Here is a 461,373-nt window from a genome sequence, read left to right on the forward strand (position 1 = left end):
TGGAATGACGCCGGTGTTCAGCATATAGGTTTTAAAATCTTTTTCAATGCCAGCCGCTAAGCTCATTAATTCATGTGATTCCTGTGGATTCACAGTTTGTAAGCTTGTAGCAAGATTACGAATGGTTTGGAAGGTAAGGGCAACTGTCCAGCTACTCACCATATATTGTTTAAGTTTTGGGTTGGCTGGTTGCAGTGTATCATCCCAATCCCCATCTCCATACGAAGAAAGATGTGTGTCATGTAAGAAGTTATCTTTGATTGATTTAATTTGTTTTCTTATATGGTCCATCAGTGTTGCAGATGCTGTAAATGAAAAATCAGAGCGATCCGTATAAGGAATGGTCATGTCCAAAATCTCATAGTCATGCGTTGCAGTCAGATAATCGGCTACAACTTTAAGTGGCCACACAATTACGTCGCCGTGGCTATGATCTTGTTGGATTTTTTGATATTCGTCAAACATGAACCATTGTGGCCATTCGCCAGTATCTTCATATTGATGAGCGTACAGTGTTTTGATAATGTCTTTTACGCCGTCGTATTGATGAGTTGCAAGGAAATATTCGGTAGGTCCCTGACAAACATCTCTCGTTCCCCAAGCAGCTCCGCCATATTGTTCAAGACCGTGTGGAACGGAATAGTGAACAAGCATATTGTGTGTGTACCACCAAGCAATCGCGTTTACTTTTTCCACAGATTCTTGATTTTCAGGGAGTGACAAAGCAAAGCCATTCATCACACCTTTGTAATACGTTTGATATCGCGATTTTTCCATGTCAAAATCAAGTGGTGAGACATTGCCGAATTCACCCACTAATGAACCTTCCATGGTTAAGGTCCAATCGCTCGAATTGGTGATTTCTAAAGAAACGAGTGAAGCTTCTTTTAATTTCGCTACTTTCATCGTAGATCCATTCAGCATAAATCGATAGGCAAGTTCAGGATGTACATGGGCACTGTCAGAATTTGCATCTGCTGTGACAATAAATGAATGATCGTCTTCAATCTCTAAGTGGAATGGAACGTCATATTCATTGTTATTCATCGTAATTTGATTCGTCACCATAAAGTCATACGATTTATTTTTCGATGAAGAAACATGTAAAGTTACCGCTTTTTTATCGACCACTGTAAAGTTCGTAATGGTTAGTTCGTCATCAGCGAGTTTATAAATCCAACGAGCATAATTGAACCCTAGTTCGTAAACGGCTGGCATTGTTAATAATTGATACCTGCCATCGAGTTTCACATAAATTCGTTGACCAGATGTCTTCATGATATTTAACGGATTGCGGACATTTGATAATAGCTTGTTCATGGATGTGTTTCCTAAAACGAGCTGGGCATTAAACACCCCAGGCATATAAGAAGTGGAAGTGATGACAGGTTCACCTAGTTGATGATTTTCACCACTCATCACAATATGGCCATGTGAACGTTCTAATTGAAGTTCTTTTTCTTTCAAAACAATATGTTCATACGTTGGCGTAAAGAAAGATAATAGTGAATCGCCATCCCATTCTTCTAATACTTTCTGTGGATAGCGTGCATCCACTTCAGCTGAAGTCATAGCCGAAGATGAGATCGTTCTTGCTGCTGAAAAAGCTAAATTGTGAAGCGAATCAATCGTATTAAATGAAAGCTCCTCTTTATCTAAGTTAGCCCAAGCTTGATGGATTTCTTGTTTGAACAAAGGGTTCTTCACCGCGTCTGGATGATTGCTAGCAACAGCGCCGTAGAAAACAAATGAAGTCTTTCCGCGTAGCTGCATTTTTTCACTTTGTAGAGCTGTATAGGCAAATTCATATTGGTACGTTTCATTAGCTAAAGCAGATTTCGTTAACGCTTCTGGAATATCGGTTCCTTTGTAACTTAACCCGAAAAATTGAAAGCCATCAGTAGAATAGCCGATATTTTTTCCTAAAGATCCTTGTTGAAGGTAAGGGAAGTCATCACCTTGTTGTTGATTTTGTCTCGTGCACACAGTAAAACCAGTCGAGTCATCTTCAAATACAGCGTGATCTAAGTACTGAGCGGTATACGCTTCATTTGAACGCAGCGCATTTGGATGAGCTAGACCAACATCTTGTCCATACATAAGGTCCACTTCAAGTTCGTTCCCATCTAGGTTGACTTCCCAGAACCACATTTGTTCATTGGCCATGTGGAAGATGACTTCATATTCGACTCCTTGAACCGTTCCAGCCCATTTTGCTTTGTTTGCTGAAGTTGAAAAAGTACTCGCCGATTTCACTCCGAGTAGGGGGTAGAAGTCAATTTTGTCGTTAGTAAAAACGCGTAAGAAAATGTTATTAAGCGAGCCGTCGATGGCGTTGCCGAAAAGCTGATTAACCATTATGTTGTTGTGAGAGAAATTTGATACATCTCCAGATGGAAGAAAATAAACTTGCGTATCACCAGTTTGAAGATGACATGTCTCCGTTGTATTTAAAGTCATGATTAGTTCCTCCCTGATATCAATTGGAATGAATGTGATAAAACGTCTTTGCTATTCGTTCCTGCATATAAAACAAATGATCCTTTATCACTCTTAAACGAAAGATCAGCGTGATGATAACGAAGTTGTTGTTCTGTAATCGTAAAAGTCACTTGTTTCGTTTCACCAGGTTTAAGTGAAATGCGTTGGAAGCTCTTTAGTTCTTTCAAAGGACGAACCACTTCGCCAACTAGGTCTTGAATATAAAACTGAACAATTTCTTCACCTGTGACGTTGCCAACATTCGAAACGGTCACAGTCGCCGTAATGTCAGTGTCCTTTGTCAGTTGAGTAGAAGTCAGTTCAAGGTCTGAATAGCTCAACTGCGTATAACTTAGTCCGAAACCAAAAGGAAACAAAGGTTCATTTGGCGCATCTAAATACTGAGATACATAACGTTCCTGTGCATCGGGTGCACCTTGTGGTCGACCAGTATTAAAGTGGTTATAATACACGGGAACTTGTCCTACATTGTCAGGGAACGACATTGTCAGTTTTCCTGAAGGATTTTTGATACCGTAAAGTAGGTCTACGATGGCACTTCCTCCTTCGCTTCCCGGATACCAAGCTTCAAGTACAGCATCACTATGTTCAAGGACGCCATGTAGGTCGAGAGGACGTCCGTTAAATAGAATGGTGATCATTGGTTTTCCGCAAGTGGCTAAAGCTTTTAGTAACTCCAGTTGAGGAGCGGGCAATTGAATATTTGTTCGACAGCCTGCTTCGCCACTCATGTCACTATCTTCTCCAACTGCCACAACGATTACATCCGCATTAGACGCTGCTTGCATAGCTTCTTCAAGCTGTTGCGATGAGATTGTTTCTACATGACAACCTGTTACAATGTTCAGCTGTTCAATAGGAAGATGTTTTTCAAATGCTTGTTTTAATGTAACTGCTTCTTCTTTAACTCCAAGTGCTGACCAAGGTCCTAAAATATCGCCACTGTCTGCAAATGGTCCGATTAAGGCAATTTTCTTGTTGCTATTAAGAGGGAGTGTGTGATGGTCGTTTTTCAATAGAACACAAGATTTCGTTGCAAGTTCTCTTGATACTTGAAGATGATCTTGATGGCCGACCACTTGTTGTTCAAGCTCTACATCAGCGCCTCTATAAGGCTTTTCAAATAATCCGAGTTTCTCTTTTAATGTAAGAATGCGAAGAACTGCTTCGTCAATAATGGTTTCCTTTATCTCGCCTTCAGCTATTAATTGTGCTAAATGTTGAACATAGCACGCGGTCATCATTTCAATATCGACCCCTGCTTTTATTGCTTTCAACGCTGCTTCTTTGTCATCTTCAGCTACACCATGAGGGATCAATTCCTTCACAGCACCCCAATCCGAAATTAAGATGCCATCAAAGCCCCATTCTTCACGCAGTAAGCTTCTCATTAACTTTTCATTGCCTGATGCAGGAATGCCATCTACAGTATTGAATGCAGTCATGACCATTTCACAGCCTTCATCAAGAGCGGCTTTATAGCCAGGGAGATAAAATTCTCTTAGCTGTCTTTCTGAAAGATCCACTGTATTGTAATCTCGGCCTGCCTCAGCAGCGCCATAAGCTGCGAAATGTTTGACACATGCTGCTACAGATTGAAGGTCGTTAGCTAAGTCTTGTCCTTGAAATCCTCTGACAAAGGCTCTTGCGAAGACTTGATTTAAGTAGGAATCTTCACCAGTAGATTCCATCACACGTCCCCATCGAGGGTCACGAACCAAATCAACCATAGGAGCAAACGTCACATGGACACCAGAAACGGATGCTTCTTTTGCTGCGATTTCTGCACTTTTTTGAGCAAGCTCAGGGTCCCAGCTACACGCGATTGCTAAAGGCACAGGGAAAATGGTTTTATAACCATGAATAATATCCGCCATGAACAACAGTGGAATACCAAGTCGATTATTTTCAAGATGTGTCTTTTGAATGGATATCACTTCAGCGGCACCCGCGACACCTAGTACAGAACCAGCATGTTCAATATGTTCGTCACTAATTGGCATTGCCGCCATCGGTCCTGTTATATGTCCTTGCTCAGTTGAGCCTTTGAAGAAAGGACTTGCCAGCTGTAGTAACTGTGCGATTTTTTCATGTAATGTCATTTGTTTCATCAGGTTTTGGATTGTTGACGTAGTCATTCAGTAACCTCCATCTACTATAGTTTGTGAAACGTTTCACTTTAAGGTGTTCTATGGGATTCTTCCTTATTACAATAGGAATGGGATATGATTTGTTTGTATCATGTAACTTAATAGTAGAACTTTTTTCCATACAAAGATAGGATTTTAACTAGTTATTCTCATATAACAACGGAAATGATACCTAAAACGTTTAGTATTTTCTGCTTATATAAAATGAAATAATTAATTATTTCGCAAAACAGTTGTAAGCGTATTCAATTTTCATTATAATAGAATTATCGAAACGTTTCAACAGCGTAACGATTATATTATCAAAAGAAAACAAATGATTATATGATGGTTTCAGAGAGTCGTTTACAAACACAGGATCACAATAGAAAAGGAGATGGACATCAAATGAAGAAAAAAGGATTGGTTTACTCAGCAGTTTTAGCAGTTGGTTTATCAAGTATTTTAGCTGGTTGTGGTAACGGAGAAAAAGATGGAGACAAAACGTTATCTGTTTGGGCAATGGGTGGAGAAGGCAAGCTACTAAGTGAAATGACAGAGAAATTCGAAAAAGACAATCCAGGCTTAGATGTAAAAGTGCAAGCTATCCCTTGGGAATCTGCTCATGACAAATTACTAACAGCTGTCGCATCGGGTAACGGTCCAGACGTATTGCAATTAGGTACAACATGGGTTGCGGAATTTGCAGATGCAGGTGCATTACTTGATCTGACTGAACATATGGAAGATTACCCTGAGTTTGATCCTGAAAATTACTTTGAAGGTGCTCAATCTTCCATGAAGTATGACGATAAAGTGATTGGTATTCCTTGGTATGTAGAAACACGTACGATGTACTACCGCACAGATTTATTAGAAGAAGTAGGTTTCCCAGAGGCTCCAGCAACATGGGATGAACTAAAAGATGCGTCTTCTAAACTATCTGAATCTGGTGAAGATGTGTATGGACTGGACATTGATTTAAATGATCAGGTAACACCATTTATCTTCGCTTGGCAAAATGGATTTGAGTTCGATGCGAAAAACCCTAATTTCTCTTCTCCTGAATTTAAAGGAGCAATTGACTATTACACGAGTTACTTTAAAGATGGAATTAGTTCACCAGCTAAAGGCGTTGATATTGTACAAGCCTTTAAAGATGGAAAAAAACCAATCTTCTTCAGTGGTCCTTGGATGATTAATGTATTAAACGATCAAGCACCTGATTTAGAAGGTAAGTGGGCAGTTGCAACAATGCCAGCACAAGAAAACAACATTTCAAGTATTGGTGGAGCTAATTTCTCTGTCTTCCATAATACTGAAATGGTTGACGAATCTTTAGACTTTATTTCATATATGAATGAAGTGGATACTCAGTTAGAATGGATGGAAACATCAAATACACTTCCTTCTCGTTTAGAAGCTTGGGAAGATCCAAAATTAGCAGACGATGAAATGTATGCGACATTTGGTGAGCAACTTGAAAGTTCACAAGGGGCACCTCAGATTAAAGAGTGGGAAAAAATTGCACAAGAACTACTTGCTTCTATAGAACGAATTGTCAGCGGTGGTGCTGATGTGGATGCAGAACTTAAAGGTTTAGATGAAAAAGCAAAAGGCATGATTAAATAAAGGTAGATTAGTTGAAAAATAGTTCGACAATCTCCTAAATGACGCAGGTTCATCTTGCACAAATGATAGGTAAGTGATGAACCAATGGTCACTTACCTATTTTTTCGGTATTGCTTTGTCTTTAGGTGAAAGATTGTAAAAGGTAGGTGGGGTAAAATGTTAAACCAAATGCTTAAAACTACAATGAAAAATCGTCATCCTTATATTTTTATTGCACCAGCGTTACTCATTCTCATTCTTTTCAGCCTCATTCCGATAACTATTGCTTTTGTTATCAGTTTTACCGACTTGGATCTGAAAGGCTTAGCGGACTGGTCCAATATCAGCTTTATTGGCTTAGAAAATTACACCACATTATTAACGGATACCGTTTTCCATAAAGCGATATTTAACACGTTATTTTATGTGGTTATTGGTGTTCCACTCGTTATTATGAGTTCACTCAGTATTGCCTTACTCATAAATTACGGAAAAAACTTAGTATTTACGATTTTCCGAGCAGTGTATTTTATGCCAGCTATTACAAATATCATTGCCGTAGCTGTCGTGTGGGGCTTCCTTTACAACACTGAATATGGACTGTTTAATTACGTGCTTTCCTTAGTCGATGTGGATAAAGTTCCTTGGTTAGAACAACCGGTATTGGCGAAACTGTCACTTATCGTGCTGGCTGTGTGGAAAGGGATCGGTATTAATATGATCATTTTCTTAGCGGCACTTCAAGGAATTCCAAATTCGTATTATGAAGCAGCAAGAATCGATGGCGCGAAAAGATGGCAAGTTCTTATTTACATTACCATCCCGCTTTTGCGTTACTCCATATTCTTCGTAACGGTTACTACATTGATTGGATGGCTTCAATTCTTCGAAGAGCCATTTATCATGACACAAGGTGGTCCACTTGATGGAACAGTGTCAATGGCATTGTTTATTTATCAAAGAGGGTTCCAGTTCAGTGAGTTTGGCTATGCAGCGGCAGGATCTTTCGTGCTGTTTATTGTCATCATCATTGTGACATTACTGCAATTCAAGTTGAAAAAAGCCGATGTTGACTATTAAAAAATTGTTTGACAGTAAGGAGAAATTCCCAACACTTTTTGAATTTCTTAAATATAAATCTTAAATCTATCAGTAACGGAGTGAGATCCAATGCGTTCTGAAAAATCAAAACATACCTTTGAAAAATGGGTCGTAACGATCCTGCTGATTATTGGTGGGTTAATCGTATCTTTGCCTTTTATTTGGATGATTTCGAGTTCATTCAAACCCGAAAGTGAAATATTACAAATGCCGCCGACGTTATTTGCAGAAAATCCAACTTTTGATAATTATATAAGTCTTTTCACAACTATGAACTTCGGTATTTATTTGAAAAATACCTTAATCATTGTGGCGTTATCTTTTGTTGGATTATTTTTCAACGCAATGGCTGGTTATGGCTTTGCGAAATTTAATTTCAAAGGGAAAGATAAAACATTTTACTTAGTGCTTGCAACGATGATGATTCCGGGACAAGTGACGATGATCCCTGTGTATCTACTATTAAATGAAATGGGCTTAATAAACACGATGCTTGGTATCGTCTTGCCTGGACTTGCTGCAGCTTTCAGTATCTTTCTGTTCAGGATGTTCATGGCAACGATTCCAACTGATCTGATTGAAGCCGCCAGATTAGATGGGGCAGGAGAGTTCTACATTTTCTTCCGCCTGATTATGCCGATTTCCAAACCCATCTTTGCGGTTCAAGGAATTCTTACATTCATTGCCGCGTGGAACAGTTTCTTATGGCCGTTAATCATCGCAAATGATGAATCTCTTTATACGTTATCGGTCGGTTTATCTTTACTTAAAGGTCAATATGCCAATAACTTTGCTCTTCAAATGGCAGGAGCTGCCTTTATGGTTATTCCAATTATTATCGTATTTTCGTTATTCCAAAAGTATATCGTCGAAGGGTTTACAACTTCCGGTCTAAAGTAATAAAAATGACTGAAGTCCTTGCTCTTAAACGTGTATACTTTAGGGAGGAACTTAATTAAAAGAAGTGAAGATTTGAATGGAGGAGTAGCTGTGGCAACAATCAAAGATGTGGCCAAGCTCGCAGGAGTTGCAATTTCAACCGTATCTTATGCTTTAAACGATAGTACGAGAATTAGCCAAGCAACAAAAGATAAAGTATTGGAAGCAGCAAAACAGCTGAACTATCGAAAAAACGGTTTTGCTTCTGACTTAAAGCGAACTAAAACAAATACAATTGCTTTGATTCTTAGCGATCTAGCAGGACCATTTTACTCAGAGCTTACTAAAGGCGTGCAAGAAGTATCGATGACGAATGGCTATGACTTAATAGCGTGCAGCTCACAAGGTGGGCCTCAATCTACAGCGGTTAAATTTCTAAAAGAGAAGCGTGTAGATGCGGCAATTATTTTAGCTCATAATATTTCAGACGACATCATTCTTCAATCTGCACGCAAAGGATTTCCAATTATTTTATTAGACCGTCAGTTAGAGAATGATTTCGTCGTTCAAGTGGAAGTGGATAACTATCAAGGTGGCTATGATGCGACCGAACATTTAATCCAACATGATCATAAAGAAATTGCCTTTATCAGTGGTCCTCAAAATGCTCACGATAGTGAAATGAGATTTAATGGATTCAAAGCCGCTCTTCGTGATCATGATTTAATCCACCATACAAAATGGCTGATGCAAGGTGATTTCACTAGAGAAGGCGGTTATCGTGCGACTAAAATTTTGATTGCCCAGGGGAACTTACCGAGTGGCGTGTTTTATGCGAATGATGAGATGGCTGTAGGTGGCTTGCAAGCATTTAGAGAAAATAAAATAAATGTGCCGGGTGACGTTTCCATCATTGGATTCGATGATATTCAACTCGCAGAATTCACCACGCCACCATTAACCACCATCAAGCAACCAAAATACGAAGCTGGCGCATTAGCCATGCATCTAATCCTGCAACAGCTATCAGGCCAAATCGTTAATTCCTATTACAAGCTGTCAACCGAATTGATTGTTAGAAAATCAGTGAAATAGTATACCAGGAGGGTCTTCCGCTAACGCGGAAGGCCTTTTTTGATTGCTTTAGGGTGAAATGAAGGCTAAACGAGAAGGCAATTTGATCAAAAGATGATTTAGTTGTAAATTTAGTAAGTTTAGTTGTAAAAGTGAGATATTTAGTTGTAATTTTTGGCGATTTAGTTGTAAAAATCACGAGTTTAGTTGTAATAGTAAAATAATGGAATTCGTAAGGAGCGGTGTCACCAACAGAAAAGGCTTTTGGCGAGCCAAAAACAGCATTCAAGGTTTTGAACGCCTGTATCGCGTTATCGTGAAGAGAAAAGTGCTTGATTGCCCCATCCGCTGCCGCTTGATGGGTATTTCTGGTGGGATTGTTGGTGAGCGCAAATTTAGTTGTAAATTAAGAAGGTTTAGTTGTAAAAATGGGATATTTAGTTGTAATTTTTGTCGATTTAGTTGTAAAAATCACGAGTTTAGTTGTAATAGTAAAATAATGGAATTCGTAAGGAGCGGTGTCACCAACAGAAAAGACTTTTGGCGAGCCAAAAGCAGCATTTAAGATTTTGAACACCTGTATTGCGTGATCGTGAAAAGAAAAGGGCTTGAATGGCCCCATCCGCTGAAGCTTGATGGGTATTTCTGATGGGATTGTTGGTGAGCAATTGCTCAGTTGGAAAATATGAGCGCCAAGTTGGAAAAATCACGCTCCAAGTTGGAATTGAGAGTTTCACCGAGAAAGTGAATGGCAATAGAAAAGGATTTTAATAAATTATTGTAATATTCCTTCTAATCTGACATTATTGAAGATAGTAATAGAAATGAATAATTATTCATTAATGGTATAGGGGGCTAGGGCAATGTATGCGACGTTAGGGAGTATTTTTGATCAGACTGTGAGTAAGTTTCCGAATAAGGAAGCAATCGTTGATTTGAAAAAAGGTCAACGTTGGACGTATGGAGAGTGGCGAGATGATGTGCTTCGCTGTGCGAATGCGTTAACAGCTGCAGGAGTTGGAAAAGGAGACCGAGTTTCTACATTCCTCTTTAATACGAGTGAACTAGCGACGACGTTATTTGCATGTGCTAAAATCGGTGCCATTTTCAATCCTATCAATTTCCGTTTAAAATCAGAAGAAGTTGCTTATATATTAAAAGATGCGACACCCAAAGTTGTGATGTTTGAAGAACTGTTAAAAGATCAAGTTGCGTCTATTCAATCACAGTTTCCAGACACACAGTTTTGGTTCATTAATGAAGAAACGCCGTCTTACGCAAAGAATTATCATGATGAAGTGGGCAAAGCGCCGACGACGAATCCGACAGTTGAAGTGAGCGAGTCGGATACGTATGCCATTATGTATACGAGTGGAACGACTGGGCGGCCTAAAGGGGTTATTCACCGTCACCGAGATATGGCAGAGCAAAGTCTCATTTGTACAGCCGTTCTACATTACACAAAAAACGATGTAGGTCTTGTAATTGCTCCGATGTTCCACTGTGCTGAATTGCATTGTTGTGTTATTCCGCGTGTTCAAGCTGGAGCATCGAGTATCATCATGCATCAATTCAATCCCATGGCTGCGGTCGATACGGTTGAACAAGAAAAGGTCACCGTGATGTTCGCGGTTCCGACCATGTGGAGCATGATGGCGGAACTGGAAGGCGCAGCGTCTAAAGTTAAGTCGTTGCAGCGCGGATTGTATGGAGCTGCTCCGATGGCACCGGTCCTTGTAAAACGAGTGAAAGATATTTTGGGAATTAATTTAATTCAAGCATATGGCCAAACAGAAATGGGTCCGGCTATAACGTTCCTTGCTGAAGATGAACAGCTGACGAAAGTAGGTTCTGCTGGTAAGCCTGCGTATAACCATGAAATTCGGATTGTGATGCCGAATGAGGATGGACCTTCTGAACCGGATAATGTATTGAAGCCAGGTCAAGTAGGGGAAATCATTGTTAAAGGACCTTGCATGATGGCAGGTTATTTTAATCGCAAAGAGGCAACTGAAAAGGCTTTGTATAAAGGTTGGTATCATTCAAGCGATTTGGGTTATATGGACGAGGATGGCTATTTGTATGTGGCGGACCGAGTGGACGATATGATCATCAGTGGTGGTGAAAACATTTATCCAAGGGAAGTAGAAGATGTGCTGCATGAACACGACTCTGTACAGGATGTAGCTGTTGTCGGGATTCCTGACGAGAAATGGGGAGAATCGGTACTGGCGTTTGTTGTAACGAAAGACCCTTCGTTAACCGCAGAAGATCTTGAGAAGTTCTGTAAAAACAATGACAAATTAGCGGGATATAAGCGACCAAGACAATATCAGTTTGTGGAAGAACTTCCTCGCAATGCAAGCGGTAAAATTCAGAAGTTCCTATTACGGGAACAACGTGCAGAGAGCGCGAACCAGTAAAGTGAAAGAATTCTCCTGGCTTTAGTTGAAAGAGGCTAGGAGAATTTCGTGTTCATTATTCTTGCCAAAGAGAGGGATTTAAAAATGGAAATGAAACCGTTGGAAGAAACAATTATAGGTTTATTGGGTATTGAATTCGGAGAAATGACGAAGGATCGGGTCACAGCAACGATGCCGGTAAATTCGTCTACGCACCAACCTTATGGGCATCTTCATGGAGGAGCATCGGTTGTGTTAGCAGAATCGGTTGCCAGTTTTGGAACTTTGAATTTAATTGATCAAGAAACTGAAACTGCTGTTGGACTTGAGATTAATGCGAACCATATCCGTGGAAAAAAGGATGGAATCGTTACGGCAATAGGAACACCTCTCCATAGAGGGCGTACAACCATGGTATGGGATATTAAAATTGTCGATGAAAATGAAAAGCTGATTTGTGTGTCCAGATGTACGATGGCGATTGTTAAATTGAAATGACTTAAATCAGGATATTGATGGTTTGCGATTTAGTTGTAATTTTTGAGTGTTTAGTTGTAAAAATGGCGCATTTAGTTGTAATTTTGAGCGATTTAGTTGTAAAAAATAGAATTTAGTTGTAATCGTTAAATTATGGAAGCGGTAACGCGAGGTTTTCCAACAGAAAAGGCTTTTGGCGGTGGCCAAAAGCAGTAATCAAGGTTTTGAATTCAAAGGGCGGCTGAGATTCCATCTTCAGCCGCCACTTTTTTTTATAAAATAGATGACGATTCTTTGATTAGCCAAAAGGATTGTGAAAGAGTATAGCGACGGCTTTTGTATTGAGAAATTGTATCTAGTTTGAGTTTTTTGAGAATATAACTTGCTGCGAATTTGTCTTTCAGTTCGAGAAAGTGGACGCATTCACTGTTAGTGATTGTATCTTTTACTAGGTAAAACCAATCCTCTATGGCCAGTTGTTGTAAAGTTCTTCGTGAGATATTGCAAGTTGAACAATGATTTTGCATAGTGATTTTTTGATGACATATTGGACAAAACAGTCCGGTTAGGATGTGTGCGAGCTCTAGGTGGTAGGTCTGTGCGAGAGGTTTTGGGATGAATTCCCTGGATCTTGATGAGATGGACGACACTAAATTGTTGAATGCCTGCGCTGAAATGAGGTCTGGCATATCGTTGAATTCTTCAATATGAGCAGAGATATCGCAGCCCATGGTAATTTTAGCGAATTGCGGTGGCAAGGCGACATGTGTTTTTGAGTAGGCGAGTACAATTAAACTTTTTATGGGAAGTTTAACTTTTAAATGTTCTAATAGTGTCTGTAGTTTGTAAACATGACGTTTAAGTTGTTGTTCGGGACATTTAAACGTAGTTATTACTCCATTTAGTTCACGAATCAATTGTTCAGGCGTACGTTGAAAGAGAATTTTGCCTTTGATGTTTTTGACTTCAAGGATGGTTATGCATTTTCGAGTGATGATTAATGTATCTATTTGGAGGTAAGAATTTTCGGTCAGGGGGATGTGGATATCTTTTAAAATAGCAAAGTGTTTTGGAAAAGTGACTTGTTTTAGAAAATTATCTACATAGCATTCACCAGAGTATCCAGCTTCGGTCATGTGAATTTTATTTTCGATTTCTTGGCGTAGCGGGTGGTTCATTGGAATGCGATAAAGAAGACGTTTGTATATTTCAATCGTTTTTGGTGGAATTCGTTTGACGTCGATAAGAATGCTCCTTTAATAGATGAATTTTTGTAGTGATTTATTTGAAAATAGCATAAAATATGTCTTTTTGACAAGTCTTTAAAAGTGCTATTTAGCGAGAAAATATTTAGTTGTTATTTTTGAGTGTTTAGTTGTAAAAATGGCGCATTTAGTTGTAATTTTGACCGATTTAGTTGTAAAAAATAGCGGTTTAGTTGTAATAGTTAAAATATGGAAGATGTTCTCTTGATATGGGAACACTCTTTAAAAGAGGCTCTAGTAAAAAATTCGCCAACGGATAAAATGTCCTGGCTGATTTTTAATAGAACCTCATAAGATTTTGTTAGGTAGTCATGATGAGCTTAAGTTTTTGTAAAGTGCGTTCTCTTTTTTTCTTGACGCCTGCTTTGGTTATGCCGAAGTGGAGAGCAACTTTATCTAGTGAAAAACGCTCGACGAACAATAAGTGAATGAGTTGCTGTTCAGCTAGGTTTAATTGAGATAACGCCTTTATTAATCTCTCCGAGTCTAATGATGTTTCAACTGATCTGTGTAATATGATTTCTAGAAGTTCATCATCAGCCAGTATGATGTTCTTTTCGATTACCGTTTTTTTCAATTCATCTAACAAACTACCGTAAATGCTACGATACGCAAACGGTGCAAAATTACCTTTTGATGAGTCATAACGTTGCCAAGCCTTCCACAGTGCAATTCGCCCAGCTTGTTTGAATGAATCATAGTTTTTATAGATGTGTAGTTTACGCATACATGCATGAATCATAGGTTCGAACTTATCCAATACGTCTTCAAAAGTCTCCATTTTTCCGCTGCCTTGCCAATGTGCACATCAGGGTTATTCCTAGGTAGCAACAGTGTAAGGCTTAAAAAATAACAGTGCCAACGCATGTTATTGACGTTATCATCCAAAAATATGAGGCTACTCGACTAGTTCTAAAACTATAGAATAAATATGTGGAATATCCAGAAGGAACCTATTATGGGAAACATGTATTTTTTTCTTTCCAGAGAGATGATTTCATCTGGAATAGTAAAATTGTGGCTATCTAACCGAAGGTGTCCTCGCCCGTCATTTTGAATATGATAATAGATGTCATATTACTCTTCTCAAAAAACGCAGAGTCATTACAAAAAACCATTAAAATAAGTTTATTTAATCATCTCTGTATATGTCTATTTACCTGCGAATATTGTATAATAATGTCAATTAGATTTGACAGGGAGGTGGGTAAACATGTTTTGTATGCAATGTGGCACAAAGAATGGTGAAGATGCGAAATTTTGCTCGAGTTGTGGCCTGCAACTAAATGTCACCCGTATGTCATCAAAGAAAAAGAAGACGTACCTTATTGTAGCAATTGTTTTGTCGATACTAGCTTTGGTAGGCATAGGTTTTGGCATTATTTTAGCGTTAGATGAACCAGTGAAAATTGCTCAAACAGAAGAAGTGAAAATTCCACTCACCCCTGTAAAAACGGAAGCAGAAGAGATACCTAAAGAAGAAACAGAAAAACCAAAGGAAGAGGTTCCACCCGTATCAAAAGAGAAAGAAAAAACACAGATTATTAAAGAATCTCAATCTCGTGTGTTTACGATTTATACAGAAACAGGTTTAGGTTCGGGATTTTTATTCGAAGAGAAGGGTACAGTTGTAACCAATGCGCATGTGGTGGCTGGTTTCACAGAAGTGGTTGTTCGTAATGTGAATGGTCAACAAACGACTGGTCGTGTAATCGGAATATCCGATGAGTATGACGTAGCGTTAATTCAAGTAGATGATTATGCAGGAGAAGTACCACTGGAAATGGAGATCAACGAAACAGAAATCGGTTCTGAAGTTATTGCTCTCGGTAGTCCACAAGGGTTAGAAAATTCGGCTTCAATTGGTTATTTGACAGGGCTTGATCGATCATTTGAATCTGATTTTCAGTACGAAAATGTTTACCAAGTAGACGTGCAAATTTCTCCTGGAAGCAGTGGAGGACCTCTGCTTGATGCGAAAACAGGAAAAGTAATTGGCATTAATTCCGCTTTGCTGACAGCAGATCAATCAATTGGATTTTCCATTCCGTTGTATACGATGATGGACCTACTCCAAAGCTGGTCTGATTCACCGATGACTTCAAACGAAGTGGCTAGTATCTTTTCATTTTACGATGACTACGAGTATGATCCTGAGGCAAGTGCCAAGGCAGATTCTTACTACGAAGAGTATGTAGAAGAAGAGGAAGAGTATGTAGAAGAAGATTCTGAAGAGGTTACAGAAGACGACACGTATTATTTTGAAGAGGTAGGATTATCTGATTTTATTGTACATTTCCGAGATAACTATGAAATGGCTCTTTACTACGAAGACTTTTACTACATTGAAGACATGCTGCTATTCGAAAGTACTGCATATACCGAGATGGCTGACTACATTTACGAAGTAACAGGTCAAGGCATGATGTTTGAATTCACGTCAAATGAAGTAACGGACATTGTCATTGAAGAAGATTATGCAGTTGTTAGCACATTCGAAGTCTTTGATTTTATGAATGCAGCAGGTGAATGGTCGACGTATGAGAGAGTGAAAGATTATTCAGTCGTCATCGATGAATATGGTACGTATCAAATCACAGATATAGCTATTTATGACTGAGCAAAAGCTGTTGTTATTGTAGAACAAACAAAAGAGTTCAATTTCGCCTAGCACAAGAAAGCCGCAAGAGTGGGGAGATTGAGACCCACAGAAGGTATGTGGTTTTCAGGCTTGTTGGCTCATGCGGCCAGTGCAAAGGTACGATATACAGCAATATAGTTTATCTAAACCTAAGAATAAAGGAACTTCTATAGAAAAAAGCAGTTGAAGTCTATCTTCAAACTGCTTTTTCTTGTTATAGGATTATGACGATTTTATTGTGGAATCTTTTTATTTAAACAGATCATGTTTTTTAGTTTCGTAATGTTCAAGGAATTGGTCGAAGTCGTTTTCGTAGTCAGCGACTGTTTTGTGTTCAAGGTTATTCAGTGCTAGATCCTCGAAGGTTCTGAGTAATTCATATGCGGTTTTTAGTCGATTAATGTCATATTCTTTTATTTGTTCGCCACGCGCTTTCCGATGAACTTCGTATAACACCTTTTGGATGTCATAGTCAAAGTCGAACGTTCGGTAGGCTGCAGTTTCTCCAGCTGGGCGAATGTTTAACATAAATCCAGAATATCGAAGTAGCTGTTCGCCGAGTTCTTTTTGATTGCCGTCTTCTTCGTATTGCTCGATCATGTTCTGAAGAACTAGAGTAAGCTGAGCATGTTCGAGTGAATAATGTTTAAGCTGTAGTTTTTCAAAGTTGGCAGGTTGTTGGACGCTCCACATAATAGAAATGCCGAGCAGGATAGCCAGTAGTAAAGAAGTGAGTTTCCAGTTCATCATGGTGATACCTCCCTTGTTTTCCATTTTACAGGAAATTGATGAGAGATGTATAAAAATTTTAGACATGCAGAATGACAAGTTAGAATTTCTATATTTCTATTTATATCTTGAAACTTAGACAAATTTGTGTCACTGTTAATAGTGATAAAGCATTAAACGAATTTCATAATTGAAACATGTGGGGGGACCAGTGTTGCTGGTTGAGACCGTATCCTTAAGATACACACCCTTGGAACCTGATCTGGTTAACACCAGCGTAGGGAACATATTTAAACATTCTTGTTTGTGTTGATATGCGTCCTAGGTACCTACCTAGGGCGCTTTTTTTCATTCAAATAGAAGATGTTTAAGAGATTTGTCAGTATGCATGCCTCTTAGCACCTAGTTAGATGGATTTGGTGTGATTCTGCGTTTGTGAGAAAGAAGTTGGCTTTACTAAAAAATATGTTTCCTCCTTTCGTTCCATCGTTTAGTGCTCTCAACAGATTTAGAAAAGGGGAGAGAAAATGATGAAAAAATGGTTAGGATACCTACTAATTTTGATGATGTTAACAGCTTGTGGCAATACAGACGACGCTAGTTCTGGAACCAATGAAGCAAGCGAAAAGTTGAAGAAAGTAACAGTGGTTTTGGATTGGACACCTAATACGAATCATACTGGCTTATATGTAGCGAGAGACAAGGGGTTTTTTAAGGAACAAGGTCTTGATGTAGAAATTATTATGCCAGGTGAAGCTGGTGCTAATCAATTAGTAGCTTCGGGAAAAGCTGAATTTGGAGTTGGTTATCAAGAATCCTTAACAGAAGCACGTGTTCAAGACGTACCAATTGTTTCAATTGCTGCCGTGATTCAACATAATACATCTGGTTTTGCGTCACCTGCAGAAAAAGAGATACTTTCACCTAAAGATTATGAAGGCAAAGCATATGGTGGCTGGGGTGCACCAGTTGAAAAAGCAGTGATTTCTTCTTTAATGAAACAAGAAGGTGCAGATGTAGAAAAAGTTGATATGGTAAATATGGGTGATACAGACTTCTTTACAGCTGTAAAAAGAGATGTAGACTTTGCATGGATCTATTATGCATGGACAGGAATTGAAGCGGAACTTCGTGGAGAGAAATTGAATATGCAATATCTGACGGATTACTCAGATAAGCTAGATTATTATACACCTGTTCTAATAACGAATGAGAAGTTGATAGCAGAAAATCCTGATACCGTTCGTGCTTTTGTAACAGCAGCATCCCAAGGTTATGCATTCGCAATGGAACAACCAGAAGAAGCGGCGGAAGTTTTAATCAAGGCTGTTCCAGAGTTGGATCCAGAATTAGTTAAAGCAAGTCAAAAGTGGCTGTCTCCAAGGTATCAAGATGATGCATCCCAATGGGGAATTCAAGATAAAAAGGTGTGGGAAAACTACGCACAATGGATGAATGAAAATGGATTATTAGAAGGCAAACTAGATGTAGAAAAAGCCTTTACAAATGAATTTTTACCTAAAAAGGAGAATAAATAAATGATAAATTCTTTAGTTAGTATTCAAATCATCCCGAAAACAAATAATGGAGAAGATTCAATTCCATTTATTGAACAAGCCATTTCCGTTATACAGGATTCAGGAATACGCTATGAGGTGCATCCACTTGAAACCACAATGGAAGGTAATCTGACAGAAATTTTCTCCATTATCGAGAAAATGAATGAGCGAATGATAGAGGCTGGCTGTGTAAATGTTATTTCTCAAGTGAAAATCTTGTATCAGCCAAGCGGCGTATCGATGGATAAATTGACAGAGAAATATCGATGAGAAAAGTTTTCCAGAGAGGATGGAGACCATTATTGGTCCTCATCCTTTTATTAACAATATGGCAACTATCCTGTTGGTTATTCGACATACCAAAGTGGCTGCTGCCAGCACCTTCTGATATATGGACTGAAGGAATAGCAGGCTGGGCGACTTATAGTAATCATTTAGTGTCAACGATTAAGCTGTCTTTTATTGGGCTGTTGATTGGAAGTGGTGTTGGCCTTATTGTGGCAATCAGTTTACATCGTATACCAAAGCTTAGAGAAGCACTTTATCCACTTATTATTTTGTCACAAAATATTCCAATCATTGTGTTGGCTCCATTGTTGGTCATATGGTTTGGATTTGGGTTACTACCAAAAATCATTGTCATCACAATGGTTTGTTTTTTCCCAATCACGATTGCTGCATTGGATGGTTTTCGACAAACGACTGCTGAGCTTACGCATTATATGAAAATGGCTGGCGCATCAAAAAAACAGATTTTTTGGAAGGTAGAATGGCCATATGCGTTACCTTCACTATTTTCAGGACTGAAAATAGCTGCTACCTACAGCGTTATGGGAGCTGTAATCTCTGAATGGCTGGGTGCCAAAGAAGGAATTGGAGTCTTTATGACTCTTGCATCGTCTTCATTTCGCACAGATCGTGTCTTTGTAGCAATATTTCTCATTATGATTTTAAGTTTATTTTTCTTCGCAGTAATTTCTTCATTAGAGAAGTTAATCGTGAAAGGGAAACCTAAAGGAGAGGAAAATAATTAACACTAAGCTCAGTGTGGAAAATATTTCGAAATCCTTTAAGGGGAATCAAGTACTAGATGAGTTATCTTTTCATGTAAATGACGGAGAATTTGTTACAATCGTAGGTCCATCAGGAAGTGGGAAGAGCACGTTATTTCACTTGATTGGCGGTCTCTATACACCGGACTCTGGTGAAATCCGAATGGACGGGGAACTGATGAATGGTCAAAGAGGGGCCATCAGTTATACGCCTCAATCTCCTTCCTTATTGCCATGGAGGACCGTTCTTCACAATATCTTGCTTGGCGGAGAAATTATTTGTGAAAACAATGAATTAGAAGCCATTCGAATGATTGAAAGAGCAGGACTGAAGGGATATGAACACGCATATCCTTGTGAATTATCAGGAGGAATGCAACAGAGAGTGTCTTTCATCAGGAGTCTGATGAGCCCACAATCCCTCATTTGCCTGGATGAACCCTTCTCTTCGCTTGATGAATTTACACGGTTGGACATGCAAAACTGGTTACTTTCCATCTGGGAAGAAAACAAGCGCTCCATTTTACTAGTTACCCATCATATTGAAGAAGCCTTATATCTTTCCGACCGAATCATTGTCTTATCGGGTAAGCCCGCGAAAATCAAAAAAGAATTTATCATTCCTTTCCCAAGGCCTAGACAGGAATCCATTATTCTAAGTGATGAGTTTTTGCAATGGAAGCGAACCATCTATAATGAATTACGGGGTTCTTAGTAAAGCATAAAGGCCAGATGTCACCGGTGGAAAAGGGTATTTGTCGGTCGGTAGCCAATAGCAGGTATAGAGGTTTTAAAGAGATAAAGTTAGCAAAACTCAGCTTATATTGAATGTGGGTAAATATGCAGAGAATATACAGTTAAAAGAGCTGATTAGGTGACGTTTGTCACCTAATCAGCTCTTTCGTTCATATGGCCTCCGTGTTACAAATTGCCGCTCGCCACGGTTAGGATATTCTAATCATTAGAGTGGAGTTAGTCTTAAAATGACATTTGAAAATAATGAGAATAAATATGAATAATGTAAAGTAATTTACATCTATATAAATAACTGAATAATATAATAATTTTATTACTAAAAGGATTAGGTGTTTAACAATGATGAATTCAGTGTCGACTCTATTGTCAGATTATATTCAAATTGATACTTCAACATCCAATGGAAATGAAAAGAAGGGGCTCTTGTATCTCCAGTCACTAGCAAAGTCATATGGATTGTATACTTTCTACCACGAAACTACATCTACAAAAGGAAATTTAATCATCTCGATACGAGAAGAAGATCTCCAACCTTTTAATGATGCGGTGTATGAAATAAATAACAAGCACCAAGGAGCTAGATTTTCAAATCCACCAACTGTTCTCCTTTCACATGTTGATGTTGTAGACGCAGAGGAGGAAGACTGGACACATCATCCTTTCTTAGGGGCTATTGTTGATGGTGAAATTTGGGGGAGAGGTGCAATTGATGCCAAGCAAATAGGTATATCACATTTATTGACTATGAAAAATTTGAAAGGTATGCCATTAAAACAGCCACTTATTCAAGTAATAACTTCTGAAGAGGAGTCTGGTAGTGAAAATGGATTAAAAAGATTGCTAAGTGATTTTCCGTTTTTATGGGATGATGCAACGGTTTGGAATGAAGGTGGAGGATTCCTCATAGAGATTGAGGGTAAGCTTTTCTATTTAGTAGAGACGGGTCAAAAGGGAAATATGTCTTTTACGGTACTACTAAGTCCCAAAAAGTCTACTAATCCGTATCTTCCTTCAAATGAAGTCGATCTATTAACATTTCGGGTAATTGATAGCCTTAAAAACCTGCAACTACCAGACGAAGTTTTACCATTGTCAGTTGTGAAAATGCTAACTCTAATAGCAAAAGAGTTAAAGGTCGATTTTTCATCAAATAACTATAAATCAATACTGAAAAATATTCCAACCAAGTACAATAGGATGTTTTCTGCAATGTTGAAGTCAACATTTACATTAACGAAAATAAGTGGAGGAAGAAAAAATACAGAGTACAAAGGTCAATATAAGTTAGCTTTTGATGCTCGCCCTTTACCGGGCACACAAACTTCTTCGTTAATAAAGATTGTTCAGGAAACGGTCAAAAATATTGACCCCACTGCAGTAGTTAATTGGATTAGCACAAATGGAGGATATGACCTCGGAATTTCAGAAGAAATGAGAGTTAGATTAGAGGAATGTCTAAAGCTAAGTGGAGTTAATGCCTGTGTTGTTCCTTTTATGACAATTGGAAGCAATGATGGCCGATATTTCCAGCCATTCAAGGCTACAGTGTTAGGTTATTGTCCAATGACACCTGAGATTACTTTCGATCAAATTATTCAAAGAGTTCACGGTGTTAATGAAAGAATTTCAGTAAAAGATTTAGAGTTTGGGATAGATCAGCTTACTATGGTTTTAGAAAAAACATTGAAAGTTTATTAAAAGGAGGATAAATAATGAAGGGAAGTAGTATGGAACTGGTGCATGAAAAGTTGGAACAAGCAAAGATTCTTATGCAGAAATATGGAATTGATACTTGGCTAATTTTAACAAGAGAATCTTCTGATCCAGCGTTGCCGCTTCTTGTTGGAGTTAGATCAGTGCATCAAGCAGCAATATTCTTACGTTCTTCGGGCGAGCATACTGTATTAGCTTCCCAAAGTGATTCTGGAACTTATAAAGCAACTGGACTTTTTTCCGTTGTTAGAACTTACGAAACCTCTATTGAATCTCTATTCAAAAGTACTTGGAGTGAGCTTCAAATTCAAAAAGTTGCTTTGAATATTTCTGAAGGTGATCATTTATGTGATGGTCTTACTTTAGGACAATATATGTGGCTAGAAAAAATAACCGGAAAAGAAAATCTCCAGAAAGTAGAAATTTCCAGTGAAGACATCCTCAATGAGTTAAGAAGTGTTAAAAGTTCAACTGAAATAGAGACGATTAGTGAAGCCATTCAATTAACAACAGATATATTTGAATCGGTTCATCGGACGATTAAACCGTATATGACGGAGAAGGAAATTGGTTCCCTTTTTGTATATGAAATGAAAAGTCGAGGTGTTACTTCTGGACTCGGAGCGGCCTATGATCCACCTCTAGTATGTGCAGTAAGGCATGGTTTAGCACATAGAAAGCCAAGTAGTCGTCAAGTTGAGCCTGGTGATATTGTAATAGTCGACTTCAGTTTAAAACATAACGATTATGTTTCAGATATTGCTAGAACTTTTTATTTTTTAAAAGAAAATGAAAAAGCTGCTCCAGTGGAGATTGAAAAAGCATTTCAGACAGTTCATGAAGCAATTACAACATCAATAGCAGAATTAATTATTGGGAAAAAAGGTTATGAGGTTGATGCAGCTGGACGAAAGGTTATAGAAGAAGCTGGGTATCCGACAATTCGACATTCTGTAGGTCATCAAATAGGGCGTGCAACACATGATGGTGGCACCATTCTTGGGCCTAAACGCACTCCTGCAAGAGTTGCAGTAGAAGGTGTGCTCCGTGAAGGTGAAGTGTACGCTATTGAACCAACTGTTATTCAAGATGAAGGACTACCTTGTATGCTCGTAGAGGAAAATGTAGTAGTTACTGACGCAGGACCAAAGATATTGAGCAAACGTCAAGATGAATTATGGTTAGTAAAAGCGTAAATGGGGTGATTTTTTGGAAAAAGAGCTTATGGCACGGACTGTTAAACTGTTGCAAGAATTGATTCAAACGGATACTACAAATGAGTTAGGAAATGAAATAGAAGCAGCAAATGTTCTAATTAGTTTTTTCCAAGAATATAACATTGAATCTCAAATTATTTTCAGTCCTGGTGGACGGGCTAATCTAGTAGCCAAACTAGAGAATAATAATAAATCTGAACCTATAGTGTTGCTGTCTCACTTGGATGTGGTAGGCCCGGGGGATGGAAAGTGGGAATATCCACCATTCAGTGGGGTTATCGAGAATGAAACAATATGGGGAAGAGGGACATTGGATACAAAACAACTAACTGCGATGCATGCCGCTATAATGGTAGGTTTGAAAAAATCACAATCCAGTAACTCTCTAAATAGAACTATTATTTTTATTGCAACTGCGGATGAAGAAAATGGAAGTCAAGAAGGAATGGAATTTTTGTCAAAAGAATATCCAGAATATTTTGAACAATCCACTGTTTTTAGTGAAGGTGGAGGCTTTATTGTAAATGATGGTGGAAAGAAATATATGTTTTATGCATCAGGAGAAAAAGGTACAGCGAGAGTGAGGCTGAAATCAACTGGTGAGGGTGGTCATGCTGGAGCTCCTCCTACAGATCAAGCATTATTATTGCTGGTATCTGGGTTAACAAGTCTTCTCCAAAAGACATTTAATCCATTACCATACCCCATTCTAAATTATTTTTCAGAAACGTTCAAAAGAACCTTGAATATTGAAGAATTCGTTGAAGAAGACGAGATTTTCATCTCTCAAATGCATGATTATATGAGATACCCAACCGTTACTATTGAAAATGTGAAAGTAGGTCATCAGATTAACGTGGTGCCTTATTATGCAGAAGCAACTATTGAAATTCGCACTCTTCCATTTCAATCTCGAGAAGATGTGGAGAAAATATTAGAATATTTATTTCGGAAAAATCAAGTGGACTGGGAAATTATATCATTTCAACAAGGCTACGAAAGTGACATTACTAATGAAGCATTAGAGCAGCTCGAAGAATCATGTAGAAAACAAGATTTTTCGATCAAGTTGATTCCTTTTACAGCTCTTGGAAAAACAGATGGTCGATTTATCAGTCAAATGGCAACTAATATTTATGGTATTTCTCCTGTCAAAATCAGCTTTACTGAAGTTCTCAAACGTGTCCATAACACGAATGAAAGAATAGAGTTGGATTCATTTGAATGGGGTACCAGTGTGCTATTTGATACCATCACTTTTGTCGCAAGAAAAGAGGTGCATAAAAATGACTATATATAAAGAAAAAGTTGAACAGTCCATTAAGTATTTGACTGAAAGTCAGGTAGACGCATGGTTAATTTACACGAGTGAAAGTAGTGATCCTTGCTTACCGTTAATTCCAGGAGTGAGCACGGTTGGACCAGGTGTATTTCTTTTTACTCAAAACAACGGTTGTTATGCAGTTTGCAGCTCAATTGACGCTCAAGATATAGAAGAAAGTGGAATTTTTGATGAAGTTATTAAACATGAAGTGAGTCTAGAAAATAGCTTAAAGGAACTTATGAGGAAGTTGTCTCTTAAAAAAGTAGCTCTCAATTATTCTTTGGAAGAACCTTTGGCTGATGGATTGACGACAGGTAGGTATAGATGGCTTATGAGAGTACTCGGGGAATTTCAGAATATGGAGTTTGTTTCTTCTGAACCTTTCCTTACGAGATTAAGAAGTATTAAATCAACAGCAGAAATCACAGCGATACAAACGGCAATAGATATTACAATCGAAATCTATGAAGATGTATTTAAGAATCTTAGACCGGGAATGTCTGAAATCGAAGCCGGAGACTTATTCGTAACAGAAATGAATAAACGTGATGTTGTTAATGGGGTAGACCGGACTCCGTCTCGACCGATAGTAATGAAAGAAAATATCGCACATAGACCTCCAAGTGAAGCAATAATTGAAAAGGGCGACCTAGTGATATTCGATTTTAGTGTCGATTATAAAGGATATGTTTCCGATATTGCTAGGACTGTTTACTTTTTAAAAGATGGTGAGACAAAGCCGCCTGAACGTATTATTAACACTTTTAATACCATTCATCATGCAATTTCCATTGCAAAAGAAGGAATGATGCCAGGTAAGAAAGGCTATGAGATAGATAAAATCGCAAGAGACCATTACGTAAACAAAGGGTATCCAGAAATTTCTCATGCGACTGGACATCAAATTGGTCGTGATGTTCATGATGGTGGAGTCCTCTTAGGTCCAACGTGGGAAAGATACGGTCAGGCTCCATACGGTGAGTTGGAAGTCGGAATGGTGTTTACAATTGAACCAACTATTTTCATGGAAGAAAATATACATTTTATTGTGGAAGAAAATGTCTTGATAACTGAGAAAGGGGCTAAATGGCTCTCTAAGCGGCAGAATGAATGTATTTGTATTTCGGAGAAGGTGGACCTTTGAAAAACTTTTTTATTAAACGGGTACTCCAATCAATTCCAATATTATTTGGTATAACCATTATGACATTCTTCATCATGCAGTTAGCACCAGGTAATCCGATGGAAACTATGATTAATCCAAAGATTTCTCCTGAAGAAATGCGAAGAATGCGAGATAGTCTTGGGTTAAACGATCCGATTTATGTTCAATACATCACTTGGATGAAGGAAATTCTTCAAGGGAACCTTGGTTACACAGTGAAAACCGGGCAACCCGTAGGACAGTTAATTTTGGAGCGACTTCCTGCTACTTTTTTGTTAACTGGAAGTGCATTCGTAATGGCATTTGTAATCGGTATTCCTTTGGGTGTATATTCCGCAACACATAGGTATAAAGTTCAGGATTATTTTTTGACTGTCATATCTTTTGTTGGTATTTCTATACCTTCATTTTTCCTTGGGCTTGGCATGATCTTTATTTTTGCATTGAAACTAGGTTGGCTACCTACTTCTGGTATGGTGACAATCGGGTCAGACTTCACAGGTTTAACGTTGCTCGCTGACTACCTAAGTCATGTAATAATGCCTTCAACCGTACTTGCCATGCCGACAATTGCAATTGTTATGCGATTTACAAGGTCCAGTATGTTGGAGGTTTTAAGTCAAGATTATATTAGAACAGCGGATGCAAAAGGGTTATCTAAAAATGTTGTCTATTTAAAACACGCATTGAGAAATGCGCTAATCCCAGTCATAACAATATTTGGACTTTCTATTCCGTTTTTATTCGGAGGAGCCTATATTACAGAATATATCTTTAACTGGCCAGGAATGGGTAGTTTAGGAATTCAAAGTATCGTTGCCCGAGAATATCCAGTCATAATGGCATTGAATTTATTTACATCAATTCTTGTAATGTCTGGAAATCTACTTGCAGATATCCTATATGCGTGGACCGATCCTCGTATTCGGTACTAATGAATGGGGCCGGAAAGGAGAAAGCAAATGACCCAACAGGTTATATGGGAACAAGAGACGGAACCTAAATCAGGATTCTTCAATTCCGATGCATGGATTCGATTTAAGAAGAACAAGTTGGCTTTATTTGGGGCTATTGTTTTATCGCTTTTCGTATTAACAGCTATTTTGGCGCCGGTACTAGCGCCTTATGATCCATATATCTCCCAAACAAAAGCAGATGGTACATTCAATGTCCACGCAAGCCCATCCGCTGAGTATTTACTCGGGACTGACAGCCTTGGACGGGACTTACTTAGTAGAATTATTTATGGAAGTAGAGTTTCTTTAAGTGTCGCTTTTGTGGCAGTAATGATTGCCACAGTAACAGGAGTTATTCTAGGAATGATTGCAGGATATTACGGTAAATGGGTAGACACGGTCATCATGAGAATAACAGACATTGTCATTTGTTTCCCCGTATTATTCCTTGCTATTTCAATAGCAACAATTCTAAAGCCAAGTATTTTTAATGTCATGATTATCATCGGACTAGTTAGTTGGACGACAATGACACGATTAGTAAGGGGGGAAGTTCTTCGCGTACGTGAAACGGAATATATAGAAGCTGCTAAAGCGATGGGACAAAGTAATATATTGATTATTGTAAGACATGTTTTACCTAATATTATGGCTCCTATTGTCGTGCAAGCTACTCTACAAACTGCAGAAGCAATATTAACAGAATCAGCATTAAGTTTCCTTGGAGTGGGTGTTCAGCAACCTGTTCCTAGTTGGGGAAATATGTTAAATGAAGCAACATCGATCATGGTCTTACAATTTAAACCATGGGTTTGGATTCCAGCAGGGTTCGCTATTTTGATCACGATTTTATGTATAAATTTTGTTGGTGATGGGCTACGTGATGCATTAGATCCAAAAACAAAAAATGATTAGGGGGATATTACATGAAGACATTTAGAAAGGCGTTTCTATTAATGCTAATTTTGTTGCTGGTTGCTGCTTGTACATCAACAAACTCAGATCCTGTTAGTAAGAGTGAAGAAGGTAAGGATTCAGAAGCTAAAAGTGGTGGAAGTTTAACAGTCGCTTTTAACAGTGAACCAGGTAACTTAAATCCAATGGTTTATGCTACCACCTCTGATACTAATGTCACGCACATGCTTTATGACTCGTTAGTTATGCCTGACGAAGAACTAAAAATGGTTGGAAGTCTCGCTGAAAGTTGGGAAGTTTCTGAAGACAACAAAACCTATACATTTAAGTTGAAAGAAGGAGTTAAATGGCATGATGGAAAACCGTTCACAGCAGATGATGTTGAATTTAACTTCACAGCTTTAGCGCATCCGGATTATGACGGTGGAGCTTTCTGGCGTGTTGAATCAATCGTTGGTGCGGTTGAGTATCAGGCAGGAAAGGCTGAAAGTGTGTCAGGAATTGAAGTTGTAGATGAAACAACTATAAAGTTCACAACTAAAGATCCTGCTGCACCTTTCCTATCGGGCTTATTCATCGGTTTGTTACCTAAGCATACTTTGGACGGAGTTAATCCAGGAGAATGGGCAAAACATGAATCAAACAGATCACCAGTCGGCACTGGACCTTTTAAATTCACAAAATGGGAAACTGGTCAGTATATAGAACTGGAGAAAAATGCAGACTACTTTAAAGGCTCTCCAATTCTAGATAAAGTTATTGTACGTTTTGGTGATGCTAATACAATGCTTGCATCATTTATTAGTAAAGATGTTGACATCACAACTGTTCCTGTTGCTGAAACACCATCCGTTTCAAGTTTAGATTATGCAGAGCTTGTTACTCAGAACCAATTGAGCGTTTATTACGTAGGGTTTAACTCTAAAGCAGATCATTTTGGAGATCCACTTGTTCGTAAAGCTCTTGCTCATGCGATAGACAAAGAAAACATTGTAACTTCTATTCTTGGAGAATATGGTGCTGTTGCAGATGATGTATTTCCATCAAGCCATTGGTCGCATAATCCGGACTTACCAGTTTATGAATTTGACAAAGATAAATCTGAATCTCTTTTAAAAGAAGCAGGTTATGAAAAGAACTCAAAAGGAATATATGAAAAAGATGGAAAGCCTTTTATATTTACGTTTGAAGTGCCGACTGGAACGAAAGAACGTGAACAGTCTGCTGTTTTACTGAAACAAATGTGGGAACAAATTGGTGTAACTGCAGAAATTCGTTCTCTTGATTTTCCTACACTCGTAACAAAACTTCTGCCAAAAGATGATGGTGGTGCTCAGCGGGCCGTAACAGCAGATGATTATTCCGCATATATACTTGGATTCGGAATTGAAGCAGATCCAGATGAATACCGCAGTTACTTTGGTACGAACTATCAACCTCCAAATGGTTATAACTTTGTTGGTTACTCAAATGCCGATGTTGATGTGTTACTAGAGAACCAAGCTAAGGAACTTGATTTAGACAAACGTCAAGAATACATTTGGGAAGTTGGTAAAAAACTTGCTGAGGATGAAATTTGGATACCACTTTATGAACAAAACACACCACATGTTGTGAATACACGAGTAAAAGGATTCAATCCAGATTTCCGTGGAGCAACATTCAATGCCAAGGAATGGTCTGTAGAATAGTTTAGTAGGAGGGCTTTCGGGCTCTCCTATTCAATTAAAGCTCCAGTTTACTAGGGTATATTGAATGTACTGGGAGGTTTAGCAATGAATAGTGTTAAACAGAAAAAAATTATTCAATTAATGAATGATTTTCAATTAGATGGATTGTTTATCCACACTTATGAAAATCGTAGATATTTTACAGATTTTACTGGAAGTAATGGAATGTACTTTTTTGATGGTTTGACTAACTTTTTATGGACTGATCAACGATATTCGCTGCAAGCTATGGAGCAGTCACCATTTTGTAAGGTGGAAATAGCTAATGGTCCAATGAATCAATTTCTAGCAGATAAAATGTCAGATAAATTTGCGGGACGAATTGGTTTTGAATCAGATGACATGACGGTATCACAGTTTAGCTTTTTTAAGGAAATTATTCCAGATGTTTCATGGATTCCATTAGGAGATGAGTTATTAAAAATCCGAGCTGTAAAATCTGATGATGAACTTAAAATTATTAAAGAATCTATAAATAAAGCTGATGTTGCATTTGCGAAACTATTAAATATGATTAATATTGGAATGTCGGAAATTGACGTTCGTAATGAATTAGAGTATTTAATGGCCAAAGAAGGGCATGAAGGTCCAGCTTTTGGAACGATTGTCGCATTTGGAGAAAGGGCAGCATTTCCACATGCTGTTCCAACAACTAGAAAACTTAATAAGAATGAATACATGTTGATTGACTTTGGAATTAAATATCAAGGTTATATGTCTGATATGACAAGAACTATAGAAATTGGCCAAGTAGATGATTTTTCATCAAATATATTTGAAATAACTTTAAAAGCATTGGAATCATCCATAGAAGAAGTTACTCCCGGAATTGAAAGCCATTTACTTGATGAAGTTGCGAGATCGATATTCAGGGAAGCTGGTATAGAAGAATATAGCCTAAGAGGCTTAGGTCATGGCGTAGGATTACAAATTCATGAGTATCCGAAAGTTATAGAAAACGGAAAAGGAAAGATTGAGAATGGGATGGTCTTTACAGTCGAACCAGGAATTTATATTCCAAATAGAGTAGGAGTCAGAATAGAAGATATTATTTCTGTCACTGAAACAGGTGTTGAGATACTAACAAGTACACCACGCAAAATTCGGTTGGCCCTATGAGGAGGGAATCTTTATGGAAAATATTTTAGAAGTCCGGAACTTAAAAACATATTTTTATACGGATGGGAAAGAGATTCCTGCCGTCGATGGTGTGTCCTTCGAAATTAGACAAGGGGAAACTCTTGGAATTGTGGGTGAATCGGGGAGTGGTAAAAGTATAACTGCACTCTCCTTACTTAAACTTATACCACAACCACCTGGGAAAATAATTGATGGTGAAATTATTTTCAAAGGTGAAAATATATTAGATTACAATGATAAGCAAATGAGAAAATTACGGGGCAATCAAATTTCAATGATCTTTCAAGAACCCATGACATCTTTGAATCCAGTGTTTACAGTAGGCAATCAGATTGTTGAAGTTCTAGTTTTACATCGAAATTTATCGAATAAACAGGCTAGGAAAAAGGCTATTGAAATGCTAGAACTTGTAGGTATTCCATTAGCATCAAAGCGTATAGATGAATACCCTCATCAATTATCCGGTGGTATGAGGCAACGTGTAATGATTGCGATGTCCTTAGCGTGTGATCCGGCATTACTTATTGCTGATGAACCAACAACTGCACTTGATGTGACTACACAAGCTCAAATTCTAGATTTAATGAATAATTTAAAAACTAAATTTAATATGTCTACACTACTTATTACACATGATCTTGGAGTAGTTTCTGAATCAGCAGACAGAGTAGCAGTTATGTATTTAGGTAGAATCGTTGAATATGCTGATGTAGATGCATTTTTTGAAAATCCATTACATCCATATTCGATAGGGTTATTGAATTCGATTCCAAGCATGTTTAAAGATGTTAATCGACTAGACCCTATACCAGGGCAAGTACCCCACCCAACTGAGCTGAAAAAAGGATGCCGTTTCCAAACTAGATGTCCTCATGCAATGAAGATATGTGTCGAAGAGGAACCGGATTTAATACCAGTTGAAAACAAGAGTGTAAGATGCTGGATGTACACAAATAGATACAAAGAACTGGAGGGGGAAGAATGGGACCATTACTCCAAGTTGAAGGTTTAAAAAAGTGGTTTTCCATCAACGACTCAAAACTTTTTAGAGGTGAAAAACACTTTGTAAAAGCAGTAGACTTTATTGATTTTTCAATTGAAAAGGGTGAGACGCTTAGTCTAGTCGGAGAATCTGGTTGTGGAAAATCGACGACCGGTAGAGCTGTTCTTCGTCTGATTGAAGGTACTGAGGGAAAAGTAGTTTTAGATGGAGTAAATCTTTATAGTTTGAAATCTAATGAATTAAAGAAATTACGTAAAGACATGCAAATAGTATTCCAAGATCCATACGCGTCATTAAATCCTAGACTAAAAGTTAGACAGATTATTGAGGAACCAATGACAATTCATACAAATTTGACGAAGAAAGAACGTACGGAGAAAGTGAAACAAATTATGACTGATGTAGGTCTAAATATTATGTATCTTGACCGATATCCTCACCAATTTTCCGGCGGTCAAAGGCAAAGAATCGGGATAGCTAGAGCACTTGCAGTTGAACCGAAACTTATTATCATGGACGAACCGGTGTCAGCTCTAGATGTGTCCGTACAAGCACAAGTCTTAAATCTGATTCAAGACTTACAAGAAAAATATGGATTAACATATTTATTTATTACTCATAACTTAAGTGTTGTTAAACATATCTCTGACAGAGTTGCTGTTATGTACTTAGGGAAAATTGTGGAAATAGGTAACAAAGCATCTTTTTTTGAAACCCCATTACATCCATATTCACAAGCACTAATTAGTGCAATACCAGAGACAAATCGGACTTTAAAACGGGAACGTATTCTACTTAAGGGAGATATCCCAAGTCCAGTTGACCCACCTGAAGGATGTCGTTTTAATACTAGGTGTCCATTTGTTATGGATATATGTAAAATATTAGAGCCACCTTTAACCCTATTAAAAGAAGATCATTATGCAGCTTGTCATTTATATACAGAAGGGATAGGAGACATTGGGAAATTATGATGTAATTATAATAGGGGCGGGTATTATCGGTTGTTCAATTGCCCACTTCTTAACTAAAAATGATTGTAATAATGTTCTTGTCATTGACAAGGGAGGTATTGCCTCTGACGTCACGGGGATATGTCCTGGAGGAATCAGACAGCAATGGGGAACTGAAATAAATTGTGTAATGTCACGGGAGTCCACAAAGTTTTTCCGTGCGATAAATGATCATTTAAATCCTGAATATGAAATAAAATTTAGAGAAGTTGGCTATTTATATACATTCCATTCTGAAAAAGCATTAGAAAATTATAAGGAAAGTGTAAAATTACAAAACAGTTTAGGTATTCCGACTAAAATATTAACTCCTGATGAGGTTAGTAATATAGTTCCTGGTATCAATAAGGAAAGCTTCATTGCCGCATCTTTTTGTGAGTCGGATGGCTTTGCTGATGACGCTTATCACGTGGCCAATAGTTTTGCATTAAGCGCAAAACGAAAAGGTGTTACTTTTATTAGTGACGAAGTGGAGAATTTCGAAATGGTTGATGGGAAAATTGTAGGGGTGAAGTGTAAAAATCGAGGATTAATTAAGTCGAAAAAAGTAGTAAATGCAGCTGGTCTTGGTTCTAAAAAATTAGCCGAAACAGCAGGTGTGGACTTACCCATTGAGTTTGAGACAAGACGTATTCTTTATACAAATCGAATCGAAGAACGATTGCTTGAACCACTATTAGTTAGTTTTGAAAAAGGTTTTGCCGCGAAGCAACTAACAGATGGCACTTTGTATTGTAGCTATATTGGTAATGACCTTGAATCTAACTACTCAATGTTCGATTTTCAATTAAAAGCTGCAGAAGTAGGTATGGAACTTTTTCCACCACTAGAACAAGTCGAATTCAGAACCCATATTGACGGAACTTATGACAGTACGCCAGATCATCAGGCAATTCTAGGAGGAGTGGATGGTATAGAAGGGTACTATCAAGCTGTTGGTATGAGTGGACACGGATTTATGATGTCTCCAGCAATTGGAGAGGCTGTTGCAGCCATAGTAGTTGGGGTTGAGCCAGCAATAAATATTTCATCATTAAATTTCCGCCGCTTCCAAAATAATAAATTAATTAAAGAACCTAGCATCGTATAAAATCAAGGAGGCTATTAAATGACAATAATTGAAATTGAATTCCCAAATCATAATGTTGTAGTTAAGGCTGAATTATTAGAACAACAGGCACCTGGCACAACTGAAGGAATAAAAAAAATATTATCGAAAGACAGACATGAAACCACTGGAAAACATGCCATTTATACAGGGAAAGAAATAAGTGTTCAACTTCCAGAAGAGTTTTGTGAAGAAAGTGGCTTGGGCGGAGATATTAAAGAAAATCTAACATGCTTTCCCCAACCGGGAGATATATTATTTACATACTTACCCGCATTTGCTTGGGGAGGAGTACCTTCTCAAATATTTGATATAGGTATCTTTTATGGCAAGGATGCAAGGACATTTTTCCCTATGGGATGGCTACCAGGAAATCTATTTGCCAGAGTAATTCCTGAAGATCTTGAAAAGCTAGCTAGAATGGGTCAGGAAATACTTCTAACTGGTCAACAAAAACTAATTTTTCAGATTAAATAAAAGCACTGGGAGTAAATTCCCAGTGCTTTTATTTAGGTCAATGTTTTTGGTAATAAAAATTTAATAGTATCGAGAGCCCTAATGATATCGTCTTCGTTGTTGTAAATATGAGGTGCTAGTCGAATGACATCTTTCCTAGCTGATAATATGAATCCTTTATCTCGTAATAATTGTTCCATTAAGCTGGAGTTTCCACAGTAAATAGCAGTTGATGGGCCTTTGTTTTCTATTGAAATTGGGCTATGCAATTGTAATCCTCGGTTCAATGCTTCTTGGACTGTAAAATTCGATAAAGTAATGAGTCTTTCCTCGATGGTATCCATCCCGATAGATAAAATGTAGTCAAGAGCGGCATTAGCAACATACCCGTTAATTACAGGGGGAGTACCTGTGTTAAACCTTTGTGCACTCTCGCCATATTCAAGGCGACTGAATTGAAAACTAAAGATATCTTTTTGTCCAAACCAACCAATGGTCGATGGTTCAAGCGATTCTGCCAATTCTTTTTTTACATACATGAAAGCAATTCCAGGAATACCGAGTAAATATTTTTGCATTCCAGCAACAAGAATGTCAATATTATCTCTTTTTACATCAATCGAAACACTACCTGCAGATTGATATGCGTCAACGAAAAGCAGAGATCCCTTTGCATGAACAATTTTTGAAATCGCTTTCAGATCTTGTTTGAATCCATTATAAAATGAAACATGTGGTATACAAGTAATTGCGGTGTCTTCGGTTACATATGTTTTATAATGATCGATTGGTATAATATTATCTTCACTGGGTATGAACTTGACATTAAAATTTTGTCTTTTCTGCTGTGCTAATATGGATTGACCTATACAAGGAAAATCCATTTCTGTGGTAACCACCTCTTTACCAGAAAGGGGTAATGCGTGTAAGATAGATGATATACAATCTGAGACAGATCCAAGAATTGCCACCTCTGAAGGATTGCAGTTAATTAAGGCAGCAAACTTTGCTTTTGCTAAATTTGTAATCTCCATCCAACGCTCCCAGTCCATGCCTGATTCTACCAAACTCTTTTGATAATCTTCTAAAGATGAAAGGACTTGTTTAGACATAGCACTTTGAGAACAACTTGAAAGCATCGTTTTGTGTTCTAAAATAGGGAAATCGTTACGATAATTTTTCATTAAAAACTTCCTTTCGAAATGAGGTATTAGTGATATGGACGAACATTTAAAAGAACTTGAAATTTTAAATCCTTGGTTCGATAATCTTCCGTATCAGTGGGAAAATCTTAACAGCTACGGTTCTGTTATTACCTATAAAAAAAACCAAACAATCTTCCATCAAAATGATCATGGCGAGTATATTTACATGGTTGAAAAAGGGCGAGTGAGACTTTTTCTTGTTTCTCCTAACGGTGAAGAAAAAGCACTAACGATCATCGGAAAGAACGGAATACTCGGCGAATGCTCACTAAGCCAAGATTCTAAGTACTCAACAAGTGCTATCTGTGCTTCTGATGTTGTTATGAGAAGAATCACAAGAAAAGATTTCATCTCATTTATTTCAAAAGAACCGGAATTCATACTCCAAACTCTAGATTTAATTACAAGGAAATACCGGTTACTGTGCATGCAATCACTCCAACTGAGCTATATGAAATCCCTCCCTAGAATATGTGACCTTCTAATTCAACTCTCTCTTAAATATTCAGAAAATTTAGATAATAATAGAGTTCGATTAACAATTCAATTTACCCAACAAGAGATGGCAAATCTACTTGGTACGACACGTATAACAGTGGCTAAGAATATGAAATGGCTAGAGAATAATGATTATATTATAAAAGAAGGTAAGTATTACATTATAAATGATATTAGAGAATTAAATGAATTAACAAATGATTAGCAGGTACTAATATGATTGTATTAAACTTTTGGGAATGTTGATGTAAAATAGTTTACATCCTACTTTATTATTTTGAGTAGTTTACTTTGCAAGTTAATAAATAGGAGAAAGTGAGCGACTGAATTTGTATCTTCAGCCGCTTCTATTTATGGCCGATTAGTTTTAATGGGGTATGTGTTTAATTCTAAAGTTGAATAAAGGAATATTAAGGAAGATATCACACTTAGAAAGCTTAGCAAAGCGGTAATGATGGTTCCAAACGTGATATTAAAAGCAAGTAGATCGGCTGAATCACTTCAACTAACTCTTGATCCCTCCAATCAAAAAGCACTATTCTGTCGTTAGCCGAAATGGTGTAGAGTATTAGAGGGCATATTGTGTCTGGATAAACAATGAAAAGGGAGTTTGGAATGGCATGACAGGGAAAACACACATCATAGGCGGTTTGGCAGCAAGTCTTGCGTTTGCACAGGTTACAAGTTATGATCCAGTACTTTTAGTGGGGGCTGGCGTTATTGGCGCGGTGCTTCCGGATATTTGCCATGGTGGCAGTAAAATTGGACGGGCATTTCCAGTGGTGTCGAAAGTGATTAATAAGATTTTCGGACACCGTTCATTTACACATAGTTTGTTGTTTTTAGTGTTAATTGCAGTTTTTATGGATTCATTTGTAACAAATGAAGCGGTAATAGCAGGAATCTTAGTGGGAATGGGTAGCCATTTGGTTTTAGATATGGCAACTAAAAATGGCATTAAATTATTGTTTCCATTGACGATTAGAGTACGTTTTCCTATTACGACAAGAACTGGTGGAACTGTGGAGCATGTAGTGTTGACCGCATTATCACTTCTTTCCGTGTATTTTGGGTACGAAGCATTTGGGTACTACTTATAGATGATAAAACATAAGGTTATTAAGAGTTGCTGAAATTTCATGTTCAGCTTCTTTTTTTGTGGGTAAAATGTCCAGTTTATAATTTCTGGGTAATAGGTATAAAGGTTCTAATAATCTGGCAATTGATACATTATGGCTCTATTGCTTTATAGTTAATATGGAAGCATTAGGCGAATTTGGAATTTAATTAACAGGAACGATAAGTAATCCCCATTCGGTTTGCTTTCAAAAAATTAATGGAGGTTTTGTAGTTGATGAAATGGAAAAGAATGATAGCTTTGTCTGCCTTGTCTTTGTCATTAGTTTTACCTTTGTCTGCGGAAGCAGCTGGTAGCTTTTCTGACGTGGGACCGCGTTTTGAGGAAGAAATTGAGTATTTAACCTCTCGGAATATTACGAAGGGTTACAGTAATGGGACTTTCGGAGTTAATAAGCCTGTCACAAGAGGAGAAGCTGTAACGATGATTGTCAGAGAACTTGGTATTCCTATTGACGGTGCACCAAATCCTGGATTTACAGATTTTAAAAGTGGTGACGGATTTTATACACAAGTAGCTCATGCCGTTAAGCATGGCATTATTCAAGGAAAGGTTGCTGAGGATGGATCTCGCTATTTTGATCCAAAAGGGTCGTTGTCTCGTTCTGAAATGGCTATCATTTTAGCAGGTGCATATGACATTCCGCTTGATCGTTTTGATGTTGGCTTTAAGGATGTATCATCCACAATGTCATCAAAACCAGCAATTAATGCAGTGGCAAATGGTGGAGTGACATTTGGCTATGAAGATGGAACGTTTAGACCGTATGCCTCAATTACTCGTCAAGAATTCGCAGCCATGTTGTCTAGAACTTTGAGCAATGACTTCAATCCAATGGGAATGGAATTTGTTCATTATGATGAGGATACTCTTCAAAGAGTGGACGTTAATTGGCTGACTGCACAGGAATTGGATGGAATGGAAAAAGAACTTTTCGATATCATCAATGGTGTGCGAAAAAATAAAGGGTTTCAGCCACTTAAGTTAAACGAACGTTTTCAAGAAATGGCTGGACTAAAAGCGAGAGCCTCAGCCCGATATCCATTTGAAGAGTATGTTATGCAAACGGATTTCTATGAAGTCATGTATGGTGAAAAGTTGACTGTGGAGTATAAACAAAGATATTCAAGTGGATCAGTAGAGTCTGCGTTTAGGGATGTCTCCACAAAATCTATGAATGTACCCTATGCCTTTGAAGCTGCTCAGAAAGAACTTGGCATTGGAGTGGCACAACAAATGGATGGAACATTTATTTGGGTACTGAACTTCGTTTATGAATAAGTTTGATTATCAAAAGGACTTCCAAAAAGGGAGTTCTTTTGTTTTGAAAATAGTTTGCACTTCTTTTCATGTAATTTGGGTATGAGGCATTTGGTTTCTGCTTATAAGTTGCTAAATATAATATTTCATTAGATGTGATTAAACATAAGGGTAATAAGAGTTGCTGAACTTGCATATTCAGCTTCTTTTTTTTGCGGGTAAAATCACCATTCCGAAAATTAAAAAATAGGTATATAATTTTAAATATTCTGAAAATTGATACTAAAAGTGTTTATTGATCTATAGTTAATATGGAAGCATTAGGTGTAATTGGATTTTAATTTACAGGAACTGCTAGTAATCCCCATTTGTATGACTTCAAAAACAATTATAATGGAGGTTTGTATTAGATGAAATGGAATAGAAAGATTGCTTTGGCTGCTTTTTCTTTGTTGTTGGTTTTCCCGTTGTCTACAGAAGCAGCTGGTAGCTTTTCTGATGTGGGACCGCGTTATTCGGAGATTGAGTATTTAGTATCTCGGAATATAACGAAGGGTTATAGCAATGGAACTTTCGGGGTTAATGATCCTGTCACAAGAGGAGCAGCCGTTACGATGATTGTCAGAGAACTAGGTATTCGTATGGATGGTGCTCCGGATCCTGGATTTACAGATTTTAAACGTGGTGACGGATTTTATACAGAAGTAGCGCATGCAGTTAAACATGGCATTATCCAAGGCAAGGTTGCTGCGGATGGAACTCGCTATTTTGATCCAAAAGGGTCGTTGTCTCGTTCTGAAATGGCTATCATTTTAGTTGGTGCATACGACATACCGCTTGATCGCTTTAATGTTGGATTTAAAGATGTATCTACCAACATGTCATCAAAACCTGCCATTAATGCGATTGTACAAGGTGGAATCGCATATGGCTATGGAGATGGCACGTTTAAACCATATGCATCTATTATTCGACAAGAATTTGCCGCTATGTTGGCTCAAACTTTGAGTAATGAGTTCAATCAAAGAGGGATGGAATTTGTTCATTATGATGAAGATACCCTTCTAAGAGTGGACGTTAATTGGCTTACTGCTCAGGAATTGGACGGAATGGAAGAAGAACTATTCGGTAAAATCAATAGTGTCCGTACAGAAAAAGGTTTACAGCCACTTAAGTTAAGCGAACGATTTCAAGAAATGGCTGGACTAAAAGCGAGAGCTTCAGCACGATACCCTCATGAAGATTATGTTATGCAAACGAATTTCTATGAAGTCATGTATGGTGAGAAGTTGAATGTGGAGTATAGAGAAAGATATGCGGGTGGATCAGTAGAGTCTGTCATGAAGTCTGTTTCCACAAAATTCATGAATATACCTAATGCTTTTGAAGCTACTCAGAAGGAACTTGGCATTGGAGTGGCACAACAAATGGATGGTACATTTATTTGGGTACTGAACTTCGTGTACGAATAAGTTTAATCGTCGAAAGGACTTCCAAAAGGGAGTCTTTTTGTTTTGAAAAAAGCTTTTAAATTTCACATATGAATATACGGAATTGTAAAATTATATGTTATAATTTCAGTAAAATAGCAATGAAATTAAGAGAGAACTGGTGACTGAATGAAAGAGAATACGCGGGCTTTATATGATTTTTTAATAACGAATTCAAGTGTCATTACTGATAGCTGGATGGACTTAAGATTTAAGAAAGCAGGATCTCATTATTCATTGGATGCATCACCTGATATTGCTGAAAGAATTAAAAAACAAAATATGACGTATGTAAGGGTGATTGCGGATTCACTTTTGCAATCTGAAGAAGAAATGCGGAAGAGTGTGATCGAATGGACGAATCAGACTGCTCCGGACCGCGCTAATTCCGACACATCCTTAAGTGACGTTGCAGGGCAACTTAGAAATTTCCGGCGAGTGTACTGGGAGTATATCCAATTGTTTACGGAAACTTCTCCTATTGATGTGAACTTAAAACAATGGTTTCAATGGGAAAAGAACATTAACATGACGTTTGATTTTATTTTCGAGAGTTTTTCAATCGTTTATATGAATGTTGTAAAGAATCGTTTAGTTTCTCAACAAGCAGTCATCAGGGAGTTGAGTGCACCGATTATTCCACTTTCAGATCACATTGGGGTACTTCCATTGATTGGAGATATCGATACGCTTCGAGCAAACTGTATTTTGGAAAGTACATTAAAGCAAAGTGTTGAGTTAGGGCTTCAATCGTTAATCATTGATTTATCAGGTGTACCGGTAATTGATAAGAAGGTGGCAAATCAAATTTTTAACGTCATTGCTTCTTTACGTTTAATAGGAATTGCCGCGACGCTTACTGGCATTCGTCCAGAATTAGCACAAACTGCTGTTCAACTTGGAATTGATTTTAAAGAAACTCCAACGTTTGGCTCGTTAAAACAGGCGATTAAAACTCAGTTAAAATGACACTAAAGAGTATGGATTTTTAACTCTTTGCAATTGATGGATGGTTCAACATATTAAGTGCTGCGATATAATAAATAGAAACTTGGAAGCGACTGAAATTGTAACTTCAGTTGCTTCTTTTTTAATTTGAAGATTATATTCTTTATTCCCTTTTAGCAGGTTGAGGGAAACGAGGGAGTATAAAAGGAGAAGATGTGTCTGACACTAGATAAATCTAGTGTGCAATTTTGATTATTTTTAGTTAAATCCCGCATAAAAGGATATAAGTTAGGGTATTGAAAAGGTAGTAGTATGGTTGGCATAGGATGTTGATCGATTAGTTGAGTGGAGGGCGAAGTAGATGAAGACGATGAATCGTGGTATGGTAACAGCATTTTCGGCCATTGGCATTGCGCAAGGCTTGAAAATATTGACTCATAAAAAGTTAACAGGCAAATGGGATTGGAAGCAGGCGTTCACAACGGGTGGGATGCCAAGCTCCCATTCGGCTGGTGTAACGGCACTGGCAACATACGTAGCAGCAAATAAAGGAACACGTCATACAGAAACAGCATTAGCAGCTGTTTTTGGTGTAATTGTCATGTATGATGCACAAGGAATACGACGCCATACAGGCGAGATTGCACAGCTTGTTAATAATTTAGAAGAAAGTATTGTAGCAATGTCCGGAGATTTCCCAAGCTGGGAATATGTACAGAATGAGAAAGAATTAAAAGAACTTCTTGGCCACCAACCGATTGAAGTACTAGGGGGAGCAATTTTAGGCGCAGCATTAGGGCTTATCTCCGCTAAGATTGAAAATGATGAGCGACGTGAAGTGAGAACATCTCGGTATATGGATTAAGAAGATAAAACCCCATTTTTAACAATAGATTAGATTTTGTGTAATCCAGTAGCTGTTCATGCTACTGGATTTTTGTTTGTTTGTTATTTGGTTACTCGATTATATTATTGTGATAAATTGGTATAATATAGAAAGTCATATAAATGTATCTAGGGGGGGTTTTGGTTGAATGAGCAAAAAATAGGGTTGACGATAACGGGTGCAATAGTCTTGTTAAGTTTAGCGATATTATTTGGGAGCTTCCAAATTTCAAGTGCCATTCGAGATGCTTCGAATGGTAATCAGTATAGTAGTATTTATAATCAACTTAGCAGCATTAATAAAAATTTAGAAACATTAATTGAAACACTGAAAGAAAACAAGTAAGGTAATAATTGGTTTCCGCTGTTGTATGCAATGATGTGGGATCTAAAGGGATTCATGAAAGTGGTCGATGGTATTATTTTTGAAAGTTCATATTTGCATTTACAGTTACTTGAACACGTTTTCAACATTTTTTATTGAAATTATTCTAAGTGTATATCAGAGCAGTCGCCCTAATAATCTATTTGATTATTGGGGTATTTGTTTTGTCGACAAACAACAATTGCCATAGCTTCTCACATAGGACAATGGTAAAATCAGAAAAACACTTCGTCCGATAAATAAACAATTGAAATAATAGTTTTTCCTTATAAATGAGTCAATTTAATAAATGCCTTTAGATGAATGATGCACGAATATTTGATGTGTATTCCTTTGGGTGTGTTAAGAATTCCGCTAATTTGATTGGAGTGAAGGGCGGCGACTCCGGCGGGAAAGTGTGTCCAAGTGTGACCCCACAGAGAGCGAACGAATTGTGAACAATTCGTTTGCGACGAGTAACCGCAGGAGCATAGGTTTTTCAGTGAACCAGGAGGCACACGGACCACCCGCGGAAAGCGTCCGCCCGTAACGGAAATCGACAGAATCTCTGTTTTTAGAATATTCTTATTTACATCCGGTTTTATGAATCTTGAAATTGACTCAAGTAATGAGCTATTTAAAACATGTAGTTGCTTAACTCATTTCCTAGAAAGGTGGAAGACAGATATGAATGAGCTATTCTTAACGATGTTTGAACGTCTGGGGATCATTGTGATGATTGCCTTTGTGTTGACTCGTTTTCGGTTTTTCCGCCAGATGATTTATCAGGATAAATTAGGGAGTAAGCAACAATTTGCAGCCATCTTGTTTTTTGGGTTTTTTGGTATTATCGGAACGTATACAGGTGTGTCCTTCGATATGAATACGTTGGAATTTAACAAATGGGCTGCAGCGACAGGGTTGTCTTCTGATGAAGCGATTGCCAATACGCGTGTTATTGGCGTGGTGATTGCCGGATTACTTGGTGGCTATAAAGTGGGAATTGGAGCGGGGCTCATTGCCGGGATTCATCGATTTACGCTTGGAGGATACACGGCACTTGCTTGTGGTCTTGCCGCAATTATTGCAGGGGTATTAGCGGGTGCATTTCATAAAAAGAATATAAAAAACAAAGTAAGTTATGCATTTTTTGTTGGTGCTTTAGCTGAGACGATTCAGATGATCATCATTTTATTATTGGCTAAACCATTCGATCAAGCGCTGACACTGGTAGAGGTTATTGGAATTCCTATGATTTTGGCTAATGGGGTCGGATCTGCGTTGTTCTTGTTGATTACGAAAAGTGTATTTAATGAAGAAGAAAAAGCGGGTGCATTTCAAGCTCAGAAAACGTTGAGAATTGCGGGTCAGACTCTTGTTCATTTGAGAAAGGGTATGGACGTTGTATCAGCTGAAATTGTATGCCGTATTTTACATAAAGAAATTGAATCAAGCGCAGTGGCTATGACCAATCGCACAGACATATTGGCTCATATAGGAATTGGGAACGATCATCATCAGGCAAATTTACCGATACAAACCGATTTAACCAGAAAAGTCATAGAACAAGGGGAACTCATTATTTCCCTTGATCGATCCATTCATTGTGTCCATAAAAATTGTCCCCTTGGCGTCGCTGTTATTGCACCATTAAAACAGCGTGGTAAAACGATTGGCACATTGAAGTTTTATTTTCCTTCAGAGAAGAAGATTACGAACGTCACATTAGAACTCATTTCAGGGCTTAGTATGTTGTTAAGTACACAATTAGAAATTGCAGAGGCAGATAAGGCATATCAACTCGCTAAAGAAGCGGAAATTAAAGCATTACAAGCCCAAATTAGTCCCCACTTTTTGTTCAATACACTAAATACAATTGTCTCTCTCGTCAGAATTGAACCGGTAAAAGCACGGAAGCTACTCATCTCGCTGTCTCACTTTTTACGTCAAAATCTCAATGTTACAACGGAGACCATGACTACTCTTGAACAAGAGTTAAAACATGTAAAAGCTTATTTAGAGATTGAAGAAGCACGATTTTTTAATAAATTAATTGTGGAATACACGATTGATGAAAAAGTGCTGTTAGAAAATATTCCACCTCTCACTTTGCAACCAATTGTTGAAAATGCAGTTAAACATGGCATTAAAGATAAGAGCGAGAACTGTTTAATTAAAATTAGCATACAAAAACACGAATCGTTGACGATTGTCAGTGTAGAAGATAATGGACAAGGCATGAGTTCAGAACGAATATCGCAGCTATGTAAGGAGCGTGCAGTTTCCGAGAGTGGCACGGGAATTGGACTTTATAATGTAAATAGACGATTAACGATGATGTTTGGTGTGACAAGTGCTCTTCAGTTTGAAAGCAAGCAAAATGAAGGTACGAGAGTATCTTTTATTATGGGGTAAAGGGGGGGAAATCATGGATAACCTGATTCGTGTTTTGGTAGTAGATGATGAACACTATAGCCGGGATGAGCTCAAGCATTTATTAGGAGAATTTGCATTCGTTCAAATTGTAGGAGAAGCTGATTCCGGTGAAGATGCCATCGTCAAGGCGTTATACCATCAACCCGATGTGATTTTCCTCGATGTGGAAATGCCAAAGATGAATGGTATGGAGGTAGCGAAGGCCTTAATGGAGTTGAAGAAAAGGCCGCTAATTGTCTTTGCAACAGCTTATCCACAGTTTGCTGTCGAAGCATTTCGATATGAAGCAACTGATTATTTGTTAAAACCGTATGATGAAGATCAATTGAAACAGACCATTCAGCGAATCGTGAAATTACTTGATAATCCTGTCGATAGTAGTCATGAATTCGCTAAACCGCTTGGCAAGCTAGCGGTTGAAGTAGATGGAGAAATCTTTTATTTAGAGCCGAAAGATATTATTTATATTTATCGAGATGAAAAAGTATCAAAAATCATTACCACTTCACAAAGTTATGAGGTGCGAACATCTTTAAAGGAGTTAGAAAGTCGTTTGATCCCATTCTCCTTTTTTCGAATCCACAAAAGTTTTCTCGTAAACTTAACCTACATCGCCCGTTTAACACCTTGGTTTAACGGAGCATATGAAGTAGAAATAGTAGGACGTAATGAAATGCTATCCGTTAGCCGAAATTATGTAAAAGCACTTAGAAGTCGACTTGAAATCTAGGGGTTTTTCTTAATAAAATACGGAAATATAGAGAACTGCACATAGACGACAAGACCGCCGATAGACGACAAAAAAACGCCGATAGTCGACACGAAACCGCTGATAGACAACAACAAACCGCTCATAGAAAAAAATCTCTACATCCAGAGACTTCAACTTCGGTTGGAGTCTCATTTTAGTTGAAAAATTTAATATTCTGATATTATTTACACATTTCACTCCTTTATATGGACCTCTTACTCTGCCAAACTGACATCTTGTCACACAATTGACCTATTTTCTCTACTCAACCTCTACAATGATGGAAACGTTTTCATTATGAAAAGGGGGACTTATATGTATACTTTTATTGGCGGACTTATTCTATTAGTCGTAGGGTATTTCACGTATGGTAAATTCGTTGAAAAGATGTTTGGTGTAAAAGAGGATCGAACAACACCAGCATATGTCAACAGCGATGATGTGGACTATGTACCAATGTCTACGAAAAAGAACGCATTAATTCAATTGTTAAATATTGCTGGTGTTGGACCGATTTTCGGACCCATCATGGGCGCACTTTATGGACCAGTCGCATTTATCTGGATCGTGTTCGGTGCAATTTTTGCAGGAGCGGTACATGATTACTTAACTGGTATGATTTCAATCCGTAACCGTGGTGCGCATCTTCCTGAATTAGCAGGTAAATTCTTAGGTAAAGTTATGAAACATGTAGTAAACGTCTTTGCAGTTTTACTTCTTCTATTAGTAGGTACTGTATTTGTATCATCTCCAGCAACCTTGCTTTACAACTTAATGGATGGCTGGATGGCAATGGGCGCAATTCTTGCAGCTATCTTCATTTATTACATATTGGCAACATTACTTCCGATTGATAAAATTATCGGACGTTTCTACCCGTTCTTTGGTGCATTGCTAATCATAAGTGCGGTAGGTATCTTGGTTCAATTAGTTCTTACGGGAGCTCCAATTCCAGAGTTAACACTTAAAAACATGCATCCTGATGATCTTCCAATCTTCCCACTGTTATTCTTGACGATTTCGTGTGGAGCTTTATCTGGATTCCATGCAACGCAAACTCCTATCATTTCTCGTACGACTCAAAGTGAGAAACAAGGACGAAAAATTTTCTATGGCATGATGATTGCTGAAGGCGCTATCGCTATGATCTGGGCTGCAGCTGCCATGAGTCTTTTCAACGGCTATGATGGATTAAACGATATGCTTGCAAACGGCGGACCAGCTGGAATTGTAAGTGAAGCTTCTACATTATTATTAGGTTCAATTGGGGGCACATTAGCTATACTTGGTGTAATCATTTTACCGATTACTTCAGGAGATACGGCTTTCCGTAGCGCTCGAATGATTATCGCAGATTACTTCAATCTTTCACAAAAGAAAATCATGAGCCGACTATGGATTGCACTTCCATTATTCGTTTTATCTTTTGCACTTACAAAAATTGACTTCACATTATTATGGAGATACTTCTCTTGGGCAAACCAATCCACAGCCGCTATTGCGTTATGGGTCGGGGCTATGTACTTGTTCATCGCTAAGAAAAACTATTGGATTGCTATTATACCAGCCATATTTATAACGATGGCGACAATGACATACATCATAAATGCTCCAATAGGATTTGGATTATCACTAAATGCTGCATACGTTGGAGCAACAATCATAACGATCGTAATTATCGTGTTGTTCTTCATAGCAGCTAAGAAGAATCGAGCGAATAACCTTCCTCTCGAAGTAGATGTTTCAAATTGGAGTAGTACGAAGTAATGGGCTGCTGTAGTCCGAATTACCGTAAGGCTGTCAATGAACAAGAGGAAATGATTAATCAAAAAGGGACGGACACACCCCCCTTAGCTCTGAAAATTATATTAACTCTTATCCTTATAGGTGGTATTTTATTAGCTGTATGGATTAAATAGAAAAGTGCGCGAGCTATCGCGCACTTTTTTTGTGGAGAATTTTCATGTTGTTTCCTATAACTTTCTAAAGAGTTTACAAATAATTCCTGAATTCAGGTATAAAATGGGTACCTTGAATCGTAAAATGGTGATAGGAGTGTAAAAATTTGGAGGGGATGAAATGAATTTAGGAAGGTCTCAATCGCCACAAGTTGCAAGGAAATCAAGAGATAAAGTACAAGGCATAAAAATTATAGAAACGTTAAAAAAGTTTGTGGGCAATACCTTGGTGCTAAGAAAAGAGCGGAAGGTAGAGATGAAAAAGGAAGTAGAATCTAGAGGGCAAGAAGGATTCATTCGTACAATTTATGAAATTTTTGGTTTTACAGCGGTTATGTCGGTAACTGTTCTGACGGTTATGGGTGTTTTGATATTGTCATTTTTTATGAATGATTTCCTTACCTATTTTCGGGAATTTGGATGGCTTTCTTTAGGATTGGCAGGGGTCATGCTTGGGATAGGATGGTATAAACCTTATAAAATATGGACTTTATTGGTGACGTTTGTGGGTGCTTTTTTATTAGTTATTACATTCGGGCCACTTGTGATTGAGGGGTATTCAGGTAGGGATTTGATGGACGTGAATTTTAGAAACGGCTACTGGATGACTTTAAAATCCACTATGGTGTTTGTTAGCTATCTTACTTGTGGCACTGCGTTTCTTACTTGGTTATATTTGCTATCGAAAGGAAGACGTCAGAACCCGTTAAGAAATTTCTCTTATGTAAATATGAGGTTGAAGCAAAGAATGGCTAAGTTAGTAGTTAGAATCAAATCCACATAATAGGTGATAAAGGCGACTTGAATTTCATCTTCAGTCGCTTTTATTGTGGCAAAGAACTTCACCTCTTGGTTTAGCCTGTACTTCATGTTTTATTTATACATTGCGGGGTACTAAATAGGTAAGACCAGGAGGAGATGAAGAGATGATACAGGATAAGAAGACTTATTATGTTGATATTACTGCCGAAAGCATCTTAACAGAGCCTGTGGATACGCCTAGCTTTGTTATACAGGCAACTGATCAGGAAGTTCATGTTTTGCAGTCGGTTTTCGAAGACAAGCATAAAGCAGATTTAGAAACGTATGTTAGATCCCATATTCCATTTCGTGAGTACCATAAAGATCCTGAGAATGATCATTATGATGCTGCGCAAAAAGTGCTTTACGCGATTATCTATCATTTAGGGGATAATGAGGCAAGACTTCACATTGACCAAATGGGGATTTTAACAGACCGTAAATCGGATGATCCTAAAGAGATTCGTGATTTTAGATAACCTTCATGAATCATGAAATAAAAACAGTAAGGAAGGGGCGGCTGGAATTTTTAATTTCAGCCGCTTTTAATTGTGCGAAAGTTATTTTCATCTAAGAACGCTAGTGGATGTGAAAATGGCAACCAGCAAATAAAAAAGCTGCTGTTTTGTTAGTGAACTTCTTCTTTCAACTCGGAAATTTCCACATCAGATCGTTCTTCTAGTGAATGTCTTAAGTGGACAGTCGCCAATTTTCCGTCTTCGTGTATTTGGTCAATCCAAACAGAAACGCCGTTATACGTAACGTCTACTTCGTTTGATGAACCAACAATTTGTTTAATACGATCTACATCCATAAAATTTCCTCCTTGTGATTGTACATATGCAATTTCCTGCTCGTGTTAGTTTGGTTTAAAAACTTCAATTCATGTAATAATTTTTAAAAATTTTGCCATATATTTAGAGAATCGTCAACAACACTATTATATGGATTTGTCAATAATCGTTATTATTTAAACAAGAGATAGTGTAGATCCTTGTGTAAGTGATTCTTATCACAGACAATAGTCTTGCTAAATAATATTATCATTAGTTATAAGGCACTATTTTTACAGAATAAATTTGCTTTTCTAGCGTTTTAATATGATAAAATAAGACATATGAAACTGTAGAAAAAACGCTTAAGACAAACAGGAATTTACGTAATGAAAGAAGGATAAATAGTACAATGAATACTCAAATACAGAAGCGTAATCACATAAATGTAAGTGGAAAAGGTTCAAAGACATTGGTTTTTGCTCATGGCTTTGGATGTGATCAATTAGTGTGGAGAGATATAGCACCTGCTTTTGAAGAGGATTATCAAGTGGTTTTATTTGATTATGTAGGTTCAGGTAGAAGTGATAAATCACATTATTCAACGGAACGCTATTCTTCGTTAAAAGGGTACGCACAGGATTTACTTGAAGTTTGTGATTCGCTTGATCTAAAGAATATTGTGCTTGTTGGCCATTCAGTAAGTAGCATGGTAGGGGTCCTCGCTTCAATTGAACGACCAGAATTGATGGAGAAGTTGATAATGATTGGTCCTTCTCCACGTTATTTAAATGAACCAGGATATCAAGGAGGATTTGAAAAATCAGATATTGATGCACTTCTTGATATGATGGAGAAAAATTACAATGAATGGGCCAAGTATTTAGCGCCAGTAGCAATGGGAACAGATGCACTACAAGAGTTAACGGAGGACTTTGAAAGACAATTGTGTTCAAATGATCCAGTGATTGCTCGGCAGTTTGCGGAAGTCACATTTACGTCAGATATAAGAAGTGAATTGAAGAAAGTGTCAACGCCCACGCTGATTTTACAAACGCTGGATGATGCAATTGCACCTGTGGAAATTGGAGAATATGTACATTCACAAATTCCTGAGAGTGAATTTGTGTTGATGCAAGCAACTGGACATAATCCGCATATTAATGAACCTGAGGAGACTATATGTTGTATACAAGCATTTTTGGCGAAGTAGATGAGGGTATTGGAATGCAAGAGCAGCTGAACTTAGCGCCATTTGGTTATTTAGTGATGGATAAAAAATGGGGTATTTTAGTTATGAACCAAACCTTGCTTGAGTGGATTGGCATTGAAAATGCTCCAGCTCATATGCATGATTTATTAACTATTCCTTCGCGAATTTATTTTCAAACGTATTTTTCGCCATCTATTAAAATGCACGGAAAAATAAACGAGATGTATTTGACGTTAAAGACAAAAAGGGAAAAAATACCGGTATTGATGAATACTGTGGAACGAAACGAGCGATATGAGTGTGTGTTTGTGCAAATGAAAGTTCGAGATGAATATGAAAATGAACTCCTTTTAGCGAAACGAAATGCTGAAAGAGTTCTTCAAGATACCGATAAGGCATACATAAAATTACAAGGTTTGATGAAAGAAGTCGAAGGTAAGCAGCAGGAATTATTGGAATTGAATACCCAGTTAAAAGAATTAGCTACAACGGATCCTTTAACTGGCTTGAAAAATAGACGGTGTTTACAAGAAAAAATATTGGAAAATATTGAAGTTTCAAAGAAAGACCAGTCGCCTTTTTCATTATTACTAATCGATGTCGATTTCTTTAAGCGGGTCAATGATACACTTGGTCATCCGATTGGCGACGCAGTGCTTCAAGAGTTATCTAAGAAGCTTCTACTAGAAACAAGAGAACAAGATTTAGTCGCCCGAATGGGTGGAGAAGAGTTCATGATAGTACTTCCCAATACAAACAAAGAACATGCACTAGTTATAGCTGAACGAATACGTTTGCATATTGATATGGGTTCTTGGAAACATGCACGAATTACAGTCAGTATCGGTATTACTACATATGAACCGGATGACAATCTAAGTAAATTATTTTCAAAAGCTGACGAAGCTCTTTATCAATCCAAAAAATCTGGCAGAAATTGCGTTTCTGTTAGTTGATTAATTTTTAAAAACCCCACTAGAGTCAATTTCAAGTGGGGTTTTGTGTGAGATGGATTACGAAGTATGGAAAAAGGCTGAGGGGATTTACTTTTTTAATGAAAGGTCTTCGACAAAAGAGCCAATTCTTCTTAATTTTTCTTCAATTCCATGAAAACTTTGCATCTGATTAGGCGGTGTATAGGCAAGTGTATGTAATGATTCAGCAATACTACTCAATTCTTGTTTAATGTCTTGAAGGACTACCACTAATTGATGCAGATTTTCTTCTTCCATATGGACCTCCTTATATTCTGTGACTATCCTTCTATAATATTAATAGTGAGATAGCTTAAGAACCATGTTGGTCCATGTATTGTGGTGTTAATATTTTTTTTATTCAGAAGCTGAGTAGGCTTGTTGTTTAAAAAGAGGGTGAAAAAGGGTAAAAAAGGATAGGTAATGAAAGCAGATATAAGGAGGAAATTATAATGAATAAGCGAGTTGTTGGCATATATAATAGTGAAGAGGCTGCGATGCTTGAAATTGATAAGTTAAAAACACTAGGTCACGATGACAGTTCAATTTTTGTTTTAGCAAAGGATCTTCATCGTGCTACTGCAATTGTAGAAGAGACAGGTGTTCAAGTGGAGGAAATTCCGGAAGAAGGTGATTCGGAACCGAAAGGCACTGGTGTTTTTAGTCGAATGTTTTATGCATTGGATTATGACACGCAACATTCGGGTATAGCCGCTGCTTTGAAATCAGCTGGAATAACAGAAGACGAAGTAGGTTCTTATGTGAGAAAACTTGAGCAAGGTGATTTAGTCATTCTTGCTAATGCTGAAGTCCCACGTCAACCATACTCAGATGAAAGTGATTCTGGTTTTTCTAATGAAGAGCAATCGATGCAGTATTATGAAAATGCGGTAAATGAAGAGCATAAAAATGCATCTCCAGACTTGGATCAAACACAGGGATTCGCAAATCACGAGCAAAAAAGAGGTATTTATGTAGAAGATGTACCAAATTCGTTTGAGCAAATCCAAAATAATCATTTGCAAAGTCATAATGACGTTTCACATGTCTTCCCTCAAGCAGTAAACAAAGAAGACATATATGTCGAACATATTTATTTCGATAGTCTAACACCACCAATGGAGACGAATGATGAAGAGTTAATTCGCGTTCCGATTGTGGAAGAACGTGTAAAAGTTATTACAGAAAAAGTAGTCACAGGCGAAATTGTCGTACGAAGAAGATCTTTTTAATGTAATGTTTTACCCACATTTATATGCAATAACCCTTCTGTCGTACTTGTCAGAGGGGTTTTTTGCATTTGCTACGTAAGATGCATGGGCACTTCTAAAAGTCTTTGGCAGAGTTTTGAGCATATTCGAAAGTAGTAAAAGCCATGTAATACTAATTTGCCGAATTGAAAGCCAACTAATAATTTGCTTTGAGACCGCTGTGTATCGTCCATTTATGCTAGCTGCAAGTGTATTCTGTCGTTTGTTCCTCATATAAATAGCATTCTTTAACCTAGCCTATAAATTAAAAAATTTTTCAAGTTGCATGAATTTCTGAAAATCGACCATTCTATGTGTAACAAGGAGGTGAGCAAAATGGCTAACAACAATTCAAGTAACAAATTATCAGTACCAGGTGCAAAACAAGCGTTGGATCAAATGAAATATGAAATCGCACAAGAATTTGGTGTACAACTAGGTGAAAATGCTACATCGCGTGCTAACGGATCCGTTGGCGGAGAAATCACTAAGCGTTTAGTAGCACAAGCCCAAAACCAATTAAAAGGGAATCAAAATTCATAAAAAAATGCCGGCAGTTCAGACTGTCGGCTTTAATTTTGTTTGAAGCAATTTCATTTTTGTTGGGTTTCTTACATAGAAATTAAAATGAAAGGGTGTGCCATCTTGATATTTTCTCCATATCTACTTTTCATTTGGGCTGCCATCATGTTAGTCGCAGGATGTACGTATGACGCGCATGCTTTTCTGTATGATCAAGTGATAGGTTTTAATTTCGAGGTAGCACCGAACTTTCGAGATTTACTGATTACCAACGATATTCACGTAACGAAAGAGTTTTATGTAATTCAAAAAATGGGGCATATTTTTGCTTTCGCAGTGCTGTACTTTTTATTGCTAAGTTGGATTAAACGATATGGAACTGCCTTCATTTTGTGTGGAATCTTTGCTTTATATACGGAGATTCTTCAACTTTACTTTAGTCGAAACGGAAGAATTTTTGACGTGGGAGTAGATTTAGTGGGCATTTTGATTTCGTATTTAATTTGTAAGTTCATTTTACTTAATTCTAATGGATATAAAGCCACAGGGAATGTCTGTAAATGAATAGCAAAAATCAAAATTAATATAAATGTAGAAAATGCAATCTTTATTTATATATGTCATTTTAAATGTGACAAATTAATGAACTTTCCCATATTTACACAATGCGACAATTTTTTACAATACCAATCATTTATGATGATTCTTGTGCAACATTATAAGCTATGTTTTTAAAAAATAGATTGATAATTAACTAATTGGAGGACGGAAGACAGAATGAGAAGAATACACAAGAAAGTGATATTATTAGGTCAAATTAAAATAAAGCAAAAAATTATGTATAACAGAGCAAAAAAATTAGGACGCACTCATTCTAGTGTAATTGCGTGTAGCCAAGAGCTTGATCTATTGTTAAACAAATATCAAGATATTCAATCGTCAGATAAACACTTCAATAACTATTCCCACGTAAGCTAAGGTCTGTTTCATGATTTTTCTTAGTTTAGATAGATGGATATTAAAGTGAAGTATGAAATCCAGTAGCTGAAATTGCTACTGGATTTTCTATTTATAGATAATGACATTTATGATTAGTTATGATGATTTTAGTAAGCCTTTAGTATTTAATAATGTAAGCGTAATCAAAAGGATTTTTTACCAGTAGAAGTTATGGTATCCTTAAGTTGGTACAAGTAATGACTGACCAAAATTTCTATAGTAATTGGTGAAATAGGTCTGAAAATATAGTGTGGATAGGTAGACTGTGTTTCATATTTATTCAAGTTCAAAGGTCATTTATTCATTTAGATGTGCTAAGGTATTTCAAACTAGATGAAGATCAAACTGAATTTGCTGAAAAATCAATTATAGACGTATCGGTAAAATCATGTATGATTAATACATAGTTTAATATTTTACTAGATTTTTGCATAATGGAGGTTAAGCCTTAATGAAAGTTCTTGGTGTTGATATAGGTGGAACGAAAATTCGTATGGGAATTGTGGACTTTGATGGTCAAGTCGTAGTAGATCATGTAGTGCCTACAGAAGTACCACTATATCCTTATTTAGAAATACAAGTACTACAACTAGTAAAAGAACATCCTGAAATTCGAGCAATCGGAATAGGAACAAGAGGGATGGTAGACGCAGAAAGAGGCGTCATTACTTTTGAAACCGAAACATTGCCAGGTTGGCAGGGGACAGAAGTGAAATCTTTATTAGAAAAAGCTAGTGGTTTACGAGTGGAAGTTAATAATGATGCAAATTGTGCAGGTCTTGCAGAATCCATGTTAGGTGCAGCAAAAGGCTATAGACGAACACTTTGTTTGACCTTAGGAACTGGCCTTGGTGGTGGTTTTGTAGAAGACGGAAAAATCATGAACGGAACACACGGTGGTGCATGTGAAGTTGGACACATGATTTTATATCCTGGAGGTCATGTTTGTAGTTGTGGTCGACCTGGATGTAGCGAACAATACGTTTCCGGAACAGCTTTAAGAAGATTTATTGCAGAACAGAATATCGTTGATGAAAACAATCAGTTGGTCTCTCCTAATCAGTTATTCCAGCTTGCTCTAGAAGGACACACGGTTGCACAAGCGGTTACACAAAAATTCACGAGTGATTTAGCTATCGTCATTAGTTCGCTTCAAGCAGTATTAGATATGGATTGCGTGGTTATCGGTGGAGGAGTTTCAGAGTCAGCGGACAGCTGGTGGGAACTGTTAATGAGTTCACTTGAACCGTTGTTACTAAAACCATTAGACGTGAAAAGAGCGAAATTTGGCAATGAAGCGGGAATGTTGGGTGCAGCTCTACTAGTTTTAGCAGATGAAAAGGAAAGTGCTTCTAAAAAATAAGCAAAGGTTGTGGATGGTTTGGCAAATCTAGTTTTAGAAAATATAACAAAAGTATATGATAATAATGTTTCAGCGGTGTCGAATTTTGATTTAGAAGTAACAGATCAAGAGTTTATTGTATTTGTTGGTCCTTCTGGATGTGGTAAGTCGACAACATTACGCATGATTGCAGGTCTTGAAGATATTACTTCAGGAGATTTTTATATTGATGGGAAAAGAATGAATGATGTAGCACCAAAAGATCGTGATATTGCGATGGTTTTTCAAAACTATGCCTTATACCCACATATGTCTGTATATGAAAATATGGCGTTTGGCTTAAAGTTACGTAAATTCTCAAAAGATGACATCGATAAACGTGTAAAAAATGCTGCTGAAATTTTAGGTTTAGAAAATTATTTAGATCGTAAACCGAAAGCGCTCTCAGGCGGTCAACGTCAACGTGTAGCCTTAGGCCGTGCGATTGTTCGTGACGCGAAACTATTCTTAATGGATGAACCTTTATCAAATCTTGATTCTAAATTACGTGTGCAAATGAGAGCTGAAATTGCCAAATTACACATACGTCTAAAAACTACAACGATTTATGTTACACATGATCAAACAGAAGCAATGACAATGGCTTCAAGAATCGTCGTTATGAAAGACGGGCTAGTACATCAAATTGGTACACCTAAAGAAGTCTATGACACACCTGATAATGTGTTCGTTGGTGGATTTATTGGATCACCTTCTATGAATTTCTTTAACGGTAAAATGGTCAATGGTCTATTTGTTATTGGAGACACATCCATTACAATACCGCCAAACCACGCAACATATTTAAAAGAGCAAGGATATGAAGGAAAAGAATTAATTTTAGGTATTCGTCCTGAACATATTACTAGCGATGCTCCAATTGGAAGCCAGACTTTACGCTTAAAAGTTGAAGTATCTGAGCTTACAGGTGCTGAATTAATGGTCTATTCGAATGTTGAAGGTCAAGAATTTATTGCCCGCATCGAATCAAGTAACCCAGTTCAACCTGGCGATGCCATCGATCTATCTTTTGATGTAGCTCGTGGCCACTTCTTTGATAAAGAAAGTGAATTACGGATTAAATAAGAGATAATATATTAATGTAAGACATGAAAAAGCGGGGCTGTCCTAAAAGTCATTAAATATGACTAAGGGCAGTTCCCTTTTTATATTTAGTAGAGGTTGATTTCCGTTCCAGACGGTCGCTTTCCGCGGGCATGGCCTCAGCCTCCTCGACGAGCAAGCTCGCCTGCGGGGTCTTCGGCACATGCTATTCCCGCAGGAGTCGCCGTCTTTCACTCCAATTAATAGCAGAAATATACACCGTGCTTTAAAAATAAACAAAAAGAAATCGTCCTATCTTCTGTCCAATTCAAAGATTAATAATCAAAATTATATCATTGAATAAATTTCACTTTCACTTGCAATTCAGGAGGAAACTTGCGTTCCAAAAAAAGGGAATTACGCACCTACTTTTATTTCATACAATAACTAACAAGGTATTTCTCTTTTCGATATTCAATATTTGATCCCTAGTAACCATGTATCACGCGTGTTTTTGATGAAATTATCGAGTCTATTGAAGATGAAATTTTCTTTTCTGGGAAGAAGCTCATTCCATCCGATGATGATGACGAAAGTGTTTAGTGTTTCTCTAAGGGTATTCTAAAAAATTTTCCTACTTTCAAGAGAAAAAAGTGGAAACATAAAAACAGGTGAAGAAAAAAACGACTCGTTTTTTCTTCACCTGTTTAAATTTAGGGATTTATTAGACAGCTTTTTTCTATCTAATTTAAATGTATGAGATTTAAACACCCAGACTTTTTTAGGAAATTGAAGATGTTCGTTTTATAATCTTCGACACCTGGCTGATCAAATGGAATGATGTCCAATAAATAAGCGCTGTATGGACATGACACTATATAGAAGTAGTTCGCTGTAGTGAAATTCTATTACTCCAGCAAATTTGAACCGTTGAATGCTAAATAGGTGTATGGATGGGAACCCGTGGGTATTAGACTATTTAGAGATAGTAATTTGGAGAAGGGTTCTCGAAGACACTATTTTTTAGTATGTTATAATTTTAAGTATATTTTTAATTCAATTTTGATAGAAACGGGATGAGCATTTGAAGAAAGAGATTGCCTCCATTTACTATGTTCGTTTTTTTGCGATGTTAATGGTTGTATTAGTTCATACGACGGCACAGTATCGTCATTTATTTGACGTGCCCTCTGCACAAAATGCGTTTTATTTCTTTATGAATCATATTGTGCGTGTCGAAGCCGGCATGTTCATAATGATTATGGGAATTGTGTTCTTTTATATGTATAAAGATCGCCCATTTACGAAGGATGTATTTTTTTCTTATTGGAAAAAGCGTGTAGTTTATATATTGATTCCGTATATTATTTGGTCATTGATTTACGAAGTCGAGATGTGGCATTATCAGGATCGTGTATTGGTGTGGTCAGAAGTATGGGATCGCCTTTTAATGGGTCAAAGTAAGTACCAGTTATATTTTATTTTTATAGTGGTACAGTTTTATCTGATTTTCCCATTGTTAATGATGATGGTAAGGAAATGGTCGTTTTTCCGTAAATACTTATGGGTATTTGGTTTGCTAGCTGAATATGCACATTTCCAATTTAGCTTACGTTCAGACTTAATACAGGTGCCTATTTTTTTAAGTCTAATTAGCCCATATTTATTGGGGGCATGGATTGGTATCCATCATGAAACTATTGTGGCCAAGATGTCGAAACTAAAATTGATTTTAACAGGGCTTGTTGGCTTCGGGTTAGGTATGACATATGTGTTTATTCGGTACCGTAATACGTATTTTGACAGATTACCTATTGATCCAGATTATTATAAGTGGATCGGCATTTTATTCATATTTATTGGAAGTTTGTTCTTCTTCTATTTTGCGGAGTATTTAGTCAAGTGGTCAAGTGGGAAATCTGTGAACCGTATGCGCAGCGTGGCAGCTTATTCGTTCGGGTTTTATTTAATGCACCCGTTAGTGTTGTTTCAAGTAATGGAATTATTGCCTACTCGTGAAACGCCTTTACCATGGCATGTTACGATTTTCTTGCAATATGTTTTAACGGTAGTGTTATGTTATTTGATTATTTGGTTGTTCCATCGTTTCGTACCTTTTGCAAGTTTCTTATTCGGAAAGTTACCGAAGAAAGCACAATTGGTGTGGCAGATTAAAGAATAGTTTCATTTAAAAGAAGATAGTGAGCAAACAAAAAGAAGCGCGAGTAGTTAGCGCTTCTTTTTGTTTGCTTCTTGTGGTTTTGGATCAATTGTTTGAGCGTCGTTTCTAAGGTAAAAGAAAGAAATAATGCCGGAGAGGAGGGATCCCCCAGCTGCAATAATGAGACGTGTATCAAAAGGTACTTCTGCATATTTTTTTTCAATAATCCACATGGAAAGGTATGCGACGATTATCATGATGGGAATGATCAAACTAAAACGCTTCATAAGGGATACTTCCTTTTTTCCTTTAAGTTTACCATAGGGAGCTAGCGTGATGGGTGGACTTTCAGTGAACACTACGAAGTGATACTGTTTCTTACAGATCCATATAAGAGCCATCTACGCATTTCGGCTTACCAAAGTATTTCCCATTTACGGTCTTCGGCAATTGCTTGTAGTCGTGATTCAGGGCGAACGGCTACTGGATTTCCGACAAGTTCCAGAACGGTGATATCTGAGATACTGTCACCGTAGGCCGAACTATTTTTCCAGTCGATGTCTAAGCCTTGAAGTGCTTGTTCAATCATTTCGTTTTTCCGTTCCCCTTGGATATGGTAAATGGCAGTTTCTGTGTCGATTGTGCCGTTACTCATGGGAATTTGTGTGCCAATGACGTCATGAATAGCTAAGTCTCGAGTTACTTCGTTTAACATGGGCGCAAACGCACCTGAGACAAGTAGGACATGGTCACCTGCAATTAAATGTTTTTTCAAACGATCGACGACAGTTACATTAAGTTCATTGTGCATTTCTTTGGACATATCTTTAAAGTAATTTTCAACTTCCTGTTGAGGCATGTCTTTTAAAGCATTTAAATAAAGCTGCATCGATTTGGCTTTCATTTTGTTCTCAGGGTAAAGTTTCATTTTATAAGCCAGATACGGTTTCATCAGTGCTCGGTAAAAAGGTTGATATTTTGATGCGTGGATAGGGTGTTTTTTCATATAATTCATCATTAGTTTAAAGGTTTCTTGAGGGTACAGTGTTCCGTCAAAGTCGAATATAGCGACGCGCATTGGATGATCACTCCTGTTCTATAGTTTCTAGTTTATCACTAAATAGATGGCGCGGTAACATTTGGCTAGTCATGACTTTTCCATGGAAATGAGCTGGATTTGGACTGAATTTCACGTTTAGTTGTAATTTTAGAGCGTTTAGTTGTAAAAAAAGCATATTTAGTTGTAATTTTCGCCACTTTAGTTGTAAAAATCACGACTTTAGTTGTAATAGTAAAATTATGGATTTTTTTTGAGCTAAAACAAAAGAAGCCGCCGTTTTCCCACAACGACCGCTCCTTTAATATAGTGTTTATTTAAATAGAGTAGTTCTTTTCAAGTTCGACTTTAAGTGTTTTTGCAAGTTGCAGCATGTTGTAGTGGCCGGCTAGTTTTTCAGCGTCGGCGTTGTAGTTTGTGTTCGTGTTAACGTCGTATGTGTAAATGTCCCCGTTTTTGTCGCGGATGAATTCGATGCCGGCAACTTTTATTTCGTTTTGTTTAAGGAAAGTCTCGTATTGCTCAATGATTGGTTCATTAAAGTTCTCGATAATTTGAAATTTAGGTTGAGCTGAATTTGTTTCTAGCGTCGTTTCTCCTACAGGGCAGAACAAGTCGTCAATTTGACAAGCATCTGCTGGACACAGTTCGAAACCTTCTGAAGTGTCGACTTTTACCGCATATTGAAATTTCCCATTAATGAATTCACAACGGGTGATGTAAGGTTCAGGTGCATTGATATATTGTTGGATTAAGGTGACACCATCGACGGGTTCTTCAAAGGTAGGGCCTTCTATATAGGTATGTAAGCTTTCGATTGTGTGGAATAGTTGAACGCCAAGACCTTTACCAGCACGATTATGCTTCGTGATAAATGAGCTTTCTCCTAAAGATTGAGCTGCTTTTATAATATGTTCTTTGCCAACAGCTGCAATTGTTTTCGGCGTTTTTATTCCTGAAGCTTCAAGTGCTGTGTACTGAAGTACTTTGCTTAGCTCTAGTCTTAGAGCATTACTGCCATTGAAAATTGTACGGTCATGATGTTCAAGCCACGCTAATACGGCAGACGTTAGTTCAGGTGCATAGCGGTGATTTCTCGTATGGGAAGAGGCACTCATACGATTATAGAAAATCCCTTCAGGTGGTTCCCCAGTTAGATTGACTAAGCCTTGATCAAGATGCCATTCTTCATAAGGAACTTGAAGTTCTTCCAATCGTTTCGTTAAATGCACAGTCCATTCGCTATTTTCGTGAAGTATATAAACTTTAGTCATAAAATTGTCCTCCGATAGTTAGATTAATTGTGCTCTTTTGCTTTCAACAAGGGGCATGACTTTTTTTGAAAACCGTTCCATTTCTTCGAGCTGCGGTGAAAATTGAAGTAACAAAAGGTCTAAGCCAGCTTGCTCATAAGCAATAATTTGATTGGCAATTTGTTCGGGAGTACCGATAAGGTTAGGTCTTAATCCACGATTGGAAACTGAGTAATCGTACAGTTTTACTTGTTGTTCGAGTTGCGATTTATTGACAAAGTCATTATATCCCGCGTAAGCGCTGGATTCTTTCGTATCAGTTATTCGGTTTAATTCAAGTTGTGCTTGCTCTTCAGTATCTCGACATACGATATATGCCGCCATGCCAAAGGATTGGAACGGTTCTTTTTCAGCCTTTTTTCGTAAGGATTTCATGTCGTTGATTTTTATTGTGATTTCTTCAACTGTTCCACCGTGCATAACATATGCATCACAGCCAGCAACGATGGTTTCTTTGCCACGAGGACTTTCGCCGCCTGCGTAAAGAATGGGGTTCGGTTTTTGAATGGGCTTTGGATGTAGGTGTGTATTTTCAATCGTGTAAAATGAACCTCTGTATGTAAAGACGTCTTCTGTCCAAAGTCCTTTTAGTACATCGATAAATTCTTCTGTGCGGTCATAGCGGGCGTCATGTTCAGTAAAAATGCCGCCATATTGTTTGGCTTCTTCTTCCCACCAAGCTGACACAACATTTAACGTGAGACGTCCATTGCTAATATGATCGATGTTTGACGCCATTTTAGCTGTAACTGCAGGGTTATGAAAACCTGGTCTAACAGCTACCATTATTTCGATTTTTTCTGTGACAGCCGCAAGTGCCGCTGCAGTAGACCAAGCCTCCAACGAGTCGGATTCAGGACCTTTTATATCGTTTAAGTAAAGTTCAGCGATAAGAGTTGTATCAAAGCCCATTTTTTCGCCTGCTTGTATAACTTGCTTTGCGTATTCAAAGGTGGGGGGCATGTTTTCATCTTCCACATTGCGCAACCAACCTCCGAAAATAGGTAACCAAAATCCATAACGCATAATGAGTACAACTCCTTTTTGAAGAGAAAGATAAATTAATAGAAAAATTAAATTCATTCTATTAATTAATCCTATAGGATAACTAGGTTATGAGTCAAATATAGAGATTATGAATGTAATAATTGGAGTGAAAGTAGATTTAGTTGTAAAATTTGCGTATTTAGTTGTAAAAAATGAACATTTAGTTGTAATTTTGACTGATTTAGTTGTAAAAATCTCGAGTTTAGTTGTAATTATGAAATTATGGGTCACTTAACGCAAGACAAAAAAATCCCCACAAATTTGTAGTTTGTGGGGTAAAGAAAATATTTTTATAAAGTAATTCGCCTCGTTGTGTAGGCTTAGCCGCGTTTTAGAGTAGGTGGGATTTCTTCAGGATCCACCATAATTTCGATAACGGTTGGTCCTTTGTAAGTTTGTGCAAAGACAAGTGCATCTTCTACCTCTTGTGCTGTGAAGCAACGGAAAGCTGCTGCACCTAGTGCTTCACCAAATAGGCTTAAGTTAGCAGGATATTCATAAACCGTGCCGACTGAGCGACCCAAGTTATAGCGCATCCCTTTGTCGACCATGTCGAGACGGCCATTGTTTAGGACGATAAAAGGAATTTGTAAGCCATGACAAACGGCCGCTGAGATTTCAGCTCCATGCATCATGGTACATCCGTCTCCAGTTAAGCATGCAATTGCTTGCTCAGGGTTCGCAAATTTAGCACCTATTGCGTATCCAATAGCATGACCCATTGTCCCAAAAACATCATCGGCAAAGAATGTGCCTTCTTTTTCAATGTCGAAATTTTGGATTGCATAAAAAGTATGACTACCATCATCTCCAAAAAGAATGGTCTCAGAAGTTAGATGTTTGCGCATTAGTTTGACAGCTGTCACAGCAGATATTTTTTCAGTTAAAGAGGAAATAGCCTCAAGTGTTTCTCTTTCAACTAATGATGTTGCAGCACTTTCAAGAATGGCCGGATCAAGAATGGCTTGTAAGTTAATTTTTGCATCTCCAATAACCGGCAATGTTGGAACTGGAATCGATTTACCGATGAAAGTTGGTTCTATATCAAAGTGAATAACTTGTTCTGGATACATGTTTGGTGAGAATCCAGCAAGTGTCATGTCGGTTAATTTCGTTCCGATGACAATCAATAGGTCGACACCTTCATTTAAGTAGTCAGATGCTGCTTGTGTTCCACCTAATCCAAATGGACCTAAATAACCCGGATGATCGGTACGGATGGTTCCTTTTCCGCAAGGTGTTGTAATAACTGGCAGATTGTATTGAAGTGAAAGATACTTCACTTCATCATAGGCTTGTGAAATATGCACGCCTTTGCCTAGGAATAGGAGTGGTCTTTTTGCATGTTCAAGCAAGGATTTCACTTCATTCATATACGGTGAAACCGGTTGTTCTAAGTGGGGTAACGACAATGTAAATGGTTCAATCTCTTCCATAAGTACATCTGCTGGTATAGATAAATGTACGGGACCTTTACGTCCTGTCAATGCTGTTTCAAGTGCGTGTTGGAAGTAAAGTGGGAACTGGTCTCCACGTTCAACTCTCGCACTAAAAAGTGTTACTGGTTCAAACATCTTGACAAGATCAGTTCCAAATATGCTTGAATCTTGTCCCATAGCTCGTCCAGATTCTTTGACAGAAGGGTGTCCTGTTATAAAAAGTACGGGTAAGTTAAAGGCTTTAGCTTGTCCCGCTGCAGTAAGCAAGTTCGTGCCACCTGGTCCCGAAGTGCCGATTGCAACACCCAGTGAATTGTTTTGTCGTGAATAACCGCCTGCCATAAATCCAGCGCCCGCTTCATGTCTGCTTAGAACGAATTCGAGGTCGTTCTTCTCCATAGCTAGTAGAAGAGGTACGACGGCTTTACCTGGTATTCCGAATGCGTGAGTGACTTGGAAAGATTTTAAATGTTCGACAAGGATGGTAGCAATTGTTTTCATAGTTGAATGACACCTCTAGTTGAATTAAATTCATATTTTTTTTCAATATCGTTTGCGGATAAGGGTTTACTAAAATAAAAGCCTTGTATTTCATCACATTGCAAGTTGCGAAGGAACTCGAGTTGATCCTTTGTTTCAACACCCTCAGCAATAACTTTTAAATTGAGCGCATGAGCTATAGAAACAATGGCACCAACGATTTTTGCGTCTTTTGGTCCGTTCAACATGTCTCGAACAAAACTACGATCGATTTTCAAACGGTGAATATGGAAATTTTTCAAATAATTTAATGAGCTATACCCCGTTCCGAAATCATCGATGGCTATTTGGATACCGATATCATGCAATTCTTCCAAAACCGAAGTAGAACGAATGACGTCCATCGTCATAGATTCTGTGATTTCAAGTTCTAAACATTGCGGTGTAAGACCGGTATCGAGTAAAACTTGTTTTACTTTATCTACAAGTTTTTGTTTTAAAAATTCTTGTGGAGACAAGTTGATCGATAGCTTGAGTGAAGTCATGCCTTGGTCATGCCATGATTTCATTTGTCTACAGGCATTAATAAGAACCCATTCACCTAAATTGATCATTAATCCCATTTCTTCTGCAAGAGGAATAAAATTATCTGGCGGAATTAGTCCAAGTTGCGGATGATTCCAGCGCAGTAATGCTTCCATTCCAATTACTTGATTGGTACTCAAATCAATTTGTGGTTGATAATGTAGGACAAGATCATTATTTTGAATGGCTGTTTCAAGCTCAGATTCGAGCGTCAGCTTTTGCAACGACTCTTCAGACATGTCTGAATTGTAGAAACAATAACCATTTTTACCTCGGTCTTTTGCTCGATACATGGCATTGTCCGCATGAGAGAAAAGGGTACTAATATCTGAACCATCATTTGGATAAATAGAAATGCCGATACTCGTACTGATATGAAATTCAAGAGTTTGAATGACAAATGGTTTACGGACAACTTCAATGATGTCATCTGCAATCTGTTTAAGATTTTCGATGGTGTGGAAATTAGTAATGACAATGGTAAATTCATCGCCACCCATTCGAAATAGTTTCCCTTTATCGCGGATATACATGTTTAATCGCCGAGCAATTTCAATTAGTAAAGTATCTCCTTTTGCATGACCAAGCGTATCGTTAATTAATTTAAAGCGATCGAGATCCAGTAAGAAAATAGCAAGAGAAGTGTCATTCGATATGTGAGAGTCAAGAATTTCATTTACATAATTATGGAAATAACGTCGATTAGGAAGTTCTGTTAATTCGTCATGGTGAGCGTGTTGTTGCATTAAAAGTTGGTTTTCATAACGTTCAGTGATGTCTCGAAAGCTTAATACTGTGCCAATCAAATATTTATTTACACTATAAATAGGTCGACCATCAAATAAACAAATAGTCTCTTTAGCGGAGTTAGCTTTCTTGAAAATGACCTCTATATCCGTAAAGCTATCTTTTGAATGGATGATTTTTTGTACCCACTCTCCAACAACTTCTAAGTCTTGTGATGAATCCATTAATACGTCTTTTCGTTTTAAGCCAGTCAGTTTTTCTGCATAAGGATTAAATTCAGTAATACGTCCAAATTGATCTGTTAAAACCATTGCTGTATGGGAAGATTCAGTCACCACTTGATTTAGAGCATTTAAGTCTTTATTTTGTTCGCGAAGTTGTATTTCACGCTCTATACTAGTTCCAACTACAGATAGTAAAGAGAGTAGTAACGGATCCTTAAAACTTATATCTGTCATAATTGAAACTGTGCCAATCGTTTTATTTGTCCGGTGATCTTTAAAAGGGACTGAATAACAAGCTGATTGGGAAAGGAAGTCATGGTAATGTTGTGTACCGACAATTTCAATAGCGCTATTATTATCAAGAGCAAGGCTAATGCAGTTTGTCCCACTGTATTGTTCGATAAATTGGATACCAGTTTTAAAACCGAGATGCTCAATTACATTTTTAATCGTATTATCGCCTTCAATATACATAATGACACCTTGACTATCAGTTAAAACAATAAGCAATGGTGTCCCTTTTACCATTCCTAAGAATTCGGGAATGAAAAATTCGACAACATCTAAAACTTCTTTGTTGTCTCTTTGAATTAGTTTTAACTGTGTTGGTTCTATTAAAATTGGATCAGGTACGATGTTTGGATTTAATCCGATGGTTTTACACCTTTCGTTAGATGCATCAATAAATTTAAGAACTTCTAGTTGGGAATATTCTTTTCTTGCCATTCGAATCACCTCGTTTAAATCATATTTAGTGAAATTATAGGGAATATATTAATTATATTACTTTTTATTACTATTTTTTTGGATTATAGTAACGATTACTTACCATTAGTATAGTTGATAAGAAGTCCTTTTACTTGTGAAATATCTGATTTTATCATTTTATGTCGAAATAGCTCGATTTAGGTCACAGGTATATCACTTATATTGGTAATTAACCCTTTTAATGTAATCCGATACTAAGATTCTATGGCGGAATTATACATATTTATTTTACGGTGTCTTAAATCAAAAATGTTGACTGTAGGTTAGGATTTAGGTTTAGATAGTTAAAGTGTTTATATAGAAAGTAGGATTTTGAATGTTACCAGAACAAAAAAAGAAAATTATAGTATTAATGATTAATATGTTTATTGCGATTGGGAGTTTTGGGATTATTATTCCGATTCTACCAGCGTATTTGGTGTCAATTGGTGAGGGCGGGATGGCAGCAGGATTGATGATTGCGATTTTCGCAGGAGCTCAATTTGTCATGTCACCGATTGCAGGGAAGTGGGCAGATCAATTAGGGCGCCGGAAGATGATTATCGCGGGTCTTAGCGGATTGACTGTTTCCATGTTTGTCTTTTATTTTTCCGACTCCATATGGGTGTTATATTTGTCTCGTGTAATAGGTGGAATTGGGGCAGCACTATTAATTCCAGCAATTTTTGCGTATGTCGCAGATATTACGACAATGGATCAACGTGCGAAAGGGAATAGTTACATTTCAGCTGCCATGTCGCTAGGGATAGTGGTTGGTCCTGGGATTGGTGGATTTTTAGCAGACTATGACTTAAAACTTCCCTTGCTAGTATCGGCATTGGTATCGTTAGTATCAGTCATTTTCTCAGTTATTGTTTTGAAGGAAAGTAGGGAAGTATCGCCTGAAACGGGTGGCCCAATTGAACAAGAACCGATGCTTAAAAAGCTTGCACAATCTATTCATAAGCCTTACTTTATTCCATTGATCATCACGCTCGTCATGAGTTTTGGGTTAATGGCATATGAATCTGTGCTCGGATTGTTTGTTGATAATCAATTCGCTGCAACACCTAAACAAATTGCGGTGATGATTACGTCAACAGGAATTGTAAGTGTTGTCATGCAATTATTGGTTGTAGAGCGTCTCGTTCATCGTTTTGGAGAAGGTGTCATTTTGAATGTCTTTATTTCGGTTACAGCCGTATGTTTCTTCCTATCATTATTTGCTTCAACGTATGTACTATTCTTTATGATCACTTTAGTGGTGTTCCTTTCCACGTCTATATTGCGACCCGTATTGAATACGCTCATATCGAAGCTTGCTGGAAATGAACAAGGGTTTGCGATGGGCATGAACAATGCGTATATGAGCATTGGAAATGTCATAGGGCCTCTACTTGCTGGTGTTTTGTATGATGTAAATATCTTATATCCATTCGTTCTAGGATTTGTTGTACTAGGAATCACTATAATGGTGAGTATGGTTTGGCAGAAGAACAAAAAAGGTAAATTGTTTATGGAGTGATTTTCTGGGAGTGGTAGGTAGTTGTGATATCACGATTCATGTTGAAATCGGAAGAGAAAAGTTCTTGAATGGACCCACCAGCTGTCACTTTGGTGGGTTTTTCTGATGGGAATTAGAGTGAGCGATTGCTCAGTTGGAAAATATGCGGCTCAAGTTGGAAAAAAGTGAAGCCAAGTTGGAATCGCGAAATTCTGGAAGCTCGAGCGTATGGTGTCACCAACAGAAAAGGCTGTTGGCGGAGCCAATAGCACTAATCAGGGCTTTACTCGTCATATTTAGAAGTGAAAAGTTCTTGAATGGCCCCACCCGCTGACGCTTTGGTGGGTTTTTTGATGGGTTTTATTGTGAGCGAAGATTTAGCTGTAAAATTTGCTTGTTTAGTTGTAAAAATCGTGGCTTTAGTTGTAATTTTGAGTGATTTAGTTGTAAAAAACACGACTTTAGTTGTAATAGGAAAATTATGGAACACGAATCGAAGCCAAAAGCAGTAATATGAACTTAAAAAAAGGGCGGCCGAGATTGTATCTTCGGCCGCCTTCCTTCTATATAAAGAGGTTATTTCCAAGAGTCTTTGTAGTTTAAAAGTTCTTCAAGTGAGACGAATGTTGGGATTGAGCTACCTTTATACTCTTCGATGATGAATTTTTCAACTTCTTCTGAGTGGTAAATTTCAACCAATTGTTGTAATTCTGGGCGATCAGCGTCACCTGTTTGTGCGGCGATGATATTGATGTATGGTTTCGCTGTTGCACTCTCATGGAATAGTGCTTCATCTAATACTAAGTCAGCTTCTACAGCAAAGTTGTTGTTGATGATCGATGCGTCGACATCGTCAAGGAACCGAGGTGTGTTACCTGCTGCGACTGCTTCAATTTTTAAGTTTTTCGGGTTATCTTTAATTTTGTCGATGGCACCAATACCTTCAAAGTCGTCTGTTAACGTGATTAATCCAGCTTCTTGAAGGAGAAGTAGGGCACGGCCGAAATTTGTTCCTTCGTTTGGTAGAGCTATGGTTGCGCCATCTGGCAAGTCTTCAAGTGTTTTGTGTTTTTTCGAATAGATACCCATTGGTGCGATAACAGTTGAGGCAATTGCTTCAAGGTCTAATTTTTGATCTGCTTTAAATTCGTCAAAGTACGAGATAGTTTGAAATGCGTTGGCATCAATTTCGCCTTCTGCTAATGCGATGTTTGGTTGGATGTAATCGTTAAATTTGACGAGTTCAATTTCAAGTCCTTTTTCTTTTGCGATTTCCACGATGTAATCCCACGTGCGTGTGTCTCCGCCGCTTACGCCAACTTTTACTTTGTCTGAGCCTTCTGCGCTACCTTCTTCATTGCCACAAGCTGCTAATAAACTTAATGTTAAAACGATCAAAACCAATACAAATTTCTTCATTTTCCCTACCTCCAGTTATCTTCTTCTTATTTGTTTTGAAACCAGGTTTCCAGTTGATTGTAATAATTGAACGATAATGACGAGTGCTGCCACGGTGACGATCATGGTCATCGTATCGAATCGTTGATAGCCATAAGTGATGGCTAAGTCACCGACTCCTCCAGCTCCAACTGCACCGGCCATAGCAGATGCACCAACTAAGCCAATCGTTGCCGTGGTGAAGGTGAGAATAAGAGAACTTAAGCCCTCTGGAATTAAGAATTTAAAGATAATTTGTGGAACAGTAGCGCCCATGGACTGAGCAGCTTCAATAATTCCTTTGTCGACTTCAAGTAAAGAGTTCTCGACAAGTCTCGCTATATAAGGAGCTGCGTAAAAGACAAGAGGGACGATTGCTGCAGTGGTCCCAATGGCAGAGCCGACAATCAATCTTGTCAATGGAATAATGGCAACAAGTAGAATAATGAACGGTACCGAGCGCAAGATGTTGATGACCGGATTTAAAATGTTGAAAATCCACTTGCTGTCCAAGATATGACCTTTTCGAGTAATGACAAGCAAAATACCGAGTGGCAGACCGATAAGTGCTGAAAATAATAGGGATATGGCGACCATATAAAGTGTGTCACCGAAGCCTGTGAGTAATTGTTCTGCTGTTATTTCCATGCCCCAAAGTGTATTACTCATTATTTAAATCCACCTCCTGAACGATAAACCCATCGTCTTTTATGTAAGTTAAGGCTTTGTGAATCTCCAGTGGTTCACCAGTTACTTCGATAATCAAGTTACCAAAAGGCGTTTCTTGAATTTCAGAAATATTAGCAGAGAGTACGCTTAAGTGAACATCGTATTTCTTAGCGATGGTTGACAGCAAAGGCTGACTTGATGTGTTGCCCACAAAATTAATTTTCCAAATGATTGGATGCTTATTTGAGACCGCAGCATTTTTAAGGACGCTTTGTGGAATTTCATCATGAATGACTGTCCGCACAAAGTTTTTAGCGATTTCGGTTTTGGGTGCTGCAAAAACTTCAAATACGGAACCTTGCTCAACGACGAGACCGCCTTCCATCACAGCGACTTTATTGCAGATTTCACGAATGACGGACATTTCATGTGTAATGAGTAGGATGGTGATATTGTATTGTTGGTTAATTTTTTTAAGCAGCTGCAATACGGCGCTTGTTGTTTGTGGATCGAGTGCTGACGTTGCTTCATCACATAATAGGATGGATGGGTTAGTTGCAAGTGCACGGGCAATGCCGATTCGCTGTTTTTGACCTCCAGATAATTGTTCTGGATAGTTTTTTTCTTTGTCAGATAAGCCAACAAATTCAAGCAGTTCTTCAACACGTTCTTTAATGATTGTTTTTGGTGTTCCTAATAATACAAGCGGGATGGCTACATTGTCGAAAACGGTTTTGGAATTAAGTAAGTTGAAATGTTGAAAGATCATGCCGATTTTTTTCTTTTCTGCTCTCAGTTGTTTTGGTTTCAAATCAGTTAATGGTTGGCCATCAACGAGCACTTGCCCAGTTGTTGGTCGCTCGAGTAAATTGACGAGGCGAATGAGTGTGCTTTTGCCGGCGCCACTGTAACCTACAACTCCAAAAATGTCTCCTTTCTCTACAGTTAGGTCGATACCTTTTAATGCTTCAACTGTTTGTTTTTTTGTTTGAAATGATTTTGTTACTTGTTGAAATTCAATCACGTAATGTCGCCCCTTTCTTTGTCATGCTCGTTATCTGAGACAGGAGGTGGACAACAAAAAATGCCCCCTCTGTCGATAGACAGAAGAGGCATACGTATGCAAAAGAAATGCGGACATAAATCCACAGAAAATTAGCTCGAACACTCTTCTCATCTATCGAACAAATAATTGTCCGCTGGAATTAGCACAGTATTTTTACAAAAAGTAAAAACCCGCTGCTGAGGTATCATAGGGCCAGGCCCTCCACATCTCTTGATAAGAATTAACGCATATTTAATTATGTTGTTCACTATATATCTAATAAAAGAGCCTGTCAACTAGTCGTTTAATAGTCGGAATAGACAGAAAAATTAGTGGTATTTTTAGTGAGATAAAGAATTGTATGCTGAATTAGGGAAGGGTATGTTAAGTTTGAACGATTTTATTTTTGTTAAAAAAACTTGAAGTTAACGTTAGCGTTAATGATAAAATACATAAAAATAGCTGACTGAGGTGTTGGGTTTGAAAAGTATTGCCGATATGGCGCGGGAGTTTGGGCTAACAACACGAACGATTCGGTATTATGAGGAACTTGGTTTGTTGAAGCCGCAGAGGACGGATAGCAATATTCGAGTGTTTGGACCAAGGGATTGTGCGAAATTGAAGCTTATTGTTCGAGGAAAGCAGTATGGTTTTAATTTGGAGGAAATTAAAGAAATGGTGTTGTTGTTTGATCAGGATCGCAGTGGTTTAAGGCAATTGGAACGGACGATTGAGTATGGCAATAATCGTGTGGCACAAGTTGATTTAAAGATTCGTGAATTGCAGGAGATGAAGTCGGAAATGGAATTGTTGCTACATCAGTTTACGGAGAAGTTAACCAACTTAAAGGGGAATATGCAATGAAAGTGCTTGGTACCTTTAAATCTTTTGAGAGAGTGGGAGAGTAAATGACGCGTCGCAATTTTTATTCTAATGATGAAACTTTGCAAACGATTTTGAGACATGGGCTAGAGCCGGAGATGTTCCCTTATGCGCAAAAGGCCTTACTTGAGTTTGGAGAACAAGTCGCCAATGAAATTGATGAGCGTGCGAGGCATACAGACCGTGAAGGCGAACCGAGGTTAGTGAAATTCGATCGCTACGGTGAAGATGTTTCTGAAGTATGGGTCAATGAAGGGTATAAGAAAACTGTGAATGAAACATATGAGACAGGCATTGTAGGGTATGTGCACAAGGAGATTCCTGAACTCGGAAGCAAGGGAAACTATATGTATAGTTTTGCACAAGGTTATGTATTGTCACAAGCGGAAGCGGGCTTTTACTGTCCAGTAACGTTAACGATGGCAACTGCATTTTTACTGGAACAGTATGCAAATGACGAACTGAAAGCGCAATTCTTGCCACATGTGTGTGCAACTGGTGATGTTGAATTATTTGAAGGTGCTACATTTTTGACGGAGCGACAAGGTGGATCGGATGTAGGGGCAAATGTTGTGAGGGCTGTTGCAGATGGCGGTCATTTTAGACTATTCGGTGAAAAATATTTTGCTTCGAATGCTGGAATGGCTGGTGTTGCTATGGTCCTTGCCAGAATTGAAGGTGCCCAGGAAGGTTCAAGAGGATTGACACTTTTTGCGGTGCCTTTGCGACGTGAAGATGGTACGTTAAACGGAATTTCAATTCGCAGATTGAAGGATAAGTTAGGTGTTCGAGCTGTCCCTAGTGGAGAAGTAGAGTTTGACGGGGCACTTGCGTATGTAGTTGGAGACAAAGCTAATGGTTTGAAATATATGATGGAAGCCTTAAATTTATCCCGCATTTGTAATGCTGTTGCGTCTCTTGGGATTATGAGACGCGCTTTAAATGAAGCCACCGATTATGCACAACGGCGAGATGCGTTTGGGCAAAAACTAGTGGCCTTTCCAATGGTTCAGGACACATTAGGGAAGTTGACAGCCAAAATGGAAGTTGAGCTAACAACCGTGTTTGATTTAATACAGTTATATGATCGTATGGTTGCCAAAGTAGCCAGTGATGAAGAAATCATATTAAATCGTTTATATATTGCTATTTTGAAAAAAGAAACAGCTGAACAAGCGATTCTCTTTGCTCATGAAGCGATTGAAATGCACGGTGGTAACGGCTATATCGAAGATTTTGTGACACCTCGATTGCTGCGAGACGCACAAGTCTTAACGGTTTGGGAAGGCACCGCAAATATTTTGGGGTTGGAATTCGTGAGATTAGTGCGGAAATTTAATGCACATACGATATTTATCAAGACAATGAAAACGCGTCTACAAAAAATACCAACAACATCATTGAAAACTATTGTTCATAAGGTATTGAGCGAACTTGAAAGTGACTTGCGGGTATTCGTTGAATTACATGAAGACATGCAAACATTTGAAGCTAAAAACTTAGCAAAGCGTATGGCACTCGTTTATGAAAGTGTCGTGGCATTAGAAATGGCTGAAGCTATGGGGAAGCGCATGACCATTTTAGTGGACATATATTTAGAAACGACATGGGGATTGAGAAAACTAGGGGATCCAATGAAAACTTGCCAACTCTATAAATGAGTTGGCAAGTTTTTTTGCTAGTTAATCTAAATTTTTAAGAAATATGGTTTTGAATTCGCCTAAGAGTTAAGTGATTTCAAAAAATATTGGAGAAATGTCTTAATTGATAGGCATATGTACACTCAGATATATTTAATATTTAGAAGGCATTTTAGTATAAAAAGATACCACAAATTACCTTTTTGTGAGAAAATAGTCTAAAATATAAAAATTCGAGGTGCATATGCAAATCCTGCTTATTTTACTAATTATTGTGTTAGCTAGCTTAAAAACTCCAAAAATCAAAGGGTATATAGGGGAGTTGGGCGTGAGAATAGTATTAAAGAAGTTGAAAAAAGAAGAATTTGAAGTTCTTCATAATATTATGCAATGAAAGACGGAAAGACTACTCAAATAGATCATATTGTTGTGGGACAGACAGGAATATTTGTAGTGGAAACTAAAAATTACAAGGGCTGGATTTTTGGTTCTGAACACAGTAAGTTCTGGACACAAACGATTTATAAAAGTAAAAAACGATTTCAAAATCCAATTCATCAAAATTATGGACATATCAAGTTTTTAGAACATCATTTGCAAGATTATTCAGGTCCCTTTTATTCAGTAATTGCGTTTAGCGATAGAGGTACGTTAAAGAAAATAGATATTAATTCTGAAGGTATACATGTAGTGAATACGTTACATTTGTTGAGAGTCATTCATTCGAAACCGGTGAAAGGAATGTCGATCGATTCAGTTCGCAGAGTAGCTGAAATGATTCGTAATGCAAATTGCATGAATAAAAAAGCTTCAAAAATTCATGTGCAAACGATACAAAAAAATCAACAGATTTTAAACGATAAAATTAGCCAAAATATTTGTCCCAAATGTGGCAATGATTTGATTGAGAAACTAGGTAAAAACGGCAAATTCATTAGTTGCAGCGATTATCCACGGTGTAGGTATGCCAGTTGATGGATAACTGAAATTTGTGTAGTTTAGAAATACATAAAAATGTTTGAAAATTATAAAAATAGGTAATTAATACCTAATAAATATATCTTATGTAATTAAGGGGCGTTTTCAGGATGTCAGCATCATTTTCACAAATGAAAATTAATAGTGATGAATTTAATTGGAGAAATGAACAAGGTTTGTTAACGTATAATAATTTACCTGCCATTATTATATGGAATCAAGGATTAGAAATATTAATGATGTCAATTGATGAAATTGCAGGTGAAGAGAAGACTAATGAGATTCTTACAGCATTCGGAAAACGTTTAGGAGTTATGGTTAGTCAATCCTATTCTGATTGAACAGATTTAGATAATATATTGATTGAATTTAGTGATTTATACCGTAATGCAGGCTGGGGAAATGCGAAAATAACTACATTTTCTAAAACAGAAAAAAGAGTCGTTATCGAAATACATCATAGCTGGGAAGAAAGTGTGTTTAAGTCGATTAATAAGGAACAAGAATGTGTTTTCTTGCAGAGTTTTTGGATTAGTTTAATACGAGATCTTATGAAAGTGAATATGAGTTATACCATATTGAAAAAGAGTGTAAATGAAATTAAATTTGATGAGATTCAGATGTATACGAATGAGTAATTTTAAGTCTGTAACAGGTGCAGTTGTAAAGTGAATTCCTATATTCTTCTGTGAAGATCAACTGAATTTGTTGCTCTCTAATTTACACCACTTATGACAAAAGTAAAATAATTTAATTTTCTTGTTATAAGTTTGATGATTCGGGAAAAACCTACTATGACATGAACATTAAATATTGAGAGGTGGGTGTGAAATTGATGGAGCGACATGATGAGAATCAATCGACGAGCAAAAAAGAGAGTGAAAAAATTCAAACACAAGAAAAATTAAGTAAAGAACAGAAAGAAAAACTTCAAGTGCATGACGGTCAAAATAATCACGATGTAGACGAGCGTGGCGGATTTTAGGTTTAACCATAAGAAAAACCGTGATCCCATGGAATCACGGTTTTTCTTATGGTTAATTTGGCGGGATTCTACTGGCATTTTCTTGTTTTGCAGGTGAGTCGTTATTATCTTCTGGCAAAGATTCTTTGGATTTTGGTGAAGGTTTTTGCTGAGATTTTGGAAATGCATGTTTTGCTTCTGATTTAGAATCTTTACTTTGTACCTCTTCGTTATAATATCGAACGCTCGTCATTGAACCTTCTTCAACCATTCGATTATCATCTGGATCGTTGGGGTCAGAAAAGCCTGCTTTGGTCATTTGCGATTGATTGATACTTCGAGAGTCCATGAATGAAGATACTTTAGTCATTGTATTTTGCATGGTCATTTTTGCCTTGTCTCTATTCTCCCACTTTTGAAAATATAAATAGGTCATTGCAGCAAGTCCACCAAATAACAAAGAACGTTTATTTCCTCTTAACATTGTCATTCCTCCATAATATAAATATTTATTTATTAGTGATACCCATCTCGAATGGTATTCACACATTGAATTAATGACTCTGTTTTTATAATTTAAATAATGGAAATAGAAAGGAATACTCCATTTCAAATATGATAACAAACATTTCGAGTATAAATATAAGCATTTGAAGAATATGGTAGTTGTCTTTACACCTGTGTAGTTTGAATCATGTTTCCTCTGTTTATATATATTTAACTAATACAAAATGACTAATAAATCGAAAATATTGGTATTATTTGCGAATTATTATGATAAAATGAGGAAAAAGAAATTGTCGAATTATAGGAGATAATACATGAGTGAAATTCAAAATACCTTACATTCAATATTGGATACGTTAGATGATCAAGTTTCAGTCATTGATCATCGGGGTGACATTCAATTTATCAATAAATCCTGGAAAGAATTTTTTTTAGAAAACCAGGTAGATTTGCTGGCTGTTTCTGAAGGAGATAATTATTTCGACTGTCTTCAACATCAAAGCCCCACTATGTTTGAGGGAATGATGGACGTACTTACCAATAAAACAGACGAATTTGCGCTCGTTTACTCCAGTCATGGAGTAGAATATGAGCGTTTCTTCCGCATTAAAATAAATCGTTGTACCTTGCAAGAAAAAGATTGTGGACTGATTGTCGTTCATCGAGAAGTTACAAATGAAATTCATTCTGAAGCGATTGTTGTTGATGTATTGGATAGTATGACAGATGGATTTATTTGCTTAAATAAGAGCTGGGAAATAACTCAATTGAATCGCGTTGCTTTAAAGTTATTGAATATAAAGAATGAAGATGTTCTGAATAGAAGCATTTGGGATGTATACCCTGAGGCTATAGATTCAGAGTTTCATATACAGTATAAAAGAACGATGTCTGAAAAAATCTATATTACCTTTGAGTCTTATTTTGAAACACTAAAAAGTTGGTTTGAAATTCATTCTTACCCAAGAGGTGATGGTGGGATTTCCATCTACTTTAAAAATATTAATTTGCAGAAGGAATCGGAAATTCAAAAAGAGGTATTTGAAAATACGGATCGTCTTACGTTATTACCGAATCGGAAAGCAATGAGTAAAAAAGTTGATCAAGCAATAAAAAGCGGCACTACTTTTTCTATATTGTATTTAGATATCAATGGATTTAAAAATATTAATGATTTGCATGGTCATGAAATGGGAGACGCTGTATTATTTAAAATTGCTCAATTACTAAAAAAACTTATCACACCTTATGGTACACTTTCTCATTTTGGAGGCGATGAATTTCTTGTTTTTATAGAAAATAAATCTCGTCCTGTAATTGAACATATTGTGGATGAAATGATCCATGCGCTTAAACAACCGATTGAAATTGACGTGAATCATAGTTTCGTAGTAACGGTTAGTATTGGAATTAGTGAATTTCCTTTAAATCTAGTGAATGTGAATCAATTAATAAGTGCTGCAGAAACTGCGATGTACCATGCAAAAGGACCGAGACATAGTCACTTTCGTTTTTATGAAGTGAATATGACAGAAGATTTATCGAGACGATTGACCATCGAACAGTCTTTACATGGAGATCTTTCAACAGAGGGAATTTACTTTTTATTGCAACCCCAATTGAATGGTAAAACTAATGAAATGGTAAGTTTTGAAGTATTATCTCGATGGAATCATTCTGAACTGGGTCAATTATCTCCCTTGGATTTTATTAGTGTGATAGAAAATAGTGGAAATATGTTTAAGTTGACTCGATACTTAATGGAGGAAATATTTTCAACAGTGTCAAGATGGAAAAATGAATTTGGTTTCAATAAACGTGTGTCTATCAATGTAACGTCATCCTTACTAGCAAATGAGTTATTTTTTGAAGATTTGTATGAACTCCTTGAAAAATACGCTATACCTCATGACTACATTGAACTTGAAATAACAGAAGAAACACGCCTTGTGACTTCCGCTCAAATGTTGAAAAACATTCAAAATTGTCGTGAAAAAGGTGTGCATTTAGCAATAGACGATTTTGGAACCGGTTTTTCTATGCTTTCATCACTTACTCATTTCCCGATTGATAAAATCAAAGTGGATAAGTATTTTATTCAACGAATTGGAAATGACTCCCAAACTGAAGCGGTCTTAAAATCAATCATTCATTTATCAAAAGCACTACATTGTGATTTAGTAGCAGAGGGTGTTGAGAATGAACATGAATTTCAATTCTTAATGGAACAGGGCTGTCACTTTTTCCAAGGGTATTATTTTGAGAAACCCATTTCAATCGAAGATTTTCAAAAGACTTATATTGAAAAATAAATCAGTGAACTTAAAAAACATATAGTTTATTTGCTAAAAACAAAAACCTTTCACTTCATGTGGAAGGTTTTTTTACATTGAAATTCTTTGAAGAATTGCTTGTCCTTTATACCCTCAATGATAAAGAAGGATAAAAAAGCAACAAAATTATGTTGTTAAGCAAAATATTATTAGAAAAATGTATAAATAATTAGTTTTGAAAAATGATTGACGATTTAAAGTATTTTGATTATTCTTACATAGAGAGAAATTGTATACAGTCGACGAAATTATAAAAGAGGTGATTATCATCGTACAAGTTGTAAAAAAGAGAGCTACTTTAAAAACACAAGTTTATGACTATTTAAAAGAGTCCATTATCATGGGTGGTCTTAAACCAGGTGAAAGACTGATAGAAGAGAAGATTTCAGAAGAGCTACAAGTAAGTAGAAGTCCGATTCGTGAAGCAATTCGGATGTTGGAAAAGGATGGGCTTTTACTTGTAAATTCATCAGGCGGAGTAACTGTAGTAGAATCATCAATTCAAGATTTCAAACATTTATATGAGTGTCGTGTAGAAATGGAACCGTTAGCTGCATTTTATGCTGCACAGCGAAGAACACACGAGCAGGTGGAGTTGATGCGCACATACTTACTTCAAATGGGGAAAATATCTGAATCAAATGATATTAAGAAAGTACATGATGCCAATGTGAATTTTCATGAAACGATTATTTCTTCAAGTGCCAATCCGTTTCTCGTTTCAATGATTTCTCAGCTTCGTGGTGTTAATAGTTTTTACAGGAAATCCATACTTGAAGAAAATCCACTCCATATGGAACATGCCATGCATGATCACCAACAAATTTTCCAAGCAATTGTCAATCAAGAACCAGAAAAAGCGAAGCAATTAATGAAGGCTCATATTGAAAGCGATTACATCCAGTTTATAAAACATAGTTCAAAATCGTAGGAGGATTGAGAATGTCTAAAAGAAAACCGTTAGATGGTATAAAAATACTGGAATTAGGCAACTTAGTTGCCGCTCCTTTTGCCGGTAAAATTCTGTCTGAATTTGGAGCAGAAGTAATAAAAGTTGAAGAACCAACGAAAGGTGATCCACTTCGAAATTGGCGAGTCATGCACAACAACACATCAGTATGGTGGTACGTGCAATCAAGAAATAAAAAGTCTATTACAGTAAATATGAGAGATCCTGAAGGTCAACAAATAATAAAACAACTTGTTGAAAAAGTAGATGTAGTTCTCGAAAATTTTAAACCTGGAACTTTAGAAAAATGGGGTCTTGGTTTAGAGGATTTACAGAAAATAAATCCATCAATCATCATGACTCGAGTTTCAGGCTATGGTCAAACTGGTCCGTACCGAGAGAAACCTGGATTTGGAAGTGTTGCAGAAGCTATTGGTGGACTTCGTTACCTAACTGGATACCCAGAATTACCGCCAGTCAGAGTAGGAATTGCACTTGGGGATTTGGTTGCTGGGTTATACGCTGTCATTGGTACACTCATGGCACTTCGCGCAAGGGAAGAAGATCCACAAAAAAGAGGTCAGCTCGTTGACGTTGCACTATACGAGTCAGTCTTTAGTCTATTAGAAGGAATTCTCCCAGAATACGACTTAACAGGTGTAGTAAGAGAAAGAACTGGTAGTACTTTACCTGGTATAGCCCCCTCAAATACGTATGAATGTGCTGATGGAAAGCATTTAGTTATAGGAGGAAACGGTGATAAAATTTTCCAACGTCTGATGACAGCAATTGGCCGAGAAGATTTAGCTAATGATCCGATTTATGCTAGTAACCAAGGTCGTGCTGATAATGTAGATTTAATCGACTCAATTATAGAAGAATGGACGAAAAGACATCCTTTGAAAGAAGCACAACGAATTTTGGATGAGGTATCAGTTCCTGTTGGTCCTATATATGGAATTAAAGAAATTGTAGAAGATGAGCAGTACAAAGCGCGAGAGATGTTACAGGAAATTGAATTGCCAGATGGTAAAAAAGTTTTAGTACCAGGTGTTGTACCTAAGTTATCTGAAACACCAGGAGAAATTAAGTGGAGCGGGCCAAGTTTAGGTGAACACAACGAAGAAATTTACACAGAGTTTATGAATTTCTCCTTTGAAAAGTTTAAAAAACTGAAAGAGCAAGGAGTTGTATAAATGGCAGATGTGAAAATTATTGATGTGAGTCCAAGAGATGGCTTGCAAAATGATCCGAATATGGTATCGACTAATGACAAAGAAAAATTAATAAAACTTCTCTTAGATGCCGGTTTAACATCTATTGAAGTGACTTCATTTGTTCATCCAGACAAGGTTCCACAAATGGCTGATGCATCTGAAGTTTTGAAAGCGGTTGCGAAGTTTGAAGACTTGAAGGCTATTGCACTTATTCCTAATTTAAAAGGATACGAACGTGCTAAGGAACATCAACTAACCGAAGTTAACTGGGTTAGCTCTGCAACTGAGACGTTTAACCAAAAAAATATAGGGTTAACTATCGATGAAAATTTTAAGCAGTTCGAATCACTTCAAGCCATTGCGAAAAAAGATGGCATTAAAACATGCTTTTCAATCGCCGTTAGCTTCGGCTGTCCATATGAAGGGGAAGTGTCTGAGGAGAACGTTTTAGATTTAGTGAAACGAGTGAAAGGGGCAGGAGCCGATCGAATTGGGATAGCAGATACGATTGGCATTGCGACACCTGACCAAGTTGAACGATTAATGAGAAAGGTGCTAGAAATTACTGGTGATACTCCTGTTGCGATTCATTTGCATGATACAAGAGGTCTTGGATCGGCAAATGCATACGCTGCATATCAGGCGGGAGTTAGGATATTTGAAACCGCAGTATCTGGTATCGGCGGTTGTCCATTTGCTCCTGGGGCAGCTGGCAACTTGGCAACAGAAGACTTAGTGTATTTATTTCACCGCATGAACATTAGCACAGGTTTAGATTTTGATAAATTGCTTGATGCAGCTGATTATGCCGCAAGTCTTTCATCAAAAAATCCGTTAGGGCGCATTAGACATGTTGAAAGAAAACAACCAAGGGGGAAATTAGCATGAAAAAATGGATGAAATTAATCACGTTCTTAATCGTTTCGACTTTCTTATTGGCGGCATGTAATACAGAAGAACCTGAAACAAAAGCAGTAACTGGAAGTGGAGATAGTGATAGTTATGAAGAAACCACTATTCGTTTAGCCTATAACTTACCGCAAGATCACCATATTGCAAAAGGGATTGAACAATTTGCTAAAGATGTTACGGAAAAATCTGATGGAGCAATAAAGGTTCAAGTTTATCCAGCAGGTCAATTATTAACTGACAAAGACATGAATCAATCGATTTTATCAGGCGGGGTGGAGATGGGCGTTAACTCTTCAACTTTATGGGCAAGTACGGTTCCAGCAATGGGCATTTTTGATGTTCCCTACATCTTTACTACTTATGAAGAAGCTGGTGAAGCTATAAATGGAGAATTTGGTGATAAGTTACGTTCTGCTATGGAAGAAAAAGGTGCCAAAGTCTTAATGTTTGCTGATTATGGATATGCACAATTTGCAAATAACAAACGACCGCTTGAGTCACCTTCCGACTTTAAGGGATTAAAAATTCGTAGTATTGGCGATATCCCATCTGAAATGATTAAAGCCTACGGTGCTTCGCCAGTATTCATGGGTGGAGGAGAAGTTTACATGGCTCTTCAACGTAATACAGTTGATGGTGCTACATCTGGAACAACTGCAATGGTGCAACGCAAATATGATGAAGTAGCAAAATACTTGACGATAAATAACTACGCTTACTTGGAATTTATCCTAGCTGTGAATCAAGACTACTGGAATGGGTTACCGGAGAAATCACAACAATTATTGACTGAAACTGCTAAAGAAACAGAGGATTGGATTCGTCAACAAGCAAAATCTGAAGATGAAACAACTGCTAAACAACTAGAAGAAAAAGGTATGGAAGTTTACGTAGTACCTGAAGAAGATCTACCAGAATGGAAAGAAGCAGCTAAACCAGCATGGGATGCATTTACAAAAAATTCAGGGGATTTGGGCAAGGAACTTCTAGAAATAGTTGATCAGCAGTAAGGGGGAAGTTCAATATGAAGTCACTTTACAGTTTTTTCGATGTCCTTATTAAAATGGGAGCATATATTTCTGGGCTATTTATTATCGCAACAACTTTCATGATATTTTTTGAAGTAATTTCTCGCTGGCTATTTAACAAACCAACTATTTGGGCAACAGAATTGTCCATATATGCGATTATTGGTAGTTGTTTTTTCGGAAGTGCATACGCGGTTCGAACATATTCACACATAACTGTTGATTTACTAATTAATAATGTGAATGATCGATTAAAAACATTACTAGCCTATTTGTCGAATGCATTAGGTTTAGTGTTTAGTTTAATTTTTACCTTTTATGGTTTCCACCATGCGCTTAATACCTTTGAATTAGGTGTTACTTCTGCATCTTTATTACGTATCCCAATGTACCTACCGGAATTAATGCTTCCGGTAGGGGGTGTACTACTATGTCTTGCCTTTACTTTGCAAATAATTGATGGCGGAATACATAGGGGAGGAGAACATATATGAATATTTTCTTTGCCGGTGGTCTGGGCACCCTATTATTGCTAGGACTTCCAGTGGCATTTACACTCGCTTTCTTAGCTGTAGTGGGAATGTATATCTTTAATGGTGGATCATTAGCCTTTATGCAAGTTCCCATAATTTCGTATAAATCGCTCGATGACTTTTCATTAACTGCTTTACCCATGTATGTATTGATGAGCCAAATATTATTAGTTAGTGGAGTAGGCAAAGATCTCTATGAAATGGCAAGCCGATGGTTTAGACATTTACCAGGTGGCTTAGCAATTGCAACCTTATTTTGCTGTGCTATTTTTGCAGCCATTTCTGGTTCGAGTGTTGCGACAGCAATAACAGTAGGATCCATAGCATTACCTGAGATGGTACGCCGTGGATATAATAAAAGACATGTTTTAGGTTTACTTGCAGCAGGTGGTACTTTAGGTATTTTAATACCACCGAGTGTTCCAATGATTATTTATGGCTCAGTAACAGGTGAGTCGATTGGTAAATTATTTATCGCAGGAATTGTACCTGGCCTAATCTTGACCATTTCTTTTATGGTATTTGCTTCTTACCAAACACGCCATATTAAAGATACACCCGCTACATGGAAGGAACGGTTGGACTCAACTAAAACTGCAATTTGGGGACTAATGTTACCAGTTATCGTAATAGGGGGAATTTACACTGGTATTTTCACACCAACTGAAGCTGCAGCTATAGGAGTTGTGTTTAGTTTTGCCATTTCAGCTATTGTCTATCGTAATTTGAACTGGGAAAACTTTAAGAAAATCATTATCTCAACAGTTAAAACGAATGCAATGATATTGTTCATTATTGTGGGAGCAATGTTATTAGGATACATAATGACGATATTACAAATCCCACAAACCATTACTGCCTACGCGACCGAACAAGACATTTCCCCATGGATAATTTTTATCATGATTAATGTTGTACTATTAGTTTTAGGTATGTTCCTAGAAACAATTTCAATTTTAGTCATCACTTTACCTATCTTATATCCAATTATTATTGCCTTAGGTTTTGATCCAATATGGTTTGCGATAATAATGGTAATAAACATGGAGCTAGCTTTAATCTCTCCACCAGTAGGTTTAAATTTATTCGTATTAAATGGAATTGACCGAACGAATACAATTGATGAAATTGTGAAAGGTGTAATACCATACGCTGTTATTATGGTATTAACAATTGTTCTGTTATCCGTATTCCCTGAAATTTCAACGTTCATGATTAAAGATGTAGATTAATTTAAGTGATTAAAAAATAGATTAGAAAAGAGCATCCTAAGTTTAGGATGCTCTTTTTTGGCTAAACTCTTATTCTAGTTTTTAAAGGTTATTTCTTCTCATCATATTGTAAAACAGAGAAAGAAATTCAGAAGTAGAAGATGGCATGATGATGGTTCTAGGTAGTAGAGATCTTCTTCCGGAAACAGTTGATTTTCTAAATGGAAGCATTCGATTCTCCTTGTCGAAATGTGTTGTGATTGCTCACAAGGATTTATTATAGGTAGTATTTTCCTGTAAAGCAACAAAAAATTACTATAAAATTAATGTTTATATCATCTGAATAGTAAATATGATGAAAATATTTAGTTAATTTGAATTAAAGGATAAGATTGAAAATTTCATGAGTCATTTTCATGAATTGTATTTATTTTACGATAATTCACACAATAGGTTACAATTATCCAATTAAATGAAGGTGAGGTGGATAATATGCAAACTTTATTAGTAACAGGTTTCGAACCTTTTTTATCATTCACGGTAAACCCGACCATGAAAATAGTGGAAGAATTAGACGGACAACAAATTGGAGATTTTCAAATTGTGGGCAAGACGATGACAGTGGATTTTAAGTCGTCAGGCAATCAGTTAATCTCGTTAATAAAGGAATTTAAGCCGGATGCGGTTATTTCATTGGGTCTTGCAGGGGGACGTACAAAAATTACTCCTGAACGAATTGCCATAAACGTTAAAGATGGAGATGCAGATAATGAAGGACATGCTCCGATGGACGAATTTATTCAGCAAGGAGGTCCTGCAGGATATTTATCAACACTCCCAATAAGATCAATGATAGAAAAATTAAACGAACTAGGTTACCCTGCATCGATTTCAAATACAGCCGGCACATATTTATGCAATAACGTCATGTATGAAGGACTTCACTATATACATACAAATAAGTTAGACATCCCTTCAGGGTTTATCCATATACCTGCGTCTCATGAACTTGCCATACAACATGGAAATATACCAAGTTGGTCAAATGAAGACTTAAAAAATAGTATTTCTACATGCATTTTAGTGCTATCAAATTCACTTAAATAGCTAGGAGCTCATGCGTGAAGTAGATGCTAATCAAAGAAATGGTCTCAATTCGTAGCTGAATGAGGCTTTTTTTTAGTTTGCGAAATTAAATGGAAATAAATGTGAAACTTTTGCAGGAATTATAAAGACAAATGATAAAAGGGAAGGAGTGAATAATGTTGAAATTGCTAGTAGCATCAATCTGGATAAGCTTAATTTTTTTAATAGTTGGATGTTCCGCTACAGAAGTTGCAGTGAATGATTCAAGTGAAGATAGTTATGAATTAGTAAAGGAAGCTGCGTGGGAATTTGTTGAGGTAAAAGGGTGGAATCAATCAGCTAAAGGAAATTGGCGAGATGCAAAAGTGGAAATAATAATTACTGATCAACGCTATGAACTATTAAATACTCAATATGAAGGGAAAGAAGTAGCTTCTGTTTCTTTTCAAGATAAAGACAATGTTGTAGTTGGTACGCCATTAATATTAGTAGACCTTGAAAGTCATGAAGTAGTTGGCTATATGCCAAGTGAATAAATTTCGGTTTGCAAAAACCTATTTTAATGAGTATTCTAGTAAGAATTAATAAGAGATAGAGAAAGGGGAAAGAAAATTTGTCAAAGCGATATGATTTGGAACAACTATTACTTGCCGATTATGATCATATATGGTCAAAAAATGGGGTTTCAGGTGAACGAATTGCGAAGAGACTAGGTGACTTATCAAAAATCGGATTGACGTCACAACATGGTGTTTCTCGTGTGGGGTTTTCACCTCTTGAGCAACAAGCAAAAGAACTAGTAATGAAGTGGATGAAAGATGCCGGAATGTCGGTTACCCAAGATGGTGCTGGGAACGTGATCGGTCGAATCGCAGGGCAAGATAATGAAGCAGATTCGATCGCTTCTGGTTCTCATGTTGATAGTGTTCCAGAAGGAGGTCATTTCGATGGACCCCTTGGTGTTATCGCTGCGCTTGAAGTCGCGGAATCTTGGAAAGAGCAAGGAATTATCCCTAGCAAACCGTATGAAGTTTATGTCTTTACTGATGAAGAAGGTACTCGTTTTAATGGTGGATTAACTGGAAGTCGTGCCATGACAGGTGCACTGGATATGAACACTCAAGTGACATTAAAAGATGTGGATGGTTTAACTTTCGAAGAAGTGTTAATGACAACCGGGAAAACACTAGCAGGCTTTTCACAAGCGAAGCGCGAAAATCTAGGCATCGAGAGATTTATCGAAGTACATATTGAACAAGGAAAAAAATTAGAGCAAGCAAATTTACCAGTCGGAATCGTAAAGGGCATAGCAGGTCCTTCATGGACGGAAATTATTTTCGAAGGCAAGGCCGGACACGCAGGTAACACGCCAATGAATGATCGTCAAGATGCGCTGTCAGCAGCTTCTGAACTGATCTTATATATTGAAAAAGCTCCATCATTAGTCAGTACTACTGGTGTTGCTACGGTTGGTAAAATTCAAGTAGAACCGAATGGTGCAAATGTGATTCCAGGGAAAGTCACCCTTATTACAGATATTCGTGATATCGAAGAACATTCACGTGATCAAATCGTTTCCAATGTAGTAACTAAAGCCCATGAAATTGCACCGTCTCGAAATGTGAAAGTGACAATAACAGAAAAAATGCGAACACCACCAGTGCCGATTGGTGAAGAAATGACTGGAATTTTAAACACCGTATTCGATGACATGAAGATCAATAAAGAATATCTCGTTAGTGGTGCAGGACACGACGCGATGATGCTTGGTGCACAAATTCCGGTAGCGATGATCTTTGCACGCAGTAAAGATGGCGTAAGTCATAACCCGGCAGAATGGACAACACTGACAGACTGTACAGTCAGTGCGCACGTACTAATGGCAGCTATTGAAAAGTGTATGAAACAGTAAAAAAATGTCATCCAATGCCCAAGTAAGTTGGTGTAATGGATGACATTTTCTATCTATAAGCTGCGTTTAGCCCCGATTGATTGGCATGGTACAACACCTAAAAGATCCACCAGACTTTATAATCTCAGAGAAATCCACTTCAATAACCTCATAACCGTGGCTTCGAATTTCTTCATTGACCTGAGAATTAATCGGCAAGCTAAAGACTTTTTTATTGCCAATAGACAACACATTCGTGCCCATTGTAAATTGCTCTTCCTTAGTCACTTTAATTAGCTTGTAACGACTGGCTAGAAATTTTAACGTTCGGACTTCAAGAGCTTCAGGAAAAATTAATGCTTCCGTTGGAGAAAGAATATTAAAAACACAATCCAAGTGTAAATATTTTGGGTCAAAAGGAACCATAATGATTTCATAATCCGGTAAATCAGTTTTAAGATGTTCAATTGCAGATTGAGATGTTCTGTGGCTTAAACCAATAAAGATGGTTTTCCCATCAATAATAACATCTCCGCCTTCAATATGATTTTGTGCCAATTTTTGAAATGGCACATGGTGTTTATCCAACCATTTTTGAAGAACGGTTTCTTCACCTTGGCGAATCGAACTTGCCATTTCAGAAACAAAAGTTTGGTTTCCAAGCGTGAAGCCAATATCTCTTGTAAATACTTGTTCTGGGAATGAAGCATTGGCAGCTAACGTAATTACATCTATTCCTTCATCTCGCATCTTGGCTACAAAATCATGATGTTGTATTAACGCACGTTCGATATTAATATTGTCATGTTGATATTGTTTTTGTACATCATTAATGATTTCATCAATGGCCATAAATTGAGGTTCACAAACGATTACTTTACGTAAAATATCATATTCACTCTGACAATTAGTTTGAATCGTCTCAATACTATCCATGCTCATCTTGGTTCCCCCATAAATTAGTTTTCATTTCCTTGTTATTCCCGATTTACAGAGTTTTTAACTTGAAAAGTGTAAGAATTTTCAATACTAAAATTTGTTTTAAAAAGATTTTATAAGGGTAGTTCGTAAAATATAGTGAAAATACATAAATTGTATGGTGGAGGGGATTGTATGTTAACAAAACAACAAGCGTTACTAACGAAAGACGATTTTTTGACGCGAACGGATTTACCGGAATGGCTACTACATGAATATCAAACATTCCATAACATAGTAACGGATAAAACATTCCCATGTTACTTCGGAATGAGTGGTGAGCTAAAAGGGGAATTACGCTATGGTTTTATTACACAAGATGACTGGTCTAATTTGCCCAAAATTGTAGAAGGTTTTCTAGACTTATTTCAAGATCCTAAACATAAGCGCCATGGTTTATTTGTCTTTGTTGAACCTTTTGAAGTTGAAGGGGATTTACAACGATATCGCCAACAATTTTGGGACATTTTGCAGTATTTGCATGACGTGGATTCTGTTGAATGGCCGACCGATGCACCACATGATCCAGAACATCACTTATGGGATTTCCGCTTCCAAGGTGAACCGATATTCGTATTTGGCAACGCACCAGCTTACAAACAACGCAAGACACGTCATTTAGGAAATTCAATGATACTAGGATTCCAACCACGGAGAATTTTCCAAGGCCTTGAAGGAACAGAAAAAGGGGGCATCATGTCACGTGAAAAAGTACGTGAACGAGTTGAAGTTTGGGACCAATTACCAACACATCCCGACATAAGCCATTTTGGTGACCCGAATCACAATGAATGGAAACAATTCTTTATCGGTGACGACATTGAACCAATAAAAGGGAAATGCCCATTTAACCATAAAACAATGAAATAATATCGAATCCACTCTATGGAACGCTGGAGTGGATTAATGTATTGTGGGATTTTATTTTGCATTGGTAGGAGATTTGTGAGCTGATCACTCATAGCATTGGAGACATGAAAGCGTCCAAAGCAAGAGCTCCTATAAAGATATCGAAAGCTAATTTGTTAAGGACATCCACTTAATGTGGATGTCCCTATTTTTGGTGAAGCGCCGATAGTCGACACGAAAGCGCTCATAGGGGATAGAAATCCGCTGATAGACGACAGAGAACCGCTGATAGCAATGTCTTTTCCGCTCATAGGAGACAAAAAACCGCCGATAGCATTGTCTTTTCCGCTCCTAGACAACACAGTCCCGGGTCCCAAGCCCTTTGTACCCTGTATTCGCGGCGGTATGCATGTTACACTAGGGCGTAAACTTTATTAATTGAAGGACGTGTTTTAAATGGTAGGACGTAATGATCCGTGTCCATGTGGCAGCGGGAAAAAATACAAGAAGTGTTGTGAACGTAAACAAGCGGTCTCGATTGAAGACGTTCGTACAGAGGAGTTAGATCGCGTACTCCAAACTTTTTATGATGAATATCCAGAACGAAAAGACTTATCTGACTTGTTAGCTGTAATCAATGATTGGAAATCTAGATTAGACCGATACTTTCCCGAAGAAATGATTGAAGCCATTGCCATCGATGAATTTTTCTTCCACACAAAACCAGAAATTTGGTTAAAGTATATTGAAAAACAACAGAAAAAAGCGGTTCGACCAGCTGTGGAAAATGTCTTGAAACAGTGGAAACGCCCGACCGTTATTGTGGCAGAAGTGATGAATATTGAAGAACAATTTATGTTAGTCAAAAATATATTCACAAACGACATGCTATATCTAAGACGCGAAAGTGAAAAACCTGTTCCACTAGGCGTGCATGTATTTTGCTTCACATTGCCAGATGTCAGCCTGAAAGAAAATCACCATTTAGCGATTTCGAGCTTAATATTCATTCCAACAGACCATACAGAAGTGGTCACTTCTTTCGCAAAATCAATTGCTGAAAAAACTCAAGAAGAACCAGCTGTTTCCATACAGAATCATCTCATTGAATTGTGGGAACGTCTTGGAGCAAATGGCTATAATGGTGGAGAATTTACCGAATTTGAAGCAGGCATCCTGATAGATATCATGGAACGTCTAGAAAATCAAAATCGTAATCCTAAACCCTTACTAACTATCATTGAAGATTACTTAGTGACAAACCAACCAAACGCAAGAAAAGAAGCGGCCGTTGCTGCTGGTGCCATTCGATTTGGTCAAGAACATGAACTATTTGAAGGGCCATATTGGAGTATAAAAGAAATCGCAGAATGGTATGAAGTGTCGACTCATTCATTAAATAAGTATTACAAAGATATTAATGAATTCTATTCTGTCAGCACCATAAAATAAGTAGTGTAGCCCGCCGAAGATATAATTTCGGCGGGCTTTATTGTTAATTTCTTTTAAGGGAAAAAATCAGTTATTCTATCAATTCTAAATGTGTTTTCAATTGATTCTGTATGGCCTCAAGTTCTTGTGAATCAAGCATGTAATACCAGATTTGTTGTAAAGTTTGACCTTGTCCCTTTTGAAAAGAGAGTGATTCTACCTCATTGATTGCCTCATAATAATCCTTCGATATCGTCTTCATTTCGTCGAATGTTAGATTGGTCCTAACATGATCTCCCACTAGACCTAATAATTCTTTATACTTCCACACACTATTAATAGATTTAAGTTTATCAATAATCGCATCGAGAACAATTTTTTGACGTTCTTGTCTGCCAAAATCCCCATTAGGATCGTCATACCGCATGCGAACAAAAGCTAATGCTTGTTCACCTTGTAAATGAATGGGACCTAGTTCGTACGTAAATTGATCCACATCGAATGCTAAATTGTTTTCAACCTCTACGCCTTCAACAGCATCGACTAAACCGATAAAACCTTCCATATTTATGGAAATGGTGTAATCGATAGGTATTTGCAATAAATTTTCAACGGTAGCCTTTGACATTTCAACCCCACCAAAAGCATAAGCGTGATTAATTTTATCTTCTTTTTCAGTACCAATAATCTTTGTGTAACTATCCCTAGGAATACTGATCATCTTAGTCGTATTATTATTCGGATTTACTGTCACAACAATCATTGTATCTGCTCGGCCTTTATCATCTTCTCGCTCATCAACTCCGAGTAATAAAAAGGAAATGGGTTGTTTGTGTTTAATTGGGTCAGGAATTTCACGGTAAGTGGAAACAGGAATTTTTAATGGCAAAGGTTCTTGCATTCTTTCAACAGTGGATTCAACAGATGAATAAATACTGAATAAGCCAATTCCGGTAATGACAATAAGTAGACTGATAATCATAATTGCTTTATGACTCATGATCCATTTCACTTGAATGCGACACCTCTCCCGACAATATATCCAGAAGTATGGGCATTTAGAAGGGAAAAATAACAATTTTATGAAAGTGATTGTATGGTCATCTTAAGTCTTTATATTCATCGCTAATTTAGAATCAATTATCCGAATCTCAAAGGCATGTTAAAACGCTAAAACAATAATTCGTGAAACCCTATTAATTTAACTAGACAGCTTGATGATATGTAAAGTATGATAATTGTAAATAAGTGTTATTGGAGGAATTATTTGATGAAAAAAGGTATGGCTATGCTCCTTTCACTTATTCTAGTGATGGGCTTTATGGGATCAATACAAGTGGAAGCAGCCGCTAAAGTGACATTAAAAACGTACAAAAATTGTACTGAAGTTAATAAAGTTTATCCAGGTGGAATTGCACGCGCATCAACTGTGAAAAACAAAGGTGGAGCGACTAAATATAAGCCTTTTATTAATCAAAAACTGTACGATTTAAATAAGAAAAGTGATCGTGATAAAGATTTAATTGCTTGTGAAAGATAATCATTACATTTGAAAAATCCCATCGAAACTCGATGGGATTTTATTTATAGAATCTAACAACGGGAAGGAAGGACATAGTCTTTCCAGCTTCCACATTAAGAAGTGACGAAGTCCCCACCGTCTACATGAATAGTTTGTCCAATCATGTAACTTGAATCTGTGGATGCTAAAAAAACATAGGCTGGTGCGTTTTCAGCAGGTTGGCCCCGTCTTGCCATTGGTGTGTCATCCCCAGCTTTAGCCACTTGTTCTTTTTCAAATGTGGCAGGAATCAAAGGTGTCCAAATTGGTCCAGGTGCTACTGCGTTTACACGAATGCCTTTATCAATTAGGTTCAGTGCTAATGAACGTGTAAAGGTGGTGATTGCACCTTTGGTAGCTGAGTAGTCGATTAAATGCGGAGACCCTTTATAGGCAGTCACCGAAGATGTATTGATGATGGCATCTCCTTTTGAAAGATGGGGAAGGGCAGCTTGAGTTAAGTAAAACATCGAAAAAATATTCGTCGAGAACGTATCTTGTAACTGATCAGGTGTAATCTTTAAAAAATCTTTTGTTGGGAATTGTTTTCCTGCATTATTGACTAGCACATTCAACTGTCCAAATTCTGTTATAACTTGGTCAACTACATCTTGGCAGTTCTCATCATCGCTTAAATCAGCAGCAATTTTGATTGCTTTTCCACCGTATCCCTCAACCAATTTCACGGTTTTTTCAGCATCTTCATGTTCATTCAAATAGGCAATGGCAATATGAGCACCTTCCTTAGCATAGGCAACTGCTACCGCACGTCCAATTCCGCTATCACCACCTGTAATGAGAGCCACTTTTCCTGTTAATTTACCAGATCCACGATAATTTTTATCATCGTATATGGGTTGAGGATGCATCTCTGATTCCAGTCCAGGTTGTTGGTCTTGAGTTTGTCCTTTTATCTCATCGTGAATTTTCTCGTATTTGTCTTTGGTCATAATTAGCCTCCTATAAATATTGATAACCAAATTATTCCCTAGAATTGTTCATTCAAACGTACAAAAAAACGTTGCCACGAAGACTACGTTAAATTATAGAATAGATTTTTATGATTAATGTTGCATTTACAATCTGTTGAGTCTGTTTGAAATGTAAGAAGTATACAGTTCTTTGGATGGGCGTTTTACTACAAGGGTTTGAAATGATTTCGGTTAAACGTATTCAAATAATAATGAACGTAGCTTTATATGGAAGAACTAAGCTGCGTTAACACTCCAACAATAAGTAATATTGTGATGGCAAGAACCACATCAAAGTATAGATAGCGTCGATTAGAGAGTGAGCCATTTTTGTTCATATGTCGTCGAATGAAACCTCCTAATATAAACACTCCAATGACTGTTGCAATTTTCGCAATTAACCAGTATCCCCAAGTTGTCGTCCATAAAGCCGAAATGGACGGAGCTAATAGCCATGCGTAGATACTGCCTGTCACCGTTAAACTAATGATGCTAAGCAAAGCCATTTTTGAAAAAGTGGGAATAAACATTTGAGCCGTGCCTTTTTTCCACAAAATAATGACATAGTATAAACCAGCTATCCATAATGCTGACAGCAATAAATGGATGAAATTCAAGCTAACTGTTAAAGCTGGCACATTTGTAGCAATTGCATGGCTGTTTAAGCTTTTTGCGATTAATATTCCTGATACCCATGCAAGATCTACATACCGATTACGTCCGATAATATAAAGACCTAATACCGTAATGACGAGAGCTGCAGTCCAAAATTGACCAATCTCTGTTCTTAGAAATAAATCTTGCCATGTGACACCTTCAAATACTCGCGTAAAGTTCCGAGCTTGAGACCAAGTAAATAGCGCAAGCATTGCCAAGTGAAGCACTTGCATTCTCGCCAAGTAAGGGACATTATGTCCTTTGAATCTCCATAATAATGAACCGGTTAATAGTAATAATGACAATAAGTATAGTGACTTAATGATGGAGGAAAGAGGAGTAGCAGTTTGATTTTGAGTTTCTTCTGCATCATTTGAAGATGCCATAGTCATTGGAGATTGCTTATTTGTTTCATTTGAAGGTTCAGTTGATGGTTTAGATGAATCAGTTTCATATTTAGCTTTATTATCATTGTTGGTATCACTAGTTGTAGGAGATACTACAGCAGAATTTTGATTGTCCTCGCTTGAAGTAGCAGGAGCTATTTCATTAGTTTCAACAGTAAAAGAGATCGTTCCTTCAATTGGGTGGCCATCTTTTGAGATGACCGAGTAAGGAACGGTTACTAATCCAACTGTTTGATCACTAAGAGGAATGGTTAATTCATCTTTTGCTGAGTTTAAAGAAGGTTCTCCCGATGCTATAGATGCACCTTCGTTATTTAGGGCATCTATTTCAAATACCTGATTGTCTATTGTCGTCGTAAACTTAAGCACTACTTCAGTAGGTGCAGTTTCTAAGATGGCTCCGTCAGCAGGGGAGCTCGATGCTAAATCTGCATGTGCTCCTGTTGTTGCTGAATATATAAATACACTCATGGTCATACATAACATCATAATAATTGTTTTCATCTTACTCACCTCTTTTCTAAATCCTTTCAGAGAAAACGAAAGAAAAGGTCTAAAGGATTAGTTTCAAACAAAAAAAGCGCTAAAAAGTAAATTTAGCTGAGCTGTCCACTAACATAAAGACTTCAAGAATTTCACTTCTCCATCTGCTCGAAATTGCTCTAGGTACCCTAATTTACCATGAGCAACGATGCTTCCGACATTAAAATCTTCTGTATCAGAGGCAACTTGCTCATATCCCATTTCGGCAGTCCACGTTTCAGCAGCTTCAATTAAGATTTTTCCATATCCCTTCATTCTATATAAATCTTTAACAAACCATCCTTCTATGTAACCCGCTTGACCAAACTGTTTATGTGCATGTTGATGAATGGCAGCCTCTAAAAACCCAATTGGTTCGTTTTGTTCTTCAACTATAAAAGCTTGCAAAGTTAGAGGGGAATCCAATTGTTCCAAAATCTCTTGTATGTGTTTTTCTGTTGGGCAATCCGGCCATAATAAAGCTCTCATCTCTAGCCAACATGAAAAATCATGATTTGTCATTTTTTTTACCGAAATATTTGTACTATTTGTCAAAAGAATCATCCCCTTCTATTTGGATAAATGAATTTTGTAAAGTAATTATAAATTTAATAGATCTTGCGGACACCTAAATATTCATGTGATACCTGAAGGCATAGAAACGGAATCCCAACTGTCCTTATGCGTAAAATAGCTTGTAAAACAGTGCAAGGTTTTTACTTTGCAAAATCGATGCCACAAAATAAATATTAATTAAGCCTTTCAGTTTTTTGGAGAGTTTTATATTTGCTTACAGGAATTGTAACGCTGTATAGCGAATTTATTGAGATATAGGGGGCTAACATTTGAAGAATATCATAAGTCGCATATTGTTTATTGCTGGCATCGTCGTCATTATCTTAGGATTTATTGTTTCATTAATGTTCACTCAACATGAAATTGTAACTGAATTTGGAAATATTTTCTCAATTTTCACTTTATCATTTTTGCTTATCCATGTGGTAATTGGAATTGTGCTAATTGGTTTATCCGAGATTATTAAGCTCTTACAAGTGCTTGTGAACCATCATGTAGAGAATGAGGCGATTGTGAATTCACCAAATAAAAAGCCGAGTGTACGCAATGTTAATTATGAAAAAGGAGTTCCCGCATCTATTAAGAAAGAAATTATCGATTTTTATGCTGACCAATTAATTAAAATTGATGATATACATGTAACAACTATCGCAGATGTTTATGTAGTAAACCGTGGAAATGAAAAGGACTTAATCGAATTAGGGGGTTTCCGTCCAACTATCATTCCAAAAGGTCGTATTAATAAGAATTCTGCATTACGTGAATTATTGGAATAGTTTGTCACGTTTTTTAAAATGATATTAAGGGTATGTTTTGTTGTAGAGCAAAGCTAACTAAAGAACGGAGAATATAGATGAAACCAATTGTTGGAATTACTGCAGAAGTACAAAAAGACGGTAGCTACTATATGCCACCTGTATATCCAAATGCCATTACTCAAGCTGGAGGAATTCCACTATTAATTCCACTCATACCAGGAGAAGATTTAGAAGCAATGTGCAATCAAATAGATGCGCTATTTGTAACAGGAGGCGAGGACATCGATCCTTCTTATTATGGTCAAGAACCTCATGTGCATTTAGGTAAAATCGCGCCAAAAATAGATGCAATGGAACATGAACTCGTTAAAAAAATGTTAGAACTGGATAAACCATATATCGGTGTATGCCGAGGACTTCATATGCTAAACGTAGCTACTGGAGGCTCGCTTTACCAAAGTATCCATTCGCAACGTGAAGAAGCGGTTATGCAACATAAGCAAGATGCGGAAAGAACTCATCGTTCACATCCTGTAAAAGTTGAAAAAGACAGCCGTATGTACGAAATGCTACAAGAAGATGAATTTAGAGTGAATTCGTACCACCACCAAGCATGTAATGAAGTAACTGGTCCATTAAGAATTGTGGCACGTGCTACAGACGGTATCATTGAAGGGGTTGAAAGTACGGAACATTCTTTCGTATTTGGATTCCAATGGCATCCAGAGGAATTTGCACAAGTTGGTGACGAACCATCAAAACGCTTATTTAAAGCATATATTGACGCAGCAACGAAACGTAAAAATAAAAATTAATCATAAAGAAAAAGAGCTTCTGGCATTTGCCAGAAGCTTTTTTTGTTAGAAAAGGATAGATTCGCTGATAGAAATGACAAAACCGCTGATAGCCAACAAGAAACCGCTCATAGAACAACCAAATCCGCTGATAGTCGACAAAATTTCGCTCATAGAACAACAAAAACCGCTCATAGACCCAATTTAACAGTCACACCAAAAAAAACCTTCAGGCTCGGGGCATGAAGGTTTAACATTTACACGCTAAGTTTTGTATTGTAAAAGAAATCATGAATGATGTCTTCATCAGAATGTGGGATATATTCGCCACGCACAATTTGTGCACCGTTTATGCAACCACTAGTTAGTAATACGATATCACCAGGTTTACTTGCTTCCAAAGCTTTTATGACAGCTTCATGTCGAGACGGAGCTGTCAGTACTTCTTGCAGATAAGGTACTTGGAAACCTTTTAATACAGCATCAACAACTACCCATGGATCATTTTCTCCGGGATGATCTACCGAAACGACTAAGACTTCAGCTTTACCTTCTGCGGTTTTCGCCATTTTTGGCATTTTCGCAAAATCTCGGATGCCAATACCGGTGATTAAAGTAATCAACCGTTCATGAGGCAATTTTTTCACAGCTTTCATAATAGCTTCTAATGCCACTGGAGTATGCGCATAGTCTAAAACGATTATCCGGTTATCAGGCCCGTTAATTACTTGAAAGCGACCATCCACTTGTTGCATTTCAGGTAAAACCATTAAAATCTTTTCAATCGAAATGCCAGCAAATAAAGCAGCACCAATAGCAGAAACTAAATTCCCGACATTATATTCTCCATATATAGGTATACTGATTTGATGAATTTGCCCTTTATAAAGCAAATCGAATGACATTCCATCTGCTAGATGATGAATGTTGGTCCAAATTAAATCTGCTTGAGAGTCTGTATTAGAGGAGTATGTCAATAATGAACCTTGGACAACTTTAATAATGTCTTTGCTCATGCCTTCATCATCTAAATTGACAACACTTGCTTTTGCTTGTGTAAATAAGCGCAGTTTACACATCTTATAATGATCAAACGTTTTGTGATACTCCATATGTTCTTCTGAAATATTTGTATGGATTGCCACATCAAATTCAAATCCACCTACTCGATATTGATCTAATGCAATTGATGAAACTTCCATAGCAGCAGCTTTATCTCCACGCTTTAAGAGCTCACTAAAGATGGCTTGTACATCTGAAGACATTGGCGTTGTTGGTGTGCTTTTTTTAATATGAAGAATTTCATTTGATGTAAAGATTCCATTTGTACCAAGCATTCCACAGGGCAAGCCTAATAAATTAAATAAGTTTCTGACGTAAGTTGCAACTGTCGTTTTTCCATTTGTCCCAGTTACGCCTACCTTGAATAATTTATCAGCAGAATGATGGTTAAATTCAATGGCTGTATATGCTAATGCTTCACGAGAATCTTGAACCAAAACAAAAGAAATATTGGCATGTAAAGAAGCATACTTTTCGATTGTTACTTTATCGGACCCTACAATAGTTGTAGCTCCGTTTTGAATTGCTTCATCTATGTATAAGTGTCCATCGGTTTCTTCTCCAATGATACAAAAAAAGGCAAACTGGTGTTGTACATCTCTAGAATCGTATACAATCCCTGCCGTAGGTTGAGTGGTGGGTCCAAAAACATGGAGCGTTTTAATTTGGGTAAGTTGAGTCCATTGAATATCCATAAAATGCTCCTTTTGTTCAATAAGATAAGTTTAATTGTAACATTACACAAAACAAAACAGTAGCAAAATTCGACAAAATACGAGTATTTGCCCATAAAAGAATCTCCCCTATTTCTATATCCATTCTCAACTTTTTAAAACCTCATATATTATAAATTAGTATGCTTTAAAATCAACAAGCAATGCTCTGAAAAAAATGTTTAAAGGATTTTTTTAATTGGCGAAGAACTTCTTGTATATGGAGGTGGAGGAGTAATGAAAATTTTAGTATTGGGTGGAACTTCTTTTGTAGGTCGTTATTTAGTAGAAGCAGCAGAAAAAAATGGTCATGAAGTGGTGTTATTTAATCGAGGCAAAACAAATCAGGAAGTCTATAAACACTTAAGACATATCCAAGGTGATCGAAGAAAAGATGCAGAGTTAGTAGGGGAAGAAGAGTGGGATGCAGTATTTGATACGTGTGCTTACTCTCCTCAAGACTTACAACCGATGCTGGATATATTAAAAAACAAAACAAAATCCTATATGTTTATTTCTACAATTTCTATTTATGATGACTATAAAAATGGACGACCACATGAGTCTAGTTCGACTTTCAATCAAAAAATCGAAACAGATGAAGTTACGGGTGTTACATATGGTCCTTTAAAAGTAATGTGTGAACAATTAGTGAATGACACATTTAATAAACAGGCCTTAATCATTCGTCCTTGTATTGTAGTTGGCCCAAATGATCCGACAGATCGATTTACCTATTATGCCAAGCTATTAGGGAAATCTGGTAAAGTTGCTGTTCCCGGAGGAGATGACCCACGTAGGAAAGTTCAATGGATTGATGTACGTGATATGGCCAAGTGGATTGTGCAGATGGTCGAAGAAGGTAAAACAGGAACGTTTAATGTCGCTTCAAATCCGCTGTCGATGAATGAATTCATTAATGAAACCGCTAGTGCGGATATCGAAAAAGAGTGGATTTCTGATGTAGATTTAGAAGAGGCTGATTTAGGCGTGCGAAGATATCCATTTTGGATGCCCATGTCAAAAGATTTCCCAGAAGGTTTCTTTGTTGTTGAAAATCAATTAGCAATAAACAACGGATTGACTTTTCGACCATTGGCTGAGACTGCTCAGGATACACGAGAATGGGCGTTTGATCGCGAACTAAAAGCAGGACCGACAATAGAACAAGAGCAAGCATTTCTCAAAAACAAGTAGTCGATTTGTCACGACAAACCTTTGAGATGTTTAATAAAGTAGTGTATACTTGATTCAGAAAGACTAGGTGTGTCAGCACCTAGTCAACAATCGCTCGTGTACGAAATAGCGGTTGGTCCAATTTTAGTCAGAAATAGTCGTCTCGCCTAATCAGTGAGGACGGCTATTTCTTTTTAGTGAAGAAAATGACTAGTGAAACAACGATTGAAAACCCACCGATCATCACAGTTGCAAGTTGCATTAGTAAACTCATCGATTCAAAATTAGTCATAGCATCACCTCCATTCTCATGGAAGTGACCATCCGCTACCTCTCATTCGCCATTGTTGCTCTTATTATAACATAAATAGAATATATGTTCGTATTTTTGACTAGAAATAATTTGTTCGCTTGTTAAACTCTAATCTTCTACTTTTGGTCAAAGAAAAAACAGCAACTCATTAAGCTGCTGTTGTAATAAAGATATTCTTTTGTTATTCGAACCATTAAAAACCCCATCTAACATCTAAATAGAGTTACTTCCAAGAAAATCCCTTATCTTCTAAGAATTTTTTCAAATGTGTTCGACGAGGCACTTTTAGGAATTCTGCCATAGATTTAGTCCAGTTTGCTACTTTTTGATTAGAACTTCTGGACGCATAATATTGTTCCATCGTTTTGTCGTAGGTAGGTAACAAAGTATTATATTTTTCACTGTCATAGCCATTCTCATGTAGGATTGCCTCTACTGGCAATCGTGGTTTAATACCATTTTGTTCATTTGGCACGCCCATAGTCATAGCAAATACTGGAAACACGTTTAAAGGAAGATTTAATAACTCGCTAATTTCAGAGGGATTATTTCTTACTCCTCCAATATAGCAAATGCCATAGCCCTTAGATTCAGCAGCTATTGCTAAGTTTTGAGCGAATAGAGCAACATCGATCGTTCCAACCATCACATTTTCAGCACTATCAGTAACAATATCTGTATCATTTAATTGACCTGCAATACGGAGTCTTTCAAAATCCACGCAACATACAAATACTGCACCTGCTGTTTCCATCTGTTGCGGATTTTTAGAATAATCACCAAGTTTCTTCTTAATTTGTTCATCAGTGACCCAAATTACACTATAAGCTTGGACAAAATGAGAACTTGCTGCATGTTGAGCAACGGCAATGAGTTCAAAAACTTCTTCTTTTGAAAGTTTGTCATTTTTATATGTGCGAATAGATGCATGGGAAGATAAAAGATTTAACACCATAAAGAATCAGCTCCTTTATTAGTATCGTACCAGAAAGGATGCTAAGAGAGAGAAGGAGAGACCTTTTATGCATCAAAATAGTGAACTTTATCATTACTTACTAAATAAAGCGAAACAATTAACGGATGGGTTGAGGTTCAAGACTTGTTAGCAAAGAAAAGATTAAGAAGTCAGCAAGAATTAATTAATGAATTGAGTGCTCCTGTCATAAAGTTACAACGTCATATCGGATTGCTTCCAGTAGTTGGTGAAATTGATACTCAACGAGCTAAATACATACTTGAAAATACACTTAATGAGTGTTCAAAACAAGGTATTACCCACCTACACATTGACTTATCAGAGGTAAATATGATTGACACGATGGTTGCCATGGAAATTTTCCGATTAATTGATGCATTAAAAATTGTTGGTGTTAAGACCACTTTGTCAGGTGTTAGACCTGAATTTGCTTTAACAGCTGTTCATCTAGGATTAGATTTTAAAAATATTCAAATTACCGGGAATCTATCGCAAGCATTACAACTAAAATAAATTAAAGCCTTTGCTTCAAATAGCAAAGGCTTTAATTATGACTTTTATTACAAATTAATTAAAAATTCTCAAAAGTGTTTAAGTTGAATTCATGGTGGGGTAGATAGACTGTAACCACAAAACATAAGGAGGAACCACCATGAATTTAAAATCGAATCGCCAAATTGAAGTAGCTCGTACTGAGGATGAAATGTATGAAAAATTAGAGCAATTAAAAGCACATGGGTATGCTGAAAGCGATATTCATGTAGTTTCTAAAGAACATACACATATGAGCACACTAAACCGTCATTCAGAAGTATCGACACACGATGCTGGTACTTTTATGGATAAATTCAAATCTTGGTTTACAGGTGAAGATGCAGTAACTGAAGGCTTACGCAAATTAGATTTGAATGAAGAAGAGACTCAACGTTATTCAAAAGATGTTGCAAGTGGAGGCTTTGTCCTTTATACAGAAGGATCGAAAGAGGGAGTAGTTCATTCACCTGAAAGTGAATTTGAAGAAGGTTATGATACGTTTGGTGCTACTGGAAATAGTTATGAATCCTACAGTGGAGAAGCACATATTCAACCAACTGAACCGGGCTTCGAAAATACTTCTCATAATGACTTGACCACTACGGCAAAAACCGAATTTGTTGAGTCAAGATTCAATGAAACCGATTCGAATGTAGTAGGAAATGAAAAATTCACAGGGCAAAATGATTCGACTACATTTGGAGCTGCAGAACCACGTAGCGAGACAACATTAGAAAGCCATAGTGACGACGAACCAAAAAGTAAATATTCACAAGAGCAAGGATTTTCACCATCGACTAACGACTTAGTCAATGAAACAGATGGTCGCTTCGATGAACCTCAAGATCGTTTTGCTCGAGGAGAAACGTTTGCAACAGATCCTAATTTAGCAAGAGAAGAAGACCATATTGGCCATTCAACACAAGAAGATAAAATGGTTCAAGAACATCGTCCTACTATTAATGAGAAGATTACAAACGAACAACAAACAGATGGCTTCCAATCACCTGGTGCAGATCCAAACTTAGGGCCAGCTGCATTTGGCATTAACGAAGAAAACGAATTTCCTTCTGGAGACATGAAGAACGATTTTGATAAAGATCCTCGCGTTCAAGCAGGAGATGAAGAACGAGTTTTTGGTACAGAATTTACTTCCGGCAAGCACAATGAACCGACGAATAAAGTAGAAGAAAATAAACTAAATCAAGTCAGTAACAAAGAAACTGATGAATATGAAGAAACTGGATATGAAACAGATGGACATGGAAATGCATTTGCGTTCGACACAAACTCTACTGAAAATGAAATTCCTTCAGGTGGAGTTGACGACGATGAAGAAGAAGTCACTACTGACCAACACAAAGAACGATTAGAAAGTGACCGAATCCGTAGTGAAGTACATCCATACAATAAACTATTTTAAACTTTAAATAATGTAACATATCATTGTTTAACCTTACTTTTGCTATAAGACCCCCTTATAGATAGAAACCCCTTGCAGACTTCAGCGGCTGCAAGGGGTTTTGTGTATTGAGGAATATACTTAAGATTTATTGGGAAATAATAATATTCAAATATAGGTAATAATATACCAATTCGCTCTTTTGATTCCAGTAACATCAAGAGATATGCAAGAGTCGAATGAAATCGACCTCTAAATGTGAATGGTTATGACTTCTAAAGTATCAGCCAGTGTAGATTTGACTCATGTAGAGTCTGGAAAATATTTAAAATATTCATGGCGATGTGAGTACACGTAGAGTTCATTTTTTAATTTTATAAATGATGAAACCAATAATCCCGCCAACAATTCCAGGAATAAGCCAACCAATTCCTTGACTATAAAGTGGTAGGTTAGTTAATACAGCTTCAACAGCAGGGAACGTTATTTTAGCTGCTTTAAAGCCATCAAAAATACTAATAAAACTTGTGAATAATAATGCTAGCCCATAAACAATAGGCGCTCGATTAAATGATTTATCAATGAAAGATAAAATCATTAATACGATTGCTAATGGGTAAATTGCCAATAGTACTGGAACCGAGAAACTAATGAGCTGAGTCAACCCCACATTTGAGATAACTGCACTAAATCCAGCAAATATAAAGACGTACATTTTATAAGAGACTTTTGGCGTCAACTTTTCAAAGAATTGGGAAGCTGCTGCAACTAACCCAATAGATGTAGTCAAACAAGCAAACGCAATGGTAATTGCTAAGATAATACTACCAAAGCTTCCGAATAAAGCATTCGAAGATAATGCTAAGATTAAACCGCCGTTATCTTGAGTCCCGATTGCTTCAGTACTCGTTGCACCGATATAACTTAACGAAATGTAAACAAGTGATAATCCGACTGCGGCAATAACACCAGCGAAAATTGTTGATTTTACCAATTCTTCTTTACTACTTACTCCCTTATCTTTAAGGGCATGAATGACAACAATCCCAAATACTAAAGCGGCAAGGACATCCATTGTTAAATAGCCCTGTAAAAAGCTTTCGAAAAATGGACTTTCTTTGTAAGCTCCTTGCGTTGGTCCGATATCTCCCATAGGTGTAATCATGCTTTTAATTGTTAATAAACTTATAACCACAATTAATATTGGTGTTAAGATTTTTCCAATACGATCAACTAATTTGGTTGGATTTAAAGCAAATAACACGGTGACAACAAAAAACAATATACTGAAAACTAATAATGGCCATGCTTCGAGCAACCATGCTTCAGGTAAAAAGGGAGCAACTCCAATTTCATATGATACAGTCGCTGTTCTTGGAATAGCAAAAAGAGGTCCAATGACGAGATAAACGACTACGGTAAAGATTAAACCGAACATTGGATGGACGCGACTCGCAATTTCTTGTAAATCTCCGCCTGACTTCGCAATTGCGATAACGGCAAGCAAAGGTAAGCCCACACCAGTTATTAAAAAGCCGAAAATGGCAATTACTAACGATTCTCCAGCTAACTGACCAAGTAAAGGTGGAAAGATAATATTCCCAGCCCCTAAAAATAAGGCGAATAACATCAAACCAACTACTATATTTTCTCCTACCGATAATGTGTCTTTTGTTTTCATTTAATTAAATCTCCTTTTTTAAAAAATATCAGAAAGTATAAAAATTCGATTCATGAAGGCGTATAGCTCCAATCGTGAGCAAGCTTGCCCGGTAAAGGAATAGGAATGGGTTTTATTTACCTGTATTCCTTCTATCATAAAATCAGCTTACTTGTACTTTTCTTATTTCAAGTAACAATCATCAATTATACATGAAGCGCTTTCATAAAACTAACGAAATTGTTAAAAATGCGAGAAGATTCGAAACATTAAAGAGAGAAAACTACATAGGAGGTAAAATTTGTTATAGTAATTAAAGCAGGTGTGTAATAGATTGATTGAAAGGCAAACTATATAAAGAGTCCCACGCAAGCCCATTCTATTATAAAAGATAAATATTATCGTCAAAGGCATTTTTAAGAATTAATGGAATGGTGGATTAGCATTTATTGTATTTCAGTATATTTCGAGCAATATAGTTAAATAGGATAAGAAATTTCGACTTAAAAATGACAAGACACACCAAATATTTCCCGGGCAATACATAATAAACTGTATTATTTTAATGGAAAAAAAGGTTATATCCTAAATATGGGGAAGTCTATGTAAATAAAACTATTGACTGAATTTTCATAATTCATTAGAATGTGATAAAAAGGTACAGGAAAATGGAGGATGTACAATTGCTGAAAAAATTGATGATAATTTGTCTTATGTTAACAACAATAAATATTTCTTTAAGTACAACCGCAGATGCTGCAATTACTAAAAAAACGCATATATCATCAATGGCACAATTAAAGAAATCTGCTAAATTTATGAAAAATATTCAAGTGATCGAACCATTGGCAGGCCCAATCTCTACAAACGGAAAAGACGTATATGCAAGTATTGCTTCAATTGCACCTGGATTTGTAGGAGTACCGTATGTTTTTGGTGGAAAAACACCGATAGGATTCGATTGTAGTGGATTTATTTATTACGTTCATCAATTTGCTGGACTAGATATTGTTCGCATGAGTGCAGAGGACTATTACAAAAAGGCAGCAAAAGTATTACTACCGGAAATTGGTGATCTCGTTTTCTTTAAAGATACATATAAAGTAGGAATATCTCATATGGGTATTTATATGGGTAGCAATAAGTTTGTTCACGCAAGTTCTAAAGGGGTAGAAATTACAAATCTTGATAATGTATATTGGCAAAAACACTTTGTTGGATTTAAAAGATTTAATATGGTAACTACTAATTAAAAAAACAAGCACTGGATTAAACTTCTCCAGTGCTTGTTTTTTCTACTTTAACGATTAAATAATGACAAACTGTTTTTAAGATGCAATTGAAGCGGGTAATAGCTTTGCAGATGTTAATCGCTTACGTACTAAAATCCCTACAGTTGCAGCTATTACTGCTTTAATTATTCCTACTAGTATAAATGGAGTTACACCGCCTGTAATAGCAGCCATCCAAGTTAATTCTGCAACGAATTTTAACCAGATGGCACCGAATGTTAAAGTAACAATCATGCCAATAATATTTGCAATGATTGCAGATGTAAGCGTAAATCCAAACCGTTCTACTATCCAGCCAATTAAGAATGCCGCCGGAAGAAAACCAATAATATAACCTCCAGTTGGTCCAAAGACAACACCTAGTCCTGAAGACATCCCACTAAATACGGGTAACCCAGCGATTCCTAGCATGATGTAAACAACAACAGATAAAGTACCGTATTTTTTACCTAAAATCGTTGCTGCTAATCCAATAGCAAGTGTTTGTCCAGTAATCGGAACTAGTGGAAGTGGTATTGTAATTTGTGCCATAATACCGATAATTGCAGCAAAAAGAGCAGTAACAATTAACATTTTTAATTGATTATTTCGCATTATTTCATCTCCTTTATTAACGTTAACTTAAATATATTATTAGTTAACGTAAAATAATCATATTAAAAGTTTGCTCTTTCGTCAATAGTTGCTTAACTTTTCTAACTTTTGGGTATATAGTTCAATCAATAGGTAGTCTAATAGTTGGAAGAGATTCGGAGGGAAACGAAATGGATGATCGACGCATAGATGCAGGAGAATTGCTAAGACAAAAATCACGTCAACAGTATTGGGCGTCATCAAGACGAACGCCAACCCCGAAGAAATATAATCCTTCCGTGAAAAAAGTGAGTGATTATGTGGTCCTTGATTTTGAAACAACTGGATTGCGACCAGGGGCTGACCAAATTATTCAAGTAGGAGCAGTTAAGTATCACAATCATGAACAAGTAGATATCATGAATCAGTTAGTAAATCCGTTACGCTCAATTTCAACTCGTATAACTTCATTAACCGGGATTACTAACGAAGCGGTTAAAAATGAACCGAAAATTGAACGTGTAATGAAGGAACTAATTGAATTTATAGGAGACCTTCCTATTGTCGCTCACAATGCTTCCTTTGATATGGGGTTTTTATACGCACTAGAGGACAAAGTTGAGCTTCCAGCATATACAGTAATTGATACGTTAAAACTCTCAAGGAAAATCATAAATAATACACCCAATCATAAATTGACAACATTAGCGCATTATTTACAAATTGAACATAATGCTCACGATGCGTTAGGCGATTGTTTGGCAACAGCTAAAATTTATCAATATTGTTTCTCCCACTCTATTTAACTTTCACAGTTAAATAGAGTTTTTTTTGCATTGGATGTTGACAATTTATTTCGGTCGGCGTAGTATATGCACTTAGTTAAGTTGCTAAACTATTTAAAGTTGAAGGAGTTATACGATGAATGAAAGAAAAGAATTAATAGTTGATTTTACGAAGTCATTTCGATATTTAGTCCGTACAGTTAGACAAGATTTTGCTGTCGAATTTGAAGGATATATTCCATATAATGAATTTACAGTTTTAAGAGCATTAGAGGATGTACTTACGCTCAGAGTTTCAGATGTAGCACGCAGATTAAACGCAACAAACAGTTATGTCACGTTAACCAGTGAGAAATTAGTGCAAAAAGGATATATCATTCGTGAACGCAGTAATGCAGATCGGCGGACAGTTTACTTAACGTTGACCAAAGAAGGCATAGATCTTGTGAAAAGAATGGATGAAATCGTCTATGCCTATTACGACAAAACATTTGGTGATATATCAAATGAAGAAATGATTACCGTGATGAATATTCTAGAAAAAATCAAGCCTATCGAAAGAGAGGTTTGATTGTCTATTGGAACATTTAAAACATAAAGAAAAAGTAACGATTATGATTGCCATTATTGGGGCTCTGTTTTTCGCTGCAGTCAACCAAACAATAGTCAGTAATGCTTTGCCTAAAATCATTTCTGATTTAGGTGGCTTAGATTACTATAGTTGGGTCTTTACAAGTTTCATGCTGACGAGTTCCATTATGACTGTCGTAGCAGGGAAACTTTCCGATATATATGGAAGAAAGCCATTTTTCTTAATTGGTATATTAGTTTTTTCAATAGGTGCATTTTTGTGTGGAACCTCTGAAACCATTGTTCAGTTGATTATTTATCGCGCAATACAAGGAATAGGCGCTGGGCTTATTATTCCAACAGCTTTTGCCGCAGTCGGAGATTTATTTGCACCTCGTGAACGAGGGAAATGGCAAGGTATTATGAGTTCAGTGTTCGGGGTATCAAGTGTACTAGGACCTACAATCGGTGGTTATATTGTTGATAATCTTGATTGGAGATGGGTGTTTTGGGTGTTCTTACCGCTGGGCATCGTAGCCTTTATATTGATATTAAAATTATTCCCGAAAACAGAACGTCGACAAAATGAAACGATTGATTACTTAGGAACTCTTTTCCTTAGTGTCACATTGAGTTCGATGTTGCTCGCATTTTCATGGGCTGGTACTCAATACGAATGGTCTTCTCCAATGATTTTGTCGTTGTTCGCAGGATCCATTGTTTCACTAGCATTATTTATATGGGCGGAAAAACGTGCAAAAAGCCCAGTTTTACCTCTTCATTTGTTTAAATATGCAAACTTTACGTACTCAAACATCATTGGATTTGCTGTAGGAATTGGGATGTTTGGGGGACTTATGTATGTTCCATATTTCATTCAGGGAGTTCTTGGATATTCTGCAACCCACTCTAGTTTAATCTCGATGACCATGACACTTGGATTAGTGGGAGCGAGTGCTTGGGGTGGAAATCTAATAACAAAGACAGGGAAATATAAGCGTCAAGCGACTTTAGGTTTAACAGTATCTGTTGTGGGACTTCTTTTGTTATCGCAAATGGATATGAATATTTCACAATGGCAATTAGTCCTTTATTTAATTCTAGTTGGATTTGGTATAGGTATGGGGTTAACGGTTTTCACATTAACTGTTCAAAACTCAGTTGGACAAGAATATTTAGGAGTGGCAACAGCTTCTACTCAATTATTCAGATCAATTGGAGGGACAGTCGGAGTAGCTCTCCTGGGAACGGTATTGAATACAACGATGAAAGAAAAAATGACTTCATTTGATTCAAGTCAAGTACCAGACGAATCGAAGGCAACATTAGCTAAATTCCAAGATCCTAATCTATTATTAGATCATACGCAAATTGATGACATTCGAGGGCAATTACCTGAACAAATGTTACCCCTGTTTAACGAATTAATGTTGCATTTACAGGTAGCCTTAACCCATGCTTTATCAAATGTGTTCTTATTAGCAGCAATTGTTATGGCCATTGCAGCAATCCTAACTTTCGCCATTAAGGAAGTACCACTTCGAAGTCAAAACGAAACACGCAAAGTAGAAGAATAGGTCATATTTCAAGATAAATGCTGACAGTAGAGTATCCATGTGGATGCTCTCTTTTAGTTATAATAGGTAGTAAGAAGATTTAGCAGCTTTTTTGTATCAGCTTAGGATTAACCAAGTGCTCTGAGGAAATTAAAATCTTAGTTTATGAAACAACTTTATTTTTAAGTCACTAATAAGTAACGAGATGTATTCATTTACTTTAGTTGAATAAAGTATTAAGATGGGAATATTGTTTTTCGGAATGCGAAGGAAATGGTGAGGTGATAACCACGTGAAACAATGGAAGATTTATGGAATACTCGTTTTTGTCATGTTCATTTGGGGCTTTAATTTACCAGCCGTAAAATATTTAGTGAGTGAAGTGCGTCCTGTCACAGTGTCAGCGTTTCGTATATTTCTAGCCAGTTTAACCGTCTTTGCCATCTTAGCTAGCCTTCGAATGGTGAGAAAACCAACGAAACAAGAATGGAAATTTATTTTCTTGGGGGCACTCCTCAATGTAGTATTTCATCACTACTTTTTATCGATTGGACTATCGATGACTACAAGTTCGAATGCTGGGTTAATACTTGGAACTGGTCCCGTAATTACCGCTGTTTTAGTATCGTTAATTATGCGAATTTATCCATCTCGCTTGCAATGGGTTGGCGTTCTACTAGGGTTATTTGGCGTCAGTGCTACAGTTTTAGCGGCAGGAGACGGGACTTCTGGATTATCTTTCGGAGACGCTTTCGTTTTCATCTCCATATTAGCGCAAGTATTTAGTTATTTGGTCATTAGTAAAGCTGCGAAAACGTTAGATCCAAGATTGCTCACTGCTTATATGTTCTTAATTGGATCAATTGTCTTGTTCATTATTAGTCTAATTCAAGAACCAGGAGAGATTAAAGCATTCTTCGATGTAACACCAATGTTTTGGCTCGCGTTCTTTGGAAGTGGCATGATCGGAACAGCAGTAGGTCACATGCTTTACAACTACTCAGTCGGGCAAGCAGGACCTTCAAAGGCAGCCATTTTTATGAACTTGAATACGTTGTTTACATTAGTAGGGTCTTCTGTATTTTTAGGCGAAGTCATCTCGAGTCGACATATATTTGGGCTCGTTTTAATTGTAGGTGGAGTTATTTTCGGTTCTGGTGCTGCAGAAGACATGTGGCGAAAGCACAAATTAAAAAAATCCCCATCATAATTATGAGAGTCTTCCACTTCGGTGGACGGCTCTTTTTTTGAATTCGCTCATAGTCGACACAGTCCCGCTGATAGTCGACAAAGATGCGCCGATAGCCACGTCTTTTGAACTGATAGGCGACAGAGAACCGCTGATAGTCGACAAGAAACCGCTCATAGGAAGAGCAACTTGAGTCCCTATAATTGAAAAGCTGAATTGTTAAGGACATCCACTGAAGCTGGATGTCCCCATTTTTGTTAGAAACGCTCATAGAAAACAACAGTCAATATAAATTTGTACTTATTTTGGTTAAAACGAGAATAAAATTATGTAGTTCTTTATATGTGTTTTTGATCAAGACATTTTAATTTTGGCTATTAAAAGTGGTTGGAATTCAAATTATCATCGTAAGGATAATCCAAAATGAAGTTTTATTGGATTTGTATACAATTTTTTAATTGTGATACATTTTCTTAAAAGGAGAATTTCATGATTATAAAAAAGAGATCTGCTCAATTAAATTTCTTGGGTCAAGCAGCATTAAAGAAGAGGCTTGATATAGGCCACTTTAGGTTTAATGAAGTGGAGAACAACTACTTTAGATCGAAAGCGGGTGTCTCTGGTGAAGATTTTGTTGATCAACAATTGGCACGTTATGAACACCCTGAAACTCATTTTATTATTCACGATTTGCATTTAAAAGCATCATCATTTTTTCAGATTGATAATCTTTTTGTGACTCAATCCTACGCATTAATTATCGAAGTGAAAAATATTAAACACACGGTAGAATTGATGCAAAACCCTCATTATATGAAGCAAACAAATCCAGAAGGTAAAGTAGTTATCATGGACAGTCCAGAAGAACAGTTAGATAAAAATATCATCTGGTTAAGGGATTGGATGTTAAGAAGAAATTGGTTTTTGCCAGTTGAAGGAGTAATCGTTTTTACAAATTCAGATTCTCATATCATTCCAAATAACTGTAAATACGATATTGTCAGACCCCGTTATTTAACAAAAAAGATTAGAAAAATGACGACGAGTAGAGAAGTTCTTAGCCAGGAGGAACTAATGAAGCTAGGCGAGGAATTTCTATTGAATCATAGGGAGTATGAACATAAAGCATTGCATGCAAAATATAATCTTAATTCTGCAGATATCATAACAGGAGTCGAATGTCCGGTATGTTTTGAAATCGGTATGAAGTGGTCGAAGAGAAAATGGATCTGTTCCAATGACCACAGCTCCAAGAACGCACATCTTCAAACATTAGACGATTATTTCTTTATATTTGGACCAGAAATTAACAACACATTCCGAAGATTTTTTCATATCAAAAGTAAAGACGTAGTAAAACGAATGTTAAAAAAGATGAATTTAGTAGAGGTCGGTAAAGGAAGATGGCGAAGATACCGCAAGCTTTTATCAAAATAATTGAAAACCAAACTTGTTAAGGACATCCACAGAAGCTGGATGTCCCCATTTTTTATTAAACCGCTGATAGACGACAGAAATCCGCTGATAGTCGACACGAAATCGCTCATAGCAAGAGCAACTATAAGTCACCATAATAAAAACCAAACTTGTTAAGGACATCCACTGAAGCTGGATGTCCCCAATTTTGTTGAACCGCTGATAGACGATAGAAAAACGCTGATAGTCGACACAGATTCGCCGATAGCCACGTCGTTTGCGCTGATAGACGACAGAGAACCGCCGATAGTCGACAAGAAACCGCTCATAGCAAGTGCAACTATGAGCAACATTAGCAACTATAAGGAACTATAAAAAACTACACAACAAAAAACCACTTCCAAATGGAAGTGGTTTTTACTACTCAGTAACTACGTTTATTCATTGTGTCTGCAACTTTGTAGGCATCGTAGATTCCCCAAATCCAAACTAGTGGGAAGGTGATGAAACCGATTAATACAAACATTAATGCAGAATTGATGAGTTGAACGACAATTAAGATTAAGCCTTTCATTAATTGTCCGTTATATATTTGTCCGACGCCGGTCCAAAAGAAACTTAATACAGCGGCAATGCCAGGGTTTTTTAACATAAAGTATTCCTCCTAAATTTTCCGATACTATGTATACGGATGAAAAGGTAAAAAGTTTCAAATAGGATCTGTCATGGCCCAAATAGCTATGGAAGGTTGTGAACTCGTGTTTACAAAACGATGAGGCAGATTACTATTAAAGTAAATGCTATCACCTTCATCAAGTTCATAGAATATGCCGTCAACCTCAACTTGCATTGTGCCCGTTAAAACAACACCGCACTCTTCGCCTGTATGAAAAACTAAAGGGTTATCCGAAATTTCACCAGGATCTAAAATCAATTTAAATAGACAGAACTGCTTACCATTACTCGGTGAAAGAACTTTATAGGTGGTGTTAGGACGAATTCGTTTCATCTCAACTTGTTCATTCTTACGGATAACAGTCACTTCTTGTTGATCATCTGCCTCGAAAAATGTGAAAATGGGCACTTTTAAACAATGACTCATTTTCCATAATGTTTCTAACGATGGTGAAACTTGTCCACGCTCTATTTGAGAAATCATACTCTGACTGACTCCAGCTTTTTTGGCTAAATCATCCGCAGTGAATCCTTGAGATTTGCGTAAATGTCTTATTCTTTTGCCAACTTCCTCTTTTGGAAAGTCCATTTAACCAAACCCCCATAATTCGTTATCAATTATTAATCTTACTTCTATTTTACACATTTTTTAACAAACCAACAGGAAAATATTAAATATTCTTAATTCACAAATAGTTACTAGGATATATAGTCATCTGTATTCTAGATTGAGCACAAGCATTTCACTCAGATGAAGTCAGAAGAGTCCATCGTTTTACAAATTAACGCAAAGAAAACCCCTATACATACCTAACCTTGTAAGCTATAATTCGCATATACTGTATACAGAATACAAAGACTGAAAGAAAGTAGTTGAACCGCGTTGAGAAAGATTAAAAAGCCTGAATCACTCGCGGATCAAGCATATAACTTAATTCGCAAAGATATTCTTACAGGAACATTGGCACCTAATGAAGAACTTCGTGAAGAAAAGTTCGCTATGGAACTCGGAATTAGCCGAACACCACTTAGAGAAGCAATTCGTCGTTTAGCTACGGATGGACTTGTCGTTTTACAAACAGGCAAGCCAGCCATTGTTTCGTCATTCACTAAAGAAGATGCGCTTCACCAAATGGAAGTACGCAAATTGCTCGAAACTTACAATATTGAACAAGTTGCCAGTTTCGTAACACCTATATTCATAAATACCCTAAAAGATAATCTCAAACACCAAAAACGTGCAGCTGATAAAAATGATTTCCACGAATTCATTGATTTAGATCGCGAATTTCATTTAATATTGGCCAATCAAAATCCAAATAAAAAGTTACGAGAAATGATTCATACGATTAATACTGGCGTAAACCGAGCCTTCCTCATCCTTGCGAATACGTATCCGATTTCTGCAATGGAAGCTAGTGGAGAGCATGAAAATATCGTCACTGCTCTTGATGAAAAAGACGAAGTCGCTGCAACAAAAGCCATGCTGGAACATATGGATAATATCGAAAGAAGATTTCTTCATTACTATAAGAGGGGTTGAAGAACCATGCCACTTACGATAAACGACCGAGTCACTAAAATTGCTGTTTCAGGCATTCGACAATTTTCTAATCAGCTAGTCCATTATCCTGATGCAGTGAATTTAACTGTAGGACAGCCAGATTTCCCATCACCTGACCGAGTAAAACAAGCGGGGATCTTTGCAATTGAGAACAACCTTACCGGATATTCTCATAATGCCGGTCTGATCGAATTACGAAGCGCAGTCAGTCAATTCTTCAAAGAAAAATATAAGTTTACTTATAAAGCCGAAACAGAAATCATCATCACTATCGGGGCTAGTGAAGCCATCGACAATGTATTTAGAACGATATTGGAAGAAGGGGACGAAGTCATTTTACCGGCTCCTTGCTACCCAGGTTACGCCCCAATCATTACGATGTGCGGTGCAAAAGTAAAGTATCTCGATACTTCTGATACTGGCTTAAAACCTTCTCCCGAACGCTTGAAAAGCTTGATTACAGAGAAGACGAAGGCGGTTTTATTTAATTTTCCATCGAACCCAACTGGTATCACCATTGATTCACAGGAGATGGATGCCTTAGCTGAAGTGTTAAAAGATCAAGAAATTTATATATTATCTGATGAAATTTATAGTGAAAACACGTTCTCAGGCGAACATCGTTCATTTGCGTGTTACCCAGAATTGCGTGACCGCTTATTCCTCATTCATGGGTTATCAAAATCGCATTCCATGACAGGTTGGCGCATCGGCTTTTTATTAGGTCCTGAAGCTCTCATGCAACATTGTATAAAAATTCACCAATACAATTCGGTTTGCGCACCACTTCCAAGCCAGCATGCGGCAATTGAAGCACTCGGGATGAGTAAAGATGTACCTGCAGAAATGAATAAAGAATATGTCGTACGTCGAGATTATATATATGGTCGCCTAACTGATATGGGGCTCGATGTCGTGAAACCAAACGGAGCATTTTACATTTTTCCTTCTATTAAAGAATTTGGTATGACATCATTCGATTTTGCAACAAAGCTCCTTAAAGAAGGTGGCTTAGCTTGTGTGCCAGGAAGTGCATTTAGTGAATATGGAGAAGGTTTCATTCGGATTTCTTATGCATACGCCATGCCTGTATTAGTCAAAGGAATGGATCGATTGGAAGCGCATGTTAAACTACTAAGACAACAGCAACAGTGAACCAATAGACGTAGTAAAGGGGAGTAGCATCATGACAAAACTTATGTGGTCAACACCAGAAACGCTCCGCTCATTATTATGTGAAGTAGTAAGTTGGAAAAGTATGACTCTATCTGATGGTGAACGTGAATTTCCCTATAAAATTCAATCAAAACTTCAGGATATTCCATATTTCAAAGAACATTCTGATCTGATTGAACTGACAGATGCTGACCAGGGACGCAAATTTCTATCTGCGTTTTATAAACATGAGAAGGCTACAGAAACGATTGTCTTAATTAGTCACTTCGATACCGTCAATACGGAAGAATACGGGGACCTTGAGGCATTAGCCTTCGAACCTGAAATGTTAACGAAAGCATTGCATGATAGAAAAGACGAATTACCAGATGAGGCACGAATCGACTTGGAATCAGGCAATTATTTATTTGGTCGAGGCACGATGGATATGAAAATGGGACTCGTTTTACACATGAGTTTAATTGAGAAAGCTAGTAAAGAACAATGGCCAATCAATCTCATTTTGCTTACGGTGCCAGATGAAGAAGTGAATAGTTCTGGAATGAGAGCTGCCGTTTCTAAATTAAATGATTTACGCGATCAACATGGGTTAACATATAAACTATTTTTAAATAGTGAACCGATTTTCGCTCAACAACCTGGTGATGAAAACTATTATTTATATACAGGATCAATTGGCAAAATCATGCCGTCTGCTCTTTTTTATGGAATGGAAACACATGTGGGTGAGCCACTCAGTGGCATTACAGCCAATTATATTGCGTCCTATTTAACCCAACGAATGGAGTTCAATTCTTTATTCCAAGAAACCGTTTTAGGTGAAACGACGCCATTACCAGTGACCATTCAACAAAATGACTTGAAAATGGAGTATTCTGCGCAAACTTCTTATCGAGCAACAGCACTGTACAACGTGTTTTTAATGAAACGCAATGCAGCACAAGTGATGGAGTTATTTGTTCAAGTTGCAAATGAAGCAGCTAATGATTGTAACGAAAACTATCAACGGATTTGCTCACGCGAAGGGGTAGACCCAGTAGGCGAAATTAAAGTATTGAAATATGAGCAATTATTAAAGCATGCAGTTGAAAAATTCGGTTCAGATTATGTAGACACAGTGAAGACTACTGTCCGCGACCATATGGAATGGGATGACCGTGAAAAATCATTCCGCATTGTTGATACTCTCATGATTCAGTGCCAAGAACTAGCACCAGCAATGGTCTTACTCTATGCGCCTCCATATTATCCAGCAGTTAATACGAGCGATGATCCGTTAGTAGAGGAATGTGTTGAATTTGTTAAGCAATTCGGTGCTTCTGAGCTTAATCTTTCTATCGAACGCCTTCATTATTTTAACGGAATTTCTGATCTTAGTTATGTTAATTACGAAGATAACGAAGGTGGATGGCAAGCGTTCGAAGCGAATACACCAGTATGGGGAGACACCTACTCCATCCCATTTGACGGAATGAGTGAACTGAACGCTCCAGTATTAAATGTTGGACCATTTGGAAAAGACGCTCACAAAAAGACCGAGCGCCTGCACATTCAAAGTGCCTTCGTCGAATTGCCAATATTACTCGAAAACATGGTCAAAACCGTCCTTTTTGAAAAAATAGAAGCATAATAAAAAGAAGGCCACTTCGACTTAGAGGGGTCTTCTTTTCGTTATGCGCGGGGATTTATCGTGACTTGCGCGTGATATATAGGGAGTTGAGAGAGTTAAATCGTGACTAGTCATCATGATATCGTGAATAGACGGATTAGCACAATTGAACGTGATTGGAATCGTGCCATTTGACCAGCCAAATGGCACTTTGCTGTGGTGATAGGTTTATTAACATGACTTGAGTATAAATTAACATAGATTATTTGAATGTGATGTTCCTAATAAATGGATGTATTCTATATACAAATACCTTCGAAATATACCTGAGTAAAAATACCTATTTTATAGAACCATCTTCCTGTTCTTTCCTTGTAACCCATTCTCCTCATTCTATTAATTCATTTTTTTGATAGAGTTATAAGAGGAAGGAAGTGGAAAGATGAAACAGATTAAATTTTTCATGGCAGGAATACTCTCTTTATCTTTGTTCATTCCAACAAGTATACTTGCTGCTGGGTTTCCTGATGTTTCGACAAACCATTGGGCATATAACTCGATTGACAAGCTTTCAAATGCCAAAATAATTAATGGATATAGTAATGGGACATTTGGTCCTGAAAAACAAGTTAACCGTGCAGAAGCAGCCAAAATATTGGCAAGCGCTTTAAAATTACCGCTTGAATCAACGTATAAAACGAATTATGAGGATGTTCCTACAACGCACTGGGCTTTTAAAGAAATTCGTGCTTTAACAGAAAAAGGCATTTTTTCGAATGCCTCAGAATTTAATCCGGACGCTCCACTAAGTCGAGCACAAATGGCTAAGGTGTTAGTTGTTGCCTATCAAATCAAAATGGACGACAATCACCAAGTAACTTTTAACGATGTTCCACAAGATAATTGGCATCCGTTTATAACCACGTTGGCGGAAGTTCAAATTTCTCAAGGAGTGACAATCAATTCATATAATCCATATGGAAAAGTGACACGTGCTCAATTATCTGCGTTCGTTGATCGTTCGATGATATGGGATCAAAAGCGAGATTCTAGTGTCATTAAGTATGAAGTGACGAACAAAATGTATGTTGATTCTTCACGTACTATAAACAGTACAGCAACAGAAACTGCCCACTTGGTAAATATTGAACGTGCCAAAGCCGGACTCCCAACATTAACACTGGATGCGCCATTGTCAAAAATTGCAACACTCAAGTCTGAGGACATGGTTAAAAGTGATTATTTTAGTCATACATCTCCAACCTTTGGTGCCCCATGGGATATGGCGGAAGAGTACGGATACAGTTACAAAAGTTTTGGTGAAAACATTGCTTACGGTCAACGAACACCTGAAGAAGTCGTAAAAGCTTGGATGAATTCCCCTGGTCATAAAGCGAATATATTAAATAGGGAATATACAAATATCGGAGCCGGTATTGCTAAAGATGCCAATGGACGTATATATTGGGTTCATATGTTTTCTAGTAAGTAAGAGAAATTAGAGAGACAGTCTATGTCAAAGACTGTCTCTTTTCTTTGGATTATTATTTGTCTTCCACATTTATAACCAGTATAAGGGTAATGTGCTAAACTAGTGAGTATGAAAAAATATATTTTATTTATCCTCATCCTACTCGTACTTTTTTACTCTTCAGCGCAAACATACGAAGAACAATCAATGATTCCTGATCTTATGATGTGGCTTCCTGGAGAACCATTTAAAGGCTTTTTATCTCTTTTCCAAATCCCATATTGGGGAACAATCGTGTCAGTTGAAGAACGTGGTTATCATGCATTTATCGAATTTCTTTTGAGAAAAGGAGCCCATATTGCAATATTTGGTGCTTTGGCGTTTGCTGCTTACATCATGTTCCGTCGCATTCGTATTGCCTTTATCCTAACGGTAGTCCTTGCGATTGCTGATGAATATCACCAATCCTTAACTGGGGGACGTACTCCTACAATTCATGATGTAATGCTAGATTCTTTTGGTGCAGCATTAGCATTAACAATGATATGGATATACAAGAAATATCGACAACCAATCACTAAAAGATATAATTAAAATGTAAAAACCCTTTAGACAGTTCAAAAGTCTTGTGGGTTTTTATTTTATTTAATGGGTCTAATTTCACTTAATAGTAGTTTAATATAATACAATAGACTCGGTTATTAATCGTTTTTAGATAAATTATGTAAACGTTGTCATATTAATTCTAAAGATTTTGTAAATTGACTATTTTATTCAGATTATTTTTGGTAAAGTAATATTGTAAGAGGTCTAATCTATTACCGCACGTATAAAGAGGAGGAAACTTATTCATGTCTAACAAAAAATTTATTGCTTCTACAATTACAGCAGCAGCTGTAGCGGCAGCATTCGTACCTGCAGCATCTGCAGATGAAGTTGCCTTTACTGATGTTAGTGATCGCTACGCGGAAGCCGTTAATTTCCTAGTAGGAAATGGTATTACAAGTGGTAAGTCTACTACTGCATTTGGTACTTCTGAGAAAATCTCACGTGTGGATGCGGCAGTCCTAATTGCAAATGCATTAGGTGCAGAAAAGGATGCTACATATGAAGATTCTGGATTTACAGATGTGCCAGCTCGAGCTAAATGGGCAGTTGATGCATTGACAGAGTGGGGCGTAGTAAACGGGTTCGATGAAGACACGTTTGGTGCTTACAGTCCTTTAACACGTAATCAAGCGGCTATGATTCTTGCAAATGCAGCTCAATTAGACGTTAATTTAAACGTAACAAAAACTAAATTTACAGATGTAAATGATCGTTTTTCACCATATGTAGATGCTCTTGTAAAAGCTGGAATCGCATTTGGTAAAACAGATACACAATTCGGTGCGAATGATAATGTACAACGCGGTGAAATGGCTTTATTCATCGAACGCGCGAAAGAGCATTTCGGTTATATGGACTTAATGGTTATGCATACGAATGATACTCACGCATACTTGGATAATGCACCTCTTCGTGCAACAACTGTTAAAGAAATTCGTGCAGCTTATGACAACACATTATTACTCGATGCTGGAGATGTATTCTCTGGAGATCTTTACTTTAATAAATACCAAGGTGAAGCTGATTTAGCCTTCATGAACTATATTGGCTATGATGCAATGACTTTTGGAAACCATGAATTTGATTTAGGTTCAAGTGCAGCTGGGCATCAAGCATTAGCAGATTTCATTGGTGGTGCAGAATTCCCACTTGTATCAGCAAACGTAGATTTCTCGAAAGATGATTTATTCGATGGTCTTCAAAAAAATGTATATACATCTGATTACAACAATGGTGAAATTTACGATGGTGTAATTGCAAATGTAAATGGTGAAGCAGTTGGGATTTTTGGACTAACGACTGAAGAAACAAAAAATATTTCTAGCACTGGTGAAGTAGATATTACAAACTACATTGATGCTGCCAACGAAGCTGTAGCTGCTTTTGAAGCAAAAGGTGTCGATAAAATCATCGCTATTACTCATATTGGTTTCGATGATTCCGAGAAATTTGATAATGATAAATTATTGGCAGAAACTGTTGAGGGTATAGATATTATTGTAGGCGGACACACACATGCGAAAGTAGAAGAGCCTTTCGTATCACAAGAATTTGCAGCTCCAACAATCATCGTACAAGCAAATGAATACGGTAAATTCTTAGGTACGCTAGATGTTTCTTTCAATCCATGGGGTGAAATCACATTATATGCAGGCGAATTGCTAGACACTTCTAAAGACATCACACCAGATCAAGGTGCGGTTAACTTGTTGGCACCATACAAAGCTGGAGTAGAAGAACTTAAAGCACAAGAAACTGGCGCAGTTGCAAAAGTTGCATTAGACGGTAGCCGTATAGCTGATAATGCAGATGGGTCGGGTGTTCGTTCTTCAGAAACAAACTTAGGTAACTTGATGACAGATGGTATGTTAGCAAAAGCTAAAACGATTAATTCTAAAACAACGATTGCTATTCAAAATGGTGGGGGAATTCGTGCCTCAATGGACCAAGGTCCAATTACGGTTGGTGAAGTATTAAAAGTAATGCCTTTCGGTAATGCTTTAGCAATCATGGAAGTAACTGGTAAAGAATTACTTGGAGCTCTTGAAATTAGTGTAAGTCAAGCACCAAAAGAAAACGGTGGATTCCTTCATGTTGCAGGTATGAAATTCAAATACGACAGCACTAAAGTGGCTGGAGAACGTGTTACTGAAGTTAAGGTTCTCGAAGGCGCAGATTATGTGGCATTAGACGAAGCTAAAACATACACAGTAGCAACAAATTCTTTCACTGCTAAAGGTGGAGATGGTTTCACAATGTTTGGTAAAGCTTATGCTGAAGGTCGCGTTTCTGAGCCAGGATTTGTAGATTATGAAAACTTCATTGAATACATTACATCTTTAGATGAAGTAAACCCAACTGTTGAAGGTCGCATCGTCGACGTTAGCAAGGTTGCAGCAACATTAGCTAATTAATAACTAAAAAAATCCTGATCAGCATTTGCTGGTCAGGATTTTTTTTATTAACGATTCATTGCTTTATCGAGTAATGCAGAGCGTCTTGCTTCTTTTTCTTTTTCATATTGTGTAACAAAACTTTGCACATGACTTTCAGCTAAATTATTTGCTTTTAATTCGTTTTCAATAACACCTACGATTTGATAGAACACTTTGTCCGTTCGACCTTCAAGTTCAGCAGCTGCTGATGAATACTTGTTGTAGAAGTAAGCATAATTAACAGATTCGCCATTCGCTATTTTAGCTTGATATTCACTATAAGCTCTTCCGACTAAAGCATCAACTCTTGAACTAGCTTGCCCTTGTAAACTAGACATGACAGGTTCATATTTACCTTTAATGCTAGCGACAGTTACGCGCTCTACATTAGCAGGAGGAGGAGTAGTTGTTGAACCACCATTTGAAGAACCGCTACCACCTGTAGAACCACCGTTTCCAGAAGAACCGCTAGTGTTACCTGAAGAACCACCAGTGCTACCTGTAGAACTACCATTCCCAGAAGAAGTACCATTTTCACCAGTGCTAGATGTTCCACCACTACCAGAAGTGCTGCCACTGCCAGAAGAACTGCCTCCAGTCGATGAAGTAGTTCCTTCATTAGAGTTTGTTGAAGTTCCTGACGTGTCTTCTTCAGAAGAAGAGGATTCAGTTCCTGTAGAAGAATCTGTTCCATCACCTTCAGTTGAAGTTGAAGTTGATCCAGTATTTCCAGGAACGTCAGATTCAACAATATTGCCATCTTCGTCTAACTCTATAGTTGAGCCATCTGGTAATTCGATATTAAAAGTCTCTCTTGTAATTTCAGTTACTTCTGAATCCGCTACGTCATATTCTTTAAATTTCAATAAATATATGACATACGATCCACCTAAAAGGATTACAATTCCAAAAACAACTAGCAATCGTTTTAACCAAGTGGGAAATCTCTTTTTTGTTCGTTCGTTTCCATTTTTTTGCATAATCTATCTCCTATACTTAATTAATTTGTATATCTTTAGACAAGTATAGCAACATTTCGACAAGAAAAACATATATTTGAAGTCTTTAACCAAATCCCACCTTTTGTCCTAAGTGGTTTTATTGGAAAGTTATAGAAAAAATAATAACAAATATTCTCACATTAATAGTAGTTATTAGGTATAAAATAGTGTAAAGTAGTTCTAAAGGTTTTGATTTTGCTAACTTTATGGCAAAAAATGAATTTTTTCTGTTATCTTGTAATATTATGGGTTTTCTTGTGGGGTTCCAGGAACTAAAAATAGTAATAAATATTTTAGTTTTAATCTTGTATAAATAATGAACACATAAGAGGAGGAAATTATTAATGAAGAAAAAGTTATTAAAAACAGCAATGATAAGCGCAGTTGCATTTACACCAGTATTAGCAGTAGGAGTAAATGTTGACAAGGCAAGTGCGGCAACTACCGATATCCAAACAGACTACATGACTATGAGTGTTGTAGAGAAAGAAATTTTAAATGATTCAATGGCAGTCTTTGCACAAACATTAAATACAGGTAAATTTGTTCAAACTACATTACCGGTGAGCTATACAACAACAAAGACAAGAAACGAATTTATTCAAAGTCTTTCAACATTATTAGCACCTTTACCTTCTGACTCGGCTACTATCTCTTCAGATTTACAAGCTCGTTTTACTGCCTTCGAAAATTCGTTCCCTGTTGCTGCATCAGCTGATGCACAAGTGTTAAGTCCTTATTTGGAGCAAGTTGCTACTATTATTGCAGATGAAGTAGAGAAATTTAATCCTGCAAATGATCAAGTTGACGTTGCACCATTGTTTAATACTATTAAAAATAGACTCATGAATGAAGCACCAATACCAGTTACAGTAGAAGATTATATTAAATATCCTTCTACAGGGGATGCTGCGTCATTAGTTGACCAAGTAAATGCAGCTGTAGGACCTGGACCTGTAACACCACCACCACCAACTCCTGAACCACCTGTTGAAGATAATGGAGATGGCGAAATTTCAACTGGTGGAGACACTGTTGAAAACAATCCACAACAAGTAATTGATGCAATCAATGCTGCAGATACTGTTGATGAACTAGTTATCACACTTGAAGGTACAGATACTGAAGTGGCTATTCCTGGAACAATCTTTAATGCACTAGAAAATAAAAATTCTGATGCTGTAATCATTGTTGAAACTTCGACAGGAGCATATGAATTGCCTGTTTCAGCTGTTGATCTTGAAGCTTTAGCTGAACAGTTGAATGTAACAACTGCTGAATTAAAAATAGTAATCAAAGTTTCTGAAGTACAAGCACCAGGACTGGTAAACGCTCAATATGATGTTATTCTTCCATCTATTGATTTTGAAGTGACTATTGTTGCACCAAATGGTGAGTCAATTGTTCTTAACTTCTTCCCACAACCAGTTAAGCGTTCTATTACTGCTACAAAACAATTAGCTGCATTAACTACTGTTGGAGTAATAGTTGTGAATGGTCAAGTTCGTGGAGTACCTACTTTTGTTACACCGGGAAATACAACTGCTAATCTTTACCGTGCAGGAAACTCTACTTATACACTAGTAGAAAACTTCAAAACGTTTAAAGATGTTAACAATGGTGCTAACTGGTCTGAACAATATGTTGAGAAATTAGCTTCACGTTTAATCGTTTCTGGAACAACTGCAGAAACATATTCACCTAACCGTTCGATTACTCGTGGTGAGTTCGCTTCAATTTTATCTCGCGGACTAGGTTTAGTAGCTAAAAATCCAAATGTAACATTCTCAGATGTTTCATCTACTCAAGCATTCAACAGAAATGCTGAAATTGCTGCAGTAGTAGAAGCTGGAATTGTAAATGGATATAAGGATGGTAAATTCCGTCCGTACCAAGAAATTAATCGTGGTGAAGCCGCAATTATGATCAGTAAAGCCCTAGAATATTATGGTGCTGACTTGGTTACTTTAGATAAAACTAAAAAAGCATCAAACTTTGAAGATTATCGATATATCGGAACAACTACTCGTCCACATATTGAAAAAGTTCTTCAAGCAGGATACATCAATGGGTATAGTGATGGATCTTACAAATCATCAAATGATGCAAGCCGTGCTGAAATGGCACGTATCTTGTATGACTTCTTGAATTCTATCGAATTCATTAACTAGTATGACGAATATTACAAAAAAGGGTGCATGGATTTCCTCATGCATCCTTTTTTTTGTGACAAAATAATCATGTAAATATGTAAAGTGAACATTTTCCGGTTAAATATTACAAAATATAGACCAAATGAAATATAGAATTTTGCAAAAATATGACGTATGCTAATTGGTAGATTAAAGAAATGAAAGAAATTGGAGGGCGAATGAGTGAAAAAGTGGATTAGTTTGGTGGCATTGATTTTAGTGGTGTCGATTTTTGTACCATTGAAGCCGGCATCAGCAAACACATCATTTTCAGATGTTGGAACGACGCATAGGGCACAGGCAGAAATTTATTATCTTGTACAAGGCGGAATAGTAGGGGGAGTATCGTCTACTCAATTTGTACCCGATAAACATGTAACACGCGGAGAAGCTGCTGCTATGATCGGTCGTGCATTAGGTTTGAATGGAGAGCGTTTAGAGACTAAGTTCTCTGATGTCTCATCAAGCAACTTCGCATCCGGTTACATAAAACAAATGGTTGAAAAAGGAATTATATCAGGTTATCCAGATGGAACTTTCAAACCTTATACAACATTAACTCGTGGTCAAATGGCCGTTCTTATGAATCGTGCATTTAATTACGGAGCAAATACAGTAAGTGTGGCAAGTTCTACATTAATGGACAAAGGCATTGCACAAGGTATGTCTGATGGTACATTTGGACAAGAACTTACTATCAAACGTGGAGACTTTGCCGTTTTCTTAGCTCGCGGTGTTAACACGAAATTCCGAACTGTTCAAACTGAGACTTTTGAGCAAACGATGTACGTAAACACAAATGATTTATACTTCAGAGTAGGCCCTAATACTTCATACCCTTGGATGTTAAAACTTCAAAAAGGACAAGAAGTAAAATATTCGTATGCGGTTGGAGAATGGTCTGTCATCAAAGTTGATGACTTAGTTGGATTCGTACATAATTCGTATATTCAATTACAAAAACCTTCAACAACTATACCTACACCACCAACTGGTGGAACATTGTCTGACTTAACCGTCATTATTGATCCAGGTCACGGTGGCACTGATCCAGGTGGTTCAGGTAATGGATTCGTTGAAAAAAATGTCGTATTGAATGTTGCTAACCATATGAACTCTTATTTTGCAAAAACATCAATTAAGTCTTATATGACACGTACAAGTGATACTTATATTACCTTGCCTTTCCGAACAGAATTTGCTGCGAGATATAAAGGTGATGCATTTGTAAGTTTGCATACAAATGCTTTAAATGGAACCGCGAACGGACAAGAGTCATTTTATTATGCACAAACTGCCTCTACTAATCCATATGTTAAAGAATCGCGAGCATTAGCTATTTATTCTCAAAATAGAATGCAAGAAACATGGAACTTAACAAATCGTGGAGTAAATCCATTTGGATATGGAAATTTCCATGTTCTACGTGAGAATACAATGCCAGCAACATTAGTAGAGATGGGCTTTATTGATAGCCCGAAAGATATCACCTATATTAAATCAGAAACTGAACGTCAAAAAATGGGTAAAGCCCTTTTCTTGGCGACATTAGATTACTTCTATCATTATAAAGGGCGACAAGATGTCCTACCTTTATACAAACAATTCGGTGCAACTCCAAGCAAAAGGTTGCATTAATAAACAAGCCCGGAATGTGTAAAAACATTTCGGGCTTGTTTTAATAACAATTAAAATAGGGTATGATTCTAGTAGATACATAGAAAGAAGGTCAATCAATGAAGAGGTGGCTTGTTTTAATCACATTACTTGGTATGGTGATTTTCCCTACCAATAGTTCTGCAGAACAATCTTCTAAATATTTAATCCACTCGACGGTTTCTGATATTCAAAAAATGATGAAACAAGAAAACGTGACCGCATCTTTTGAGGTGTTACCAATAGTCGAATTGGAATTAACACCTACTGAATTACAATTTATAAAAAAATCTTATCCAAATGCAAGCGTTTCATTAGTACAAGAATATGAGATTGCTGCATATACAGATAAAATACCTGCTCAGTTTCCCATGATTAAGACTGTACCTACTCAAACAGTTCCATATACGGGAAAAGGTGTGAAGGTTGGAGTTTTAGATACCGGTATTGACGTTGATCACCCAGATTTAAAAGTTGCTGGCGGGATTTGTACAATGGATATAGAAAATTGTTCTTCAGGCACTTCTTATGATGATGATAATGGACATGGAACTCATGTAGCTGGAATCATAGCAGCACTACAAAACAATCAAGGTATTGTTGGAATCGCTCCAAATGTTGAATTGTACGCGATAAAATCTTTGGGTCGTGGAGGTAGTTCATCTACGATTATTGCAAAGGGCATAGAATGGGCAATCAACAATAACATAGACATATTAAATTTAAGTATTACAACAACACTCGGACCAGATATCATGCAGAAATTTATTGAAGTTGCATATGATAGCGGCATGATTATTGTAGGGGCCGCAGGTAATGAAGGAGCAACAAGAGGTGTTCAATATCCTGCACTATATGAAGATGTAATTGCTATTTCTTCGGTAAATTCAGAAAAAAAGATTACTGCAACTTCATCTACTGGGGAAAAAATTGAATTAGCGGCTCCAGGATTTGAAATTACTAGTACCTATCCATTAGATAAATATACTGAGGGGAAGGGCTATGCTACCTTGTCCGGAACATCAATGGCAGCGCCTCATGTCACTGGGATTGCAGCTTTGTATAAAGAAAGATTTCCTAGCTTTTCAAATAGTAAAATAAGAGAATTATTGACTTCGCGGTCAGAGGATTTAGGACCCGTTGGAAGAGATATACAATATGGGTTTGGATTAGTACAATATCAAAATAATATAGATGATATCCCTTTTTTAAATTATGAATTATCTAAAGGTAAAATAACGATAAATCTTCAAAATAAAGAAAATGTGAAATCTATCGAATTATTGTTTAACGGAGAGGTAATTGCTCCTAAATCTCTTGGTGTCTGGGAAGTCTATCAAGTAGCTGGTTCCCATAAAGTCATTGCAGATTATGTAGAAACCACCGGAAAGATACATCAAGATATATTTAATATCGATGTTATTGAACCTAAATTCACAGACATCTCGCCATCTCTATGGTACTCAAGTCATATTGCATATCTTGGTTACAACAATATTATTTACGGTAAGACTGATGGATCATTCCAACCGAATGTCCAAATTACGCGTGGAGAAGCTGTTGCTTTACTAGGAAGGGCACTTGGACTGAACGGTGAACCACGACAAACGAAATTTAAAGATGTGGGAAGTGGATTTTTTGCTTCAGGATATATCCAGTCAGCATTTGATTCTGGCTATGTAAGTGGCTTTCCAGACGGCACATTTAGACCGAGTCAACCAGTTACACGTGCTGAAATGGCAATATTAATGGCTAAGATGTATGAATTACCTTTTGACGAATCTATACCAAACCGATTTAAAGATATAAATCCGGAAATGATGAGCTATGAATCGATTCGTGCACTTGGGGAATCTGGCATTACATTAGGATATCCTGATGGAACTTTCCAGGCAAATCAACATATGACAAGGTTTTCTTTCAGTGTCTTTGTTGCAAGGGCCGAGGAGCCAAATATGTTCAAATAAAATAGTGGTCATCAAAGCTAATAGCTTTGATGACCACTATTTTCATATAGAACCAGTTGTAACACAACTGTAATGTAATCGTAAAGTAAGTATCTCGAAAAATCTGATATTATTTAAAACAGGTTGTAATTAATAGAGATAAGATGCATGAGCATCTAAGATATAAAAAAACATTACATGAGGTGGAAAATGAAGAAACGTATTATTCAGATGATTATCGCTGTGTTACTGATTTCAGTGGCGCCATTTATGACGACTCAAGCCAGTGCTGCAACAGGAAATGAAATCGTGAACTACGCTAAAGCATTACTAGGCGTTCGATACCAATATGGTGGAACTACTCCAACAGGATTCGATTGCTCAGGATATACATCTTATGTATATAAAAAAGCAGGCGTTACACTTCAAAGAACCGCACAACAACAATATGGACAAGGATCTTCCGTTTCAAAATCAAATTTACAAGCTGGAGACTTAGTTTTCTTCAATAACTTAGGTCGCGGAGCTACTCACGTTGGAATATACATAGGGAATAGTAATTTCATTTCCGCTGAATCTGAAGGTATTGCAATAAGTAGCATAAATGACCCTTACTATTGGGGTAAATATTATGTTGGAGCTAAACGATTGATTAGTGCACCAGTTGCAACACCAGCACCAGCACCAGCACCAGCACCAGCACCAGCACCAGCACCAGCACCAGCACCAACTTCACCACCTGTAACAAATGGTAACTTTGCAGATGTTGCTTCAAGTCATCCTGCATATGCAGCAATCAAGTCATTAAATATTGATGGCGTAATTAGTGGTTATGAAAACCAACAATTCCGTCCAACTACTGAAGTTACTCGTGGTCAAGCAGCAGCTATGATAAATCGAGTATTAAAATTAACACCTTCAAAAGCAGTAACATTTACAGATGTTGCAACTAACCACTCATTTGCAAAAGATATTGCAGCAATGAATGAAGCTGGTATTATCCTAGGATATACATCAGGTAAAAAATACGGGATGTATGATTCATTATCAAAATCTCAATTAGCTGTCATTTTAGATCGTGCATTTAAAATTACACAATCACAACAAAACCAAGTTCAAACTGCAAGTAGCTATAATGATGTACCAACTACATATTGGGCATATAAACCGATTGTTGCATTAAAAACAATTGATTTAACAACAGTTTTCCAAACAACAAATTACTCAGTAAATGATTCAACTGACCGCGCAGAATTTTCAGCGGCTTTATATAGCTCAATCGAAGCTAAATAATCGCATTTCAAATAGAAGTCATTCGTCCTAGTATAGGCGAGTGGCTTTTTTATTTACGTTATTATATGGGTAATAATCTTTATCTATTCATAGTTTACCCGAATTATCTTTTAATAAACCTCCTTTTCTATTAAAATGGAAATAGTCACAATTATTGGAGGAAATGAAAATGATACATATAAGAAAGGTTATACTTCTTGTTGTCATGTTTACATTGGCATTTACTATGTTATTAACTACCAACACTGCTAGAGCAGATGATATTTCTGGAACATTGGAACTTGAAATGCGAGAAGCCGTAGAACGTGGAATATTACTTGGTTATGGAGACGGGAAATTTGGCCAAGAAGACGACGTAACACGAGGACAGTTTGCCGCATTTATGGAACGTGCTTTGAACCTACCAGCCTCAAATGGAAGCTTTGTAGATGTTAGGAAAGACTCAAAGTTAGCACCATCCATTTATGCAGTCGCTAACGCTGGTATTATGATTGGTGGATCTGACAATACATTTAATCCTGATGCACTTATCACACGTGGTCAAGTAGCATTGACTATTAAAAATGCATTAAATTATAGCGAAATGGTAATAGATTCAAGTCGTTTAGATTTCACCGATGCCAATTCGATGTCGTCCGTGACTTTAAGCGCGGTATATAATGCAATTCATTACAACATAATTAGTGGCTATCCGAAAGTTGTGAATGGAGTTACCACGTTAAGTTATAAACCCGAACTTAATGCCACACGTGCTCAGGCAGCAGCATTCATTATACGTCTATTGAATGCAAAGGAAAGCTATGTACCACCAGTCGAAGAATCACAAGATCCGACTCCTCCAGTGACTCCTCCTGTGGAACCACCAGTTGATGAAACTTTATATCAATTGGCAGTAATTACGAACAACGAACTGGTTAAGACTGAAACAACATACAAAACATTTGATGAGGCATTGACTGTATATAACGCTAATCTTAGTTATGAAGCTATCTACCGTGGAAAAGAGATTATGAAAGTTAAACCAGGTAGCATTGCTTTCGGTGACAATACAGTAAGTAGTAGTGCTCCAAATACAATCATATATTTCGATTCAAAGTTTACACAACAAGCAACTTTCATAGAACGTGGACGTGAAATGCGTTATATCGATTCGAATGCAGATTATATTAAAGTACAAGTTGCTGCAACGATGGGTTATGTGAAACATTCAGAAACTAATTTAAAACCGAAAAAATTAGTTGTGAGCACAAACCGAGATTATTATGTCGTAAGTCAATGGGGAACATTAATCCACCATTTGACTAATCATTACACAAATAAGAATGTTTCTTATCCGGTTGGTCCTGCACCTTCATTCATGCAACAGGGTCCCCAGTATTTAAGTTACGATGGGATTCATTTCATGGATGCTAATGGACGAGGAATTGGTAATAACTTTCCTTATTTTCAATATGTTTCTGCTAGAACCACAACGGACTATACTGCAGAAGAAATTGATGCTTACATCGTAAAAATACTAAATGAGAAATATCCTGCACGAGCTAGCGAATCGAAGCTAATTGGAATGGGGAAACATTTTAAAAAGCTAGAACAAGAAAAACGAGTAAATGCTTTATTTATTCTTTCGTTAGCCATTCACGAAAGTGCATTTGGTTTAAGTGATCGTGCTTTACAGTGTAATAATCTTTTTGGATTGCATATTTATGATTCTACTACTAAAACATGTCCAAAAGACGGGACTTTCTCATCACCTGAAATAGGTGCAAACACTTTGGTAGATAACTATTGGAATTCTCGCTACATCAATCCTGAATTCATGGGAGTACCTGCCCGTAATTTAGGAGCAGCATTTGGCAACAAGACAACTGGCTTCAATGTGAACTATGCATCCGATCCAACATGGGGATCTAAAGCAGCTGCGCATATGTTGCAACTGGATAAAGACCTTGGTAAAAAGGATTTGAATAAGTTCAAAAAAATTCTATTCACAAAATATGAAGTTGAAACAAGAGTTCGTAAAGAACCAAGTACTTCATCTGAAGTACTATATTCATATAGACCAAGAAATGTAGGCGTATATAAAGATTCTGTTCCTCCAAATGGCTATCCACTTGGCTATCCGTTAACTGTCGTTGATTCGATAGTAGATGGAGAGTACACGTGGTACAAAGTCTATTCTGATAAATTTGTAGATCAAACATCTCCAGTATACGGTTGGATTCGTTCCGATGTAGTCATTGGTATTGATTATCCTTAATAAATAGGTAATGGCTTCCACTCATTGAGGGTGGAAGCCATTACCTATTTATCCCATGTTTAATTAATCTTAAACAAGAAACCTACTAACATCTCAAATAGAAGAAAAATAAAAGAGCTCAGGCTGAATTGCCCGAACTCTTCTATTAAATTTATTTCGATCTTTTCACCATACTCAACATGCGATTAAAGCCTGTAGGGTAAGTCATTTTCAATGACAGTGCGTAAACCACCATACCAATAGGTACCAATACGGCTAACTGTAACAATGAGTACCAAGCTTCAGCACCTAATACGACTTTAGCACCCCAAACAACCAGTCCCATCAGAATTGCTGGAATGATGACTCGCACACTCATACGAGCAAAGCGACTAAACTCTACCAAACCTAAATCTTTATAAACGACGATCATTGAGACAGTGAAATAGTAGACACTGACAACAGATGCAGCAAATGCTAGAGCTGGGTAGCCGTAATCATCGACTAACCACCAGTTTAATAAGAAGTTTAACAAAATGGTTGTGACACTAATACGGAATACAATGGCTGTTTTACCACGTGCATACATCGACTTGGATAAGATCAACTGCATCCCTTGGAAAACGATGATAGGTAAGTACCATAGCAATGCGATATAGGTATTAGATGTATCTTCAGCAGAATACTTTCCTCGTTCAAAAATAAACGACACTGCCGCGTCTCCTACTACTAATAAACCGATGGCAATAGGTAGAAGAGTAACTAGAGATATCTCCATTCCTCGGAAGAAGGTATCTTTAAATTTCTTCAAATCTTCCGTTTGCTCACTCATTAATGTGAAAATAATGACCGCAAGTGTTGTTGCGTAGATCGCATTCGGAATACTAACGAGTAAGGAAGAGTTATTTAAATACGTAACAGCACCATTTGTTACACCTTCACCAGAAGCAAAAGCTTTGTTGACAAATAGGTTAATCTGACCAACGACTGAGTTTAATAATGAAGGAATGATCAAGATTACGAAAGCTTTTTTGAAATCTTGTTCCATCTTAAAATCTAAACGCCATTTGTAATCGGAGCGACCTAAGAAGATAAGTTGAATAATGACACCTAATACCGTCCCAAAAACAAAGCCATAAACTAATGAATAGATTCCCCATATGTCACTAAATAGCAAGGCGAATATAGCAGCCATTAACGTTGCTAATAGTTTTGCTAACTGGGAAGGAACGAAAATCCGACGCGATTGTAAATAGGAATCTAACAGTCCACTTAAAGCGATAAGTAACATAAATGCAAAGAATATTTGCGTCATTTCAATGGCATATGGGGCAATTCCAGGTTTCATATTAGGATAAATGATGGGCACAAACTGCTTAGCGAAAAACCATCCAGTAATACTAATAAATCCAAAAATAATCATCGTTATGTTTAGTAAAGCATTTGCGTTTTGTTCACTAGAATCTAAACTTAATTTTTTACGCTTAATATACATAGGAAGGAAAACATTATTAAAACCAGTAGAAATCATGGCTACTACTAGTGTAATAAAACTAAAAGCTAAGAAGTAGCCATCAGTTTCATTAGATGCTCCAAATTCTCGTGCGACAATTGCTTCTCTTACAAACCCTGATAACTTTAATAGCAATGCAAGTCCGGTCGTCCACAAGGCTGCTTTTTTTAAACTACTCACTACTTATCCACCTCATACTTAGAAAAGCTCCTTGCAAATCTGCAAGGAGCTTTAGATTATTTAGAAACCGCTCGCTTATAAATACTTTCATATTTTTCAGCAGCTGCGTAATGTGAATATTCTTCGATTATTTTGGTTCTTGCAGCAACGGCTAATTGTGAACCTTCTTGTGGATTTCCAAGTAGGTAAATCATCGCATTAGATAAATCTTCTACATTTTGTTCTTCTACAAGAAGTCCGTCTTTTTCATGAGCGACAATTTCTTTTAATCCGCCGACAGCACATGCAATTAGAGGTACTCCTGATCCCATTGCTTCAAGTGCTGAAATTGAAGTTGCTTCCTCAACACCTGCACTTAATATAGAAGGAACTAAAACAACGTCACTTAGAGCAAAATACTCAATCATATCTTTATGTGCAACTGCACCTAGTAACGTAACGTTGTCAGATACACCTAATTCTACTGCTTTCGCTTTAATTTCATCGAACATTTCACCTGTACCCGCGTATACAATGCGAGCATTCGGGAATTTCTCTAAAACAGGAGGGAATGACAGCACTGGATAAATAACTCCGTTTTTACGAGTTAATCGACGAGGCACAAAGAAAATTAATTCATCTTGGTTAATGCCATATTTATCTCGGAATTCACGACGATGTTCAATTTCTGGTTTAAAGGAATCGACATCGATAAAGTTTTTAATCATCGTGCCGTCAACACCGGTTTCACGTTTCACGTAATTTTTAATACGTGTATCCACGGTAATGACTTCACGAGTAGTTGTATAGCCGATTCGCTCTACTGCCATCAATTTTTCTGCATGTTTAGAACCTTCAGCAACTGATCCTTTAGAAATACCTTCATATGTTAAATAACCATGAACGGTTGTAACAGTTGGGAGGCCAGCTGCAAGTGAAGCTCGTGTAGCAAATACATCTTGTGCGTTAACAATGTCATACGCTTTATATTTTTCTTCACGTAACATCTGTTTCAAAAAGTCTTGTCGACGTTCTAATGTCCATACATAACCTGAGCCTAAAGAAATCTTATTTAGAATGAAGGAAGGACCACGTGCGATGAAATCCCGTTTCCATTTAGGGACATCAGAGAATGATAAGGTATCCACTTCATGTCCACGAGCTTGAAGACCAGATTGTAAAGTGGTCATATGGGTCGATAGGCCACCTAAATGAGGATAGTCATACGACGTAACTAATAAAATTTTCATGAATGACGATCTCCTTTAGTTTCCGAATTTTTCTTTTAGTAAATCTAAGTTGCGCATAGCTTCACGACGAAGTTGGTCAACATTAGGTTTCATTGTTTGTTGTGCAAGTTCTTTATTATCTAATAAGTAAAGAGCGTTCTCAAGAAGTTTTGCTTCGTTAATTTCGCCTAAGCGGAAAGAGTAATCCCACATACCAGAACGCATTAAGAAACTCTCTACTTTTTTATCATAACTAAAACCTAAATGAGGGACGTCACTTAATGCTGAAAAAATTAATGCATGTAATCTTAGTCCAACAGTTAAGTCTGCATGGCGAATAAAATTCAAGAACTGATTTGGTGAAAAATCAGAACCTAGCATAAATGTTTTGTCAGCATGTTTCATATGAGATAATACGTCGTTTGAAGCTGGCACATCGTATTTTCCTTCCATTGGGACAAATACGGGTGTCACTCCTCGTTGAACAATTAGCTCGTCCAACAAGTGCGCCATTTTCTCTATATAGTCTGGATGCTCAAACCAAGGGCGGACAGTGACCGCAACTATTTTTTCGTCACCTTTTAAAGGAAGTGATTGATAGGCAGAGTCTTCTTCATCCGCACGGAAAGCAAATACGATATCTGCAGTAACAACCGTTTCAGGACGTTTCACACCTAAAGAATGTAAGTAGTCTTTCGAGTATTGATCACGGACAGTCACGAAGTCAGCTAAATTAGCTAAGCCTTTCATGAGGATTTTACCCCAAGTGGAAGTAACGGGTCCAATTCCTTGTGAAAAGAACATTACTTTTGATCCGCAAAGTTTAGCTAGTAGTACGATAAGCAAATAATAAGGAAGTGGTCCAAATAAAAATTTGGTTGGGTATGTATCCTGGAGCAATCCACCACCACCAGAAATCAATAAGTCCGCATTACGCAATGCTTTCACTTTTTCTTTGTTTTGATGTCTCCATCCACGATATATGGATTGAACACCATGTTCCTTTGCCGTTTGCTCAGGTGACAAAGAAAACACCGTAATTTCTGGATTGTTCAATTCAGAACGTAGATTATCTACGATCGCTTTTAATATAGCTTCGTCTCCTGTATTTCCAAGACCGTAAAAGCCGGATAGTACAATTTTCAAATGAAGTCCTCCTCTAAATCTGTGTTCAATCAAAAGCATAAAAATGGTGATTGAACATCCTCATAACAAAAGCTTCCACACTGAGGTGAAAGCATACCATCTCCAAATTTTATCACTTGTCACGGACGCTATGCAACTAAACATAGAATCTGCTATACTATATCAATTGAAAGTGAACGAATTGAGGGTGTAAAAAGTGAAGGAAACATACTTGGGCGTGGAAGTATCGCCATTAACATATGAAGGAATTGTGAACGAAATAGAAAACAGAATGACTCGTCATGAGCAGTCGACGATTATTGCGGTGAATCCAGAAAAAGTAATTGTAGCCAATCGGGATCCACAAGTAAAAACGCTTATTAATGAATCAACCTTTCAAATACCTGATGGAGTTGGCGTGCTATTAGCATCTAAACTTAAAGGTGGAAAGATTACTTCTCGAGTAACTGGGGTAGATATGATGGGGAGGTTGCTTGACTTTGCAGCGCTTAAAGGTCATTCTGTTTACTTTTATGGTGCAAAAGAAGAGGTAGTAACCAAAGCAATCGCTGAAATACAAAAAGAAAGACCATTATTACTAATTGCAGGCTATACGAATGGCTATGAAAAAGATGAAGCAGCACTAGTTCAACGTATAAATGACAGTGGTGCCAAAATCTTATTCGTTGCTTTAGGTAGCCCGAAACAAGAATTATGGATAAAAAGAAACCTAATGAACCTGCCAAACGTTCTTGTTTTTCAAGGAGTTGGTGGTAGTTTTGATGTGTTTTCAGGAATGGTTAAAAGAGCACCCGCATTTTTCCGTAAGTTTGGGTTAGAATGGTTATACCGACTTGGAAGCAATCCATCTCGTATTAAGCGTCAAATGAACTTACCAGTTTTCTTATGGCGAGTATTAATAGGTAAGAAATAGCTTAACAAATAAGTCGATTTCATCATTCATAAAGAAGGATGTAAACATGAAGATTCAAAAAAAGCGATTCTGGTGATTTTCGTTACGGGCGGACGCTTTCCGCGGGCATGGCCTCAGCCTCCTCGACGAGCAAAAAACAGCTGCTCCTGCATCGCTAGGCTAGCTTCGTCGCAAACAAGTTGTGCTACCACAACTTGTTGTCTGTGGGGTCTTCAGCTCATGCACCTGCCGCTTCGCTTTCGGTGCAGAAAACATCTGCTATTCCCGCTGGAGTCGCCGCCCTGCACTCCAATCAAATTACCGATATTCTTAACAAAATTACAGGAATACACTACAAATATTCTTGTACCATTCATTAATAGGCATTTATGAAATTGCTTCAATTTAATAATTTGTAAGAACTTAAGTGGAATTTATCTAAAAGTACACTTATATATAGAAGAAACTCATAATTTTTCCAATCAGAAGGAGCATTCTCATGAAAAAATCCATTTGCGTAGTCGGACTTGGTTATATAGGGTTACCGACGGCTGTCATGTTTGCGAACCACGGGCATCAAGTTCACGGTGTAGACGTTAACGAAAAGGCAGTAAGTATGATACAAAATAAAGAGTTACATATCGAAGAAAATGGTCTACAAGAGCGTCTAGATAAAGCAATTGATTCTGGTTCATTCACAGTTTCAAGTACACCTATCAAAGCCGACATCTTTATTATTGCCGTTCCTTCTCCGATAAAATCAGACAAAACAGCTGATTTAGAATATGTGCGTCTTGCAACTGCATCGACAGTACCTTTCTTAGAAAAAGGGAATCTGGTTATTTTAGAATCTACAGTTCCTCCTCGTACTGTACAAGATGTCATGTTACCTGAACTGTATAAAACCAATTTAGAAATTGGGTCTGAATTATTGGTTTCACATTCACCTGAGCGTGTTATTCCAGGTCGTGTTTTTGAAGAATTAGTTTCAAATGACCGTATTATCGGTGGTATTAATGAAGAATCTTCTAAACAAACGACGGATCTATACAAATCATTTGTAAAAGGCACGATGCATGAAACGGATGCTACAACGGCTGAACTTGTAAAAGTAATGGAAAACACATATCGTGACGTCAATATCGCATTTGCTAATGAATTAGCTAAAATCGCACAAAATATTGGTGTTAACATTTGGGAAGCCATTAAACTGGCTAACTTCCATCCACGAGTAAATATTCATATGCCTGGTCCAGGTGTAGGTGGTCACTGTATCGCTGTTGATCCGTGGTTCTTAGTAGAACTAGATCCAGCTCAAGCAAATATTATACACTTAGCGCGCAAAACAAATGATGGCATGCCTTCATATACAGCGCAGTTAACGGCAGATATTTTAAATGCAAAAGGTGTTAAAGAGCCTAAGATTGCTGTTTTCGGACTAGCATTTAAAGGGAATATTGATGATATGCGTGAGAGTCCTTCAGTTGAAGTGGTAGAACAACTTAGAGAACGTCAATTAAACTTATCAGCATTCGATCCACATATTAAAAACAACAATTTGCCTGAACAAACTCAAGATCAACATGAAGCATTGAACCAAGCATCAGCCATCTTAATTTTAACGGATCATCAATCTTTTAAAGACATGGATCCGGAAAAAATTAAAACGCATATGAAGAACCACATCATTATCGATACTAAGAACTGTGTTGACCGTGCTAAATGGGAAGCAGCTGGATTTGATGTCTATCTTCTAGGTGATTCGAAAAATTAAGGGAGGCATTGTCTAATGAAAAAAGTCCGTAAAGCAATTATTCCGGCAGCTGGGTTAGGTACGCGTTTTTTACCAGCTACAAAAGCAATGCCAAAAGAAATGCTCCCAATAGTAGATAAGCCAACCATTCAATATATTGTAGAAGAAGCAATTGCTTCAGGTATTGAAGACATTATTATCGTGACAGGGAAGGACAAGCGTGCAATTGAAGACCATTTCGATTCTGCGCCACTTCTCGAAAGTCAATTACATGAAAAGCAAAAGTTTGACCTACTGGAAGAAGTTCAACGTTCAGGAAAAGTTGAAATTCATTACATTCGTCAAAAAGCACCTTTAGGTTTAGGACATGCAGTATGGACTGCACGAAAATTTATTGGTGATGAACCTTTTGCTGTGCTGCTTGGCGATGATATTGTCCAATCAGATACACCTTGTTTAAAGCAGTTAATAGACAACTATGAAGAAACTGCTTCTTCTGTAATCGGCGTAATGGAAGTGCCAGAGTCAGAAACTCATCGCTATGGAATAATTGATCCTTCTGAACAACAAGGTTCACGATATAAAGTTCGTAAATTCGTAGAAAAGCCGAAGCAAGGGACAGCACCTTCAAATATGGCAATTATCGGTAGATATGTGTTTACTCCTGAAATCTTTAAGTATTTAGATGAGATGGAAGTAGGCGCAGGTGGTGAGATTCAATTAACAGATGCCATTGAAAAGTTAAACGCTGAACAATCTGTTTATGCCTGCGCATTCGAAGGAAATCGGTTTGATGTGGGTGAAAAACTTGGATTTGTTGAAACGACTTTAGAATTTGCTCTTCAACGTCCAGATTTGAAAGATAAATTAATTGCATTCATGAAGGAAAAAATCGCACAGTATGAGTAAGGCATCGCGAGAAGTCGTGATGTCGTTACTTAGACGTTTAAGGAATGGAGGATGAATGATGAAAATATTGTTAGTTGCCAATATGTATCCCTCATCTGAATTTCCTAGTTATGGTGTTTTCGTTCAAAATACCGAAAAAATTTTGCTAAATGAAGGCTTTCAAGTAGACAGAGCCGTTTTGAAGAAGAAAACGACGAAAGTTTCTAAGTTGATTGGCTATGCCATGTATTACAGCAAAATCCTGTCAAAAGGAATGCTAGGAAACTACGATGCTATTTATGTCCACTATGCTTCTCATAATGCAATGCCCCTATTGTGGTTGAAAAAACGCAAGCCTACCGTCCGGATCGTGACAAATGTGCATGGGAGCGACGTTGTGCCAGAAGTACCTTCACAAGAAAAATACCAACCAGCCGTTAAGAAATTACTGCAACAATCTTCACTTATTATTACACCTTCACACTACTACGAAAAATTAGTGCAACAAAAATATGAAGTAGCTACACCGATTCGAGTATTCCCATCAGGCGGTGTCAATGCCGAAGTATTTTATCCCCAAAAAAATCAACGAAAAGAGATTTTATCTCAATTAGATTTAGACCCTGCTTTCAGATATTTTGGTTATGTAGGTCGTCTCGATGTAGGAAAAGGTTGGGATCACTATTTAAGAGCGATTTCATTTTACGTAAATGAAAAACCTCAAGAACGACAGCGTACTCGATTTATCGCAGTAGGATCGGGTAAAGACGATGATGAATTTAAAGAGCTTGCCATATCATTAGGTATTGATGATGTCATCGTTCATTTTCCACTTATGAAACAATCTGACTTAGCAAAAATATATACAGTTATCGAAGTGTTCGTTTTTCCAACTACACGTAAAGGGGAAAGCCTCGGTCTTGTAGGTCTTGAAGCAATGGCTTGTCAAACTCCAATCCTTGCAAGTGCAATCGGTGGAATACTCGATTATGTTCAAGATGGTCAAAACGGGTGGTTGTTTACACCTGGTGATGCTGTTCAGTTAAAAGATTTGTTCGTCAAATTCGATGAACTGACTCCTGACCAGTATGCAACCATTTCACAAGCAGCTTACACTACTGCATTACAGTATGAACAAACAGCGATTCAATCGAGATTATCTGCGATTTTCAAAGAATTGAATCTAATAAATGATGAAAGAGGACTTTAACTTGCTATGAATCAAACTAAATTTTTAATCTACTTTGTCGCGTTTCTTATCCTCCAACCAGTTCTTGATGTACTAACAGCAGGATCAATTTTACTATTAAATTCAAGCATAACAATTGGCTTAGTCATGCGCTTTGCTTATATGGCGTTAATGGGTGTTTTCTTAATATGGATGGCCCGTTCGAATAAATTGGCACGAGGATACATAGTATACCTAGTTGGCCTTGCAGTTGTCATCGGAATAAACATCTTCTTGAATATGGATGTTAAAAATCCATATTATTTATTCCAAGAGTTAAAGTTCTTTAATAAAGTCGTCTACTTCCATATCGTTTTCCTTGGCCTAATGATTGTTTACAAACAATTGCAGTCACGTGATTGGGATATTGAAAAGCATACAACAAAGTATATGTGGCTATCTGGTCTAATCATTGGCGCGATATTTATCATTGCTCAAGTAACTGGAACTAGTTTATCAAACTATGCTCACTCAAAAGTAGGGTATTCAGGCTGGTTCTATGCAGGCAATGAAATTGGTGCAATTATGGCAATCGTTTTACCGATACTTGCACTGTATGCAATTGAACGAACAACGAAGGTTAAAAAACCTTGGTTTTGGATTCCGTTTGTGATGTTGTCACTAGGTATGCTAGCTTTAGGTACAAAAGTTGGTTACGGTGGAATTTTGGTCGTACTTCTCTCTGTATTAATCGGGAGTATTATTATGTATGTATTTATGCGTCTCAAAACAGATCAAGTTAAATCGAATTTGATGATTTCTTTTGGCTTAATTGTTTTACTTGCCGCTTCAACACCATTTACACCGGTATTTGGAAATATGTACGCTCACTTAGGGATGTTGGATATTTCTTTTGGTGATTCTGCTGATGAAGAACCTGTTCTGGATGACAATGGGGAAGAGATCATAGTTGAAGAAGAAGAAATTTCTGATGAACAAATACAAAACTTAATCTTTAGCTCACGAGAAAAGTATGAAAAAGAGTTTAATATTGATTTCAACTCATCACCAATTTCTCAACAACTGTTTGGTATGGGCTTTGCAGGAAACTATGTAGAACCTGAACCAGGGAAAGATTTGAAAATGATAGAAATGGATTTCCATGATTTATTTTATTCATTTGGATGGATTGGTTTTATTTACTTAATGGGACCATTCTTCTGGTACACAGGGAAGTTCCTTTTCCACTTCTTGACCAATATTAAAACACACTTTACTTATCTGTATATTTTGTATGGTGTTGCCTTTTTACTAGCTGTAGGAATCGCCTATACAGCAGGACATGTTTTGACAGCACCGGCAGTATCGATCTACATAGCTGCTATATTAGCCATGTTGACAGTGCGAGAAAAATTGATAGAAGACTAAAAGCGACAAATTTTAATAGATTATCTTTACGAATAGTATTTAGAACTATGAATAAAGCCTGATGACCTAAAAAGTAATTTTTTAAAGGTCATTAGGCTTATTTTTGTCGAAAGAGTTCAAACTTTCCGTTAAATTACAAAAAGATTACGGTAAATAGTTGATATATGTGAAAACTTTGCTAAAATAGAAAGAGAGTTTAATTGTACTCATTACATTAGTATCTGTATTTTTCCAAAGATATCTAGTACATATATAACATTTTGCTATATTCTTTGACAATAAGTAGCATTTACTAGTAAAAGTTGGTACAATCTAAACTGTGCAACACTGTTGAAATATTTCAGCATAAACACAGATCTACCAAAAATAGGAGGAATTTAACACATGGCTTATCAACCAAAGTCTTACAAGAAATTCGTAGCAACAGCTGCGACAGCAACATTAGTAGCATCGGCAGTAGTGCCAGTAGCATTCGCTGCTAAACCAGCTTCTGAATTCACGGACGTAGCTCCACAATACAAAGTAGCTGTTGATTATTTAGTAGACAACACGATCGCTGCTGGTAAAACACCAACAACTTTCGGTACTGCTGAAAACATCATCCGTGTTGACGCTGCAATCTGGATTGCAAAAGCAACTATGGACAACGGCGAAATTTCTGATGCACCTGCATCAAACTTCACAGATGTTCCTGACCGTGGGAAAATCTACGTTGACGCATTGAAATTCAAAGGATATGTAAATGGTTCAACTGCAACTGCTTTCAATTCTTACGCAAACATCTCTCGTGGAGAAGTTGCAATGATTCTTGCTGAAGCATATGACATCACAGGAAACACTGCTGACAACAAATTCACAGATGTTAACGCTCGTTACCTTGCTGCAGTTTCTGCACTTAAAGATAACGGAATTACTACTGGTAAAACAACAACTCGTTTCGGTACTAACGATGCAATCACACGTGGCGAACTAGCAATTTGGATTCACCGTTTAGAATTGCTTGGAACTGACGAAGCAACTGTTGCTTCTGCAACTGCTTTAAACGCTAAGCAAATCGAAGTTCGTTTCGATACTACATTGAATGCAGATGCTGCAACAGTAAATGATGCAACTGAATTAGATAACTACTCATTCAGTGGTGTTGCTCCAATTTCAGCTGTATTGTCTACTGACAAAAAATCAGTTGTGTTGACTTTTGCAACTTCAATCGAAGGCCCTAACAATCTATTAGTTGTTGAGCCAATCGTTACTGAATCAAAAGATGGAGAAGGTAACGTAATAGTTACTGAGAAATACTCACAAGTATTCAACTACACTGATGCTGTTAAACCAGTAATCACTAGCTCTTCGTATGCTAATGGTAAAGTGACTTTGAACTTCTCTGAGAACCTTTCACAATTACCTACAGCAGTTCGTGTAAATGGAACTCCTGTAACAGCAGTAGCTTTCGCAGCTGGTAGCACTTCTAAAGTTGAAGTAACTGTTGCATTACCTGCTGGATCATCTGCTTCATTATTCGTAGCTGGTGCTGAAGATGCATCTACTGCAACGAATGAAATGGATATCTTTAACGGAACAGTAACAGCACCTGGTGCAGATACTGAAAAACCACGTGTGGCTTCAGTTGTAGTAACTGGACAAAACACAGCTAAAGTTACATTGAGCGAAGATATTGTTGCTGAAACAATTTCTGCTACTCTTCAACAAGGTTCTACTCAAACTCCAGTTACATTAGTGCGTGATACAACTGATGAATCTGGCAAAACTTATTCATTAACTGTTGCTGGATTATTCACTGGTACTTCTACTAGCGAAACATTCACAATGTATATCGCTGCTGATGCAATGTCAGATCTTGCAAACCCAGCTAACAAAAACGATTTCTACAGCACAACTGTAACTTTCAACAGAGATACAGTAGCTCCAACATTAGCTTCTACTCAAGTAGCTGCTAACAACCAAAAATTAGAGTTCACTTTCAACGAAGCATTAACAGTTGCTGGTAACGATGCAAACATCATTGTAACTAACAGTGAAGGCGTACGTATCACTGCTATTGACAATGAAACTTTCCTTAAAACAACTGACAACAAAACTTACCAAGTTGACGTAAAAGCTGGAGACGTAGCTCTTGATGCTGGTACTTACACAGTTTCAATTCCTGCTGAATTCTTCACTGACGCTTTCGGTAACAAAACTACAGCTGTTTCAGGTACATTCACTGTTGGTACTGCAACAAGCACTGACACTGTAAAACCTACTGCTGCTGTAACTACAACAGCTAAAAACCAATTCACTGTAGCTTACAGTGAAGAAGTAACTGGTTCTGGAGTAGCTCTTTCAAACTACCGTTTGGATGGTCAAGCTCTTCCAGTAGGAACAGATATCTACTTCACATCTGCTGCTAAAAACCAAGTTGTTATTCAACTTCCAACTAATTCTGTAAACATTGGTAACCAAACTACTGGTGCTTCTGCAATTCTTACAGTTTCTGGTGTAGCTGATAAAGCTGGTAACTCAATTACAACTGCTAACTATGGTGTAGTTGTTAAAGATAACACTGCTGCTACTGCATCTAACGTTCAAGTAATTGGACAAGATGTATACGTAACATTCACTGAAAATGTAACAGTTCCTGCTCTTACAGATTCAGATACAGTATTCAACTTAACTGTAAACGGAACTACAGTAACTGGTGGTCTCCTTGAAACAGTAGCTGGCGCTGCAAACCGTGTGAAATTCACATTAGATGCTGCTCCAACTGCAACTCCTGTAGTTACAGTAAAAGCTAACCAAACAGTTGTAACTGATACTAACGGAACTCCAGTAAAATAATTTAATCTAAAAATTTACTGAAGTAAGTAAAAACCCAGACGCCTAGCGTCTGGGTTTTTTTCTGTTTAAGATTAGAATAAATATTGCACAATAGACCTTCATTGTCTGCGAATATATTATTACCTGTATAAATAGTGTAGATGAAAAGAGTAGCCCTCCAAAAGGAGGGCTACTCTTTATCACTTCACTTATTAAAAAGTATTTCTGTCGAAAGTTGTCAAACACTAATGAATTTGAAAATGAAATTTCATTTAGTGAGATAATGATCGACAGAGTATGCGACCATTAGATGACCTCTTGGAGTCCAATGAATACCAAGTAAAGGATCGATAAGACCGCTCTGTGTCAGCATAGGGTCTGTTGCCTCACCAGCTTTAAGCACTGCGTTTTTATAGTTGTCGATTAATTGTACTTTGTGTTTTTTAGCAACCCTGCGAATAATGTCATTATAACTATTCTCCCAAGCTCGGATACCGCCTTTATTTGCGTATAGTTGCTTGATATCAGGGTTCTTAAGTGACTGGGACTTATAGTAGACGGTTTCATTGACTGGCAAGTTTGTCATCAGTAACACCTTAACTTTGCGTGCTTTCAATAGTGCCACCATCGATGTTATATTCTTTTCAAACTGGATTTTGCTAACCTGAGGTTGTTTTGTGTCGGGTCTAATCAATGCATCATTAATGCCAAACATCATTACAACAGTGGATGGTCTGTTATCCAAAACATCTGCCTTGAAACGTTTTACTGCACTTGCAGTCGTATTTCCACTGACACCCGAATTTATGGCTCCAACGAGGGCTGGCCAATTATGATCCGGATATTCTGGAAACTCTCTAGGTAAATAGGAGCCTGAAGTGTTACTATCGCCAAAAGCGATAACTCCTCCAGATGCTGCAACATTTGATTCATTGATATTTGGTTGGACGAGTGAAAGCAAAAGGACAATCACTATCAAAATATAATTTTTTCTTTTCATCGAAAGCCACCTTATTCAGTTTTTTATACAGATTGGTTACCCATTCTATATGAAATGAATGGGCAAATGAATACCGTAAATTAGTTTTACTCCTTTATTTTACCATATTTATGAATTCAAAAGCTGTAGCATTTTAAAACAATGAGATTGTCTTAAGGGGAAGAACACCAAATTTCTTTAATTATAAAGGTTTTAGTCGAATCTTTTTTTCGGAGCTGTTTTAATCATGGATTTTATGTAAGCTCAAAATAGATATATTACGCTTTATTACAAAAGGTCATCAAAAGATTCTATAACTTTCCCATAGACTTTGATAGAATAAGCAAGTAACGAAATTTAGTAAATTGAAGGTGTTTATTTGTGATTTTTAATTCATTTGAATTTATCTTTTTATTTCTACCTCTAGTATGGGTTTTGTATTATCTACTTGGGAGGTTTCATATACCATTTGCGAAAGCATGGTTACTAATCGCTTCTTTGTTCTTCTATGCATATTGGAATCCTGCATATTTGCCACTAATTCTTGTTTCGATGGTTATCAACTATGCTGTGGGCATGTTTTTAGGGAGAAATAAGGGAGGTTTGTGGCGAAAAGGTATTCTATCCCTCGGCATTATTTTTAATGTGGGGTTGCTAGGATATTTTAAATACTACGACTTTTTTGTAGAGAATGTGAATTTTATCTTTGCTACTGATTTTGTCTTTAAAGATTTACTACTTCCACTCGCAATCAGTTTTTATACATTTCAACAGATTGCCTATTTGGTCGATTCGTATCGGATGGAAACAAAAGAATATAGCTTTCTAAATTACGGTCTATTTGTTTCTTTTTTCCCACAATTAATTGCTGGACCTATTGTGCATCATGGTCAAGTGATGTCACAATTCTCGGAGAAAAAGTCATATACAATCCAATACGAAAATTTGTCAAAAGGGTTACTCATTTTTGCCATTGGTTTGTTCAAAAAAGTAGCAATTGCAGATACATTTGCTGGGTGGGCTAATACGGGTTATAACACCGTCGAAACTCTGACATTAGTGGATAGCTGGATTACGACTTTATCTTATACGCTTCAGCTGTATTTCGACTTTAGTGGCTACTCGGATATGGCGATTGGTTTGGCGCTGCTCTTTAATATACGTCTTCCAATCAACTTCAACTCTCCTTATAAAGCACTGGATATTCAAGACTTTTGGAGAAGATGGCATATGACATTATCCCATTTTTTAACCACCTACTTGTATATCCCGCTTGGAGGTAATCGAAAAGGTTCTTCTCGCACGTATATCAATATCTTTATTATCTTTTTAGTGAGTGGGGTTTGGCATGGAGCAGGATGGACATTTGTTTTCTGGGGTGTCATGCATGGACTTGCCAGCGTCGTCTGTAGATGGTGGAAACGAGCAGGCTACAGGATGAATAAAGTAGCAGCGTGGATCATAACTTTCATGTTTGTTCACCTCGCATGGGTATTTTTCAGAGCAATAACTTTTGGAGAAGCAATTACAGTTCTCAAAGCGATGTTTGGCTTCAATGGTGTGCATTTACCGATAGCTTTCAGAGAACATTTGCCAAGTCTTAGTTCTGTATGGTTCGGTAGACTACCATTTACAGATTCACTAACTACATTAGGTGTCAGTCTAACTCTTGGTTTATTATTGGTATGGTTTGCTAAAAACTCACTGGAAATCATGGAACAAAAAAAACGTAATGTAACAATGGCGATTTTTATTGCTCTATTATTATTCTATAGTGTCACGCAGCTTCAAAATGTTAGTGAATTCTTGTACTTTAACTTCTAGGAGGAGATTCCATGAACGATAAAAAATTTACTATGACGGTCATGGCGATTTTCGCCGCTTTGACGCTAGCTATAGTGTCATTCAATTATTGGATGGATCCACTATGGAATTTTGGACATGCACATGCTTATAATGATGTACAAATAGTAACGGATGAACGAGAACAAAAGACAGCCAATCAACAATATGTTTCGAAATCTGCAAATACATTATTATTAGGCAGTAGCCGTAGTACCTATATTCATACTACTGGATTTAAGCAATGGGATGTTTATAACTACTCTGTAGCTAACTTATCCATGCAGGAATATCAATCTATGATGAAGTATGCTTTCAAACAAAACCCAGACTTTGACCGAGTTATATTAGGTGTTGATTTCTTTAAATCGAGTACGCAAGAAGCTAGTGCACCTCGATCCATTGCAAATTATGAAGCGAAAGTAGATAAACCATTTTACCGTGCGAAAAATTTACTTTCTTATGACGTATTTAAATACTCACTTGACAATATTAAATTATCGTCAAGCGACGATATATCAAGAGATCGTTTATACAACCGACAAGGTAATGCCTTTGCTAAGAAATTATCAGAGGAAGAAACATTTAAACAAACAGTAAATAAAATCACTAAATTTGAAGATACGTTTTATGGGGAGCACTATGTGTATTTTCCTCAATATAAAAAAGTTATGACAAATGTGCTAAATACCCATCCGGAAGCAGAGAAACTTGTGTACACAACACCAATTTCAACTGAACTTTTTAAAGCATTAGTCTATACCGATTTACTAGACGAATATGAAATTTGGTTACGTGATTTGGTTGATGTCTACGGTGGTGTTTGGAATTTCATGTATCCAAACGAAGTGACTAACGATATTAACAATTATTACGATGGTCATCATTTTTATCCTGAGGTCGGCGATTTAATTGCTGCTCGAGTCGAACAAGGTGAGTCAGCGGAAGTCCCGAAAGATTTTGGGGTATATGTGACAGCCAAAAATGTTGATGATCATATTAAATATGTAAAAAAACTAGTGGCTGAATTCCAAAAATAAGAACCTATTTACATGGGAAGAGAATCGAACATTGATTCTCTTTTTTTATTTGTTAGACTATTGAATCATTTTGGAAAATATGTATATCTGCTAAATTTCTTCCTTTATACTAAAAGTACAAATAATTAATAAAAGGGAGTATGACATGAAGCGTATTTTTTCGACAATAAGTTTTATATTAATGCTGATGATTCTGTTACCAGGTTTTGCAAACGCAGAAACAGCTTTAATTACAGGGAAATTGTTACAAGAAGATGTACCTTATTATGCTGAAGGAGACCTTGAAAAACCAGTAGGTTCATTAAAAGGAATAAATAGCTTATATCAATTCTCTATCACTCCACAAGCAGAATGGGTGAACGTTCAAATTGGTGCAAAGAACTTTGTTATTTCTGCCTCTATGATTCAGTCCGCTGAGGAAACTTTGCCACAGATAACACTTAATCAAGTAAGATCAATTGATACACTTGAGACATTTACCATATACAGTGAAGCAAACGTGGCAAGCAAGGTGATAGTCAATGCTCAATTAAAACAATCTTTACAAACACTTTCTTATGAAAAAGGTTTTTTTGTTGTCAATGTTGGGGGCAGAAAAGGCTTCTTAAAAAGCTCTGACGCTTTAGTGAAATTTGCGAAACCAGTTATGTCCATTGAAGTTCTGCAAGATATCCCTTTATATGAAGTGAAAAGTAGACAACGTTTTCAGATTGGTGCTTTAAAAAAAGGAATGATCTTTAAACGCACCAAACAAGTGGCTAATTGGCATCAAATTGAAATGAATGGGCGTGTATATCAAGTTGAAGTATCCCATACATTTCCTTCTGCAAAAGCAATCACACTAGTAGCCATTCCGAAAGTGGTTTATCCAGCAGCTGTAATTACAGAAGTAAATGCTCCTGTAATTAACGGAGCAGGGCAACATATTGGAACACTGAAGGTTGGGCAAACAGTACGCTTAGCCAATATTCGTAATAACTTAGGTTATATAGATTTTATGGGATCCTTAGCTTATGTTTCTTTGAAAAACGTCAAACATACAAATTTGGTGCAACCAAAGAAAAATATTTCGGCTCGTGAAATGTCCTATTGGCTTCAAATGTATGCTGGTATGTACCCTGAATTTACCAAACTTGAAGTAATCGGTAAAAGTGTAGAGGGTCGTGCTATCTATGCTTTAAGAGTAGGTAATGGAAAAAAGGAAATTATCATGGATGCTTCCTTACATGCACGTGAACATATGACCACAAATTTGTTACTTGAAATGATTGACTCTTACTCACTTCATTATTTAAAGAAGTCTACTGTTGCTGGTTTTAATGTCCGACAAGTATTAGATCAGACGAGTATTTGGTTTGTACCTATGGTTAACCCAGATGGAGTTACTCTTGTGCAAAGTGGTAGATATGCAGTGAAAAATGGTGACTTGGCAACACGAATTAATGGTTCGACAAACTTTGCCCGTTGGAAGGCGAATGTGCGTGGTGTAGATTTAAATGATAACTTTGATTCAGGTTGGAGTCTCATTAATAGCGCAATTAAAAAACCAAGTTATATGGGATACCGCGGACCTCGTGTTTTTTCAGAGCCGGAAGCAGTCGCTCTAAAGAATTTTGTAGAAAAGCATAATTTTAAGTCTTATATTTCGTATCATACTGCAGGGCAAGTATTGTATTGGTTTATGTTCCAACAACAAGCACAGTTGACAAGAGATATACAATACGTTAATCAATTGAGCGCAATTACTGGATATACGGTAATGTCCCCTATGTACAAACGAGGATCAGGTGCTTCCACAGATTGGTTTATTCAAAAGACCAAAAATCCAGCCGTAACAGTTGAAATTGGTCCGTATACAGGTGAAAAACCAGTGCCGCATGTGTATTTTGATCGAGTGTGGAAACAAAATTATAAAGTCGGTTTGCATGCTGCAAATGAAGCTGCAAAACGATAAAAAGGGAGTGGGCATCTCATGAAAAAAACCCTCACATCAATTGTACTTGGCGTATTGTTAACAGGTTCGTTAACCTCAGTGGTTGAAGCAAGTTCCAGGCAGTCGATTTATAGCGATTTATCTATGAACAACACTTTCTATGAATCTGTGTATTCTATGAACATGAAGGAAGTTTTGGAAGCTGACTATACGGATGATGGGAAGATTCTCATCAAGTCTAATGAAGTGGTAACTCGAGGCGATGCAGCATTCATGCTGTATATGTTACTAGGAATGGAACCAGATACTACTTTGGGATTCCCAGATGTTGACCCATCAAGTCCCTATTATGAAGCAGTATCCACAGTAGCATCGCGTAATATTGTTAGCGGGTATGAGGATGGGAAATTTCATCCTGAAATCGTATTGACAAGATCTCAAATGTCTCGCATCATTGCGGGGGCATTCAACTATACAGTCAATGCTAATGCCACTGTCCCTTTTACCGATGTTAATGAACGGTGGACGCCGTATGTGGATGCCATGTATCGTCACGGTGTGACAGCCGGTGTTACGCCAACGTCGTTTGCTCCTGATAAAAAATTAACTCGTGGTGAAATGGCAGCTTTCATGCATCGTGCTTATAAAAAAGTACCTGGGTCTGCATACACTGAATTTGAAGTGATGAATGTCGTCAATGAGGCGACACGTAAAACAAGAAATGTCATTGTCCAAGGACTTGCAAAACATTTTCCAAATCAAAAAGCAGCGGATATTTCGAGCGATATGAGTCAGCTAGCTATTGATTCCTATTTATCTTTATCTTTAGTGGGCTATGAAAAGTCATGTTATAACTGTGATGGAGCGAATGTATTGTCGGATTTCCAGTTTGGTCTGCCATATGAAATATTAATGCAATCTGATACTTTGCTGAAAATGGATGCGACAGTTCCAACGAATAGTATCAACTCCGGACATCGCGCAATAATAGAGTTAGTCCGGAGCGGAGATTCTTGGAAAATCAAATCATACGTGACACGTTCTTTTACCTCTGACCCTTTGGCTTTGACGATTGACCAAGCTATTGATTATTTATCTTATGCAGTCCCTGTTTATTGGCAAGAGGATGTAGCAACTATTCGACATACGGGAAAAGATAATGCGACCGGGTATGATCTGTTTGTGGTTAACGGAAAAACTACTTATTTATTTGATAGAAATAGTGGATATCTAGACAGAAGATAACATAAGTTGAACTTTGAGGATTCTTTCAAAGTTCAGCTTTTTTTGTTGTAACTTTGTGAATACCTCGAATTAGTTTCGCGAATAGAAGCTACCAAACCGCGTGTAGTCTACAGAGAAAGTCAGTTTCGTGCATTGGATTGGTTAAACCGAGCATAAGAAATCATTGTGGCAAAATAGAATGAGTTTGTATTTGAATAAATGCCAATAACAAAAAAAGATTAACTGGAAAGAGTAGTACATTATATTCATTTATTGGATATATCTACTATTTGTAATATTTATGATATACAATTGTAATAATTGAAATATAATTGTTAATAATTTGGGATTTAAGACGACAAATGATGTTTCGAAAAAAATTATTCAGGAGTGTGTTTTACATGAAAAAGAAATTAGCTTCACTTGCACTGGGAATATTGGTGGCAGGATCATTCGCGCAAGGGGCTGAAGCAAGCTCGAGGCAGTCGATTTATACGGATTTATCAATGAACAATACATTCTATGAAGACGTTTATACGATGAACATGAAAGGTGTATTGGAAGAGGAATATGTAGCAGCGGGACTGAAAATCAATCCTTCAGCTATAGTGACACGTGGGGATGCAGCGCTGATGTTGTATAAGCTACTAGGCATGGAAACTGAATCGACTACAGGATTTCCTGACGTTAGTCCAACCAGTTCATATTATGATGCAGTCAACACAGTTGCATCACGTGGAATTGTTAGTGGCTACAAAGACGGGAACTTCCGTCCTGAAGTTGAATTGACACGTTCTCAAATGTCTCGCATTCTTGCAGGTGCTTTTGAATATACAATCAATAACAATTCAACCGTGCCATTTACGGATGTAAATGAACGCTGGGCTCCTTATGTAGATGCTCTTTACCGTAATGGTGTAACGGCTGGCGTAACGAAAACATCATTCGCACCGGATAAACAATTAACTCGTGGTGAAATGTCAGCTTTCATGAATCGGGCGTACAAGAAAGTTCCTGGTTCATCTTACAATGACGATGAAATAAAAAATACGGTCAATGAAGTAATAAGTAAATCTCGACATGTATTTAGCCAAGGACTCGCACATTATTACCCGAAACAGAAAGCTTCGAATATTTCTGCTGACATGGCACTCCTTACTGTGGATCCATTTTTATCAGATGCATTGGCTCTCTATGAAACATCATGCTATGGTTGTGATGGACCAGGTCTTATGTATAATTATGAGTTTGCTTTGCCATATAAAATTTTCTCAAAATCTAATACATTAATAAAGTTGGAGGCAATTGTACCAGCAGGTGGTTATAATTACGGCCTCCGTGCAACAATCGAGTTGATCCGAAATGGTGAGTCTTGGAAAATCAAATCGTACGTAAAGCGAATATTAACGGATGACCCACTGAACCTTACGATTGAACAATCTATTGAATACTTGCGCTATGTAATTTCAAAAAGCTGGAATGAAGAGGTAGTAACTATTGAACATAAAGGAAAAGAACCACGTTTCGGATTCGATCTATTTTTAGTTAATGGTAAAGACACTTATTACTTTAATGTAAATACAGCAGAGCTTAGTCCATACATTAGTAGTTAATTAAATGAGTAAAATTAATAGAGAGGAACTTGTCTAAAATAATGACAAGTTCCTTTTTGTATTTCAATAGTTATTAGTGAGGGAAGTTAAATGTGCATGATTCTACTCTATAATATCTATTAGAAAATGAATGTCACAAAATTTATCATACAGCTGAGGGCAACTGAAAGTTCACATCAATTCCATCACATGCCCAAGTGGTTTTCGAATCAATGATGCAAGCAGTTGATGGGCAGTAATGGGGATTGCGCTGACGGACTAGGTAAGTATTTGTTGAAATAATGAAATAATTAGCGCAGTGGCCATTTGGGTCGTTGCGCTTTTTTGTTGAAAGGAGTTTAGGAGACTATGCGTTTATATTACAAGATAAATTACTATTGTCACATTATGTAACTATATTGTTACACAACTGTAAAATAAAATAGGTTTATTCCATGATAAGATAATTTTAGTTAAGTTTTCAGAAAATTATAGCCATGGGCGAACCGGAGGATTTTATTTTATGAAATTTCAGTCACAGTTGCTTAAAGTCATTTTGATGAGTACTCTTTCTTTATTTTTCATACTAGCTCCATTAGCAAACCAAGCGGATGCTTCAAGTGGTATTAATTCTAATCACATCGTTTCAGCAGCAAATAACGTAATGGGTACTAAATATATGCGAGGCGGCACAACAGCAAGAGGTTTTGATTGTTCAGGTTTTATCGGATATGTTTATAAGAAGGTAGGAGTGCAACTTCCAAGAACATCAGCAGGTATGTACGGAGCGGGGAATTCAGTCAAAAAGAGCAATCTAAAAGCAGGAGATTTAGTGTTCTTTAATACATCTGGTAAAGGTGTATCTCACGTAGGCATATATATCGGCAATGGAAAATTCGCGCATTCATCTTCAAGTAAAGGTGTTTCAGTATCTAAACTAAATGATCCATATTACTGGGGCTCTAAATATATCGGTGCTAAGCGTGTAGCTAAAGTATCTCAAGTAGCTTCTAAATAATAAACTTATAATCTAAATATCATATATTCTAAATAACAAATATTCGCAAGCGCATTATCGCAAATGAAATTGTGATAATGCGCTTTTATATGTTTACTATATTGTAACTATTTTGCAACTCTTGTAAAGTGCAAGGCTCCTCTATTTTAAGGGGAATCAAACGTCCTAATTAACTATGCGATGCCTGGCACTATTTTCATGGTGGTATTCATTTCCATATTTTGCTACACTAAGATAAGACATACATATGAGGTGAAATGATGAAGTTAAAAAGATTTTTATTGTTGTTGTCATTGATGATCGTAGCCATATTGCCTATACATACAGCTTTTGCAGCCTTTTCGGATACAAGTGAACGTTATGAAGCAGCTGTCAATTATGTGGTGAGTAAAGGTTATGCAGCTGGATTAAATGATACACAATTTGGTGTTTCTGCCGAAATCAAACGTATTGATGCTGCCGTAATGATTGCTCGTGTAAAAGGATACTCTCCTACAGATTCTTATGCGAATGCAGGATTTACTGATGTGCCTGAGAAACGCCAGTGGGCAGTGAATGCTTTAGCTGCCAATGGAATTATGAGTGGGATGAATAGTACAACGTTTGGGAGTAATCAGTCAATGTCTCGTGAACAAATGGCCATGGTTATCGCTACAACATATAATTTAACAGCTACAAACATGGACATTCCATTTACAGATTTAAAATCAACAACTAAACCATCTATTGCTGCTTTAGTAGAAAACAATATAACAGCAGGGAAAACAACCACGCTATTTGGTTCAAAAGATAATATTACACGAGGCGAATTTGCTATCTTTATTTACAAAGCAGAAATGGACGTAACGACACTTCCTCCTGAAGTTATCTCTGTTGAATAAATTTTTTGTAAATATTTATGAAATTATCTTGTACTAATTCTGAATTGTGTTACAATTAATTTGTTGTAAATTTCCTATTTTTTGATATAAAGTGCTTGGTTGATGCGCGAAAAAGAATCCACAGGAACTAGTTTCCTGTGGATTCTTTTTCTTTTTTGGTAAACAATTACAAATAGACTATATATTTTCTGAACTATTCGTTTATACTTGTTAATAGAATCTAACTTTCAAAGGAGTTGCATCATGTTTTTTACTAGCAAAAGAATACCTGCTTTTCTCTTAGCATTTGCTCTAGTATTTTCCATTCTTCCCGTTTCTGCTGCCACGTTATCCCCAGGTGTTTACCACGAGACGATTTCGACAACTGTAGGAGGTTATCCTCAAAAAGTAAACAAGCTTTCTATCGATGTGACAAACCCATATGCCAAAATTGAATATGGGGTATCCAATCCAATTAATACACTAAAGACTGTAACAAATTTGTCGAGAGAACATACATATGAAAGACATCATGTCATTGGTGCCATTAATGCATCATTCTTCAGCTATGATGATCGCTTCCCAGTTTACTTATTAGCTAAGAATGATCAAATTGTAAATTTAGGTAATGTTTCAACAAATTTCAATGACTTTATGTATACACCAGCAGCTTTCGGTATTACGGCTGATAATAAAGCAAAAGTAGGTCGCTATTCTCTAGAACGTACGATTGAACATAATGGTTCTTCTTTTACAACAACTGATATGAACCGATACCGTTCAAATGATGAACTAATCTTGTATACAGATAGTTTTCCTCGAGAAAAGACTGTACAAAATCAATATGGTATTGAAGTTGTCGTGACCGGAGTACCTAAAAAAGTTGATTCTCAACTGAAATTTGGAGAAAAAGTAACAGGAGTCGTTTCTGCTATTCGACCTTATAATCAATACACTTCTTCGACCATTCCAAAAGATGGTTTTGTACTTTCAGCACAAGGGTCTGAAGTTTCAAAAATTTCATCCATGAAAATTGGTGAAGAAGTTTCACTGTCTGTTGATGTTGATGCAGCATGGAAAGGGTCACAATTTATGTTAGCTTCAGGACCCTTACTTGTACAAGAAGGCAAGTCCGCGTTAACGATTGATCTAGCTAGCCCACGCGTAACTGAAAGAACATCTCGTACAGCTGTTGCCACAGATGCAACTGGTGGCCGTGCGTTTTTTGTAACGGTTGATGGTCGTCAAAAAGGCTATAGCCAAGGAATGACATTAGTAGAATTTGCTAATTATTTAGTTACAATTGGTGCTTACAATGCAATTAATTTAGATGGTGGAGGATCGACAGCGATGGTATCTCGTCGTTATGGAGATGTATATCCCACTATAATTAATCGACCTTCAGATGGTTCTGAACGATCTGTATCCGCCATTTTAGAAGCAATCAGTACAGCGCCTTATGGACAAGCTACGAAAGTAAATGTTTCACAAGATCAAGAAGGTATTGTCGCTGTCGGTGCTTCGGTAGGTTTTAAAGTAGATATGGTATTGGATCAATATTACAATGCTTTGAGTGCTGATTCTTCTAAGTTAGTACTAGCAAGCGTCTCTAATAGCGTTGGGAAAATTGAAAACAATCGCTTCGTAGGTATTAAAGCGGGGACAGGTACTATTACAGCTAAATATGATACTACAACCGTAGCAATCCCTATTACTGTAACAGATACGATTGATTCATTAGTTGCTACACCGTTAGACATTCGTGTTGGAACTGGGGAGTCTGCAAAAATTTCCGTAAAAGGTATTAGTAAAAATCAACAAGTTATCTTTAATCCAGCTGCAGTTAACTGGACAGCTTCAAATGGTGTAGGTTCCATTAATGGAACAACTTTTACTGCAGGAACAAGTGAGGCAACGGGTACTATTACTGGAACATATGGCGCGTCACGCGTAAACATCCCAGTGACATTGTCTAATAAACCGTTCCAAGTTAGTAGTCTAGATTCTGTAACAGGCTTGAAAACAGAAGCTGTTCGATCAACAGCTACAATTGGATTAGAAAAAACACTACAAGCAAAAGAAGGAGCAGCATCTGTAAAGTTAAACTATGATTTTACAGCGTTCAAAGATTATACTTCTGCTGCATATGTTAGCTGGACAAATGGTCTTGCTATACCTGCTTCACCGAAGAAAATTGGTGCATGGGTTTACGGAGATGGAGCTAATCATTGGTTACGTGCAGCTATTACTGATGCAGCCGGTACTGAAACAGCTCTTGATTTCACAGCAGATGGTGGTCTGAATTGGGTAGGTTGGAAGTACGTTGAAGCGAATGTGCCGTCAACTCTAATTGCTCCAATCAGACTTAGTAAAATTTATGTAGCAGAACCATCATCAACTAAAAAAGGAAAAGGTTCAATCTGGATTGATTCCATTCAAGCGGTATATTCAAACCAGTCAACTCCAATGAAATCCTTTAATCCTTCCACTTCAGCACGAGTGGTTGATACAAACAAGCAGTTTACAGTAACATTCAACCAAGCAATGAATCCAGCATACTTCAACACGAAGCATGTATATGTAGAAGATGAGTATGGGATTCGTCAAAATGTAATTGTTCAAAGCGGAACAAATGCAACTAAACTTGTGGTTAGTGCACCAACTGGTGGCTATGCAAAAGGGAAATCGTATCGCTTAGTAGTGACCCATTTCGCACCTAATGCAAACAATATTCGCATGCTAAAAGATTCAATAACTGAATTTAAAGTTCAATAACTTGTGAGAGATGCACATGGCTTATGCCATGTGCATCTTTTTTAAAAGATAAGTATATAATTTGAGTTCCATAAATCCAGTGTTTCAGGGACAAAAAGATTGATTCATTAATATGGTGATTTCCGTTTCAAGCGGACGCTTTGCGACGAGTAACCGCAGGAGCACATGTTTTTGCAGTGATGAGGAGACTGAAGCCGTTCCCCGCGAAAAGCGTCCACCGTAGCGAATATCAACAGGCTACTATGGTTACTATACTTAAAAGGACAAGACGCACTTTACCCGGTTTTTCTTATGGTTGTGAGTTTTTCATTCTGGTGACAATCGAGTCTCCATTCAAATTTGTCATTACACAAAAATCCCGATGACAGTTGTCATCGGGATTTTTGTTTATGCTTGTTGTGGAACGCGAACGGTCCATCGAGAGAAGTCTGCTTGTTGTTTTTGAATCATTTCTGCAGGGAAGATAAAGGTCCATGCTTTCGATGTGTTTGCTTTAACTTCAAGAGAATCTAATGTAAATGAACCACGTGCAACTAGATCACCTGTTGCGTCTGTTACTTCTAAAGGTAATTGGTCCAGTGTTATATGTTGAGAATGACCATTACGAATGAACAATGAAATAGCTAAGCTGCCATTTTCTTGAGGCTTCGCTTGAAATCCACTGAAATTCACTTCACGGTCTTTTAATTTTGGAAGTGATTCCACGGTTAACTTTAATGCTTCTTTTTGGTCAGCAGTTAAAGCTTCTTCCCAAGTTGGAGCTAGGTCCAATTGATGCGGGACAAGAGATTGCACGTTAAATGCAAGTTTCCAGCCTTCGCCAGGTACATCCGCAACTTTTTGACTTTGTTTATCAAAGGCGAATACCCAAGGACGGTCACTTTTAGCTGGCACTTCATCCAAAACTTCTAAGTTGAATTGTTTTGAAGCTAACACTTTATCATTCTCAGACATTAACAATAGTTCGACTTGACCCATTTTGATTGGTTGATCCAATGATGAACGGAAGAATGCTTTAACTAACCAATCACCATTTCCTTCATGTAAATCAATATCAATTCCTGAAAGGGAAAGTTGATTTGGTTTCAAAGCTTCAAGTTCATTTGAAAGGAAGCGAAATACATATTGTTGTTCTTTCGGTACATCCCAATCTGGATGATACGAAAGTTCTGTTTGAATCAAGTCATCACTAGAAGAACCTGCATTGTCATCTAGTAATTCAGTAGAAGAAACTGTGCTATCTTTCCCCGTTTTTTGTGTTTTTTTAAAAAAAGAAAATAGGGCCATTATTTTGCCTCCTGTCTTGCTGCTACAATTTTCATAAAGCTAGTAATCTCTGAAGCGATGAAGCGACGCAGCTCTTGATAGTGCATTTCAAATAGTTCTAAGCCTTCGCGTTCATAAATACGCATTGGATCTTCTTGTTGGTAGACACGTAGACCAATGCCTTCCTTAAGGCGTGTCATGGCTTCCAAATGGCGTACCCAAGTAGAATCTAGGTAAGAAAGCATTACGCGCGGTAATGTGTTCATTACTTCTGGTTGGTCCTCGAAAGTAGCGATAAAGGTTTTTAATTCTTTAATTGGTTTTTCTAATTGCTTTTGAACATCTTTAACTTTCGAAACGTTTGGTTTAAGAGTGATGGTTTCAAGCAACATCGGATTTAAAGTACGTTCAATTTGTTCGAAATCCCAGTGCTCTGAAAGTTCATCTTCATGACAGCTTTCTTCAATGGCATATTCGACGGTTTCATCAACCATTTTTTGCAACTGACTGATTAAGTCGTCTCCACTAAGCACGCGGTCCCGGAGCGAATAGATAACTTTTCGTTGTTCATTAATAACATCGTCTAACTTCAAATTGTATTCACGCATCGAGAAATGAGAACCTTCGACAATGCGCTGTGTACGTTCGGTTAATTCATGAACATCTTTACCTTGAACTATTCCGATACTATCAGCTTTAACTTTTTTATTAAATTTCTCCAAATCATCTTTTGCATAACGTCTAAACATATCGTCTTCAAGAGAAATAAAGAACTGTGACTCTCCTGGATCACCTTGGCGACCAGAACGTCCACGTAATTGGTTATCAATTCGTCGACTTTCATGTTTTTCAGTTCCTAATACAAATAATCCACCTATGTCAGCGACACCTTCACCCAATTCGATATCGGTCCCACGGCCAGCCATATTGGTTGCTACGGTAATTTCATTTAATTGACCCGCTTGTGAAATCAAAAAGACTTCTTGTTCAACGCTTTTCGCGTTTAGTAGTTGGAAGTCCAACCCTTCTTTTTTTAAGTATTTCGCTACTTTTTCCGACTGAAGGATCGAAGTAGTTCCTACTAAAACAGGTTGTCCAGTCATGTGACGTCTTTTGACTTCTATTGCAACTGCTGAATATTTTTGATCAGTTGTTAGGAATACTAAATCTACTTCATCTTTTCGAATTTGTGGTCGGTTAGTAGGAATCTGAACAACTTCCATTCCATACACTTCACGGAATTCTTTTTCCTGAGTTTTCGCTGTTCCCGTCATCCCACAAAGTAGGGGATATAGTCGGAAATAATTTTGAATGGTTACTTGAGCTTGTGCTTTATTTTCATCAGTTATGGTTACGTTTTCTTTGGCTTCAATTGCTTGATGAAGTCCATCGGAAAGTGTGCGTCCATCCATAATTCGTCCAGTGAACATGTCTACTAAAAAGATTGTATCGTCTTTGACAATATAATCTACATCACGTTCGAACATCACATGTGCACGAACTGCTTGAATCACATAGTGGAACAACGTTTGATGTTCTAAGTCATATAAGTTGTCGACACCAAATGCAGCTTCGACTTTTTCGATTCCCGTTTCCGTAAGGGATGTCGCTTTCGTTTCATCATCGAAATCATAATCAACCTCAACTTTAAAGCGTTTCGCTAAACGAGCGGCGATCATGTGAAGGTCAGCGTCAGCAGTCATTTTACCAGCTACAATAAGTGGCGTTTTAGCCTCATCTACGAGCACGCTGTCGACTTCGTCAATAATTGCGAAGTGATAAGGTCGCTGTACTTTTTGAGAGTGGTCACCAGCCATATTATCTCTTAAGTAATCAAATCCGAATTCAGTTCCTACACCATATGTGATATCAGATCTATAGGCAATTTGTTTTGCTGAAGGTTCCATCAATGGTAAATTGATACCGACTGATAATCCAAGAAAACGATGAATTTGACCAATCTGGTCGAAATCTCGTTGCGCCAAGTATTCATTGACGGTAATAATATGGACGCCTTTACCTTCTAATGCACGTAAGTACGAAGGAAGAGAGGCAACAAGTGTTTTACCTTCGCCTGTTGGCATTTCTGCAATATTACCTTCAGCAAGTACTAGTCCACCAATTAACTGAACGTCAAAGTGTCGCATAAGTAGCACGCGTTTAGATGCTTCACGAACTACAGCAAAAGCTTCTGGGATAATCGCTTGTATTTTTTCACCATCTGACAATCTTTTTTTGAATACTGTTGTCATATCACGTAATTCATCATCTGTTTTTAAAGTAAATATCTCTTCTAATTGATTAATTTGATCGACCAATTTTCGGTATTTTTTCAATTGGCGCTCACTTGTTTCTGTTGAACGTTTAAAAAGGGATATCATTGTTATACCGCTCCTTCGAATTCTAGACACGCCCTTATTTTAACAAAAAATTGAATAAAATACTATGAATCTTATATGAGGGTTTGTCGTCTTATAGATTATAATGTTTTAATAGAACTAATTTTGGCTAAATATAATAGGAAGAAACATTCATTTTTACGAATATTGTTTACCGCAGTTGTTTTCATGATATAATACAATTGGATTTAAATGTATTCCTGAATATGTAATGACTTGAGGAGGAAAGACATGCTTTACCTATCTTTGGTTCTGGCATTTGTCGCTTCGATACTACTAACACCAGTGGTGAAGGCACTCGCATTTAAAGTGGGAGCCGTCGACCGACCTAATTATAGAAAAGTTCACGCACGAATCATGCCTCGTTTAGGCGGCCTTGCCATATTTGGTTCGTTTTTAGTTGGTTATTTTGTATTACGCCCTGAAGATTCAACGGCCCTTTATATAGTATTAGGTGCTGTTATGATTATTATCACCGGTGTACTTGATGATATGTTTGAGATTACAGCAAAAGCTAAATTATTAGGCCAATTTATTGCCGCAGGAATCGTCATCTATGGCGGTTTGCAAATTGATTTTATCAACTTACCTTTTGGTGGACAATTAGATTTTGGATACTTTAGTATCCCGTTAACTATATTATGGATTGTTGGTATTACAAATGCGATTAACTTAATCGATGGACTTGATGGCTTAGCTGCTGGAGTGTCCACAATTGCACTAGTGACATTAGCAGGAATGGCCTTTATGATGGGCGACACATTTGTGTTCGCAATGGCAGCCATCCTTGCTGCAAGTTGTGCAGGATTCTTATTTTATAACTTTCATCCAGCAAAAATATTTATGGGTGACTCAGGATCGCTATTCCTTGGTTATATGATTGGGGTTCTCGCGTTACTTGGTTTTAAAAACATTACGGTCATTTCATTAATTATCCCAATTATCATGCTAGGTGTTCCTATCTCGGATACATTCTTTGCTATCGTTCGCCGCTACCGTTTAAAGCAACCATTGTCAGCGCCGGACAAGTCTCATTTACATCACTGTTTACTTAATGTAGGATTCACACATCGCCAAACTGTTTTGATTATTTATGCATTAGCTTCAATGTTCGGCGTAGCTGCATTAATCTTCTCTCAAGCGACTTTGTGGGGTGCAATACTATTAGTAGCAGTAATGTTGGTGGCTATTGAATTATTTGTTGAAGCAGTTGGTTTAGCAGGGAAGAATTACAAGCCATTAATAAACTTTGTCCGAATGATCGGCAAATGACGAAAACCTCATGCGAACGATGCATGAGGTTTTTTTTATTTTTCTATAGTATAGAATTTAGTTTTTTCTCCAATAGTAAGTGTGGAAATTGATTTAGTTTTACATGAATTGATTAGTCACAGAGAACAAAGTGTTAATGATTTTCGCTATGTATTTTATATGAAAAAATCCCAACACACTATTACATGTGTCAGGATTTATCTTTTTATTCGTTGTCGTGAGTGTGATTAGGATCGTTTTCTTTTGCAAGTTCGGTTGCATCGTTGTCAGCACCACTATCAGAAAAACTTGCAGCATCTGGTGTTATTCCTAAATGGCTTTGAAGAATATCTTTTGTTTCGTCTAACGATTCTTCATCCAACATCCAGAAGTATGTTCCGGTTGTCATATCATCGTACCCATCGAGCGTAAGTGTATCCACTTTAGGTGCACCGTCCTTGATATAAGCGAAGAACGATTTCATTTCGTCGAATGTCATATCGGTTTTCATGTTTTCTCCAACTGCATCAATTACATCACCATATTTCGTAAAGGATGAAGCGGAAGATGCTCTCTTCATGATTGATGCTAAAATTTCTTGTTGGCGTTTGCCACGTTCAATATCGTTGTCTAATTTACGTGTTCGAGCTAATGCTAAAGCTGTTCGACCATCCAGCTTTTGATAACCTTCTTCTAACTGAATAGAGTAAACATCATTTTCATCTTTTTCCAAATGATCGTAAGGAACGTCTGCATAAATGCCATCAAGTGCATCTACCACATCGATGAATGCATTGAAGTTCATCTTCACATAATAATCAACTGGAACATCAAGTAATTCTTCCACAGTTTCAATGGTCGTTTTTGCGCCACCAGATGATAATGCATGTGTTATTTTATCTTCATAACCAACTTCTGGGATATATACATACGAGTCACGTGGAATGCTGACTAATTTAACTGTTTTATCTTTATTGTTAAGGGTTGCAAGAATTAACGCATCGGAGCGAGTATTACTTTCACTTTGATCGCGAGCTTCGCTATCATCTACACCAATAAACAGAATGGATACATTATCTTCAAGTGGTTTAACCGCTTCTTCTCGAAGAACTGAGCCTTCTCGGTCTTGAATAGCTTCGTACGAGTTGTCAGCAGCTGTTTCTGCTTTTTTTACTAGGTAAATCCCGTAAGCTGTTCCCGTAATTAAAACGGAAGCAATGACCATAGCTGATATTTTTAAAATTAATGACTTTTTAGATCCGCCATGTTTTGTTGTTTTAAATTGTTTTCTGTTCATTCGGTTCATATGGATTCTCCTCTTAGCAGGAATGACCCTACATGTTCAATAAGACGACTGAAGTTAACAAATGTTTCGTCATTTAACTACAGTACTCCTCATTATACATTGCTTTTCCTATTTGGTAAAAGGAAAAGATTATTTCATTCATATGTCAAAGTCGATGAAATCTTGTGTTTGTCGTTCAATAATAGCTTGCCCATTCGTCATTTCTGTTATCCATTCGACAAAATCGGCTTCTTTTGACACTGGTACATAAAGGAATAATTCAACAATTTCAGCATAATCTATTCGGTGTAGAGGGTAAGTTGAACTGCGTACTTCGTTCTCAACTTTGCCTAGCCATGAATAATCGACAGATACTTTCATTAAATGGTGAAGACGGCGTTCAACAAGTTGAGCAGCTCTTAAACCTTCTGTCGTTGCTCTTCCATAAGCTCGGATTAAACCTCCGCCACCCAACTTAATGCCGCCGAAATATCTTGTCACAACTACAACAGTATCCTTTAACCCTTGTTTTTTTAATACTTCAAGCATTGGAAAACCAGCAGTTCCGCTTGGTTCACCATCATCATTCGCTTTTTGAATGGAATCATGTTCACCAATTAAATAAGCTGAACAATTATGATTTGCTGATTTGTGTTTTGATTTAATCTCTTCTATAAAGGCTTGAGCTTGTTGTTCAGACTCAGCACGATTGACATATGTAAGAAATCGGGATTTTTGAATGATAATTTCTGTTTCGCCCGTCCCTTTTACTGTTATGTAATCTTTTCGCAAAATGTTCTCACTCCTATTGACATCTAGTTGTCATGCAATTTTAATATTAAATTGTGTATATAGTGATATAATAAATGCAGTCATTGCAGGATAATAGGCGTATATGGCGTATAGTAATAGAGAGAGAAATGAATGCAGGTCATTCATCAGACTGTTGCTCGAAAAAGGAGAATACCTGATGTCTGGGAAAAAGGTAGATATCAATTCACTCGATCATATTTTTAGTCAGATGGTTGAAACACTTAACCGCTCAAAAAATGATATCTTCATTATAAGCGAGCAAAATCGCCAAAGCTTATTACAGATGCAAAAAGAGTTAGCAATTGTTCATTCAAAGCTAGCAGATGTTTTCATTGAAGGTGATTTACTTATAGAAGAGACGCGTTTATCTCGCAAACGTTTAGGTGATGTCTCTATGCATTTTAACACGTTCAATGAAGAACAAGTGCGAGAAGCATATGAACATGCAAACGATTTGCAAATTAAACTTTCGATTAATCGAAATGAAGATCGCCAATTACAGGAACGTCGAGATGATTTGGTACGTCGTTTAAATGACTTAAACGATGCGATTTTGCATGCAGATCAACTAGTGACGCAAGCAAATGTAGTAACCAACTATTTAACATCCGATTTGAAAAATGTTGGACAAGCATTAGAAACGGCAAAATTAAAACAAGATTTCAGTTTGAAAATTATTGAAGCACAAGAAGAAGAACGTAAGCGATTATCTCGTGAAATACATGATGGACCTGCTCAAATGATGGCCAATGTGTTAGTCCGTTCAGATTTAATTGAACGAACATATCGAGAAAAGGGTGTAGATCAAGCCTTTGTTGAAATTTCTAGTTTGAAACTAATGGTTCGAAATGCACTAACTGAAGTGCGACGAATTATTTACGACTTAAGACCAATGGCATTGGACGATTTAGGATTAGTGCCTACCCTCAAAAAATACTTAAGGAATATCGAAGAATATAATACAGGTTGTCAAATACACTTCCATTCACATGGAGAACAAAGAAGGCTTTTATCCAATTTTGAAGTTGCTATTTTTCGTTTGATTCAAGAATCCGTAACGAATGCGACGAAACATGGTAAATGTAAAAATATTTGGGTAGATGTTGAATGGTCTCCTAAAATGGTAACAGTGACTGTGAAAGATAATGGAACTGGATTTGATCAACGTTTAGTTCGAGATAAATCTTTTGGTATGATTGGTATGCAAGAGCGTGTCGATTTATTAAAGGGTGAGATGATTGTTAAATCTTCTCTAGGTAAAGGTACATCTATGAAGTTTCAAATTCCATTAATTGAGGAACAACAAAGATAAGCTTGTCTTATATATTAGGAGGAAAATGACGATGACTAAAATTGTAATCATTGACGACCACCAATTATTCCGTGAAGGTGTTAAAAGAATATTAGATTTTGAAGATTCATTTGAAGTAATTGCTGAAGGCGATGACGGAAGCGATGCGTTAAGTTTATATGAACAATATGTACCAGAAGTAATCTTAATGGACATTAACATGCCACGTAAAAACGGTGTGGAAGCAACTGGTGAATTGATGGCAAAATATCCTGAAGCAAAAGTCATCATGTTGTCTATTCATGACGATGAATCATATGTCATGCATGCCTTAAAAACAGGCGCACTTGGCTACATGTTAAAAGAAATGGATGCAGATGCCATTATCCAAGCAATTAAAGTTGTTGCTGCTGGTGGATCTTATTTACATCCAAAAGTGACACGTAATTTAGTTTCAGAATTCCGTCGCTTAAGTGAGCGTGAGAACAAAGGAACATTCCATCAATCAGAAATTCGTCGTCCTTTCCACTTACTAACAAAACGTGAATGTGAAGTACTACAATTACTAACAGATGGACAAAGTAACCGAATGATTGGGGAAACGTTGTTTATCTCTGAAAAAACAGTGAAAAATCACGTATCCAGCATTCTTCAAAAAATGAATGTAAATGACCGTACACAGGCCGTAGTTACAGCTATCAAAAATGGTTGGGTTGAAGTACGTTAATTAAAATATTATAAAATAATATGCCAATGCCACAACATAAATGTTGTGGCATTTTTTTTGGAGTGTTTTGGAGCACGGGGATTATATCGTGACTCGTGAAGGATATATCGTGAGTAGTGAGCAGGATATCGTGACTAAACCGCATCATATCGTGAGTAGTCAACACTATATCGTGAATACACTAAATCAGCACAATTGAACGTGCTTGAAATGGTGACATTTGGCCAGCGAAATGTCACGTTGCAGTGGTGTGAAGTTGAGCAAGATGTGCGGTAATTTATCGTGACTAGTTAGTGATATATCGCAAGTAGTCAAGATTACAGATCGGCACAGTTCAAACAATAGTCCATGAAACTTTCACAATTGAACGAACGTTCTTAATGTAGAAGGGGCTATAATTATTGTAAGGATTTAAGTTTTATGTCAAAATAGCCGAGTAGGAGGGACGAACTTAATGAAATTTAAATATATAATCGTACTAGCAATGATTTCGATTTTTCTATCGGCCTGTGCAAGTGAAGAGAATCGAGAAGGCGCTGGTTCTGTATCTGATGGTGAAACATCTGGAGAAAATAGTCCGTTAGAACATAGTGTAAAGGATCAAACTGAGACTGACGTTGGGTTTGAAATGGTTGGCGCAAATATAGAAGAAGCTCAAAACGTACCCGCAGAGGAGAAAAAGGCTTTGCTAGAAACTTTTGAGACATATATGACTGCTTTCAATGAAGAAGATATTGAAAAGTACATGTCCGTAATTGCAACTGAGCCTGAAGGATTTGATTACAAGGAAGAAGAAGTGACTGTAAAAGAAACTTTTGCTCAATATGAAGTGAATCGGACGGCTGAAGATGTGACGGTTATTAAATATAATAAAAACCAAGCACAAGTTTTTGCTTCACTTGATATCTCCCTTAAACAAGAATCAACAGGAGCAGAACTTGATCGAACTGGTCGACAAGTTACCGTTTTTGCAAATGAAGAAGGTGAATGGCGCGTTACAAGCGTTTATTTCATTGGAGATGTAGCAGAATAAGTAGAGTATAAACCTCGCATAGATGTGAGGTTTTTTTTTGCCCATTTTTTGCGGTTTTTGCTTTTCTTAGGTACTATTATTCATATAGGAATGAGTACAATCCGAAACGGAGGAATGCTCATGAAAGAAGTGCAAGCATTTTTAACTGTTCGTATTTGGTTGAAGGAACAAACCCCTTTTCCTTTAACCGTTATCGAAGAATTTATTCAAAAAGGATTTATAACCCCCCACACAGGCATTCAGTCTAATCAAAATTCTACTAGTAGGAAAACAAAAAATTCTCAGTGTCGACGTTGTGGATTTCAGCAGCTGACAGCGTTTCAATGTGCTAAATGTAAGGCTACTTGTTTGTATTGCAGACATTGTATTCAAATGGGAAGAGTAAGCAGCTGTAGCGAGTTAATTACATGGACTGGGCCATCTTTAGTAGAAGAGGTCAGTCATTGTTTTACGTGGTCTGGAACGTTAACTTCTCTACAAGGAAAAGCTTCTAAAGAATTGTTAACAAGTGTTCAACTAAATCAGAGTCATTTAATTTACGCGGTTTGTGGTGCTGGAAAGACAGAATTGTTGTTTACCGCGATCTTTGATGCACTTGAACGTGGACTTCGGGTATGTGTGGCGACACCAAGGACAGATGTTGTATTGGAACTGTTTCCCAGGTTTCAAGATGTTTTTCCGAAAACCGTTATTCATGCATTGTATGGCGGTTCCCCTGAACAGTCGAACTTTGCCCAGTTGGTTCTTGCAACAACTCATCAACTATTGCGTTTTGAGGAAGCATTTGATGTGGTTTTTCTAGATGAAGCGGATGCATTTCCATATACAGTGGATAAATCTCTCCAATTTGCAGTTCAAAAGGCAAAGAAGAAAGATGCGGTAGTTCATATGATTACGGCAACACCGTCTGAGGAACTATTAAGTCAAGCGGTTAATATTTCGCTTATATCTCAGCGTTTTCATGGATTTCCATTGCCTGTTCCACGGTTTGTTGGGTTATGGAACTATAAGAAGCATATGTATAAAGATAAACTTCCCCAAAAGTTAGCTGAATGGACTCAGCAATGTCTTCAAAATGACGAACCATTTTTAATTTTTTTTCCAACGATTGACTTAATGGAACGAGCATTGCCATTATTTCAGCAAATACATGTAGAAATATTAGCAGTTCACGCCGAGGATCCTGAAAGGAAACAAAAGGTTCTAAAATTACGTCATAAGAAAGTATGTGGTTTACTGACAACGACCATACTTGAACGAGGGATAACAATTCCTAATGTTCAAGTAGCTGTGGTTGGAGCAGATGAACAGATTTTTACTAGTAGTGCTTTAATTCAAGTAAGTGGACGTGTCGGTCGATCAGTTGATTTTCCGACTGGAGATCTCGTGTTTTTTCATCATGGTATTTCTCTAGACATGGATAAGGCGAAAGCAACAATCGAGGAACATAATAATAGTCGTGAACGTTTATGAAGTGCTTGATTTGTTCTTCCTCATTTTTAGAAATCGCGTCATGGCGGAAGCTTTTCTTAATTAAACCACCACAATTAGTTTGCGAGAAATGTTCCAGTAAGTTTGAGAAAGCTGAAGAAAAAGAGTGGAGGAACGAATGGGTAGGTACTATTTATGAAGGAACTCTTGATTCTGTTCATTCCATATACCGTTACAATGATTGGATGAAACAGGTTTATCGGCAATATAAATTCCAATTAGATGTAGAACTAGCAAACATTTTTAAATCGGATTTTCTGCCGTTACGTAAAGTTCAAGACAAAATTGTACCCATTCCACTAAATCCGGAGAAGTTAGTCGTACGAAGTTTTTCACAAGTGGATGAATTACTAAATGCTGCAAATGTACCTTTTACCCAAGTGTTGTCAAAGACGTTAGATCAAACTCAAGTTGGAAAATCTAAAAAAGAACGTGTTTCTTCAGAATTAATTTTCACAGTAACGCAGGATGTCCAAAAACAAAACATTTTATTAGTCGATGATTTGTATACAACCGGCACTACATTGCACCATGCCGCCTATGCTTTGAAGAAAGCCGGAGCTAATACTGTAAATGCCTTGACGCTAATTCGCGCATAATAACTTAAGAATATGACTTCATTCGACAAATTTCTAAATTTATTTTGGTTTGTTGCAGGAGTTATTAGGGGATAAGTAGAATAAGGTAAGTATAGCCTTAATTAAAGGAGGAGTTTACATGTTAAATTATAATATCCGCGGTGAAAACGTTGAGGTAACTCCTGCGATTCGCGAACACGTTGAAAGCAAAATCAATAAAGTAGAACGTTATTTCAACGAAGAAATCCAAGCGAACGCAAATGTCAATTTGAAGGTATATAACGACAGTCAAACGAAAGTCGAAGTTACAATTCCAATGAAGAATTTAACGCTTCGTGCTGAAGAAAGACATAACGATATGTATGCAGCAGTCGATTTAATCGTCGATAAATTAGAACGTCAAATTCGTAAATATAAAACTAAAGTAAACCGTAAGTTCCGTGAACGTGAAGGTGTGGGGGCATATTTCGCAAATGTTCAGTCACCTGAACAAGTTGCTCACCAAGATGACAAGGAAGAAGAAATCCATATTGTTCGAACAAAACAATTTGAATTAAAACCAATGGACCAAGAAGAAGCTGTTTTACAAATGGATATGCTTGGACATAATTTCTTCGTTTTCACAGACGCTGAATCAGATGGTACGCATATCGTTTACAAACGTAAAGATGGTAAGTACGGATTAATTGAAACGAACTAAATTTAAAAAGTGTAAAGAAAGCCCGAAAATGGGGCTTTCTTTTTTTGTGTTTAATTTACTTTATATGAGAAACTTGTCTTTTTTTATTTGTCGATAGAGAAGGATTTCCCTCGAATAAAGCGAATATTAAAATAGAATAAAGAAAAGAATTCATAATTCCGTTTCTAAAGGGAGGGAATTGGATGTCGAAAATTCGGCTATGGGACAAACTTGGTTTTCGAGGCAAGGTTTTAGTTGCAATGAGTGCCGTCGTCATTCCAATTCTATTTATAATGGCGGGTTTTTCATACAGCTATTCTAAAAATTTATTTGAAAAACAATTGGAAGAAGAATTAGGACTGGAAAATGAAATTGTAGCGCAAGAAATTCATACATTGTTAAACAGTAAAAGGGAAATTGCAGAGCAGCTTGGAGCTCTAGATGATGTCAGAGATTTTGTTGAATCACCAGTTGAGCGGGAGACTGTTAAGACCTCTGCCAACTATGAAAAAATCAATCAACTCATGACAAGAGTTCAAGAAAACACGGATGGACTAGGACTTGTGTGGATTGCCTTATTGGAACCAAATTTCTTTATTGCGGATCATGGATATGTAACAGATGAAGCTTACGACTTGAAAAAACGGCCATGGACGGCAAAAGCTGATGCCGCAGCAGGCTTATCTTTTTCGGATTTGTATATCGATTACTCCACAAAAAAATATACTGTTAGTGTAATAAAACCTATTGAAACGAATGGCAAAAGACTAGGGTACTTTGGTTTGGATATGCACTTGGATACAATACCTCTGTTAATTGCTCCCTATGAAAAAAATAACCATAAACATGTTCTATTAACGGAACAAGGACAAACTTTATATGATGTTGACAATATTTGGGCAGAGTTAGAAGACCTAAATTTGTCTAGAGATGTTGCTACATTGGTCAGCACTTCTAAAGGAAGCTTTTATGTGGAAGTCCGTGAAATTGAAGGGACCGGCTGGCAAATGGTTAGCTATGTTCCGGACTATATGGTGACTCAATCTCTACAAAATGTAAGTAAGACGATTGGTTTATCTTGGATCATTGCAGCCATGTTGATATTAATTATTTTGTCTATACTCCTACGGTCTATGTTGAAAGATTTACCAACTATCGTGAAACATGTTCGCCGTATGGAACAAGGAAACTTAGTTTCGAAATTGAATATTTATCGTAAGGATGAAATTGGGGAAATCGCACAATCGATTGAGCAAATGGGTAAATTGTTAAACATACAAGTTCAAGAAATGGATTTCCAGGCTAGATTTGACTCACTAACAAGTTTACCAAACCGCTTGTCAATTGAACGTCAACTCGGTAAATGGATTGACGAAATGCGAGAAACTGACCAAATGATTGCCGTGACTTTCTTGGATTTAGATCACTTTAAACAAATTAACGATTCGAAGGGGCACGCTTATGGGGATGCTCTTTTAATCCAAGTGGCAGAACGGATCCAACAGTTGTTACCTGAACAGAGTTATTTTGGTCGATTTGGTGGAGACGAATTTATTGTGTTAATGCATGAGAAAAAGGAAAACTTCCCTTTTATAAGAACAACTCTAACTAATCTACACGATTCTTTTTCTAAAGCATTTTATTTAAATAAACAAGCTATATTCGTAACCCCTTCCATGGGCGTTTCCCTTTGTCCAGCGGATGCACTAACGTGTGAACAACTTTTAGTGAATGCTGATACGGCACTATATAAAGCGAAAGAAGCTGGAAGAAATAGAATTCTATATTTTAACTATGAAATGAAAGAAGCGTTTGAAAAACAACTTATGTTAGAGCAAGGGTTACGCGATGCTATTAAATTTAATCATTTTACATTGGTGTTTCAGCCACAATACAATCTAAAAACTGCTAGGACTGAGAGTTTGGAAGCCTTGTTACGATGGCATCATCCTGAATGGGGGATGATCTCACCTGCAGAATTTATTCCTGTGGCCGAGAAATCAGGTAATATTCTCGTAATTGGCGATTGGGTACTTGAAACAGCTATTCGAGAGATAAAAGAGATACATCATCAGTATCCATATGTCACATCAGTAGCCATTAACGTAAGTGCATTACAGCTACGAGAAATGGATTTCATTCACCGATTGAAAACACTTTTGAAGAAATATCAAGTACATCCAAGTCTAATTGAAATTGAAATAACTGAGTCCTTATTTATAGATGGAGGAGAAGAATTACTTCAAACCCTTGCAAAAATTCAAAAAATGGGTGTTTCAATTGCTCTCGATGATTTTGGAACCGGATATTCTTCACTAAATTATTTACGTATATTACCGATTAATCGTGTGAAAATTGATCAAAGTTTTGTTCAGCAGATGGAAAACGATACACGAGTGCAAGCAATCGTCAAGTCGGTTATAGACTTATCACATAATTTGGGATTTATTATTGTTGCAGAAGGGGTTGAAACTAAGAAACAATTGAACCTCTTAAGCTCAATGGAAACAGATGTAATTCAAGGTTTTTACTACAGTAAACCACTTAATAAAGGGCAATTGCAGAAGTTCTTAGATAACGACGTTACCTCATAAGTAGAAGTCCGTTATTTGCACCCCTTTAGTAGCAGTGTTAAAATAAACCTTAGACTAAATGGGAAGTGAATTTAAATGCTTGGAGTATTAAATAAAGTGTTTGACTTAAATAAGCGTGATTTGAAAAGATTAGAAAAAGTTACAGATCAAGTAGAAGCTTTAGCGAAAGAAACAGAAGCATTAACAGATGACCAATTACGCGCTAAAACGGATGAATTTAAAGCCCGTTTAGCGAGTGGAACTGTTTTGGAAGATCTGCAAGCCGAAGCATTTGCTGTTGTTCGAGAAGCATCAAGACGTGTCTTTGAGATGTATCCTTTCCGTGTTCAAATTACGGGGGCTGCAGCACTTCATGAAGGAAATATTGCTGAAATGAAAACTGGTGAGGGTAAAACCTTAACATCTACATTGCCGGTTTATTTGAATGCAATTACTGGTAAAGGTGTTCACGTCGTGACGGTTAATGAATATTTGGCAAGCCGTGATGCAGAAGAAATGGGTAAATTGTATAATTTCTTAGGCTTAACAGTGGGCTTAAATTTAAACAGTTTGAATAAAGATGAAAAACGTGAAGCATATGCTGCGGATATTACCTATTCAACAAACAACGAATTAGGATTCGATTATCTGCGCGATAACATGGTGTTATATAAGGAAGAACATGTACAACGTCCACTTTACTTTGCTGTAATCGATGAGGTTGACTCGATATTAATCGATGAAGCACGGACGCCATTGATTATTTCAGGACAAGCTGCAAAATCCGCTCAACTTTACAAGCAATCAAATGCACTTGTTAAAGCCCTTCGTAATGAAGAAGACTATTCATACGATGAGTCAACAAAAGGCGTAGTATTAACTGAAGCCGGAATTGAAAAAGTAGAAAAAGCGTTTGGTATTGATAATTTATTCGATTTGACTCATGTTCGCTTAAATCACGCAATTAACCAATCATTAAAAGCACATGCAAGTATGCATAATGACGTTGATTATGTGGTTCAAGACGGTGATGTAGTTATTGTTGATTCATTTACTGGCCGATTAATGAAAGGTCGTCGCTATTCAGATGGACTTCATCAAGCAATTGAAGCTAAAGAGGGTCTAGATATTCAAAATGAATCGATGACTATGGCTACCATCACATTCCAAAACTATTTCCGAATGTACGAAAAACTTTCAGGCATGACAGGTACTGCAAAAACGGAAGAAGAAGAATTCCGCAACATTTATAATATGAATGTTATTGTCATTCCGACCAATCGAGTGATTGGTCGTGAAGATCGCGCAGACTTGATTTTTGCTTCAATGGAAGGTAAATATAAAGCTGTGGCAGATGATATAGCTGAGCGAAACAAAGCAGGACAACCAGTTCTTGTTGGTACTGTTGCGATAGAAACTTCAGAAATCATCTCTAGATTATTAACAAAACACGGAATTCAGCATAATGTGTTAAACGCGAAGAATCATGAACGCGAAGCCGAAATTATTGCGACAGCTGGTCATAAAGGTTCGGTTACCATTGCAACGAACATGGCAGGTCGTGGTACTGACATTAAACTCGGTGAAGGCGTAATAGAAGTTGGCGGTTTAGCAGTTATTGGTACTGAACGTCATGAATCACGTCGTATTGATAATCAGCTTCGTGGTCGTTCAGGACGTCAAGGCGATCCGGGTATCACGCAATTCTACTTATCAATGGAAGATGAATTAATGCGTCGTTTTGGTTCTGATAATATGCGTGCTATGATGTCTCGTTTAGGAATGGACGATACACAACCAATTCAATCTAAAATGGTTACTCGTGCAGTAGAATCGGCACAAAAACGTGTTGAAGGGAATAACTTTGACGCACGTAAACGTTTGCTTCAATACGATGATGTTTTACGACAACAACGTGAAATTATTTATAAAGAACGTCTAGAAGTATTAGAGACGGAAAATATGCGTGCTTTAGTAGAAACGATGATAAACGAAGTAATCGAGCGTACGGTTATTGCACATACATCTACAGATAAACAGAATGAATGGAACTATAAAGGACTTGAAGATACTCTTCATGCGAATTTATTATCTGAAGGTGCCATTACTCGCACACAATTAGAAGGTAAATCGTCGGATGAAGTGATTGATTTTGTCAAAGCATTAGTGTATACACGCTATGACGAAAAAGAAGTAGAAATGACTCCTGAACGTATGCGTGAATTTGAAAAGGTTGTATTACTGCGTTCAATTGACTCGAAATGGATTGACCATATCGATGCAATGGACCAACTGCGACAAGGAATTCACTTACGTGCATATGGACAAATTGATCCACTTCGTGAGTACCAAAACGAAGGATTTGCGATGTTTGAAGCAATGGTTGATTCAGTTCAAGAAGATGTAGCGAAATATGCGATGAAGGCAGAAATTCGTAACAACCTTCAACGTGAAGAAGTAGCAAAAGGTCAAGCAGTGAACCCGAAAGAAGAGGGTGGAACTGTTAAGAAAAAACCAGTACGCGTAGAGGCAGCAGTTGGACGAAATGAAATATGCCCTTGCGGCAGTGGCAAGAAATTCAAAAATTGCCATGGTGCTGTTGAAAGATAACGGAGGAATTTAGTAATGATGGAATTATCAGATGTACGTAATGAGTTAGACAGAACAGCTTCAAAACTATTCGACTTTAGGGGGTCTCTTTGACTTAGAAAACAAAGAGGCACGAATTGCAGAGTTAGACGAAAATATGTCGGTTCCTGATTTTTGGAATGATCAAGATTCTGCACAAGTTGTTATAAGCGAAGCTAATACCTTAAAAGAAATTGTTAATGAATACCAAGAACTAGTAGACATACAAGAAAATTTAGAAATGACTTTGGAATTGTTACGTGAAGAAGCAGACGAAGAATTGCATGAAGAACTCAGCAAAGAAACGAAAGAATTTACTTCTAAATTGGGTGACTTTGAATTGCAATTATTACTGAGTGAACCGTATGACAAAAACAATGCCATTTTAGAATTGCACCCTGGTGCTGGTGGAACGGAGTCTCAAGACTGGGGCTCTATGCTACTGCGCATGTATACACGTTGGGGTGAGAAACGTGGCTTTAAAGTAGAAACCATTGATTATTTAGCTGGCGACGAAGCGGGAATCAAATCTGTAACGTTAGGTTTTAAAGGGCATAATGCGTATGGATACTTAAAAGCTGAAAAAGGTGTGCATCGTTTAGTGCGTATTTCACCTTTCGATTCTTCTGGACGTCGTCATACATCATTTGTATCTTGTGAAGTCATTCCTGAATTCAATAATGAGATTGAAATTGATATTCGAACGGAAGATTTAAAAGTAGATACGTACCGTGCAAGCGGTGCAGGTGGTCAGCATATTAATACGACTGACTCAGCTGTGCGTATTACCCATCTTCCAACGGGCGCTGTTGTAACGTGTCAGCAAGAACGTTCACAAATTAAAAACCGTGAAAAAGCGATGACATACTTGAAAGCTAAACTCTATGCCTTAAAACTTCAAGAACAAGAAGCGGAAATGCTGGAAATTCGTGGAGATCAAAAAGAAATTGGATGGGGAAGTCAAATACGCTCATACGTATTCCACCCTTATTCAATGGTAAAAGATCATCGCACAAGCACTGAAAGCGGAAATGTCCAAGGTGTAATGGACGGCGATATTGATTTATTTATTAATTCGTTCTTACGTTCAAGAATGAACTAATGCAAAAGCGGGCATCCATAAAGGGTGCCCGCTTTTTTCTATGGATTGGTTTGCGATGGCGCGGGGATTTATCGTGACTAGAGAGTGATATATCGTGAGTAAACTGAATGATATCGTGACTACGTGAAATCAGCACAATTGAACGTGCTTGAAATGGTGACATTTTTCCAGCCAAATGTCACGTTGCTAGTGGTGTGAAGGTATCAAGGTGCGCGGGGATTTTTCGTGACTAGTGTGTGACTCAGTCACAAGATCTCCCGCGTTTATTTCCTCTTTAAGTTATAGTTACTACTATCAATAAAAAATTAGTCTTGAAAATAAAGTAAGCAGCAAGAGGCCGAAATATCATCTTCGGCCGAATATCTACATAATTGAAGCATCGATTCTCTAGTAAACCAAACGATTGTAACCGTGAGCTTCCAGGTTTCAAGGGAGCGAAGGACACAAACTAGCCGCAAGATGATCTGGAAAAAGCAAGGTGGGCGAAGTGACGCAGTCACAAGCCCACCTATTAAAATCTCCAGACCAAGGTGCAGCAAAAGTTGCGTCCAAAGCGGACTGGAAACTTCTTTGCTTCAGTAAGGTGAGAAGTAAGCTTGCGTATGAAGAGTACTGGAAATTTTTATCGCTTCATTAACATTTTCACTTCACCATGATGAAGTTCACACAATACAAAGCGTCTGCTATACTTCACTAGGGAAATTTTAGTTATTTAGAAGGTAGGAATGATCATGAATCGCAAAGTACGGAATGAACCACATCCAATATTATCTTCCGTTTTAGAATATATATATATCATCATTGGAGCTGCAATCATAGCAGTTGGTTTTAATGTGTTTTTGCTACCAAATGAAATAGCATCTGGTGGAGTAAGTGGAATAAGTACAATATTAAAAGGTGTATTCGATTGGAATCCAGGTCTTGTCCAATACGCATTTAATATTCCTTTATTTATTACAGGTGTGATTTTTCTAGGTAAACAGTTTGGTGCGCGTTCACTTGTGGGCACGCTAACATTGCCCTTATTTGTTTTGTTAACAGCTAGTTGGGAGCCAGCCACATTTAACCCTTTGCTAGGCGCATTATTTGGTGGTATTTCAGTAGGTGTAGGTTTAGGTATTGTATTCCGAGGCCGTGCATCAACTGGAGGAACTGATTTAGCTGCTCAAATTATTACAAAATATTCTGGCTTGACACTTGGTACAAGCGTTATGTTAATTGATGGACTGATTGTTCTTTCAGCAGCTTTAGTTTTTGATATTGAAAAAGGTTTATACGCGCTAATTGGATTATTTGTAACCACTAAAACTATTGATATCATCCAACTTGGTTTTAGCCAATCGAAAATGGTTTATATTATTACGAATAAACAAGAGGAAATAAGGGATGCTATCTATACTGAAGTGAATCGCGGCGTAACAAAACTATCAGCAGTTGGTGGTTATACTGAACAAGAACGTCCGATATTACTTGTAGTAGTTTATCAAACCGAATTTTCAAAATTAAAACAAGTGATAAAAACTGTTGACCCTTCAGCTTTTGTCATCGTTACAGACTCCTATGAAGTACTTGGAGAGGGTTTCAAACGTCCTTAATATTGGTATACTTGAGAAGAATGTGAAATCTGATTTTTCCTGGAGGGAAAAAAATGAACAAGAAATTATTAGCAGCCATTTTTGGTTCTGCATTGATGCTTGCCGCTTGCGGTGGCGGGGATGATGAAGCAACCGAACCAAATGATGAAAATGGTGGAGAAGTAGTTGAAACACAAGATGCTGAGAAGATTGTGCAAGGGAATTGTACAAGTTGTCACGGTGGTAATTTAGAGGGGCAAGGAAACTTTCCTAGCCTGACAGATGTTGGTTCTCGACTATCTCAAGAAGAAATTTTAAAAGTGATACAAGAAGGAAAAGGTGCTATGCCTGCTAACATTATTGAAGGTGCAGAAGCTGAAGTAGTGGCAGAATGGTTATCAAATAAGAAGTAAAAATGGGAGATCAACGCATAAATTAGCGTTGGTCTTTTTAATTTGTCCAAATCATGTCGAAATAAAAGAAGGAATAATGGAAGAGGATGTTGAATTCTAGTTGTTGGTAGGTCTATTTACTACCATCGTTCTTGTGTATATAGTCTTAGGTGTAAGGTTCTATGGGGATTTTTAATACATTTTGTAATAGTAATGTAATAAAATTTTGTCGTTATACTTGTTATAATGAGTTTGTCGGAAAAAAACAGAAGTCAGCTAGGACAAAACATAGGTGGTTACATAAATATGATTTCAATGAAAAATGTATATAAAAAATATCCGAACGGAATTGTTGCAGCAAATGGTTTTAATGTAGAAATTAAACAAGGTGAGTTTGTTTATGTAGTAGGACCAAGTGGTGCTGGTAAATCCACATTCATCAAAATGATGTATAGAGAAGAACGTCCAACGAGCGGAGAAATAATCGTTAATGGAGTAAATTTAGCAAAACTCAAGTCAAAACGAGTTCCTTATTTAAGAAGACAAATTGGTGTGGTTTTTCAAGATTTTAAACTATTACCGCGTCTAAATGTCTATGAAAACGTAGCATTCGCATTAGAGGTTATTGAAGAATCACCAAAAGTGATACGCAAACGTGTTATGGAAGTATTAGATTTGGTAGGACTTAAACATAAAGCTCGCATGTTTCCAGATGAACTTTCTGGTGGAGAGCAACAACGTATCTCGATTGCTCGTTCAATTGTAAATGTTCCTAAAGTCATGATTGCTGATGAACCTACGGGTAACTTAGATCCTGAGACATCTTGGGATATTATGAACTTGTTTGAGGAAATAAATCGTCGGGGCACAACTGTTATTATGGCAACCCATAATAAAGAAATTGTAAATACTATTAGGCACCGAGTTATATCAGTTGAAGGTGGACTTGTGGTACGCGATGAAGTTGGAGGTGCCTACGCTTATGAAAGCTAGAACAGTAGGACGTCATTTCCGAGAAAGTTTTAAAAGTTTAGGTCGAAATAGTTGGATGACCTTTGCGTCTGCAAGTGCGGTAACTGTCACTTTACTGTTAGTTGGCGTGTTCGTTATGATCATGTTGAACTTAAATAAAGTAGCGGATGATTTAGAAAAAGACGTCGAAATCAAAGTATTAGTCGAACTGACGTCAGACGAAGTTGCAGCAACTCAATTAGAAACAGAGATAAAAAAAGTTTCTGGTGTAGAATCTGTTAAATATTCAACGAAAGAAGCCGAACTTGAAGATTTAATTAAAGATTTTGGTGAAAATATGGGGTTATCAGAGCAGAATAACCCGCTTAGAGCTGCATTTTATGTGAAGGCTTCAAACCCTCAAGATACGGAAAATGTCGCCGAACAAATTGACCGACTTAATAATACATATTCAGTAGAGTATGGTGAAGGTAAAATTGAAAAATTATTTGATTTCTTAAACGTTGCTCGAAATGTGGGACTAGTGTTGATTTTAGCCTTGCTATTCACTGCCATGTTCTTAATTTCAAATACAATCAAAATTACGATAGTGGCGCGTCGTCGCGAAATTGAAATTATGAAACTAGTAGGAGCGACCAATGGATTTGTTCGAATTCCTTTTGTCTTAGAAGGTATGTGGATAGGGATTCTTGGTGCAATTTTACCTATCACTCTCGTAACTTTACTATATTACAATTTATATACGATACTTCAGCCTTATTTAGAAGGCGAACTATTTAGTTTGTTACCACTTACACCATTTTTATATCAAGTAAATATTCTCATTTTAGCAATGGGCGTTTTTATTGGTGTATGGGGAAGTTTTATGTCGGTAAGAAAGTTCTTACGCGTTTAACCGCGATGTTGAAAGGGGCACACCATGGGAATGAAACAATCTAAATGGATGTTAGTTACCATAGCAGCAGTTTTAGGGAGTACAGTATTTATGACTAAACCTGATGCTTTGGCAAACTCATTAAGTGATTTAAAAAATGAACAAAATCAATTGGAACAGAAAAAGAACCAATTGAATTCTACAATTGACAAGAAAAAAGGCGACATTTCAGAGAATCAATCTACTCAAGAGAGAATACTAGCTCAAATTCAATCACTAGATACTAAAATTATCGAAACAGATAATGAAATTGATAATATTTTGGTCGATATTAAACGGACCAATGCTGAAATTGATAAATTGCACGGAACGATCAAAGTGTTAGAAAAGAAAATTGCTGAACGTGACGAATTAATAAAAGAACGATTACGTGCAGTTCAAGAACGTGGTGGATCCGTAAATTATTTAGATGTTTTACTGGGAGCGAACAGTTTCGCAGACTTTATTGACCGTTTCTCTGCTGTGAATACGTTAATGGATGCAGATCGGAAAATTTTACAAGAACAAGCGACTGATATAGAATCGCTTGAAAAACAAAAAGCTTCAGTTGAAGAGAAGTTAGCTAAACAAAAACAAAGTCGAAACAAGTTAGTAAATCTTAAAGCAACCTTGGATTCTCAAAAAGCTTCTAAAGGTAAATTAGTTGATCAATTAGAAAAAGAACAAGCAAAATTAAAAATCGAGAAAAAAGGCCTTGAAAATGAACATTCAGAAACAATTGAATTTAGTAAAGATGTAGAAAATAAAATTGTCGCAGAACAAGCTCGTTTAATTGAACTTGCTCGACAAGCAGAAATCGCACGCAAGAAAAAAGAAGCAGCTGAACTGGCTCGACAAGAAGCAGCTGATCGCGAACGACAAAAACAAGCTAGCATTGCTCGACAAAAAGCTTCAGCAGCTACAGCGGCTGCAAATAGAAGCAGAAATACGAACACAAACACAAACACAAACACCAGCGTTTCTGCCCCAGCTCAAACTCCTGAACCTGTAGTATCTTCAGGAACATGGACACGTCCAGCAGCAGGTAGATTCTCTTCAACTTACGGAGCTCGTAACATTGGGTCAGGGAATGAGTTCCACTACGGTAGTGACATCGCTAATAGTGTTGGAACACCTGTAGTATCAGCAGCTGACGGTATTATTTCTCATGCAGGACCTATGGGAACATACGGGAATGTAATCATGGTTACCCATTCGATTAATGGGCAAATTTTCACAACAGTCTATGCACATTTAAGCGGTATCAATGCTAGTGTGGGACAATCTGTTTCAAAAGGACAACTTGTCGGAAAAATGGGAAGCACAGGTCGCTCTACTGGATCTCACTTACATTTTGAAGTTCACGAAGGTCCTTGGAATGGTTCACGTTCTAATGCGGTAAATCCGATACGTTACGTATCTTTCTAAAAGTAATTTATAACTCACTCTCATTTTTTTGAGGGTGAGTTTTTAGGTTTGTTTAGAGTTTATGAAACTTATAGATTGATAGAGCTTTTCACAACAAGGGTTTTCTACAGGATTACAAATGATAACTCGATTATGTGCGTTTCCAATTGAACTAGTATACGATATAGGGTATATGAAAATGTTTAAGGAGTTGAAAGGATTTGCCTGTCACTGAGTGGTTTATCATAAAATCATTAACAATTCCCTCATCATGGGTAGCAGTACTTTTGGCAATACTAATTACGGGTATCATTATGTGGAGAAAGTTCGGTAAAGAAACAGAAGATTGGTATTCTGATGCGGCTATTCTTTTTTTACTTGTATGGAAATTGAGTGTAGTAATTACTGATTTTCAGATGGTAGTTGAGTCTCCACTGTCTATTCTTTATTTTAATGGAGGTACAGTGGGTATATATCTTGGCTTAATCGTTGCTTTATCTAGATTATTGTGGCGATTTAAAAAGAAAAATTGGCCGAAATTTGAGCTTGTAGCCATGCTATTTTCTATGGTCATGCTACAATCTTTGTATCAATTATTTATGGTTTTATTAAACGAAGCAGCGCTTTGGCAAAAGATCATAACAGCGGTTTTATTTATTGGACTGTCAGCTTTGACTTGGTTAAAAATCTCGATATCGCGCATTTGGCAAATACAAATAACCATTCTGTTTTTGTTTATTCATATTTTTGTTGCGCTACTTCAACCTCAAGGTATGCTTCAAACCCCGCTATTTGTAACCGCAATATTCGTGGTTTGCGGGGGTGTAGTTTACCTGACAACTAATAAAGAACATGAATTTACGGAGGAAAAATAATGACAAAAAAAATGTTCGGTCTGATCACTGTCGCTATCCTAATTGCCATTATGATTGCTGGCCTTGTGAAGAAAAATATTGATACGGAAGAGTCGTTTTCCAGTGAACAACGAGGTGTTGATTTATTAGAAACGACAGCTGAAGAAGGCTTAACACAAGGGGACATGGCTCCTGATTTCACTTTAACTACAGTTGATGGTAAGAAAGTTCAACTATCCGAGTTAAAAGGAAAAAAAGTTATTGTCAATTTTTGGGCAACTTGGTGTCCTCCGTGTAAAGCTGAAATGCCTCATATGCAAAATTATTATGACGAATTTTCACAAGATGAAAATGTCGAAATTTTAGCAGTAAACCTAACAAGTGGGGATAAGGTCGAAAGTGTTCAGAACTTTGTTAAAGATTATGGATTAACTTTTCCTATTCCAATGGATGAAGAAGGTATGGTAGGTCAGACGTATGAAGCTATCACCATTCCCACTTCTTATATGATTGATTCAAATGGTCGTATTCAAAACAAAGTCGTTGGTCCAATGGATGAAAATATGATAAAAGAGTTTGTTTCAAATTTAGATTAATATTAAATCTGGCTTTTTCTTGTCGTATCATCCCCTACTCGTTCATACAATGAAACGAAGAAAGTAGGGGGCGATATTAATTGAAAAGAAGCCGGGTTTTTTTGTTTGTTTTTTTAGTTATTTTGATTCTTTGTTTGCTCATTTTTTGGGCACCGTTAAAAAAAGATAAGACAAGTAATGCGACAAGTCCTATGTCACCTATTGACGAAGCTTATGAACGGATTTTAGCCAGCTCAGTACACCCGGTTGAAGGGAAACTTCTCATTGAAGGTGCACTTAGAGGGATGGCAGAAACACTTGGTGATCCATACAGTAAGTACATGACAAAAGAAGAAGCAAAATCGCATCGTGAATCATTGTCGGACGAGCGCGTCGGTATCGGATTAGAAATTGTTGAAAATAAAGGACGTTTTATTGTGGTAACGCCTCTTAAAGAATCACCAGCTGAGAAAGCTGGCGTCAAGCCTTATGATGAAATCGTACAAGTAGATGGAGAGCGAGTGGATGGAAAAAGTTTATCTGATTTGCTTAAAGTCATTAAAGGTAAAAAAGGAACAAATGTATCTTTAACTGTCTTTAGACCAACTGAAGACCGCCATATGGAGTTAAGTATGATGAGATCGGCACTGCAAATTCACACAGTTTCAAGTGAGCGTATCGAACAAGATGATTCTACAATTGGCTACGTAAGCATTTCATTGTTTGGTGAAAAAACGGCAGAAGAATGGGAACAACAAACACGCACTTTGGTCAAGCAAGGGATTGATGGTTTATTAATTGATGTCCGAGGCAATCCAGGGGGATATTTACATAGCGTAGAACAAATTATTGGTACCATGTTGAAGAACGGACAAATCTTCGCCTATATGCAAGATGCGAAAGGTGTACTTGAACCGTTACCAGTAAAAGCAACTAAAGAAGATGACTATTCTAAAGTTATGAAAAAAATTCCAATTGTGTTGTTACAAAACGAAGGTAGTGCATCAGCAAGCGAAGTGTTGAGTGGAGCATTAAAGTCAAACCAACGTGCACTTATTGCAGGCTCTAAGAGCTTTGGTAAGGGGACTGTCCAAGAAACTTGGGAACTAACCAATGGAGGAGAAATGAAGTTATCTTCACATAAATGGTTAACTCCTAAGCAACAATGGATTCATGGAAAAGGGATAGAAGCTGACTTTGAGGTTAAAGCAAATGAGCTTTATCAACTCGAACCATTACCGATTAGTGGATCTTATGAAGTAGGAGATTTTCATGAAGATATCATTTATGGACAAAAAGTGTTAAAAGCATTAGGCTATTCAGTTTCAAAAGTAAATGGATATTTTGATGAAGATACGGCAAAAGCTGTATTGGCTTTCAAAAAAGAAAAGAAACTTGAGTCCGATGCTACTATGGATACCGTTTTCTATCAAGTTGCTAGGGAATCGATTTTAACGTATAAAACGAGTAAGAAACATGATGATCAGCTACAAAAGTCTTTAGGTTATTTATTCCACTCTATTCAAAAGTAGAAAAAACCTATACGCATTCTATCAACGGTTTGTTACAATGGAAAGAAATGCACGAACCGTTGAATGGGTGGTGTTTCGTTTTATGTGGCAAGAGATAGGATTAGAGTTATTTAAAGGGATCAGTAAATTATTTATCAATCCACTATTTTACGTTGCGATTCTGTTCGCAGTACTTCTCGGATACGTCCGTGTAAAAAGAGAAAGACGTTCTTTTCGAACACGTATTTTATGGGGTTGGACTGAAGCGAAGAGAATGTTTGCAGACATCTGGAAGTATGCAGCTATTTTATCAATACTAAGTATCGGTATTGGTCTAACCGTAACGACAGATTGGATTGTAACTTACAGTATCATTAGCGTCTTTCTAGTCGTGTTATTTATGTATCAACTAGGTTCACCAATTGTAGCAGGTACACTAGCTATAGGAGCATTGTGGATTGGCTATGAAACGAGTCGAACATTTTCATTTTTGAGTTTTGAATGGTTTGGAGAGATGAACTGGATTCAGCTGTCATTTCCAGTAGCCTTACTAATCGGTGCCACAGTAATTGTAGAAGGACTACTCATCAGTAAAACTGGTGCCGAATCTGCATCACCAGTTTTAGAGAAATCTGCTCGTGGCTTAACAGCTGCAAGCTATCTTTCCAAACGCTTATGGTTGATTCCTTTACTTGTAATTGTGCCAGGAGATGTCATTCAAGACTTTACTCCATACTGGCCACAATTTACATTTGGTAGTGAATCATTTGGATTAGTATTATTTCCAATTGTCATCGGCTTCCAACAAAAAGCTCGCCGTACACTGCCTTTAAATTTATTCCCGAAATTAGGATTTTCAGTAATGGCTGTTGGTGTGATGACTATAGTATTAGCTTTAGGTGCAATATGGTTCCCATTAATGGCAGCTATTAGCTTAGCTATGGGTGCATTAGCTCGTATCGGTGTTTGGCTGTATTATGCGGTTAAAGAACGACAAGGCAATCACGCGGTTTCTCCTCAAAGCTCTGGTGTCATGATTGCAGGTGTCTTACCTGAATCACCAGCTGAAAAGATGGGGCTTGTTATTGGGGAATGTATTCGGAAAGTAAATGGACAAACAGTTTCAAACGAAAGAGAACTATATGAAGCTATTCAAATAAACGCCGCGCATTGTAGACTTGAAGTGCTCGATCATCAAGGGGAAGTACGATTACGTCAACATGTTATTTATCGTCACGACCACCATCGTCTCGGTTTATTGGTCGTAAGATAGGAGAACATTTATGGAATCTATGTTTACAAAATTCATTTTAGCTTTATTTTTACCTGGACTACTCGTCGTATTATTTACACGTATCACGTTTTCACATATTGTCGCGTTGATTTTAACGGTCGCCCTTATTACAGCATCCGTCTACGCTGGCTATACACATACTTGGTTGCTTTATGTCGTAGATGCTTTATCTTTAACGATTGGGTTTTGGTATGCAACTCTTATGATGAAGCGTGGCAAAAAGCAAGAAAATTAAGCGAAACGGTTTTACACTCAGGTGTAACGCCGTTTTTTTTTATGGCTATATGAAAGATTGCTGTTGATATTGCAGAACAGAACAGAACAGAACAGAACAGAACAGAACAGAACAGAACAGAACAGAACAGAACAGAACAGAACAGAACAAACAACAAGTACATTTGCGCCTAGAAAAGAAAGGAACGAAGGTTAAAAACTCAATTTCTTGCTCCTGCGGTTACTCGTCGCAAAAAGAAATGCTCCTGCGGTTACTCGTCGCAAAAAGAAATGCTCCTGCGGTTACTCGTCGCAAAAAGTGTGTCCAGGTGTGACCCTACGGAAAGAGTTCACCAGTAACGGAACTCGACAGAATCGTTGTTTCTAGAATGTTCGTGTTTACATCCAGTTTAATGAATTGTTGAAATTGACTAACATGGAAACAAATTTATTGTTAGAAATTTTTTTTGTGGGAATAATAGATTTGGCATATAAAACAAATTACTTGAACAAATATACCCCTAGTGGTATATTATGATTATAGAAATAAAACAACAAAAACTGGAGGGAACTTCATATGTATTTTCGTTCATTCTTTGATGAAAAATTAGCTCAATATTCTTATTTAATCGGTTGCCAACGAACCGGTGAAGCCATTGTAATTGATCCTGCACGTGATACTTCTGATGTTATTGAAGTTGCTAAAAAGGAAGGTCTGCACATTTCAGCTGCTACCGAAACTCATATTCATGCTGACTTCGTATCTGGTTCTCGTCAATTAGCTCATGATTTAGGCGTGACGTTGTATTTGTCTGACGAAGGCGATGCTGATTGGAAATACCAATACACAAATGGTCTAAATGTTGAAATGGTTAAAGACGGTTCTACTTTTTCAATAGGAAACATCGATTTTAATGTGTTGCATACTCCTGGGCATACGCCTGAAAGTATTTCATTTGTTTTAACGGACCGTGGCAGCGGCGCAACAACGCCAATGGGAATCTTTACAGGAGACTTCGTGTTTGTCGGTGATATCGGACGACCTGATTTATTGGAAAAAGCAGCAGGTATTGCAGACACTGCTGACAAAGGTGCACGCGCAATGTTCAAATCCATTCAAAAATTCAAAGAACTTCCTGACTATATGATGGTTTGGCCAGGACATGGTGCAGGCTCTGCATGCGGAAAATCTCTAGGAGCTGTACCTACTTCAACTGTCGGTTACGAAAAACAATTTAACTGGGCAATGAAAGAAGAAAATGAACATGCATTTGTTGACGAGCTATTGAAAGATCAACCAGAAGCACCCGTTTATTTTGCAGAAATGAAAAAAGTGAATAAAATGGGACCAGCAATATTAGTAGACAAAGTAATTCCAACAATCCAAAACAAAAATGAACTAGAAATAGAAATGCAAAATAAGCAGGTTTTCGTGTTAGATACACGTTCTTCAAATTTAGTGGAGAACACTCTTTTGCCAGGAGCCATCAACATTCCATATAACAAAGCCTTCACAAACTGGGCTGGTTGGTTAGTAGGCTATGATGAGCAAATGGTGATTATTGCTGAAGAAGTACAACGAGAAGAAATCGTTGGTTCACTTCAATCAATCCATTTAGATAACATTAAAGCATTTGTCGATCCATCTGTATTAAATGAAATGGACTTAACATCATACGAAACGTTAACTGTTAATGAATTTAAAGACGAAATTTCAAATTCATATGTGATGGACGTACGAAATGATACTGAATGGAGAGACGGGCACATCGAAGGAGCCCATCATCACTTTTTAGGGAAACTTCGTGATCTTGAATTGCCAAAAGAAACGCAAGTATTAATGCATTGTCAAGCTGGTGCTCGATCTGCAATTGGTGCAAGTGTATTGAAATCTCTTGGATATAAAAACGTAAAACATTTAGCTGGTGGCTATGCTGCCTATAAGAAAGCATAAAATTGGAGGAAATGAAAATGAAACCACAAATCACGGTGTACTCAACTAACACTTGTCCATACTGCGACATGATGAAATCATTCTTGCAACAAAATGAACTTGCTTTCACAGAAGTGAATGTGCAAGCTGATGCTGTAGCTGCACAAAAACTAGTGGACACAACTGGTCAAATGGGCGTTCCACAAACAAACATTAATGGTCAATGGGTTTTAGGATTTGATCCTGACCGCGTGTTAGAGTTAGTAAAAGCTTAAATTTGAGGGCGATAACCCTCTTTAAAACGATACTGATCAGGAAGTAATTTCAGTATGAGAAAAGACATCAACTTGCACTATTTCATTGGTGTAAGTTGTGTTTTTCTAATAGAGGAGCGAAGACAGATGGATTATTCAAAACAAATTACAAATCGCTTAAATCGAGTGGATGGACAACTTCAGGGTGTCATTCGAATGATTGAGGGAGCCCGCGAATGCAACGATGTCGTAACACAACTAAGTGCAATCAAAGGTGCGCTAGATCGCACAATCGGTTTAATTGTCAGTGAGAACTTGGAGCAATGTGTTCGGACAAGCATTGCCGAGGGAAATTCTTCAGATGAACATGTTAAACAAGCTGTTCAATTACTTATGAAAAGTAGATAGGGGAGATTTTAATGGAATGGTTATTAATAGCAGTGGTAGTAGGATTTATCGCATGGCGCATGATGCCGGCAAAAGGAGTTAAAACAGTTTCTACAACGGATTTAAAAGGAATGCTGAATGATAAATCAAAACAATTTGTAGACGTTAGAACGCCAGGAGAGTATAAAGGCAGAAAGATTTCACAATTCCAAAACATCCCTCTTGATCAGCTTCCTTCTAAATTAGATAAACTTGATAAAACAAAAGAAACATATGTTATTTGTCAAAGTGGCATGCGTAGTTCTCGTGCAGCTGGAATATTAAAGAAAGCTGGCTTTACGAACGTCGTGAATGTACGTGGCGGAATGAGTCAATGGCAATAAAGCGATAGATTATACAATTGCTTTTATAGTACTAGTATTTGTATCAATGCTTGTATTTGCATGAATCAGTGTCGTAGCTGCTATGAGCGGATTTCTGAATGCTATGAGCGGATTCGTGTCGACTATCAGCGCAAAAGACGTGGGTATCGGCGAATCTTTGTCGACTATCAGCGGTTCTGTGTCGACTACGAGCGTTTCAACAAAAATGGGGACATCCAGCTTCAGTGGATGTCCTTAACAAGTCAGACTTTCATCATTCCAACTCAAGTGTCGAGCTAGAATGAGATTCTCTAAGGGAAAAGTCGGCGTTATGGGTCTTTACATCAATTTTCCAAAGTTCTCTTAACGGTGGGTGGCTAAATGGCCATTCACTTTTTTTGATGAAAAGAATGGAGCGGCAACAAAAAAACGAGCGGCGAATGAGCCACTCGAATGATTTAAACATCTATTTTTCATCCTTCGCTTTAAGTGCTACTTCATGTGCTTTTCGTACTTGATGAAGTAATGCTGGTTCACTCAATAAGCGATAACCTGCTCCGGCAAGTGTTTTTGCTCCAGTAACTAGAGCCTTGTAACCAACATCAGAGTTTGCGGCTTCACGAAATTCATTTGTATGAGCAATCAATTCGTCAGGTCCAATTTTAATATAAGGATGTGCTGTCGGTACGACATAACTGATGTTTCCTGCATCGGTTGAGCCTAACCCTCGGCTTCTTTTTGAGAATACTACTTCACCATGTGATTCCAATTCTTCATGTAAAACACTGTCTAGTACATTGTTTAAGACGAAGTCCTGAACTTCATTTTGGAATCGTTCAACTTTAACGGTTGCACCAGTTGATAAAGCAGCACCTTCTGCAATCGCACGAATACGTGTACTTACAGCTTCTGTTTTAGCCCATGTGTCTGCACGAATGTAAAAGCGAGCGGATGCATAGTCAGGCACAATGTTCGGTGCATCGCCACCATGTGTGATGATACCGTGAATGCGTACATCACTAGTGACGTGTTGACGGAGGGCATTGATGCCATTGAATAATTGAATGACCGAATCCAATGCGTTTATGCCTTTTTCAGGAGAACCAGAAGCATGTGCTGCTGTGCCATAAAAATGAAAATCAAGTGGATCCACAGCAAGGGTGGGGCTAGTCAAACTTGTACGTCCTGATGGATGAATCATTAAAGCAACATCCACATTTTCTAATAAACCATGTCGAACAAAGCTTCCTTTTGCACTACCGTTAGGACCGCCTTCTTCTGCAGGAGTTCCAAGTACAATAACTTTTCCGCCAGTCTCAAACAATACTTCTGATAGGGCTATACCTGCAGCAACACTTGTTGTGCCAATTATATTATGGCCACAAGCATGACCTAAGCCTGGAAGTGCATCATATTCTGCTAAGAAAGCAATAGTAGGGCCTTCCACACCAGAATCTTTAACAGCATAAAAGGCAGTGTCATGACCAGCCACACTAAGAGTCACTTCAAAACCAAATTCGCGCAAATACTCGCTTAAAGAATAGCTAGCAAAGACTTCTTCATTACCAATTTCAGGTTTCGCATGGATTTCTTTTGCCAATGAGATTAATCGCTCAGCGTGGCTATCAATACTTTCATAAATGCGAGATTTCGAATCAATTACCAATGTCATATTATGTTCCTCCAATTTTTTATTATTGACTCTGTTGAATTATGTTTACTTACTAGGCGCAATTATACTCTTCCAGTTGTTCTCCAATTTCAACATCATTTTTTTACAGGTCCTTATTAAAAAAGTCTTGGATTACTTATGAATCTGTGTGTTGAAATAAATTCCTGTGAACTGGGAAACCTCCTTATTGAAGAATGGTCAATTATTGTCATTCAGGAAGTGGGGAACCCCATGTAGTGAGAAATAATTGATTCCGCAAGCAATTTTAGCGCATCAACTTTCTATCTCTGAACGAAAAAAAGAGAGCTTTCTTTTTCTTATACTCAAGAAAAAGAAGGCTCTCCGAATTTACGGAAAACCATCTCGTTCTCATCTTCCAAGCGATTACATGCGTTCGCTTGCAGGAGTTGGCACAGTGTTCAACAATTATGTTGAACCCGCTGCCGAGACGTCAAAGGGCCTGTCCCTCGGTCTCTCTAGATAAGAAAGTGATGTGTTGCTATAAAATTGTTGCAAGAATTGATTTTGACTTTACGCCTTTCGAAATAAATCGTCAACCTTTATTAAAAAGTAAAACTATTCAGACAATTATATAATATGTAAGTTTTAGATCCAAATAGATTAAAATTAATTCATGAATGGCGAAGTGTATAAGGAACAACAATATCAACTTATCAAGCTATAAAAAGCCAATACGGCAATTGAACCCATAACAACGAGTATCACATTTGCTCCAGCAAACGCTAACGCGAATGCTGCGATGGCACCTATCAAGCCAAATAATAAATGGCCTTCTTGAACAAAAAGAATGGCAGGAAATATCAATGCACCTAATACAGCAAAGGGAATATTTCTTAAGACACCACTAACGAGCGGCGGTAATTCACGTCCTTCTAAAAAGGTTAACGGAACAACTCGCGGAATATAGGTCACAATCGCCATTCCAAGAATCATCCACCAATACCACTTCTCCATTAAGCGACACGTCCTTTCCGGGTATATAGAATTTCAACCAAAATCGCCGAACCTAAAGTGGCGACTAATATGGCCCAACCAGTTGATAATAAGCCGCTCCAATACAAGGCACTGTGAATAACTGCCCCGAACAAGGCAAGCAATGCTACTTTTCGATTGCCTTTCATTGAAGGAACGAGCAAGCCTACAAACATTGCATATAATGCTATAGACATGGCTGCTTGGAGGAACGCGGGTAAATTTGCGCCTATGACATGGCCGAGAGCAGTAAAGACCACCCAACTGCCATAGGAGATCAATATGACACCTGCAGCAAAGGAGGTCCTGATTGTTTCTTGTTTTTGTGTTGCTAATACGGAAAATGATTCATCGGTAACGCCAAATGCATAAATGGCTTTTTTCCAACGTGCATCCGGCTGCATCTTTTCATTCAATGAAGCCGTCATTAGAAAGTGACGAATGTTAACGACAAACGTATTTAAAACAATTAATATGGGATCAACGCCCGTTGTAATTAAGGTTAAAGATATGTATTGAGCAGCACCTGCAAAAACAAACATACTCATGGCCGTTGCTTCCCACATAGATAAGCCGCTTGTTTTAGCGAGTAAGCCAAAAGTTAAAGCAATTGGAAAGTAACCGATAGCTATGCTTAAACCGGCTCGAATGCCATTCATAAATGTCATATGTCATATGCTCCTCTCGCTGAATGTTTAATAGATTATACATCTGTATGTTAAAATAAACAATGAGAGGTGAAATTATGGAACAGATGAGACGTAATTTAGGTGTTCAACTAAAAAAGATTAGACATCAACGTGGTATGAGTTTAGATGATATTGCGAAACTGACCGATGTCAGTAAAGCGCAACTTGCCCAAATGGAAAAAGGGGAGTCTAATCCAACCGTATCAACTATTTGGAAAATTGCAGATGGGCTGAAAGTTAGTTTCTCTTCTCTTTTACAAGCACCAAAATCTACTTTAAAGAAAATCTCATCTTCAGAAATTCCATTCTTAACAGAAGATGAAGGCCGCTATCGCGTATTTTCCGTCATTCCGTATAGCCCGGAACGTGGATGGGAATTTTACAGGATCGAGTTAGATCCACACTGTTCGTATGAAAGTGTTGCTCATATGGATGGAGTCGAGGAATCGTTAACAGTTATCCAAGGGGAGATACAAATCATATTGGAAGCTGAAGAAATTAAATTAGATACAGGTGACACCTTGGTTTTTTCAGGTAACCAAACCCACTGTTATGTGAACACGCGTGACACAATGTCTGTTATACACCTGATCATTACCTATCAATATGTTTGATGCGAGCTTGTCTCGGGAAAACTGGCAATACCTATACTATTTTTGAGGATGAGGAACATGTTTGATTGGCTAACCGCAGAAAATTTATTAGAACTAACTAGAGATTACAAATCACTTGGACCTCTAATCGGATTCTTATTGCCATTTTTAGAATCTTTTTTACCATTTTTACCCCTATTTGCATTCGTTTTTGCCAATGCTAGCGCATATGGTTTATGGATAGGTTTTTTAATATCTTGGGCAGGAACAACTATTGGTTCTTATATTGTGTTTTTAATCATTCGAAAATATGGACGTGCACGCTTTCTTGGAGTCATGACCAAACATGAACGTGTTCAAAAGTTAATACATTGGGTTGAAACTCATGGTTTTGGACCTTTATTTTTATTGTTATGTTTTCCGTTTACCCCTTCTGCACTCGTGAACGTGGTGGCGGGTCTATCAGATATAAAAAAGAATACGTATTTATGGACGTTGCTCGCTGGTAAATTTGTGATGATTTTAACCATCAGTTTTATCGGCTATGATATTAAAGCACTTATCACACAACCTATACGTACAGCTATCGTAGTGGCAGTTATCGGTTTGTTGTGGCTTTTAGGTAAACAAATAGAACGCAGGCTAAATGCGAAAGTTGAAGCGGATTTTCGAATGATTCAAAAAGAAAGACAAAAAGGAAAGGGGCCCATGGTTTGAGTTCATTGAAACAGGAAGCATGGGAATGGGCAAAAGCAATTATCATTGGACTGTTAATCATTGTTGTCATTCGCTCATTAGTGGTAACAAATTACTCAGTTTCTGGACAATCGATGCAGCCTACACTTCAAAATACTGATAAAGTACTAGTCAGTAAAATTTCTTATTCAATTGGCGACATAGAACGCTTAGATGTGCTAGTTTTTCATACGGATGAAAATGAAGATTATGTCAAACGAATTATTGGCCTCCCGGGAGATGTAATTACGTATTATAATGACAAGCTATTTATTAATGATAAACGCGTAGAGGAACCATTTTTGCAATCATACGATGCCTATCGAGATCCGAATGATCGATTGACTGAAAATTTCACACTTCAAACGCTTACCGGAGTTGTGCGAATTCCACCAGATTCCTATTTTGTTCTTGGGGATAATCGCAGACAAAGCTTAGATAGTCGATATTTTCAGTTTGTGAAAAAAGATGATATTGTCGGTAAAGTAGTCGCGAGATATTGGCCACTAGATACAGCGACTATTGATTTTACAGGTAAAAATCCCGAATAATTTCCACCTCTTGCAGTAGTTATGTACAATGGAGGTAGGAAGTATTTCGGGATTTTTCATTTTTACAATATGAAGTTAGAACACTACTACAACTAAAACTTAAGGGGGCTTTCATGTGTCATTGCGATTAATAACGGGACGAGCAGGTGTAGGGAAATCTGAATTTATGAGACGTGAAGTTGCCGAAGCGTCAACGAGCAATCCACTGGGCTCTCCTATATTCTTTGTCGTACCTGATCAGATGTCGTTTTCTACTGAATCGGCATTATCGACTACGCAACAAGTAAAGGGAATTATTCGTACACAAGTTTCGACGTTTAAACGATTAGCATGGCGTGTGTTGCAAGAAACGGGTGGGATTAGTCGACAAGAAATTAGTGGTTTTGGTTACCGCATGTTAATACGAAGATTATTGGAAGAACATAAAGAAGAATTTTCCCTCTTCAAACAAGCAGCAAATAAACGAGGCTTTACGGATCAAATGGAGATGTTATTAAAAGAATTTACTCGCTACTGTCTTGATTGTGACACCTTACATTCACTTGAAGAGTCGCTTAAACAAGCTGATGCCCCTCGTACATTGCAAGATAAGGCTCATGACCTTTCTGTGTTATTACGCGCATTAGAAGAACGACTTGGCACGGCTTATATTGATAGTGAAGGGTATTATGCGTTGCTATCGAAGCAGATTCATCAGTCTGAGCTAATCGCTGAAGCTGATATTTATGTGGATGGCTTTGTCACAATGACGACAAGGGAGTATGAAATTTTAGGCGAGTTAATGAAATACGCTAAACGTGTCACCATTGCGCTTCCTTTAGCTGACGAAATAGAAGATTTGATGGACGATCAATCCCTCTTTCACGGAGCGGCAAAAACGGCTGAACGATTAAAAGAAATGGCTCGAGAAGGTGCTGTAGCCATCGAACCATCTATCCATTTAAGTGAAAACAGACGTTTTAACAATAATGCCATTCAGCATATCGAAGCGAACTTACATACGTATCCCGCTCCAGCTATAGATGATCATGAACATGTACATGTCATTGAAGCTGACAGTCGTCGCGCAGAAGTTCATGCTGTAGCGCGCCATATTAGACGACTAGTGCGAGATGAAGGAATGCGCTATCAAGACATTGCGGTTCTTTACCGCCAACCTGAAGTATACGATGAGCTTCTAGAAACCACTTTTGCACAATACGATATTCCAGTGTTCATAAACCGCAAAAAGGCGATGCTACACCATCCGTTAGTGGAATTGAGTCGCTCTGTGTTTGAATCTATCTTGAACGATTATCAATATGAGTCGATGTTTAGAGCAATCAAAACAGATTTGTTTTTCCCGCTTCAAGCAAATAAACAAATTTGGCGTGAACGTGCCGATCGTTTAGAGAATTTCGTGATTTCTCAAGGGATTTATGGTGATCGGTGGACCGATGAAAGACGCTGGCTCGTAAAAAAATATCGGGGGCTTGAATTTCATACTAAAGCTCAAACCGATGAAGAACGCGCCTTACAAGAGGATATTACCGCTGTACGTGACTGCATGTTAGCACCTCTGCAAACATTTGAGCACAAGATTAATAACAGTGAAACAGGTAAAGAAGTAGCCCAAGCTCTTTTTGAATTAGCAGAAGAACTATATATTTTCGATAAGATACAACTATTAAAAGACGATGAAAATGAACATGGTCATCTATTGCTTGCAACTGAGCATGATCAAGCGTGGTCACAGTGGGTGGACGTGCTGGACCAATTCGTCTTGATGTTTGGGGATGAGAAGTTAACGCCGAAAGAAAGTTTCCGCTTGCTTGAAGAAGGTTTTGATACGCTTGAATTCTCACGTATCCCACCATCACTCGATCAAGTAACGGTAGCTACAGTCGATTTATCACGCTTGTCTAATATACGAGCGGCTTTTGTGGTGGGTGTAAATGATGGCGTATTTCCAAAACGCATTGAGCAAGAAGGATTACTGTCAGATACCGAGCGTGAATGGTTTATGCAAATTGGATTCGAACTTGCGCCAACTTCTAAAATGCGCTTAATGGATGAAACCTATATGGCTTATCGTGCAGTGACAACAGCTTCAGACAAACTTTTTATTTCGTATGCTGTAGCAGATGAAGAAGGCAAAGCATTGCTACCATCCACTTACATTAAACGTCTACAGAAATTGTTGCCTAACATAGAAGTGGAACTTGCTGTGATAGACCCGGCAGTATTAAAAGAAAGCGCCAATCACTATATTCAACATCCTAGAGCAACGATGTCCTTTTTAGCTACAAAAATAAAACAAGCGCGAACGGAAGGTCTTCTTGAAGAAGAGTGGCTAGCCGTTGCTTCTTATTATGATAATGATCCGTTTTGGCAAAGTGTTTTCAAGCGTGTTATGCGGCCATTATCTAATCCAACAAAAGCTCAACGATTACATCCTGTCACCACGAATGCTTTATATGGGGACTCTTTTACATCGAGTGTGTCTCGAGTTGAAAAGTATTACAGTTGTCCATTTGCACACTTTGCGACATACGGCCTGCAGTTAGAAGAGAGAAGTGAATATCGTCTTGAAGCACCCGCAATTGGGGATTTATTTCATGCTGCTTTGAAATGGATTGCTGACGAAACGAAACGACTGGGAATCACTTGGGCCCAACTTTCAACTACGCAAGCTTGGGAATTAGCAAGACAAGCAGTGGATGAAATTTCACCACATTTTGTTCACCAAATTTTATTGAGTTCAAAAAGATATTATTATATTCAACGAAAACTTGTTCAGATTTTGCAGAGAACGATGACGACCTTGCGTGATCATGCCAGTGTTTCGAGCTTTGTACCAATTGCAATCGAAGCAGGATTTGGTCCGGGAGAAGAATTGCCAACACTTGAGATTCCACTCAAGAATGGCAACTCGATGAAAATGCGAGGACGAATCGATCGCGTGGACGCAGCTCTTATTGAAGGAAAACAATTTATTCGAATTGTCGATTACAAATCCTCGGCAAAAGGACTTGATTTAAATGATGTGTATTTCGGTATATCGTTGCAAATGCTTACGTATTTAGACGTCGCGGCCACAAACTCTGCCATTTGGTTAGGTGAAGAAGCGGATCCTGCGGGTGTCCTATATGTCCATGTTCATAATCCGATGTTGAAATTAGCAAAAGAGTTGTCTGACATGGATATAGAGGAAGAAGTGTTCAAGAAGTATAAAATGCGTGGATTATTAATTGACGATGCACAAGTTTTAAATGAAATGGATACGGAACTTGTCGGAGCTTCTAAAGTCATTCCAGCACGAATCAACAAAGATGGTTCTATTTCGAAAACATCAAAAGTGGTTTCTCCACAAGATATGGCTAATTTGCGCTCGTTTGTAAGGACCAAACATCAACAAGCAGGAGATGGCATGCTTTCTGGTGATACGCGCGTGTATCCTTATCGCATGAAAGATAAAACAGCTTGTGATTATTGTAACTTCCGCAGTGTGTGTCAATTTGATCCAACAGATCCAGAGCAACAATATCGTAAATTACCAATTAGCACACCGGAAGAAATCACGCAGCGCATAAAAGAGGAGGTTACACCGAATGTTGATACCGACTAAACCACAGGACGTGACGTGGACTGATGCTCAGTGGCGGTCCATATTTGCAGAAGGTCGAGACATCCTCGTTTCAGCTGCTGCGGGATCAGGGAAAACGGCTGTCTTAATCGAACGACTTATACAAAAAATGATCCGACAAACGAATCCTGTTGATGTAGATGAACTTTTAGTTGTGACATTTACCAACGCATCAGCAGCTGAGATGCGACACCGCATGGCGGAAGCATTGGAAAAAGAGTTAGTTAAAGATCCAACTTCAAGCCATTTAAGAAGACAGTTGAGTCTATTAAATAAAGCACAGATTTCAACGCTCCATTCTTTTTGTTTATCCATCGTTAAACAATACGCGTACGTTCTCGATTTGGATCCAGGATTCAGACTCGCCAATGAGGCAGAAGCTGCATTAATTCGTGATGATGTATTGGCAGACGTGTTGGAAACGGCTTATAAAGCGGATAACCCAGAAGAAATCTATCGACTTGTTGATAGTTTTACAACCGATCGTGATGATCAACTGATTGAAACGTTAGTTGAAAAATTACATGGTGCAGCAAGTGTTCATCCAGAGCCGAAGAAGTGGTTATTATCAATTCCAGTAGGTTACGATGTTCCAAGCGACATGCAAATTGATGAACTTCCATTTATCGATGCACTAAAATTAACGATTCAACATACGCTGGAAGAAGCCTATGCGATGACAGAGGAAATGCGTCAATTTGCATTACAACCAGCAGGTCCAGCTCCTTATGGGACAACTGTCGAACAAGATCAACAATTAATTGCTGAAGGGATTCGTCGGATTTCTACACAATCATGGCAATCTACTTTTGATTATTTTCAAAGTATAAAATTTGCAACAGCAGCGCGTATTCCTAAAGAGACGTTTGATGAAGAGCTTATTCAAAAAGCTAAAGATAAGCGCGATCAATTGAAGAAGCGGGTAAATGGAATTAAGGATGCCTACTTTACTCGGACCCCAGCGAGATTGCTAGACGAAATGAGACTGATGCATCCAATGCTAAAAACGTTAGTCGATTTGACTCTTATTTACGGGGAACAGTATCGATTAGCGAAAAGTGACCGCGGCTTAGTCGATTTCTCGGATCTTGAACATTTTGCTTTGCAGATTTTGACGACTGAAGAAAATGGGCAACTTATTCCTTCGAACATTGCCAAAGACGTGATGGCACAGTATAAGGAAGTGTTAGTGGACGAGTATCAAGATACGAATCGCTTACAAGAAACGATTTTACAAATTGTCAAAAGTGGAACAGAAGCAAATGGCAATATGTTTATGGTAGGGGACGTCAAACAATCCATTTATCGCTTCCGTTTAGCAGAACCGATGCTTTTCCTTGCGAAGTATTTGATGTTCACAACCGAAGCGCTAGATACAGGTGTCAAAATCGATTTGAATGCGAATTTCAGAAGTCGTCCGGAAGTTTTACATGCTACCAATTTTATCTTTTCTCAAATCATGGGCAAGCGTGTAGGAGAAATTGAATATGATGAAGCGGCTGCTTTAAAACCCGGTGCACCTTATCCTGATCAACAACATTCAACTGTAGAGCTGACGCTTCTTTCCCAACAACAAGATGAAGAAGAATCGACAGAAGATGACACGGAAGTTAATGAAGAAATCCAAGAGCTAGAAGAGTTGAAAAAGTCACAGTGGGAAGCACGTTATATTATCGGGAAAATCCGTAAATTGATGGATGCTCAAACGATGGTGGTCGATGCATGGACGAAGAATGAACGACCTCTTGAATATCGGGATATTGTCATTTTGATGAGATCCATGACGTGGTCTGCTGATTTAACAGAAGAGTTCAAGCAAGCAGGCATTCCTTTATATGCGAACCTTTCAAAAGGGTATTTTGATGCTCTCGAAGTCATGATTATGTTGAACACATTGCGTATTGTCGATAACCCATATCAAGATATTCCATTAGCATCAGTGCTTCGCGCGCCTTTTGTTGGATTAACTGAATCTGAGCTTTCGCATATTCGATTGTCTGAACCTAAAGAGCCGTTTTATGAAGCACTGAAAAAATTTGTACGCATTGGTGGAAGTGGGATTAACCCAGAGACTGCTGAAAAATTACAACGGTTCTTCCTACATTACGAAGAATGGCGTGATTTGGCACGGAGAGGGTCACTAGCTGACCTAATTTGGAGAATCTATATGGACACGCATTATTACGAAATGGTCGGAGCTATGCCAGGCGGTAAACAACGACAAGCAAATTTACGTGCATTGCATGATCGTGCGTTGTCTTATGAAAAATCATCTTTCCGTGGATTATTCCGCTTCTTACGATTCATTGATCGCATGAAAAAGCGAGGAGACGATTTAGGAACTGCACGTGCCATGAGTGAAAAAGAGAATGTCGTGCGACTTATGACAATCCATTCCTCTAAAGGACTTGAATTTCCGTACGTCTTTATTGCCGGTTTAGGAAGAGATTTTAATCAAATGGATTTCAATGAATTATATTTGTTTGATCAAACGTTTGGTTTGGCTGTAAAAGCGGTGGATCCAGACAAACGAATTGCGTATACATCCTTACCATTTTTAGCGATGAAGGAAAAGAAACAACTGGAGTTGAAATCAGAGGAAATGCGCGTTCTTTATGTTGCGATGACACGAGCAAAAGAAAAGTTGATGCTCGTTGCAACGGTAAAAGATGCACAAAAATCAATCGGTAAATGGCAAGATATTGCCGTCTCTAGTGGTGACAGATTACCAGAATATGTGCGTTCACGAGCTAAAGGGTTTTTAGATTGGATTGGTCCAGCAGTAGCAAGACATCCTGATTTCTCCTTGTGGCAAGGACATGCTCATATGGGACTAAAACATCCATCCAAGTGGTCGTTCGAGACCATCTTCGTGGAAGACTTACGTGAGATTTTTGTCGAATTAGAATCGTCACAATCAACTGATATCACCACTGCTAAAGTCGTTTCTACAGAAATGAAGGATGAAATAGAAAGACGATTTAATGCTGTATATCCTTTTGAGAGATCCGTTACCAAACGTTCGAAACAATCGGTAAGCGAGCTCAAAAGACTTGATCAGTTGAGAAAAGAAGAAGAACCTGAATTTTTCAGACCGAGTCAAGTACAGCAAGCGATTAAAAGTGTCTATAAGCGTCCAGCTTTTCTGCAACAAGGTGAGCGAAAGCTGACATCGGCTGAAATTGGAACGGCGATGCACACAGCAATGCAACATGTGGATATGCATGTAGAACCGAATAAGGGAACGATTGACACATTTATTCAACAACTTGCAGACAAACAGTTGTTAACGTCGAATGAAGCTAATTCCATCAAGGCAGATGCACTAGGGGCTTTCTTACAATCACCACTCGCTTCACGCCTACGTCAAGCGAAGCAAGTGTTGCGAGAAGTTCCATTTACGTATGGCTTAACAGATGACGATGGAGACACACAAATATTGCAAGGTATCGCAGATTGTTTATTCCAAGAAGCAGACGGGGATTGGGTACTTCTCGATTATAAAACTGATCGGATTAAAGGCGTACTCATTACAGAAGCATCTATTTTACGTGAGATGCATCATCGCTACGGATTGCAGCTATCACTTTATAAGCAAGCAATTGAACATATTTTAGCTATCACCATTAAAGAGAAAATATTATATTTGTTTGACGCTGATCAAACGATTTTACTGGAGGATTAAATGTGGAGGTTAGACCTACTGAATTACAAGATCGGGTAGTTGCCATCGATATAATGCGTGGCTTGTCGCTTCTTGGTATTTTTATCGTCAATATGCTCGCATTCCATACACCTTATTACTACATCAATCCTTACACATGGTATACAAATCCAAGTGACGCCGATACGTTTCAATGGATCGATATTGCCCTCCAAGGCAGCGTATATCCGTTGTTCTCCATGCTGTTTGGGTACGGGCTAATGATGCAATTTAGAAAATCACAAGAACGAGGAAATTCGTTTATACCACTTGGATTACGCAGGTTAAGCGTTTTGCTGATCATTGGACTACTTCACGCGTTTCTTGTGTGGTCTGGAGATATTTTAATCACCTATGCCCTAAGTGGGTTTATTGTCCTTTTAATGATGCGCTTATCGAGAATGTGGTTACTTACCATTGCTCTAATCCTGTATATCTTACCGAATATGGGGCTAGCTTTTTTAAGTTATATAGTCGCGGTATCAGGTGAAACGTTTTATTCAGGTGTACAAGAAATAGAATCCTCTCTTATTGCATTTGGTTCAGGTTCTTGGATGGACATTTTTATGCAAAGAGCTGCGGATTGGACATATGCTAACATTGAATCAGGCTCATTATTTTTAATTGGTATGACTATTTTACCTTATATGTTACTAGGAGCAGTTGCAGCAAAAGGGAAGTTGATCGAACGGACATCACAAAAGAAAACGTTTTGGATAACGTTAACGACTGTCTCTTTAATTGCTGGGTTTTCCATTAAACTTTTGCCGTATGTATTTGAGGCAAACTTTTATTATATGTATGTTCAAGATATTTTTGGAGGACCTCTAGTAGCCATTGGATATGCTGGTTTGATTACTCTTTTGTGCCAGCTAGCCATATTCCGAAAAATCATGAATCCGTTTGCCAAGGTCGGCCGCATGTCCATGACTACGTATATATCCCAGTCCGTCATTGCTACGACTATATTCTATTCATACGGATTTGCGTTATATGGAAAAATCGATGTGCTGACGGGCACATGGTTAGCGGTTGGTATTTTCGTTATTCAAATGATATTTGCTGAAATTTGGTTTTCTAGATTTAAGCAAGGACCCATTGAAGCAATTTGGAAAAGAGCAACATACGGAAAATTAAATAAAAATAACGAATGAAAAATATGTCGAAGTATCGTAGACTGAATTTAACAAATTCTTTTTCGAGGAGTGTCCATGTATGAAAATTTTATCATATCGCTACGAAGGCATTATCAAATTTGGTCCAAAAGTAAAAAAAGAAGAAGCGGTGTGGGACGTGTTAGCGATACAAGAGACGCTCCAAGTAGTACCGAGTTTTCCTGAAACAATCGTAGAAGGAATTGCAAACGGAATGGATTTTGTGGAACAAATGAGGAAGCTTACAGATGCTGCATTGAAATCTGAAGAGCCTAATCAATTTAAACATGCATTTTCAACTATTGCATGGCTGTCACCAATTCCACGTACGCCGAAAAATATAATGGCTGTAGGACGAAATTATGAAGATCATGCAAAAGAAATGGGATTGCAAAGTGCTCCTGAAAATTTGATGGTTTTCACAAAATCACCCACGACTATTGCTGCGGATGAAGAAACTTTGTCTGTTCATGCGAATGTAACGTCATCTTACGATTATGAAGGTGAATTAGCTGTAGTTATTAGTAAAAAAGGCGACAATATTCCGAAGAAATTAGCATATGACCACGTCTTCGGCTACACGATTGCAAATGATTTGACTGCACGAGATTTACAAACGAAACACCAACAATTTTTCTTAGGCAAAAGTTTGAAAGGGTCATGTCCGATGGGGCCATATCTTGTAACAAAAGATGAACTACCTGATCCACAAAGTTTATCGATTGTTACGAAAGTGAATGGTGAACTACGTCAAAATGGACATACAAAAGATATGATTTTTACAATAGAAGATTTGATCGCTCAAATTTCTGCTCTTGTCACGCTTGAACCAGGAGATGTGATCTTAACTGGTACCCCTTCTGGCGTTGGAAAAGGCTTTAACCCACCTAAGTTTTTAGCTTCAGGTGATACTGTAAAAGTAGCGGTTGAAGGTATTGGCACCTTGGTCAATCGATTCGAGTGAAGTGAATTTCCTGGGAAATATCAACAAACGGTTGCCTAAAAGAGTTTATTAGACCCGTAGATATGATATTCTAGAATAGAACAACTAATTAGATGAGGTGACGATTTTGGATTTTTTAGCTAGCACGCATTTACACATTACAACTTGGGTTATTGGAATTATTTTGTTCTTTGTCGCAGTAACATTGAAAAATGGCAGTAAAGGACAAAAAATTACACATATGGTATTACGTTTATTCTACGTGTTCATCCTTTTAACTGGAGTAGCTTTATTCATGGCCGGTATGGATTTCGATATGGGCATGCTTTACGGATTCAAATTAATCGCTGGCGTTTTAATCATCGGTATGATGGAAATGATTTTAGTTCGTATGAAAAAACATAAAGCGACAACCATGTTCTGGGTTTTATTGTTTGTCTTCTTGTTCATCACGATGTTCCTAGGTTTCAAACTACCAATGGGCATTAGCTTTTTAGCTTAGTAAAGAAAGCTGGAGAAGCCCTGTTTAGCTCGATGCCGATAATGAACCACCTCACTCCATTTAATTGGCGTGAGGTGGTTTTTTTGTGGACTTGAAGGTGAGCGGTGGCTCAGTTGGAAAAATGGGCTGCCAAGTTGGAAAATTTGCTCGTAAGTTGGAATCGGGTTTAATGGTAGGTTTCCTCAACCAATTCCTTGATTTCACAGTATGGACGTAAATAAAAAGTGAATTCCTCATTAATCATGGCGTGTCTAAGTATGGTTTGGTAAAATGACGAATGAAGATTCGTAAGAGGAGGACCTCACGTGAAGAGAGATATTTGGATACGGACGACTATTGTTTTGTCCCTACTGGTTAGTTTGATTTCACCGTTAACTACATATGCCGCAACGAAAGATACGATAGAAGATGAAAGTATTTATGATTTATTAGTCGATCGATACTATAATAAAACGATTGAAAATGATTTTGAAGTGGATACACGAACACCAGAAGCTTTTGCAGGTGGAGATTTTACGGGTGTGGTCGAAAAACTTGATCATATTGAAAAGCTAGGATTTTCCTTGGTATCGTTAGGACCAGTGTTTTCAACTGAAACATATGATGGAAAACGTGTAATGGATTATGGGAAGTTAGAGCGACATTTTGGAACATCAAAAGAATTAAAGACATTAATCGACAAAATTCATCAAAAGAAAATGACTGTTATTGTCGATTTTCCTATACAAAATGTAAGTTCAAACCATGTGCTTGCGTCAATCGCCGGCAATGAATCTTGGATAGTGGAAAATGCAGACGGCACCATTTCATGGGATCTAACGAATAAAGATGCACAACAAGCTATCCTTACAGCAGCTTTAACATTTGTGCAAACATACAAAGTAGATGGTCTACGAATTACGGCTATTGATGAAGTTGACACGGAATTTTTAAATACAATGATTACAGCACTAAAAGAAGAAAATGAAGACCTATATATCTTAAGTAACGAACCAAGTGAAGCGGAATTTGATGCTAAAGTTTCGAATGAGCAAGAAGAATTGTATCGAAATGCATTTAAAACTGTCGATAATGAAACAGCTGGAATTGCGGAGTCATCTCAAGAGAAACCATTTATACAGCAAGTCGACTCTATCAATTCTCGACGTTTTACAGCGGACGCGGCAGAAGCAAATATGTTTCCACCTACGCGTTTGAAAATGGCAATGGCTACTTTACTTTCCATTCCTGGAGTGCCGTTAATGACTTATGGTTCTGAGATTGCAGTAAATGGGGAACAACCACCTGAATCTCATCAAATCATGGATTTTAGAACAGACGAAGAATTAATTGAATTTATTGGTGATGTTCAAAAGCTTCGGAATGGCTCAGCTGCTCTACGTACTGGTTCTATGGAAATGTTGCATAATGAAGATGGATTGATGATTTATAAACGATCAAATGAAGATGAATCTTGGATTGTTGCCATAAACAATACCGGGGGGACACAAAGCTTTAATTTATCGAGAGAAGTAATAGGCGATAATAAAGAACTTCAAGGCTTATTTGAAAGCGATGTATTAAGACAAAAAGATGATGGCAATTACAAACTTGTATTAAATCGAGAAATTGCGGAGTTTTATACGGTCAATGACAAAAAAGGATTCAACAAGGCATATATGATAGCTTTAGGTCTTTCCTATATCCTGTTCTTAGTTTTTATCTATTTAGTGTGGAGAAAAGGAAAACAAAAGAAACGTGAAGAAGAGTTGAAATAATGAATTGATTTAGATGGAAATAAGTGGTATTTAGACGTGATTCGCCAATAGTCGACAAAAATCCGCTCATAGACCACCAAAACTACCGTCTATACAACAGAAAAAATCGCTTGAGACCTTTTAAGGTCTCAAGCGATTTTATTTTGCTTTGTATCCAGCCATATTCACCGGATCTTTTGGTGTTGAATAGGGCGGAGCATACGCTAATTCTAATGCTTGTAAATCATCCATTGTAAGACCTGCATAAATCGCAGTGGATAAAACGTCAATCCGTTTGTCAACGCCTTTACCACCGACTACTTGGGCTCCTAATACTTTACGAGTCGCAGCATCATAATGAATTTTCAAGAATATTTTCTCATGATCCGGATAATAACCGGCATTCGAATTTGATTTTTGTGTAAGACTTTTAAAATTCATATGACGATCAGTTAATGTTTTTTCATTTAACCCTGTTGTTGCGACGGATTGCGTAAACACTTTACAAATAGAGGTACCAAGTAAACCTTTAAATGGTATATTGTCACCTGTAATATGACGAGCAACAATATAAGCTTGTCGATGTGCAGGCCAAGCTAAAGGAACGCGTTTAGCATCACCAGTAATAAAATCGATGTTCTCTGCAGCATCACCAATTGCATAAATTGACAGATCATTTGTTTGCAAATATTCGTTTGTGACAATTCCACGAGTTTCACCAATTGCTAATTGTGCTTTTTCTGCAAGTTCGGTACTTGGAGAGACACCAACACTCATTAAAATAAAATCAGCTTGTATTTTTTCTCCTAAGTCGAGATCAAGATGTTGACCGTTTGCTTTGGTAATGAAATTCCCTTTAAAAAGCTTCACTCCATGAGCGAGTAATTCCTTTTCAACTAGAGCCGAGCTATCGACATCCATTATGTTCATTACCTGTTGCGATTTCTCGACGATGGATACGTTCAAACCCAGATTCACGAGATTTTCTGCCATCTCTAAACCAATGAATCCTGCACCCACAATGACACAGCTTTTTGGTTGTTCCGTTTTGATATAATGTTTAATTTTCTCCATATCATTGAAATTTCGCAATGTGAACATGTTCGAGCTCTCTAACCCTGGTGTTTTCGGAATAATTGGCGTTCCTCCAGGAGATAAAATCAATACATCATATGATTCTTCAAAGGATTGTTGTGTGTCTAAATTTAATACTTCAACCACTTTGAGCTCTCGATTGATGCTAATGACTCGATGTTTCAAACGAACATCAATATTTTTTTCTTTTTTAAATTCTTCAGGTGTGGCAGCAAGAAGCGAACTGCTGTCTGTAATCTCACCACCGATAACATAAGGCATTCCACAAGCTGCATACGACATCGTCTCGTCTTGGTCAAAGATGACAATTTGTGCGTCCTTATCATAATAGCGAATCTGGGAAGCGACTGTAGCGCCTCCAGCAACAGCTCCAACGATAACAATCTTTTTCATGAGCAAACTCTCCATTTCTTATGGCTGTAATTGATTCGAAAAATACACACCTAATGTTCCAGGTCCAACATGGGCACCAATTACGGAGCCGATCATATGAATTTCAATTTGTTTGGGATGGAATGTGTCTTCAATCATCCCTTTCATTTCAAGTGCAAATGCCTCATCATCCCCATGACTGATTGCGATGGTTTGTTCATGAAGTCTTTCACCACGTTCTTCCATGATTTCAAGAATGCGTTTCATTACTTTTTTACGACCTCTTAACTTCTCAATGGGCACAAGCTTGCCGTTTTCGACGTGAAGTAGTGGCTTAATATTTAATAATCCCCCGATAATCGCACTGGTCTTCGAAACACGTCCACCGCGAGCCATATAATCTAGATCTTCCACTGTAAACAAATGTTCCATATGTGTAGCTTTGAAACGGATGATCTCCGCGATTCGCTCTACAGGTTCAGCAAGTTTTTGTAAACGCACAGCCTCCTTCACTAGTAATCCATAACCAAGTGAGGCACATTTTGAATCAATAATGGTTAGGTTGAGATTTGGAAAGTCTTCTTTTACTTGATCACGAATCATGACCGCTGTATTATGCGTTCCAGATAGTTCAGACGAGAAAGCGATATAGAGACCTTCTTCTCCTGAATGTGCCAGTTCTTCAAAAAGCGTCAAAAATTGCTCTGGTGAAGCTTGAGAAGTTTTTGGTTGTTTGCCTTGTCGAATTTCAGCATAAACTTGTGTCGAATCAATCGTCATGACATCCAAGTATTCAGTTTCGTCAATGTGAACACGTAATGGAATCAATGTAACTGGATTTTTTTCATAATAAGATTTCGGTAAATCGCAGGCACTGTCCGCAAATATTCTCATCTTTATCCCCCCCGGGTATCTTCTATTTCTATAAGTTTAATCGTTCTTGTAAGAATTCTGCAATACCATCTTCGTTATTTGAAGAAGTTACTTCATTGGCGATGTTTTTAAGTTGTGAAATAGCATTGCCCATTGCGACACCAGTTCCAGCGTATTCAATCATTTCCAAATCATTATCTTCATCACCAAACGCAATAATATTTTGTTGTGGAATATTTAAGTGTTTCGACACGTGAGCTAGTCCAACTGCTTTATTGAGACCGCTTCGCACAATTTCGATAACATGCCAAGGTGCGCCCCAACGTCTATGATCTATGACTTCAGCATGGACATCGTGAAGATGCTGACGAATTGAGGGCACATCCGCTTCATTTGCATGAATTAGCAAACTAGTGGGATCGGTTTTTAAATAATTGCGAATATCTCCTGTCGTTACATGTGGTTTTCCAAAGCTGAAAATATCCAGTAATTTTTCATCGTGGTAATGCAGATACACATCATCCATCACTTCGGCAATAATGTTATAAAACTTATAGTCATGAAGGGCATCAATGACTTCATTTACAACTCTAAGATCTATCGGCTCATGAATTGACTTCCAAGTGCTGTCCGTTGGATGATGAACAAAAGCACCATTAAAATTCACGATAGGTGTTTGCAATTTTAATTGGTGGTAATACACTTCGCTAGCACGATATGGTCGTCCAGTAGCAATCATGATTTCATGACCTTGCTCTCGGGCTTTAAAAAGCGTATGTAAAGTCTTTTCAGAAATGACTTTTTCATCTGTTAATAAGGTACCATCTAAATCTAAAACGATTAAATGAGGTTGCATATTGGTTAACTCCTTTCTTACTAAAGTAAAGTGTATCTTTACAACCAACCATTAGTCAAAAAAAGGTAACCTCAATTTTGAACTTTGTCATTTGTTTTGCTAGGATAATAAAGAGAAAACGCAAAGGAAGTGGAAGCATGAACGTTGAAAATGAGCGGTGGGCACATATTCCACTCTTACATGTATACAAAGAATCCGAAAAACATATACAAGTACCAGTCGTGATTTTTCTTCACGGTTTTACGAGTGCAAAAGAGCATAATCTACACTATGCTTATCAATTAGCTGAAAAAGGGTTTCGTGTTTTATTGCCAGATGCCCATTTACATGGGGAACGACAAGAACCTTTAGACGAAGTGCAATTATCTTTACGCTTTTGGGAAACGATTTTAACATCCATTGAAGAAATAGATATTCTGAGAAATGAACTCATTAATAGAAATTTAGTTGTGGACCATACTAAGATTGGTCTTGCTGGTACTTCAATGGGTGGAATCATAACGTTAGGTAGTTTAAACGTATACCCTTGGATTGATACAGCTGCTGTTATGATGGGTTCTCCAGGATATGTGCAATTAGCCAAAGCACAAATGTCTCAATTTGAATCACGAGGTTTTAAGTTGCCTATATCTGATATTGAGCGTAAACAAATGTTTGAGACGTTAAGCAAATTTGATATTACCTTGAATCCCAGCACATTAAATGGTCGGCCAATATTTTTCTGGCACGGTATGCAAGATAATGTAGTTCCATATGAACCGACGTTTAACTTTTTTAATGCACTTAAAAAATCGTACGCTCATGATCCACAACGCTTCCAATTTATGACCGACAAAACGGCGAGTCATGCCGTTTCAAGAAAAGGGATGCTTGCAGCGACCGATTTCGTTGCTCACTATTTGTCTGAATAAGAACCATTTGTTATGATAGACATAGATGTAAGTTAGAAAGGGGTATGAACATGGATCAAGATATGCGCGATAGCATGATGGGTGCATTAGAAAACGTGATTGACCCAGAGCTAGGTATTGATATAGTAAACCTTGGACTTGTCTATGATGTCGAATTGACAGAAGACGGTTTTGCAGTAGTAACGATGACTTTAACTTCTCTTGGATGCCCAATGGGACCAATGATTGTAGATATGGTCAAAACTTCTTTATATGAATTACCAGAAGTAAAAGAAGTCGATGTCAAGATTGTTTGGACACCAGGTTGGTCTAAAGACAATATGTCTCGCTACGCAAAAATGGCACTAGGTGTAAGATAAAACGTATAATGCTCCACTTACTGTGATACCTAACAGTGAGTGGAGCATTTTTTTGTGGGAAAAAATGGGTGAAACCGATTAAATAGTGCGCGAAGGAATAAAACTAGAGTGAAGCGGAATAAAACCAGGATGAAGTCGAACAAACCAACTGTGAAGCCGAATAAAGCCAACTTCAAGCCTGATGCCCATAGATCAAGTTCATTTTCTTTACAGAAATCATGGGAAAATCGTATAATAAAATCAAAGGTCAGAAAAGGTCAAACAAAGGAGTGTCATGAAAATGCAGCAACAACAAGAACAGAAAAGCCCCCTAGAATTATACGGACGAAACTTAGTAGAATTAGCTAGAAAAGGCAAGATGGACCCAGTTATTGGTCGTGATCAAGAAATACGTCATGTCATTCGAATTCTTTCAAGAAAAACAAAAAACAATCCGGTCCTTATTGGAGAACCTGGTGTGGGTAAAACGGCCATTGTGGAAGGGTTAGCTCAGCGAATCGTCCGTAAAGACGTACCAGAAGGATTAAAAGAGCGTGATATTTATGAATTAGATATGGCTTCTCTTATTGCTGGTGCAAAATACCGAGGAGAATTTGAAGAGCGCTTACAAGGTGTGTTAAAAGAAGTAAAAGAAAGTGAAGGGCGAATTATTCTTTTCATTGATGAAATTCATACCATTGTCGGGGCAGGGAAAACTGAAGGCGCAATGGATGCAGGGAATATGTTAAAACCGATGTTGGCGAGAGGTGAGTTGCATTGTATAGGTGCAACCACACTTGATGAGTACCGTCTAAATATCGAAAAAGACAAAGCATTAGAACGACGCTTTCAACAAGTTTTAGTACGCGAACCTACAGTTGAAGATACAGTATCCATTTTACGCGGATTAAAAGAGCGTTTTGAATTGCATCATGCAGTACGTATTCATGATCGTGCCATCGTCGCTGCCGCACAATTGTCTGATCGCTATTTAACTGAACGTTTTCTACCAGACAAGGCAATCGATTTAGTCGATGAAGCGTGTGCCATGATTCGTACTGAAATTGATTCAATGCCACAAGAACTTGATGAAGTGACACGCCGGATGATGCAACTTGAAATTGAAGAACAAGCACTAATGAAAGAAAAAGATCAAGCAAGTCAACAGCGTCTATCTAATTTACGTAAAGAACTTGAAGCATTGAAATCTTCTACTGAGTCGATGCGGAATCAGTGGACGACTGAAAAAGAATCGCTTCATCATATTCAACAAAAGCGTGAAATCTTAGACACGTATCGTCGTGATGCGGAAATCGCTGAAAATAGTTCAGACTATAAAACAGCAGGGGAATTGCGATATGGCAAGATCCCGACACTCGAGAAAGAAATTGTCATTCTTGAAGAGAAACTTGAAGCGACTTCAGAACATCGCTTGCTTCGTGAAGAAGTAACTTCAGAAGAAATAGCATCGATTGTATCTCGCTGGACAGGAATTCCTGTGACGAAACTTGTTGAAGGAGAACGAGACAAGCTTCTGCGCTTAAAAGAAACATTACAAGAAAGAGTAGTAGGTCAAGATCAAGCGGTTCAATTTGTAACGGAAGCGGTATGGAGAGCGCGTGCAGGTATTAAAGATCCATCCAAACCGATTGGTTCTTTCTTATTCCTTGGACCTACAGGTGTGGGTAAAACAGAACTTGCAAAAGCATTAGCTGCCAATTTATTTGATTCAGAAGACCATTTCATTCGAATTGACATGTCTGAATATATGGAAAAGCATAGTGTTTCTCGACTTATTGGAGCACCTCCAGGATACATTGGCTACGAAGAAGGTGGCCAACTGACAGAAATGGTACGACGTAATCCATATTCAGTGGTATTGCTGGATGAAATTGAAAAAGCTCACCCGGATGTCGCAAATATTTTACTTCAACTGTTAGATGATGGGCGAATAACAGATAGTCAAGGTCGTGTTGTCAACTTCTCTAATACCGTGGTGATTTTGACATCAAATATAGGTTCTCAATATTTACTTGAAGGTGGAGATCAAGCAGAATCATTAGTAATGTCTGCCCTGCGCTCACATTTCAAACCTGAATTATTGAACCGTATGGATGAAATCGTCTTATTTCATTCGTTAAACGAGTCACACTTCCATGCAATTACAGAGAAATATTTAGTGCAATTGGCTAACAGACTAAAAGAACAGGAAATTAACATTACTTTCACACCACAGTTAATTGACTGGGTAGTTCTTGAAGGTACCGATGTGGCATTTGGTGCTCGACCTTTACGTCGTTTTATCCAGCGACATGTGGAAACTGCGGTTGCAAAAGCTTTGTTAGGTGGAGAGTTAAACCCAGGAAGTACGGTTGAAGTTTCCGTTTCCAACGGTGAAGTTAACGTTAATCTGATATAAATAAAAAAACGGTTCACTGAAGTAATAACTTCAGTGAACCGTTTTTTATTAATGATGTTCTGTAACTACTGGATCGTTTGGAATAATTGCTGCAATAATGAAAATAACTACTGCAAATCCAACTGATAAAATTGCACCTAATAGGAAATCAAAAGGTACATCTTGTACTGAAGCTACTACGTAGTTCAGCATCGTAACAAGTAGAAATGACCAAATCAATGTAAAAATATATTTCATGTAATTTCACCTCAAGACATACTATTTACTTTTATCATCATACCATATGACTTTGTTTGGACAAAGAATCTTTTAGCTTTCTCTGTAGAAGTTTGGCAAATTCATGGCGATGTATTGAAATATCAACGAAAATTCGTTATTATTATTACCAGGTACTAATATAAGATAATAAAGGAAATGAGGGTGTCTCATGAATGTTGGAATAATCGGTTTAGGTAGATATGTACCAGAGCGAGTGGTTACGAACTTTGACTTAGAGAAAATAATGGATACAACAGATGAATGGATTCGTACACGCACAGGTATAGAAGAGCGAAGATATGCGGACGATGATGTTAATACTTCAGATATGGCGTATGAAGCAGCAAAAGAAGCATTAGCAGACTCTGGTATTGAAGCTCATCAAATCGGTTTAATTTTAGTCGCGACCGTGACACCTGATCAACCATTTCCAAGTGTATCTACCATGATACAAGAAAAACTCGGAGCAACAAATGCAGCTGCAATGGATATTTCAGCTGCATGTGCTGGGTTTATGTATGGGGTTATTACGGCGAAACAATTTGTTGAATCAGGCACATACCCATATGTTTTAGTGGTCGGTGTGGAAAAACTAACAAAAATCACGAACTTTGAAGACCGGAATACGGCTGTATTATTCGGAGATGGAGCTGGAGCGGCAATTGTCGGTGAAGTTTCAGAAGGACGCGGTATTTTATCATTTGAATTAGGTGCTGACGGTTCGGGTGGAAAACATTTAACTCAAAATGGACCTTTCCTAGAAATGAATGGACGAGAAGTATATAAATTTGCAGTACGTCAAATGGGTGACTCTGCTGAAAATGTAATCGCTAAAGCTGGTTTATCGAAAGAAGAAGTGGATTTCCTAGTGCCACACCAAGCTAATATTCGAATTATGGAGTCTTCAAGAATACGACTTGGATTACCTGAAGAAAAAATGTCTACTACAATTAAGCAGTTTGGTAATACCTCTGCAGCATCTATTCCGATTGCTTTGAAAGAAGAAGTATTGGCTGGGAAAGTGAAAGATGATGATGTAGTTGTGCTTGTTGGATTTGGTGGCGGATTAACTTGGGGTGCCATTTGCTTAAAAATGGGGAAATAAAATCTTCTTAACATAGGTTACATCGTTGGATGGATGAACATCGTTAAAAAAATATTTAAGTTAAGTTTTCACATAAAGGGGAGAAACTCATCATGACAAAGCGTCGTGTAGTAATAACAGGAATAGGAGCGGTAACACCGCTTGGTAATAATATCGAATCGACTTGGGCTGGTATTAAAGAAGGCAGATCTGGTATTGGTCCTTTGACGCGTGTGAATCCAGATGATTTCCCTGCGAAAGTAGCAGCAGAAGTTAAAGACTTTGATATTGAAACGTATATTGAACGTAAAGAAGCACGTAAAATGGACCGCTTTACACATTTCGCTTTAGCTGCTTCGATTATGGCTGTTAAGGATGCAAACTTAGAAATTACACCAGAACTTGGTCTTCGCACAGGTGTATGGATTGGATCTGGTATCGGTGGAATGGAAACGTATGAAGCACAGTTCCGAACATTCCTTGACCGTGGCTATCGCCGGGTGAGCCCTTTCTTCGTTCCGATGATGATTCCGGATATGGCAGCGGGCCAAGTGTCCATTCATTTTGGAGCAAAAGCAATGAACTCTTGTACAGTAACAGCTTGTGCATCAGGGACTAACTCGATAGGTGATGCGTTTAAAGTAATTGAACGAGGCGAAGCGGATGTTATGATTTCTGGTGGAGCGGAAGCACCTATAACGAATATGTCAGTGGCTGGCTTCTGTTCGAATACAGCACTTACGCTAAACCAAGATATTAAAACTGCTTCACGTCCATTTGATGCAAAACGTGATGGTTTTGTAATTGGTGAAGGCTCAGGAATTGTTATTTTGGAAGAATACGAACATGCAATAGCTCGTGGAGCAAAAATCTATGCTGAATTAATTGGCTATGGTTCAACAGGTGATGCACATCATATTACAGCACCAGCACCTGAAGGCGAAGGAGCAGCTAGAGCAATGAAACAAGCACTTGCAGATGGTGGAGTTGATCCTTCTGAGGTGGATTATATTAATGCTCATGGTACAAGTACGCCATACAATGATCAATTCGAAACAATGGCAGTTAAATCAGTATTTGGTGAACATGCATACAAACTTGCGATGAGTTCAACAAAATCAATGACGGGACATCTACTTGGAGCAGCTGGTGGAATTGAAGCTATTTTCACAGCATTAGCTTTACATGAAAGTATTTTGCCACCAACAATGAATTTGGAAAACCCTGATCCGATTTGTGACTTGGATTATGTTGCGAATGCTGCACGTAACCAAGAGATTACTTACGCAATGAGTAATTCTTTAGGCTTTGGCGGTCATAATGCGTCACTATTGTTCAAAAAAGTGTAAGATCAAAAACCTCCTCATTTGAGGAGGTTTTTTTTTTGAGTCAGACTCAGCGGTTGCTCAGTCTGACTTTTTGGGGTTGACGTCTGAAAAAAAGAAGATGACGTCTGAAAAAACAGGCTTCACGTCTGAAAAATCGCCATCGACGTCTGAAAACGTCATTTCTTCCATCCAAAGTGGCCCCTCACAACCACAGAAAAGGCTGTGGAGCAAAGCGAGCAGCCCCATTTGGCATTTATTTTCACATATAATTGCTGAGCGATGGCTCAGTTGTAAAAATCGAGGTTCACGTAGGAAAAAAGAGTGATGACGTAGGAAAAAACGTCCGTCACGTAGGAAAAATCGCCATCGACGTAGGAATCCCTCCATATTTGTGCGGGTTGATGAGATCCACAATTTGAGGGGCAATTGTGTCTACGTCTCCCACCGTTTATTATTTCTTTATAGTGAGTGTCACTGCCGACTTTAAAGAATGGTCTGAAATAAAGTAAGAAGAAGGAGACCGAAATATCATCTTCGGTCGAATATCTACTTATAGATAATATCAATTCTCAAATAAACCAGACGATCTTAACTGTGAGCTTCCAGGTTTTCAGGGAGAGAAGGACGTATCCCCGACGCAGAATGATCGGAAAAAATAGAGTGGGGCGAGTGACGAAGTCACAAGCCCCACTCTTTGTTACCTAGATTATAGTGCAGCAAAGAATGCGTCCGAAGCGCACTGAAAACCTCTTTGCGTCAACAGGAATTCTTTAATTAGATTTCTTTAACGAGCCCCGTGGGGTTATCTTGCCTAATTCTTTTGAGACGTGGTAGAGAAGTGGTTAGTCACGATATGACAAACAACTTCCGATTTCTCAATTGCTTTTCACCCCTCTACTAACCTTCACTGTAATATTTCAAAAAATGACGAGATACATTAAAAAAATAGAGAATTGTCAATATTATTTCAAAAAACTTATTTGTGAGAACGCTAAAAAAAGCTTGATATAACTGAATTTTAAGAATCTATTTTATTTCAAAATAAAGTAAAAACAGGAAATAATCAAAATAGTTGTTGCGATTGTAATAATTCTGTAATAGAATTTACAACTAGGTGCACAATTAACAGAAAAATTGAAATTTTGGAAAGAATATAAGTTTGACGACATCTTAGTATTTACTTGAGAGGAGTATGGCTTTGAACATAACGCAGGATCTTTTAAGAATTAATGATTTACATACTGGGTTTCGTGTGAAAGATACATATTTTAATGCAGTGGATGGAGTCTCCATTCATTTAAAAAAGAATGAAATTTTAGCGATTGTTGGAGAATCAGGGTGCGGTAAAAGTTCGTTAGCAACTTCCATTATTGGCCTACATGATCCAAATAACACTAAAATAACTGGTGAAATACAGTTTAAAGGTCTTGATCTAGCAAAATTGACAGATGAAAAACTAAACAAGGTACGCGGCAACGAAATTGGCATGATCTTTCAAGATCCTTTATCAGCTTTAAATCCATTAATGCGTATTGGTGATCAAATTGAAGAAAGTTTAATCTATCACACAAAGCTTTCAAAAGCCGAAAGACTAAATCGTGTAATTGAACTTATTAATCAAGTTGGAATTCCAAATCCAAAAAGAGTAGTGAAACAATTTCCACATCAATTATCAGGTGGTATGCGTCAACGTGTTATTATCGCCATTGCCATATCGTGTAAGCCTTCTATCATCATTGCAGACGAACCAACTACAGCTCTAGATGTAACAATTCAGGCTCAAATATTAGATTTACTAAAAGATTTACAGGCTGAAACTGAATCTGGCATTATCTTGATTACTCATGACTTAGGTGTAGTAGCAGAAGTAGCCGATCGAGTAGCTGTTATGTATGCAGGACAAATCATAGAAGAAGCTCCAGTTGAAGAGTTATTCAATAATCCTATACATCCTTACACTAGATCTTTATTAAACTCAATTCCACAAACACATAGTGATAACGAGAAATTAGAAGTCATTCAAGGTTTAGTCCCGTCATTAGTTAATTTACCACGCGAGGGTTGTCGATTTGCCCCGCGAATTCCTTGGATTCCACAAGAGGCACACGAAACAAAACCACAACTTCACGAAATAGCACCAGGACATTTTGTTCGATGTACCTGCTGGAACCACTTTCACTTTGAAGGTGAAGAAGGGGGAAGCTTGACATGAGTTTTATGGAAATAAAAGATTTGCGCGTTCACTATCCCATTCGTGGCGGCTTCTTTAATACAATCGTTGACCATGTTCATGCTGTTGACGGCATCAATATGGAATTCGAAAAAGGCAAAACATATGGCTTGGTAGGCGAATCTGGTTGTGGTAAATCCACAACAGGCAAAGCCATTATCGGCCTTGAGAAAATAACATCCGGTAAAATCATTTACGAAGGAAAAGATGTGACCAATCAACGTCGCCAACGTAACTCACCATATAATCGTGATATTCAAATGATTTTCCAAGATGCACACTCAAGTTTAAATCCGCGCAAACGCGTGCAAGATATTTTGGCGGAACCTATCCGGAATTTTTTAAATCTCTCTGATTCAGAAGAAAAGCGGAAAATTAATGAATTATTAGCTATCGTCGGTATGCCAGAAGATGCAAAAGTGAAATACCCTCATGAATTCTCTGGTGGCCAAAAGCAGCGAATTGGTATTGCACGAGCGATTGCAACTAACCCAAAGCTCATTATTGCGGATGAGCCAGTTTCAGCGCTTGACTTATCGGTACAAGCACAGGTTTTAAATTTCTTGAAAGATATTCAAGATGAATTGGGATTGAGCTATTTATTTATATCGCATGATCTTGGAGTAGTGAAACATATGTGTGACCATGTGTCCATCATGTATAAAGGAAGATTTGTAGAGTCTGGGTCGAAGAAAGATATTTATCAAACGCCTCAGCATATTTACACAAAAAGATTATTATCAGCAATTCCTACCATCGAGCCTTCAAGTAGAGTCGAACGGAAAGTAGAACGAATTACCGTAGAGAACAATTACCAACTTGATAATCATCAATACTTTGATGCAAACGGTCGCGTCTATGACCTTCAAGCAATTTCTGATACGCATGAAGTAGCTATGTCGGAAATCAAAGAGGGGGTTAAATAATATGTGGAAAACAATAATTCGTCGCATATTGATGATGATTCCACAATTACTAGCGTTAAGTCTATTAATCTTCGTGATGGCGAAATTTATGCCTGGAGATCCTTTTACAGGAATGGTAACTCCTGATACGGATCCTTCACGTATAGAAGAATTGCGCGAACAAGCAGGTTTCTATGACCCTTGGTATCAACAATATGCCACATGGATGATGAATGCTGTTCAAGGTGATTTTGGTAAAAGTTATACGTATAAAGTTGCAGTTGCTGACCTAATTGGAGATCGAGCTCTTAATACATTGTGGTTATCATTAGTGAGTGTTCTTTTACTGTATTTAATTGCGATTCCATTAGGCGTACTTGCAGGGCGCTACCAGAATACATTTTTAGATAAAACGGTTGTTCTATATAGTTTCATTAGTTATGCCATTCCAGTATTCGTTTTATCCCTTATTTTCTTGTACCTTTTCGGATACAAGCTGCAATGGTTCCCAACAGGTGGAACGGTTGATATTAAATATGAAAATGGTTCCTTAGGTTATATTTGGAGTAAATTTTATCATCTTCTATTACCAGCCATTACGTATGCCATTCTTGGAACGACCGGTGTCATTCAATATTTACGTACAGAAGTAATAGATGCAAAGTCCCAAGATTATGTTCGTACTGCACGTAGTAAAGGGATTCCCTTAAATAAAGTGTATTCACGACATATTTTCCGGAATTCTTTATTGCCAATCGCTGCATTCCTAGGGTTTACTATCACTGGTTTGCTTGGCGGATCCATCTTTATTGAAACCATTTTCGGCTATCCTGGAATGGGACAATTATTCATTCAATCCATTTCTGGACGTGATTATAGTGTAATTACTGCTTTGGTTATGCTGTACGGATTCTTAACATTATTAGGCAGTCTATTATCCGACATTATTATGAGCATTGTAGATCCACGAATTAGGATAGATTGACGAAAATAATGGTTAAGGAGAGTGTACTCACATGAAAGAGCAGACAGATAATGTAGTGATTCAATCTGAACATCCAGAAAGCTCTCCGCCTACTGGATTTCAAGTGATCATGCGTGAATTTAAAAAAGATAAACTTGCGATGTTTTCCCTTATCGCATTAGTAGTTGTGATTGTCGGGATTTTCTTTTGGTCCCTGTTTATAGATCAACAAGAAATGATGCGCGTTAGTTTACGCGATAAATTTGCAGAACCTGGAGACAAGTTCTTGTTAGGTGCTGACCAAGGTGGTCGAGATATTTTAGGCCAACTGATAATCGGAGCACGTAATTCAATTGCGATTGCCATGGCGGTTACTTTGCTATCAGGCATCATTGGTATCATGATTGGTTTGACTACAGGTTATTTTGGTGGCTGGATAGATAACATTTTTATGCGAATCATCGATTTCTTCATTACGATTCCAGCTTTAATGATTATTATCGTCTTTGTAACCATCGTACCAAAATATAATATTCCTATTTTCATTTTGATTGTCACTGTATTCGCATGGCCAGGTACAGCGCGTTTGATTCGAAGCAAAGCACTCTCTGAAAGTCGGAGGGACTATATTAACTCTTCGAAAACAATGGGTACGAGTGATGGAAACATCATTTTTGCAAAAATGATGCCAAATCTAAGCTCCATCTTAATTGTGGAACTAACGTTAAATTTTGCGGGAAATGTTGGAATTGAAACGGGTCTGTCGTTCTTAGGATTCGGATTACCTCCATCTACACCAAGTTTAGGGACACTCGTAAGTTATGCAAATAATCCACTTGTGTTATCTGATAAATGGTGGATTTGGTTACCAGCCTCGCTGCTAATTCTTTTCTTAATGTTAGGAATAAACTATGTGGGTCAAGCTATTCGTCGATCTGCTGATGCGAAGCAACGCTTAGGGTAACACCTAATTAATAGTGGTATTAAACGTTTTACGTTTGATATATAGAACAAGAGATAAAAAAAGGAGGAAAAGGAATGAACAAAAAGCTTTGGACATTATTAGCATTACTTTTAGCTTTCGTACTTGTACTTGGTGCATGTAACGGTGAAGGCGACTCGACAGATGGAAAAGATTCACCAGCAAAAGATAAAGAAGAAGAAAAAAATGAAGAAGTAGTAGATACTGGAAGCTTCCCTTTAAATGTTGAAAATGAGGGAGAAGTAATTGAAGGAGGTACTTTAAAAGTAGCTCTAGTAAATGACTCACCTTTCCAAGGGATTTTCTCAACAGTTCTATATGAAGATGCATATGATGCAGATATTATGGACTTTGCTAGTAATACAATTTTTGAAACAGATGGTGACTTCTTATTAACTAACGATGGAATCGCTGGTATGGAAGTTGATCAAGATAATAATAAAGTAACAATTACTATCAAAGACGGCGTTAAATGGTCTGATGGTGAACCGCTTAAAATTGAAGACTTAGTACAACCTTACTTAATTATCGGTCATAAAGACTACACAGGAGTACGTTATGATGCTGATTTCCAAAACATCATAGGTGCTGTTGAATACCATGATGGAAAAGCTGATACAATCTCAGGTTTAAAGAAAGTGGATGAAAAGACTTTAGAAATTTCATTTACTAAATTATCTCCAGCTATTTTCAGTGGTGGTGATGGAATCTGGACTTCTGCTGAACCGAGCCATATTTTAAAAGATCTTCCAGTTGCAGATTTACTTGAGTCAGATGCAGTACGTAAAAACATCGTGACTTTAGGTGCATTCAAATTTGAAAAAATCGTACCAGGTGAATCAGTACAATTCGTGAAAAACGAAAACTACTGGAAAGGTGCTCCAAAACTTGATGGCGTATTATTAAAAACAGTTCCTTCAACTTCAATCTCTGTTGCATTACAAACAGGGGAATATCATATGACTGCTAACACTTTTAGCACGGACAAGTATTTAGAAATTAAAGATTTTGATAACATCACAGTTCTTGGTCGTAATGAACTTTACTACCAATACCTTGGTTTTAAACTTGGGAAATATGATGTAGAAAAAGAAGAAGTTGCAATGGATCCAAATGCTAAGATGAGCGATGTAAATCTTCGTCAAGCAATGGGCTATGCAATCGACGTTGAACAAGTTTCAGAAGTATATTACAACAACTTACGTGCACGTGCTACATCACTGATTCCACCAGTATTCCAATCATTCTACGACGATTCATTAGAAGGTTACACATATGACGTAGAAAAAGCTAATTCAATTTTGGATGAAGCTGGATATGAGGACGTTGATGGTGACGGGCTTCGTGAAAACAAAGATGGTAAACCACTTGAAATTAAATTCGCTACAATGTCTGGTAGTGATACTGCTGAAGACATCGCATCATTCTACATGCAAAACTGGAAAGATGTGGGCTTAAATGTAACACTTGCAACAGGTCGTACAATTGAATTCAATAGCTTCTACGATAAAATTGAAGCTGATGATCCTGAAGTAGATATGTTTATGGCAGCATGGGGTACAGGAACTAACCCATCTCCATCAGGTCTTTACTCAAAAACTGCACAATATAACTTCAGCCGTTACACTTCTGAGAAGTTAGAAGAGCTGTTAGCTGCTATCGACTCTCCAGAAGCTTTTGATGCTGAATACCGTGCAGGTAAATTCCGTGAATGGCAAGAATATATGTCTGAAAATGCACCAATCATTCCAACACAAACTCGTTTAGAATTACGCCCGATTAATAAAAGCGTAAAAAATTACGATATCGATTACGCTGGTGACTTTAATTGGAACCAAGTTGAATTAATTTCTGAAGATCCTGCTAAATCTTCTAAATAATTCGAAATAAAATAAAAACCCGTATTTATAGGAAACTATAAATACGGGTTTTTTATGTTGACATTGGATGATTTTAAAAGAGTATTCTAGTGAAGTAATTTTCCATGAATAAAAGAAAATGGGACTAACTTGACGTACTTATAAGGCTTGCTTCATATAGTAGTGTAAAAGGGTGCTTGTATTGATAAAATGGCTACTGTTTACAATCAGTTACATATTCATTGTCATGAGTCTGTTACAAATTCTATTGTACTTAAACTATTTATCGCTTGGCTATACATGGAAAAGCGTCTGGACATTTATATTCCAGACACCCGATTTTGCCATATTTCTTAGTTCGTTTTTTGTCTTAACATTTATCGTTTTCTACCCAAGCCCATCGCGTTCTCCATTTTTTTAAGCGTTTTTGACGCTACTGCTTGTGCTTTAAGAGCACCCTCATCCAAAATGGTATCTAACTCTTCTGAAGCTAACAATGCTTCATACCGTTCTTGGATGGGCTTTAAGTGTTCGATTACTGCATGTGCAACGGATGCTTTAAAATCTCCGTAACCTACGCCTTTATACTTCGCAACTAATGCTTCAATGGACTCTCCAGTGAGTGCAGCTTCAATTGTTAGTAAATTAGAAACGCCTGGTTTATTGTCTACATCATACGCAACGATTCCATCTGAATCTGTTACTGCACTTTTTATTTTTTTCTCGATTTCTTTTGGCGTATCTAATAAAGAAATCGTGGATTTTTTATTTGGATCTGATTTACTCATTTTTTTCAGTGGATCCTGAAGAGCTTTGATGCGAGCACCGTTTTTGGGTAAGCGAATTTCAGGAATCGTCAATACATCGTTATACCGTCTATTAAAACGTTCTGCTAAGTCCCGTGTTAATTCAACATGTTGTTTTTGGTCATCCCCTACAGGTACAATATCCGTTTGGTAAAGAATGATATCCGCAGCCATAAGTGGTGGGTAAGTAAGCAGGGATGCAGAAACACCGTCCTTACCAGAAGATTTATCTTTAAATTGAGTCATGCGTTCAAGTTCCCCAATATAAGCAATACACTGCATCATCCATCCAGCCTGAGCATGCGCAGGAACTTCAGATTGGATAAACAAGGTGGCTTTCTTAGGATCTATCCCTACAGCTAAGTAAAGGGCTGCTAAAGAGCGGATATTTTTACGAAGTTCTAGTCGATCTTGTGGAATTGTAATGGCATGCTGATCAACGATACAAAAAATACAATCATATTCGTCTTGCAATGTGGTGAATTGACGGAACGCTCCAATATAATTACCTAGTGTTACGGTTCCAGTAGGCTGTACGCCTGAAAAAATTTTCTTCATTCAATTTCCTCCTTTAAAATAAAAAAACACATCACTCTCCCTAGTAAAGGGACGAATGATGTGTGAATCCGTGGTACCACCCAGATTGCCATAGTTTCATGGCCTCTTTAACTTCGTAACGTGAAGGGACGTATTAGGCTACACCTATAAAAGGTTCGCGGAATATGCTCGGAAGTCCATTCTACTCGACGGGAAGATCTGTTTTCAGCATTCACAGACTCTCTAAACTACCCGTTCAAATGTACTACTCTTCGTCTTTGCATTTAGACTGTATTTTGCTTGTCATTATAATATAGAAGAAACTCAAAAATCAAGTGTTTTTTCTATACGAAATAAATAATCAATGCGATGGTCATACAAAGTAAAATGGACCCACCTAGTTGGAAGAATGGGACATATGGGAAATCTAATAATTCCGAAGGAGCTCTCATTGATTCTGCATCGACTAGGTTTCTTCTTTTGAATGTAAAAACTTTTCTCATACTCATTGTAAAAATATCGAAAAAACCATTTGATACTACATAAATTAGTAAGCCAATAAAAACGAACAATCCTCCGACAAAAAATGACACATTAATATAAGGAGTTAAACCCAATTCTCGGTAATACAGAAACATAACTGCAACAATCACTATTTGCAAAAATAAAAATATTAGCACTTTCTTTTTCACTTGTAACACCTCAATCCTTTTCACATTGTAGAAGAAAAGACAGAAAAAATCAAAATTTCGGTAAACGAATTAAATATTCACAATTAATAGAAAAGCCTTTTACCCCAACGTTTCTGTCATATAATTGTAATGTTTCTGTTACGTAAGTGTAAAAAATATTAAAAAAAAGCCTGTACAGATTTTTTAGAATATGTATAATAAAGATTGTACCAATTTTTCAGAAAATTCAAGGGGGTCAACTTAGTGAAGAAGAACAAGTTTTTTTGGCTGTTAAGCCTAATGTTAGTACTTAGCGTATTCTTAGCTGCTTGTGGCGAAGACGAAGCAACAGAGAAAGATAGTGGCAAGACGGATGAAAAAGATCCAGTTGCAACTGAACCAGAAGAAGTAGATGAGGATCAAATTCTTAATCTAGTAATGGGTGCTGAAATTCCAACAATGGATTCTGCACTAACAACAGATTCAGTTGGTTTTGACCTTTTAAACAATGTTAACGAAGGCTTATACCGTTTGAATGATGAAAATGTAGCAATCCCTGCAATCGCTGAAGGCGAGCCTACAGTTTCTGAAGACGGTTTAGTTTATACTTTCACAATCCGTGATTCAAAATGGTCTGACGGAACACCTGTAACTGCTGGAGATTTTGAATTCGCTTGGAAACGTGCGATGAATCCTGCAACTGCATCTGAATACGGTCCATACATGATGGGTGGCGTAATCAAAAACGCAACAGCAATTTCTGAAGCAAAAGCTGAATACACTGAGTTAGGTGTTAAAGCAATTGACGAAAAAACTCTTGAAGTAACATTAGAAAAACAAGTACCTTACTTCTTGTCTCTTATGTCTTTCGGAACTTTCTTACCACAAAATGAAGCTTTCGTTACTGAAAAAGGTGCTGAATATGCTACAAACTCAGATAACCTAATTTCTAACGGACCTTTCGTTCTTAAAGCTTGGGATGGAACGGGCTTATCTTGGCAGTTAGTTAAAAATGATCAGTACTGGGATGCAGAAACTGTAAAACTTACTGAAATTAACTATGACGTAGTAAAAGAAACAGCTACTGCAGTTAACTTGTACACAACTGGAGAAAAAGATCGTACTGGTCTTCCTGGGGAATATGCAATGCAATATGCAGCTGATCCTGATTTAGTAACAGAATTAGAAACAACGTTATTCTATTTTAAATACAACCAACAACGTAACGGTAAAGCTACACCACTTGCAAACGTTAATATTCGTGAAGCAATTACAAAAGCTTTCAACAAACAAGATTTAGTAGATGTAGTTTTAGCTAATGGTTCTGTACCAGCTAACTACTTAGTACCAAAAGCATTCGCTTTCAATGAAGCTGGAGAAGACTTCCGTGAAATCAACGGCGAAATGTCTGAATTCAATGCTGAAGAAGCAAAAGCTGCATGGGAAAAAGGTTTATCTGAGCTAGGTGTTACTGAAGTAACTTTAGAAATTCTAGGTGGAGACTCTGACCTTTCTAAAAAAATGGATGAGTACTTCAAATCTCAATTAGAGGGTAACCTTGAAGGACTAACAATTACACTTAAAGAAGTACCATTTAATGTTCGTTTAGATCTTGATACTGCTGGAGACTATGATATTGAAGTTGCTGGATGGGGACCAGATTTCCAAGATCCTTACACATTCATGAACTTGTTCTTGACTGATGGTCAAAATAATCACATGGCATATTCAAATCCTAAATTTGATGAGTTAGTAAATGCATCAGCTGGCGAATTAGCTATGGATCCTGCTGCTCGTTATGACGCAATGGCACAAGCTGAAAAACTTCTTATTGCAGAAGATTTCGCTATTGGACCAATCTATCAACGTGGTACTATGTCACTTGTAAAACCATATGTTAAGGGTGTTGTTTCTCACTCATTCGGTGGAGATTACAGCTACAAATGGGCTTACATCGAAGGTAAAGACGCTAAATAATCTATTACTTTCAATGATTTAAAATCTCATAGTAAGAGAGTATATGGACTCCAAAAGGACCATATACTCTCTTTTTAAATGAGATGCAATTAACGAAAAATTCCTTCTTTTCAAACTTTGATTTTGACAAACATTAGGTTAATCTGTTTAGATATAATAGATTGATAGACGTATACATTCATTTAGGAGGTGCAATGATGGCTAAGTATATTGTAAAACGCGTATTTTATATGTTTATAACTCTTTTCCTGATCGCGACAGCAACATTTTTCTTAATGAAAACGCTACCAGGTTCCCCTATAAGCTCCGCTTCGAAACTTACCCCTAATCAACTTGCGGTAGTAGAGGCAAAGTATGGTCTAGATCAACCACTCCCAGTTCAATACGGAAAATATATGTTGAACTTAGCGCAAGGAGATTTAGGAAATTCATTCCAATTTAAAGGTGCAAGTGTAACGGATTTAATTCTTAACCGTTTAGGCCCATCCTTTATATTAGGTGCACAAGGCTTAATTCTTGGTGTATCAATTGGAATAATGCTAGGAATGATTGCAGCTTTAAGGCAAAATTCCATTTGGGATTACGGTAGTACTTTTATCGCCATTCTCGGAATTTCCATCCCATCTTTCGTTTTTGCTTCATTTTTACAATATTGGTTTGCAGTAAAATGGGGAGTTCTTCCTGTTGCTCTATGGAATGACGGATGGAAGTCTAGTATTCTACCATCACTTGCATTAGCGATGGGACCACTTGCAACTGCTTCACGTTTTATTCGTACTGAAATGATTGAAGTATTAAGTTCAGATTACATAACATTAGCCAGATCAAAAGGCGCTACTGGATTTGAAGTTGCATTTAAACATGCATTCCGTAATGCGTTAATTCCTTTGGTTACAGTTATGGGACCATTAGCAGCAGGTCTACTAACAGGTTCACTTGTAATTGAGCAGATCTTTGCAATTCCAGGCATCGGTGAGCAATTCGTTAAAGCCATCATGGTAAACGACTTCTCTATCATTATGGGTACAACATTGTTCTTCTCTGTGTTCTTGGTATTTGTAATTTTATTAGTCGATATTCTTTACGGAGTAATTGACCCACGTATCCGTTTATCAGGAGGTAATAGTTAATGACACAGAATCTTGATAAGTTACCTATTGAGTCTTTTAAAAGAGTTACTATTGATAGCAGTCAGGCAGAAAAAATTTCTAAACCTAGTATGAGCTTCTGGCAAGATGCTTGGTTACGAATTCGAAAAAATAAGGCAGCAATCGTCAGTATGGTTATTTTGGTTTTAATCATTATTATGGCATTTGTTGGGCCGTTTTTAAGTCCTCATGAAGCTGATACACAAACGATTACTCATGCAAACTTACCGCCAAAAGTACAAGGTTTTGAGAATCTAGGATTCTTAGATGGAGTAGGAACGCTTGGTGGTAAAGAAGTTAACTTATATGAAATGAAAAAAGTAGATACGTATTATTGGTTTGGTACTGACGGTTTAGGCCGCGATTTGTTCTCGCGTTTGTGGGAAGGTACACAAATCTCATTATTCATCGCTTTCGTAGCGGCAGCAATTGATATGGTTATAGGTGTCATATACGGTGGTGTTTCGGCGTATTATGGTGGTCGTGTAGATGACATTATGCAACGTATTGTCGAAATTTTGTATGGTATACCGAACTTAGTTGTCGTAATTTTAATGATATTAGTAATGGATCCAGGTATTATGGCCATAATTATTGCCATTACGTTAACCGGTTGGATCGGAATGTCTCGTATCGTGCGTGGACAAGTACTTAAGTATAAAAATCAAGAATTCGTGTTAGCAGCTCGCACATTAGGTGCAAGCAACAACCGTATTATTGGTAAACATTTACTTCCTAATATTCTGGCGATTATCATTATTAATACGATGTTTACAATTCCAGGTGCTATTTTCTTCGAGGCGTTCTTAAGCTTTATCGGTCTTGGTTTACAACCACCAGCAGCTTCACTTGGAACGTTAATTAATGATGGATACAAATTGATGCAATTCCAACCACATATCCTGTTGTTCCCATCATTAGTAATAAGCTTACTGATGATTGCATTTAACTTACTTGGTGATGGATTGCGTGATGCACTTGATCCGAAAATGAAAGATTAAGAAGGAGGAAAGCGACTATGGAAAAAATCTTAGAAGTAAAAGACCTTCAGCTTTCCTTTCATACTTTTGCAGGTGAAGTGCAAGCCATCCGTGGTGTTAACTTCGATTTGCTTAAAGGGGAAACGTTAGCGATTGTTGGTGAATCTGGTTCAGGGAAATCAGTTACAACGAAAGCAATTATGCGTCTTTTACCAGAATCTAGTGCTGAATTTAAAAGCGGAGAAATCTTATTCAACGGAAAAGATTTAACGAAGCTTTCTGATAGAGAAATGCAAAAAATTCGTGGGAAAGACATTTCTATGATTTTCCAGGATCCTATGACTTCTCTAAACCCGACTATGACAATTGGTCGTCAAATAACGGAGCCATTGTTAAAACACCAAAAAGTAGGCAGAACAGAAGCGAAAAAAATCGCTGTTGATTTACTACGTATGGTTGGGATGCCTAAACCGGAATTACGTATTAAGCAATATCCACATCAATTCTCTGGTGGTCAACGTCAGCGTATCGTTATTGCGATTGCTTTAGCTTGTAATCCACAAATTTTGATTGCAGATGAGCCAACAACTGCTCTAGATGTAACCATACAAGCTCAAATTTTAGAACTGATGAAAGACTTGCAAAAGAAAATTGATACTTCTATTATCTTTATAACGCATGACCTAGGGGTTGTTGCTAACGTGGCAGACCGTGTTGCTGTTATGTACGGTGGTCGTATTGTTGAAATGGGTACTGTAGATGAAATTTTCTACAACCCACAACATCCATATACGTGGGGACTACTTAGCTCAATGCCATCACTTGATACGGCTGAAGCTAAATTATATGCGATTCCAGGTACGCCTCCAGACTTGTTAGATCCTCCAAAAGGGGATGCATTTGCACTTCGCAGTGAATATGCACTAGCAATCGATTTAGAACAAGCACCACCTATCTTCCAAGTAAGTGATACACATTTTGCATCAACTTGGTTACTACATCCTGATGCACCAAAAGTGGAACCACCACTTTCGATTATTGAACGTATGAAAAAGTTTCCTGGAAGTCGTTACTATGAAGGAGGTACGTACTAGTGGCTGAAAAATTACTTGAAATTAAAAATTTAAAACAATATTTCAACCAAGGTAAAGCAAATGAAGTACGTGCAGTTGATGACATTAGTTTCGATATTTACAAAGGTGAAACTCTTGGTTTAGTAGGAGAGTCGGGTTGTGGTAAATCAACAACTGGTCGTTCTATTATCCGTCTTTATAATGCAACAGCCGGCGAAGTGAAATTTAATGGTGTAAATGTTCATGGTAAAAAATCAAAGTCTGATTTAAAAATATTTAACCGTAAAATGCAGATGATTTTCCAAGATCCATACGCGTCTCTTAACCCTCGTATGAAAGTAATGGATATTATTGCAGAAGGTTTAGACATTCATGGTTTAACTAAGTCAGCTAAAGAACGTAAAGACCGTGTGAATGAGCTATTAGAAACTGTTGGATTAAATAAAGAACATGCGAACCGTTACCCACATGAATTCTCAGGTGGACAACGACAACGTCTTGGTATTGCTCGTGCTCTTGCTGTAGATCCTGAGTTCATCATTGCGGATGAACCAATTTCTGCGCTTGACGTTTCAATCCAAGCGCAAGTTGTTAACTTATTAAGAGAACTACAAGAAGAAAAAGGATTGACATACTTGTTTATTGCGCATGATTTGTCGATGGTTAAATACATTTCAGACCGTATTGGAGTTATGTATTTTGGGAAACTGGTTGAACTTGCGCCAGCTGAAGAGTTGTACAACAATCCCTTACATCCATATACTCAATCATTATTATCGGCAATTCCATTGCCAGATCCAAACTATGAGCGCACGCGCGTTCGTAAGTCGTATGATCCAGTCTCTCATAACTATCAAGATGGTGAAGAAATTGCCATGCGTGAAGTTACACCTGGACATTTTGTATTCTGTTCAGAAAGAGAATTTGAGTCGTTAAAATTAACATCAGCTACTCGTATTTAAGTCACCAATGTCTAAAAATTTAATGTGAATACTAACAAAATTAGAAAAAGAGTCATTCTTATTACAAGAATGGCTCTTTTTCTTGTAATTATGCCAAATTTCGCTTTAAATGTAAGTGTTTACTTGTTAAAATGGAAGAGAATAGAAAGGATGAAAATGAAATTATGACATTTAAGAAATGGATGAGCACCAGTGCTCTAGTGGCAGCGTTAATTGTCCCTGCAACATCGGTTTTTGCAGAAGAGAAGAATTCTGATGATTTCACAGAACGTACATATGGATTTACAGCAGTTGATGAAAAATTGATAGCGGCTTCAACATTATTCCGGTTTGATTCAGGATTGACGTTTACATATCCTGATGCCATTCGAGGGGTTTACGTGACAGGTCATTCAGCAGGTGGTGCACGATTTAATGATTTGCTTAAACTCCTATCGACAACGGATTTAAACGCCATGGTCATAGACATAAAAGATGATTTTGGTGATCTTACATATATGCCAGCGGATGATTCTCCTCTGAAACCTTTAGATATCGGAAATCCTTATATGAAAAACCCGCGGGAGATGTTAGAAGTTCTAGAAAAAAATGAAATATATCCAATTGCTCGTGTGGTTGTCTTTAAGGACTCAGCACTTGCCAATGCAAAACCTGAGTTGTCATTTGTAGAGGGGTCTGAGGTATGGAAAAATGGACGTGAAGAATCCTTTGTAAATCCATTTATGAAAGAAGTTTGGGATTACAATGTTGAAGTAGCCATAGAAGCAGCTAAGATGGGCTTCCAGGAGATTCAATTTGATTATGTACGCTTTCCTGAAGGATTTGAAAATCGAGCTGATACGTTGAAATATGGTATGGGCGAATATGAGTCGTCTGGGATGGATTCTGTACAAAAACGCGTACAAGCTGTTACCGATTTTGTTGAATATGCTCGTGAAAAGTTAAAACCTTATGACGTGAAAGTCTCTGTTGATATATTTGGATATGCGGCTACATTAACAGAAGCTCCTGGTATTGGGCAAAACTTCGGAAAAATTTCAGAAAATGTTGATGTCATTTCTTCAATGATCTATCCTAGTCATTGGACATCTTATTTCGGGATTGCGAAACCCGATTTAGAGCCATATAAACTTGTTCAAGAATATGCGAAAGCTGAAAATGCGACTTTAGCAAAACTTGAAAATCCACCAATCTCAAGACCATGGTTACAAGATTTCACGGCATCTTACTTAGGAAGTGGTAACTACCAAGAATATGGGGCTGCAGAAGTGCAGGCACAAATTCTAGCTTTAAACGAAGCAGGAATAAAAGAATACTTATTATGGAATGCTGGAAATCGATATTCACCTGGTGTTGATTACACGCCATAAGAAAAAAGTTCTCTTTCTAATAGGAAGAGAACTTTTTTTATAAAAAGTGAAACCTTTTTTCAATTTTATACGTATTATTATATGTAGAGGAAGAAAAGGAGAATTAATATTGTCATTTTCATTGGCTAATTGAGAATTAGCTAAACTAGTGAAAATGTGTGTTTAAAATGTTTACTAAGCGGGTATATTTGTATGAGAACCAAATAAAGTTAATAAACATAGGTTTTATCTATATATATTGCTGAAATGTGACGGTTTTTAAAAAACTTGACTTTTTCTTCATATCTTATATTAAATTCTTGAAAATTGTTGTATAATAAAAAATATCAACCTATATAATAGTTATTATAAATAAGAAATCGTTACAATATATCTGTTTACACATTTGAAAGGAAGTGTTCCTATGATGGTAACATTGTTTACTTCTCCTAGCTGTACATCATGTAGAAAAGCGAAAGCATGGTTAGAAGAGCATGACATTCCATATACTGAGCGTAACATCTTTTCGGAACCGCTAAGTATTAGCGAAATTAAAGAAATTTTACGTATGACGGAAGATGGGACAGATGAGATTATCTCAACTCGATCAAAAATTTTCCAAAAATTAAATGTGGATGTTGAAAGTTTACCTTTACAACGTTTATATGAATTAATTCAAGAACATCCAGGACTACTACGTCGTCCTATTATCTTAGATGAGAAACGCTTACAAGTAGGATACAACGAAGATGAAATTCGTCGTTTTTTACCTCGAAAAGTTCGAGCTTATCAATTGCTTGAAGCTCAACGTATGGTTAATTAAATTCGAATTAAAAATGGCTGATTGATTCTTCTTCTTTACGTGAGAAGGATAGTCAGTCATTTTGCATTTTTAAGCTTGATAAAATTTGCGCTCTCTACTACAATTCTAATAAATTGTATTTTTTCCAGAGTAGATGCATATCCTTTTCATTTTCCTCTGGACCGTCATACAATAGAAACAGACACTGTATCGGTAAGCGGCTTGAAGTGTTGCTTGTAAAAAGGGGAATCCCTTTAAAGCGATCGAAGGGAGATGTGTAAAATGGATATCGAACGAATTAATGAAAACACAGTAAAATTCTACATTTCATACATCGACATTGAAAAAAGAGGCTTCAGCCGAGATGAAATTTGGTTTAATCGAGATAAAAGTGAAGAACTCTTTTGGGAAATGATGGATGAAATTAACGACGAATCGGACTTTGAAGTTGAAGGTCCACTATGGATTCAAGTTCATGCAATGGATAAAGGACTTGAAGTGACAGTAACTCGAGCACAAGTAAATCGTGATGGAAAGAAAGTAGACTCCCCATTTGAAGTGGACGATAAGGGTCAATACTTTTCTAATATGTCAGAAAGTTCATCAGAAGAACAACAATCGTATGATGAATATAGTGGTCTATTTACTGATGTAAATGAATCACAAAACGAATTCACGTTCTTCGTGAAAGACTTCGAAGATCTTATTCCATTAGCTAAGCGTCTTGAATTGCCTTCATATGTATCAACTTCTTTATTCGCTTATAAAGAACGTTATTACCTCTATGTCAATGTTGACGCTGAATTGATGAACGAAGAAGAAATAAAAAATATGGTCAGCATTCTTACTGAGTATGTATCTGGATCAAGCGTAACGATACACCGGATGAAAGAATACGGTAACGAAATAATGGCCGATGAAGTATTTGAGCAAGTACTTAAATACTTCAGTTAAAAATCTCCCTTAACGGGGAGGTTACTGAAAAAGTACACTTAGTTTATCAAAGCCACCCAAACTTGATTTATCGAGTTTGGGTGGCTTTTCTTTTTAATTGCCCTGTTAATAAGATTTAGTGATTTTCGTTACAGGCGGACGCTTTCCGCGGGCATGGCCACAGCCTCCTCGACGAGCAAGCTCGCCTGTGGGGTCTTCAGCTCATGCTATTCCCGCTGGAAAGATATTGGACGAATTGTCATTCGTCCAATATCTTTGCGACGAGTAACCGCAGGAGCACATGTTTTCTCGCCGCCTTTCACTACAATCACCTGATAAATTATAAAATGACTAATTTTCAGCAAATAGCTTTAATAATTTAAGTAATTAATTTAGGTAGTGTCACGATCTTTTCCAATCAAGAATTTATAAACCTTAGTCCATTTATGGCAATTTACGATATAACTTAACAAAATTTCGCAAGTTGTGTCTTCAAGACGTGAGCTTATTTGATGCTCATTCAAAAGACAGTTGAAATTGCACTGGAAAAATAACTCATCAAAAGTACGTCCATTATCGTGGACGCAACACATACAAGAGAACGTTATAACCCAAAATCATCGAAAGAGTTTTTAATGGTGAAATCGAGAAACGTTCGAAAATCGGTCTATCAAATCTATGAATTGATGAAAGAAAAATTCCCACCCAAAACAACATCTACCAATTAGTGATTTGTTACACAATCTTATCAAGCTAGTAGGAGCTTTATGCTTTTCGGGCTTGCCTTTATATCAGAAAATTCGTAATATAATAGAAAAGGAGGAATGTATATATTAACTGCATGTATGAATAACGATAAAATGTTCACCATCACAAGAAATACGACAAAAGACCAGTTATTACTTTTGAGAAACACGAGCAAGTTTACATGCCCTCAATGCGAAGCCCCACTTCGCTTGAAAATTGGCAAAGTCGTGACACCCCATTTCGCTCATATTGTATTAACCCAATGCCTTACTTCCTTTTCAGAACGAGAAACCCCCACACATTTAATTGGTAAACAACATCTTGCTGAATTTTTTACACGTGTAGGATGTAAAGTATCAGTCGAAGCGTATTTACCTAAAATTTCTCAACGGCCAGATTTGTTAGTTCGAAATAAAAGAAATACGTTCGCGATTGAATTTCAATGCAGTGTAATCCCGATTGACGATATCGAAAAAAGAAATGTAGGATACTTACGAATAAAAATACCTTCTATTTGGTTGCTGCGAACGCCGCCAACCATTCCTATGAACGCCCCAGGTATTTCAGTAATAAAATTGTCTAAGTTCATTCAAGCTTTCATGAAAAATTTGCCTTCTTCAGGTAATACCATCATCACATATGACCCAACGACAGCAAAATTTATTTATATTAGTCAATTGATTCATATAAGTGGAACGTCTTTTTTAGCGAAAATTAGAGCTCTGTCAATTGAACAGCAAACATTTCCATTCGCTCAAATAAAAATACTTACTAAAGAAGAAAGGGAAGATTACTGGAATCTATTTCAATATAAACGTTTAAAATATTTGCAGAACCGTATTCATTCAAGCCCTTTTGGTGTGAAGGATCGTTTATTAAAACTCTGTTATGAAAACAAAATACGCCCGGAAGATTTACCTTTGCATATTGGGTTTCCAATACAAGATTCTCAAGTGATACAAGCCCATCTGGTTGAATGGCAATTAGCGCTTATTAGTGCACTTAGAAAACTTCATATTCAAGTTAACGATATCACTGAGACATGGATAGAATCATTTATTTTAATGCAATGTAAATTTACTGACTTAGTGAAAGCTAAAGCTGTAATTAAATGTTATTGTCATTTCCTTCACATGCTAGATTATAATTCAGTTAATCCTATTAATTCCATTGTAGTCAGTGAATCAAAATTACTTGAACTCTTTGAGGAAGTAATAGTTGCAAATCGTTGTGAGAATTGAGAAAATATAGTAGTTATTCGATTTTTCAATTAAATCGATCCGAGGGGGAAAATAAATGACGACAGAAACAAAAAACAAAATTTTGACACGTAGTGAAGTCCCAACCGAATTAACATGGAAGCTTGAAGATATCTTTTCAAGTGACGATGCCTGGGAAAGTGAATATAAAGAAGTCAGTGAACTAGCAGGCAAAGCAGATGCATTCAAAGGAACTTTTGAAAATGGTGCACAAGCGTTATATGACGCTTTAGCTTATAAGGATGAAGTATCAGAACGCATTTATCGTTTATATACCTACTCTCACATGCGCTATGATCAAGACACAACAAATAGTCATTATCAAGCTATGGATAGCCGTATTAAGACGTTACTCGTGAAAGTATCAACAGGTTTATCATTTATGACCCCTGAAATTTTAGCGTTAGATGAAGCCAAAGTTTTGAGTTATATAACTGAACATGAAGGATTAAGTTTATATAAACAAGTACTTAAGGAAATTAATGAAATGCGTCCACATGTTTTACCTGCTGAGCAAGAAGCATTGTTGGCTCAAGTTTCTGAAGTGACGAACGCTTCTTCTGAAACATTCAGTATGTTAAATAATGCGGATTTAGAATTCCCGACAATTAAAGATGAGAATGGGGACGAACTGGAATTAACACACGGCCGTTATACACGCTTTTTAGAAAGTGAAGACCGTAGAGTCCGTGAAGATGCATTCCGTGCAATGTACGGCACTTACGGGAAGTTCCGCAATACATTTGCCTCAACTCTTGCTGGAAATGTAAAACGGGATAACGTGAACGCACGTGTACGTAACTATTCTTCTGCTCGTCATGCAGCTACTTCAGAAAATCAAATTCCTGAGCAAGTGTATGATAACCTGGTCGACACAGTGAACAAAAACTTGCACTTGTTGCATCGTTACGTATCTCTTCGTAAGAAAGTTTTAGGACTAGATGAGTTGCATATGTGGGATCTTTACACACCGCTTGTAAAAGAAGCGAAAATGGAAATTCCTTATGAAGAAGCTAAAGGTATTATGCTGAAAAGCTTTGCTCCTCTTGGTGAAGAGTATGTATCAATTGCCACTAAAGGTCTTGAAAATCGATGGGTAGACGTGGTTGAAAATAAAGGCAAGCGCTCTGGTGCATATTCTTCTGGTTCATACGGGACAAACCCTTATATATTGATGAACTGGCAAGCTAATGTCAATAATTTATTTACATTAGCTCATGAGTTCGGTCATAGTTTACACAGCTATTATTCACGTGCGAGCCAACCATTTGTATATGGTAATTATTCGATTTTCGTGGCGGAAGTTGCTTCAACTTGTAATGAGGCTCTGTTAAATGAACATATGCTTAATACAATTGAAGACGATCAAAAACGTATTTATTTATTAAACTATTGGTTAGAAGGATTCCGTGGGACTGTTTTCCGTCAAACGATGTTTGCTGAATTTGAGCATTTAATTCACAAAATGGATCAAGATGGGGATGCATTAACTGCAGACAAATTAACTGAAGTTTATTATGAATTGAATAAAAAATATTTTGGTGATGATTTAGTAGTAGACGAGGAAATTGGTCTTGAGTGGGCACGAATTCCGCATTTTTACTATAATTATTATGTCTACCAATATGCAACTGGCTATAGTGCTGCGGTAGCGTTAAGCAATCAAATTTTGTCAGAAGGCCAACCTGCAGTTGAACGGTATATTAATAAATTCTTAAAAGCAGGTTGTTCGGATACTCCGATTGAAGTGCTCAAAAAAGCTGGTGTAGATATGACTTCTGCATCACCTATCGAAGAAGCATGTAAAGTCTTTGAACAGAAGCTTAATGAATTAGAGAAATTACTACTTAAATAAAATGGAGGGGGCTGTCCTAATGTCATGAAATATGACTATGGGCAGTTCCTTTTTTTATTTAGAGAGATTGATTTCCGTTACAGGCGGACGCTTTCCGCGGGCATGGCCTCAGCCTCCTCGTCGAGCAAGCTCGCCTGCGGGGTCTTCCGCTCATGCTATTTCCGCTGGAGTCGCCGCCTTTCACTCCAATCAAAAAAATATTATCATGTGCAAAACAGATAATATTAACTGGTGACAATATTCAAAAATAAGTTGAGAAGAAGGACTTATTTTTCTCTACTTATTTTATATTAAGGATTTACTAGACAGACCCTTTTTAATTATTTAGATATAACATTATGGTAGTAAGTAAAAATGAATATATCATGACTGGAAGCGCTTACTCTATGACGATTTTGTGAAAAAGATTGTGAAAGATTGATTTATTCGTTATGTCATGATATCGTTAAAATGTGAAATAAATCACATACAAACACACACCCCTTTGTTTGAACGTGAACATTTCTCCCATCCCCTTTGTGAAATAAAAAAGAACCGCCTCTCCAGAAATGGAGTAGGCGGTTCTTTATTTTAGCGCGACACCTTCGAACATTGAATAGCTATGTCTATTTCCAATCGCCAGCTCGCTTTTTATTTAGTATACGTTTTTAGTCTCCATTGATTAGTATCACCCAACGGAATTCGTTCCAATTGTTGCAACAATGTGCGTTTCTTTAATTCACGTTCTGCTGCATAGTTTGTAACGCCGTATATCGAAGCGACTTCTTTAGTTGATAAGGTATGATAGCGTAAAAATAGTTCATCTAGTGTTGGTGGTTCTTGTCGGTTTAGCTCAATATCTAACATCTCTGCTAAAATCTTCTCATACACTTCGTAAGAATAAACACCACAAACTTTTAGTCCTTCATCTTCAATCCGTTCATTAAAGAACACCATACTCGGTGATTCTGTGACATCCATTTCATTACTGATATAGAGGTCACATTGAAAAGCTCGTGTTGCTTCCTTAGACTGAATATCCGACTTGAATTCTTCTATATCCAAGTTTGCGTGTTCAGCAATTGACAGTAAACTAGAATAAGTGGCTACATTCTTCGTATCCAGGAATAATTGTTCTTGTAATTTCTGAAGATAACGCATTCCAGCTCGTTTTCCTTGAAGCTCGGCTGCTTTAATAGCAACAGAAGGAAGAGCGGGATGTGTAAAATCGTCATCATTTATCGAATCATTTTTACACAATGAATTGAGAGTAGAGAGTCTTGTGCTAAGAACAATTCGTAATGTGAAATAGTGTTCATATTCTACTTGTAATTTTCGTAAAATCGGCTGTAAATCAAAGCTTAAGGAGCAAACTGGATCTATAAAAACGTAAAGCTCAATTGGCTTTGTTGAACTCGTAGAAACAATCGCTTCGGGCGGAATCTGCAAGTTAGTCACACGATTTCCTCCTCTTGGTCTGACCGGTTCGTCATATGATGAGCCGTTAGTACAAGGCGATGATAGAAATCATCTCGAATTTTACCCTCTAGTCCAACTTCATCCATTGCTATAGCCATACATTCAAGCCAAGCTTGGGCTCTTTCTGGTGTTATCGGGAAGGGAATGTGTCTTGCTCGTAACATTGGGTGTCCGTGTTCCTGTGAATATATATTTGGCCCGCCTAAATATTGCGTCAAAAATTGTTTTTGTTTACGAGCAGTTTCCGTTAAGTCATCTGGGAATATAGGCTTAAGCTTTGGATGTGCCGCTACTTTTTCGTAAAACGCATCAACAAGTCGCGACAATACATCTGGACCAATTTCCTCATAAGGAATTATAGGTTTTCGGTTCATTTTTTTGAACTCCTTTGCTTTCGCTGTAATCCCATTCTATCAACCTCACGTATTTTTCTCAAACAAATCGATTTTGGAAAAAGTTCCATATCGTACTAATTAAACAAATTGCCTTTCAAACGCTTTTAAAGGGCTCCATGGAAGTCACTAATTATATCGTATTAACTCCTTGCCGCTTTCATGAAACGTGCAATTTTTTTTAGGGTTTGACGCTTAGGTATTTGGTGAAGTTTGAGCAAGTCATCGAAGCTTTGTTGACCGCTTCCTACATCGGATACTTCGTACTCAACCTCGTAATCGGTAATACCTAAATATTCCGAACGATCGAAGACAAGTAATCCACCTTGAAAGGATAATTCTGCACGCTCTGTACGAAGTGAACCGAATGCCAACAATAGCTCTGGCAACTGTTGAAATTCACAATAAATTCGGGGGTTTATTGAATGATTTCGCAAAATTTTGTCGCGTTCAATTGCTGAAATCAAGTGCGTGGTTTCCATCATAGTATGGACATTGTCAGTAGGTGCTTTTAACGTTAATTCATTGCGTTCTCCAACTACTCTTAATCGGAAGCCCATTAAAGAATCTCGTAACTGATGATTTGCTGTATCAAAATAGGTGTTAGTCTGAGCCTGAAAGTCTTGTGGTGAAATGCTAAAGGCACTGCATAGTCGATCAAACTCTTCTTTTTCTAATAGGTTTTTAAATTCTATTTCTTTTTGAATGCTCATTAAGGATCACCGCCTTACTTCATATTATCCTAAAAAAATTGCAAACTGCAACAAACGAGCAGCTGTGATAAAATATGAGGTAAGTAAAGATTGAAAGGAAGAGCGTCCATTGCGTAAAACTTATATTGTAGATAGCGGTGTTCAAAATGGTTCAGACATTCGCTTTTTATTACAAGAAGACCCTAACGAACTCGAAGTAAAAGCAGGTGGTCAGTTAATTACTGATACAGATAAAAATGCTTTTGTTTATTTAATGGATGTTGCGGATGGGTATACATACGTACAGTTTCCTAAGACTGTATGGCCGTTACTTGCTGCATCACTAGAAGCAGATAAAGAACCAGTTTTGACTTGGGGACAGACTGAAATCCCACTCGACAATTTTCGAGAAGAATTAAGCATGCTTATCTTTAACATTGAAGGTAATCATAATTACGGCGAAGAGTTTTCTACCGCAGTTGAAGAAGCGTTTAAAGATCAACTGTCACTATCATAAAATCACGGTAATAGGGGCAAGGGGGACTCGTCATGGGACAATGGGAACGATTTTTAGAGCCTTATAGACAAGCTGTAGATGAATTGAAAATTAAATTTAAGGGCATGAGAGCCCAATATGAAATAGAAAACACTAACTCACCGATTGAGTTTGTTACTGGTCGAGTGAAACCGATTGCAAGTATATATGATAAAACACTTGAAAAAGGAATCGCATTTGAACCTTCAACACGTTTGGTACACGAACTGCAAGATATTGCAGGGTTACGCATAATGTGCCAATTTGTGGACGATATTGAAACTGTCGTGGAGTTATTACGTAATAGACATGATATTAAAGTCGTCGAAGAGCGTGATTATATCTCACATGAAAAACCAAGTGGCTATCGATCTTATCACATGATCGTGGAATATCCTGTTCAAACCCTTCATGGCAAAATTCACATATTAGTAGAAATTCAAATTCGTACATTAGCTATGAATTTTTGGGCATCGATCGAGCATTCGTTAAACTATAAATACAAGGGACTATTTCCCGAAGAAATAAAGAATCGTTTGCAAAGTGCAGCTGAAGCGGCATTTCGTTTAGATGAAGAAATGTCACTCATTCGTGATGAAATTCAGGAAGCACAAAAATATTTCAGTGAAAATAAAGAGAGTGGAAATGTGAATTTCTCTACCAATACTAATGAAAGTAGGTCGAAGCATTCATGAAATTTGCCATCCAATCACGTAATGATGCATACTCCAACAAACTCATGGCTCAAGCAAGAACATATTTGTCGGATTTTGGGTTAGAGTGGAATGAAGACTCACCTGATATCGTCATTTCGATTGGTGGAGATGGCACTCTACTGCATGCCTTCCATCGATATCGGGAGCAATTGTCTACAGTAGCATTTGTAGGAATCCACACGGGGCATTTAGGTTTTTATGCGGATTGGAAACCTGCTGAAATCGAAAAATTAGTGATTTCGATTGCTAAAAAAGAATTTGAAGTCATTCAATATCCGCTTCTTGAAGCAACTATTAATTATCGCAATATCGATGAGCAGAGCGTCTACTTAGCTTTAAATGAAAGTACGGTTAAATCACCTGATGTGACATTAGTGATGGATGTAGAGCTTAATGATAGTCATTTTGAACGCTTCCGTGGAGATGGGCTTTGTATGTCAACGCCTTCAGGCAGTACGGCTTACAATAAGGCACTTGGTGGAGCTGTGCTTCACCCTTCATTAGAAGCTATGCAATTAACCGAAATGGCTTCTATTAACAACCGTGTTTTCCGTACAGTAGGAGCGCCACTTATTTTGCCAGCACATCATACCTGCGTCTTAAAGCCAGTTAAAGCTCTTGACTTTATGGTGACGATTGATCATTTGCAATTGCTACATAAAGACGTCAAATCCATACAATACCGTGTCGCAAAAGAAAAGGTACGATTCGCAAGGTTCCGCCCATTCCCATTTTGGAAACGCGTGCATGATTCGTTTATTGATAGCGATGTCTAATCAATTTAAACTTACATTTAAAGCCACAGAAGAAACGTTGCTTCGCGAAGCTTTAGCTGAGTGGGGCATATCAAAACGTACATTAACCTCGATTAAATTTGATGGAGGTACCTTACTTGTCAATGGACAAGAAAAAACGGTCAGACATCCACTTGTGTTAGGGGATGTAGTGACCGTTCTTTTTCCTTTAGAAGAAGTGAGTGAAGGGTTAATTCGCCAAAAAGGGCCATTAGATATTGTCTATGAAGATGATGTATTGTTTATCGTTAATAAGCAGCCTGGGCAAAGCACAATTCCTTCACGTGAACATCCGTCAGGAACACTGGCGAACTATGTAGCTTTTTATTATGAACAAATGTCCATTCCTTCGACTGTTCACATATTGACTCGTCTCGACAGGGATACATCAGGACTGGTGTGTTTAGTGAAAAATCGACACATTCATCACATCATGAATCATAATCATTTGATGAATAAAACATATGAAGCGATTGTTCATGGCAAAGTTAGTCATTATTCTCAGGAAATAATAGCACCAATTGGTCGAAAAGGAAGCAGTATTATTGAACGAGAGGTTCGAGAAGGTGGTCTTTTCGCTCATACAGATGTCGACGTCATTCGACACAATTCTGATTTTTCTCATGTAAAGTGTTTACTGCATACGGGTAGAACTCATCAAATCCGCGTCCATTTAGCACATATTGGCCATCCAATCATTGGAGACGATTTATATGGGGGGAAAGTTGAGTTAATCTCCCGTCAAGCACTTCATTGCTCATCAGTGGACATTAAACATCCATTGACTGGAGAAATGATGACTTTTACAAGTCCAATACCAGAAGATATGAGGAATCTGCTTATTTAATCAGCAAATTCATGAAATTTTTCTATCACATAGGGTTGCAGAGACGGTACTGACAACACTTCTAACTCAGGATATCGTAGAGCAGATAATTTGCCACCAAATACACAGCCTGTGTCGATGTTGACGGTATGGTTTTTAAAGCGTGCTTCTTTTGTAGGCGTGTGACCATACACTATTAAAGAAGATCCTTTATACTCTTTAGCCCAGTCTTTGCGAAGGGGTCTTCCATCTGCAAGACGTTCGCCTGTAATATCACCATATAAGACAAAAACAATGATATTTTTTTGCAGAGGTTTACCTATCATATCTTCACGAATTCCTGCATGAGCAATAATAATTTGGTCATGGTCAAGTTGTTGATATAAAGGCAGTGCCTCATAAAAATTAATATATCGTTTTCTAAATTGTTCACGTTTGACCTTAGACAACTGCTTGAATTCTTCGACTGTTGTTTCTAATCCATGGCTAATTTGCACTTTATGTCCCTTTAAAAAACGGTAAAGTTTATTACAATGATTTCCCGGGGAATAAAGCAACTGATTGGCGTCTTCCATGGCAAATAATAAGGTTAAAACTTTAAGGGATTGTGGTCCTCTATCAGTAGCGTCCCCTACAAATGCTAATTTACGTCCTTTTGGATGAACGAATGCACCCGTTTTATGCTGGTGATAGCCAAGTTTTTTAATCAATAAAATCAATTCTTCGTAACAGCCATGAATATCACCGATAATATCATATGCCAATTCATTCACCTCTTATTAAAAAGTATTGTGATACCATAAGTGTAACCGATACAATGAGGAATAGAGAAATAAAAACACGTAAGGAAGGAGGGACATATATGATAGAAGAGCGTAAAACTAACGAAGAACACCAACTTGATTATGACCAATTGCTGACATTTTTAAATGATCACCAAGTTGATGCATTTAGAGAGGAATTCTTAGCACTTCATCCGTATGATCAAGCACAATTTTTTGAAAAGGTGGGACCTGATAGTCGACAAATTATCTATCAATATCTCTCTCCGAAAGAAATGGCTGAAATTTTCCAATCAATCGAGCTAGATGATGACGAATATGCACCATTCTTAAAAGAGATGGAAACAATCTACGCTGCTGATATGTTATCCGAAATGTATGCAGATGATGCAGTAGACGTATTAAATGAGCTAGGTAAAGATCAAGTAGCTAGCTATTTAACCATTATGGACAATGAATCAGCTCAAGAGATTAAAGACTTATTGCACTATGAAGAGTATACAGCGGGTTCAATTATGACGACAGAATATGTCGCCATACCGGAAAATTCAACTGTACGATCAGCCATGACAATATTACGTAATGCTGCACCAGAAGCTGAAATTATTTACTATCTGTTTGTTGTAAACGATGATCATCAATTAACCGGGGTTGTATCATTGCGGGATTTAATTATCGCAGAAGAAGATACGTTAATTCGTTCGATTCGAAATGAACGGGTAGTTAGTGTATCCGTTAGTGAAGATCAAGAAGAAGTTGCTAGAATGATTAAGGACTATGATTTCTTAGCAGTGCCAGTAGTCGATTTTCAAAATCATTTACTCGGAATTATCACAGTCGATGATATTTTAGATGTACTAGAAGAAGAAGCCAATGACGATTACTCAAAATTAGCAGCCGTGTCTGAAATGGATACGTTTGATAAAGGACCCTTAACTGCCGCAAAAAAAAGACTACCGTGGTTAATTATTTTGCTGTTTCTGGGTATGTTTACAGCAAGCTTAATGGGGATATTTGAAGAAACCCTTGATAAAGTAGCGATTTTAGCCGTTTTTATTCCTCTAATTGCAGGAATGGCTGGGAATAGTGGAACACAAGCACTTGCTGTTGCCGTTCGTGGTATCGCTACTGGTGATATCGCTGAACAAAGCAAAATGAAATTATTGATGCGTGAAGCGGGAACTGGTCTAATTACAGGTATCGTTTGTGCCGTATTCAGTGTGGGAATTGTATTTTTCATCCAACATGATTTATTATTGGGGCTTTTAGTCGGGACCGCTATTTTTGGTTCCATATTTGTTGCAACTTTGTCAGGTTCTTTCATACCGCTTCTCATACACCGGATGAATATCGATCCAGCTGTAGCATCTGGACCTTTTATTACTACACTCAATGACATTATTAGTATTTTAATATATTTAGGTTTAGCAAGCATGTTCCTCACGCAGTTATAAATAGGTAATTTCATAATACAAAAAGAAGCAACAGGTCGTAATTACCTGTTGCTTCTTTTTGTTATTGGACTATTAAAAAAAGCAGGCATCCGACTACCTTGTGCTTTTTTTTCTGCCACGATTATCGAACTGTGCCGAGCACTTTTCACTGTGAATTGACGAAACGCCCATAGAATAGTCAGTTCCGCTGATATACGACAGAGAACCGCTGATAGTCGACACAAATCCGCTCATAGAGGAGCCGAAACCGCTCATAGGCATGACCAAATGAGTCAGATTCGCTGATAGACGCCAGAACCGCTGATAGTCGACACAAATCCGCTCATAGAGTAACCGAATTCGCTCATAGACTACTATTCTTAAAGATTTTTTTGCACTAATGTTTTTTGTGATGTATTATTAGTACCAGGTAATAATAATAAGAATTAACAAGGGGGATTTTTTCATGTCTTTGTCATTACAAGGAAAAACATACGTCATCATGGGTGTAGCAAACAAACGCAGTATTGCTTGGGGGATTGCACAATCTTTAGATAAAGCTGGTGCAAATATTATTTTCACGTATGCTGGAGAACGCTTTGAAAAGTCTGTTCGTGATTTAGTGGCAACATTAGAAGGAAAACATGAATTAGTTCTTCCGTGTGACGTTACGAATGATGAAGATGTTGAGAAATGTTTTTCAACAATCGGGCAAGAAGTCGGTAAAATTGATGGCTTAGCTCACTGTATCGCTTTTGCGAAAACAGAAGAATTAGCAGGGAATTTCTCAGATACGTCTCGTGAAGGATTTTTATTAGCGCATAATATTAGTGCGTTCTCGTTAACAGTTGTAGCAAAAGCTGCGAAGCCATTAATGACTGAAGGTGGCAGTATTGTCACATTAACGTATTTAGGCGGAGAAAAAGTCGTGCCGAACTATAATATTATGGGTGTAGCTAAAGCTTCATTAGAAATGTCAGTTCGCTACCTAGCAGCAGACTTAGGAAAACATAATATTCGTGTAAATGCGATTTCAGCAGGGCCAATTCGCACGTTGTCTTCTAAAGGTGTTAGTGACTTTAATAGTGTTCTGAAAGAAATAGAAGAGCGTGCTCCACTTCGTCGTAATACTACTCCTGAAGAAGTTGGCGATACAGCACTATTCTTATTTAGTCAGTTATCTCGTGGGATTACTGGCGAAACGATTCATTGCGACAGCGGCTTTCACATTCTGTAAACAGATAGCATAAACTATCTCAAAAAGGGTGTGTATGTTTCAGTGGAAAATGATCCGCTCCTTTTTGTCCAAGGACCTCCGGTATATCGGCATATACCTAAGGTTAGACATTGGCAAGAAGAAAGTACTTCGATCTTCCCCGAGCCCGTTTTAAAAGCAGTCGAAAAGGATCCTTTAATGTGGAATCGATTGCGTTTTTTACAGACAGATTTTGCAAAACATGTTTATAAGCCATTATGTTTTCACCTCCAAGATGGAGAAAAAGTATATGGTGTTGTGGAGGCTTTACATCCAGATAGTGTTCAAATTAAATTGGCAGATGGTGAAATTACAGCATTTGAAGTTCATGAGATTAAAGAAATATGGTGGAGAGGTAAAATTCTGCCAACTCGAATTTAATTGATTATAAGGAAAGACATCCATTAACCACTATGGATGTCTTTTTGTATGAAAAAAAATAGAAGCAACTATCCTCTTATTTCTATTTCGTATAAATTTTTATTATATTCTACTCATATTATCATTCATTCGACACAAACTACATAGAGTCAAAAATCAAGCCCGACTTCCTATTTAAAGGAAGTCGGGCTTATTAGACACTGCACTCTTAAAGTGTTTATTTTTTATTCACAAACATCTAGAAATACGTCTGCCACACATTCAATGCCACAGAAGCAATTCAAGTCAACGGTAATACAGCTGCTAGAAAGTCGATAATCACGAACTTTACAGATTGCTTTCAAATTCAATTTAGTACCACAGTCACTTAATAGATCAACCTCTTTATGATGATGATCTAGTGGCTCTAATACACGAAGAGTTGCACAGCAACCATCGAATACGTCTTCTACACGGAAGAATACGGAGAAGCAGTCACAGTCATGACGATCATTGTCACGGAAAAATGCTTTGAACGGCGTGCCATCTTTTGTCAATAACATGAATACGCGAGTATCAGCTTGATGACGTGATGGACTTACTAATCCACCTAGTGGCTCTAAGAAGCAATTCGTTGGACACACTGGACAATCGTTGTCCACTACTGCATCCTGAATGTCTTTAATTGCACGGACTACGTCACAGATACAATGATCTTTCTTAATGCCTAGAACTGATGAAGTTGATGATTCCAAGTTACGTCCACATCCCATTTTGTTTTCACCTCGCTATCTTTCAAAGTCTTTATACTGTATGTCGATTGTGTTCGAACAACAGGGCGCGTAAACCAATCTATACATAAACTTTTACTAAAACACCATACTAGGATAAAAGGTGAGAATATGATGAAAAAATTATGGTTGATGAGCTTTATCTTAGTAGTAGTAGCAGGTTGTTCAGAAGCACCAAAAGTTTCGACTTATCACGTCGATGATGATCAGCAAGAAATTGAGACATTGCAAAAAGTTTTTACAGATAATCGAAATTTAAGTGAAGCAGCTGGGGTGTTTTTTGATCATCAACTGGTCGTTTCACTCCAAGTACAACCGATGTCTAAATTCAAAAAGGAAAAAATCGAAAAATCAATCGAAAAAGAAGTAAAATCACTATTTCCAGATCATGATGTCTTTGTTTCGAGTGATTTAAAAATTACGTGGGAATTAAAGAAAATCATTAATGAACAACCAACAATGGATGATTTGAAAAAAGATTTAGCCGATCTTCAAGCACTAGCAAAGGAGGAAACGTAATGGACGCTAAATCATACCAACAAACGGTAGATCAAATGGCACCAAAACGTCCAGTCATTAAGAACTGTATGAAGGCATTTCTGACAGGTGGAATTATATGCGCGATTGGTCAAGTCATCTCTTTTCTATACATGTATTTTTTCAATTTCACAGAACGAACAGCCAGTAATCCTTCAGTAGCAACAATCGTCTTTCTTTCAATGGTACTAACGGGTTTTGGTATCTATAAAAAAATTGGTCAGTTCGGTGGAGCAGGGTCTGCAGTACCAGTTAGTGGTTTTGGTAATGCAGTCATCTCAGCAGCCATTGAACATAAATCAGAAGGATTTATTCTCGGTGTCGGGGTTAACATGTTTAAACTCGCAGGACCGGTTATTGTATACGGAGTATTCTCTGCATTTGTCGTAGCTCTAATTAAAACGATACTTGTCAAAATGGGGGTAATCTCTTGGTGAAAAAAACAGGTACGTACCAATTCGCCTCTAAGCCGAGTATTGTCTCAACCGCTGTTTCGGTAGGGCCACTTGAAAAAGATAGTCCGTTTCATCCGCATTTTGACTTTATTTATGAGGATGAGCGAATTGGACAAGAGACGAATGAAAAAGGTCATTCTCAATTAATAGAAGATACATGTAATATGGCCGTGACGAAAGGCGGATTTCAGCTAAAGGATATCGATTTATTCCTTGGTGGAGATTTAATCAATGAAATGACACCTACTAATTTTGCTGCTCGCCAATTAGCGACTCCATTTATGGGGATGTTTTCTGCTTGTGCAACAAGCGTTTCGTCTCTCATAACGGCAAGTTTTTTCCTTGAAACCAATCTTATGGAAACCATATTATTTGGCGCTGCAAGTCAGCATAACGCTGTAGAAAGACAATTCCGCTATCCAATAGAATATGGAGCGCAAAAACCACCTACGGGTCAATGGACAGTCACTGCAGGTGGCTACGGTATCCTCTCCCATCATCAAAGTAATAAACCGTATGTTCATTCAGCCACGATTGGTCAAGTAATTGATTGTGAATGTACAGACCCGCTTGATATGGGAAGCGCAATGGCGCCAGCAGCGTTTGATACAATCCAAAAACACCTAGCTCAAAATAAGGGTACTTCTTACGATTTTGTTATGACAGGTGATTTGGGCAAAAATGGATTTTCGATTCTTCAGGAATTAATTAAGTCGAGTGGTGTTTCTTCGTTTTTAGTTGATAATTACCGTGATGCTGGAGCTGAATTTTACGGTAATGATGAGAAGTTTTTATCAGGGGCTAGCGGAGCAGGTTGTTCGGCATCCGTATTTTTCGGTCCTATATATGCAGAGGTCTTGAACAAAAAATGGAAGAAGATATTACTCGTAGCAACAGGTGCTTTACTATCCCCATTATCATTTCAACAGGGTGAAACCATACCATGTATAGCCCATGCTGTTGAACTGTCGATGGATTGAGGTGAAAATATGATCGTTTCTGTAATTATTGCATTTATTATTGGTGGACTCGTTTGCGTAGTTGGACAACTTCTTTTTGATGTGGCGAAATTGACTCCTGCTCATACATTAAGTTTATTGGTTGTCATTGGTTCAGTTCTCGATGGATTTGGTTTATATGAACCCTTTATTGACTTTGCGGGGGCTGGTGCAACCATTCCTATTACTTCATTTGGGAATTCACTTACCCATGGTGCTTTGCAAGAGGCTGAGAAGCATGGCTTTATAGGTGTATTAACCGGTATGTTTGAAGTAACTAGTTCAGGTATCAGTGCTGCCATAGTTTTTGGAGTGATAGGTGCTATTATTTTTAAATCCAAAGGGAAAGTGTCCTGAGTAAAGTGCCCTTGTCTTTTGATCCTATTTGCATATTCTAGGTCGAATGGGAAGGGAGGAAGTAGTATGTATGGAAGTAATAATTTTTGCAGTAATTGTCCATCTCGTGAACCTGTAAAAAGGGTCATCATTTGTTCTCATTGTCATACTCTTCATCCTATTAATCATTGTAGGTAGTAGGTTTATGAGATAGGAGGAAAACAAATGCACGATTCATTTTTTAAGAAAATCGAGCAAAAAACGGGTGTGTCTATGGATGAAGTTTTCACTTTAGCAAATGCGATCCAATACGCTGATTTTTCTGATGAGAAACAAGTGAAAAAAATTGTTCGTAAAGTATCAAAAATTGCAAACAAACCAATTTCAAAAGAATTAGAAGATCAAATAGTGAAGTCAGTTGTTGAAAAGGGAAATAAGCTAAATCTAAATGAGATAGCTTCTATGATGAATCAGAAAAACGAATAAAAAAAAGCACTTGTTCAATTATGAACAAGTGTTTTTCTAAAGCTTATATATTTTTTTGCATAGCACGATGAGGAATGCCGGCATCCAAAAATTCAGGAGATGTAATCTCATAATGAAGTTTTTCATAGAAAGTAACAGCATAAGATTGTGCGTTTAGTTTAACCGAAGTTAGACCTGCTTCTTTTGCGTATGATTCCATTTTATCCATCATTAAATTCCCTAAATGTTGGCCACGGTATTGTGGTAATATGCAAACGCGTTCCACTTTTGCGATGCCTGGTTCTGGTTCCCGAATGCGGCCAGCCCCGATTGGCATTTCGTCGTCATATGCGACAAAGTGGATGGCAGACTCATCATATTCATCTAATTCCAAATGAACAGGAACATCTTGTTCTTCCACAAATACTTTTTGTCGTACATAAAAAGCATCTTCGCGTTCTTTTTCACTTTCCACTCGTTTAGCTGAAATCAAATTGGTTTTCAGCTCCATTCAAACGGAATGTTTCATAAACGGTCCATGAGCCATCTTCAAGTTGGTAAAGCAAATGCAAGCGATCAATCATTTCTTCGTGATCCACACCAATCATTCTTACTTGTGCGTAAATGTCGTCATGTTCTCCAGATGCCATTTTTTGTGCAATTGTAATATGTGGGACAAACGCATATTCAGTTTCACTACCTAAACTTTCTTTGTGCAAGTCTTCATGTAATTTAACTAAATCATCCGTTGGAACTACTTTGAAGTAAATTGCATTTGTTACGGGAGCGAATGAACTAAAACTTGTTGTTTGCAATTTGAACGGATTATGCTGATCCGTTACTTTTCTGATTTTTTTTGATAGTTCTTCAATTTCGTTGTCATTTGCTTCAAAAACACCCTTAAGGGTCATGTGAGGAGTAATGAGCGCATAATGTGGGTCATAACGTTTACGGTACGAGTTTGCTAAATCTTGTAGTTTTTTAGATGGGAATGCAACGACTCCATATTTCATCCTAAAAACCTCCTTCTTAGTTGTGTGTTCATACTTTTATTATAGCAAATTTTATGGTTTTGGCTTAATTTTAACGATTAGAGACTGAAATTCATTTTAATCGCCCGTTTTAAATCCGGCTGCCAATGCTTCCAAGTATGGTCTCCTTCAAATTCGTCATAGAACAGCGAAAATCCTTTTTCTTGCATCAATGAATTTAGTAATCGATTCGGTTGTAAGAAATTTTCTATTTGGCCATTTGTCGTTTTCACTTCATCTTCACCTGTCCCGATAATATGATAAACCGAGAAAGAATGCGGAGTACGAATGTTTTCTACTTGAGATAAAACTTCTTCATTGACCATAGGAGAGTGTAAAAGAACCTTCCCAAATATATTTGGATATTTCACTGCAGCGAGAAGTGATACAGTTGCTGCTAAGGAATCTCCGATTAATGCTCTTCCCATACCAATTTGATAAGTAGGGTATGTTTCATCTAAATAAGGAACAAGTTCATGTGCAAGGAAACGTAAATAGGCAACATGCTGTTCACCAGATGGATGGTATTTTTTGCTGCGATCTTCTACACTTTTATAGGGAACCCCAACAATGATCATATTTTCAATTTCTTTGTTTTCTAGTAGTTCATCAGCAACACGTGAAATACGTCCTAATTGGAAGTAATCTTTTCCGTCATTTGCAATTAATACTGTATATTTATAAAGTGGTGAATAGTTTGCTGGTATGTAAATCAGCAGTTGCATTTCTTCTTGTAAGGCGTCACTGAATAGCGTGACGTCTTGAATGGTACCTTTAGACATAGGTCAGGACCTCCTCCAAATCTTGCTACAGAAATTGTACCATAATGCAGGTGGAAGGTATAATTATGAATAACAACAACTAGAATTGAATGAAATGGAGATGGCATGTTGGATAACAATGGAGTACGAATTCACTCACAACGAGTATTAGAGGCTACTAAAGCAGCATTGGAACGACGCGGGGTTTCGATTGAAGAAATAGCCAAAATCGTTTTAGAAATGCAATTAGCTTACAATGTGGGTCTTACAATAGAACATTGTATAGAGTCAGTTGAAAGTGTTTTAAAAAAGAGAGAAATGCAACACGCTATTTTAGTAGGCATAGAGCTAGATGAATTAGCAGAGAAGAAAATGCTATCCGCACCTTTACAACAAATAGTGGAAGCGGATGAAGGTCTATTTGGAGTGGATGAAACAATTGCTCTTGGATCAGTATTTACTTACGGAAGTATAGCTGTCACCACGTTTGGTCATTTAGACAAAAATAAAATAGGCATTATTAAAAAACTAGATACAAAAATTGGTGATGGAGTTCATACGTTTTTAGATGATTTAGTCGCAAGTTTAGCTGCATGTGCTTCTTCCCGAATTGCACATCGAACACGTGATTTAGAGGAGCATAATGAAACGTTTGCTGATATTGAACCAGAAGCGACTGCACCTGAGTCGAAAGTTGAGGGTGCAACGACTTAATTATTTGTTAATAATAGACATCTGACTTCCCTCTGAATCTTCCAATTGAATGATTATTCATGCTAAAATGATAATTGTACAAAAAACAGATTTAGGGGGAATTATTAATATGACGAAAAAGAAATTAGGAATTCTTGCAACACTTGGTTTATCTGCGTCTTTAATGTTAAGCGCGTGTAATGCAGGTGGCGGTAGTGAAGAAGAATACAAATTCTTAAGTATCGTAACAGGCGGTACGACAGGAACTTATTACACACTTGGTGGAACACTTGCACAAATCATTTCAGATGAAGTGGGTGTAGATACAACGGCTGAGGTATCTCAAGCATCAGCAGCAAATATGACTGCTCTTAAAGATGGCAAAGCGGAAATTGCTTTTGTACAAACTGATATCGCTTATTATGCAACAGCAGGAGAGTTGATGTTTGAAGGTGAAGCGATCGATTCAATTGCTGCAATTGGTGCTCTTTACCCAGAAACGATTCAATTAGTAACAACAGCTGACGCTGGAATTGCTTCTTACGAGGATTTAAAAGGCAAAAAAGTATCTGTAGGTGCACCTGGATCAGGAACATTTGCAAATGCTGAACAATTATTAGAAATTCATGGTATGACAATGGAAGACATAGAAGCACAAAACTTAGATTTTGCTGAATCACAAGAGAGTTTACAATCTGGCCAAATTGATGCTGCTTTCATCACATCTGGTACACCAACTGGAGCTGTAGAAGCTTTAAGTGCAACTACTGAAGTAGTGATTGTACCTGTTGAAGATGCAAAAGCTGATGAATTAATCGAGAAATACCCATATTATGCGAAGGAAACAATCCCTGTTGGCACATATAAGTCAACAGCTGAAGTTCCAACAGTATCTGTTCTTGCTATGTTAGCTGTTAGCAAAGATCTTCCAGAAGATTTAGTATATGATATTACAAAAGCAATTTATGAAAACACAGACAAAATCCAACATCCAAAAGGTGCATTTATTAAAGCTGAAACGGCTTTAGATGGAATCGATATTGATGTTCATCCAGGTGCACAGAAGTATTTTGACGAAGTTAAGTAATTAGGCCTCTAACTAAAAGAATTTCACAATTGCGATGGGGCTAACTGCTCCATCGTTGTTCTTCTTTGCACTGAAAAAAATAGTATTTACGTTAGTAACAAAACATGTCAATTCTCCTATTTTAGAGAGTTCCGTGTTTTTTCAAAAAGTGAGGGACGGAATTTGAAAAAAAGGACAATCTTATTGACGGTTTTACTTGTGATAAGTATGTTTCTCTTAATGGCCTTTATTCCATACAAATGGAGTTTCGTATTCTTCGAGCAACGGACCACAAATCCAATTGCCTATCTTCCTCTTGAAAAGGAAAAGTCTTTTCAAATCCGCTATACACATTCCATTCATTTATCGGATGTCTTAGAGACCTATAAAGTTACAAAGAAACATGACATTCAACTTTCTTCACTCGAATACGAAGATTTTGCAATCGGCATGCCATCTGGTGCAGGAAAAGGCGAGAACTTTGTCGAAAAAGATGGTAAGTATTACATAACAAACATGTCGCAAGTTATGCCTTCATTTAATATACTTGTTGGTGACATTGATCGTGATTTAGCTTTTCGGTATGTAGAAGATGAATATCATTTAAAAAATTATTTAACTAGAGGCGAGACGTATACGTTTCAAGTAACACGGTTGTCCCTGGTTGACCAACTGAGAGGAGCTAAGCTTCGTGAGTGATAAAATAAAAGATGAACAACATGAACAACATGAACAACATGAACAACATGAACACCATGAAAAATTCGAACAATTAACTGATGAAGAACAGCGTCATATTTTAGAAAAATATGATCCTGAGTCCAACACCCGAGATTTACAAGGTACTATGTTGAAAGTCGTATTCTATGGTCTATTAGCTTTTTCTTTATTCCAACTATATACAGCTATTTTTGGTCAATATACAGCTTACCTACAACGATCCATTCATTTAGGGTTTGCACTGTCCCTAATTTTCTTGCTTTTCCCTGCGATTAAAAAAGCAGAGAGAACGAAAAGAAATAAAATTCCGTTCTACGATTATATACTCTCTATTCTCTCCATTGGAGTTGGTTTGTATTGGCCAATAATGGCTAAAGAATTATACTTCCGAGTTGGAAACGTGACGACGATGGATTTGATTGTCGGAATTCTAGCTGTGTTGTTAACGCTAGAAGCTACACGACGAGCTGTTGGTATGCCGATCACCATTATTGCATCAACTTTCTTGGCGTATGCATTTTTTGGTCCATATTTCCCGGGCTTCTTGGCACATCGAGGTCAAGATTTAGATAGTGTAATTCAATTAATGTTCTTCACAACAGATGGTATTTTAGGTACACCTCTTAGTGTATCTGCCACATTTATTTTTGTATTCTTGCTCTTTGGTGCTTTCTTAGTTAAGACGGGTGTTGGTCAATACTTTAATGACTTAGCAGTCGCATTTGCAGGTCATCTTATTGGAGGACCTGCAAAGGTAGCCATTTTTTCTAGTGCGCTTCAAGGAACAATTTCAGGAAGTTCAGTAGCAAATGTCGTTACATCAGGTTCATATACAATACCTATGATGAAAAAACTGGGGTATAAAAAAGAATTTGCTGGTGGAGTTGAAGCGGCGGCTTCAACTGGTGGACAAATTATGCCACCAATTATGGGAGCCGCAGCATTTTTAATGGTTGAATTCATCGGTGGGATCGAATACTGGGATATTGCAAAAGCTGCAGCTATTCCGGCACTGTTATATTTCACTGGAATTTGGATAATGACTCATTTCGAAGCAAAACGTGTAGGTTTACGCGGATTGACAAAAGAAGAAATGCCAAATCGAATTGAAGTATTGAAGAAAGTATATTTATTGCTTCCTATAGTAGGAATCATTATTTTCTTACTTATCGGTATTCCAACGATGCAAGCTGCACTTTGGGGGATTGTATTAACGATCCTAGTCAGCTCATTTAATAAAGAGACACGTCTAAACTTTAAAGATATGATTGAGGCATTAGTCGACGGAGCACGAACAGCACTTGCTGTTGCAGCTGCGACCGCAGCCGCAGGTATTATTGTTGGTGTTGTTGTTAAGACAGGTCTTGGCTTAAGTTTAGCGAATGGACTAGTTTCTGCTTCAGGCGGAAACGTTTTATTAACATTATTCTTTACGATGTTAGCAGCCATTGTATTAGGAATGGGCTCTCCAACAACTGCAAATTATGTTATTACTTCGACGATTGCAGCACCTGCAATCATAACATTACTAATGCTTGATTTACCGGAGGGTGCGGCAGTTCCAATGGCTATTGCATTATCTGCACATTTATTCGTATTCTACTTTGGTATTATTGCCGATATTACACCACCAGTTGCATTAGCTGCATTTGCAGCAGCTGGAGTGTCAGGTGGCGACCCTATAAAAACTGGGTTTGTGTCAGCCAAACTTGCGATAGCGGCATTTATCATTCCTTATATGTTCGTGTTATCACCAGAATTGCTGATGATTGATACAACTATTCCACAAGTACTTTGGGTTTTAGTTACCGCAATTTCCGGTATGATTTCGATTGGTGCGGGAATGATTGGCTATTGGTACCGTGAAGTGAAATGGTATGAGCGAATTTTAGCTGTCATCGCTGGTTTGCTACTTATTTACCCAGAAGGTTTATCAGACACAGTTGGCTTGATTATGTTCGTGTCATTATTCGCAATTCAATATTTCACACGAGATAAGAGCCACGATAAGAAAAAATCAGTTCCTGCAGTGTAAGTAATTAATTACCTTTAAAGAATCGCAATGGAGATATACTCCATTGCGATTTTTTTTTACTAGAAAGTATGAAGAAATGAGTATACAGACATACTTAGAGGAGAAGCCACAATAAATTATTATTAATTGTCTTTGGACATGCATATGCTAAATAAACTGCATAAAAAAATGAAGGAAAGGGTGAGACAGTGGAGGACCGATTAATAGAAAGTTTAGGGCAATATTTCGTTTATCATAAAATTAGAGAACGCTATGGACTAACGTTTGAGCAATTTATTGAGAAATGGGAGCGTGGAGTTTGGAAAGCATAATTAATACCAATCAATAAACATCACCTCTTTGGAGATGATGTTTTTTTGTGACCAATTCATTCATTCATTTAAACTCAACCAAATCGTAATTCTTTGAATTACCCAGGCAGGTATCAGTTGAATTGGTAGCAATTTTAGGAAACCTCATGATAGGATAGAGTAAATGCAGGCAAGATTTCTGAATGTTGCCTACATAATACTACTTAGTAATACTTCGTTGAAGTTACACAAATTACAAGGAGGTTGACGAATATGTTTGATTACACAGTTGAAACTGAAAAGAATATGGATGAAGCGATTAAGGACCTAGAGGCAAGTTTAAAAGAAGAAAAATTTGGGGTTTTGTGGACTTTTGATATAAAAGAAAAGCTGCAAGAAAAAGGTCTTGAATTTGAAAAAGAATTCAAAGTTCTTGAAGTTTGTAATCCACTGGAAGCTCAAAAAGTTTTAAATGAAAATGAGATGGCCGGTTATTTTCTGCCTTGTAAAATTGTTGTGTATGAAAAAAACGGAAAAACAAACATTGGAATGCCAAAACCAACGTCGCTTATTAGCATGTTAAATGATGATAAGATGGAGCAGTTTGCTAAAGATATTGAAGATCGCTTAATAGTCTGTATTAATAAAAGTGTGTGAGAACTTAGTTGTTCCTTATTAAAAACTGGTTCAACCTTCATTAAATATGATCGTTGAGCCAACTTATTTTGGAATATAAATAAGACACTGCTCATATAGTGAGTGGTTACTTGTTGCATAATGAATCGACTTACTGCCTATTTACGAATGGAACTATTGAATATGCTATGGGTTGACTTCTTTTTTTTTATAAAGTAATATACCCATGGGGGTAATAATTATTATTACGCCGAAATAATTTATTGGAGGTTTTAAGGATGAATGTAGATAAAATTTTAGATGCAAAAGGGTTAGCTTGCCCAATGCCAATAGTTAAAACAAGAAAAGCAATGAACGAACTTGAAAAAGGTCAAATATTAGAAATTCATACAACAGATAAAGGTGCTAAAAACGACTTAACTGCGTGGGCTAAATCAGGTGGTCACGAATTATTGAAATACGATGATGAAGAAGGAACTGTATTTAAATTCTGGATCCAAAAAGGTTAATTTAAACTTAAGTCAACATCTTCATACAAGAAAAATATGTTTTATATAGGGGATATTAAATGTCTGAACAGAAAAGAACGACAATTATTTTATTCAGTGGGGATTATGATAAAGTAATGGCCGCTTATATTATTGCAAACGGAGCAGCTGCTTATGATCATGAAGTTACTATTTTTCATACGTTTTGGGGATTAAATGCCTTGCGTAAAGACGAAACGATCGAAGTGAAAAAAACGTTTATGGAAAAAATGTTTGGTAAAATGATGCCAAGAGGCGCAGATAAAATGGGCCTTTCAAAAATGAATTTTGCTGGGTTTGGACCGAAAATGATTAAGGACGTTATGAAAAAACATAATGCGATGACTGTGCCTCAATTAATTGAAATGGCTCAAGAACAAGAAATTAAATTAGTAGCTTGTACGATGACTATGGATTTATTGGGACTAAGTCAAGCTGAATTATTGGATAACATCGAATATGCAGGAGTTGCCGCGTACTTAGCTGATGCTCAAGAAGGTAACGTCAACTTATTTATATAGATAAAGATTGCAAATAAATATGAAAATCAGCCATACCGATATGTAATTACATTTAATTTGAGGGGGATTATCAATTGAAAACAATGACTGCAAAAGAAGTAGAATTAGCATTAGCTGAAGGCACAACTTTAAATATTCTGGATGTACGTGAAGCGGGAGAAGTGGCAGCTGGGAAAATTCCTGGAGCAGTAAATATCCCTTTAGGATTACTTGAATTCCGTATGAACGAGTTAGATAAGTCGAAAGAATATATTATGGTTTGTCTATCTGGTGGTAGAAGTGGAAGTGCTTCTCAATTCCTAGAAAGTTATGGTTATAATGTCATTAACATGGCTGGTGGAATGTATAACTGGGAAGGTACTGTTGATTAATATTTTTTTATACAAACAAATACCCTGTAAGGTATTAAGGGAGAGATTATTAAATGAATGATATTAAGGTAAATGAAATCTTAGATGCAAAAGGATTAGCATGTCCTATGCCTATCGTGAAAACAAAAAAGGCAATGAATCGATTAGAAGCTGGTCAGGTTTTAGAAGTCTTAGCTACAGATAAAGGGTCAAAAGCCGATATTAAAGCATGGGCAGGAAGTACAGGACATCAATATCTTGGTACGCTTGAAGAAGGCGGAGTGTTAAAACATTATTTAAGAAAGTCTTCCGGCGCAGATACCGTTGAAAGAAATCATCCGAACGTGGTAACTAATGAAGTTCTCGATCAGAAGCTAAAAGAAACGAATGACTTAGTTATCGTGGATGTTAGAGAATCTGCAGAATATGCATTTGACCACATTCCAAATGCAATCTCTATTCCTTTAGGCGAATTAGAAAGTCGTTTGAATGAATTAGATAAAGATAATGCCATATATGTTGTCTGCCGTACTGGAAATAGAAGTGATTTCGCTTCTCAAAAGTTAGCAGAAAACGGTTTTACAAATGTTATGAACGTTGTACCAGGTATGAGCCAATGGACTGGCGAAACGAAAAGTATTACTAACTAATAACTTATTAAAAACTAGGAGGAAAAGAAAATGACAAACAAAGTAGCAATTATCGCAAGTAACGGTGGATTATTCGATGCATATAAAGTATTTAATATTGCAACAGCAGCAGCTGCAACTGATAAAGAGGTAGCTATTTTCTTCACATTTGAAGGACTTAACTTAATTCATAATGAAGCATATCAACAACTTCCAATCCCTGCAGGAAAAGAATATTTCGTAGAAGGTTTTGCTAAAGAAAATGTTCCAGCTATTCCTGACTTAGTAGCAATGGCTCAAGATCTTGGTGTTAAGTTTATTGGATGCCAAATGACAATGGATGTTATGGGGTTAGATAAGAACGCATTTGTTGATGGAATCGATGTAGGTGGAGCAGTTACATTTTTAGAATTTGCTAAAGATGCTGATGTAACGCTAACATTCTAATTTTTTGATAAATTATATACCGTAGGAGGTAAAATGTTAATGACTGTAAATAGTATGAGTGCTAAAGAAGTAACTAAAAAAGTAATCAATAAAGAACCATTTTTCATTTTAGATGTGCGTAACGAAAGTGATTTTCAAGATTGGAAAATCGAAGGAGAAAACTTCGACTATTTGAATATCCCGTATTTCGATTTGCTTGATGGTGTTGAAGAAATCATGAAAGATCTACCTTCTGATAAAGAAATTCTTGTAGTTTGTGCAAAAGAAGGGTCTTCAATTATGATAGCAGAAATGCTTTCTGAGGAGGGTCTAACGGTTTCTTATTTACAAGGTGGAATGAAAACTTGGAGTGAACATTTAGAACCTGTGAAAGTTGGGGATCTTGGTAATGATGGCGCAATCTATCAATTCGTTCGCATTGGTAAAGGTTGCTTGTCGTACATGGTCATTTCAAATGGCGAGGCTGCAATTATTGATTCGACAAGAATGTCTGATGTTTACCTTGATTTTGCAGAAAGCCAAGGAGCAAAAATTACACATGTATTTGATACGCATCTTCATGCAGATCATATTTCGGGTGGTCGCATAATTGCTCAAAAAACGAACGCAACATATTGGTTGCCTCCGAAAGATGCAACTGATGTAATTTTTGAATATCAAGCGTTAGAAAATGGCAATGATGTTAAGATTGGTAACACAATGATCAATATTCATGCTCTATATTCTCCAGGGCATACGATTGGGTCTACTTCTTTTGTTATCGATGAAAAATTCTTGCTTTCCGGTGATATTTTATTTATTGACTCGATCGGACGACCTGACTTAGCTGGTATGGCAGAGGACTGGGTTCTTGACCTTAGAGAAAGTTTGTATACGAAATTCCGTGAATTATCGGATGAACTTCAAGTTCTTCCAGCTCACTTTATGATTATCGATGAATTAAACGAAGATGGTAGTGTTCATGCAAAACTTGGCACTTTGTTTGCGAATAATCACGGGTTAAATATTCAAGACGAAGATACGTTTAGAAAATTAGTAACAGAAAATTTACCACCACAACCTAATGCGTACCAAGAGATTCGTCAAACAAACATGGGAATAATAACTCCTGATGAAGAGCAACAACGTGAGATGGAAATTGGACCAAATCGTTGTGCAGTACGTTAATAACAATTAATAAATGAAGAGTAATGAAATAATTCATAAGGAGGGAATACAATGGATTTTGGATTCATTATTACAATTTTCTTAATTGGTTTTATTGGGTCATATGTTTCAGGAATGCTTGGAATAGGTGGATCAATCATCAAATATCCAATGCTTTTATACATTCCACCTTTGTTTGGAATTGCCGCTTTTAGTGCTCATGAGGTAGCGGGTATTAGTGCAGTTCAAGTGTTTTTTGCAACAATCGGTGGGGTTTGGGTATACCGCAAAGGCGGTTATCTTAACAAATCATTAATTATTTATATGGGATCTAGTATATTAATTGGTAGCTTTGTCGGAGGTTTTGGATCGAAATTAATGAGTGAAAACGGCATTAATTTCACCTATGGTATTTTAGCGGCAACTGCTGCAATCATGATGTTTATTCCGAAAAAAGGGATTGACGATATACCTCTTGATCAAGTGAAATTTAATAAATGGCTAGCTGCAGGACTTTCCTTAATCGTTGGTGTTGGAGCAGGTATTGTTGGCGCTGCAGGAGCATTTTTATTGGTGCCAATCATGTTGGTTGTATTAAAAATCCCTACTCGCATGACAATAGCTTCTTCTTTGGCCATCACATTTATCTCATCCATTGGTGCGACGGTTGGGAAGATTACAACGGGACAAGTGGATTATTATCCAGCGGCTATTATGGTAGTTGCAAGTTTGATTGCTTCACCACTCGGAGCTATTGCTGGTAAAAAGATGGATACAAAAATCTTGCAAATTATCTTAGCCGTATTGATCTCTGGGACAGCAATAAAGATTTGGCTAGATATTTTATAAAAGTTATCAAAAAGTATATGCAATTTCAATTTTGTAAATTGAAAGAAGGATTTCTATGGCGAACAAGAAATTCATTTATTTTGTGTCTTTAAGTTCAAACGCAGCCTATGTAATAAAGGAATCGCTTGAAAAGGTTAAGAATCAGCATGAAGTTGCGATCTTTTTTGATCTTGATGGCGCGAGAGTTCTAGATCAGCGTTATTTTAATAATAGGAATAGTGCTCATGACAATAATTTAGCAAAGCTACTCGAAACAGCATTAACATCAGGAATTAAACTTTATGGATGCCAGATGAATATTTTAATTGCAGATGGTTTACAACTAATTGAAGGCGCGGAACTTGCAGGAGTTGTTACCTTTTTAGAATTAGCGTATTCGGCAGATGCTGTAATCAGTTATTGAGGGAGATCGTGGAATTCATGGATACAAAAAAAGTGGTTGTACTAGCACTTCATGACGAATTAGAATCAGCCTATCCTCCATTAAATATTGCAGTAGGAGCCGCCTCTTCTGGAGCTGATGTGATATTAGCGTTTTCTAGAAAGGGCGTAAACATCTTAGATAAAATGTATATTCCCATTCCATCTGCAGGTATAGAATATCTTTCTAATGCGCTTAGTGATTTTAACGCACCAAGTATCAATGAACTGCTAGAAATTGCAGTTGAAATGGGTGTTCAGCTATATGTCGTTGATTTAGACATTAAAGATAATACAAATTTTCTTTATCCTGCTGAGCAAGTGCCGATAAAATGGGTTCTAAATGAAGCCGTCACTGCAGACCTTTTTGTTCACTTCTGATTCGTATAGGTATATATCTGAATGCAAAACCAATTTGATACAAAGTTGGTTTTGCATTTTTTAGATTGAAATTTTTTTGTTATAGGAGATTTAACCTTTTATTATTTGTAACACAAAGAAAAAAGTACCATCTCCGAAGAGATGATACTTTTTTTGGAAGAATCTTTCGTTCCTTAAAGATTCTCGAGGGTTTGGCACCCAATGATATCGACTGAGTTCAAATCACTGACTACAAATGGTCAATGTCTCGAACTATAAGTAATCGTTATTATTGGAAGTCAAAACTCGTCACACAAGCGTTAATTAACGTTTACTAGCTTAGTATAACATAGTAGGAATACACGCACAATAGCAGTATATACCAATCCAATGACTCAATATGAATGAAAACAGACAGTACGATTTAAATATGTCCTAACTTTGTTCACACTCTTAAAGAGTTTCATTATGAAAATATGGAACATTGCTAAGAAAAGAAGTATGATTATGAATAAAAAGCCCTAAGAGCTTTTAATACCTAGGAGGAAAAAATGAACTTTCTTTGGATATTTATTTTTGCAATCATCATTACTGCTATTGCTCTTATTGCAACATTGTTACTTACAAAAGATTCCGACGCGGCTTATAGTGGAAATAAAAGCATTAGTGATCAAGTGTGGATATATCTCGCTTCAATTCCCGTCCTAGCCATATTTGCTTGGATTTATTGGCTTGTTAAAAATTAGTTAGTTGTTGTAGATGCAAAAAACTCAGTTGACTGTAACTGGGTTTTTTTTTATTGCACTTCGGACTTATCTAAATAAACCCTTCTTTGATAAAGCCATGAGATTTTGCATTCTGCAACCCATCCGTCCATTAGATGAACTGAACAAGGAATAGAGGACACATAAAATTATAAGGGGTTCAGCTTACCCAACAAGCCAGATATTATTATTTTTCCTAATGTCGAAATTTGTCGAATTTGTTAGTCCCACACATCTCCGTTTTTCAATACAATAAAAAAACGTCTAAGCAAAATGCTTAGACGTTTCTGTGAGAGAATAATATGGCTTATCAACCCAAGCCTCACTTTATGAGTATAGCATCTAAAAAGCCAGATGACTAAAATCTAAATTTTTATTTAATAAGCTCATGTTTCACTCTTAAGGTAGAAGGGGCATATTTTATCGAATAATGTCGAAAAATGACGAATGATTATGCTGCATTAAGTATTATTTTCCCAGTAAAAAGAAAGGACTTAATTTTAGTTCACTTTAATCATTCTTCCTTTTGGCTGATCTTTAAACAGCTTAGTGATCGACGATTACCTAGATGGCCAGCCACAAGAAATCCTCATCTCGTGTGTTTTTTTAAAATAATTTATTTTTCATCGAAAATATTAATCATTTAATCCCTTACCATTTAGTATGTGCTGCATATATTTTTCAACCCTTGACTCTCGAGTTTTGGATTGTTTGGGCTGAGAAAAATAAAGAATGTATGCTCTTTGCCTTCCCGGCGTCAATGATTCAAAGGCAGTTTTGAAGGCATGGATTTCATCGAATTTACTTTGAAGTTCATCAGGAATTATGAATTCTGTATTCTTTTTAAAATTCACTTCCAAACCTGCTTTTTCAATTTCAATCGCTTCATGAATATAGGCTTTCAAGATGATTTCCATTTCAACTATTTCTTGCACATTGGTAAATCGAATTTGGCGCGCCGCCTGTACATTCTCCGTTTGTTGGATTAAAATTCCATGGGCATCCTGTAACAAGGCACCTTTATGAAACAGAAACGCGCAATATTCTTTAAATCCGTGGATCAAACCTATGTTTTTTTCCTCAAATGTGTAACAAGGATGCATCCACTTAAATTCTTCTGTCAGCTCACAGTCAAGAACGATATCTCTCAACTTCTCATATTCTTCCTTCCACGTTTTGGATTTACCTAAAAATTCATCGACCTTAGGATTCAATCTACTCTTTGTCATCAAGGAACACTCCTCATCAATTTTTCGATCCGCTGACAGTCAAGAACATTCTCAATGTCACCAATTCAATCTATATTTAATTTACCATAGATTACCTAATGTCTTTTTACTATACGAAGGTGGTGGCGTTGGCCCCAAGCTGCAGGTCCATTAGTTTCATACATTTATTATCACTGAGAAATATGTGCACACAAAAATCCATCAACATCTGCTATTTATGTACAGAGAGAACATGAGGTACACCAATCAAGTAGAGAAGACACATCGTATGCAAGCATAAGGAGGTGCAAAATAAGCCTCTAATATTGAATAGAGGGGATTCAAGAAATCAGTAGGAATAATTACCAATTTATTTCACATTTTTAATTCTCCATATAGTAATATAAAGAAAAGGAAATCAACTATTATTGAATTTTAGGAGAGTATACAATGCATGCATTTCCACAAGTCATACAATCCATGTTAGATGCATTAGAAGATCATATTGCCATAATTGACCTAAAGGGCTACATACAATATACGAACCAAGCATGGAACCTGTTTTCTTTAGAAAACGATGGAGACGTAAATACCACCTCAGTCGGTGTGAATTATTTAGATTACCTTGATCATCAGTTCATTCTAGAACATAGTGGAATTAAAGACGTTTTACATAATAAGAGACAAGAGTTTTCGACTATTTATGCTTGTCATGGGCCAGATAATAAACGTTTTTTTCGCATGAATGTTGAAAAGTGTTTATTACTAAATGGACAACCGGGTGCATTCATTCGACATCGAAATGTGACAAAAGAAGTTCAGTCGGATGAAGTTGTTGCGGATGTATTGGAAAGTATGACAGATGCTTTTATGTCATTAAATGAGAACTGGCAGATTACTCATCTGAATGGGGTAGCGCAACGTGTATTAAATCTTAACGCTGAGAAAGTAATAGGGAAAAACATATGGGAAATTTATCCGGAAGCTGTTAATTCTGAGTTTCATATGAATTATACAAAGACCATGAAGGAAAAAGTATACATATCGTTTGAATCTTATTTCGATACACTAACCAGTTGGTTTGAAATACATTCTTACCCGAGGGTTGACGGTGGTGTATCCATCTACTTCAAAAATATTAACGTGAAGAAAGAGTCGGAAATGCAAAAAGAGGCATATGAAAATACGAACCGTCTAACGTCATTGCCGAATCGGAAAGCAATTTCCAAAAAAATAGAACAGCTAATTGAGAGTAAAACTGGTTTTTCAACCATGTATTTAGATATCAATGGGTTTAAAAATATTAATGATTTATATGGCCATCAAATGGGCGATGAGCTGTTAATTCATTTAGCGGAACGCCTAAATACACTTTTACTACCATATGGTGAACTATCGCATCTTGGTGGAGATGATTTTCTTATAGTAGTCAAAGAAACAGATCGGGATAGGATTGAACAGATTGTTGAAGATATTGTCGATCATTTGAAGAACCCTATTGAAATTAATATAAATCAAAAATTTACCGTGGCAGTCAGTATAGGTATTAGCCAATTCCCTCTTGATGGGCTTAATTGTAATCAGATGCTCAGCGCTACAGAAACGGCGATGTATTATTCAAAACAATCGAGTGAACGGGATTTTTGTTTTTACGAAGTAAATATGACAGAAGAGTTATCGAAAAGATTGACGATAGAACAATCTTTGCAAGGTGATCTCTCAAAAGAAGGCATTTATTTTGTATTACAACCTCAAATAAGTGGAATAACCAATGAAATGTATAGTTTTGAAGTGTTGAGTCGCTGGAATCATTCTAAACTTGGAATTTTATCTCCACTTGACTTTATTGAAATTGTTGAGGAAAGCGGGAATATGCTGAAATTAACACGCTATTTGATGGAGGAAGTTTTTTCAACCGTGTCAAATTGGATTAGTAATTTTGGTTTCGATAAGCGAGTCTCCATTAATGTGACTTCGTCAATATTATCAAAAGAATTATTTTTTGATGACTTATATAAGCTCTTAGCAAAATACCAAATTCCATATAACTTAATAGAACTGGAAATAACAGAAGATACACGTTTAGTCACTTCTGCCTTAATGTTAAAGAACATAAATAAATGTCGAGAAAAAGGAATTCGTATAGCGCTTGATGATTTTGGCACAGGGTTTTCTATGTTCTCTTCCTTAACTAATTTCCCAATTGATAAAATAAAAATTGATCGATATTTTATTCAACGTATTGGTAATGACCCACAGTCAGAAGCGGTGTTGAAATCCATCATACATTTATCAAATAGCTTACAATGTGATTTAGTTGCAGAAGGTGTTGAAAATGAACATGAAATTACATTCTTAATGGAACATGGCTGCAACTTCTTTCAAGGTTATTATTTTGAGAAACCCATTTCAATTGAAGACTTTCAACGAAAATATATTGAAAATAGAAGTAAGTAAAACCTTTTATGTTAGTGGAGCCAACTCAAAAAGTCCTTCAATTTAAAAAACAGCGAGCCTTTCCTCAATTTTTATGAGGAAAGACTCGCTGTTTTCATTATAAAATAGAGTTACTAACTCCAGGTGGTGGTTCTTCATGATTTCAGAACAACAAACGCTTAATATCAAATGTTCCAATACGATTCTTTTCGTTTCCAAATAGCATTGTCGTGCAAGGGTGTTGAAGGGGTGTTCTTACAAATCTTGATAAAACAATCAATGCATTCCTTTCCATTCCCCTTGGTTTTTAGATGCTTTTTCTTTTTTCGCTTTTTCTTTTTTGGCTCGATTAGCATTTGCACTGCCAAATTCTTTGGAGAATTCTGAATCTGTTTTGCTTGAATCAAACCCTTGTTTATTCTTTTGGTCTGCATCATTTTTCTTAGTCCGTTTTGCCATAGATATCACTCCTTTTTTTCTTTAGTATGAGAAGTGAAAGTAGAAATATACGTCCAGTCTTTTTGTAGGTATTGATCAATCGCCCTTAAACAGTTCATACCTCGTTCAATTATTTTTTTACCCAAAAAGGCTTTTTTTTTTATGACGGGTTATGAGTAAATTCAGTTTTTATATTTTTGTTTAACACCATGTAAAAAATAAACATGAAAAAGCATCACCTCCGAAGAGATGATGCTTTTTGGAGAAACCTTTGTTCCTAAAGATTTCTTGCGGGTTTTGCACCCAATGGGCCGTACTGGGATCGAACCAGTGACCTTTTCGTTGTCGACGAAACATTCTCCCGCTGAACTAACGGCCCAAATTATAAAAATCGTTACCGTGTCAAGGTGATAATCTCACAGCTGAGCTACAAGATCGTAATTTCTAGGACAAATTCTATTATAACTCTCACACAATAATAGTCAATGACCTAGACAAAGGATTTGCAGGATTTATTGAAGGAAGTGGGTCCATTCCGTTTGAGCGCGGCCGTTAACAACGGTCCAGCATTCGAGAGCGACGGCTTTTCCGATAACGGGTTCGAATGATAAGCCTGCACGCTGGAAAAGTGGTCCCCAAACAGTCAACGGGACATTATTAATCAAGGTTGAGTGTGGTACCCATTTCCCAGGTAAATAAGGCGAAATTTCATTTGTATGTAAATCCATAATGAGTGAAAATAACTCTCGATGAAATGTTTCTATTTCTTTTGTAACCACGGGTGCGACAAAAAAAGTACCTTTCTGTTTGAAAAACCCAAGGGAAGATAACGAAATCGTCAGTTGTTGTTGTTTGTCGCTCCACGCTTTTACGCGCTCGTTTAGAATCATGGGATTCGTTTGTTCAAATGTAAATAAACTAATATGGGGTGGAAGAGGTGTTTCTTTGCCTCTACTTGATGCAAGATGTAAGTCATTACAATCTTGTTCTAATTTTGTTGACAATTTATAGTCAAAGCGTAAAACGAGTACTTGCATGAAAAATGCCCCTTTCTTATTCACCAGATTTTTTAAATCCGGCATCTACTGCTTGTTGCTCCGTACAAAACCATTTCTCAGGGTTAGTTTGTTCATAATATTTTCCTGAGGGGATATGATAGATCTTTTTGTTTTCTCTATTGATATTACCTTTTATGAAACACTTATCATTCTCTTTCGACTCAGGAGTGGTAACTTCATTAACCTGTGTTTTATCAAATCCACGATTTGTTACATATTTTTCGTATTGCCATATATTCAAATCAGCCTGACGAGCATTTGCCTCATCTTCTTCAAAAGAATCTAAATGCCGCGTATTGGGAGGGAATACGTAAGCAACACGAGCTAATCCTTCTTGTAATAGCACTTGTTGAACAGACTGACCATCTGCATAAACATATGCTAATAATCGACCGTAGTCATCGTAGCGTTCACCTACGTCGAATTCAAGAGAAACTGAAGCATCTTCTAATAATTGTTGATTGCGTATACTCGCTTCATCACCGAATGGCTGATTTCCGAGCGTTTGATGTCTAACTTCCGGTGTATCTACTAATAAATACCGAATCGTTTCAGTCTTTCCGTTATACTTTACTTTAATGGTATCCCCATCAATGACATGAACTAACTCGACTTCAGTCAAGCCCTCAGAGCCACCAGTAGAAGTCGGCTGATTCAAGTCCTCCACACAGCCAAAGGTAAGAAAAACAATCATACTTAGTAGCCACAACCATTTTTTCATTTACCATCACCTCGAATTGTCGTATCTTCATAGTAGACTCAAATATAACCGAATAGGGAGAATATAACCATGATAGAAACTATCCATCTAGATTTTTCGTATGATTTCGAACGTGTACTCGACCGACTTTCAATGGATCCTTTGATTTCTTTAAATAAAGAACAACGTTATGTTCTTGTGCCAACAGCAGAGAGCAGCATATATAAAGTTCAGGCTACAGGAACAACTAAATCGCCGATATTTGTAATTGAAGGATCAACAAACGAACAGCAACTACAAAACCTGAAAGAGATTTTTCATTTCGATCGCTCACTTGAACCAATTCATGCTCATTTCGCTGAAACCAATTTAGCTTCCTTATTTGAAGAACATCGAGGCACACCCATCATAAGAGAATTCTCGTTATACGCAACGTTAATGAAAAGCATCATACATCAGCAATTAAATTTATCATTTGCCCATACACTTACGACTCGCTTCGTTCATACGTTTGGGGAACAAATAGATGGTGTTTGGTTCTACCCACAACCTGACGTGATTGGACAGCTTCAAGTTGAACATTTACGAGAACTGCAATTTAGTACAAGAAAAGCAGAATACGTGATTGGCGTGTCACAAGCCATAGCAAGTGGGGAACTCAATCTCGAAGCCCTGGCTCAACAAGACGATGAAACGATCACGCAAATACTTGTCAAATACCGGGGTATTGGTCCATGGACTGCTGGTAGCTTTTTATTGTTTGGTTTAGGAAGACCGAATTTATTTCCGCTCGCGGATATCGGACTGCAAAATGCCTTGAAAAAACTTTGGACAATGACTGATAAACCAAAAGTAGATGAGATTTCGAGTCACTTTCCTCAGTGGTCACCATATTTAAGTTACGCATCTCTTTATTTGTGGAGAAGTATTGAATAACCTCAGACTAAATATGTATGTCAAACTAACTAGTTAAAATGCTACAATATTATGTAATTAATAGTAGATGAGCATCTTGGGGAGAAAACATCATGAGAATTAGAGATTGGGATAAAAGTTTAAAAGCAAGGCTAATTGGAGAAGCGTTTATGAATATCACGTTTTGGATGTTTTTCCCGTTCCTTGCGATTTATTTTGCTGAAGAATTCGGCAAAACGACGGCAGGTTTATTACTTATCTTGTCACAAGTTTTTTCAGTAGCGGCTAATCTAGTTGGTGGTTATTGTGCAGATCAATATGGTAGGCGTACGATGATGGTCTTGTCTTCTTTTGGACAGGGGGGTGCATTTTTCTTATTTGCACTGGCAAACTCGTCGATATTAGATTCCCCTGGTTTAGGATTTATTGCATTTTCGATTGCTAGTGTTTTTGGGTCCTTGTATTGGCCAGCTAGTCAAGCAATGGTAGCTGACGTAGTTCCTGAAGAACATCGAAGTGAAGTTTTTGCGGTATTTTATACATCAATGAATATTGCAGTTGTTATAGGGCCGATACTTGGAGGGATTTTCTTCTTCAGTTACAGATTTGGATTAATGATAACTGCGGGATTAGTTTGTGTTTTATTAGCGTGGATCCTAATCAAGTTTACCAAGGAAACGAAACCAACTAATTCCGAATCATTAGTAAACAACACGTCAAAAGGTTTTATGTATGCCATTCAAACGCAAGTAAAAGATTATGGGCTTATATTAAAAGATAAACTGTTTTTATTGTTTATTATCGCAGGGATTTTGAGCGCTCAAACCTTTATGCAATTGGATTTGTTGTTACCTATTTACGTCAAAGATGTAATTGGAAATCAAACTCTAGGATTTTGGTTCGGCAGCGAAGTGAAATTAACAGGGGAGCTTGCTTTTAGTATTCTGATCTCAGAGAATGGACTACTTGTTGCTTTATTAACGGTTGCTGTTACAAAATTCGTTGTGTCATTTAAAGAGAAAAATATATTTTTTGTTTCTTCGGTTTTATATGCACTCGCAATGGTTGTTTTTTCGTTGTTTGATTCGTTCTGGATTTTCATTTTGGCAATGGCGATTTTTACGATTGGTGAATTAATGACTGTAGGAATTCAACAGAGCTTTATTTCGAAGTTAGCTCCTGAACAGATGCGTGGCCAATACTTCGCAGCAGCAAGTCTTCGCTACACAGTGGGAAGAATGATTGCACCGATATCTATTCCGATGACGGTATGGTTTGGGTTCTTTTGGACATTTACCATTATTGCGATATTAGCAATGGTGAGTGCGTTTGTTTATTACCTCATGTTTTATTTATTTGAACAAAAAAAGACAGCTTCTCCTAAGGTTTAAAGGGGAAGCTGTTTTATATTGGATATCGTTTTATGTTTTTTTTCAAAGTTATTGTTCCTCTGGTGCACTTTCTTCAGTATCATTGAAGTAAATGAAGGATTCTTCTTCTAATTCTGCTAAGCGTTCTTTGTTTAGCCCTAAGCTTAAATTTCCTGAAAAAATAGGTTCCCACCATGTTTCTGTTTTCGTCATGTTTGTATCCTCCTTTTAAATTTTCTTAATTATTTGTTAGTTCTTTACCCTTCAAAGTTACACCTTGAACCAACTATTTTCAATATTTAAATTAAAAAGAATTTATTTAATCCAAAAATCGCAGCCATATGAAGGAAGTGTCCATTATGAATCAGACAACATTTGCAATTATTGGAACAGGAATTGTCGGAGAACGTATTATTCAACAACTTTTAGCCAATGATAATTGTAAGATCATCAGTATATTCGATGAAAATACGCCACGTGTACAAGAGATATCTGAAAAATACCAGCTGCCGATTGCCTCTACACTAGATGAATTATTTAACATGAAACCACACTGGGTATATATCGGAACACCTCCTAATAGTCACGCTACTCTTGCACTTGAAGCGGCCAAAAAAGGATGTTTTGTGTTGTCAGAAAAACCTCTTTCCCATGATGTGGAAAGCGGGAAAACAATGGTTGAAGGTACGAAACAAGCGAATGTCATAACGGCGATGCATTTTCCTCTTATGTATAGCCCGGCTATTCAAACCTTAATGAGTGAAGTAGCAAACCATACACTTGGTGACATACTTCGTATCGAACTTCATACATACTTTCCACATTGGCCAAGAAAGTGGCAACAAAATCCTTGGATTGGTTCACGAGCTCAAGGTGGCTTTATAAGAGAAGTATTTCCACATTACTTTCAAATCATGTACAGACTTTTAGGGAATTTTTCTTTTTCAGCACATCAAACTAGGTATCCTGAAAATCAACAATTATCTGAAATCGGATCATCGGCAATTGGCCAAACTGATACTGGCATTCCGCTAGTTATCAATGGTTTATGTGGAATGGGACAACAAGAAACACTGCTTTTTAAAGTATTTGGTACTAAAAAAGTAATGACAATAAAAAATTGGTCAGAGTTATGGGTAAGTGAGCAAGACCAACCTGAAGTTAGAGTCGAGTTAAATGACCAATCTACAACGTTATGGGATGCGTGTCATGATGCGAAAAATGGTCGTGAAGCAACACTTGTATCGTTTGAAGAAGGCTTAATCGTGCAACGATGGATAGACGAGTTATTAACTTAAAAAGCTTAGTATGTGTAAGTTTTTAAAATGCATACAAAAAACATAAATTTAGGCGCCTATTTTAGGTGCCTATTTTTGCGTGAAAACAATCAACCCGTTACAATTAATAAATAGATGACGGGAGTGATACGATGAATTTCACAGCTCAAGATGTAGAAAAAATGATTCAACTACAGCATGATTTTTATTACTCAGGTGCTACAAAATCAGCAGAATTCCGAAAACAACAATTAGCTAAGTTGAAAAAGGCTATTCAGCTCCATGAAGAAGAAATTATTCAAGCACTGTATAAAGATTTGCGCAAAAGTGAATTTGAAGCATACGCGACGGAAGTAGGGTTTGTACTAGATAGCATCGGCTTTATGACGAAGCATTTGGATGATTGGATGAAACCAGAAGCAGTTAAAACGGCACTTCATTTACAACCTGCAAAAAGTTTTATTGTTCGAGAACCATATGGCTCTGCATTGATAATTGGTCCATTTAACTATCCATTCCAGCTCGTCATGGAACCGTTAATCGGGGCAATTATCGGTGGCAATTGTGCCATTGTGAAACCTTCAGAATCAGCAGTTCATACAGCAGCCGTCATTCGAAAAGTAATAGAATCCACATTTACTCCAGACTATATTCGTGTAGTAGAAGGAGAACGTGAAGAAACTACGGCTCTTATTCATGCCCCTTTCGATACCATTTTCTTTACCGGCAGTGTTGCTGTTGGAAAAGTTGTCATGAAAGCTGCTGCTGAGAGATTAACACCTGTAACTTTAGAGCTTGGTGGTAAAAGTCCGGCAATTATCGATCACACTGCGAACTTAGAAGTCGCAGCAAAACGTATTGCCTGGGGTAAGTTTGTCAATGCAGGTCAAACATGTGTGGCACCTGATTACTTACTTGTCCATCACCAGGTAAAGGATCAGTTTATTACATTATTAACACAAACGATAAACGATTTTTACGGGAAAGATGCACAAACTAGTCCGGATTATGGACGCATCATTAACGCCAAACAATTTAATCGCTTAAAGCAACTCATTAGCCAAGAAGATCAACACATTGTTGCTGGTGGTAATGTGGATGAAGAAGATCTGTATATTGAGCCAACTTTGCTTGAAGGGGTTTCTTGGAATAGTCCTTCGATGGAAGATGAAATATTTGGACCCATTTTACCGATATTAACGTATGACCGTTTAGAAACGGCAATTCGACAAGTCCGAAATCTGCCTAAACCGCTAGCAGCGTATTTATTTAGTGAAAACGATAACGCCATTCAATACTTTTTAGAAGAATTGCCATTTGGTGGAGGGTGCATAAACGATACAGTTTCGCATGTAGGAAGTTCTCATATGCCTTTTGGAGGAGTCGGTTCTTCAGGCATGAATGGTTATCATGGCAAATATAGTTTCGAAGCATTTACACATGCTAAATCGATATTAAAGAAAAGTACGAAAATACCGTTAAATCTTGTATTCCCACCTTACAAAAACAAAGTGAAGCTTGTGAAGTCGCTACTCCGATAAGGAGAGAAGTAGAAGTTAAAGATGACGCGATTACAGGGGTTTTTTTGACAGTTGAACAAGATGACGACGACAATGACGACGATGATATTTAAGAAGATGTATTGAAAAATCAGCGTATCCATTTAAATGGATTGCGCTGATTTTTTTGGTGATTTATAGGGTAATAATATAGACACTAGTGTCCCCTGATTCACTTGACTATTTATGATGATTTTTCCACCATGCTCTTGAATAATCTTCTGAGAAATCATCATACCAAGACCTGTTCCGGTTGTTTTGGTCGTGAAAAATGGTTCAAAGATTTGTTTTTGCACTTCTTGCGTCATACCAGGACCATTATCTTGAATATGAATACCTATAAACCCGTCTTGTTCAAGTGTAGAATAAATATGAAGTGAGCCTTCTTTTTCTAATGCCTCTACAGCATTTTTTACTATATTAATAAACACTTGTTTAATTTGATTTTGTTCACCGGCTACTACAACATTTGGTGCATTCCACGATTCTGCAAACGAAATTCCTCTTAAATTAAATTCTGGCGTATACAAGAGGACGACATCTTGAATGATTTTCTCCAAATTAAATTCTTTAATCGTTGTAACATGAGGTTTTGCGAGAATTAAAAACTCACTTATAATTAAATTTATCCGCTCAAGTTCAGATTCAATTAATTTTGTGTAGGATTGATAAGGATGTTGATCATCCTCATTCATCATTTGAATAAAACCTGAAATCACCGTCATGGGATTTCTTATTTCATGGGCAACGCCGGCTGCTATTTCTCCAGCTAATTTTAATTTTTCTGACTGGATAATGAGTTTTTCTGCTTCTTTGCGATAGGATATATCTCGAGTAATAACAGACATAGCAACCATCTCACCACACTTATTATAAATGGGGCTTAGTGTAAGTTGCGCATTAAAGAAGGTTCCATCTTTCTTCATATCTATAGTCTCCAAGGAGTTGAAACTTTCTCCATCTAACACTCTTTTAATACGATCATTTGCAGCCTCTGAATTTTCAGGAGGTACAAGTGGTACACTTTTGCCGATACATTCTTCTCGACTCCACCCATATAATAATTCGAATGCTGGATTTACTTCTATGATGCGAGCGTCTAAATCAAAAACAGCAATGCCATCTTTTGCATTTTCAAAAAACATGTGCAAATACCCTTCTTTAGAATCAAGTGCTCGTTCAAGTGAGGACTGCTGTTCCTCCACTTTAAACCATGTTTTTCGGACTAAAAGAGAATGGATAATAGCTGTTACACTAATTAGTATTACGAATAACAAGATCACATATAAATCTACAAATTCAATGGATTGTTCAAAAAGATGAAAGTATGTATAAAATAAATAAAGGATTTCAATAACTGTTATCGGTAAAAGAATTAAACTTGCAGTGATTGAATGGTATAATGAAGCAACAATTAATGGGAAAACAAAAAGAATTAAATGTACGTAGTATGGTGTTTCCACATTTATATAAAAGATGTATCCATTTAAGCCAGCTAGTATAAGGCCTTGTAAAAATTGATTGTTAATCCGCAGTTTAAAAAGAATGAATAACGCAAGGCAATATAGAATTGCGATAATAGGTACAGAAGTAGCATGTTCATTAGGGATAAATAAACTTAATAAAGTATGAAACAGCAATCCGAGTGCAAATAATTGTATAAACAATCGATTACGTTTATGTAGGAGAAGAGTTTTGTCCATTTTTCACCTCAGTTGGAAAAGTTATCGTACTTATATCATACATGAATTGTCAGTGTCGGAACATGACGAATTTTGGTATGATATTTATCATATAGGGGGTTTACTATGTCAAGCACATTTAAAGAGAAAGAAACAGTGCAGTTACTTCAAGAACTTGTGGAAATTCCAAGTCCTTCTGGCTATACAAAAGAAATTATGGAATTCATGGCATCAATTTTAGATAAAATGAATGTGCCATACCAACAAACAAATAAAGGTGCCTTAATTGCAACTATAGAAGGAACTGATACGTCTAAACATAGACTATTAACAGCGCATACAGATACACTTGGTGCGATGGTAAAAGAAGTAAAAGGTAGCGGACGTCTTAAACTATCGATGGTAGGTGGTTTTAACTGGAATGCTGCTGAAGGTGAATATTGTTACATACATACAGCCTCTGGTAAGAAAGTTCGCGGAACCATTCTTATGCATCAGACTTCTGTTCATGTATACAAAAATGCAGGTTCTTTTGAGCGTAATGTAGAAAACATAGAAGTACGATTAGATGAAAGAGTATTGAATGCAGAGGAAACAAGAGAGCTTGGCGTAGAAGTTGGCGATTTTGTATCATTTGATCCTAGATTCGAGCAAACGGATTCAGGTTTTATTAAATCTCGTCATTTAGATGATAAAGCAAGTACCGCCCTTTTATTGCAACTTATCTCTTCAATAAAAGAAAATAATCTTACACTTCCAAACACGACTCATTTCTATATTTCTAATAATGAAGAAATTGGATTTGGAGGAAATTCAAATATTCCTTCTGAAGTAGTGGAGTATATAGCAGTTGACATGGGTGCAATAGGAGATGGACAAACATCTGACGAGTATACGGTATCGATTTGTGCGAAAGATTCTTCGGGTCCATACCATTATGACCTAACACGTAAACTGGTAGAGTTAGCGAAAGCCAATAATATTGAATATAAACTAGATATTTATCCTTTTTATAGTTCAGATGCATCAGCTGCTATACGAGCAGGATATGATGTTAAACATGCCTTATTTGGACCAGGTATTGAATCATCACATGCTTATGAACGAACACATATTGATTCATTGAAACATTCTGCAGCACTATTAGAAGCGTATGTGCTCTCTCCAATGGAGACAGAATAGGAGGAAAGCAAATGCAGTCATCTGACTTAATCAGTTGCTTGCCGATTAAAGAAATTCATGGAACACTTCCAAAGGAAATATTCGATATCGCGGTTGACTCAAGAAGTGTTCAACCCGAAAGTGTTTTTATCTGTATTAAAGGATATACCGTGGATGGGCATGATTACGCAATGCAGGCAATTGAAAATGGAGCAAAAATAATTGTTACAGAAAAATATCTTGATTTAGATTACAGCCGCGTTGCGAGTATCGTTGTTGACGATACGACACGAGCGATCGGGTTAATGGCTTCAAAATTTTATGATTTCCCTTCAAAAGACATGATGATGATTGGAGTCACTGGAACCAACGGTAAAACAAGTGTAAGTGGAATTTTACAAAATATGCTACAAGGTTTACAAGTGAAATCCGCTTTAACAGGTACAATTGGTTTTAATTTAAATGGTGTCCTTTATGATTCTGCAAATACAACAAGTGATGCACTTAGTACTCAATTAATGATTCAGCGGGCAAAAAATGAAGGCTGTAAGTCGATGATTATGGAAGTATCATCTCATGGATTAGTTCTTGGTCGTTTAACAGGGGTTGATTTTGACATGGCCATCTTTACTAATTTGACACATGATCATTTAGATTTTCACGGGACAATGGAACAATATGGACAAGCAAAAGGTTTATTATTTTCCCAACTCGGACAAGACTTACAACGTGCAAAACATGCCATTGTAAATTCAGATGATGAATGGTCGAACCGTTTGAAAGAGATGACCGGCTATCCAGTTTGGACTTACGCCATTCACCAAGACGCACAGTTTCAAGGACGAAATATTCAACTTCAGGCAGATTGCACACAGTTTGAAATGAAGACCCCTGAAGGCGTTTTTCCTGTACGAATGAATTTGTTGGGAGAGTTCAATGTGTATAACGCATTAGCAGCAACAACAGCTTTGTATACACAAGGATACACAGTTCCTCAAATACTAGAACAACTTGAAAAAATTCCTCCAGTAAAAGGAAGAATGGAAAAGTTGAATAGTGATCTACCAATATCCATATTTATTGATTATGCACATACTCCTGATGCTATTGAAAAAGCGATTTCATCCGTATTACCTTACAAAACACAGCGACTTATCTTTTTAGTAGGAACAGGTGGCAATAGAGATCGTTCAAAACGTCCAGCAATGGCACAAAAAGCTTCGGTAGCTGATTATGTGATTTTGACGACGGATGACCCTCGTGATGAGCCATATCCATCAATTCTAAGCGATTTAGAGGTTGGTATGCTTCATAACAACTATGCGTGTATTGGAGACCGAGAAGAAGCTGTAAAGCATGCTATAACAATTGCTGAAGCGGGAGATATCATTATTTTTGCAGGCAAAGGTCACGAAGATTATCAAATCATCGGCCACAAGAAATATCCACATAGTGATGGAGACATTGCTTTAGTGGCTGGTAAATTGAAATTTCAAGATTCACCATCTCGTTCATGAGAAAAGCGTAAAACGCCTTCTAGCTCGACGACGGCGCCGGAATGAAGAAAGGCGAATCGTCTTTCTGACCCCACAAACAGGCCTAGTTGGCGCTTGGAGCTAGACATAACGAATATAAGTTTGAAGGTGTAGCTGTAATAAACTTATACTTTCTATCATAAGAAAAGTGTAGCTAGCAATTATATCTAAACATAACGACATCCATACTGATGAATTTGTACATCTTGATTCGTATCAAAGAACCGATCACAATTGCCGATCGGTTCTTTCGACATTTTGCTCACTTGTAATTTATCCGAAAAATCCATATGATAGTAAAGGAAAAACGAAGGAGAATACCTATTTATGACTACTCAAATTCAAGATCAAATACAAGCAAGACGAACGTTTGCAATCATTTCCCATCCAGATGCTGGTAAAACAACGATGACAGAAAAACTGTTATTTTTTGGTGGTGCCATTCGCGATGCAGGAACGGTGAAAGCGAAAAAAACAGGGAAATTTGCAACATCTGACTGGATGGAAATTGAAAAACAACGTGGAATTTCAGTTACATCTTCCGTAATGCAATTTGATTACGACGATTGTCGTATTAATATTTTAGATACACCAGGTCACCAAGATTTCAGTGAAGATACGTATCGTACTTTAATGGCCGTTGATAGTGCTGTGATGATTGTGGATGCTGCAAAGGGAATAGAAGCTCAAACCATTAAATTATTTAAAGTTTGTCGTTTACGCGGTATTCCAATTTTTACGTTTATTAATAAATTAGACCGCCAAGGGAAAGAGCCTCTTGAATTAATGGAAGAATTAGAAGAAGTATTGGGCATTGAATCATATGCAATGAATTGGCCGATCGGTATGGGGAAAGAGTTTTTAGGGATTTATGATCGCTTTAATAATCGCATAGAGCAATTCCGTAAAGATGGCACTGACCGCTTTTTACCATTAACTGAAGACGGTGGATTAGCAGTTGATCATTCAATGAAAAAAACGTCTTACTACACACAAGCACTAGACGATATTATGTTGTTAAATGAAGCAGGAAATGATTTTGATCAAGAAAAAGTGAAAAATGGTAAAATGACACCTGTATTTTTCGGTAGTGCTTTAACTAATTTCGGCGTTCAAACATTTTTAGAAACCTATTTACAATTTGCGCCTACGCCACAACCGCGTAAAACAGATGCGGATGTAGAAATAAATCCAGTGACAGATGAATTTTCTGGATTTATTTTCAAGATTCAAGCGAATATGAATCCTGCTCATCGTGACCGCATTGCTTTTGTACGTATTGTTTCAGGGAAATTTGAGCGTGGAATGACAGTCACATTATCTCGTACAGGTAAGACATTTAAATTAACGCAATCCACTCAGTTTTTAGCTGATGAACGTGAAACCGTGGAGACTGCTGTCGCAGGAGATATCATTGGTCTACATGACACTGGAAGTTATCAAATTGGTGACACCATTGTTGGTGGAAAGAAAACGTTCAGCTACGAGAAATTGCCACAATTTACTCCAGAATTATTTGTCCGTGTAACAGCCAAGAATGTTATGAAGTCGAAGCATTTCAATAAAGGTATCATGCAATTGGTCCAAGAAGGAGCAATTCAGTATTACAAAACCTTGCATACAGAAGACGTCATATTAGGCGCTGTAGGTCAACTTCAATTCGAAGTGTTCGAACACCGAATGAAAAATGAATACAACGTAGATGTCCGCATGGAACCAATTGGCAACAAAATTGCTCGCTGGATTCAAAATGAAGGCGATGTAAAAGAATCTATGTCAAGTCCACGTAGCATGCTTGTACGTGATCGATATGATCGATATGTTTTCTTGTTTGAAAATGATTTTGCGATGCGTTGGTTCCATGATAAAAATGACAATATTGAATTGTTTAGTTTGTTATAAGAAAAGAGGGGGCTGTCCTAAATGTCATGAAATATGACTATGGGCAGTTCCTTTTTTATATTTTGTCAAGATAATTTCCGTTGCAGGCGGACGCTTTCCGCGGGCGAGGTCGAGCCTCCTCGGTCGCAAAATGCTCCCTGTGGGGTCTCGACTGTCTGGCTTTTCCCGCTGGAGTCGCCGCCTTCCACTTCAATCAACTATAAGTCGTAATGTGCAAAAAAAAGACAATAATAAAAAGGCTTTATGTTCCAACGTTGATTCAGAAAAAACTAATATTTGTCCACTTATTTTATATTAGGGACTTATTAGACAACTCCTTTTCTGTTTTTGTTGACCTGTCAAACTATATTGTAGTTTATAGTGTTAGCATGTCTCAAGTTTCGCAAGACCGAACAAGTTTGAAAAAATATTCGTGTGGGTCTCCGGCTTGGGGCAGCAGGATGTGCGTTTTTAATCTTCGATTCCTTAGCATGTTAAGCGCAAAATGCACTCTTTTGTATGTTTTTAATATCAACAGTATTTTTTAATAGTAAAAATAATTGAAGCAGGAAGAGACCGAAATAGTATCTTCGGTCGAATATCTGCTTAAAGAAACCTTCTAATCTTTAGTAAACCAAAACATTATTACTGTGGATTTGCAGGTTGCAAGAGAGCGAAGGATGCACATCCGCCGCACGATAATTTATAAAAAGAGGATGGGCGCGTGACGTAGTCACAAGCCCATCCTCTTTATTCTCTAAATTATTATGCAGTAGGTAAAGCGTCCATAGCGAACTGAAAACTTGTCTATCCACTGCAACTTGCCTAATGTATCGCATGTACTACCTAGATTGAAAAACACTCTATATCCACGTAATTGCGACATGCGAAGCGCAAATAGCTCATAATATCCATTAGCGTTCTTTACCATAACTTTAAATAAATAAGAAACCTATAATTTGTATCCACGTAGAAATATTGTCAATCTTGTGTCAGTGTAACTTTAAGGACGATTCATGTTTGAAGTAACTGGGCGTAACGCATATGATAGAGAGACAAGTTAGTGCAAGAAAGGAATATATGAAATGAAAATTAGCGATTTTTCTATAAAACGTCCGGTATTTACAATCGTCATCATGTTTTTGGTCATTATTTTAGGAGCCGTATCCTTTTTCAAAATCCCAGTTACCTTAATTCCTGAGCTGAATCCACCAATTGGTGTAGTGGTAACTAGTTATCCTGGGGCAAGCCCGACGGAAGTCAGTGAAAAAGTGACAAAACCGTTGGAAACAAGCTTATCTACTCTACCAGGTATCAAAACGTTGCAATCTTCTTCTAGAGAAGGTGCAAACTTCATTTTATTACAGTTTGATTGGACAACCAACATTGATGATGTGCAGGCGGATATCATGCAACGTATTGATCAAACTCCCGTTCCAGATGAATCACAGAAACCACGATTTATAAAATTCGATCCTGCTCAGTTTCCAGTCATTCAACTTTCACTCCGAGCTCCTGAAAATGGTGGGGATGTTCGAGTAATTGCAGAGCAATTAGAAAAAGAACTTCGTCGCACTGACGGGGTAGCCAGTGTTAATGTTTCTGGTGCATTGGTGGAAGAAGTGCAAATTTTGCTTGATCAACAAAAGCTAGAAGATAAAGGTTTAGCACAATCTGATATTGTGCAACTGATTCAAGCCAATAATGTCTCTTTTCCGGGAGATCCTATTGAAACAGAAGATGGCAAACAATTAACTACTCGAATAGTCAGCACTTTAACAACAATTGAAGATATTCAAAATCTGGTTGTTACAGTTAATCCATTAGATGGTAAAAACGTCCTTGTGGGGGACGTAGCAACCGTCGCATTAACAGAGCAAGAAACATCTATAGAAACACGTGCCAATGAAGAACCTGCTGTATTAATGTCAGTGTTGCAAGAATCTGGTGCAAATACAGCGGATGTATCTACCTCTTTTAAAGAGTCATTAGAAGAACTTTTACAAAAAGACGAATTTAAAGGTGTAGAAGCAGATATTTTGTTTGATCAAGGGGATTATGTGAAATTGGCCATTGGCAACATCGGCTCCTCTTTAATATTTGGTGGTCTTTTCGCCATGTTGGTACTGTTTGTGTTCTTGAGAGGCATAAAGAGCCCTATTATTATAGGTATCGCGATTCCTTATTCGGTCATTGTGACATTTGTTTTAATGTATTTTGCAGATTTTGCTCTTAACATTATGACCTTGGGTGCACTTGCACTTGGAATAGGTATGTTAGTCGATAATGCCATAGTCGTAATAGAAAACATTGAACGTCATCTTGCTATGGGCAAAAACTCTAAAACTGCAGCTTCAGACGGAACGAAAGAAGTGTCTGGTGCCATTATTGCTTCTACCTTAACAACGGTAGCTGTTTTCGTACCTGTTATCTTTATTACAGGATTGATTGGACAGATATTCAAGGAGTTTGCATTAACGATTTCATTTAGTTTAGTCGCTTCGTTGGTAGTGGCATTAACTGTTATTCCAATGCTTGCTAGTCGTATGTTGACTAAACCGAAAGGCGATCCTGATGCGAAAAGACGACGTTCGAAATCATATAATAAATTTGAACGCTCAGTTAAATGGGCACTAGGACATCGTCTAATAGTTATGATAATCACGACCATCATGTTAGGGGCAGGGGCATTTGGTTTATTCCAAGTGGGTACTGAATTTTTACCTGCAACAGATGAAGGATTTGTCAGTGTCAACGTAGAACTTGAAAATGGCTCATCTACAAGTGCAACAAAAGAAGTTGTCAAAGGGATAGAAGAAACATTAAAGAAACAAAAAGATGTAGATGTATACGTTAGCTTAGTGGGAGGTACTCAACAAGGACAGTCACAAGGGTCTTCCGAAACTAATAGAGCAGAAATATATGTAAAACTGGTTCCGTTAGATGATCGTGACCGCTCAGTATTTGAGTTTGTTGATGAAGTACAACCAACAGTTTTGAAACAAGTAGGAGACAAAGCAGAAGTTAGTTTTAACTTACAAACTGCTGCTGGCTCAACACCCAATTCACTGTCATTTACAGTGACGGATACCGATAATCAACGCTTAGAAAAAGCAGTCATTGACATCCGTAAGTCGATAAGTGAGTTGGACTCTGTTACTGAAATTTCAAATGACTTAGAAGATACAATTGATGAAATTCAAATGACTGTTAACAAAGCAGCAGCAACTGAATATGGTCTTGCACCTGCTCAGATTGCACAAACGGTAAATAGTGTGACACGAGGGGCTTTTGCAACTCAGATTATTTCTGAAAATGATGATGTCTACGGTGTCTATGTAAAATACGACGAAAAGGATCGTAGTAGTATCGAGCAATTAAAAAAGTTAAAGCTACGAACACCTTCAGGTCAATTTGTTGAACTACAAGAAATAGCTACTATTGATATTGCTCAAGGACCAGTTTCTATTCGTAGAGTTGATCAAGCGAGCTCAGTTAATTTTACAATTAAATATGCATCTAACAATTCCCTTGGTGAAATGTCAGATCAAGTAGACGAAGCCATTGAAAAACTAGAGTTGCCAGAAGAAGTTGACATTACTTTTGGTGGAGATCGAGAGTTATTTGAGAGTGCAATTAATGATATGTTACTTGCAGTTTTACTTGCAGTAGTACTGGTCTATATTGTAATGGCAGCTCAGTTCGAATCGTTTAAATATCCGTTTGTCATTATGTTCTCAGTTCCATTAATGATTATTGGCGTTGCTCTAGGCTTATTTGTCACTCAAACACCTATTAGTATCACAGCAGTCATTGGTTTATTAGTTCTCGTCGGTATCGTCGTAAATAATGGAATTATGCTAGTTGATTTTATAAATCAGCGCAAAAAAGAAGGGTATTCTTCTTATGAAGCGATAGTTTCTTCCGCTCGAGATCGCGTACGACCTATATTAATGACGGCATTAACTACAATTCTAGGGTTACTACCCTTAGCTGTTGGTATTGGTCAAGGAACAGAAATTAATCAACCAATGGGTATTGTTGTTATTGGTGGACTAATTAGTTCAACGTTATTAACTCTTTATGTAATTCCGGTTATTTATAGCTTATTTGACCGTGAAACACGACGAAGTTCATAACGATTAATTTCGAAAAAATGGTACGTCTATTCTTAATCAAGAATAGACGTTGTTTTTTCATTCGTATTTTTGTATTATTCAATAAACAAGAGTTTGGAGGCGCCTCATGCACATTCCTTTTATTACAGGATTTCCAGGATTCATATCTAGACAAATAATAGTCGAATTAATTCAACAGAAAAAAGTTGAGACGATTTATGCTGTGGTTCTACCTTCACAAATGAAGATAGCTAAAGAAGTAGCGGGGGAACTAGTAAAGGGTTCACAGAACGTTAATATTCATATAGTAGAAGGGGATATCACTTTACCTTCTATGGGCATGTCAGAAGAAAGTTTACAAGAAGTTCGTGAACAAGTGACCATTGTTTGGCATTTAGCAGCATTGTATGATTTAGCTGTACCTAGAGAAGCGGCGTGGAAAGTCAATGTACATGGCACGCAAATGGTTAATGATTTTGTTCAAACTCTGCCAAAAATTTCGAGGTATATGTACTTCAGTACGGCATACGTAGCAGGTACACGTGAAGGTGTTTTGCGTGAAGATGAACTAATTCGCCCAAATGCGTTTAAAAATTATTATGAAGAGACTAAGTTTGAAGCTGAGCTACTTGTTGAAAAGATTAAAGCTACCGTTCCAACAACGATTATTCGCCCAGGAATTGTTCGAGGACATTCGGTGACAGGAGAAACAATTAAGTTTGATGGTCCTTATTTCTTTATTAATATGATTGATAATTTAAGTAAACTTCCAGTCATTCCATATGTAGGAAAGTCAAATGCGTTTATTAATGTCGTGCCTATTGATTTTATTATTAAAGCAGTTGTTTATTGTAGTGAGAATGAACGAGCATCTGGCAAAACTCTTCATTTAACCGATCCGAATTCTCATCCGGTTGAAGAAGTGTATCGTCATATGGTTTGGGAAATAACAGGTAAATTACCAAAAGGACGCTTTCCTCTGTCTCTTGCAAAAAAAGGGCTTCAATTAAAGTTTGTAAGAAAGACATTAGGTGTGGAAAAAGAAACGTTGGATTATTTAACTTGGGCAGCCCAGTTTGATACAACAGCGACTGATGAAGTGTTGAAAGATAGCGATATTGTATGTGCTGATTTTATTGATTCTTTGCCTACAATGATTGCATTTTATCAATTGCACAAAAAAGAAGATCACTATCATATTCAGATTAAGTAGTCCTGTGTTTACCAAATTTACGGATTATGATATGATTAGGATACATGAAAACTTAATAGACTTTTGACTGTTGTCAAAGGGGAGTAGCTATAGGGGAACCTATTTCATAGTCGTCATTACGTGGGGAAACCCATCGGTTATGATAGCCATTTTACAATGTGCTTAGCAAGACCTTTGCCTTTTATTAGGCATAGGTCTTTTTTGTTTTCAAAAATAAGGTAGTTCAAAAAGTCCGCAAAAAATAGCTGTCGTGTATCTTCGTTGTTTTGCTTTTCGCGCTCATGTATAAAATGATGCGGTCCGGTAATAAAGGGGCGTCGCCTCATACCGAAAACAAAGGTCACTCAGCCAAGGCACTATAAATGGTATCATCTGAGTACCTTTAATGAGCTCTTATTATGCTGCTTTTTGAACATTCATTTAAAGGAGATTAACATGGATATTTTTACAGGGGAATTTTTTATCGCTTTATTATCAATTATTATGATTGATTTAGTACTAGCGGGAGACAATGCAATTGTTATTGGGATGTCTGCGAAGAACTTACCAGAACATCACCGAAAGAAAGCCATTATTTGGGGGACTGTAGGGGCTGTTGTTGTTAGAATACTTGCCACTCTAGCGATTGTTTGGTTATTGAAAATTCCAGGTTTACAACTTGTAGGTGGAATCATTCTTATTGGTATAGCTTACAAATTATTAATTGATGAAAGTGATTTAGGCGATCACAAAGCCTCAACAAATTTATGGTCAGCAATTGGGACTATCATTGTGGCAGATACGATTATGGGATTAGACAACGTACTGGCTGTTGCAGGCGCAGCTCATGGTAGTTTCTTATTAGTCGTATTGGGCTTAATTATTAGTGTTCCAATTATGGTATGGGGTAGTACACTATTTGTTAAATTAATCGACAAATATCCAATCATTATATATATTGGTTCTGGTGTATTAGCCTTTACAGCTGCTAGAATGATTACACATGAAGGCTTTTTAAAAGATTACTTTGATGCTAATCCTATTATTGCTTGGACAATGATCATTGTAGTGACAGTTGGGGTTATTCTTGCAGGTAAATATAAAAATAGAAAACTACTAGTAATGGCAGATGAAGTCGAGCAAGAACATGAAAAAGAACAAGAAAAAGAGAAAGAATAACTTTCTTATGCATAGAGAATTTAAAACTACTTAAAATCATTTATGATTTTAAGTAGTTTTTTTTATATACCCCCTAAAGAAGTATCTACTAATCGAATAGTTAGAAGAACGAGAAAACGTTGAAAAATGAAAAAGGTGCAGCACATTGAAAATGGTCAAAAAATTAAGTGCAGCAGTATTAGCAACAGGATTATTGGCTTCAACTTCAATCCAAGTGCTTGCAAATGAAACTGAAAAGTGGACTCAACAAACTTTGAAACGGTAAATCTACAAGATGCACTAAACAACGTAAAAAATGAAATAACTTCAATAGAAGACTTGCAATTGATTTCTCCAAAAATAAAAGAAACAGAAGCTAATGAAACTAAAAAAGTAGCAAAACACGTCACTAAGGACTTTAAAAAAGCGGAAAGAAATGCAGAAAAAGCCGCTAAGTTACTAGAAAAGCAAGAGAGAAATGCAGCACAACAAGCTAAAAAAGAAGAACATAAAGAAAACAATAGTAACAAAAAAGAAGAAAAAGATAAGAAATAAAGCGACAAAATGTTAAGGAAATGATATATAAAATGACTTTTAATTTATACTAGAACCCGTTACAATCGATAGGACTTAACTATTGTGCGAAAATGGGGTGAGCTTGTGATACTAGCATCAATTCAAGGACTATTCTTAAAAAAACAAACAAAACATAATGTTGAGGCCCTTGTAATCCAAGCGAAAAATGGGGACAAGGAAGTTCAACATGAACTTCTTTCTTCCTATACTCCATTTATGAAAAAAACAGCATCATTTGTATGCAAACGCTATATTAGCGAACAAGATGATGAATATAGTATTGCGATGTTCGCTTTTAATGATGCAATTGAGCATTTTGAATTAGACAAAAACGCCTCTTTTTTAACCTTTGCACATCTGCTGATTCGGCGTAAACTGATCGACTTTATTCGTAAAGAATCTAGACGAAAAGAAATTAGTTTAGGTCAAATTACGTTTGAACATGAAGACCATAAAGATCAATTTGATATCTTAGAGTCTTCACATTCATTTGAACAATTTACAGCGAAGCAGCAGGCCGAGGAGAGAAGGCATCAAATAGCCATCTATGAATCATTGCTAAAACCGTATGGATTAAGTTTTCAAGAACTTATCAACGTATCTCCATCACATAAAGATGCTCGTCAAACAGCCATACAAATTGCTCAATTAATTGTAGAAACAGATGAGTTTTACGAAGTGTTGCAATCGAAGAAAAGGTTACCTATGAAAGAGCTTGAAGAATTAGTAAATGTATCACGTAAAACAATTGAACGTCATCGCAAATATATTATAGCTATTGTTATTTTGCTGAAAAGTGATTTGCATTATATTAAAGATTACTTGAAAGGGAGGATGTCATAATGAATACGAATAAAGGGATTGTCTTTGAGACAACATCTGCATATAGCATTTTCTTAACATCAGATGGACTTTTTGAAAAAGGCATTCCACTTTCATCCTCTATTCAAATTGGAGAAGAAGTATCTTTTCGACCCTATCAAACCGTGAAGCAACAACAAAGAAAAGCATCAGTAAGAACTCTATGGGCAACGCCAACTCTAGCCATTGTTGCAGCTTTAGTTCTGTTATTTGCTGTATTATTGCCTGCCCAATCAAATGTTTCTGCATATGTTCAACTTGATATTAATCCTAGTATTGAACTTGGAATTAACAATGCTGGAGATGTGTATGTATTTAAAGGGTTGAATGACGATGGCACAGCAATTAAACGAGATATTTCATTCTGGAAAGGTAAGTCATTGTCTTGGGTTTTACTTCAAATTGTTGATCGAACAGAATCGCTTATTGAGAAAACAGAAACAATTGAGATAACCACTATCTATCAAAATGAAGCGGACCATGGATCTTTAGAAAAAGTAATTGAAACGGCAGTTATTACTTCGACAAGTCAAGTTATGCAAAAAAAGCAAGCTATTAAAGTGATTGAAGCAACAGTATCAGACTGGAAAGCTGCTAACAATGAAGGCATTTCTGTACAAAAGTACCAGGAAAAACTCAAAGTGAAGAATAAGAATTTACAACAAAAAGTAAAAGACAAAGTGAAAGCTAAAACACAAAAGAATGAAACGAAGAAGAACCAAAACAAATCAAACGTAATTGAAAAAGACTTGCAAGAGAAAAAAGAACTTAAAAATGAGGTTAAACAGCCTCGTAATGAATCTATAAAGAATGACCAACCAAAGAATACGGATATACAAGAAAAGCAAAAAGTGAACCAAAATATTCACAAAAAAGAACAACCAAAAGTAAAATCAAAAGAACAACCAAAAGTAAATCATCATAACAATAAAATAGTACAAGCAAAAGAAAACCCTAAAGTGACACAACAAAAAAATCTAAAAAACATAGCAACTGATAACAAAGGTACCAATCAAAAGATTGTAAAAAAAGATCAAAAGGTCAATGGACATGAGAAAAAAATCACTAAGCAAAATAAAGTGAAGAAGGAAATAAAAAAAGAAAAAGTAATACCTGAAAATAGTAGCAAGACCATGAACAAAGACCGCGAAAAAGGCAATGCAAAACATAAAGATTAAGAATATATTCAAAAAGTGCTTCTCACTAGAGAAGCACTTTTTTATGGAAAAAATAGACTACCTCTTTCTTTTTCTTCAAATGTTTCTTAGAATAGGAACATGACCTTACTGTCTTTGAAAGGACTTGTGCTTTTTTATGAATCCAATTATTCGTCGTATTCGAAATTTAACTCCTGCTCAAGCAATTGTTTCTTATTATTTTTTAGCAATTGGGATTTCAGTGGGGTTATTAAATTTACCTGGTGTACATCAGCAAGGAGTGAACGTATCATTTATTGATAGTTTATTTACCACGGTTAGTGCGGTGAGTGTTACAGGTTTAACCGTCTTAAACATTGCAGAGACCTATACAACTTTTGGTATTGTCATGCTAATGGTTATTCTCCAGCTGGGGGGAATCGGGATCATGTCACTCGGTACTTTCATTTGGTTAATTGTAGGCAAGAAAATTGGCTTACGTGAACGTCAATTAATCATGATGGATCATAATCAGCATTCATTATCTGGAGTCGTTAACTTAATTATTGAAATCATAAAGATACTTTTACTTATTGAGATAATTGGTGCTCTAATTTTGACGTTATACTTTACCCAATTTTACGACACATTTACCGAAGCTTTTTTACAAGGACTGTTTGCTGCTGTATCTGCAACAACGAACGGCGGCTTTGATATTACGGGTGAATCGATGATTCCATATCATAATGATTACTTTGTTCAAATAATTAATATGATCTTAATTATTTTAGGCGCAATCGGTTTTCCTGTCTTAATAGAACTTAAAGCTTTTTTATCGAATAATAACAAAAACTTTAGGTTTTCACTTTTCACAAAAATAACTACATCCACTTTCGGATTATTGCTTTTAGTCGGTACTGTAGTTATTTTAGCCTTAGAAATGTTTAATTCGTTTAAAGGAATGTCCTGGCATGAAGCATTATTCTCAGCGATGTTTCATTCCGTATCTTCTCGTTCGGGTGGGCTTGTAACCGTTGATATTACCCAATTTGCTGATGGGACAAATATTTTTATGAGCGCACTGATGTTTATAGGAGCCTCACCAAGTTCAGTAGGTGGAGGAATTCGGACCACAACTTTTGCCATCGCTATTCTATTTTTAATTAACTTTGCACGTGGTAAAAATGAAATACAAATCTTCAATCGAGAAATTCAATTGATAGATGTATTCCGATCATATGCTGTTATTATTTTAGCTTTATTTATGGTGTTATTTGCCACAATCGCCTTATCCATTTCAGAACCGAATTTATCGATGATAGCCATTGTTTTCGAGATAACTTCTGCCTTCGGTACGTGTGGAATGTCTTTAGGTATTACGGATGAATTATCTAATTTTGGAAAATCACTCATTATGATATTGATGTTTGTTGGACGTGTTGGATTAATTTCATTCCTCTTCACAATCGGAGGTCGAACGACAAAGACCAAGTTCCACTATCCGAAAGAACGAGTTATCATTGGTTAAAAAAAAGAGCAGGTCCTGAAAAAATCAGGATACCTGCTCTTTTGTGATGAATGAGAATTGAGGTGCTTGTCCAGGTTTGAAGTAAGTTAGTAAGTAACCGTCCTTAGACACCACTTGCTGCTGTGTCAGCTTAGCTAGATCAAGTGTGAAAGGTACAAGTAAGGTTTGCTTATATACTTCGCGTTCATGGAGCTGAAGGTCAGCAAATGATGTTCCAGCAATAGTTGGGTTTTCAATGATTTTTCGATAAATGACGGATTGCGCTTCTTTTTCCATTTCTTTTTCCCACCAAGGTTTACGTGGTTGGAATTGGTGATGCGCAAGATAGTCAAATTTCATCAAACTTCGCACGATCGTCATGTCTGCGCGACCATCTTGTATTAAAAACTCTTCAAGTCGTTTAAATAAATCTTCCAGTTGATGACCGATTCGTGACCAGCCTTTCAACTCCCAATAAGTGCCGAAATCTTGGAAGAAATCGAACGGTGTTTCAAACGTCTCGCTTACTAAATAGCCAACTGTATGATCAAGTCTATGGTCATTCCAGTACTTTTCCAGAACATCTTCCGCTTGTTTTATACGTAGCATGTCGTCAAAGGTTAGTACATTATTTGCAAATATCTCATAAGGGGCTTGATCAACGTATACATAGCCATATTCTTCAGCTTGTACACGGAGACCTGTTCCTCGTAGGAGTTTTAAGAAGCCCAATTGTAACTCTTCAGGACCCATCGCGAAGACATCATTAAACGTCTGTTTAAAGGAAGCGTAATCTTCTTCTGGCAATCCGGCAATTAAGTCTAAATGTTGAGCAATTTTTCCGCCTTCTTTTACCATCGTCACAGTTCGTGTTAATTTTTCAAAGTTTTGCTTTCTTTTAACGAGCTCATTCGTCAACTCATTGGTTGATTGAACCCCAATTTCAAAACGGAATAACCCAGCTGGAGCGTTGTCATTCAAAAATTGAATAACTTCAGGTCTCATGATATCTGCTGTAATTTCAAACTGGAAGACCACACCAGGTCGATGTTCGTCTATTAGGAATTGAAACATTTCCATTGCGTAGCTACGACTAATATTGAACGTCCGATCGACAAATTTTATGATTTTGGCATCGTGATCCATCAAGTAGCGAATATCTTCTTTGACCTTTTCACGATTGAAATAACGAACACCGACTTCTATTGAAGATAAACAAAATTGGCATGAGAAAGGACAGCCTCTACTCGTTTCGATATAAGTTATTCTCTTAGACAAGTGAGGAATATCTTCTTCAAAACGAAAAGGTGATGGCATTTCACGCAAGTCGATTTTGGGACCTTGTGGATGAAGGATAAATTTGTCGTCCTGCATATAACAAATTCCTGGAACTTCTTTAAGAGGAAGATTCCCATCCAAATAATGTAGTAATTGCTTAAATGATATTTCACCTTCACCCATTACAATATAATCAATTTCTTCAATTCGTCTTAACCAGTAATTGGAGTCATAAGAAACTTCAGGTCCTCCAAGAACAATAATTGTTTCTGGACTGACTTTTTTTAGCAATCTTACGACTTTTATTGTTTCTTCAATATTCCAGATGTAACAACTGAAACCGACAACATTTGGTTTTTTTAAGTAAATATCAGAAACGATATTGAAAGAAGGATCCTTTATCGTGTATTCAGTAATGGTTGGATTAAATTCAGGTTGAACACTTGCTTTTAGGCATCTGAGTGCCAAGTTTGTATGAATATATTTTGCATTTAGTGTTGCTAATACGATGTTCATTAAGCATTCTCCTTTTATACATCAATCTATTTTAACAAGGAATAGCGTTTCAAACAATATGAGTCTAAATATCTATATTAATTGTTTGCGGATTGTGAAATAATCTGAATAATTGTATATTTTACCCATTGATAATAAAAAGTTTGTTCATGGCATATAATGTCTGAAAAGAGCGGGGAAGGTTGGGTGAGCGACTTGTTTGGACATAAAATAACGGAGATATTCGATTTTTTATTTTGGGATGACGAAGATTCAGTTATTATTTTTGAGAGCGGAAAAGAAATTATTAAAATGAATCCAATGGCAAGAGAACTTTTTTTGGATCATGAAATTAATGGCCTGACAAAAAAAATGGACAAGTTATCTAAAGAAATTTGGAATAATTTCTTAGTAGACACGACAATCTCAAATCTTGCAACATGTCAAATCACCTTAACAGATCCGCATGAATGTAACATGCTTTTCGATATTGAAGGTTGTTACAATCATTCCACTTTCCAATATATTATTCGTTTTAAACAAGTTCAAGAGAAAGTTACTATAAGTAGTAAAAGTTTAGATGGATTGCGAATGTATGAATCCCTATTTAAATTTGCTCCGCATGGCCTAGTCCTAACGACTATTGATGGGACAATTATTAAAGCTAATCGAATGGTCGAGACTTTATTTGATATGTCTGCAGATGAATTAATTGGGAAGAATTCTAATTTAATCTATCAATTGTTACCCGACTCTCAATATGATTTTAGTCAGTTCTTTAAAGAAGTCCTATCAAAAGGGTCAGCAAAAATGATTTCTTCTAAAGGAGATAGTACTGGGGACGTGAAGTTTTATCAATTCAATTCCATATATAATAAAACCATTGATATGTACGTTACAGTAATTCGGGATGAAACTGAAAAGATACAATTAAAAAAGCAAGTCGAACATAATGGCTCACTTTCGACTCTCGGACAATTAACTGCTAGTATTGCCCATGAAATACGTAATCCGATGACTTCTTTAAAAGGATTTACTCAATTACTCACTCACCAAGTAACTGAAGAAGGTAACCAATATCTTGAGATTATTAGTAGTGAGCTGAATCGTATGGAATCCATCCTCAATGAATTTTTAGTGCTATCCAAACCATCAGAACGATCTTTTCGATTTATTTCTTTATCATCATTAATCACCCAAGTTGTTGAATTCATGTATCCACAAGGAATCATCCAAAATATTGAACTAGAATTTGTTTCATATGACAAAGAATCAGACAGTGTTTTAGGAGATGCTTATGAATTAAAAAAAGTGTTTATGAATATTTTTAAAAATGCAATAGAAGTGATGCCTAACGGAGGAAAAGTAACAATCACTCAAACTCTGATTGATGACAAACAAGTACGTGTTTCTGTCTCAGATCAGGGAGGAGGGATGACTTCAGACCAAATGCATAAGATCTTTCTGCCGTTTTATACGTCAAAAGAATTTGGCACTGGTTTAGGTCTTGCACATGCAGTTCAAACGATAGAAGGTCACGGAGGTAGTATAGAAGTTGAAAGTGAACTTAGTCAGGGAACCACTTTCCATCTATTCCTTCCAATCTATCATTTAGATGCCATGAAGGAGAAAACAATTCATGATCAAAGCCATACAAAGCCCTATAGGGAAGTTATACCTTCAAATTGAAGAAGGAAATTTAAAGTCAATCAATTTTTCAGAACCAGAAATGAAAATGGATTTAGTAGAAGGTGAGCTTGATAATAAAGTATATCAAGTGGCAAAGAAGCAGCTAAATGAATATTTTAATGGGGACCGCATGACATTTGATTTGCCACTATCTGCAAAAGGTACTTCTTTCCAGACTTCAGTTTGGGAACAGTTGCCTCTAATAACATATGGGGAAACCATCAATTATCAAGAGCTAGCAATTCGAATAGGCAATCAAAATGCATGTCGTGCAGTGGGACAAGCAAACAGGAAAAACCCTTTACCAATTGTCATACCTTGTCATCGAGTCATAGGAAAAGATAAATCATTAAAAGGATATGCAGGTTCACTTACACCCATAAAAAAATTCTTGCTTGAATTAGAGCAAAAACACGTAAAGTCGTAAATGACGATTTAAAAAGGACCCGAATTTCGCTTTAGATCTATAGGGAAAAGCATTCCAATGACTTGTAAGACTGATGGGTTTTTAAAAGTTCGCTGAAGCATTTTGACAAAGTTCTTCTGTTCCCTATATACTATCTTTAACTAGAGATATTGAGAATAAAGGTGATATAAATGAAATCCGAAGAACTAACGCAGTCGTTAAAGTTATTTATTGTGCTTTCTAGAGCATATAAATCATTACATGAATGTACGAATCATTTCTTTCAAGAGAATGGATTAAATCCAACTGAATTTGCCGTTTTAGAGTTATTGTTTCATAAAGGACGTCAACCTTTGCAAAAAATCGGTAATAAAATTTTACTTGCTAGTGGATCAATAACGTATGTTATTGATAAGCTTGAAAAAAGAGGGTTTATACACCGTGTTTCTTGTCCATCTGACCGTCGAGTGACGTTTGCTGAAATTTCACCTGAAGGGGAAGCTTTTATGGCTCAACTATTCCCCGAGCATGAAAAGCAATTACATGAAATGATGAGTGCTCTGAATTCAGACGAAAAGGAACAAGCAATCGTTTTGTTGAAAAAACTAGGTCTTTCTATCAAAGATTTATCGTATTAACATAAGTCTCTATATAAAAACAGGCGGAGAAAAATGATTCATTTTTCTCCGCCTGTTTTTATAGTTTTACTTAAGAATCTGATAGATGCCTTCACTTTTAATAGGTTGTTAGCTAATGCCACAATCATTATACGTTGCTTTTTTTACGTAAAAGAACACTTATTGGTATAGACATCAATAACACTTGTAGACCACTTTTTATAAAAAAATCATGATAGATTGACGTGGTTGCATAACTTAAGATTAAGCAGAAAAAAGAACAAATCAAGAAGCGTGTGTTCAAAGATTTCTACGGATATACGCTTTTCGAGCATGCCATTAAATAGGGGAATGCCCTTATATTTTAATTTGAAAAGCAAAAAGAATATTTTTACAATGTTCTTTTCGCTAATTTAACTTATGGTAATCTCCTGAACGACGATAAAACAGAACCCATCTGCCTTAACGTATTTACTCCATTTGATATTTTCCCTGCAGTATTCATCATTTGATTTATGTTCCCCCACATACTAGGTCTCTGTGAGTAATATTCTGCTTGGGGTGGTCCGAAATATTGATTTTGTGTAACACCTCGAGGTCCCTGAAAAGCTTGCTCAGGGTACGGTTGGACCTGTCTTGGATCCTGATATACAGCTTGGAATTGTCTTGGATCTTGATATGCACTTTGGAATTGTCTTGGATCCTGATATACAGCTTGGAACTGTCTTGGATCTTGATATGCACTTTGGAATTGTCTTGGATCCTGATATGCTCCTTGGAACTGTCTTTGTTCCCAATAATTTGGTCTAGAGTATGATTGGTATGGCCATGAATTCGGATTTTGAGGATAAAATGACATATTCTTCACCTCCTTTCTTTTATAGCTCTCAAGTCTGTCCTTTGATTGACTGATTTTTGCATAAAAAAATATATAAGCGCCTTCTTCGTGTCGAAATTTATAGGCAACTTCCTTTATATCATATGAGATAATCAAGTTCTTGACTGGACAAACTAATAGGTAAAAGAAGGAAATCCGTTACTTCATTCTAGAGATGCGTTAGACAAGTACATAGAGTAATTAAATCCTCATCAAAGTCATTCAGAAAAATTTAAAGAAGCAATTTCATCAAATAAAACACAACATGTTCATTATCTGTTCTCTCCTTTTAGCCAATCATAGAAGTTTTCATAATGCCTTATCGATTCCATTTTTTTACACGATGTCGAAGATTTTACCTAAACTGATTCAAATAATGGGGTAAAATTGGTAGGTTTTTAATATGGACTTATATTTGGTCCCAGGGGCTGTTAGACCTTATTTCACTTCTATTATAAAAAAATAGTAGTACAAACCAAGGGAATTGGTTTGTACTACTAATGGTAAGTTGTTTTTTTATTTTTTTGCGGCAACTGTTTCGCCCATTTTTAAGAATGCATCTGTTAAATTAACGCTTTGTTGATCAAAAATAGAAAGACGAACAATAAGGTTACCTTGCTCAAAAACATAACCTGATACAGTACCTAATTCAAAAGTTGTTTCAAATCCAATTGGATTTACAACACCTTCACCTTGAGGCAATTTGTCTTTAGCAATCTCAACGGGTTCTTTACCAACACTAACAGCTGCAATCGTTTCGACCATATTATCAGCGATGATTTGATAGGATGCATCATCTTTAGAAATCGTTTCAACTCGCATAAAAACAGCTGGATTTTCATCCAAGTACAGTGAATCTTTATTAGGTTCTTCACCTGTTAAAGTATAGCCATCTAATTTATATAGTGAATAATTTTGCTCATCACTATCCGTTAATTTAGCAGTATCTTCTTTTACTTCTTCATTTACTGAATAAGTGAGTGTCTTTTCAGGACCTCTTTCTTCGGAAGCGGGTTGTTGTTCCTCAGCAACTTCTTCAGTCTCTTCAGTTTCTTCAACGGACTCTTCAGTGTCTTCAACACCCTCTTCAGCCGTTTCCTCACCATTCGTTTTATCAGTTTCTACTTGAGTAGTAGATTCATCCTCGTTACCATTTGATTCATTAGATGAGTTACATGCGCTAAGCATGGAAATTGCTAGTGTTAGTGATGCAAATAAAATCCAGGTTTTTTTCATATTAATATTCCTCCTTTGAGTAGTAGACGTGATGTCGTGTTGTTATGTTTCAAGAGTTTAGAGGTAGTACTAGAAATAAGAGAATTGTCATAGTGATATGAGCAATTATGATGAGTGGCATGCTCTTTTTCCACTCATACAAAAGACCCCATAGTATTCCTGAAGTAATTGCTGCAAGAACACCTAACCAAAAACCACTAAATGCCATGGACAATCCGAAAAGTAATGAAGCTACCAGTACTGCAAAGAATGGGCTCATATAAGCTTTTAATTTTTGTTGGATAAAACCACGCCAAAACAGTTCTTCACCTGGTGCAATAATCAACATTAATAATAAATAGTGCCACACTGTGGTTGGTCCGTAAACACTTAAAAATCCTTCTACAGAAACTGCTGCTTGATCAGTAAATATTGAAGCAAATCGATAAGCAGTTGCTATCAATCCATATGTGAGTGTACCATATCCTACACCGAAAACTAAATACTCCCAAGTTTGCACATCATCTTCCATCTTTACTAGAACGAATGATAAGGCCATAAATAATAGCATGGTAAATGTATACATATACCAAAAAATAGATTCGTTTAAAAATGTGAGTAAAAGTAATACATAGACTACACCTAGCCAGACGGTCCATCGTAAGTGAGGAGCTAAAATATTCAACTGTGAAACCTCCTATAAACCGTATTAATCAGAATCATTTTTAGTCTTCATTAGTAATGGGTGAAGACTCTTCTTCTTTAAGGTATACTATTTTATACCGTTTGTGATTAACAACTGTTTTTTCATCAACCTCGAGTTCCTCAAAGTTATCCATAATAGAGATGTTTACGATAACCGAGTTTTCATTCACTTTTTCTACAATTCCTTGCAAGCCATCTTTAAACTCAATTATCGATCCAACTGTTGCGATTTCCACAAACATTCAGCTCCTTCATGCGGTCATACTCAATAGTTTGCATTAAATTTTTTCAGACGTAAAGTATTTTCTGAAAACATCATTAAATCATATTCATTATTATCAATAAAGGGGACTTAAGATGACTACTTATGAACAACAACTAGAAGATTTAAAAGAAGGAATCGTAACTTCCATAACCATTGAAAAAGAAAAATTTCTAGAATTCCGTGAAGTTCTAATTCTAAGAGAAGACTTTAAGCATTTTCGTGGTATTGCAAAACAGGGTGGCATTGTTATTTATACGTATGAAAAAAGTGCAAGAAGTTGAAAAAAATGTCGTTTTAACGGAACAAAAGTATACTTGTTCTAAAAGTTTCGTGTATAATATTGGATAATAAGGTTTGTTAAAGGAGGTATAACGTGACAGAATCAATTCTTGAGGAACTAGAAATTACAAGAGAAAAAATGATTCAATCTGCACTTGAGAAAGGTTTTGGAAACGTTAATACCATCCAACTTAGTGAAAAGGTAGATCAACTATTAAATGCCTATCATAGGAAAAACTATCCGAAAAATCCGACTTATCATATGTAACTTATCAAAAACTAAGCGCATGCTCGCTTAGTTTTTTTAGATATAAGAAAGTATAAGTTTCTTCAAGCTACACCTTTTAACTTAGAGTGGCTATGTCTAGCTCCAAGCACAAGCTCGCGGGCCCCTTTGTGGGGTCAGAAAGGCGATTCGCCTTTCTTCATTCCAGCGCCGGTGTCGAGCTAGAATGCGCTTTCCGCTTTTCTTATTTGTAAAAAATATCTGATTTGTATTTATATTCTTAATAATCCAATTCAATCTGATATACTTACACAATTGGAACAGGGGGTTTTACTTTGTCAAAATTAAATCAATTAAGAAAAACATTAAATGATGCAATCGTAGGCCGAGAAAAAGAAATCGATTTTATGTTAATTGCATTAATTCAAGGGGGTCACGTGTTACTAGAAAGTGTGCCTGGTTCTGGTAAGACGATGATGGCCAAATCATTTGCCCATGCATTTAAAGGAAAGTTTAAACGTTTACAGTTTACGCCAGATGTTTTACCTTCAGATGTCACCGGCATTAGCTATTTTGATCCGAAGACACAAGAGTTTATCATGCGACCAGGTCCTGTAGTGACAAATATATTACTTGCAGATGAAATTAATCGTGCTACTCCGCGAACACAATCAAGTCTTCTTGAATCCATGGAAGAAAAGCAAGTGACAATAGATGGAGAGACCATTAAATTGCCAGAGCCATTTATGGTAATAGCAACTCAAAATCCAGTAGAGTCACAACAAGGAACTTTTTCATTGCCAGCAGCTCAGCTAGATCGTTTTTTGTTTCGTATTGAAATCAATTATCCAACCTTCGAAGAAGAGAGAAAGATTTTAAGAGAGTTTAGTCAATCACCAGGAGAAGTAAAAACCTTATCCATCATTGAAATTGAAGACGTTCAACAATGGCGAAGTGAGGTTAGGAAGATTACCGTTCATGACGACATAGAGACATATATTTTACAAATCATTCACGCGACTCGACAGCATCCACAAGTGGAACTCGGGTTAAGTTCCCGTGCTTCACTTGCACTTCTTCACGCTGCTCAAGGACATGCTTTCATTAAGGGACGTTCTTACGTTATCCCGGATGATGTCAAATTGATGGTAGAGCCACTTTCTACACATCGTCTAATGTTGTCGGCTGAAGGCATGTTAATACGTGAGCCAGCAGACATTCTTCGAGAAATCATTGAATCCGTTCAAGCACCTGTTGAGGCAATGGTAAGATGATTTGGCAACGAGAATATTATGGAGCAACCAAATCGAATTGGGTCCTTACTATTATTTTTCTAAGTTTTACGATGTCAATTATTCTCGTGCAATACGTTGCGGCAGGAGTTTTTTGTTTTTTAGGTGTCATAGCGTTATTGCAAATCTATTATTTTAAACAGGTTGGACAGACATTGACGTTGCTTAACAACAAAAAGAGGAGTCGCTTGTTTAAAGGTGGTCAATCAAACTGGGAATTAACTTTTGAAAACAAGGGACTCCCTATTTGGAATGGACAACTGAGAATATATTTTCAAGACGCGGTAAAACCACTTGTTAATTTGCAAGTAGGTCATTCTCAGCTCATCGAAATTGTGGTTCCTTTAACGATTGGAAGAAATGAAGTGGTGACAGTTAAAATACCAATCGAAGGTCAAAAAAGAGGACTATCTAGACTCAAACAATTGGAGTTAACTGTCCCTCACTTATTCGGGGAAGGGTCGGTCTTACTTGTTCATAAACCTCTATTATTAATGGAGCAAATGGTCTATCCTCGTATGTATCCGTTAAAGAATATGAGAAAAGCTTCCCCGTTAAAACCCGGCGATAGCGAGTACAAACATTCCTTATTCCAAGACTTATTTTCACCTGTTGGTACGAGAGATTATCAACCAGCAGATCAGTTTCATCATATTCACTGGAAAGCCAGTGCAAGAATGCAAAAGCTCCAAACGAAAGTTTTTACACAAGTGGCAAATGAATCCGCCTTACTCGTACTTAACGTGGTTAACCGTTATTCCATTATTTCGGATTTAGAAGAACGAATCGAGGAAATTGCTTCTTTCGTTGATTATTACTACCGAGAAGGAATACCATTTGCACTCGCCGTGAATGTCAGGTCTTTTGGGGTAACGCCTTACTTGTACTTGCCTATAGGTGATGGGCAAAAGCAACGTCAAAAAGCGATGGAGTTGCTGTCAATTCTATCGAAAAATGATAATACAATGCCATTTACTCGGATGTTGTCACATATGGATATGCATGAGAACTTGCCTGTATCAGTTGTTATTTTCACACATGATGCAAAAGAGATGGCATCCTATGTAGCGAAGTGGTCGAAAGATATTCATGTAAAGGTAAGAGTAAATCAAAGTCTTGGAGGTGAAATCGGTTGGAAAGAACAGCCCCTTCAAGGTCGTTAGTGCAATTTGAATCATTTGGGAAGTTTTTGCAAGATGCATGGTTAGCTTCATTTGTTTTGATATTCCTGCCGAGTGAAACATTACTATCGACACCTTATTTATGGATTGCAGTGTTATTTGGTATTGCCTTAGCAGTTAATCTTTTGTTTATAAAAACCGGATATCAAATAGCCATCACGCTTGTTGTTTCTGTTATTGTCGGATTAACTGTATTTTTATTTGACGCTCCATTTTGGCTCTTTGTGGTCATTATTGCTTTTTCAATTTGGCGAGTTCAGGAGCGGTATGCAAAACTACAAGAAGACGCTACGCATGATGGTTCTTTTTTTACATTACTCGTAGTGATGTTTGCTTTATCTTATTTTTTACTAACGGTTTTAAATAAGACACAAGCAATTCAAGATGTAATCATCCTAGTTCTTGTAGGCTCTGTCTTGTTCATACTAGATCGAATAATTGTCCAATGGTTACGATCAAAAAATGCAAATCATGTACCATTTTCGAAAGTGCTTTTCATTTACTTCAGTATTATCACTTTTGCAGCAGTTACCTTTGCTTTAATGGTTGGAATAGGTAGCAAGGCTCGAGAATGGTTTGTCATACTATTCGGGAACATTATTGAATTTGTCTTGTATCCGGTTGGTCTGTTGTTTGTATGGTTGCAAAACATCTTTAAGCGATCCATTAATCCACCAGAAATTCTTGAAACTGCTCGAAAAGGTAAAGTAGATGTAAAACCGGAACAAACACAACAAGTTGAATGGTTAAATGCACCTGGAGACTTCCCTTGGACTACCATAGTTGTTGCAGTTAGTATTCTTGGGATTGCTCTACTCGTTTGGCGTTTATCAAAAAACAAAATAGAAACAAATGTAGTGTTGAATGACCAAGCACAGTATGACAGGGAAAGAAGTGAACTTGTTATTGTTGAAAAGCAGTCATCAACAACATGGCTCTATTCGATCGATACGAACTTGGTACGAGATAAATACAGAGATTTTGAAAGGCAAGCTGGACAATTTGGTTTTAGTAGACAACCAAATGAGACAGTTCGAGAATGGTTTAAACGACAAGAGTGGCAGGTTTCTGAACGCTTCTATGAGGTCTATGATATGGTTCGTTATAGTGGGCAACAAATGGATGCTGAAGATGGAGAATGGTTTATGATTGAATTGCAAAAACTTTTATTAAAATATTTTGATAAAGAGGTTTAGAGAAAAAGAAATGTGGGCATATTATAATTGAACACAGCAACATTCTCATTTCCCCCTTTTTATAGGACACATTTCCCGAGAGGAATGTGTCCTACTTTTTTTGTGTACATATGTTTTTCCATCTATTAAAATTATGAAATTTGCCAGAGGAAATCAAAAATAATATTCCTGTTTTCGGAATGTTCAGATGCTTAAATCTGGGAACTTTGTTAAACTAATAGACATTAGAAATGATTCATAACTTGGAGGTTATATAATGAGTGATATAGTAAATGTAGGTTTTGTTGGCACAGGAGTAATGGGGAAAAGTATCGTTAAGCATTTACTTTCTGCAGGCCATGATGTATCAATTTATACACGTACTAAAGAAAAGGCACAGGACTTACTAGATTTAGGCGCAACTTGGGCGGAATCCCCGGGTGAAGTTGCTTCACAAGTGGAAGTCATTTTCACGATGGTTGGTTATCCATCAGACGTAGAAGAAATTTATTATGGTGATACAGGTATTTTTGAGAACGGCAAGTCAGATTTGATTGTTATCGATTTGACTACATCTACACCAACCCTTGCTATAGAACTATACAAAAAAGCACAATCACTTGGCATGAGTTCACTTGATGCACCAGTTTCAGGTGGGGATGTTGGGGCTAAGTCAGGTGTATTATCGATTATGGTTGGTGGAGACAAAGAAGTTTTCGATAAAATCCAACCTTTGTTTTCCACGTTTGGTGAAAATGTAGTTTATCAAGGAAAAGCTGGAGCGGGTCAACACACAAAAATGGCCAATCAAATTGCCATCGCCTCTTCAATGATTGCAGCCTGTGAAGCAATTACCTATGCAAAAGAAGCGAAACTTGATCCGGAATTGGTTTTAAAGTCAATTACTACAGGAGCTGCAGGTTCATGGTCATTAACTAATCTAGCGCCTAGAATGTTAAACGCTGATTATGAAGCAGGTTTTTACATGAAACACTTCATAAAAGACATGGGCATTGCTTTGGATGAGTCTAAAAAAATGAATGTAACATTGCCTGGTTTAGAAATGGCTTATGCCATGTATCAGAACTTGGCAGAGCAAGGTTTTGCAAATGAGGGGACACAAAGTTTAATAAAAGCGTACAACAAATAGTATGAAAATAGTGAGGTGTTAGAGTGGACCATAAACAAACGACTCCTCGGAGTCCAATAGCTCTTTATCTATCATTACCGATTTTATCTTGGGCTTTTTATGATTTTGCGAATACGATATTTTCGTCCAATATAAACACTATTTTTTTCCCTTTTTATACCGATGAGGTAATTGGGACCAGTGTGGCAAGACAACAAGTAGCCAGCACTTTTGTTTCGTATGCGAATGCACTTGCAAGCTTTTTCTTGGTCATGTTTTCTCCTTTATTCGGTGTATGGATTGATCGTACAGGATACAAAAAGAGATTTATCGTGTGGTTTGCATCAATATCAATCATTGCCACTTTTATGATGGGGGTTTTTGGTGGAATTAAAACCGAATCTCTTTTGTGGGGAGTACCACTGTCCTATGCCTTGGTCGTCATAAGTTTTGTTATTGCAAAATTCTTCTTCAATTCGAGTCTTGTATTTTATGACTCTATGATGAGTGATTTAGGAACAAAGCAAGAGATGCCTTTAATATCCGGGTTCGGTGTTGCAGTGGGGTATATCGGAACGATTATTGGATTGCTTGTTTATTTACTAGTTAGTGAAGGTGAATTTCACAAAGCATTCATTCCCACAGCTATTTTATATTTCTTGTTCTCATTGCCATTATTCTTTATAAATAAAGATACGCCAATACCTAAAAATCAACGTGTCAAAGGGTCCTTCTTTGATGGCTACAAAGAGATTATTAAAACTTTTAAAGATATGAAGTCTCATAAGTCCGTTTTCACTTTTATGATTGCGTATTTCTTTATTAATGACGCGATTGCTACAACAATTGCCATGATGGCGATTTATGCTACCGTCATAGTCGGTTTTTCATCGGGGCAATTCATTATTTTATATCTAGTCTCTACGATTTCCACCGTCATCGGTTCGTTTGTGTTTGGTTATATTACAAAACGAATCGGAGCAAAAAATGCTGTAACGATTGTCGCAGTTCTAATGATTGTCTCGCTATTTGTTGCGGTTTTTGCTTACGATCAATGGATGTTTTGGATCGCGGGTAGTATGTTCGGCGTTTCTCTTGGGTCCATGTGGGTAACTTCTCGAACACTCATCATTGAATTAACTCCAGAAGACAAACGAGGTCAATTCTTTGGACTCTTTGCTTTCTCAGGTAAAGTATCATCAATCATTGGTCCAGTACTATACGGGACGATTACGTATCAACTACAAGATTATGGTCCACTTGCAAGTCGTATTGCCTTATCAACACTTATTGTGATGACCGTTATCGGATTAATCATTCATTTACGCTTAAAGCATGATTCAACGGATCATAAGTAGGGATAACTTAGATAAGAGCTCGACAAAGTTGCTGGAAGGATGAAAGGCTAATCGCCTTTCTGAATCCATAAAGGAACCAGCGAGCTAGCGCTTGAGCTAGACACAGCTATTATAAGTTCATAGGTGTAGCTTGAAAAACTTATACCTTTATTAAAACGTTAAAAAAGAAATGCCGGAACCACTTTGTTGGGTTCCGGCATTTTGTAAAATTAAATTAATCTAAGTAAGTACTTCCAAAAGTATAAGAACGATTTTTTACAGGTTGTTTTTTAGACATTGAGGTGGGAGCATGTGTGGGTTTCTTCTTAATAATCGTCTGGGATAAGCCTGTATACTCACTGAGAAGTTGTTTGGCCATATTCAAACTCATTCTTCTTTGTGGATTACGGTAGTTTTCATCTAAATGTCCCAAATGTGTAAGACTTTGAAAATCTTCTTTTTTGGGTAAAAGATGAAAGTAGTAATCAGCACATTGAACTAACACAGAAGATTGCTGTTGACTAAATCGAGGGTTTTTCACAAAGTGTAGTCCCAATTTTTTAGCACGTCCGGTTTCAATCATCTTTTCAATGGTTAATCTTTTTAATTCATAAAGAAATTTGTTATCAGTTGCTGTTTTTGCATGACGATTTACTGAATAAATAGCAGAAGCTAATTGTTCATCAGTCCTATTTTGTTTCATGTAATCCCACCCTTCGTGTCGTCGAAAACGAGAAATAATGCAAGAATAAAGAAAAATTCAGAGCATTCAATTAAATATTATCATACCAATTTATTACCAATATGTATAGAAGAAATCAAAAAAATATGGAAAAGGTGATAAATAATGATAAAACATAAAACAGCCATTTTGGATATTGGCTCTAACACCATTCGATTAGTCATTTATTCCTACGATGAAAAACGAGGTCTACGAGAATTTGAAAATATAAAAACAGTGGCACGTTTACGTACATTTATTCAATCTAACGGTGAAATGTCCGAAGAAGGTATTGAATTACTTCAAAAGATTTTACAATCATTTAGACAAATGTTAAAAGACTATGATGTGCAAGAAGTCCTTGCAACTGCGACAGCTGCCATTCGTCAAGCTTCCAACCAAGAAGAAATTATTCACCGCATGAAAAAAGAAACTGGGTTAGAGATCGATGTGTTATCAGAAGAAGAAGAGGCGTATTTTGGTTTTGTAGCGGTGGCACATTCTGTACCAACTGAGTCAGCTGTAACGATTGATATTGGTGGAGGAAGTACTGAAATAACTTATTTCAAAAATAAAAAGTTACAGTATACGCATAGCTTTCCTTTTGGCGTTGTTTCTCTTCAGCAACAATACATGAAGGGAGATCGCATGACATCTGTTGAAAAAGAACAATTGGCATTGTTTACAGAAGCTCAATTTCGTTCTCTTCCTTGGCTAAATGGTTTGAAATTACCTGTCATCGGCATAGGTGGGAGCGCCCGTAATATTGCTCAAATTGATCAGCAAAGAAAAGAATACCCTATATCAAGCGTCCATCAATATAAAATGAACGTGCATGATGTGTATACATTAAGTGATACATTGACCGATCTGTCTATTCAGGAACTGAAGAAAATTGAAGGTTTATCAAGTGATCGAGCAGACATTATTTTACCTGCACTCGAAGTTTTCCGAGCATTGATGAAAGTGGTTAAAGCAGATGAATTTATGTTCAGTGGAAAAGGATTAAGAGAAGGCATCATGCTAAACCGTATTTTGCAAAGGCACCCAGAAGCATTTAATAAACATGAAGTATTTAAAAATAGTAGTGAAACATTAGCAGCGGAATATGAAATTAATCTTCAAGAAGCAGAACATCTACAATTTTTAGCACGTAAAATCTATCTGGAATTTGTTAAGAATCAAATTATCGAAAAGTCGCCTGCTAACTTGCTATTACTTGAACGAGCAGCCTCTCTTTTCTATCTAGGTGAGTACATTGATGCGGATTCTGCTAGTCAACATACATTCTATATCTTATCAAATCGTTCCATTGATGGCTTGGAGCATTTGGATCGCTTGAAGCTTGCACTAGTGGCTTCTTATAAAAGTAAAGATACGTTTAAAGGGTACGCGGCTCCATTTGAACAATGGATTGAAAAAGAAGAACTAAAACAATTGAGAGATTTGGGAGCGATATTGAAATTTGCTTATGGTCTTAATGGTTCGAAACGCTCTATAGTGAATGATTTATTAATAGAATCTTCTAAAGAGGGTGTTCGAATGAAGATTTTCGTAAGTGGAAATGCTATGGCTGAGGAGTATCAAGCAGGTAAGCAAAAGAAACATTTAGAGCGGTTATGTAAATGTGAGGTCAATTTGCAATTTTTAGTAAAGGATGGAGATTCGAATGACTGAGCAACACATGGTATTTGAAAAAGACAACCCTAAGTATTACAACAATCGCGAATTAAGTTGGTTAGCTTTTAATGAACGTGTTCTACAGGAAGCTGAAGATGATCGGAATCCATTAGCTGAAAGATTGAAGTTTTTAGCTATTTTCAGTTCCAATTTGGATGAATTTTTTATGGTGCGCGTAGCGGGCCTTCAAGACCAAGTACGAGTAGGATTTCAAAAACCTGAAAATAAAGCAGGGCTTACTCCCAAACAACAGCTTGAAAAAATCTCTCAAAAAACGCATGACCTGGTTAAAAGACACTCCCGTGTTTATCAACAACTTGTTTATGAACAATTAAAAAACGAAGATGTACAAGTACTAAAAATGGCTGAGCTTTCTAAACCCCAAAAAATCTTTACACAACATTTCTTTGAAGAACATGTTTTTCCTGTGTTAACACCTGTAGCTGTGGATGCCTATCGACCTTTTCCAACACTTTTAAGTAAAACTATGAATATTATTGTCATTTTGGAACAACAAAGTGAAGAAGAAATTAATGAAAAAATTGCAATCGTTCAAGTTCCTTCCGTTTTGACTAGAATGATAAAAGTCCCTTCTAAAAAAGGAGATTCGTTTATTTACTTGGAAGACTTAATAATTGATCAAATAAACACATTGTTTTATGGCTATAAGGTAAAATCTGTGAATGCTTTCCGAATGACCCGCAACGCTGATTTGACCATTCATGAAGAGGGTGCACGTGACTTGTTAGTAGAAATTGAAAAAGAGTTAAAAAAACGTAAGTGGGGTGCAGCAAGTCGTTTAGAAGTTCGCGCAAATGAAATTAATCAAGAAGTATTGAATTATTTACTAAACGAACTTGAGATACATAAAGACGATGTCTTTAAGCTTGAAAGTCCGATAGATTTGACATTTTTGTTTGCTTTCATTAAAGAAATCCGAGTTGGTCGAGAACAGTTAGAGTTTGAAAACTTCATTCCACAGCCACCAGTTGATTTGACATCAGATGAGAAAATATTTGAAAAAGCATTGCAGCAAGACTTATTTTTTCATCATCCGTATGAATCTTTTGCACCGATTATTGAATTTGTTTCTGAAGCAGCCGAAGACCCAAGTGTACTAGCAATTAAGCAGACTTTATATCGAGTAAGTGGAAACTCTCCCATGATTCATGCGCTGAAAAAAGCGGCAGAGAATGGTAAGCAAGTAACGGTTTTAGTTGAATTGAAAGCAAGATTTGATGAAGAGAATAATGTTCACTGGGCTAAAGAATTGGAACAAGCAGGATGCCTAGTTATTTATGGAATGCATAATTTAAAAACGCATTCAAAAATCACATTAGTCGTAAGAAGCCGAAACGGTCGTATTGAACGATTTGTTCATTTAGGTACAGGAAATTACAATGATCAAACAGCAAAAGTTTATACGGATATGGGGATCATTACTACGAAGAAAAACTTTGGCATCGATGCAACCAATTTCTTTAATTATTTAAGTGGTTATACAGAAAAACCTGTTTTTCATCATCTAGTTGTGGCTCCTTATGATATTAGAGATGAATTCATGAAATTGATTGATCAAGAAATTGCTTTCCATAAGAAACACGGCAATGGATATATTCGTGCCAAAATGAATTCACTTACAGATAAAGAACTCATTATTAAAATGTACGAAGCTTCAATTGCTGGAGTGAAAATAGACTTAATTATTCGAGGGATTTGTTGTTTACGTCCTCAAATTAAAGGGATTAGTGAACATATTCGTGTGATTAGTATAGTCGGACGTTTTCTAGAACATTCGAGAATTTATTGGTTTCATCAAAATGGCGAAAATCAAGTTTTCCTTTCTTCAGCAGATATGATGACAAGAAATATGATCAAGCGAGTGGAGATTCTATTTCCGCTGATTGATACATTTATTAAAGAACGGGTTATGAATGTTATATTGCTTCAAATGCAAGATACTGCGAAGTCACGAGAGCAAGATGAACATGGTGAATATCATTACCATTTCCCAAAAAAGAATGAGGACACCTTAAACAGCCAGGAAGAATTATTAAAATTGGTATATCGTATTTCGACCGATGAAGAATAAAGCTTTATTTGCAATTTTTATATACTTTTGTGGAATAGTAATGGCATAATAGATTTATGAATGAATATTCAGAAATATTATGAGGGGGTTTTAAAATGTTACTAAAAGACCAAACAATTATTATCACTGGCGGATCAAGTGGAATGGGATTTTATATGGCAAAGCGCTTTGTGGAAGAAGGGGCAAATGTAGTAATAACTGGACGTGATTTAGAGCGTTTGGAGACTGCTCAAAAAGCCATTTCCCATGATTTTAGTCATGTTGGTATTTTTCAAATGGATGTTCGTGAACCAGAACATGTAAAAGCGATGATCAATTACACTCACGAGATGTTTGGACGAATTGACGGACTTGTAAACAATGCGGCTGGTAACTTCATTGTTCATGCAGAAAAACTCTCACCAAATGGATGGAAATCAGTGATTGATATCGTTTTAAACGGTACTTTTTATTGCTCTCAAGCTGTAGGGAATTATTGGATTGAAAAAGAACAAAAAGGTTCAATTTTAAATATGTTAGCTACGTATGCATGGAATGCTGGGGCAGGTGTAGTTCACTCGGCTGCTGCAAAAGCTGGTGTTATGTCTTTAACACGCACCTTAGCAGTTGAATGGGGAACTCAATATGGCATACGAGTAAACGGAATCGCTCCAGGACCAATTGAACGTACGGGTGGAGCTGATAAGTTGTGGGAATCTGAAGAAGCCGCTGCACGGACATTAAAATCTGTGCCACTAGGGAGACTTGGCAAACCTGAAGAAATTGCCGACCTTGCTGCGTTTATGCTTTCTGACAAAGCAGCTTATATGAATGGTGAAATTGTTACGTTAGATGGTGGACAATGGTTAAATAAATTTCCATTTTAAGCTTAAAATTTAGAACTTAACCCATACTAACTCTACTCCATTGAAAGGATAGGATTAAAATGGGTTTATGGGCTTGGCCATTATTAGGCGTGATAGTTATTATTTGTGCAATTGGGTATTATGCGACGAGAAGAATTATGGTATTTGAAAGAAAAAGAGAACAAACAAACGATGCACCAATTCCAGCAGCAATTAAAGATCATCCTATGACACTTAATCCGATCTTCTTGGTCTATGTAGCTGCATTAGTGTTTGTCATCGTCCTAATCGGATATTTTTATGCGACTTCTTCACCTTATTAGGTGAGGAAGTTTTTTTGAAAGAAAAGAAAGAATAAAATGGTATTTTTTAGTAAACCAAATGATTATTCTTTTGAGCATCCAGGTTGTAAGTAAGAAACGACGAACACACACCGAAGGATGATCAGAAAAATGAAGGGGTTGGCGACGCGACGAATTCACAAAGCCCTCATTTTTGTTATTGAGACCATGATGCCGCAGATATGCGTCCGAACCGACTTGGAAACCTTATCACGAAAGATAAAAATCCTGTAAGAACATTATTAGTCAAGTTTCCGGGGAATTTTAGAAAAGCGCCATGCTGCCCCCTAACCCACATGCTTTTGCAGGTGATCTTGCGGCTAGGGTACTTTCGTCTCTCCTCTTCAACCTTGAGACAAATTATTTGTTGATTTTGGTTTACTAAACAATCGTCATTATCTTCAACGAAACGCAGTAGTAGCCGAAAATACTATTTCGGCTACTACTGCGTTTCTTTATTTTATACTGTTCTTTCATTAACAATCCCGCAAGAGTGTTGAGCAGACAAAAAGGGGCAATTTTATCAGCGTATACCGCCTCTTTTACGTAAGTGTAATGAACACTTTTGGAAAAACTAATCTTGAAAATATAATAAGCAAAAAGAGGGCGAAATACCATGCTCGGTTGAATATCTAAATAAAGGAAACTCTAATTCTCTAGTAAACCAAACGTTCTGAACTGTGTTCGTCCAGGTTGCTTGGGAGCGAAGGACGAAGAACCACTGCTGGATGATTTGTTAAACGGGTGTCACTTTCGATTTTGAAATATTTACACTTAAACTGGAAATCAATCGCTCAAACACGTCTCAAAGCCTAGTCGATTTAAAGAGAAATATTCGGTTAGAAGACACAAGCCCAACTTCATTAATTTCTAGTTCATTGTGCATTAGAGGAAACGCTGGAAGCGGAATGAAAACCAATTCTCATTAGAGTAATAGATATCTGTGACAATGATTTTTTCTTTTTGATAAAGGTTTACGTCAGTGTTTTTAGCCGGAATATGATATGATAAATGAGTAGTATGCTGTTCACTAGTGGAACAGAAAAAGGAGTAGAAGTGTATGATTTCGGTTACAAGCAGAGATTTTTTGGATATGCAAATCGAAGAATTCATCATCTCGTCAGAAAAAGTAGCACATGTGCAAATGGGAAACAGTGCAGAACATGCTTTACTAGTATTAACCAAAACAGGTTATTCATCCATCCCAGTATTAGACTCTAAATACCGCTTAAAAGGTTTAGTTAGTACTCAAAGGATAACAGATGCCATTTTAGGGTTAGACCACATTGAATATGAACGGTTGCCAGATTTAAAAGTTGATCTTTTAATGCAATCACCCGTACCATCTATTCATATTAATGAAAAGTTTAAAAAAGGGCTCGACCTATTAATCAATCATCCTTTTTTATGTGTAGTAGATGATGAAGAAACATTTGTAGGCATTTTAACGAGACGAGTCGTCTTAAAACAACTTAAAAAACATATCTATCAAAATAATCAGTAGTATGCAAAAATGAAAGAAGATTTCCATTGGAGATCTTCTTTTTTCATTTTTCTCTGTAATAGTATATTGTTCCCTATCGTCATTTGCGCTGGCCGCATGTTCATCAGGAGCCAATAAACATGAAAACCCACATACTTGTGTGGGTCTCATTCTTTGCACTCAGGAATTGGCATGAAGGTGTTGCAACGCACTTTGCATGTTGCGACGAGTAACCGCAGGAGCATAGCATTGGCAAACAAAGACCGTCATTTAATGAAAACATCTTATCACTATACATACATATCTCAGTTTTGAAAGGAGTGAAATGAGTGACAACCAATGAATTTCAAATCATCAAAGTTTTAGCAGAAGAGCGGAATATGAGAAAAGCAGCGGAACGACTTTTCTTGTCACAACCTGCATTATCTCAACGACTTCAATCGATTGAAAAAGAGTGGGGAGCGCAACTATTCCTGCGTTCGCAAAAGGGTTTGACTGCAACGCCAGCTGGTGAAATTGTCATTCAATTTGCTAATGATACGCTATCAAAACGAGAAGAAATTTTCGAAATCCTTCAATCGTTGACTTCAAAAGTTCATGGGACATTAAAAATTGCATGTGCTTCGATCGTTGGACAAAATTGGTTGCCAATGGTGTTAAAAGATTTTGTTACTAAGTATCCAGAAGCAAAAATTTCACTTATTACAGGTTGGAGTTCAGAAATTGTTAAAGCTTTATATGATGGGGAAGCTCATATTGGGATTGTCCGTGGCCACACAGAATGGAAGGGTACAAAAATCCATTTATTCCGTGATACGCTTTACTTAGTAGACCAGGAATTAAAAGAAGTTCAAGATGTTTTGTCAACTGACCGACCTTTTATTCAATTTAAAAGTGACTCCAACTACTATCAAGAAATCCAAGCATGGTGGCAACGTCATTTCTCCTCTAGTCCAAGACGCCAAATTACGGTGGATCAAATTGAAACATGCAAACAAATGGCCTTAAATGGAATAGGCTATGCCATTTTACCTTCTATAACATTAAGCGGATTAGAGAAAGTGAATAAAATTGCATTAACTAATCAAGCAGAGGAATTTGAATTGACGCGTGATACATGGTTAATAGGCTATGAGTCTGCCTTTAAACTAAGACAAGTGGAAGCTTTTGTCGAGGTTGTGAAAGAACATGCAGAAAAATTGCATGATTATACAGATTAAATACGTGTATTATGCTCTGATTTACTGTACAATTAGTCCATATTTTGCAAGATTGAAAGGGGTTCATCAACGATGAAACAAATGGATGCATATGAAATTATTTCTTATATTCAACACGCTAAAAAATCAACACCAGTAAAGGTTTATGTAAATGGTGAAAACTTAAAGGGACTTTCTTTTGGTGATCAAACGAAAATATTTGGAGAAGGAAATTCTCTAGTATTATTTGGAGAGTGGTCTGAGATTGAAACAGCTTTATCTCTTTATAAAGATCAAATTACGGACGTGGTAGTTGAAAATGACCGTCGCAATTCGGCAATTCCATTAGTAGATTTAAAAGGAATTAACTCTCGAATTGAGCCAGGTGCATTTATTCGTGACCAAGTAGAAATCGGAAACAATTGTATCATCATGATGGGTGCTGTAATTAATATTGGCGCTGTTATAGGTGATGGTTCAATGATTGATATGGGTGCGATTTTGGGTGGACGAGCGACAGTCGGTAAAAACTGTCATATCGGTGCAGGTGCAGTACTAGCAGGCGTAATTGAACCGCCATCAGCTATGCCTGTTATTGTTGAAGACGATGTTCTGATCGGTGCAAACGCAGTTGTTTTAGAAGGTGTGAAAATTGGTCAGGGTTCAGTTGTAGCAGCAGGTGCAATCGTCACTAAAGATGTTCCTCCTTATACGGTAGTTGCCGGAATGCCAGCAAAAGTTATTAAAGCAATCGATGATAAAACGAAATCAAAAACAGAAATCATGCATGAACTTCGTCAATTGTAGGATACGAGGATGAAAACTCTTCAACAAATTCGACGTGATTTACATCAAATTCCTGAAATCGGTTTTCAAGAAGTTAAAACACAAGCTTATTTATTAGAAGAAATAGAATCACTACATCAACAACGGTTAACAGTCGTGAAGTGGAAAACTGGAATTGTTGTGCATGTAAAAGGATTAAATCCTACTAAAACAATTGGTTGGAGAACAGATATTGACGGGCTCCCTATTGAAGAACAAACATCTCTAAGCTATGAATCAACTCATCAAGGGTATATGCACGCATGTGGACATGATATTCATATGACAGTGGCTTTAGGGTTGTTGCGACAAATTAATCAAACACCTATTAACGATTCAATGGTTTTCCTTTTTCAGCCTGCTGAAGAAGGGCCAGGCGGTGCACTTCCAATGCGACAATGGTTGAAAACACAACATCCTGAATTTCTACCTGATATCATCTTCGCATTTCATATTGCACCAGAATATCCAGTGGGTACTGTAGCAACTCGACCAGGGTTATTATTTGCGAATACGTCGGAGTTGTTTATCGATCTGCGTGGCGTAGAGGGACATGCAGCGTTTCCACATCGTACAAAAGATATGTCGGTGGCTGCTGCTAGTCTTTTATTACAACTTCAAACGATTGTCAGTCGCTCGATTAATCCTCTCGACTCAGCAGTCGTGACGATTGGTAAGATGACTTCTGGGACGGTTCAAAATATTATTTCAGGGCACGCAAGATTAGAAGGAACGATTCGTACGATGGATGCTCAAACCATGGATACAGTTAAAAATAGAATTGAAGCATTGTGTAAAGCTACCGAAATTGCATTTGAATGCCAAGTTGATATCGATTATGGTTCGGGATACTATCAAGTTTCTAATACGCCAGAGATGACAGTAGATTTTTTGAAATTCGCGGATCAACATCAAGCAACTATTTCAATAGAATGTGATGCAGCTATGACAGGAGAAGACTTTGGCTACTTCCTTCAAGAAATCCCTGGCTTGCTTTTTTGGGCTGGTGTTGATTCAATCTATGGACTTCACAATGCCAAACTCAATCCAGATGAAAAAGTAATCGATTATCTCGTACCTTTTGCAGAATCTTATATACGTTCGCTGTCAAATCATGATAACTTTTAGTTATCATGATTTTTTTGATTTTTGGCAACTTTAATGTAGATATTTCGTACTAATTAATATAGAGACAAGGGGGAAGGATAATGAAGCAAAATATTCGATGGTTTTTCGCATTAATTATATTATTATTGTTTAGTTTTATCCCATTTATAGAAGCATCTGCAGCACCTCAACTGGATGTCAAAGCGACAGCAGGTTATCAAAATAAAATTAAATATGGGGAGGGTTTACCTCTAACAATAACCGTGGTGAATTCAGGAGATGAGTTCTCTGGGGATTTAGTCATCGATTATTCAGAATCATATGCAGTCGGATCGGCAAAAGCAATCCCTTTTACCATTGGAAAAGGGGAAACTAAAACACTGAGTTTGGCTTTGCCTGGATTATCAGATGATATGAATTATAATACTTCTTATCAAATGTTCTATTTTTATGAAGGTGGTTGGGAGAACGGTAAAGATATTGCATATAAAGGCAGTAAAAATGTGAAGCCTTCTTCATTTGGACCAGAAACAATCTTTTTTCTTACATTAACTGAAAGCGCAGACCGATTACGGGCTATATCCACGATGAAACTATCTGGTATGGGTGGCTCCCAAATTATTCATCTAGGACAAATAAAAGACTATCAATTTCCAACTGATAAAGCTGCCTATGATATGGCTAATTATTTAGTAATTGATGAGTATGTGTTGGCCGATTTAGACAAGGAACAACAGCAAGCAATTCTGGACTGGATTCAAACTGGTGGGGTTGTGCTTGTCGGTGCATCCAACAATACAAGTGCGGAACTTGGATTATTATCCGAACAATTACCATTAACTTTAAATGACGAGAGAAATACATTACGAGCTGAGTCATTAACAGCTTTTGCTAGCAACAAAGAATTCACAGAAGACATTTCATTTTTTGGATCTAAAGTTAACGATAATGCTCGAGTACTGATGAAATCTGAAAATAAGGCAGTCGCCGCTATGAGATCCATTGGTTCGGGTGCGATTATCCAAACGACCTTTTCTTTGGGTGACGAGCCGCTTTCTAAACAAGCCAATTACACATTCCTTCTCACTGAAATAATTCAGAAAGCTACTGGCAATCCTGTCAATCAAATGAATCAGAACTATGGTCAAAGTTTGAAAGAACAAATGACTTACGAAGTTGGTCAAACAAACGAATTATTCCCGTCCTTTCAAGTTTCAACACCGTTAATGATTGGAATTGTCATTATCTATATTATTTTAGTTGGACCTTTATTGTATTTCTTATTAAAGAGAAAAGATAAACGTGAGCATGCATGGTGGATTATTCCCACCATTTCAATTGTGGCTTCTGTAGCGATTTTTGCATACGGAGCGAAAGATCGTCTTGTCCGACCTCAAATTCAGCAAGTTAGTTTATATAAAGTACAAGATGATGAAAGTCTTTCAGGTTACTATGTGGAATCTTTATTGTCTAACCGAAGTGGAGATTTCACCTTTGAATCCGATGAAGGAACAACTATGGTTGCATCTAAGCGTATGAATTCATTCTCTGGGAACTCTGGCGGGAGTGTTCTAAACATGTCCATTTTGCAAGAACAGGCAAATAAAGATCAGTTAACTATCCGTGACGTGGGGTATTGGTCGGTTTCTTCTGTTTTGGGAGAATCTCTTTTAAAGGATGCTGGAAAATTTGTCATTGATTTGACAGTTGAAAGTGGAATTGTCCGAGGAACGGTGAAAAATGAATTTCCGTTTGCTCTTAAAGATGTTGCGATTTGGTCAGGTACAAAAATGATTAAACTGGGTGATTTAGGGCCAAATGAATCCCTTCAAGTAAATGAGCCTATTGGTGCTGCACTTCTTTTACCTATTGGGATTCCATCGAATTCACAAAACATGGGCTATCCCATGACGACGATGAAAGCAAGTGACTTACCAGCGGAACGAAAGAATAGTCTGATACGTATGTCACAAATGATGGGTCAACAATCAACTGAACCGGCTATTGTTGCCCATACAGAAGACGCAATAGTACCCATAAAATTAACAGATTCTCCAGCGGAAATGTCTGCCATCAATGTTGTGTATCAATCATTTACTGCTGACACTGTTTTTAGTGGGGAATTTACTCTACCTGCTTCCTCACTAGAAATCGAAGTTATTCCAGAAGATTCATCTAGTTATTATGATCAAACGAGCGAAAGTAAGTTTGATTGGATGATGTCAAATGGGGCGTATTCGTATGATTGGAAAATACCAACAAACATCCCACTGGATAAAGTGAAATGGACTGAATTGCAACTTGCTAATACAGATACAACTTCTATTACTGTCGAGATTTATAATGTTTCAACGAAATCTTTTGAAGAAGTTAACAGCGGCAGATTTTCAATTAAAGAAAATGTAAATCAATACATTTCAGGCGATGGGAAAGTTCGATTTAAAGTAAACAAACAAGCTTCAAATGGAGATGACTATACGCGTTTACCAGAATTGCGTTTAAAAGGGGAGGTCCAAAAATGATTGAAATTAAGGGGCTTACCAAAAAATACGGCTCTTTTTATGCCTTGAACGATTTGAATTTAACATTAAGTGAAGGCACTGTTTTCGGATTTGTTGGAGCCAATGGAGCAGGTAAATCAACGACATTTTCAATATTGGCTACACTATTACAGCCAACAGCCGGTGATGCGTTTATTAATGGTAAAAGTGTAAAAACTGACCCACATGAAGTTCGTAAGCAAATCGGCTATATGCCAGACTTTTTTGGCGTATATGACCAGTTAAAAGCAGATGAATACTTAGATTTTTATGGCGCAAGTTATGGGATTGCTGAAGCTAAAAGAAAGGAACTCATCCCACAACTACTAGAACTAGTAAACTTGTCTCATAAACGATATGAGTATGTAGATTTACTATCTCGAGGAATGAAGCAACGTTTGTGTTTAGCAAGAGCGTTGATTCATGACCCTCAGGTATTGATTTTAGATGAACCTGCCTCTGGTTTGGATCCACGTGCTCGTGTGGAGATGAGAGATATATTAAGACAATTAAAAGGCATGGGTAAAACCATTCTTATTTCATCACATATCTTGCCAGAGCTTGCTGAAATGTGTGATGAAATTGGTGTTATCGATGGTGGAAGACTAATTGCACACGGCTCGGTATCAGATATTCAAGCTCAATTAAAAGGCGAACGATTAATAACCGTTAAATTAAAAGGTTTGGCTGATCGTGCCATTCGATTCTTTGAAGAAGATCCGTTCGTGAGTGGTATTGAAGAATTTCATGACAAACATACCATTACATTTAAATATCGAGGTTCTGAAGATGATCAGATGCGTTTGTTGAAAAATGCTTTAGAAGAGAACTTATTCATTTTGTCATTTGCCGAACAAGAAACGGATTTAGAGGATGTCTTTATGGAAATCACAAAAGGAGTGGAGACTGTATGAGAGTCAATGTAAATAATCCTGTTCTCGTCAAAGAAGTTAAGCTCCGCTTCAGATCGCTAAAAAGTTTTACAGGTATCTTATTTTACTTGATTGCCATGAGCATTTTCGTATTCGGCTTCATTTTTTTAACCACTTCATTTACCGGATCTGGCTTTTTTAGACCGGAAGAAAGTTTCTTCTTATTTGGTTTACTTACCTATATTCAATTAGGCCTGATTTTGTTTATTACGCCAGGATTGACTGCGGGGACCATAAGTACGGAAAGAGAAAAACAAACCTTAAATATTTTATTAACAACTTCTCAAAGTTCGATGCAAATTATACTCGGTAAATTGTCTTCATCCATCGCATTCCTAGTACTTATGTTAATTGCGGGATTGCCAATTTATAGCTTAGTGTTCTTATTTGGAGGAATCTCGCCTGGTCAGTTGGGGTTGATTTTCTTATTCTTCTTTTTAACAATGATTACCGTTGGAAGTATTGGTGTTATGTTTTCTACGATTACAAGAAAAACGATTGTTGCTATGATTGCGACTTACGGGACTATGATTTTCTTGGCAGGAGTTACTGCCTTTTTCTTTATTATCGCTGTACAAGTAAATATGATGGGTACCGGTATTACAACAAATTCATTGCCACTGGCTCACTTTTGGGCAAGTATCAATCCTGGGGTATTGATTTTCACATTATTGAACCCTAGTACTGAGAATATGGTAAGTGAAGCAACGAAAATTGAGTTCCCAGTATGGGCGGGATACACTATTTTCTATATCTTGTTAGCTGTTACTGCTATTACAATTTCGATAAAAAAATTACGTGTCAATATGAAAAAATCAAAATAAGGAGGCGAATGACATGAATAACCGAGAGAAAATACTGTATTTTGTCAATAAGGTTCATAGTCGATTAATAAGTGAACATTTATTTCGAGTTATACAAACAGCACTTAGCTTCGGACTTATTCTTAGTGCAATTGTATACGTAACATCTCGGTTATTTGTTTTTCCTTATTTTCAATTATGGGCTTTAGGAGCAGGCACTTTAGGTTTTATGGTTCTCTTCATTTGGGGAGGGATTGTTAAACCGTCGTATACGACTTCGCTCCATCGATTTGATCAATACTTTCCCGACAATATATTGTTAACTTCCTTACATGCGCGTGAGGATGAGTCAGGGCTGTTAGAATCGCTACGGGAAAAAACAGCACATACAGTAAATCTTTCGTTCGATATATTTAAACGTAGAAAAAAACACTTGTGGCGAGTAAAATCTCTTACTGGAATTGGAATGGCAATTGTTGTGTTACTTCTATTAATAGCTTTTCCATCAACCACCCAATTACAAGCAAAAGATATTGAAATGGAAAAAGAATTAGTGGAGAAAATTAAAAAAGAAGTAGCAAAAGCAGTTAAGAAAAACTCACCTGCGTCGATAAAAAAAGAACTTCAGCAATTACAAAAGGACTTAGATAAAACAGAAACTACAGAAGAAGCACTTCGTGAGTTAATTAAAAAGCAGAAAGAACTTCAGTTACGAGAACAAAAATTGGTTGCGAAACAGCAGGCTGCTAAGAATTCAGGAAATGCTAAAGGCGGCTTAACGGTATCTGAAAAAAAAGAATTAGCTGCTTTGAAAACTGCTACAAAAGATCTCGCTGATCAGGCAGGTAAAACCCAAACGGCTTTAAGTAAACTTGGAAAGACCACTGGCAATTCTAGTGAAACAGCTTCAGGTCAAGCGAATCCATCAAATCCAGGCCAAAATAACGGCCAAACTGGATCGCAAGGAACTACTCAAGGTCAACCGTCGAATAGTCAAACTCCTTCAAGTCAAAGCTCGGGACAAGGCCAAGGCCAAGGCCAAGGTCAAGGCCAAGGTCAAGGTCAAGGCCAAGGCCAAGGTCAAGGCCAAGGTCAAGGTAAAGGCCAAGGCCAAGGTCAAGGCCAAGGTCAAGGTCAAGGCCAAGGTCAAGGTCAAGGTCAAGGTCAAGGTCAAGGCCAAGGTCAAGGCCAAGGTCAAGGCCAAGGTCAAGGTCAAGGTCAAAGCCAAGGCGGTTCTCAAGGCGGATTTGGTTCAGGAAGTCGCGATTTATTATCTGTTCCTACAAGACTCGGCGGGTCTAGTGAATCTACTGTCGACAGTGGGAAAATGGGAGAAGGGTCTTCAGCAGAAGAACAAGAAAGCGCAGTACCTGTTACTAAAGGAACAGTTAAACCCTATGGTGATGTGATTGGTTCATATAAAGACTCGTACTTAAAAAGCTCAGATCGTCTGCAATTGCCCCCAGACTTACAACGAATCGTTCAAGATTATTTTTCATCAATTGAAACAAGCGAATAAGGAGGTTGATTATGTCATTTACACCACAACACTATGAAGAAATGAGTCAGCGTCTTACCCAAGTAAAACAAGAAATCGGACAATTTATTGTAGGCCAACAAGAAGCTGTGGATTTCACACTTTACTCAGTTTTAGCAGATGGGCATGCTTTACTTGAGGGATTACCAGGATTAGGTAAAACGATGTTGATTCGGACGATTTCAGATGTTTTGGATTTGTCTTTCTCACGAATTCAATTTACACCAGATTTAATGCCTTCAGATATAACAGGAACGAGTATGATCGAGCGGACAGACGATGGGAAGCAAACATTCTCATTTAGACAAGGCCCTATTTTCAGTCAAATGGTTTTAGCCGATGAAATTAATCGGGCAACCCCGAAAACACAGAGTGCATTACTCGAAGCCATGGGAGAGAAAACGGTAACGGTACTAGGAGATACAAAACAAATGGCACGCCCATTCTTTGTTCTTGCAACTCAAAATCCGATTGAAATGGAAGGAACGTATCCACTTCCAGAAGCTCAAATGGACCGCTTTTTATGTAAAATACATGTTAATTATCCAACAAAAGAAGAGTTAAAAGAAATAATCATGAGAACAACAGGTGCCAAAATCATCCAGCTTCAAAAGATCATGAATGCTGATGAATTAATCATTGCTCAACAAATGGTCAAAGAGGTATTAATTGCGGATGATATGCTTGATTACGCCATTGATTTAACTTCCGCTACTCATCCGAATCAAGATGCAACTGAAGACGTAAAACAATACGTTCAATACGGTAGCGGGCCACGTGGACTTCAAAGTCTAATTCGATTAGCTAAAGCAAGGGCTCTTATAGCTGGAAGGTATCATGTTTCAATTGCAGACATAAAAGCAGTGGCTACACCTGCTCTTCGCCATCGAATGTTGTTGAATTATGAGGGCGAAGCAGAAGGGAAAACAGCAGATTCCATACTTGAAAGTCTACTTCAAACCATAAAACAAGGACAGACATCATGAATGAAACTTCCATTTTGCCTAAGGATTGGTCTGCGAAAATTGGACGTTTACAAATTGCGACGAAATCGAAATTGCGAGGTCAACATAAAGGATCTCATCGATCAATGCGTTTCGGTTCGTCCCTCGACTTTTCAGACTTTAGAGAGTACCACCCTGGTGACGATGTTCGTCAAATTGATTGGAATGTCTTTGGGAGAACGGATAAATACTTCATTAAACGCTTTTTAGATGAACAAGAAATGCGTGTTCATATTTTACTCGACAGTTCAAAATCGATGCAGGAAGATAAAAAGTGGCTTTTAGCAAAACAATTAACCATATCGCTTGGACAACTTGTTTTAGGTAGAGATGATCGCCTTTCATTTGCGACGCCTACTGAAGAAAAAATTGCGCCTTTTAGACGCAAAGGTGCTATGTACAGAAAAGCTTTTTCATCCTACATAACCAATCTAACGGAGTCTAAGAATAACACCTTATTTACAAGTCAAGCTCTTCAACATATTGCGAAGGATTGCACCGTATTATTTATCATTTCTGACGGCTTAGAACCCATAGATGAGTGGGAAAAAATATTACGTCGATTGCCTAGATTCTCTCAAGATATACGATTAATTCTAGTGCAATCGAGTGATGAAATCGCGCCTAGTTTTGCAGGCGATTTACAATTGATTGATAGAGAGACTGAAAATCGATTAAATGTTTCAGTATCGAGACGAGTAGTAGAAGATTATGAAAAAAAAAGACAGCAGCATTTTTTGGAGCTAGATGCACTTTGTCGTCGTTTTGGTATTCATTCGTTGAAGGTTGAAACGAAGGATGATATTAGTCATATTTTGTTCCACCAAATGATTCGATCAAACTGGATAAACTGAGGTGAGCCGTCTATGGGCTTTGGACAATTAGCATTTTTATGGACGGCGATCATCCCGATCACTGTTTTGCTTTATTATTTTTTCCGTAAAAAATATACCGAAAAAACAATTTCTTCCACGATGTTTTGGGAAACCGTTATGAAAGAAACAAAAGTGTCTCCTTATCTTCAATACTTGCAACGAAATGCCTTGTTCTATTTGCAAATGCTAGCATTGATTCTTCTTGTGTTCGCCTTGTTGCAACCGTATTTAAAATCACAAGCGATTGCTGGGGAACACATTATATGGGTTGTAGATACTTCAGCGACCTTGCTCGCTAAAGAAAATGGGGAGTCTGTCTTTGATACGCATAAAAAAGAAATGATGTCACTGTCAGAACAACTAGCTGGAAAACCGTTAACCTTAATGACTACTGGTGAAGAACCGACTATCTTATTACGTGATGAAACAAATGTTTCAATCATAAAATCGACCATAAATAAATTAGAAGTTCAATACGAACAAGAAAATATGCCAAAGATGTTGGACTTTACAGAATCACTCTTAAAAGGAAAAGAAACAGCTATTTATTTGTTTACTGATCATGTTGAGAGAAGTGAACTCCCTTTAGAAAATGACAACATAACTTGGTTTGTTAAAGGATCTCCAGAGAACTTGAAAAACGTTTCTATCCTACGTTTTGGAGCTACTTCATCTGATAAAGGCATATCAGCACTGGCTCAACTTTCGAATGATACCACTACCTTACAAAAAGGTGCTTTTGAAATTAGGTCTATGGTGAATGGAGATCTTGTTGTCAAAGAATCGATAGAGATTCCTGCGAATGATACACTATCTCTGTCGTTTAAAGATTTACCGAATTCCTCTGGATTAGTCGCGTCTCTTACGGTAGAAGATGACTATGAGGTTGATAATGAATCTACTATTCTTCTACAACAACAAGCATCCCAAACATATGTTGACGGGAATTTACATCAATTGGTGACGTCTGCTTTTCAAGCAATGGATATTCCAGTGAGTTCCGTTCCTACAGAACAGTTAGCAGATCTGTCGGAAGAAGCAATTGTAGTGACGAATCAAACAGCGCAACTTACTGCTTCCAAATCACCTGTGTTGTTAATTGGTCGTAATGATGAAAAGGCAAAAGAAGTGACCGGTGTGATTACCACTGAGCGTGATGATGTGTTTGCTTATGCAGATATGAAGGATATCTTTGTGAGTAGCTTATATCCTCCATTTCCTACCTATGAAACCATCGCCAGAGTGGGAGATGAACCATTTATTCAACGCTCAGATAAAGGGGATTTGATCATTTTAGCGGATATTCAAATGACCGATTGGCCACTCCATCCGTCTTTTCCACTATTCCTATGGAGTTCCAGAGAACAAATGTCTGTGAGTAGTAACGATCTTGGCACTTTTTCTCCAAATGAGAGAAAGGCACTTTCATTAGTTACAGATGAAACAGCAGGAGAGTGGGAAGTCTTTTCAACTAATGATGAATATATCAGATCTTTTGAAAACGGAGGTCAATTTTCAGCACCAAGTCGACCTGGTCTATATATAATAAAGTCGGGCAAAACTGAAAAACAATTTGCCGTCGCATTACAACAACAAGAGAAAAAAATCGAAAATGGGACGTCATTTACGATTGGTACAGCTTCACAAGATGGTGTGCAAGAAACAGTGAAAACATCACTCGTTCCTTGGTTCTTACTTCTCATTGTGTTGTTATTAATGATTGAATGGGAGGTGCAACGACGTCGTGGGATTACGAATTGAATCACCGATTTGGCTCCTGTTATTGCTCCTACCAGCTGCATATTTTGCATTTGCTTGGTGGAAAAATCACAGAGTTTACTCTCGTGAACACACCATCATATTCACTATTCGTGTCGTGGCCGTAAGTTTACTAATCTTTGCTATGGCAATGCCAACCTTATTATTGCCTATTAAAGAAGAGCAAATATTATTTGTGGTCGATCGCTCAGCTTCCACAGATGGTACTGAACAACAGTCAACAGAGTTTCTCGTTCAAGCACTCTCGAACAAGAAAGATCATCAAGCTGTGGGGCTATATTCTTTTGATGAGAAATTTCAAACACAAGTTCCACTATCATTAGCTACTGAAGATGTTCCAAAATTTATTGGCTCTGAAAATAAAAGTACGACCAATATTGCTGAAAGCATTCAGCTTGCAACGAACTTAGCGGATCAACAGAAAGCAACGCGAATTGTTTTGCTGACTGATGGATTAGAGAATAGTGGCTCTGTTTCCGACCAACTATCACGAATGGCCGGCAGTCATGTAGAAATCGACACATACGTGTTAAATCGACCACAATCAGACGACGTAGCCATTACGAGCTTTGAAACACCCCCAGTAGCATTTGAGGGAGAACAGCAACAACTAATTGTTCAAGTGGAGTCAACTAAAGCCGCAACAGGTGAGCTCATTCTTTCTCAGAACGATCAATTTTTGTCCAAGCAACCAGTTCAAATAGAACCTGGAAACAATACTTTCACACTTCGTCATGCTTCAACAGGAGAAGGGTTGTTAAAGTACCAAGTTCAACTGAATGTAACAGGTGATGCATTACTAGAAAATAACCAATTAACGAGCGTTACAATGGTGGAAAGTGCACCAAAATTATTAATCGTTAGTAGTGATAAATTAACATCACCTATTGCAACGTATATTGATAAAGATGTGGTAGAAACGGATGAGATTGCCGCTTCAGACTTACCTTTTGACTTGTCAAATTATTTAGGATATGATGCCATTATTTTTGATAATGTCCCTGGCTATCAAGTGGGTGAAGCTAAAATGACGGTTATTGAACAAGCCGTTAAAAACTTCGGAGTTGGGTTTATGATGGTTGGGGGAGATAACAGTTTTGGGTTGGGTGGATACTTTAAAACACCTATTGAAAAACTTCTCCCTGTTGAGATGGAAGTGAAAGGTAAGGAACAATTACCTTCACTGGGACTTATCATCGTTATGGACCGTTCTGGAAGTATGAGTGGCAATAAATTTGAACTCGCCAAAGAAGCAGCAGCTCGTTCCGTTGAGTTATTGCGTGAAGACGATACACTTGGCTTTATTGCGTTTGATGATCGACCGTGGGAAATTATCGAAGCGAAGACGTTAACGAATAAAGAGAAAGCATTAGAAAAAATATTATCAGTGTCACTAGGTGGAGGAACGGAGATCTATTCGGGTCTTGACCTTGCATACGACCGGTTAACCGATTTGAAATTGCAAAGAAAACACATCATCTTGTTAACAGATGGGCAATCGGCGACTCAAAATGATTATGAAGAACTTATTACAGACGGTTTAGCTAACAATATTACCTTATCTACCGTAGCTATTGGTCAAGATGCCGATCGAATTCTTCTGGAAGAACTTGCACAGTTCGGAACTGGACGTTTTTATGACGTCATGGATGAAAGTACCATACCAGCCATATTGTCGAGAGAAACTGTCATGATTTCAAGGACCTATATTGAAGATAATCCTTTTTATCCAATCATAAGTGGAGATCCTGCATGGACGAGTTTATTTGAAGAAGGTGTTCCTCAGTTCAATGCGTATATAGCAACGACTGCCAAACAAACCTCGACAGTTATTGCGGAAAGTACCAAAGAAGATCCTGTAATTGCAGAATGGATGTATGGACTAGGACGCACCATTGCTTACACGTCGGATTCGACAGGTGCATGGAGTGGAGATTTTGCGCGTTTCAATCAATGGGGTAACTTTTGGAACACAGCTGTTTCCAGATTATTGCCTTCGTATAGTGAAGTACCATTTGATATTCGTAAGTCCGAAGATGGCTCCTATACGGTTTCAGATTCTTCAGGTCAATCTTCCTTTTTAGACATTGTCGCAGTAAATGAAGCTGGAGAAGAAATCGACAGCGTATCAGAACCATTAGCTCCTGGTAAAAGTAGAGTATCTTTTGATGCAGATCCAGGTCTCATATTCTTGAGAATATCTAATGAACAAGACAGTATGTATCAAGCGGGAATTTCGATTCCATATAGTGAAGAGTTTAAAATTCAGCCTCCAAATAAAGGACTCATGCAAGATATCTCTAACCGCACAGGTGGTCAAGTCGTAACAACAGCTGAACAAGCTATGCGTGATATAGACTTCGAAAGCTCAGAGAGTAAAAGCATTCAAAAATGGCTTGTGCTAATTGCCATGCTGCTGTTTTTTGTAGATATTACATTGAGACGTTTTGGATGGGGATTGCTTTCACGACTTTCTCAAGGATGGAAACGAGAGGAAATAGATGGAATTTCAACACAACAAGATACAAATGTTTCTCAACTGCTAAAAGGGAAAAAGAAGCGCTGAGCATAATGTTCAAGTAGTGATAAGAAATTGAAAAAAGGTTGTTCCAGAAGTTAAGACTTCTTGGAACAACCTTTTTAAAAGATAGGAAATACAATTCTAGTTCCATAAATCCAGTGTTTCAGGGACAAAAGATTGATTCATTAATAGTGTTGATTTCCGTTTCAAGCGGACGCTTTCCGCGGGGCGGGCGGTGAGCCTCCTCGGTCGCTTCGCGATCTGCGGGGTCTCACCTGTCCCGCTGGAGTCGCCGCCTTCCACTACAATCAATGAAGTGAGTAGTAACCAACAAGAAAATCTATCAATTGCTTATTGTGAAGACACAAATAAATGATTCTAAGTTAAGCTAGAGATAGAACCAACCTATAATCGTAGTCGCCATCTATTAGTTGATTGAAGCGCAAGTGGCGACTTCTGCGGGAATAGCAAATGTTTTCTGCACCGAAAGCGAAGCGGCAGGTGCATGAGCTGAAGACCCCGCAGGAAAGAAGCTGGCGAATAGCCAGTATCTTTGCGACGAGTAACCGCAGGAGCACATGTTTTTGCAGTGACAAGGAGACTGAAGCCGTGCCCGCAAAAAGCGTACACCGTAGCGGAAATCAACAGGTTACTATGGTTATTCTTATAATGGCACGGCGACTGTTGATTTTTTGTAAGATGTTGAAGCAATTAAGAAACAAATGACTAATATTAAAGTACCTGCAATATAAGGGAAACTCATATTGATGTCAAATAGTATTCCAGCAAGAGCTGGTCCTATCATATTTCCTAAGCTCATATACGCATTATTCATCCCTGCGGCAAATCCTTGCTCAGTTCCAGCTTGTTTTGAGATTAATGTATTTACTGCCGGTCTTAGTAATGAAGCGGCTGTAAAGAACACGCTAGAGACGATTAAGATTGGCCAGAATCCATCTACGAAAAGAACTGAAATCATGGCAAGTGCAGAAACTAGTAAATTTACTAGGATCACTTTCATTTCACCAAAACGATTAAATAACTTATTAATAACAAACGTCTGTACAATCACACCTACGAAACCACCAGCTGTTATCAAAGCAGCAATTTCACCTGGCGTAAATCCATATTTTTTATCAACATATAAAGCGATGGTTGCTTGGAAATTTGCGAGGCCAAACGAAAAAACAAGGACAACGATTAACATAACAAAGTAAGGTGTTTTCGTTGAACGTTTCATTTGTTGAATTAAATTTTCTCGTTTGACTGGAATACTAGTCGTCGCGATAGAGGGCTTAATGTTTGGTAGCACAAAAATCGAAATGACTGCAGCAATTAGCGCCACAGCAGTTGCTACATAAAAAGGGAAGTGAATACTTACTTCTGCAAGAAATCCACCAATGGCAGGTCCAATCATAAAACCAAGAGACATAGACGCACCAAGCAATCCCATCCCTTTACCACGTTCTTTTTCAGTAGTAATATCAGCAACAAAAGCCATCATTGGTGGAACAATAAAAGCAGAACCGACACCACTAAAAAATCGTGCTAAAAATAAAATCCATAACTCTGTTGCAGCACCGAACATCAGTTGGGATAAACCAAAAATGACGAGACCAATAATGATTAAATATTTTCGCCCAAATTTATCTGATAAATCGCCTGCTAGAGGTGAAAAAAGAAACTGAGCAAAAGCAAACATGGCAATTAAAAACCCAAGAGCTTGACCAGCAACTCCAAATGTATCTAAATATGCAGGCATAATCGGAATAATCAAGCCGATTCCTGACATAGCAATAAACATATTAAACATTAGTACATATAGTGCAAAGCGATTAGAATTACTCGCCATATTACATCCAACTTTCTATTAATTAATTATTATTTCGAGTCTCTAAAATTTTAACATAAAACAAAAAAAATGCTATTAATAAACTCTACCTAATGTGGGAGACCACTAAAAAAGTCTAGAAAAGCCACCCGAACTTTTATCGAGTTCAGGTGGCTTTTCTTTTTTATAGCTCAGTTTAAACGGTTTAATCGAGTTTTATAAGAAGTAATCAAATTTTTAGTTATTGAGCATCCATCTTAAATTCTAGAAATAGCTCATTATATTTTCCAAGAGTTTCTACTCCTAAATTTTTATAGACTTCTAACCGTTCGCGCATTTCTTCGGTTGGGTAAAAGCGCTCATCTGCAGTTACTTCTGGGTCCATTAATTTAATGGCTTGTTCGTTTGGCGTCGAGTAACCAACATAATCTGCATTTTGTGCAGCGATTTTCGGGTCTAACATAAAGTTAATAAATGTATGAGCACCTTCCACGTTTGCAGCAGTTTTTGGGATGATCATATTGTCGAACCATAAGTTTGACCCTTCACTAGGGACAACATAATCGATATCTTCATTTACATACATAATGTCAGCTGCTTGACCTGACCAAACAAGTGCAACTGCTGATTCATTGCGTCGCATGGTTTCGACGATCTCATCCCCAATTATTGCTTTTATATTTGGAGATAAGGTTTTTAACTTATCAGTAGCTTCTTGAAGTTGTTTTTCATCTTTAGTGTTCAGTGAATAGCCCAAAGTATTTAAACCCATACCCATGACTTCTCGTGCACCATCAACTAAAATAACTTCTTGTTTTAAGGATGGATCCCAAAGATCTTCCCAGCTTTCGAAAGTTTGTCCATCAAGTAAACTTGGATTAAAGGCAATTCCTACAGTTCCCCAAAAATAAGGAATTGAGTATTTATTTCCTGGGTCAAAAGGTAAGTTTAAAAAGTAAGGATCAATGTTTAGTAAATTTGGAATTTTGCTTTGGTCAATAGGAATAAGTAAGTCATTTTTTTTCATTTTTTCAATTGCATATTCAGAAGGCATTGCAACATCATAAGAAGTTCCACCGTTTTCAATTTTGGTCATCATGGCTTCATTGGAATCAAACGTTTCATAGACTACATTGATACCAGTTTCTTTTTCAAATTGAGTCACGATTTCAGGGTCAATATATTCCCCCCAGTTATACACGCTAATGGAGTCGTTACCAGAGCGGCCCGAAGTTTTGTCTAACTGCAAATTGATGATAAATAATACTAAACAAACAACTATAATTGCCACTACAACACGGGCGATATCTCTCATTTTGGCACCCCAGTTCTAAGTGGGTTTTTGGGACGGTTGGTCACGAAATAGTAACCAAGTACTAATAGTAATGTGAAAATAAAAATCAAACCAGATAAAGCATTGATGGTTAATGTAATACCAGCTCTTGCCATTGAATAAATTTCTACGGACAATGTTGTAAATCCGTTCCCGGTTACGAAAAAAGTGACGGCAAAATCATCTAAAGAATAAGTTAGTGCTAAAAAGAATCCAGCAAAAATACCAGGTTTAATATAAGGAATAATAACGCGAGTTAAGACATCACGTTTTGAAGCCCCTAAATCAAGTGCAGCATCGACTAACGTGCTACTCATTTCTTGCAATTTTGGTAATACCATAATGACAACGATTGGAACACTGAAGGCGATATGTGAAATTAGTACGGAAGCGAAACCTAATTTCACGCCGACCATTGTAAATAATATCAAAAACGAAGCACCAATGATTACATCAGGACTGACGATTAACACATTATTTAATGTAAGAAGTGCATTGCGCGACTTCCGTTTTTGTAAATAAACGATACCAATTGCACCAATCACTCCGATTCCGGTAGAAATTAGCGCAGACAATAGGGCAATAATAACAGTATTGATTAAGATCATGATGAGTCTAGTATCCGCAAAAACTGAAGCATAATGCTCTAATGTAAATGATTCGAAATTAGACATGGTGCCCCCGCTATTAAATGAGTAAAAAATTAAGTAAAAAATAGGGGCATATAGAATGGCAAAGACGAGTGTTAAATAAATTTTTGAAAATTTACTTGTTGTGTCCATTTACAATCGCCCCCTTATCTTTCTGACCAGTTAAAATCATAATAATACCCATGAAAAGAATTAAGAATACTGCAATCGTTGAACCCATTCCCCAGTTTTGAGTAACTAAGAACTGTTGCTCGATAGCAGTTCCTAGCGTAATGACTTTATTACCAGCTATTAATCGAGTAATCATAAAGAGAGATAGGGAAGGAATAAACACTGCTTGGATTCCTGACTTCACACCATTAATTGTTAAAGGGAGAATCACTCTTGTAAATGTGGTCCAAGCTGATGATCCTAAATCACGTGCTGCATCTATTAAAGTGGGGTTCATTTTATCAAGTGAATTAAAAATTGGTAATATCATAAACGGAATAAAAATATATACGGAAACAAAAATAAAACTGAAGTCTGTATATAATATCTGTTTCGTTCCAATACCGAATATTTCTAAGAATTTATTAATTGGGCCGAAGACGCCAAATATGCCGATAAATGCATATGTTTTTAGTAATAAGTTAATCCAAGAAGGAATGATAATAAGCAATAACCAAAGTTGTTTATGTTTTGTTTTTGTTAACCAATAAGCCGTTGGGTAAGCAATTAAGAGTGTGAAAACCGTAATAATAAATGCATACCAGAAAGAGCTTAACGTTAATTTTAAATAAACAGATGTAAAGAAATTTTGATAATTTTCAAATGAAAAGTTTCCATGTAAATCGAATAATGAAAAATAGACAACTAGGACAATGGGGGCAATGACAAACAGCACCATCCATACGACGTAGGGTATTAAATAAAACGATTGATTTGAATTAGTTTTCATTTTGTTGCTCTCCATAAGACTCCAGGCGTTTGTCAAATTCTTCTTCAGTTTCATTTAATCGCATGACATGAATTGCTTCTTCATCAAAATCTAGTCCAATCTCTTCTCCAACAGCTGCTTTTTTCGTCGAATGGACGAGCCATTCATTGCCATCTGCATCAAATGTAGATAATTCAAAGTGAACACCACGGAATAATTGCGTATCAACTTTTACGGTCATTTTGCCTCGATCGATTGTCGTGATTTCTAAATCTTCAGGGCGAATGACAATATCAACTTTTTCATTAGCATGTAAACCTTTATCTGTACATGCGAATTCTTTTCCACCAAATTGCACACGGTAATCCGAAATCATGGTCCCAGAGACAATGTTTGATTCTCCAATAAAATCAGCAACGAATCGGTTGATCGGTTCATCATAAATATCCATAGGCGTGCCACTCTGTTGAATCACACCTGTATTCATTACAAATATTTCATCTGACATCGCAAGTGCTTCTTCTTGATCATGTGTAACGAAAATAAAAGTCTTACCTAGTCGTTGTTGTAATTCTCGTAATTCATATTGCATTTCTGTTCGTAATTTCAAGTCCAGAGCAGACAACGGCTCATCCAGTAAAATAACTTCAGGATCGTTAACAATGGCACGCGCAATGGCAACACGTTGTTTTTGTCCACCTGATAATTCGACAATTTCACGATTTTCAAAATCAATTAAGTTTACAAATTTGAGAGCCTCTAATACGCGGCGATTAATTTCCTCTTTTTTAATTTTTTTAATGCGTAATCCAAATGCCACATTTTCAAATACATTTAAATGAGGAAAGAGAGCATAGTCCTGAAAAACTGTATTCACTTGTCGCTCATTTGCAGGGACCTCATTAATTTTCTTGCCATTAAAATAAATCTCTCCACTAGTAGGTTCCATAAATCCTGCAATTAAACGGAGTATCGTAGTTTTACCGCACCCTGAAGGTCCGAGTAGTGTATAAAATTTACCGCGTTCTATGTCAAAACTAACTTTATTCAATACAGGTGTAGAGCCACTGTATGCCTTCGTAACATTATCAAATCGTATAATGGTCTTGTCCGTCATAATTGACCTCCTAGGTTTAAATTGATATATATATCTATTACTAACGTTTTGGAATGAATCTTTTTTTGCTTATTAACCGTTCTCTTACCTAAGTAGAAAAAAACTCTCAATTCTTTGATTCTACTATAAATATCTTTTAATTAACAAATATCGTCAATTTTTTTATTGAACAAAAAAACTTCCCATCCTAAGATGAGAAGTTTCTAATACTGATCGCGTTTCCATTTTCTGAACTTCTTCCAAAGACCTTTCCCACCAGATGTTGCAAGTAAAATAATAGATAGTGAGATTCCGGCTAATGCAGTGATTAATGAAATCCACTCAAAAAACGAATAGCCAGGAACTTTCGACCAATCAGTAGTGCCTTTCCAATCTTCGATAACTAAGTTCATTCCATATATTCCAGATACCACTGTAAAGACGGTAAGCATAAATAACAACATATTATGACGCTTATTGGCTTGATTTTCTTGAGCCCGGTAGAGCTCGTTTAATGTTTGTTTCACTTCTTCATACAAGGTATCCAAATGGAAAATTTCCCGGTATGTGTGTGTTAATTCTTTTCCTTCGGTTCGGGCAGATACTTCGCCAAAATAGTATCGAGAAGAAAATTTCGAAATTAATTCGATTAACTCTTCTACATAATCTTCATCCTGCTCCCATTGGACCTGACTATATTCAAAAGACATTCTAAGTAACATTATTTTATAGAAGTAATGAAGCATTAAATTATAATGATGAGTCCCCATAAATTGAGAAATAGGTCTATCTAATTGTTGCGGTGATTTTAAGGATACTGTAATTTGTGCATGGTCAGAAGTGACAGTATAGGAATCAGGTGCCCACCGATCATGGACATGATTTTGAACATACCGATCTATATATTCTTGATTTGTACTCGACATGAATGGTCGTCCTTCGGGATTTTTCCCATCAAGTTGTCCCATTCGAAATAACTGATCGTTACTTATTGGATCTTCACCATTGGCAATGAAAAAACCTGATGATAGCATACGTTCGTCTTCAAAGAAAGGAAGGCTTCCGAAATATCCTGCTCGTTTTTCGTCATGGACAATGAATGATTTGACAGAAGGGCATAAATAACCAAATACAAATTCATTCGTTGTGTGGAATTGTCGGTCGCCTTTATGTATTATCGCACCTTTTTCTTCATCTAGTTTTGGTTCTAGCACACGAAAATGATTCATAAAATCGAGCAATTCATCTAACTTTTCTTGCTCTTGATCCATTTCCGTTCGAATAGTAATTAAACCAATGCCAAATGGGCAAATCATAATATCAATGCTATTTACGAGAAATGAGAAGTTCGTGTCATTAACTTCTAGTGCAAACGTTTCATTGACTTTTTTAGAAAAACGCAAAAATCCTTGCTGATCCGTTCGCAGTGGAAACAGTTTATGCTCTAAAAACGGTAAAAAATATTGGTCTAATTCTTCATGTTGAACCTTAATGTTATCTCCATAGTACTCATTCTCTAAATCTTTTTGATCTAACGAAAAAAAGGTGAAATGATTTTTCCGTAAATGCTCAGCAAGGTTTCCTCGCTCTTTTTCACGAAATGAAAACGGAAAAAGAAAAGTCATGTATGCTTGGTTAAGATATAGAGGATTTATTTTTGATTGTGCATCCATTTTTTAAACCTCCACTATTGTTCTAACCTATATATATGTTACCATGAAATTTAGAAGGAGTGACAGTTGTGGAGAAATCAATGTTGTTATTTTTAGACCCTAAAGAACGCAAACATATATCAAAACAAAAACAAATAGAAAACTCATTTTTATTAATAAATGAACGTGTCATTGCAATTGAAGAACTTCGAGATTATTGTAATGACTGCTTTGAACCTTTGTCTTATCATGAAAAATATGATACATGTTACTGCGAACCCTGTAATGCTTGGAGAGAAGAAGACTGTACAGATCCTACATGTGAATATTGTAGAATGAGACCTGAGCGACCTTTATAATAAGGACGTTTAGGTTTTTCTTTATTAGTATGAGTTTCCTTAAAAACAACATACTAAACATTCGACACGAATTGGACGAAAAAACTCTATTCAAGCTTTATATGAATGCCGATGAATTGCTTTGCAAGTAGGTATTTGTTATTCTTGAAATTGTGCTAAATACGAATACAATTCGTTGGCAGATTAATTCTTCTTGGAGGTTTTCACATGACAGAACGTATGGTAGGTAAACAAGCACCTCGTTTTACAATGGACGCAGTGCTAGCAGATAAGTCTTTCGGCAAAGTAAGCTTGGAAGAAAATATGAAACAAGATAAATGGACAGTATTGTTCTTTTATCCAATGGACTTCACTTTTGTATGTCCAACTGAAATCACAGCGATGTCAGATCGTTTTGACGAATTCGAAGATTTAGATACTGAAATCATTGCGGTTTCAACTGATACTATTCACACACACTTAGCTTGGATTAATACAGCTCGTGAAGATAATGGATTAGGCGAACTTAAATATCCATTAGCAGCAGATACAAATCACCAAATTTCTCGCGAATATGGTGTGTTAATTGAAGAAGAAGGAATTGCATTACGCGGACTTTTCATCATCAACCCTGAAGGTGAAATGCAATATCAAACCGTGTTCCATAACAATATTGGCCGTGATGTAGATGAAACTCTACGTGTATTACAAGCCCTTCAAACTGGTGGTCTTTGTCCAGCAAACTGGCGCCCAGGTCAAAAAACACTTTAATCTATGATAAGATAAAATAACGCTTTTTAATCAGACACCAACGATTCCCCACGCATACGATACGCAGTGGGGAATTTTTTACTTGTATGAATTAGGAGGAATTAAGATGAAGTTACGCTCACCCATGCCTGACTTATCAGGCGCAACTGCATGGTTAAATGGAGAAGTTTCAAAAAATCAATTAATCGGCAGTAAACCAACACTCATCCACTTTTGGTCTGTCAGTTGTGGATTGTGTAAAGAAGCAATGCCAGAAGTTAATGCTTTCCGTGATCAATATAAAGATGAATTAAATGTAATGGCTGTTCATATGCCACGATCAGAAAAAGACATGGACTTAACTGAAATTAAAAAAACCGCTGCTCAACATGACATTACTCAACCCATCTATGTTGACAATGACATGAAATTAACAGACGCTTTTGATAATCAATATGTACCTGCTTACTATGTGTTTGATAAAGACGGTCAACTTCGTCATTTCCAAGCAGGCGGAAGTGGCATGAAAATGTTGGAAAAACGCGTAAATCGTGTACTTGACGAAATGCGCAACGCATAATAAAAGTATGAGTGTAAAATAATGAAGTGCCAGTCACCGAGGAAATTTTGGGATGTTTATGTCCCGTATATCCCATCGGTGCCTGGCACTTTTTTGGGTTGAAAACCCCAACAAGTAAAAGAAGTATTCACTGAAAAATTATGACTCTAAAAACAGAACTTGCCCGAAGATTTAGATTAAAGTCAAATATCAGTCAAAAGGGGGTAGTCATTTATTTCGGAATCCGATATATTTAATACTATGTCTTTTGAATTAGGGGGAAAACAGTTTGGAAATTTTCAAAAAATTAAAGGATTATTATTGGCCAAATAAACATTTATTCTTTTGGTCCTTGTTCATGCTTTTAATTACCTTGGTAATTACAGTTGCTTATCCAATCATTTTGCAACAAACAATTGACCTAGTGATTAAGGATGAACAATATGATTTAGCCTGGACACTCGCAGGTATTTTTATGGCACTTATGATTGTTAAAGGTTTTGCAACCTACATCGGTCAATACACAGGTGACATGTTTGGGATTCGCTCGGTGTATGAATTACGCAATGCATTATATGCAAAGTTACAACGTTTACCGTTTAGTTATTACGATAATGCCAAGACTGGCGACTTAATGTCTCGCTTAACAGCTGATGTTGAAGGCTTTCGATTTTTCTTATCGTTTGGCTTTGTTGAGTTATTCCGATTAATTTTTCTTGTCTCTGTTTCTTTAGTTGTCATGTTTTATTATTCTGTACCACTGACATTTGTCTCAATGGCTGCCATGCCATTGTTAATTGTTGCAGTGTTTCGTTTTGATAAATTAGTGCATCCAGCATTTCGAGACATACGTAAATCATTTGGTAAGTTAAATACAAATGTTCAAGAAAACATAAGTGGTATCCATACGGTTAAGTCACTTTCTCGTGAATCGTTCCAAATAGACAAATTTAACGATTCCAATGGAGATTATAAAGACCGTTACTTATATACAACTGAAATTTGGGCAAAGTACTTCCCTGTAATGGAGTTTCTCGGCAATATTAGCGTTGTCTTTTTATTCGGCTATGGTGGATTCCTTGTTATGGGCAACCAATTAACGATTGGAGAACTTGTAGCGTTTTACAGTTTACTAGGCTATATCATTTTCCCGATTATGAACTTAGGTTTTACAGTCAATTTATTTTCACAATCCAAAGCATCAGGAGAACGTTTATTAGAAGTTTTAGAAGCTCCTGAGCCCATTCAATCAAAAGAGAATGCAGTGGATGGTTCCGGTATGAAAGGACATGTAGCTTTTGAAAATGTCACTCTTCAATATCGTGAAGAGGACCAAGTCGCACTAAGTGAAGTGAATCTTGAAGTGAAAGCTGGTAAACAAATCGGCTTAGTAGGTGCCACGGGTTCAGGTAAAACAAGTTTAACGCAATTGTTAACGCGGTTCTATGAGCCTACAGAAGGTCAAGTCAAAATAGACGGTATTCCGGTTGAGGACTATACGTTATCCTCGTTACGGTCAAATATCGGTTTTGTATTACAAGAGTCATTTTTATTCTCTTCGTCAATTAAAGCCAATATTTCATATGGTCGACCAGACGCTACGATTGATGAAATTATTGACTCATCAAAACGCGCAAATGCTCACGAATTTATCATGGAATTACCAGATGGATATGACACGATGCTTGGGGAACGTGGACTGGGCTTATCAGGTGGTCAAAAACAGCGTATTGCTATTGCGCGTGCGCTTTGTCAAAATCCAGCTATTTTAATTCTAGATGACGCAACTAGTGCAGTGGACATGAAGACAGAACTCCATATCCAACAAGCACTTGAAGAAGTCATGAAGGGCCGTACCACATTTATCATTGCTCATCGAATTTCATCCGTAAAACATGCAGATGAATTGATTGTCTTTGAACATGGTGAAATTGTTCAACGCGGAACACATGACCAATTAATTAAACAACCAGGTCTATATAAACGTATATATGAAATTCAGTACAAAGATCAACTTGAAAATATTTATGCATAGGAAGGCGGAATCATCTTGACTAAACAAATCAATCCCAGTGTATTAAAACGATTCCGCTACTCTTCGGATGATGTAATTGATGCACCATTTAATTGGTCACAACTCGCTCGTTTGTTTACGTATGTAAAACCATATTCTCGTTCATTATTACCAAAAGCATTCATAGCAGTGACAATAACTACTCTTATTCGACTGCTCATACCTATACTAATAGGTGTCTATATCATAGATCGAGCATTAGAAACAAAAGATGTTGAATTACTGTCTATTCTCGTAGGATCGATTGCCGTACTGTATATCGTTAATACTGTTGCCAATCGATATCGAATACGATGGATGAATGAGCTTGGACAAAATGTAATTTATGATTTGCGAAAACATTTATTTACGCATGTACAATGGCTATCGCATCGATTTTTCGATCAACGGTCAGCTGGATCGATACTTGTTCGGATCATGAACGATATTAACTCGCTACAAGAATTGTTCACAAATGGTGTCATCAACTTATTAATGGACTTACTATTACTAGTTGGCGTTCTCATCATTCTATTTACCCTTAGTCCACCATTAGCACTTGCAGTTCTTGTTATTTTGCCGATGATGTTCTTTATTTCAACAACTTTACGCAAAAACATTCGTCGTTCTTGGCAAGATGTCCGAATGAAACAGTCAAAAATTAACTCGCATTTAAATGAAAGTATTCAAGGCATGCGTATAACACAATCATTTACACAAGAAAATGAAAATATGGCCTTCTTTAACGGCATTAATGAAGAAAGTTTTGAATCATGGCGTGTGGCAACGAAAAAGAATTCCTTGTTCCGACCATTTGTTGAAATGACTAACGCAATTGGTTCAGTAGTATTGATTATTTACGGTGCGTACTTGATTAAAAACGGTCAATTGGATCTTGGTGCATTTGTAGCTTTTGCTTTTTACCTGGGTATGTTCTGGGAACCGATTTCACGATTGGGTATGGTATATAACCAACTTTTAATGGGGATGGCTTCATCTGAACGTATCTTTGAGTTTTTAGATGAGCAACCATTAGTAAATGAAAAAGAGAATCCTGTTAAAATCGGTGAACTACGTGGCCATATTGAATTTCAGGATGTGCAATTTGGTTATGAAAAAGACCGCTTAGCATTAAAAGGAATAACTCTAGAAATGAAAGCAGGAGAGACGGTTGCACTTGTGGGTCATACTGGATCTGGTAAGACAACAATTGCCAACTTAGTATCACGCTTTTATGATCCAACTAGTGGTGTTGTGAAAATGGATGGCACCGATATTCGCGATTTATCATTAAGTGATCTCCGTGAACAAATTAGTATTGTTCTGCAAGAAACGTTTATTTTCTCGGGAACCATCATGGATAATATTCGCTTTGGTAACCCCCATGCAAAAGATGAAGAAGTCATTAAGGCAGCCCAAGCGGTTGGAGCAAATCGCTTTATTGAACGGTTATCAAATGGCTATGAAACTGAAGTTGAAGAACGGGGCAATATACTATCCGTTGGAGAAAGACAGCTGCTGTCATTTGCACGAGCACTTCTGGCAAACCCACGTATCATTATTTTAGACGAGGCAACAGCGTCCATTGATACGGAAACGGAACTTCAGATTCAACAAGCACTTCGTACGCTATTGAAGAACAGAACTGCCATTATGATTGCTCATCGATTATCTACAATTCGTGAAGCTAACCAGATTATTGTTTTAGAAAATGGCAATGTTCTTGAATCAGGAAATCATGATTCGTTAATGAAAGATAAAGGCCATTATCAGCAACTGGTAATGTCTCAATTTGGAGATACATCAAACTGAATTTGAGCGACTACCAAAGTTGTGATACACTATGTCCATTCGTTCTGTACGGAGGTTGAAAGATGAAAAAAGAATTTGTAGTTATCGGGTTAGGTCGATTTGGTGGAAGTATTGTTCGCGAGCTTATTGATCAAGGTGCAGACGTTATGGCCATTGATAAATTTGCTGACCGTGTAGATGAATTTGCTTCAATTGCTACACAGGCAATCGTTGCAGATACAACGGATGAATCTGTATTAAAATCACTAGGTATTCGTAACTTTGAACATGTAATTGTAGCGATTGGTGAAGACATACAATCTAGTATTTTAACAACTTTGATGCTAAAAGAAATAGGCGTAAATAAAATCACGGTAAAAGCTCAAAATGATTACCATGAAAAAGTATTACGCAAAATAGGCGCAGATCAAGTGGTGCATCCAGAACGTGATATGGGTATTCGAATTGCCAATAACATTATGACAAATAATGTACTTGATTATTTAGAGTTGTCTGATGAGCACTCAATTATGGAGATAAAAGCCAATGAAATATTAGCTGGTTCCACATTAATTGACCTTGATATTCGTGCTAAATACGGGATTAACATTGTTGGTATTAAACGTGGTACAGAGATTCTAGTATCACCACAAGCTGACGAAAAAATCCTCATTAACGACGTCTTGATTGTCATTGGTGCAGACGCCGATATTATCCGATTCGAGAAAAAAGCAATGCACTAAAGAAAAGCGGAGGAGCCATTCAGGCTCGACGCTGAAGGTGAAGAGGCCGAAGATGCGGAAACTAGTTTCTGCATCTTCGGCCTCTTTCGGCTTCTTTAATTTTCAAGATTTGAGTTAACACACTCTTTATTGAAAAACGAACGATGGCTTTCTTCACCACTCTCGCGTACTCGTTATTGATAGATACTCTCCAAAGTAAAGAAATGCGGTAGCCGCCGAAATGGCATCTTCGGCTGTTTGGTTCCTCAAAGTATAGTGTCGATTCATTAGTAAACCAAAATAAAATAATAATTTGCCAGAAGGTTGTAGGGGAGCGACTAAAGCAACCGATCCGCAAGATTACCTGTAATAGTGGGAGGTCGGTGTGACATTGTCACATCGACCTCTTACTAATTCATTAGGTAAATGTGCAGTTCAGTGCTTTCCAAAGCTCCCCGGAAACCTAATTGATAATGTGTATTCAACTTTAAGGGGAATCAACGGTGGTTGCGTCTGTCCCGGGGGTAAGTTCATTAAAGTGAGTAAATGCTAATTGCCCGAAGTAGTGAAGAGCCACGATTGCCTCACAAATTGTGACTCCCTGCCACTACTAACAACTGCTACGGAAATCTGTACCGCATGAGTGATTTCGTTAATTTGCTATAATTAGTCAGTCATAATATGTAAACTAAAAAAGCTATGCAGAATATCACTAAATGTGATATCTGCACAGCTTTTTTTATATTGATTACACTTCCATGATGATTGGTAAAATCATTGGGCGACGTTTCGTTTTTTCATATAAATACGGTCCTAAAACGTCTGTAATTTCATTTTTCAATTCTGACCATGGAGTGGCTTTTGATTGAATCGTTTTTTGTAGATGACGATTTAACATGTGTTGAGCTTCATTAATCATAGCTCCTGATTCGCGCATATAAACAAATCCACGAGAAATGATGTCTGGTCCAGATACAATCTTTTGACGTTCTTGGTCAGTTGTCACAACGACAATAACTAACCCTTCTTCAGATAGAATTCGACGATCACGTAATACGATATTACCAACATCACCAATTCCGCTTCCATCGATGTAAACATCTCCAGAAGGGATGCGACCAGCAACAGCTGCTTCATTTTGGCTAAGAGCTAATACGTCACCATTGTCCATTATGAACGTGTTCTCAGGCTCAACATCACAATCAACGGCTAATTCGGTATGTATTTTCAACATACGATATTCACCGTGGATAGGCATAAAGAATTTTGGTTTCATTAAACGCAGCATCAATTTTTGTTCTTGTTGAGAACCATGACCTGAAGTATGAACATTATTCAATGAACCATGAATAACATCTGCTCCAGCACGGAATAATAAATTGATTGTGCGATTTATGCTACTACGATTACCAGGAATCGGAGAAGAAGAGAAAATGACTGTATCCGCTGGCTGGATTTGTATTTGACGATGTGTACCATTAGCTAAACGAGAAAGTGCAGCCATTGGTTCGCCTTGACTACCCGTACATAAAATCATCACTTCACTTGCGGGAAGACGATTTAATGTTTGTGTATCAACAAACGTTTCTTTAGGTGCGTTAATATAGCCTAATTCACGTCCGATTGTAATTGCATTGTCCATACTTCGGCCAAAAACAGCAATTTTACGTCCGTGGTGAATAGCTGCTTCTACTACCTGTTGTAAACGATAAATATTTGAAGAGAAAGTTGCGAAAATAATACGACCATCTACTTTACGGAAAATCTCCGATAAGCTTTCTCCAACTTTTCGCTCAGACATAGTGAAATCTGGTACTTCTGCATTCGTACTGTCAGATAAAAGACATAACACTCCGTCACGGCCGATTTCAGCCATTTTCGTTATGTTTGCTGGTTCTCCAACTGGAGTGAAATCAAATTTGAAATCTCCAGTATGAACAATATTTCCAGGTGGTGTTTTGACAACTATACCAAATGCATCTGGAATACTATGTGTCGTTCTATAGAAGCTAACAGATGTTTTACGGAATTTAATCACTTCATCTTCTGTAATAACATGCATTTTTGTCGTACGTAATAAGCCATGTTCTTCAAGTTTATTACGTAATAAACCAAGAGCTAGTTTGCCCCCGTAAATTGGTACATTTAATTGTTTAAGCAAATAGGGAATACCACCGATGTGATCTTCGTGACCATGTGTAATAAATAGACCTTTAATCTTGTCTACATTTTTCACGAGATACGAGTAGTCAGGAATAACGTAATCAATCCCGAGTAACTCATCTTCTGGAAATTTAATACCTGCATCAATTAAAATTATTTCATCTTGGAATTGAACGCCATATGTGTTTTTGCCGATTTCGCCCAGTCCGCCGAGTGCGAAAACCGCTGTTTGATCATTCTTAACAAATTTCATAAGTCTTATTTTTTCTCCACTTTAAAGTTTTCGCTAGCTTGCTCGTAAGATAAATGATTACCTTCAAGTAGCTGAACAAATTCAATATTATATTTGCGATCCTTCAGCGTGTAACGAACTTCACGTTCAGAGGATGCTTCGATGTAAAGACTTAGTGTGTTTTCGCGAACTGGCACTTCAAGCACGTTCTCTTGGTAATATACTTTGTAAATCATATTTTGGTCTCCTTTTTCACGTTCAAAATAATTTCATTCTCTTTATATTATCACGTGCCTCTTTTAAAATAAAGAAAAGCCCTACTATAAATAGCAGGGCAAAAAATTATGCAATCGTTTTTTTCCCGAGTATGCCGCCTAACCGTCTTAAAATCTTTCTTTTTAGACGTTTTAACATGGCAAATCACTCCTCTGATACATTATACAGAATATTTTGATTTTTGTAAAGGCTACTTGTATTTAGTACACTTCTTGCAAGAGGAAGGATGAATAGAATATGAAGAAGTTTTTATTTTTTGATATAGATGGCACACTCTATGATTCCAATAAACAGCTACCTTCTAAAGCGAAGGAAGCTATTTTTGAAGCTCGAAGAAATGGTCATGAAGTCTTTATTGCTACGGGTCGAGCGCCATTTATGATTCAAGATGTTTTAAAAGAGTTAGAAATTGATTCGTATATTTGTTTTAATGGACAGTATGTAGTTTATAAAAATGAAGTAGTTTCTCATAATGAAATTAATAAAGAGCAACTCAAGCTAGTTTCAGAATTTGCAGAGAGAAAAAATCATCCGATCGTATATATGAATGCCGAAAAAATGATTGCTTCTATTGCTTACCATCCACATATTGAAGAAAGTATAACTACTTTAAAGTTTCCGCATCCAACATACGAAAAAGATTTTTTTCTGAATCAACCAATTTACCAAGCGTTGGTCTTTTGTTCTATGGAAGAAGAGGATGCGTATCATAAAACGTTTCCGTATTTAAAATTTGTTAGATGGCATCGTGTCTCTGTTGATATTTTGCCTACTGGAGCTTCAAAAGCAAATGCGATTAAATTTTTATGTGAAAAATACAACATCGCCATCAAAGATACGATTGCATTTGGAGACGGATTAAACGATATTGAAATGTTGGAAACTGTAGGATTTGGCGTTTCGATGGGGAATGGTCATGAAGAGGCACTTAAACGAGCACAACACGTTACCACACATGTGGACGAAGATGGATTAGTGAATGCAATGAGATATTTGAAACTAATATAAAAAAGATTCCCAATTATTTTTGGGAATCTTTTTCTTAGTTTCGTTCATATGGCACTGAATCTGGAATTTCTGCGAAAGGATTTTCTTTATTGATTCGATCAAAGAACATGACTCCGTTCAAATGATCGAGTTCATGTTGAAATGCTATAGCAGCTAATCCTTTTAAACGAAGTTTAAATTCACTTCCATCAGGATACAAGCCTTTAGCCGTAATGCGCGCATATCTTGGGACATGTCCTTCAATAACTCGGTCTACAGATAAACAACCTTCACCCACAGAAATGTAGGTTTTTTCGACAGAGTGGCTAATGATTTTTGGGTTAATTGCAACAATACTTAATTTAGATCCATCATCTGGTAAGTGAAGAGCAAAAATTCTCTTCGACACATTTACTTGAGGTGCAGCAATGCCAATACCAGGACGTAAATCATAACGTTCAATCATCTCGGAGTCTTGGCTATTTTTCACATATTCATGTAAGTCATGTGCTAATTTTGCATCTTCAATAGATAATGGAAAATCTACTTCTTGAGCTTTTTGTCGCAAAGTTGGATGTCCTTCGCGAATAATATCTTTCATTTCAAACATCTGGGTCTTCCTTTCCAACGTATATTCTTTAATAAGTATAACGAAGGATAACGTTCGTGCAACAAAAAGAGGAACTTTAAAATGTTGAAATTTTTTCCTTGAAGGTCTATAGTAGTAAATGATTTAGGAGGTTTTCAAATGAAAAAAATTGTAATTGGTACATTTCTTTCCACTACCCTATTACTATCAGCGTGCTCAATGGGAGCATCTTCTAGTGAAGAAAAGTTATCAGCTTCATTAGAAAAAGTATATGAAGAGGAACAAGGATACCGTGACGCACAACAACAATTAGCTGAATTAGAAAAAAAAGAACAAAGTACTTTTAACGCAGCCATGGAGTTGACACAACAACAAAAAGGTGACGTGGCATTAAAAGTTGAAGAATTAAAAGCTTCACTAACTGAAAGATTAACTTTACTTAATGAGGAAAACGAGTCGATTGGAAAAGCACAAGACTCCTTAACGTCATTTGAAGACTTAGTGGAAGACACCAAAGACGAAGTCGTGAAAACATCTTTACTAGATTTGAAGGCTTCAATCAACGATCGATATGAAGCACACGAAATTGTGAGTAATGAATACCAAAAATTAACGGACTTACAAATTACGCTTTATGACATGCTAGAGGATGAAGAAACGCAACAAGCTCAACTTCAAGAACAAGTAATATTGGTCAATAAACAAAATGACGTTGTGCAATCCGCAATCAATGCGTTTAACGAAGCTACAAAAAAACTTAATGAAATGAAATCGTCTGTGTATGATTCTTTGGACGAAGAAAAGTAAAACGATCTCCTTGTGAGGTCGTTTTTTGTGTAATGGAGGACATGTGGATGTCTCTATATTGTATGATACAGATGCTTTTTTGTACTAGTACAGTTCGGTATTGATTGAATACATAATAAATAATAAGGTCTTATATAACTAGAGTTCCCATAGATTGACCACCAATTTAAAGTTGAGTATACTAGGGAAGAATGAACATTGTATCACTTAGAATTTTAAGGATTTTTAATACAGTTATATAAGGAGAGGTGTTAACATGGTAGCAAAAAATGCTAAGCAAGTAGGTCCAGTAGAAGTACTAAAAGCAATCGAAGAAAAATTTGAAATGTTTCAGATTTTAAACGAAGAAGGCGAAATCGTTAACAAAGATGCAGATCCGAAATTATCAGATGAAGAATTAACAGAGTTAATGCGTCGTATGGTGTACACACGTATACTTGATCAACGTTCAATTTCTTTAAACAGACAAGGGCGTTTAGGTTTCTATGCACCAACCGCTGGTCAAGAAGCTTCACAATTGGCTTCTCACTTCGCTCTTGAAAAAGAAGATTTTATTCTTCCAGGATACCGCGATGTACCACAATTAATTTGGCACGGTCTTCCTTTATCACAAGCTTTCTTATTCTCTCGTGGACACTTCATGGGTAATCAGATTCCTGAAGATGTAAAAGTATTGCCACCACAAATTATTATTGGTGCTCAATTCATCCAAGCTGCGGGCGTAGCACTTGGTATGCAAAAGCGTGGGAAAAAATCAGTTGCAGTCACATATACAGGTGACGGTGGTTCTTCTCAAGGTGATTTCTATGAAGGGATGAATTTTGCAGGAGCTTTCCGTTCTCCAGCCATCTTCATCGTTCAAAATAACCAATTTGCAATCTCAACACCACGTGAAGCGCAAACAGCTGCTAAGACCATCGCTCAAAAAGGAATTGCAGCAGGTATTCCAAGTATCTTAGTTGATGGAATGGATCCACTAGCAGTTTATGTGGCGACTCGTGATGCAAGAGAGCGCGCAGTGAATGGCGAAGGTCCTTCATTAATTGAAACTTTATGTTACCGTTACGGTCCTCATACAATGGCAGGTGACGATCCAACTCGCTACCGTACTTCAGATACTGATTCTGAGTGGGAAAAGAAAGATCCATTGGTTCGTTTCCGTACGTACTTAGAAGCAAAAGGCCTTTGGAATGAAGAAAAAGAAAATGAAGTTATTGAGCAAGCTAAAGAAGAAATTAAAGATGCAATTAAAACAGCAGATGCTGCTCCGAAACAAAAAGTGACAGATTTGATGGAATTTATGTACGATCCAAATACTGAAATGCCATACAACTTAAAAGAACAATACGAAATTTACAAAGAGAAGGAGTCGAAGTAACCGATGGCACAAATGACGATGATTCAAGCAATTACGGATGCACTCCGTACAGAGCTTAAGAATGATGAAAACGTCCTCGTCTTCGGTGAAGACGTAGGAAATAACGGCGGGGTATTCCGTGCAACTGAAGGTTTACAAAAAGAATTTGGGGAAGATCGTGTATTCGATACACCACTTGCAGAGTCAGCTATTGGTGGCTTAGCAGTTGGTTTATCTTTAGAAGGCTTCCGTCCCGTTCCTGAAATCCAATTCTTCGGCTTCGTATATGAAGTTATGGATTCTATTAGTGGCCAATTAGCGCGTATGCGTTTCCGTAGTGGTGGTAAATATAACGCACCAGTAACGATTCGTTCACCTTTTGGTGGAGGCGTTCATACACCAGAAATGCATGCAGACAGTTTAGAAGGATTAATGGCAGCTCAACCTGGTTTGAAAGTTGTTATTCCATCTTCTCCTTACGATGCAAAAGGTTTATTAATTTCTGCCATTCGTGATAATGACCCAGTTATCTTCTTAGAACATATGAAGTTATATCGTTCATTCCGACAAGAAGTACCAGAAGAAGAGTACACAATTCCTTTAGGTAAAGCAGAAGTGAAACGTGAAGGTAAAGATTTAACAATTATCGCTTATGGTGCAATGGTTCATGATAGCTTAAAAGCTGCAGAAGAACTTGAAAAAGAAGATTATTCAGTAGAAGTAATCGACTTGCGTACTATTCAACCATTAGATATTGAAACAATCATCGCATCTGTTGAAAAGACAGGCCGTGCAATCGTTGTTCAAGAAGCTCAAAAACAAGCTGGTATTGCTGCAAATGTAGTAGCTGAAATAAACGAACGTGCCATCTTAAGTCTAGAAGCACCAGTATTACGCGTATTTGCACCGGATACAATATTCCCATTCTCACAAGCAGAAACAGTGTGGTTACCGAACGCTAAAGATATTATTGCTACAGCGAAAAAAGTATTAACATTCTAATTTTATTTAATAAACACTCACAATAGAAAGGGTGAATTTTGTGGCATTTGAATTTCGATTACCGGATATCGGTGAAGGTATACATGAGGGTGAAATCGTAAAGTGGTTCGTCAAAGCAGGCGATACTATCGGTGAAGATGATATTTTATGTGAAATACAAAACGATAAAGCTGTCGTTGAAATTCCTTCTCCAGTAGCAGGAAAAGTAGAAGAAGTAATCGTGGGAGAAGGCACAGTTGCAACAGTAGGACAAATATTGATCCGTATTGATGCACCAGGCTATGAAGATCTTAAGTTTAAAGGTGATCATGAAGACGAGCCTAAAGCAGAAGAAAAAGTAGAAGAAAAGACAGAAGCTCAAGTTCAAGCGACTGCAGAAGCTGGTCAAGCAGTAGAAAAAGAAGCGACTCCTGTTGCAAAAGAACAAGCTCCTGAAAAAGAAGCGGTAGATTCATCAAAAGCTGCTCCAAAAACAGAAGCACAACCAAAGGCAGAAAAAGATCCAAATGGTCGTGTTATTGCGATGCCTTCGGTTCGTAAATTTGCACGTGACAATGAAGTGGAAATTTCTCAAGTTAATGGTTCTGGTAAAAATGGTCGTATCATGAAAGCTGATATCGAATCATTTATGGATGGTGGACAAGCGTCTGAAACAACAACTCAAGAAGAGGTTGTTTCAAATGAAGAAACATCATCAAATGAAGAAACAGCTAAAAAAGAAGCAAAACCTGCAGCTCCTGCTTTAGAAGGAGAATTCCCAGAGACTCGCGAGAAGATGTCTGGAATGCGCAAAGCTATAGCGAAAGCGATGGTTCACTCGAAACATACAGCTCCACATGTAACATTGATGGATGAAGTAGATGTAACAGAACTTGTTGCTCATCGTAAGAAATTCAAAGAATTAGCATTAGAAAAAAATATCAAGTTAACGTATTTACCATATGTGGTAAAAGCATTAGTGAATACACTTCGTGAATTCCCAGAATTCAATCGTTCTCTTGACGATGAAACTAGTGAAATCATCCAAAAACATTATTTCAATATCGGAATTGCGGCAGATACAGAAAGAGGTTTGGTAGTGCCAGTCATCAAACACGCAGACCGCAAATCAGTATTTGCGATTTCAGATGAAATTAATACACTTGGTGGAAAAGCGCGTGATGGTAAATTATCACCTTCTGAAATGAAAGGTGCATCATGTTCAATCACGAATATTGGTTCAGCTGGTGGACAATGGTTCACTCCAGTAATTAACCATCCAGAAGTTGCAATTTTAGGAATTGGTCGTATTGCAGAGAAACCTGTCATAAAAAATGGTGAAATTGTAGCGGCTCCTGTGTTAGCATTATCTTTGAGCTTTGATCATCGAATGATCGACGGTGCGACTGCTCAGCACGCATTAAATAACATTAAGCGTTTGCTTAGCAATCCAGAACTTTTATTAATGGAGGCGTAAAATCATGGTAGTAGGAGATTTTCCAATCGAAACAGATACGCTAATTATTGGCTCAGGCCCTGGCGGTTATGTTGCAGCAATTCGTGCAGCTCAAACTGGCCAAAAAGTAACAATTGTTGAAAAAGAACATATTGGTGGCGTTTGTTTAAACGTTGGTTGTATTCCATCAAAAGCGTTAATTTCAGTCGGTCACCGTTTTGAACAAGCAAAACACTCAGATGATATGGGAATTACAGCATCTGAAGTTACTATCGACTTTTCAAAAGCACAAGCGTTCAAAGACAGTGTCGTTAAGAAATTAACGGGTGGAGTTGAAGGTTTACTAAAAGGAAATAAAGTCGATGTTGTTCTTGGTGAAGCTTACTTTGTTGACGCAAACACGGTTCGTGTAATGGACGAAAAATCATCACAAACGTACAAATTTAAACATGCGATTATCGCAACTGGTTCTCGACCAGTTGAAATTCCATCATTCAAGTTTTCTAAACGTGTCTTGAGCTCTACAACTGCATTGAGTCTAACTGAAATTCCAGGAAAACTAGTCGTTATTGGCGGCGGGTATATCGGAACTGAACTTGGTACAGCTTATGCAAACCTTGGTTCTCAAGTAACTATTGTTGAAGGCGGAGACGATATCTTAGCTGGTTTTGAAAAGCAAATGACATCAATTGTCAAAAAAGGCTTGAAGAAAAAAGGCGTAGAAGTTGTCACTAAGGCAGTAGCTAAAGGCGTTGAAGAAACAGAATCTGGCGTAATTGTTACATTTGAAGCAGGCGGCGAAGAGAAGAAAGTCGAAGCGGATTATGTATTAGTAACAGTTGGTCGTCGTCCGAACACGGATGAGATGGGTCTTGAAGAACTAGGTATTAAAATGGGCGAACGTGGTTTGATCGAAGTGGACAAACAAGTTCGTACAAGCATCGAAAACATTTTTGCAATTGGTGACGTGGTTGCAGGACTTCAACTTGCTCATAAAGCTTCTTATGAAGGTAAAGTAGCAGCTGAAGTCATTGCAGGACAAACTTCTATAGTGGATTATTTAGCCATTCCAGCTGTTTGTTTCACAGATCCGGAACTAGCAACAGTTGGTTTAAACGAAGAGCAAGCTAAAAAAGAAGGCTTTGAAGTTATGGCTGGGAAATTCCCATTCGGAGCAAACGGTCGTGCATTAGCATTAAACACTCCTGAAGGATTCGTGAAGCTTGTTTCACGTAAATCTGATGGTTTACTGCTTGGTGCTCAAATCGTTGGTCAAGGTGCTTCTGATATGATCGCTGAGCTTGCATTAGCAATTGAAGCGGGCATGACGGTTGAAGACATTGCCATGACCATTCATGCGCATCCAACATTGGGAGAAATCTCAATGGAAGCTGCTGAAGTTGTAATGGGTCACCCAATTCATATCCTTTCAAAATAAAATGAGTTTCTCGAACCGTACAGGATTATCCTGTACGGTTTTTTTAGTGCATATTTTTACAACTGAATATATTATCTATCAGGTTTTAGGGGGCATTAGGAAGGCGCTGTGCTGCATGTTTTCCTAAAGGATAAGGAATAGGGCGTCTTGGATGCTTTCGTTTCTCTTACCAGGATAGATTTTCCGCGACAATGCATTTCACAGATAAAGAGACACATCTTTAGAAGTAATTGTGACTTACACTGACTGGCACGCATTAATAAATCCATTTTACAAAGTGGTCTGAAAATTAATTAAGCAGATAGTGGCCGAAATCGAGTCTTCGGGCGAATCACTACATAAAGAAATCAACAATTCTTTAGTAAACCAAACGATACGTACTATGCTCGACTTGGTTACAAGAGAAGGAAGGAGGCACGCAAGCCTGTTTGAAGGCTTATAAATGGAGTTAAAGCTTAGTGAAGCAATACTACAAGCCTATCCTTTACTTTCTAGACCAAGATGTAGACTAGGATGCGTCCGTAGCGACTTGAAAACTTAACTGTGTAAATGTATAGGCCTGTATTTTGTGATATAAATGTTTTTCAGACGTCGAGGCCTATTTTTCAGACGTCGAGGCGTTTTTTTCAGACGTCAACGCCATTTTTTCAGACGTCAACGCCGAAAAGTCAGACTGAGATTTTTCAAAAGAATAGAAAGCAGGATAATCTGTATCTACCAACGTTTATTTTTTAGTGTCACAACTATTTTTATAAAGTGATTGAAAAATTCGGCCGAATATCCCAATTAGTCCTCTAAAACAAGGTGTGGGAGATAATGAAGCGTCTGAAGCGACCAGAAAAAACTAACTTCCTAAACAATCATCGGTAGGTTTTGAACTAAATACATACTTATTTAGCAAGTTGGTTCATCGTTGTTAATAAGATGGTGGAATGAATTGTCGAATTTTGCTAAAATTATTTCTGAAAGGATTACGGTGATACAACATGAATTACACAAAATTAATGAGCTTGAGTTTTTTAGCGCTAATGCTAGCGGCATGTGGAGAAAAAGAAGTAGACACACCAGTATCTGCACCTGCACAAGAAGAAACTAAAGAAAAAGTTGTCGAAGAGGAAGTTACGGAAGAAGAAACTGTTGAAGAAGTAGTACCTGAAGAAGAAGTAACGGCTGAACCCTTATATACGTTAAATGAAGCCAATTGGTCGTTTAAACCAATTGCTGATGCACCCTCTAAAGTTGTTTTATTAACAATTGATGACGCACCAGATAAAAGGTCATTAGAAATGGCAAAAACGTTAAAAGCATTAAATGCACCCGCAATCTTCTTTGTAAATGGACACTTTTTAGATACAGATGAAGAAAAAGCCGTATTAAAAGCAATTCACAACATGGGCTTTGCAATTGGAAATCACACACAAACACATGCAAATTTAAAAGAGCTTACTGAGGAACAACAGCGAGCAGAAATCATGCAAGTCAGTGAAACTATTGAGGCGGTAATTGGTGAGAAACCAAAATTCTTCCGTGCGCCATTCGGATCAAATACGGATTTCAGCAAAGCATTAGTAAAAGAACAAGGTATGCTTTTAATGAATTGGACATACGGCTATGACTGGGAATCTCAATATCAAGATGCGGCCGCTTTATCTGATATTATGGTGAATACCGAATACTTGACGAACGGTGCTAACTTATTGATGCACGATCGTACTTGGACTGCAGCCGCCTTAAAAGGAATTGTTGAAGGTCTACGTGGTAAAGGGTATGAAATGATTGATCCAGATACGATTCAAGGCGTATCTACTGAATAATCGTAAAGCAAAAACCACACCATATTTCTTCATACTAAAAAGGCTGAGCCATCCTTTATCAGGAGTCTCAGCCTTTTTCATTCATTCGCTTAATAAAAAGCCTTATGTTCTTTAATGACACGAATTAACTTCAATTCATCGTCTTCCGGTCCTTGAACCGGTAAGCCTGCTTCAATATTCATATGAATATAGGCAATATTATCTTCAGTAATGATTTCTCCAGGAATGAAAATTGGAATGCCTGGTGGATAAACCATTATAAATTCAGCTGAAATGCGGCCAACAGATTCTGCAAAAGGTACAACTTCCGTCGTCGCATAAAAAGCATCACGTGGAGTCATTGCTAAACGCGGAATATCTGGCATGGTTACAAAAGGTTCAATTATCGTGACTTCCGATTCAAAATCTTTAGACATACGTTGAAGCGCATTTACTAATATATTTAATTCTTTTTTAGAGTCTGCAATCGTCACGATGCACAAAATATTATAGAGATCCGATAATTCAACTTCGATGTTTGCTTTTTCACGCAGCCACTCTTCAGCTTGGTGACCAGTAATACCTAAGTTTTTAACGCTAATTAGTAGTTTGGTTGGATCAATATCGTATGTAGCTGACGTGCGTAATATCTCACTTCCTACGCATCGTAGGTTTGGAATTTGATTAATACGTTTGCGAGCATCTTTTGCTAAACGGATTGTTGTTGTCAATAAGTCATGTCCATTAATCGCTAATTGGCGTCGCGCAGTATCTAGCGAAGCTAAGATTGGATACGATGTAGAGGTAGTTGTTAACATGGATAATATCGACTGAACACGCTTAGATGAAACTAAACCTTCACGTACATTTAACACAGAACTCTGAGTCATTGAGCCCCCAAGTTTGTGGACTGAAGTTGCCGCCATATCTGCTCCAGCTGCCATAGCAGATATAGGTAATGATTCATGGAAATGAATATGGACGCCGTGAGCTTCATCGACTAACACGGGGATTCCGCGTTTATGTGAAATATCAACAATACGTTTTAAGTCTGCAGCAATACCAAAATAAGTAGGGTTAATCACAAGCACTGCTTTAGCATCAGGGTGAACTTCGAGAGCTTTTTCCACAGACTCTGCAGAAATACCGTGTGAAATTCCTAGTTCTGGATCGACTTCTGGATGTATAAACACCGGTGTTGCACCAGCGAATACAATGGCAGACATGATAGATTTATGGACATTTCGTGGCACCACTATTTTGTCTCCTGGTCCACAAACACTTAAAATCATCGTCATAATAGCACCGCTTGTCCCTTGTACGGAGAAGAATGTGAAATCAGCTCCGAAAGCTTCTGCGGCTAGTTCTTGTGCTTTTTTTATAGCACCTTTTGGTGAATGTAAATCATCAAGAGGAGCAATATTAATTAAGTCGATGGAAAGAATGTTATCGCCAACGAATTCACGAAAAGCTGGATCGACACCATTTCCTTTTTTATGACCAGGAATATGAAATTGAATAGGATGTCTATTGCGATGTTTTAGCAAGACATCAAATAAAGGGGTTTCTAACTGTGACAATGTCGTACCACCTCAACTTTCTCAAAAGATAGTTCAAATCGTTCGCTTAAAATAGCCGGGTTTCTAAGGATACAGGTTGCCCATTACTAATCGAATAGATGCGAAAAAGTAAAACTGACATCTCCGACTTTTATCCTCGGTTCCTTTTAAGCTTCTTTTGAACAAATAATTAAAATGAAAAACAAGTGAATTATAGCATTTTGAACAACAGATGACCATAAATATTTAAAGGAATTTCGACAAAGGAGACGAATAAACTACATATAGCGATAGGAGGAGTATCATAAATGAATTGGCAAACACGTATTACAGACTTACTACATATAAAATATCCAATTATACAAGGAGGACTCGCTTATTTGGCATATGCAGATTTGGCGGCAGCTGTGTCAAATGCTGGAGGACTGGGTCAAATTACAGCGATGAGTTTGGAGACACCAGAGGCGCTGCGAAAAGAAATACATAAAGTGCGTTCACTAACCGATCAACCGTTTGGTGTTAACTTCGCTATTGGAGAGCAAGGACGTCCGTTTTCTCATATGCTGGATGTGGCAATTGAAGAGAATGTACCAGTTGTATCGATGACTGGCGGTAATCCTACAGCTATTTTTAATCAGCTGAAAGGAACTGCTATTAAAAAGTTAGTCTTAGTAGCAGCAACTAGACAAGCTCAAAAAGCAGAAGAACTTGGTGCTGATGCCGTAATGGTAGTGGGGCAAGAAGGTGGGGGACACTTAGGGCGTGACGATGTTGGCACAATGGTTCTTGTACCGCGTGTCGTCGATGCTGTGTCGATTCCGGTGATTGCATCAGGTGGTATCGGAGATGGCCGTGGATTAATGGCTGCACTTGCTCTAGGTGCAGAAGGGATTGAAATGGGAACGCGCTTTATTGCGACAAAAGAATGTGTCCATGCTTCACATGTATATAAACAAGCATTAATAGATAGCTCCGAAACTGGGACAACAGTTATTAAACGTTCAATTGGAGCTCCTGCGAGAGTACTCATAAATCCATGGACAGAAAAAATTCATGAAATTGAAGCTTCTACTCCGACGTACGAAGCATTAAAAGAGTATATTAGCGGTCAAGCAAACAAACACTATATTTATGATGGTTTAGAAACGCAAGGGTTCGGTTGGGCAGGTCAAGTAGCAGGTTTGATAGACGATATCCCTAGTGTGGAAGAATTATTTGTGAGAATGATTTCCCAAGCAGAAGACTTCCGCGTAAAATGGAGGTAAGGAAAGGGTGAAGTAACCATGAGTTTTTCATATCCATTTTCAAAAGATTGGTCGACAAAGGAAATCATCGCCGTCGTTCAATTTTTTGAAGTCATAGAACACGCTTATCTAGAAGGAGTTAATCGAGAAGTCTTGATGGAAAAATATCGAGGATTTAAAGAAGTTGTCCCATCAATGGCTGAAGAAAAAACCTACTTCCGAGATTTTGAAAAAGAAAGCGGATATATCTGTTATCCAATTATCAAAAAAATGAAAGAGACTACTAAAGGTGCAATTATAAAAGGAGCAGGGAAATAATCCCTTGCTCCTTTATTTTTTATTAACCATCATATTATATATAGGTAGAAGTGCTTCAAACGTTTCTTCTACAAAAATATCAAACGCTTCTTCGGACATCTCAACAGCTTGTTCGCTCAAAATATGTCTACCTACAATAAATTCTGCTTTTTTCACATCACGCAACCGATCTAATAAAGAGGGTAATAGTTCTTTGTGTGCGTTCTTCAAAGGAAAAGCTTCAGGGGACATGTGATCACCCGAAATGATGAAGTCTTGTGGCATCTTTTTAAATAAGCTTTTCTTTTTTAATAATCTTTCAGCAATTTGTACTTTATCAGGAGCTTCGTAAATAACAGCTAAAATAATAAATACATGTGTCCCCCATAAGCCGATTTGAAAATGAGGTATGGCTTTGTATCCTCGTTTATAAGGAGCAAAAGCGACCCATGAATCTTTTGGTGGATTAACAGAACGCCTTGCGTGTCTAGCTACGTGAGGATAGAATTCATCTCCCGTGTTACTTGAAAAGTAAGATGCATATGTATGACCGAATGCTTCGAATTTTGGTCGGACTTTTTCAATCAAAGCTTGCATACGATGTTCTAAACCTTCTATTTGGAAAACCTCAAAATCTGCTTGTTCCCATGTGTATTTCAAATTTATTTCCACCTTTCGCATTTCCTATGTTTAGTTTAATCAAAATATGGGAAAAAATCTTGTAAGTAGTCTTAATGAAGTTGACAAATTTAACTTCATAACATATTGTATATAAAACATTCAGAATATTTTGAATTAAAAAAGAAAAGGGGTGTAAGACCATGAAACAGGTTGTTCAAATCGTTCGCAAGCAAGATGTAGAGAAAAAACTAATACTTGGATTAAAGTTAGAACTTGACTATGAACTTGCCTCTCTGTTCGATGCCATTCAACAAAAAAATCAAACAGAAATTGACAAGAGCAAAGCGAGACTAAGCGAGATCCATTCTGAGTTGGAGGCCTTGCATGCGTTACGTTAAAAATAGAACAGTTCATATTAATATGTAAGCACCTAATGGTCTATTTCTGACATCAGGTGCTTTTTTGTTTATAATAAAGGCTAGTGATTTAGAAAGGCGGCTAGTTCATTGGAACTTCAAAAACTCGATCGGTATGCAAAAGGATTAATTAAAGAAGCGGGTAGAAAGATTCGTCAGTCATTCTCAAGCGAATTGGCAATTGAATCAAAAGCAGATGCCAATGATTTGGTGACCAATATAGATAAAGAAATCGAACAATTTTTTATTCGACATATTCGCAATGATTATCAAGGTCACTTGATTTTAGGTGAGGAAGGATTTGGTGATCGTCTCACAAAGCTCGATGGTTATGTATGGATGTTAGATCCGATTGATGGCACGATGAATTTCATTCATCAGCAAAGAAATTTTGCTATTTCACTGGGTATTTACAAGGATGGTATTGGAATCCTAGGGTACATATATGATGTGATACATGACGAATTATATAGTGCACAAAAAGGACACGGAGCCTATTTAAATGACGAACCCATCCCTGTACTAGAGTCAACAACGATTTCACAAGCTATTATTGGCTTGAACGCTAGTTGGGTAGTGCCAAACCGTCATATTGAAAATGAAGGACTAATAAGGCTCGTTAAAGATGTTAGAGGTATACGTTCATATGGTTCAGCAGCACTCGAACTAGCCTATGTCGCAACTGGACGAATCGATGCTTATATGTCCATGCGTTTATCGCCTTGGGATATAGCTGGAGGTGTTGTGATTGCTCAAGAAGTCGGCGCGGTAGCAACAAATTTAAATGGACAACCCTTAAAGTTTTTAGAACAAGATACATTTCTTGTAGCGAGAAAAAGTTTGCACGATTCTTTATTAAACGATTATATTACATTAAAATAAAAAGCAAGAAATGGCGAAGTGCCATTTCTTGCTCTATCTACTATAGTAAACCTTTGTCTCGCATTTTCTTTTTCGTCTTAAAGCCAAATCCCATTACAAGGATTAGTAATAAAATACTTGCTAGAATCCCTGGTATACTGCGTAATCCAACGGAAATTCCAATAGCAAACATCGATAGTAAAGCTAGCAGGGAATATAGTGTAAATACCCATTTAATATTTTTCACGGAATGTTCCTCCAAATAATAATGAAATTTTTCAACAAGAAATCAGACAAATATGTATAACATGTGCTATAATAACACAGTTAAGGACTCGAAAAAAGATATGGAGTGAAACAATGACTAATTTACGTCAAGACCTAAGAAATATTGCAATAATTGCCCACGTTGACCATGGTAAAACTACTCTAGTTGACCAAATGTTAAAACAATCTGGTACTTTCCGTTCAAATGAACATGTGGACGAGCGTGCCATGGATTCAGGTGATATCGAGCGTGAGCGCGGTATAACAATCCTAGCTAAAAATACAGCGATCCAATATAAAGATGTGAAGATTAACATTCTTGACACGCCTGGCCACGCTGACTTTGGTGGAGAAGTAGAACGTATTATGAAAATGGTAGACGGTGTTTTACTAGTAGTTGACGCGTATGAAGGCTGTATGCCACAAACTCGTTTCGTATTGAAAAAAGCACTTGAACAAAACTTACAACCTATTGTAGTTGTAAACAAAATTGACCGTGACTTTGCACGTCCTGAAGAAGTTGTGGACGAAGTTCTTGAACTTTTCATTGAACTTGAAGCAAACGATGAGCAATTAGAATTCCCAGTTATTTTTGCATCAGGTATGAACGGTACTGCAAGTCTTTCATCTGACGTTGCAGACCAAGAAGAAAACATGAAAGTAATTTATGATGCAATCATCGAACACATTCCAGCACCTGTGGATAACAAAGAAGAGCCTCTTCAATTCCAAGTATCTCTTTTAGATTACAACGATTATGTAGGCCGTATTGGTATTGGTCGCGTATTCCGCGGAACTATGGAAGTTGGACAACAAGTATCTCTTATGAAATTAGACGGTAAAGTGAAAAACTTCCGTGTTACAAAAATGTTTGGATTTATGGGTCTAAAACGTATTGAAATTCAACATGCTCATGCTGGTGATTTAATTGCCGTATCAGGAATGGAAGATATCAACGTTGGAGAAACAGTTTGTCCAACAGAACATCCTGAAGCATTACCAATTTTACGTATTGATGAGCCAACTCTTCAAATGACGTTCCTAGTGAACAACAGTCCTTTTGCTGGACGTGAAGGTAAATGGGTAACATCTCGTAAAATTGATGAGCGTTTACAATCTCAACTTCAGACAGACGTATCATTACGTGTAGACCCTACAGATTCTCCTGATGCATGGGTAGTATCTGGTCGTGGAGAATTACATTTGTCTATCTTGATTGAAAACATGCGTCGCGAAGGTTTTGAGTTACAAGTATCGAAACCTGAAGTAATCGTGCGTGTTATTGATGGCGTTCGTTGTGAGCCAGTTGAACGTGTACAAGTTGATGTACCTGAAGAACATGTTGGTTCAATTATTGAATCAATGGGTGAACGTAAAGGTGAAATGCTTGATATGGTTAATAACGGTTCAGGTCAAGTACGTTTAGTATTTATGGTACCTGCTCGTGGATTAATCGGATACACAACTGATTTCATGACATTAACTCGTGGATACGGAATCATTAACCACACATTCGATAGCTACCAACCAATGCAAAAAGGTCGTGTAGGTGGACGTAGTAAAGGTGTTCTTGTAGCAATGTCTACAGGTACAGCTTCTGAGTACGGAATTCTAGGAATTGAAGATCGTGGTACGATTTTCGCTGAACCAGGTGCTGAAATTTATGAAGGAATGATCGTTGGAGAGCATACTCGTGATAATGACTTAACAGTTAACATTACGAAAATGAAAGCAGCCAACAACATTCGTTCTGCAAATAAAGAAGCAACGACAACTAGAAAAAAACCACGTATCATGACTTTAGAAGAGTCACTTGAATACCTAAATGATGATGAGTATTGTGAAATCACACCAGCTTCTATTCGTTTACGTAAAAAAGTGCTTGATAAAGCTGAACGTGAACGCGTAACGAAAAAGACTAAAACAGCTGAAAATAATTAAGAATGATTGAAAGGTTGAGGAATTTTGGAAGAACAGCAATTTGTCTATGACAAAATGTACCCAACTGCTCGCTTTTTATATGACTTCCTTCCAACCTACGAAATGGCAGGATATGCTCTTTTTCTTGTCATTTTCGTACTTTCTATAGTAGTTTATAAACTCGGTTTTGCTAAGAAGTTAAAGATGTCTCAAAATGTAGTTATTTATCTCTTTTTGTTTTTGGGATGCATAATGCTAACATTTTTAGCTTTCTTCCTACCCGTTGTGGAAGGATTAATAGTTGCTGCAATGATTTTAATTTTATATAAAATTCGTTTGCACAATGAAAAAAAGAGAAGCGCTAGCGCAAGCTAGTACTTCTCTTTTTTTATTGTTTTCAAATATAAGAGTGGTAATACCCAGGCATATATCAAATGAGCGATTGTCCAGTAAGTAAATGCTAGCCAATCATTCCATGCCGGAACCTCTTTAATTGCGGAAACACTTAAAATAAAATATAAACCCAGTGTAGGTAAACATAAGATAAAACTTAACAACCATAACTTTAATAGGGATTTCTTAAAATGTAGTAATTCTGCTAGGTAAATAAATACATAAGCAATACAGATAGAAACGATGACGTGAAAAAGAAATTCAATAGGTTCAGACCATTCAATTTGACCTATAAATGGAATGAAGTCAACATTTAGCAATAAGGTATAAACCCGAATTTGGCTGACAAACTCAACTAATTTTAGAAGTAAGCCTAGCAAAATACCGCTAGCTATTCCCATGTATAAAGTACTGATAATTTTATGTTTAGTAGTCATTAGAAATCTTCTTCTATTTTGCGGGAGCTTTTGTAAAATACAAAATGCCCAGTTGCTAAACGAGCGGTTGTTTTTTGTTCAATCCGCTCATGGCAAGGATCACACATATATGTATGAATTGGGCGATTTCGGAGTTTTTTTGCTTGAGGTGAATCATCAAGTAATTGATTGATGGTATCACAAATGACACATTTTACACGCATCGAACTAACCTCCTAATCTACTCGAACTGCTGACACATGTTTAATGGGGTTTTCTAAGTTTGAACCATCTGCTAGAAGTACGTAGACAGGACCATCTTCACGTAATGGTTTTCCATCTTGACTATATTTAAAGATAATAGAGTCTGCTTGTTCTAGTGAAAAAGAATGTTCTTCACCGCTAGCTGTTTCGATAATTACAGCTTTAGCACCATCTTTTATTTCAGCATTTTTCAAAAAATGCTTTAAATAGATACCAAATGTACCTGTTAACATTTTAGTTCTCTCATATTTCTTTTCGGTTTTTATAGTTGGTGGTAAAGTTGCGCCTTCCATTATTTCACGAGACCAGTGAGCGGACATTTTTTTTGTATAGTCTTCCAACTCATTTTTTTCAATTTGTTGTTCCGTGAAAAATGTATTTAAATCGATGCGTCGATCATCAAAAATCCACACCGCTGGATCTAGTGTTATTTTAAAATTGACTTCGCCTTTTATAGGAATAATGATTTCCATTCTGTTGGTGCCTCCAATACAAATTGCGTTTCATCTATAGGTAGTTCAAAAAGTCCTTTAAAAATAGCTGTCGCATCTCTTCGTTGGCTTGCTTCTCTGGTCCTCACGTATTAACACCTTACGTTCCGGTCCTCGAAGGATGTACCTCCTCGACCTACTTGGCTCTTTTTATGATCCTTTTTGAATTCGCTCTTATAGTATAACCTTTTGACTAAAGGTAAAAAAGAATTAAGTTTGTAAACATTGGTTTTTGAAGCGATACTTGCAATTTTGTCTCTAGAAAGATACAATTTATTAAGACAATATAAGGTAATGGGGGCGTCCTCATGGATACTAAATCACAACAATCGTACCAGCAAAGAGCTGTTGAACTTTTAAAAGCCGATGCTGAGAAAATAGCAAAATTGATCAAGGTTCAAATTGATCATTTAACATTGCCACAATGCCCACTATACGAAGAAGTCTTAGATACCCAGATGTATGGTTTATCTAAAGAAATTGATTTTGCCGTAAAACTAGGTCTTATGGAGCGTGAAGAAGGAAAGATAATTCTTTCGACACTTGAAAAAGAACTATCAGTAATGCACGATGCTTATACAAAGAAATAAGTAAGAAACTCAAACTCAATATGTGTTTGAGTTTTTTTGCTAGATAAAAGAAAAAGAGGTTTCCCATGATTTCATATATAAAACGCTACACAAAAAACTTTGATTACCCATTATTTATTACATACATGTTCTTATGTCTTTTTGGGTTAGTAATGATTTATAGTGCCAGTATGGTTTGGTCCGTAAATGTATATGGCTATGAATCGGATTTTTTTTATAAACGACAAATCATAAACTTATTAGTTGCTTTTCCCGTATTTTTAATAGGTGCATTTATTCCGTATAAGCACTATCGACGCAAACCAATAATGGCATTGATGCTTTTTGTCATGTTTGGGTTTCTCGCTAGCGTTCACTTTATAGGTGATGATGTGAATGGTGCTCAAAGTTGGATCAATCTAGGTCCACTAAGATTGCAACCTTCTGAACTGGCAAAAATTATATTAATCTTATATTTTGCTAGTGTCTTTGCTAATAAAAGAGCGAAAGGGAATTTAGATTCACTTGAAAATTCAATTTCTCAGCCTATAATTGTGTTAGTCTTGGCATTTTTCTCCGTATTAAGTGAAGTTGATATGGGATCAGCTGCAATTATGTTATTTGTAACAGTCTCAACATTATTGGCAAGTGGTATACGCTTTAAGACTTTTGCTAAACTGTTCGGAATAATATCTGCTGCAATCGTTGTTTTGTCGCCAATTCTATATTTATTCCGTGGTCGATTTATTACACCGAAGCGAGTGGAGCGCTTAGAAGCTTTCTTGAATCCATTTAAGTATGAGCAAGAGTCAGGATTTCAAATTGTAAATGGCTATTTAGCAATCGGGGCAGGAGGAATTAAAGGGCTGGGTTTAGGACAATCTATTCAAAAACAAGGCTATCTACCGGAACCACAAACGGATTTCATCATGGCCATTATTGCTGAAGAATTAGGTATACTTGGGACTTTACTTGTAATTGGTGGTCTCGGATTTATTGTTTTACGTGCTTTTAGTATTGCTTTAAGTACAGAAGATACTCAAGCGCGTATGATTGCCACCGGTGTTGGTAGTCTAATAGGCTTTCAAACTTTCATTAACTTAGGTGGGCTTTTAGGCTTAATTCCTCTAACAGGAGTGCCTTTGCCTTTTATTAGTTATGGCGGAACGTCTGTTGTTTTGTTATCTTTAGCTATGGGAATATTGTTAAATGTCTCAATGTTTGTAAAGTTCGAAAAAACACGAAGCTAAGGGGTGTCGTCTCATTATGAAAACGATTCAAAAGATTTTAGTAGCTAACCGCGGAGAAATTGCCATTCGTATCTTCCGGGCATGTACCGAATTAAACCTGCCGACCGTATCGATCTATTCAAGAGAAGACAGTGGTTCATTCCATATATACAAAGCAGATGAATCGTATTTAGTTGGAGATGGTAAAAAACCAATTGATGCTTATTTAGACATTGAAGGAATTTTGAAAATCGCTAAGGATAGTGGCGCGAATGCGATTCACCCAGGATATGGTTTTCTTTCTGAAAACGCAGATTTTGCAAGACGCTGTGAAGAAGAAGGAATTATATTCATCGGTCCTACTTCTGAGCATTTAAATATGTTTGGAGATAAAGTAAAAGCCCGTACACAAGCTGTATTAGCGGGTATACCTGTTATACCAGGTAGTGACGGACCTGTTCTAACTGTAGAAGAAGTAAAAGCTTTTGGTGACGCAAATGGATACCCTTTAATGGTGAAAGCTTCATCAGGCGGAGGCGGTCGTGGGATGCGAGTTGTTCCAACAGCAGATGATGTAGAATCGGCCTTTGAACGAGCGAGTTCAGAAGCGAAAGCTGCTTTTGGTTCAGACGAATTATACGTAGAAAAATTGGTTGAAAAGCCTAAACATATTGAAGTTCAGATATTAGGAGATAAACATGGTAATTTGGTTCATCTATATGAGCGTGATTGTTCAATCCAACGAAGACATCAGAAAGTAGTTGAAATTGCCCCTTCCAACTCCATATCAAATGAATTGCGAAATCGTATTTGCGATGCAGCGGTTAAGTTAATGAACAATGTAAAATACATAAACGCCGGCACAGTTGAGTTCTTGGTCGCTGGAGATGAATTTTATTTCATCGAAGTAAATCCTCGAATTCAAGTTGAACATACCATTACTGAAATGATAACGGGAATTGATATCGTTCATACTCAAATTCATATTGCAGATGGTTCAGTATTACATGAAGAAGAAATTGGTATGCCAGCTCAAAAAGACATTCCATTGTTTGGATTCGCTATTCAGTCACGTGTGACCACAGAAGACCCTTTAAATCAATTCATGCCTGATACTGGCAAATTGAGTGTATATCGCTCTGGAGGAGGGTTTGGTGTCCGTTTAGATGCAGGTAATGGCTATCAAGGTGCTGTTATTTCTCCTTATTACGATTCTCTATTAGTAAAAGTATCAACATGGGGGAAAACGTTTAAAGAAGCTGCTGCAAAAATGGATAGAAACCTACAAGAATTTCGTATTCGCGGCATAAAAACAAATATTCCGTTCTTAGAAAACGTTGTCAAACATCAGAATTTCATCACAGGAAATTTCAATACTAGCTTTATTGATTCTACTCCTGAATTATTTTTGTTCCCAACTCGAAAAGACCGTGGAACTAAATTATTAAATTATATAGGGAACGTTACAGTAAATGGATTCCCAGGAATCGAAAAAGATTTGAAGCCGGTTTTCGCTGTTCCAAGAAAACCACAAATTGATTTACTTGTTCCTCCAATGTCTGGTACTAAACAAATTTTGAATGAGCGTGGAGCAGAAGGTCTTGTTAAATGGATTCACGAGCAAAAAGATGTGTTGATAACTGATACAACCTTCCGTGATGCACATCAATCGCTTCTTGCGACTCGCGTTCGATCTAATGATATGTATGAAATTGCAGAGCAGTCGGCGAGAGCTATGCATGATGCCTTCTCGTTTGAAATGTGGGGAGGGGCAACATTTGACGTTGCCTATCGATTCTTAAAAGAAAATCCATGGGATCGATTACTGAAAATGCGTGAGATGATTCCTAATGTGTTACTTCAAATGCTCGTACGTGGAGCTAATGCTGTTGGATATAAAAACTATCCAGACAATGTTATTCGCGAGTTTATTAAAGAGTCAGCCGAAGCAGGTATCGATGTATTCCGAATCTTTGATAGCTTGAACTGGATTAAAGGAATGGAAGTTGCCATTGATTCTGCTCGTCAATCAGGTAAAATCGCAGAGGCAGCGATTTGTTACACAGGTGATATTTTAGATGATAATCGTGCTAAATATACAGTGGCTTATTATAAAGAAATGGCCAAAGAATTAGAATCTGCAGGAGCTCATATTTTAGCGATTAAAGATATGGCTGGGTTATTAAAACCGGAAGCGGCCTATCGTTTAATCTCAGAGTTAAAGGAAACGGTATCATTACCTATTCATTTACACACACATGATACCAGTGGTAACGGTATTTACTTATATGCAAGAGCGATCGAAGCTGGTGTTGACATCGTCGATACAGCCCTTGGAACGATGGCTGGATTAACATCACAACCAAGTGCCAATTCATTATCCTATGCCTTAAAGGGCAGTAAACGTGAAATACGTACAGATATAAAAGCTCTTGAGCAACTATCTCATTACTGGGAAGATGTACGTAAATATTACAAAGAATTCGAATCAGGTATGATGAGTCCACATACAGAAATTTATGTTCACGAAATGCCTGGTGGTCAATATTCTAACTTGCAACAACAAGCAAAAGCAGTAGGACTAGGTGCTCGTTTTGAAGATGTAAAAGAAATGTATTCAAATGTAAATATCATGTTTGGTGACGTCGTAAAAGTAACTCCTTCTTCCAAAGTGGTAGGGGATATGGCACTCTTTATGGTCCAAAATGATTTAACTGAAGAAACGGTATTGACACGTGGGAAAACAATTGATTTCCCAGATTCAGTTATTGAATTTTTCCAAGGGTACATCGGCCAACCCTATGGTGGATTCCCTGAAGAAATACAAAAAGTAATATTAAAAGATCGTGAAGCCATTACGGTACGTCCAGGAGAATTGTTGGAACCCGTTGATTTTGAACAATTGAAAGTAGAACTTTTCCACAAACTTAGTCGACCAGTCAACAGCCATGAAGTCCTTGCATACGCGTTGTATCCAAAAGTGTTTGACGAATATTCAGTCATGGAGAAAAAATTTGGTGATGTATCAGTACTTGATACGCCAACTTTCTTATACGGGATGCGTTTAGGGGAAGAAATAGAAGTTGAGATTGAAAAAGGGAAAACGTTAATTATTAAAATGGTATCAATTAGCCAACCGCAATCAGATGCCAATCGAGTGATTTATTTTGAATTAAATGGTCAACCTCGAGAAGTAATCATTCAAGATATGACAGTTGAGTCTGACGTTATACAGAAGCCTAAAACAGATCTTTCAAATCCAAGTCATATTGGTGCAACAATGCCAGGTACGGTTTTGAAAGTTGTAATTGCGAATGGTAGTCGAGTGAAACGCGGCGATCATTTACTTATTACGGAGGCAATGAAAATGGAAACAACGGTTCAAGCTCCATATAATGGTGTAGTGAAAGAAATTCATGTTTCAGCAGGAACTTCTATTGCGAAGGGTGACTTATTAATAGAAATGGAAAAAGAATAAAATAAAAGCAGTTCCGCGGTTAGCGGAACTGCTTTTATTTTTGTGTTGTTTTAGAGCGGCTACGTGATAGAAGTAATATCATATAACACAATAAACCGAATAGTAAGGATATCAATAGGGAATGAACTAAAGCAAAGTATAAATTAAGTTTAGTTAAAACGACGAGCATGCCTGCGATTACTTGAAGTGAAACAATAACAAAAGCAATCATCCAACCGTAGAATAAAACTCGCTGGTCTTTATATTGTTTAAATGCATGCCAAGCAATATATGCAATCCATATAAAAATCAAAGCTGCAGCAGTTCGATGTCCCATCTGTACCCATTCGTAAAGATTTGCAGGGAAAGAAAATTTATCGTTGTTACACAGTGGCCAATCCGAGCATATTAAACCAGAATCTGTATGTCGAACGAGTGCGCCTGTGTACACTACAATATAAGAATAAAGCGTAACTCCGACTGTATGCCATTTTAATTTTGAACCAATCCTTAATTTATCAGCATCAAATTTCCGATCAACTTCGAAAATAAGGAGTGTTAGCAATAACACGGAAGCAAAAGACAGTAAGGATATGCCGAAATGGAGGGCTAAAATAAAATCACCTTGTCCCCACAAAACTTGTGCAGCTCCAATTAAGGCTTGTAGAATCAAGAAAAACATAGCCATTACAGCTAAGAATTTTGTTTCGCGTATATGACCCATCACTTTCCATGACCACACCGATAATATTAATATAAGAAAACCGACAGATCCAGTTACGACCCGGTGAGAAAATTCAATTAACACTTCTGTAGTAATATTATCTGGTATTAATTGTCCATTACATCCTGGCCAATGTCTGCCACAACCCATGCCACTATCTGTTTTGGTCACAAGTGCTCCACCAAGAAGAATGAGCAACATACCGATTGTTGCAGCAACAGCAAACCATTTTAAGTATTTACTTTGTTGCATGAATGACACCTACTTTGTATAATACTAGTCGCTAAAAAGCGATACCTGCTTGTTTGATAATAGCTAAGAAAAAGCCAAAATACAATGTCTAGCCAACAAACTCCAACAATACGATTCGCCTTTTCACAAATTGTTCATAAAAAATTCTTTTTCCATTCACAAACCTATCCCAGAAATGCTTTAGTATAGAGATGTTGTGTATCGTTGACAAGAAACCGCTTTATGCGTTTTATCGAATTTCAAGTTAGATATAGAAATAACTTCAGTTTTTCGATATAGTAAAGGAAGCGGAATATGCTTACAACTTTGAAAGGGGGAGTTTCATGTCAAACGGTCGAGCGATTTCTGCAAGTGCAGATGCGAATCCTGTAACAACATCTTTTGTTAAGGACTTTCTTGCTTTAATCAAGATTGGAATTGTAAACTCAAACCTGGTAACTGCGTTTACGGGATTGTGGTTAGCTTTCCAATTTTCAAATCGTCACTTTTTAGACGAACTAGATTTGATGTTCTACACACTATTTGGTGCAGCTTTGATTATTGCTGGTTCAGGAGCAATGAACAACTTCATCGATCGTGATATTGATCCGATAATGTCAAGAACAAAATCAAGACCAACTGTGACTGGCAGATTTAAACCTACTGCCGTATTGTCCGTTTCTCTATCCTTTTTAGTTGTTGGTGAGATTTTGTTGTTTATGGCATCGGTTTCCGCTGGAGTTTGGGGACTAGCTGGTATTATCAGTTATGTTGTTTTATACTCCATGTGGTCAAAAAGAAAGCATGTAAGCAATACCATTGTTGGAAGTATTTCTGGTGCCATTCCACCCGTCATTGGTTGGGCGGCAGTTGAACCAACTTTAGGATGGGGAGCACTTGCACTATTTCTCATCATGTTTGCTTGGCAACCACCTCATTTTTATGCACTTGCAATGAAACGAACGGAAGAATATCGAGCAGCGGGGATTCCAATGTTGCCGGTTGTTAAAGGGTTTGCTTATACGAAGCGCTCCATGCTGCTGTGGATTTTAGTTCTTTTTCCTCTTCCATTCTTACTCATGCAGCTCGGGATATGGTTCCTCGTCCTGGCAACTGTGTTAAATCTAGGTTGGCTCGCACTTGCACTAAAAGGCTTTAAAGCGGAAGATGATTTAAAATGGGCAAAAGGCATGTTTATTTATTCCTTAAATTACATGACCATCATGTTTGTTTCGATGATTATTTTCTCGATTTTTAGCTAACTATTGGGATTCTTTCTTTGAATGTAGAATTCATATAGAATGGAACCAGAACTAATTTACATTTGAATACTTAAAGGAAGAGGGGGTTGATTAAGCTATGATGAAAGGGATCAAAAAATGGCGTCTCTTTTCACTTGTGACTGCTCTAATGGTCTTTTTATCTGGATGTGGTGACGAGCGGTTATCGACACTAAAGCCAGCGGGACAAGTCGGAAGAGATCAATTAAATTTAATGGTACTTTCAACAGGTATCATGGTTCTTGTAATTGTTGTGGTTATGATCGTTTATATTCTCGTAATCATGAAGTTCCGTCGTTCTAAAGTTGGGGAAAATGTGATTCCAAAACAAGTTGAAGGAAATCACACACTTGAACTTATTTGGACAATCATTCCAATTATTTTACTTTTAATTTTGGCTGTTCCAACTGTAATTGCTACATACAACTTAGCTGACGTAAGTGGCATGGATAAAAAGGATGAAGACGGTAATGCAAAAGCGGTTACTGTTAACGTTAAAGCAAATCTGTACTGGTGGGAATTTGAGTATCCTGATTTAGGAATTGTAACTGCTCAAGAATTAGTTGTGCCGACCAAAGAAAAGGTTTACTTTAACCTAATAGCAGCGGATGTAAAACACTCATTCTGGATTCCTGCTGCAGGTGGTAAATTAGATGTAAACGTTGATAATCTCAATAAGTTCTATTTAGAATTTGACAATGCTTCAGATGGCCTTGAAGATGGCGTGTTCTATGGTAAGTGTGCGGAACTTTGCGGTCCTTCACATGCGTTAATGGACTTTAAAGTTAAATCTTTAGAACGTGATGACTTTGATGCATGGGCTGCAGATATGAAAGCTTCTGCTGAAGAACAAACACCTGAAGGTGACGTAGCTCAACAAGGTCAAGAAATCTTCAATACTAGCTGTATCACGTGTCATGCTGTATCAGGCTCAGGTTCTACAGGTGGTGTAGGTCCAAACTTAGCAACGTTCGGTGATCGTAACCGAGTCGCTGGATTTATGGAACATAATGAAGAAAAAATTAAAGCGTGGATTAGTAATCCAGAAGAATACAAACCTGGAAACTTAATGCCACAACCAAAAGAAATTAATAATGGTAAGGATTTTACAGATCAAGAGCTCACAGCTCTGACAGAATACTTAATGGGACTATCTGTAGAAGATTGATCTTCTAGAGAATGACAAGAAGGAGGTTAAAGTTGTGAGTTTAATCGCACAGAAAAAAGGCTTTGGAGCCACTCTTTGGGACTATTTAACAACAGTAGACCATAAGAAAATTGCCATCCTTTACCTCATAACCGGCGGATTTTTCTTTATCGTTGGTGGTATTGAGGCTATGCTTATACGTATCCAACTTGCAAAACCTGACAATGACTTTGTGAGTGCAGGTTTATACAACGAAATTATTACAATGCATGGTACAACCATGATTTTCTTGGCAGCCATGCCACTTATATTTGCTTTTATGAACGCCGTTGTACCTCTTCAAATTGGTGCACGTGACGTAGCTTTCCCATTCTTAAACTCTCTTGGTTTCTGGATGTTCTTCTTTGGAGGAATTTTCTTAAACTTATCATGGTTTATGGGTGGAGCACCTGACGCTGGGTGGACGTCTTATGCGTCCTTAGCATTAGCATCTCCAAGTCACGGTATTGATTTTTATGCATTAGGGCTTCAAATTTCAGGTGGTGGTACGTTAATCGCCGGAATTAACTTCCTAGTAACAATAATTAACATGCGTGCTCCAGGAATGACTTACATGCGTATGCCATTATTTACATGGTCTACATTTGTAGCATCTGCATTAATCTTATTTGCTTTCCCTCCTTTAACTGTAGGATTGTTCTTAATGATTTTTGACCGTATGTTTGGTGGGAATTTCTTTGATCATACTATGGGTGGTAATACAGTTATCTGGGAGCATTTATTCTGGATTTTCGGACATCCTGAAGTGTACATTTTAATTTTACCGATGTTTGGTGTATTCTCGGAAATTTTTGCAACTTTCTCACGTAAACGTTTATTTGGTTACTCAGCAATGGTCTTTGCAACTGTATTAATCGGTTTCTTAGGTTTCATGGTTTGGGCTCACCATATGTTTACAACGGGTCTTGGGGCAACAGCAAACGCAATATTCGCTGTAGCTACAATGGCTATTGCTGTTCCAACAGGTGTTAAAATCTTTAACTGGCTGTTAACAATGTGGGGCGGAAGTATTAAATTTACAGTAGCCATGTTATATGCTGTTGCATTTATTCCTATGTTCGTAGCCGGTGGTGTAACGGGAGTCATGCAAGCGTCAGCGCCTCTTGATTACCAATTACATGATTCTTACTTCATCGTCGCTCACTTCCATTATGTAATTGTGGGTGGGACAGTATTAGGATTATTAGCTAGCTTGCATTTCTACTGGCCATTAATGTTTAACACGATGTTAAGTGAAAAATTAGGGAAAATCACATTCTGGTTATTCTTACTTGGCTTTAACTTAACTTTCTTTGTTCAACATTTCTTAGGTTTACTAGGTATGCCTCGTCGTGTGTTCACATACGGAAAAGATCAAGGTTGGGATTTGTTCAATGCGATTAGTTCATCCGGTGCTGTTTTCATGGCGGTAGCTGTAATTATATTATTAGTAAATATCGTTATGACAATTGCTCAAAATAAAACTGTTGGCCGTGATCCTTGGGGCGATGGTCGAACACTTGAATGGGCAATTCCACAACCAATTCCTTTTTATAACTTTAAACAAACACCACTTGTTCGTGGTCTAGATGCATTCTGGATTGAAAAACAAGAAGGAAATAAAGAAGGAATGACATATGCTGAGCCAATCGGTGATATTCATATGCCAAACAATTCAATTATTCCTTTTGTCATGTCGTTTGGTTTATTCGTAGGAGCTTTTGGAGCTTTATATAACGGAGAACAGGCATGGGCAGTTCCGGTATTAATTCTAGGATTGTTAATTACATTTATATCTATGGGAACACGTTCATTGAAAGATGATCTTGGCTACCATATTCATAAAGAAGATTTGATGGATAATAAAGGGGGTAAACAGTAATGGACTTAAATACTAAGTACACCCCACAATCATGGCCGCAGAATCCAGAAAACTCGACACTAGAAGCAAAAAATAAATTCGTAGGTTTTTGGCTTTTCCTTGGTGGTGAAACTGTTTTATTCGCAAGCTTATTTGCTACTTACTTGGCTCTTAAAAACAAAGGGCCAGCTGGTATGGAATTCACAACACAACAGTTATTTGAGTTACCTTTAGTATTTATCATGACCATGTTACTATTAACATCATCTTTGACAAGTGTGTATGCTATGTATCACATGAAAAATTATAATTTCAAATCAATGCAAGCTTGGTTGATGATTACCGTTCTTCTAGGTGCGGCATTCCTTGGTTTTGAAATTTACGAGTTTAACCACTATGTTCATTTAGGATTTACTTATGATCAAAGTGCATTTAGTACTGCATTCTTTACTTTAGTAGGAACTCACGGATTGCATGTAGTCATTGGACTTGGATGGTTTATTCTTTTAATGATTCGTAATTCGAAACGCGGATTAAACCTTTACAATGCACCTAAGTTCTATTTAGCTTCACTATACTGGCACTTTATTGACGTCGTGTGGGTATTCATCTTCACGGTAGTCTATTTGATGGGAGTTGTGGGTTAAAATGGCACACGATGTACAAAATCAAATGAGAACTAAAACTGAGTTTGAATATGGCCGCCGTAAAGCTGCAAATGAAATGCGCGGTCAAGTGACGACTTTTGCGTTAATGATTTTTTTAACATTGATTGCATTTTCAGCAGTCTATGCTGATTTTTCTCCGAATTTAGTCGTACCAATCATTTTGTTATTAGCAGTAATTCAAGTAATTATGCAATTGTATTACTTCATGCATATGAGCCATAAAGGTCATGAAAATGCAAAACTGTTTTTATTCAGTGGATCAGTTGTTGCATTCATTACTGTATTAACATTCTTAACAATTGTTTGGTGGTAAGTAAAGAATCGAAAAGAGCTAGGGAAATTTATTTTCCTAGCTCTTTTTTTTATTAGATAGGAAAGTATATAATTTTAGTTCCATAATCCGTTTCAGGAACAAAAAGATTGATTCAATAATATTGTTGATTTCCGCTACAATTCATGAAGTGAGTAGTAACCAACAAGAAAATCTATCAGTTGCTTATTGCGAAGACACGAATAAATGATTCTAAGTTAAACCAACCTATAATCATAGTTCCTATTTATATTAGTTGATTGAAGCCCAGGTGCATGAGCTGAAGAGACCCCACAGCAAAGATACTGGCCAAGAGCCAGTATCTTTGCGACGAGAAACCGCAGGAGCATATGTTTTCGCAGTGACGAGGAGACACTGAAGCCGTGCCCGCGAATAGCGCCCACCGTAGCGGAAATCAACATTCTACTATGGTTACTCTTCTTAATAGGACCGGGCGCACTTTGCCCGTTTTTTTTATTGACTTGCATTGTTCATAGTTCGTTCATTGATGTTATGGAGATTGAGATTTATAATAGAACTACTGAAGATAAAAGGAGCGATATTCGATGCCTTTAAGCATATTTGGTTTTCAAGCATTATGGAGTCCGGTTTTTATCATTTCCTCTATATTTGTTATAACACTCTATTTTTTCATTACTATCAAAAAGCGACATCTGTTTCAAGGTAATGAGCCGTTAAGTATAAAAGAGGCAAGTGCATTCGTCATTGCAATTGTATTGCTTTATGTCGTTAAAGGATCTCCAGCAGATTTATTGGGACATATTTTATTTTCTGTCCATATGGCGCAAATGGCCTTACTATTGATGTTGGTACCACCTTTACTGATAGCTGGAATTCCAGTTTGGATATGGAAGCCATTAATCGAAAATAGATTCATTAATCCGATGTTTCGTTTTTTCACCAAGCCATTACTAGCATTAATCGTATTTAGTGGTTTGTTTTCAATCTATCATATTCCTCTTATTTTCGATTTCATCAAGCAAAACGAATGGTATCATATTTTATTTACGCTCTTACTTTTCATTTCATCGATTTTCTTGTGGTGGCCAATTATGAATAAATTACAAGGTGAACACCAAGTTCATGGACTGAGTAAGATTGGTTATATTATTGGCAGCGCGATATTAATAACTCCTGCCTGCGCTTTAATTATCTTTGCTAATCAGCCTATGTATGCAACGTATACTAGTGGGGATGCGTGGTTAAAAGCTATGGAACTATGTGTGCCATCATCGAAGCTAGCAGGTTTAACATTATCGGGACCTGAACTATTTTCAAGTATGTCTACGATTGAAGATCAAAGATTAGGCGGAGTTATTATGAAAATTATCCAAGAAATCATTTATGGCGTTCTCTTGGCGATGGTTTTCTTCCAGTGGTATAGATCTGAACAAGAAAATGCAGATGAGATTACGAATAATGCGTTACTAGAGCGTCAAGCTTTTGCAGCAAACAAATAATCAACTATTATTAGTAGATGAGTGTTAGGGGAAAAAAGAGATGAGTTCACTATTATTATCCACGATAAGTACATTTTTTATTGTGTTAAGTGCAGTGCTAGTTGCAATTGGTTGGGTATTGGTTGTTAAAGGGAAAATTGAAGCTCATAAAAAAACGATGTTTGCGGCAGCTATCGCGGCATTAACCTTCTTTATTATTTATGTTTCACGTACATTATTCATTGGTAATACTGCCTTTGGGGGACCTGAAGAATATAAAATCTATTACACAGTCTTTTTGGTTTTTCATATCATTTTAGCCACAACAGGTGCTGTATTTGGACTTGTAACGATTTGGGCTGGATATAAAAACAATCTAAAGAGACACCGTAGAATTGGGCCGATCACTAGTATTATTTGGTTCTTTACAGCCATTACGGGAGTCATGGTATACTCTTTACTTTATATTATCTATCAAGGCGGAGAAACAACTTCTGTCTTTAAAGCTATCTTAGGCTTTTAAATAAAGGCTCTGCTAAACTTTTATTGTACATTTGCGCTAGTCGCAAATGTGCTTTTTTTGTTCTACTATATCAACAAAATACTTTAGGCTATTTAATGAATCAGTTAATTTTTTATTGATGCTTTTGTTTATCGTACATTTGTACTAGGCTCACGTTCCGTAAGAGTCAACAAGTATGGAAAACCTCATATTTGTTGGCAAATACATCAAAAAGCCTACTCTTATAGTTACACGTGGCAAAGAATATGACCAAACTACTTTCGCACAATTATTTCCTGCGAAATAACGAGCTTGCAAGGCGGATTCCTTTTACTAAATAGTTAGTTAGAACTACACTGCCATTGAAATGAATTTCTAAACATCTATCAAATGACAAGAGCCAATCACCATAGTAAATAAGGTGATTGGCTCTTGTTTATAATTTGAAATTGGTTTTTATTATGCCAGCTTCTTTCGCTGTAGTGAAAATGATGACGACGAATGGTCCAATTATCAATCCTAAAAACCCAAAAATTTGTAGCCCGATAAACATCGCAATTAATGTAGCAAGAGGGGACAGACCAATTTGTGAGCCCATTAGCTTAGGTTCAACTGATCTTCTAATGATAAGTAGAACTAATGCAAGGATTGCTAATTTGGTTCCTAAAGCCACATCGCCAGTGACAAATTGATACAATGACCACGGTCCCACTATGGCGATAGAACCTAATATAGGAATAATGTCGACGATCCATATGACAATTGACATAACAATTGCATATTCAGGAGCTATGAATAACAAGCCAATGAAACTACCTACTAGAATAAATAAACTCGCAAGTAATTGTGCTTTCATAAAACCGAATATAACTGAATTTAATCGAGACGTCATGAAGCGAACTTTTTCTGCAGTTGCAGGTGTGAGATGACGAAATACCATCTTTTTTAAATCCGTTAAATCTAACATAAATAAAAATAATGTAATTATGTATACGATAAAACTGACTAAAAAATTAGGGATTTCTGTAAGTAGGGTAGTGATACTATCGTAGCTGATAACCCCTAAAATTGCTTCTCGCATAAGTTTTAAAAATTGGTCTAATTCCTGATTAATTGAAGACACCACTTCGATTGGCATGCCTTGAGTAAAACTAAACAATTTACTTTGTACATTCATCCAAGAAAGTGACAATGTATTAAAGTAGTCAGGTGCAATTTTTGTTAAATGAATAATTTGTCCAATCAATTGTGTGATTGTAAAATATAAAGTAGCTGTAATGAGAAGTAAAAATAAAATAAATACAGTAATAACTGCGGGTTTACGGCTCCAATTTAACTTGTGTTTACTCCATTTCACTACAGGCTCGAGTAAAAATGCTGTAATTAAAGCTAAAAGAATGGGCACTGCAAGAGGAAGTACAAACGCAATAAAAAGAATAAGTAATAAAATGAATAAAGCGATGATCAAAAACTTTTTCGTAATCCACTTGGGCATTCGCAACACCTCATTTTCCATATGTTATAAGTATAGACAACATTTACACATTTGAAAAGTGAAAGAAAAAACGCCGAAGAAATTTCTTTCTTCGGCGTTCGATTTATGCGCGAATCTCAAAAGCGTTAATGTCTTTTTTAACAGCAGCTAATGTTTGTTGGCATGATTTCACTAAGTGTTCTGGGAAGACTTCTTGATCTCCATACTCAACACCATGTGGGTAGTAATGTTTGCCGACAACTGGTTTCATCAATGTGATAATGGCATCGTGAGCACCAACATCTCCATCTTTTGTGAAACCGAAAATACGTAGGTAGAATCTACCTTCTTTAATGTCATATTTTTTATCATACGTTACGCGTTCATAATCCCATTGTCCTTCACGTACAAGACCATGGTTTAACATAATTTCATCTAATAATTCTAAATCTGCTGCTGTATTTTCAAGACCTGTGTTTTCGAAATACATACAATCGTCCTCCTTTTACATGCTTAACCTTAAGTCGCGCGTTCCATTTTATAATAGTGTAATTTAACGTCTGTTGCAATGACAACATTGTGTCAAAACGCTTTACACTGATATACTAGACTCATCATTTCTATTATTAGGAGTTGTTATATTGAAGGTATTGGTTCGGATTTTACTATTTTTAGCAATTATTTTAACTGTCATCTTTTATTCTGACCAAACCATTCAAGAAAATGATTTACTAGAAGCTCCAGGTTCAAGAGGTCAAGCATTGCCACAAGAAAACTTGTCGCTACCTACTGGAGAGGCAACTATCCCGCGACCAGAAAAAGGCCTATCCACTTTGGTAGGCCAAAAAACAAGTGAAATCGTAAAATCTCTTGGGGAGCCTAATCGGATTGAACCCTCTGCTTTTGGTTATGAGTGGTGGGTATATAACAAGTCCCTCACTAGTTACATGTTAATTGGTGTCACGAAAGATACCATTACGCAAGTGTATATTGCCGGTGAAGATCTAGATGCTTTTCCTTATCAAGTTGGTCAAACTATTGATGAATTATACCGTTTCACCATTATTGCGTCTGAAATCACTGTCGAAATAGATTCTAATGTTTATACATTTACTATTAATGAATTAGATACGAGGAATCGATTATTAGTAGAGTTTAATGGACTGTTTGCACAAATTTATGTGGACGTGGAGGATGGGGTAGTTGAAGCCATCCGTTTTACTGATCCTCGAACAACGGTTCTTCATCAACCTTATGAAATGACATATAAAGGAGATTATTTAGCGCCTGATGTCCCTTCCACAACCGAACAAAAAGCAATTAACGAATCAAATGAGCGTTTACTTTTCGAGTTGACGAATGTGTATCGTGCAAGACATGCGATTGATACGGTGTTAGAAGACGAAGCTCTTGGAATAGTAGCAAGCAAACACAGTGAGGATATGGCAATGGAAAACTATTTTTCACATGAATCTCCTGATTTTGGTGATTTAGAAAACCGTTTAGCGGAAGCACAAATTGTATATGACAGTGCAGCTGAAAACATAGGATCAAATTATTATGATTCTGCTGAAGTAGTGCATGGCTGGTTAAACTCAGTGGACCACCGTAAAGTTTTGTTGAAACCAAATTTTACACACTTAGGTGTTGGCACCTTTGGAAGGTATTATACACAAAACTTTGTAGAGCGAGAAATTTCTACTAGAGCAATCATTAATGAATAGTTGAATCTATCCAAGTTCCTTCTTCGGAGGAACCAAAGTGACGAATGTGCAGAGGGACGTGGTGTTTAGCAGCCATATCCACTGCCTTTTTTTGTAGTAAAGGATGCTTTGCTGTTTCACACAGATTTAGAAGCTGTTGATATGAGACATGTGATAATTTTTGAACATTGCTGGAACTTTTAGGATCACCAGACATAACTCCAGGAACATCTTTATAAAACTCGACAGCGCTAGCATCAAATAAAGAAGCTAACAAGATAGCCGTTAAATCACTACCTCCACGCCCTAATGTTGTAAAACGATGGTCTGTCGTAATACCTTGGAAACCTGGAACGATCACACAAGGGATATGTTGAAGTAATTCTTCAATGCCTTTTTTAGAAGTTTTAATAATCGTGGCGTCTCCAAAACGATCATCTGTGTAAATTCCAGCCTGCACACCATAGGCTAATTGACAAGGGATTTGTTCCTTTAAACATTCTGCATATAACACAGAGGATGATAGTAACTCTCCACAAATTGCTGCTACATCTTTAGATTCTGGTGCTAGTTGAAAAGCATCTGTTAATTGTATGAGAGTGTCAGTGGAATAGGGGTCTCCTAGTCTTCCCATTGCAGACACAACTACTATGACCGATTTATATTTGACTAAACCTTCTTTTATGTGTCGAATACATATTTCACGCGATTTTTTATCTTTCATCGCGATGCCCCCAAATTTCTGTACAATCATTGAACCCGCTCCTTATTATCATGAGTGACATTTTCCCGAAATCTTACATACGATGAAACTACCTTGACTGTAATGTATTCGGTCAATTTCATTTTGTGTAGGAGGGGTACAATGGCTTTTGTCATTGCAGATTTATTAAAAGACTGGCCGTGTACATGGTTACATGGGTCATTTAATGAAAAGGTAAGAGGTGTTAAAGAAGATTCGAGAGACGTGCAAACAGGTGATGTCTTTGTCGTTATAAAAGGAAGACATGCCAATGGGGCTATATATATATACGAAGCCATACGAAATGGAGCAGTATGTGTCATTTCGGAAAATCGTGAAGACGGTGGGTATGCTAAAGAGGTTGCCTTTGGAATTGTACCTAATACCCGAAGTTTTCTTTCGCATGCTAGTTCTCGTATTCATGGCAATCCATCTGAACATTTGCACGTTGTTGCGGTTACTGGAACAAACGGTAAGACAACAGTAAGTCACATGATTGGTCAACTTCTCACTTTTCTTGGGTATCATACTGCAGTGATTGGAACTCTAGGACTTTTTGTTAATGGTAAAAAAGTAATAGATGATTTTCCATCGCTGACTACATGGTCTGCAACTCATCTTCATCAAACGTTTGCCATGCTGTTAAAAATGAATGTAACTCATGTAATTATTGAAGCCTCGTCTATGGGGTTAGCGCAGCATCGATTGGACCATTGTTTCATCCAACAAGGTGTTTTTTTGAATATTGGTCATGATCATTTAGAAGATCACAAAGGAATAGAAGCGTACAAAAAAGCAAAATGTAGATTACTATATTTATCGGAGAAAATCGTCGTTAATGAAGACGATCCATTTTGGTTTGAAATAGCTAAACAAAGTGAAAAAGAAGTTAAATGGTTCGGAAAAAAACACTTGATCTTGGAAAAACTAAAACCACTATCGATGGACTTAAAGATGAAAGATGAAGAGAGGGAGTATTCATTTGAAGTAGGGTTTAATGGTGTTTATAATACATCAAATATTGCAGCTGCTATTGCGACTGTAAGTCAAATGGATATACCAATGTCGTTAATCCTGCCTCTTTTGCCACGTCTAACTTTACCAGCAGGTAGGTTCCAATCTATCATTCAACATCCTTTTCAAGTCGTCATTGATTACGCTCATACCCCTGAAGCTTTGAAACATCTTCTTTCTTCAGCTGCACAAATTACAACAGGGAAGTTACTTGTGGTATTTGGTTGTGGTGGAGATCGTGATCAATCTAAACGAAGTGAAATGGGAGAAATCGCAGCCCAATACGCACAGTATCTGTGGGTAACCTCGGATAATCCACGCTCAGAAGATCCCTTAAAAATCTGCCAGCAAATCATTGAAAATTTACCATACTCTAACCGTATTCAGATTGAGATTGACCGAGCAAAGGCTATTGAGCAAGCCTTACGCTTTTTGAAACCAGGAGACTTTTTATGTATCGCTGGAAAAGGTCATGAGTCTACGCAACACATCGGTAATCAAATTTTGCCTTTTTCTGACGAACAAACCGTTCGCGAACTATTATCTTCTTTATCGACTTCGCTGAATAACGAAAAATGAGCCAGACCCAATGGCCAATAGCCTCCCCTGATCGTCTGTAACTTCTCCGGTAGTTACAATCGTTTTCCGTCCTTTGTGAGACAAAGTTGCATGTGCATGTAAATGGCCTTCAGTTGCTGTTGCTAAATAAGTGACAGATAAATTCGTTGTAACAGCAGCTAAATCTTCATGTAGTGAATGATTTGCTAGCACACCCATAGCAGTATCTAATAGAACGGCTATAATGCCTCCGTGGGGGATGTTAAGGTTGTTATGAATAAAAGGGGTGATGGGAATCGTAACTGTGCAGGAATCGTCTGTTAAGCTCCTTTCCATATGTAATCCAGCACTCAGATATGTGGACATTTCTCCCGATTGTTTCTTCTCAAAGCCATCCATCCATTTCGATATAATAGATAAATCTTCTTCTGAGGAATTGTTCATAATGTTTTGAAACTGCTTAATTAATAATTCTTTCATTATTTTCTCCTAACATTTAGCAAATGCATGTCTTTTATTTTCGGTAGTCAATCTGTTATGATAGGTACAGATTGGGGGTATGGCCGATGATGATGATGACATCAGAATGGGCGACCATTATGGATGAAGGAGATAGTTTGACACAAATGATCTTATCCTCCGAGCAAGTTGAACACTTCAATGAAGCTTATTTTGCCGTCTACACTGACGATTTGTTGAAAAGACAGATTGCTTCGTTTACACGTCTTAAAGAACAATATGAAGACGTTCAACGCTTTGGAAAATATCATCCAGACTATCAACACGTAATGAAGTCAATTCGTGTACAGAAACGCGCACTCGATATGAATGAACGCGTCGCAACGTTAAAAATAGCTGAAAACGAATTGCAAGATTTGTTAGATCAAGTCAGCTTAATTATAGGTAAAACCGTATCTGACTCAGTTAAGGTACCAGTTAGCAATCCATTCTTCGCAGCTGCATCAGATGCTTCATGTAGCACAGGAAGCTGTGGAACTGGTGGTTCTTGTGGTTGTTCAGCTTAATATAAATGCATAGAAGCCCACGCTAGCTTGATTCCACTGGGAATTGCCTTCTTCCCGCTTCTTGTGGGTCGCAAGCGGAGGTGCAAGATGTGCTTCAGACATGCCTCATATTAAGAGAAGTATGGTACTTGCAAAATTAATAGATTCTTCCATAGAAAAAGGATGTGCGAGTAATGTGCACATCCTTTTTCTTATGCGTGTTTGTCAGCCAATAAAGGAACCGCTAAATCAGGTCGGTCAGTTATGATGCCTTTTGCACCAGCAAGAAATAGTCGTTCCATTGTTTTTGAATCATTTATTGTCCAGTAGTGTACGGGTACATTTAAATTGCTTAAGAAATTAATGAAACCTTCACCATCGAGTGGAAAAACACCTGACTTCAAAGGGATTTGAAATACGTCAGTGCGAGGATGATACAAATGACCGAACTGGCTTGTATAAGCAGAATATGCTTTACGTACCTCATTTTCACCTGCACCTAAAGCCACCGTATTTTGAGCATATAAGTTGAAACGATCAATTTGTTCATCAAAAAAACTTGTAACGACCACACGATTTTGAGCGCTTAGTTCCTCAATCAAACGCCATAGTTTAGAAGGAATTAAACTACCTTCATACGTTTCAGGCGAATCCTTCATGTCAATATTAATCAACATTTGTGGAAACTCTTCAAATAACTCACGAAGTGTAATGACTGTTTCCCCTTGACCACGATACTCATATTCTTGTTGCGTATTTAAAAACTGATAGCCAAGATCAAAAGCCTTTAGTTCAGAAAGCGTCATATCAGCAACACGTCCTGCACCATCAGTTGTGCCATCAATAAATTCATCATGGAAAACAATAATTTCTTCATCTTTTGTTAATCGAATATCAATTTCGAATCCGTGAACGCCAAGTTCAGCGGATTTTTTGAATGCAACCATTGAGTTTTCTGGTGCAATTTGAGAACCACCACGATGAGCTAAAATAATCGGATGCCCATATTGCAAAGCTTCCTTATCTTGTCGTTTTTGAGGTTTTGAGAGGGCCTTAGAGCCTGCCCAAGCGGCAGCACCAGCTGCTGCAATTGCGAATGCTACTTTCGTTTTCTTTCCCATGCCTAATTCCTCCTCATGCAAACTTGCTTTTATTATTATAAAGGATATTATACCAAACTGTCAGCTTCAAGCGGTTGCGAACGTTTTCTTTCGTATGGTATTCTTTTAAGTAAGAAAAGAGGGAACTCGCATGAATGACCGACAAGGGCTAATTGTATATGTACATCATTTAAAACAAGCGAAATCGCTGAGAAAATATGGCCATGTCCAATTTATTTCTCGGAAACTTAAGTATGTCGTTATGTATTGCGACCTCGATCAAATTGAAGTGATATCAACGAAGTTACAAAAGCTTCCGTTTGTAAAAGAAGTCAGTCCATCATACCGTCCTTTTGTTAAAACTGAATATGAAAATTCTAAACCAGATAAAGCGAAAGAATACGACTACAAAACTGGCTTATAAGTTAGCTTAAAGGCGGCAATATGTGGTGCAATCTAAGTAACCCCGTTAGGTATTGATGATACAAAGCTGGTTCTGCAAAATAAGATGAATGCTTAACTTCAAGACGGTGCGGGGAGTAATTTCTTTCCTGCAACGTCTTTTCGACTAATAAGATGCGTTTACTTGTTTTTTCAGCAGAGTACTCGATGCCCTCTCGACAATAATAAATGGGCGTGAAATTACCCTCACTTGCTGGTTTTAATACTAGAGCAACACTCAATTTTTTGACGTCATTCAATACTGATGTGAAAATACATACATGGTGGAAACGATTTTCATTCGTTTTCAGCAATTCCAACCATTCAAAAATATCGCTATAACCTTCTCCGAGTTCAATAAAGCGTTGAATCATACGAGAATGACACATCCTTTCTTTAGCATCTTATCATGGCTCTTGCCATGAAGCATACGCAAAAGTAAGACATGACTGTATAAATACCGATGATTAGTCAAGGAGGAACTTCATGAGAGTTATATCTGGAACACGCAAAGGACTTCCTTTGAAAGCGGTGCCAGGATCAGGCACCAGACCAACAACCGATAAAGTGAAAGAATCGATTTTTAATATGATTGGTCCATATTTTGATGGAGGACTTGCTGTAGATTTGTTTGCAGGCAGTGGTGGACTTGGTATCGAATCGCTCAGTAGAGGCATTGACACATGTATCTTCATTGAAAAAGACCCACGTGCCATTCCGGTTATTTATGAAAATTTAAAAAAGTGTAAACTAGAAGATAGAGCGGAAGTATATAAAGCAGATGCTACGCGAGCAATAAAAGCTTTAGAAAAGAGACAAGCTAGGGTTGATTTATTGTTTTTAGACCCACCCTATGAAAAAGTCGGCTACTACGAATTGTTTAACCAATTTGTCGAGAAAAATTTGTTGACTGATAATGCCATTATTTTATGTGAACACGAAAAAGGAGTAGACCTTCAAGAACATTATGGAGCGTTTACACTGTCTAGAAAAGAAATTTATGGTAGCACAATCATTTCGATTTATCGACAGGAAGAAGGACAAGGACATGACTAAGATTGCAGTAGTTCCAGGGAGTTTTGATCCCGTTACATATGGTCATTTAGATATCATTAAGCGTGGTGCATCTGTTTTTGATGAGATTCATGTAGTCGTGCTAAATAATTCGTCAAAAAAACCGTTATTTACAGTTGAAGAACGGATGGCATTAATAAGAGAAGTAACCCAATCATTACCAAATGTACATGTCGATTCTTTTTCTGGTTTGCTTGTCGAATATGCGAAAAAAGTAAATGCTCACGCAATTGTTCGAGGATTGCGGGCGGTTTCAGATTTTGAATACGAAATGCAAATCACATCGATGAACAGAGTGCTTGATGAAAAAATCGAAACGTTCTTTATTATGACGAATAATCAATATTCGTTTCTGAGTTCTAGCATCGTAAAAGAAGTAGCAAAATATGGTGGTAATATTTCTGAACTTGTCCCAAAACAAGTGGAAGCAGCCTTGAAAATGAAATTTGGTTTTGAATAAATCACGCGATTTTTGCGTGATTTTTTTATGTTCAAAGATAAGGAAGTATATAATTCTAGTTCTATAAATCCAGTGTTTCAGGCGTTTTGGAAAAAAGATTGATTCATTAATAGTATTGATTTCCGTTGCAGTCGGACGCTTTCCACTACAATCCATGAAGTGAGTAGTAACCAACAAGAAAATCTATCAATTGCTTAGTGCGAAGACACGAATAAATGATTCTAAGTAAGCTTGAGATAGAGGATTCCACGTTATTGTCGCAACTTCTTGAATTATTCTCGCAACTTCTTTTAAAATTGTCGCAATTTTCCACATTATCGTCGCAACTATCCAATTTTCTCCTAATTCACAAAGGAAGATACCTGATTTGCTTTTCGCGAGTCAGGTATCTTTTTAGACCAACTATTAGTTTGTCTATGACTCAGCGTAGTAGCGAGAGATGACTTGAAACTTTTGTCGTTCATGAACGTCTAAAGCTATGGCAAAACCATATAACATAGACTCATAGAATAGTATGTGCGCTTTCTTACAAAAACAGATAACAACTGCCTACGAATAATAGAAAATGAATAAAGCGGTAGAAGACATACGGTTTTAAAGAAAGTTTAGCCGATTTGGCCAACACCATGATTTGCATATGTATACTCAAGCCATTGAAGGAAAGAATGCTTACGACTAAAAGAGGGAAAAATGTTTCCATCTTAAATAATTGATGAGCTATTTCTAATCCGGCGGTCATTTCAAAAAACGAATAAATAAAGACAGATACTTGATGAGGAACCCCGTCAAAGATGACCCGAATGATTTCCCTAATTACGGTACTAATTGTCGTGAAGAAGACTACTGTAGTAGCAACTAAAAGTAGAATAGAGGCTGTTTGATTAATGCCTTCACTTAATGGAGAGGTCACTGGTTTGACAATGTGGTCATTTTTAACGATTTTTGGCATGGCTACGAATATATGTAGAAACACTAAAAACACGAGATTAATACTATGCAAAATTAACAATAGGATGATTCCTGAATTGGCAGATGAAAGAAACTGGGCTCCAACTACTCCTACAACAAACATGGGACTAGGTGCATGGCAGATACCTAGTAAGTGGCTGGCATGTTTTTTACTAATCATGTTTGATTGTGCAAGTGTTGATATAGTGGCAGCACCAGTAGGGAACCCACCAAACGCACCAATGGCATAGATTTTAATGCTATTGCTAACATGTGACTGCCATTTGTTTTTCTTGTAAAGCTCATACAATAGCCATTGAGAGACGACCAAATAAGGCAATAAATAAGGTAACAATCGTTTTAAAAAAACTTCAAGTCCTAATTGAGCTCCTTGATGAGCAATTCCAGGCATTAAAATAAACAATGTCATGAGAAACCAACAAATGAATAGAATGGACTTATGTAGCAAGTGGAATTTCCCCGTTTCAACCGTTTTGTCAGAAGTAAAGTGAAAGTGCTACACTATATATATGCATAAAGAATGCTTGTCATCATGGAGGTGAATAAACATGTTTAAGAAAAGTACAATTGGGTTTTTCTTAATCTGTATTTTAGTGATTAGCGCTACTTTTTATCCTGTCGATGCTTACATCACAAAACCTGGAGGAGCTTATCCACTTGAACCACTCGTAAGCGTACAAGGTGGAGACGAAGATGATAAAGGATCAATGAGTTTAATGACAATCGCTTTATCAAAAGCGACGCCATTAACGTATGTATGGGCTAAAGTATCCGATCAACAAAAAATACTGCAAACGAATCAAGTCAGAAATCCCGATGAAGATGATGAGGAATATAATGTCCGTCAACTCCATCTCATGTCCCAATCTCAATTCAATGCGATACAAGCTGCATTTGAAAAAGCAGGAAAGCCATATGAAATTACAACAAAAGGCGTGTTTATTTTAAATGTACTACCAGATGGTGCAGCTGATGGTTTTCTTAAAGCGGGAGATCGAATTATTAAAATGGATGAAGTTGCAAGTGATAATCAACAAAGCTTAGTCGACTATTTAAGAGAAAAGAGTGTAGGGGATGTCGTCACTATACAAATAGAGAGAGATGGCAAAACCGAATCAATTGAAGTGGAATTAAAACCTATACCAAGTGAAGTAAGTCGTGCAGGTTTAGGTATTTCATTTACGGAAGATAAAGAAATAAGCACAACTCCAAAAGTGGAAATTAAAGCAGATGAAATTGGAGGACCTTCAGCAGGGTTGATGTTTACTTTGGAAATTCTAAATCAACTAATAGATGAAGATTTATCAAAAGGTTATAACGTGGCAGGAACAGGTACGATGCAGGAAACCGGAGAAGTTGGACGAATTGGCGGTATTGATTTAAAAGTGATTGCGGCAGATGAAGCCGGTATCGAGATTTTCTTTGCACCGGATGACGAGTTACCAGAGGAAGTTTTAAAAAATAACCCTTCTTTACGTTCGAATTACTTAGAAGCACAAGAAGTAGCGGAAAAAATTGGCACGAAAATGAAAATCGTGCCAGTTAAAACTATAGATGATGCACTAGCTTATTTAGAAAATTTAGAAGCGAAAAAGTAAGTAGTTAAATGATAATCGGTGTTTTGCGATAGTCTAAACCAATCGGGCGCTCTATTTTAGATGATTGGAGTCCCAATTGATATAAATCTGTCGCTCGAATATCTAAATCTAATAATGAGTCCTTTGTTGCTGCAACTCGACTAACGAGAGGCAACGAAAGACTTTTTTTCTTTTGATTTAAATAGCTCTGTCCATCGTTTGTCATGCCAAGTACACGTAAATAAGTCGGATTTTGATGAGACTTTAAAGCTTCCCATGTAAAGCCCGTATAAATATGTGTGAGCATGCGTTGAATTCGTGTCCAAGTGTAGCGCTTAGATTTCACACGGGTCATAAATTCTTCAAATGTTTCGCTTTTAGTGGCGGCATCGTAAATTAAATGCTCTATACCTTCTGTCACTTCTGCATAAGAAGCAAGTTCTTTTAAGGAAGAACGAATAATCGTAAATCGAAGGAGAGGCCAAAATTGTGGCCAACTACCAAACACGCCGACCGAATCTTTCCATGTTAATAAATGGTCAAGTGATGTTTTTGGCATGAATTTCGCCAACTCCCCGATGGATCCTTCTTCGAAAATTGCTTTACGAATTCCTGTAGCGCTTGCTATTGATTGGCTTTCGTCAACATCATCATGGAAGTTAGCAACAATTCGTTGAATGGTAAAAGGCTTCATACATGCGTTCATTTGATAAGCGGCTTCCACATAATGATAACCAAGTATATTGTTTGGTTTTGACAAATCGACTAAATGTAAGTTTGAGTCTTTAGTTATTTCAGCAAAAGCTTCATTTAAAGCTTTGGGATAACTTAAACCAAGTTTCATGTATTGTTTAATCAAGTTTTGGTAAGTCTGTTGTTGTGTAGTAATAGCTTCATATGTGTTTGTAAAAGGTTCTATTGTGCCTTCTTCACTGCCAAAACAGAACGCATCGCACCCAATGGCTTCTAATAACGCTATAGAACCACGTGCGAAGTCGCTTGCTTGAGCTGTGGCAAATACATAAGGAAGTTCAATGACGATGTCTACGCCAGCTTTTAAGGCCATTTCAGACCGTGACCACTTATCTACAAGTGCTGGTTCACCTCGTTGCAAAAAATTTCCACTCATCACAGCAATAATAATATCTGCCGCTGTTTTATTACGGGATTCTTTGATATGATAGAAGTGTCCGTTATGAAACGGATTATGTTCGACGACTATACCAGTTGCTTTCACGATTGGGACCCCCTTATTATCTAATTTGATTATACGGGTCAAAAAAAGGAGTGACAAGAAATTATCTTGACATCTAATTTCTCGCATTATATAATCAACTTTGTTGTCTTGAGGTGATAAACGAATGAAATGGGCAATTCATCAACTATCTAAATATCGCCATGACGGGATGCCAATTGACGAAATGGTCCAATTGGATGATGTTATGACACGTAACCCGGACATCCGGAAAATCTCACCCGTACATGTAAAAGGGCACTGCACATTTGGTGCAGCGCAAATGACTTGTCATTTTCAACTTACAGGCACCTTAACTTTACCATGTGCACGCACTTGGGAAGATGTTGAGTATCCGTTTGATATTCAAACAGATGAACTTTTTAGTTGGTCAGAAGCACACAAAGAAGAAGATGGAGATATTCATCTAGTAGAAGGCGATGTTATTAATGTCGACCCTGTATTGGAAGAATTGATTATTCTTGAAGTTCCTTTGCAAGTGTTTAAGGAAGGTGCAGAACACCAACCGATACCTGGCGGCAAAAACTGGTCGTACTTAACAGACGAGGAACTGGCTGCTAAGAAAGAAAATGAACCTAAAAAATCGGATCCTAGGCTAGCTGATTTAGCGAAGTATTTTGATCAAACAGACGAATAACGATCTGTAAGGAGGTGCCACCAATGGCTGTACCGTTTAGAAAGACTTCTAAAACAGTAAAAAGAAAACGTCGTACGCATTTCAAATTATCCCTACCTGGTATGGTAGCTTGCCCAAACTGTAGTGAATCAAAATTGGCTCACCATGTTTGTAAATCATGCGGACATTACAAAGGGAAAGAAGTAGTAGCGAGCAAATAATTCAGTATTTGTTCAAATAAAGGCTATCAGAGAGACCATGGCTCTCTGATGGTCTTTTTCTCTATTTACAAGGAGGACAAACATATGCCATTCACTCTTAATTTGGAAGATACTGTTATGAAATTCACCATTAATCGACCACAAGTTCGTAACGCAATTAATCTTGACGTCATCGTTGGATTCGAGAAACTAGTTTCAGCTGTACATAATGATTCATCCGTAAAATTTGTCGTCATAACCGGTGTTGGAGAAGATGCGTTTTGTTCTGGTGGAGATTTGTCTATATTCCACGGGTTACATACCGCAAAGGACGCGTTTCCTATGCTTGACCGAATGGCTACAGTGTTATACAACATCGCAACTCTCCCTGTACCTGTAATTGCACTTGTAAATGGTCACGCAGTCGGTGGAGGCTGTGAAATCGCTACTGCTTGTGATTATCGATTAGTATCTTCTCGAGCGAAATGTGGTTTTATTCAAGGCTCACTTGCCATTACGAGTGGATGGGGTGGAGGTACTTATTTATTTGAAAAGCTACCAAGACAAGATCTTGCTTTGCAAATGTTAAGTCAAGCAAAACCTCTATCTGCCACCGCTATGCTCAACAATGGCTGGGCAACCCAAGTATACGAAGATGACAAAGATCAAGCCTTAGAGACATTTATTGCAGAGATGAAAAAAGTAGAAGCATCAGTTCACCGAGCATATAAACAAATGTTGATTCGTAAATGGACGGGGCAAAATCTACTAAACCAAATAAGAGAAGAAGTCAAAACTTGTTCTCTACTTTGGGAAGCAGATGAGCATCATCAGGCAGTACAAAAATTCTTAACGAAACGAAAATAACTTCTATTCTTTTTCCTCGCGCATATAGTAGAAAAAAACGCGAGGTGAAAAAGATATGACTGAAGTGAAAAGAAAAGATCAATGGACTACTGAAGATGATCATAAATTAGCAACTACAGTGTTAGAAATAGTGAAAAGCGGAGGCACTCAAATCCATGCATTTGAAGTGGCTGCGGAAAAACTTTCTCGAACGAAGCAGGCTTGTGGGTTTAGATGGAATAAAACATTAAGACATACGTATGGACAAGACTTAAATCATGCCAAACAAAAATACCAACATCCCATGCATACACATTTAAAACAAGCCATGTCTAGTTACGAAGAATTGTTGGAAGCGCATAATAGACTTCAGAAAGAACATGCACAATTGAAAACATTTGTGCAGCAAATTCAGCGTGTATGTTCAGAAAGTCCATTACTGCATCAAAAAAATTAATCGTCATTATAGAGCTGTTTCTTTCAAGATTAATTCTTAAAAGAGACGGCTTTTTTCTATATTGTGTGTGAAGTTTGAATATTTCTTTATTCAAAGGTTGAAATCGTTTTCATTTTTCGTATAGACTATATAGGATGGGGTTTCATGTTTAAACAACTTAGGGGGACAACATATGCGAAAAGTGTTAATTGCAAATAGGGGAGAAATTGCACGTCGAATTATCGAGACATGTAAGAAGTTACATATTGAAACAGTGGCAATCTATGCTGAAGCGGATGCGGAGCTACCTTACGTAAAGGAAGCAGATTCAGCATTTTTGATTGGACCAAGCCAAGTCCAACAATCTTATTTAAAAGCGGATGATATTTTAGCTTTAGCATTGCGTGAAGGGGTTGACGCAATTCATCCAGGTTATGGTTTACTTTCTGAAAATGCAGGTTTTGCACGTAAGATTGAAGAGGCTGGAATGATTTTTATTGGTCCTAATCCTGAAACCATTGATAAAATGGGCGATAAGATTGGTTCTCGTCAGACAATGCAAGCAGCAGGTGTACCAGTAGTACCTGGAACTGATGCAGGTGTGCAAACGATTGAAGAGGCTATTCGAGAAGCACAACGAATAGGTTATCCAGTTATGCTCAAAGCAAGCAGTGGCGGAGGCGGTATCGGTATGATTCGCTGTGACGATGAGCAAGCGCTCAGTCAGAACTTTGTTTCTGTGAAAACACGTGCTAAGGCTTACTTTGGAGATGATGTAGTCTTCTTAGAAAAATACATTTCTGGTGGTCGTCACATCGAAGTACAAATTTTCGGTGACGCGCATGGTAATATTGTGCATTTGTATGAACGTAACTGTTCAGTACAACGCCGAAACCAAAAGGTTATTGAAGAATCACCTTCACCGAATTTCCCTCAAGAAGCTCGAGAGCGCTTGTTGCAAGCGGCAGTGGATGCTGCGAAAGCAGTAAATTATCGAAATGCTGGAACTGTAGAATTTATTGTAGATGAAGATAATCAATTCTATTTCTTAGAAATGAATACAAGACTTCAAGTCGAGCATCCTGTAACAGAAGCAGTAACAGGGTTTGATTTAGTAGAATGGCAACTTGAGGTAGCTAAGGGCGAGCCTCTTCCTATAATTAATCAAGCAGATATTCATTCAAACGGACACGCGCTTGAATTCAGAATTTATGCTGAAGATCCTAAAACGTTCTTCCCTTCACCAGGGAATATCAAAAGTCTTCAATGGGGATCAACTGAAGGCATCCGGATAGATGCAGGTTATGAAGAAGGAAATACTGTAACTCCTTTCTATGATCCGATGATTGCAAAAGTAATTGTCCATTCGGAGTCACGACAAGAAGCGATAAACAAAGCACAAAAGTTCTTTTCATCTGTTAGGATTGAAGGAGTTAAAACAAATGTTGCCTTGTTCCAAGAGTTTTTAGGGGCAAAAGCATTCCAAGAAGGCACTTATACGACCGCGGTATTACCGCAATGGCTTGAACAACAAAAGGAGGAAAAATAACATGAAACAAATTCAATCGACAATGGCAGGCACAGTATTTAATATCGTGGTACAAGTAGGGGAAGAAATCACAGCAGGACAAACTGTTATGGTTTTAGAATCAATGAAAATGGAAATTCCAGTTGAAGCTGAAACAGCGGGTAAAGTTGCGAAAATTGAAGCTCAAATTGGTGATTTTGTTAATGAAGGCGATGTATTAGTAACATTTGAATAACATCACTTGGGGATAAGTGAGATGAAACAAGGGGGCAACATAGATGACGGAGAAAACTGCATACAATGAACGCTTAGAAGAAAAGCTAAATACTATTTTCGCAGGTGGTCATTCGAAATATCATGAAAAAATGAAAGAACAAAACAAGTTATTTGTGCGTGATCGCTTAGCCTTACTTTTTGACGAAGGCGTGTACTTGGAAGATGGCCGATTTGCAAACTGTGAAGCAGGAGATCTTCCGGCGGATGGTGTCGTAACAGCTACAGGTAAAGTCGGTGGACAACAAGTATGTGTAATGGCAAATGATTCAACAGTTAAAGCAGGGTCATGGGGATCTCGTACTGTTGAAAAAATCATCCGCATTCAAGAAATAGCAGAGAAAACACGTGTGCCAATGCTTTATCTTGTCGATTCAGCAGGTGCACGAATTACGGATCAATTAGATATGTTCCCAAATCGACGAGGAGCAGGTAAAATATTCCACAATCAAGTAAGGATGTCAGGATTTGTTCCGCAAATCTGTTTACTATTCGGACCTTCAGCAGCTGGAGGAGCTTACATCCCTGCATTTTGTGATATCGTAATTATGGTTGAAGGTAATGCTTCTATGTACTTAGGATCACCGCGTATGGCAGAAAAAGTAATTGGTGAAAAAGTTACGTTAGAAGAAATGGGCGGCGCTCGCATGCACTGTTCCGTTAGTGGGTGTGGCGATGTATTAGTAACAAGTGAACAAGAAGCTATTTCTGAAGCTCGTCGTTACTTAGCTTACTTCCCAGCAAACTTTACTGAGAAACCGAAAATGGTAGAACCAAAAGCGAATAAAGAAGGTCGCTCACTTGAAGCGATTATTCCAGAAAATCAAAATGCACCATTTGATATGTATGAAGCAATTGATCAGTTAATTGATGAGGGTTCACTTTTTGATGTGAAGAAATTATTTGCTTCGGAAATCATTACTTGTCTGGCACGTATTGAAGGACAAGCAGTCGGAATTATTGCGAACCAACCAAAAGTCAAAGGCGGGGTATTATTTATAGATTCTGCTGACAAAGCTACGAAATTCATCAATTTATGTGATGCTTTTGGGATTCCATTATTATTCTTAGCTGATGTTCCTGGATTTATGATTGGTACAAAAGTTGAACGTGCCGGAATCATTCGACATGGTGCAAAATTAATCATGGCTATGAGTTCTGCAACTGTACCGAAAATTTCGGTCATCGTTAGAAAAGCATATGGTGCCGGTTTATACGCAATGGCAGGTCCTGCATTTGAACCAGATGTTTGTATAGCTCTACCTACAGCTCAAATTGCAGTAATGGGTCCAGAAGCAGCAGTAAATGCTGTGTTCTCGAACAAAATAGAAGCAATTGAAGATCCGAAAGAACGTTTGCAGTTTGTTCTTCAAAAACATAAAGAATACAAAGAAGAAATCAATATCTATAAATTAGCTTCTGAACTGATTATTGATGAAATTGTTGCACCAAGTAATTTACGTGAAGTATTAGCCATGCGCTATCTTACGTATAGTACGAAACATATTTCACAGCCACCTCGTAAACATCCAGTTTATCCAGTATAATCAATAGCAACAGGAAAGGTCTGCCGCACGTTGGTAGGCCTTTTCATTTACAGGATGTAACAAATAAGCTCGCTAAAAATAGCTTCGCATCTCTTCGTAGGCTTACTGTGCAGGCGAAGACTACAACGCCTCAGGACAACAAAAAGTTGGTACTCAAGTGTTGCCTCTAGAAGTGGCGTACTTAAGATGAGTTCGAAAGGAGCAATATGTCCTCCTTTATGAAGTTATATAAGATTTGAAGGAGTTGATTATGAATTGAACGTGGTCATTGTCGGAGCGGGTGCTATTGGATTACTGATTGGCTCATACTTTAGTGAGCAAAAACATCAAATTACATACATAACACGGACGATTGAACAGGCTGATCAACTAACAAAACGTGGTATTACACTCGTTCACGCTAATGGAGAAAAAGTTCATACACATGTAGAGGCGTTTGTAGACTATGGACAAGCTCCAATTGATGCATTGTGGATAGTAGCTGTAAAGTATCATCATTTACAGGACATAGAAGAAAAATTGCAGTCACTACCATTGGCCACGCCACTATTATTTATTCAAAATGGACTAGCCCACTTACAATGGATAACTCAATTAAAACAACAACAGATTTATATTGCGACGGTCGAGCACGGAGCTTTTAAAGTTGATGCGACCACGGTTATTCATAAAGGGATAGGATTAACAAAGATTGCTCCTTTCGAAACGACTACTAATGCAAGCTTAAACCTATCAATTTTCCAATCTCCCTTATTTCAAATTGAAATGGTAGAAGACGCCTATGCTATCGTGTTGAGAAAAGCGATATTAAACGCCTGCATTAATCCAATAACTGCGATCTTACTAATTGAAAATGGGGAATTACTGACAAATAAACATGCATTTCAACTAATGAAGTCATTATTTGTGGAATTGCAATTGTCCTTTCCAGAAATTAACCAAATATTATCCTTCGAGGATGTAAAGGCGCTTTGTGAAAAAACAGTAGCAAACAAGTCTTCTATGCTTCAAGACCGACTGAACAATAGACAAAGTGAAATTGAACCAATAGTAGGGGCTTTGCTGAATTTGGCAGGAGAAAAAGAGTTGCCCATTTTAAGAACTCTTTATCAATTAGTGTTAGCTATTGATGAAAAAGGTGAATCCCATGAGTAATTTTTTTCAAACAATCATTAGTTTTCTATTAGTTTTTCCTATTGTGATTTTTATTGTGGTATTTTTTGTGTCAAGTAAAATAAGTAGAAAAACTAAAGCCTTTGGACACGCAGCGGATATAACGACTGTGGTTTTATTTTTTGCTGTCCCAATCGCAATTCAATCCTTGTTTCAAATCGAAACTGTCGGACTTTTAATAGGAATAGCGTTAATTATAAGTGTGATCCTGACATTCCTTGAGTGGAAATCACAAAAGGAAATTGAATTAATATCGCTTGTTCGAAAAATATGGAGATTTTTGTTTTTAATTCTTAGTGTTACTTACTTTGTTGTGTGGTGTTTAGGTTTCGTTTTTAAAGTCATAGAGTTCGTTAATTAAAGTTCGATAAGTCGTTTGTTTTTCCTGTCGTGACGGCAAATGATATACTCGATTGGTATTTACACGCAAAAGGGGTTTACCATGATGAAATTTGACCAAATTGATCAACCAAATAGCAGTCCTTTCCTAGTAGATTTTCATGCTCAAAAGAAAGAACTCTCTACGTTTTTTCATTATTTACCGAATAAAACTTCGTATGAAAATCGTGCGATATCGTTGAAATCGCACCAAGTGAACAGAATACAACTGGCAAATGTTGTTCGTGAATATATGATGCAATTCCCACAAAATGATGAAGTGGATATCCACTTATCCGAGTTGGAAAAAGACGCACTGGTTGTCATCGGTGGTCAGCAAGCTGGCCTATTAACAGGTCCTCTATATTCCGTACATAAAGCACTATCAATCATCTTATTAGCTAAACAACAACGACAAGCCTTAGGTATTCCAGTTGTACCCGTGTTTTGGATTGCTGGAGAAGACCACGATTTAGATGAAATTAATTCCACTTTCACTCTGAATCAAGGGCGATTGCAAAAGCATACGTATAATGATCGTCCTAATCGTAAACAAATGGCTTCTGAAACAGCAGTAGAAGCTGAAAAATTACAATCTTTCATTCGTGATGTCTTTAAGCAATTTACCGAAACTATTTATACGAAAGAATTGCTTCGCAAGTGCTTGGATATGACACAGCAAGTTTCTTCGTACAGTCATTTCTTTGCAGTGATGATGCATGACTTTTTCTCAAACGAAGGGTTGCTTTTAATTGACGCTGCTTATCAACCACTTAGAAAGTATGAATCTCCTTATTTTGTGAAGATGATTGAACAAGCTCAAGAGATAGCATCACTCGTAGTGGATCAAGAAAGTCGTTTTCAACAAGCGGGTTATGGTCAACCAATACTAGCATCAGAAGATAGTTCTAATTTGTTTATTGTTGAAAACGGAGAACGCTTTTTATTAAAGTACATCAACGGAGTATTTTTAAATGAAACTGCAGGTCTTCGATTCTCTAGACAACAATTGATTGATATCGCTATTAATCAACCCGAGCGCTTAAGTAATAACGTAGTTACTCGACCATTAATGCAAGAAATGGTGTTCCCTGTCTTAGCATTTATTGGAGGGCCAGGGGAATTAGCATACTGGGCCACTTTTAAAACCATGTTTGAACATTTTGATATGGAGCTACCTGTGATGGTGCCAAGATTATCAATTTCAATAGTGGATAAGAAGTCTAAACAGTATTTAGACGAATTAGACTTACCTGTTGAGAGTGTATTCAATGGGGAATTACAGTCCCATAAACAAAAATTCATTGATGATATTAAAGATGACGATGCAGAAGCAATGATTCGAGAGATTCAACAATCTTTAGAGGAACAATATCAAAGATTAGATAATCATTTATCAAATGCAGGTCCGACTCTCAATATAATCACGAAGAAAAATTTAGAACTCCATAACAAACAGTTCCTGTACTTGAGTCGTAAAATAGAAGATACAAATTTATTGCGCCATGAAGTGAAAATTCGAAAGTTTAATCAAATCGAAGGAACGCTTTTTCCTGAGTACACCCTTCAAGAAAGATGGTTTAGCCCATTATTATTTCTAAATGAAATCGGTCCCACATTTATTGACGATCTCTTATCACAACCATTTGAATTTAATGGCAACCATACTATTCTTACCGTTTAATTAGCAAAGCCGTCTCAATATTGAGACGGCTTTTTTCTATGGGGGAAAAGGATTTCAATCTGTTTCAACAAGTACTATTATCACATTTTTTGGTTATTCCCAATTTTTTTTAAGAAACTGGTGGAGGAAAGTGGGGGGATGTGGTACATTTATGAGAATAAGTGGGGTGAGTACCATGTTCATGGGAGAATATCAACATAGTGTTGATGCGAAAGGTCGTCTTATAATACCGGCAAAATTTCGCGAGCACCTAGACGAGACATTTGTGATTACAAGAGGTCTTGATAACTGCTTATTCGGCTATCCTATGAATGAATGGCGAAAACTCGAAGAAAAATTAAAGGCTTTACCCGTGACTAAAAAAGATGCACGAGCATTCACACGGTTCTTCTTTTCTGGGGCAACAGAAGTGGAAATTGATAAGCAAGGTCGTATCAACATTCCAAGTACATTGTTATCACATGCAAAAGTGGAAAAAGAATGTATCGTACTGGGCGTTTCAAACCGCATTGAAATTTGGGCGAAAGATTCTTGGACAGCTTATTTCGAAGAATCCGAAGACTCGTTTAACGACTTAGCAGAAAATATGATCGGCTTTGATATATAACGAAAAGCGAAAAGCGCCACTTTAGCTCGACGCCGGTGCTGGAAGAAACGAATCGAAAACTTGTTTTCGTTTGAGTTTCTGAAGCTAAGGTGCGAGCTGGCGCTTGAAGCTAGACATAACGAAAAGCGACAACTAAACATTTTTACCCTAAAGAGGAGGACGATTCGTTGTTCAACCATACAACAGTATTATTACACGAAACCGTTGACGGATTGAACATTCGTCCAGATGGCATATATGTCGACTGTACCTTAGGTGGAGCAGGACACAGTGAGTATTTAGTTCAACAATTAAATGATCAAGGTAAGTTGATTTGTTTTGATCAAGACACTACTGCTTTTGAAAATGCGAAAATCCGATTAGCAGATCATCTTCATAAAGTGACGTTTGTGCATGCGAACTTCCGCGATATAAAAGAAAAATTACAAGAATTAGGCATTGATAAAGTAGATGGCATACTTTATGACTTAGGCGTATCTTCACCACAATTGGATACACCTGAACGAGGGTTTAGTTATCACAACGATGCTCCACTTGATATGAGAATGGATATGACTGCGTCACTTACTGCTTTCGATGTTGTAAACGACTGGGAGTTTAATGATCTAGTTCGTATTTTCTATCGTTATGGCGAAGAAAAGTTTTCTAAGCAAATCGCACGTAAAATTGAAGAAGCCAGAAAACTTGCGCCAATCGAAACTACAGGACAACTCGTTGAACTTATTAAAGACGGTATTCCAGCATTTGCAAGAAGAAAAGGTGGGCATCCTGCAAAACGGGTATTCCAAGCCATCCGAATTGCAGTAAACGACGAACTTGGTGCTGCCGAAGAATCACTTCAAGATGCCATTGAATTACTTGCAGTAAATGGACGTATTAGTGTAATCACATTCCATTCACTAGAAGATCGAATAACTAAAACAATTTTTAAAGAAGCAGCATCGTATCCGGAATTACCACCAAACTTACCTGTCATTCCAGAGGGCATGGAGCCCCACATGAAATTAATTACACGCAAGCCGATTTTACCAAGTGAAGAAGAATTATTAAATAATAATCGATCGAGATCAGCAAAACTAAGAATAGCAGAAAAAATAAAGGAAAAAGGACGTGATTAAATGGCCATGCACGCTAGAACGCAAACAACTTACATAAAGCAGCCTGTCGTTAATCCACAGCCTGCGGCTAACCCAGCGATTAAACCAAACCGAAAAATACTTACAAAAGGTGAAAGAGTGTTAATTGCTCTCTTTGTATCTATCATTGCAATGTTTAGTTTGATGATTTTACAAACACAGGCGAGTATTTACTCTTCTTCACAAGACATACGATCAATTGAACAACAAATTGATGAAACAAAAAAACAAAATTCGGATTTGTCCATCCAAGTAAGCGAACTCTCAGAGTATGACCGTATCTGGGATAAAGCAAAAGCATTAGGTTTGAAACTGAACGAGAAAAATGTGAAGGTTGTTACGGGACAATGAAAAAGAAATTTCGATTTCAATGGGGAGCCTTTCTGATGTTTTTGTTCTACGGAGGGCTCTTTTTTCTATTGTTGTCAAGGATGATATTTATCCAAGTCACGGGAGAAGCAGATGGGCAAGCACTTGCTGCAAAAGCTGCTGCTAAATATGAAAGAGAACAAATTATCAATGCTAGTCGTGGGGAAATAGTAGATAAAAACGGTGAAGTCATCGCAGAAGATACATTAAGTTATCGTTTAGTCGCGGTTCTAAGCCCGAAAGCAACAGAAAATGCAAAAAAGCCAAAACATGTAAATGATGTGGAAAAAACCGCAAGTGTACTTGCTGAATATATCCCATTATCCAAAGAAAAATTAGTAGAACGCCTATCAAAAGAAGGCGTTTATCAAGTGGAATTTGGTTCGGCTGGTCGCGATATCAGCCATGAAAATATGACGAAAATAAAGGAACAGAAATTACCTGGTCTTGTTTTTGTACGAGATTTAAAACGTTTTTATCCAGGTGGAACTTTTTCTTCACATCTAATCGGCTTTGCTGTAAAAGAAGAACAACCTGACGGAACGTTCCAAACAGTTGGGAAAATGGGTCTTGAATCGATTTATAATAAACAACTGACCGGAAAGAATGGCAAAGTTCAATACGATGGAGATTTGTGGGGTTATTTGTTACCAAACTCAGAAGAAATGGTGACACCAGCTCAAGATGGCTATCAGATTCACTTGACACTTGATAAAACGGTCCAAAATTTTCTTGAAGATGCTATGAGCAGAGTCGAAGAAGAATATTCGCCAGAAAGTATGGTAGCCATGGTGGCGGATCCGAAAACAGGCAAGATTTTGGCGATGAGTCAACGTCCATCATTTGACCCTGAGACCCGTGATGGCCTCACAGATAATTGGCTAAATGAAACGATTGAAAACACGATTGAACCAGGTTCCACCATGAAAACATTTACAGTGGCAGCCGCTATGGAAGAAAAAAAATGGGATCCGAACGCTTGGTATCAATCAGGAAAATATACCTTACTAGACACTACCATCCGAGATCATAACTTAAAAGGATGGGGGAATATTACGTATTTGGAAGGTTTCCAACGCTCTTCAAACGTCGCCATGGCGTATTTGTTAGAAAGACTTGGCGATACAGCATTTCTTGAGTACCTAGACAAATTTGGCTTTGGCAAGAAAACAGGGATTGACCTGCCGAATGAAGCAAGTGGGAAAATCATAAATAAATGGCCACTTGATCGACTTGTCTCCACTTTTGGACAAGGTTCTACGGTTACTCCGATGCAACTTATTCAAGCAGAAACGGCAATTGCAAATGACGGTACCATGATGAAGCCGTATGTAATTGAAAAAATTGTGAATCCATTAACAAAAGAAGTAATGCACGATTCTAAACCTGAAGAAACAGGAAAACCAATTTCTGCGGACACTGCAAAGAAAATGAGAGAGTTGTTAGCTTCCACTGTCACTTCTGAACATGGATCCGGAAAAAGATTTGAGCTGACAGATTATACTGTAGCAGGAAAAACAGGGACAGCGCAGATTCCAAACAAAGAGGGTAAATATCTATCTGGGTATGAAAATTATTTGTACTCATTCCTAGGAATGGCACCTGTTGAAGACCCTCAATTAGTCGTCTATGTGGCAGTTTCTAAACCAAAGTTAGAAGCGACAGAAGTGGGATCCATGCCAGTATCTGAAATATTTAAATCCGTTACAGAAAATAGTTTGAAATACATGAATATTAAACCTGAACAAGTGAAGTCCATACCTACTGTTACTCTTCCTGAAGTTAAAGAGAAAGATGTTGCAGTTGCTGAAAATCAGATGCTTGATCAAAAGATGAAGCTAATTATTATTGGGAATACGGATAAAGGAATAATTACAGAACAATTTCCTGCAGCTGGTACTAAAATTTTGCCTGGCAGTTTAGTCATGTTAAAAACGGAAGGACCTATAACCATACCCGACTTTACAAATTGGTCGAAACGTCATGTTTTGGTCTATCAAATGTTATCAGGCCTAAATATAGAAGTAGTTGGAAACGGCTATGCGGTGAGTCAAAGTGTTTCCAAAGGAACCGTAACGAACGAACAGACACCAATCGTAATTAAACTTGAAACACCTGAAGAAACGAACATAAAAGCCAAAAAAGAAACAGAAAAAAAGGGAGAAGAAAAGCTCCCTCAAGATTAAATGTTGAATAGGTACTCCATTCCAGTCATATCTTGTTAAAAAACAAGGTGTGGTTATTATGAAGGCAGGAGTGCCTCTTCAGTTGAAGATCAGAGTTCGGACAATGGTGATTATATTTCTTTGTTTAAGTGTTGCTTCTATAGGGAAACTAGTCGTCATGCAGTTTTTCCAATATGAATGGCTAACGCTAAAAGCTGAAGAGAATTGGGATCGTGAAATACCCTTTTCACAAACGAGAGGGAATATTCGCGATCGTGATGGAGAATTAATTGTAGGCAGTAAACTGGCACCGACACTTTATTTTATGCCTGCTCAAAGCGAAGATGTTGAAAGTGCAGCAGCTAAACTGAGTGTAGCTCTAAATGTGGATAAAGATAAACTCGTGGAGCAAATGAGTGAAAAAACGTTTTTAATCAAATTGGCACCTGAAGGGAAAAATATTGAGCTTGGAACAGCGCTTGATATCCAATCATTGCAAATCCCAGGCTTGTATACAGGTGTTGATTATGTGCGTGATTATCCACATGATGAGTTACTGTCACGTCTACTTGGATTTACTGGATATGACCATCAAGGGTTAGCTGGTATTGAATTCCAATATAATGAATATTTGACGTCGACTCAATCAACCTTGCGTTTATTCACGGATGCTAAAGGAAATTCACTGCCTCATGTAAATGACGGTTGGGGCAAAGGAGAAGATGGTGCGACAGTTGAATTAACCATTGATCTAGATGTTCACGAGATTATGGAGCGGACACTTTCCCAGGCTATGGAAAAATATGATGCCGATCAAGCAATGGGAATTGCCATGAATCCTAAAACTGGTGAGATTTTGTCGCTAGCTTCTTTTCCGACTTTCCATCCATTGGAATATGACAAAGTTAGTCCGAGCGTTTATAATCAGAACTTGCCTGTGTCCATGACATTTGAGCCAGGTTCTACTTTTAAAATTATTACTCTTGCTGCTGCGCTTGAAGAAGGTAAAGTGGATTTAGAAAATGATTCATTTTATGATCCTGGTTATGCAATAGTCGAAGGTGCAAGATTACGTTGTTGGAAAAGAGAAGGCCATAAACATCAGTCATTTTTAGAAGTGGTTGAAAACTCATGTAATCCTGGTTTTATTGAACTTGGTCAACGTGTTGGACGTGAAAAGCTGTCGAAATACATACGTGATTTCGGTTTTGGGCAAAAAACAGGATCATCCATTGCAGGAGAATCCACTGGTATTTTGTTCTCTAAAGAAAGCTATGGACCAGTCGAACATGCGACAACTTCATTCGGTCAAGGAATATCCGTCACACCTATTCAACAAGTTCAAGCTGTTTCCGCAGCTGTCAATGGGGGAACGTTGTTTCAACCGTATGTAGTGAAACGGATATATAATGAACAGACCAACGAAGTAATAAAAGAAAATGAACCAACGAAAGTGCGACAAGTTATATCCGAAGAAACTTCAAAACAAGTTCGTGAATCATTAGAATCAGTTGTGGCAAATGGTTCAGGACGCAATGCTTTTCGTGATACAATGAGAATTGGCGGAAAAACAGGGACTGCACAGAAGGCTGTGAATGGACGTTACGTCGAAGGGCAGTATATTGTATCGTTTATCGGGTTTGCACCTGCTAACGACCCTGAAATCGTGGTTTATGTAGCGATTGATAATCCAAAACATGTTGTACAGTTTGGTGGAGTAATTGCTGCACCAATTGTAGGAGAGATCATTGAAGATAGCGCTCCTTTTATTGGATTCAATTACAACAAAGATCAAATCCAAAAAGAGTATAGATGGGGAGATAATATAGAGCGAAGAGTTCCAGATTTAGTCGGGCAAGAGAAAAATAAAATTATGATGATAGATGAACCATTTAAGATTGAATGGCATGGTACCGGAACGAAAATAATATCCCAGCTTCCACAAGCAGAAAGTTTACTGTCTGTTGATGGTACGATTCATTTATACTTAGGTGAATAATAGTAATAACGACAACCATCGTTTATCCGAAGGAGAATACATATGACACTCGCACCAATAATAATGATTGTAGGGATCGGTTTTTTACTTACAGTTCTTTTAACACCCATTTTCATTCCAGCATTGCAACGGATGAAGTTTGGTCAAAGTATTCGTGAAGAAGGACCACAATCTCACATGAAAAAAGCAGGTACACCGACAATGGGTGGACTTGTCTTTATTGTCTCAATAGTCATGACAACATTAGGCGTGGCATTTTATTTAGAAATGCTAACTACACAAACAATTGTTTTAGTTTTAGTGTTTGTTGGTTTTGGCGTAATCGGGTTTTTAGATGACTTTATTAAAGTGGTTCTTAAAAGAAATCTAGGATTGACATCATTACAAAAAGTAATCGGGCAAATTATTATTGCAGTTGCTTCCTTTTTCTTACTTAGTCAAGGACCTTTCGAAACAACGATAAGTGTGCCATTTACTAATTGGTCAGTTGATCTTGGTATTGCCTATGTGGCGTTCATGATTTTTTGGCTTGTAGGCTTTTCAAACGCTGTTAATTTAACAGATGGCTTAGACGGACTTGTTTCAGGAACAGCATCTATTGCATTTACTACATTTGGTGTTTTGGCATTAGTTTACCAACAATTAGACATTGCCATTTTTGCTTTTGCTGTGACAGGAGCACTTCTTGGTTTCCTAATATTTAATGCCAATCCAGCAAAAGTATTTATGGGTGACACCGGCTCACTAGCACTTGGTGGAGCGCTTGCGATGGTTTCCATATTAGTTAAACAAGAGCTATTACTGGTTATCGTAGGGATAATTTTTGTAATAGAGACGCTATCCGTTATTATTCAAGTAATTAGTTTTAAAACGACGGGAAAACGGGTTTTCAAAATGAGTCCAATACATCATCATTTTGAATTATCAGGTTGGTCTGAATGGAAAGTCGTTGTCGTATTTTGGTCAACGGCTTTCCTTGCTGCCTTTATTGTCGTTATGCTGGAGGTATTGTAAATGAAGAACATAACAGAATTCAAAGCAAAAAAAGTACTCGTTTTAGGACTTGCAAAGAGTGGAGTAGCAGCAGCGGAACTTCTTCATAAATTAGGTGCATTTGTTACAGTAAATGATTCAAAGCCTTTTGAAGAGAGTCCAGATGCTCAAAATTTATTAAGTAAGGGCATTACCGTTATTTGTGGAAGACACCCAGAGGATCTATTGGATGAAGGTTTCGAATATGTGATTAAAAATCCTGGTATTCCTTATCATAATCCGATTGTTAGAGATGCTGTATCAAGAGGAATTCCAGTTTGGACGGAAATTGAATTAGCGTACTTAATCAGTGAAGCACCATTTATTGGGATAACGGGCTCAAACGGTAAAACTACCACAACGACCTTGCTATTCCACATGTTAAATCAAGGTGGTCAAAATCCATTAATAGCTGGGAATATTGGAACAGTTGCTTGTAAAGTAGCTGAGGATGCTCGAGAGGATCACGTGATTGTAACAGAACTCTCTTCATTCCAATTGATGGGGATTGATAAATTCCAACCGAAAATTGCGATTCTCACCAATTTATATGAAGCACATTTAGATTATCATGGTTCATTTGAACAATACGGGGATGCCAAATATGGAGTAACCAAAAATCAAACCAATGAAGATGTCTTTATTTACAATGCAGACCAACCTGAAGTTGTAAAATACGCAGGTCTGTCAAAAGCAAAACTTATCCCATTCTCTACAAAAGGACACAGAGAAGAAGGAATAAGTGGGGATGCAGCGTATATTTATTGGAAAGGCGAACCTTATCTTGAAAGAAAATCAATTGCTTTACCAGGTGAGCACAATCTTGAAAATATTTTATGTGCGGTTGCCACTGCTATCTTACTAGATTGTCCGAAAGAAACTATACAGCATGTGTTGACGTCCTTTACAGGAGTGAAGCATCGCACACAATTTTTACGGGAATGGAAGAAACGAAAATTCTACAATGATTCAAAAGCGACAAACACATTAGCGACAAGAAGTGCTCTTGCAGCATTCGACCAACCAGTAATTTTATTAGCTGGTGGTTTAGAGCGAGGACATTCATTTGAAGAACTGCGGGACTATATGAATCACGTAAAAGCAGTGGTTGCATTCGGTGAAACGAGTGATCGTCTCATTGAGTTTGCAGCATCATGTGGAGTCGAAATAATAGAAAAAGTAGAAAACATTCAACAAGCTGTTCAAGTGGCAACTGATTTATCAGAGCCTAAGGATGTTATTTTACTTTCACCTGCTTGTGCGAGTTGGGACCAATACGCAAACTTCGAGTTGCGTGGAGATGATTTTATCGAAGCAGTATTTCAAATTAAGTAAACAGATTACCAGATGAAAGGATGCAAACACTGCAGAAAAAACCGACATATATTTTTCTATTTACGAGTTTACTAATAACTGTGATTGGTTATTGTTTTGTTTATTCCGCCGGTTCCTACTGGGGGAAAGTACACTATGAAGATAGTCTTCCATTCTTTTGGAAACAAATTATGTACGGCACTATAGGTATGATAAGTGCTTGGGTGATATACAAACTTCCTTTTATTCACCTTCAGAAATTTTGGTTTAGCGCTTATATTGCGTCCATACTATTGTTATTTGCGGTTTACATCCCTGGACTTGGTATTGTTAGAAATGGCTCACAGAGTTGGATTCAAATTGCTGGTTTTAGTTTACAACCAGCTGAATTCGTAAAAATTTCTGTCATGGGATTTTTGGCTTCTATTCTAGCGAAAACAATGCATGATAAAAAAAGAAAGTATGTTGGACCATTATTAATCTGTTTAATCCCAGCTGGAATAATTCTAGTACAACCAGATTTTGGATCTGCTTTTTTATTAATTGTTGGTGGCTTTTCGCTTTTATTTATCGCTGGTTTCCCAATTCGCTTTTTCCTAGGTATAGGGAGTATAGGCATCTTAGCACTCGTTGGATTAATCGTCTCTGCTCCATATCGTTTAAAGAGGATTTCTGCATTTCTTGATCCTTGGGAAGATGCCTTAAATAGTGGTTTTCAAGGGATTCAATCTCTTCTAGCCATCGGACCTTCAGGTTTGTTTGGACATGGCTTTGGTCAAAGTAGACAAAAGTTTTTGTATTTACCTGAACCTCAAAATGATTTTATTTTCTCAATCATTGTAGAAGAAATGGGTTTCTTTGGTGCAGTGATTCTAATTAGTCTGTTCATTATTTTCTTGTTTACCGGCTACCGCTTAGCTATCCTTGCTCCAACAAAAGTTGGTTTTTATGCAATAGCGGGACTTCAGTCCATGATTGGTTTCCAAATCTTTTTAAATATTGGTGTAGTCATTGGGTTATTTCCAGTGACTGGTGTAACTTTACCTTTTATTAGTTATGGCGGCTCATCTCTCTTATCAACATGGCTCATCGTAGGTCTCATTCTTCGTTTTTCAAAAGATTAATAGAGTAGGAAAGGAGTGAATAACGTGGATAAAATTATCGACATTGAAGACAGAATTCCAACGCTAAGAGAGCGACGGAAAAAGAGAACAAATCGAAAGTTCACGTTATTGCTCGTTATTTTCCTTGTTACTTTATTTGGTCTCCTCTATTTTCAATCTCCTTATAGTCACGTACAAACGATTGTCGTTGAAGGGTCTAATTTGACGACTAGTGACCAGTATATTAAACAAAGTGGTTTACAAAAAGGACAATCCATGTGGGAAATTAGGACAAGCAATGCTGAAGAACTGGTACTAAAAAATGATTGGATTAAAGAAGTCAACGTCAAACGGAATGGCTTTACATCTGTGAAAATTGAAGTAACGGAATGGGAAAAAGCGGCCTATATCCAATCAGAAATAGGATTTGACATCGTTCTTGAAAATGGAACGATATTTCAATCTGACAAGACAATAGCTCCAGTAGACGCACCGTTACTTAGCGGTTTTGATAAACCGAAAATTAGAATACGCATGGTGAAGGAACTTGCCGAGTTAAAGCCTCAAGTGCTATCTATGATTTCACAAATTGAATCTGTCCCTTCAAAAGCAGATCCTTATCGAATTCGACTTTATATGAATGACGGCTATGAAGTTAGAGCTGTTATCCAGTCGTTTGCTGAGAAAATGAACTATTATCCGTCGATTATTGCTCAAATTGGTGATACCGAAAAGGGTGTAATTGATATAGAAGTGGGTTCGTTTTTTCAAACCTATTTAGATATGTATAATCCACAACCTAAGGAGGAGGAGGAAGATGAAAAAACTCCAGAATAAACCTACTCGGTCGGTTGTTCATAAAAGAATCATTTTTTCACTTGTATGTTTAGTACTAGGATTTATATTGTCTTATTCGTATAGTTTGTCGAGTAGCAAAAAACTAAGTGGAGAACCTGTCAGTAGCAAATACTTTGAGCAAGAGGAACGCTATCGAGAAGATCTCATCCTACAAAAGGAACGCAATAAAGAATTGTCAACTGAATTAGGCGCTAGACAACAGCAAGTGAGAGAAATTGAAAAATCTCTTTCAGGTAGTGAAGAACAATATGAAAGCTTGATTCAAGAGGCTGAAGATTTACGCCTAGTACTTGGCGTGCTCCCTGCAAAAGGAAAAGGGATAAAAGTACAGCTTGAAGATGCAGAATATAATCCATCATCAGTTAACCCAAATGACTATATAGTTCACGAAAGTCACGTTTTCCAAGTGCTTAATGAATTGAAAATATCTGGATCTGAAGCAATTACCATAAATGGCCAGCGACTACATGCTAATTCTTATATAAAATGTAATGGTCCCGTCATAACAATTGATGGCGAACAATTCCCGGCACCATTCGTAATTGAAGCAATTGGAGATCCAACAGTATTAGTCCCATCACTACAACTTACTGGTGGAGTATTAGATCAACTCGTCAACGATAATATCGTGGTTACGATTGAAGAAAAATCGAAAATTGAAATGCCAGCTTTGTAACACCGAAAAGCGAAGAAGCCCACTCTAGCTCGACACCGGCGCTGGAAGGACCGATTCGAAAGCCTTGCTTTCGCATGAGGTCCTGAAGCTTAGGTGCGAGCTGGGCTTCGCAGGTAGACACCGAAAAGCGGACAAGCCCAATTTAGCCCGACCACGATAAGCCCGAAAAGCGGACAAGCTTTTCCTAAAGAATATTTGTACTCGAAAGGAAGGAGCGGTTGGATGAAACAAGGTGTTTATGTCCGCTTCACTATTATTTTATTGATTGTCGGTTTTATGGTTGCTGTGCAATACAACACTGTTAAAAAACCTGAATCACGAGATACTCGTGATATGTGGGAAATTAGGCAAGAACTATCTCTTGAGAAAGAATTGCACTCCGAGATGCTGACACAGATTAGAGAGGTTAATAAAACTATTACTAAATATGAGAATTTACAATCTGAAAGTCCTGCACAAGCGTTGAATGAAACACTTGAAACATTAAGAGAAAAAGCAGGTTTAACAGAAGTAACCGGTCCAGGTTTGGAACTTACAATTAAGCCATCTCTGGAAGGCATAGCTCTTGGACAAGAAGTGACAAGTATTTCACCTGATTTACTCGTCCAATTATTAAACGAAATTAATCGCTTTAATGGACATGATGTATCAATTGATGGGAAACGAATCATTCATTCTTCTCCGATTCGAGATATCAATGGGCAAACAACGGTCAATAGTTTAACTGTTCGAACGCCGCCATTTAAAGTGCGAATAGGAAATGAAACGATTGAAGATGCAGAAAAACTATATAACCATTTACAGTCTTCGATGATTGCTGACGACTTTTTTATTGATAACTTAACCTTAACGATAGGGAAACCCCAAGATCAAATTGGGATTCCAGCATTCGATCAATCTATTAAAAATAAATACTTGAAAAATACATCTAAAGGGGATTAACATATGTGGTTACCATTACTCGGATTAATCTTGGGAATATCTCTGGGTTTATTAACAGATATTCAAATCCCTTCGGTGTATGAAAACTATCTATCTATTGCCGTTCTTGCAGCACTGGATACTCTATTTGGGGGAATTCGAGCTCAATTACAACATATTTATGACGACAAGGTTTTTGTGTCAGGATTTTTCTTTAATATTGCATTAGCTGCAGGATTGGCTTTCCTAGGAGTTCACTTAGGAGTTGACTTGTATTTAGCTGCAATTTTCGCATTTGGTGTTCGTCTTTTCCAAAACATCGCAGTGATTAGACGTATCTTATTGACCAAATGGACGGAAAGAAAAGGGACTATTGACTAAAAAACAGTCGAATAGAAGGAAAATTTACAACTTTTAACGTTTTACTTAGACAAGCTTGCTAGAATGCAATAGAATGGTGAGTAAAGAGTTGTTGAAGGAGGTGCCACGGATTGAATCAGACAGAATTATATGTTTCTCTTGATATTGGTTCATCATCAATTAAGGTACTTATCGGAGAAATGACGAATGGTACTTTAAATGTCATAGGTGTAGGCAATGTTAAGTCAAATGGAATACGAAAAGGCGCAATAGTTGATATTGATGCGACTGTGCAATCTATAAAAAAAGCAATAGAGCAAGCTGAACGAATGATTGGAATGTCTATAAACGAAGTAGTTTTAGGAGTACCTGCTAACCAGGCAATGTTGCACCATGTAAAAGGTGTGGTAGCAGTAAATAGTGAAAATCGTGAAATTACCGATGATGATTTAGACCGTGTGATAGAATCAGCACAAGTGATGTCCATTCCACCTGAACGAGAATTGGTGAATTTAGTGCCAAAACAATTTATCGTGGATCATTTAGATGAAATTAAAGATCCAAGAGGTATGATTGGCATTCGTTTAGAAATGGATGGCACGATGTTAACGACTTCCAAAACGATTTTACATAATGTTTTACGTTGTGTGGAACGGGCTGGTCTTCAAATTCGTGAAATATACTTGCAACCACTTGCTTCTGGATATTTCGCTTTATCTGAAGATGAAAAAAATCATGGAACCGCATTCATTGATATTGGTGGAGGTTCTACAACGATTGCAATTTTCCAAGATGGTCATTTAACACATACATCCGTTCTGCCGGTAGGTGGAGACCATTTGACAAAAGATTTGTCAATCGTCTTAAAAACGCCAACTGAACAAGCGGAAAAAATTAAACATCAGTATGGACATGCTTTTTATGATGAAGCATCTGACGATGAATTGTTTGAAGTACCTGTGATAGGTGCAGATATGAAAGAACAATATAGTCAGAGATACATATCTGAAATTATTGGTGTTCGTTTAGAAGAGTTGTTCGAATTAGTCTTAGAAGAGTTTTATCGTATGGGTCTTCAAGATTTACCTGGTGGAGTCGTTATTACAGGAGGAGTCGCAAAATTAGAAGGGCTGACACAATTAGCTCGACATATCTTGCAAACTCGTGTAAGACTTTATACACCTGAGTATATTGGCGTACGTGAGCCGGGTTACGCGACAGCGGTTGGCTTAATACGTTACGCTCATATGGAAGATCAGTTTTATAACCGCCTTGGTGGGAATAGCGCTTTAGGTCAATCAAAAAAACCTGAACATAGCTCACCAGTACCTAAAAAACAAAAACACACGAATCATGTAAAAGAAGAAGACAAAGAAAGTGTTATGGGGAAAGCACGTAAGTTCCTCGATAAATTTTTCGAATAAAACTAGTGTTAGATAATTTGTGATTTAAGGAGGAAATGCGATGTTAGAGTTTGATACAAGCTTAGACCAACTTGCCGTCATTAAAGTAATTGGAGTCGGTGGTGGTGGTAATAACGCTGTAAACCGTATGATTGAACACGGTGTTAAAGGTGTAGAATTTATTGCAGTTAATACAGACGCACAAGCATTAAATTTATCAAGATCAGAAATTAAGTTACAAATAGGTGCTAAATTAACTAGGGGTCTTGGAGCTGGAGCAAACCCTGAAGTTGGTAAAAAAGCTGCTGAAGAAAGTAAAGAACAAATCGAAGAAGCTTTACGTGGAGCTGATATGGTATTCGTCACTGCTGGTATGGGTGGAGGAACTGGAACTGGTGCTGCACCTGTAATAGCTCAAATCGCTCGTGAAATTGGTGCGTTAACTGTGGGTGTTGTAACTCGTCCATTCACGTTTGAAGGTCGTAAACGTCAGACTCAAGCCATTGGTGGTATTGGGTCAATGAAAGAAGCGGTTGATACATTAATCGTCATTCCTAACGATCGTTTACTTGAAATTGTTGATAAAAACACGCCTATGTTAGAAGCATTCCGCGAAGCGGATAATGTACTTCGTCAAGGTGTACAAGGTATCTCGGATTTAATCGCTGTACCTGGACTTATTAACTTAGACTTTGCTGACGTGAAAACAATCATGTCAAACAAAGGATCAGCTCTTATGGGTATCGGTATTTCATCAGGTGAAAACCGTGCTGCTGAAGCTGCGAAGAAAGCTATTTCTAGTCCTCTACTTGAAACGTCAATTGACGGTGCAAAAGGAGTCTTGATGAATATTACTGGTGGTTCTAACTTAAGTTTATTTGAAGTTCAAGAAGCTGCTGACATTGTGGCATCTGCTTCAGATGAAGATGTTAACATGATCTTCGGTTCAGTTATCAATGATAATTTGAAAGATGAAATCATCGTTACGGTAATTGCTACTGGATTCAACGAAGACCAAAACACAAACCGAGTTACAAGAAGCGGTGGATTTGGTGCTAGTCGTTCTCAACAAGCAGCTCCACCTCAACAATCACAACAACCTCTTCGTGAAACAAGAGAATCTAGACGTGAAGAAGCACCTTCTTATCAACAAGAAACACCAAGAAGAGAAAGAGAACAACAAACTTCACAACAAGAAGATACGTTAGACATCCCTACGTTCTTACGTAACCGTCAAAAACGTAACTAAGTATAAAAGTGGTAAGCGTCTTGCTAGCTCGGCGCGGTATGAAATTTAAAGTAATAAAGTCCATTTCCTGTAGCTTACTTGCTACTTGAGATGGGCTTTTTTTGTCGTAGATTTTTTTGTGAAAAAAACAAGAAATGACAGGTTTTGCGGTGGACAAGTGATACCGTATTTGTAGGAGGTGAGATAATGTATGCTGAAGTTTTAATTGCGATTAATACCCTCATCAACTTTTCATTGCTGTCTTTTTCGAACAAAATGGGTTCATTTCATCAAAAGTCTTGGCGTTTATGGCTCAGTGCTTTTCTAGGCGGAGTGTGTATCGTGATATTTGGTGGGGGGTTCTTGTCGGTAGTAGCTACTTTTGTGTTTATGATGACTATTGCATTTGGAATTAATCGTTCAAATTGGTTTCTGGCTGCCGGTAATACACTAATTGGTGCTTTGTTTGCTGGTGGTTTATTAACGGTAATTCAGCCCGTATTAGCAAATGCCAGTTGGTATGTGATGATCATCGTTGCGGGGAGTGCTTTAATTTTTAGTTTATCAGGTATTAGGAAGAACTGGTTTCGTATTAATTTGACAGCCATTAAGGATTCTTACATGGGTCAAGTGACAATTCGTTTATTTAACCAAGAATTTCAACTCACCTCTTATTCAGACACCGGTAACCATTGCATTGAACCACTGTCAGGTAATCCCGTTCATTTTATTTCAGCAGAAAAAATGAAATCATTCATCCCTTTAGACTTGTGGCACTACTTGCATGCATTTGAGGGCGACTCCATTGAACCATTTCAAGAAATTCCATTGTTATTTCGATCTCAATTGCGTTTGATACGTCTACAAACCGTTCAAAATCAGTCAACATGGGCCATTGGTATTAAAGTAGACCATATTCAATTAAAAACGACTAAAGAGAAATCATTAGCACCATGTTATGTAGTTTTAACCAAAAATAGTAAACATTTCCCACAGCAATCAGACGTAATTTTGCATGCTTCAACACTATTTAGCTAATCATAGGAGGGCGAATGCTATGTTAATCAGAATTTGGTACAGACTACTTGAACTTTGGGGAAGATGGCGCAGCAAAGGAACATACTATATCGGTGGAAGTGAGTCTTTACCACATCCGATGAATCGTGAAGAAGAAGCCAAAACGATTGAAGCTTTTATGAATGGTAGTATGACAGCTAGGGATACATTAATTGAACGTAATTTAAGGCTGGTAGTCTATATTGCAAGACGTTTTGAAAACACTGGATCTCATATTGAAGATTTAATAAGTATTGGTTCAATTGGATTAATAAAAGCAATAGAAACGTTCAACACAGAGAAGAAAATCAAACTAGCTACTTATGCTTCACGGTGTATTGAAAATGAAATTCTAATGCATCTTAGAAAAACTAGTCGATTAAAATCTGAAGTCTCATTTGATGAACCTTTGAATTCTGACGCAGATGGCAACGAGTTATTACTTTCTGATATTTTAGGAACGGATGACGATATTATTGCGGAAGATGTTGAGAAAAAAATTGAACGTCAATTTATGTTCTCGGCAATCGATTTATTAGATAAGCGAGAAAAATACATTATGGAATGTCGATTTGGGTTAAACGGACAAGAAGAAATGACTCAAAAAGAAGTTGCGGATATGTTGGGTATTTCTCAATCTTATATTTCCCGTTTAGAGAAGAAAATCATACATGATTTGCGAGAAGAATTAAATCAACCGACAGCTTAATGGATGAATTTGGAGTCAATACAAAACGCATAGTTTTCTCCGAGGCGGACACACTGAAAGATATCACAGTGTAGAACAGTTCGGAGGAAAAAGCGATGGTACGTACAAAAGTCGAATTATGCGGTGTAGATACGTCTAAGCTGCCTGTTTTATCAAACGAAGTGATGACAAAAACGTTCATACGTTTACAGAGTGGTGACGAATTTGCAAAAGATGAGCTAGTAATGGGAAACTTACGATTAGTATTAAGTTTAGTTCAACGCTTTGCTTATCGCGGAGAACAAGCGGATGACTTATTTCAAGTAGGCTGTATTGGCTTAATCAAATCAATTGAGAACTTTGATTTAAAACACAATGTGAGATTTTCCACGTATGCAGTGCCTATGATAATTGGGGAAATTAGAAGACACTTGCGTGATCACCATCCGGTCCGTGTATCGAGATCACTACGAGACATTGCCTATAAGTCAATGAAAGCAAAAGAACAGTATATTACAGAACATTTGCATGAACCAACGATCCAGCAACTTGCAGAGATAATTGAAATCCCTCATGAAGATATATTGTTTGCCTTAGATGCAATACAAGAACCTATTTCGTTACAAGAACCTATTTATCATGACGGCGGTGATCCTGTGTTCATGCTTGATCAATTACGAGATGAACAAGTATCCGAAGAATCATGGTCGACTTATATTTTTATGAAGGAAAGCATCAGTAAGTTGGATATACGAGAACAGAGAATATTAGCTAAGCGCTATTATTACGGAGAAACACAAACTGAAATTGCTAAAGAATTAGGAATATCACAAGCTCAAATTTCTAGACTTGAGAAGCATGCTATTCGTGTCATTAAAGAACAATACAATTACGATTTACACTGAGATAAAAAGCTTTTATTCCTTTTCTAGAATAAAAGCTTTTTTTTCGTTTATGAACATAAACTAAACAAAGGGGGTATGACCGTTGAAATTTACTGATATCCAACAAAAAGAGTTTATTGAAGCAAGTGATGGGAAAATGCTCGGTTTTGTTAATGATGCTCAAATATCTAAAGAGACAGGAACCATAGAATCTTTTTTCTTGGCAGAACCAAAGAAGATGATGGAATTGTTTTCTGGCAATCGCCCAACAGTTATGATCCGATTATGCGATATTAAAGTTATTGGGAAAGATGTCGTCATCGTTCAGTCTAAGGGCTTAGAACAGGGATAAACATTGAATATTAGAGGTTTGATTGGTACAATATAGAGATAACATCGATACCTAAAAAGGTAGGAACTCTAAAAATGCAAATTGATCGTAACCTTCAACAAATACAACAACAAATTAATCAAGCATGTATTCGTGCCAATCGTTCTATTTCTGATGTTCATATTGTTGCAGTAACTAAAGCTGTTTCAATTAAACGTACTGAGGAAGCTTTACAATCGGGTCTAAATCACCTTGGTGAAAATCGCCCTGAAGGTTTGATAAATAAACAAGAAGCTATAAAATCACCTGCTATATGGCACTATATTGGATCTCTGCAAACCCGAAAAGTAAAACAGGTTATTCATACCATTCAGTTCCTGCATTCACTTGATCGATTAAGTTTGGCTGACGAGATTCAAAAAAGAGCTGAACATACAATTGATTGTTTTGTACAAGTGAATGTCTCTGAAGAAGAAGCGAAACATGGAATTGACTTAAAAGATGTTCAATCGTTTATTGAGTCTTTACATGAACATAATCGAATTCGTATTATTGGTTTGATGACAATGGCACCGAACACTTCAAATGAAGAAGTTATACGTTCTGTTTTCAAAGGATTAAAAGACATGCAAATAAAAATTGCCAACAAACAATATCCACATGCACCTTGTACTGAATTATCTATGGGAATGTCAAATGACTACGAAATCGCAATAGAAGAAGGCGCAACATATGTGCGAATTGGAACAGCACTAGTCGGAGACGAAAGTGAGGATCTTACATGAGTATGAAAAATAAATTCAAAAACTTTTTTTACTTAGAAGAAGAAGAAGATGAATCACCAAGAAATAACGACCGTAGAAACGAATCTCAACCAATGCCTCAACCGACAGCACGTAAAACAACAAAAGAAAGGAGAAGTGTGCAAATCGAACCTAATCCTACTTCAAATATAGTGAGTCTTCAAAACTTACAAAAATCTTCAAAAGTAATACTAGTTGAACCACGTGTTTACGCAGAAGCGCAAGATATTTCTGAGCACTTAAAAAACAAACGTGCGGTCGTTGTAAACTTACAACGAATTGAAAAAGATCAAGGAATCCGCATTGTGGATTTTTTAAGTGGAACCGTGTATGCTTTAGGCGGAGATATTCAGCGTATTGGTACCGATATATTCCTATGCGCACCTGATACAGTTGAAGTGGCAGGAGCAATTTCAGATTACTTTTATGACGACATACAATAATTGAGGTGTAATTAGTTCTTATGGATTTAGTAATAAGTATTCTACAACAAGTATTATTCTTTTATTCTATTTTGCTCATTGTCTATATTTTCATGTCTTGGGTGCCAAGTACAAGAGAAACAACTATAGGCCGCTTTTTAGAAAAGATTTGTGAGCCATATTTAGAACCGTTTAGACGATTTATCCCACCATTTGGCATGATTGATATTTCGCCAATAGTTGCTATATTAGTATTAAGACTAGCAGGGACAGGACTTGCATCTTTAACAACTTATATTTAAAATCTTGCCTCACTTTCGTGGGGCTTTTTTTGACCATTGAGAGGGAGAACAGAAATGGAACAAGTATTACAGCATTTTCGAAAAGATGAACAACCTTTTATAGAACAAGTTAGTGGGTGGCTTCGGGAAACACAGGATCGCTATGCTCCAAAACTAACTGACTTTTTAGACCCTAGACAACAATTTATTGTACAATCTATGATTGGTCAAAATGACGACGTTATAGTAACTGCATATGGAGAACTTCCTGAAGCCGAACGAAAACGTATGCTGATTTCACCTTCTTACTTTGCTGCAACGGATGAAGACTATGGAATAACTACGTTTTCAATTAAGTACCCTTCTAAATTTATTAAATTAGAACATCCAGATGTATTAGGTTCTCTTATGTCACTGGGTCTTGATCGATCGAAATTTGGTGATATTCGAGTAGATGATAGTCAAATCGAATTTGCTGTAGTATCAGAAATGTCCGATTATGTGACGTCTCATCTAACATCAATTGGTAAATCTAAAATTAAAGTGGAAGAATTGCCACATGATCATCCATATTTAGAAAACAAGGATGTCTGGGTAGAAGAATCACATACGGTAAGTTCGATGAGAATTGATACCATCATTGCCTCTTTGTTTAATGTTTCTAGGCAGAAAGCATCCTTGCTTATTCATAGTGGGAAAGTGAAAGTCAATTGGACAGTTCGAGAACAGCCATCATTCGAACTCCACGAATCGGATTTATTATCAATAAGAGGATTTGGACGAATCCAAATCGGTTTAATTGAAGGACGGACCAAAAAAGACAAAATCCGTCTTCAAATTGGGAGAATCGAGCCAAAATCGTGAAAAATATTCGAATAAATTCGCATTATTGCTTTCATCGTTGACAATGAAAGGTATAATAGTTGGAAACGATGTAAGTTTGTAAAGGGGAGATTTTTGAAATGCCGCTATCACCACTAGATATTCATAACAAAGAGTTTGGTCGTGGATTCCGAGGATACAACGAAGACGAGGTTAACGAATTTTTGGAACAAGTGATTAAAGATTTTGAACTTCTACTTAAAGATAAAAAAGATTTAGAAGAGAAATTGAAATCTTCAAGTGAACGAGTGGGACATTTTACAACGATTGAAATGACTTTGCAAAAGTCAATTGTGGTCGCTCAAGAAGCTGCAGAAGAATTACGTAGAAACTCACAAAAAGAAGCAAAATTAATAGTTAAAGAAGCAGAGAAAAACGCAGACCGTATAGTCAATGAGTCGTTAACTAAAGCTCGTCGCATTGCATTAGAAGTTGAAGATTTGAAAAAACAATCAAAAGTATTCCGCAATCGTTTTAAAATGTTAGTGGAAGCTCAACTTGATTTAATCAATACGGATGACTGGGATCACTTAATGCAATATGAAGTAGATACAAGCCAGCTAGCACGTTTGGATAAAAAAGAGGATTAAGCGTAGCTTGACCATTACGTAATCATTCCCTATAATATCTACATACTGGAATAATATTTAATAAAACGCTGAAAGAGACAGTATTTTGAAAGCACAGATTAGCGATTCGAGGATGGTGAAAGCTCGAACAAGTGGCAATCAATTGAAAATCACTCTTGAGTTAAATCACTGAACTAAGGTTTTGTAAGTGATTTCGGTTTCACACCGTTAATGTGATCTAAGCTGGCAACATATTAATGTGGCAATTAGGGTGGTACCGCGAGTTATAACTTCTCGTCCCTTCATTGGGATGAGGAGTTTTTATTTTTCATTTATTTGCAATGTCTAGCTCCAAGCGCCAGCTCGCACCTCCGCTTCAAGACCTCATGCGAAAACGGGTTTTCGATTCGGTCTTTCCACCGTCGGAGTCGAGCTAAAGTGGCGCTTTACGCTTGGGCCCTCTAAGGAGGGTCATGAAGCCGTTGCGGTTAAAACCGCAGTAGGCTTCGAACCAATATGAAGGAGGTTTTATAGATGGAATACAAAGATACATTATTAATGCCTAAAACAGAATTCCCTATGCGTGGAGGTTTGCCTAACCGTGAACCAGCTATGCAAGAAAAATGGAATGAAATGAAGTTATATGAAAAAGTATTGGATCGAACAAAAGATCGTCCAAGTTTTATTCTTCACGATGGTCCTCCATATGCAAATGGAGATTTGCATATGGGTCACGCATTAAACAAAGTGCTAAAAGATATGATTGTGAGACACAAATCGATGACTGGCTATTACGCGCCATATGTTCCAGGTTGGGATACACACGGTTTGCCAATCGAGCAAGCGTTAGCAAACAAGGGTGTTAATCGTAAAGAAATGACGGTTGCTGAATTCCGTAATTTATGTGAAACATACGCGTATGAACAAATTGACCGCCAACGTAATCAGTTTAAACGTCTAGGTGTGCGTGGGGATTGGGAAAATCCGTACATTACTTTAAAACCGGCTTATGAGTCTCGTCAAATCGAAGTGTTCGGTGAGATGGCTCGTAAAGGCTATATTTACAAAGGTTTAAAACCAGTATATTGGTCTCCATCAAGTGAAACGGCTTTAGCTGAAGCTGAAATCGAATATCAAGACAAAAAATCACCTTCAATTTATGTAAGCTTTGACGTTACAGATGGTAAAGGGATTATTGCTGAAGGTACGAAGATTATGATTTGGACGACTACACCTTGGACAATTCCAGCTAACTTAGGTATCTCAGTTCATCCTGAATTTGATTATGTAATTGTTGAAGTGAGCGGTACGAATTACCTAGTAGCTAAAGACTTATTAGAAAATGTTGCAACAACACTTGAATGGGAATCTTATGAAATCGTTCAAACTGTAAAAGGCGAGCAAATGGATCGCATGGTTGCAAAACATCCTTTATATGATCGTGATTCTCTTGTCATGTTAGGTGAACATGTGACAAATGAAGGCGGTACTGGATGTGTTCATACTGCTCCAGGACACGGGGAAGACGATTTCCAAGTAGGTAAAGCATATGGACTTGAAGTGCTATCTCCAGTTGATGACCGTGGCGTATTGACTGCAGAAGCACCAGGGTTTGAAGGGTTGTTCTATGATAAAGCGAATAAAGTCATTACAGAGGCATTAGAAGCTGCTGGCGCTTTAGAGAAATTAACATTCTTCACACACTCTGCACCACATGATTGGCGTACGAAAAAGCCGGTTATTTTCCGCGCAACTGCTCAATGGTTCGCATCAATCGAAGCATTCCGTGATGAGTTATTACAAGCAATTAAAGACACAACATTCACACCAGCTTGGGGCGAAACACGTCTCTTCAACATGGTCCGTGATCGTGGAGATTGGTGTATTTCTCGTCAACGTGTATGGGGAGTTCCAATCCCAGTTTTCTATGCGGAAGACGGTGAGCCTATTTTAAATGAAGAAACGATTGCCCATGTTTCTAAGTTGTTCCGTGAACATGGATCAACCGTTTGGTTCGAACGTGAAGCAAAAGATTTGTTACCACAAGGCTTTACACATGAAGGTAGCCCAAATGGTCGTTTCTCTAAAGAAACGGATATTATGGATGTGTGGTTCGATTCTGGGTCTTCTCATCAAGCTGTACTAGATGAACGTGACGACTTGGTATATCCAGCTGATCTTTATTTAGAAGGTTCTGACCAGTATCGTGGATGGTTTAATTCATCATTAACTACAAGTGTTGCAATTAACGGCCACGCTCCTTACAAAGGGGTTTTAAGCCACGGATTTACACTTGATGGTGAAGGACGCAAGATGAGTAAATCAATTGGTAACGTGATTGACCCTGCAAAGGTGATGAATCAATTAGGTGCGGATATCCTACGTTTATGGGTGGCATCTGTCGATTACACAGCAGACGTTCGCGTGTCAGATTCGAATTTTAAACAAGTAGCTGAAGTGTATCGTAAAATTCGTAACACATTCCGTTTCTTACACGGAAATGTAACAGACTTTAACCCACAAACAGATCGCGTAGCATTCGAAGACTTACGTGAAGTGGATCAATATATGTTCATGAAACTTCAAGAAATGATTGAAACCGTTCGTAAAGCATATGACAAATACGACTTCGCAAGTGTATATCATACTGTGAACAATTTTGTTTCTTCAGATTTAAGTTCTTTCTATCTCGATATCGCGAAAGATGTTGTCTATATCGAAGGTCATGATCAATTACACCGTCGCGCAATGCAAACTGTTATGTATGATACATTAATTGCGTTATTAAAATTAACTACACCAATTCTGCCGCATACAACAGATGAGCTATGGGTCTTCTTAACACAAGAAACAGAGGAAAGCATTCAATTGACTGACTTCCCAGAAGCAACCACTCATGAATCGTTTGAAGGCTTACGTACAAAATATCAACAGTTGATGCTAGTACGTGATGATGTGTTAAAAGCATTAGAAGAAGCACGAAATGCGAAAACCATCGGTAAATCATTAGAAGCAAAAGTAACGGTTTACGTAAAAAAAGAGTTACTTGAAGCTTTTGATACGACGAAAATTGATTTTGCACAGTTCTTTATCGTTTCAGACTTTACGTTAGCTGGTTTAAAAGAAGAAGCACCAGCAGAAGCTTTAGCTCTTGATGTTGCTTCAGTTATTGTAGTAAAAGCTCAAGGCGAAAAATGTGAACGATGCTGGACAATTTCGTCTAAAGTTGGCGAAAATGATAAACATTCAACACTATGTCCTCGTTGTGCTGACGTGGTTGAGAAGTATTACGTATAAAACTTCATGAAAATGGAGCTGTCCTTATGGGCAGCTCTTTCTGTATGATTGTGTTATGTGGTAAACTAGCTAAGATACTTGCGTAACGGAGGAACATTCGTGTACATTTTTTATTTAGTTGCAATTGTCATTGTGGCAATTGATCAATGGACAAAATGGTTAGTTGTGAAAAATATGGAACTAGGTGAACGAATTGTTTTAATTGATCCTACATTTGGTTTACTTTCCCATCGTAATCGTGGAGCAGCTTGGGGAATGCTAGAAGGACAAATTTGGTTATTTACAATCGTCACTGTAATCGTAATCATTGGTATTTTGTACTACTTTCATAAAGAAGCAAAAGGAAAACCGTTATTTCAACTTAGTTTAATGGTTCTACTTGGTGGTGCTATTGGGAATTTTATTGATCGCTTAGTTCGTGGAGAAGTAGTAGATTTTATAGATGTACTCATCCCAGTAATTAACTATGATTTTCCGATTTTTAACGTTGCAGATGCAGCCTTATCGATTGGCGTAGTCATGCTCATCATCGTATTATTTTTTGAAGAAAAAGCAGAAAATGCTGCAAAGAGAAAAGGTGAATAGATGGAAGATTTTACGTATACAATTTCAGAAGCACAAAAAGGAGAGCGCATCGATAAAGCGCTTGCTATGCTTGAAGCGGATTGGTCTCGTAGCCAAATTCAAATTTGGTTAAAAGATGGTGGCGTTTTAGTTAATGGCGAAACTGTAAAAACAAATTATAAAGTAAGACCGGATGATGTCATTCATGTTACAGTTCCAGATGCGGAACCATTAGATATCGAAGCAGAAGATTTAAATCTTGAAATCGTTTATGAAGATGCCGATGTCCTTGTGGTTAATAAACCTCGTGGTATGGTTGTTCATCCTGCGCCTGGTCATACTTCAGGTACGCTTGTAAATGGCTTAATGCATCAAGTTACCGATTTATCTGGTATCAACGGAATTATGCGTCCGGGGATTGTTCACCGTATAGATAAAGACACTTCTGGCTTATTAATGGTCGCTAAGAACGACAAGGCTCATGTGTCATTAGTAGACCAACTTGTGAAAAAGACAGTCACTCGAAAATATATTGCTTTAGTACACGGTCATATTCCACACGATAAAGGTACAATCGATGCTCCAATTGGTCGCGATGCTCGCGATCGTCAGAGTATGACAGTTGTCGATAGTGGGAAACATGCCGTTACACATTTCCGTGTTCTTGAACGATTTGGCAATTTTACCTTAATTGAATGTCGTTTAGAAACAGGCCGTACTCATCAAATTCGTGTTCATATGAAATACATTGGCTATCCTTTAGCAGGTGATCCGAAATACGGACCGAAGAAAACGATTGAATTTGATGGACAAGCGCTTCATGCTGCTGTAATCGGTTTTATTCATCCACGTACAGAAGAGTACATGGAATATGAAGCACCATTACCTCAAGTATTTACTGACTTGATAGAAGAAATGAAAGATACCGTTGACAGCACAGAGAAGTAAATCTATACTTGTATAAAGTGTAGAGCGAAAGTCAAAGCTCATACCTAACTTTCTAACAATAAAAATTAAATAGAACTCCTTTAAAAACAGTCCAGAGAGGCTGAGAAGGTACTAGTGAACCGTAAAAAAGCGCATGCTGTGTGTTTTGATACGACTAATTTTCTGCATTCACACCCTCTCATCCATTTATGGACGAGAGGGTTTTTATTTTGGGGAAAAGGAGAATCCATTATGGTTGAAAAAGCAAACATACTCGACGAACAAGCCATAAATCGAGCGCTGACGAGAATCGCACATGAAATTATTGAACGCAATAAAGGAATTGACACATGTATTTTAGTAGGCATTAAAACTAGAGGTGCCTATCTTGCAAAGCGCTTAGCTGAGAAAATAGAGAAAATCGAAGGTAAAGCAATCAAAGCAGGCGAACTTGATATTACTCTTTATAGAGACGATTTATCGATGAAAACTTCTAATAAAGAACCACTTGTTCAGCAAGTAGACATTCAACATATTGTGACGAATCAAAAAGTGATTTTAATAGATGATGTTCTTTATACAGGACGTACTGTAAGAGCGGCAATGGATGCAGTCATGGACTTAGGAAGACCAGCACAAATTCAATTAGCTGTTTTGATAGATAGAGGTCATAGAGAATTACCAATCCGTGCAGACTACGTAGGGAAGAATATCCCAACAGCAAGTATAGAGCGAATTGTGGTGAGATTACATGAAACGGATCAAGAGGATAGTGTAACGATTCACGAATAGAAGAATGGGGTGGACAACATGAAAAATGCACAGACAGTTATTGACATTAACGAAAGACCTTCAGCGGGAAAACTAACCACATTGAGCTTGCAACATATGTTCGCCATGTTCGGTGCCACTATTTTAGTGCCACAACTAGTTGGCCTAAGTCCTTCTATCGCGCTATTAACAAGTGGTATTGCAACGTTAATTTTTATGTTCGTAACGAAATTTCAAGTTCCAGCTTACTTAGGTTCATCTTTCGCATTCATAATACCGATTCAAATGGCAACAGAACAAGGCGGCATTGGAAGCGCGATGATTGGTAGTTTGTTTGTGGCAATCGTCTATTTCATAGTAGCGCTCATTATTTGGAAAACCGGATATAAATGGATTATGAAGTTATTGCCTCCGATTGTAGTGGCTCCAGTCATTATCGTCATCGGGTTAGCACTTTCACCAGTAGCAATCAACATGGCAATGAACATTCCTGGGACTTCAGAATATAGCATGCTTCATTTCTCAGCTGCCCTTGTTACATTGGCTGCAGCAGTTTCGGCTACGTTGTTCTTTAAAGGAATCATCAGTTTAATGCCAGTATTAATTGGTATCATTGTAGGCTATGTCTATTCATTAGCAATCGGCATTGTTGATTTTTCGTCGGTATTAAAAGCGAAGTGGATTGCATCGCCAGACTTCTTAATTCCTGGGATCAGCTACGATTTCACCATTACACCGACATTATTAGTGTTAATGGTACCAATCGCGATTGTGACGATTTCTGAACATATCGGACATCAATTAGTACTAGGGAAAATTGTTAATCGAAATTACATAAAAGAACCAGGCTTACATCGTTCACTATTGGGTGATGGGTTAGGAACATTCATCAGTGGATTATTAGGTGGACCTCCTAAAACAACATACGGAGAAAATATTGGTGTTCTAGCGATTACGAGAGTATACAGTGTCTACGTAATTGGTGGAGCAGCGATTTTGGCCATCTTCTTTTCATTCTTAGGTAAAGTCATGGCACTGATCTCAACCATACCTACCGCTGTTCTTGGCGGAATTTCGATCTTATTGTTCGGGATCATTGCGTCTTCAGGTCTGCGTATGTTAGTGGATAGCAATATTGATTTTGGAGATAAACGAAACTTAGTGATCTCATCCATTATCTTAGTCATTGGTATTGGTGGTGCAAAACTGCACTTTACAGATACATTTGTTATTGAAGGCATGGCATTAGCTGCCATTGTAGGAGTATTGTTAAATCTGCTTTTACCAGGGAAACCGCAAGAAGCAATTGATTCAACACAAGAACATGTGAATAATTAATCCTTTTAAAACCTAGTCCAGAGAGGCAGGCAAAGGGAAACCGACTGATAAAGTTCCATTCAAAAATGGATCTTTACTTAGGTTACCCAAGCCTCTCAACAATTTTGTTGAGAGGCTTTTCTTTTAAAAAGAAATCGGGAGGCTAAAAAGTGAAGAACCTATTAAGCATGAAAGACATAAAAGTTAATGAAATAGAAATGATATTAACTAGAGCTTTAGAATTTCAACAAAATTCTCCGCATCAGTTGAAAAAGCAAATGACAGTAGCGAATTTATTTTTTGAACCGAGTACACGAACCAAAATGAGTTTTGAAATGGCGGAACGAAAACTAGGACTGCATGTTTTACCATTTGATGCAGGTACTTCTAGTACAACAAAAGGGGAAACCTTATATGACACGGTCAAAACATTGGAATCCATCGGCGTAGATGCAGTTGTCATAAGGCATGAACAAAATGGTTTTTATGAAGAATTAATGTCAGGTTTAAATATAGCAATCATTAATGGGGGGGACGGCTCAGGTCAACACCCATCGCAAAGCTTACTTGATCTTTACACAATTAAACAAGAGTTTGGAAAGTTTGAAGGTCTCGAAGTAACGATTGTTGGCGACATAGCTCATAGCCGAGTAGCAAAATCAAATGCTCAAGCACTTAGCAATTTAGGTGCTCACGTTACATTCTTATGTCCAAAAGAGTGGCAAGGAGAATTTGAATCCACGTCTTCTTGGGAAGATGTATTACCAACTGCGGATGTAGTGATGTTATTACGTGTTCAACACGAACGGCATGCTAAAGAAAATGAATTACCAAATCAACTCTATCACGAAAAATTCGGGTTAACGAAAGCACGCTATGACCAGTTGAAATCTACAGCAATTATCTTGCACCCAGCACCAGTCAATCGAGATGTTGAAATCGCAAGTGATTTAGTTGAAAGTGAAAAATCACGGATTTTTAAACAAATGCAAAACGGAGTCTTTGTACGTATGGCCATACTAGAATCTGTATTAAAGGAGAGATTTTGATTAAAAAATTCATTCGAAACATTCAATTACTTAACGATAAAAACGACTTAATAGCAGGTTCAATCGTCATCGATAAAGGACGCATAATAGAAGTAAATCCAAAGGTTGAACCCCAGGTTGATGAAATCATTGATGGCAATGGTCATTTTGTATCCGCAGGATTTATCGATGTACATGTCCACTTAAGAGAACCAGGTGGCGAACATAAAGAAACGATTGAAACAGGAACACACGCTGCAGCAAAAGGTGGATACACGACCATTTGTGCCATGCCTAATACTCGCCCTGTGCCTGATACAGTAGAAAATATAAGTCATGTAAATCAGCTCATTAAAGAAAAAGCCAAGATTCGCGTTTTACCATATGCTTCGATCACCATTCGTGAAGCTGGAAAAGAAAGAACAGATCTTGCTGCATTAAAAGAACATGGTGCATTTGCCTTCACTGATGACGGTGTAGGTATTCAACAAGCTGGCATGATGTATGAGGCAATGCAAGAAGCTGCAAAATTAAACATGCCGATAGTAGCGCATTGTGAAGACAATACACTCATTTACGCTGGCGTGATGCACGAAGGGAAGAAAAATAAAGAACTAGGATTAAAAGGTATCCCGTCAATTGCAGAATCCGTCCATATTGCTCGCGACATCTTACTTGCTGAAGCTGCAGGTGCTCACTATCATGTGTGTCACGTAAGTACAAAGGAATCTGTACGAGTTATCAGAGATGCTAAAAAAGCAGGAGTTCATGTAACTGCTGAAGTAAGTCCACATCATCTACTTCTTTGTGAAGATGACATCTCAGCAAATGATTCGAACTGGAAAATGAATCCTCCGCTTCGAGCACAAGCAGATTTACAGGCATTGATTGAAGGGTTAGAAGATGGAACTCTTGATTTCATTGCAACGGATCATGCTCCACATACCGCACAAGAAAAAGGCGATGGCATGGAACAAGCACCATTTGGTATTGTCGGATTGGAAACAGCTTTTCCACTTCTATATACGCACTTTGTAAAAACAGGAAAATGGACGTTAACACAATTAATAGATTGGCTGACAAACAAGCCAGCAGATGTATTCGGTTTGCCATACGGTAGACTCCTAATGGGCGAATCAGCTGACTTAGTGTTTATTGACTTAACTAAAGAACAAAATATAGATACGGCTACATTTGTGTCAAAAGGTAAAAACACACCGTTCCAAGATTGGACATGCACAGGATGGCCGGTAATGACGATGTTTGAAGGAAACGTAATTTGGCAGGAGGAGAAATGATGATGAAGAGAAGCCTCATTTTAGAAACTGGAGATGTATTTATAGGAACAGCTTTTGGAAGTGTAGAAGCGAGTGAAGGTGAAGTTGTATTTACAACGGGTATGACAGGATATCAAGAAACCTTATCTGATCCATCTTACTGCGGTCAAATTGTTACAATGACGTATCCGCTTATCGGAAATTACGGGATTAACCGAGACGATTTTGAATCAATCGAACCTGCAATTAAAGGACTAGTTGTGCGTGAACTTACTGATACACCTTCAAATTTCAGAAGTGATGCTACGTTGAACGAATTGTTTGTCTTGAAAAACATTCCTGGTATTGAAGGAATTGATACACGTAAACTTACACGAATCATTCGAGAACTTGGTTCGGTCAAAGGTGTTTTAAGTGCTGCGGGGGAAGAAGTAAATGTTGATGAAGTAGTTGCTAAGTTAAAAAACACGACTTTCCGCACTGATCAAGTTGAGCAAGTTTCGACGAAACGCCCTTATCCAAGTCCTGGACGTGGGAAACGAGTAGTGTTAGTTGATTTCGGTATGAAACACGGGATCTTAAGAGAACTAAATAAACGGGACTGTGATGTTATGGTAGTTCCTTATAATACGACTGCTGAACAAATCATGGCGATTTATCCAGATGGCATTATGTTATCAAATGGTCCTGGAGATCCGAAAGATGTACCAGAGGCTATTGAAATGTTACAAGGACTAATCGGCAAAATTCCGATCTTTGGAATATGTCTAGGACATCAACTATTTGCACTAGCAAGTGGTGGAGATACATTTAAATTAAAATTTGGTCATCGAGGCGCAAACCACCCTGTAAAAGATTTAGAATCAGGGCGTACGGAAATAACTTCTCAAAATCATGGCTATGCAGTAGATGAAGAATCACTAAAAGGTACACGTTTGAAAGTAACACATATCGCATTAAACGACGGTACAGTGGAAGGTTTGGCACATTTGGATGTACCAGCTTTTACCGTCCAATATCATCCGGAAGCATCACCAGGACCAGAAGATTCAAATCACTTATTCGACCGCTTTATTGAATTAATGAACGCCAATGTGAAGGGAGAAAAACAACATGCCTAAACGCCAAGATATTGAAACGATTCTCGTCATTGGATCAGGTCCAATTGTTATTGGACAAGCAGCTGAGTTTGATTATGCAGGTACACAAGCTTGTCTAGCATTGAAAGAGGAAGGCTATCGAGTCATCTTAATCAATTCAAACCCAGCAACCATCATGACGGATACTGAGATTGCTGACAAAGTTTATATTGAACCCATTACTTTGGAATTCGTAAGTCGAATCTTGCGTAAAGAACGTCCTGATGCACTTCTTCCGACACTAGGTGGGCAAACAGGATTAAATATGGCCATTGAACTTGATGAATCAGGTATTTTAAAAGAACTAGACATTGAAATCCTAGGTACTAAATTAGATGCCATTCACAAAGCTGAAGATAGAGATTTATTCAGAACATTAATGCATGAATTAAATGAACCAGTTCCAGAAAGTGATATAATCCACAATATGGAAGAAGCGAATGCATTTATTAAACGCATTGGTTATCCGGTCATTGTTCGTCCTGCATTTACCCTAGGTGGAACAGGCGGAGGAATTTGTCATAATGATGTAGAGCTCTTGGAAACAGTGACAAGTGGGCTAAAATATAGTCCTGTTACACAATGTTTACTTGAAAAATCGATTGCAGGATATAAAGAAATTGAATATGAAGTGATGAGAGATTCAAAAGATAATGCGATTGTTGTGTGTAACATGGAAAACTTCGACCCAGTGGGTATTCATACAGGAGATTCAATTGTTACTGCACCAAGTCAAACCTTGTCAGACCGTGAATATCAAATGCTGAGAAATGTTTCATTGAAAATTATTCGTGCCTTGAAAATTGAAGGTGGCTGTAATGTTCAGTTAGCACTTGATCCGCATAGCTTTAACTATTTCATCATCGAAGTGAACCCACGAGTTAGTCGCTCGTCTGCATTAGCTTCAAAAGCTACAGGTTATCCAATTGCTAAGCTGGCAGCTAAAATTGCCATTGGCTTAACGCTAGATGAAATGATGAACCCAGTGACGGGCAAAACTTACGCTTGTTTCGAACCAGCACTCGACTACGTGGTAACAAAAATTCCACGCTGGCCTTTTGATAAATTCGAATCTGCTAAACGTAATTTAGGAACTCAAATGAAAGCAACTGGAGAAGTTATGGCCATTGGTCGTACGTTTGAAGAGTCTATATTAAAAGCAGTACGCTCACTTGAAACAGGACAATTTCACTTAGATTTAAAAAATGCAGATGCCATGACAGACGAATGGATTGAAAAGCGCATTCGACGCGCAGGGGATGAACGCTTGTTCTTCATAGGGGAAGCATTAAGACGTGGAGTAACTATTGAGATGATTCACGACTGGAGTCAAATTGACTTATTCTTCTTAAATAAACTGCAAAACATTGTGAGATATGAAGCCGTAGTGGCAGCAAATCCTTATGATTTCGACGTAGCTCGAAAAGCAAAACGTATGGGCTTTGCAGATCATACGTTAGCGAAACTTTGGAAGTCAGATGAATTATCAGTATATAACTGGAGAAAAGAGCACCACCTAATCCCTGTATATAAAATGGTTGATACATGCGCAGCTGAGTTTGAATCAGAAACTCCTTATTTCTACGGCACGTACGAAGATGAAAATGAATCGGTTAAGACAGATAAAGAAAGTGTGATTGTGCTCGGTTCTGGCCCGATTCGAATCGGTCAAGGTGTTGAGTTCGATTATGCGACAGTTCATTCAGTATGGGCGATTAAAGAAGCGGGATATGAAGCCATTATTATCAATAGTAATCCAGAAACCGTATCAACAGACTTTTCAATTTCGGACAAGCTTTACTTTGAACCATTAACAATAGAAGATGTCATGCACATTGTAGATTTAGAGCAACCTAAAGGAGTCATCGTCCAGTTTGGTGGTCAAACTGCGATTAACTTAGCAGATAAACTACAAGAGCGTGGGGTTAAAATCCTAGGTACATCATTAGAAGATTTAGATCGTGCCGAAAATCGCGATAAATTTGAACGTGCTCTTCATGAAATCGATATTCCACAACCAATGGGAAAAACGGCTATTTCTGCACAACAAGCAGTCATCATTGGAAATGATATCGGTTATCCAGTGCTGGTACGTCCTTCATATGTATTAGGAGGCCGCGCTATGCAAATTGTCTACAATCAAGAAGAGCTTGCTCATTATATGGAAACTGCTGTTCAGGCAAGCCCAGAGCACCCTGTGTTAGTAGATCGTTATTTAACTGGTATTGAAATTGAAGTTGATGCCATTTCAGATGGTGAAAATGTCTGTATACCGGGAATCATGGAACATATCGAACGAGCGGGTGTGCACTCAGGCGATTCTATCGCTGTCTATCCACCACAAAACTTGTCTGAAGAACATTTGCATACGCTCATTGATTACACAACACGTTTAGCAAGAGGCTTGAACATTATTGGTTTATTGAATATCCAATATGTCATCTCAAAAGGTGAGGTTTATGTCATTGAGGTAAATCCTCGTTCAAGTCGAACAGTACCTTTCTTAAGTAAAATAACAAATATCCCAATGGCGAAAATTGCAACGAAAGCCATTTTAGGACAATCTTTACCTTCTCAAGGAATTGTCAACGGTCTTGCTCCTGCTCCACGAGGAGTGTTTGTAAAAGTTCCGGTGTTTAGTTTTGCAAAACTGCGCAGAGTGGACATCACTTTAGGACCTGAGATGAAATCAACAGGGGAAGTCATGGGAAAAGATACAACATTAGAAAAAGCCCTATACAAAGGATTAGTCGCAGCGGGAATGGAAATTAAAGATCACGGTTCGGTACTCATGACCATTGCCAATAAAGACAAAGAAGAAGCGGTGTCTATTGCCAAACGATTCACTTCAATAGGCTATCGAATCCTAGCTACTGAGGGTACAGCTGATTCAATTAAAGCCGCGGGAATCCCAGTAACTATGGTTAATAAAATTGGCAGTGAAGGTCCAACACTTCTTGATTATATTCAAAAAGGTGAAGCGCAATTTGTTATCAACACGTTGACAAAAGGCAAACAGCCTGAACGTGACGGGTTCCGTATTCGACGCGAGTCTGTGGAGAATGGTATTCCTTGCTTAACTTCACTCGATACGGCAAAAGCCATGTTAAGCGTTATTGAATCTATGACATTCCAAGCAGAAGAAATGCCGAAACAGGGGGTTTTTGCATGATTCGACAAGAACGCATGCGTGTCGTAAAACATAAAGAAATTGCTCACAACATTTTTGAAATGACACTAATTGGACAGCTTGTTCACGATATGAAAAGCCCTGGTCAATTTGTCCACATTCGCGTGTCAGATAGTTATGAGCCATTGCTCCGTAGACCTATAAGCATTGCTTCTATCGATCGCGACACATTGGAATTCACCATTATTTACCGTGCAGAAGGACGAGGTACATCTATCCTTGCAACAAGAAATATAGGCGAAGAAGTGGATGTTCTGGGGCCACTCGGTAACGGATTCCCTATTTCTGAAGCTGCAGCTGGTGAAACGGTTGTACTAGTTGGTGGTGGAATTGGCGTGCCGCCTTTATATGAACTATCTAAAAGGTTGGTCGATAAAGGTGTAAAGCCCATTCATATCCTAGGTTTTCAAACGAAAGAAGTTGTTTTTTATGAAGACCTCTTTCGTGAACTAGGGGAAACCCATGTTGTAACAGTGGATGGAACACATGGCCATCAAGGGTTTGTAACCACTGTATTAGCAGATTTGAAGCCAGACTTTTCAACGTATTTCACATGCGGTCCCACGGCGATGCTGGTTGCCATGGAAAACATGTATACAGACAAAAAAGGTTTTTTATCGTTTGAAGAACGGATGGGCTGTGGACTTGGAGCTTGTTTCGCGTGTGTATGTAAAACAACGGAACAAACAGCAGTAGATTACGTGAAAGTTTGCAGTGATGGACCCGTATTTCCTGCTGGGGTGGTGCAAATATGAATCGATTAGCGCTAGAATTACCAGGTTTATCATTAAAAAACCCAATTATGCCAGCATCCGGTTGCTTTGGTTTTGGAAAAGAATATGCAAGGCTTTATGATCTTTCAAAACTTGGTGCCATTATGATTAAAGCAACAACACTTGAAACACGACTTGGAAATCCAACTCCTCGAGTAGCGGAAACCGCAGCGGGGATGTTAAATGCGATTGGTCTTCAAAATCCTGGTTTGGAAAAAGTGATAGCTGAAGAACTAAAATGGCTTGAACAATATGAAGTACCCATTATCGCAAATGTCGCAGGCACATTAACGGAAGATTATGTGGAAGTAGCCAAACACATTTCTAAATCGAAAAATGTCAAAGCTCTTGAGTTAAATATCTCTTGCCCGAATGTGAAATGTGGAGGTATCACATTTGGAACAGATGCTAACGTAGCTGCAGAACTAACAGCAGCTGTAAAAGCAGTTTCAGAAGTACCTGTCTATGTGAAATTGTCTCCAAATGTAACCGATATTGGAGAAATTGCACGAGCAGTAGAAGCAGCAGGAGCAGACGGTATTACGATGATTAACACACTTATCGGTATGCGCTTAGACACGCGAACTGGAAAGCCTGTTATTGCGAACGGTACTGGAGGTCTATCTGGACCTGCTGTTAAACCAGTAGCTTTGCGAATGGTTTATGAAGTAGCCAAACAAGTATCCATTCCCATTATTGGAATGGGTGGGATAACCACGGTTGACGACGTCATTGACTTTATGTCTGCAGGAGCAAGTGCTGTAGCAGTCGGAACTGCAAATTTCGTAGATCCATTTGTGTGTCCAACCATCATTGAACAATTGCCTGAGAAATTAGATTGGTTAGGTTTAAACCATATTTCTGAGCTAATTGGAAGGAGCCACCGATGAATAATCACAATCCTATAATTGCATTAGATTTTGCAACGAAAGCGGAGGTACTTCACTTTCTCGAGCCTTTTAACGAGAAATTATTTGTCAAAGTGGGGATGGAACTTTATTTCCAAGAAGGACCATCAATAGTTACCGACTTAAAAGAACGAGGACATGATGTGTTTTTAGATTTGAAACTGCATGATATTCCAAATACAGTAAAATCTGCTATGAAAGGTCTTGCCAGTCTTGGCGCAGATGTAGTAAATGTCCATGCAGCTGGTGGCCTCCGTATGATGGAAAGTGCGATAGAAGGTTTAGAGGCTGGGACACCTGCTGGTAGGACACGTCCTTTAATCATTGGTGTGACACAACTAACGTCGACAAGTGAACAACAAATGCAAGAAGAGCAAAATATACAAACTTCTTTACATGATTCCGTTCTTCATTATGCGGCTATTTCAAAACAAGCAGGCTTAGATGGAGTGGTTTGTTCTGTGTTAGAAGCTGCATCAATTAAAAATGAATGTGGTCACGAGTTCCTACGAGTAACACCAGGTATTCGATTGAATGAAGGCCAAGGTCATGATCAAATTCGCATTGCAACACCTGAAGTTGCGAGATTAGAAGGTTCGTCTTTGATTGTCGTGGGAAGAGCTATTACACAATCAAACCATGCAGTAGAAACGTATCATTTAGTGAAACAACAATGGGAGGGTTATTAATGAAAAGTCAGCAACATGAAATTGCAACTGCATTATTATCCATTGGTGCTGTGGAATTACGTCCTCAAGATCCATTTACATGGACATCTGGAATTAAATCACCCATTTATTGTGACAATCGTTTAACGATGTCGAGCCCTACTGTGCGAAACCAAATAGCACAAGCTTTAGCGTCAAATATTCAAGAGTACTTCCCGCAAACGAATATCATTGCAGGGACGGCAACTGCTGGAATCCCGCACGCTGCATGGGTCAGTGATGTACTCAATTTGCCAATGGTCTATGTTCGTTCGAAAGCAAAAGAGCATGGTCGTGGTAATCAAATAGAAGGCAAAATCGAAGCAGGACAAAAAGTGATTGTTGTGGAAGATTTGATTTCGACTGGTGGCAGCAGTATTGATGCTGTTCGAGCATTGCAAGAACAAGGATGTATCGTGCTAGGTGTGGTTAGCATCTTTACATACAACTTGAAGCGAGCAGATGAATTGTTTGAAGAAGCGGGCATTCCATACATTAGCTTAACTAACTTTGATGCATTAGTAGAAGTCGCTTCACAAGCGAAACTAATTAGTGAAGAAGATAAGCCTCAACTTATTGAATGGCATGAACAACTCAAGCACGGACAACTATAAACAAAAAAGGCCATCCAAGTTAACTTGGATGGCCTTTATTAATGGATGGTTAAGTGCTTTTTGCGAGAACCGCTGATAGTCGACACGAATGCGCTCATAGACACCCCGTTACCGCTGATAGTCGACACAGATCCACTCATAGAAAGTCAAACCATCAAAAAGAGAGGTCAATTGTCACTAGATGGCTAACATTGATGTAGTTTTCGTAATATTAGTGAGGAACGCTGATAGTCGACACCAATGCGCTCATAGGCATCCGAGAACCGCTGATAGTCTTATCACTGGATAGCTAACATTGATGTAGGTTTCATATTATTAGTGAGAACCGCTGATAGTCGACAAAGATTCGCTCATAGACACCCCGTTAACGCTGATAGTTGACAATAATCCGCTCATAGGAGCACCCCAAGTATCCACGCATTAAAAAAACAATAAACTAAAGCCATCCAAGTTGGATGGCTTTTAAAACTGTTATTTGCGAAGTTTTCTTACGATATCTTCACTTGGTGTGACAAAAACCGTTTTTTGTTCGAAATAAATGACGAATCCGGGTTTTGAGCCATTTGGTTTTTTCACATGACGGACTTCGGTATAGTCGACAGGAACTGAAGATGAGTCTCGTGCTTTACTGAAGTATGCTGAAAGCAAGGCTGCTTCTAAGATTGACTCTTCATCTGGATCATTATCATGAATGACGACATGAGATCCAGGAATATCTTTTGTATGGAACCACGTTTGAGATTTACTCGCGATTTTAAATGTTAAATAATCATTTTGCTTGTTGTTTTTTCCGACAGAAATTGGCAATCCTGTAGATGACACGAAAGCTTCCGGTGTTGGTTTAACCACTTTTTTCTTTTTCTTCAAAACACGTGCTTTCATCCAGCCTTGTTCAGCTAGTTCCTCACGAATTTCCTCGATGTCTTGAGGAGACGCTTGCATGACTTGTTGTTGTAACATATCTAAATAATTGATATCGTCTTGTGCTTTATCTAATTGCTGTTGTGTTTTCAATAAGGCTGTTTTGGCTTTATTATATTTCTTGTAAAAACTTTGTGCGTTTTCCACTGGTGTTTTTCTTGGGCTTAATGGTATTTTTATGACTTCATTATTTTCGTCATAGTAGTTAATGATCTCAGCTTCGGTCATTCCTTTTTCTAGGTTATACAAGTTCGCCATCAGCAGTTCACCATGGAGTTGGAACGTCTCCAGTTTTTCAGCGTTCGCTTTATCTTTGGCTAGTTTTTTCATTTTTAATTTTAATTTATCAAGTTCATTTTGCATCCAACGTTCTAGGTCGCCAGCTTGTTGTTTCACTCGATCTCGTTCAGCCCGTGCAAAGTAAACTTTGTCGAGTAATTCTCCTAAAGAGTTATAGGGTGTTTTAGTCCCTTCGATGTGTTGCAAATCTACACTTGAGAAAATAGCTTTATTGCCAATTTCTATATATGTACCAGTTGGATTATTTTGCTCAAATTTCTCTAGGAAGTTTTTAAATACTTCGTAACTTGGCTGGGTATTGTTTGCTACCAAATAAGCGAGTTCTTTGGCATGTAAAGGTGAAAAGCCTGCAAGTTGTGCCAGGAATTCACGAGGCACATCTTCCGTTTCTAATAGGGATTGGAAAAAAGGCTCATCCACTTCATACGGATTTTTTTTATTTTGAGATGGAGGTGCAATATGCGGTTGACCTGGTAATATCGTTCTATAACTATTAACAGATGGTGGCAAATGTTTTAAACTATCCAAGATCAGATTGCGAACAGGGTCAACTAAAATAACGTTGCTATGTCGTCCCATGATCTCAATATGTAACTCTCGCACCATGTCGTCGCCGATTTCATTTTTACTTTCGACTCTTAGAATGATCACGCGGTCCATTTCGAGTTGAGTGATAGAGGAAATAAATCCACCCTCTAAATGTTTGCGAAGTAACATGCAAAACATCGGTGGTTCTGAAGGATTATCGATTGCCTCATTCGTTACGTGAATTCGAGAGTACGAAGGGTGAATCGAAATAAGTAAACGACTATTTTTACCGCCAGAACGAATTTGAAACACAATTTCTTGTGAGTTCGGTTGGCGTATTTTTGAGATTCGTCCAGATACTAAATGTTGGAGCTCGTGCGTCATTGCTTTTGTAAATAAGCCATCAAATGCCATAAGAATTCCTCTTTCAAAACGTTTTGCTCTATCTTATCATTTTCTAAGGGTAATGTGATATAATTGGCTAAGTATGTAGCAAAGAAAGTTTAGCTTTAATAGGAGGAACGACTGTGCCCAGTCTAAAGTTTATCAATATCGGAAACGGTAGTGTGGTAGCAGTTGATCGAATTATCTCCATCTTGCAGCCTGAGTCCGCGCCGATTAAGCGTCTCGTTCAAGATGCAAGAGACAAAGGATTTTTAATTGACGCAACGTATGGTAAAAAAACGCGTGCTATATTTGTTATGAATAGTGAGCATGTTGTATTATCTGCTGTTAGTGCAGAAACAATGGTAACACGTATGCTAGAACAAACCGAATAGATAAAAAGAGGGATTGAATGCGAAAAGAACGTGGATTATTAATCGTCCTTTCAGGGCCATCTGGTGTGGGGAAAGGTACTGTGCGAAAAGAATTATTCTCGCAACCTGACACAAATTATGAATATTCGATTTCAATGACGACAAGAAAGCCGCGCGAAGGCGAAGTCGATGGTGTCGATTATTTTTTCAAATCCCATGAGGAATTTGAACAATTAATCGTAGAAGGGCGTTTATTAGAATACGCTTGTTATGTTGGGAACTATTATGGAACCCCATTAGACTACGTAAATGCTACGCTCGACGCAGGTCGTGATGTGTTTTTAGAAATTGAAGTCCAAGGTGCATCTCAAGTTCGTGCCAAAGCACCTGACGGCTTATTTATTTTCTTAGCACCACCGAGTCTTTCAGAATTAGAACAACGTTTAATTGGTCGAGGAACGGAAACGGATGACGTCATTGCTTCACGTATTTTTGCTGCAAGGCAAGAACTTGAAATGATGAACTTGTACGATTTTGTTGTTGAAAACGATGAAGTACAGTTAGCATGTGATCGTGTGAATGCGATCGTCACTGCTGAGCATTGCCGAAGAGAACGTGTTGAAAAAAGATATCTGTCTATGTTGGAAGGGGAATAATAAATGTTATATCCATCAGTTGATTCATTAAAAAGCAAAATCGATTCAAAATACACACTAGTAAGCTTAGCTTCAAAACGTGCGCGCCAGTTACAAGAAGAAGGCGGAGAACGATTATCTTCATACGTTTCTTTAAAATATGTGGGTAAAGCGTTAGAAGAAGTAGCTTGCGGAGCATTAACTAAAGAAGATCAAGACGCAGCAACAATTTACGAAGACGAAATTTAAATCCTATTATTACCCAATGAAAACTCCCTAAGACAGTAAAATGCTTTGGGAGTTTGTTGTTTGAGAGAGGAAGAATGTTCATGCTAGCAAACAAAAAAATCTTATTATGCGTCTCAGGCGGTATCGCTGTTTATAAAGCTGTTGCCCTCGTTAGTAAATTGTCACAAGCAGGAGCGACTGTCAAAGTTATAATGACGGAATCTGCGACAAAGTTTGTGCAGCCGCTGAGCTTTCAAGTCATGTCTAAAAATGATGTTTATACGGATACCTTTGATGAAAAAAATTCACAAGTCATCGCTCATATTGATTTAGCAGACTGGGCAGATTTAGTGATCGTGGCTCCTGCAACTGCAAATGTAATTGGCAAACTGGCAAATGGATTTGGAGACGATATGGTGACGACTACACTTTTAGCAACTACAGCTAAGGTATGGATTGCACCAGCTATGAATGTACATATGTACGACCACCCGGCAGTGAAACGCAATATAGCGACACTTGCAGAAGATGGCTATGAATTTATAGAGCCATCAGAAGGTTTTTTAGCCTGTGGGTATGTTGGAAAAGGAAGATTAGAAGAGCCAGAAAAAATCGTAGCGTTAGTTGAAGCATTCTTCCTGCCAAAAGAATTACCGTTAAAAGGCAAGAAAGTAGTAATTACTGCAGGACCAACGCGTGAGCGAATCGATCCTGTGAGATTTCTAACGAACTTTTCATCTGGGAAAATGGGGTATGCCCTCGCGGAAGCCGCTGTAAGACTAGGGGCTGAAACCATCCTTGTATCAGGTCCCGTTTCTTTGCCTATCCCACTCGGTGTAAAAATTGACAACGTGGAAAGTGCAGAAGAAATGTTGCAAGCTGTGTTGGCACATTTTGATAATGCCGATATTGTCATTAAGACTGCTGCTGTTGCAGACTATCGTCCGAAAGTAATTCATGCACAGAAAATGAAAAAACAACTTGGTGATTCCACGCTCGAACTTGAACGGACTATTGATATTTTAATGACACTGGGACAAAAAAAATCACATCAACTAGTTATTGGTTTCGCTGCAGAAACTAACAATGTTGAAGCATATGCGCAAGAAAAACTAATGAAGAAAAATGCTGATTATATTATCGCCAATGATGTCACAAGAGCTGATAGTGGGTTTGGTACGGATACAAATACCGTAGTTGTTATTGGTAAAGAGAATTATATGAAGCATTTTGATAATATGACGAAAAAAGAGTTAGCTATACAACTGTTTCAAACGATATTGGCTCATGAAAAGGAATTACAACATGTTCGCTGAGGTCATTGTAGACGTAGCAGCTTATCCGATTGATCGACCATTTGATTATTCGGTCCCAGAAATGTTCCAAACTATTATTGAAAGCGGAAGTCGTGTGAAGGTTCCTTTTGGCAATCGGCAAGTTCTTGGATTTGTTACTGCTTTAAAAAGTGATACTGATGTTCCGTTGGATAAACAAAAGCCAATTGGTGAATTGTTAGATATCGAACCGGTTTTAACTGAAGAAATGCTCGCAATGACCAAGTGGTTAAAACGTCATACTTTATGTTACGAAATTGATGCTCTTCAAGTTATGTTGCCGTCTGCTTTGCGAGCGAAATATGAAAAAATACTTCGAATTGTAGACTCCAATGCGGAACTTCCACAAAGTGTACAAGCATTATTTCAAGGGAAAGACAGTGTCGAGTTAAAAGCAGATGAATCGAAAGAATTGCTTTCTACCATTAAAAAATTAATAAAAGACCAAATTCTCGTACTAGAAACAGCGATTAAACAAAAGACTGCTGTGAAAAAAGTGCGAATGGTACAAATTGAAGCAGATGTAAATCGCTTAAAAGAAATTCACGAAAATGTCTCAAACCAAGCAAAGAAACAAAAAGATGTCATCAAATGGATGATTGATCACGCAGGTGAGCGTATTATTTTAGCGGATGTTATAAAAAATCTTCAAACATCAAATGCTGTGTTACAAGGAGTTTTGGAAAAAGGTGCGGCTACTTTAGAACTAGAAGAAGTGTACCGGGATCCATACGCTGACAGAACGATCGATGTCTCTAAAAAGCACTCATTAACTGACGAACAACACCTCGCATTGAGTGAAATCATTCATTCGTATGATCAACATGAAGCTGCAACCTTTCTTCTACATGGCATCACCGGCAGCGGTAAGACAGAAGTGTACTTACAAGCAATTGAACGTTCGTTAAAGGATCAAAAAGAAGCCATCGTTCTTGTACCAGAAATTTCACTTACCCCTCAAATGACCAATCGCTTTAAAGAACGTTTTGGCTCCTTAGTCGCTGTATTGCATAGTGGTTTATCGACTGGAGAGAAATACGATGAATGGCGAAAAATTAAGCGCGGAGAAGTAAAAGTAGTCGTTGGTGCTCGTTCAGCGATCTTTGCTCCTTTTCAAAATATTGGCTTGATTATTTTAGACGAAGAACATGAAGGCACCTATAAGCAAGACGATTCCCCACGCTATCATGCAAGAGATGTAGCTATTTGGAGAAGTGAATATCACCATTGTCCAGTTATTTTAGGGAGTGCAACACCTTCACTTGAATCTTATGCTCGAGCAAAAAAAGGCAATTATTCTTTGTTGACTTTATCAAAGAGACCTCGTGAACAAGCGCTACCAGAAGTATCTGTCATCGACATGCGTGAGCAATTGAAAAATGGCAACAGGTCCATGTTTTCTTTGGAATTAGCTGATGCAATCCGTCTGCGTCTTGAAAAAGGAGAACAAATGGTGTTGTTCTTAAACCGACGAGGCCATTCATCATTTGTGTTATGCCGTGATTGTGGTACCGTGGTCGAATGTCCAAATTGCGATATTTCGATGACGTATCATCGGCATCAAGAACGGATTAAGTGTCATTATTGTGGAGAAGAGTCTCAAGTTCCAAACTCGTGTCCGCAATGTAGTAGTGAACATATTCGGTTCTTCGGGACAGGTACTCAAAAAGTGGAAGAAGAGATTGCACGTTTTTTCCCAACTGCTCGAGTCCTTCGTATGGATGTCGATACCACTCGCAAAAAAGGCTCGCATGAACATATATTGAAACAGTTTGGAGACGGCAAGGCAGACATCTTGCTAGGAACTCAAATGATTGCTAAAGGGCTAGATTTCCCGAACATCACACTAGTTGGCGTGCTGTCAGCTGACACCACTCTCCATTTGGCTGATTTTCGAGCAGCTGAAAAGACATTTCAATTGCTGACTCAGGTCAGTGGGCGTGCGGGAAGACACGATAAAAAAGGCGAAGTTGTCGTTCAAACCTATACGCCTGATCACTATGCCATTCAATTTGCCAAGTATCATGATTTTATCTCCTTCTATAATCAAGAAATGATGAATAGAAAACAATTTGCTTATCCACCTTTTACCTTTGTTGTGCTTATTCAGATTACACATGAAGATGTGTTGATGACTGCAGAATATGCGCACAAAGCGGCAAATTGGTTGCGAGAAAATTTATCCAATACGGCAGAAATTATTGGACCTACGGCTTCATCAATAAGTCGTGTACAAAATAGATATCGTTATCAATGTTTGATAAAATACAAAAAAGAACCGATGCTCCCGGATGTACTTCAACAATTAATCCGTATTTACCGGACAGATTGGCTGAAAAAAGGAATCTTAATGTCGATTGACTTAAATCCATCATCCATAATGTGAGCAGACACGAAATGAGGAATGACCTTTGACTATCCGAGCAATTGTAAAAAGCCCGAATGAAATATTAACTACACCGACAAAGAAAGTACGAAAATTTGATCGAAAACTCGCTACTTTATTAAAGGATATGCATGACACCATGCTTGATTCAGATGGCATTGGCATTGCAGCTCCTCAAGTAGGTGAATCCATCCGTGTAGCCATTGTAGACCTTGGTGAAGGCGAAGATATCATTGAAATGATCAATCCGGAAGTTCTAGAAACAGAAGGCGCTGTCATTGATATTGAAGGTTGCTTAAGTTTCCCCGAATTGTATGGTGAGGTGGAACGTCCATTTTCCGTGCGAATTAAAGCACAAGAAAGAGACGGTACATGGTACGAATTAGAGGCCGAAGATTATGAGGCAAGAGCCATTTTGCATGAAATTGATCATTTAGACGGCATTTTGTTTGATTCGAAAATTCTTCGCGTCGTTGATCCTTCAGAGCTTGAAAATGAAGAGGAGGACATACTTTGACCTCTTTAGTTTTTATGGGGACCCCAGAGTTCTCTGTACCGATCCTGACGATGTTACATGATGAAGGGTATTCTATTTTAGCTGTCGTGACACAACCTGATCGCCCGGTAGGACGAAAAAGAGTGTTAACGCCAACACCAGTTAAAAAAGAAGCGTTGAGACTGGGTTTACCTGTGTTACAGCCGGAAAAGCTGAAAGGCTCACAACAACTGGATGAGATTTTATCTTTACAACCAGATATTATTGTCACTGCTGCATTTGGACAGATACTGCCCAAAGAGTTATTAGACGCACCTGAATTTGGCTGTTTAAATGTACATGCTTCCTTGCTTCCTGCATATCGTGGAGGTGCACCTATTCATCAAGCGATTATGGATGGCCAACTTGAAACGGGTGTCACCATTATGTACATGGCTCAAAAATTAGATGCTGGTGATATTATTTCGCAAAAAGCAATCCCAATTGAATTCAACGATTCAACAGGGATTTTATTTGAAAAACTAAGCGTGGTTGGTTGTGACTTACTAAAAGAGACGTTACCAACTATTTTGAATACTACTAACTCAAGAGTTGTACAAGATGAAAACCTGGTGACTTTCGCTCGCAATATTTCAAGAGAGCAAGAAAGAATTGATTGGGATCAATCAGCATTAGACATATACAATCAAGTGCGGGGTCTCAATCCATGGCCGGTTGCTTACACTACATTAAAACAAGAAGCAGTAAAAGTTTGGTGGGGACAACCGAGCGAACAAAGCTATACTCACCCAGTCGGGACTGTGGTTGAGTTAAAGGTTGATCGTCTTGTTGTACAAACAGGTTTTGAACAAGCCTTTGAAATTACTGAATTACAACCAGCTGGGAAGAAAAAAATGTCTGCCGAGGAGTTTTTACGAGGCACTGGTTCTAAATTACAGATTGGGGATCAGTTTCAATGAATAATAAATCATATCGAATGTGGAACGGAAATGTCCGTGATGCCGCGTTATCAATACTAATGGCAATTGAAAAAAATCAAGCATATAGCAACTTATTACTGCATCAAACAATTGAAAAATATGATATCGAAATCAAAGACCGCGCACTTTTAACAGAAATCACATATGGGACACTGCAACACAAAATGACTCTCGATTATTACTTGCAACCGTTTATTAAAGGGAAACTGGATGATTGGGTTCGTCAGTTATTGCGCCTTTCCCTTTACCAAATTCATTATTTAGATCGAATTCCAAACCATGCAGCTGTAAATGAAGCAGTAGAGATTGCTAAGAAGCGAAGCCATAAAGGAACAGCTGGCTTAGTTAACGGTATATTAAGAGGTATTTTGCGACAGGGAGTTCGCTCAACTGATGAAATAGTTGATCCGATTGAACGATTATCAATTGCAGCAAGTCATCCATTATGGTTAATTCAACGCTGGGTTAAACAATTTGGTTTTGAAAAAACTGAAACGATGGCTTTTGAAAATAATATTCCACCTGCACATACTGTGCGAGTGAATACAACCAGAACAACCGTGCAAGAAGCAATCGATATGTTATTAGATGAAGGAATTGTGGCGTATCAGAGCGAAGTAATTCCTGAGTGCCTTCACATTGAAAAGGGTCAAGTTGCTAAAACGCAGGCTTATCAATACGGAGCAGTTTCAATTCAAGATGAAAGTTCCATGATTCCTACTTACGCATTACAAGTTGAACCAGGTAATAGAGTGTTGGATATGTGTGCAGCCCCTGGTGGGAAATCCATGCATATCGCGGAAAAACTAAACGGCGAAGGATTCCTTGTTGCAGTTGATTTGCATCCACATAAAGTGAAACTTATTGCGGATCAAGCAAGTCGATTAGGGTTTGAAAATATTGAAACCCGTACTTGGGATAGCCGAGAATTAACGAACGAGTATGAAGAGCAATCGTTTGACCGTATTCTGGTAGATGCACCGTGTAGTGGGTTAGGTGTTATTCGTCGAAAACCTGATATTAAATATACAAAAAAAGAAGAAGATTTTGCGTCATTGCATAAAGTTCAAACGAAACTCCTCGATGAAGCTTATAAATTAATCAAGCCAAATGGTGTCATCGTATACAGTACATGTACGATTGATGAAGTCGAAAATAACGACACGGTCCAAGCTTTTCTTGCGAACCATTCAGACATGATGTTAGATAAATTAGATATTCTTCCTGAGGCTTATCATCACCTAACACAAAACGGCATGATTCACATTTTTCCACAGGATTTTAATAGCGATGGTTTCTTTGTCGCAGCATTCCGTAAAAAAGAATCTGTTTCAAATTAAAAATCAGCAATAACGAACAAGGTTATGAATTGATTACAACAACAAACCGTCGAAACACGGCTCTGATATTGGCGCTGCATCCAGAAGGATTCATAGTATGAAGCGTCAACAAGAAACGGAGTGACTATTGATGAAGTACACTGTATTAAGTGATATTGGTCAAAAACGATCGGTGAATGAGGATCGTGCGGCAATGTTCGTGCGATCTGATTTTGTCCGATTAGGTGTTATTGCAGATGGCATGGGTGGACACAATGCAGGAGATATTGCGAGTGACATGGCCATTTCTAAAATCGGTAAATTTTTTGAAAGCGCTACCCCACAACATTTTTATTCAGAAGACTCCATTAAATTGTGGTTTTTGAACGCAGTTGAAAAAATTAATCGTTTAATCTTTGATTATTCGTTAACACATGAAGATTGCCAAGGAATGGGCACCACTTTTTTAGCTGCCGTAATCACTGATAATCAAAAAGTTCTTTGCCATATAGGGGATAGTCGTGCCTATGTACTAGACTCAGGCTTATTAAAGCAATTGACGAAGGATCATTCATATGTAAATGTGTTAGTTGAGAATGGTGAAATCAGTGAAGAAGAAGCACAACGTCATCCGAAGAAAAATTTAATTACGAAATCATTAGGAACTGAAAAAACGATTGACCCGGACTTTTTCTCTTTAATAATTCCTACATATTCATATTTACTATTATGTTCCGATGGATTAAGTAATAAATTATCAATTGCTGACATGACAACTATTCTTTCGACCAATACTTCTATTCATGAAAAAGGTCAGCACCTAGTAGACCTGGCAAATGAAAAAGGTGGAGAAGACAACATCTCTCTTGTTCTAATTAACAATACAAAAGAGGAGGTGTAGGCATGCTCTTAGGCAAAAGAATCAGTGGACGCTACAAAGTGCTCGAAATGATTGGTGGCGGGGGCATGTCAAATGTCTACCTTGCTCACGATATGATTTTAGATAGAGATGTAGCAATAAAAGTTTTGCGATACGATTTTTCGAATGAAGACGATTTACATCGCAGATTTCAACGCGAAGCTCTTTCAGCAACGAGTTTAACTCACCCAAACATTGTCAATATTTTCGATGTGGGTGAAGATCGAGATATACATTATTTGGTTATGGAGTTTATTGAAGGAAAAACGTTAAAGCACTATATTGTAGATCATTCGCCGTTACCGCCACTTGAAACAGTGAACATCATGAAACAATTAACATCGGCAATTGCGCACGCTCATCAAAATCAAATTATTCACCGAGATATTAAACCGCAAAATATTTTGATGGATGGAATACACCACGTCAAAATCACTGATTTTGGGATTGCGATGGCCTTGAGTGCAACATCCTTTACACAAACAAATTCAGTATTAGGAACTGTCCATTATTTATCTCCTGAACAAGCACGTGGGGGTACTGCAACAAAGCAATCTGATATTTATGCACTCGGCATCGTATTATACGAGCTTCTTACAGGGAAACTACCGTTTTCAGGAGAATCTGCAGTGTCGATTGCCTTAAAACACTTACAAACGGAAACACCTTCAGTGCGAGCTGTTGTGCCGAGTATTCCACAAAGTTTAGAAAATGTGGTCATGAAAGCAACTGCAAAAGATCCTAGAAATCGCTACCAAACTGTAGAAGAAATGGAACATGACTTAAATAACGTATTATCTGTTGATCGTGCAAACGAAGCAGCATTTGCTATTCCTTATGATGATGATGCGACTAAAGCAATGCCTGTCATAAAAGAGGGGATAAGCTATGATCAATTGAATGAAACGAAGCAACACAATAAGGGGCAAGTTTCCTCACAACAAATGGTAGAAGAAAAAAAGAAAAAGAAAAAATGGCCATGGATTGTGGGAATTATTTCTTTGTTACTGTTGATCAGTTTAATTGTGATTATTGCATTTCCAGGAATTTTTGGACCCAAAAAAGTTGAAGTACCCGACGTGGTGAATTTGTCTCTAAATGATGCAATTGATAAGGTAGAAGAAGTTGGATTTGTTGCAGGAGATGAAACAGAAGAGTCTTCACAAGAAATTGAAGAAGGTCAAGTTATTCGTACGATTCCACAAGACGGTAAAATAAGAGATGAAGGAACTGAAATCGAATTCATTGTTTCGAGTGGAAAAGAATCAGTCACTCTTGTTGATTATGTTGGGCGTGACATCAACGAAGTAAGAGAGTTATTAGCCGAACAAAATTTTAAACCAATCGAAACTGTTGAAGAATTTTCAGAAGAACCTGTTGGTCGAATTATTTCACAAAAACCATCTGGTGATTCTGAGGTTATCCCAGATGAGACTGATCTTGTGTTTACGGTAAGTAAAGGGCAAGAATTAATAAGTGTCATTGATTTAACTGAGCAATACAATGAAAAAACGTTAAACGATTATGCAAGATCATCAGGCTTTAATATTGAAATAGTGGAAGAAGAGTTCTCTTCAGAAGTTTCTGAAGGATTCGTTATTTCACAAAAGCCTAGTGCCGGAACACAGCTAGCACCGGGAAGCTCAATCGAGATTGTGCTGTCAAAAGGACCGGTGGCCAAAAAAATTAAAACCTTTGTTAAATCGGTAGAAATTCCTTATGAACCTGAAATAGAAGGTGCTGAACAAATTGTTCGTATTTATTTACAGGATCAGACGCATTCACTTGCAGAGCCAGTTCAGGAGTTCGTATTGACTGAAACAAAGTTACAACAAATTCAACTAGAAATTGAAGAAGGTCAAAAAGGAGCATATCGAATCATGGTCGACTCAAAGGTCATCGCAGATGAGATTATTGAGTATGGCAGTTTCGATTAGGGAGGAATTCGATGGCGAAAGGACAAATTCGTAAAGCGCTTAGCGGGTTTTATTATGTTCAAGATGGGCAAAAATTTATTCAATGTAGAGCACGCGGTGTTTTTAGAAACCGGGGGGTTAGCCCATTGGTAGGCGACTTTGTCGATTATGAAGTGGAAGCAGGTTCTGACGGAACGATTACTGTTGTACATGAGCGTAAAAATGCATTAGTTCGTCCACCCATCTCTAACATTGACCAAGCATTACTTGTATTTTCATTAACTGAACCAGATTTTAATCCTTTATTATTAGATCGCTTTCTTGTCGTAGTAGAATCATTTAATGTGGAGCCGATTATTTGTTTAACCAAAACGGATTTAATTAGTGAATCTGAAATGGCAAAAATCCGACCGTTTATTAATGATTACCGAGCAATTGGTTATCGAATAATTGAAACATTCAAAGATGACGAAGATTTAGTTGCCAACATCGCACCAATCTTAAAAGGTAAAATCAGCGTTTTAGCCGGGCAGTCAGGTGTGGGGAAATCCACATTACTAAATACAGTGTTACCATCGTTAAATTTGAAGACTGGGATCATTTCACAAGCACTCGGACGTGGGAAACATACAACTCGTCATGTTGAACTCGTTGAGGTTTGTGAAGGGCTGTTAGCTGATACTCCAGGGTTCAGTTCATTTGATTTTGATGAAATAGATAAAGAACAATTATCTTATTGTTTTCCTGAATTCCGAGCAGTGTCTGATAGTTGTAAATTTAGAGAGTGTTTACACATCAGTGAACCGAAATGCGCAGTTCTTGCGGGGGTTCAATCTGGTGAAATTAAAGCTTACAGATACAAACATTATGTTAAGTTTTTAGAGGAAATAAATGAACGAAAGCCGAGGTATTAATATGATTAAAATAGCACCATCAATTCTTGCTGCCGATTTCTCGAAATTGGCCGAAGAAGTAAAAGAAGTCGAACAAGCTGGTGCGAAACTTATTCACATTGACGTAATGGACGGTCATTTTGTGCCAAATATTACAATGGGACCAATTGTTGTTGAAGCATTAAGACCGGTGACGAAATTGCCTTTAGATGTTCATTTAATGATCAACAACCCAGACAATTTTATTGAATCATTTGCAAAAGCCGGTGCTGACTATATTACGGTTCATGTAGAAGCGTGTCCTCACTTGCATAGAACGATTCAATTGATTCGCTCATTCGGTGTAAAACCTGGTGTTGTCTTAAACCCGCATACACCTGTTGAATCTATTCAACATGTTTTAGAAGACATCGATTTGGTGCTGTTTATGACAGTAAACCCTGGATTTGGCGGCCAAAAATTTATTCACTCCGTCGTACCGAAAATAAAACAACTTGCTGACATGATTAAAGAAAAAGATTTAGCTATCGAGATTGAAATTGATGGTGGCATTAATGCTGAGACGATTATTCCTTGCGCGCAAGCAGGTGCAACAATCTTTGTTGCTGGTTCAGCTATTTATAGTAAAGAAGACCGTTCAAAAGCTCTTCAAGACATTCAACAAGCAGGCGAACGAGCAATCCTTACATGAAAACGGTTGTGATTTGCGCTGGAGGTCCTATTGAAGAATTGGCCAACCTTGAACCGTACAAATCATCTGATCATGTTGTTTTTATTGGAGCGGACAAGGGTGCAGTATATTTACTTAATGAAGGCATCATTCCAAATGTAGCTGTTGGTGATTTTGATTCGCTATCCACAGAAGAATTTTTAGATGTAACAAACCGAGTTGCTTCAGTAAAAGTAGCATCTGTGGATAAGAATGAAACGGATACAGATTTAGCACTCATACACTCACTTGATTTTGATCCACAACAAATCGTCCTAGTGGGTGTAACAGGAGGGCGTTTGGACCATTTTATTTCGGTACTCAACAGCGTCTATCGATTTCAGACGGACAATCCTGGAATTCAATTTATCATACGCAACAAATGGAATGAAATGCGTTTGTTAACACCTGGCATCACACAATTAACTACAAATCCCCAATTACCATTTGTGTCTTTTTTTGCTTTTCATGGAGATGTCGAAGAAATAACATTAACTGGTATGAAATATAATGTGGACAATGAAACCATAAAAATAGGGAGTTCACGATTTACAAGTAATCAACTATTGGACGAACAAGGGTCTATCTCCTTTGCATCTGGCATATGTTTATTAATACGTAGCTCAGATTGATAAGAAGGAGTGAAAACATGCGTGTTTATACGTTTAGATTACCGAAATTTGTGAGTGGTTTTGCTAGAATGTGTTTAGGTTGGATGAATAGCGAAGATAAACCAAAAAAGAAAAAGAATGAAAAAATGCTCGACTGACAATTGTCAGTCAAGCATTTTTTTTTGAGCGAATACTAAACGCGCTCGATTTTTCCAGATTTCATTGCTCGCGCAGAAACCCAAACACGTTTTGGTTTACCGTCTACAAGAATACGAATTTTTTGTAGGTTAGCTCCCCAAGTACGTTTTGTTTTATTCATAGCGTGAGAACGCGCATTACCAGCACGAGACTTACGCCCTGTGATTACACATACTTTTGGCATTATATTTCCTCCTCAAAAAAGAAGCTGAAAGATTTTTTTCAGTTCGTTATTTCACATACTTTAATAATTTACCACATAGTGTTTTTCTTTGCAACCACTTTTCCTTTGCCTTTCAAGAAAAAAGCCTTTACAGACGAATACAGGTCATTGTTAACGTTTTCTTTTATTGCAAGACATTTTGTAGTACAATTAAGGGTAGTCAAAAAGGACTTATAAGGAGGCATTCTATATGTCAATTGAATTGAAAAATGAATTCGGACAGATTGATATTTCAAACGATGTCGTAGCCCAAATTGCAGGTGGAGCAGCGATTGAATGTTATGGAATTGTTGGCATGGCGTCTAAACACCAAATTCGAGATGGTTTAACGGATATTCTACGTAAAGAAAATTTTGCAAAAGGTGTACTTGTACGACAACATGGCGAGGATCTTCACATTGATATGTATATTGTTATCAGCTATGGCACAAAAGTTTCAGAAGTAGCTTACCAAGTTCAATCGAAAGTAAAATACACAATAAATAAAACATTAGGACTTGCTGTGAAATCAGTAAATATTTATGTTCAAGGAGTTCGTGTTACGAACCCATAAGAGGAGGAAGTAGGATATGAAGTCTTTAGACGGAATTCAATTTGCAGAAATGGTGAAAATGGGTGCCCATCACTTATTCCAAAATGCAGATTATGTTGATGCGCTAAATGTCTTTCCTGTTCCCGATGGTGACACGGGAACGAACATGAACTTATCGATGTCTTCTGGATCAAAAGAAACAGAAGCACACGCAGTTGCTCATATTGGAAAAACAGCTCAAGCACTTTCAAAAGGATTATTAATGGGAGCTCGTGGGAACTCAGGCGTTATTTTGTCTCAACTTTTCCGTGGATTCGGAAAAGATGTTGAAACGAAATCGACGTTATCTGCAAAAGACTTTGCTCATGCTTTCCAACACGGTGTAGACATGGCTTATAAAGCGGTCATGAAACCAGTTGAAGGTACTATTTTAACAGTAGCAAAAGATTCAGCTAAAAAAGCAGTAGAAGTAGCTGAACATGAAGATAATATTATTGTAGTAATGGAAGAATTACTGAAAGAAGCACAAGCATCACTTGAGCGAACTCCAGATTTACTACCTGTCTTAAAAGAAGTTGGGGTAGTCGACTCAGGTGGACAAGGTCTGGTATACGTTTATGAAGGATTTATTGCTGCTATGAAGGGTGAGAAATTGCCTGAAAAAACGTCTTCACATTCGATGGATGATCTAGTAAGTGCGGAACATCATAAAAAAGTTCAAGGTTTTATGAATACAGCAGATATTGAATTCGGTTATTGCACAGAGTTTATGGTGAAATTCATGCCAGAAAAAGTAGCGCAAAACCCGTTTAATGAACTTGCTTTCCGCGAAGGATTAAGTCAGTTTGGAGATTCTTTACTTGTTATTTCTGATGAAGAAATCGCAAAAGTACATATTCACTCTGAACAGCCAGGTAATTGTTTGGATTACGGACAAAAATTTGGTGACCTTATTAAAATCAAAATTGAAAATATGCGTCAACAACATGCTGAAATTGTTGGAGACGATCATAAGAAATCGATTCCTACTTCTGTACCTGTGAAGAAACATCCATACGCAGTCGTAACCGTTGCAATGGGTGAAGGAATTTCAGAACTTCTTAAAAGTGTAGGGGCAAGTGCAGTCATAGAAGGTGGCCAAACGATGAACCCATCTACAGAAGATATTGTGAAAGCGATACAATCTGTTGGCGCTGAAAAAGTACTCATTTTACCAAACAATAAAAATATTATTATGGCTGCCGAACAAGCTGCTGAAGTAATCGGAATCGAAGCGGCAGTAGTACCGACACGATCCGTACCACAGGGAATGGCTGCGATATTAGCATTCAATCCTGAAGCTTCTGTAGAAGACAATAAAACAAAAATGACTGAAGCTTACGCTCACGTTAAAACGGGTCAAGTAACTTTTGCTGTCCGTGATACTTCTATTGATGGTGTCGAAATTCAAAAAGATGATTTCATGGCTATTTCTGAAGGGAAGATCATTTTGTCAACATCTTCACTAGAAGAAGTGTCAAAATCATTGATCCATGACTTAGTGGATGAAGATGCAGAAATAATTACGATTATTTATGGTGAAGATGTGACAGAAGCGGATGCTAATAAATTGGCTGCATTTGTAGAAGAAAACTTCTCCCATGCAGATGTAGAAGTATACAACGGAAAACAACCATTGTATCCTTACATCATCTCAGTCGAATAAAAAACAACAGCAGTGAATCACTTCGGTTCACTGCTTTTTATTTAAACTATGTAAGCGGATACTTTTGTATAAGAATCTGTTAAAATACACTGTTGATTTCCGTTACAAAGCACTTTCATGTTTCGAAGCTAGCGAAGCGATGCAGAAACAGAAACAGGCGGACGCTTTCCGCGGGCGGTCCGTAAGCCTCCTCGTCGCAAGCGCCTGCGGGGTCTCACCTGGACACGCTCTTCCCGCTGGAGTCGCCGCCTTTCACTACAATCACTAAATTGAACAGTAATAGATAACATGGTTGCTATAAAGTAAATTGGAGCAAAACAGCGAAGAAACCTATATGTTCCTGCGCTTACTCGTCGCAAGGACGTTGATTGAATACAGTTCATCCAATGTCTTTCCTGAGGGATAGAGGAAAAGTCAAGATTCCCATAGAAAACGAGGAGTCTTGGAACTCACACTAGGAAAGCGTAGCTATTTTGTGGAATATCAACAGCCGTATTTAACATTGCTTTGTTTAAAATGTTATTGTGATGTAAAATGTAGGGAGAAATTCGAAACAAAGGGGTCTTAAAATGAAGTTTAAATCAGTATTTGATATCATTGGTCCGGTAATGATTGGACCATCATCCTCACATACTGCCGGAGCAGCGAGAATTGGTCTGGTAACACGTGAGTTATTCGGTAGACAACCAAAATGGGCAAAAGTCTATTTATACGGTTCATTTGCAGAGACTTATAAAGGTCACGGAACAGATATTGCTATAATTGGTGGTTTACTAGGTTTTGATACATTTGATGAACGCATTAAAACATCGTTTGATCTTGCAAAAGAAGCAGGCTTGACGTTTGAATTTATTCCGGAAACTGGTCATACTGAGCATCCGAATACTGCTCGTCTTGTAATTGGTGATGAGTCAGCTGAAATGGAACTGATTGGTGTATCAATTGGTGGGGGTAAAATTGAAATTAGTGAATTAAATGGATTCCCTCTTCGCTTATCCGGGAATCATTCTGCTATTTTAGTCGTTCATGATGATAAACCTGGTAGTATCGCAAAAGTGGCAAGTTGTTTAGCAGAACAAAATATTAACATTGGTCATATGGAAGTTTCTCGTAAGGAACAAGGGCAAATGGCGTTGATGGTAATTGAAGTCGATGAGCATATTGAAGAACATGTGCTTCAACAAATTGCGCTATTGCCACATATTACTCAAGTAACAAAAATCTCAGATTGAGGAGGGTTTTTATATGAAATTCTTATTCCGTAATGTAAAAGAATTAGTCGAATTAGCGACAAGTGAAAATAAGTTAATCTCTGAATTAATGATAGAACAAGAAATGCTAGTTACGAGAAGAAGTCGTGAAGATATTATGAAGCAAATGGATACTAACCTTACAGTCATGGAACAAGCTGTAGAAAAGGGATTGAAGGGTGTTCACTCCACATCAGGCTTAACTGGTGGAGATGCCGTATTACTTCACAATTATATGAAAAAAGGCAACACACTTTCAGGTGCATTATTAATCGACGCAGTAAGTAAAGCTGTGGCGACTAATGAAGTGAACGCAGCAATGGGAACGATTTGTGCAACACCAACTGCAGGTTCTGCAGGAGTGGTACCTGGTACTTTATTTGCTGTTCAAAATCAATTAAATCCAACACGTGAAGAAATGATTCGTTATTTATTTACTTCAGGTGCATTCGGTTTCGTTGTAGCAAACAATGCTTCAATTTCGGGTGCTGCAGGCGGTTGCCAAGCTGAAGTTGGTTCAGCTGCTGCTATGGCTGCTGCTGCCATCGTTGAAATGTCTGGTGGGACTCCACAACAATGTTCAGAGGCCTTTGCCATTTCAATGAAAAACATGTTGGGATTAGTTTGTGACCCAGTTGCAGGTCTAGTTGAGGTACCGTGTGTGAAGCGAAATGCTATGGGTGCAGCAAATGCATTGGTTTCTGCTGATATGGCACTGGCGGGTGTAACTAGTCGTATTCCTTGTGACGAAGTAATTGATGCCATGTACAAGATTGGACAATCTATGCCGAGTGCATTAAAAGAAACAGCGCAAGGCGGTTTAGCAGCAACTCCAACTGGGAGAGCACTAGCTGAAAGAATTTTTGGTGCTGATTTTGTAAAAGGTGTGTAGTAAAAAGCTTCAATCCGTAAACAGCATAAAAGGCGTTGGTGGAGAAACGGAAAAAACCTTAGCCGATATGGGAATCCTTACTTTGCAAGATTTAGTCATGACATTTCCATATCGTCATGAAGATTTTCGTTTAAAAAATATTGCAGAAACACCACATAACGAACGAGTAACAGTAGAAGGAAGGGTCGAAAGCGAGCCTTCTATTCTTTTTTTAGGGAGAAACAAATCACGCTTACAAATTCGTCTACTCGTTGGTCCTCATTTAATTAAAGTGGTGTTCTTTAATCAGGCCTACTTGAAAAATAAGATCACGAGCGGACAAATCGTCACTGTAACAGGGAAGTGGGATCGTGGGCGTCAAGCGATTAGTGCAACACATTTCTCCTCAGGTCCAAAAACAGATCAAATCGATTTTGAACCTATGTATAGTTTAAAAGGTTCTCTTCATCAAAAAACATTCCGGAAATTTATGCACCAAGCTTTGCAAGAAGTGGGTACAGATTTACAGGAATGCCTTCCTCAAGACATTAGAGAATCGTATAAACTATTACCGGTGTTCGAAGCGCTTGAAGGCGTTCATTTTCCAAAAGATGCGGAACAAGTGAAACAAGCTAGAAGACGATTCGTTTACGAAGAGTTACTGATGTTTCAGTTGAAAATGCAAGCGATAAAAAAAGTGCGAAAAGAACAAAATAAAGGCATTGCGATTGCTTATGATATTCAAAAATTAAAAGACTTGATAGGGACTTTACCTTATGAGTTAACAGCTGCTCAGAAGCGAGTGGTAAATGAAATATGTAAAGATTTAAAAGATCCTCATCGCATGAATCGGTTACTTCAAGGGGATGTAGGTTCTGGCAAAACGGTGGTAGCTGCAATTGCATTGTACGCTGTAATTACTGCTGGTTTCCAAGGTGCTCTAATGGCACCAACAGAAATTTTAGCTGAGCAACATGCTGCTTCCTTGCATGAATGGTTGGCGCCAATGGGCATTCGAATCGCTTTATTAACTGGTTCAACCAAAACAAAGGCTCGTCGAACCCTGCATGAGCAACTCCAAAATGGTGAGATAGATTTACTTATTGGCACACATGCCTTAATTCAACCAGATGTGGAATTTCGTCGACTTGGTCTCGTTATTACAGATGAGCAACATCGATTTGGTGTTGAACAACGACGCGTCTTAAGAGATAAAGGCATGAGTCCTGATGTGTTGTTTATGACCGCGACACCGATTCCTCGAACATTGGCCATTACTGCATTTGGAGAAATGGATGTTTCAACCATCGATGAAATGCCTGCTGGACGAAAAGAAATCGAGACGCATTGGGTTAAAAAGGAACTCTTTGATGAAACCATTAAACGAATGGAAAAAGAGCTGCAAGAGGGTAAACAAGCATATGTCATATGTCCACTTATCGAAGAGTCTGATAAGCTTGATGTCCAAAATACGGTGGACGTGTATGAGCAATTATCCTCTATCTTTCACAATAAATTTAAAGTAGGTCTTATGCACGGCCGTTTGCATTCGACTGAAAAAGATGAAGTGATGAGAGCTTTTAGTGAAGGCCAAATTCAAGTACTTGTTTCCACAACAGTTGTAGAAGTCGGGGTGAATGTACCCAATGCAACGTTTATGGTTATTTATGATGCAGAACGCTTTGGACTGGCTCAACTTCATCAACTTCGGGGACGTGTTGGTCGTGGTTCAGCGCAATCGTACTGTATATTGCTTGCAGATCCTAAATCAGAAGAAGGCAAAGAACGTATGATGTCAATGACTGAAACGAATGATGGTTTTAAATTGGCTGAAAAAGATTTACAGCTTCGGGGTCCTGGTGACTTTTTTGGTCGTAAACAAAGTGGCTTGCCAGAATTTAAAATGGCTGATTTGGTTCATGATTATCGAGCGTTAGAGACTGCTAGACAAGATGCTGAGAAATACCTTGCTTCAGATGAGTTTTGGACAAGTGAAGAGACGAAGTGTTTGCGTACTTACTTACAAGACTCGGGTGCCTTAGATGGGGATAGAATAGATTAATAAGAATGCTCGGACTGTGTAAAAAGGTCATACTTTTAGACAATCCTTGCATTCTTTTTCTTGTATTTATATACTGATAATAGTACCAAGTGCTAATATCGGATGGTGAACCTATGAAACGCTCAAAAAAAGAACGCCAACAACAATTAATCGAGACTATTAAACATAATCCGTTTATCACTGACGATGCCTTAGCTAATCAGTTTACAGTCAGTGTTCAAACGATTCGTTTAGACCGTTTAGAGTTGTCGATACCTGAGTTACGTGAACGTATTAAACATGTTGCCTCGAAATCATTTGAGGATGAGGTCCGATCTCTGCCTTTAAGTGATGTAATAGGGGAGATGGTTGACATTGAACTGGACCAAAGAGCAATTTCAATATTTGACGTAAAATCAGAACATATATTTAAGAGAAATCAAATTGCACGAGGACACCATTTATTTGCACAGGCGAACTCCTTGGCAGTTGCAGTCATCAATGATGAATTGGCCTTAACAGTAAAATCTATTTTATCTTTTGTCAAACCGGTTAAATTAGGAGATCGTGTTATAGCGAAAGCATTTGTAACTCGAAAAGATCAAGAAAAAAACCGCACATTTGTCGAAGTCACTTCAACTGTAGAAAACGAAATTGTTTTTGAAGGACAATTTGAAATGTTTCGAGCGAATGATGCAAGTAAAGGTGATTTAAAATGAAAATCGCAGTAGACGCAATGGGTGGAGACCACGCACCAAAAGAAATCGTGGAAGGTGTCTATTTGGCACTGGAACAATTCGAAGATATTCATATTCTATTATTTGGCCATGAGGAAAAAGTGAAACCTTTTGTAAAACCACATGCTCGATTAACAGTGATTCATACAGAAGAAAAAATAGAATCGGACGATGAACCAGTTAGAGCTATTCGTCGAAAAAAAGATGCGTCAATGGTACGCATGGCTGAAGCTGTGAAAAATGGCGAAGCACAAGCGTGTGTATCTGCCGGTAATACAGGAGCGCTTATGGCGGCGGGACTTTTCATTGTAGGACGGATTGAAGGAATTGATCGACCTGCTCTAGCCCCAACTTTGCCGACGGTGGATGGACAAGGTTTTGTGATGTTGGATTTAGGTGCTAATTCAGATGCGAAACCAGAACATTTGGTGCAGTTCGGAATTATGGGAAGTATCTATGCAGCAAAAGTACGTGGAATCGAATCACCTCGTGTTGGATTACTTAACATTGGAACAGAAGAAACGAAAGGCAATGAACTGACTAAATTAGCTTTTACTCAGTTAAAACAAGCCCCAATTAACTTTGTAGGTAATGTAGAATCTCGTGATTTGCTTTTAGGTGCAGCAGATGTCGTTGTAACAGACGGTTTTACAGGCAATATGGTATTAAAAACAATCGAAGGAACCGCAGCTAGCTTCTTTAGCATGTTAAAAGAAGTGTATGGCGCTTCTACGAAGTCGAAAATTTCTGCGTATCTGGTAAAAGATGATTTACGTGGTCTCAAAAAGAAAATGGATTATACCGAGTATGGTGGAGCTGCATTGTTTGGATTAAAAGCCCCAGTTATAAAAGCGCATGGTTCTTCAAATGCCACTGCAGTAATGAACGCCATCCGCCAAGCCCGTACAATGGTTGAATTTGACGTATGCGGAACGATCCACTCAACAATAGCAGGAGGCAACACACAATGACCAAGATTGCATTTATATTTCCGGGACAAGGCTCTCAAGCTGTTGGAATGGGAAGTGAACTAGTTCACGCGAATGAAGGAAACAAAGAGTTTTATGATAAAGCGGATAATCAGTTGGGTTTCCCCTTATCTAAACTCATGTTACAAGGACCTGTAGAAGAATTAACCTATACATACAATGCCCAACCTGCACTGTTGACTACAAGTACAATGGTATCTGAACTTCTTCAAGCAGCCGGTTTAAAACCTGACTATACAATTGGTCATAGTTTGGGAGAATATTCAGCGCTTGTAGCTTCAGGTGTCATGTCCTTTGAAGATGGCATTAAGATTGTCCATGAGCGAGGTTTGTACATGAACGATGCTGTACCGGCTGGCGAAGGTGCTATGGCCGCGATCTTAGGTATGGAGTCAGATGCTTTAAAAGTAGTGACGGATCTTGTAACTTCACAAGGCGATGTGGTTCAATTAGCAAACTTGAATTGCCCAGGACAAATTGTTATTTCTGGAACCAAACAAGGTGTAGAGAAAGCTTCTGTGCAAGCTAAAGAAGCGGGTGCTAAACGTGCGATACCTCTTGTGGTAAGTGGCCCTTTCCATTCGGAGCTAATGCGTCCAGCTGCATCGAAGTTGAAACACGCTTTAGATCAACTGGAGATGCATAATACAGATGTGCCTGTTATTTCAAACGTTACAGCAAGTCCTGTAACTACAGCAGACGAAATGAAAGAATTGCTAGTGCAACAATTATATTCTCCGGTACGTTTCGAAGAATCGATTCGCGCATTGATGGACTTAGGTGTCAACACATTTATCGAATGTGGGCCAGGTAAAGTTTTGAGTGGATTAGTAAAAAAAATAGATCGTTCTGCAGGTATTTATGCTGCTTATGATTTAGAGTCAATCGAACAAGTGATTGAAGCATCGAAGGAGTGGGCGTAATGGGGAAATTGAACGGAAAAACGGCAATCGTAACAGGGGCTTCTCGCGGCATTGGAGCTGAAATTGCCAAGTATTTAGCAAAAGAAGGCGCACGTATTGCTGTGAATTATAGCGGTAGCCAGGCCAAAGCAGAAGAAGTTGTAAATGAAATTACGGCGAACGGTGGCGAAGCTTTTGCCATCCAAGCAAGTGTTAGTGATGCAGAAAGTGTTTCAGCTATGATTTCTGAAACGATGAACCGTTATGGTAGTATTGATATTCTTGTCAATAACGCAGGTATCACACGTGATAACTTATTGATGAGAATGAAAGAAAACGAGTGGGACGATGTTATCAACACGAATTTAAAAGGCGTGTTCTTATGTACAAAAGCAGTGTCACGCCAAATGATGAAACAACGTGCTGGACGAATCATTAATATTTCTTCTGTCGTAGGAGTATCTGGAAATGCTGGTCAAGCAAACTATGTAGCAGCAAAAGCCGGTGTTATTGGCTTGACGAAGACAACAGCTAAAGAATTAGCTAGTCGTAACATTAATGTCAATGCAATTGCACCAGGGTTTATTACGACTGATATGACAGATGAACTTTCAGAAGAAGTGAAAAACCAAATGCTAACGCAAATTCCTTTAGCGAAACTTGGTAGCCCTGAAGATGTTGCAAAAGCGGTTGTATTTTTAGCTTCTGAAGATTCAAACTATATTACGGGTCAAACACTTCATGTAAATGGTGGCATGGTCATGTAATTGCCCCTATCAAGTAGGCTTGATTTTTTGTATACTCATTGAGGGGAGGTGACTTTAGTGGCAACTGTAATAGAGCGCGTAACAAAAGTAATCGTAGATCGTTTAGGTGTTGACGAGAGCGAAGTAAAATTGGAAGCTTCTTTCCGTGATGATTTAGGTGCTGATTCTTTAGATGTAGTTGAACTTGTTATGGAATTAGAAGATGAGTTCGATATGGAGATTTCTGATGAAGATGCTGAGCAAATCAGTACAGTAGGAAGTGCAGTAACTTTTATTGAAAGCAAACAAGGATAAGCAATTATTCCATTGCGAGACGTGGTAGCCATTCATCATGAATGGTCTTCTGCGTCTCTATTTCTTTTTGCACAAAGGAACATAAACGAGTAAAATAGACCGTAGCAATTAAAGGAAGGCAGATTACATAATGACGGGTAAACGTAGAGGGACGCCTCAAAAGAACGGAACTTTTTCCGAAACAGTTAAGCAATCATTTGCAATATTACAGCAAGAATTAGGAGTTCAATTTCTAAATCCAGAACTTCTGTACCAATCTTTTACGCATTCATCTTATGTGAATGAGCATCGACGGAAATTTTACACGGACAATGAGCGACTTGAATTTTTAGGTGACGCGGTTCTTGAACTGTCTGTCTCTCAATATTTATTTCAAAAGTTTACTGCCATGAGTGAAGGTGAGTTGACAAAATTACGTGCAGCGATTGTATGTGAACCGTCACTCGTTGTATTTGCGAATGAATTGAACTTTGGTAAATATGTACTTTTAGGTAAGGGAGAAGAAGTTACAGGAGGACGAGAACGACCTGCACTTCT

General features: G+C 37.5%; 422 protein-coding genes, 1 tRNA gene, 2 pseudogenes, 3 riboswitches and 2 other annotated features (2 of these 430 running past the window's edge). Of the genes and pseudogenes, 331 read left to right on the forward strand and 94 right to left on the reverse strand.

Annotation, left to right across the window (positions count from 1 at the left end):
• Positions 1 to 2,460, reverse strand: partial view of a GH36-type glycosyl hydrolase domain-containing protein gene (locus tag ACFPYN_RS00290; protein ID WP_377731873.1) — the 5' portion only. The gene continues 852 nt to the left of window position 1, outside the view; the window shows 2,460 of its 3,312 coding nt (coding positions 1-2,460); it begins with the start codon at positions 2,458 to 2,460; the stop codon falls past the left edge of the window.
• 2 nt (positions 2,461 to 2,462) lie between these two features.
• Complete coding sequence (locus ACFPYN_RS00295) at positions 2,463 to 4,640, reverse strand: glycoside hydrolase family 3 N-terminal domain-containing protein (RefSeq protein WP_377731874.1); 2,178 nt, start codon at positions 4,638 to 4,640, stop codon at positions 2,463 to 2,465.
• Between the two features lie 399 nt (positions 4,641 to 5,039).
• Here ACFPYN_RS00295 and ACFPYN_RS00300 point away from each other — a divergent pair, with 399 nt between their 5' ends.
• From ACFPYN_RS00300 to ACFPYN_RS00325, 6 genes are all read left to right on the forward strand, one after another.
• Entirely contained in the window at positions 5,040 to 6,263 is a 1,224-nt protein-coding gene (locus ACFPYN_RS00300; protein WP_377731875.1) for a sugar ABC transporter substrate-binding protein, read from the forward strand.
• Between the two features lie 156 nt (positions 6,264 to 6,419).
• On the forward strand, positions 6,420 to 7,322 hold the full coding sequence (locus tag ACFPYN_RS00305) for a carbohydrate ABC transporter permease (RefSeq protein ID WP_377731876.1): 903 nt from the start codon (positions 6,420 to 6,422) through the stop codon (positions 7,320 to 7,322).
• A 90-nt stretch (positions 7,323 to 7,412) separates the two neighbouring features.
• Positions 7,413 to 8,243 (forward strand): carbohydrate ABC transporter permease, encoded by an 831-nt coding sequence (locus tag ACFPYN_RS00310; protein ID WP_377731877.1) that lies wholly within the window; start codon positions 7,413 to 7,415, stop codon positions 8,241 to 8,243.
• 90 nt (positions 8,244 to 8,333) lie between these two features.
• Positions 8,334 to 9,317: a LacI family DNA-binding transcriptional regulator gene (locus ACFPYN_RS00315; RefSeq protein WP_377731878.1), complete on the forward strand. Its 984-nt coding sequence runs from the start codon at positions 8,334 to 8,336 to the stop codon at positions 9,315 to 9,317.
• 842 nt (positions 9,318 to 10,159) lie between these two features.
• Positions 10,160 to 11,719 (forward strand): fatty acid--CoA ligase, encoded by a 1,560-nt coding sequence (locus tag ACFPYN_RS00320; protein WP_377731880.1) that lies wholly within the window; start codon positions 10,160 to 10,162, stop codon positions 11,717 to 11,719.
• Between the two features lie 84 nt (positions 11,720 to 11,803).
• Complete coding sequence (locus tag ACFPYN_RS00325) at positions 11,804 to 12,196, forward strand: hotdog fold thioesterase (protein WP_377731881.1); 393 nt, start codon at positions 11,804 to 11,806, stop codon at positions 12,194 to 12,196.
• Between the two features lie 251 nt (positions 12,197 to 12,447).
• On the opposite strand, the gene ACFPYN_RS00330 is transcribed toward ACFPYN_RS00325, so the two are convergent.
• Both ACFPYN_RS00330 and ACFPYN_RS00335 read right to left on the reverse strand, forming a co-directional pair.
• Positions 12,448 to 13,311 (reverse strand): nuclease-related domain-containing protein, encoded by an 864-nt coding sequence (locus ACFPYN_RS00330; RefSeq protein ID WP_377731882.1) that lies wholly within the window; start codon positions 13,309 to 13,311, stop codon positions 12,448 to 12,450.
• Between the two features lie 430 nt (positions 13,312 to 13,741).
• Positions 13,742 to 14,221, reverse strand: a complete 480-nt coding sequence (locus tag ACFPYN_RS00335; protein WP_377731883.1) for a sigma-70 family RNA polymerase sigma factor — start codon at positions 14,219 to 14,221, stop codon at positions 13,742 to 13,744.
• A 432-nt stretch (positions 14,222 to 14,653) separates the two neighbouring features.
• On the opposite strand from ACFPYN_RS00335, the gene ACFPYN_RS00340 reads away from it, so the two are divergent.
• Positions 14,654 to 16,060 (forward strand): trypsin-like peptidase domain-containing protein, encoded by a 1,407-nt coding sequence (locus ACFPYN_RS00340; RefSeq protein ID WP_377731884.1) that lies wholly within the window; start codon positions 14,654 to 14,656, stop codon positions 16,058 to 16,060.
• 270 nt (positions 16,061 to 16,330) lie between these two features.
• Here the strand turns inward: ACFPYN_RS00340 and ACFPYN_RS00345 are convergent, their stop codons facing one another.
• On the reverse strand, positions 16,331 to 16,831 hold the full coding sequence (locus ACFPYN_RS00345) for a hypothetical protein (RefSeq protein ID WP_377731885.1): 501 nt from the start codon (positions 16,829 to 16,831) through the stop codon (positions 16,331 to 16,333).
• A 170-nt stretch (positions 16,832 to 17,001) separates the two neighbouring features.
• Positions 17,002 to 17,111, forward strand: a riboswitch (TPP riboswitch).
• Between the two features lie 229 nt (positions 17,112 to 17,340).
• On the opposite strand from ACFPYN_RS00345, the gene ACFPYN_RS00350 reads away from it, so the two are divergent.
• The 16 genes from ACFPYN_RS00350 to ACFPYN_RS00425 all read left to right on the forward strand — a co-directional run bounded on the left by ACFPYN_RS00350 (position 17,341) and on the right by ACFPYN_RS00425 (position 33,938).
• Positions 17,341 to 18,348 carry an ABC transporter substrate-binding protein gene (locus ACFPYN_RS00350; RefSeq protein ID WP_377731886.1) on the forward strand — a complete coding sequence of 336 codons (1,008 nt, stop codon included), beginning with the start codon at positions 17,341 to 17,343 and terminating at the stop codon, positions 18,346 to 18,348.
• A complete protein-coding gene (locus tag ACFPYN_RS00355) occupies positions 18,349 to 18,639 on the forward strand; it encodes a thiamine-binding protein (protein ID WP_377731887.1) in 291 nt (96 codons plus the stop codon).
• Complete coding sequence (locus ACFPYN_RS00360) at positions 18,636 to 19,403, forward strand: ABC transporter permease (protein WP_377731888.1); 768 nt, start codon at positions 18,636 to 18,638, stop codon at positions 19,401 to 19,403. The genes ACFPYN_RS00355 and ACFPYN_RS00360 overlap by 4 nt, the downstream gene beginning before the upstream one ends.
• Before the next feature lie 13 nt (positions 19,404 to 19,416).
• Positions 19,417 to 20,136: an ABC transporter ATP-binding protein gene (locus tag ACFPYN_RS00365; protein WP_377731889.1), complete on the forward strand. Its 720-nt coding sequence runs from the start codon at positions 19,417 to 19,419 to the stop codon at positions 20,134 to 20,136.
• Positions 20,137 to 20,516: 380 nt separating this feature from the next.
• Positions 20,517 to 21,875 carry a M20/M25/M40 family metallo-hydrolase gene (locus tag ACFPYN_RS00370; protein ID WP_377731890.1) on the forward strand — a complete coding sequence of 453 codons (1,359 nt, stop codon included), beginning with the start codon at positions 20,517 to 20,519 and terminating at the stop codon, positions 21,873 to 21,875.
• Positions 21,876 to 21,889: 14 nt separating this feature from the next.
• A complete protein-coding gene (locus tag ACFPYN_RS00375) occupies positions 21,890 to 23,086 on the forward strand; it encodes a M24 family metallopeptidase (protein WP_377731891.1) in 1,197 nt (398 codons plus the stop codon).
• 13 nt (positions 23,087 to 23,099) lie between these two features.
• Positions 23,100 to 24,407: a M20/M25/M40 family metallo-hydrolase gene (locus ACFPYN_RS00380; RefSeq protein ID WP_377731892.1), complete on the forward strand. Its 1,308-nt coding sequence runs from the start codon at positions 23,100 to 23,102 to the stop codon at positions 24,405 to 24,407.
• Positions 24,394 to 25,575 (forward strand): M24 family metallopeptidase, encoded by a 1,182-nt coding sequence (locus ACFPYN_RS00385; protein WP_377731893.1) that lies wholly within the window; start codon positions 24,394 to 24,396, stop codon positions 25,573 to 25,575. The genes ACFPYN_RS00380 and ACFPYN_RS00385 overlap by 14 nt, the downstream gene beginning before the upstream one ends.
• The gene (locus ACFPYN_RS00390; RefSeq protein WP_377731894.1) at positions 25,572 to 26,531 is read left to right on the forward strand and encodes an ABC transporter permease; all 960 of its coding nucleotides are present in this window, start codon (positions 25,572 to 25,574) and stop codon (positions 26,529 to 26,531) included. Before ACFPYN_RS00385 ends, ACFPYN_RS00390 begins: the two co-directional genes overlap by 4 nt.
• A gap of 27 nt (positions 26,532 to 26,558) precedes the next feature.
• The gene (gene opp4C, locus ACFPYN_RS00395) at positions 26,559 to 27,467 is read left to right on the forward strand and encodes an oligopeptide ABC transporter permease (RefSeq protein ID WP_377731895.1); all 909 of its coding nucleotides are present in this window, start codon (positions 26,559 to 26,561) and stop codon (positions 27,465 to 27,467) included.
• Positions 27,468 to 27,478: 11 nt separating this feature from the next.
• Positions 27,479 to 29,158 carry an ABC transporter substrate-binding protein gene (locus tag ACFPYN_RS00400; RefSeq protein ID WP_377731896.1) on the forward strand — a complete coding sequence of 560 codons (1,680 nt, stop codon included), beginning with the start codon at positions 27,479 to 27,481 and terminating at the stop codon, positions 29,156 to 29,158.
• An 84-nt stretch (positions 29,159 to 29,242) separates the two neighbouring features.
• Positions 29,243 to 30,316, forward strand: a complete 1,074-nt coding sequence (locus ACFPYN_RS00405) for a M24 family metallopeptidase (protein ID WP_377731897.1) — start codon at positions 29,243 to 29,245, stop codon at positions 30,314 to 30,316.
• Between the two features lie 13 nt (positions 30,317 to 30,329).
• Entirely contained in the window at positions 30,330 to 31,349 is a 1,020-nt protein-coding gene (locus ACFPYN_RS00410) for an ABC transporter ATP-binding protein (protein WP_377731898.1), read from the forward strand.
• Positions 31,319 to 32,314, forward strand: coding sequence for an ABC transporter ATP-binding protein (locus tag ACFPYN_RS00415; RefSeq protein WP_377731899.1), 996 nt, complete (start codon positions 31,319 to 31,321; stop codon positions 32,312 to 32,314). Before ACFPYN_RS00410 ends, ACFPYN_RS00415 begins: the two co-directional genes overlap by 31 nt.
• Positions 32,301 to 33,443 carry an NAD(P)/FAD-dependent oxidoreductase gene (locus ACFPYN_RS00420; RefSeq protein ID WP_377731900.1) on the forward strand — a complete coding sequence of 381 codons (1,143 nt, stop codon included), beginning with the start codon at positions 32,301 to 32,303 and terminating at the stop codon, positions 33,441 to 33,443. Before ACFPYN_RS00415 ends, ACFPYN_RS00420 begins: the two co-directional genes overlap by 14 nt.
• 18 nt (positions 33,444 to 33,461) lie before the next feature.
• Positions 33,462 to 33,938, forward strand: coding sequence for a DUF3830 family protein (locus ACFPYN_RS00425; protein WP_377731901.1), 477 nt, complete (start codon positions 33,462 to 33,464; stop codon positions 33,936 to 33,938).
• Positions 33,939 to 33,970: 32 nt separating this feature from the next.
• Here ACFPYN_RS00425 and ACFPYN_RS00430 read toward each other — a convergent pair whose 3' ends face one another.
• A complete protein-coding gene (locus tag ACFPYN_RS00430; protein WP_377731902.1) occupies positions 33,971 to 35,101 on the reverse strand; it encodes an aminotransferase class V-fold PLP-dependent enzyme in 1,131 nt (376 codons plus the stop codon).
• A 34-nt stretch (positions 35,102 to 35,135) separates the two neighbouring features.
• Between ACFPYN_RS00430 and ACFPYN_RS00435 the strand changes: the two genes are divergently transcribed.
• The 12 genes from ACFPYN_RS00435 to ACFPYN_RS00490 all read left to right on the forward strand — a co-directional run bounded on the left by ACFPYN_RS00435 (position 35,136) and on the right by ACFPYN_RS00490 (position 48,130).
• Complete coding sequence (locus tag ACFPYN_RS00435; RefSeq protein WP_377731903.1) at positions 35,136 to 35,825, forward strand: Crp/Fnr family transcriptional regulator; 690 nt, start codon at positions 35,136 to 35,138, stop codon at positions 35,823 to 35,825.
• A 415-nt stretch (positions 35,826 to 36,240) separates the two neighbouring features.
• Positions 36,241 to 36,720 carry a metal-dependent hydrolase gene (locus tag ACFPYN_RS00440; protein ID WP_377731904.1) on the forward strand — a complete coding sequence of 160 codons (480 nt, stop codon included), beginning with the start codon at positions 36,241 to 36,243 and terminating at the stop codon, positions 36,718 to 36,720.
• A 254-nt stretch (positions 36,721 to 36,974) separates the two neighbouring features.
• Positions 36,975 to 38,039: an S-layer homology domain-containing protein gene (locus tag ACFPYN_RS00445; protein ID WP_377732620.1), complete on the forward strand. Its 1,065-nt coding sequence runs from the start codon at positions 36,975 to 36,977 to the stop codon at positions 38,037 to 38,039.
• A gap of 389 nt (positions 38,040 to 38,428) precedes the next feature.
• Positions 38,429 to 39,490 (forward strand): CAP and S-layer homology domain-containing protein, encoded by a 1,062-nt coding sequence (locus ACFPYN_RS00450; protein ID WP_377731905.1) that lies wholly within the window; start codon positions 38,429 to 38,431, stop codon positions 39,488 to 39,490.
• 147 nt (positions 39,491 to 39,637) lie between these two features.
• Positions 39,638 to 40,477 carry an STAS domain-containing protein gene (locus ACFPYN_RS00455; protein ID WP_377731906.1) on the forward strand — a complete coding sequence of 280 codons (840 nt, stop codon included), beginning with the start codon at positions 39,638 to 39,640 and terminating at the stop codon, positions 40,475 to 40,477.
• Between the two features lie 340 nt (positions 40,478 to 40,817).
• A complete protein-coding gene (locus ACFPYN_RS00460; protein WP_377731907.1) occupies positions 40,818 to 41,321 on the forward strand; it encodes a divergent PAP2 family protein in 504 nt (167 codons plus the stop codon).
• Positions 41,322 to 41,486: 165 nt separating this feature from the next.
• A complete protein-coding gene (locus ACFPYN_RS00465) occupies positions 41,487 to 41,687 on the forward strand; it encodes a hypothetical protein (protein ID WP_377731908.1) in 201 nt (66 codons plus the stop codon).
• Positions 41,688 to 42,392: 705 nt separating this feature from the next.
• Entirely contained in the window at positions 42,393 to 44,120 is a 1,728-nt protein-coding gene (locus ACFPYN_RS00470) for a LytS/YhcK type 5TM receptor domain-containing protein (RefSeq protein WP_377731909.1), read from the forward strand.
• A 13-nt stretch (positions 44,121 to 44,133) separates the two neighbouring features.
• Complete coding sequence (locus tag ACFPYN_RS00475; RefSeq protein WP_377731910.1) at positions 44,134 to 44,871, forward strand: LytR/AlgR family response regulator transcription factor; 738 nt, start codon at positions 44,134 to 44,136, stop codon at positions 44,869 to 44,871.
• 336 nt (positions 44,872 to 45,207) lie between these two features.
• On the forward strand, positions 45,208 to 46,659 hold the full coding sequence (locus ACFPYN_RS00480; protein WP_377731911.1) for a carbon starvation CstA family protein: 1,452 nt from the start codon (positions 45,208 to 45,210) through the stop codon (positions 46,657 to 46,659).
• Between the two features lie 312 nt (positions 46,660 to 46,971).
• Complete coding sequence (locus ACFPYN_RS00485; protein WP_377731912.1) at positions 46,972 to 47,634, forward strand: hypothetical protein; 663 nt, start codon at positions 46,972 to 46,974, stop codon at positions 47,632 to 47,634.
• A 142-nt stretch (positions 47,635 to 47,776) separates the two neighbouring features.
• Positions 47,777 to 48,130, forward strand: a complete 354-nt coding sequence (locus ACFPYN_RS00490) for a hydrolase (protein WP_377731913.1) — start codon at positions 47,777 to 47,779, stop codon at positions 48,128 to 48,130.
• A 149-nt stretch (positions 48,131 to 48,279) separates the two neighbouring features.
• Here the strand turns inward: ACFPYN_RS00490 and ACFPYN_RS00495 are convergent, their stop codons facing one another.
• On the reverse strand, positions 48,280 to 48,465 hold the full coding sequence (locus ACFPYN_RS00495) for an H-type small acid-soluble spore protein (RefSeq protein WP_377731914.1): 186 nt from the start codon (positions 48,463 to 48,465) through the stop codon (positions 48,280 to 48,282).
• A 371-nt stretch (positions 48,466 to 48,836) separates the two neighbouring features.
• Between ACFPYN_RS00495 and ACFPYN_RS00500 the strand changes: the two genes are divergently transcribed.
• Together ACFPYN_RS00500 and ACFPYN_RS00505 are read left to right on the forward strand one after the other, a co-directional pair.
• The gene (locus tag ACFPYN_RS00500; RefSeq protein WP_377731915.1) at positions 48,837 to 49,637 is read left to right on the forward strand and encodes an alpha/beta fold hydrolase; all 801 of its coding nucleotides are present in this window, start codon (positions 48,837 to 48,839) and stop codon (positions 49,635 to 49,637) included.
• Positions 49,610 to 50,593: a GGDEF domain-containing protein gene (locus ACFPYN_RS00505; protein ID WP_377731916.1), complete on the forward strand. Its 984-nt coding sequence runs from the start codon at positions 49,610 to 49,612 to the stop codon at positions 50,591 to 50,593. The genes ACFPYN_RS00500 and ACFPYN_RS00505 overlap by 28 nt, the downstream gene beginning before the upstream one ends.
• Before the next feature lie 87 nt (positions 50,594 to 50,680).
• Here the strand turns inward: ACFPYN_RS00505 and ACFPYN_RS00510 are convergent, their stop codons facing one another.
• Positions 50,681 to 50,869: a hypothetical protein gene (locus tag ACFPYN_RS00510; protein WP_377731917.1), complete on the reverse strand. Its 189-nt coding sequence runs from the start codon at positions 50,867 to 50,869 to the stop codon at positions 50,681 to 50,683.
• Between the two features lie 194 nt (positions 50,870 to 51,063).
• On the opposite strand from ACFPYN_RS00510, the gene ACFPYN_RS00515 reads away from it, so the two are divergent.
• The 7 genes from ACFPYN_RS00515 (at position 51,064) to ACFPYN_RS00545 (ending at position 57,989) form a co-directional block, all read left to right on the forward strand.
• Positions 51,064 to 51,843 carry a general stress protein gene (locus ACFPYN_RS00515; protein ID WP_377731918.1) on the forward strand — a complete coding sequence of 260 codons (780 nt, stop codon included), beginning with the start codon at positions 51,064 to 51,066 and terminating at the stop codon, positions 51,841 to 51,843.
• Positions 51,844 to 52,197: 354 nt separating this feature from the next.
• Positions 52,198 to 52,404 carry a small, acid-soluble spore protein, alpha/beta type gene (locus tag ACFPYN_RS00520; RefSeq protein WP_377731919.1) on the forward strand — a complete coding sequence of 69 codons (207 nt, stop codon included), beginning with the start codon at positions 52,198 to 52,200 and terminating at the stop codon, positions 52,402 to 52,404.
• A 102-nt stretch (positions 52,405 to 52,506) separates the two neighbouring features.
• A complete protein-coding gene (locus ACFPYN_RS00525; RefSeq protein ID WP_377731920.1) occupies positions 52,507 to 52,947 on the forward strand; it encodes a VanZ family protein in 441 nt (146 codons plus the stop codon).
• A 213-nt stretch (positions 52,948 to 53,160) separates the two neighbouring features.
• Entirely contained in the window at positions 53,161 to 53,361 is a 201-nt protein-coding gene (locus ACFPYN_RS00530; RefSeq protein ID WP_377731921.1) for a Spo0E family sporulation regulatory protein-aspartic acid phosphatase, read from the forward strand.
• A 472-nt stretch (positions 53,362 to 53,833) separates the two neighbouring features.
• Positions 53,834 to 54,745 (forward strand): ROK family protein, encoded by a 912-nt coding sequence (locus tag ACFPYN_RS00535; protein ID WP_377731922.1) that lies wholly within the window; start codon positions 53,834 to 53,836, stop codon positions 54,743 to 54,745.
• A gap of 18 nt (positions 54,746 to 54,763) precedes the next feature.
• Positions 54,764 to 55,849, forward strand: a complete 1,086-nt coding sequence (locus ACFPYN_RS00540) for an ABC transporter ATP-binding protein (RefSeq protein ID WP_377731923.1) — start codon at positions 54,764 to 54,766, stop codon at positions 55,847 to 55,849.
• Between the two features lie 1,042 nt (positions 55,850 to 56,891).
• Entirely contained in the window at positions 56,892 to 57,989 is a 1,098-nt protein-coding gene (locus ACFPYN_RS00545; protein WP_377731924.1) for an acyltransferase, read from the forward strand.
• A 47-nt stretch (positions 57,990 to 58,036) separates the two neighbouring features.
• Here the strand turns inward: ACFPYN_RS00545 and ACFPYN_RS00550 are convergent, their stop codons facing one another.
• The 6 genes from ACFPYN_RS00550 to ACFPYN_RS00575 all read right to left on the reverse strand — a co-directional run bounded on the left by ACFPYN_RS00550 (position 58,037) and on the right by ACFPYN_RS00575 (position 65,586).
• On the reverse strand, positions 58,037 to 58,255 hold the full coding sequence (locus ACFPYN_RS00550; RefSeq protein ID WP_377731925.1) for a hypothetical protein: 219 nt from the start codon (positions 58,253 to 58,255) through the stop codon (positions 58,037 to 58,039).
• 128 nt (positions 58,256 to 58,383) lie between these two features.
• Complete coding sequence (locus ACFPYN_RS00555) at positions 58,384 to 59,046, reverse strand: HAD family hydrolase (protein ID WP_377731927.1); 663 nt, start codon at positions 59,044 to 59,046, stop codon at positions 58,384 to 58,386.
• Between the two features lie 296 nt (positions 59,047 to 59,342).
• Positions 59,343 to 60,299, reverse strand: a complete 957-nt coding sequence (locus tag ACFPYN_RS00560; protein WP_377731928.1) for an ATP-grasp domain-containing protein — start codon at positions 60,297 to 60,299, stop codon at positions 59,343 to 59,345.
• Positions 60,300 to 60,317: 18 nt separating this feature from the next.
• On the reverse strand, positions 60,318 to 61,364 hold the full coding sequence (locus ACFPYN_RS00565; protein ID WP_377731929.1) for an LLM class flavin-dependent oxidoreductase: 1,047 nt from the start codon (positions 61,362 to 61,364) through the stop codon (positions 60,318 to 60,320).
• Between the two features lie 341 nt (positions 61,365 to 61,705).
• Positions 61,706 to 63,325 (reverse strand): thiamine pyrophosphate-binding protein, encoded by a 1,620-nt coding sequence (locus ACFPYN_RS00570; RefSeq protein ID WP_377731930.1) that lies wholly within the window; start codon positions 63,323 to 63,325, stop codon positions 61,706 to 61,708.
• Positions 63,322 to 65,586, reverse strand: coding sequence for an EAL domain-containing protein (locus tag ACFPYN_RS00575; protein WP_377731931.1), 2,265 nt, complete (start codon positions 65,584 to 65,586; stop codon positions 63,322 to 63,324). The genes ACFPYN_RS00570 and ACFPYN_RS00575 overlap by 4 nt, the downstream gene beginning before the upstream one ends.
• Before the next feature lie 358 nt (positions 65,587 to 65,944).
• Here ACFPYN_RS00575 and ACFPYN_RS00580 point away from each other — a divergent pair, with 358 nt between their 5' ends.
• Both ACFPYN_RS00580 and ACFPYN_RS00585 read left to right on the forward strand, forming a co-directional pair.
• Complete coding sequence (locus ACFPYN_RS00580; RefSeq protein ID WP_377731932.1) at positions 65,945 to 67,132, forward strand: MFS transporter; 1,188 nt, start codon at positions 65,945 to 65,947, stop codon at positions 67,130 to 67,132.
• A 332-nt stretch (positions 67,133 to 67,464) separates the two neighbouring features.
• Positions 67,465 to 67,623 (forward strand): hypothetical protein, encoded by a 159-nt coding sequence (locus ACFPYN_RS00585; RefSeq protein WP_377731933.1) that lies wholly within the window; start codon positions 67,465 to 67,467, stop codon positions 67,621 to 67,623.
• 64 nt (positions 67,624 to 67,687) lie between these two features.
• On the opposite strand, the gene ACFPYN_RS00590 is transcribed toward ACFPYN_RS00585, so the two are convergent.
• The 3 genes from ACFPYN_RS00590 to ACFPYN_RS00600 are packed head-to-tail and all read right to left on the reverse strand — an operon-like array spanning position 67,688 to position 70,241.
• Complete coding sequence (locus tag ACFPYN_RS00590) at positions 67,688 to 68,530, reverse strand: MetQ/NlpA family ABC transporter substrate-binding protein (RefSeq protein ID WP_377731934.1); 843 nt, start codon at positions 68,528 to 68,530, stop codon at positions 67,688 to 67,690.
• 15 nt (positions 68,531 to 68,545) lie between these two features.
• The gene (locus tag ACFPYN_RS00595; protein WP_377732621.1) at positions 68,546 to 69,196 is read right to left on the reverse strand and encodes a methionine ABC transporter permease; all 651 of its coding nucleotides are present in this window, start codon (positions 69,194 to 69,196) and stop codon (positions 68,546 to 68,548) included.
• A gap of 13 nt (positions 69,197 to 69,209) precedes the next feature.
• The gene (locus ACFPYN_RS00600) at positions 69,210 to 70,241 is read right to left on the reverse strand and encodes a methionine ABC transporter ATP-binding protein (RefSeq protein ID WP_377731935.1); all 1,032 of its coding nucleotides are present in this window, start codon (positions 70,239 to 70,241) and stop codon (positions 69,210 to 69,212) included.
• A 146-nt stretch (positions 70,242 to 70,387) separates the two neighbouring features.
• Positions 70,388 to 70,503: riboswitch (SAM riboswitch) on the reverse strand.
• A gap of 239 nt (positions 70,504 to 70,742) precedes the next feature.
• Between ACFPYN_RS00600 and ACFPYN_RS00605 the strand changes: the two genes are divergently transcribed.
• The 5 genes from ACFPYN_RS00605 (at position 70,743) to ACFPYN_RS00625 (ending at position 74,747) form a co-directional block, all read left to right on the forward strand.
• A complete protein-coding gene (locus tag ACFPYN_RS00605) occupies positions 70,743 to 71,126 on the forward strand; it encodes a MerR family transcriptional regulator (protein WP_377731936.1) in 384 nt (127 codons plus the stop codon).
• A gap of 44 nt (positions 71,127 to 71,170) precedes the next feature.
• On the forward strand, positions 71,171 to 72,805 hold the full coding sequence (locus ACFPYN_RS00610) for an acyl-CoA dehydrogenase family protein (RefSeq protein ID WP_377731937.1): 1,635 nt from the start codon (positions 71,171 to 71,173) through the stop codon (positions 72,803 to 72,805).
• Positions 72,806 to 73,174: 369 nt separating this feature from the next.
• The gene (locus ACFPYN_RS00615) at positions 73,175 to 73,759 is read left to right on the forward strand and encodes a nuclease-related domain-containing protein (protein WP_377731938.1); all 585 of its coding nucleotides are present in this window, start codon (positions 73,175 to 73,177) and stop codon (positions 73,757 to 73,759) included.
• 113 nt (positions 73,760 to 73,872) lie between these two features.
• The gene (locus ACFPYN_RS00620; protein ID WP_377731939.1) at positions 73,873 to 74,103 is read left to right on the forward strand and encodes a hypothetical protein; all 231 of its coding nucleotides are present in this window, start codon (positions 73,873 to 73,875) and stop codon (positions 74,101 to 74,103) included.
• A gap of 491 nt (positions 74,104 to 74,594) precedes the next feature.
• Complete coding sequence (locus ACFPYN_RS00625) at positions 74,595 to 74,747, forward strand: hypothetical protein (RefSeq protein WP_377732643.1); 153 nt, start codon at positions 74,595 to 74,597, stop codon at positions 74,745 to 74,747.
• A gap of 52 nt (positions 74,748 to 74,799) precedes the next feature.
• Here the strand turns inward: ACFPYN_RS00625 and ACFPYN_RS00630 are convergent, their stop codons facing one another.
• Positions 74,800 to 75,210 (reverse strand): hypothetical protein, encoded by a 411-nt coding sequence (locus tag ACFPYN_RS00630; protein ID WP_377731940.1) that lies wholly within the window; start codon positions 75,208 to 75,210, stop codon positions 74,800 to 74,802.
• Between the two features lie 337 nt (positions 75,211 to 75,547).
• On the opposite strand from ACFPYN_RS00630, the gene ACFPYN_RS00635 reads away from it, so the two are divergent.
• The 10 genes from ACFPYN_RS00635 (at position 75,548) to ACFPYN_RS00680 (ending at position 86,414) form a co-directional block, all read left to right on the forward strand.
• Positions 75,548 to 77,545, forward strand: coding sequence for an EAL domain-containing protein (locus ACFPYN_RS00635; protein WP_377731941.1), 1,998 nt, complete (start codon positions 75,548 to 75,550; stop codon positions 77,543 to 77,545).
• A gap of 250 nt (positions 77,546 to 77,795) precedes the next feature.
• Positions 77,796 to 78,497, forward strand: coding sequence for a GntR family transcriptional regulator (locus tag ACFPYN_RS00640; RefSeq protein WP_377731942.1), 702 nt, complete (start codon positions 77,796 to 77,798; stop codon positions 78,495 to 78,497).
• 11 nt (positions 78,498 to 78,508) lie between these two features.
• Positions 78,509 to 79,711, forward strand: a complete 1,203-nt coding sequence (locus ACFPYN_RS00645) for a CaiB/BaiF CoA transferase family protein (RefSeq protein ID WP_377731943.1) — start codon at positions 78,509 to 78,511, stop codon at positions 79,709 to 79,711.
• Positions 79,712 to 80,620: a hydroxymethylglutaryl-CoA lyase gene (locus tag ACFPYN_RS00650; protein ID WP_377731944.1), complete on the forward strand. Its 909-nt coding sequence runs from the start codon at positions 79,712 to 79,714 to the stop codon at positions 80,618 to 80,620.
• A complete protein-coding gene (locus ACFPYN_RS00655; protein WP_377731945.1) occupies positions 80,617 to 81,654 on the forward strand; it encodes a TRAP transporter substrate-binding protein in 1,038 nt (345 codons plus the stop codon). The genes ACFPYN_RS00650 and ACFPYN_RS00655 overlap by 4 nt, the downstream gene beginning before the upstream one ends.
• A 14-nt stretch (positions 81,655 to 81,668) precedes the next feature.
• The gene (locus ACFPYN_RS00660; protein WP_377731946.1) at positions 81,669 to 82,166 is read left to right on the forward strand and encodes a TRAP transporter small permease; all 498 of its coding nucleotides are present in this window, start codon (positions 81,669 to 81,671) and stop codon (positions 82,164 to 82,166) included.
• The gene (locus ACFPYN_RS00665; RefSeq protein ID WP_377731947.1) at positions 82,163 to 83,437 is read left to right on the forward strand and encodes a TRAP transporter large permease; all 1,275 of its coding nucleotides are present in this window, start codon (positions 82,163 to 82,165) and stop codon (positions 83,435 to 83,437) included. Before ACFPYN_RS00660 ends, ACFPYN_RS00665 begins: the two co-directional genes overlap by 4 nt.
• 471 nt (positions 83,438 to 83,908) lie before the next feature.
• The gene (pcp, locus tag ACFPYN_RS00670; protein WP_377731948.1) at positions 83,909 to 84,523 is read left to right on the forward strand and encodes a pyroglutamyl-peptidase I; all 615 of its coding nucleotides are present in this window, start codon (positions 83,909 to 83,911) and stop codon (positions 84,521 to 84,523) included.
• 155 nt (positions 84,524 to 84,678) lie between these two features.
• Positions 84,679 to 85,038, forward strand: a complete 360-nt coding sequence (locus ACFPYN_RS00675; protein ID WP_377731949.1) for a hypothetical protein — start codon at positions 84,679 to 84,681, stop codon at positions 85,036 to 85,038.
• A gap of 77 nt (positions 85,039 to 85,115) precedes the next feature.
• Entirely contained in the window at positions 85,116 to 86,414 is a 1,299-nt protein-coding gene (locus tag ACFPYN_RS00680; protein WP_377731950.1) for a Zn-dependent hydrolase, read from the forward strand.
• Between the two features lie 66 nt (positions 86,415 to 86,480).
• Here the strand turns inward: ACFPYN_RS00680 and ACFPYN_RS00685 are convergent, their stop codons facing one another.
• Positions 86,481 to 87,335 carry a dimethylarginine dimethylaminohydrolase family protein gene (locus tag ACFPYN_RS00685; RefSeq protein WP_377731951.1) on the reverse strand — a complete coding sequence of 285 codons (855 nt, stop codon included), beginning with the start codon at positions 87,333 to 87,335 and terminating at the stop codon, positions 86,481 to 86,483.
• A gap of 171 nt (positions 87,336 to 87,506) precedes the next feature.
• Here ACFPYN_RS00685 and ACFPYN_RS00690 point away from each other — a divergent pair, with 171 nt between their 5' ends.
• On the forward strand, positions 87,507 to 88,241 hold the full coding sequence (locus ACFPYN_RS00690; RefSeq protein ID WP_377731952.1) for a YqcI/YcgG family protein: 735 nt from the start codon (positions 87,507 to 87,509) through the stop codon (positions 88,239 to 88,241).
• Between the two features lie 435 nt (positions 88,242 to 88,676).
• Complete coding sequence (locus ACFPYN_RS00695) at positions 88,677 to 89,672, forward strand: YecA family protein (RefSeq protein ID WP_377731953.1); 996 nt, start codon at positions 88,677 to 88,679, stop codon at positions 89,670 to 89,672.
• A gap of 70 nt (positions 89,673 to 89,742) precedes the next feature.
• On the opposite strand, the gene ACFPYN_RS00700 is transcribed toward ACFPYN_RS00695, so the two are convergent.
• Positions 89,743 to 90,663, reverse strand: a complete 921-nt coding sequence (locus ACFPYN_RS00700; protein WP_377731955.1) for an LCP family glycopolymer transferase — start codon at positions 90,661 to 90,663, stop codon at positions 89,743 to 89,745.
• 258 nt (positions 90,664 to 90,921) lie between these two features.
• Here ACFPYN_RS00700 and ACFPYN_RS00705 point away from each other — a divergent pair, with 258 nt between their 5' ends.
• Positions 90,922 to 91,191 carry an excalibur calcium-binding domain-containing protein gene (locus ACFPYN_RS00705; protein ID WP_377731956.1) on the forward strand — a complete coding sequence of 90 codons (270 nt, stop codon included), beginning with the start codon at positions 90,922 to 90,924 and terminating at the stop codon, positions 91,189 to 91,191.
• Between the two features lie 95 nt (positions 91,192 to 91,286).
• Here the strand turns inward: ACFPYN_RS00705 and ACFPYN_RS00710 are convergent, their stop codons facing one another.
• From ACFPYN_RS00710 to ACFPYN_RS00720, 3 genes are all read right to left on the reverse strand, one after another.
• On the reverse strand, positions 91,287 to 92,162 hold the full coding sequence (locus ACFPYN_RS00710; RefSeq protein WP_377731958.1) for an SDR family oxidoreductase: 876 nt from the start codon (positions 92,160 to 92,162) through the stop codon (positions 91,287 to 91,289).
• A 245-nt stretch (positions 92,163 to 92,407) separates the two neighbouring features.
• The gene (locus ACFPYN_RS00715) at positions 92,408 to 93,751 is read right to left on the reverse strand and encodes a copper resistance CopC/CopD family protein (RefSeq protein WP_377731959.1); all 1,344 of its coding nucleotides are present in this window, start codon (positions 93,749 to 93,751) and stop codon (positions 92,408 to 92,410) included.
• 108 nt (positions 93,752 to 93,859) lie between these two features.
• Positions 93,860 to 94,324 carry a GNAT family N-acetyltransferase gene (locus ACFPYN_RS00720; RefSeq protein ID WP_377731960.1) on the reverse strand — a complete coding sequence of 155 codons (465 nt, stop codon included), beginning with the start codon at positions 94,322 to 94,324 and terminating at the stop codon, positions 93,860 to 93,862.
• A gap of 290 nt (positions 94,325 to 94,614) precedes the next feature.
• Between ACFPYN_RS00720 and ACFPYN_RS00725 the strand changes: the two genes are divergently transcribed.
• Together ACFPYN_RS00725 and ACFPYN_RS00730 are read left to right on the forward strand one after the other, a co-directional pair.
• A complete protein-coding gene (locus ACFPYN_RS00725) occupies positions 94,615 to 95,121 on the forward strand; it encodes a hypothetical protein (RefSeq protein ID WP_377731961.1) in 507 nt (168 codons plus the stop codon).
• Positions 95,122 to 95,198: 77 nt separating this feature from the next.
• The gene (locus ACFPYN_RS00730) at positions 95,199 to 95,918 is read left to right on the forward strand and encodes a gamma-glutamyl-gamma-aminobutyrate hydrolase family protein (protein WP_377731962.1); all 720 of its coding nucleotides are present in this window, start codon (positions 95,199 to 95,201) and stop codon (positions 95,916 to 95,918) included.
• A gap of 236 nt (positions 95,919 to 96,154) precedes the next feature.
• On the opposite strand, the gene ACFPYN_RS00735 is transcribed toward ACFPYN_RS00730, so the two are convergent.
• Positions 96,155 to 97,654: a UDP-N-acetylmuramoyl-L-alanyl-D-glutamate--2,6-diaminopimelate ligase gene (locus tag ACFPYN_RS00735; protein WP_377731963.1), complete on the reverse strand. Its 1,500-nt coding sequence runs from the start codon at positions 97,652 to 97,654 to the stop codon at positions 96,155 to 96,157.
• A 255-nt stretch (positions 97,655 to 97,909) separates the two neighbouring features.
• Between ACFPYN_RS00735 and ACFPYN_RS00740 the strand changes: the two genes are divergently transcribed.
• The gene (locus ACFPYN_RS00740; protein WP_377731964.1) at positions 97,910 to 98,869 is read left to right on the forward strand and encodes an NAD-dependent epimerase/dehydratase family protein; all 960 of its coding nucleotides are present in this window, start codon (positions 97,910 to 97,912) and stop codon (positions 98,867 to 98,869) included.
• 515 nt (positions 98,870 to 99,384) lie between these two features.
• Here the strand turns inward: ACFPYN_RS00740 and ACFPYN_RS00745 are convergent.
• Positions 99,385 to 100,116, reverse strand: a complete 732-nt coding sequence (locus tag ACFPYN_RS00745; RefSeq protein ID WP_377731965.1) for an NADPH-dependent oxidoreductase — start codon at positions 100,114 to 100,116, stop codon at positions 99,385 to 99,387.
• Between the two features lie 144 nt (positions 100,117 to 100,260).
• Between ACFPYN_RS00745 and ACFPYN_RS00750 the strand changes: the two genes are divergently transcribed.
• Both ACFPYN_RS00750 and ACFPYN_RS00755 read left to right on the forward strand, forming a co-directional pair.
• Positions 100,261 to 100,650, forward strand: a complete 390-nt coding sequence (locus ACFPYN_RS00750; protein ID WP_377731966.1) for an STAS domain-containing protein — start codon at positions 100,261 to 100,263, stop codon at positions 100,648 to 100,650.
• 139 nt (positions 100,651 to 100,789) lie between these two features.
• Positions 100,790 to 102,094 carry a general stress protein gene (locus ACFPYN_RS00755; RefSeq protein WP_377731967.1) on the forward strand — a complete coding sequence of 435 codons (1,305 nt, stop codon included), beginning with the start codon at positions 100,790 to 100,792 and terminating at the stop codon, positions 102,092 to 102,094.
• A 340-nt stretch (positions 102,095 to 102,434) separates the two neighbouring features.
• On the opposite strand, the gene brnQ is transcribed toward ACFPYN_RS00755, so the two are convergent.
• On the reverse strand, positions 102,435 to 103,754 hold the full coding sequence (brnQ, locus tag ACFPYN_RS00760) for a branched-chain amino acid transport system II carrier protein (protein WP_377731968.1): 1,320 nt from the start codon (positions 103,752 to 103,754) through the stop codon (positions 102,435 to 102,437).
• Positions 103,755 to 104,446: 692 nt separating this feature from the next.
• Between brnQ and ACFPYN_RS00765 the strand changes: the two genes are divergently transcribed.
• Positions 104,447 to 104,986: a C40 family peptidase gene (locus tag ACFPYN_RS00765; RefSeq protein WP_377731969.1), complete on the forward strand. Its 540-nt coding sequence runs from the start codon at positions 104,447 to 104,449 to the stop codon at positions 104,984 to 104,986.
• Between the two features lie 75 nt (positions 104,987 to 105,061).
• Here the strand turns inward: ACFPYN_RS00765 and ACFPYN_RS00770 are convergent, their stop codons facing one another.
• Positions 105,062 to 105,619, reverse strand: a complete 558-nt coding sequence (locus ACFPYN_RS00770; protein ID WP_377731970.1) for a biotin transporter BioY — start codon at positions 105,617 to 105,619, stop codon at positions 105,062 to 105,064.
• A 170-nt stretch (positions 105,620 to 105,789) separates the two neighbouring features.
• Here ACFPYN_RS00770 and ACFPYN_RS00775 point away from each other — a divergent pair, with 170 nt between their 5' ends.
• From ACFPYN_RS00775 to ACFPYN_RS00795, 5 genes are all read left to right on the forward strand, one after another.
• Positions 105,790 to 106,404, forward strand: coding sequence for a 3'-5' exonuclease (locus ACFPYN_RS00775; protein WP_377731971.1), 615 nt, complete (start codon positions 105,790 to 105,792; stop codon positions 106,402 to 106,404).
• Between the two features lie 115 nt (positions 106,405 to 106,519).
• The gene (locus ACFPYN_RS00780; RefSeq protein ID WP_377731972.1) at positions 106,520 to 106,954 is read left to right on the forward strand and encodes a MarR family winged helix-turn-helix transcriptional regulator; all 435 of its coding nucleotides are present in this window, start codon (positions 106,520 to 106,522) and stop codon (positions 106,952 to 106,954) included.
• 7 nt (positions 106,955 to 106,961) lie between these two features.
• Entirely contained in the window at positions 106,962 to 108,530 is a 1,569-nt protein-coding gene (locus tag ACFPYN_RS00785) for an MDR family MFS transporter (RefSeq protein WP_377731973.1), read from the forward strand.
• Positions 108,531 to 108,801: 271 nt separating this feature from the next.
• Positions 108,802 to 109,719 (forward strand): DMT family transporter, encoded by a 918-nt coding sequence (locus tag ACFPYN_RS00790; protein ID WP_377731974.1) that lies wholly within the window; start codon positions 108,802 to 108,804, stop codon positions 109,717 to 109,719.
• Between the two features lie 468 nt (positions 109,720 to 110,187).
• A complete protein-coding gene (locus ACFPYN_RS00795; RefSeq protein ID WP_377731975.1) occupies positions 110,188 to 111,135 on the forward strand; it encodes a nuclease-related domain-containing protein in 948 nt (315 codons plus the stop codon).
• Between the two features lie 403 nt (positions 111,136 to 111,538).
• On the opposite strand, the gene ACFPYN_RS00800 is transcribed toward ACFPYN_RS00795, so the two are convergent.
• Positions 111,539 to 111,766: a hypothetical protein gene (locus ACFPYN_RS00800; RefSeq protein WP_377731977.1), complete on the reverse strand. Its 228-nt coding sequence runs from the start codon at positions 111,764 to 111,766 to the stop codon at positions 111,539 to 111,541.
• Between the two features lie 57 nt (positions 111,767 to 111,823).
• Complete coding sequence (locus ACFPYN_RS00805; RefSeq protein ID WP_377731978.1) at positions 111,824 to 112,378, reverse strand: helix-turn-helix domain-containing protein; 555 nt, start codon at positions 112,376 to 112,378, stop codon at positions 111,824 to 111,826.
• A gap of 294 nt (positions 112,379 to 112,672) precedes the next feature.
• On the opposite strand from ACFPYN_RS00805, the gene ACFPYN_RS00810 reads away from it, so the two are divergent.
• The 6 genes from ACFPYN_RS00810 (at position 112,673) to ACFPYN_RS00835 (ending at position 120,632) form a co-directional block, all read left to right on the forward strand.
• Complete coding sequence (locus ACFPYN_RS00810) at positions 112,673 to 113,332, forward strand: GntR family transcriptional regulator (protein ID WP_377731979.1); 660 nt, start codon at positions 112,673 to 112,675, stop codon at positions 113,330 to 113,332.
• A 6-nt stretch (positions 113,333 to 113,338) separates the two neighbouring features.
• Entirely contained in the window at positions 113,339 to 114,508 is a 1,170-nt protein-coding gene (locus ACFPYN_RS00815; protein ID WP_377731981.1) for an aminotransferase class I/II-fold pyridoxal phosphate-dependent enzyme, read from the forward strand.
• Between the two features lie 31 nt (positions 114,509 to 114,539).
• Positions 114,540 to 116,159, forward strand: coding sequence for a M20/M25/M40 family metallo-hydrolase (locus tag ACFPYN_RS00820; RefSeq protein WP_377731982.1), 1,620 nt, complete (start codon positions 114,540 to 114,542; stop codon positions 116,157 to 116,159).
• 421 nt (positions 116,160 to 116,580) lie between these two features.
• Positions 116,581 to 117,630 (forward strand): S-layer homology domain-containing protein, encoded by a 1,050-nt coding sequence (locus tag ACFPYN_RS00825; RefSeq protein WP_377731983.1) that lies wholly within the window; start codon positions 116,581 to 116,583, stop codon positions 117,628 to 117,630.
• Positions 117,631 to 117,738: 108 nt separating this feature from the next.
• Positions 117,739 to 118,203 carry a VanZ family protein gene (locus ACFPYN_RS00830; RefSeq protein WP_377732622.1) on the forward strand — a complete coding sequence of 155 codons (465 nt, stop codon included), beginning with the start codon at positions 117,739 to 117,741 and terminating at the stop codon, positions 118,201 to 118,203.
• Between the two features lie 257 nt (positions 118,204 to 118,460).
• The gene (locus tag ACFPYN_RS00835; RefSeq protein ID WP_377731984.1) at positions 118,461 to 120,632 is read left to right on the forward strand and encodes a 5'-nucleotidase C-terminal domain-containing protein; all 2,172 of its coding nucleotides are present in this window, start codon (positions 118,461 to 118,463) and stop codon (positions 120,630 to 120,632) included.
• A gap of 47 nt (positions 120,633 to 120,679) precedes the next feature.
• Here the strand turns inward: ACFPYN_RS00835 and ACFPYN_RS00840 are convergent, their stop codons facing one another.
• The gene (locus ACFPYN_RS00840; RefSeq protein ID WP_377731985.1) at positions 120,680 to 121,633 is read right to left on the reverse strand and encodes a hypothetical protein; all 954 of its coding nucleotides are present in this window, start codon (positions 121,631 to 121,633) and stop codon (positions 120,680 to 120,682) included.
• Positions 121,634 to 121,998: 365 nt separating this feature from the next.
• Between ACFPYN_RS00840 and ACFPYN_RS00845 the strand changes: the two genes are divergently transcribed.
• From ACFPYN_RS00845 to ACFPYN_RS00865, 5 genes are all read left to right on the forward strand, one after another.
• Complete coding sequence (locus tag ACFPYN_RS00845; RefSeq protein ID WP_377731986.1) at positions 121,999 to 123,825, forward strand: S-layer homology domain-containing protein; 1,827 nt, start codon at positions 121,999 to 122,001, stop codon at positions 123,823 to 123,825.
• A gap of 204 nt (positions 123,826 to 124,029) precedes the next feature.
• A complete protein-coding gene (locus tag ACFPYN_RS00850; protein WP_377731987.1) occupies positions 124,030 to 125,484 on the forward strand; it encodes an N-acetylmuramoyl-L-alanine amidase in 1,455 nt (484 codons plus the stop codon).
• Positions 125,485 to 125,582: 98 nt separating this feature from the next.
• A complete protein-coding gene (locus ACFPYN_RS00855; protein ID WP_377731988.1) occupies positions 125,583 to 127,469 on the forward strand; it encodes a S8 family peptidase in 1,887 nt (628 codons plus the stop codon).
• 189 nt (positions 127,470 to 127,658) lie between these two features.
• Complete coding sequence (locus ACFPYN_RS00860; RefSeq protein WP_377731989.1) at positions 127,659 to 128,741, forward strand: C40 family peptidase; 1,083 nt, start codon at positions 127,659 to 127,661, stop codon at positions 128,739 to 128,741.
• Positions 128,742 to 128,910: 169 nt separating this feature from the next.
• The gene (locus ACFPYN_RS00865) at positions 128,911 to 130,998 is read left to right on the forward strand and encodes an S-layer homology domain-containing protein (protein WP_377731990.1); all 2,088 of its coding nucleotides are present in this window, start codon (positions 128,911 to 128,913) and stop codon (positions 130,996 to 130,998) included.
• Positions 130,999 to 131,149: 151 nt separating this feature from the next.
• On the opposite strand, the gene murJ is transcribed toward ACFPYN_RS00865, so the two are convergent.
• Genes murJ through csaB form a run of 3 tightly spaced genes read right to left on the reverse strand, consistent with a single transcriptional unit; the run spans position 131,150 to position 135,024 of the window.
• Positions 131,150 to 132,670, reverse strand: coding sequence for a murein biosynthesis integral membrane protein MurJ (murJ, locus tag ACFPYN_RS00870; protein ID WP_377731991.1), 1,521 nt, complete (start codon positions 132,668 to 132,670; stop codon positions 131,150 to 131,152).
• 56 nt (positions 132,671 to 132,726) lie between these two features.
• Positions 132,727 to 133,899, reverse strand: a complete 1,173-nt coding sequence (locus tag ACFPYN_RS00875) for a glycosyltransferase family 4 protein (protein ID WP_377731992.1) — start codon at positions 133,897 to 133,899, stop codon at positions 132,727 to 132,729.
• Positions 133,900 to 133,914: 15 nt separating this feature from the next.
• The gene (gene csaB / locus ACFPYN_RS00880) at positions 133,915 to 135,024 is read right to left on the reverse strand and encodes a polysaccharide pyruvyl transferase CsaB (RefSeq protein ID WP_377731993.1); all 1,110 of its coding nucleotides are present in this window, start codon (positions 135,022 to 135,024) and stop codon (positions 133,915 to 133,917) included.
• A gap of 196 nt (positions 135,025 to 135,220) precedes the next feature.
• Here csaB and ACFPYN_RS00885 point away from each other — a divergent pair, with 196 nt between their 5' ends.
• From ACFPYN_RS00885 to ACFPYN_RS00910, 6 genes are all read left to right on the forward strand, one after another.
• Complete coding sequence (locus ACFPYN_RS00885) at positions 135,221 to 135,937, forward strand: WecB/TagA/CpsF family glycosyltransferase (protein ID WP_377731994.1); 717 nt, start codon at positions 135,221 to 135,223, stop codon at positions 135,935 to 135,937.
• 478 nt (positions 135,938 to 136,415) lie between these two features.
• Positions 136,416 to 137,690 carry a nucleotide sugar dehydrogenase gene (locus ACFPYN_RS00890; RefSeq protein ID WP_377731996.1) on the forward strand — a complete coding sequence of 425 codons (1,275 nt, stop codon included), beginning with the start codon at positions 136,416 to 136,418 and terminating at the stop codon, positions 137,688 to 137,690.
• 15 nt (positions 137,691 to 137,705) lie between these two features.
• On the forward strand, positions 137,706 to 138,578 hold the full coding sequence (gene galU, locus ACFPYN_RS00895) for a UTP--glucose-1-phosphate uridylyltransferase GalU (protein WP_377731997.1): 873 nt from the start codon (positions 137,706 to 137,708) through the stop codon (positions 138,576 to 138,578).
• Positions 138,579 to 138,636: 58 nt separating this feature from the next.
• Positions 138,637 to 139,767, forward strand: a complete 1,131-nt coding sequence (locus tag ACFPYN_RS00900) for a glycosyltransferase family 4 protein (RefSeq protein ID WP_377731998.1) — start codon at positions 138,637 to 138,639, stop codon at positions 139,765 to 139,767.
• 6 nt (positions 139,768 to 139,773) lie between these two features.
• Positions 139,774 to 141,153: an O-antigen ligase family protein gene (locus ACFPYN_RS00905; RefSeq protein WP_377731999.1), complete on the forward strand. Its 1,380-nt coding sequence runs from the start codon at positions 139,774 to 139,776 to the stop codon at positions 141,151 to 141,153.
• 384 nt (positions 141,154 to 141,537) lie between these two features.
• Positions 141,538 to 143,988 carry an S-layer homology domain-containing protein gene (locus ACFPYN_RS00910; RefSeq protein ID WP_377732000.1) on the forward strand — a complete coding sequence of 817 codons (2,451 nt, stop codon included), beginning with the start codon at positions 141,538 to 141,540 and terminating at the stop codon, positions 143,986 to 143,988.
• Between the two features lie 247 nt (positions 143,989 to 144,235).
• On the opposite strand, the gene ACFPYN_RS00915 is transcribed toward ACFPYN_RS00910, so the two are convergent.
• Complete coding sequence (locus ACFPYN_RS00915; RefSeq protein ID WP_377732001.1) at positions 144,236 to 144,967, reverse strand: SGNH/GDSL hydrolase family protein; 732 nt, start codon at positions 144,965 to 144,967, stop codon at positions 144,236 to 144,238.
• 360 nt (positions 144,968 to 145,327) lie between these two features.
• Between ACFPYN_RS00915 and ACFPYN_RS00920 the strand changes: the two genes are divergently transcribed.
• From ACFPYN_RS00920 to ACFPYN_RS00955, 8 genes are all read left to right on the forward strand, one after another.
• On the forward strand, positions 145,328 to 146,770 hold the full coding sequence (locus ACFPYN_RS00920; protein WP_377732002.1) for an MBOAT family O-acyltransferase: 1,443 nt from the start codon (positions 145,328 to 145,330) through the stop codon (positions 146,768 to 146,770).
• 11 nt (positions 146,771 to 146,781) lie between these two features.
• Positions 146,782 to 147,828 carry a hypothetical protein gene (locus tag ACFPYN_RS00925; protein ID WP_377732003.1) on the forward strand — a complete coding sequence of 349 codons (1,047 nt, stop codon included), beginning with the start codon at positions 146,782 to 146,784 and terminating at the stop codon, positions 147,826 to 147,828.
• A 145-nt stretch (positions 147,829 to 147,973) separates the two neighbouring features.
• A complete protein-coding gene (locus ACFPYN_RS00930) occupies positions 147,974 to 149,782 on the forward strand; it encodes a M14 family zinc carboxypeptidase (protein WP_377732004.1) in 1,809 nt (602 codons plus the stop codon).
• Between the two features lie 18 nt (positions 149,783 to 149,800).
• A complete protein-coding gene (locus tag ACFPYN_RS00935; protein ID WP_377732005.1) occupies positions 149,801 to 151,006 on the forward strand; it encodes an S-layer homology domain-containing protein in 1,206 nt (401 codons plus the stop codon).
• A 380-nt stretch (positions 151,007 to 151,386) separates the two neighbouring features.
• Positions 151,387 to 152,598: an S-layer homology domain-containing protein gene (locus ACFPYN_RS00940; RefSeq protein ID WP_377732006.1), complete on the forward strand. Its 1,212-nt coding sequence runs from the start codon at positions 151,387 to 151,389 to the stop codon at positions 152,596 to 152,598.
• A 502-nt stretch (positions 152,599 to 153,100) separates the two neighbouring features.
• Positions 153,101 to 153,595 carry a C40 family peptidase gene (locus tag ACFPYN_RS00945; protein WP_377732007.1) on the forward strand — a complete coding sequence of 165 codons (495 nt, stop codon included), beginning with the start codon at positions 153,101 to 153,103 and terminating at the stop codon, positions 153,593 to 153,595.
• Between the two features lie 260 nt (positions 153,596 to 153,855).
• Positions 153,856 to 154,476 (forward strand): S-layer homology domain-containing protein, encoded by a 621-nt coding sequence (locus tag ACFPYN_RS00950; RefSeq protein ID WP_377732008.1) that lies wholly within the window; start codon positions 153,856 to 153,858, stop codon positions 154,474 to 154,476.
• 243 nt (positions 154,477 to 154,719) lie between these two features.
• Complete coding sequence (locus ACFPYN_RS00955) at positions 154,720 to 157,230, forward strand: phosphodiester glycosidase family protein (RefSeq protein ID WP_377732009.1); 2,511 nt, start codon at positions 154,720 to 154,722, stop codon at positions 157,228 to 157,230.
• 387 nt (positions 157,231 to 157,617) lie between these two features.
• On the opposite strand, the gene ACFPYN_RS00960 is transcribed toward ACFPYN_RS00955, so the two are convergent.
• Both ACFPYN_RS00960 and secA2 read right to left on the reverse strand, forming a co-directional pair.
• Positions 157,618 to 158,517 (reverse strand): accessory Sec system S-layer assembly protein, encoded by a 900-nt coding sequence (locus ACFPYN_RS00960; RefSeq protein ID WP_377732010.1) that lies wholly within the window; start codon positions 158,515 to 158,517, stop codon positions 157,618 to 157,620.
• On the reverse strand, positions 158,517 to 160,877 hold the full coding sequence (secA2, locus tag ACFPYN_RS00965; RefSeq protein ID WP_377732011.1) for an accessory Sec system translocase SecA2: 2,361 nt from the start codon (positions 160,875 to 160,877) through the stop codon (positions 158,517 to 158,519). Before secA2 ends, ACFPYN_RS00960 begins: the two co-directional genes overlap by 1 nt.
• A 249-nt stretch (positions 160,878 to 161,126) precedes the next feature.
• On the opposite strand from secA2, the gene ACFPYN_RS00970 reads away from it, so the two are divergent.
• Positions 161,127 to 162,167, forward strand: coding sequence for a glycosyltransferase family 4 protein (locus ACFPYN_RS00970; RefSeq protein ID WP_377732012.1), 1,041 nt, complete (start codon positions 161,127 to 161,129; stop codon positions 162,165 to 162,167).
• A 205-nt stretch (positions 162,168 to 162,372) separates the two neighbouring features.
• On the opposite strand, the gene ACFPYN_RS00975 is transcribed toward ACFPYN_RS00970, so the two are convergent.
• The gene (locus ACFPYN_RS00975) at positions 162,373 to 163,443 is read right to left on the reverse strand and encodes an LCP family protein (RefSeq protein WP_377732623.1); all 1,071 of its coding nucleotides are present in this window, start codon (positions 163,441 to 163,443) and stop codon (positions 162,373 to 162,375) included.
• Between the two features lie 147 nt (positions 163,444 to 163,590).
• Positions 163,591 to 164,223 carry a YigZ family protein gene (locus ACFPYN_RS00980; RefSeq protein WP_377732013.1) on the reverse strand — a complete coding sequence of 211 codons (633 nt, stop codon included), beginning with the start codon at positions 164,221 to 164,223 and terminating at the stop codon, positions 163,591 to 163,593.
• 178 nt (positions 164,224 to 164,401) lie between these two features.
• On the opposite strand from ACFPYN_RS00980, the gene ACFPYN_RS00985 reads away from it, so the two are divergent.
• From ACFPYN_RS00985 to ACFPYN_RS01095, 23 genes are all read left to right on the forward strand, one after another.
• Positions 164,402 to 165,556, forward strand: coding sequence for a sensor histidine kinase (locus ACFPYN_RS00985; protein ID WP_377732014.1), 1,155 nt, complete (start codon positions 164,402 to 164,404; stop codon positions 165,554 to 165,556).
• Positions 165,557 to 165,587: 31 nt separating this feature from the next.
• Complete coding sequence (locus tag ACFPYN_RS00990; RefSeq protein WP_377732015.1) at positions 165,588 to 166,262, forward strand: response regulator; 675 nt, start codon at positions 165,588 to 165,590, stop codon at positions 166,260 to 166,262.
• Positions 166,263 to 166,716: 454 nt separating this feature from the next.
• The gene (locus ACFPYN_RS00995; protein ID WP_377732017.1) at positions 166,717 to 167,295 is read left to right on the forward strand and encodes a DUF4440 domain-containing protein; all 579 of its coding nucleotides are present in this window, start codon (positions 166,717 to 166,719) and stop codon (positions 167,293 to 167,295) included.
• A 120-nt stretch (positions 167,296 to 167,415) separates the two neighbouring features.
• Positions 167,416 to 168,768, forward strand: coding sequence for a DEAD/DEAH box helicase (locus ACFPYN_RS01000; protein ID WP_377732018.1), 1,353 nt, complete (start codon positions 167,416 to 167,418; stop codon positions 168,766 to 168,768).
• Positions 168,765 to 169,385 carry a ComF family protein gene (locus tag ACFPYN_RS01005; protein WP_377732019.1) on the forward strand — a complete coding sequence of 207 codons (621 nt, stop codon included), beginning with the start codon at positions 168,765 to 168,767 and terminating at the stop codon, positions 169,383 to 169,385. The genes ACFPYN_RS01000 and ACFPYN_RS01005 overlap by 4 nt, the downstream gene beginning before the upstream one ends.
• A gap of 118 nt (positions 169,386 to 169,503) precedes the next feature.
• The gene (gene hpf, locus ACFPYN_RS01010) at positions 169,504 to 170,064 is read left to right on the forward strand and encodes a ribosome hibernation-promoting factor, HPF/YfiA family (RefSeq protein ID WP_377732020.1); all 561 of its coding nucleotides are present in this window, start codon (positions 169,504 to 169,506) and stop codon (positions 170,062 to 170,064) included.
• Between the two features lie 182 nt (positions 170,065 to 170,246).
• Positions 170,247 to 172,637 (forward strand): bifunctional diguanylate cyclase/phosphodiesterase, encoded by a 2,391-nt coding sequence (locus ACFPYN_RS01015; RefSeq protein ID WP_377732021.1) that lies wholly within the window; start codon positions 170,247 to 170,249, stop codon positions 172,635 to 172,637.
• 75 nt (positions 172,638 to 172,712) lie between these two features.
• The gene (gene secA, locus ACFPYN_RS01020) at positions 172,713 to 175,226 is read left to right on the forward strand and encodes a preprotein translocase subunit SecA (RefSeq protein ID WP_377732022.1); all 2,514 of its coding nucleotides are present in this window, start codon (positions 172,713 to 172,715) and stop codon (positions 175,224 to 175,226) included.
• Positions 175,227 to 175,244: 18 nt separating this feature from the next.
• Positions 175,245 to 176,346 (forward strand): peptide chain release factor 2 gene (prfB, locus tag ACFPYN_RS01025; protein ID WP_377732624.1). Its coding sequence is split into 2 segments (ribosomal slippage): positions 175,245 to 175,316 and positions 175,318 to 176,346, totalling 1,101 coding nucleotides; the frame shifts between segments, so codons are not numbered across the junction.
• Positions 176,347 to 177,077: 731 nt separating this feature from the next.
• Positions 177,078 to 177,941 carry a YitT family protein gene (locus ACFPYN_RS01030; RefSeq protein WP_377732023.1) on the forward strand — a complete coding sequence of 288 codons (864 nt, stop codon included), beginning with the start codon at positions 177,078 to 177,080 and terminating at the stop codon, positions 177,939 to 177,941.
• 53 nt (positions 177,942 to 177,994) lie between these two features.
• Positions 177,995 to 178,333 (forward strand): cytochrome c551, encoded by a 339-nt coding sequence (gene cccB / locus ACFPYN_RS01035; protein WP_377732024.1) that lies wholly within the window; start codon positions 177,995 to 177,997, stop codon positions 178,331 to 178,333.
• A gap of 285 nt (positions 178,334 to 178,618) precedes the next feature.
• The gene (gene ftsE, locus ACFPYN_RS01040; RefSeq protein WP_377732025.1) at positions 178,619 to 179,305 is read left to right on the forward strand and encodes a cell division ATP-binding protein FtsE; all 687 of its coding nucleotides are present in this window, start codon (positions 178,619 to 178,621) and stop codon (positions 179,303 to 179,305) included.
• Positions 179,295 to 180,179, forward strand: a complete 885-nt coding sequence (gene ftsX / locus ACFPYN_RS01045) for a permease-like cell division protein FtsX (RefSeq protein ID WP_377732027.1) — start codon at positions 179,295 to 179,297, stop codon at positions 180,177 to 180,179. The genes ftsE and ftsX overlap by 11 nt, the downstream gene beginning before the upstream one ends.
• 24 nt (positions 180,180 to 180,203) lie before the next feature.
• The gene (locus tag ACFPYN_RS01050) at positions 180,204 to 181,625 is read left to right on the forward strand and encodes a murein hydrolase activator EnvC family protein (RefSeq protein WP_377732028.1); all 1,422 of its coding nucleotides are present in this window, start codon (positions 180,204 to 180,206) and stop codon (positions 181,623 to 181,625) included.
• Positions 181,626 to 181,825: 200 nt separating this feature from the next.
• The gene (locus ACFPYN_RS01055) at positions 181,826 to 182,479 is read left to right on the forward strand and encodes a hypothetical protein (RefSeq protein WP_377732029.1); all 654 of its coding nucleotides are present in this window, start codon (positions 181,826 to 181,828) and stop codon (positions 182,477 to 182,479) included.
• Positions 182,479 to 183,054 carry a redoxin domain-containing protein gene (locus ACFPYN_RS01060; protein ID WP_377732030.1) on the forward strand — a complete coding sequence of 192 codons (576 nt, stop codon included), beginning with the start codon at positions 182,479 to 182,481 and terminating at the stop codon, positions 183,052 to 183,054. Before ACFPYN_RS01055 ends, ACFPYN_RS01060 begins: the two co-directional genes overlap by 1 nt.
• A gap of 80 nt (positions 183,055 to 183,134) precedes the next feature.
• A complete protein-coding gene (locus tag ACFPYN_RS01065) occupies positions 183,135 to 184,565 on the forward strand; it encodes a S41 family peptidase (protein WP_377732031.1) in 1,431 nt (476 codons plus the stop codon).
• Positions 184,566 to 184,647: 82 nt separating this feature from the next.
• Positions 184,648 to 185,817 (forward strand): PDZ domain-containing protein, encoded by a 1,170-nt coding sequence (locus ACFPYN_RS01070; RefSeq protein ID WP_377732032.1) that lies wholly within the window; start codon positions 184,648 to 184,650, stop codon positions 185,815 to 185,817.
• Between the two features lie 10 nt (positions 185,818 to 185,827).
• On the forward strand, positions 185,828 to 186,073 hold the full coding sequence (locus ACFPYN_RS01075) for a CsbA family protein (RefSeq protein ID WP_377732033.1): 246 nt from the start codon (positions 185,828 to 185,830) through the stop codon (positions 186,071 to 186,073).
• 555 nt (positions 186,074 to 186,628) lie between these two features.
• Positions 186,629 to 188,005 carry an MBL fold metallo-hydrolase gene (locus ACFPYN_RS01080; protein WP_377732034.1) on the forward strand — a complete coding sequence of 459 codons (1,377 nt, stop codon included), beginning with the start codon at positions 186,629 to 186,631 and terminating at the stop codon, positions 188,003 to 188,005.
• A gap of 17 nt (positions 188,006 to 188,022) precedes the next feature.
• Positions 188,023 to 188,259 (forward strand): glutaredoxin family protein, encoded by a 237-nt coding sequence (locus ACFPYN_RS01085; RefSeq protein WP_377732035.1) that lies wholly within the window; start codon positions 188,023 to 188,025, stop codon positions 188,257 to 188,259.
• A gap of 126 nt (positions 188,260 to 188,385) precedes the next feature.
• A complete protein-coding gene (locus tag ACFPYN_RS01090) occupies positions 188,386 to 188,646 on the forward strand; it encodes a metal-sensitive transcriptional regulator (protein WP_377732036.1) in 261 nt (86 codons plus the stop codon).
• A gap of 11 nt (positions 188,647 to 188,657) precedes the next feature.
• Positions 188,658 to 189,008: a rhodanese-like domain-containing protein gene (locus ACFPYN_RS01095; RefSeq protein ID WP_377732037.1), complete on the forward strand. Its 351-nt coding sequence runs from the start codon at positions 188,658 to 188,660 to the stop codon at positions 189,006 to 189,008.
• 445 nt (positions 189,009 to 189,453) lie between these two features.
• On the opposite strand, the gene ACFPYN_RS01100 is transcribed toward ACFPYN_RS01095, so the two are convergent.
• From ACFPYN_RS01100 to ACFPYN_RS01110, 3 genes are all read right to left on the reverse strand, one after another.
• On the reverse strand, positions 189,454 to 190,659 hold the full coding sequence (locus ACFPYN_RS01100) for a M20 family metallopeptidase (RefSeq protein ID WP_377732038.1): 1,206 nt from the start codon (positions 190,657 to 190,659) through the stop codon (positions 189,454 to 189,456).
• Between the two features lie 366 nt (positions 190,660 to 191,025).
• A riboswitch (SAM riboswitch) is annotated at positions 191,026 to 191,146 on the reverse strand.
• Between the two features lie 179 nt (positions 191,147 to 191,325).
• A complete protein-coding gene (locus ACFPYN_RS01105; RefSeq protein ID WP_377732040.1) occupies positions 191,326 to 191,634 on the reverse strand; it encodes an AzlD domain-containing protein in 309 nt (102 codons plus the stop codon).
• Positions 191,634 to 192,320, reverse strand: a complete 687-nt coding sequence (locus ACFPYN_RS01110; protein WP_377732041.1) for an AzlC family ABC transporter permease — start codon at positions 192,318 to 192,320, stop codon at positions 191,634 to 191,636. The genes ACFPYN_RS01105 and ACFPYN_RS01110 overlap by 1 nt, the downstream gene beginning before the upstream one ends.
• Positions 192,321 to 192,397: 77 nt before the next feature.
• Here ACFPYN_RS01110 and ACFPYN_RS01115 point away from each other — a divergent pair, with 77 nt between their 5' ends.
• From ACFPYN_RS01115 to ACFPYN_RS01160, 10 genes are all read left to right on the forward strand, one after another.
• Positions 192,398 to 192,955: a helix-turn-helix domain-containing protein gene (locus ACFPYN_RS01115; RefSeq protein ID WP_377732042.1), complete on the forward strand. Its 558-nt coding sequence runs from the start codon at positions 192,398 to 192,400 to the stop codon at positions 192,953 to 192,955.
• Positions 192,956 to 193,012: 57 nt separating this feature from the next.
• Positions 193,013 to 193,651 (forward strand): TVP38/TMEM64 family protein, encoded by a 639-nt coding sequence (locus ACFPYN_RS01120; protein WP_377732043.1) that lies wholly within the window; start codon positions 193,013 to 193,015, stop codon positions 193,649 to 193,651.
• The gene (gene lepB, locus ACFPYN_RS01125; protein ID WP_377732044.1) at positions 193,648 to 194,220 is read left to right on the forward strand and encodes a signal peptidase I; all 573 of its coding nucleotides are present in this window, start codon (positions 193,648 to 193,650) and stop codon (positions 194,218 to 194,220) included. Before ACFPYN_RS01120 ends, lepB begins: the two co-directional genes overlap by 4 nt.
• Positions 194,221 to 194,335: 115 nt before the next feature.
• A complete protein-coding gene (addB, locus tag ACFPYN_RS01130) occupies positions 194,336 to 197,827 on the forward strand; it encodes a helicase-exonuclease AddAB subunit AddB (RefSeq protein ID WP_377732045.1) in 3,492 nt (1,163 codons plus the stop codon).
• Positions 197,811 to 201,530 (forward strand): helicase-exonuclease AddAB subunit AddA, encoded by a 3,720-nt coding sequence (gene addA, locus ACFPYN_RS01135; RefSeq protein WP_377732046.1) that lies wholly within the window; start codon positions 197,811 to 197,813, stop codon positions 201,528 to 201,530. Before addB ends, addA begins: the two co-directional genes overlap by 17 nt.
• 2 nt (positions 201,531 to 201,532) lie before the next feature.
• Positions 201,533 to 202,702 (forward strand): DUF418 domain-containing protein, encoded by a 1,170-nt coding sequence (locus ACFPYN_RS01140; RefSeq protein WP_377732047.1) that lies wholly within the window; start codon positions 201,533 to 201,535, stop codon positions 202,700 to 202,702.
• 61 nt (positions 202,703 to 202,763) lie between these two features.
• A complete protein-coding gene (locus ACFPYN_RS01145; protein WP_377732048.1) occupies positions 202,764 to 203,666 on the forward strand; it encodes a fumarylacetoacetate hydrolase family protein in 903 nt (300 codons plus the stop codon).
• Between the two features lie 106 nt (positions 203,667 to 203,772).
• The gene (locus ACFPYN_RS01150; RefSeq protein WP_377732049.1) at positions 203,773 to 204,147 is read left to right on the forward strand and encodes a YisL family protein; all 375 of its coding nucleotides are present in this window, start codon (positions 203,773 to 203,775) and stop codon (positions 204,145 to 204,147) included.
• An 85-nt stretch (positions 204,148 to 204,232) separates the two neighbouring features.
• Positions 204,233 to 204,364, forward strand: a complete 132-nt coding sequence (locus ACFPYN_RS01155; RefSeq protein WP_377732050.1) for a hypothetical protein — start codon at positions 204,233 to 204,235, stop codon at positions 204,362 to 204,364.
• Positions 204,365 to 204,452: 88 nt separating this feature from the next.
• Positions 204,453 to 205,904 carry an alpha-amylase family glycosyl hydrolase gene (locus ACFPYN_RS01160; protein WP_377732051.1) on the forward strand — a complete coding sequence of 484 codons (1,452 nt, stop codon included), beginning with the start codon at positions 204,453 to 204,455 and terminating at the stop codon, positions 205,902 to 205,904.
• A gap of 138 nt (positions 205,905 to 206,042) precedes the next feature.
• Here the strand turns inward: ACFPYN_RS01160 and ACFPYN_RS01165 are convergent, their stop codons facing one another.
• Genes ACFPYN_RS01165 through ACFPYN_RS01175 form a run of 3 tightly spaced genes read right to left on the reverse strand, consistent with a single transcriptional unit; the run spans position 206,043 to position 209,079 of the window.
• Positions 206,043 to 207,371: a CoA-disulfide reductase gene (locus ACFPYN_RS01165; RefSeq protein WP_377732052.1), complete on the reverse strand. Its 1,329-nt coding sequence runs from the start codon at positions 207,369 to 207,371 to the stop codon at positions 206,043 to 206,045.
• A gap of 18 nt (positions 207,372 to 207,389) precedes the next feature.
• Positions 207,390 to 208,244 (reverse strand): DegV family protein, encoded by an 855-nt coding sequence (locus ACFPYN_RS01170; RefSeq protein WP_377732053.1) that lies wholly within the window; start codon positions 208,242 to 208,244, stop codon positions 207,390 to 207,392.
• Positions 208,245 to 208,272: 28 nt separating this feature from the next.
• Positions 208,273 to 209,079: a Cof-type HAD-IIB family hydrolase gene (locus ACFPYN_RS01175; protein ID WP_377732054.1), complete on the reverse strand. Its 807-nt coding sequence runs from the start codon at positions 209,077 to 209,079 to the stop codon at positions 208,273 to 208,275.
• 137 nt (positions 209,080 to 209,216) lie between these two features.
• Between ACFPYN_RS01175 and ACFPYN_RS01180 the strand changes: the two genes are divergently transcribed.
• The 3 genes from ACFPYN_RS01180 (at position 209,217) to ACFPYN_RS01190 (ending at position 212,747) form a co-directional block, all read left to right on the forward strand.
• The gene (locus ACFPYN_RS01180; protein WP_377732055.1) at positions 209,217 to 209,990 is read left to right on the forward strand and encodes a prolyl oligopeptidase family serine peptidase; all 774 of its coding nucleotides are present in this window, start codon (positions 209,217 to 209,219) and stop codon (positions 209,988 to 209,990) included.
• Positions 209,991 to 210,040: 50 nt separating this feature from the next.
• Positions 210,041 to 210,349 carry a metal-sulfur cluster assembly factor gene (locus ACFPYN_RS01185; RefSeq protein WP_024535294.1) on the forward strand — a complete coding sequence of 103 codons (309 nt, stop codon included), beginning with the start codon at positions 210,041 to 210,043 and terminating at the stop codon, positions 210,347 to 210,349.
• A gap of 280 nt (positions 210,350 to 210,629) precedes the next feature.
• Positions 210,630 to 212,747 (forward strand): ATP-dependent Clp protease ATP-binding subunit, encoded by a 2,118-nt coding sequence (locus tag ACFPYN_RS01190; protein WP_377732056.1) that lies wholly within the window; start codon positions 210,630 to 210,632, stop codon positions 212,745 to 212,747.
• Between the two features lie 48 nt (positions 212,748 to 212,795).
• Here ACFPYN_RS01190 and ACFPYN_RS01195 read toward each other — a convergent pair whose 3' ends face one another.
• On the reverse strand, positions 212,796 to 212,984 hold the full coding sequence (locus ACFPYN_RS01195) for a YjzD family protein (protein ID WP_377732057.1): 189 nt from the start codon (positions 212,982 to 212,984) through the stop codon (positions 212,796 to 212,798).
• A 190-nt stretch (positions 212,985 to 213,174) separates the two neighbouring features.
• On the opposite strand from ACFPYN_RS01195, the gene ACFPYN_RS01200 reads away from it, so the two are divergent.
• The 7 genes from ACFPYN_RS01200 (at position 213,175) to ACFPYN_RS01230 (ending at position 222,378) form a co-directional block, all read left to right on the forward strand.
• Entirely contained in the window at positions 213,175 to 214,110 is a 936-nt protein-coding gene (locus ACFPYN_RS01200) for a beta-ketoacyl-ACP synthase III (RefSeq protein ID WP_377732058.1), read from the forward strand.
• A gap of 92 nt (positions 214,111 to 214,202) precedes the next feature.
• Positions 214,203 to 215,438, forward strand: coding sequence for a beta-ketoacyl-ACP synthase II (fabF, locus tag ACFPYN_RS01205; protein ID WP_377732059.1), 1,236 nt, complete (start codon positions 214,203 to 214,205; stop codon positions 215,436 to 215,438).
• 1,177 nt (positions 215,439 to 216,615) lie between these two features.
• Positions 216,616 to 217,629 carry an ABC transporter ATP-binding protein gene (locus ACFPYN_RS01210; protein ID WP_377732060.1) on the forward strand — a complete coding sequence of 338 codons (1,014 nt, stop codon included), beginning with the start codon at positions 216,616 to 216,618 and terminating at the stop codon, positions 217,627 to 217,629.
• Positions 217,626 to 218,573, forward strand: coding sequence for an ABC transporter ATP-binding protein (locus ACFPYN_RS01215; protein ID WP_377732061.1), 948 nt, complete (start codon positions 217,626 to 217,628; stop codon positions 218,571 to 218,573). Before ACFPYN_RS01210 ends, ACFPYN_RS01215 begins: the two co-directional genes overlap by 4 nt.
• 1 nt (position 218,574) lies before the next feature.
• Positions 218,575 to 219,537, forward strand: coding sequence for an oligopeptide ABC transporter permease (gene opp4B / locus ACFPYN_RS01220; RefSeq protein WP_377732062.1), 963 nt, complete (start codon positions 218,575 to 218,577; stop codon positions 219,535 to 219,537).
• 31 nt (positions 219,538 to 219,568) lie between these two features.
• Positions 219,569 to 220,480, forward strand: coding sequence for an ABC transporter permease (locus ACFPYN_RS01225; protein ID WP_377732063.1), 912 nt, complete (start codon positions 219,569 to 219,571; stop codon positions 220,478 to 220,480).
• A 74-nt stretch (positions 220,481 to 220,554) separates the two neighbouring features.
• Entirely contained in the window at positions 220,555 to 222,378 is a 1,824-nt protein-coding gene (locus tag ACFPYN_RS01230) for an oligopeptide ABC transporter substrate-binding protein (RefSeq protein WP_377732064.1), read from the forward strand.
• A 356-nt stretch (positions 222,379 to 222,734) separates the two neighbouring features.
• Here the strand turns inward: ACFPYN_RS01230 and trpS are convergent, their stop codons facing one another.
• Both trpS and ACFPYN_RS01240 read right to left on the reverse strand, forming a co-directional pair.
• Positions 222,735 to 223,721 carry a tryptophan--tRNA ligase gene (gene trpS / locus ACFPYN_RS01235; protein ID WP_377732065.1) on the reverse strand — a complete coding sequence of 329 codons (987 nt, stop codon included), beginning with the start codon at positions 223,719 to 223,721 and terminating at the stop codon, positions 222,735 to 222,737.
• Positions 223,722 to 223,765: 44 nt separating this feature from the next.
• Positions 223,766 to 223,988, reverse strand: a binding site (T-box leader).
• 56 nt (positions 223,989 to 224,044) lie between these two features.
• Positions 224,045 to 224,392: a DUF3899 domain-containing protein gene (locus tag ACFPYN_RS01240; protein ID WP_377732066.1), complete on the reverse strand. Its 348-nt coding sequence runs from the start codon at positions 224,390 to 224,392 to the stop codon at positions 224,045 to 224,047.
• Between the two features lie 243 nt (positions 224,393 to 224,635).
• Between ACFPYN_RS01240 and ACFPYN_RS01245 the strand changes: the two genes are divergently transcribed.
• From ACFPYN_RS01245 to pepF, 11 genes and pseudogenes are all read left to right on the forward strand, one after another.
• Entirely contained in the window at positions 224,636 to 226,348 is a 1,713-nt protein-coding gene (locus ACFPYN_RS01245; protein WP_377732067.1) for a peptide ABC transporter substrate-binding protein, read from the forward strand.
• Positions 226,349 to 226,545: 197 nt separating this feature from the next.
• Positions 226,546 to 227,478: an oligopeptide ABC transporter permease gene (gene opp3b / locus ACFPYN_RS01250; RefSeq protein WP_377732068.1), complete on the forward strand. Its 933-nt coding sequence runs from the start codon at positions 226,546 to 226,548 to the stop codon at positions 227,476 to 227,478.
• On the forward strand, positions 227,478 to 228,497 hold the full coding sequence (opp3C, locus tag ACFPYN_RS01255; protein ID WP_377732069.1) for an oligopeptide ABC transporter permease: 1,020 nt from the start codon (positions 227,478 to 227,480) through the stop codon (positions 228,495 to 228,497). Before opp3b ends, opp3C begins: the two co-directional genes overlap by 1 nt.
• A gap of 17 nt (positions 228,498 to 228,514) precedes the next feature.
• A complete protein-coding gene (locus ACFPYN_RS01260; RefSeq protein WP_377732070.1) occupies positions 228,515 to 229,570 on the forward strand; it encodes an ABC transporter ATP-binding protein in 1,056 nt (351 codons plus the stop codon).
• Positions 229,570 to 230,511, forward strand: coding sequence for an ABC transporter ATP-binding protein (locus tag ACFPYN_RS01265; RefSeq protein WP_377732071.1), 942 nt, complete (start codon positions 229,570 to 229,572; stop codon positions 230,509 to 230,511). The genes ACFPYN_RS01260 and ACFPYN_RS01265 overlap by 1 nt, the downstream gene beginning before the upstream one ends.
• A 164-nt stretch (positions 230,512 to 230,675) precedes the next feature.
• The gene (locus tag ACFPYN_RS01270; protein ID WP_377732072.1) at positions 230,676 to 231,881 is read left to right on the forward strand and encodes a putative glycoside hydrolase; all 1,206 of its coding nucleotides are present in this window, start codon (positions 230,676 to 230,678) and stop codon (positions 231,879 to 231,881) included.
• 406 nt (positions 231,882 to 232,287) lie between these two features.
• The gene (spxA, locus tag ACFPYN_RS01275) at positions 232,288 to 232,683 is read left to right on the forward strand and encodes a transcriptional regulator SpxA (protein ID WP_162920212.1); all 396 of its coding nucleotides are present in this window, start codon (positions 232,288 to 232,290) and stop codon (positions 232,681 to 232,683) included.
• Positions 232,684 to 232,944: 261 nt separating this feature from the next.
• Entirely contained in the window at positions 232,945 to 233,616 is a 672-nt protein-coding gene (gene mecA, locus ACFPYN_RS01280) for an adaptor protein MecA (RefSeq protein ID WP_377732073.1), read from the forward strand.
• Positions 233,617 to 234,058: 442 nt separating this feature from the next.
• Positions 234,059 to 234,308 (forward strand): annotated as a pseudogene (locus ACFPYN_RS01285) (IS5/IS1182 family transposase); the annotation flags it as partial.
• A gap of 111 nt (positions 234,309 to 234,419) precedes the next feature.
• Positions 234,420 to 235,583, forward strand: a complete 1,164-nt coding sequence (locus ACFPYN_RS01290) for a competence protein CoiA (protein WP_377732074.1) — start codon at positions 234,420 to 234,422, stop codon at positions 235,581 to 235,583.
• A 55-nt stretch (positions 235,584 to 235,638) separates the two neighbouring features.
• Complete coding sequence (pepF, locus tag ACFPYN_RS01295; protein ID WP_377732075.1) at positions 235,639 to 237,456, forward strand: oligoendopeptidase F; 1,818 nt, start codon at positions 235,639 to 235,641, stop codon at positions 237,454 to 237,456.
• Positions 237,457 to 238,086: 630 nt separating this feature from the next.
• On the opposite strand, the gene ACFPYN_RS01300 is transcribed toward pepF, so the two are convergent.
• From ACFPYN_RS01300 to ACFPYN_RS01310, 3 genes are all read right to left on the reverse strand, one after another.
• A complete protein-coding gene (locus tag ACFPYN_RS01300; RefSeq protein ID WP_377732076.1) occupies positions 238,087 to 238,893 on the reverse strand; it encodes a ClpXP adapter SpxH family protein in 807 nt (268 codons plus the stop codon).
• Positions 238,890 to 239,288 (reverse strand): globin domain-containing protein, encoded by a 399-nt coding sequence (locus ACFPYN_RS01305; RefSeq protein WP_377732077.1) that lies wholly within the window; start codon positions 239,286 to 239,288, stop codon positions 238,890 to 238,892. Before ACFPYN_RS01305 ends, ACFPYN_RS01300 begins: the two co-directional genes overlap by 4 nt.
• Before the next feature lie 161 nt (positions 239,289 to 239,449).
• Positions 239,450 to 240,019, reverse strand: a complete 570-nt coding sequence (locus tag ACFPYN_RS01310; RefSeq protein ID WP_377732078.1) for a CYTH domain-containing protein — start codon at positions 240,017 to 240,019, stop codon at positions 239,450 to 239,452.
• Between the two features lie 109 nt (positions 240,020 to 240,128).
• Between ACFPYN_RS01310 and ACFPYN_RS01315 the strand changes: the two genes are divergently transcribed.
• From ACFPYN_RS01315 to ACFPYN_RS01330, 4 genes are read left to right on the forward strand one after another with little or no spacing between them, the layout of a single operon-like run.
• Positions 240,129 to 240,515 carry a UPF0738 family protein gene (locus tag ACFPYN_RS01315; protein WP_377732079.1) on the forward strand — a complete coding sequence of 129 codons (387 nt, stop codon included), beginning with the start codon at positions 240,129 to 240,131 and terminating at the stop codon, positions 240,513 to 240,515.
• A gap of 32 nt (positions 240,516 to 240,547) precedes the next feature.
• Positions 240,548 to 241,228 (forward strand): GTP pyrophosphokinase, encoded by a 681-nt coding sequence (locus ACFPYN_RS01320; protein ID WP_377732080.1) that lies wholly within the window; start codon positions 240,548 to 240,550, stop codon positions 241,226 to 241,228.
• Positions 241,225 to 242,025 carry an NAD kinase gene (locus ACFPYN_RS01325; RefSeq protein ID WP_377732081.1) on the forward strand — a complete coding sequence of 267 codons (801 nt, stop codon included), beginning with the start codon at positions 241,225 to 241,227 and terminating at the stop codon, positions 242,023 to 242,025. Before ACFPYN_RS01320 ends, ACFPYN_RS01325 begins: the two co-directional genes overlap by 4 nt.
• Positions 241,997 to 242,890: an RluA family pseudouridine synthase gene (locus ACFPYN_RS01330; protein ID WP_377732082.1), complete on the forward strand. Its 894-nt coding sequence runs from the start codon at positions 241,997 to 241,999 to the stop codon at positions 242,888 to 242,890. Before ACFPYN_RS01325 ends, ACFPYN_RS01330 begins: the two co-directional genes overlap by 29 nt.
• Here the strand turns inward: ACFPYN_RS01330 and prpE are convergent.
• Positions 242,887 to 243,633, reverse strand: a complete 747-nt coding sequence (gene prpE / locus ACFPYN_RS01335) for a bis(5'-nucleosyl)-tetraphosphatase PrpE (RefSeq protein WP_377732083.1) — start codon at positions 243,631 to 243,633, stop codon at positions 242,887 to 242,889. The genes ACFPYN_RS01330 and prpE overlap by 4 nt on opposite strands.
• A gap of 98 nt (positions 243,634 to 243,731) precedes the next feature.
• Between prpE and mgtE the strand changes: the two genes are divergently transcribed.
• The 3 genes from mgtE to ACFPYN_RS01350 all read left to right on the forward strand — a co-directional run bounded on the left by mgtE (position 243,732) and on the right by ACFPYN_RS01350 (position 246,720).
• Positions 243,732 to 245,105 (forward strand): magnesium transporter, encoded by a 1,374-nt coding sequence (gene mgtE / locus ACFPYN_RS01340; RefSeq protein WP_377732084.1) that lies wholly within the window; start codon positions 243,732 to 243,734, stop codon positions 245,103 to 245,105.
• Positions 245,106 to 245,550: 445 nt separating this feature from the next.
• Entirely contained in the window at positions 245,551 to 246,321 is a 771-nt protein-coding gene (fabI, locus tag ACFPYN_RS01345) for an enoyl-ACP reductase FabI (protein WP_377732085.1), read from the forward strand.
• A gap of 177 nt (positions 246,322 to 246,498) precedes the next feature.
• Complete coding sequence (locus ACFPYN_RS01350; protein ID WP_377732086.1) at positions 246,499 to 246,720, forward strand: hypothetical protein; 222 nt, start codon at positions 246,499 to 246,501, stop codon at positions 246,718 to 246,720.
• 224 nt (positions 246,721 to 246,944) lie between these two features.
• Here ACFPYN_RS01350 and ACFPYN_RS01355 read toward each other — a convergent pair whose 3' ends face one another.
• Positions 246,945 to 247,472, reverse strand: a complete 528-nt coding sequence (locus ACFPYN_RS01355) for a CotY/CotZ family spore coat protein (protein WP_377732087.1) — start codon at positions 247,470 to 247,472, stop codon at positions 246,945 to 246,947.
• 132 nt (positions 247,473 to 247,604) lie between these two features.
• On the opposite strand from ACFPYN_RS01355, the gene ACFPYN_RS01360 reads away from it, so the two are divergent.
• From ACFPYN_RS01360 to ACFPYN_RS01385, 6 genes and pseudogenes are all read left to right on the forward strand, one after another.
• Positions 247,605 to 248,009, forward strand: a complete 405-nt coding sequence (locus tag ACFPYN_RS01360) for a hypothetical protein (protein ID WP_377732088.1) — start codon at positions 247,605 to 247,607, stop codon at positions 248,007 to 248,009.
• Positions 248,009 to 248,464, forward strand: coding sequence for a stage V sporulation protein AC (gene spoVAC, locus ACFPYN_RS01365; RefSeq protein WP_377732089.1), 456 nt, complete (start codon positions 248,009 to 248,011; stop codon positions 248,462 to 248,464). The genes ACFPYN_RS01360 and spoVAC overlap by 1 nt, the downstream gene beginning before the upstream one ends.
• The gene (locus tag ACFPYN_RS01370; RefSeq protein WP_377732625.1) at positions 248,461 to 249,462 is read left to right on the forward strand and encodes a stage V sporulation protein AD; all 1,002 of its coding nucleotides are present in this window, start codon (positions 248,461 to 248,463) and stop codon (positions 249,460 to 249,462) included. The genes spoVAC and ACFPYN_RS01370 overlap by 4 nt, the downstream gene beginning before the upstream one ends.
• Positions 249,463 to 249,471: 9 nt before the next feature.
• A complete protein-coding gene (gene spoVAE, locus ACFPYN_RS01375) occupies positions 249,472 to 249,837 on the forward strand; it encodes a stage V sporulation protein AE (protein ID WP_377732090.1) in 366 nt (121 codons plus the stop codon).
• Positions 249,838 to 249,958: 121 nt separating this feature from the next.
• Positions 249,959 to 250,030, forward strand: a pseudogene (locus ACFPYN_RS01380) (YjcZ family sporulation protein); the annotation flags it as partial.
• 11 nt (positions 250,031 to 250,041) lie between these two features.
• Positions 250,042 to 250,302 (forward strand): stage VI sporulation protein F, encoded by a 261-nt coding sequence (locus ACFPYN_RS01385; protein WP_377732091.1) that lies wholly within the window; start codon positions 250,042 to 250,044, stop codon positions 250,300 to 250,302.
• 43 nt (positions 250,303 to 250,345) lie between these two features.
• Here ACFPYN_RS01385 and ACFPYN_RS01390 read toward each other — a convergent pair whose 3' ends face one another.
• The 3 genes from ACFPYN_RS01390 to ACFPYN_RS01400 form a co-directional block, all read right to left on the reverse strand.
• Entirely contained in the window at positions 250,346 to 250,774 is a 429-nt protein-coding gene (locus ACFPYN_RS01390) for a GNAT family N-acetyltransferase (RefSeq protein WP_377732092.1), read from the reverse strand.
• Positions 250,761 to 251,294 (reverse strand): YjcG family protein, encoded by a 534-nt coding sequence (locus tag ACFPYN_RS01395; RefSeq protein WP_377732093.1) that lies wholly within the window; start codon positions 251,292 to 251,294, stop codon positions 250,761 to 250,763. Before ACFPYN_RS01395 ends, ACFPYN_RS01390 begins: the two co-directional genes overlap by 14 nt.
• A gap of 77 nt (positions 251,295 to 251,371) precedes the next feature.
• Entirely contained in the window at positions 251,372 to 252,094 is a 723-nt protein-coding gene (locus ACFPYN_RS01400; RefSeq protein ID WP_377732094.1) for an alpha/beta hydrolase, read from the reverse strand.
• A gap of 105 nt (positions 252,095 to 252,199) precedes the next feature.
• On the opposite strand from ACFPYN_RS01400, the gene ACFPYN_RS01405 reads away from it, so the two are divergent.
• From ACFPYN_RS01405 to ACFPYN_RS01475, 15 genes are all read left to right on the forward strand, one after another.
• Positions 252,200 to 252,787 carry a phosphatidylglycerophosphatase A family protein gene (locus ACFPYN_RS01405; RefSeq protein WP_377732096.1) on the forward strand — a complete coding sequence of 196 codons (588 nt, stop codon included), beginning with the start codon at positions 252,200 to 252,202 and terminating at the stop codon, positions 252,785 to 252,787.
• 109 nt (positions 252,788 to 252,896) lie between these two features.
• Complete coding sequence (locus ACFPYN_RS01410; protein ID WP_377732097.1) at positions 252,897 to 253,853, forward strand: TAXI family TRAP transporter solute-binding subunit; 957 nt, start codon at positions 252,897 to 252,899, stop codon at positions 253,851 to 253,853.
• A 162-nt stretch (positions 253,854 to 254,015) separates the two neighbouring features.
• Complete coding sequence (locus ACFPYN_RS01415; protein WP_377732098.1) at positions 254,016 to 254,531, forward strand: DUF1850 domain-containing protein; 516 nt, start codon at positions 254,016 to 254,018, stop codon at positions 254,529 to 254,531.
• Positions 254,524 to 256,587 (forward strand): TRAP transporter permease, encoded by a 2,064-nt coding sequence (locus ACFPYN_RS01420; RefSeq protein ID WP_377732099.1) that lies wholly within the window; start codon positions 254,524 to 254,526, stop codon positions 256,585 to 256,587. Before ACFPYN_RS01415 ends, ACFPYN_RS01420 begins: the two co-directional genes overlap by 8 nt.
• A 563-nt stretch (positions 256,588 to 257,150) precedes the next feature.
• The gene (locus ACFPYN_RS01425) at positions 257,151 to 257,534 is read left to right on the forward strand and encodes a DUF302 domain-containing protein (RefSeq protein ID WP_377732100.1); all 384 of its coding nucleotides are present in this window, start codon (positions 257,151 to 257,153) and stop codon (positions 257,532 to 257,534) included.
• Positions 257,535 to 257,791: 257 nt separating this feature from the next.
• Positions 257,792 to 258,022 carry a sulfurtransferase TusA family protein gene (locus ACFPYN_RS01430; protein WP_377732101.1) on the forward strand — a complete coding sequence of 77 codons (231 nt, stop codon included), beginning with the start codon at positions 257,792 to 257,794 and terminating at the stop codon, positions 258,020 to 258,022.
• Between the two features lie 59 nt (positions 258,023 to 258,081).
• The gene (locus tag ACFPYN_RS01435; protein WP_377732102.1) at positions 258,082 to 258,561 is read left to right on the forward strand and encodes a DsrE/DsrF/DrsH-like family protein; all 480 of its coding nucleotides are present in this window, start codon (positions 258,082 to 258,084) and stop codon (positions 258,559 to 258,561) included.
• A gap of 74 nt (positions 258,562 to 258,635) precedes the next feature.
• Positions 258,636 to 258,932, forward strand: coding sequence for a rhodanese-like domain-containing protein (locus tag ACFPYN_RS01440; protein WP_377732103.1), 297 nt, complete (start codon positions 258,636 to 258,638; stop codon positions 258,930 to 258,932).
• 53 nt (positions 258,933 to 258,985) lie between these two features.
• Positions 258,986 to 259,561: a sulfurtransferase TusA family protein gene (locus tag ACFPYN_RS01445; protein WP_377732104.1), complete on the forward strand. Its 576-nt coding sequence runs from the start codon at positions 258,986 to 258,988 to the stop codon at positions 259,559 to 259,561.
• A gap of 30 nt (positions 259,562 to 259,591) precedes the next feature.
• Complete coding sequence (locus ACFPYN_RS01450; RefSeq protein ID WP_377732106.1) at positions 259,592 to 259,987, forward strand: DsrE/DsrF/DrsH-like family protein; 396 nt, start codon at positions 259,592 to 259,594, stop codon at positions 259,985 to 259,987.
• A gap of 39 nt (positions 259,988 to 260,026) precedes the next feature.
• Positions 260,027 to 261,154 carry an MBL fold metallo-hydrolase gene (locus ACFPYN_RS01455; protein WP_377732107.1) on the forward strand — a complete coding sequence of 376 codons (1,128 nt, stop codon included), beginning with the start codon at positions 260,027 to 260,029 and terminating at the stop codon, positions 261,152 to 261,154.
• 51 nt (positions 261,155 to 261,205) lie between these two features.
• Positions 261,206 to 261,982, forward strand: coding sequence for a sulfite exporter TauE/SafE family protein (locus ACFPYN_RS01460; protein ID WP_377732109.1), 777 nt, complete (start codon positions 261,206 to 261,208; stop codon positions 261,980 to 261,982).
• Between the two features lie 55 nt (positions 261,983 to 262,037).
• Positions 262,038 to 262,385: a DsrE family protein gene (locus ACFPYN_RS01465; protein WP_377732110.1), complete on the forward strand. Its 348-nt coding sequence runs from the start codon at positions 262,038 to 262,040 to the stop codon at positions 262,383 to 262,385.
• A gap of 17 nt (positions 262,386 to 262,402) precedes the next feature.
• Positions 262,403 to 262,783 carry a peroxiredoxin family protein gene (locus tag ACFPYN_RS01470; RefSeq protein ID WP_377732111.1) on the forward strand — a complete coding sequence of 127 codons (381 nt, stop codon included), beginning with the start codon at positions 262,403 to 262,405 and terminating at the stop codon, positions 262,781 to 262,783.
• Positions 262,784 to 263,313: 530 nt separating this feature from the next.
• The gene (locus tag ACFPYN_RS01475; RefSeq protein WP_377732112.1) at positions 263,314 to 263,508 is read left to right on the forward strand and encodes a hypothetical protein; all 195 of its coding nucleotides are present in this window, start codon (positions 263,314 to 263,316) and stop codon (positions 263,506 to 263,508) included.
• A gap of 653 nt (positions 263,509 to 264,161) precedes the next feature.
• Here ACFPYN_RS01475 and ACFPYN_RS01480 read toward each other — a convergent pair.
• Positions 264,162 to 264,755, reverse strand: coding sequence for a YdeI/OmpD-associated family protein (locus tag ACFPYN_RS01480; RefSeq protein ID WP_377732114.1), 594 nt, complete (start codon positions 264,753 to 264,755; stop codon positions 264,162 to 264,164).
• A 429-nt stretch (positions 264,756 to 265,184) separates the two neighbouring features.
• Here ACFPYN_RS01480 and ACFPYN_RS01485 point away from each other — a divergent pair, with 429 nt between their 5' ends.
• Positions 265,185 to 267,191, forward strand: a complete 2,007-nt coding sequence (locus tag ACFPYN_RS01485) for an EAL domain-containing protein (protein ID WP_377732115.1) — start codon at positions 265,185 to 265,187, stop codon at positions 267,189 to 267,191.
• 255 nt (positions 267,192 to 267,446) lie between these two features.
• Here the strand turns inward: ACFPYN_RS01485 and ACFPYN_RS01490 are convergent, their stop codons facing one another.
• The 4 genes from ACFPYN_RS01490 to ACFPYN_RS01505 form a co-directional block, all read right to left on the reverse strand.
• Positions 267,447 to 267,629: a hypothetical protein gene (locus ACFPYN_RS01490; RefSeq protein ID WP_377732116.1), complete on the reverse strand. Its 183-nt coding sequence runs from the start codon at positions 267,627 to 267,629 to the stop codon at positions 267,447 to 267,449.
• Between the two features lie 286 nt (positions 267,630 to 267,915).
• Positions 267,916 to 267,987: transfer RNA gene (locus ACFPYN_RS01495), tRNA-Val, on the reverse strand.
• Between the two features lie 133 nt (positions 267,988 to 268,120).
• Positions 268,121 to 268,645, reverse strand: a complete 525-nt coding sequence (locus ACFPYN_RS01500; protein WP_377732117.1) for a 2'-5' RNA ligase family protein — start codon at positions 268,643 to 268,645, stop codon at positions 268,121 to 268,123.
• A 16-nt stretch (positions 268,646 to 268,661) separates the two neighbouring features.
• Positions 268,662 to 269,387: a thermonuclease family protein gene (locus ACFPYN_RS01505; RefSeq protein WP_377732118.1), complete on the reverse strand. Its 726-nt coding sequence runs from the start codon at positions 269,385 to 269,387 to the stop codon at positions 268,662 to 268,664.
• Positions 269,388 to 269,456: 69 nt separating this feature from the next.
• On the opposite strand from ACFPYN_RS01505, the gene ACFPYN_RS01510 reads away from it, so the two are divergent.
• The gene (locus ACFPYN_RS01510) at positions 269,457 to 270,302 is read left to right on the forward strand and encodes a DNA-3-methyladenine glycosylase family protein (protein ID WP_377732119.1); all 846 of its coding nucleotides are present in this window, start codon (positions 269,457 to 269,459) and stop codon (positions 270,300 to 270,302) included.
• 92 nt (positions 270,303 to 270,394) lie between these two features.
• Positions 270,395 to 271,672 (forward strand): MDR family MFS transporter, encoded by a 1,278-nt coding sequence (locus ACFPYN_RS01515; RefSeq protein ID WP_377732120.1) that lies wholly within the window; start codon positions 270,395 to 270,397, stop codon positions 271,670 to 271,672.
• A gap of 48 nt (positions 271,673 to 271,720) precedes the next feature.
• Here the strand turns inward: ACFPYN_RS01515 and ACFPYN_RS01520 are convergent, their stop codons facing one another.
• Positions 271,721 to 271,864, reverse strand: a complete 144-nt coding sequence (locus ACFPYN_RS01520; protein WP_377732121.1) for a hypothetical protein — start codon at positions 271,862 to 271,864, stop codon at positions 271,721 to 271,723.
• 146 nt (positions 271,865 to 272,010) lie between these two features.
• On the opposite strand from ACFPYN_RS01520, the gene ACFPYN_RS01525 reads away from it, so the two are divergent.
• Together ACFPYN_RS01525 and ACFPYN_RS01530 are read left to right on the forward strand one after the other, a co-directional pair.
• On the forward strand, positions 272,011 to 272,949 hold the full coding sequence (locus tag ACFPYN_RS01525) for a Gfo/Idh/MocA family protein (protein WP_377732122.1): 939 nt from the start codon (positions 272,011 to 272,013) through the stop codon (positions 272,947 to 272,949).
• Between the two features lie 131 nt (positions 272,950 to 273,080).
• Positions 273,081 to 274,469 (forward strand): aldehyde dehydrogenase, encoded by a 1,389-nt coding sequence (locus ACFPYN_RS01530; RefSeq protein WP_377732123.1) that lies wholly within the window; start codon positions 273,081 to 273,083, stop codon positions 274,467 to 274,469.
• A 122-nt stretch (positions 274,470 to 274,591) separates the two neighbouring features.
• Here ACFPYN_RS01530 and ACFPYN_RS01535 read toward each other — a convergent pair whose 3' ends face one another.
• Positions 274,592 to 276,190, reverse strand: coding sequence for an ATP-binding protein (locus ACFPYN_RS01535; protein ID WP_377732124.1), 1,599 nt, complete (start codon positions 276,188 to 276,190; stop codon positions 274,592 to 274,594).
• A 105-nt stretch (positions 276,191 to 276,295) separates the two neighbouring features.
• Here ACFPYN_RS01535 and ACFPYN_RS01540 point away from each other — a divergent pair, with 105 nt between their 5' ends.
• From ACFPYN_RS01540 to ACFPYN_RS01585, 10 genes are all read left to right on the forward strand, one after another.
• Positions 276,296 to 277,351: a M42 family metallopeptidase gene (locus ACFPYN_RS01540; protein WP_377732125.1), complete on the forward strand. Its 1,056-nt coding sequence runs from the start codon at positions 276,296 to 276,298 to the stop codon at positions 277,349 to 277,351.
• A gap of 11 nt (positions 277,352 to 277,362) precedes the next feature.
• Complete coding sequence (locus ACFPYN_RS01545; protein WP_377732126.1) at positions 277,363 to 278,847, forward strand: UDP-N-acetylmuramoyl-L-alanyl-D-glutamate--2,6-diaminopimelate ligase; 1,485 nt, start codon at positions 277,363 to 277,365, stop codon at positions 278,845 to 278,847.
• A gap of 345 nt (positions 278,848 to 279,192) precedes the next feature.
• Complete coding sequence (locus ACFPYN_RS01550) at positions 279,193 to 280,767, forward strand: peptide chain release factor 3 (RefSeq protein ID WP_377732127.1); 1,575 nt, start codon at positions 279,193 to 279,195, stop codon at positions 280,765 to 280,767.
• Positions 280,768 to 281,831: 1,064 nt separating this feature from the next.
• Positions 281,832 to 284,885: an efflux RND transporter permease subunit gene (locus ACFPYN_RS01555; protein ID WP_377732128.1), complete on the forward strand. Its 3,054-nt coding sequence runs from the start codon at positions 281,832 to 281,834 to the stop codon at positions 284,883 to 284,885.
• A 106-nt stretch (positions 284,886 to 284,991) separates the two neighbouring features.
• Positions 284,992 to 286,077, forward strand: a complete 1,086-nt coding sequence (locus tag ACFPYN_RS01560) for an SDR family oxidoreductase (protein WP_377732129.1) — start codon at positions 284,992 to 284,994, stop codon at positions 286,075 to 286,077.
• Positions 286,078 to 286,512: 435 nt separating this feature from the next.
• Positions 286,513 to 287,235, forward strand: coding sequence for a TerC family protein (locus tag ACFPYN_RS01565; RefSeq protein WP_377732131.1), 723 nt, complete (start codon positions 286,513 to 286,515; stop codon positions 287,233 to 287,235).
• Positions 287,236 to 287,472: 237 nt separating this feature from the next.
• Positions 287,473 to 287,769, forward strand: a complete 297-nt coding sequence (locus ACFPYN_RS01570; protein ID WP_377732132.1) for a hypothetical protein — start codon at positions 287,473 to 287,475, stop codon at positions 287,767 to 287,769.
• A 105-nt stretch (positions 287,770 to 287,874) separates the two neighbouring features.
• The gene (gene sigI / locus ACFPYN_RS01575; RefSeq protein ID WP_377732133.1) at positions 287,875 to 288,633 is read left to right on the forward strand and encodes an RNA polymerase sigma-I factor; all 759 of its coding nucleotides are present in this window, start codon (positions 287,875 to 287,877) and stop codon (positions 288,631 to 288,633) included.
• Complete coding sequence (locus ACFPYN_RS01580) at positions 288,633 to 289,829, forward strand: anti-sigma-I factor RsgI family protein (protein WP_377732134.1); 1,197 nt, start codon at positions 288,633 to 288,635, stop codon at positions 289,827 to 289,829. The genes sigI and ACFPYN_RS01580 overlap by 1 nt, the downstream gene beginning before the upstream one ends.
• A 136-nt stretch (positions 289,830 to 289,965) precedes the next feature.
• Entirely contained in the window at positions 289,966 to 291,315 is a 1,350-nt protein-coding gene (locus tag ACFPYN_RS01585) for a TrkH family potassium uptake protein (RefSeq protein WP_377732135.1), read from the forward strand.
• Between the two features lie 24 nt (positions 291,316 to 291,339).
• Here ACFPYN_RS01585 and ACFPYN_RS01590 read toward each other — a convergent pair whose 3' ends face one another.
• On the reverse strand, positions 291,340 to 293,088 hold the full coding sequence (locus ACFPYN_RS01590; protein ID WP_377732136.1) for a B12-binding domain-containing radical SAM protein: 1,749 nt from the start codon (positions 293,086 to 293,088) through the stop codon (positions 291,340 to 291,342).
• Positions 293,089 to 293,274: 186 nt separating this feature from the next.
• On the opposite strand from ACFPYN_RS01590, the gene ACFPYN_RS01595 reads away from it, so the two are divergent.
• The 3 genes from ACFPYN_RS01595 to ACFPYN_RS01605 all read left to right on the forward strand — a co-directional run bounded on the left by ACFPYN_RS01595 (position 293,275) and on the right by ACFPYN_RS01605 (position 295,800).
• The gene (locus ACFPYN_RS01595) at positions 293,275 to 294,756 is read left to right on the forward strand and encodes an ATP-binding protein (protein ID WP_377732137.1); all 1,482 of its coding nucleotides are present in this window, start codon (positions 293,275 to 293,277) and stop codon (positions 294,754 to 294,756) included.
• Positions 294,707 to 295,183, forward strand: a complete 477-nt coding sequence (locus tag ACFPYN_RS01600) for a methylated-DNA--[protein]-cysteine S-methyltransferase (RefSeq protein WP_377732138.1) — start codon at positions 294,707 to 294,709, stop codon at positions 295,181 to 295,183. The genes ACFPYN_RS01595 and ACFPYN_RS01600 overlap by 50 nt, the downstream gene beginning before the upstream one ends.
• A gap of 170 nt (positions 295,184 to 295,353) precedes the next feature.
• Entirely contained in the window at positions 295,354 to 295,800 is a 447-nt protein-coding gene (locus ACFPYN_RS01605; protein WP_377732139.1) for a MarR family winged helix-turn-helix transcriptional regulator, read from the forward strand.
• A 397-nt stretch (positions 295,801 to 296,197) separates the two neighbouring features.
• Here the strand turns inward: ACFPYN_RS01605 and ACFPYN_RS01610 are convergent, their stop codons facing one another.
• The 4 genes from ACFPYN_RS01610 to ACFPYN_RS01625 form a co-directional block, all read right to left on the reverse strand.
• Positions 296,198 to 296,638 carry a hypothetical protein gene (locus ACFPYN_RS01610; RefSeq protein WP_377732141.1) on the reverse strand — a complete coding sequence of 147 codons (441 nt, stop codon included), beginning with the start codon at positions 296,636 to 296,638 and terminating at the stop codon, positions 296,198 to 296,200.
• Between the two features lie 534 nt (positions 296,639 to 297,172).
• On the reverse strand, positions 297,173 to 297,892 hold the full coding sequence (locus ACFPYN_RS01615; RefSeq protein ID WP_377732142.1) for a hypothetical protein: 720 nt from the start codon (positions 297,890 to 297,892) through the stop codon (positions 297,173 to 297,175).
• Positions 297,893 to 297,941: 49 nt separating this feature from the next.
• Positions 297,942 to 298,556, reverse strand: a complete 615-nt coding sequence (locus tag ACFPYN_RS01620; protein WP_377732143.1) for a CPBP family intramembrane glutamic endopeptidase — start codon at positions 298,554 to 298,556, stop codon at positions 297,942 to 297,944.
• Between the two features lie 40 nt (positions 298,557 to 298,596).
• Positions 298,597 to 298,812 carry a YkvS family protein gene (locus tag ACFPYN_RS01625; protein WP_377732144.1) on the reverse strand — a complete coding sequence of 72 codons (216 nt, stop codon included), beginning with the start codon at positions 298,810 to 298,812 and terminating at the stop codon, positions 298,597 to 298,599.
• A 121-nt stretch (positions 298,813 to 298,933) separates the two neighbouring features.
• Between ACFPYN_RS01625 and ACFPYN_RS01630 the strand changes: the two genes are divergently transcribed.
• From ACFPYN_RS01630 to ACFPYN_RS01660, 7 genes are all read left to right on the forward strand, one after another.
• On the forward strand, positions 298,934 to 299,122 hold the full coding sequence (locus ACFPYN_RS01630) for a hypothetical protein (protein WP_377732145.1): 189 nt from the start codon (positions 298,934 to 298,936) through the stop codon (positions 299,120 to 299,122).
• 92 nt (positions 299,123 to 299,214) lie between these two features.
• Positions 299,215 to 299,388: a Spo0E family sporulation regulatory protein-aspartic acid phosphatase gene (locus tag ACFPYN_RS01635; protein ID WP_377732146.1), complete on the forward strand. Its 174-nt coding sequence runs from the start codon at positions 299,215 to 299,217 to the stop codon at positions 299,386 to 299,388.
• Between the two features lie 293 nt (positions 299,389 to 299,681).
• Positions 299,682 to 300,620 (forward strand): AAA family ATPase, encoded by a 939-nt coding sequence (locus ACFPYN_RS01640; protein WP_377732147.1) that lies wholly within the window; start codon positions 299,682 to 299,684, stop codon positions 300,618 to 300,620.
• Positions 300,617 to 301,801 (forward strand): DUF58 domain-containing protein, encoded by a 1,185-nt coding sequence (locus tag ACFPYN_RS01645; RefSeq protein WP_377732148.1) that lies wholly within the window; start codon positions 300,617 to 300,619, stop codon positions 301,799 to 301,801. The genes ACFPYN_RS01640 and ACFPYN_RS01645 overlap by 4 nt, the downstream gene beginning before the upstream one ends.
• The gene (locus ACFPYN_RS01650) at positions 301,771 to 303,015 is read left to right on the forward strand and encodes a DUF4129 domain-containing protein (RefSeq protein ID WP_377732149.1); all 1,245 of its coding nucleotides are present in this window, start codon (positions 301,771 to 301,773) and stop codon (positions 303,013 to 303,015) included. Before ACFPYN_RS01645 ends, ACFPYN_RS01650 begins: the two co-directional genes overlap by 31 nt.
• Before the next feature lie 256 nt (positions 303,016 to 303,271).
• A complete protein-coding gene (locus ACFPYN_RS01655) occupies positions 303,272 to 304,144 on the forward strand; it encodes an NAD(P)-dependent oxidoreductase (RefSeq protein WP_377732150.1) in 873 nt (290 codons plus the stop codon).
• A gap of 23 nt (positions 304,145 to 304,167) precedes the next feature.
• Positions 304,168 to 305,481, forward strand: coding sequence for an MFS transporter (locus tag ACFPYN_RS01660; RefSeq protein ID WP_377732151.1), 1,314 nt, complete (start codon positions 304,168 to 304,170; stop codon positions 305,479 to 305,481).
• A gap of 214 nt (positions 305,482 to 305,695) precedes the next feature.
• On the opposite strand, the gene ACFPYN_RS01665 is transcribed toward ACFPYN_RS01660, so the two are convergent.
• Complete coding sequence (locus tag ACFPYN_RS01665) at positions 305,696 to 306,163, reverse strand: YkyB family protein (RefSeq protein WP_377732152.1); 468 nt, start codon at positions 306,161 to 306,163, stop codon at positions 305,696 to 305,698.
• A gap of 144 nt (positions 306,164 to 306,307) precedes the next feature.
• On the opposite strand from ACFPYN_RS01665, the gene ppx reads away from it, so the two are divergent.
• The 16 genes from ppx (at position 306,308) to ACFPYN_RS01745 (ending at position 327,789) form a co-directional block, all read left to right on the forward strand.
• Positions 306,308 to 307,858, forward strand: coding sequence for an exopolyphosphatase (gene ppx, locus ACFPYN_RS01670; protein ID WP_377732153.1), 1,551 nt, complete (start codon positions 306,308 to 306,310; stop codon positions 307,856 to 307,858).
• Entirely contained in the window at positions 307,851 to 309,953 is a 2,103-nt protein-coding gene (locus ACFPYN_RS01675; protein WP_377732154.1) for an RNA degradosome polyphosphate kinase, read from the forward strand. The genes ppx and ACFPYN_RS01675 overlap by 8 nt, the downstream gene beginning before the upstream one ends.
• Before the next feature lie 95 nt (positions 309,954 to 310,048).
• Entirely contained in the window at positions 310,049 to 310,819 is a 771-nt protein-coding gene (fadH, locus tag ACFPYN_RS01680) for a 2,4-dienoyl-CoA reductase (RefSeq protein WP_377732155.1), read from the forward strand.
• Between the two features lie 59 nt (positions 310,820 to 310,878).
• Entirely contained in the window at positions 310,879 to 311,121 is a 243-nt protein-coding gene (locus tag ACFPYN_RS01685) for a hypothetical protein (RefSeq protein WP_377732156.1), read from the forward strand.
• Between the two features lie 1,078 nt (positions 311,122 to 312,199).
• Positions 312,200 to 312,643 (forward strand): cyclic-di-AMP-binding protein CbpB, encoded by a 444-nt coding sequence (gene cbpB / locus ACFPYN_RS01690; RefSeq protein ID WP_377732157.1) that lies wholly within the window; start codon positions 312,200 to 312,202, stop codon positions 312,641 to 312,643.
• 308 nt (positions 312,644 to 312,951) lie between these two features.
• A complete protein-coding gene (locus ACFPYN_RS01695) occupies positions 312,952 to 313,842 on the forward strand; it encodes a LysR family transcriptional regulator (RefSeq protein ID WP_377732159.1) in 891 nt (296 codons plus the stop codon).
• A gap of 72 nt (positions 313,843 to 313,914) precedes the next feature.
• Positions 313,915 to 314,628: a 2,3,4,5-tetrahydropyridine-2,6-dicarboxylate N-acetyltransferase gene (dapD, locus tag ACFPYN_RS01700; RefSeq protein ID WP_377732160.1), complete on the forward strand. Its 714-nt coding sequence runs from the start codon at positions 313,915 to 313,917 to the stop codon at positions 314,626 to 314,628.
• Positions 314,629 to 314,637: 9 nt separating this feature from the next.
• Entirely contained in the window at positions 314,638 to 315,774 is a 1,137-nt protein-coding gene (locus ACFPYN_RS01705) for an N-acetyldiaminopimelate deacetylase (RefSeq protein WP_377732161.1), read from the forward strand.
• A gap of 80 nt (positions 315,775 to 315,854) precedes the next feature.
• A complete protein-coding gene (locus ACFPYN_RS01710) occupies positions 315,855 to 318,275 on the forward strand; it encodes a hypothetical protein (protein WP_377732162.1) in 2,421 nt (806 codons plus the stop codon).
• Positions 318,272 to 319,207 (forward strand): ABC transporter ATP-binding protein, encoded by a 936-nt coding sequence (locus ACFPYN_RS01715; RefSeq protein ID WP_377732163.1) that lies wholly within the window; start codon positions 318,272 to 318,274, stop codon positions 319,205 to 319,207. Before ACFPYN_RS01710 ends, ACFPYN_RS01715 begins: the two co-directional genes overlap by 4 nt.
• Entirely contained in the window at positions 319,204 to 320,049 is an 846-nt protein-coding gene (locus ACFPYN_RS01720) for an ABC transporter permease (protein WP_377732164.1), read from the forward strand. The genes ACFPYN_RS01715 and ACFPYN_RS01720 overlap by 4 nt, the downstream gene beginning before the upstream one ends.
• A 13-nt stretch (positions 320,050 to 320,062) precedes the next feature.
• A complete protein-coding gene (locus tag ACFPYN_RS01725) occupies positions 320,063 to 321,547 on the forward strand; it encodes a coiled-coil domain-containing protein (protein ID WP_377732165.1) in 1,485 nt (494 codons plus the stop codon).
• An 11-nt stretch (positions 321,548 to 321,558) separates the two neighbouring features.
• The gene (locus ACFPYN_RS01730) at positions 321,559 to 322,551 is read left to right on the forward strand and encodes an AAA family ATPase (RefSeq protein WP_377732166.1); all 993 of its coding nucleotides are present in this window, start codon (positions 321,559 to 321,561) and stop codon (positions 322,549 to 322,551) included.
• Positions 322,548 to 323,423 carry a DUF58 domain-containing protein gene (locus ACFPYN_RS01735; RefSeq protein WP_377732167.1) on the forward strand — a complete coding sequence of 292 codons (876 nt, stop codon included), beginning with the start codon at positions 322,548 to 322,550 and terminating at the stop codon, positions 323,421 to 323,423. The genes ACFPYN_RS01730 and ACFPYN_RS01735 overlap by 4 nt, the downstream gene beginning before the upstream one ends.
• 12 nt (positions 323,424 to 323,435) lie before the next feature.
• A complete protein-coding gene (locus ACFPYN_RS01740; RefSeq protein WP_377732168.1) occupies positions 323,436 to 325,205 on the forward strand; it encodes a vWA domain-containing protein in 1,770 nt (589 codons plus the stop codon).
• Positions 325,189 to 327,789: a VWA domain-containing protein gene (locus ACFPYN_RS01745; protein WP_377732169.1), complete on the forward strand. Its 2,601-nt coding sequence runs from the start codon at positions 325,189 to 325,191 to the stop codon at positions 327,787 to 327,789. The genes ACFPYN_RS01740 and ACFPYN_RS01745 overlap by 17 nt, the downstream gene beginning before the upstream one ends.
• Before the next feature lie 619 nt (positions 327,790 to 328,408).
• On the opposite strand, the gene ACFPYN_RS01750 is transcribed toward ACFPYN_RS01745, so the two are convergent.
• From ACFPYN_RS01750 to ACFPYN_RS01775, 6 genes are all read right to left on the reverse strand, one after another.
• Positions 328,409 to 329,596 carry an MFS transporter gene (locus ACFPYN_RS01750; RefSeq protein ID WP_377732170.1) on the reverse strand — a complete coding sequence of 396 codons (1,188 nt, stop codon included), beginning with the start codon at positions 329,594 to 329,596 and terminating at the stop codon, positions 328,409 to 328,411.
• A 220-nt stretch (positions 329,597 to 329,816) separates the two neighbouring features.
• The gene (locus ACFPYN_RS01755) at positions 329,817 to 330,890 is read right to left on the reverse strand and encodes an ABC transporter substrate-binding protein (protein WP_377732171.1); all 1,074 of its coding nucleotides are present in this window, start codon (positions 330,888 to 330,890) and stop codon (positions 329,817 to 329,819) included.
• The gene (locus ACFPYN_RS01760) at positions 330,887 to 331,690 is read right to left on the reverse strand and encodes an ABC transporter permease (protein ID WP_377732172.1); all 804 of its coding nucleotides are present in this window, start codon (positions 331,688 to 331,690) and stop codon (positions 330,887 to 330,889) included. Before ACFPYN_RS01760 ends, ACFPYN_RS01755 begins: the two co-directional genes overlap by 4 nt.
• Positions 331,674 to 332,498: an ABC transporter permease gene (locus ACFPYN_RS01765; protein ID WP_377732173.1), complete on the reverse strand. Its 825-nt coding sequence runs from the start codon at positions 332,496 to 332,498 to the stop codon at positions 331,674 to 331,676. The genes ACFPYN_RS01760 and ACFPYN_RS01765 overlap by 17 nt, the downstream gene beginning before the upstream one ends.
• Complete coding sequence (locus ACFPYN_RS01770) at positions 332,488 to 333,594, reverse strand: ABC transporter ATP-binding protein (protein WP_377732174.1); 1,107 nt, start codon at positions 333,592 to 333,594, stop codon at positions 332,488 to 332,490. The genes ACFPYN_RS01765 and ACFPYN_RS01770 overlap by 11 nt, the downstream gene beginning before the upstream one ends.
• Before the next feature lie 203 nt (positions 333,595 to 333,797).
• Positions 333,798 to 335,246: a hypothetical protein gene (locus ACFPYN_RS01775; RefSeq protein WP_377732175.1), complete on the reverse strand. Its 1,449-nt coding sequence runs from the start codon at positions 335,244 to 335,246 to the stop codon at positions 333,798 to 333,800.
• Between the two features lie 68 nt (positions 335,247 to 335,314).
• On the opposite strand from ACFPYN_RS01775, the gene ACFPYN_RS01780 reads away from it, so the two are divergent.
• The 6 genes from ACFPYN_RS01780 to ACFPYN_RS01805 all read left to right on the forward strand — a co-directional run bounded on the left by ACFPYN_RS01780 (position 335,315) and on the right by ACFPYN_RS01805 (position 341,459).
• Positions 335,315 to 335,584 carry a hypothetical protein gene (locus ACFPYN_RS01780; RefSeq protein WP_377732176.1) on the forward strand — a complete coding sequence of 90 codons (270 nt, stop codon included), beginning with the start codon at positions 335,315 to 335,317 and terminating at the stop codon, positions 335,582 to 335,584.
• 207 nt (positions 335,585 to 335,791) lie between these two features.
• Entirely contained in the window at positions 335,792 to 336,334 is a 543-nt protein-coding gene (locus ACFPYN_RS01785) for a peroxiredoxin (RefSeq protein ID WP_377732177.1), read from the forward strand.
• A 106-nt stretch (positions 336,335 to 336,440) separates the two neighbouring features.
• Positions 336,441 to 336,893, forward strand: coding sequence for a TlpA family protein disulfide reductase (locus tag ACFPYN_RS01790; protein WP_377732178.1), 453 nt, complete (start codon positions 336,441 to 336,443; stop codon positions 336,891 to 336,893).
• 268 nt (positions 336,894 to 337,161) lie between these two features.
• A complete protein-coding gene (locus ACFPYN_RS01795) occupies positions 337,162 to 338,907 on the forward strand; it encodes an ABC transporter ATP-binding protein (RefSeq protein WP_377732179.1) in 1,746 nt (581 codons plus the stop codon).
• 15 nt (positions 338,908 to 338,922) lie between these two features.
• Entirely contained in the window at positions 338,923 to 340,737 is a 1,815-nt protein-coding gene (locus tag ACFPYN_RS01800) for an ABC transporter ATP-binding protein (RefSeq protein WP_377732180.1), read from the forward strand.
• 62 nt (positions 340,738 to 340,799) lie between these two features.
• Entirely contained in the window at positions 340,800 to 341,459 is a 660-nt protein-coding gene (locus tag ACFPYN_RS01805; protein WP_108584426.1) for a potassium channel family protein, read from the forward strand.
• Positions 341,460 to 342,186: 727 nt separating this feature from the next.
• Here the strand turns inward: ACFPYN_RS01805 and rnjA are convergent.
• Both rnjA and ACFPYN_RS01815 read right to left on the reverse strand, forming a co-directional pair.
• Positions 342,187 to 343,854 (reverse strand): ribonuclease J1, encoded by a 1,668-nt coding sequence (gene rnjA / locus ACFPYN_RS01810; protein ID WP_377732181.1) that lies wholly within the window; start codon positions 343,852 to 343,854, stop codon positions 342,187 to 342,189.
• 5 nt (positions 343,855 to 343,859) lie between these two features.
• Positions 343,860 to 344,069 carry a DNA-dependent RNA polymerase subunit epsilon gene (locus tag ACFPYN_RS01815; RefSeq protein ID WP_377732182.1) on the reverse strand — a complete coding sequence of 70 codons (210 nt, stop codon included), beginning with the start codon at positions 344,067 to 344,069 and terminating at the stop codon, positions 343,860 to 343,862.
• A 277-nt stretch (positions 344,070 to 344,346) separates the two neighbouring features.
• Here ACFPYN_RS01815 and ACFPYN_RS01820 point away from each other — a divergent pair, with 277 nt between their 5' ends.
• The gene (locus ACFPYN_RS01820) at positions 344,347 to 345,117 is read left to right on the forward strand and encodes a Cof-type HAD-IIB family hydrolase (protein ID WP_377732184.1); all 771 of its coding nucleotides are present in this window, start codon (positions 344,347 to 344,349) and stop codon (positions 345,115 to 345,117) included.
• A 34-nt stretch (positions 345,118 to 345,151) separates the two neighbouring features.
• On the opposite strand, the gene def (ACFPYN_RS01825) is transcribed toward ACFPYN_RS01820, so the two are convergent.
• On the reverse strand, positions 345,152 to 345,706 hold the full coding sequence (def, locus tag ACFPYN_RS01825; RefSeq protein ID WP_377732185.1) for a peptide deformylase: 555 nt from the start codon (positions 345,704 to 345,706) through the stop codon (positions 345,152 to 345,154).
• Between the two features lie 138 nt (positions 345,707 to 345,844).
• Between def (ACFPYN_RS01825) and ACFPYN_RS01830 the strand changes: the two genes are divergently transcribed.
• The 6 genes from ACFPYN_RS01830 (at position 345,845) to ACFPYN_RS01855 (ending at position 353,538) form a co-directional block, all read left to right on the forward strand.
• Positions 345,845 to 346,492 carry a YkyA family protein gene (locus tag ACFPYN_RS01830; RefSeq protein ID WP_377732187.1) on the forward strand — a complete coding sequence of 216 codons (648 nt, stop codon included), beginning with the start codon at positions 345,845 to 345,847 and terminating at the stop codon, positions 346,490 to 346,492.
• A gap of 256 nt (positions 346,493 to 346,748) precedes the next feature.
• On the forward strand, positions 346,749 to 347,870 hold the full coding sequence (gene pdhA / locus ACFPYN_RS01835; protein ID WP_377732188.1) for a pyruvate dehydrogenase (acetyl-transferring) E1 component subunit alpha: 1,122 nt from the start codon (positions 346,749 to 346,751) through the stop codon (positions 347,868 to 347,870).
• Between the two features lie 3 nt (positions 347,871 to 347,873).
• Positions 347,874 to 348,851 (forward strand): alpha-ketoacid dehydrogenase subunit beta, encoded by a 978-nt coding sequence (locus ACFPYN_RS01840; RefSeq protein ID WP_377732190.1) that lies wholly within the window; start codon positions 347,874 to 347,876, stop codon positions 348,849 to 348,851.
• Positions 348,852 to 348,891: 40 nt separating this feature from the next.
• The gene (locus ACFPYN_RS01845) at positions 348,892 to 350,307 is read left to right on the forward strand and encodes a dihydrolipoamide acetyltransferase family protein (RefSeq protein WP_377732191.1); all 1,416 of its coding nucleotides are present in this window, start codon (positions 348,892 to 348,894) and stop codon (positions 350,305 to 350,307) included.
• A gap of 4 nt (positions 350,308 to 350,311) precedes the next feature.
• On the forward strand, positions 350,312 to 351,724 hold the full coding sequence (lpdA, locus tag ACFPYN_RS01850; RefSeq protein ID WP_377732192.1) for a dihydrolipoyl dehydrogenase: 1,413 nt from the start codon (positions 350,312 to 350,314) through the stop codon (positions 351,722 to 351,724).
• 986 nt (positions 351,725 to 352,710) lie between these two features.
• Positions 352,711 to 353,538 carry a polysaccharide deacetylase family protein gene (locus ACFPYN_RS01855; RefSeq protein WP_377732193.1) on the forward strand — a complete coding sequence of 276 codons (828 nt, stop codon included), beginning with the start codon at positions 352,711 to 352,713 and terminating at the stop codon, positions 353,536 to 353,538.
• An 89-nt stretch (positions 353,539 to 353,627) separates the two neighbouring features.
• Here ACFPYN_RS01855 and ACFPYN_RS01860 read toward each other — a convergent pair whose 3' ends face one another.
• Complete coding sequence (locus tag ACFPYN_RS01860; protein ID WP_377732195.1) at positions 353,628 to 355,097, reverse strand: aminotransferase class I/II-fold pyridoxal phosphate-dependent enzyme; 1,470 nt, start codon at positions 355,095 to 355,097, stop codon at positions 353,628 to 353,630.
• A 287-nt stretch (positions 355,098 to 355,384) separates the two neighbouring features.
• Between ACFPYN_RS01860 and ACFPYN_RS01865 the strand changes: the two genes are divergently transcribed.
• Together ACFPYN_RS01865 and ACFPYN_RS01870 are read left to right on the forward strand one after the other, a co-directional pair.
• A complete protein-coding gene (locus tag ACFPYN_RS01865) occupies positions 355,385 to 356,341 on the forward strand; it encodes an NAD(P)H-dependent flavin oxidoreductase (protein WP_377732196.1) in 957 nt (318 codons plus the stop codon).
• 18 nt (positions 356,342 to 356,359) lie between these two features.
• Complete coding sequence (locus ACFPYN_RS01870) at positions 356,360 to 356,638, forward strand: UPF0223 family protein (protein WP_377732197.1); 279 nt, start codon at positions 356,360 to 356,362, stop codon at positions 356,636 to 356,638.
• Positions 356,639 to 356,650: 12 nt separating this feature from the next.
• On the opposite strand, the gene ACFPYN_RS01875 is transcribed toward ACFPYN_RS01870, so the two are convergent.
• Positions 356,651 to 357,298 carry a YktB family protein gene (locus ACFPYN_RS01875; protein WP_377732199.1) on the reverse strand — a complete coding sequence of 216 codons (648 nt, stop codon included), beginning with the start codon at positions 357,296 to 357,298 and terminating at the stop codon, positions 356,651 to 356,653.
• Between the two features lie 140 nt (positions 357,299 to 357,438).
• On the opposite strand from ACFPYN_RS01875, the gene ACFPYN_RS01880 reads away from it, so the two are divergent.
• Together ACFPYN_RS01880 and ACFPYN_RS01885 are read left to right on the forward strand one after the other, a co-directional pair.
• Positions 357,439 to 357,636, forward strand: a complete 198-nt coding sequence (locus ACFPYN_RS01880; RefSeq protein ID WP_377732201.1) for a hypothetical protein — start codon at positions 357,439 to 357,441, stop codon at positions 357,634 to 357,636.
• Between the two features lie 108 nt (positions 357,637 to 357,744).
• Entirely contained in the window at positions 357,745 to 358,536 is a 792-nt protein-coding gene (locus ACFPYN_RS01885) for an inositol monophosphatase family protein (protein ID WP_377732202.1), read from the forward strand.
• A 40-nt stretch (positions 358,537 to 358,576) separates the two neighbouring features.
• Here ACFPYN_RS01885 and ACFPYN_RS01890 read toward each other — a convergent pair whose 3' ends face one another.
• Entirely contained in the window at positions 358,577 to 358,762 is a 186-nt protein-coding gene (locus tag ACFPYN_RS01890; RefSeq protein ID WP_377732203.1) for a YlaF family protein, read from the reverse strand.
• A gap of 113 nt (positions 358,763 to 358,875) precedes the next feature.
• Here ACFPYN_RS01890 and typA point away from each other — a divergent pair, with 113 nt between their 5' ends.
• Both typA and ACFPYN_RS01900 read left to right on the forward strand, forming a co-directional pair.
• The gene (typA, locus tag ACFPYN_RS01895; RefSeq protein WP_377732205.1) at positions 358,876 to 360,723 is read left to right on the forward strand and encodes a translational GTPase TypA; all 1,848 of its coding nucleotides are present in this window, start codon (positions 358,876 to 358,878) and stop codon (positions 360,721 to 360,723) included.
• A 24-nt stretch (positions 360,724 to 360,747) separates the two neighbouring features.
• A complete protein-coding gene (locus ACFPYN_RS01900; protein WP_377732207.1) occupies positions 360,748 to 361,077 on the forward strand; it encodes a YlaH-like family protein in 330 nt (109 codons plus the stop codon).
• Here ACFPYN_RS01900 and ACFPYN_RS01905 read toward each other — a convergent pair.
• The 3 genes from ACFPYN_RS01905 to ACFPYN_RS01915 are packed head-to-tail and all read right to left on the reverse strand — an operon-like array spanning position 361,074 to position 362,248.
• On the reverse strand, positions 361,074 to 361,532 hold the full coding sequence (locus tag ACFPYN_RS01905) for a hypothetical protein (protein WP_377732208.1): 459 nt from the start codon (positions 361,530 to 361,532) through the stop codon (positions 361,074 to 361,076). The two genes, ACFPYN_RS01900 and ACFPYN_RS01905, sit on opposite strands and share 4 nt — an antisense overlap.
• On the reverse strand, positions 361,532 to 361,735 hold the full coding sequence (locus tag ACFPYN_RS01910; RefSeq protein ID WP_377732209.1) for a YlaI family protein: 204 nt from the start codon (positions 361,733 to 361,735) through the stop codon (positions 361,532 to 361,534). The genes ACFPYN_RS01905 and ACFPYN_RS01910 overlap by 1 nt, the downstream gene beginning before the upstream one ends.
• 12 nt (positions 361,736 to 361,747) lie before the next feature.
• Positions 361,748 to 362,248, reverse strand: coding sequence for a peptidyl-prolyl cis-trans isomerase (locus tag ACFPYN_RS01915; protein WP_377732210.1), 501 nt, complete (start codon positions 362,246 to 362,248; stop codon positions 361,748 to 361,750).
• Between the two features lie 326 nt (positions 362,249 to 362,574).
• On the opposite strand from ACFPYN_RS01915, the gene ACFPYN_RS01920 reads away from it, so the two are divergent.
• The 3 genes from ACFPYN_RS01920 to pyc all read left to right on the forward strand — a co-directional run bounded on the left by ACFPYN_RS01920 (position 362,575) and on the right by pyc (position 367,542).
• A complete protein-coding gene (locus ACFPYN_RS01920; RefSeq protein WP_377732211.1) occupies positions 362,575 to 362,856 on the forward strand; it encodes a DUF1507 family protein in 282 nt (93 codons plus the stop codon).
• A gap of 65 nt (positions 362,857 to 362,921) precedes the next feature.
• Positions 362,922 to 364,085 (forward strand): FtsW/RodA/SpoVE family cell cycle protein, encoded by a 1,164-nt coding sequence (locus ACFPYN_RS01925; RefSeq protein ID WP_377732212.1) that lies wholly within the window; start codon positions 362,922 to 362,924, stop codon positions 364,083 to 364,085.
• Between the two features lie 16 nt (positions 364,086 to 364,101).
• The gene (pyc, locus tag ACFPYN_RS01930) at positions 364,102 to 367,542 is read left to right on the forward strand and encodes a pyruvate carboxylase (protein WP_377732213.1); all 3,441 of its coding nucleotides are present in this window, start codon (positions 364,102 to 364,104) and stop codon (positions 367,540 to 367,542) included.
• Between the two features lie 34 nt (positions 367,543 to 367,576).
• Here pyc and ACFPYN_RS01935 read toward each other — a convergent pair whose 3' ends face one another.
• A complete protein-coding gene (locus ACFPYN_RS01935) occupies positions 367,577 to 368,497 on the reverse strand; it encodes a COX15/CtaA family protein (RefSeq protein WP_377732214.1) in 921 nt (306 codons plus the stop codon).
• A gap of 323 nt (positions 368,498 to 368,820) precedes the next feature.
• On the opposite strand from ACFPYN_RS01935, the gene cyoE reads away from it, so the two are divergent.
• From cyoE to ACFPYN_RS01970, 7 genes are all read left to right on the forward strand, one after another.
• Positions 368,821 to 369,738: a heme o synthase gene (cyoE, locus tag ACFPYN_RS01940; RefSeq protein WP_377732215.1), complete on the forward strand. Its 918-nt coding sequence runs from the start codon at positions 368,821 to 368,823 to the stop codon at positions 369,736 to 369,738.
• 97 nt (positions 369,739 to 369,835) lie between these two features.
• Positions 369,836 to 370,924 carry a cytochrome c oxidase subunit II gene (coxB, locus tag ACFPYN_RS01945; protein ID WP_377732216.1) on the forward strand — a complete coding sequence of 363 codons (1,089 nt, stop codon included), beginning with the start codon at positions 369,836 to 369,838 and terminating at the stop codon, positions 370,922 to 370,924.
• 34 nt (positions 370,925 to 370,958) lie between these two features.
• Positions 370,959 to 372,824, forward strand: a complete 1,866-nt coding sequence (locus ACFPYN_RS01950) for a cytochrome c oxidase subunit I (protein ID WP_377732217.1) — start codon at positions 370,959 to 370,961, stop codon at positions 372,822 to 372,824.
• The gene (locus ACFPYN_RS01955; RefSeq protein WP_377732218.1) at positions 372,824 to 373,450 is read left to right on the forward strand and encodes a cytochrome (ubi)quinol oxidase subunit III; all 627 of its coding nucleotides are present in this window, start codon (positions 372,824 to 372,826) and stop codon (positions 373,448 to 373,450) included. Before ACFPYN_RS01950 ends, ACFPYN_RS01955 begins: the two co-directional genes overlap by 1 nt.
• Position 373,451: 1 nt before the next feature.
• The gene (gene ctaF / locus ACFPYN_RS01960) at positions 373,452 to 373,784 is read left to right on the forward strand and encodes a cytochrome c oxidase subunit IVB (protein WP_377732219.1); all 333 of its coding nucleotides are present in this window, start codon (positions 373,452 to 373,454) and stop codon (positions 373,782 to 373,784) included.
• A 563-nt stretch (positions 373,785 to 374,347) separates the two neighbouring features.
• Positions 374,348 to 375,262 carry a cytochrome c oxidase assembly factor CtaG gene (gene ctaG, locus ACFPYN_RS01965; RefSeq protein ID WP_377732220.1) on the forward strand — a complete coding sequence of 305 codons (915 nt, stop codon included), beginning with the start codon at positions 374,348 to 374,350 and terminating at the stop codon, positions 375,260 to 375,262.
• A 40-nt stretch (positions 375,263 to 375,302) separates the two neighbouring features.
• Positions 375,303 to 375,764, forward strand: coding sequence for a DUF420 domain-containing protein (locus tag ACFPYN_RS01970; RefSeq protein WP_377732221.1), 462 nt, complete (start codon positions 375,303 to 375,305; stop codon positions 375,762 to 375,764).
• Positions 375,765 to 376,179: 415 nt separating this feature from the next.
• Here ACFPYN_RS01970 and ytvI read toward each other — a convergent pair whose 3' ends face one another.
• Complete coding sequence (gene ytvI, locus ACFPYN_RS01975; protein ID WP_377732222.1) at positions 376,180 to 377,238, reverse strand: sporulation integral membrane protein YtvI; 1,059 nt, start codon at positions 377,236 to 377,238, stop codon at positions 376,180 to 376,182.
• A gap of 103 nt (positions 377,239 to 377,341) precedes the next feature.
• A complete protein-coding gene (locus tag ACFPYN_RS01980; protein WP_377732223.1) occupies positions 377,342 to 377,707 on the reverse strand; it encodes a YugN family protein in 366 nt (121 codons plus the stop codon).
• A gap of 151 nt (positions 377,708 to 377,858) precedes the next feature.
• Between ACFPYN_RS01980 and ACFPYN_RS01985 the strand changes: the two genes are divergently transcribed.
• On the forward strand, positions 377,859 to 378,941 hold the full coding sequence (locus ACFPYN_RS01985; protein WP_377732224.1) for a CAP domain-containing protein: 1,083 nt from the start codon (positions 377,859 to 377,861) through the stop codon (positions 378,939 to 378,941).
• On the opposite strand, the gene ACFPYN_RS01990 is transcribed toward ACFPYN_RS01985, so the two are convergent.
• Positions 378,931 to 379,674: an amino acid kinase family protein gene (locus ACFPYN_RS01990; RefSeq protein WP_377732225.1), complete on the reverse strand. Its 744-nt coding sequence runs from the start codon at positions 379,672 to 379,674 to the stop codon at positions 378,931 to 378,933. The two genes, ACFPYN_RS01985 and ACFPYN_RS01990, sit on opposite strands and share 11 nt — an antisense overlap.
• Positions 379,675 to 379,785: 111 nt before the next feature.
• Here ACFPYN_RS01990 and ACFPYN_RS01995 point away from each other — a divergent pair, with 111 nt between their 5' ends.
• Complete coding sequence (locus ACFPYN_RS01995; RefSeq protein WP_377732226.1) at positions 379,786 to 381,255, forward strand: UDP-N-acetylmuramoyl-L-alanyl-D-glutamate--2,6-diaminopimelate ligase; 1,470 nt, start codon at positions 379,786 to 379,788, stop codon at positions 381,253 to 381,255.
• Here ACFPYN_RS01995 and ACFPYN_RS02000 read toward each other — a convergent pair.
• Positions 381,226 to 381,714, reverse strand: a complete 489-nt coding sequence (locus ACFPYN_RS02000; protein WP_377732227.1) for a PaaI family thioesterase — start codon at positions 381,712 to 381,714, stop codon at positions 381,226 to 381,228. The two genes, ACFPYN_RS01995 and ACFPYN_RS02000, sit on opposite strands and share 30 nt — an antisense overlap.
• A gap of 89 nt (positions 381,715 to 381,803) precedes the next feature.
• Here ACFPYN_RS02000 and ACFPYN_RS02005 point away from each other — a divergent pair, with 89 nt between their 5' ends.
• Complete coding sequence (locus ACFPYN_RS02005; protein ID WP_377732626.1) at positions 381,804 to 382,259, forward strand: YlbF family regulator; 456 nt, start codon at positions 381,804 to 381,806, stop codon at positions 382,257 to 382,259.
• A 191-nt stretch (positions 382,260 to 382,450) separates the two neighbouring features.
• Here ACFPYN_RS02005 and ACFPYN_RS02010 read toward each other — a convergent pair whose 3' ends face one another.
• Positions 382,451 to 383,359 (reverse strand): glycerophosphodiester phosphodiesterase, encoded by a 909-nt coding sequence (locus tag ACFPYN_RS02010; protein WP_377732229.1) that lies wholly within the window; start codon positions 383,357 to 383,359, stop codon positions 382,451 to 382,453.
• Positions 383,360 to 383,489: 130 nt separating this feature from the next.
• Between ACFPYN_RS02010 and ACFPYN_RS02015 the strand changes: the two genes are divergently transcribed.
• Positions 383,490 to 383,762, forward strand: a complete 273-nt coding sequence (locus ACFPYN_RS02015; RefSeq protein WP_377732230.1) for a YlbG family protein — start codon at positions 383,490 to 383,492, stop codon at positions 383,760 to 383,762.
• Position 383,763: 1 nt separating this feature from the next.
• On the opposite strand, the gene ACFPYN_RS02020 is transcribed toward ACFPYN_RS02015, so the two are convergent.
• Positions 383,764 to 384,153 carry a DUF7147 family protein gene (locus tag ACFPYN_RS02020; protein WP_377732231.1) on the reverse strand — a complete coding sequence of 130 codons (390 nt, stop codon included), beginning with the start codon at positions 384,151 to 384,153 and terminating at the stop codon, positions 383,764 to 383,766.
• A 112-nt stretch (positions 384,154 to 384,265) separates the two neighbouring features.
• Here ACFPYN_RS02020 and rsmD point away from each other — a divergent pair, with 112 nt between their 5' ends.
• Together rsmD and coaD are read left to right on the forward strand one after the other, a co-directional pair.
• A complete protein-coding gene (gene rsmD / locus ACFPYN_RS02025; protein ID WP_377732232.1) occupies positions 384,266 to 384,835 on the forward strand; it encodes a 16S rRNA (guanine(966)-N(2))-methyltransferase RsmD in 570 nt (189 codons plus the stop codon).
• Positions 384,828 to 385,313 carry a pantetheine-phosphate adenylyltransferase gene (coaD, locus tag ACFPYN_RS02030; protein ID WP_377732233.1) on the forward strand — a complete coding sequence of 162 codons (486 nt, stop codon included), beginning with the start codon at positions 384,828 to 384,830 and terminating at the stop codon, positions 385,311 to 385,313. Before rsmD ends, coaD begins: the two co-directional genes overlap by 8 nt.
• 526 nt (positions 385,314 to 385,839) lie before the next feature.
• On the opposite strand, the gene ACFPYN_RS02035 is transcribed toward coaD, so the two are convergent.
• Positions 385,840 to 386,691: a hypothetical protein gene (locus tag ACFPYN_RS02035; protein ID WP_377732234.1), complete on the reverse strand. Its 852-nt coding sequence runs from the start codon at positions 386,689 to 386,691 to the stop codon at positions 385,840 to 385,842.
• 139 nt (positions 386,692 to 386,830) lie between these two features.
• On the opposite strand from ACFPYN_RS02035, the gene ACFPYN_RS02040 reads away from it, so the two are divergent.
• Positions 386,831 to 387,880: a SepM family pheromone-processing serine protease gene (locus ACFPYN_RS02040; RefSeq protein WP_377732235.1), complete on the forward strand. Its 1,050-nt coding sequence runs from the start codon at positions 386,831 to 386,833 to the stop codon at positions 387,878 to 387,880.
• A gap of 4 nt (positions 387,881 to 387,884) precedes the next feature.
• On the opposite strand, the gene ACFPYN_RS02045 is transcribed toward ACFPYN_RS02040, so the two are convergent.
• Positions 387,885 to 389,096: a nucleotidyltransferase gene (locus tag ACFPYN_RS02045; protein ID WP_377732236.1), complete on the reverse strand. Its 1,212-nt coding sequence runs from the start codon at positions 389,094 to 389,096 to the stop codon at positions 387,885 to 387,887.
• A gap of 124 nt (positions 389,097 to 389,220) precedes the next feature.
• Between ACFPYN_RS02045 and ACFPYN_RS02050 the strand changes: the two genes are divergently transcribed.
• From ACFPYN_RS02050 to pyrE, 46 genes are all read left to right on the forward strand, one after another.
• Positions 389,221 to 389,751, forward strand: a complete 531-nt coding sequence (locus tag ACFPYN_RS02050) for a YceD family protein (RefSeq protein ID WP_377732237.1) — start codon at positions 389,221 to 389,223, stop codon at positions 389,749 to 389,751.
• Positions 389,752 to 389,774: 23 nt separating this feature from the next.
• Positions 389,775 to 389,951 (forward strand): 50S ribosomal protein L32, encoded by a 177-nt coding sequence (gene rpmF / locus ACFPYN_RS02055; RefSeq protein ID WP_377732238.1) that lies wholly within the window; start codon positions 389,775 to 389,777, stop codon positions 389,949 to 389,951.
• Positions 389,952 to 390,035: 84 nt separating this feature from the next.
• Positions 390,036 to 390,797 carry an enoyl-CoA hydratase/isomerase family protein gene (locus tag ACFPYN_RS02060; protein WP_377732239.1) on the forward strand — a complete coding sequence of 254 codons (762 nt, stop codon included), beginning with the start codon at positions 390,036 to 390,038 and terminating at the stop codon, positions 390,795 to 390,797.
• Positions 390,798 to 390,852: 55 nt separating this feature from the next.
• The gene (locus ACFPYN_RS02065) at positions 390,853 to 391,233 is read left to right on the forward strand and encodes a transcriptional regulator (RefSeq protein ID WP_377732240.1); all 381 of its coding nucleotides are present in this window, start codon (positions 390,853 to 390,855) and stop codon (positions 391,231 to 391,233) included.
• 172 nt (positions 391,234 to 391,405) lie between these two features.
• A complete protein-coding gene (locus ACFPYN_RS02070; protein ID WP_377732242.1) occupies positions 391,406 to 392,761 on the forward strand; it encodes an acetyl-CoA carboxylase biotin carboxylase subunit in 1,356 nt (451 codons plus the stop codon).
• Between the two features lies 1 nt (position 392,762).
• Positions 392,763 to 392,975: an acetyl-CoA carboxylase biotin carboxyl carrier protein subunit gene (locus ACFPYN_RS02075; RefSeq protein ID WP_024535094.1), complete on the forward strand. Its 213-nt coding sequence runs from the start codon at positions 392,763 to 392,765 to the stop codon at positions 392,973 to 392,975.
• Between the two features lie 43 nt (positions 392,976 to 393,018).
• Positions 393,019 to 394,560, forward strand: a complete 1,542-nt coding sequence (locus ACFPYN_RS02080) for an acyl-CoA carboxylase subunit beta (RefSeq protein WP_377732243.1) — start codon at positions 393,019 to 393,021, stop codon at positions 394,558 to 394,560.
• Between the two features lie 261 nt (positions 394,561 to 394,821).
• Positions 394,822 to 395,715 carry a ketopantoate reductase family protein gene (locus tag ACFPYN_RS02085; RefSeq protein WP_377732627.1) on the forward strand — a complete coding sequence of 298 codons (894 nt, stop codon included), beginning with the start codon at positions 394,822 to 394,824 and terminating at the stop codon, positions 395,713 to 395,715.
• Positions 395,708 to 396,094: a DUF3397 family protein gene (locus tag ACFPYN_RS02090; protein WP_377732244.1), complete on the forward strand. Its 387-nt coding sequence runs from the start codon at positions 395,708 to 395,710 to the stop codon at positions 396,092 to 396,094. Before ACFPYN_RS02085 ends, ACFPYN_RS02090 begins: the two co-directional genes overlap by 8 nt.
• An 84-nt stretch (positions 396,095 to 396,178) precedes the next feature.
• Entirely contained in the window at positions 396,179 to 397,795 is a 1,617-nt protein-coding gene (gene bshC / locus ACFPYN_RS02095; RefSeq protein WP_377732245.1) for a bacillithiol biosynthesis cysteine-adding enzyme BshC, read from the forward strand.
• 175 nt (positions 397,796 to 397,970) lie between these two features.
• The gene (gene mraZ / locus ACFPYN_RS02100; RefSeq protein ID WP_377732246.1) at positions 397,971 to 398,402 is read left to right on the forward strand and encodes a division/cell wall cluster transcriptional repressor MraZ; all 432 of its coding nucleotides are present in this window, start codon (positions 397,971 to 397,973) and stop codon (positions 398,400 to 398,402) included.
• A gap of 167 nt (positions 398,403 to 398,569) precedes the next feature.
• A complete protein-coding gene (gene rsmH / locus ACFPYN_RS02105) occupies positions 398,570 to 399,520 on the forward strand; it encodes a 16S rRNA (cytosine(1402)-N(4))-methyltransferase RsmH (protein WP_377732247.1) in 951 nt (316 codons plus the stop codon).
• A complete protein-coding gene (ftsL, locus tag ACFPYN_RS02110; protein ID WP_377732248.1) occupies positions 399,521 to 399,889 on the forward strand; it encodes a cell division protein FtsL in 369 nt (122 codons plus the stop codon).
• Complete coding sequence (locus tag ACFPYN_RS02115) at positions 399,886 to 402,093, forward strand: penicillin-binding transpeptidase domain-containing protein (protein WP_449295459.1); 2,208 nt, start codon at positions 399,886 to 399,888, stop codon at positions 402,091 to 402,093. The genes ftsL and ACFPYN_RS02115 overlap by 4 nt, the downstream gene beginning before the upstream one ends.
• Before the next feature lie 58 nt (positions 402,094 to 402,151).
• A complete protein-coding gene (locus ACFPYN_RS02120; RefSeq protein ID WP_377732249.1) occupies positions 402,152 to 404,071 on the forward strand; it encodes a penicillin-binding transpeptidase domain-containing protein in 1,920 nt (639 codons plus the stop codon).
• A gap of 42 nt (positions 404,072 to 404,113) precedes the next feature.
• On the forward strand, positions 404,114 to 405,085 hold the full coding sequence (mraY, locus tag ACFPYN_RS02125; protein WP_377732250.1) for a phospho-N-acetylmuramoyl-pentapeptide-transferase: 972 nt from the start codon (positions 404,114 to 404,116) through the stop codon (positions 405,083 to 405,085).
• On the forward strand, positions 405,086 to 406,438 hold the full coding sequence (gene murD, locus ACFPYN_RS02130) for a UDP-N-acetylmuramoyl-L-alanine--D-glutamate ligase (protein WP_377732251.1): 1,353 nt from the start codon (positions 405,086 to 405,088) through the stop codon (positions 406,436 to 406,438).
• A 20-nt stretch (positions 406,439 to 406,458) separates the two neighbouring features.
• Positions 406,459 to 407,541 carry a putative lipid II flippase FtsW gene (ftsW, locus tag ACFPYN_RS02135; RefSeq protein ID WP_377732252.1) on the forward strand — a complete coding sequence of 361 codons (1,083 nt, stop codon included), beginning with the start codon at positions 406,459 to 406,461 and terminating at the stop codon, positions 407,539 to 407,541.
• 24 nt (positions 407,542 to 407,565) lie between these two features.
• On the forward strand, positions 407,566 to 408,357 hold the full coding sequence (locus tag ACFPYN_RS02140; protein ID WP_377732253.1) for a cell division protein FtsQ/DivIB: 792 nt from the start codon (positions 407,566 to 407,568) through the stop codon (positions 408,355 to 408,357).
• A complete protein-coding gene (locus ACFPYN_RS02145; protein WP_377732254.1) occupies positions 408,338 to 409,054 on the forward strand; it encodes a DUF881 domain-containing protein in 717 nt (238 codons plus the stop codon). The genes ACFPYN_RS02140 and ACFPYN_RS02145 overlap by 20 nt, the downstream gene beginning before the upstream one ends.
• Before the next feature lie 222 nt (positions 409,055 to 409,276).
• Positions 409,277 to 409,996, forward strand: a complete 720-nt coding sequence (locus ACFPYN_RS02150) for a DUF881 domain-containing protein (RefSeq protein WP_377732255.1) — start codon at positions 409,277 to 409,279, stop codon at positions 409,994 to 409,996.
• A gap of 3 nt (positions 409,997 to 409,999) precedes the next feature.
• Positions 410,000 to 410,356 carry a small basic family protein gene (locus ACFPYN_RS02155; RefSeq protein ID WP_377732256.1) on the forward strand — a complete coding sequence of 119 codons (357 nt, stop codon included), beginning with the start codon at positions 410,000 to 410,002 and terminating at the stop codon, positions 410,354 to 410,356.
• A gap of 110 nt (positions 410,357 to 410,466) precedes the next feature.
• Positions 410,467 to 411,759, forward strand: coding sequence for a cell division protein FtsA (gene ftsA / locus ACFPYN_RS02160; protein WP_377732257.1), 1,293 nt, complete (start codon positions 410,467 to 410,469; stop codon positions 411,757 to 411,759).
• 40 nt (positions 411,760 to 411,799) lie between these two features.
• The gene (gene ftsZ / locus ACFPYN_RS02165) at positions 411,800 to 412,987 is read left to right on the forward strand and encodes a cell division protein FtsZ (RefSeq protein WP_377732258.1); all 1,188 of its coding nucleotides are present in this window, start codon (positions 411,800 to 411,802) and stop codon (positions 412,985 to 412,987) included.
• A gap of 186 nt (positions 412,988 to 413,173) precedes the next feature.
• On the forward strand, positions 413,174 to 414,004 hold the full coding sequence (locus ACFPYN_RS02170) for a sigma-E processing peptidase SpoIIGA (protein ID WP_377732259.1): 831 nt from the start codon (positions 413,174 to 413,176) through the stop codon (positions 414,002 to 414,004).
• 19 nt (positions 414,005 to 414,023) lie between these two features.
• Complete coding sequence (gene sigE, locus ACFPYN_RS02175; protein WP_377732260.1) at positions 414,024 to 414,731, forward strand: RNA polymerase sporulation sigma factor SigE; 708 nt, start codon at positions 414,024 to 414,026, stop codon at positions 414,729 to 414,731.
• 95 nt (positions 414,732 to 414,826) lie between these two features.
• Positions 414,827 to 415,615, forward strand: a complete 789-nt coding sequence (gene sigG, locus ACFPYN_RS02180; protein WP_377732261.1) for an RNA polymerase sporulation sigma factor SigG — start codon at positions 414,827 to 414,829, stop codon at positions 415,613 to 415,615.
• Positions 415,616 to 415,697: 82 nt separating this feature from the next.
• The gene (locus tag ACFPYN_RS02185; protein ID WP_377732262.1) at positions 415,698 to 415,946 is read left to right on the forward strand and encodes a YlmC/YmxH family sporulation protein; all 249 of its coding nucleotides are present in this window, start codon (positions 415,698 to 415,700) and stop codon (positions 415,944 to 415,946) included.
• 74 nt (positions 415,947 to 416,020) lie between these two features.
• A complete protein-coding gene (locus tag ACFPYN_RS02190) occupies positions 416,021 to 416,710 on the forward strand; it encodes a YggS family pyridoxal phosphate-dependent enzyme (RefSeq protein ID WP_377732263.1) in 690 nt (229 codons plus the stop codon).
• The gene (locus tag ACFPYN_RS02195) at positions 416,707 to 417,171 is read left to right on the forward strand and encodes a cell division protein SepF (protein ID WP_377732264.1); all 465 of its coding nucleotides are present in this window, start codon (positions 416,707 to 416,709) and stop codon (positions 417,169 to 417,171) included. The genes ACFPYN_RS02190 and ACFPYN_RS02195 overlap by 4 nt, the downstream gene beginning before the upstream one ends.
• Before the next feature lie 20 nt (positions 417,172 to 417,191).
• Positions 417,192 to 417,452, forward strand: a complete 261-nt coding sequence (locus tag ACFPYN_RS02200) for a YggT family protein (RefSeq protein WP_377732265.1) — start codon at positions 417,192 to 417,194, stop codon at positions 417,450 to 417,452.
• 54 nt (positions 417,453 to 417,506) lie between these two features.
• Positions 417,507 to 418,295 carry a YlmH family RNA-binding protein gene (locus ACFPYN_RS02205; protein ID WP_377732266.1) on the forward strand — a complete coding sequence of 263 codons (789 nt, stop codon included), beginning with the start codon at positions 417,507 to 417,509 and terminating at the stop codon, positions 418,293 to 418,295.
• A 98-nt stretch (positions 418,296 to 418,393) separates the two neighbouring features.
• On the forward strand, positions 418,394 to 418,903 hold the full coding sequence (locus tag ACFPYN_RS02210) for a DivIVA domain-containing protein (protein ID WP_377732267.1): 510 nt from the start codon (positions 418,394 to 418,396) through the stop codon (positions 418,901 to 418,903).
• A gap of 59 nt (positions 418,904 to 418,962) precedes the next feature.
• Positions 418,963 to 419,187, forward strand: a binding site (T-box leader).
• 229 nt (positions 419,188 to 419,416) lie between these two features.
• The gene (ileS, locus tag ACFPYN_RS02215) at positions 419,417 to 422,179 is read left to right on the forward strand and encodes an isoleucine--tRNA ligase (RefSeq protein ID WP_377732269.1); all 2,763 of its coding nucleotides are present in this window, start codon (positions 419,417 to 419,419) and stop codon (positions 422,177 to 422,179) included.
• 99 nt (positions 422,180 to 422,278) lie between these two features.
• Positions 422,279 to 422,764: a signal peptidase II gene (gene lspA / locus ACFPYN_RS02220; RefSeq protein ID WP_377732270.1), complete on the forward strand. Its 486-nt coding sequence runs from the start codon at positions 422,279 to 422,281 to the stop codon at positions 422,762 to 422,764.
• Complete coding sequence (locus ACFPYN_RS02225) at positions 422,765 to 423,691, forward strand: RluA family pseudouridine synthase (RefSeq protein ID WP_377732272.1); 927 nt, start codon at positions 422,765 to 422,767, stop codon at positions 423,689 to 423,691.
• Between the two features lie 231 nt (positions 423,692 to 423,922).
• Positions 423,923 to 424,462, forward strand: a complete 540-nt coding sequence (gene pyrR / locus ACFPYN_RS02230; protein ID WP_377732273.1) for a bifunctional pyr operon transcriptional regulator/uracil phosphoribosyltransferase PyrR — start codon at positions 423,923 to 423,925, stop codon at positions 424,460 to 424,462.
• An 18-nt stretch (positions 424,463 to 424,480) separates the two neighbouring features.
• Positions 424,481 to 425,779: a uracil-xanthine permease family protein gene (locus tag ACFPYN_RS02235; RefSeq protein WP_377732274.1), complete on the forward strand. Its 1,299-nt coding sequence runs from the start codon at positions 424,481 to 424,483 to the stop codon at positions 425,777 to 425,779.
• Positions 425,780 to 425,928: 149 nt separating this feature from the next.
• Complete coding sequence (locus tag ACFPYN_RS02240) at positions 425,929 to 426,807, forward strand: aspartate carbamoyltransferase catalytic subunit (RefSeq protein WP_377732275.1); 879 nt, start codon at positions 425,929 to 425,931, stop codon at positions 426,805 to 426,807.
• On the forward strand, positions 426,807 to 428,084 hold the full coding sequence (locus tag ACFPYN_RS02245; RefSeq protein ID WP_377732629.1) for a dihydroorotase: 1,278 nt from the start codon (positions 426,807 to 426,809) through the stop codon (positions 428,082 to 428,084). Before ACFPYN_RS02240 ends, ACFPYN_RS02245 begins: the two co-directional genes overlap by 1 nt.
• A complete protein-coding gene (locus tag ACFPYN_RS02250; RefSeq protein ID WP_377732276.1) occupies positions 428,084 to 429,184 on the forward strand; it encodes a carbamoyl phosphate synthase small subunit in 1,101 nt (366 codons plus the stop codon). The genes ACFPYN_RS02245 and ACFPYN_RS02250 overlap by 1 nt, the downstream gene beginning before the upstream one ends.
• Positions 429,177 to 432,374: a carbamoyl-phosphate synthase large subunit gene (gene carB / locus ACFPYN_RS02255; RefSeq protein WP_377732277.1), complete on the forward strand. Its 3,198-nt coding sequence runs from the start codon at positions 429,177 to 429,179 to the stop codon at positions 432,372 to 432,374. Before ACFPYN_RS02250 ends, carB begins: the two co-directional genes overlap by 8 nt.
• A complete protein-coding gene (locus ACFPYN_RS02260) occupies positions 432,371 to 433,147 on the forward strand; it encodes a dihydroorotate dehydrogenase electron transfer subunit (RefSeq protein ID WP_377732278.1) in 777 nt (258 codons plus the stop codon). The genes carB and ACFPYN_RS02260 overlap by 4 nt, the downstream gene beginning before the upstream one ends.
• Entirely contained in the window at positions 433,144 to 434,055 is a 912-nt protein-coding gene (locus ACFPYN_RS02265) for a dihydroorotate dehydrogenase (RefSeq protein ID WP_377732279.1), read from the forward strand. The genes ACFPYN_RS02260 and ACFPYN_RS02265 overlap by 4 nt, the downstream gene beginning before the upstream one ends.
• The gene (gene pyrF / locus ACFPYN_RS02270) at positions 434,052 to 434,762 is read left to right on the forward strand and encodes an orotidine-5'-phosphate decarboxylase (protein WP_377732281.1); all 711 of its coding nucleotides are present in this window, start codon (positions 434,052 to 434,054) and stop codon (positions 434,760 to 434,762) included. The genes ACFPYN_RS02265 and pyrF overlap by 4 nt, the downstream gene beginning before the upstream one ends.
• On the forward strand, positions 434,762 to 435,394 hold the full coding sequence (pyrE, locus tag ACFPYN_RS02275; protein WP_377732282.1) for an orotate phosphoribosyltransferase: 633 nt from the start codon (positions 434,762 to 434,764) through the stop codon (positions 435,392 to 435,394). Before pyrF ends, pyrE begins: the two co-directional genes overlap by 1 nt.
• A 471-nt stretch (positions 435,395 to 435,865) precedes the next feature.
• Here pyrE and ACFPYN_RS02280 read toward each other — a convergent pair whose 3' ends face one another.
• Positions 435,866 to 437,557 (reverse strand): Rqc2 family fibronectin-binding protein, encoded by a 1,692-nt coding sequence (locus ACFPYN_RS02280; protein WP_377732284.1) that lies wholly within the window; start codon positions 437,555 to 437,557, stop codon positions 435,866 to 435,868.
• Between the two features lie 113 nt (positions 437,558 to 437,670).
• On the opposite strand from ACFPYN_RS02280, the gene ACFPYN_RS02285 reads away from it, so the two are divergent.
• The 14 genes from ACFPYN_RS02285 (at position 437,671) to spoVM (ending at position 450,485) form a co-directional block, all read left to right on the forward strand.
• On the forward strand, positions 437,671 to 437,922 hold the full coding sequence (locus ACFPYN_RS02285) for a DUF370 domain-containing protein (RefSeq protein WP_108584575.1): 252 nt from the start codon (positions 437,671 to 437,673) through the stop codon (positions 437,920 to 437,922).
• Between the two features lie 17 nt (positions 437,923 to 437,939).
• A complete protein-coding gene (gene gmk / locus ACFPYN_RS02290) occupies positions 437,940 to 438,557 on the forward strand; it encodes a guanylate kinase (protein WP_377732285.1) in 618 nt (205 codons plus the stop codon).
• A gap of 3 nt (positions 438,558 to 438,560) precedes the next feature.
• Entirely contained in the window at positions 438,561 to 438,785 is a 225-nt protein-coding gene (rpoZ, locus tag ACFPYN_RS02295; RefSeq protein WP_377732287.1) for a DNA-directed RNA polymerase subunit omega, read from the forward strand.
• Positions 438,786 to 438,865: 80 nt separating this feature from the next.
• Complete coding sequence (gene coaBC, locus ACFPYN_RS02300) at positions 438,866 to 440,080, forward strand: bifunctional phosphopantothenoylcysteine decarboxylase/phosphopantothenate--cysteine ligase CoaBC (protein ID WP_377732289.1); 1,215 nt, start codon at positions 438,866 to 438,868, stop codon at positions 440,078 to 440,080.
• On the forward strand, positions 440,070 to 442,484 hold the full coding sequence (gene priA, locus ACFPYN_RS02305; protein ID WP_377732291.1) for a primosomal protein N': 2,415 nt from the start codon (positions 440,070 to 440,072) through the stop codon (positions 442,482 to 442,484). Before coaBC ends, priA begins: the two co-directional genes overlap by 11 nt.
• Positions 442,485 to 442,509: 25 nt before the next feature.
• The gene (gene def, locus ACFPYN_RS02310; protein WP_377732292.1) at positions 442,510 to 443,001 is read left to right on the forward strand and encodes a peptide deformylase; all 492 of its coding nucleotides are present in this window, start codon (positions 442,510 to 442,512) and stop codon (positions 442,999 to 443,001) included.
• The gene (fmt, locus tag ACFPYN_RS02315) at positions 442,998 to 443,939 is read left to right on the forward strand and encodes a methionyl-tRNA formyltransferase (RefSeq protein ID WP_377732293.1); all 942 of its coding nucleotides are present in this window, start codon (positions 442,998 to 443,000) and stop codon (positions 443,937 to 443,939) included. Before def (ACFPYN_RS02310) ends, fmt begins: the two co-directional genes overlap by 4 nt.
• Positions 443,936 to 445,300 carry a 16S rRNA (cytosine(967)-C(5))-methyltransferase RsmB gene (rsmB, locus tag ACFPYN_RS02320; RefSeq protein ID WP_377732294.1) on the forward strand — a complete coding sequence of 455 codons (1,365 nt, stop codon included), beginning with the start codon at positions 443,936 to 443,938 and terminating at the stop codon, positions 445,298 to 445,300. Before fmt ends, rsmB begins: the two co-directional genes overlap by 4 nt.
• Positions 445,301 to 445,430: 130 nt before the next feature.
• Positions 445,431 to 446,180, forward strand: coding sequence for a Stp1/IreP family PP2C-type Ser/Thr phosphatase (locus tag ACFPYN_RS02325; protein ID WP_377732295.1), 750 nt, complete (start codon positions 445,431 to 445,433; stop codon positions 446,178 to 446,180).
• 2 nt (positions 446,181 to 446,182) lie between these two features.
• A complete protein-coding gene (gene pknB, locus ACFPYN_RS02330) occupies positions 446,183 to 448,135 on the forward strand; it encodes a Stk1 family PASTA domain-containing Ser/Thr kinase (protein ID WP_377732296.1) in 1,953 nt (650 codons plus the stop codon).
• A gap of 11 nt (positions 448,136 to 448,146) precedes the next feature.
• Positions 448,147 to 449,028 carry a ribosome small subunit-dependent GTPase A gene (rsgA, locus tag ACFPYN_RS02335; RefSeq protein WP_377732298.1) on the forward strand — a complete coding sequence of 294 codons (882 nt, stop codon included), beginning with the start codon at positions 448,147 to 448,149 and terminating at the stop codon, positions 449,026 to 449,028.
• Between the two features lies 1 nt (position 449,029).
• Positions 449,030 to 449,698, forward strand: a complete 669-nt coding sequence (gene rpe / locus ACFPYN_RS02340) for a ribulose-phosphate 3-epimerase (protein WP_377732630.1) — start codon at positions 449,030 to 449,032, stop codon at positions 449,696 to 449,698.
• Positions 449,695 to 450,348 (forward strand): thiamine diphosphokinase, encoded by a 654-nt coding sequence (locus tag ACFPYN_RS02345; protein ID WP_377732299.1) that lies wholly within the window; start codon positions 449,695 to 449,697, stop codon positions 450,346 to 450,348. Before rpe ends, ACFPYN_RS02345 begins: the two co-directional genes overlap by 4 nt.
• A gap of 17 nt (positions 450,349 to 450,365) precedes the next feature.
• A complete protein-coding gene (gene spoVM / locus ACFPYN_RS02350; RefSeq protein WP_377732301.1) occupies positions 450,366 to 450,485 on the forward strand; it encodes a stage V sporulation protein SpoVM in 120 nt (39 codons plus the stop codon).
• Positions 450,486 to 450,520: 35 nt separating this feature from the next.
• Here the strand turns inward: spoVM and rpmB are convergent, their stop codons facing one another.
• Complete coding sequence (rpmB, locus tag ACFPYN_RS02355) at positions 450,521 to 450,709, reverse strand: 50S ribosomal protein L28 (protein ID WP_377732303.1); 189 nt, start codon at positions 450,707 to 450,709, stop codon at positions 450,521 to 450,523.
• A gap of 229 nt (positions 450,710 to 450,938) precedes the next feature.
• Here rpmB and ACFPYN_RS02360 point away from each other — a divergent pair, with 229 nt between their 5' ends.
• The 11 genes from ACFPYN_RS02360 to rnc all read left to right on the forward strand — a co-directional run.
• On the forward strand, positions 450,939 to 451,301 hold the full coding sequence (locus ACFPYN_RS02360; protein WP_377732304.1) for an Asp23/Gls24 family envelope stress response protein: 363 nt from the start codon (positions 450,939 to 450,941) through the stop codon (positions 451,299 to 451,301).
• 16 nt (positions 451,302 to 451,317) lie between these two features.
• Entirely contained in the window at positions 451,318 to 452,985 is a 1,668-nt protein-coding gene (locus ACFPYN_RS02365; RefSeq protein ID WP_377732305.1) for a DAK2 domain-containing protein, read from the forward strand.
• A gap of 569 nt (positions 452,986 to 453,554) precedes the next feature.
• Positions 453,555 to 454,217, forward strand: a complete 663-nt coding sequence (gene sdaAB, locus ACFPYN_RS02370) for an L-serine ammonia-lyase, iron-sulfur-dependent subunit beta (protein ID WP_377732307.1) — start codon at positions 453,555 to 453,557, stop codon at positions 454,215 to 454,217.
• A gap of 13 nt (positions 454,218 to 454,230) precedes the next feature.
• Positions 454,231 to 455,127 carry an L-serine ammonia-lyase, iron-sulfur-dependent, subunit alpha gene (gene sdaAA, locus ACFPYN_RS02375; RefSeq protein ID WP_377732308.1) on the forward strand — a complete coding sequence of 299 codons (897 nt, stop codon included), beginning with the start codon at positions 454,231 to 454,233 and terminating at the stop codon, positions 455,125 to 455,127.
• A complete protein-coding gene (recG, locus tag ACFPYN_RS02380) occupies positions 455,120 to 457,168 on the forward strand; it encodes an ATP-dependent DNA helicase RecG (RefSeq protein ID WP_377732309.1) in 2,049 nt (682 codons plus the stop codon). Before sdaAA ends, recG begins: the two co-directional genes overlap by 8 nt.
• Before the next feature lie 113 nt (positions 457,169 to 457,281).
• Entirely contained in the window at positions 457,282 to 457,866 is a 585-nt protein-coding gene (gene fapR, locus ACFPYN_RS02385) for a transcription factor FapR (protein WP_377732310.1), read from the forward strand.
• Complete coding sequence (plsX, locus tag ACFPYN_RS02390; protein ID WP_377732311.1) at positions 457,863 to 458,855, forward strand: phosphate acyltransferase PlsX; 993 nt, start codon at positions 457,863 to 457,865, stop codon at positions 458,853 to 458,855. Before fapR ends, plsX begins: the two co-directional genes overlap by 4 nt.
• Positions 458,852 to 459,796 (forward strand): ACP S-malonyltransferase, encoded by a 945-nt coding sequence (gene fabD, locus ACFPYN_RS02395; protein WP_377732312.1) that lies wholly within the window; start codon positions 458,852 to 458,854, stop codon positions 459,794 to 459,796. The genes plsX and fabD overlap by 4 nt, the downstream gene beginning before the upstream one ends.
• Positions 459,796 to 460,542 (forward strand): 3-oxoacyl-[acyl-carrier-protein] reductase, encoded by a 747-nt coding sequence (fabG, locus tag ACFPYN_RS02400; RefSeq protein WP_377732313.1) that lies wholly within the window; start codon positions 459,796 to 459,798, stop codon positions 460,540 to 460,542. The genes fabD and fabG overlap by 1 nt, the downstream gene beginning before the upstream one ends.
• Before the next feature lie 57 nt (positions 460,543 to 460,599).
• Positions 460,600 to 460,836 (forward strand): acyl carrier protein, encoded by a 237-nt coding sequence (gene acpP / locus ACFPYN_RS02405; protein WP_024535029.1) that lies wholly within the window; start codon positions 460,600 to 460,602, stop codon positions 460,834 to 460,836.
• Between the two features lie 130 nt (positions 460,837 to 460,966).
• Positions 460,967 to 461,373 carry the 5' portion of a ribonuclease III gene (gene rnc, locus ACFPYN_RS02410; protein ID WP_377732314.1) on the forward strand. 361 nt of this gene lie beyond the right edge of the window, so the window shows 407 of its 768 coding nt (coding positions 1-407); its start codon is at positions 460,967 to 460,969; its stop codon lies off the right edge, out of view.

Source organism: Paenisporosarcina macmurdoensis (genome assembly GCF_042658845.1).
Taxonomy (GTDB): Bacteria; Bacillota; Bacilli; order Bacillales_A; family Planococcaceae; genus Paenisporosarcina; species Paenisporosarcina macmurdoensis.

Excerpts from the sequence above, each read along its gene's own strand:
- ACFPYN_RS00295 (WP_377731874.1), bottom strand. The coding sequence starts at position 4,640 with ATGACTACGTCAACAATCCAAAACCTGATGAAACAAATGACATTACAT.
- ACFPYN_RS00300 (WP_377731875.1), top strand. The coding sequence starts at position 5,040 with ATGAAGAAAAAAGGATTGGTTTACTCAGCAGTTTTAGCAGTTGGTTTA.
- ACFPYN_RS00305 (WP_377731876.1), top strand. The coding sequence starts at position 6,420 with ATGTTAAACCAAATGCTTAAAACTACAATGAAAAATCGTCATCCTTAT.
- ACFPYN_RS00310 (WP_377731877.1), top strand. The coding sequence starts at position 7,413 with ATGCGTTCTGAAAAATCAAAACATACCTTTGAAAAATGGGTCGTAACG.
- ACFPYN_RS00320 (WP_377731880.1), top strand. The coding sequence starts at position 10,160 with ATGTATGCGACGTTAGGGAGTATTTTTGATCAGACTGTGAGTAAGTTT.
- ACFPYN_RS00325 (WP_377731881.1), top strand. The coding sequence starts at position 11,804 with ATGGAAATGAAACCGTTGGAAGAAACAATTATAGGTTTATTGGGTATT.
- ACFPYN_RS00330 (WP_377731882.1), bottom strand. The coding sequence starts at position 13,311 with ATGACCGAAGCTGGATACTCTGGTGAATGCTATGTAGATAATTTTCTA.
- ACFPYN_RS00335 (WP_377731883.1), bottom strand. The coding sequence starts at position 14,221 with ATGGAGACTTTTGAAGACGTATTGGATAAGTTCGAACCTATGATTCAT.
- ACFPYN_RS00340 (WP_377731884.1), top strand. The coding sequence starts at position 14,654 with ATGTTTTGTATGCAATGTGGCACAAAGAATGGTGAAGATGCGAAATTT.
- ACFPYN_RS00345 (WP_377731885.1), bottom strand. The coding sequence starts at position 16,831 with ATGATGAACTGGAAACTCACTTCTTTACTACTGGCTATCCTGCTCGGC.
- ACFPYN_RS00350 (WP_377731886.1), top strand. The coding sequence starts at position 17,341 with ATGAAAAAATGGTTAGGATACCTACTAATTTTGATGATGTTAACAGCT.
- ACFPYN_RS00355 (WP_377731887.1), top strand. The coding sequence starts at position 18,349 with ATGATAAATTCTTTAGTTAGTATTCAAATCATCCCGAAAACAAATAAT.
- ACFPYN_RS00360 (WP_377731888.1), top strand. The coding sequence starts at position 18,636 with ATGAGAAAAGTTTTCCAGAGAGGATGGAGACCATTATTGGTCCTCATC.
- ACFPYN_RS00370 (WP_377731890.1), top strand. The coding sequence starts at position 20,517 with ATGATGAATTCAGTGTCGACTCTATTGTCAGATTATATTCAAATTGAT.
- ACFPYN_RS00375 (WP_377731891.1), top strand. The coding sequence starts at position 21,890 with ATGAAGGGAAGTAGTATGGAACTGGTGCATGAAAAGTTGGAACAAGCA.
- ACFPYN_RS00385 (WP_377731893.1), top strand. The coding sequence starts at position 24,394 with ATGACTATATATAAAGAAAAAGTTGAACAGTCCATTAAGTATTTGACT.
- opp4C (WP_377731895.1), top strand. The coding sequence starts at position 26,559 with ATGACCCAACAGGTTATATGGGAACAAGAGACGGAACCTAAATCAGGA.
- ACFPYN_RS00400 (WP_377731896.1), top strand. The coding sequence starts at position 27,479 with ATGAAGACATTTAGAAAGGCGTTTCTATTAATGCTAATTTTGTTGCTG.
- ACFPYN_RS00405 (WP_377731897.1), top strand. The coding sequence starts at position 29,243 with ATGAATAGTGTTAAACAGAAAAAAATTATTCAATTAATGAATGATTTT.
- ACFPYN_RS00410 (WP_377731898.1), top strand. The coding sequence starts at position 30,330 with ATGGAAAATATTTTAGAAGTCCGGAACTTAAAAACATATTTTTATACG.
- ACFPYN_RS00415 (WP_377731899.1), top strand. The coding sequence starts at position 31,319 with ATGGGACCATTACTCCAAGTTGAAGGTTTAAAAAAGTGGTTTTCCATC.
- ACFPYN_RS00425 (WP_377731901.1), top strand. The coding sequence starts at position 33,462 with ATGACAATAATTGAAATTGAATTCCCAAATCATAATGTTGTAGTTAAG.
- ACFPYN_RS00430 (WP_377731902.1), bottom strand. The coding sequence starts at position 35,101 with ATGAAAAATTATCGTAACGATTTCCCTATTTTAGAACACAAAACGATG.
- ACFPYN_RS00435 (WP_377731903.1), top strand. The coding sequence starts at position 35,136 with ATGGACGAACATTTAAAAGAACTTGAAATTTTAAATCCTTGGTTCGAT.
- ACFPYN_RS00440 (WP_377731904.1), top strand. The coding sequence starts at position 36,241 with ATGACAGGGAAAACACACATCATAGGCGGTTTGGCAGCAAGTCTTGCG.
- ACFPYN_RS00445 (WP_377732620.1), top strand. The coding sequence starts at position 36,975 with ATGAAATGGAAAAGAATGATAGCTTTGTCTGCCTTGTCTTTGTCATTA.
- ACFPYN_RS00450 (WP_377731905.1), top strand. The coding sequence starts at position 38,429 with ATGAAATGGAATAGAAAGATTGCTTTGGCTGCTTTTTCTTTGTTGTTG.
- ACFPYN_RS00455 (WP_377731906.1), top strand. The coding sequence starts at position 39,638 with ATGAAAGAGAATACGCGGGCTTTATATGATTTTTTAATAACGAATTCA.
- ACFPYN_RS00460 (WP_377731907.1), top strand. The coding sequence starts at position 40,818 with ATGAAGACGATGAATCGTGGTATGGTAACAGCATTTTCGGCCATTGGC.
- ACFPYN_RS00470 (WP_377731909.1), top strand. The coding sequence starts at position 42,393 with ATGAATGAGCTATTCTTAACGATGTTTGAACGTCTGGGGATCATTGTG.
- ACFPYN_RS00475 (WP_377731910.1), top strand. The coding sequence starts at position 44,134 with ATGGATAACCTGATTCGTGTTTTGGTAGTAGATGATGAACACTATAGC.
- ACFPYN_RS00480 (WP_377731911.1), top strand. The coding sequence starts at position 45,208 with ATGTATACTTTTATTGGCGGACTTATTCTATTAGTCGTAGGGTATTTC.
- ACFPYN_RS00485 (WP_377731912.1), top strand. The coding sequence starts at position 46,972 with ATGAATTTAGGAAGGTCTCAATCGCCACAAGTTGCAAGGAAATCAAGA.
- ACFPYN_RS00490 (WP_377731913.1), top strand. The coding sequence starts at position 47,777 with ATGATACAGGATAAGAAGACTTATTATGTTGATATTACTGCCGAAAGC.
- ACFPYN_RS00495 (WP_377731914.1), bottom strand. The coding sequence starts at position 48,465 with ATGGATGTAGATCGTATTAAACAAATTGTTGGTTCATCAAACGAAGTA.
- ACFPYN_RS00500 (WP_377731915.1), top strand. The coding sequence starts at position 48,837 with ATGAATACTCAAATACAGAAGCGTAATCACATAAATGTAAGTGGAAAA.
- ACFPYN_RS00510 (WP_377731917.1), bottom strand. The coding sequence starts at position 50,869 with ATGGAAGAAGAAAATCTGCATCAATTAGTGGTAGTCCTTCAAGACATT.
- ACFPYN_RS00515 (WP_377731918.1), top strand. The coding sequence starts at position 51,064 with ATGAATAAGCGAGTTGTTGGCATATATAATAGTGAAGAGGCTGCGATG.
- ACFPYN_RS00520 (WP_377731919.1), top strand. The coding sequence starts at position 52,198 with ATGGCTAACAACAATTCAAGTAACAAATTATCAGTACCAGGTGCAAAA.
- ACFPYN_RS00530 (WP_377731921.1), top strand. The coding sequence starts at position 53,161 with ATGAGAAGAATACACAAGAAAGTGATATTATTAGGTCAAATTAAAATA.
- ACFPYN_RS00535 (WP_377731922.1), top strand. The coding sequence starts at position 53,834 with ATGAAAGTTCTTGGTGTTGATATAGGTGGAACGAAAATTCGTATGGGA.
- ACFPYN_RS00550 (WP_377731925.1), bottom strand. The coding sequence starts at position 58,255 with ATGAAGCGTTTTAGTTTGATCATTCCCATCATGATAATCGTCGCATAC.
- ACFPYN_RS00555 (WP_377731927.1), bottom strand. The coding sequence starts at position 59,046 with ATGCGCGTCGCTATATTCGACTTTGACGGAACACTGTACCCTCAAGAA.
- ACFPYN_RS00560 (WP_377731928.1), bottom strand. The coding sequence starts at position 60,299 with ATGACTAAAGTTTATATACTTCACGAAAATAGCGAATGGACTGTGCAT.
- ACFPYN_RS00565 (WP_377731929.1), bottom strand. The coding sequence starts at position 61,364 with ATGCGTTATGGATTTTGGTTACCTATTTTCGGAGGTTGGTTGCGCAAT.
- ACFPYN_RS00570 (WP_377731930.1), bottom strand. The coding sequence starts at position 63,325 with ATGAAAACAATTGCTACCATCCTTGTCGAACATTTAAAATCTTTCCAA.
- ACFPYN_RS00575 (WP_377731931.1), bottom strand. The coding sequence starts at position 65,586 with ATGGCAAGAAAAGAATATTCCCAACTAGAAGTTCTTAAATTTATTGAT.
- ACFPYN_RS00580 (WP_377731932.1), top strand. The coding sequence starts at position 65,945 with ATGTTACCAGAACAAAAAAAGAAAATTATAGTATTAATGATTAATATG.
- ACFPYN_RS00585 (WP_377731933.1), top strand. The coding sequence starts at position 67,465 with ATGGGTTTTATTGTGAGCGAAGATTTAGCTGTAAAATTTGCTTGTTTA.
- ACFPYN_RS00590 (WP_377731934.1), bottom strand. The coding sequence starts at position 68,530 with ATGAAGAAATTTGTATTGGTTTTGATCGTTTTAACATTAAGTTTATTA.
- ACFPYN_RS00595 (WP_377732621.1), bottom strand. The coding sequence starts at position 69,196 with ATGGAAATAACAGCAGAACAATTACTCACAGGCTTCGGTGACACACTT.
- ACFPYN_RS00610 (WP_377731937.1), top strand. The coding sequence starts at position 71,171 with ATGACGCGTCGCAATTTTTATTCTAATGATGAAACTTTGCAAACGATT.
- ACFPYN_RS00615 (WP_377731938.1), top strand. The coding sequence starts at position 73,175 with ATGAAAGACGGAAAGACTACTCAAATAGATCATATTGTTGTGGGACAG.
- ACFPYN_RS00620 (WP_377731939.1), top strand. The coding sequence starts at position 73,873 with ATGTCAGCATCATTTTCACAAATGAAAATTAATAGTGATGAATTTAAT.
- ACFPYN_RS00630 (WP_377731940.1), bottom strand. The coding sequence starts at position 75,210 with ATGTTAAGAGGAAATAAACGTTCTTTGTTATTTGGTGGACTTGCTGCA.
- ACFPYN_RS00635 (WP_377731941.1), top strand. The coding sequence starts at position 75,548 with ATGAGTGAAATTCAAAATACCTTACATTCAATATTGGATACGTTAGAT.
- ACFPYN_RS00645 (WP_377731943.1), top strand. The coding sequence starts at position 78,509 with ATGTCTAAAAGAAAACCGTTAGATGGTATAAAAATACTGGAATTAGGC.
- ACFPYN_RS00650 (WP_377731944.1), top strand. The coding sequence starts at position 79,712 with ATGGCAGATGTGAAAATTATTGATGTGAGTCCAAGAGATGGCTTGCAA.
- ACFPYN_RS00655 (WP_377731945.1), top strand. The coding sequence starts at position 80,617 with ATGAAAAAATGGATGAAATTAATCACGTTCTTAATCGTTTCGACTTTC.
- ACFPYN_RS00660 (WP_377731946.1), top strand. The coding sequence starts at position 81,669 with ATGAAGTCACTTTACAGTTTTTTCGATGTCCTTATTAAAATGGGAGCA.
- ACFPYN_RS00665 (WP_377731947.1), top strand. The coding sequence starts at position 82,163 with ATGAATATTTTCTTTGCCGGTGGTCTGGGCACCCTATTATTGCTAGGA.
- pcp (WP_377731948.1), top strand. The coding sequence starts at position 83,909 with ATGCAAACTTTATTAGTAACAGGTTTCGAACCTTTTTTATCATTCACG.
- ACFPYN_RS00675 (WP_377731949.1), top strand. The coding sequence starts at position 84,679 with ATGTTGAAATTGCTAGTAGCATCAATCTGGATAAGCTTAATTTTTTTA.
- ACFPYN_RS00685 (WP_377731951.1), bottom strand. The coding sequence starts at position 87,335 with ATGAGCATGGATAGTATTGAGACGATTCAAACTAATTGTCAGAGTGAA.
- ACFPYN_RS00690 (WP_377731952.1), top strand. The coding sequence starts at position 87,507 with ATGTTAACAAAACAACAAGCGTTACTAACGAAAGACGATTTTTTGACG.
- ACFPYN_RS00695 (WP_377731953.1), top strand. The coding sequence starts at position 88,677 with ATGGTAGGACGTAATGATCCGTGTCCATGTGGCAGCGGGAAAAAATAC.
- ACFPYN_RS00705 (WP_377731956.1), top strand. The coding sequence starts at position 90,922 with ATGAAAAAAGGTATGGCTATGCTCCTTTCACTTATTCTAGTGATGGGC.
- ACFPYN_RS00710 (WP_377731958.1), bottom strand. The coding sequence starts at position 92,162 with ATGACCAAAGACAAATACGAGAAAATTCACGATGAGATAAAAGGACAA.
- ACFPYN_RS00715 (WP_377731959.1), bottom strand. The coding sequence starts at position 93,751 with ATGAAAACAATTATTATGATGTTATGTATGACCATGAGTGTATTTATA.
- ACFPYN_RS00730 (WP_377731962.1), top strand. The coding sequence starts at position 95,199 with ATGAAACCAATTGTTGGAATTACTGCAGAAGTACAAAAAGACGGTAGC.
- ACFPYN_RS00735 (WP_377731963.1), bottom strand. The coding sequence starts at position 97,654 with ATGGATATTCAATGGACTCAACTTACCCAAATTAAAACGCTCCATGTT.
- ACFPYN_RS00740 (WP_377731964.1), top strand. The coding sequence starts at position 97,910 with ATGAAAATTTTAGTATTGGGTGGAACTTCTTTTGTAGGTCGTTATTTA.
- ACFPYN_RS00745 (WP_377731965.1), bottom strand. The coding sequence starts at position 100,116 with ATGGTGTTAAATCTTTTATCTTCCCATGCATCTATTCGCACATATAAA.
- ACFPYN_RS00755 (WP_377731967.1), top strand. The coding sequence starts at position 100,790 with ATGAATTTAAAATCGAATCGCCAAATTGAAGTAGCTCGTACTGAGGAT.
- brnQ (WP_377731968.1), bottom strand. The coding sequence starts at position 103,754 with ATGAAAACAAAAGACACATTATCGGTAGGAGAAAATATAGTAGTTGGT.
- ACFPYN_RS00765 (WP_377731969.1), top strand. The coding sequence starts at position 104,447 with ATGTTAACAACAATAAATATTTCTTTAAGTACAACCGCAGATGCTGCA.
- ACFPYN_RS00770 (WP_377731970.1), bottom strand. The coding sequence starts at position 105,619 with ATGCGAAATAATCAATTAAAAATGTTAATTGTTACTGCTCTTTTTGCT.
- ACFPYN_RS00775 (WP_377731971.1), top strand. The coding sequence starts at position 105,790 with ATGGATGATCGACGCATAGATGCAGGAGAATTGCTAAGACAAAAATCA.
- ACFPYN_RS00780 (WP_377731972.1), top strand. The coding sequence starts at position 106,520 with ATGAATGAAAGAAAAGAATTAATAGTTGATTTTACGAAGTCATTTCGA.
- ACFPYN_RS00795 (WP_377731975.1), top strand. The coding sequence starts at position 110,188 with ATGATTATAAAAAAGAGATCTGCTCAATTAAATTTCTTGGGTCAAGCA.
- ACFPYN_RS00800 (WP_377731977.1), bottom strand. The coding sequence starts at position 111,766 with ATGTTAAAAAACCCTGGCATTGCCGCTGTATTAAGTTTCTTTTGGACC.
- ACFPYN_RS00805 (WP_377731978.1), bottom strand. The coding sequence starts at position 112,378 with ATGGACTTTCCAAAAGAGGAAGTTGGCAAAAGAATAAGACATTTACGC.
- ACFPYN_RS00815 (WP_377731981.1), top strand. The coding sequence starts at position 113,339 with ATGCCACTTACGATAAACGACCGAGTCACTAAAATTGCTGTTTCAGGC.
- ACFPYN_RS00820 (WP_377731982.1), top strand. The coding sequence starts at position 114,540 with ATGACAAAACTTATGTGGTCAACACCAGAAACGCTCCGCTCATTATTA.
- ACFPYN_RS00825 (WP_377731983.1), top strand. The coding sequence starts at position 116,581 with ATGAAACAGATTAAATTTTTCATGGCAGGAATACTCTCTTTATCTTTG.
- ACFPYN_RS00830 (WP_377732622.1), top strand. The coding sequence starts at position 117,739 with ATGAAAAAATATATTTTATTTATCCTCATCCTACTCGTACTTTTTTAC.
- ACFPYN_RS00835 (WP_377731984.1), top strand. The coding sequence starts at position 118,461 with ATGTCTAACAAAAAATTTATTGCTTCTACAATTACAGCAGCAGCTGTA.
- ACFPYN_RS00840 (WP_377731985.1), bottom strand. The coding sequence starts at position 121,633 with ATGCAAAAAAATGGAAACGAACGAACAAAAAAGAGATTTCCCACTTGG.
- ACFPYN_RS00845 (WP_377731986.1), top strand. The coding sequence starts at position 121,999 with ATGAAGAAAAAGTTATTAAAAACAGCAATGATAAGCGCAGTTGCATTT.
- ACFPYN_RS00855 (WP_377731988.1), top strand. The coding sequence starts at position 125,583 with ATGAAGAGGTGGCTTGTTTTAATCACATTACTTGGTATGGTGATTTTC.
- ACFPYN_RS00860 (WP_377731989.1), top strand. The coding sequence starts at position 127,659 with ATGAAGAAACGTATTATTCAGATGATTATCGCTGTGTTACTGATTTCA.
- ACFPYN_RS00865 (WP_377731990.1), top strand. The coding sequence starts at position 128,911 with ATGATACATATAAGAAAGGTTATACTTCTTGTTGTCATGTTTACATTG.
- ACFPYN_RS00875 (WP_377731992.1), bottom strand. The coding sequence starts at position 133,899 with ATGAAAATTTTATTAGTTACGTCGTATGACTATCCTCATTTAGGTGGC.
- ACFPYN_RS00890 (WP_377731996.1), top strand. The coding sequence starts at position 136,416 with ATGAAAAAATCCATTTGCGTAGTCGGACTTGGTTATATAGGGTTACCG.
- galU (WP_377731997.1), top strand. The coding sequence starts at position 137,706 with ATGAAAAAAGTCCGTAAAGCAATTATTCCGGCAGCTGGGTTAGGTACG.
- ACFPYN_RS00900 (WP_377731998.1), top strand. The coding sequence starts at position 138,637 with ATGAAAATATTGTTAGTTGCCAATATGTATCCCTCATCTGAATTTCCT.
- ACFPYN_RS00905 (WP_377731999.1), top strand. The coding sequence starts at position 139,774 with ATGAATCAAACTAAATTTTTAATCTACTTTGTCGCGTTTCTTATCCTC.
- ACFPYN_RS00910 (WP_377732000.1), top strand. The coding sequence starts at position 141,538 with ATGGCTTATCAACCAAAGTCTTACAAGAAATTCGTAGCAACAGCTGCG.
- ACFPYN_RS00915 (WP_377732001.1), bottom strand. The coding sequence starts at position 144,967 with ATGAAAAGAAAAAATTATATTTTGATAGTGATTGTCCTTTTGCTTTCA.
- ACFPYN_RS00925 (WP_377732003.1), top strand. The coding sequence starts at position 146,782 with ATGAACGATAAAAAATTTACTATGACGGTCATGGCGATTTTCGCCGCT.
- ACFPYN_RS00930 (WP_377732004.1), top strand. The coding sequence starts at position 147,974 with ATGAAGCGTATTTTTTCGACAATAAGTTTTATATTAATGCTGATGATT.
- ACFPYN_RS00935 (WP_377732005.1), top strand. The coding sequence starts at position 149,801 with ATGAAAAAAACCCTCACATCAATTGTACTTGGCGTATTGTTAACAGGT.
- ACFPYN_RS00940 (WP_377732006.1), top strand. The coding sequence starts at position 151,387 with ATGAAAAAGAAATTAGCTTCACTTGCACTGGGAATATTGGTGGCAGGA.
- ACFPYN_RS00945 (WP_377732007.1), top strand. The coding sequence starts at position 153,101 with ATGAAATTTCAGTCACAGTTGCTTAAAGTCATTTTGATGAGTACTCTT.
- ACFPYN_RS00950 (WP_377732008.1), top strand. The coding sequence starts at position 153,856 with ATGAAGTTAAAAAGATTTTTATTGTTGTTGTCATTGATGATCGTAGCC.
- ACFPYN_RS00955 (WP_377732009.1), top strand. The coding sequence starts at position 154,720 with ATGTTTTTTACTAGCAAAAGAATACCTGCTTTTCTCTTAGCATTTGCT.
- ACFPYN_RS00960 (WP_377732010.1), bottom strand. The coding sequence starts at position 158,517 with ATGGCCCTATTTTCTTTTTTTAAAAAAACACAAAAAACGGGGAAAGAT.
- secA2 (WP_377732011.1), bottom strand. The coding sequence starts at position 160,877 with ATGATATCCCTTTTTAAACGTTCAACAGAAACAAGTGAGCGCCAATTG.
- ACFPYN_RS00970 (WP_377732012.1), top strand. The coding sequence starts at position 161,127 with ATGCTTTACCTATCTTTGGTTCTGGCATTTGTCGCTTCGATACTACTA.
- ACFPYN_RS00975 (WP_377732623.1), bottom strand. The coding sequence starts at position 163,443 with ATGAACAGAAAACAATTTAAAACAACAAAACATGGCGGATCTAAAAAG.
- ACFPYN_RS00985 (WP_377732014.1), top strand. The coding sequence starts at position 164,402 with ATGTCTGGGAAAAAGGTAGATATCAATTCACTCGATCATATTTTTAGT.
- ACFPYN_RS00990 (WP_377732015.1), top strand. The coding sequence starts at position 165,588 with ATGACTAAAATTGTAATCATTGACGACCACCAATTATTCCGTGAAGGT.
- ACFPYN_RS00995 (WP_377732017.1), top strand. The coding sequence starts at position 166,717 with ATGAAATTTAAATATATAATCGTACTAGCAATGATTTCGATTTTTCTA.
- ACFPYN_RS01000 (WP_377732018.1), top strand. The coding sequence starts at position 167,416 with ATGAAAGAAGTGCAAGCATTTTTAACTGTTCGTATTTGGTTGAAGGAA.
- ACFPYN_RS01005 (WP_377732019.1), top strand. The coding sequence starts at position 168,765 with ATGAAGTGCTTGATTTGTTCTTCCTCATTTTTAGAAATCGCGTCATGG.
- hpf (WP_377732020.1), top strand. The coding sequence starts at position 169,504 with ATGTTAAATTATAATATCCGCGGTGAAAACGTTGAGGTAACTCCTGCG.
- ACFPYN_RS01015 (WP_377732021.1), top strand. The coding sequence starts at position 170,247 with ATGTCGAAAATTCGGCTATGGGACAAACTTGGTTTTCGAGGCAAGGTT.
- secA (WP_377732022.1), top strand. The coding sequence starts at position 172,713 with ATGCTTGGAGTATTAAATAAAGTGTTTGACTTAAATAAGCGTGATTTG.
- ACFPYN_RS01030 (WP_377732023.1), top strand. The coding sequence starts at position 177,078 with ATGAATCGCAAAGTACGGAATGAACCACATCCAATATTATCTTCCGTT.
- cccB (WP_377732024.1), top strand. The coding sequence starts at position 177,995 with ATGAACAAGAAATTATTAGCAGCCATTTTTGGTTCTGCATTGATGCTT.
- ftsE (WP_377732025.1), top strand. The coding sequence starts at position 178,619 with ATGATTTCAATGAAAAATGTATATAAAAAATATCCGAACGGAATTGTT.
- ftsX (WP_377732027.1), top strand. The coding sequence starts at position 179,295 with ATGAAAGCTAGAACAGTAGGACGTCATTTCCGAGAAAGTTTTAAAAGT.
- ACFPYN_RS01050 (WP_377732028.1), top strand. The coding sequence starts at position 180,204 with ATGGGAATGAAACAATCTAAATGGATGTTAGTTACCATAGCAGCAGTT.
- ACFPYN_RS01060 (WP_377732030.1), top strand. The coding sequence starts at position 182,479 with ATGACAAAAAAAATGTTCGGTCTGATCACTGTCGCTATCCTAATTGCC.
- ACFPYN_RS01070 (WP_377732032.1), top strand. The coding sequence starts at position 184,648 with ATGTGGCAAGAGATAGGATTAGAGTTATTTAAAGGGATCAGTAAATTA.
- ACFPYN_RS01075 (WP_377732033.1), top strand. The coding sequence starts at position 185,828 with ATGGAATCTATGTTTACAAAATTCATTTTAGCTTTATTTTTACCTGGA.
- ACFPYN_RS01080 (WP_377732034.1), top strand. The coding sequence starts at position 186,629 with ATGTATTTTCGTTCATTCTTTGATGAAAAATTAGCTCAATATTCTTAT.
- ACFPYN_RS01085 (WP_377732035.1), top strand. The coding sequence starts at position 188,023 with ATGAAACCACAAATCACGGTGTACTCAACTAACACTTGTCCATACTGC.
- ACFPYN_RS01090 (WP_377732036.1), top strand. The coding sequence starts at position 188,386 with ATGGATTATTCAAAACAAATTACAAATCGCTTAAATCGAGTGGATGGA.
- ACFPYN_RS01095 (WP_377732037.1), top strand. The coding sequence starts at position 188,658 with ATGGAATGGTTATTAATAGCAGTGGTAGTAGGATTTATCGCATGGCGC.
- ACFPYN_RS01100 (WP_377732038.1), bottom strand. The coding sequence starts at position 190,659 with ATGACATTGGTAATTGATTCGAAATCTCGCATTTATGAAAGTATTGAT.
- ACFPYN_RS01105 (WP_377732040.1), bottom strand. The coding sequence starts at position 191,634 with ATGGAGAAGTGGTATTGGTGGATGATTCTTGGAATGGCGATTGTGACC.
- ACFPYN_RS01110 (WP_377732041.1), bottom strand. The coding sequence starts at position 192,320 with ATGACATTTATGAATGGCATTCGAGCCGGTTTAAGCATAGCTATCGGT.
- ACFPYN_RS01115 (WP_377732042.1), top strand. The coding sequence starts at position 192,398 with ATGGAACAGATGAGACGTAATTTAGGTGTTCAACTAAAAAAGATTAGA.
- ACFPYN_RS01120 (WP_377732043.1), top strand. The coding sequence starts at position 193,013 with ATGTTTGATTGGCTAACCGCAGAAAATTTATTAGAACTAACTAGAGAT.
- addA (WP_377732046.1), top strand. The coding sequence starts at position 197,811 with ATGTTGATACCGACTAAACCACAGGACGTGACGTGGACTGATGCTCAG.
- ACFPYN_RS01145 (WP_377732048.1), top strand. The coding sequence starts at position 202,764 with ATGAAAATTTTATCATATCGCTACGAAGGCATTATCAAATTTGGTCCA.
- ACFPYN_RS01165 (WP_377732052.1), bottom strand. The coding sequence starts at position 207,371 with ATGAAAAAGATTGTTATCGTTGGAGCTGTTGCTGGAGGCGCTACAGTC.
- ACFPYN_RS01170 (WP_377732053.1), bottom strand. The coding sequence starts at position 208,244 with ATGAGAATATTTGCGGACAGTGCCTGCGATTTACCGAAATCTTATTAT.
- ACFPYN_RS01175 (WP_377732054.1), bottom strand. The coding sequence starts at position 209,079 with ATGCAACCTCATTTAATCGTTTTAGATTTAGATGGTACCTTATTAACA.
- ACFPYN_RS01180 (WP_377732055.1), top strand. The coding sequence starts at position 209,217 with ATGAACGTTGAAAATGAGCGGTGGGCACATATTCCACTCTTACATGTA.
- ACFPYN_RS01185 (WP_024535294.1), top strand. The coding sequence starts at position 210,041 with ATGGATCAAGATATGCGCGATAGCATGATGGGTGCATTAGAAAACGTG.
- ACFPYN_RS01190 (WP_377732056.1), top strand. The coding sequence starts at position 210,630 with ATGCAGCAACAACAAGAACAGAAAAGCCCCCTAGAATTATACGGACGA.
- ACFPYN_RS01195 (WP_377732057.1), bottom strand. The coding sequence starts at position 212,984 with ATGAAATATATTTTTACATTGATTTGGTCATTTCTACTTGTTACGATG.
- ACFPYN_RS01200 (WP_377732058.1), top strand. The coding sequence starts at position 213,175 with ATGAATGTTGGAATAATCGGTTTAGGTAGATATGTACCAGAGCGAGTG.
- fabF (WP_377732059.1), top strand. The coding sequence starts at position 214,203 with ATGACAAAGCGTCGTGTAGTAATAACAGGAATAGGAGCGGTAACACCG.
- ACFPYN_RS01215 (WP_377732061.1), top strand. The coding sequence starts at position 217,626 with ATGAGTTTTATGGAAATAAAAGATTTGCGCGTTCACTATCCCATTCGT.
- opp4B (WP_377732062.1), top strand. The coding sequence starts at position 218,575 with ATGTGGAAAACAATAATTCGTCGCATATTGATGATGATTCCACAATTA.
- ACFPYN_RS01225 (WP_377732063.1), top strand. The coding sequence starts at position 219,569 with ATGAAAGAGCAGACAGATAATGTAGTGATTCAATCTGAACATCCAGAA.
- ACFPYN_RS01230 (WP_377732064.1), top strand. The coding sequence starts at position 220,555 with ATGAACAAAAAGCTTTGGACATTATTAGCATTACTTTTAGCTTTCGTA.
- trpS (WP_377732065.1), bottom strand. The coding sequence starts at position 223,721 with ATGAAGAAAATTTTTTCAGGCGTACAGCCTACTGGAACCGTAACACTA.
- opp3b (WP_377732068.1), top strand. The coding sequence starts at position 226,546 with ATGGCTAAGTATATTGTAAAACGCGTATTTTATATGTTTATAACTCTT.
- opp3C (WP_377732069.1), top strand. The coding sequence starts at position 227,478 with ATGACACAGAATCTTGATAAGTTACCTATTGAGTCTTTTAAAAGAGTT.
- ACFPYN_RS01260 (WP_377732070.1), top strand. The coding sequence starts at position 228,515 with ATGGAAAAAATCTTAGAAGTAAAAGACCTTCAGCTTTCCTTTCATACT.
- ACFPYN_RS01270 (WP_377732072.1), top strand. The coding sequence starts at position 230,676 with ATGACATTTAAGAAATGGATGAGCACCAGTGCTCTAGTGGCAGCGTTA.
- spxA (WP_162920212.1), top strand. The coding sequence starts at position 232,288 with ATGGTAACATTGTTTACTTCTCCTAGCTGTACATCATGTAGAAAAGCG.
- mecA (WP_377732073.1), top strand. The coding sequence starts at position 232,945 with ATGGATATCGAACGAATTAATGAAAACACAGTAAAATTCTACATTTCA.
- ACFPYN_RS01290 (WP_377732074.1), top strand. The coding sequence starts at position 234,420 with ATGTATATATTAACTGCATGTATGAATAACGATAAAATGTTCACCATC.
- pepF (WP_377732075.1), top strand. The coding sequence starts at position 235,639 with ATGACGACAGAAACAAAAAACAAAATTTTGACACGTAGTGAAGTCCCA.
- ACFPYN_RS01305 (WP_377732077.1), bottom strand. The coding sequence starts at position 239,288 with ATGAACCGAAAACCTATAATTCCTTATGAGGAAATTGGTCCAGATGTA.
- ACFPYN_RS01310 (WP_377732078.1), bottom strand. The coding sequence starts at position 240,019 with ATGAGCATTCAAAAAGAAATAGAATTTAAAAACCTATTAGAAAAAGAA.
- ACFPYN_RS01320 (WP_377732080.1), top strand. The coding sequence starts at position 240,548 with ATGGGACAATGGGAACGATTTTTAGAGCCTTATAGACAAGCTGTAGAT.
- ACFPYN_RS01325 (WP_377732081.1), top strand. The coding sequence starts at position 241,225 with ATGAAATTTGCCATCCAATCACGTAATGATGCATACTCCAACAAACTC.
- ACFPYN_RS01330 (WP_377732082.1), top strand. The coding sequence starts at position 241,997 with ATGATTCGTTTATTGATAGCGATGTCTAATCAATTTAAACTTACATTT.
- mgtE (WP_377732084.1), top strand. The coding sequence starts at position 243,732 with ATGATAGAAGAGCGTAAAACTAACGAAGAACACCAACTTGATTATGAC.
- fabI (WP_377732085.1), top strand. The coding sequence starts at position 245,551 with ATGTCTTTGTCATTACAAGGAAAAACATACGTCATCATGGGTGTAGCA.
- ACFPYN_RS01350 (WP_377732086.1), top strand. The coding sequence starts at position 246,499 with ATGTGGAATCGATTGCGTTTTTTACAGACAGATTTTGCAAAACATGTT.
- ACFPYN_RS01355 (WP_377732087.1), bottom strand. The coding sequence starts at position 247,472 with ATGGGATGTGGACGTAACTTGGAATCATCAACTTCATCAGTTCTAGGC.
- ACFPYN_RS01360 (WP_377732088.1), top strand. The coding sequence starts at position 247,605 with ATGAAAAAATTATGGTTGATGAGCTTTATCTTAGTAGTAGTAGCAGGT.
- spoVAC (WP_377732089.1), top strand. The coding sequence starts at position 248,009 with ATGGACGCTAAATCATACCAACAAACGGTAGATCAAATGGCACCAAAA.
- spoVAE (WP_377732090.1), top strand. The coding sequence starts at position 249,472 with ATGATCGTTTCTGTAATTATTGCATTTATTATTGGTGGACTCGTTTGC.
- ACFPYN_RS01385 (WP_377732091.1), top strand. The coding sequence starts at position 250,042 with ATGCACGATTCATTTTTTAAGAAAATCGAGCAAAAAACGGGTGTGTCT.
- ACFPYN_RS01395 (WP_377732093.1), bottom strand. The coding sequence starts at position 251,294 with ATGAAATATGGAGTCGTTGCATTCCCATCTAAAAAACTACAAGATTTA.
- ACFPYN_RS01400 (WP_377732094.1), bottom strand. The coding sequence starts at position 252,094 with ATGTCTAAAGGTACCATTCAAGACGTCACGCTATTCAGTGACGCCTTA.
- ACFPYN_RS01405 (WP_377732096.1), top strand. The coding sequence starts at position 252,200 with ATGTTGGATAACAATGGAGTACGAATTCACTCACAACGAGTATTAGAG.
- ACFPYN_RS01410 (WP_377732097.1), top strand. The coding sequence starts at position 252,897 with ATGACGAAAAAGAAATTAGGAATTCTTGCAACACTTGGTTTATCTGCG.
- ACFPYN_RS01425 (WP_377732100.1), top strand. The coding sequence starts at position 257,151 with ATGTTTGATTACACAGTTGAAACTGAAAAGAATATGGATGAAGCGATT.
- ACFPYN_RS01430 (WP_377732101.1), top strand. The coding sequence starts at position 257,792 with ATGAATGTAGATAAAATTTTAGATGCAAAAGGGTTAGCTTGCCCAATG.
- ACFPYN_RS01435 (WP_377732102.1), top strand. The coding sequence starts at position 258,082 with ATGTCTGAACAGAAAAGAACGACAATTATTTTATTCAGTGGGGATTAT.
- ACFPYN_RS01445 (WP_377732104.1), top strand. The coding sequence starts at position 258,986 with ATGAATGATATTAAGGTAAATGAAATCTTAGATGCAAAAGGATTAGCA.
- ACFPYN_RS01450 (WP_377732106.1), top strand. The coding sequence starts at position 259,592 with ATGACAAACAAAGTAGCAATTATCGCAAGTAACGGTGGATTATTCGAT.
- ACFPYN_RS01455 (WP_377732107.1), top strand. The coding sequence starts at position 260,027 with ATGACTGTAAATAGTATGAGTGCTAAAGAAGTAACTAAAAAAGTAATC.
- ACFPYN_RS01460 (WP_377732109.1), top strand. The coding sequence starts at position 261,206 with ATGGATTTTGGATTCATTATTACAATTTTCTTAATTGGTTTTATTGGG.
- ACFPYN_RS01465 (WP_377732110.1), top strand. The coding sequence starts at position 262,038 with ATGGCGAACAAGAAATTCATTTATTTTGTGTCTTTAAGTTCAAACGCA.
- ACFPYN_RS01470 (WP_377732111.1), top strand. The coding sequence starts at position 262,403 with ATGGATACAAAAAAAGTGGTTGTACTAGCACTTCATGACGAATTAGAA.
- ACFPYN_RS01475 (WP_377732112.1), top strand. The coding sequence starts at position 263,314 with ATGAACTTTCTTTGGATATTTATTTTTGCAATCATCATTACTGCTATT.
- ACFPYN_RS01480 (WP_377732114.1), bottom strand. The coding sequence starts at position 264,755 with ATGACAAAGAGTAGATTGAATCCTAAGGTCGATGAATTTTTAGGTAAA.
- ACFPYN_RS01485 (WP_377732115.1), top strand. The coding sequence starts at position 265,185 with ATGCATGCATTTCCACAAGTCATACAATCCATGTTAGATGCATTAGAA.
- ACFPYN_RS01490 (WP_377732116.1), bottom strand. The coding sequence starts at position 267,629 with ATGGCAAAACGGACTAAGAAAAATGATGCAGACCAAAAGAATAAACAA.
- ACFPYN_RS01500 (WP_377732117.1), bottom strand. The coding sequence starts at position 268,645 with ATGCAAGTACTCGTTTTACGCTTTGACTATAAATTGTCAACAAAATTA.
- ACFPYN_RS01505 (WP_377732118.1), bottom strand. The coding sequence starts at position 269,387 with ATGAAAAAATGGTTGTGGCTACTAAGTATGATTGTTTTTCTTACCTTT.
- ACFPYN_RS01510 (WP_377732119.1), top strand. The coding sequence starts at position 269,457 with ATGATAGAAACTATCCATCTAGATTTTTCGTATGATTTCGAACGTGTA.
- ACFPYN_RS01515 (WP_377732120.1), top strand. The coding sequence starts at position 270,395 with ATGAGAATTAGAGATTGGGATAAAAGTTTAAAAGCAAGGCTAATTGGA.
- ACFPYN_RS01520 (WP_377732121.1), bottom strand. The coding sequence starts at position 271,864 with ATGACGAAAACAGAAACATGGTGGGAACCTATTTTTTCAGGAAATTTA.
- ACFPYN_RS01525 (WP_377732122.1), top strand. The coding sequence starts at position 272,011 with ATGAATCAGACAACATTTGCAATTATTGGAACAGGAATTGTCGGAGAA.
- ACFPYN_RS01530 (WP_377732123.1), top strand. The coding sequence starts at position 273,081 with ATGAATTTCACAGCTCAAGATGTAGAAAAAATGATTCAACTACAGCAT.
- ACFPYN_RS01535 (WP_377732124.1), bottom strand. The coding sequence starts at position 276,190 with ATGGACAAAACTCTTCTCCTACATAAACGTAATCGATTGTTTATACAA.
- ACFPYN_RS01540 (WP_377732125.1), top strand. The coding sequence starts at position 276,296 with ATGTCAAGCACATTTAAAGAGAAAGAAACAGTGCAGTTACTTCAAGAA.
- ACFPYN_RS01545 (WP_377732126.1), top strand. The coding sequence starts at position 277,363 with ATGCAGTCATCTGACTTAATCAGTTGCTTGCCGATTAAAGAAATTCAT.
- ACFPYN_RS01550 (WP_377732127.1), top strand. The coding sequence starts at position 279,193 with ATGACTACTCAAATTCAAGATCAAATACAAGCAAGACGAACGTTTGCA.
- ACFPYN_RS01555 (WP_377732128.1), top strand. The coding sequence starts at position 281,832 with ATGAAAATTAGCGATTTTTCTATAAAACGTCCGGTATTTACAATCGTC.
- ACFPYN_RS01560 (WP_377732129.1), top strand. The coding sequence starts at position 284,992 with ATGCACATTCCTTTTATTACAGGATTTCCAGGATTCATATCTAGACAA.
- ACFPYN_RS01565 (WP_377732131.1), top strand. The coding sequence starts at position 286,513 with ATGGATATTTTTACAGGGGAATTTTTTATCGCTTTATTATCAATTATT.
- ACFPYN_RS01580 (WP_377732134.1), top strand. The coding sequence starts at position 288,633 with ATGAATACGAATAAAGGGATTGTCTTTGAGACAACATCTGCATATAGC.
- ACFPYN_RS01585 (WP_377732135.1), top strand. The coding sequence starts at position 289,966 with ATGAATCCAATTATTCGTCGTATTCGAAATTTAACTCCTGCTCAAGCA.
- ACFPYN_RS01590 (WP_377732136.1), bottom strand. The coding sequence starts at position 293,088 with ATGAACATCGTATTAGCAACACTAAATGCAAAATATATTCATACAAAC.
- ACFPYN_RS01600 (WP_377732138.1), top strand. The coding sequence starts at position 294,707 with ATGATCAAAGCCATACAAAGCCCTATAGGGAAGTTATACCTTCAAATT.
- ACFPYN_RS01605 (WP_377732139.1), top strand. The coding sequence starts at position 295,354 with ATGAAATCCGAAGAACTAACGCAGTCGTTAAAGTTATTTATTGTGCTT.
- ACFPYN_RS01610 (WP_377732141.1), bottom strand. The coding sequence starts at position 296,638 with ATGTCATTTTATCCTCAAAATCCGAATTCATGGCCATACCAATCATAC.
- ACFPYN_RS01615 (WP_377732142.1), bottom strand. The coding sequence starts at position 297,892 with ATGAAAAAAACCTGGATTTTATTTGCATCACTAACACTAGCAATTTCC.
- ACFPYN_RS01630 (WP_377732145.1), top strand. The coding sequence starts at position 298,934 with ATGACTACTTATGAACAACAACTAGAAGATTTAAAAGAAGGAATCGTA.
- ACFPYN_RS01645 (WP_377732148.1), top strand. The coding sequence starts at position 300,617 with ATGATTTGGCAACGAGAATATTATGGAGCAACCAAATCGAATTGGGTC.
- ACFPYN_RS01655 (WP_377732150.1), top strand. The coding sequence starts at position 303,272 with ATGAGTGATATAGTAAATGTAGGTTTTGTTGGCACAGGAGTAATGGGG.
- ACFPYN_RS01665 (WP_377732152.1), bottom strand. The coding sequence starts at position 306,163 with ATGAAACAAAATAGGACTGATGAACAATTAGCTTCTGCTATTTATTCA.
- ppx (WP_377732153.1), top strand. The coding sequence starts at position 306,308 with ATGATAAAACATAAAACAGCCATTTTGGATATTGGCTCTAACACCATT.
- ACFPYN_RS01675 (WP_377732154.1), top strand. The coding sequence starts at position 307,851 with ATGACTGAGCAACACATGGTATTTGAAAAAGACAACCCTAAGTATTAC.
- fadH (WP_377732155.1), top strand. The coding sequence starts at position 310,049 with ATGTTACTAAAAGACCAAACAATTATTATCACTGGCGGATCAAGTGGA.
- ACFPYN_RS01685 (WP_377732156.1), top strand. The coding sequence starts at position 310,879 with ATGGGTTTATGGGCTTGGCCATTATTAGGCGTGATAGTTATTATTTGT.
- cbpB (WP_377732157.1), top strand. The coding sequence starts at position 312,200 with ATGATTTCGGTTACAAGCAGAGATTTTTTGGATATGCAAATCGAAGAA.
- dapD (WP_377732160.1), top strand. The coding sequence starts at position 313,915 with ATGAAACAAATGGATGCATATGAAATTATTTCTTATATTCAACACGCT.
- ACFPYN_RS01705 (WP_377732161.1), top strand. The coding sequence starts at position 314,638 with ATGAAAACTCTTCAACAAATTCGACGTGATTTACATCAAATTCCTGAA.
- ACFPYN_RS01710 (WP_377732162.1), top strand. The coding sequence starts at position 315,855 with ATGAAGCAAAATATTCGATGGTTTTTCGCATTAATTATATTATTATTG.
- ACFPYN_RS01715 (WP_377732163.1), top strand. The coding sequence starts at position 318,272 with ATGATTGAAATTAAGGGGCTTACCAAAAAATACGGCTCTTTTTATGCC.
- ACFPYN_RS01720 (WP_377732164.1), top strand. The coding sequence starts at position 319,204 with ATGAGAGTCAATGTAAATAATCCTGTTCTCGTCAAAGAAGTTAAGCTC.
- ACFPYN_RS01725 (WP_377732165.1), top strand. The coding sequence starts at position 320,063 with ATGAATAACCGAGAGAAAATACTGTATTTTGTCAATAAGGTTCATAGT.
- ACFPYN_RS01730 (WP_377732166.1), top strand. The coding sequence starts at position 321,559 with ATGTCATTTACACCACAACACTATGAAGAAATGAGTCAGCGTCTTACC.
- ACFPYN_RS01735 (WP_377732167.1), top strand. The coding sequence starts at position 322,548 with ATGAATGAAACTTCCATTTTGCCTAAGGATTGGTCTGCGAAAATTGGA.
- ACFPYN_RS01740 (WP_377732168.1), top strand. The coding sequence starts at position 323,436 with ATGGGCTTTGGACAATTAGCATTTTTATGGACGGCGATCATCCCGATC.
- ACFPYN_RS01750 (WP_377732170.1), bottom strand. The coding sequence starts at position 329,596 with ATGGCGAGTAATTCTAATCGCTTTGCACTATATGTACTAATGTTTAAT.
- ACFPYN_RS01755 (WP_377732171.1), bottom strand. The coding sequence starts at position 330,890 with ATGAGAGATATCGCCCGTGTTGTAGTGGCAATTATAGTTGTTTGTTTA.
- ACFPYN_RS01760 (WP_377732172.1), bottom strand. The coding sequence starts at position 331,690 with ATGGACACAACAAGTAAATTTTCAAAAATTTATTTAACACTCGTCTTT.
- ACFPYN_RS01765 (WP_377732173.1), bottom strand. The coding sequence starts at position 332,498 with ATGAAAACTAATTCAAATCAATCGTTTTATTTAATACCCTACGTCGTA.
- ACFPYN_RS01770 (WP_377732174.1), bottom strand. The coding sequence starts at position 333,594 with ATGACGGACAAGACCATTATACGATTTGATAATGTTACGAAGGCATAC.
- ACFPYN_RS01775 (WP_377732175.1), bottom strand. The coding sequence starts at position 335,246 with ATGGATGCACAATCAAAAATAAATCCTCTATATCTTAACCAAGCATAC.
- ACFPYN_RS01785 (WP_377732177.1), top strand. The coding sequence starts at position 335,792 with ATGACAGAACGTATGGTAGGTAAACAAGCACCTCGTTTTACAATGGAC.
- ACFPYN_RS01790 (WP_377732178.1), top strand. The coding sequence starts at position 336,441 with ATGAAGTTACGCTCACCCATGCCTGACTTATCAGGCGCAACTGCATGG.
- ACFPYN_RS01805 (WP_108584426.1), top strand. The coding sequence starts at position 340,800 with ATGAAAAAAGAATTTGTAGTTATCGGGTTAGGTCGATTTGGTGGAAGT.
- rnjA (WP_377732181.1), bottom strand. The coding sequence starts at position 343,854 with ATGAAATTTGTTAAGAATGATCAAACAGCGGTTTTCGCACTCGGCGGA.
- ACFPYN_RS01815 (WP_377732182.1), bottom strand. The coding sequence starts at position 344,069 with ATGATTTACAAAGTATATTACCAAGAGAACGTGCTTGAAGTGCCAGTT.
- ACFPYN_RS01820 (WP_377732184.1), top strand. The coding sequence starts at position 344,347 with ATGAAGAAGTTTTTATTTTTTGATATAGATGGCACACTCTATGATTCC.
- def (WP_377732185.1), bottom strand. The coding sequence starts at position 345,706 with ATGTTTGAAATGAAAGATATTATTCGCGAAGGACATCCAACTTTGCGA.
- ACFPYN_RS01830 (WP_377732187.1), top strand. The coding sequence starts at position 345,845 with ATGAAAAAAATTGTAATTGGTACATTTCTTTCCACTACCCTATTACTA.
- pdhA (WP_377732188.1), top strand. The coding sequence starts at position 346,749 with ATGGTAGCAAAAAATGCTAAGCAAGTAGGTCCAGTAGAAGTACTAAAA.
- ACFPYN_RS01840 (WP_377732190.1), top strand. The coding sequence starts at position 347,874 with ATGGCACAAATGACGATGATTCAAGCAATTACGGATGCACTCCGTACA.
- lpdA (WP_377732192.1), top strand. The coding sequence starts at position 350,312 with ATGGTAGTAGGAGATTTTCCAATCGAAACAGATACGCTAATTATTGGC.
- ACFPYN_RS01855 (WP_377732193.1), top strand. The coding sequence starts at position 352,711 with ATGAATTACACAAAATTAATGAGCTTGAGTTTTTTAGCGCTAATGCTA.
- ACFPYN_RS01865 (WP_377732196.1), top strand. The coding sequence starts at position 355,385 with ATGAATTGGCAAACACGTATTACAGACTTACTACATATAAAATATCCA.
- ACFPYN_RS01870 (WP_377732197.1), top strand. The coding sequence starts at position 356,360 with ATGAGTTTTTCATATCCATTTTCAAAAGATTGGTCGACAAAGGAAATC.
- ACFPYN_RS01875 (WP_377732199.1), bottom strand. The coding sequence starts at position 357,298 with ATGCGAAAGGTGGAAATAAATTTGAAATACACATGGGAACAAGCAGAT.
- ACFPYN_RS01880 (WP_377732201.1), top strand. The coding sequence starts at position 357,439 with ATGAAACAGGTTGTTCAAATCGTTCGCAAGCAAGATGTAGAGAAAAAA.
- typA (WP_377732205.1), top strand. The coding sequence starts at position 358,876 with ATGACTAATTTACGTCAAGACCTAAGAAATATTGCAATAATTGCCCAC.
- ACFPYN_RS01905 (WP_377732208.1), bottom strand. The coding sequence starts at position 361,532 with ATGACTACTAAACATAAAATTATCAGTACTTTATACATGGGAATAGCT.
- ACFPYN_RS01910 (WP_377732209.1), bottom strand. The coding sequence starts at position 361,735 with ATGCGTGTAAAATGTGTCATTTGTGATACCATCAATCAATTACTTGAT.
- ACFPYN_RS01915 (WP_377732210.1), bottom strand. The coding sequence starts at position 362,248 with ATGGAAATCATTATTCCTATAAAAGGCGAAGTCAATTTTAAAATAACA.
- ACFPYN_RS01920 (WP_377732211.1), top strand. The coding sequence starts at position 362,575 with ATGGATACTAAATCACAACAATCGTACCAGCAAAGAGCTGTTGAACTT.
- ACFPYN_RS01925 (WP_377732212.1), top strand. The coding sequence starts at position 362,922 with ATGATTTCATATATAAAACGCTACACAAAAAACTTTGATTACCCATTA.
- pyc (WP_377732213.1), top strand. The coding sequence starts at position 364,102 with ATGAAAACGATTCAAAAGATTTTAGTAGCTAACCGCGGAGAAATTGCC.
- ACFPYN_RS01935 (WP_377732214.1), bottom strand. The coding sequence starts at position 368,497 with ATGCAACAAAGTAAATACTTAAAATGGTTTGCTGTTGCTGCAACAATC.
- cyoE (WP_377732215.1), top strand. The coding sequence starts at position 368,821 with ATGTCAAACGGTCGAGCGATTTCTGCAAGTGCAGATGCGAATCCTGTA.
- coxB (WP_377732216.1), top strand. The coding sequence starts at position 369,836 with ATGATGAAAGGGATCAAAAAATGGCGTCTCTTTTCACTTGTGACTGCT.
- ACFPYN_RS01955 (WP_377732218.1), top strand. The coding sequence starts at position 372,824 with ATGGACTTAAATACTAAGTACACCCCACAATCATGGCCGCAGAATCCA.
- ctaF (WP_377732219.1), top strand. The coding sequence starts at position 373,452 with ATGGCACACGATGTACAAAATCAAATGAGAACTAAAACTGAGTTTGAA.
- ctaG (WP_377732220.1), top strand. The coding sequence starts at position 374,348 with ATGCCTTTAAGCATATTTGGTTTTCAAGCATTATGGAGTCCGGTTTTT.
- ACFPYN_RS01970 (WP_377732221.1), top strand. The coding sequence starts at position 375,303 with ATGAGTTCACTATTATTATCCACGATAAGTACATTTTTTATTGTGTTA.
- ytvI (WP_377732222.1), bottom strand. The coding sequence starts at position 377,238 with ATGCCCAAGTGGATTACGAAAAAGTTTTTGATCATCGCTTTATTCATT.
- ACFPYN_RS01980 (WP_377732223.1), bottom strand. The coding sequence starts at position 377,707 with ATGTATTTCGAAAACACAGGTCTTGAAAATACAGCAGCAGATTTAGAA.
- ACFPYN_RS01990 (WP_377732225.1), bottom strand. The coding sequence starts at position 379,674 with ATGATTGTACAGAAATTTGGGGGCATCGCGATGAAAGATAAAAAATCG.
- ACFPYN_RS01995 (WP_377732226.1), top strand. The coding sequence starts at position 379,786 with ATGGCTTTTGTCATTGCAGATTTATTAAAAGACTGGCCGTGTACATGG.
- ACFPYN_RS02000 (WP_377732227.1), bottom strand. The coding sequence starts at position 381,714 with ATGAAAGAATTATTAATTAAGCAGTTTCAAAACATTATGAACAATTCC.
- ACFPYN_RS02005 (WP_377732626.1), top strand. The coding sequence starts at position 381,804 with ATGATGATGACATCAGAATGGGCGACCATTATGGATGAAGGAGATAGT.
- ACFPYN_RS02010 (WP_377732229.1), bottom strand. The coding sequence starts at position 383,359 with ATGGGAAAGAAAACGAAAGTAGCATTCGCAATTGCAGCAGCTGGTGCT.
- ACFPYN_RS02015 (WP_377732230.1), top strand. The coding sequence starts at position 383,490 with ATGAATGACCGACAAGGGCTAATTGTATATGTACATCATTTAAAACAA.
- ACFPYN_RS02020 (WP_377732231.1), bottom strand. The coding sequence starts at position 384,153 with ATGATTCAACGCTTTATTGAACTCGGAGAAGGTTATAGCGATATTTTT.
- rsmD (WP_377732232.1), top strand. The coding sequence starts at position 384,266 with ATGAGAGTTATATCTGGAACACGCAAAGGACTTCCTTTGAAAGCGGTG.
- coaD (WP_377732233.1), top strand. The coding sequence starts at position 384,828 with ATGACTAAGATTGCAGTAGTTCCAGGGAGTTTTGATCCCGTTACATAT.
- ACFPYN_RS02035 (WP_377732234.1), bottom strand. The coding sequence starts at position 386,691 with ATGACATTGTTTATTTTAATGCCTGGAATTGCTCATCAAGGAGCTCAA.
- ACFPYN_RS02040 (WP_377732235.1), top strand. The coding sequence starts at position 386,831 with ATGTTTAAGAAAAGTACAATTGGGTTTTTCTTAATCTGTATTTTAGTG.
- ACFPYN_RS02050 (WP_377732237.1), top strand. The coding sequence starts at position 389,221 with ATGAAATGGGCAATTCATCAACTATCTAAATATCGCCATGACGGGATG.
- rpmF (WP_377732238.1), top strand. The coding sequence starts at position 389,775 with ATGGCTGTACCGTTTAGAAAGACTTCTAAAACAGTAAAAAGAAAACGT.
- ACFPYN_RS02060 (WP_377732239.1), top strand. The coding sequence starts at position 390,036 with ATGCCATTCACTCTTAATTTGGAAGATACTGTTATGAAATTCACCATT.
- ACFPYN_RS02065 (WP_377732240.1), top strand. The coding sequence starts at position 390,853 with ATGACTGAAGTGAAAAGAAAAGATCAATGGACTACTGAAGATGATCAT.
- ACFPYN_RS02070 (WP_377732242.1), top strand. The coding sequence starts at position 391,406 with ATGCGAAAAGTGTTAATTGCAAATAGGGGAGAAATTGCACGTCGAATT.
- ACFPYN_RS02075 (WP_024535094.1), top strand. The coding sequence starts at position 392,763 with ATGAAACAAATTCAATCGACAATGGCAGGCACAGTATTTAATATCGTG.
- ACFPYN_RS02080 (WP_377732243.1), top strand. The coding sequence starts at position 393,019 with ATGACGGAGAAAACTGCATACAATGAACGCTTAGAAGAAAAGCTAAAT.
- ACFPYN_RS02090 (WP_377732244.1), top strand. The coding sequence starts at position 395,708 with ATGAGTAATTTTTTTCAAACAATCATTAGTTTTCTATTAGTTTTTCCT.
- bshC (WP_377732245.1), top strand. The coding sequence starts at position 396,179 with ATGAAATTTGACCAAATTGATCAACCAAATAGCAGTCCTTTCCTAGTA.
- mraZ (WP_377732246.1), top strand. The coding sequence starts at position 397,971 with ATGTTCATGGGAGAATATCAACATAGTGTTGATGCGAAAGGTCGTCTT.
- ftsL (WP_377732248.1), top strand. The coding sequence starts at position 399,521 with ATGGCCATGCACGCTAGAACGCAAACAACTTACATAAAGCAGCCTGTC.
- ACFPYN_RS02115 (WP_449295459.1), top strand. The coding sequence starts at position 399,886 with ATGAAAAAGAAATTTCGATTTCAATGGGGAGCCTTTCTGATGTTTTTG.
- ACFPYN_RS02120 (WP_377732249.1), top strand. The coding sequence starts at position 402,152 with ATGAAGGCAGGAGTGCCTCTTCAGTTGAAGATCAGAGTTCGGACAATG.
- mraY (WP_377732250.1), top strand. The coding sequence starts at position 404,114 with ATGACACTCGCACCAATAATAATGATTGTAGGGATCGGTTTTTTACTT.
- murD (WP_377732251.1), top strand. The coding sequence starts at position 405,086 with ATGAAGAACATAACAGAATTCAAAGCAAAAAAAGTACTCGTTTTAGGA.
- ftsW (WP_377732252.1), top strand. The coding sequence starts at position 406,459 with ATGCAAACACTGCAGAAAAAACCGACATATATTTTTCTATTTACGAGT.
- ACFPYN_RS02145 (WP_377732254.1), top strand. The coding sequence starts at position 408,338 with ATGAAAAAACTCCAGAATAAACCTACTCGGTCGGTTGTTCATAAAAGA.
- ACFPYN_RS02150 (WP_377732255.1), top strand. The coding sequence starts at position 409,277 with ATGAAACAAGGTGTTTATGTCCGCTTCACTATTATTTTATTGATTGTC.
- ACFPYN_RS02155 (WP_377732256.1), top strand. The coding sequence starts at position 410,000 with ATGTGGTTACCATTACTCGGATTAATCTTGGGAATATCTCTGGGTTTA.
- ftsZ (WP_377732258.1), top strand. The coding sequence starts at position 411,800 with ATGTTAGAGTTTGATACAAGCTTAGACCAACTTGCCGTCATTAAAGTA.
- ACFPYN_RS02170 (WP_377732259.1), top strand. The coding sequence starts at position 413,174 with ATGTATGCTGAAGTTTTAATTGCGATTAATACCCTCATCAACTTTTCA.
- sigE (WP_377732260.1), top strand. The coding sequence starts at position 414,024 with ATGTTAATCAGAATTTGGTACAGACTACTTGAACTTTGGGGAAGATGG.
- sigG (WP_377732261.1), top strand. The coding sequence starts at position 414,827 with ATGGTACGTACAAAAGTCGAATTATGCGGTGTAGATACGTCTAAGCTG.
- ACFPYN_RS02190 (WP_377732263.1), top strand. The coding sequence starts at position 416,021 with ATGCAAATTGATCGTAACCTTCAACAAATACAACAACAAATTAATCAA.
- ACFPYN_RS02195 (WP_377732264.1), top strand. The coding sequence starts at position 416,707 with ATGAGTATGAAAAATAAATTCAAAAACTTTTTTTACTTAGAAGAAGAA.
- ACFPYN_RS02200 (WP_377732265.1), top strand. The coding sequence starts at position 417,192 with ATGGATTTAGTAATAAGTATTCTACAACAAGTATTATTCTTTTATTCT.
- ACFPYN_RS02205 (WP_377732266.1), top strand. The coding sequence starts at position 417,507 with ATGGAACAAGTATTACAGCATTTTCGAAAAGATGAACAACCTTTTATA.
- ACFPYN_RS02210 (WP_377732267.1), top strand. The coding sequence starts at position 418,394 with ATGCCGCTATCACCACTAGATATTCATAACAAAGAGTTTGGTCGTGGA.
- ileS (WP_377732269.1), top strand. The coding sequence starts at position 419,417 with ATGGAATACAAAGATACATTATTAATGCCTAAAACAGAATTCCCTATG.
- ACFPYN_RS02225 (WP_377732272.1), top strand. The coding sequence starts at position 422,765 with ATGGAAGATTTTACGTATACAATTTCAGAAGCACAAAAAGGAGAGCGC.
- pyrR (WP_377732273.1), top strand. The coding sequence starts at position 423,923 with ATGGTTGAAAAAGCAAACATACTCGACGAACAAGCCATAAATCGAGCG.
- ACFPYN_RS02235 (WP_377732274.1), top strand. The coding sequence starts at position 424,481 with ATGAAAAATGCACAGACAGTTATTGACATTAACGAAAGACCTTCAGCG.
- ACFPYN_RS02250 (WP_377732276.1), top strand. The coding sequence starts at position 428,084 with ATGATGAAGAGAAGCCTCATTTTAGAAACTGGAGATGTATTTATAGGA.
- carB (WP_377732277.1), top strand. The coding sequence starts at position 429,177 with ATGCCTAAACGCCAAGATATTGAAACGATTCTCGTCATTGGATCAGGT.
- ACFPYN_RS02260 (WP_377732278.1), top strand. The coding sequence starts at position 432,371 with ATGATTCGACAAGAACGCATGCGTGTCGTAAAACATAAAGAAATTGCT.
- ACFPYN_RS02265 (WP_377732279.1), top strand. The coding sequence starts at position 433,144 with ATGAATCGATTAGCGCTAGAATTACCAGGTTTATCATTAAAAAACCCA.
- pyrF (WP_377732281.1), top strand. The coding sequence starts at position 434,052 with ATGAATAATCACAATCCTATAATTGCATTAGATTTTGCAACGAAAGCG.
- pyrE (WP_377732282.1), top strand. The coding sequence starts at position 434,762 with ATGAAAAGTCAGCAACATGAAATTGCAACTGCATTATTATCCATTGGT.
- ACFPYN_RS02280 (WP_377732284.1), bottom strand. The coding sequence starts at position 437,557 with ATGGCATTTGATGGCTTATTTACAAAAGCAATGACGCACGAGCTCCAA.
- gmk (WP_377732285.1), top strand. The coding sequence starts at position 437,940 with ATGCGAAAAGAACGTGGATTATTAATCGTCCTTTCAGGGCCATCTGGT.
- rpoZ (WP_377732287.1), top strand. The coding sequence starts at position 438,561 with ATGTTATATCCATCAGTTGATTCATTAAAAAGCAAAATCGATTCAAAA.
- coaBC (WP_377732289.1), top strand. The coding sequence starts at position 438,866 with ATGCTAGCAAACAAAAAAATCTTATTATGCGTCTCAGGCGGTATCGCT.
- priA (WP_377732291.1), top strand. The coding sequence starts at position 440,070 with ATGTTCGCTGAGGTCATTGTAGACGTAGCAGCTTATCCGATTGATCGA.
- rsmB (WP_377732294.1), top strand. The coding sequence starts at position 443,936 with ATGAATAATAAATCATATCGAATGTGGAACGGAAATGTCCGTGATGCC.
- ACFPYN_RS02325 (WP_377732295.1), top strand. The coding sequence starts at position 445,431 with ATGAAGTACACTGTATTAAGTGATATTGGTCAAAAACGATCGGTGAAT.
- pknB (WP_377732296.1), top strand. The coding sequence starts at position 446,183 with ATGCTCTTAGGCAAAAGAATCAGTGGACGCTACAAAGTGCTCGAAATG.
- rsgA (WP_377732298.1), top strand. The coding sequence starts at position 448,147 with ATGGCGAAAGGACAAATTCGTAAAGCGCTTAGCGGGTTTTATTATGTT.
- rpe (WP_377732630.1), top strand. The coding sequence starts at position 449,030 with ATGATTAAAATAGCACCATCAATTCTTGCTGCCGATTTCTCGAAATTG.
- ACFPYN_RS02345 (WP_377732299.1), top strand. The coding sequence starts at position 449,695 with ATGAAAACGGTTGTGATTTGCGCTGGAGGTCCTATTGAAGAATTGGCC.
- spoVM (WP_377732301.1), top strand. The coding sequence starts at position 450,366 with ATGCGTGTTTATACGTTTAGATTACCGAAATTTGTGAGTGGTTTTGCT.
- rpmB (WP_377732303.1), bottom strand. The coding sequence starts at position 450,709 with ATGCCAAAAGTATGTGTAATCACAGGGCGTAAGTCTCGTGCTGGTAAT.
- ACFPYN_RS02360 (WP_377732304.1), top strand. The coding sequence starts at position 450,939 with ATGTCAATTGAATTGAAAAATGAATTCGGACAGATTGATATTTCAAAC.
- ACFPYN_RS02365 (WP_377732305.1), top strand. The coding sequence starts at position 451,318 with ATGAAGTCTTTAGACGGAATTCAATTTGCAGAAATGGTGAAAATGGGT.
- sdaAB (WP_377732307.1), top strand. The coding sequence starts at position 453,555 with ATGAAGTTTAAATCAGTATTTGATATCATTGGTCCGGTAATGATTGGA.
- sdaAA (WP_377732308.1), top strand. The coding sequence starts at position 454,231 with ATGAAATTCTTATTCCGTAATGTAAAAGAATTAGTCGAATTAGCGACA.
- fapR (WP_377732310.1), top strand. The coding sequence starts at position 457,282 with ATGAAACGCTCAAAAAAAGAACGCCAACAACAATTAATCGAGACTATT.
- plsX (WP_377732311.1), top strand. The coding sequence starts at position 457,863 with ATGAAAATCGCAGTAGACGCAATGGGTGGAGACCACGCACCAAAAGAA.
- fabD (WP_377732312.1), top strand. The coding sequence starts at position 458,852 with ATGACCAAGATTGCATTTATATTTCCGGGACAAGGCTCTCAAGCTGTT.
- fabG (WP_377732313.1), top strand. The coding sequence starts at position 459,796 with ATGGGGAAATTGAACGGAAAAACGGCAATCGTAACAGGGGCTTCTCGC.